The 461,373-nt window shown below is 43.8% G+C and carries 401 protein-coding genes, 2 tRNA genes, 1 pseudogene and 1 riboswitch (2 of these 405 cut by a window edge); of the genes and pseudogenes, 188 read left to right on the top strand and 216 right to left on the bottom strand.

Annotated elements, in window-relative coordinates; all coding sequences use genetic code 11:
- Positions 1-868, top strand: the 3' portion of a protein-coding gene (locus VIA_RS06340; RefSeq protein ID WP_004411801.1) for a Solitary outer membrane autotransporter beta-barrel domain. It extends 122 nt beyond the left edge of the window; only the last 868 of its 990 coding nucleotides appear in the window; its start codon lies beyond the left edge, outside the window; it ends in the stop codon at positions 866-868.
- On the opposite strand, the gene VIA_RS06335 is transcribed toward VIA_RS06340, so the two are convergent.
- The gene (locus tag VIA_RS06335) at positions 865-2,100 is read right to left on the bottom strand and encodes a GGDEF domain-containing protein (RefSeq protein WP_004411799.1); all 1,236 of its coding nucleotides are present in this window, start codon (positions 2,098-2,100) and stop codon (positions 865-867) included. The two genes, VIA_RS06340 and VIA_RS06335, sit on opposite strands and share 4 nt — an antisense overlap.
- A 218-nt stretch (positions 2,101-2,318) precedes the next feature.
- On the opposite strand from VIA_RS06335, the gene VIA_RS06330 reads away from it, so the two are divergent.
- From VIA_RS06330 to VIA_RS06270, 13 genes are all read left to right on the top strand, one after another.
- On the top strand, positions 2,319-2,681 hold the full coding sequence (locus VIA_RS06330; RefSeq protein WP_004416561.1) for a late competence development ComFB family protein: 363 nt from the start codon (positions 2,319-2,321) through the stop codon (positions 2,679-2,681).
- 18 nt (positions 2,682-2,699) lie between these two features.
- Complete coding sequence (locus VIA_RS06325; protein WP_004411797.1) at positions 2,700-2,978, top strand: HlyU family transcriptional regulator; 279 nt, start codon at positions 2,700-2,702, stop codon at positions 2,976-2,978.
- A gap of 297 nt (positions 2,979-3,275) precedes the next feature.
- A complete protein-coding gene (pntA, locus tag VIA_RS06320; protein ID WP_004411795.1) occupies positions 3,276-4,826 on the top strand; it encodes a Re/Si-specific NAD(P)(+) transhydrogenase subunit alpha in 1,551 nt (516 codons plus the stop codon).
- A gap of 12 nt (positions 4,827-4,838) precedes the next feature.
- Positions 4,839-6,233, top strand: a complete 1,395-nt coding sequence (gene pntB / locus VIA_RS06315) for a Re/Si-specific NAD(P)(+) transhydrogenase subunit beta (RefSeq protein ID WP_004411793.1) — start codon at positions 4,839-4,841, stop codon at positions 6,231-6,233.
- Positions 6,234-6,375: 142 nt separating this feature from the next.
- Positions 6,376-7,839, top strand: coding sequence for a sensor histidine kinase VxrA (gene vxrA / locus VIA_RS06310; RefSeq protein WP_412774847.1), 1,464 nt, complete (start codon positions 6,376-6,378; stop codon positions 7,837-7,839).
- A complete protein-coding gene (gene vxrB / locus VIA_RS06305) occupies positions 7,814-8,473 on the top strand; it encodes a response regulator transcription factor VxrB (protein WP_004411791.1) in 660 nt (219 codons plus the stop codon). The genes vxrA and vxrB overlap by 26 nt, the downstream gene beginning before the upstream one ends.
- On the top strand, positions 8,473-9,351 hold the full coding sequence (locus VIA_RS06300) for a DUF2861 family protein (protein ID WP_004411790.1): 879 nt from the start codon (positions 8,473-8,475) through the stop codon (positions 9,349-9,351). The genes vxrB and VIA_RS06300 overlap by 1 nt, the downstream gene beginning before the upstream one ends.
- A 60-nt stretch (positions 9,352-9,411) precedes the next feature.
- A complete protein-coding gene (locus VIA_RS06295) occupies positions 9,412-10,620 on the top strand; it encodes a conjugal transfer protein TraF (RefSeq protein WP_004411788.1) in 1,209 nt (402 codons plus the stop codon).
- A gap of 76 nt (positions 10,621-10,696) precedes the next feature.
- A complete protein-coding gene (locus VIA_RS21645) occupies positions 10,697-10,843 on the top strand; it encodes a YoaH family protein (RefSeq protein WP_004411787.1) in 147 nt (48 codons plus the stop codon).
- Between the two features lie 488 nt (positions 10,844-11,331).
- Positions 11,332-11,745 (top strand): hypothetical protein, encoded by a 414-nt coding sequence (locus tag VIA_RS06290; RefSeq protein WP_004411786.1) that lies wholly within the window; start codon positions 11,332-11,334, stop codon positions 11,743-11,745.
- A gap of 564 nt (positions 11,746-12,309) precedes the next feature.
- Positions 12,310-13,005 carry a hypothetical protein gene (locus VIA_RS06280; RefSeq protein WP_004411785.1) on the top strand — a complete coding sequence of 232 codons (696 nt, stop codon included), beginning with the start codon at positions 12,310-12,312 and terminating at the stop codon, positions 13,003-13,005.
- 113 nt (positions 13,006-13,118) lie between these two features.
- Complete coding sequence (locus VIA_RS06275) at positions 13,119-14,273, top strand: YaaC family protein (RefSeq protein WP_004416567.1); 1,155 nt, start codon at positions 13,119-13,121, stop codon at positions 14,271-14,273.
- A gap of 150 nt (positions 14,274-14,423) precedes the next feature.
- On the top strand, positions 14,424-15,740 hold the full coding sequence (locus VIA_RS06270) for a HEPN domain-containing protein (RefSeq protein ID WP_004411783.1): 1,317 nt from the start codon (positions 14,424-14,426) through the stop codon (positions 15,738-15,740).
- A gap of 254 nt (positions 15,741-15,994) precedes the next feature.
- Here VIA_RS06270 and VIA_RS06265 read toward each other — a convergent pair whose 3' ends face one another.
- Together VIA_RS06265 and VIA_RS06260 are read right to left on the bottom strand one after the other, a co-directional pair.
- Positions 15,995-16,231 (bottom strand): hypothetical protein, encoded by a 237-nt coding sequence (locus VIA_RS06265; protein WP_235801281.1) that lies wholly within the window; start codon positions 16,229-16,231, stop codon positions 15,995-15,997.
- Positions 16,232-16,330: 99 nt separating this feature from the next.
- Positions 16,331-16,624: a hypothetical protein gene (locus VIA_RS06260; protein ID WP_004411780.1), complete on the bottom strand. Its 294-nt coding sequence runs from the start codon at positions 16,622-16,624 to the stop codon at positions 16,331-16,333.
- Between the two features lie 199 nt (positions 16,625-16,823).
- Here VIA_RS06260 and VIA_RS06255 point away from each other — a divergent pair, with 199 nt between their 5' ends.
- Together VIA_RS06255 and VIA_RS06250 are read left to right on the top strand one after the other, a co-directional pair.
- The gene (locus VIA_RS06255; protein ID WP_004411779.1) at positions 16,824-17,201 is read left to right on the top strand and encodes a polymorphic toxin type 44 domain-containing protein; all 378 of its coding nucleotides are present in this window, start codon (positions 16,824-16,826) and stop codon (positions 17,199-17,201) included.
- The gene (locus VIA_RS06250; RefSeq protein WP_004411777.1) at positions 17,179-17,568 is read left to right on the top strand and encodes a hypothetical protein; all 390 of its coding nucleotides are present in this window, start codon (positions 17,179-17,181) and stop codon (positions 17,566-17,568) included. The genes VIA_RS06255 and VIA_RS06250 overlap by 23 nt, the downstream gene beginning before the upstream one ends.
- A 251-nt stretch (positions 17,569-17,819) precedes the next feature.
- Here VIA_RS06250 and yciH read toward each other — a convergent pair whose 3' ends face one another.
- Positions 17,820-18,131, bottom strand: coding sequence for a stress response translation initiation inhibitor YciH (gene yciH, locus VIA_RS06245; protein ID WP_004411775.1), 312 nt, complete (start codon positions 18,129-18,131; stop codon positions 17,820-17,822).
- Positions 18,132-18,136: 5 nt separating this feature from the next.
- Positions 18,137-18,514, bottom strand: a complete 378-nt coding sequence (locus VIA_RS06240; protein WP_004411773.1) for a DUF3319 domain-containing protein — start codon at positions 18,512-18,514, stop codon at positions 18,137-18,139.
- Between the two features lie 99 nt (positions 18,515-18,613).
- On the opposite strand from VIA_RS06240, the gene VIA_RS06235 reads away from it, so the two are divergent.
- Complete coding sequence (locus VIA_RS06235) at positions 18,614-19,570, top strand: tyrosine-type recombinase/integrase (protein WP_004411772.1); 957 nt, start codon at positions 18,614-18,616, stop codon at positions 19,568-19,570.
- On the opposite strand, the gene VIA_RS06230 is transcribed toward VIA_RS06235, so the two are convergent.
- Both VIA_RS06230 and VIA_RS06225 read right to left on the bottom strand, forming a co-directional pair.
- Positions 19,567-20,559 carry a D-alanine--D-alanine ligase gene (locus VIA_RS06230; RefSeq protein ID WP_004411769.1) on the bottom strand — a complete coding sequence of 331 codons (993 nt, stop codon included), beginning with the start codon at positions 20,557-20,559 and terminating at the stop codon, positions 19,567-19,569. The two genes, VIA_RS06235 and VIA_RS06230, sit on opposite strands and share 4 nt — an antisense overlap.
- A gap of 162 nt (positions 20,560-20,721) precedes the next feature.
- Positions 20,722-21,291, bottom strand: coding sequence for an SPOR domain-containing protein (locus VIA_RS06225; protein WP_004411767.1), 570 nt, complete (start codon positions 21,289-21,291; stop codon positions 20,722-20,724).
- A 216-nt stretch (positions 21,292-21,507) separates the two neighbouring features.
- Here VIA_RS06225 and VIA_RS06220 point away from each other — a divergent pair, with 216 nt between their 5' ends.
- Positions 21,508-24,192 carry a bifunctional acetate--CoA ligase family protein/GNAT family N-acetyltransferase gene (locus VIA_RS06220; RefSeq protein ID WP_004411765.1) on the top strand — a complete coding sequence of 895 codons (2,685 nt, stop codon included), beginning with the start codon at positions 21,508-21,510 and terminating at the stop codon, positions 24,190-24,192.
- Between the two features lie 32 nt (positions 24,193-24,224).
- On the opposite strand, the gene VIA_RS06215 is transcribed toward VIA_RS06220, so the two are convergent.
- A complete protein-coding gene (locus tag VIA_RS06215; RefSeq protein WP_004411764.1) occupies positions 24,225-25,121 on the bottom strand; it encodes a LysR family transcriptional regulator in 897 nt (298 codons plus the stop codon).
- 252 nt (positions 25,122-25,373) lie between these two features.
- Between VIA_RS06215 and VIA_RS06210 the strand changes: the two genes are divergently transcribed.
- Entirely contained in the window at positions 25,374-27,560 is a 2,187-nt protein-coding gene (locus VIA_RS06210; protein WP_004411763.1) for a TonB-dependent hemoglobin/transferrin/lactoferrin family receptor, read from the top strand.
- A 443-nt stretch (positions 27,561-28,003) separates the two neighbouring features.
- Here VIA_RS06210 and VIA_RS06205 read toward each other — a convergent pair whose 3' ends face one another.
- The 4 genes from VIA_RS06205 to VIA_RS06190 all read right to left on the bottom strand — a co-directional run bounded on the left by VIA_RS06205 (position 28,004) and on the right by VIA_RS06190 (position 30,723).
- Positions 28,004-28,255 carry a hypothetical protein gene (locus VIA_RS06205; RefSeq protein WP_004411762.1) on the bottom strand — a complete coding sequence of 84 codons (252 nt, stop codon included), beginning with the start codon at positions 28,253-28,255 and terminating at the stop codon, positions 28,004-28,006.
- Positions 28,255-29,964, bottom strand: a complete 1,710-nt coding sequence (locus VIA_RS06200; RefSeq protein ID WP_004411761.1) for an SgrR family transcriptional regulator — start codon at positions 29,962-29,964, stop codon at positions 28,255-28,257. The genes VIA_RS06205 and VIA_RS06200 overlap by 1 nt, the downstream gene beginning before the upstream one ends.
- A 76-nt stretch (positions 29,965-30,040) precedes the next feature.
- Positions 30,041-30,274, bottom strand: coding sequence for a DUF3389 domain-containing protein (locus tag VIA_RS06195; RefSeq protein WP_004411760.1), 234 nt, complete (start codon positions 30,272-30,274; stop codon positions 30,041-30,043).
- Positions 30,274-30,723 carry a hotdog fold thioesterase gene (locus VIA_RS06190; RefSeq protein WP_004411757.1) on the bottom strand — a complete coding sequence of 150 codons (450 nt, stop codon included), beginning with the start codon at positions 30,721-30,723 and terminating at the stop codon, positions 30,274-30,276. Before VIA_RS06190 ends, VIA_RS06195 begins: the two co-directional genes overlap by 1 nt.
- Positions 30,724-30,816: 93 nt before the next feature.
- On the opposite strand from VIA_RS06190, the gene VIA_RS06185 reads away from it, so the two are divergent.
- Positions 30,817-31,605: a M48 family metallopeptidase gene (locus VIA_RS06185; protein WP_004411755.1), complete on the top strand. Its 789-nt coding sequence runs from the start codon at positions 30,817-30,819 to the stop codon at positions 31,603-31,605.
- Positions 31,606-31,640: 35 nt separating this feature from the next.
- On the opposite strand, the gene VIA_RS06180 is transcribed toward VIA_RS06185, so the two are convergent.
- Positions 31,641-32,723 carry a site-2 protease family protein gene (locus VIA_RS06180; RefSeq protein ID WP_004411754.1) on the bottom strand — a complete coding sequence of 361 codons (1,083 nt, stop codon included), beginning with the start codon at positions 32,721-32,723 and terminating at the stop codon, positions 31,641-31,643.
- Positions 32,724-32,987: 264 nt separating this feature from the next.
- Between VIA_RS06180 and VIA_RS06175 the strand changes: the two genes are divergently transcribed.
- Positions 32,988-33,545 (top strand): PhnA domain-containing protein, encoded by a 558-nt coding sequence (locus tag VIA_RS06175; RefSeq protein WP_004411753.1) that lies wholly within the window; start codon positions 32,988-32,990, stop codon positions 33,543-33,545.
- An 83-nt stretch (positions 33,546-33,628) separates the two neighbouring features.
- Here VIA_RS06175 and pulA read toward each other — a convergent pair whose 3' ends face one another.
- The 4 genes from pulA to VIA_RS06155 all read right to left on the bottom strand — a co-directional run bounded on the left by pulA (position 33,629) and on the right by VIA_RS06155 (position 43,765).
- A complete protein-coding gene (gene pulA, locus VIA_RS06170) occupies positions 33,629-39,673 on the bottom strand; it encodes a pullulanase-type alpha-1,6-glucosidase (RefSeq protein WP_004411752.1) in 6,045 nt (2,014 codons plus the stop codon).
- Between the two features lie 428 nt (positions 39,674-40,101).
- Positions 40,102-40,296, bottom strand: a complete 195-nt coding sequence (locus VIA_RS06165) for a hypothetical protein (protein ID WP_004411748.1) — start codon at positions 40,294-40,296, stop codon at positions 40,102-40,104.
- Between the two features lie 287 nt (positions 40,297-40,583).
- Entirely contained in the window at positions 40,584-41,543 is a 960-nt protein-coding gene (locus tag VIA_RS06160; RefSeq protein ID WP_004411747.1) for a TerC/Alx family metal homeostasis membrane protein, read from the bottom strand.
- 470 nt (positions 41,544-42,013) lie between these two features.
- Positions 42,014-43,765 (bottom strand): bifunctional metallophosphatase/5'-nucleotidase, encoded by a 1,752-nt coding sequence (locus VIA_RS06155; RefSeq protein ID WP_004411746.1) that lies wholly within the window; start codon positions 43,763-43,765, stop codon positions 42,014-42,016.
- 229 nt (positions 43,766-43,994) lie between these two features.
- Between VIA_RS06155 and VIA_RS06150 the strand changes: the two genes are divergently transcribed.
- Positions 43,995-45,626: an ATP-dependent endonuclease gene (locus VIA_RS06150; RefSeq protein WP_004411744.1), complete on the top strand. Its 1,632-nt coding sequence runs from the start codon at positions 43,995-43,997 to the stop codon at positions 45,624-45,626.
- A 111-nt stretch (positions 45,627-45,737) separates the two neighbouring features.
- Here VIA_RS06150 and VIA_RS06145 read toward each other — a convergent pair whose 3' ends face one another.
- Entirely contained in the window at positions 45,738-46,220 is a 483-nt protein-coding gene (locus VIA_RS06145) for a DUF1097 domain-containing protein (RefSeq protein ID WP_004416577.1), read from the bottom strand.
- 178 nt (positions 46,221-46,398) lie between these two features.
- The gene (locus VIA_RS06140) at positions 46,399-47,304 is read right to left on the bottom strand and encodes a LysR substrate-binding domain-containing protein (protein ID WP_004411741.1); all 906 of its coding nucleotides are present in this window, start codon (positions 47,302-47,304) and stop codon (positions 46,399-46,401) included.
- A 251-nt stretch (positions 47,305-47,555) separates the two neighbouring features.
- On the opposite strand from VIA_RS06140, the gene focA reads away from it, so the two are divergent.
- Positions 47,556-49,007, top strand: a complete 1,452-nt coding sequence (gene focA / locus VIA_RS06130; protein WP_004411738.1) for a formate transporter FocA — start codon at positions 47,556-47,558, stop codon at positions 49,005-49,007.
- Between the two features lie 98 nt (positions 49,008-49,105).
- On the opposite strand, the gene VIA_RS06125 is transcribed toward focA, so the two are convergent.
- The 3 genes from VIA_RS06125 to VIA_RS06115 all read right to left on the bottom strand — a co-directional run bounded on the left by VIA_RS06125 (position 49,106) and on the right by VIA_RS06115 (position 50,612).
- Entirely contained in the window at positions 49,106-49,675 is a 570-nt protein-coding gene (locus tag VIA_RS06125; protein WP_004411736.1) for a YceI family protein, read from the bottom strand.
- Positions 49,672-50,211 carry a cytochrome b gene (locus tag VIA_RS06120; RefSeq protein WP_004411734.1) on the bottom strand — a complete coding sequence of 180 codons (540 nt, stop codon included), beginning with the start codon at positions 50,209-50,211 and terminating at the stop codon, positions 49,672-49,674. Before VIA_RS06120 ends, VIA_RS06125 begins: the two co-directional genes overlap by 4 nt.
- Positions 50,212-50,363: 152 nt before the next feature.
- Complete coding sequence (locus tag VIA_RS06115) at positions 50,364-50,612, bottom strand: DUF2164 domain-containing protein (RefSeq protein WP_004411732.1); 249 nt, start codon at positions 50,610-50,612, stop codon at positions 50,364-50,366.
- Between the two features lie 103 nt (positions 50,613-50,715).
- Here VIA_RS06115 and VIA_RS06110 point away from each other — a divergent pair, with 103 nt between their 5' ends.
- The 3 genes from VIA_RS06110 (at position 50,716) to dcuC (ending at position 54,195) form a co-directional block, all read left to right on the top strand.
- Positions 50,716-51,351, top strand: coding sequence for a hypothetical protein (locus VIA_RS06110; RefSeq protein ID WP_004411730.1), 636 nt, complete (start codon positions 50,716-50,718; stop codon positions 51,349-51,351).
- Positions 51,352-51,728: 377 nt separating this feature from the next.
- The gene (locus VIA_RS06105; RefSeq protein WP_004411728.1) at positions 51,729-52,574 is read left to right on the top strand and encodes an EAL domain-containing protein; all 846 of its coding nucleotides are present in this window, start codon (positions 51,729-51,731) and stop codon (positions 52,572-52,574) included.
- 253 nt (positions 52,575-52,827) lie between these two features.
- Positions 52,828-54,195, top strand: a complete 1,368-nt coding sequence (gene dcuC, locus VIA_RS06100) for an anaerobic C4-dicarboxylate transporter DcuC (RefSeq protein WP_004411725.1) — start codon at positions 52,828-52,830, stop codon at positions 54,193-54,195.
- A gap of 69 nt (positions 54,196-54,264) precedes the next feature.
- On the opposite strand, the gene VIA_RS06095 is transcribed toward dcuC, so the two are convergent.
- Both VIA_RS06095 and narQ read right to left on the bottom strand, forming a co-directional pair.
- Positions 54,265-54,897 carry a response regulator gene (locus VIA_RS06095; RefSeq protein WP_004416583.1) on the bottom strand — a complete coding sequence of 211 codons (633 nt, stop codon included), beginning with the start codon at positions 54,895-54,897 and terminating at the stop codon, positions 54,265-54,267.
- Positions 54,884-56,617 (bottom strand): nitrate/nitrite two-component system sensor histidine kinase NarQ, encoded by a 1,734-nt coding sequence (gene narQ / locus VIA_RS06090; protein ID WP_004411722.1) that lies wholly within the window; start codon positions 56,615-56,617, stop codon positions 54,884-54,886. The genes VIA_RS06095 and narQ overlap by 14 nt, the downstream gene beginning before the upstream one ends.
- A gap of 243 nt (positions 56,618-56,860) precedes the next feature.
- Here narQ and napF point away from each other — a divergent pair, with 243 nt between their 5' ends.
- The 6 genes from napF (at position 56,861) to VIA_RS21635 (ending at position 61,441) form a co-directional block, all read left to right on the top strand.
- A complete protein-coding gene (napF, locus tag VIA_RS21640; RefSeq protein ID WP_004416589.1) occupies positions 56,861-57,343 on the top strand; it encodes a ferredoxin-type protein NapF in 483 nt (160 codons plus the stop codon).
- Between the two features lie 14 nt (positions 57,344-57,357).
- Positions 57,358-57,672 (top strand): chaperone NapD, encoded by a 315-nt coding sequence (locus VIA_RS06085; RefSeq protein WP_004411721.1) that lies wholly within the window; start codon positions 57,358-57,360, stop codon positions 57,670-57,672.
- Complete coding sequence (gene napA / locus VIA_RS06080; RefSeq protein WP_004411720.1) at positions 57,669-60,158, top strand: periplasmic nitrate reductase subunit alpha; 2,490 nt, start codon at positions 57,669-57,671, stop codon at positions 60,156-60,158. Before VIA_RS06085 ends, napA begins: the two co-directional genes overlap by 4 nt.
- Positions 60,159-60,231: 73 nt before the next feature.
- Positions 60,232-60,687: a nitrate reductase cytochrome c-type subunit gene (locus VIA_RS06075; RefSeq protein ID WP_004411719.1), complete on the top strand. Its 456-nt coding sequence runs from the start codon at positions 60,232-60,234 to the stop codon at positions 60,685-60,687.
- Between the two features lie 28 nt (positions 60,688-60,715).
- Positions 60,716-61,294 carry a NapC/NirT family cytochrome c gene (locus VIA_RS06070; protein ID WP_004416593.1) on the top strand — a complete coding sequence of 193 codons (579 nt, stop codon included), beginning with the start codon at positions 60,716-60,718 and terminating at the stop codon, positions 61,292-61,294.
- 12 nt (positions 61,295-61,306) lie between these two features.
- Entirely contained in the window at positions 61,307-61,441 is a 135-nt protein-coding gene (locus VIA_RS21635; RefSeq protein WP_004411717.1) for a TIGR02808 family protein, read from the top strand.
- 111 nt (positions 61,442-61,552) lie between these two features.
- On the opposite strand, the gene galE is transcribed toward VIA_RS21635, so the two are convergent.
- The 4 genes from galE to VIA_RS06050 form a co-directional block, all read right to left on the bottom strand.
- Complete coding sequence (galE, locus tag VIA_RS06065; protein WP_004411716.1) at positions 61,553-62,569, bottom strand: UDP-glucose 4-epimerase GalE; 1,017 nt, start codon at positions 62,567-62,569, stop codon at positions 61,553-61,555.
- A gap of 84 nt (positions 62,570-62,653) precedes the next feature.
- Complete coding sequence (locus VIA_RS06060) at positions 62,654-64,621, bottom strand: sensor domain-containing diguanylate cyclase (RefSeq protein ID WP_004411714.1); 1,968 nt, start codon at positions 64,619-64,621, stop codon at positions 62,654-62,656.
- Entirely contained in the window at positions 64,618-65,115 is a 498-nt protein-coding gene (locus VIA_RS06055) for a YfiR family protein (RefSeq protein WP_004416596.1), read from the bottom strand. Before VIA_RS06055 ends, VIA_RS06060 begins: the two co-directional genes overlap by 4 nt.
- Positions 65,105-67,138 (bottom strand): TonB-dependent receptor plug domain-containing protein, encoded by a 2,034-nt coding sequence (locus VIA_RS06050; protein ID WP_038210944.1) that lies wholly within the window; start codon positions 67,136-67,138, stop codon positions 65,105-65,107. Before VIA_RS06050 ends, VIA_RS06055 begins: the two co-directional genes overlap by 11 nt.
- A gap of 169 nt (positions 67,139-67,307) precedes the next feature.
- On the opposite strand from VIA_RS06050, the gene VIA_RS06045 reads away from it, so the two are divergent.
- The 3 genes from VIA_RS06045 to VIA_RS06035 are packed head-to-tail and all read left to right on the top strand — an operon-like array spanning position 67,308 to position 69,696.
- Positions 67,308-68,063 carry a 5-oxoprolinase subunit PxpA gene (locus VIA_RS06045; protein WP_004411710.1) on the top strand — a complete coding sequence of 252 codons (756 nt, stop codon included), beginning with the start codon at positions 67,308-67,310 and terminating at the stop codon, positions 68,061-68,063.
- Entirely contained in the window at positions 68,060-68,767 is a 708-nt protein-coding gene (locus VIA_RS06040) for a 5-oxoprolinase subunit B family protein (RefSeq protein ID WP_004411709.1), read from the top strand. Before VIA_RS06045 ends, VIA_RS06040 begins: the two co-directional genes overlap by 4 nt.
- Entirely contained in the window at positions 68,764-69,696 is a 933-nt protein-coding gene (locus VIA_RS06035) for a 5-oxoprolinase subunit C family protein (RefSeq protein ID WP_004411708.1), read from the top strand. Before VIA_RS06040 ends, VIA_RS06035 begins: the two co-directional genes overlap by 4 nt.
- A gap of 25 nt (positions 69,697-69,721) precedes the next feature.
- Here the strand turns inward: VIA_RS06035 and VIA_RS06030 are convergent, their stop codons facing one another.
- The 3 genes from VIA_RS06030 to VIA_RS06020 form a co-directional block, all read right to left on the bottom strand.
- Complete coding sequence (locus tag VIA_RS06030; protein WP_004411707.1) at positions 69,722-71,167, bottom strand: FAD-dependent oxidoreductase; 1,446 nt, start codon at positions 71,165-71,167, stop codon at positions 69,722-69,724.
- Between the two features lie 287 nt (positions 71,168-71,454).
- Positions 71,455-73,896 carry an ABC transporter permease gene (locus VIA_RS06025; protein WP_004411706.1) on the bottom strand — a complete coding sequence of 814 codons (2,442 nt, stop codon included), beginning with the start codon at positions 73,894-73,896 and terminating at the stop codon, positions 71,455-71,457.
- A complete protein-coding gene (locus VIA_RS06020) occupies positions 73,896-74,570 on the bottom strand; it encodes an ABC transporter ATP-binding protein (RefSeq protein WP_004411705.1) in 675 nt (224 codons plus the stop codon). The genes VIA_RS06025 and VIA_RS06020 overlap by 1 nt, the downstream gene beginning before the upstream one ends.
- On the opposite strand from VIA_RS06020, the gene tesA reads away from it, so the two are divergent.
- The 4 genes from tesA to VIA_RS06000 all read left to right on the top strand — a co-directional run bounded on the left by tesA (position 74,569) and on the right by VIA_RS06000 (position 80,289).
- On the top strand, positions 74,569-75,168 hold the full coding sequence (tesA, locus tag VIA_RS06015) for a multifunctional acyl-CoA thioesterase I/protease I/lysophospholipase L1 (RefSeq protein WP_004411703.1): 600 nt from the start codon (positions 74,569-74,571) through the stop codon (positions 75,166-75,168). The genes VIA_RS06020 and tesA overlap by 2 nt on opposite strands.
- A 73-nt stretch (positions 75,169-75,241) precedes the next feature.
- Positions 75,242-76,426 (top strand): enoyl-ACP reductase FabV, encoded by a 1,185-nt coding sequence (gene fabV / locus VIA_RS06010; protein ID WP_004411702.1) that lies wholly within the window; start codon positions 75,242-75,244, stop codon positions 76,424-76,426.
- A 209-nt stretch (positions 76,427-76,635) separates the two neighbouring features.
- Positions 76,636-78,549: a bifunctional diguanylate cyclase/phosphodiesterase gene (locus tag VIA_RS06005; protein ID WP_004411701.1), complete on the top strand. Its 1,914-nt coding sequence runs from the start codon at positions 76,636-76,638 to the stop codon at positions 78,547-78,549.
- An 84-nt stretch (positions 78,550-78,633) separates the two neighbouring features.
- Entirely contained in the window at positions 78,634-80,289 is a 1,656-nt protein-coding gene (locus tag VIA_RS06000; protein ID WP_004411692.1) for an ABC-ATPase domain-containing protein, read from the top strand.
- Between the two features lie 70 nt (positions 80,290-80,359).
- Here VIA_RS06000 and VIA_RS05995 read toward each other — a convergent pair whose 3' ends face one another.
- Positions 80,360-80,977, bottom strand: a complete 618-nt coding sequence (locus tag VIA_RS05995; RefSeq protein WP_004416606.1) for a DNA-J related domain-containing protein — start codon at positions 80,975-80,977, stop codon at positions 80,360-80,362.
- Positions 80,978-81,225: 248 nt separating this feature from the next.
- Between VIA_RS05995 and VIA_RS05990 the strand changes: the two genes are divergently transcribed.
- From VIA_RS05990 to VIA_RS05980, 3 genes are read left to right on the top strand one after another with little or no spacing between them, the layout of a single operon-like run.
- On the top strand, positions 81,226-82,740 hold the full coding sequence (locus VIA_RS05990; RefSeq protein ID WP_004411688.1) for an HD domain-containing phosphohydrolase: 1,515 nt from the start codon (positions 81,226-81,228) through the stop codon (positions 82,738-82,740).
- A gap of 13 nt (positions 82,741-82,753) precedes the next feature.
- Positions 82,754-84,460, top strand: coding sequence for an ABC transporter substrate-binding protein (locus VIA_RS05985; RefSeq protein ID WP_004411687.1), 1,707 nt, complete (start codon positions 82,754-82,756; stop codon positions 84,458-84,460).
- A 1-nt stretch (position 84,461) separates the two neighbouring features.
- Positions 84,462-85,964: a sensor histidine kinase gene (locus tag VIA_RS05980; protein WP_004411685.1), complete on the top strand. Its 1,503-nt coding sequence runs from the start codon at positions 84,462-84,464 to the stop codon at positions 85,962-85,964.
- Positions 85,965-85,974: 10 nt separating this feature from the next.
- On the opposite strand, the gene VIA_RS05975 is transcribed toward VIA_RS05980, so the two are convergent.
- The 3 genes from VIA_RS05975 to helD form a co-directional block, all read right to left on the bottom strand.
- The gene (locus VIA_RS05975) at positions 85,975-86,814 is read right to left on the bottom strand and encodes an isopenicillin N synthase family dioxygenase (protein WP_004411683.1); all 840 of its coding nucleotides are present in this window, start codon (positions 86,812-86,814) and stop codon (positions 85,975-85,977) included.
- A 183-nt stretch (positions 86,815-86,997) separates the two neighbouring features.
- Positions 86,998-87,318 (bottom strand): divalent-cation tolerance protein CutA, encoded by a 321-nt coding sequence (gene cutA, locus VIA_RS05970; protein WP_004411682.1) that lies wholly within the window; start codon positions 87,316-87,318, stop codon positions 86,998-87,000.
- Positions 87,319-87,329: 11 nt separating this feature from the next.
- Positions 87,330-89,396, bottom strand: coding sequence for a DNA helicase IV (gene helD / locus VIA_RS05965; RefSeq protein ID WP_004411680.1), 2,067 nt, complete (start codon positions 89,394-89,396; stop codon positions 87,330-87,332).
- Between the two features lie 244 nt (positions 89,397-89,640).
- Here helD and yccS point away from each other — a divergent pair, with 244 nt between their 5' ends.
- The 4 genes from yccS (at position 89,641) to VIA_RS05950 (ending at position 93,907) form a co-directional block, all read left to right on the top strand.
- Positions 89,641-91,809 carry a YccS family putative transporter gene (gene yccS, locus VIA_RS05960; RefSeq protein ID WP_004411679.1) on the top strand — a complete coding sequence of 723 codons (2,169 nt, stop codon included), beginning with the start codon at positions 89,641-89,643 and terminating at the stop codon, positions 91,807-91,809.
- A 240-nt stretch (positions 91,810-92,049) separates the two neighbouring features.
- Positions 92,050-92,211, top strand: coding sequence for a hypothetical protein (locus VIA_RS22305; RefSeq protein WP_004411678.1), 162 nt, complete (start codon positions 92,050-92,052; stop codon positions 92,209-92,211).
- Between the two features lie 55 nt (positions 92,212-92,266).
- Positions 92,267-92,548, top strand: coding sequence for a hypothetical protein (locus tag VIA_RS05955; RefSeq protein WP_004411677.1), 282 nt, complete (start codon positions 92,267-92,269; stop codon positions 92,546-92,548).
- 99 nt (positions 92,549-92,647) lie between these two features.
- On the top strand, positions 92,648-93,907 hold the full coding sequence (locus tag VIA_RS05950; protein ID WP_004411676.1) for a hydroxymethylglutaryl-CoA reductase: 1,260 nt from the start codon (positions 92,648-92,650) through the stop codon (positions 93,905-93,907).
- Between the two features lie 51 nt (positions 93,908-93,958).
- Here VIA_RS05950 and luxQ read toward each other — a convergent pair whose 3' ends face one another.
- The 6 genes from luxQ to VIA_RS05920 form a co-directional block, all read right to left on the bottom strand.
- On the bottom strand, positions 93,959-96,517 hold the full coding sequence (luxQ, locus tag VIA_RS05945) for a quorum-sensing autoinducer 2 sensor kinase/phosphatase LuxQ (protein WP_004411675.1): 2,559 nt from the start codon (positions 96,515-96,517) through the stop codon (positions 93,959-93,961).
- Positions 96,517-97,614: an autoinducer 2-binding periplasmic protein LuxP gene (locus VIA_RS05940; protein ID WP_004411674.1), complete on the bottom strand. Its 1,098-nt coding sequence runs from the start codon at positions 97,612-97,614 to the stop codon at positions 96,517-96,519. Before VIA_RS05940 ends, luxQ begins: the two co-directional genes overlap by 1 nt.
- 144 nt (positions 97,615-97,758) lie before the next feature.
- A complete protein-coding gene (locus VIA_RS05935) occupies positions 97,759-98,919 on the bottom strand; it encodes a conjugal transfer protein TraF (RefSeq protein WP_004416617.1) in 1,161 nt (386 codons plus the stop codon).
- A gap of 74 nt (positions 98,920-98,993) precedes the next feature.
- On the bottom strand, positions 98,994-99,308 hold the full coding sequence (locus VIA_RS05930) for a GIY-YIG nuclease family protein (RefSeq protein WP_004411672.1): 315 nt from the start codon (positions 99,306-99,308) through the stop codon (positions 98,994-98,996).
- A complete protein-coding gene (locus VIA_RS05925; RefSeq protein WP_004411671.1) occupies positions 99,308-99,958 on the bottom strand; it encodes a YceH family protein in 651 nt (216 codons plus the stop codon). Before VIA_RS05925 ends, VIA_RS05930 begins: the two co-directional genes overlap by 1 nt.
- A 36-nt stretch (positions 99,959-99,994) precedes the next feature.
- Positions 99,995-100,186 carry a hypothetical protein gene (locus VIA_RS05920; RefSeq protein WP_004411670.1) on the bottom strand — a complete coding sequence of 64 codons (192 nt, stop codon included), beginning with the start codon at positions 100,184-100,186 and terminating at the stop codon, positions 99,995-99,997.
- Positions 100,187-100,372: 186 nt separating this feature from the next.
- On the opposite strand from VIA_RS05920, the gene VIA_RS05915 reads away from it, so the two are divergent.
- On the top strand, positions 100,373-100,690 hold the full coding sequence (locus VIA_RS05915) for a DUF496 family protein (RefSeq protein WP_004411669.1): 318 nt from the start codon (positions 100,373-100,375) through the stop codon (positions 100,688-100,690).
- A 287-nt stretch (positions 100,691-100,977) separates the two neighbouring features.
- Positions 100,978-101,223, top strand: a complete 246-nt coding sequence (locus VIA_RS05910) for a YgjV family protein (RefSeq protein WP_004411668.1) — start codon at positions 100,978-100,980, stop codon at positions 101,221-101,223.
- Between the two features lie 76 nt (positions 101,224-101,299).
- On the opposite strand, the gene VIA_RS05905 is transcribed toward VIA_RS05910, so the two are convergent.
- Positions 101,300-101,917 carry an OmpA family protein gene (locus VIA_RS05905; protein ID WP_004411667.1) on the bottom strand — a complete coding sequence of 206 codons (618 nt, stop codon included), beginning with the start codon at positions 101,915-101,917 and terminating at the stop codon, positions 101,300-101,302.
- Positions 101,918-102,180: 263 nt separating this feature from the next.
- Between VIA_RS05905 and VIA_RS05900 the strand changes: the two genes are divergently transcribed.
- Positions 102,181-102,801, top strand: coding sequence for a thiol:disulfide interchange protein DsbA/DsbL (locus tag VIA_RS05900; RefSeq protein WP_004411666.1), 621 nt, complete (start codon positions 102,181-102,183; stop codon positions 102,799-102,801).
- A gap of 17 nt (positions 102,802-102,818) precedes the next feature.
- Positions 102,819-103,292, top strand: coding sequence for a BamJ family beta-barrel-assembly machinery protein (bamJ, locus tag VIA_RS05895; protein WP_004411665.1), 474 nt, complete (start codon positions 102,819-102,821; stop codon positions 103,290-103,292).
- A gap of 87 nt (positions 103,293-103,379) precedes the next feature.
- Here the strand turns inward: bamJ and VIA_RS05890 are convergent, their stop codons facing one another.
- The 5 genes from VIA_RS05890 to nrdD all read right to left on the bottom strand — a co-directional run bounded on the left by VIA_RS05890 (position 103,380) and on the right by nrdD (position 108,691).
- On the bottom strand, positions 103,380-103,766 hold the full coding sequence (locus VIA_RS05890; protein ID WP_004411659.1) for an NUDIX hydrolase: 387 nt from the start codon (positions 103,764-103,766) through the stop codon (positions 103,380-103,382).
- Positions 103,767-103,977: 211 nt separating this feature from the next.
- Positions 103,978-104,628, bottom strand: coding sequence for an ATP-dependent zinc protease family protein (locus tag VIA_RS05885; protein WP_004411658.1), 651 nt, complete (start codon positions 104,626-104,628; stop codon positions 103,978-103,980).
- 55 nt (positions 104,629-104,683) lie between these two features.
- Entirely contained in the window at positions 104,684-105,865 is a 1,182-nt protein-coding gene (locus tag VIA_RS05880; protein ID WP_004411657.1) for an amino acid aminotransferase, read from the bottom strand.
- Between the two features lie 161 nt (positions 105,866-106,026).
- Entirely contained in the window at positions 106,027-106,494 is a 468-nt protein-coding gene (gene nrdG, locus VIA_RS05875; protein ID WP_004411656.1) for an anaerobic ribonucleoside-triphosphate reductase-activating protein, read from the bottom strand.
- Positions 106,495-106,570: 76 nt separating this feature from the next.
- Positions 106,571-108,691, bottom strand: a complete 2,121-nt coding sequence (gene nrdD, locus VIA_RS05870; RefSeq protein WP_004411655.1) for an anaerobic ribonucleoside-triphosphate reductase — start codon at positions 108,689-108,691, stop codon at positions 106,571-106,573.
- Positions 108,692-108,990: 299 nt separating this feature from the next.
- Here nrdD and VIA_RS05865 point away from each other — a divergent pair, with 299 nt between their 5' ends.
- On the top strand, positions 108,991-109,869 hold the full coding sequence (locus VIA_RS05865) for an endonuclease/exonuclease/phosphatase family protein (protein ID WP_004411653.1): 879 nt from the start codon (positions 108,991-108,993) through the stop codon (positions 109,867-109,869).
- Here VIA_RS05865 and VIA_RS05860 read toward each other — a convergent pair.
- From VIA_RS05860 to VIA_RS05850, 3 genes are read right to left on the bottom strand one after another with little or no spacing between them, the layout of a single operon-like run.
- Positions 109,862-110,317: a YeeE/YedE family protein gene (locus tag VIA_RS05860; protein WP_004418031.1), complete on the bottom strand. Its 456-nt coding sequence runs from the start codon at positions 110,315-110,317 to the stop codon at positions 109,862-109,864. The two genes, VIA_RS05865 and VIA_RS05860, sit on opposite strands and share 8 nt — an antisense overlap.
- Before the next feature lie 10 nt (positions 110,318-110,327).
- A complete protein-coding gene (locus VIA_RS05855) occupies positions 110,328-110,744 on the bottom strand; it encodes a YeeE/YedE family protein (protein WP_004411649.1) in 417 nt (138 codons plus the stop codon).
- On the bottom strand, positions 110,737-111,036 hold the full coding sequence (locus VIA_RS05850) for an ArsR/SmtB family transcription factor (RefSeq protein WP_004411645.1): 300 nt from the start codon (positions 111,034-111,036) through the stop codon (positions 110,737-110,739). Before VIA_RS05850 ends, VIA_RS05855 begins: the two co-directional genes overlap by 8 nt.
- 194 nt (positions 111,037-111,230) lie before the next feature.
- On the opposite strand from VIA_RS05850, the gene VIA_RS05845 reads away from it, so the two are divergent.
- The gene (locus tag VIA_RS05845; RefSeq protein WP_004411644.1) at positions 111,231-112,889 is read left to right on the top strand and encodes an FAD-dependent oxidoreductase; all 1,659 of its coding nucleotides are present in this window, start codon (positions 111,231-111,233) and stop codon (positions 112,887-112,889) included.
- A gap of 177 nt (positions 112,890-113,066) precedes the next feature.
- Positions 113,067-113,252 carry a hypothetical protein gene (locus VIA_RS05840; RefSeq protein ID WP_004411643.1) on the top strand — a complete coding sequence of 62 codons (186 nt, stop codon included), beginning with the start codon at positions 113,067-113,069 and terminating at the stop codon, positions 113,250-113,252.
- An 83-nt stretch (positions 113,253-113,335) separates the two neighbouring features.
- On the opposite strand, the gene VIA_RS05835 is transcribed toward VIA_RS05840, so the two are convergent.
- The 11 genes from VIA_RS05835 to VIA_RS05785 form a co-directional block, all read right to left on the bottom strand.
- Positions 113,336-114,505, bottom strand: coding sequence for an MFS transporter (locus tag VIA_RS05835; RefSeq protein WP_004411642.1), 1,170 nt, complete (start codon positions 114,503-114,505; stop codon positions 113,336-113,338).
- Complete coding sequence (locus VIA_RS05830) at positions 114,505-115,197, bottom strand: aspartate/glutamate racemase family protein (protein ID WP_004411641.1); 693 nt, start codon at positions 115,195-115,197, stop codon at positions 114,505-114,507. Before VIA_RS05830 ends, VIA_RS05835 begins: the two co-directional genes overlap by 1 nt.
- 119 nt (positions 115,198-115,316) lie before the next feature.
- Positions 115,317-117,092 (bottom strand): class I poly(R)-hydroxyalkanoic acid synthase, encoded by a 1,776-nt coding sequence (gene phaC / locus VIA_RS05825; RefSeq protein WP_004411639.1) that lies wholly within the window; start codon positions 117,090-117,092, stop codon positions 115,317-115,319.
- 57 nt (positions 117,093-117,149) lie between these two features.
- Positions 117,150-117,497, bottom strand: a complete 348-nt coding sequence (locus tag VIA_RS05820) for a phasin family protein (protein ID WP_004411638.1) — start codon at positions 117,495-117,497, stop codon at positions 117,150-117,152.
- Between the two features lie 33 nt (positions 117,498-117,530).
- Positions 117,531-118,739 (bottom strand): acetyl-CoA C-acetyltransferase, encoded by a 1,209-nt coding sequence (locus VIA_RS05815; RefSeq protein ID WP_004411637.1) that lies wholly within the window; start codon positions 118,737-118,739, stop codon positions 117,531-117,533.
- 14 nt (positions 118,740-118,753) lie between these two features.
- Complete coding sequence (locus tag VIA_RS05810; protein ID WP_004411636.1) at positions 118,754-119,494, bottom strand: SDR family oxidoreductase; 741 nt, start codon at positions 119,492-119,494, stop codon at positions 118,754-118,756.
- 665 nt (positions 119,495-120,159) lie between these two features.
- Positions 120,160-121,947: an ABC transporter ATP-binding protein gene (locus VIA_RS05805; RefSeq protein WP_004411635.1), complete on the bottom strand. Its 1,788-nt coding sequence runs from the start codon at positions 121,945-121,947 to the stop codon at positions 120,160-120,162.
- The gene (locus tag VIA_RS05800; protein ID WP_004417816.1) at positions 121,941-123,701 is read right to left on the bottom strand and encodes an ABC transporter ATP-binding protein; all 1,761 of its coding nucleotides are present in this window, start codon (positions 123,699-123,701) and stop codon (positions 121,941-121,943) included. The genes VIA_RS05805 and VIA_RS05800 overlap by 7 nt, the downstream gene beginning before the upstream one ends.
- A 243-nt stretch (positions 123,702-123,944) precedes the next feature.
- Positions 123,945-127,007: an efflux RND transporter permease subunit gene (locus VIA_RS05795; RefSeq protein ID WP_004411632.1), complete on the bottom strand. Its 3,063-nt coding sequence runs from the start codon at positions 127,005-127,007 to the stop codon at positions 123,945-123,947.
- Positions 127,004-128,059 (bottom strand): efflux RND transporter periplasmic adaptor subunit, encoded by a 1,056-nt coding sequence (locus tag VIA_RS05790; RefSeq protein ID WP_004411630.1) that lies wholly within the window; start codon positions 128,057-128,059, stop codon positions 127,004-127,006. The genes VIA_RS05795 and VIA_RS05790 overlap by 4 nt, the downstream gene beginning before the upstream one ends.
- A 1-nt stretch (position 128,060) precedes the next feature.
- Positions 128,061-129,107 (bottom strand): efflux RND transporter periplasmic adaptor subunit, encoded by a 1,047-nt coding sequence (locus VIA_RS05785; protein ID WP_004411629.1) that lies wholly within the window; start codon positions 129,105-129,107, stop codon positions 128,061-128,063.
- A gap of 213 nt (positions 129,108-129,320) precedes the next feature.
- Here VIA_RS05785 and VIA_RS05780 point away from each other — a divergent pair, with 213 nt between their 5' ends.
- Both VIA_RS05780 and VIA_RS05775 read left to right on the top strand, forming a co-directional pair.
- Positions 129,321-130,046, top strand: coding sequence for a TetR/AcrR family transcriptional regulator (locus tag VIA_RS05780; protein ID WP_004417813.1), 726 nt, complete (start codon positions 129,321-129,323; stop codon positions 130,044-130,046).
- A 426-nt stretch (positions 130,047-130,472) separates the two neighbouring features.
- Positions 130,473-132,452, top strand: coding sequence for a methyl-accepting chemotaxis protein (locus VIA_RS05775; RefSeq protein WP_004411627.1), 1,980 nt, complete (start codon positions 130,473-130,475; stop codon positions 132,450-132,452).
- Positions 132,453-132,551: 99 nt separating this feature from the next.
- Here the strand turns inward: VIA_RS05775 and VIA_RS05770 are convergent, their stop codons facing one another.
- From VIA_RS05770 to VIA_RS05755, 4 genes are all read right to left on the bottom strand, one after another.
- On the bottom strand, positions 132,552-132,971 hold the full coding sequence (locus tag VIA_RS05770) for a VOC family protein (protein ID WP_004411626.1): 420 nt from the start codon (positions 132,969-132,971) through the stop codon (positions 132,552-132,554).
- Between the two features lie 99 nt (positions 132,972-133,070).
- Positions 133,071-134,600, bottom strand: coding sequence for a phospholipase D family protein (locus tag VIA_RS05765; RefSeq protein WP_004411625.1), 1,530 nt, complete (start codon positions 134,598-134,600; stop codon positions 133,071-133,073).
- 126 nt (positions 134,601-134,726) lie between these two features.
- Positions 134,727-135,074, bottom strand: coding sequence for a hypothetical protein (locus tag VIA_RS05760; RefSeq protein WP_004411624.1), 348 nt, complete (start codon positions 135,072-135,074; stop codon positions 134,727-134,729).
- Positions 135,075-135,083: 9 nt separating this feature from the next.
- Positions 135,084-137,105: a S8 family serine peptidase gene (locus tag VIA_RS05755; RefSeq protein WP_004411623.1), complete on the bottom strand. Its 2,022-nt coding sequence runs from the start codon at positions 137,103-137,105 to the stop codon at positions 135,084-135,086.
- A gap of 426 nt (positions 137,106-137,531) precedes the next feature.
- Here VIA_RS05755 and VIA_RS05750 point away from each other — a divergent pair, with 426 nt between their 5' ends.
- Positions 137,532-138,782 (top strand): SGNH/GDSL hydrolase family protein, encoded by a 1,251-nt coding sequence (locus VIA_RS05750; RefSeq protein WP_004411622.1) that lies wholly within the window; start codon positions 137,532-137,534, stop codon positions 138,780-138,782.
- A 49-nt stretch (positions 138,783-138,831) separates the two neighbouring features.
- Here the strand turns inward: VIA_RS05750 and VIA_RS05745 are convergent, their stop codons facing one another.
- From VIA_RS05745 to VIA_RS05720, 6 genes are all read right to left on the bottom strand, one after another.
- On the bottom strand, positions 138,832-140,040 hold the full coding sequence (locus VIA_RS05745) for an acetyl-CoA C-acetyltransferase (protein WP_004417810.1): 1,209 nt from the start codon (positions 140,038-140,040) through the stop codon (positions 138,832-138,834).
- Between the two features lies 1 nt (position 140,041).
- The gene (locus VIA_RS05740) at positions 140,042-140,776 is read right to left on the bottom strand and encodes a beta-ketoacyl-ACP reductase (RefSeq protein ID WP_004411620.1); all 735 of its coding nucleotides are present in this window, start codon (positions 140,774-140,776) and stop codon (positions 140,042-140,044) included.
- 64 nt (positions 140,777-140,840) lie between these two features.
- Entirely contained in the window at positions 140,841-142,415 is a 1,575-nt protein-coding gene (locus VIA_RS05735; protein WP_004411619.1) for an acyl CoA:acetate/3-ketoacid CoA transferase, read from the bottom strand.
- A 117-nt stretch (positions 142,416-142,532) separates the two neighbouring features.
- A complete protein-coding gene (locus tag VIA_RS05730) occupies positions 142,533-143,465 on the bottom strand; it encodes a LysR family transcriptional regulator (RefSeq protein WP_004411618.1) in 933 nt (310 codons plus the stop codon).
- Entirely contained in the window at positions 143,465-144,094 is a 630-nt protein-coding gene (locus VIA_RS05725) for a response regulator (RefSeq protein WP_004411617.1), read from the bottom strand. Before VIA_RS05725 ends, VIA_RS05730 begins: the two co-directional genes overlap by 1 nt.
- Positions 144,091-145,476, bottom strand: coding sequence for a cache domain-containing protein (locus VIA_RS05720; RefSeq protein WP_004417808.1), 1,386 nt, complete (start codon positions 145,474-145,476; stop codon positions 144,091-144,093). The genes VIA_RS05725 and VIA_RS05720 overlap by 4 nt, the downstream gene beginning before the upstream one ends.
- A 212-nt stretch (positions 145,477-145,688) precedes the next feature.
- Here VIA_RS05720 and VIA_RS05715 point away from each other — a divergent pair, with 212 nt between their 5' ends.
- From VIA_RS05715 to VIA_RS05705, 3 genes are all read left to right on the top strand, one after another.
- Positions 145,689-146,762, top strand: a complete 1,074-nt coding sequence (locus VIA_RS05715) for a TRAP transporter substrate-binding protein (RefSeq protein ID WP_004411615.1) — start codon at positions 145,689-145,691, stop codon at positions 146,760-146,762.
- Between the two features lie 63 nt (positions 146,763-146,825).
- Positions 146,826-147,380, top strand: a complete 555-nt coding sequence (locus VIA_RS05710; protein WP_004417806.1) for a TRAP transporter small permease subunit — start codon at positions 146,826-146,828, stop codon at positions 147,378-147,380.
- Positions 147,370-148,755 (top strand): TRAP transporter large permease, encoded by a 1,386-nt coding sequence (locus VIA_RS05705; RefSeq protein WP_004411613.1) that lies wholly within the window; start codon positions 147,370-147,372, stop codon positions 148,753-148,755. Before VIA_RS05710 ends, VIA_RS05705 begins: the two co-directional genes overlap by 11 nt.
- 82 nt (positions 148,756-148,837) lie before the next feature.
- On the opposite strand, the gene VIA_RS05700 is transcribed toward VIA_RS05705, so the two are convergent.
- Complete coding sequence (locus VIA_RS05700; protein WP_004411612.1) at positions 148,838-150,028, bottom strand: benzoate/H(+) symporter BenE family transporter; 1,191 nt, start codon at positions 150,026-150,028, stop codon at positions 148,838-148,840.
- Positions 150,029-150,116: 88 nt separating this feature from the next.
- Here VIA_RS05700 and VIA_RS05695 point away from each other — a divergent pair, with 88 nt between their 5' ends.
- Positions 150,117-150,683 carry a helix-turn-helix domain-containing protein gene (locus VIA_RS05695; RefSeq protein ID WP_004411611.1) on the top strand — a complete coding sequence of 189 codons (567 nt, stop codon included), beginning with the start codon at positions 150,117-150,119 and terminating at the stop codon, positions 150,681-150,683.
- A 98-nt stretch (positions 150,684-150,781) separates the two neighbouring features.
- On the opposite strand, the gene VIA_RS05690 is transcribed toward VIA_RS05695, so the two are convergent.
- On the bottom strand, positions 150,782-151,756 hold the full coding sequence (locus tag VIA_RS05690) for a quinone oxidoreductase family protein (RefSeq protein WP_004411610.1): 975 nt from the start codon (positions 151,754-151,756) through the stop codon (positions 150,782-150,784).
- Positions 151,757-151,805: 49 nt separating this feature from the next.
- Entirely contained in the window at positions 151,806-152,219 is a 414-nt protein-coding gene (locus VIA_RS05685) for a YybH family protein (protein WP_004411609.1), read from the bottom strand.
- 158 nt (positions 152,220-152,377) lie between these two features.
- Between VIA_RS05685 and VIA_RS05680 the strand changes: the two genes are divergently transcribed.
- The 3 genes from VIA_RS05680 (at position 152,378) to VIA_RS05670 (ending at position 154,009) form a co-directional block, all read left to right on the top strand.
- Entirely contained in the window at positions 152,378-152,731 is a 354-nt protein-coding gene (locus VIA_RS05680; RefSeq protein ID WP_004411608.1) for a winged helix-turn-helix transcriptional regulator, read from the top strand.
- Between the two features lie 92 nt (positions 152,732-152,823).
- Positions 152,824-153,390: a Crp/Fnr family transcriptional regulator gene (locus VIA_RS05675; protein ID WP_004411607.1), complete on the top strand. Its 567-nt coding sequence runs from the start codon at positions 152,824-152,826 to the stop codon at positions 153,388-153,390.
- Between the two features lie 97 nt (positions 153,391-153,487).
- Entirely contained in the window at positions 153,488-154,009 is a 522-nt protein-coding gene (locus tag VIA_RS05670) for a YgjV family protein (RefSeq protein ID WP_004417803.1), read from the top strand.
- A gap of 430 nt (positions 154,010-154,439) precedes the next feature.
- Here the strand turns inward: VIA_RS05670 and VIA_RS22085 are convergent.
- The 10 genes and pseudogenes from VIA_RS22085 to VIA_RS05625 form a co-directional block, all read right to left on the bottom strand.
- Positions 154,440-154,601 (bottom strand): annotated as a pseudogene (locus tag VIA_RS22085) (DUF3087 family protein); the annotation flags it as partial.
- 53 nt (positions 154,602-154,654) lie between these two features.
- Positions 154,655-156,028 (bottom strand): sensor domain-containing diguanylate cyclase, encoded by a 1,374-nt coding sequence (locus tag VIA_RS05665; protein ID WP_004411605.1) that lies wholly within the window; start codon positions 156,026-156,028, stop codon positions 154,655-154,657.
- 215 nt (positions 156,029-156,243) lie between these two features.
- Positions 156,244-156,750: a DUF3087 domain-containing protein gene (locus VIA_RS05660; protein WP_004411604.1), complete on the bottom strand. Its 507-nt coding sequence runs from the start codon at positions 156,748-156,750 to the stop codon at positions 156,244-156,246.
- A gap of 145 nt (positions 156,751-156,895) precedes the next feature.
- Positions 156,896-157,723 (bottom strand): AraC family transcriptional regulator, encoded by an 828-nt coding sequence (locus tag VIA_RS05655; RefSeq protein WP_004411603.1) that lies wholly within the window; start codon positions 157,721-157,723, stop codon positions 156,896-156,898.
- Positions 157,724-157,737: 14 nt separating this feature from the next.
- On the bottom strand, positions 157,738-158,331 hold the full coding sequence (locus tag VIA_RS05650; protein WP_004411602.1) for a LysE family translocator: 594 nt from the start codon (positions 158,329-158,331) through the stop codon (positions 157,738-157,740).
- A gap of 102 nt (positions 158,332-158,433) precedes the next feature.
- Positions 158,434-158,778 carry a YajD family HNH nuclease gene (locus VIA_RS05645; RefSeq protein ID WP_004411601.1) on the bottom strand — a complete coding sequence of 115 codons (345 nt, stop codon included), beginning with the start codon at positions 158,776-158,778 and terminating at the stop codon, positions 158,434-158,436.
- 234 nt (positions 158,779-159,012) lie between these two features.
- Positions 159,013-159,987 (bottom strand): DUF2860 family protein, encoded by a 975-nt coding sequence (locus VIA_RS05640; protein ID WP_004411600.1) that lies wholly within the window; start codon positions 159,985-159,987, stop codon positions 159,013-159,015.
- A gap of 23 nt (positions 159,988-160,010) precedes the next feature.
- The gene (locus VIA_RS05635; protein ID WP_004417799.1) at positions 160,011-161,006 is read right to left on the bottom strand and encodes a hypothetical protein; all 996 of its coding nucleotides are present in this window, start codon (positions 161,004-161,006) and stop codon (positions 160,011-160,013) included.
- Positions 161,007-161,229: 223 nt separating this feature from the next.
- On the bottom strand, positions 161,230-162,510 hold the full coding sequence (locus VIA_RS05630; protein ID WP_004411598.1) for an ATP-binding protein: 1,281 nt from the start codon (positions 162,508-162,510) through the stop codon (positions 161,230-161,232).
- A gap of 6 nt (positions 162,511-162,516) precedes the next feature.
- A complete protein-coding gene (locus VIA_RS05625; protein WP_004411597.1) occupies positions 162,517-163,233 on the bottom strand; it encodes a response regulator in 717 nt (238 codons plus the stop codon).
- 202 nt (positions 163,234-163,435) lie between these two features.
- Between VIA_RS05625 and VIA_RS05620 the strand changes: the two genes are divergently transcribed.
- A complete protein-coding gene (locus VIA_RS05620) occupies positions 163,436-164,533 on the top strand; it encodes a hypothetical protein (protein ID WP_004417795.1) in 1,098 nt (365 codons plus the stop codon).
- 158 nt (positions 164,534-164,691) lie between these two features.
- The gene (locus tag VIA_RS05615; RefSeq protein WP_004411595.1) at positions 164,692-165,438 is read left to right on the top strand and encodes an RluA family pseudouridine synthase; all 747 of its coding nucleotides are present in this window, start codon (positions 164,692-164,694) and stop codon (positions 165,436-165,438) included.
- Positions 165,439-166,509: 1,071 nt separating this feature from the next.
- Here the strand turns inward: VIA_RS05615 and VIA_RS05610 are convergent.
- Positions 166,510-167,484 (bottom strand): Gfo/Idh/MocA family protein, encoded by a 975-nt coding sequence (locus tag VIA_RS05610; protein WP_004411594.1) that lies wholly within the window; start codon positions 167,482-167,484, stop codon positions 166,510-166,512.
- Positions 167,481-167,777 (bottom strand): putative quinol monooxygenase, encoded by a 297-nt coding sequence (locus VIA_RS05605; RefSeq protein WP_004411593.1) that lies wholly within the window; start codon positions 167,775-167,777, stop codon positions 167,481-167,483. The genes VIA_RS05610 and VIA_RS05605 overlap by 4 nt, the downstream gene beginning before the upstream one ends.
- Before the next feature lie 104 nt (positions 167,778-167,881).
- Between VIA_RS05605 and VIA_RS05600 the strand changes: the two genes are divergently transcribed.
- Positions 167,882-168,769 carry a LysR family transcriptional regulator gene (locus VIA_RS05600; protein ID WP_004417793.1) on the top strand — a complete coding sequence of 296 codons (888 nt, stop codon included), beginning with the start codon at positions 167,882-167,884 and terminating at the stop codon, positions 168,767-168,769.
- A 119-nt stretch (positions 168,770-168,888) separates the two neighbouring features.
- A complete protein-coding gene (locus VIA_RS05595; protein ID WP_004411591.1) occupies positions 168,889-169,728 on the top strand; it encodes a patatin-like phospholipase family protein in 840 nt (279 codons plus the stop codon).
- 87 nt (positions 169,729-169,815) lie between these two features.
- Here the strand turns inward: VIA_RS05595 and VIA_RS05590 are convergent, their stop codons facing one another.
- A complete protein-coding gene (locus VIA_RS05590) occupies positions 169,816-171,009 on the bottom strand; it encodes an acetate/propionate family kinase (protein WP_004417791.1) in 1,194 nt (397 codons plus the stop codon).
- Between the two features lie 295 nt (positions 171,010-171,304).
- Between VIA_RS05590 and VIA_RS05585 the strand changes: the two genes are divergently transcribed.
- The 3 genes from VIA_RS05585 (at position 171,305) to cueR (ending at position 174,900) form a co-directional block, all read left to right on the top strand.
- The gene (locus VIA_RS05585) at positions 171,305-172,930 is read left to right on the top strand and encodes a putative bifunctional diguanylate cyclase/phosphodiesterase (protein WP_004411589.1); all 1,626 of its coding nucleotides are present in this window, start codon (positions 171,305-171,307) and stop codon (positions 172,928-172,930) included.
- A gap of 371 nt (positions 172,931-173,301) precedes the next feature.
- Positions 173,302-174,348, top strand: coding sequence for a porin (locus tag VIA_RS05580; protein WP_004411588.1), 1,047 nt, complete (start codon positions 173,302-173,304; stop codon positions 174,346-174,348).
- 165 nt (positions 174,349-174,513) lie between these two features.
- Positions 174,514-174,900, top strand: a complete 387-nt coding sequence (gene cueR, locus VIA_RS05575) for a Cu(I)-responsive transcriptional regulator (RefSeq protein WP_004411587.1) — start codon at positions 174,514-174,516, stop codon at positions 174,898-174,900.
- 37 nt (positions 174,901-174,937) lie between these two features.
- Here cueR and vctC read toward each other — a convergent pair whose 3' ends face one another.
- From vctC to VIA_RS05550, 5 genes are all read right to left on the bottom strand, one after another.
- Positions 174,938-175,693: an iron chelate ABC transporter ATP-binding protein VctC gene (gene vctC, locus VIA_RS05570; RefSeq protein WP_004411586.1), complete on the bottom strand. Its 756-nt coding sequence runs from the start codon at positions 175,691-175,693 to the stop codon at positions 174,938-174,940.
- 6 nt (positions 175,694-175,699) lie between these two features.
- Entirely contained in the window at positions 175,700-176,650 is a 951-nt protein-coding gene (gene vctG / locus VIA_RS05565; protein ID WP_004411585.1) for an iron chelate uptake ABC transporter permease subunit VctG, read from the bottom strand.
- Positions 176,640-177,575: an iron chelate uptake ABC transporter permease subunit VctD gene (gene vctD / locus VIA_RS05560; protein WP_004411584.1), complete on the bottom strand. Its 936-nt coding sequence runs from the start codon at positions 177,573-177,575 to the stop codon at positions 176,640-176,642. The genes vctG and vctD overlap by 11 nt, the downstream gene beginning before the upstream one ends.
- Positions 177,576-177,646: 71 nt before the next feature.
- A complete protein-coding gene (locus tag VIA_RS05555) occupies positions 177,647-178,558 on the bottom strand; it encodes a siderophore ABC transporter substrate-binding protein (protein WP_004411583.1) in 912 nt (303 codons plus the stop codon).
- Between the two features lie 132 nt (positions 178,559-178,690).
- On the bottom strand, positions 178,691-179,809 hold the full coding sequence (locus VIA_RS05550; protein WP_004411582.1) for an HD-GYP domain-containing protein: 1,119 nt from the start codon (positions 179,807-179,809) through the stop codon (positions 178,691-178,693).
- A 115-nt stretch (positions 179,810-179,924) separates the two neighbouring features.
- On the opposite strand from VIA_RS05550, the gene VIA_RS05545 reads away from it, so the two are divergent.
- The gene (locus VIA_RS05545) at positions 179,925-183,884 is read left to right on the top strand and encodes a PAS domain-containing hybrid sensor histidine kinase/response regulator (protein ID WP_004411581.1); all 3,960 of its coding nucleotides are present in this window, start codon (positions 179,925-179,927) and stop codon (positions 183,882-183,884) included.
- A gap of 29 nt (positions 183,885-183,913) precedes the next feature.
- Here VIA_RS05545 and VIA_RS05540 read toward each other — a convergent pair whose 3' ends face one another.
- Positions 183,914-184,360, bottom strand: coding sequence for an RNA-binding S4 domain-containing protein (locus VIA_RS05540; RefSeq protein ID WP_004411580.1), 447 nt, complete (start codon positions 184,358-184,360; stop codon positions 183,914-183,916).
- A gap of 108 nt (positions 184,361-184,468) precedes the next feature.
- Here VIA_RS05540 and VIA_RS05535 point away from each other — a divergent pair, with 108 nt between their 5' ends.
- A complete protein-coding gene (locus VIA_RS05535) occupies positions 184,469-185,263 on the top strand; it encodes a substrate-binding periplasmic protein (protein ID WP_235801302.1) in 795 nt (264 codons plus the stop codon).
- Positions 185,264-185,411: 148 nt separating this feature from the next.
- Complete coding sequence (locus VIA_RS05530; RefSeq protein WP_004411578.1) at positions 185,412-186,044, top strand: response regulator transcription factor; 633 nt, start codon at positions 185,412-185,414, stop codon at positions 186,042-186,044.
- Here VIA_RS05530 and VIA_RS05525 read toward each other — a convergent pair.
- Positions 186,025-186,915: a LysR family transcriptional regulator gene (locus VIA_RS05525; protein WP_004411577.1), complete on the bottom strand. Its 891-nt coding sequence runs from the start codon at positions 186,913-186,915 to the stop codon at positions 186,025-186,027. The two genes, VIA_RS05530 and VIA_RS05525, sit on opposite strands and share 20 nt — an antisense overlap.
- Before the next feature lie 323 nt (positions 186,916-187,238).
- Between VIA_RS05525 and VIA_RS05520 the strand changes: the two genes are divergently transcribed.
- Together VIA_RS05520 and VIA_RS05515 are read left to right on the top strand one after the other, a co-directional pair.
- Positions 187,239-189,008, top strand: coding sequence for an EAL domain-containing protein (locus tag VIA_RS05520; RefSeq protein WP_004411576.1), 1,770 nt, complete (start codon positions 187,239-187,241; stop codon positions 189,006-189,008).
- 209 nt (positions 189,009-189,217) lie between these two features.
- A complete protein-coding gene (locus VIA_RS05515) occupies positions 189,218-190,510 on the top strand; it encodes an insulinase family protein (RefSeq protein WP_235801301.1) in 1,293 nt (430 codons plus the stop codon).
- A 57-nt stretch (positions 190,511-190,567) separates the two neighbouring features.
- On the opposite strand, the gene yejF is transcribed toward VIA_RS05515, so the two are convergent.
- The 4 genes from yejF to VIA_RS05495 are packed head-to-tail and all read right to left on the bottom strand — an operon-like array spanning position 190,568 to position 196,112.
- A complete protein-coding gene (yejF, locus tag VIA_RS05510; protein WP_004411574.1) occupies positions 190,568-192,160 on the bottom strand; it encodes a microcin C ABC transporter ATP-binding protein YejF in 1,593 nt (530 codons plus the stop codon).
- 2 nt (positions 192,161-192,162) lie between these two features.
- Positions 192,163-193,200 carry an ABC transporter permease gene (locus tag VIA_RS05505; protein ID WP_235801300.1) on the bottom strand — a complete coding sequence of 346 codons (1,038 nt, stop codon included), beginning with the start codon at positions 193,198-193,200 and terminating at the stop codon, positions 192,163-192,165.
- On the bottom strand, positions 193,200-194,288 hold the full coding sequence (locus tag VIA_RS05500; RefSeq protein WP_004411572.1) for a microcin C ABC transporter permease YejB: 1,089 nt from the start codon (positions 194,286-194,288) through the stop codon (positions 193,200-193,202). The genes VIA_RS05505 and VIA_RS05500 overlap by 1 nt, the downstream gene beginning before the upstream one ends.
- A 9-nt stretch (positions 194,289-194,297) precedes the next feature.
- Positions 194,298-196,112: an extracellular solute-binding protein gene (locus VIA_RS05495; RefSeq protein ID WP_412774854.1), complete on the bottom strand. Its 1,815-nt coding sequence runs from the start codon at positions 196,110-196,112 to the stop codon at positions 194,298-194,300.
- A 216-nt stretch (positions 196,113-196,328) separates the two neighbouring features.
- On the opposite strand from VIA_RS05495, the gene VIA_RS05490 reads away from it, so the two are divergent.
- Positions 196,329-197,360, top strand: a complete 1,032-nt coding sequence (locus tag VIA_RS05490) for a GGDEF domain-containing protein (protein WP_004411570.1) — start codon at positions 196,329-196,331, stop codon at positions 197,358-197,360.
- A 28-nt stretch (positions 197,361-197,388) separates the two neighbouring features.
- On the opposite strand, the gene VIA_RS05485 is transcribed toward VIA_RS05490, so the two are convergent.
- The 3 genes from VIA_RS05485 to VIA_RS05475 all read right to left on the bottom strand — a co-directional run bounded on the left by VIA_RS05485 (position 197,389) and on the right by VIA_RS05475 (position 200,298).
- Positions 197,389-197,907: an NUDIX hydrolase gene (locus VIA_RS05485; RefSeq protein WP_004411569.1), complete on the bottom strand. Its 519-nt coding sequence runs from the start codon at positions 197,905-197,907 to the stop codon at positions 197,389-197,391.
- Positions 197,908-197,998: 91 nt separating this feature from the next.
- Entirely contained in the window at positions 197,999-199,636 is a 1,638-nt protein-coding gene (locus tag VIA_RS05480) for a methyl-accepting chemotaxis protein (protein WP_004411568.1), read from the bottom strand.
- Between the two features lie 200 nt (positions 199,637-199,836).
- Entirely contained in the window at positions 199,837-200,298 is a 462-nt protein-coding gene (locus VIA_RS05475; RefSeq protein WP_004411567.1) for a GNAT family N-acetyltransferase, read from the bottom strand.
- Between the two features lie 159 nt (positions 200,299-200,457).
- Here VIA_RS05475 and VIA_RS05470 point away from each other — a divergent pair, with 159 nt between their 5' ends.
- On the top strand, positions 200,458-201,456 hold the full coding sequence (locus tag VIA_RS05470) for a 2-hydroxyacid dehydrogenase (protein ID WP_004411566.1): 999 nt from the start codon (positions 200,458-200,460) through the stop codon (positions 201,454-201,456).
- A 49-nt stretch (positions 201,457-201,505) separates the two neighbouring features.
- On the opposite strand, the gene VIA_RS05465 is transcribed toward VIA_RS05470, so the two are convergent.
- Positions 201,506-203,866: a Lon protease family protein gene (locus VIA_RS05465; RefSeq protein WP_004411565.1), complete on the bottom strand. Its 2,361-nt coding sequence runs from the start codon at positions 203,864-203,866 to the stop codon at positions 201,506-201,508.
- Positions 203,867-204,071: 205 nt separating this feature from the next.
- Here VIA_RS05465 and VIA_RS05460 point away from each other — a divergent pair, with 205 nt between their 5' ends.
- Together VIA_RS05460 and VIA_RS05455 are read left to right on the top strand one after the other, a co-directional pair.
- Entirely contained in the window at positions 204,072-204,566 is a 495-nt protein-coding gene (locus tag VIA_RS05460; RefSeq protein WP_004417781.1) for a hypothetical protein, read from the top strand.
- Positions 204,567-204,578: 12 nt separating this feature from the next.
- Complete coding sequence (locus VIA_RS05455) at positions 204,579-206,201, top strand: ABC transporter ATP-binding protein (protein ID WP_004411563.1); 1,623 nt, start codon at positions 204,579-204,581, stop codon at positions 206,199-206,201.
- Between the two features lie 90 nt (positions 206,202-206,291).
- On the opposite strand, the gene VIA_RS05450 is transcribed toward VIA_RS05455, so the two are convergent.
- Positions 206,292-207,191: a LysR family transcriptional regulator gene (locus VIA_RS05450; RefSeq protein WP_004411562.1), complete on the bottom strand. Its 900-nt coding sequence runs from the start codon at positions 207,189-207,191 to the stop codon at positions 206,292-206,294.
- Positions 207,192-207,346: 155 nt separating this feature from the next.
- On the opposite strand from VIA_RS05450, the gene VIA_RS05445 reads away from it, so the two are divergent.
- The 6 genes from VIA_RS05445 (at position 207,347) to VIA_RS05420 (ending at position 215,940) form a co-directional block, all read left to right on the top strand.
- A complete protein-coding gene (locus VIA_RS05445; protein ID WP_004411561.1) occupies positions 207,347-209,038 on the top strand; it encodes an L-lactate permease in 1,692 nt (563 codons plus the stop codon).
- A 157-nt stretch (positions 209,039-209,195) separates the two neighbouring features.
- Complete coding sequence (lldD, locus tag VIA_RS05440) at positions 209,196-210,335, top strand: FMN-dependent L-lactate dehydrogenase LldD (RefSeq protein WP_004411560.1); 1,140 nt, start codon at positions 209,196-209,198, stop codon at positions 210,333-210,335.
- 101 nt (positions 210,336-210,436) lie between these two features.
- Positions 210,437-213,274 (top strand): FAD-binding and (Fe-S)-binding domain-containing protein, encoded by a 2,838-nt coding sequence (locus tag VIA_RS05435; protein ID WP_004411559.1) that lies wholly within the window; start codon positions 210,437-210,439, stop codon positions 213,272-213,274.
- Between the two features lie 147 nt (positions 213,275-213,421).
- Entirely contained in the window at positions 213,422-214,210 is a 789-nt protein-coding gene (locus VIA_RS05430) for a PhzF family phenazine biosynthesis protein (protein ID WP_004411558.1), read from the top strand.
- 220 nt (positions 214,211-214,430) lie between these two features.
- A complete protein-coding gene (locus tag VIA_RS05425; protein WP_004411557.1) occupies positions 214,431-215,198 on the top strand; it encodes a hypothetical protein in 768 nt (255 codons plus the stop codon).
- 124 nt (positions 215,199-215,322) lie between these two features.
- Positions 215,323-215,940 (top strand): lipase family alpha/beta hydrolase, encoded by a 618-nt coding sequence (locus tag VIA_RS05420; protein WP_004411556.1) that lies wholly within the window; start codon positions 215,323-215,325, stop codon positions 215,938-215,940.
- A gap of 44 nt (positions 215,941-215,984) precedes the next feature.
- Here VIA_RS05420 and VIA_RS05415 read toward each other — a convergent pair whose 3' ends face one another.
- On the bottom strand, positions 215,985-218,735 hold the full coding sequence (locus VIA_RS05415) for a M16 family metallopeptidase (RefSeq protein ID WP_004417779.1): 2,751 nt from the start codon (positions 218,733-218,735) through the stop codon (positions 215,985-215,987).
- Positions 218,736-218,898: 163 nt separating this feature from the next.
- Here VIA_RS05415 and VIA_RS05410 point away from each other — a divergent pair, with 163 nt between their 5' ends.
- A complete protein-coding gene (locus VIA_RS05410; protein WP_004411554.1) occupies positions 218,899-219,243 on the top strand; it encodes an ArsR/SmtB family transcription factor in 345 nt (114 codons plus the stop codon).
- Positions 219,244-219,323: 80 nt separating this feature from the next.
- Positions 219,324-220,397: an ACR3 family arsenite efflux transporter gene (gene arsB, locus VIA_RS05405; RefSeq protein ID WP_004411553.1), complete on the top strand. Its 1,074-nt coding sequence runs from the start codon at positions 219,324-219,326 to the stop codon at positions 220,395-220,397.
- 45 nt (positions 220,398-220,442) lie between these two features.
- Here the strand turns inward: arsB and VIA_RS05400 are convergent, their stop codons facing one another.
- The 11 genes from VIA_RS05400 to VIA_RS05350 form a co-directional block, all read right to left on the bottom strand.
- The gene (locus VIA_RS05400; RefSeq protein ID WP_004411552.1) at positions 220,443-222,494 is read right to left on the bottom strand and encodes an EAL domain-containing protein; all 2,052 of its coding nucleotides are present in this window, start codon (positions 222,492-222,494) and stop codon (positions 220,443-220,445) included.
- Between the two features lie 258 nt (positions 222,495-222,752).
- A complete protein-coding gene (locus tag VIA_RS05395) occupies positions 222,753-223,148 on the bottom strand; it encodes a GFA family protein (protein WP_004411550.1) in 396 nt (131 codons plus the stop codon).
- Positions 223,149-223,157: 9 nt separating this feature from the next.
- Entirely contained in the window at positions 223,158-224,009 is an 852-nt protein-coding gene (locus VIA_RS05390) for a mechanosensitive ion channel family protein (RefSeq protein ID WP_004411549.1), read from the bottom strand.
- Between the two features lie 48 nt (positions 224,010-224,057).
- Complete coding sequence (locus VIA_RS05385) at positions 224,058-224,975, bottom strand: OmpA family protein (protein ID WP_004411548.1); 918 nt, start codon at positions 224,973-224,975, stop codon at positions 224,058-224,060.
- Positions 224,976-224,984: 9 nt separating this feature from the next.
- Positions 224,985-228,518: a hypothetical protein gene (locus VIA_RS05380; protein ID WP_038211333.1), complete on the bottom strand. Its 3,534-nt coding sequence runs from the start codon at positions 228,516-228,518 to the stop codon at positions 224,985-224,987.
- 24 nt (positions 228,519-228,542) lie between these two features.
- The gene (locus VIA_RS05375) at positions 228,543-239,513 is read right to left on the bottom strand and encodes a DUF11 domain-containing protein (RefSeq protein ID WP_004411546.1); all 10,971 of its coding nucleotides are present in this window, start codon (positions 239,511-239,513) and stop codon (positions 228,543-228,545) included.
- A 304-nt stretch (positions 239,514-239,817) separates the two neighbouring features.
- A complete protein-coding gene (locus VIA_RS05370) occupies positions 239,818-240,285 on the bottom strand; it encodes a DM13 domain-containing protein (protein WP_038211319.1) in 468 nt (155 codons plus the stop codon).
- 76 nt (positions 240,286-240,361) lie between these two features.
- Positions 240,362-241,591 carry a peptidase T gene (gene pepT, locus VIA_RS05365; protein WP_004411544.1) on the bottom strand — a complete coding sequence of 410 codons (1,230 nt, stop codon included), beginning with the start codon at positions 241,589-241,591 and terminating at the stop codon, positions 240,362-240,364.
- Positions 241,592-241,758: 167 nt separating this feature from the next.
- Positions 241,759-243,216 (bottom strand): PepSY-associated TM helix domain-containing protein, encoded by a 1,458-nt coding sequence (locus tag VIA_RS05360; RefSeq protein ID WP_004411543.1) that lies wholly within the window; start codon positions 243,214-243,216, stop codon positions 241,759-241,761.
- Positions 243,217-243,327: 111 nt separating this feature from the next.
- On the bottom strand, positions 243,328-243,684 hold the full coding sequence (locus tag VIA_RS05355) for a hypothetical protein (RefSeq protein ID WP_038211317.1): 357 nt from the start codon (positions 243,682-243,684) through the stop codon (positions 243,328-243,330).
- Positions 243,685-243,793: 109 nt separating this feature from the next.
- On the bottom strand, positions 243,794-244,177 hold the full coding sequence (locus tag VIA_RS05350; RefSeq protein ID WP_004411542.1) for a cytochrome b562: 384 nt from the start codon (positions 244,175-244,177) through the stop codon (positions 243,794-243,796).
- Positions 244,178-244,388: 211 nt separating this feature from the next.
- On the opposite strand from VIA_RS05350, the gene VIA_RS05345 reads away from it, so the two are divergent.
- The 7 genes from VIA_RS05345 (at position 244,389) to VIA_RS22570 (ending at position 254,989) form a co-directional block, all read left to right on the top strand.
- A complete protein-coding gene (locus VIA_RS05345) occupies positions 244,389-247,265 on the top strand; it encodes an HD domain-containing phosphohydrolase (RefSeq protein WP_004411541.1) in 2,877 nt (958 codons plus the stop codon).
- Between the two features lie 348 nt (positions 247,266-247,613).
- Positions 247,614-249,116 (top strand): glucose-6-phosphate dehydrogenase, encoded by a 1,503-nt coding sequence (gene zwf / locus VIA_RS05340; protein WP_004411540.1) that lies wholly within the window; start codon positions 247,614-247,616, stop codon positions 249,114-249,116.
- Positions 249,113-249,847 (top strand): 6-phosphogluconolactonase, encoded by a 735-nt coding sequence (gene pgl / locus VIA_RS05335; protein WP_004411539.1) that lies wholly within the window; start codon positions 249,113-249,115, stop codon positions 249,845-249,847. The genes zwf and pgl overlap by 4 nt, the downstream gene beginning before the upstream one ends.
- 35 nt (positions 249,848-249,882) lie before the next feature.
- Positions 249,883-251,331, top strand: coding sequence for a decarboxylating NADP(+)-dependent phosphogluconate dehydrogenase (gene gnd / locus VIA_RS05330; RefSeq protein WP_004411538.1), 1,449 nt, complete (start codon positions 249,883-249,885; stop codon positions 251,329-251,331).
- A 214-nt stretch (positions 251,332-251,545) separates the two neighbouring features.
- A complete protein-coding gene (locus VIA_RS05325; RefSeq protein ID WP_004411537.1) occupies positions 251,546-252,037 on the top strand; it encodes a hypothetical protein in 492 nt (163 codons plus the stop codon).
- Between the two features lie 10 nt (positions 252,038-252,047).
- The gene (locus VIA_RS05320; protein ID WP_004411536.1) at positions 252,048-254,624 is read left to right on the top strand and encodes an LruC domain-containing protein; all 2,577 of its coding nucleotides are present in this window, start codon (positions 252,048-252,050) and stop codon (positions 254,622-254,624) included.
- Between the two features lie 230 nt (positions 254,625-254,854).
- Positions 254,855-254,989, top strand: coding sequence for a hypothetical protein (locus VIA_RS22570; protein ID WP_004411535.1), 135 nt, complete (start codon positions 254,855-254,857; stop codon positions 254,987-254,989).
- Between the two features lie 46 nt (positions 254,990-255,035).
- Here the strand turns inward: VIA_RS22570 and VIA_RS05315 are convergent, their stop codons facing one another.
- Complete coding sequence (locus VIA_RS05315; RefSeq protein WP_004411534.1) at positions 255,036-255,476, bottom strand: YtoQ family protein; 441 nt, start codon at positions 255,474-255,476, stop codon at positions 255,036-255,038.
- A 17-nt stretch (positions 255,477-255,493) separates the two neighbouring features.
- On the bottom strand, positions 255,494-255,796 hold the full coding sequence (locus tag VIA_RS05310; protein ID WP_038211330.1) for a putative quinol monooxygenase: 303 nt from the start codon (positions 255,794-255,796) through the stop codon (positions 255,494-255,496).
- Between the two features lie 97 nt (positions 255,797-255,893).
- Between VIA_RS05310 and VIA_RS05305 the strand changes: the two genes are divergently transcribed.
- A complete protein-coding gene (locus VIA_RS05305) occupies positions 255,894-256,298 on the top strand; it encodes a VOC family protein (protein WP_004417770.1) in 405 nt (134 codons plus the stop codon).
- On the opposite strand, the gene VIA_RS05300 is transcribed toward VIA_RS05305, so the two are convergent.
- Positions 256,288-258,057, bottom strand: coding sequence for a sigma-54-dependent Fis family transcriptional regulator (locus VIA_RS05300; RefSeq protein ID WP_004411531.1), 1,770 nt, complete (start codon positions 258,055-258,057; stop codon positions 256,288-256,290). The two genes, VIA_RS05305 and VIA_RS05300, sit on opposite strands and share 11 nt — an antisense overlap.
- A 265-nt stretch (positions 258,058-258,322) precedes the next feature.
- On the opposite strand from VIA_RS05300, the gene exaC reads away from it, so the two are divergent.
- Complete coding sequence (gene exaC, locus VIA_RS05295) at positions 258,323-259,843, top strand: acetaldehyde dehydrogenase ExaC (protein WP_004411530.1); 1,521 nt, start codon at positions 258,323-258,325, stop codon at positions 259,841-259,843.
- A 17-nt stretch (positions 259,844-259,860) separates the two neighbouring features.
- On the opposite strand, the gene VIA_RS05290 is transcribed toward exaC, so the two are convergent.
- The 3 genes from VIA_RS05290 to VIA_RS05280 form a co-directional block, all read right to left on the bottom strand.
- On the bottom strand, positions 259,861-260,046 hold the full coding sequence (locus VIA_RS05290; RefSeq protein WP_004411529.1) for a hypothetical protein: 186 nt from the start codon (positions 260,044-260,046) through the stop codon (positions 259,861-259,863).
- A 148-nt stretch (positions 260,047-260,194) separates the two neighbouring features.
- Entirely contained in the window at positions 260,195-260,959 is a 765-nt protein-coding gene (locus tag VIA_RS05285) for a sulfite exporter TauE/SafE family protein (RefSeq protein WP_004417765.1), read from the bottom strand.
- A gap of 87 nt (positions 260,960-261,046) precedes the next feature.
- Positions 261,047-261,877 (bottom strand): DUF6279 family lipoprotein, encoded by an 831-nt coding sequence (locus VIA_RS05280; RefSeq protein ID WP_004417763.1) that lies wholly within the window; start codon positions 261,875-261,877, stop codon positions 261,047-261,049.
- Between the two features lie 394 nt (positions 261,878-262,271).
- On the opposite strand from VIA_RS05280, the gene VIA_RS05275 reads away from it, so the two are divergent.
- The 3 genes from VIA_RS05275 to VIA_RS05265 all read left to right on the top strand — a co-directional run bounded on the left by VIA_RS05275 (position 262,272) and on the right by VIA_RS05265 (position 263,740).
- On the top strand, positions 262,272-262,616 hold the full coding sequence (locus VIA_RS05275) for a DUF3316 domain-containing protein (protein WP_004411526.1): 345 nt from the start codon (positions 262,272-262,274) through the stop codon (positions 262,614-262,616).
- Positions 262,617-262,785: 169 nt separating this feature from the next.
- Entirely contained in the window at positions 262,786-263,157 is a 372-nt protein-coding gene (locus VIA_RS05270; RefSeq protein WP_004411525.1) for a cystatin domain-containing protein, read from the top strand.
- Positions 263,158-263,311: 154 nt separating this feature from the next.
- A complete protein-coding gene (locus VIA_RS05265; protein WP_004411524.1) occupies positions 263,312-263,740 on the top strand; it encodes a DUF3010 family protein in 429 nt (142 codons plus the stop codon).
- 50 nt (positions 263,741-263,790) lie between these two features.
- Here the strand turns inward: VIA_RS05265 and VIA_RS05260 are convergent, their stop codons facing one another.
- Together VIA_RS05260 and VIA_RS05255 are read right to left on the bottom strand one after the other, a co-directional pair.
- Positions 263,791-264,204, bottom strand: coding sequence for a GFA family protein (locus VIA_RS05260; protein WP_004411523.1), 414 nt, complete (start codon positions 264,202-264,204; stop codon positions 263,791-263,793).
- 120 nt (positions 264,205-264,324) lie between these two features.
- Positions 264,325-264,792: an Lrp/AsnC family transcriptional regulator gene (locus tag VIA_RS05255; protein WP_004411522.1), complete on the bottom strand. Its 468-nt coding sequence runs from the start codon at positions 264,790-264,792 to the stop codon at positions 264,325-264,327.
- 151 nt (positions 264,793-264,943) lie between these two features.
- Between VIA_RS05255 and VIA_RS05250 the strand changes: the two genes are divergently transcribed.
- Positions 264,944-265,906 carry a hypothetical protein gene (locus VIA_RS05250; protein ID WP_004411521.1) on the top strand — a complete coding sequence of 321 codons (963 nt, stop codon included), beginning with the start codon at positions 264,944-264,946 and terminating at the stop codon, positions 265,904-265,906.
- A gap of 63 nt (positions 265,907-265,969) precedes the next feature.
- On the opposite strand, the gene VIA_RS05245 is transcribed toward VIA_RS05250, so the two are convergent.
- Complete coding sequence (locus VIA_RS05245; protein ID WP_004411520.1) at positions 265,970-267,532, bottom strand: methyl-accepting chemotaxis protein; 1,563 nt, start codon at positions 267,530-267,532, stop codon at positions 265,970-265,972.
- Positions 267,533-267,858: 326 nt separating this feature from the next.
- Here VIA_RS05245 and ylqF point away from each other — a divergent pair, with 326 nt between their 5' ends.
- The 5 genes from ylqF (at position 267,859) to cqsA (ending at position 274,210) form a co-directional block, all read left to right on the top strand.
- Positions 267,859-268,794, top strand: coding sequence for a ribosome biogenesis GTPase YlqF (gene ylqF, locus VIA_RS05240; protein ID WP_004411519.1), 936 nt, complete (start codon positions 267,859-267,861; stop codon positions 268,792-268,794).
- 107 nt (positions 268,795-268,901) lie between these two features.
- On the top strand, positions 268,902-269,885 hold the full coding sequence (locus VIA_RS05235; RefSeq protein WP_004411518.1) for a CobW family GTP-binding protein: 984 nt from the start codon (positions 268,902-268,904) through the stop codon (positions 269,883-269,885).
- Positions 269,886-270,323: 438 nt separating this feature from the next.
- Positions 270,324-271,724 (top strand): H(+)/Cl(-) exchange transporter ClcA, encoded by a 1,401-nt coding sequence (gene clcA / locus VIA_RS05230; protein ID WP_004411517.1) that lies wholly within the window; start codon positions 270,324-270,326, stop codon positions 271,722-271,724.
- 126 nt (positions 271,725-271,850) lie between these two features.
- On the top strand, positions 271,851-272,807 hold the full coding sequence (locus VIA_RS05225; protein WP_004411516.1) for a TDT family transporter: 957 nt from the start codon (positions 271,851-271,853) through the stop codon (positions 272,805-272,807).
- A 221-nt stretch (positions 272,808-273,028) separates the two neighbouring features.
- Positions 273,029-274,210: an alpha-hydroxyketone-type quorum-sensing autoinducer synthase gene (cqsA, locus tag VIA_RS05220; protein ID WP_004411515.1), complete on the top strand. Its 1,182-nt coding sequence runs from the start codon at positions 273,029-273,031 to the stop codon at positions 274,208-274,210.
- A gap of 42 nt (positions 274,211-274,252) precedes the next feature.
- Here the strand turns inward: cqsA and VIA_RS05215 are convergent, their stop codons facing one another.
- The 4 genes from VIA_RS05215 to VIA_RS05200 all read right to left on the bottom strand — a co-directional run bounded on the left by VIA_RS05215 (position 274,253) and on the right by VIA_RS05200 (position 281,867).
- Positions 274,253-276,298, bottom strand: coding sequence for a hybrid sensor histidine kinase/response regulator (locus tag VIA_RS05215; RefSeq protein ID WP_004411514.1), 2,046 nt, complete (start codon positions 276,296-276,298; stop codon positions 274,253-274,255).
- A gap of 181 nt (positions 276,299-276,479) precedes the next feature.
- Positions 276,480-279,524 carry an AAA family ATPase gene (locus VIA_RS05210; RefSeq protein ID WP_004411513.1) on the bottom strand — a complete coding sequence of 1,015 codons (3,045 nt, stop codon included), beginning with the start codon at positions 279,522-279,524 and terminating at the stop codon, positions 276,480-276,482.
- 8 nt (positions 279,525-279,532) lie between these two features.
- The gene (locus tag VIA_RS05205; RefSeq protein WP_004411512.1) at positions 279,533-280,663 is read right to left on the bottom strand and encodes an exonuclease SbcCD subunit D; all 1,131 of its coding nucleotides are present in this window, start codon (positions 280,661-280,663) and stop codon (positions 279,533-279,535) included.
- A gap of 121 nt (positions 280,664-280,784) precedes the next feature.
- Entirely contained in the window at positions 280,785-281,867 is a 1,083-nt protein-coding gene (locus tag VIA_RS05200; protein WP_004411511.1) for a ketoacyl-ACP synthase III, read from the bottom strand.
- Between the two features lie 104 nt (positions 281,868-281,971).
- Here VIA_RS05200 and trxC point away from each other — a divergent pair, with 104 nt between their 5' ends.
- Both trxC and VIA_RS05190 read left to right on the top strand, forming a co-directional pair.
- Positions 281,972-282,406, top strand: coding sequence for a thioredoxin TrxC (gene trxC, locus VIA_RS05195; RefSeq protein ID WP_004411510.1), 435 nt, complete (start codon positions 281,972-281,974; stop codon positions 282,404-282,406).
- Positions 282,407-282,604: 198 nt separating this feature from the next.
- Positions 282,605-283,765: an MFS transporter gene (locus VIA_RS05190; RefSeq protein ID WP_004411509.1), complete on the top strand. Its 1,161-nt coding sequence runs from the start codon at positions 282,605-282,607 to the stop codon at positions 283,763-283,765.
- A 63-nt stretch (positions 283,766-283,828) separates the two neighbouring features.
- On the opposite strand, the gene VIA_RS05185 is transcribed toward VIA_RS05190, so the two are convergent.
- Both VIA_RS05185 and VIA_RS05180 read right to left on the bottom strand, forming a co-directional pair.
- Entirely contained in the window at positions 283,829-284,212 is a 384-nt protein-coding gene (locus tag VIA_RS05185; RefSeq protein ID WP_038211327.1) for a nitrous oxide-stimulated promoter family protein, read from the bottom strand.
- 1 nt (position 284,213) lies between these two features.
- Positions 284,214-284,732: a GNAT family N-acetyltransferase gene (locus VIA_RS05180; RefSeq protein WP_004417755.1), complete on the bottom strand. Its 519-nt coding sequence runs from the start codon at positions 284,730-284,732 to the stop codon at positions 284,214-284,216.
- 95 nt (positions 284,733-284,827) lie between these two features.
- Here VIA_RS05180 and VIA_RS05175 point away from each other — a divergent pair, with 95 nt between their 5' ends.
- A complete protein-coding gene (locus VIA_RS05175; RefSeq protein ID WP_004411507.1) occupies positions 284,828-285,265 on the top strand; it encodes a DUF4174 domain-containing protein in 438 nt (145 codons plus the stop codon).
- A 17-nt stretch (positions 285,266-285,282) separates the two neighbouring features.
- Here the strand turns inward: VIA_RS05175 and VIA_RS05170 are convergent.
- The 13 genes from VIA_RS05170 to VIA_RS05110 form a co-directional block, all read right to left on the bottom strand.
- Positions 285,283-285,356, bottom strand: a tRNA-Cys gene (locus tag VIA_RS05170).
- Between the two features lie 39 nt (positions 285,357-285,395).
- Positions 285,396-285,482, bottom strand: a tRNA-Leu gene (locus VIA_RS05165).
- Between the two features lie 171 nt (positions 285,483-285,653).
- Entirely contained in the window at positions 285,654-285,986 is a 333-nt protein-coding gene (gene nirD, locus VIA_RS05160) for a nitrite reductase small subunit NirD (RefSeq protein ID WP_004417753.1), read from the bottom strand.
- Positions 285,986-288,469 (bottom strand): nitrite reductase large subunit NirB, encoded by a 2,484-nt coding sequence (nirB, locus tag VIA_RS05155; RefSeq protein WP_004411505.1) that lies wholly within the window; start codon positions 288,467-288,469, stop codon positions 285,986-285,988. The genes nirD and nirB overlap by 1 nt, the downstream gene beginning before the upstream one ends.
- Before the next feature lie 11 nt (positions 288,470-288,480).
- Positions 288,481-289,338: an ABC transporter ATP-binding protein gene (locus VIA_RS05150; protein WP_004411504.1), complete on the bottom strand. Its 858-nt coding sequence runs from the start codon at positions 289,336-289,338 to the stop codon at positions 288,481-288,483.
- 10 nt (positions 289,339-289,348) lie between these two features.
- Positions 289,349-290,317, bottom strand: coding sequence for an ABC transporter permease (locus tag VIA_RS05145; protein ID WP_004411503.1), 969 nt, complete (start codon positions 290,315-290,317; stop codon positions 289,349-289,351).
- A gap of 48 nt (positions 290,318-290,365) precedes the next feature.
- The gene (locus tag VIA_RS05140) at positions 290,366-291,739 is read right to left on the bottom strand and encodes a CmpA/NrtA family ABC transporter substrate-binding protein (RefSeq protein WP_004411502.1); all 1,374 of its coding nucleotides are present in this window, start codon (positions 291,737-291,739) and stop codon (positions 290,366-290,368) included.
- Between the two features lie 262 nt (positions 291,740-292,001).
- Complete coding sequence (locus VIA_RS05135; RefSeq protein ID WP_004411501.1) at positions 292,002-292,583, bottom strand: ANTAR domain-containing response regulator; 582 nt, start codon at positions 292,581-292,583, stop codon at positions 292,002-292,004.
- An 82-nt stretch (positions 292,584-292,665) separates the two neighbouring features.
- The gene (locus VIA_RS05130) at positions 292,666-293,613 is read right to left on the bottom strand and encodes a glycosyl transferase family protein (protein WP_004417750.1); all 948 of its coding nucleotides are present in this window, start codon (positions 293,611-293,613) and stop codon (positions 292,666-292,668) included.
- The gene (gene cobA, locus VIA_RS05125; RefSeq protein ID WP_004411499.1) at positions 293,610-294,506 is read right to left on the bottom strand and encodes a uroporphyrinogen-III C-methyltransferase; all 897 of its coding nucleotides are present in this window, start codon (positions 294,504-294,506) and stop codon (positions 293,610-293,612) included. Before cobA ends, VIA_RS05130 begins: the two co-directional genes overlap by 4 nt.
- Before the next feature lie 10 nt (positions 294,507-294,516).
- A complete protein-coding gene (locus tag VIA_RS05120) occupies positions 294,517-297,132 on the bottom strand; it encodes a nitrate reductase (protein WP_004411498.1) in 2,616 nt (871 codons plus the stop codon).
- 269 nt (positions 297,133-297,401) lie between these two features.
- The gene (gene viaA / locus VIA_RS05115) at positions 297,402-298,847 is read right to left on the bottom strand and encodes an ATPase RavA stimulator ViaA (protein ID WP_004411497.1); all 1,446 of its coding nucleotides are present in this window, start codon (positions 298,845-298,847) and stop codon (positions 297,402-297,404) included.
- A gap of 9 nt (positions 298,848-298,856) precedes the next feature.
- On the bottom strand, positions 298,857-300,521 hold the full coding sequence (locus VIA_RS05110; RefSeq protein WP_004411496.1) for an ATPase RavA domain-containing protein: 1,665 nt from the start codon (positions 300,519-300,521) through the stop codon (positions 298,857-298,859).
- Positions 300,522-300,794: 273 nt separating this feature from the next.
- Between VIA_RS05110 and VIA_RS05105 the strand changes: the two genes are divergently transcribed.
- The 4 genes from VIA_RS05105 to VIA_RS05090 all read left to right on the top strand — a co-directional run bounded on the left by VIA_RS05105 (position 300,795) and on the right by VIA_RS05090 (position 303,676).
- Entirely contained in the window at positions 300,795-301,319 is a 525-nt protein-coding gene (locus VIA_RS05105; protein ID WP_004411495.1) for an NUDIX hydrolase, read from the top strand.
- Between the two features lie 11 nt (positions 301,320-301,330).
- Positions 301,331-302,335 carry a low-specificity L-threonine aldolase gene (gene ltaE, locus VIA_RS05100; RefSeq protein ID WP_004411494.1) on the top strand — a complete coding sequence of 335 codons (1,005 nt, stop codon included), beginning with the start codon at positions 301,331-301,333 and terminating at the stop codon, positions 302,333-302,335.
- Positions 302,336-302,425: 90 nt separating this feature from the next.
- Positions 302,426-302,737, top strand: a complete 312-nt coding sequence (locus tag VIA_RS05095; RefSeq protein WP_004417745.1) for a c-type cytochrome — start codon at positions 302,426-302,428, stop codon at positions 302,735-302,737.
- 546 nt (positions 302,738-303,283) lie between these two features.
- Positions 303,284-303,676: a hypothetical protein gene (locus tag VIA_RS05090; RefSeq protein ID WP_004411491.1), complete on the top strand. Its 393-nt coding sequence runs from the start codon at positions 303,284-303,286 to the stop codon at positions 303,674-303,676.
- Positions 303,677-303,702: 26 nt separating this feature from the next.
- On the opposite strand, the gene VIA_RS05085 is transcribed toward VIA_RS05090, so the two are convergent.
- Positions 303,703-304,104, bottom strand: coding sequence for an antirestriction protein (locus VIA_RS05085; protein WP_004411490.1), 402 nt, complete (start codon positions 304,102-304,104; stop codon positions 303,703-303,705).
- Between the two features lie 187 nt (positions 304,105-304,291).
- Here VIA_RS05085 and VIA_RS05080 point away from each other — a divergent pair, with 187 nt between their 5' ends.
- Positions 304,292-305,068, top strand: coding sequence for a type II restriction endonuclease (locus tag VIA_RS05080; RefSeq protein WP_004411489.1), 777 nt, complete (start codon positions 304,292-304,294; stop codon positions 305,066-305,068).
- A 29-nt stretch (positions 305,069-305,097) separates the two neighbouring features.
- Here the strand turns inward: VIA_RS05080 and VIA_RS05075 are convergent, their stop codons facing one another.
- Complete coding sequence (locus VIA_RS05075; RefSeq protein WP_004411488.1) at positions 305,098-306,231, bottom strand: DNA adenine methylase; 1,134 nt, start codon at positions 306,229-306,231, stop codon at positions 305,098-305,100.
- A gap of 81 nt (positions 306,232-306,312) precedes the next feature.
- Here VIA_RS05075 and VIA_RS05070 point away from each other — a divergent pair, with 81 nt between their 5' ends.
- Positions 306,313-306,837 carry a hypothetical protein gene (locus VIA_RS05070; RefSeq protein WP_004411487.1) on the top strand — a complete coding sequence of 175 codons (525 nt, stop codon included), beginning with the start codon at positions 306,313-306,315 and terminating at the stop codon, positions 306,835-306,837.
- Between the two features lie 79 nt (positions 306,838-306,916).
- Here VIA_RS05070 and VIA_RS05065 read toward each other — a convergent pair whose 3' ends face one another.
- From VIA_RS05065 to ppiC, 10 genes are all read right to left on the bottom strand, one after another.
- Complete coding sequence (locus tag VIA_RS05065) at positions 306,917-307,912, bottom strand: BT4734/BF3469 family protein (protein ID WP_004411486.1); 996 nt, start codon at positions 307,910-307,912, stop codon at positions 306,917-306,919.
- Positions 307,913-308,023: 111 nt separating this feature from the next.
- Complete coding sequence (locus VIA_RS05060; protein ID WP_004411485.1) at positions 308,024-310,072, bottom strand: hypothetical protein; 2,049 nt, start codon at positions 310,070-310,072, stop codon at positions 308,024-308,026.
- Positions 310,073-310,140: 68 nt separating this feature from the next.
- The gene (locus tag VIA_RS05055) at positions 310,141-310,332 is read right to left on the bottom strand and encodes a hypothetical protein (protein WP_004411484.1); all 192 of its coding nucleotides are present in this window, start codon (positions 310,330-310,332) and stop codon (positions 310,141-310,143) included.
- 321 nt (positions 310,333-310,653) lie between these two features.
- Entirely contained in the window at positions 310,654-310,872 is a 219-nt protein-coding gene (locus tag VIA_RS05050) for a hypothetical protein (protein WP_138977035.1), read from the bottom strand.
- Entirely contained in the window at positions 310,865-311,095 is a 231-nt protein-coding gene (locus VIA_RS05045; protein WP_040896711.1) for a hypothetical protein, read from the bottom strand. Before VIA_RS05045 ends, VIA_RS05050 begins: the two co-directional genes overlap by 8 nt.
- 82 nt (positions 311,096-311,177) lie before the next feature.
- Positions 311,178-311,798 carry a hypothetical protein gene (locus tag VIA_RS05040; protein ID WP_004417201.1) on the bottom strand — a complete coding sequence of 207 codons (621 nt, stop codon included), beginning with the start codon at positions 311,796-311,798 and terminating at the stop codon, positions 311,178-311,180.
- A 264-nt stretch (positions 311,799-312,062) separates the two neighbouring features.
- The gene (locus VIA_RS05030; protein WP_004417197.1) at positions 312,063-312,329 is read right to left on the bottom strand and encodes a hypothetical protein; all 267 of its coding nucleotides are present in this window, start codon (positions 312,327-312,329) and stop codon (positions 312,063-312,065) included.
- Between the two features lie 7 nt (positions 312,330-312,336).
- A complete protein-coding gene (locus tag VIA_RS05025; protein WP_004411482.1) occupies positions 312,337-312,555 on the bottom strand; it encodes a helix-turn-helix domain-containing protein in 219 nt (72 codons plus the stop codon).
- A 402-nt stretch (positions 312,556-312,957) separates the two neighbouring features.
- Positions 312,958-314,544, bottom strand: a complete 1,587-nt coding sequence (locus VIA_RS05020; RefSeq protein ID WP_004411481.1) for a recombinase family protein — start codon at positions 314,542-314,544, stop codon at positions 312,958-312,960.
- A gap of 67 nt (positions 314,545-314,611) precedes the next feature.
- On the bottom strand, positions 314,612-314,890 hold the full coding sequence (ppiC, locus tag VIA_RS05015) for a peptidylprolyl isomerase PpiC (protein WP_004411480.1): 279 nt from the start codon (positions 314,888-314,890) through the stop codon (positions 314,612-314,614).
- Between the two features lie 192 nt (positions 314,891-315,082).
- Here ppiC and VIA_RS05010 point away from each other — a divergent pair, with 192 nt between their 5' ends.
- Together VIA_RS05010 and VIA_RS05005 are read left to right on the top strand one after the other, a co-directional pair.
- Positions 315,083-316,009, top strand: coding sequence for a chemotaxis protein (locus tag VIA_RS05010; RefSeq protein WP_004411479.1), 927 nt, complete (start codon positions 315,083-315,085; stop codon positions 316,007-316,009).
- Positions 316,010-316,177: 168 nt separating this feature from the next.
- Entirely contained in the window at positions 316,178-317,194 is a 1,017-nt protein-coding gene (locus VIA_RS05005; RefSeq protein ID WP_004411478.1) for a GGDEF domain-containing protein, read from the top strand.
- 79 nt (positions 317,195-317,273) lie between these two features.
- On the opposite strand, the gene VIA_RS05000 is transcribed toward VIA_RS05005, so the two are convergent.
- Positions 317,274-318,206: a hypothetical protein gene (locus VIA_RS05000; protein ID WP_004411477.1), complete on the bottom strand. Its 933-nt coding sequence runs from the start codon at positions 318,204-318,206 to the stop codon at positions 317,274-317,276.
- 210 nt (positions 318,207-318,416) lie between these two features.
- Here VIA_RS05000 and VIA_RS04995 point away from each other — a divergent pair, with 210 nt between their 5' ends.
- Both VIA_RS04995 and VIA_RS04990 read left to right on the top strand, forming a co-directional pair.
- Positions 318,417-318,683, top strand: coding sequence for a putative hemolysin (locus tag VIA_RS04995; protein ID WP_004411476.1), 267 nt, complete (start codon positions 318,417-318,419; stop codon positions 318,681-318,683).
- 175 nt (positions 318,684-318,858) lie between these two features.
- Complete coding sequence (locus tag VIA_RS04990) at positions 318,859-319,551, top strand: hypothetical protein (RefSeq protein WP_004411475.1); 693 nt, start codon at positions 318,859-318,861, stop codon at positions 319,549-319,551.
- On the opposite strand, the gene VIA_RS04985 is transcribed toward VIA_RS04990, so the two are convergent.
- The gene (locus VIA_RS04985) at positions 319,505-320,338 is read right to left on the bottom strand and encodes a YdcF family protein (protein ID WP_004411474.1); all 834 of its coding nucleotides are present in this window, start codon (positions 320,336-320,338) and stop codon (positions 319,505-319,507) included. The genes VIA_RS04990 and VIA_RS04985 overlap by 47 nt on opposite strands.
- Positions 320,339-320,525: 187 nt before the next feature.
- Here VIA_RS04985 and VIA_RS04980 point away from each other — a divergent pair, with 187 nt between their 5' ends.
- Positions 320,526-321,896, top strand: coding sequence for an L-serine ammonia-lyase (locus VIA_RS04980; RefSeq protein WP_004411473.1), 1,371 nt, complete (start codon positions 320,526-320,528; stop codon positions 321,894-321,896).
- On the opposite strand, the gene VIA_RS04975 is transcribed toward VIA_RS04980, so the two are convergent.
- The 3 genes from VIA_RS04975 to VIA_RS04965 all read right to left on the bottom strand — a co-directional run bounded on the left by VIA_RS04975 (position 321,868) and on the right by VIA_RS04965 (position 325,504).
- Positions 321,868-322,779 (bottom strand): LysR substrate-binding domain-containing protein, encoded by a 912-nt coding sequence (locus tag VIA_RS04975; protein WP_004411472.1) that lies wholly within the window; start codon positions 322,777-322,779, stop codon positions 321,868-321,870. The two genes, VIA_RS04980 and VIA_RS04975, sit on opposite strands and share 29 nt — an antisense overlap.
- A 57-nt stretch (positions 322,780-322,836) precedes the next feature.
- Positions 322,837-324,240 (bottom strand): FAD-dependent oxidoreductase, encoded by a 1,404-nt coding sequence (locus tag VIA_RS04970; RefSeq protein WP_004411471.1) that lies wholly within the window; start codon positions 324,238-324,240, stop codon positions 322,837-322,839.
- A 139-nt stretch (positions 324,241-324,379) separates the two neighbouring features.
- The gene (locus tag VIA_RS04965) at positions 324,380-325,504 is read right to left on the bottom strand and encodes a M14 family metallopeptidase (protein ID WP_004411470.1); all 1,125 of its coding nucleotides are present in this window, start codon (positions 325,502-325,504) and stop codon (positions 324,380-324,382) included.
- Between the two features lie 279 nt (positions 325,505-325,783).
- Between VIA_RS04965 and VIA_RS04960 the strand changes: the two genes are divergently transcribed.
- Positions 325,784-327,259, top strand: coding sequence for a peptide MFS transporter (locus VIA_RS04960; protein WP_004411469.1), 1,476 nt, complete (start codon positions 325,784-325,786; stop codon positions 327,257-327,259).
- 87 nt (positions 327,260-327,346) lie between these two features.
- Here VIA_RS04960 and VIA_RS04955 read toward each other — a convergent pair whose 3' ends face one another.
- From VIA_RS04955 to VIA_RS04930, 6 genes are all read right to left on the bottom strand, one after another.
- Positions 327,347-327,706 (bottom strand): DUF3316 domain-containing protein, encoded by a 360-nt coding sequence (locus tag VIA_RS04955; RefSeq protein WP_004411468.1) that lies wholly within the window; start codon positions 327,704-327,706, stop codon positions 327,347-327,349.
- Between the two features lie 338 nt (positions 327,707-328,044).
- Entirely contained in the window at positions 328,045-328,947 is a 903-nt protein-coding gene (locus VIA_RS04950) for an EamA family transporter (protein WP_004411467.1), read from the bottom strand.
- Positions 328,948-329,018: 71 nt separating this feature from the next.
- Positions 329,019-329,723, bottom strand: a complete 705-nt coding sequence (phnR, locus tag VIA_RS04945; RefSeq protein ID WP_004411466.1) for a phosphonate utilization transcriptional regulator PhnR — start codon at positions 329,721-329,723, stop codon at positions 329,019-329,021.
- A 9-nt stretch (positions 329,724-329,732) separates the two neighbouring features.
- Entirely contained in the window at positions 329,733-331,457 is a 1,725-nt protein-coding gene (locus VIA_RS04940; protein ID WP_004411465.1) for a putative 2-aminoethylphosphonate ABC transporter permease subunit, read from the bottom strand.
- 8 nt (positions 331,458-331,465) lie between these two features.
- On the bottom strand, positions 331,466-332,572 hold the full coding sequence (locus tag VIA_RS04935; protein ID WP_004411464.1) for a putative 2-aminoethylphosphonate ABC transporter ATP-binding protein: 1,107 nt from the start codon (positions 332,570-332,572) through the stop codon (positions 331,466-331,468).
- 245 nt (positions 332,573-332,817) lie between these two features.
- Positions 332,818-333,828, bottom strand: a complete 1,011-nt coding sequence (locus VIA_RS04930) for a putative 2-aminoethylphosphonate ABC transporter substrate-binding protein (protein WP_004411463.1) — start codon at positions 333,826-333,828, stop codon at positions 332,818-332,820.
- Positions 333,829-334,093: 265 nt separating this feature from the next.
- On the opposite strand from VIA_RS04930, the gene phnW reads away from it, so the two are divergent.
- The 3 genes from phnW (at position 334,094) to phnX (ending at position 337,500) form a co-directional block, all read left to right on the top strand.
- Positions 334,094-335,197 carry a 2-aminoethylphosphonate--pyruvate transaminase gene (phnW, locus tag VIA_RS04925; protein WP_004411462.1) on the top strand — a complete coding sequence of 368 codons (1,104 nt, stop codon included), beginning with the start codon at positions 334,094-334,096 and terminating at the stop codon, positions 335,195-335,197.
- Positions 335,198-335,232: 35 nt separating this feature from the next.
- Entirely contained in the window at positions 335,233-336,612 is a 1,380-nt protein-coding gene (locus tag VIA_RS04920) for an aspartate aminotransferase family protein (RefSeq protein WP_004411461.1), read from the top strand.
- 72 nt (positions 336,613-336,684) lie between these two features.
- Positions 336,685-337,500, top strand: coding sequence for a phosphonoacetaldehyde hydrolase (phnX, locus tag VIA_RS04915; RefSeq protein ID WP_004411460.1), 816 nt, complete (start codon positions 336,685-336,687; stop codon positions 337,498-337,500).
- A gap of 56 nt (positions 337,501-337,556) precedes the next feature.
- Here phnX and VIA_RS04910 read toward each other — a convergent pair whose 3' ends face one another.
- A complete protein-coding gene (locus tag VIA_RS04910) occupies positions 337,557-338,147 on the bottom strand; it encodes a DUF1294 domain-containing protein (protein ID WP_004411459.1) in 591 nt (196 codons plus the stop codon).
- Positions 338,148-338,360: 213 nt separating this feature from the next.
- Between VIA_RS04910 and VIA_RS04905 the strand changes: the two genes are divergently transcribed.
- Together VIA_RS04905 and VIA_RS04900 are read left to right on the top strand one after the other, a co-directional pair.
- A complete protein-coding gene (locus tag VIA_RS04905; RefSeq protein WP_004411458.1) occupies positions 338,361-338,681 on the top strand; it encodes a hypothetical protein in 321 nt (106 codons plus the stop codon).
- Positions 338,682-338,740: 59 nt separating this feature from the next.
- A complete protein-coding gene (locus VIA_RS04900; RefSeq protein ID WP_004411457.1) occupies positions 338,741-339,427 on the top strand; it encodes a helix-turn-helix transcriptional regulator in 687 nt (228 codons plus the stop codon).
- Between the two features lie 71 nt (positions 339,428-339,498).
- Here the strand turns inward: VIA_RS04900 and yjjG are convergent, their stop codons facing one another.
- Complete coding sequence (gene yjjG / locus VIA_RS04895) at positions 339,499-340,173, bottom strand: pyrimidine 5'-nucleotidase (protein ID WP_004411456.1); 675 nt, start codon at positions 340,171-340,173, stop codon at positions 339,499-339,501.
- Between the two features lie 267 nt (positions 340,174-340,440).
- On the opposite strand from yjjG, the gene VIA_RS22300 reads away from it, so the two are divergent.
- From VIA_RS22300 to VIA_RS04885, 3 genes are all read left to right on the top strand, one after another.
- Positions 340,441-340,593, top strand: a complete 153-nt coding sequence (locus tag VIA_RS22300) for a hypothetical protein (protein ID WP_004411455.1) — start codon at positions 340,441-340,443, stop codon at positions 340,591-340,593.
- 286 nt (positions 340,594-340,879) lie between these two features.
- On the top strand, positions 340,880-342,028 hold the full coding sequence (yiaY, locus tag VIA_RS04890; protein WP_004411454.1) for an L-threonine dehydrogenase: 1,149 nt from the start codon (positions 340,880-340,882) through the stop codon (positions 342,026-342,028).
- A 141-nt stretch (positions 342,029-342,169) separates the two neighbouring features.
- Positions 342,170-342,901, top strand: coding sequence for a dienelactone hydrolase family protein (locus tag VIA_RS04885; RefSeq protein ID WP_004411453.1), 732 nt, complete (start codon positions 342,170-342,172; stop codon positions 342,899-342,901).
- A 64-nt stretch (positions 342,902-342,965) separates the two neighbouring features.
- Here the strand turns inward: VIA_RS04885 and secF are convergent, their stop codons facing one another.
- The 4 genes from secF to VIA_RS04865 all read right to left on the bottom strand — a co-directional run bounded on the left by secF (position 342,966) and on the right by VIA_RS04865 (position 347,048).
- The gene (gene secF, locus VIA_RS04880) at positions 342,966-343,868 is read right to left on the bottom strand and encodes a protein translocase subunit SecF (protein WP_004411452.1); all 903 of its coding nucleotides are present in this window, start codon (positions 343,866-343,868) and stop codon (positions 342,966-342,968) included.
- 2 nt (positions 343,869-343,870) lie between these two features.
- Complete coding sequence (gene secD, locus VIA_RS04875; protein ID WP_004411451.1) at positions 343,871-345,718, bottom strand: protein translocase subunit SecD; 1,848 nt, start codon at positions 345,716-345,718, stop codon at positions 343,871-343,873.
- 91 nt (positions 345,719-345,809) lie between these two features.
- Positions 345,810-346,277, bottom strand: coding sequence for a hypothetical protein (locus tag VIA_RS04870; RefSeq protein ID WP_004411450.1), 468 nt, complete (start codon positions 346,275-346,277; stop codon positions 345,810-345,812).
- A gap of 99 nt (positions 346,278-346,376) precedes the next feature.
- The gene (locus VIA_RS04865; RefSeq protein ID WP_004417188.1) at positions 346,377-347,048 is read right to left on the bottom strand and encodes an SH3 domain-containing protein; all 672 of its coding nucleotides are present in this window, start codon (positions 347,046-347,048) and stop codon (positions 346,377-346,379) included.
- A gap of 55 nt (positions 347,049-347,103) precedes the next feature.
- On the opposite strand from VIA_RS04865, the gene VIA_RS04860 reads away from it, so the two are divergent.
- From VIA_RS04860 to VIA_RS04810, 11 genes are all read left to right on the top strand, one after another.
- Complete coding sequence (locus VIA_RS04860; protein ID WP_004411448.1) at positions 347,104-347,667, top strand: hypothetical protein; 564 nt, start codon at positions 347,104-347,106, stop codon at positions 347,665-347,667.
- Between the two features lie 248 nt (positions 347,668-347,915).
- Entirely contained in the window at positions 347,916-349,187 is a 1,272-nt protein-coding gene (locus VIA_RS04855) for a serine hydrolase domain-containing protein (RefSeq protein ID WP_004411447.1), read from the top strand.
- Positions 349,188-349,192: 5 nt separating this feature from the next.
- Positions 349,193-349,987 (top strand): hypothetical protein, encoded by a 795-nt coding sequence (locus tag VIA_RS04850; RefSeq protein WP_004411446.1) that lies wholly within the window; start codon positions 349,193-349,195, stop codon positions 349,985-349,987.
- A gap of 239 nt (positions 349,988-350,226) precedes the next feature.
- A complete protein-coding gene (locus VIA_RS04845) occupies positions 350,227-351,030 on the top strand; it encodes a porin family protein (protein ID WP_004411445.1) in 804 nt (267 codons plus the stop codon).
- 101 nt (positions 351,031-351,131) lie between these two features.
- Positions 351,132-352,484, top strand: a complete 1,353-nt coding sequence (locus VIA_RS04840) for a YadA C-terminal domain-containing protein (protein WP_004411444.1) — start codon at positions 351,132-351,134, stop codon at positions 352,482-352,484.
- Positions 352,485-352,563: 79 nt separating this feature from the next.
- Positions 352,564-353,247 (top strand): thioredoxin domain-containing protein, encoded by a 684-nt coding sequence (locus VIA_RS04835; protein WP_004411443.1) that lies wholly within the window; start codon positions 352,564-352,566, stop codon positions 353,245-353,247.
- Between the two features lie 71 nt (positions 353,248-353,318).
- Positions 353,319-353,861, top strand: a complete 543-nt coding sequence (locus tag VIA_RS04830) for a phosphatase PAP2 family protein (protein ID WP_004411442.1) — start codon at positions 353,319-353,321, stop codon at positions 353,859-353,861.
- A 113-nt stretch (positions 353,862-353,974) separates the two neighbouring features.
- Positions 353,975-354,841, top strand: a complete 867-nt coding sequence (locus VIA_RS04825; protein WP_004411441.1) for a zinc ABC transporter substrate-binding protein ZnuA — start codon at positions 353,975-353,977, stop codon at positions 354,839-354,841.
- A 76-nt stretch (positions 354,842-354,917) separates the two neighbouring features.
- Entirely contained in the window at positions 354,918-355,529 is a 612-nt protein-coding gene (locus tag VIA_RS04820) for a DUF1007 family protein (protein ID WP_071816275.1), read from the top strand.
- A gap of 67 nt (positions 355,530-355,596) precedes the next feature.
- Complete coding sequence (locus VIA_RS04815; RefSeq protein WP_235801293.1) at positions 355,597-356,313, top strand: nickel/cobalt transporter; 717 nt, start codon at positions 355,597-355,599, stop codon at positions 356,311-356,313.
- 210 nt (positions 356,314-356,523) lie between these two features.
- The gene (locus VIA_RS04810; RefSeq protein WP_004411438.1) at positions 356,524-357,168 is read left to right on the top strand and encodes a helix-turn-helix domain-containing protein; all 645 of its coding nucleotides are present in this window, start codon (positions 356,524-356,526) and stop codon (positions 357,166-357,168) included.
- 93 nt (positions 357,169-357,261) lie between these two features.
- Here VIA_RS04810 and VIA_RS04805 read toward each other — a convergent pair whose 3' ends face one another.
- Together VIA_RS04805 and VIA_RS04800 are read right to left on the bottom strand one after the other, a co-directional pair.
- On the bottom strand, positions 357,262-358,236 hold the full coding sequence (locus tag VIA_RS04805; protein WP_004411437.1) for a GGGtGRT protein: 975 nt from the start codon (positions 358,234-358,236) through the stop codon (positions 357,262-357,264).
- 15 nt (positions 358,237-358,251) lie between these two features.
- A complete protein-coding gene (locus VIA_RS04800; protein WP_004411436.1) occupies positions 358,252-358,944 on the bottom strand; it encodes an iron-sulfur cluster assembly scaffold protein in 693 nt (230 codons plus the stop codon).
- A gap of 115 nt (positions 358,945-359,059) precedes the next feature.
- Positions 359,060-359,125: riboswitch (Fluoride riboswitch) on the bottom strand.
- Positions 359,126-359,327: 202 nt separating this feature from the next.
- Between VIA_RS04800 and VIA_RS04795 the strand changes: the two genes are divergently transcribed.
- A complete protein-coding gene (locus tag VIA_RS04795) occupies positions 359,328-361,655 on the top strand; it encodes a putative bifunctional diguanylate cyclase/phosphodiesterase (RefSeq protein ID WP_004411435.1) in 2,328 nt (775 codons plus the stop codon).
- 176 nt (positions 361,656-361,831) lie between these two features.
- Here VIA_RS04795 and VIA_RS04790 read toward each other — a convergent pair whose 3' ends face one another.
- Both VIA_RS04790 and phhA read right to left on the bottom strand, forming a co-directional pair.
- Positions 361,832-362,158 (bottom strand): 4a-hydroxytetrahydrobiopterin dehydratase, encoded by a 327-nt coding sequence (locus VIA_RS04790; RefSeq protein ID WP_004411434.1) that lies wholly within the window; start codon positions 362,156-362,158, stop codon positions 361,832-361,834.
- Positions 362,151-362,942: a phenylalanine 4-monooxygenase gene (gene phhA / locus VIA_RS04785; RefSeq protein ID WP_004411433.1), complete on the bottom strand. Its 792-nt coding sequence runs from the start codon at positions 362,940-362,942 to the stop codon at positions 362,151-362,153. Before phhA ends, VIA_RS04790 begins: the two co-directional genes overlap by 8 nt.
- 225 nt (positions 362,943-363,167) lie before the next feature.
- On the opposite strand from phhA, the gene VIA_RS04780 reads away from it, so the two are divergent.
- Entirely contained in the window at positions 363,168-365,159 is a 1,992-nt protein-coding gene (locus VIA_RS04780; RefSeq protein WP_004411432.1) for an acetoacetate--CoA ligase, read from the top strand.
- A gap of 66 nt (positions 365,160-365,225) precedes the next feature.
- Here VIA_RS04780 and VIA_RS04775 read toward each other — a convergent pair whose 3' ends face one another.
- Positions 365,226-365,804: a class I SAM-dependent DNA methyltransferase gene (locus tag VIA_RS04775; RefSeq protein WP_004411431.1), complete on the bottom strand. Its 579-nt coding sequence runs from the start codon at positions 365,802-365,804 to the stop codon at positions 365,226-365,228.
- Between the two features lie 144 nt (positions 365,805-365,948).
- Here VIA_RS04775 and VIA_RS04770 point away from each other — a divergent pair, with 144 nt between their 5' ends.
- Positions 365,949-366,827 carry a LysR family transcriptional regulator gene (locus tag VIA_RS04770; RefSeq protein ID WP_004411430.1) on the top strand — a complete coding sequence of 293 codons (879 nt, stop codon included), beginning with the start codon at positions 365,949-365,951 and terminating at the stop codon, positions 366,825-366,827.
- A gap of 191 nt (positions 366,828-367,018) precedes the next feature.
- Entirely contained in the window at positions 367,019-367,912 is an 894-nt protein-coding gene (locus VIA_RS04765; RefSeq protein WP_004411429.1) for a cation diffusion facilitator family transporter, read from the top strand.
- Positions 367,913-367,989: 77 nt separating this feature from the next.
- Here VIA_RS04765 and VIA_RS04760 read toward each other — a convergent pair whose 3' ends face one another.
- Together VIA_RS04760 and VIA_RS04755 are read right to left on the bottom strand one after the other, a co-directional pair.
- Positions 367,990-368,451, bottom strand: coding sequence for an ASCH domain-containing protein (locus VIA_RS04760; RefSeq protein WP_004411428.1), 462 nt, complete (start codon positions 368,449-368,451; stop codon positions 367,990-367,992).
- A 38-nt stretch (positions 368,452-368,489) separates the two neighbouring features.
- Positions 368,490-368,978, bottom strand: a complete 489-nt coding sequence (locus tag VIA_RS04755; protein ID WP_235801292.1) for a DUF2059 domain-containing protein — start codon at positions 368,976-368,978, stop codon at positions 368,490-368,492.
- 281 nt (positions 368,979-369,259) lie between these two features.
- Between VIA_RS04755 and VIA_RS04750 the strand changes: the two genes are divergently transcribed.
- Positions 369,260-370,222: an integron integrase gene (locus VIA_RS04750; protein WP_004411426.1), complete on the top strand. Its 963-nt coding sequence runs from the start codon at positions 369,260-369,262 to the stop codon at positions 370,220-370,222.
- A gap of 68 nt (positions 370,223-370,290) precedes the next feature.
- On the opposite strand, the gene rplT is transcribed toward VIA_RS04750, so the two are convergent.
- The 13 genes from rplT to VIA_RS04685 form a co-directional block, all read right to left on the bottom strand.
- Positions 370,291-370,644, bottom strand: coding sequence for a 50S ribosomal protein L20 (gene rplT / locus VIA_RS04745; protein ID WP_004401084.1), 354 nt, complete (start codon positions 370,642-370,644; stop codon positions 370,291-370,293).
- A gap of 41 nt (positions 370,645-370,685) precedes the next feature.
- On the bottom strand, positions 370,686-370,880 hold the full coding sequence (rpmI, locus tag VIA_RS04740; RefSeq protein ID WP_004411425.1) for a 50S ribosomal protein L35: 195 nt from the start codon (positions 370,878-370,880) through the stop codon (positions 370,686-370,688).
- Positions 370,881-370,986: 106 nt separating this feature from the next.
- On the bottom strand, positions 370,987-371,538 hold the full coding sequence (gene infC, locus VIA_RS04735; protein ID WP_071816273.1) for a translation initiation factor IF-3: 552 nt from the start codon (positions 371,536-371,538) through the stop codon (positions 370,987-370,989).
- Between the two features lie 3 nt (positions 371,539-371,541).
- Positions 371,542-373,470, bottom strand: a complete 1,929-nt coding sequence (thrS, locus tag VIA_RS04730) for a threonine--tRNA ligase (protein ID WP_004411423.1) — start codon at positions 373,468-373,470, stop codon at positions 371,542-371,544.
- A 211-nt stretch (positions 373,471-373,681) separates the two neighbouring features.
- On the bottom strand, positions 373,682-375,181 hold the full coding sequence (locus VIA_RS04725) for a bifunctional ADP-dependent NAD(P)H-hydrate dehydratase/NAD(P)H-hydrate epimerase (RefSeq protein ID WP_004411422.1): 1,500 nt from the start codon (positions 375,179-375,181) through the stop codon (positions 373,682-373,684).
- A 75-nt stretch (positions 375,182-375,256) separates the two neighbouring features.
- Positions 375,257-375,694, bottom strand: coding sequence for a PAS domain-containing protein (locus VIA_RS04720; protein ID WP_004411421.1), 438 nt, complete (start codon positions 375,692-375,694; stop codon positions 375,257-375,259).
- Positions 375,695-376,699, bottom strand: coding sequence for a response regulator (locus tag VIA_RS04715; protein WP_004411420.1), 1,005 nt, complete (start codon positions 376,697-376,699; stop codon positions 375,695-375,697).
- Positions 376,700-376,828: 129 nt separating this feature from the next.
- On the bottom strand, positions 376,829-377,959 hold the full coding sequence (locus VIA_RS04710) for a response regulator (RefSeq protein WP_004411419.1): 1,131 nt from the start codon (positions 377,957-377,959) through the stop codon (positions 376,829-376,831).
- Complete coding sequence (locus tag VIA_RS04705; RefSeq protein ID WP_004411418.1) at positions 377,952-381,113, bottom strand: PAS domain-containing hybrid sensor histidine kinase/response regulator; 3,162 nt, start codon at positions 381,111-381,113, stop codon at positions 377,952-377,954. Before VIA_RS04705 ends, VIA_RS04710 begins: the two co-directional genes overlap by 8 nt.
- A complete protein-coding gene (locus VIA_RS04700; protein WP_004411417.1) occupies positions 381,106-381,690 on the bottom strand; it encodes a SpoIIE family protein phosphatase in 585 nt (194 codons plus the stop codon). The genes VIA_RS04705 and VIA_RS04700 overlap by 8 nt, the downstream gene beginning before the upstream one ends.
- Before the next feature lies 1 nt (position 381,691).
- Complete coding sequence (locus tag VIA_RS04695) at positions 381,692-382,117, bottom strand: anti-sigma regulatory factor (protein ID WP_004411416.1); 426 nt, start codon at positions 382,115-382,117, stop codon at positions 381,692-381,694.
- A gap of 1 nt (position 382,118) precedes the next feature.
- Positions 382,119-382,469 (bottom strand): STAS domain-containing protein, encoded by a 351-nt coding sequence (locus VIA_RS04690; RefSeq protein WP_004411415.1) that lies wholly within the window; start codon positions 382,467-382,469, stop codon positions 382,119-382,121.
- A gap of 7 nt (positions 382,470-382,476) precedes the next feature.
- Positions 382,477-383,397, bottom strand: a complete 921-nt coding sequence (locus VIA_RS04685) for a protoglobin domain-containing protein (protein WP_004411414.1) — start codon at positions 383,395-383,397, stop codon at positions 382,477-382,479.
- Positions 383,398-383,613: 216 nt separating this feature from the next.
- Between VIA_RS04685 and VIA_RS04680 the strand changes: the two genes are divergently transcribed.
- Positions 383,614-385,170, top strand: a complete 1,557-nt coding sequence (locus VIA_RS04680; RefSeq protein WP_004411413.1) for a methyl-accepting chemotaxis protein — start codon at positions 383,614-383,616, stop codon at positions 385,168-385,170.
- 61 nt (positions 385,171-385,231) lie between these two features.
- Here VIA_RS04680 and VIA_RS04675 read toward each other — a convergent pair whose 3' ends face one another.
- Positions 385,232-385,693 (bottom strand): TetR/AcrR family transcriptional regulator, encoded by a 462-nt coding sequence (locus tag VIA_RS04675; protein ID WP_004411412.1) that lies wholly within the window; start codon positions 385,691-385,693, stop codon positions 385,232-385,234.
- Positions 385,694-386,198: 505 nt separating this feature from the next.
- On the opposite strand from VIA_RS04675, the gene VIA_RS04670 reads away from it, so the two are divergent.
- On the top strand, positions 386,199-386,492 hold the full coding sequence (locus VIA_RS04670; RefSeq protein ID WP_004411411.1) for a DUF406 family protein: 294 nt from the start codon (positions 386,199-386,201) through the stop codon (positions 386,490-386,492).
- 124 nt (positions 386,493-386,616) lie between these two features.
- A complete protein-coding gene (locus VIA_RS04665; RefSeq protein ID WP_004411410.1) occupies positions 386,617-387,216 on the top strand; it encodes a hypothetical protein in 600 nt (199 codons plus the stop codon).
- Positions 387,217-387,284: 68 nt separating this feature from the next.
- Here the strand turns inward: VIA_RS04665 and VIA_RS04660 are convergent, their stop codons facing one another.
- Positions 387,285-388,388, bottom strand: a complete 1,104-nt coding sequence (locus VIA_RS04660) for a 1-acyl-sn-glycerol-3-phosphate acyltransferase (RefSeq protein WP_004411409.1) — start codon at positions 388,386-388,388, stop codon at positions 387,285-387,287.
- A 188-nt stretch (positions 388,389-388,576) separates the two neighbouring features.
- On the opposite strand from VIA_RS04660, the gene VIA_RS04655 reads away from it, so the two are divergent.
- From VIA_RS04655 to VIA_RS04645, 3 genes are all read left to right on the top strand, one after another.
- Positions 388,577-389,179 carry a hypothetical protein gene (locus VIA_RS04655; RefSeq protein ID WP_004411408.1) on the top strand — a complete coding sequence of 201 codons (603 nt, stop codon included), beginning with the start codon at positions 388,577-388,579 and terminating at the stop codon, positions 389,177-389,179.
- A gap of 92 nt (positions 389,180-389,271) precedes the next feature.
- Entirely contained in the window at positions 389,272-391,140 is a 1,869-nt protein-coding gene (locus VIA_RS04650) for a methyl-accepting chemotaxis protein (protein ID WP_004411407.1), read from the top strand.
- Between the two features lie 113 nt (positions 391,141-391,253).
- Entirely contained in the window at positions 391,254-391,907 is a 654-nt protein-coding gene (locus tag VIA_RS04645) for a DsbA family oxidoreductase (protein WP_004411406.1), read from the top strand.
- Positions 391,908-391,955: 48 nt separating this feature from the next.
- Here the strand turns inward: VIA_RS04645 and VIA_RS04640 are convergent, their stop codons facing one another.
- Complete coding sequence (locus VIA_RS04640; RefSeq protein ID WP_004411405.1) at positions 391,956-392,855, bottom strand: DUF808 domain-containing protein; 900 nt, start codon at positions 392,853-392,855, stop codon at positions 391,956-391,958.
- Between the two features lie 183 nt (positions 392,856-393,038).
- Here VIA_RS04640 and VIA_RS04635 point away from each other — a divergent pair, with 183 nt between their 5' ends.
- On the top strand, positions 393,039-393,959 hold the full coding sequence (locus VIA_RS04635; RefSeq protein WP_004417181.1) for a M14 family metallopeptidase: 921 nt from the start codon (positions 393,039-393,041) through the stop codon (positions 393,957-393,959).
- A gap of 165 nt (positions 393,960-394,124) precedes the next feature.
- On the opposite strand, the gene VIA_RS04630 is transcribed toward VIA_RS04635, so the two are convergent.
- The 4 genes from VIA_RS04630 to VIA_RS04610 all read right to left on the bottom strand — a co-directional run bounded on the left by VIA_RS04630 (position 394,125) and on the right by VIA_RS04610 (position 399,879).
- Positions 394,125-396,110, bottom strand: a complete 1,986-nt coding sequence (locus VIA_RS04630) for a HAMP domain-containing methyl-accepting chemotaxis protein (RefSeq protein WP_004411402.1) — start codon at positions 396,108-396,110, stop codon at positions 394,125-394,127.
- Between the two features lie 36 nt (positions 396,111-396,146).
- A complete protein-coding gene (locus tag VIA_RS04625; protein ID WP_004411401.1) occupies positions 396,147-397,286 on the bottom strand; it encodes a sensor domain-containing diguanylate cyclase in 1,140 nt (379 codons plus the stop codon).
- A gap of 297 nt (positions 397,287-397,583) precedes the next feature.
- Positions 397,584-398,354, bottom strand: a complete 771-nt coding sequence (locus tag VIA_RS04615) for an EAL domain-containing protein (protein WP_004411400.1) — start codon at positions 398,352-398,354, stop codon at positions 397,584-397,586.
- Between the two features lie 43 nt (positions 398,355-398,397).
- Positions 398,398-399,879: a GGDEF domain-containing protein gene (locus tag VIA_RS04610; RefSeq protein WP_004411399.1), complete on the bottom strand. Its 1,482-nt coding sequence runs from the start codon at positions 399,877-399,879 to the stop codon at positions 398,398-398,400.
- Positions 399,880-400,147: 268 nt separating this feature from the next.
- Here VIA_RS04610 and VIA_RS04605 point away from each other — a divergent pair, with 268 nt between their 5' ends.
- The 3 genes from VIA_RS04605 (at position 400,148) to VIA_RS04595 (ending at position 402,832) form a co-directional block, all read left to right on the top strand.
- On the top strand, positions 400,148-400,717 hold the full coding sequence (locus VIA_RS04605) for an outer membrane beta-barrel protein (protein ID WP_004411398.1): 570 nt from the start codon (positions 400,148-400,150) through the stop codon (positions 400,715-400,717).
- A 98-nt stretch (positions 400,718-400,815) separates the two neighbouring features.
- Positions 400,816-401,472 carry a response regulator gene (locus tag VIA_RS04600; RefSeq protein ID WP_004411397.1) on the top strand — a complete coding sequence of 219 codons (657 nt, stop codon included), beginning with the start codon at positions 400,816-400,818 and terminating at the stop codon, positions 401,470-401,472.
- A gap of 145 nt (positions 401,473-401,617) precedes the next feature.
- Complete coding sequence (locus VIA_RS04595; protein WP_235801291.1) at positions 401,618-402,832, top strand: sensor histidine kinase; 1,215 nt, start codon at positions 401,618-401,620, stop codon at positions 402,830-402,832.
- Positions 402,833-403,084: 252 nt separating this feature from the next.
- Here VIA_RS04595 and VIA_RS04590 read toward each other — a convergent pair whose 3' ends face one another.
- Positions 403,085-403,879, bottom strand: coding sequence for an AraC family transcriptional regulator (locus VIA_RS04590; protein WP_004411395.1), 795 nt, complete (start codon positions 403,877-403,879; stop codon positions 403,085-403,087).
- A 99-nt stretch (positions 403,880-403,978) separates the two neighbouring features.
- On the opposite strand from VIA_RS04590, the gene VIA_RS04585 reads away from it, so the two are divergent.
- The gene (locus tag VIA_RS04585) at positions 403,979-404,887 is read left to right on the top strand and encodes a DMT family transporter (RefSeq protein ID WP_004411394.1); all 909 of its coding nucleotides are present in this window, start codon (positions 403,979-403,981) and stop codon (positions 404,885-404,887) included.
- A gap of 62 nt (positions 404,888-404,949) precedes the next feature.
- Here VIA_RS04585 and VIA_RS04580 read toward each other — a convergent pair whose 3' ends face one another.
- Positions 404,950-406,767: a hybrid-cluster NAD(P)-dependent oxidoreductase gene (locus tag VIA_RS04580; RefSeq protein ID WP_004411393.1), complete on the bottom strand. Its 1,818-nt coding sequence runs from the start codon at positions 406,765-406,767 to the stop codon at positions 404,950-404,952.
- A 239-nt stretch (positions 406,768-407,006) separates the two neighbouring features.
- Here VIA_RS04580 and VIA_RS21625 point away from each other — a divergent pair, with 239 nt between their 5' ends.
- Positions 407,007-407,165 carry a YqaE/Pmp3 family membrane protein gene (locus VIA_RS21625; RefSeq protein ID WP_004411392.1) on the top strand — a complete coding sequence of 53 codons (159 nt, stop codon included), beginning with the start codon at positions 407,007-407,009 and terminating at the stop codon, positions 407,163-407,165.
- Between the two features lie 169 nt (positions 407,166-407,334).
- Positions 407,335-408,363 carry a dihydroorotase gene (pyrC, locus tag VIA_RS04570; RefSeq protein WP_004411391.1) on the top strand — a complete coding sequence of 343 codons (1,029 nt, stop codon included), beginning with the start codon at positions 407,335-407,337 and terminating at the stop codon, positions 408,361-408,363.
- A 55-nt stretch (positions 408,364-408,418) separates the two neighbouring features.
- On the opposite strand, the gene VIA_RS04565 is transcribed toward pyrC, so the two are convergent.
- The 3 genes from VIA_RS04565 to VIA_RS04550 all read right to left on the bottom strand — a co-directional run bounded on the left by VIA_RS04565 (position 408,419) and on the right by VIA_RS04550 (position 412,105).
- A complete protein-coding gene (locus VIA_RS04565; protein ID WP_004411390.1) occupies positions 408,419-409,633 on the bottom strand; it encodes an iron-containing alcohol dehydrogenase in 1,215 nt (404 codons plus the stop codon).
- A gap of 283 nt (positions 409,634-409,916) precedes the next feature.
- Positions 409,917-410,117: a hypothetical protein gene (locus VIA_RS04555; protein ID WP_004411388.1), complete on the bottom strand. Its 201-nt coding sequence runs from the start codon at positions 410,115-410,117 to the stop codon at positions 409,917-409,919.
- Positions 410,118-410,191: 74 nt separating this feature from the next.
- A complete protein-coding gene (locus tag VIA_RS04550) occupies positions 410,192-412,105 on the bottom strand; it encodes a methyl-accepting chemotaxis protein (protein ID WP_004411387.1) in 1,914 nt (637 codons plus the stop codon).
- Positions 412,106-412,466: 361 nt separating this feature from the next.
- On the opposite strand from VIA_RS04550, the gene VIA_RS04545 reads away from it, so the two are divergent.
- From VIA_RS04545 to VIA_RS04520, 6 genes are read left to right on the top strand one after another with little or no spacing between them, the layout of a single operon-like run.
- Positions 412,467-413,423, top strand: coding sequence for an AAA family ATPase (locus tag VIA_RS04545; protein ID WP_004411386.1), 957 nt, complete (start codon positions 412,467-412,469; stop codon positions 413,421-413,423).
- Between the two features lie 11 nt (positions 413,424-413,434).
- A complete protein-coding gene (locus tag VIA_RS04540; protein WP_004411385.1) occupies positions 413,435-414,352 on the top strand; it encodes a DUF58 domain-containing protein in 918 nt (305 codons plus the stop codon).
- A gap of 2 nt (positions 414,353-414,354) precedes the next feature.
- Positions 414,355-414,828: a DUF4381 domain-containing protein gene (locus tag VIA_RS04535; RefSeq protein WP_004411384.1), complete on the top strand. Its 474-nt coding sequence runs from the start codon at positions 414,355-414,357 to the stop codon at positions 414,826-414,828.
- Positions 414,821-415,789, top strand: coding sequence for a vWA domain-containing protein (locus tag VIA_RS04530; RefSeq protein ID WP_004411383.1), 969 nt, complete (start codon positions 414,821-414,823; stop codon positions 415,787-415,789). Before VIA_RS04535 ends, VIA_RS04530 begins: the two co-directional genes overlap by 8 nt.
- A complete protein-coding gene (locus VIA_RS22080) occupies positions 415,782-417,926 on the top strand; it encodes a vWA domain-containing protein (protein WP_004411382.1) in 2,145 nt (714 codons plus the stop codon). Before VIA_RS04530 ends, VIA_RS22080 begins: the two co-directional genes overlap by 8 nt.
- A complete protein-coding gene (locus VIA_RS04520; RefSeq protein ID WP_004417077.1) occupies positions 417,926-419,572 on the top strand; it encodes a BatD family protein in 1,647 nt (548 codons plus the stop codon). Before VIA_RS22080 ends, VIA_RS04520 begins: the two co-directional genes overlap by 1 nt.
- A 50-nt stretch (positions 419,573-419,622) precedes the next feature.
- On the opposite strand, the gene VIA_RS04515 is transcribed toward VIA_RS04520, so the two are convergent.
- A complete protein-coding gene (locus VIA_RS04515; protein WP_004417079.1) occupies positions 419,623-421,743 on the bottom strand; it encodes a sensor domain-containing diguanylate cyclase in 2,121 nt (706 codons plus the stop codon).
- Positions 421,744-422,001: 258 nt separating this feature from the next.
- On the opposite strand from VIA_RS04515, the gene VIA_RS04510 reads away from it, so the two are divergent.
- On the top strand, positions 422,002-422,478 hold the full coding sequence (locus VIA_RS04510; protein ID WP_004417081.1) for a L,D-transpeptidase family protein: 477 nt from the start codon (positions 422,002-422,004) through the stop codon (positions 422,476-422,478).
- On the opposite strand, the gene yddG is transcribed toward VIA_RS04510, so the two are convergent.
- The 6 genes from yddG to VIA_RS04480 form a co-directional block, all read right to left on the bottom strand.
- Positions 422,459-423,382, bottom strand: a complete 924-nt coding sequence (gene yddG, locus VIA_RS04505) for an aromatic amino acid DMT transporter YddG (protein ID WP_004411378.1) — start codon at positions 423,380-423,382, stop codon at positions 422,459-422,461. The genes VIA_RS04510 and yddG overlap by 20 nt on opposite strands.
- 63 nt (positions 423,383-423,445) lie before the next feature.
- Complete coding sequence (locus VIA_RS04500) at positions 423,446-423,844, bottom strand: OsmC family protein (RefSeq protein ID WP_004411377.1); 399 nt, start codon at positions 423,842-423,844, stop codon at positions 423,446-423,448.
- Between the two features lie 13 nt (positions 423,845-423,857).
- On the bottom strand, positions 423,858-424,853 hold the full coding sequence (locus VIA_RS04495; protein WP_004411376.1) for a Gfo/Idh/MocA family protein: 996 nt from the start codon (positions 424,851-424,853) through the stop codon (positions 423,858-423,860).
- Between the two features lie 38 nt (positions 424,854-424,891).
- Complete coding sequence (locus VIA_RS04490; RefSeq protein WP_004411375.1) at positions 424,892-425,506, bottom strand: LysE family translocator; 615 nt, start codon at positions 425,504-425,506, stop codon at positions 424,892-424,894.
- A gap of 117 nt (positions 425,507-425,623) precedes the next feature.
- A complete protein-coding gene (locus tag VIA_RS04485; RefSeq protein WP_004411374.1) occupies positions 425,624-426,544 on the bottom strand; it encodes a LysR family transcriptional regulator in 921 nt (306 codons plus the stop codon).
- Positions 426,534-426,986 carry an Lrp/AsnC family transcriptional regulator gene (locus tag VIA_RS04480; RefSeq protein ID WP_004411373.1) on the bottom strand — a complete coding sequence of 151 codons (453 nt, stop codon included), beginning with the start codon at positions 426,984-426,986 and terminating at the stop codon, positions 426,534-426,536. Before VIA_RS04480 ends, VIA_RS04485 begins: the two co-directional genes overlap by 11 nt.
- Positions 426,987-427,200: 214 nt before the next feature.
- Between VIA_RS04480 and yjeH the strand changes: the two genes are divergently transcribed.
- Positions 427,201-428,460 carry an L-methionine/branched-chain amino acid transporter gene (yjeH, locus tag VIA_RS04475; RefSeq protein ID WP_004411372.1) on the top strand — a complete coding sequence of 420 codons (1,260 nt, stop codon included), beginning with the start codon at positions 427,201-427,203 and terminating at the stop codon, positions 428,458-428,460.
- On the opposite strand, the gene VIA_RS04470 is transcribed toward yjeH, so the two are convergent.
- Positions 428,446-429,204, bottom strand: coding sequence for a class II glutamine amidotransferase (locus VIA_RS04470; protein WP_004417087.1), 759 nt, complete (start codon positions 429,202-429,204; stop codon positions 428,446-428,448). The genes yjeH and VIA_RS04470 overlap by 15 nt on opposite strands.
- Before the next feature lie 41 nt (positions 429,205-429,245).
- Positions 429,246-430,670, bottom strand: coding sequence for a MocR-like pyridoxine biosynthesis transcription factor PdxR (gene pdxR, locus VIA_RS04465; RefSeq protein ID WP_004411370.1), 1,425 nt, complete (start codon positions 430,668-430,670; stop codon positions 429,246-429,248).
- Between the two features lie 94 nt (positions 430,671-430,764).
- Between pdxR and VIA_RS04460 the strand changes: the two genes are divergently transcribed.
- Complete coding sequence (locus VIA_RS04460) at positions 430,765-431,424, top strand: pyridoxamine 5'-phosphate oxidase family protein (RefSeq protein WP_004411369.1); 660 nt, start codon at positions 430,765-430,767, stop codon at positions 431,422-431,424.
- A 15-nt stretch (positions 431,425-431,439) separates the two neighbouring features.
- On the opposite strand, the gene VIA_RS04455 is transcribed toward VIA_RS04460, so the two are convergent.
- Positions 431,440-432,432, bottom strand: coding sequence for an AraC family transcriptional regulator (locus VIA_RS04455; RefSeq protein WP_004411368.1), 993 nt, complete (start codon positions 432,430-432,432; stop codon positions 431,440-431,442).
- A 126-nt stretch (positions 432,433-432,558) separates the two neighbouring features.
- Here VIA_RS04455 and VIA_RS04450 point away from each other — a divergent pair, with 126 nt between their 5' ends.
- The 20 genes from VIA_RS04450 (at position 432,559) to VIA_RS04355 (ending at position 457,247) form a co-directional block, all read left to right on the top strand.
- Positions 432,559-432,906 carry a hypothetical protein gene (locus VIA_RS04450; protein ID WP_004411367.1) on the top strand — a complete coding sequence of 116 codons (348 nt, stop codon included), beginning with the start codon at positions 432,559-432,561 and terminating at the stop codon, positions 432,904-432,906.
- Positions 432,906-434,129 (top strand): HlyD family secretion protein, encoded by a 1,224-nt coding sequence (locus tag VIA_RS04445; protein WP_004411366.1) that lies wholly within the window; start codon positions 432,906-432,908, stop codon positions 434,127-434,129. The genes VIA_RS04450 and VIA_RS04445 overlap by 1 nt, the downstream gene beginning before the upstream one ends.
- A gap of 118 nt (positions 434,130-434,247) precedes the next feature.
- On the top strand, positions 434,248-435,594 hold the full coding sequence (locus tag VIA_RS04440) for a magnesium transporter (RefSeq protein WP_004411365.1): 1,347 nt from the start codon (positions 434,248-434,250) through the stop codon (positions 435,592-435,594).
- Between the two features lie 784 nt (positions 435,595-436,378).
- On the top strand, positions 436,379-437,617 hold the full coding sequence (codB, locus tag VIA_RS04435) for a cytosine permease (RefSeq protein WP_004417091.1): 1,239 nt from the start codon (positions 436,379-436,381) through the stop codon (positions 437,615-437,617).
- 9 nt (positions 437,618-437,626) lie between these two features.
- Positions 437,627-438,904 (top strand): cytosine deaminase, encoded by a 1,278-nt coding sequence (locus tag VIA_RS04430; RefSeq protein ID WP_004411363.1) that lies wholly within the window; start codon positions 437,627-437,629, stop codon positions 438,902-438,904.
- An 889-nt stretch (positions 438,905-439,793) separates the two neighbouring features.
- Complete coding sequence (locus VIA_RS04425; protein WP_004411362.1) at positions 439,794-440,243, top strand: dCMP deaminase family protein; 450 nt, start codon at positions 439,794-439,796, stop codon at positions 440,241-440,243.
- 224 nt (positions 440,244-440,467) lie between these two features.
- Positions 440,468-441,883, top strand: a complete 1,416-nt coding sequence (locus VIA_RS04420; protein ID WP_004411361.1) for an undecaprenyl-phosphate glucose phosphotransferase — start codon at positions 440,468-440,470, stop codon at positions 441,881-441,883.
- Complete coding sequence (locus VIA_RS04415; RefSeq protein ID WP_004411360.1) at positions 441,867-443,168, top strand: outer membrane beta-barrel protein; 1,302 nt, start codon at positions 441,867-441,869, stop codon at positions 443,166-443,168. The genes VIA_RS04420 and VIA_RS04415 overlap by 17 nt, the downstream gene beginning before the upstream one ends.
- A gap of 2 nt (positions 443,169-443,170) precedes the next feature.
- Positions 443,171-443,740: a polysaccharide biosynthesis/export family protein gene (locus VIA_RS04410; RefSeq protein ID WP_004411359.1), complete on the top strand. Its 570-nt coding sequence runs from the start codon at positions 443,171-443,173 to the stop codon at positions 443,738-443,740.
- A gap of 12 nt (positions 443,741-443,752) precedes the next feature.
- On the top strand, positions 443,753-445,912 hold the full coding sequence (locus VIA_RS04405; RefSeq protein WP_004411358.1) for a GumC family protein: 2,160 nt from the start codon (positions 443,753-443,755) through the stop codon (positions 445,910-445,912).
- Positions 445,909-447,120 carry a lipopolysaccharide biosynthesis protein gene (locus VIA_RS04400; protein ID WP_004417094.1) on the top strand — a complete coding sequence of 404 codons (1,212 nt, stop codon included), beginning with the start codon at positions 445,909-445,911 and terminating at the stop codon, positions 447,118-447,120. The genes VIA_RS04405 and VIA_RS04400 overlap by 4 nt, the downstream gene beginning before the upstream one ends.
- A complete protein-coding gene (locus VIA_RS04395; RefSeq protein WP_004411356.1) occupies positions 447,117-448,496 on the top strand; it encodes a hypothetical protein in 1,380 nt (459 codons plus the stop codon). Before VIA_RS04400 ends, VIA_RS04395 begins: the two co-directional genes overlap by 4 nt.
- Positions 448,493-449,479: a glycosyltransferase family 2 protein gene (locus VIA_RS04390; protein WP_004411355.1), complete on the top strand. Its 987-nt coding sequence runs from the start codon at positions 448,493-448,495 to the stop codon at positions 449,477-449,479. Before VIA_RS04395 ends, VIA_RS04390 begins: the two co-directional genes overlap by 4 nt.
- 10 nt (positions 449,480-449,489) lie before the next feature.
- Positions 449,490-450,695, top strand: coding sequence for a glycosyltransferase family 4 protein (locus VIA_RS04385; protein ID WP_004411354.1), 1,206 nt, complete (start codon positions 449,490-449,492; stop codon positions 450,693-450,695).
- A gap of 2 nt (positions 450,696-450,697) precedes the next feature.
- Entirely contained in the window at positions 450,698-451,798 is a 1,101-nt protein-coding gene (locus VIA_RS04380) for a glycosyltransferase family 4 protein (RefSeq protein ID WP_004411353.1), read from the top strand.
- Between the two features lie 18 nt (positions 451,799-451,816).
- The gene (locus VIA_RS04375; protein ID WP_004417096.1) at positions 451,817-452,215 is read left to right on the top strand and encodes a hypothetical protein; all 399 of its coding nucleotides are present in this window, start codon (positions 451,817-451,819) and stop codon (positions 452,213-452,215) included.
- A gap of 11 nt (positions 452,216-452,226) precedes the next feature.
- Positions 452,227-453,651 carry a DUF4832 domain-containing protein gene (locus VIA_RS04370; protein WP_004411352.1) on the top strand — a complete coding sequence of 475 codons (1,425 nt, stop codon included), beginning with the start codon at positions 452,227-452,229 and terminating at the stop codon, positions 453,649-453,651.
- Positions 453,652-454,191: 540 nt separating this feature from the next.
- Positions 454,192-455,628 (top strand): glyceraldehyde-3-phosphate dehydrogenase, encoded by a 1,437-nt coding sequence (locus VIA_RS04365; protein ID WP_004411351.1) that lies wholly within the window; start codon positions 454,192-454,194, stop codon positions 455,626-455,628.
- Between the two features lie 213 nt (positions 455,629-455,841).
- Positions 455,842-456,054: a hypothetical protein gene (locus VIA_RS04360; protein ID WP_004411350.1), complete on the top strand. Its 213-nt coding sequence runs from the start codon at positions 455,842-455,844 to the stop codon at positions 456,052-456,054.
- A 20-nt stretch (positions 456,055-456,074) separates the two neighbouring features.
- Positions 456,075-457,247 (top strand): alpha/beta hydrolase, encoded by a 1,173-nt coding sequence (locus VIA_RS04355; RefSeq protein WP_004411349.1) that lies wholly within the window; start codon positions 456,075-456,077, stop codon positions 457,245-457,247.
- Between the two features lie 59 nt (positions 457,248-457,306).
- Here VIA_RS04355 and VIA_RS04350 read toward each other — a convergent pair whose 3' ends face one another.
- Complete coding sequence (locus VIA_RS04350; RefSeq protein WP_004411348.1) at positions 457,307-459,079, bottom strand: amidohydrolase; 1,773 nt, start codon at positions 459,077-459,079, stop codon at positions 457,307-457,309.
- A 295-nt stretch (positions 459,080-459,374) separates the two neighbouring features.
- Here VIA_RS04350 and VIA_RS04345 point away from each other — a divergent pair, with 295 nt between their 5' ends.
- On the top strand, positions 459,375-459,860 hold the full coding sequence (locus tag VIA_RS04345) for an acyl-CoA thioesterase (RefSeq protein WP_004411347.1): 486 nt from the start codon (positions 459,375-459,377) through the stop codon (positions 459,858-459,860).
- Between the two features lie 142 nt (positions 459,861-460,002).
- Positions 460,003-460,248, top strand: coding sequence for a hypothetical protein (locus VIA_RS04340; RefSeq protein ID WP_004411346.1), 246 nt, complete (start codon positions 460,003-460,005; stop codon positions 460,246-460,248).
- 329 nt (positions 460,249-460,577) lie between these two features.
- On the opposite strand, the gene malG is transcribed toward VIA_RS04340, so the two are convergent.
- Positions 460,578-461,373 carry the 3' portion of a maltose ABC transporter permease MalG gene (gene malG, locus VIA_RS04335; protein ID WP_004411345.1) on the bottom strand. It continues 95 nt past the right edge of the window, so only the last 796 of its 891 coding nucleotides appear in the window; its start codon lies off the right edge, out of view — the gene reads right to left on this strand; it ends in the stop codon at positions 460,578-460,580.

The following is a 461,373-nucleotide window of genomic DNA, read 5'->3' as shown; positions in this document are numbered from 1 at the left end:
TGTTCTGACAGACAGTGATGTGTTTACCGTTGGGGTACACGACTTTGACCCTAATGATTGGTTTAATCTCGATAATGAAGATATCGGCTCACAAGAGTCCGTCCAATTACGCCAACAAATCGCGGTATCCACACTCCCATTTACAATAGATCTCAGTGATGAAGATGCTGTTAACAAGCATCAGATCTTCACACGGTTCTCCATACTTGGCTCGCGCCAGGACTTCGAGATTAGACCCTCTGACGCACAAGACTTCCAACATGAGATTGTACTTGGTGCATTTACTGCTTATCGATTTCGTTACCAGCTATCAGAGCATTGGGTACTCACTCCGGGTATCGGTATGCACTTGCAGTATTTTAACAATAATCACGAATACCGGAGTGACTTTTCAAATGAGTACGTCAAACCAGCATTAGACAAGGTTATTTTCAACACTGACGCCTGGGCGGCTTCTATCGAACCTCATGCTGAGCTTAAGTATAATAAACCGACAAACTGGGGAAGTTGGAATGTCACGTCTTCATACCATTACTTCCACGGCAAAGGATGGGGTGAAGCCAATTACGGTGATGTGGGAAGTCCTGAAGGTTGGTATATGGCCAATGGTATCGAAGCCTACTATAACGTGAGTAAGCTGGGGCGCTCTGTACAATCGGTCTACAGTAGCTTTAGACGCATCGACATAGGCGGAGACACCAGTACTCCTCTAGGGACGCCTTATTATTACGAAGGCTCGGTAGGGTGGCTTATGACTCCACCATTTGAATCTGATTTCATCGACAATGTAGGTATTGGACTGAATATTAACTATGGCAGCAATCTAAAAGGGGGTAGCATCGTTTTATTCTTTAACCAAATTGATTAAATAATACAAACTCGATTACGACCCGCTTTCTTCGCTTTGTAGAGAGCATTATCTGCAGATTTCATGACTTCAGCCACCTTCGACGTCTCGCTACTATCCGCCACGCCAATACTAATAGTGACATTTACTGTGTCACTTGCTTTTTTAACACCCCGCTTTTTACACCCTTGCTTGTCATCTTTAGGGCGGGCGTCTTGGTTTCGTAATACCATATCGTAGTTTTCTATCGATGTACGTAGCAACTCTAAGTGATCTTGCGCTTCATCGGCATACTTGCCTTTAAACAGCACTGTGAACTCTTCGCCGCCGTAGCGATAAACCTTTGCACGACCGCCAACGAGAAGCATTTTAGATGCGACAAGCTTAAGAACCTCATCACCCGTATCGTGTCCGTACGTGTCATTAAACGATTTGAAATGGTCTATATCCAACATCGCGATCGTATAGCGACGACCTAAGTGCTTAAGATCAGACTCAAGGGCAAGACGTCCCGGAATTTCGGTCAAAGAATCAGTAAAAGCAAGCTCATAACTAGCGGACAGTAAGTAAACCAATAGCAAAACACCAGCCAATGAGAACATGGTGCTGGAAATGTGGGCAATATGGAAAAAGACAAACGTTGTTGATGCCAATAGAGTGGTGGAATAGATAACAACATCAATGATACGATTTTTACTCAATACGCAGATAGCGAATAACAGCACCATGGCAAGTGAGTAAACCACAAGGATGAACGGTAATTTTGACACTTCAGGTAAGACAAACAAGAAGGTTTCATCGATATTGTCAAAGCCACCATCATAAAAATAGCTGAGTATCAGATAGCACCAAAACAGAAAAAGTGACAGTGTAGCTAAATAGATGCCAAATGAGCGGGAAAACAGCGTTGAATCTCGGAAGGTAAAGACAAACAGTAGTGCAATTGGTAACAGAGCAGCAAGCAATGACAGCTCCAATATCGTTGTACCCGAAGAGAGTGGAGTCTGTAACCTAGCTTGAATGACCCAGTATGACAGCATCAAGGCGCACGCAACCATGGCGATACGACTTTGTTTAAATGCGTTAGCTAATACGATGGTAATCGCAAACAAGATGAAAGGAAGTTTCGATACGATACCTAGGTTAGATTGAGTCAACAAAATCACGTTATTCATGCCAAAAGCAATAAACGTCAACAGCAAAAGAGGCAACGCAATACGGAACCAATTAGTTGTGACGATAGAAAACGACATGAAACCTAGCCTAAACGAATGAATTATTGATTGAACGCTTGTTAAGAATACTTTTATTTGATGAATTTCCAAGCTTTTTACTAAACTTATCTATGAAAAGTGCGGGCATGGATAAATTGCGGACAAAAGTTGATGATAGTGTGCGCAACATTTAGTATCAAATGAACATTTCATCCATACTGTAAAGTAGCGCGTCATCTTAGAAGGAGCTAGGGCACATGCAAATAAGTGTTGATGTACATAATTATATGGAGACTTTGGTGGGGCAGGTATTAGCAACGCCTGAGTTTGTTGAAAACTTTGATCATGAACAGTTGGCAGACCTTGCTTGCCTTGCGTTAAGTCAACTTAGACCTGTTTACATTAGACACGATATCGACTTTCTATCGGCGCTTCCTGAAGAGCGACTTGTTACCCTAAAAGAATACGCAGAAAGCGCAGTAATAGCCGCTAAAAGTATGATTATTGATGATCGTCGTAAAGATCGAAAAGATGATATCCCAGTTATCTTTAGTAAACAGAAATTCGACGATGACATTGAACTAGAGTGGTTCGAAAGACCAATTTTACAAAAAGAATGATAAACCAAGGAGTCATTAGTGGGACTGTTTTCACGTTTGTTCGGCGGAGCAAAAGAGCAACCTAAGGTTGAAGTAGAGCCAGTAGAATACAAAGGCTATCTCATCTATCAAGAAGCACTATCGGAAGGTGGGCAGTATCGAATTGCAGGGCGAATTACCAAGCAATTTGATGATGAAACCAAGACACATCGCTTTATTCGTTCAGACGTACTTCCAAGTGAAAACGACGCGAATGAGTTTATGCTCAAAAAAGCGCAAATGTTTGTCGACCAAATGGGTGACAACATTTTTCAATAGATCCATACCAATTTGATAAACATCATAAATTTATGAGCCATTAGTCGTTATGCTGATGGCTCTTTTGTTTATGTAATGAACGTAATTCTTTGTTTTTATGATGAATTATTGCTTCTGGTTAGACCTCTTACAACTTATGTAATTCGTTGTTGAAAAACTAATTAAACAGCATGCAGACTCATTACCAATAGTTATATGTAATGATATTTTGTGTTTTTCTTACAAAATGCTTGAAGTATCTCTAACCGTTGGATAAAAACAGAACAATCATTGTTGCGAATAGTCAAGGAATAGCTAATGCAAATTGGTGTGCCAAAAGAAATACTCGCCGGAGAAACGCGAGTGGCTGCGTCGCCAAAATCGGTAGAGCAGTTATTAAAACTAGGCTTCGACGTTGTCGTTGAAACAGGCGCTGGGGAACTAGCGAGTTTCGACAATTCAGCATTTGAAGCGTCAGGGGCAAAGATTGTTACGACTGAAGAAGTCTGGCAATCAGATCTCATCTTAAAAGTGAATGCACCTCTGTATTCTGAAGAGAGCAATGAAATTGCCCTGCTTAAAGAAGGTGCCAGTCTTATCAGCTTCATCTGGCCAGCCCAAAATCCAGAGTTAATGGAGCAGCTTTCTAGCAAAAACATTAACGTAATGGCAATGGATGCTGTACCGCGTATTTCGCGTGCTCAGGCTCTAGATGCGCTATCGTCGATGGCAAACATTGCTGGTTACCGCGCAGTCGTAGAAGCAGCTCATGAGTTTGGCCGATTCTTTACAGGTCAAATTACCGCTGCAGGTAAAGTGCCACCAGCAAAAGTACTTGTCGCTGGTGCAGGTGTTGCAGGCTTAGCCGCTATCGGTGCGGCGGGAAGCTTAGGTGCTATCGTTCGCGCATTCGACGTACGCCCAGAAGTAAAAGAGCAAGTTCAATCAATGGGCGCTGAATTCTTAGAAGTAGACTTCAAAGAAGATTCAGGTTCTGGCGATGGCTACGCAAAAGAGATGTCTGATGAATTCAACAAGAAAGCGGCTGAACTTTACGCTCAGCAAGCCGAAGACGTTGATATCATCATCACTACAGCGCTTATTCCAGGTAGACCTGCTCCTAAGCTGATCACCAAAGAGATGGTAGACAGCATGAAAGCGGGCAGCGTGATTGTTGACCTTGCTGCTGCAAACGGCGGTAACTGTGAATACACGGTCGCTGACCAAGTTATCACGACGGCAAATGGTGTTAAGATCGTTGGCTATACGGATATGGTTGGTCGCTTACCGACTCAATCCTCTCAGCTTTACGCAACCAACATTGTTAACCTACTAAAACTCCTGACCAAAGAAAAAGATGGCAACATTAACATCGACTTTGAAGACGTCGTTCTACGTGGCGTAACAGTAGTGAAAGAGGGTGAAGTGACTTGGCCTGCACCGCCAATCCAAGTATCCGCTCAGCCAGAGCAAAAACCAGCAGCGCAACCTGTTAAGCCTGAACCAAAAGTTCAAGAGCCTGTTTCTCCAGTTAAGAAGCTAGCAGCACTTGCCATCGGTTTAAGCGCTTTCGGTTGGGTAGCATCTGTAGCACCAGCTGCGTTTTTATCGCACTTCACCGTGTTTGTACTTGCTTGTGTAGTAGGTTACTACGTGGTTTGGAACGTAACACATGCGCTGCATACGCCACTAATGTCGGTAACGAACGCTATCTCAGGCATCATCGTAGTAGGTGCACTACTGCAAATCGGACAAGGGAATGGGGTCGTCTCATTCTTATCTTTCATCGCCGTACTTATAGCAAGTATCAACATTTTCGGTGGTTTCACCGTGACCAAGCGTATGCTTGAAATGTTCCGTAAAGACTAAGGAGTACAGGGAATGTCTGCAGGATTAGTACAAGCAGCTTATATTGTTGCTGCATTATTCTTCATATTGAGCTTGGCAGGATTGTCTAAGCAAGAATCAGCAAGATCGGGTAACTACTACGGCATAGCTGGTATGACTATCGCGCTGATCGCAACGATCTTTGGCCCAGACTCAGAAGGCCTTGTTTGGATCATCATTGCTATGGTTATTGGTGGTGGTATCGGTATCCATTACGCTAAGAAAGTTGAAATGACTGAAATGCCAGAGCTTGTGGCAATTCTACACAGCTTTGTTGGTATGGCAGCGGTACTGGTTGGTTACAACAGCTACCTTGACGCGCCAGTGATTGCCTCTTTGAACCCTCAAGAAGCGCATGCAGCACACGTTATTCACTTGGTTGAAGTCTTCCTAGGTGTATTCATCGGTGCTGTAACATTTACAGGCTCTATTGTCGCATTTGGTAAGTTACGTGGCGTGATCTCATCGTCACCATTAAACCTTCCTCATAAACACAAATTGAACCTAGCGGCAATCGTAGTTTCTACGCTACTTATGATCTACTTCGTCAAAGCTGACGGTAGCATGTTTGCTCTTATCGTCATGACACTTATCGCATTTGCATTTGGCTACCACTTGGTTGCTTCAATCGGTGGCGCGGATATGCCGGTAGTTGTTTCGATGCTTAACTCATACTCTGGTTGGGCAGCAGCGGCAGCAGGTTTCATGTTGGCAAACGACCTATTGATTGTTACAGGTGCACTAGTTGGTTCTTCCGGTGCGATTCTGTCTTACATCATGTGTAAGGCAATGAACCGCTCGTTCGTTAGTGTAATCGCAGGTGGCTTCGGCCAAGAAGTAATCATTTCTGATGATGTAGAGCAGGGTGAGCACCGCGAAACTTTCGCAGAAGACGTTGCTGACATGCTTAAAGGCTCAAAATCAGTCATCATCACTCCGGGGTACGGTATGGCAGTAGCACAAGCTCAGTATCCAGTACATGAGATTACTGAGAAGCTACGCGCGCAGGGTATTGACGTTCGCTTTGGTATCCACCCAGTTGCTGGTCGTCTTCCTGGTCACATGAACGTACTACTTGCAGAAGCAAAAGTACCTTACGATATCGTACTAGAGATGGACGAAATCAATGATGACTTTGGCGAAACAGATACTGTTCTGGTTATCGGTGCAAACGACACAGTAAACCCAGCAGCACTTGAAGATCCAAACAGCCCAATCGCTGGCATGCCAGTACTTGAAGTTTGGAATGCGAAAAACGTTATCGTCTTTAAGCGTTCTATGAACACGGGCTATGCTGGTGTTCAAAACCCGCTGTTCTTTAAAGAGAACACGCAAATGCTATTCGGCGATGCGAAAGAGAGCGTAGACGCGATTTCTAAAGCGCTCTAACGTCACCTTCCTAACTAAGAAGCCAGCTTTATTCGCTGGCTTCTTTTCATTTATCCGTATTATTTCTGACATTGATATCACATTTCAGTTTTATCTTTTTGCGATAATGTTTTACTCTAAATCTAACTCACTGATTTATTGAATTTTTGCATTGATTAAAACGACGATAAAAACACTGTCAATCTCGTTGATACTACTAAGTGGTCACGCGTATTCAGAGTCATTACCAGAACGTATTGACCAGTTCGTCGATCTTTTTGATCAAGAGAAAGCGACTGCCTCGTATGATATTCGCAGTCTACAAACAGATTACCCGACACGCCTACTGACACCTGAGTCTATGTTGCCTCAGACTTCTGCGTATCCATTAAAAGATATCCAGAGGCTTTACCAACTTGCCAAAAACTGTACTGGTAAATTACCCCTAAGCCCGCTAATTACAGAACCGCTGGTATATACACGCGCAATGTGTAAGGGTAATAGGTTAACGAACAAGTGGTTCACCCGTAGTGCATTAATACACCCGGGCGGTGGTACGTATGCGAGTCGCTATGTTGATGTTTATCCAGATAGAAAGGATGAACTTCAACAATACATGCATATTAAAGAACGTTCTCTAGCGCCTGACTCGACATTGCTAGGCCGCTTACAACGCATGAATGAAGACGCTATTATTGCTCTCATTTCAGGTTCGAGCATGTTTATTGAACGCGATGAGCTCTGGCTGAGACAAAGTGATAATTATCTGATTTTCCCAGAGCACATCTGGAAACGAAATGTTGAAACGGCAGGGTTGTCGTTTACCCTTCGTCAAGAGTCGAGCAGCTGTTTCGTGCGCAGAGGCAATCTCTGTTGGGATGCCAAAGATCATTCAGATCTATTACGCATGAGTATGGTGGCGCTTGTTATTGCCAACATTTTTCTGGTGCTAGGTTGGTCGGTATACCGCTGGAATACCAAGCGACAAGAGATGAAAAGTCGAATGCTCATCTTACAGATTCTTACGCATGAGCTTCGCACGCCAATTGCCAGCTTATCGTTAACTGTAGAAGGGTTTAGGCGAGAGTTTGAGCAGCTACCGGAAACGGTTTATGATGAGTTTCGCCGATTATGTGAAGACTCCAGACGTTTAAGGCAGTTGGCGGAAGCGAGTAAAGACTACTTACAATCAGACAATAAGCCGCTAGCAACTGATTGGGTTCCATCAGTGAAAGAGTGGCTTGAATTTAAGATTGAAGAAGAATTCAATAACAATATCGAATTCGTTATCAATGAAGATATTGCGGCCAAACTTAATGTATATTGGTTAGGCACGTGTATAGACAATTTAATTCGCAATGCTGTTAAGTACGGCGTTGCGCCTGTGGTGCTAGATGTCACCACTTCTAAGCAAAAGATTACGGTTAAGGTGATTGACCAAGGTGAGCTGTCTTCAAAAGATTGGCGTCAGCTCAGAAAACCTTTTGTAAGTAAAAGCGGCCTTGGTTTAGGCTTAACCATCGTTGAATCAATGGTCGGACGAATGGGCGGTAAAATGTCTTTAGTTGGTCCACCGACAACGTTTATTTTGGAGATACCCTGTGAAACAGACACTGCTTCTTGTTGAAGACGACAAAAACTTAGCTGATGGACTTCTAGTGAGTTTGGAGCAAGCGGGATACGAATGCTTCCACTCAGAAACCATCGCTGATGTCGCTCAGTACTGGGACAAGGCAGACTTAGTGATTCTTGACCGCCAACTACCAGATGGTGATTCAGTAACGCACTTACCTGAATGGAAGAATATCAAAGAGGTGCCTGTCATTCTTTTAACGGCTTTAGTTACCGTAAAAGACAAAGTCATGGGCTTAGACGCAGGTGCGAACGATTACCTAACCAAACCTTTCGCTGAGGCGGAACTGTTTGCACGTATTCGAGCGCAACTTCGTGCGCCAGAGGGAGACGCTATTGACGATAGCAAAGTCACCACTGAACACTTAATTATTGATAAAGCGACACGCGAAGTTCAATACAAAGACGAAGCGATCACGCTAACACGTACTGAGTTCGATCTACTGCTATTCTTGGCGAGTAACTTAGGTCGAGTGTTCACACGTGACGAGCTGCTTGATCACGTTTGGGGCTACAACCACTTCCCAACAACACGTACAGTAGATACACACGTACTACAGCTACGTCAGAAGTTACCAGGCCTCGAGATCGAGACGCTACGTGGCGTTGGCTATAAAATGAAAGCTTAATGTTTAGAACAGCGACATTAATTGGTGCACTATTATTGAGTGCACCTCTTTCAGCCGCACAAATTCCGTGGTTTGAAAGTAACTCACCTTTAACTCAAGCGCACAAGCACCTGCTTGATGGCGATTTGCCGGGCATGTTCACCTCGTTGGTCGAAGTGTGGCAACTTGAGAAAAATGAAAGTCTTATCCCGCACCTCAACGACCTTTTTCTACAATCTCTTGAAGTTGACTGCGGCAAGGGGCTTGATAACAAATCTCTCCCTGACTGGATAAACAGCGTCGTTATTCGTCGTACTGAGATCCAAAGCCCGGGTAGGGATTCTTACCGTGCAATCGTTGAAGTCGGTGCGAGCAAAGAACTCAAAGAAATCTCTTTAACACGTTGGGTGTCAAAGGTGCTATCTACCGATACGACGCTCACTCAATTGTCGAATGAAGGTGAAAGCAAGTTCACTCGATATATTAAGCGCTACAACTTGAACAGCCGTGTAAAAATGGGCCTTTATCGTGTCGATATCACCGCAACGGATGAGACCTCGTGGAGTTCGTGGTTGTTACTAGGAGAGCCTAAGGCGAAAGTATCTGTTCGCTGGAACGCCAAAGCGCAGTGGAAAATAGAAAAGAATGCACTCTTAAACCGGCATTGCCCACTTCCTAAGCTAGATACCGAAATATACGATTATGTCGATGGTACCTATAGCCAAGTGTGGGGTGAGAGCTACGATTCCGACTATCCGACCTCATTAGGTAATATCCCCGTTGAGCCTGGACGGTACGTTCTTGCCGTTTCAATGAAACATCAACGCTGGCAAGGGCCAATTATTGTAGAGCAATCACAAATAATTAGTAAAACGTATGATGTTTCAGTGGATGAATAGCTCAAGTTAATTCACAATATGTCGATATAAACACATGGAATAGAAAAAGTTTATACCGATATGGAAAATAAATTAAAACTCTTATCGCTGTCTATCATGTTTGCTGCGTCATCCGCGTCTGCGGCAAACTATGCGATCGAAGCCCGTGGCGATGCAATGGGTGGTGTTGGCGTTGTTTCAGCAAACTTTCTAACCGCTCCTTTTTACAACCCAGCACTGACTGCAATTTACCGTCGTAACGACGATGTTGGCATGATCACTCCAAGCTTCGGTTTGTCATATAGCGATGAGCATATGATGGTTGACGATCTCGATAAAGCTGCGGGTCTAATTGATCAGGCGATCGGTGGGGATTATTCGAATGTTTCTGAACTCGAAGGTACTTTAGATGCGCTAAATGGCGATATCGCTAAACTTGAGTTTGGTGGTGTCGTCGCTTTTGCTATCCCAAACCGCTATATAGCAGCGAACGTTTTCGGTAAAGCCTACGCAGAATCTTTCGCACAAACCGATATTTATGACGGTGCGAACAGTGGTATTGATCCAGCTCTAAACCCAGCTATCAATGCAGAGTTAAGCGCAGTTAACGCTGTCGGTGTAGGGGTAACTGAAGTTGGTATCTCACTCGCCAAGTATCAAACTTTCCTTGGACAGCATATATCGTTCGGTATTACACCTAAGATCCAACGAATTTATACCTATGTCTATTCAGCAAATCTAAACAATTACGACATCAAAGATGTACGTGACAATGGTACAGGCGAAACCATGTTCAATATGGACGCAGGTTTCTTATGGTTCCATGGACCGTTTCGTGTCGGGTTCTCTGCAACAAACCTTATCTCACGTGATATACAAACTATTGAGCTTGCAGGCTCAACCGTTACATCAAGTATTGATGGTTCACAAAGCCGCACGTTTGATCCTGTATCTTACGCATACCAAATGCGTCCACTCTACACAGTGGGGGTTGGCCTAGTTGCAGACTACGCAACAATTAGTGTTGATTACGATCTTAATGAAGAAGAGCGCTACACTAATTTTGATGATAATACCCAGATGCTTCGTGTTGGTGGTGAAATTGACATTATGCGTCAATTAAAACTACGCGCAGGTTGGAAACGTAACCTTGCCTATGATGACTTAGATGACACCGTTACCGCAGGTATTGGTTTGTCACCGTTAAATCTGTTCCAACTAGATATCGGTGCAAGCTACACCAATGAAAACTCAATGGGTGCTTACGTTAACTTCTTAACCAGTTACTAAGCAACGGGGTAGGTGATACTAGCCTAATCGCACAATTCGTAATATAGTCGGCTCCTAATAGTTAGGAGCCTTTTTTATGTTTGACGATTTACCGCCACTCTCACACAAAGAACAACAGAAAGCCGTAGAGCGCATCCAGCAGCTCATGGCAGAGGGCATGAGCACAGCCCAAGCAATCAAAGTTGTTGCGGAGCAAATTAGAGCTGAAGCTGCAAAACAATAACTGAACTCAAAACATTAAAAAGAGCAGGGTACTGCTCTTTTTTTATGCCTAAATTTTAACGCGCACTATAACAGTACAAAATAGCGCACTGTTCTGTAGCGTCACAGCCGCTACCTTCCTAACGCCACTCAAAACCAGTAAAACATTCATTTGTAATAAAACTGAAAGTCAGATCAAAACAACCAATCACTACCACTAAATAACCACTTATCAATAACTTACAAAAGCACAAAACACTACCAAGAATAACCCTGAAAGTTGATTTGTAATTTAATTACATGCCTGTAAGTTTTCGGTGTGAGCACTTACTGTCAGCCAGTGTAATACTCTGCGTGGTTATGGCGTAACAAAAATGAGCGATACCGGAATCGTTTATCGAAGTCGTAATTAGAAAATCTTCAAAACTAAGAAGTGTCACCTGAACATGGTGGGATTGATGTGCTAACCTATTGATTATTCGTTTTCATAATCCAGGGTTAGGAATAGACATGGTTACTAATAAGTGCAAAACACTGGCACTTGCTGCCTTAGTTTTAGCTGCGCCAATCTCAGTATCTGCTCAAACTCAAGCTGTATTGGCTGAATCAATCGCACTACCAACATTGAGTGTCTTAAGTGGTAAGCAACTTAAGTTATCTTTGGCGGGTGTAGAGTGTGGTCAAAATGAATATTTCACGGATAGCGCAAACGTCAGCATTCTAGCGAACGGAACTCCACTAGAATTCATCCGTACTTGTCATGATTCGGTCTTAGCCTTCACGCCAATTAACCGCAGCGAAAACACTCTATTCGTGGAGATTCTATTGAAGAATCGAAACCTGAATCTAAGATACATGGCAGGCGCGAGATCATATGCCTATAACGATTGGCAGTTGGCACCAGTAAAAGAAGTGCTGAAGTAGGTGACAGTGTCACTCAATATATCCCAAGTCCACAATCCAAAGTGGATTTGGGATATAGATTCCAAAAGATACAGCGCACAAACTTATTCCATTCTCCTACATAAAAGCATCTAACTAAATGGTGTTCGCTCCAGCAGTTTTAGTCGTGCCGTTCAACCAATACCTCTGCTTCTAAACTACTTCCTTACGTCGTTCTGATCTAATTCTAGTGCTGTTTTTGTGCGCGCTATGGCTAGACGATGCTGTAAGTGCAAAGGCCGCAAACAAAATGGCCAACTCAAGAAGGGGTTACACATTAAGAGGTGGCCGAGTTGTGAAAGCCACCACGACTCGAAAATGCAGGAAAACCAAACTCAGACGCTAAAAGAAAACGCTCAAAAGGGCGGTTTTTTCATGCTCACTCACACACTATTAAACAAAGTGCACTTAAAATTCTGAAGTGAATCATAAATCTTTCAATTATTCAGTAGCTTAATGTGGTTTTAGCAAGACATATAGATTAGCATGCTTGCGATTAGAAGGACTTATTACCGCGTAATTGGCGTTATGTTCTAGGAGCAAAAATTGACTAAAATTAGCAAAATTATAGCTTTTGCAAAGGATAAACGAGTTCTAATAGTAATTGGCCTATTAGCTTTGGCAATAGCCCTCTTTTTTGAAGCTTTATCGATCCATAATGAAACTTTCTACAAAGATTTTGTAGTCGGTAGCTTGTTCCCCGAGATTATTGGGGTAGTTGCAGAGCTTCTCTTTGTATACTTAATATTCAGTTATATAGATCACAACAGGCATCAACGTAGTATTTTAGAGAATGAAAGGCGTTCACGTTCTTACCTGAGATTTTTCATCGTTGACTTACTACGAAACGAACAGATTTTGAGTCGATGTATCGAACTAAACTCAGACTTTAAAACGTTTAAAGGTGACCCTGAAAAGTTTAAATTTTACGACTTTGAGTCTGAGTTTAATGGGAAGGTTATCAATACATTGAGTACCGTTGTACAAGAGTGTGAAACCGAATCAGTTTGTAACCATATACGGAATCACGTGAAAATTGATCTTGGTGCATTTCAGGCTATGTTGCCAGTAGTTTCTAAAGTTAGTACTTCACACTTTAAGCTGTGGCAAAGAACTTTATATTTCATGTCTATGATTGCGAGTGGTGAGAGCACGATTGGTAATACTAAGAAGGTCCTAGCAAGAATCAGGTCTTTCGACAAAATTACTGCTCGTCAGTTTGTTATTAAGCAACGTACGTAAGAGAGTAATTTCACAACGCTTGGCATTTTTACTATGTGTTGAATTTGTGTTTAAGGCTTAGTACTGAAGCTTCGACACACCTTAATTGGACGTTATTAAACCAAAGGGGAGTTATGGGAAATCCAATTATAGCAAATGATCCAAACAAGCTCGTTTGGCTTAGGTTGAAACAATTAGCAAGTGTAGAAGTTTGTAAAAACCTTATTAAAGATAAATGCAACAGGCTTGGCCACACATTAACAGAAGAAATAATTGCGCGAAAATCTGTAGGCTTAGCTTCGGCGGTTGATTCCGCTCTTGGATATTGGCAGGAAAAACCAACATCTCTAAACTCTTGGGTTCTATCTCGATACTATGCTTTGTTACAACTAACAATTGCTGAACAAGTTTCTAGTTCTTCTAATCAAAGTGATTTGGCGTCTGTTCAAAAACATACGGAGCAGGGGCATGGTTTAGCCATTTGGCTCAAGGGCATCGAAAATCCGCTAGATTATCGTATCTATGGTTTGAAGGGCGGACATTTTTATTCGTATGCTAAACACTTAGGCTTAGCTCCTAAAGTGTGGTCTGCGGACAAGCGTGCAAAAGACGACTCTGACTTGAAAAGTAGTCCAAGTATTTCGATAAAGGAGTTATTCCAATTCATTCCTGAACTTGAGCCCGTACTTTATTCGTTTATACAAGAGTCTTCTTGTTGTCTGCATATTGGACACTCTTCGGAAAATAGTCGATATGAGGAAGAAATCCGCACTCAAAATATGGAGTTGGGCCTATTTAATTGGGATGTTCCAAAGCGTAGTTTTACATATGTCGACATATATGAAAATTTGGACAACCCAATTAACTTAGAGCTTATTTTGAGTACCAAAATCCCCTTGAATAACATCAGCGTCACTTCGAATGAATGTAGCTCAGAAGGCGCTATTTATACGGGCACTTTAACCCATGAAAAGGGCCAGCTATGGTGGTCTGAAATTGAGCATTATAAATCAAGTTTTACTGGTTCAATGTTTGTGTCTCCAATGTTTGGGCAAGTGAATGATGTCGTTGTTAGGCATTTTTTCTTGTTGTATGGTTTAAGTATATTAGTTCGTTATACTCCTGATGTTTGGCATGAAATTAAAGCAGGATCATACGATAATATAGGCTCCCTTATTGAGTATTATTTAACAACTTTTGAAGAGGTAATACCTTTACTTATGCTTGATCGAATTACGGGGAAAGTGCATAGCACAGCACAACCAGGATCTATGCAAAGCCTGGTGTAATGATTTTATAACAATCATTTAAGAGTGTTTAACCACGCTTGGCATTTTTGGTGTGTGTTACGTTTAGTGTTTACGGTGTTCAAGTTTAGTTGTGTGGTCGCATCGTTCACACCTTCATTGGGCGTCATGTGTCCACTCAGAGGTTATCGAATGTCATTAAATATTCATCAAAGATGTAAAGAAAGATTAATTGAGGTTATTGCTGAACACCTAGGGAATGTCCTAGTTAAAAACAAGATATTTATTGAGCGTGCATCCTGTATTGGTTTATTAGCTGCAGAGTCTATCTTGCCCCATTCAGGAGATATAAAAGAAACATTAAAAGACTCAATAGGCGAGATTCCAATATTTGATTTTGTGTATGAAAGCCTTTCTAGAGAATTAGCTGAAAACATTGTATACGACTCAACTTTACCATTAGTAAAACTTACTGATATTGAGGGCTATCAAGACGTTGTCGAGATCGCTACTCGACTAGTTCATGAATTTGACAGTTTGCCATGGCAATACACTTTCAGTATTGAAATGAATAGTGATATGGCAAAGTTGCTCCACGAAAATATAGGTGAATATGAAGTATCTGAAAATATGACTATTCGAAAGTCAGACGCAGACTTCTCATCAACTTACCCACCTATGTCAGGAATTGAAGAAAGAGACAAATCTATTTCGAATCGTGGATTGGGTTTGCTTTCGTTATTTACAGAACATTCTTGGAATGATTCAGGCGCTTTTCTACAAATAAAAAATAACGGTTTTGTAGGGCAATATGGTTCCGCAGAAACGCATACACAAGTAATAGAAAAATTAAAATCATTTTGCGGGTTGGGTATTGCCCTTAGACTTTTTAAGATCAATCCAACGTATCGTTCTACCCCTACAAAAGCAAAGTTTTACATTCATAAAGCTGTGCATGATAACTGGATAATACTAGATAAGCATGAATTGGATTATGATATTTCTGACACGTTTCACGACTTGGTCATCCATGACTTAGATGGAGTACTTGATACTCAAGAAAAGAAGACTTCACGGGTAAATCGAAGATTGAGGGAAATAGGAACGGTTTTTTCGTGTGGGAACCTATCAAAAACTCATAAGTTGCTTTTGGCTTGTCAGTGGTTATTTGAAAGCTATAGCGGTAAAAATGAACTGCTGTCCTTTGTTCAAACAACGATTGTTATTGAGATTCTACTGGGTGACAAAGCTTCGTCAGAACAAGTAGGGTTAGGTGCATTATTAAGAAATCGTTGTGCATATTTGATAGGAGTGAGCCAAACGCAACGAAACGAAATATTAGATGACTTCCAAAAAATATATGATGTTAGGTCCAAAATTGTGCATGGCGGAAAAAGTAGACTGAATTACATCGAACGTGGACTTTTAGCTAAATTACAATGGATGTGTCGAAGAGTAATCCAAGAGGAAGTGAAATTACTCTCTGAAGACGAGAAAAAGGACACATAACAAGCATAGCGCGTTTATAACGTTTAATTTTAAATGTCATTCAACTAACCCAAGGCTATCGCCACTTTAAATGCGCACGGTTATTCAAAAACAGATAAAGCAGCACGTTTTTCTGGCTCTATTTATCGAAGGTTGAAACCATTCAATCACTGGAAATTCATGGCGATATCAGCTTATCACCATAATCGGCTAAGGCTTGTTCAAAGACGGTCGCGTTTGCACTCGCTGTGATTAGAAGTGCAAAGAGTAGGGAGCTATAACGTCGCACGGTATGCACACCTCCAAAATTCACCTTCTTCTCCATGAGTCTGCCAGCTTAACGGCTCCGCAATACCATTGATTCGCCCTTTGACGATGGTATTAACAGACGTCAGCACCTCAGAAAATTCCACCCAATCATACTCAGCAATGTTGATGAGCGTTTCCGCCGGTTTCAGTTTCCCCAAAAACAAATCAAACAACGGTAACGCACCGACAGAATAAGCGAGCATATTACCATTTTCTATAACGGCTTTAATCTCACCAACCAACCTGACTCTTAACGTATCGAAACTGCATTATTAGAATGACTGTGCATTTATACAGACATTCTAGCAGTTTGGTTCAGACTTAGAAATCAATTGAAACCTCAGCGTATCCTCGTACCAATCCAGCCACAGCACACGGTCGATATCTAAACGAAATCGCTCCAATATGGTTTCAACATAACCGCGATATTCACAGCACATTGCATGAACAACACAGTCTTGCGTGACACTGTCACTTTTCAATGGTCGATATTCGCGGCCATATCGAGCTTGAACAGCCGCGTATGGTGACTCGGCTTCGACCAGTGCGTAATCGTACCAATTCGACACGCAATACAGAGATAACGGCTTGTCCATGAAAGATCCACAATGATGGGTATGAAAATAGCTTAACCACGCAGCGCGTGTGCCACAATTGAACTTACTCGCGAATCCTCGCTATGCCGACGCACTTCGCAAATTCTTTTCTTCGTTAAGCATTTAGGCAAATTTTTACCCAGCGGTCTTCGCTGATAAGATAATGTCGTTATCATATGTGCTATACAGGGAGAGCGATATGTCTACTCATCCAACAAGCCCAGAGGGTGTGTCCGTCGATGCCAATATGGCCTATATTCGACGGGAGTTTGGCACGCTTGTGGGTCCATTAGACTATCACTGGTTTTATGAGCAAGTCAGAAATAAAGGACCTTGGGATTTCAAACAACGCGGGTCATTTGAAGATTTCGGTAACTTTCATTATGGTGCTGTTGGCTATGCCGGTGGTATTCCTGAAAGCGTCTTACTGCGTGCAGCCGGTTGCGCTCAGATGAAAGCAGGGACGTCATTGGATCGTTGGGGCGACTGTTGGAGCTCGCCACCGTATGGTGATGACCCGAACGATCAGCGATTTATTAAGCTAGGGATAGAGTATGCAAAAAATAAAGGTTATTAGCCTGATTGCGCTCGGCGCGATAATAGCCATCGCGGCAAGCGAGTTTCTTAAACCAGAGCTTGAATTGGATAAACAGGTGTTCGAAATCCCGATCTCAAAAACCGTCTCAGTTGAAGGTTTTCGTAACAATAGCGGTGGCGCTACTGTCGGCTTTAGATACTATTACTACGTCACTGATGCGAATCAGGAAAGGCAAAAGCCGTTCTTAGTGACAGACAGCCAGAAGCTAGACATCAAAGTGAACAGTGATACATCGTTTTCAGTGTCCGTTGACAGCAATATTTACCAGTTTACCAATATGGTCTGGGTAGACGATGGCGAGCAACTCACAGCACTCGATATTTCATTAGAGGCGCACAGACCTTAACAAGCGATCACAATCAAGTCCGCCAAAGCGCGGGCTTTTATTGGACATTACTATATTACCTTCACACGAGTTAGTGCGCATTATGTATATTATGGTAAATAACATCAATAAACAAAAGAGCACAATGAAGTGCTCTATTTAAACTAGCCTGCTTTCGCTTAGTATGTTGTCTAATTCAACATAATCGCATTTTACATAAAATACCTAATAACTAGTTTGATAATCAGAGATTAACAAACCTGTTCTTAGGTTTAGCCGCCGGCTAGCTTTACTGTGTGACCTTTCTTTTCAAGGTGTACTTTGATCTTGTCACGAACATCGCCTTGAATTTCAATTGTGCCGTCTTTTACTGAGCCACCACAACCACATACTTTCTTAAGCTCTGCTGCTAACAGCTTTAAAGGAGCATCATCCAAATCTAAGCCAGTGACTATAGAAACGCCTTTACCTTTACGTCCTTTAGTTTGACGCGTTATACGGACGATTCCATCGCCTTTTTCACGCTGTGGCTTTTCTTCTTCAGGTTTGATTCGACCTACATCAGTACTATATACAAGAGTCATAAGTGTTATTTCTTCTGTTGCTGTTCGGCTTTTTGCTTAGCCAGCAAGTATGCCTCTATATGCTTCTGTATAGCAAGTTTTCCGCCTTTAATAAGACGGCCATTGAAGAAACAGTACCAACTATTCGCGTCACCCGTGTCGTTTTTTAGCGTATAACCGTTAAAGTTCTCCTGTACAGGACTTCCGGTCTGCGTTTTCTTTTCAGCCAACGAGCTAAACTCTTTAGGATCGATGATCGAAGCCGTATCGCAGAACCAATCGATACTTTTCTTCACAGCAGCCATGCTGCCTGACAGTACGTGGTTTTTGATTTGAACTTGCCAAACTTCCGTTGAATTTCCAGCAGTTTTGAGGACGAAGCCTCTGTAAGTAGCAGCAGCCATAATGATTATTATCGTTGTATTAGATTAGTTTAATAATAATTGTAAATTGCTCATTATCAAGTATATTTGTTATACATTTATTGGTTATAGTGCGTATAAATGAAGAAAATCGTTCGCGTCATCACATGCAAAGATGAAAAAAATCAGTTTCTCTCTAAATTTTCCAATCCTATCGAATTGGAAGATATCAATTCTCTAACGGATAACTCCTATTCTCATAACTCACTGTTAGCTATGAGAAAAGATTGGAACCTGTTCAGTGAGTTTTGCCAAAGCAAGCATGTGCGCCCTATTCCCGCATCATCGACGGCTGTTCGATTATTTTTGGAACGCGAAGCGCAGAAAAGAAAATATGCCACCATTAAGCGTTACAACGTCACTATAGGTTTGGTTCACCGTATTCTTGGTATTGCCGATCCAACCAGTACACAAGTGGTTCAATCCACGTTATCTCGCCTCAGGCTCGAGAAAAAACACGATGCAACCTCTGCACAACCCTTTACTCTCAAGCACTTAAAGATGATTACGCAACGTCTTGAGCGTTCGACTAAGTTAAAAGATAAGCGTGATCTTGCCATTTACTACGTCATGTTCGAGTGTATGCTTAAGCGCGGTGAACTTAAAACACTATCCCATCAAGATATTATTGATGATCAATACCCGAGAAAAATACTGGTTGGCCAAGAGACATATACCTTATCTGAATCTGCCAGTACCTATCTAAGTAAGTGGGTTTCGGCCAAACCTAGTTCAGTCGGGCCACTTTTTTCCGCGATAGATAAGCATGGCGTTACGAGTGTAGAGCTATTAGATGACTCGTCAATCTTTCGTATATTGCGCAACGCAAGCAAGAAGCTTGGTTTAGACGTTCAGTTTTCCGGTCAGTCGTTACGCGTTGGCGCGGTTGCTGATCTTGCGAAAAAAGGGAAAAAAGTGAGGGAAATCCAGCAATATGGTCGCTGGCAGAGTGCCGCTATGCCTTATCACTATTTAGGTAATAAGGCACAGGCAGAAGAAGAAAAGATTGTCTTTAAATCAATTAAGCCTTGGACTTAAATCGATGTTTTTACGCAGTTAGCTAGAAATGCAGCAAAACTATGGCCGTTGTTCTCAAGCATTTTCGGGAACATCGAAATCGGCGTCATTCCTGGGAACGTGTTGACTTCATTTAAATAGATCTCACCGCTAGGCGTTAAGAAGAAATCAATTCGAGATAAGTGACGCAGGCGCATTTGCGTGAACACTTTTTCTGAACTCGTACGGATCACCGCCAACTGCTCGTCATTTAAGTCAGTCGCGACCACTTTAGTTGTAGAATGACTTTCCGTGCTGTATTTCTCTTCATAAGAATAGAATGCATCTTCCGGCGCAATAATTTCACCAGGTGCTGTAATATGCAGTTCACCATCAAGTTCATAAGCCGCGACTTCTAGCTCACGAGGTTTAACTGCTTGCTCAACAAGTACTTGGTCTGAATAGCCGAAGGCATTGTCTAGTGCAGCTTGTAGTTGTGATAATTCCGTTACCTTGTAACAACCTACTGATGAGCCTTGTCGTGCAGCTTTGACGAAGACACTTCCCCATTTTTCAAAGGCCTGCTCGCTTAATTCGTAAGCTTGTTGGCTGTTCTCAGAAAGGAAGATATACGGCGTATTCGGAATGCCTAACGCGTCATACCATAACTTAGACGTGATCTTGTTAAAGCTATTTGTGCTCGCTTCAGGGCCACAACCTAAATAAGGAATGCCCGATAGCTCAAGCATCGATTGGATGTCGCCAGTTTCGCCAGGAAAACCATGAATACAAGGAACAACAAAATCTAACTTCGTCTGCTGAGAATCAGTATTCAATGTACCTGAATTGCTGTCTAAATACGCAAGGTCGCCACTGTCGGTGTACCACCCATCTGTTTTCATCTCGACGCGAACAACATTAAATTCAGGCGTTTGTTCTAGCTGAGATTGAAGGAAATTTGCAGAAACGAGTGATACTTCATGTTCAGATGAACCACCACCACAAAGAAGAAGAATTGTCGTATTAGTCATTAATCGATCTTTCCGTGACACAACAGAGGGATTAGAAAAACATGATAATCAAAAGCGCATACAGTTACACGGTTTTCACAAAGAATTTCTCAATTTGGCTTCTGAGTGCTTACAATTTAGGCGTAAAAAAAGGGGCGATAGCCCCTTCTTATAAAAATGGTATTAATTCAACTTGTTCAAAGTTGGGTATTGAGAGTTCTTGATTGCATCAATGCTCTTCACAAACGGTTTCAATGACTGGAATTCAGATGGAAGTTCGCCGATCGCTTTTTTCGCATCAGTGCGAGTTGCGTAGTCACCGTAAAGCACTGAGTACCATTTAGTGCCGTTCACTACTTTGTAGTTTTCCCAGATAGGTTGATTGTCGCGTGGCAGTTTACGAGCAAACTGGTCAACCTTAGTTTGAGAACCAACAGCAACCACTTGGATAGTAAAACCGTAACGAGGGTTCATCGCTTGCTGTTTAGCGGTAGGGGGAATAATCGCGACAGCTGGTTTCGCTTTAGCCTGCGTCGTTACTGCCTGTTTTTCTGGAGTTTTAGACACATTAACAACAGCAACGTTGTCTTCTGAAATGCCGTTGGTCATTCCCTGTTGTGATACAACTGGTTGTTCAACCTTAGCTGTTTTGTAATCCTCACGATAGCTTTCTGAGCTTACATCGGTGACATAGTCACTCGACACACATGCAGAAAGCACCACTGATAAGCCAACAATCGCAATTTTTTTCATGAAATTTTAAATGCCTTAACTAGAAATTACTGTAAATCATGCCGTTAGAAAGGAAGAGAATCAACCCAACATTCTAATTATATATCAATACTCTGTGACGGATGGCACAAACTTAACCAGCGCCCGAGTGATCTGATTAAAACAACACCAAAATCTATGAGTATTTAACCATTAGGTTCGCTAGGATGAGTGTTGTCGCTGTATTGGGAGCATGAGATGAGCAACTTGAACCAACTCTTTAAACCTCGTTCTGTCGCTGTTATTGGTGCATCGACCAAACCGATGCGAGCCGGCAATATCGTCATGAAGAATTTGCTGCATGGTGGATTCGAAGGAGCGATCATGCCCGTCACCCCAAAATACTCATCGGTCTGTGGTGTGCTCGCCTACCCATCGGTTGAACAACTGCCAATCATTCCTGATGTCGCCATCTTATGCACACACGCAAAATACAACCAAGCGCTATTTCAGCAGCTCGCTGACAAACAGGTAAAATCGGTTATTGTCCTCTCTGCCGATATGCATTTATCCAATGATGATGGCGAAAGTATCCAGTCAGCCTGTCTTCAAATTGCAAAACAAAGTGGTATGCGGATACTTGGCCCCAACAGTTTAGGGCTCGTATTACCTTGGGTAAATTTCAATGCCTCGTTCTCTCCTGTGACGGCTGAAAAAGGTAAGATCGCCTTTATTTCTCAATCTGCTGCGATGTGTACAACCATTCTCGATTGGGCAAATGACAAAAACATCGGCTTTTCTGCGTTTATCTCCTTGGGTAATGCTCTCGATATCGACTTTTCTGATCTACTTGATCATTTAAGTACTGACACGCACACCGAGGCAATTTTGCTGTATGTCGATACGATCAAAGATGCGCGACGTTTTATGTCTGCTGCTCGTGCTGCCTCACGTAACCGTCGTATATTGGTTCTAAAAGGTGGTAGAACGTCCGCGGGTCGCCTTGCTGCGAAAGCACATACGGGTGGCGATGATACACTCGATATTATCTACGACTCCGCTATTCGCCGAACCGGTATGCTACGCGTAAATAACTCCCATGAGCTATTTGCAGCGGTAGAAACGCTGACACATTCGGTGCCTCTTCGTGGTGAAAAACTTGCCATCATTACCAACGGTGGTGGCCCTGCAATTATGGCTGTCGACACACTACTTGAACGTGGCGGTAAATTAGCACAGCTCTCTGATGAAACCTTGGATAAGCTCACGACGCTTCTACCCACTAGTTGGAGTTACAACAACCCTATTGATATGGTCGGTGATGCCGATCAGTCCCGTTACGTAAATACACTCAACGCGCTGATGGATACCGATTGTGCTGATGCAATTTTGATTATGCATAGCCCTTCTGCCGTCGCGCATTCAGAGTTAACAGCCAAAGCGGTTGTTGATGCGATTAAAGCGCATCCACGCCACAAGCGCTTCAATTTTCTCACCAACTGGTCTGGCGAACTCACCGCTAAACCTGCCCGAGATATTTTCACTCAAGCAGGGATTCCCACTTACCGCACGCCAGAAAGTGCGGTCGTCGCATTCATGCACCTTGTCGAGTACAGACGTAACCAAAAGCAACTGATGGAGACGCCGACTACTGCAGAACCAGTACACATTGCCGAGTTGAAAGAGGCGAATAATTGGATAGAAGAAAAGCTACTGGATAAAAACACAGTATCACTAGATACTCATCAAATTGGTCCATTTTTGCGCTGCTTCAATTTCGAAGTTTTGCCTACTTGGATTGCATCAGATTCGAGCGAAGCCGTTCATGTTGCCGAGCAAATTGGCTATCCAGTCGCGGTAAAGCTTCGTTCTCCTGATATCGCCCACAAATCTGATGTTCAGGGCGTGATGCTTAACTTGCGAAACAGTACTGAAGTCGCCAACGCCTCTGATGCAATCTTAGATCGTACCAAGCTCTCCTATCCTTCTGCTCATATACATGGGCTATTGGTTCAAGGGATGGCTAAGCTTGCAGGTGGTGAAGAAATTCGCATCAAAGTTAAACATGACGATACCTTTGGTCCGGTAATCTTACTGGGTCAAGGCGGCTCTGAATGGGATGAATCTCTAGACGCGGCTTCCGCATTGCCTCCGCTTAATATGGCTCTGGCCCGTTATCTTATCGTTAGAGCAATAAAAAATGGCAAGATTCGTCCACAGAAACTGCCAGAGCCAATGGACATTCACGGGCTTTCTGAATTACTGGTTCGGATCTCTCAGATGGTGGTAGATTGCCCTCAAGTACATGAGCTGGATATCCATCCAGTACTCGCTAATGGTTCCAACTTCACCATTATCGATGCTGATTTAGTCTTGAAACGATATGAAGGTGATGCACAACAAAGATTGGCGATTCGCCCTTATCCCGTTGAGTATGAAGAAATTATCGACCTAAAAGATGGTGAGCAAGTGTTGCTGCGTCCTATCCTACCGGAAGATGAGCCACATCATGCTGACTTTATTAATAATGTCTCGAAAGAGGATCTCTACAAGCGATTCTTTAGTGATGTCGGCGAATTTAATCATGAAGCCTTAGCCAACTTGACTCAGATTGATTATGACAGAGAAATGGCCTTTGTCGCGGTTAGTCAATCTCGTCCTGGCTCGCCAATCATTGGCGTGTCGCGTGCTTTGATCAACCCTGAAAACACTGATGCAGAATTTGCTATTTTGATCCGTTCTGATCTTAAGGGTAACGGCTTAGGTAAGGTGCTGATGAATAAGATAATTCAATACTGTCGTCACAAAGGTACCTTACAAATGTCTGGGATGACGATGCCAACCAACCGAGGCATGTTAATGTTGGCTCAAAAGCTCGGGTTCGAGTTAGATGTTCAGTTTGAAGATGGCGTTGCAGATATGCGCCTTTGCTTAACGGAATAGATTAAGGGGAGCCATTGAGCTCCCCTTATTGCTTATACTTTTGATTGCTTCTTCCAGTGCTTCATCAAGTATTGAATACACCAAGATTTCGCTTCGCCAATCTTATTACGTTTCCACACCAGTATGATGTCGATAGGCTGAGGTTGGGTTCCTTCAATCTGTTTAATTACACCTTCTTCAATCAGCTCTAACGCTAATTCCTTCGGTAACGTACCAATCCCTAAACCTAGTTTAAGTGCATCAACCTTGGCTGAAAAGTTACTCACGGTGAGTCGAGGTTGGCGCTGGGTAATGTTAACCGTCAAGGCAGGTTGCTCCCTTGCCGTGTCTGCGATGGCAATGATTCGATACTTTTCACGCGCCTCTTCATCAAATTCACCGACACGCTTATGCACATAGTGATCAGCCGCCGCGACCCAAATCATTTCCATTGTGCCAATGGTTTCCGCTTTCACATCTTGGGGCAACGTATCAATCCTTGGCGCGACAAGTAAGTCAGCTCGGCCATTATTCAATGACTCCCAACAACCGGCGAGAATCTCTTCCTGCAGCTTGATGCGTGTCGAGCTCACATTGCCGAGCTCCGCGACTAAACTGAAAAAGTTTTTAACCGGAATAATGCCATCAAATGCGAGCGTAATATCAAGCTCCCAACCATTGGCTAGCACACTGGCATCGTTGACCAATTTCTCTGTCGCAGCAAGGATATCTCTTCCTCGCTCAAGGATAAGGCGCCCTGCTTCTGTAAAGTTCGCTTTATGTCCGGAGCGGTCAAATATCATGATATCGAGGTCTTGTTCGAGCTTTTGAATTTGATAGCTCAACGATGAAGGCGCTCGGTCAAGTTCATTTGCTGCTGCTGCGAAGCTTCCTCGCCTTTCTATCGCATCTAATATATGAAGCGCTTCTAATGTTATTGGGCTCTGCACAACTGCTTTCCTTATCTATAACCACTGCGAATAGCGTGACACACATCACGCAACACAGGTCTTAATTGAACCTTTACAAATGTTAAATAAATGATTATCCCACTGTAATTTAAGGAATTTATCTTAATTTCGACAAACATGGCGTACGAAAACCAACAAAAACGCCAATGCAAACAATAGTAATTATCATTTAGATCCAATAGAATTTCCCCGTTCAACGAAAACCTATATGGATAAAAGGTAATAAACATAATGTATAAGAAATCTCTACTGTCAGCTTCAATCGTTTTAGCGCTGACGTCAACTGCCTCCGCCGAAGAATATGCCCTATTTGACGAAGTTGTGGTCTCTGCAACACGTACCGAGCAAAGCAAAGAAGACGTAGCTGCATCTATTGACTCATTTTCTTCAGAGGATATCGACAACTCTCTTTCAAGCGATTTAAAAGATGTTCTTCTTAACACTCCTGGCGTTGATGCGACGACTTCTGGTCGCTTCGGTATTTCAGGCTTCAATATCCGTGGTATGGATGGTGACCGAGTTAAAGTTGTTGTGGATGGTGTTCAACAAGTTACCCCATACAATTCAGGCGGCGGCACTCAGGCAATCTACCCGAACACAATTGAAGTGGATACCCTTCAAGCGATTGAAATTAATAAAGGCGCTTCATCGACCCTTTACGGTTCAAATGCTTTGGGCGGCGTAGTTGTTCTTAAAACTAAAGATCCTGAAGACTTCCTTGTAACTGACGGAGATGAGTCTCGCTTTGGGATTAAGTCATCTTACTCTTCAAGCGATGAACAGTTCAAAAATACGTTAACCTGGGCTATGCGTCGCGGTGATCTTGAAACCATTCTTATCGGTACCTATGCGCAAGGTCATGAAACAGAAACCTATGGTGATGGCGCTGATGTAGAAGGCGAAGATCGCGGAATTTCAAACCCTGCTGATAAAGACATGAGCAATATCCTTGCAAAGGTCTACTATCAGTTGAACGAACAAAACCGTATCGGCTTGACGTACGAACGCAACAATCAAAACTTTGAAGAAAATAAGCTCAGTGGTAATTACACTTCTAGCCACCCTATGTTTGGCGACATTGTTACGTATGACAACTCAACGTCTGATGATGAAACTTTACGTGAAAAAATCGGCATCAGTTACGAGCTGCATAGCAATAACGTCGCTTTCGATACCATGGCGCTCAATCTAAATTTCCAAACGACCGAAAGCACTAACGAGAACTATGCTTTAGTCACTGACCATCTCGGCATGATCGGTTACAGCGGCGAGCGTACACGAACACGTTACGCCGAAGATGAAACTGTCCAGTTCGATGCGCAGTTCGATAAAGTGGTTGCCTTAAGTCATTCAACTCATGAGATCACTTACGGTTTGAACTACGTAAATACTGATTTCTCATTAAACAACGTAGATTACTTCCATGACAATGGGACTTCTTCTCCGGGCGCGACAAATGTTCCAGACGCGAAAATGGATCAATGGGGTCTATTTGCACAAAACAACATTTTCCTTCTTGATGAACAGCTAGTGCTTAACGTAGGCCTACGTTACGACGCTTATGAGGCTAACCCGTCTACAGATGATGGTTTCACGACAGAGCACAAGGTAAATGAAGATGATGCATTGACTGGCAAGGTTGGTGCGGTTTATCACTTTAATGATCAGTTAAGTACCTTTGCACAAGTTGGTCAGGGCTTCAAAGCGCCTAGCGTAGAGCAACTGTATTACGAGTACGATAAAGGTTCTGACTTTACACCAAACTCAGACCTTGAAGCAGAGAAAAGTACATCTTACGAAATCGGTTTCCGTGGCAAAAATGAGTTCGCTCAATTTGAGCTAGTTGGCTTCTTTAACGACTACAAAGACTTTATTTCCACAGAACAACTACCAGAGAAGACTCCAGGTAAAGAACACTTCACATTAGTTAACTTAGATGAAGTTGAGATCAAAGGTGTTGAATTTAGTAATGTATTACTTCTAGATCAGATGTTTAGCGCTCCTGAAGGTACATACACTACCTTCTCTATTGCGTACGCTGAAGGTGAAGACAAGAAAACTAGTGAGAAACTGACGTCTGTAGCACCTTTAACATCAGTTATTGGCCTTGGTTATGACAACTTTGAACACAAATTCGGTGGATTGGCTACATTGAAGCTGGTAGCAAGCAAAACGGATTGGCCAACAGAAACTTATGATTATGAAGATTCTGCGGGATATGGCGTTGTTGATATCACAGCATATTATCAACCAATGACAGATCTTACACTGCGAGCAGGTCTGTTTAACGCGTTCGATAAGAAGTATTGGCAGTATGACAACTTTACGGTTGATTCTAGTGCTAGCGCGGCTTCATATAATGATCGTTACTCTGAACCGGGCCGTAACTGGGGTGTAAGCTTAGATTACCAATTCTAATTATAGCAATAAGTCCAAAAGCCAGCTCAATGCTGGCTTTTTTACTTTTATCGGCATAACGAGTTGATTATTAGGCTATTAAAAACAAAAAAGCTCCCATTTAAGGAGCTTTAATCATTAACATTTGCTAAAAAGAATATAAAAAATGGAGCAAATGTGAGAATTACTTAGCGCTAGCCATCTCTTTTTTTACCATAACAGCTGCTGCAACGATAAAAGTGATGATCAGACCTAGTTCCATTGTGTACCTCTGAGATATATTTGGAAAAACCGAAGATTAACTGCGGATATTCTAACAGCTTTAAATAACATTGATAGCTCTTAACACGGTTTTTACGTATTTTATCGATTCAGATCAAAATTAACCTTGAGTGCTCTGTTATTTACACTTTCTGTATCCTTTTTAATCAGCAGGTTTGCCAAAATAATATTCTAGAATGCCACTATTTCATGGTCACTTTTCCACCGATTATCTTGTAAGCAGGCGTTCCCCGAACTAGCGTGTCGCGAGCAAATTCACCGCCACACTCGGGGCAAAAACAGGGCGTTTTCGTGAAATCTTCGACAATACGCTCTTTAAAACACTTAACCAGAGCGCCCTTGCCTCCTTTACGGTACTTAAATAGCTGCGCTTTACACTTAGCGCAATAGATATTGACCGTTTTACTTGGCTGTTTCTTATTGGGTTTCGCCACTACTCTGTCCCATCGCCGTCTGTCAGAAGCTGAGGCTTGACCCACACCTTACTAAAATCAAACCAACCCAATGCGTTGCATTTTGCGTTTTGTAATGAGCCACATTGATCTTTACTGACCCCTAACCAACAGTGAAACATCGGTATCAGCTGCATTTTTTCAGCTAACGACTTACCCAGTGCTTTTGAAGGAAACGCTGAGTTCGGCGTCGCTTGCCAATCTCTTACAAGCTGAGCCCAATAATCAAAGTCTTCTTCTTTACTAAGAGCGGCAATATCACTGTAGTTAAGTAGCCACCCTGCTAATGCATCATCACGGTTGGTTGATATACCCATTGGCTTTAACCATATATCGATAGAAGACGTGTCTTCCACAGTTTGATCGTAGGTAACCAGGTTAACGCCTAACCCATCTTGCTTGAGCAATGACTCTATACATTTAACCAGTGTTGGGAACATTGGGTGTTGTCCATGGTAGGCAATAGTGACAGTGCGATATGACGGCGGAGACGTGTAACCTTGTTTTGTATGGTGATACCAACCCGGCTTTAAACCATGGGCGGGCAAGACACCGAGCTCAGCCAATTTGTCTTGTGGGAGTTGCTGGAACAGATTCAGTGTAGTCAGTTTTTGGCTAAAATAGTTTGCCCAATCGTTAGTAGCAGCCAAACCATCCTTACGGTTGAGCATCAACAACGTACAACCCGGGTCCAATTCAACTTCATCAGAAAACTCAGCCGTCTCTGGTCGAACAGGATTAGCGAGACTCGGAAAAACCATCGATGAGTGCGATTCATCAATCACCCAAACTTCGACTCGATCCAACAATGGTCTAAAACCAAAATAGCCATCAAACGCTTGTAAAACCAATCGTTTTTGATCGTTTTGCACAATACGATAAGGGCCAGTGCCTATTGGAAATTCATCAAAGTTATCTGCTCTGCTTTCTATCGGCAGCGTGATTTTTGCGCATGATTCAGATAACAAAAGAGGTAATTTATAGTCCGCTCGTTCAAGATGAACATCAACGATCAAGTGACCAGGTGACTCAACGCGTTCAATGTGCGAAAACAGCGTCTTTTGCTTTAATGCGACTAAACAATCGAGGATGTTTTCAACGGTGAGCAGATCACCATTGTGGAATCGCACACTCGGGCGAATGTAAAAGCGCCAATGTGTCGCACTGACCATTTCCCATGTATGAGCAAGATCAGGTTGTAACTGCTCTTGTTCATCAATACGAGTTAAACCACTAAAGATTTGCTGAGCGATATGCAGTTCAGAACGTCGCATTTGATCAAAAGGGTTTAGGTTCGAAAGCGGTCGATAGTATGGAAGGCGCACCACTTGCTGCCCTTCTTGGTGGACAATACCAAGATACTTTTCAACAACTTGTGCTAGTTTGGCACTATCATGATCAAGCACCTTTAGCGCTTGCCCTATTTTGCCTTCTTCTAAATATCGTTTAGCTAGGTTTTCGCTAACGTCAGCTCGGCTTCTTTTAAAGTTGAGTTGAGAAAGCTTGCCGCGCCCAGGAGCAGGATGCCACTCTAGCCACCCTTCTTCTTCCATTTTGTTGAGTACGATTCGCGCATTACGGCGGGTACAAAATAGGATTTCGGTAATTTCTTCTAATTGAACTCCGGAGTCTTGTCCTTTGTAGTGTTCAAATAGGGTTTCAAACTGAACTCTTAGGCGGGGGCTACTCATAAAGAGGAAATCTCACTAACATTGATATGTTAATGAGTTTCCTCATTTATCTAGATAGGATCAAGTGCTAATTAGACTATTGAATCGCGATGCTCGTTTCTTGTGCGATTTGTTGAAGCTGATCTTCGTTATCTAGCTTAATCGACCACTTTGTCTCACTGCCGTTCGCGGCTATGACATTCGCCCCACGTCCAATTAAGGTAATTGCATCGATTTGAGACTGAAGCGTCACCATAGACGCGGATTCAAGCTTTACGACAATTTCATGTGGAGTAGCAATGACCTTCCCCGCACTGAAATGAATTACCATCACTTCGCCTCTTTACGTTGAGTTGTCGACTTTTTGTTTTTAACCGCAATAGTTAATCTGCTGGTGCAAACAAGCCTTTCACGATCATCGGTAATGTTTATTTGCCAAACTTGCGTAGAAACGCCTAAGTGAATCGGCTTAGCTGTCCCAATTACATGGCCACTGCGCATTGAACGGACATGATTGGCATTGATATCTAACCCGACACAATAGCTCCCTTCAGCCACACAAAAATTGGCAGCAACAGAGCCTAATGTTTCAGCCAATACCACTGAAGCTCCACCATGTAGCATGCCCAATGGCTGGTGGGTGAACGAACAAACCGGCATGGTTGCCGAAATATAGTCATCTCCAAATTCGGTATAAATAATATTGAGATGCTCTATCAATGTATTTTGTGACGTTTTATTTAGCACTTCAAGATCAATGGGGCGTTTCCAAATGCTCATTTATATTTCCAATCGCAACTACAGTTAACAAGGATTGTAACCTAATGTTATGATTTACCTAATTAGATTCTTGCATTTGCAATAGGGAACTCAATGCAAAAGTGGTTAAAGCTATCAACTGTCATCACAACACTCACCATCGCGGCTTGTAGCGCGTCTCCAACTGGACGTAATCAATTGTTGCTGTTTTCTGATAGTGATATGAGCAGTCTAGGTGCGCGATCTTTTGATCAAATGAAGAAAGATCAGAAAGTCAGCACAGATGCTAAGACAAACGCCTATGTACAATGCGTCACTCAAGCGATCACTAAGCACGTCCCGCCTCAACCCGGCTTCAATCAATGGGAGGCTGTGGTTTTTGACAGTGAGCAAGTCAATGCTTTTGCACTACCTGGCGGCAAGATTGGCGTTTATACCGGGTTATTAGATGTTGCGGTCAACCAAGATCAGTTGGCTACAGTTATAGGCCATGAAATCGCGCACGTCCTTGCTGACCACAGTAATGAACGCTTATCTCAGTCTCAAATCGCCAACGCAGGTCTACAAATTACCAATATCGCGTTAGGCTCATCAGAATACGCTCAGTACACAGGTGTCACGATGGCCGCTCTGGGCCTTGGCGTACAATATGGTGTATTAATGCCTTATGGTCGAACGCAAGAATCAGAAGCGGACATTGTCGGATTAGAGCTGATGGCGAAATCTGGTTTTGATCCTAACCAAAGCGTCGATTTATGGAAGAACATGGCTAAAGCGTCAGGTGGCCAACAACCACCGGAGTTGCTCTCTACGCACCCTTCCCACAGTACGCGTATCCAAGATTTAAAAGCGAAGATCCAAAGTTTGCCAAACTACAATACGACACGGCCAAATTGTTCATAAAAGAAAGGGAGCGTGATGCTCCCTTTTATATTTCGTTAAGTACCTAGTATAAGCAGTGGTAGCTGCAGTAATTGGTCCCCTGTCGACGCAAAGAACCAAATAATACCAATCAGCGATGCTACCAAACCGACATACCACACCGCCGAGATAATTTGCCCATATCTGTCTAGTGGTAACAGATGGCTATGGTGACGACCGCGCCACTCAATGACAATTTCTAGCATGCCCATGATCAGTAGGAATCCAAATAAAGTGAGCCCTAACGAATAGCTAAGTACCACTCCACCAGCCGCTGCCGCGGTACATAGAATGATTCCCGCAACGCTGTTCATTGAGAAGCTGATACTTTTAAGCACATGTCCGCCGTCGAGCGGTAGTATCGGTAGCAGATTGAATAGGTTTAAGAAGGCGTTAAATACGGCCAAGCCTGCAAAAAACATCTCACCGGTAATTAGGTAGACGATCAAAAGGATGACCGACAAGATCAAACCAAACATCGGCCCCATAATCGAGATAACAACATCTTGCCAACGTGTATTGATCTTTTCATCACTGAGCGCCAAACCACCTAAAAATGGCACCAAGTAAATTCCTTTTGTTTTCATGCCAAAGTACTTCATCGCCTTAACATGGCCATACTCGTGAAATACCAAACAAGCTATCAGCGCGAGAGCAAACTGAAATGAAAACAGCCATGAATAAGCTGCGAGACTCGCCGAAGCTAGCACCACTTTAATCAGCTTGGCACTCTTTAATGCCTTCATACCTAAAGAGACTAAACCAATTAAGCTGAAGCGTTTTTCAGGCTCTGGTGGCGTGAACGGCACCTGCTTCTCAATGTCTTTGGTATCACGGCTGCCCTGTTGGATGGTCTCACCATTCACTGATGCATGGAAATCAATAGTAAAAGGTTGCCAGATTAGAGTCGTTTCAAGTTTACAAACGAGTTCTTGCTCTCCACTCATCAAAGTAAATTGATGATGCGAGTTATCGCCACGCTCTGAATTAGCATCAAGCTGTGAGACCAATTGGTTGTTCCAAAATAGTTGCTGCCAACCAGCCATAGAGCCTTCTAGACGAAGCGGCTTACCTAAAAATTCAATCGAGAGAAGTTCCAACGCTCGTAACCTATTAATTTGATATAAAGACGCCGTTGATTATGCCTATCCTGACTAACTAGGTAAAGAAATTGCTAACAATGTGACAATGTCACACAAATTAAGCCATTGATGGGGCTTATTTTGTTTACCTTTAGTATTCAAAAGTCAGAGTAAAGCAATTTTATATCAGTTAAACCTTTGCTATTCGGTATACCCCTTTCTTTTCGATGGATAAAGTGCATAATAGCCGCGTAATTAACACCTAACTAATGTGAGTCCATTATGTCTTCTGAAGCTACTATGCTAGAACGCTGCCAATCAAAATGTGAATTATGTGCTGCTGATGCACCATTAACCGCTTATGCCGTTCCTCCGCACAGCCACGTGACAGTAGATTACGCCATCATGGTATGTGACAAGTGTCTAGGTGAAATCGAAGAGCCAAAAGACATCAATCACTGGCGTTGCCTAAACGACAGCATGTGGAGCCAAGTTCCTGCTGTTCAAGTAACTGCATGGCGCCAACTAACTCGCCTAAACGCTGAAAGCTGGGCGCAAGATGCGCTAGACATGATGTACATGGAAGAAGATCAGATGAACTGGGCAATGACTGGCATGTCTGCTGACGACAAACCATTCGATTGCAACGGCGTTGAACTTAAAAAAGGTGACGACGTAACGGTAATTAAAGACCTACCAGTTAAAGGCACTAACCAAGTCATCAAGCAAGGTACAGTTATCCGCGGCATCAGCATCGGCGACGACCCTAAGCTTGTTTCTGGTAAAGCGAATGGCGGCCAATCTATGTACGTTATCGCTGAATACTGCCGTAAGAAGTAATCACAAGTTACTTTCGACAGATATTAAGAAGGCGCTCAGTTGAGCGCCTTTTTTGTTTTCACCTGATTACTACCAGCCGTTCATTACTCCACCAGCAGCAATCTACCCGTTAATGGCGAAACTTGAACTGCTCCATTAACAGACTGAATGTTGATAGTCTCACCCGTCATTAGATCAACAAACTCTGTTGATGATTTGATACGTGATAAATCCACATTAAGCGTACGCTGGCTTTCGCTGGTATTCAGAACGTAGATAACCTGCTGCTGACCATCCACTTTTAGATCGGCATACAGAGTATCATCCAGCCATAGGTTTGTTCTTTTACCATTGAATAGCGCTGAATGCTCACTACGAACCTTCATCAGCTTAGCGACGTATTGCTTGAGGTCGCTTTGCTCCGGGCTAAGAGTCGTCGTCGTAACGCCTTCCACTTTGGCACTTGAGCGAGCGACGTGGTCATCACACATTCCCTGACTCACACAATCTGATGTAACTTTAGCGGCAAAGTTTTCAACTTCATCACCAATTTCCTCTCCGTAATAGAAGGTAATTGGGCCAGAATATGCGGCTAAGAAACTGTACGCAGCTTTATGACGTTGGAAGTAGTCACCTAATCCACCACGTTGAATCAAGTCGCCGAAGCGTACTAGATCATGGTTACCAATCATTAAGTTTGGCATCGCATGATAAGGCGCTTTGGTTCTAGAGTTCCATTCGGCATCGAGTGCACGTGCATTGCTCTTCGCGCCCGACTCTTCTACAGCAAGAGCCTGAACCAATCCGTAACGTAGCGGGAAGTTAAATGCAGATGAAAGCCCTGGTTTAGCGTCGCTGCCATAGACAGTGCTAGTGATTTCATCAGCACTGCTCCATGCTTCACCGACCATGTAACCCAATGTACCCCACTGTTTGCCTGCTAGAACGTTTTCCATAGATGCAGCTTCTACCGCAGTGCGGATATTACGCCAGCTATCTAGGGGAACTTGGTACGCTTGGTCCAGTCTCCATCCATCAATCCCATACTCTTTGATCCAATACGTGGCTACTTCTGTAAAGAATGCTTCACTTTCGGCGTTTGGATAAATGACATATTGACCCGGGTAACCTGACGCTTTTCTTAAACTAGGCACCTTGCCTGTTGGTGAAGGCTTGGCACCATTGATATTGGTATGGCCAAACACGCCGTCTAAGAATACATACAGTCCTTTTGCGTGAGCTGTATCAATCAACTCTTTTAACTTCTCGTTCGTGCCGAATTTAGGGTCCACATTAAAGAAGTCACATGCAAAGTAGCCTGTCGCATCGAGTTTATCGTCTCCTCCTTGTCCGGCACATGAATCAAACACAGGCGTCAGCCAAAGCGCATTCATGTTGAGGCTCTTGATATAGTCAAGACTATCAATGATCCCTTGAAGATCCCCTTTATGATGCGAGTTACCATAGCCTACGCCGTAGTCGTGGTTTGAATCACCATCGACAAAGGACTCAACCATGACTTGGTAGATGCGTAAATCACAAGCCGTGTTGTTGTCACTGTAACATCCATAGTCGAGGCCAGTATCTTTCACCGCAACGATGAGAGAAGACTGATCTTTGGCATGTAAACTAAAGTCATAGACACCTTGGCTGGTAACCGTCACTTTAATATTTCCATTACCCGCATCTTCAAGCGTGACCGAACCATCTGCTTGAATGAATGCACCAAAGCCAAGGTTTACCGCGCTCCAATCTGCAGACGCCAGTTTGAACTCATACACACCAGGGGTTAAGTAGCCATTAAATGTGTAAATGCCCTCGCCTTGGTACTGCATTTCATTGCTGGTATCCCATCCGTTCATTGAGCCACGAACATAGAGCTGGGTACTTCCATAAGGCGCAACATCAACAGGTTTGTTGTCAACAACTAGGCCTTCACCCTGTTGACCGGTTTGTGGTAATACAAATACCGCCGCGGTCAGTGGTGGTACGGTAAAGGTTTCATTGGTAAAACTAGCCTGCTTAACTACGTCATCAGTCGAGTTTTTAAGCGCACTATGCAATTCAAAGCCTTGCGCGCCATTTATCTTGATACTCTGCTCAGAGGTGTTGGCATTGATCAACACAAGGATCGCATCATTGTTTTGGTCTAAGTCTGCACCAACTGAAACTCCATCATTGACTGACATTGCAATCAAACCCGGTAGTGCGTTGCTTCCTGTATTACGGAAACGAACTCGATCGACCACCTCTTGCTCTGATACCAACTTAAGCAGAGGTGTAGATGCGCGCACTTGCAGCAATGCTTTAAATGCGCTGTCTGTCCATTCGATGTCTTGTGCAGAAGCGACAGTGTTTGGATTGCTAATCACTGATTGAATTGCGTTCCAATTAGCTTGATCCTTGTCTGCGCGCGGTAAGCCGATATTCCAGTTATTGGTTTGTTTGCTGAAATCAACTTTGTTGTACCAATCACCACTGTCGTAGCTATCTCGTTCCATTGACTTAGAACGAAGTAACTCAGAACCCATATGCAGGAATGGTACGCCTTGGCCTAACATCACCGTTGATAGACCCACAATCTGCATTCGTGCACGTTGCGCAGAGGTCATATCTGCCGAGGCTTTGTACTGGTTAAAGTCCCACAAGGTTTGGTTATCATGCTTAGATACGTAGTTGATCGACTCTTGTGGATCGAGTGTATAGGCTGCGCCTTGACCGCCATACTGGTAGTCTTTGCCATATACCACGCTGCCACTGTAAGTCTCTAACGGGTAGTTCTGTAGGTTGCCTGTCATACCGTAACGAATCAGATCCATTTTCGATTTCAGATCTTCATCAAAGCGATCTCCGGCATTAGCAAATCCTGGGGTTTGGAGCAGTGCGTCACCACTATCGAATGGCCCACCGCCACGAACGCCATCGCGAAGTCTATCGTTATATGTCCCAATCCCCGTGCCTGCCATCGGCCATTGTGTCGCGTTTTCGCCGCGCTGACCGTTAGCAACCTCACCGAAGTTCCAGCCTTCACCGTAGAACCAAGTATCTGGGTCAACTTGCTTCGCTTTGTCGTAGATATGTAGCATGCTTGACTTCATTAAGTGGCCCATCAAATCAAAACGGAAGCCATCTATCTTGTAGTCTTGCGCCCACATCATGACGCTGTCAGCCACTAACTTCTCAAACATGCGGTTTTCAGAAGCCGTATTATCACAACAAGTGGAGTTCTCAACTGCGCCAGTCATTGGGTTTAAGCGGTGGTAGTAACCCGGAACCGTTTTATCGAGTACCGACTTGTCGTAAAGACCCGATGAATAGGTATGGTTATACACTACGTCTTGAACGACACGGAAACCCATATCGTGAAGCTTCTTAACCATTTCACGATATTCGCGGATACGATCAGTGCCATCTTTAGAGACCGCATAACTGCCTTCCGGTGCACTGTAGTGGAAAGGATCGTAGCCCCAGTTAAATCCATCTAAAGGTCGAATATCCGCCAGTAACGCTTGGGCTTCACCAGTAGTTGGATCGGTCTGCTCAAGTAGCGATAGAATTGTCGCACTATGGCTTGTTCCATCTTCACACAGTTTTGCTTTCGGATTAACAGAGCACAACTTACCGACCGTATCGTTAAGATTCACAGTTTTAGACTCATGCTCAGGGATAGAAGCTAAGTCATAGCTTGGCAGTAAATGAATCGTCGTTAAGCCCGACTCTTTTAATGACTTAAGTTGCTTAACGCTATCACGCTCATCTTCTAAGAACGCGGTGTACTTGCCGTTTCTCTCTGGCGTTCCTAGTTTGTCACTAGCACTGAAGTCACGGATATGTAACTCATAGATGATGTGATCTTCTGGGTTTTCGATTTCTGGGATATCGTGGCTATCCCAGCCATTTGGCTTAGTACGCGCCGAATTTAAGTCCACAAGCTGCGAATGTAAGCTATCGGTACTGAGAGACAATGAGTAAGGGTCTGTGCTCATCATCCATTCCACATGGTCCGTTTTCGGATGGTAAGCTTTGACGCGGTAGCGATAGAAGATGTTCTCTAACGCCGCACTTCCTTGATAACTCCAAACACCAGTATCTGAGTTTAGTGCCATCTTAATCGGCGACTCTTGAACAAGTGCTTTGTCATTATCGTATAGATAAAGCTCTACATCTTGAGCCGTTGGTGCCCAAAGTGCGAAGTTTGCTGTATCACCCTCAATCCAACTACCGAGCTTCGCTTCGTCAGCATCGTTCGGACCACTGGTGTACAGGACATCAATAATACCTGGGATTTGAACACGCGTTGCGACAAGTGGTTGACCTTGTTCATCGAGTGCTACGGCAATTAGCTGCTGTTTGAGTAGTGCCTTTGCTTCTTCAGCCGTTGCCGCTAACTCGAATTGAACGCGACCTTTCAGATGAGGAAACTTGGCATTGTCGACTACGCCAGCTAACGAGAGTTCATTCTTAGTAAACTGCTCCGGTTTACTAATATCTCCAGCACCAGCCGAAGTGGACCAAAGTTGATAAGACTTCGCTTTTGAGTGATCAAACCAAGCGAAACTATTAAGATCTAACCAATGCGCCGCAGCACCAGATAACTCGACGAGGGTTTGTTCATCAGGAGAGTATTTAAGCGTAGAGCTACCATGTGCAGTGTAAAGCGTATTGCCTTTAGTGAACTCAAGTTTTAGATCATCGCCACCAAGCGCTTTGTCATTTCCTTTATGAACGATAAAGTTCATACACGCGCCATGCGCATCTTTGAGCGCTACAGTAAATTTCGCGCCATATTCAGGGTCAATCTCCTGCCAACTCAATGGATTGCCCCAATCAACACCATTGAGTGCGCCGTCGCTTACTGCATCACAGCTTGCGTTGTTCCATAGGTGTAAGCCCCAATCTGCGTAGTTACCATCATCACGCTTATAGTAGATAACGGCTTCTTGGTATGCTGGCGCTGGTTCGGTTGAGGTGTTATCTGGGCTCTTAGGATTTGGATCGATGGAGTCTGGAATGCCGTCTCCATCATCGTCACTCGATGCAAAGTCTCCTAAGCCATCACCATTGGTGTCCATGCTTTCGAACTTATCTTTTGGAAAAGCATCACTGCTATTCGGTGCACCATCGCCGTCGAGATCTTGATCTTCTGAATCCGCAATTCCATCGCCATCATAATCATTTGGCTGACTCTCTGCCGAGTATGGGTCGCTGCCTAAGCGCTCTTCATCTATGTTGCTCCAGCCATCGCCGTCGATATCTGAATCTAAGCTGTCTGGAATCTTATCGCCATCAAGATCGTTTGGCTGGCTCGCTGAGTCATAAGGGTCTGTACCTAAACTAAATTCTACACTATCAGCAAAGCCGTCGTTGTCATCGTCTAAATCTTGATGATCACCAATGCCATCTTGGTCACTATCGGCAGATTCTTGTATATCATTTGGGAACAGGTCCACTAAATCTGCAACGCCGTCACCATCGGTATCTGTTGCGACAACGGGCTGCCCGCTCCCATCTATCATTAAGGTCACGCCTTCTAAACGGCGATTACCCTGCTTTTTCTCTTGGCCTAAAACCTTAGCGCCAAACTCGACCGTTTCTAAAAGGTTTTCTAACCCGCTTTCTTCAATGTTATCTGGTAAAACTTGGCTCAACGATTTTGCGGTTCTCGCGACTAGAGTTTGTCGGTTCTCAATATAATCTGAGTCCAAATCTAGCTTAGGTTGCTTTAGCTGACGTCTAAGCTTACTCGTTGCTCTTTTTTCACTCTTACCATCGAGCATTTGCAGAGAAACATAGGTAGAAAGTGGCGTGATATAGCTATGCTCTGCTGGTGCAAGCATCAAGTAATCTCTTGTTGCTGTGACTCCAGGGATATCACTATCTATTGAAATACCGCGCTGGACATGCGCGATGAGGTGTACGTTGCGGTCTTGTTTCGATAAACCACTGATATCGATAACCGCGTATCCAGTTTCATCTGTGGTCGCAGATGGTTCGTGGTCATCCTGCTTATAGTTGCCGTTTACGTCGAGCCACACTTCGGCGCTTTCAAGGTAACCGTCCATCACTTGCACTTCTAGTTGGTCATTACAACCTGCTAAAAGTCCAAGCGATGCCATGGCAATGCTGAGTTTTGTTAGCTTGATGTTCATTGTTATATCCATTCTAAATTCACGTTCTGAGGCTGAACTCTTTGATATAGAGTCAAAAACCCTCAACTTGACGTTATATTTGGATGTAGAAATAACACCTCATCCTATGCAAGGTCGCACATGGGCGTAGATCAAAAGGAGTAGATTGAGTTTTGGATTTAAGCTCACACAGATGGAGATGAATTAGATCGGAACATTACACTGTTTTGCCACATAGGGTGAGACAAGCAACACTTTGTAGCAGTAGAGCGATGGCGAACTGTAGGATTACAACAAAGTGCCTCAATTATGAGAAACATGATCTTGCGCCTGTCAGCGATTAGATTGCCATCGTGATCACGTGCTCAACAACGCCCTATTTCATTTCCTACCAGCATAAAAAAACGCCAGCTATTTCTAGCTGACGTTTTTAAATCTGCTCGTTCGAATTAACGATATAGGCCGATATCTTTCTGCATGTGACCAGACAAATCATTTGCGTAGTACGCGCGTGGTTCGCTGTTGTCTGTGAATAGAATATCTAGTAAATGAGCAATCAATCCTTTGAAAGAAACCGCGTAGGTTTTTTTATCCATAGAGATAGGTGCGTCGATAGTACCCATTTGCATTGCTTGTGCTGCCATGATTGCCTCTCTATAAACTGGTGTAATTCGTTTTGTTGAGGCAATAATAGGCAATATTTATAGGTTCAAAAAATGACTATTTTTGGTAATTCAAATTACTTTTTCTAATGAAACAAAGCGTTAACACCGCACTTTTCCGTTTATGCAAACAAGAATCGAAATAGCGCATTGTTAACCACCCAAAATGCATTTTTATTTTATGCGCAGTTATTACACCTGCTTTAGATCACAAATATTTTACACATCTGAACCATCTAAAGCAGGAGGTCAATCGCAAGTTAATTAGTTTATTTATCAGCAGTTACTGTGGTTTCTGACAAACTATTTCTTTGCTTAATGATTGAAGCGATTACCGCCACTGTCATCGTTGCCAATAGCACAAGTAATGATAATGCTGTTGGGATTTCCCAAGCAGAACCCACTAGCATCATCTTGATACCGATAAATACCATGATGAAAGAAAGCGCAGGTTTGAGGTAGATAAACTTATCCATCATCCCTTGTAGTACAAAGTACAGTGAACGTAGACCTAGTAACGCAAATACGTTTGCAGCTAGGACTAAGAACGGCTCTCTTGTTACCGCAAAGATCGCAGGAATAGAGTCTAGAGCAAACATCACGTCCATAAACGCGATCACAGCAATTACGATGAACATTGGCGTCGCGATTCGCTTACCCTTTTCTACGATCGTCAACGCATTACCCGCATAGCTCTCGGAAACCGGAACGAATTTGCGAATGATACGTTCAGGCAATGGATTAATCTCGTCTTCGCCTTTATCTCGCGCTAATTGAATACCCGTCCAAATCAGGAACGAAGCGAATATGTATAGAATCCAATGGTATTGAGCAAGGAGCTGAGCGCCAACGGCAATCATAATCGCACGAAGTATGAGTGCACCAATCACACCCCATAGCAACGCTCTTGGGCGTAAATGCTCAGGCACTGCATATTGATGGAAAATAATCGCAAACACGAACAGGTTGTCTACGCTGAGGGATTTCTCAAGCAGATAACCAGTAATAAACGACAATGTTGCTTTTTCTGCTGTATATTCGCTCCCAGGAGCGTATACATCCCAGAATAGGTAAATAGTAGCGGCAAATAAGAACGCGAGCGCGAACCAAAATAGACTCCATACCGCGGCTTTTTTGATCGTTATCTGCCCACCACGAGTTTGCCAAATGTCCAAAGCAACCAGCGTAAGCGTCAATAAACCGAAACTGAAGTAAGTAATTGGGGTCATGTATCCTCCAAAGGCGGAGGGATCGAGGAACTTAAGATGTGTGACGATCCCTACCGCAAACAAACTCATTACCTAGCGTTTTAGCTAAGTAACATTTGATTACGTTGGTCTCGTCGAAATACGTACAACTGAGCGATTCAGTGTACATACTTATACTTACCGGATAGAACGACGTCTAACGAGATGACGATAAGTAAACCAGAGGCGACTACTCCCCAAACAAGGCGGATTTTATGCCTGAAAATGCCATTCGTCTATAAGAAAATCAAAAAAGGAGCAAAAAATTACTCCTTTTTTAGCGATGCTATTGGTTTGGTTGTTTTAACGCTATACACCACCAATAGGAACAAAGTAGACAAGTGCAGACCATACGCTAATCCAACTAATGACGACGGCTACATCAATCCAATCTCGACTCCACATAATACCCCCTGAGTATTATTCATACATAGCATGAACCCAGAGATTATTTAGCAACCTTTATGCCATTGTCTTTTTTGTTCACTGCGTTGGTCGCGGTTAAGCACACCTGGCATTTTACTAAGTAACTCAATAAAACAATCAGCCATGGAAACAGTTGTGATTAACCCTTCCCCTTGCATGTTTAGAATCGCTTCATAGCCTTCTTTGCCCTTCATGGTATAAGCCGACGATGTCCCTGTATAAATTTTATTTGATTCAACAGGTTGCCAAACACCAAGTGCATCACGAATTTCCATCTCTTGTACTCTATTACCTGCTTTGGCTTCGTAGACATACTTAAAACGAAGGTTATTTGTGTATGGGTAAGAGCCGTCCCCGGTACCATCTACGCCATTGTTTAGAGCATTATTAATCGCGCCTTCGATGATAAGAGGCAAGAACTCTCCCTTGATCTTATACACGCCGATTGGAACGGCAAATGGCAGCAGTTTTCCGGCAACGTCTGCCACCGAAACATCACCGGCATTAAGTGAGTTCCTAACGCCACCAGCATTATGGATGGCAAAATCTACCTGATGCCCCAACTGAGTCATTTTATAGGTAAAAGATTCTGCGACCAATGGCGCGAGTTGGCTAGGCCCTTGTTGGTCTGGAACGCGAACATGACGCAGTTTTTGGTTCGCAGTGGCGATGATCTCTTTTTGTAGAGTTCGTACGCGCGAGATATATTTTTCTTCAAGTATCGATTGTAGAGCGCGGTCTTTTTTACATACCACCACATTCGGATGGTTATCAATAAAGTTTCTTGCCAGTTGGTATGGCGTTTCGCTGTGTGTTTGGCTCATGCTAGCGTCGATAAACAGACGTCGCCCTAATAGCAATTCGTTTTTGCCATTGAACGTAGCCACAGAGCCATCACGATTAAATTCAATATCGCAGTGGCCAAGACTCAAAGCGTGATAGCCTGCCTGTACAACATAGGTTTGGTGGACCTTTACGCCGTAATCATCATCTTTGACTAACCCTAAACTACTAAAGTCACCCTGTAACCTATGACTGTGTCCACCGACAATAACGCTGATACCCTCAACGTGGTTCGCTAGGTCTAAGTCTGCGTCATACCCCATGTGGCTTAACAGAATAATCTTATTAATGCCCGTTGCGCGTATTTGCTCCACGGTGTGCGTCGCTGTTTCAATTGCGTTGATAAATGGCGTATCAATATCAGGGTTGGAGATATCAGCCATCTTATCGAGCGCTAAAGAGAATATCGCGACCCTATCGCCATCAACTGATTTCTCAATCCAGTTTGCTGCTTTGGTTGTACTGTTGTAGGCAATAACACGCGGGTTATCATCAAGGCGAATCGATTTGGATTTTAGTTCGTTTGAAAGGTCCCAATTACCCGCAAGTAATGGAAATTCGATTTGTTGAGCAAACTGTGCAACAGGTTCATTACCCATATCGAGTTCATGATTTCCTAGTGCCATTGCATCAATCTTGAGGCTATTGAGCAGGGTGGCGTTGGCTTCTCCCTTAAATAGGGAAAAATAGAGCGTGCCTTGAAAGCAATCGCCAGCATGCAAAAATAGCAGTTCTTTGTTTTGTGCTTGCGCCTCTTCACGCAGTTGACCGACCCGTGTCGCTATACGTGCAAAACCACCGGCGCTGACAAAGGGAGAGAGTTTTTCTCCGTTTACCTCAATGGTAAGTTGCAGTGACGTTGGTTCGAAGTATGAGTGTGTGTCATTAATGTGCGCTATTCTTAGCTTTGTCGTTTTGTTATTTTTATCTGTCATATTCATCTCTCTTTTCACCCACATCCTACCGCAACCAATGTGACAGATTCATTATATTTCACACTTATATTAAACATGGCGTTTCATATACATCGATATCTATGAGCGAAATCACTCAGTTGCAGTCGAAATACAATTCACACTTAATACGAGTTTGTGAGCTAAATGTCTGCTATAACAGGAAAATTCTATTATGCTTAATATAGAAGCAGCGTAATGGAGTGATTCAATGAAGCTTGAGCGAATCGAAATTTCTGGTTTTCGCGGAATCAAACGTCTATCTATTGCCTTTGATGAACTGACCACTCTGATCGGGGAAAATACTTGGGGCAAATCATCACTATTGGATGCGCTTTCTGTCGCGCTCCCACCGGAAGGTGAGCCTTACAATTTCGAAATGGCGGATTTTCACGTCGACTATTCTGTGTCACACCCGCAAACTCAACACCTGCAAATCGTATTAAGCCTTGTTTCAACAGATAAAAACGAGATCCACTCGGGTCGATATAGAAAAATAAAACCGATCTGGGTGCAAGACAGCAATGGCACAAATCGCATTATTTATCGATTAAGCGCATCAAGAGATGGCTATGATATCGTCACTCGCTATTCATTTCTTGATTTTCAAGGCACGCCTTTACCTCTTCACCACTCAGAAAAACTTGCTCAAGAGTTAATGTCCCTACACCCCGTTATTCGTTTGAAAGACTCGCGTCGCTTTGAACGGCCCATTAATAATACTAAAGATGTTAATGCCAGAGTTGAGAAGCGAATTGATAACACCTGCCGACGCTTAATGGCGATTCCGGGGCATGTCAACAAAGGCGAAATGAGAAGTAGCCTAAGCTCGATGAATGCACTGGTAGAGCACTATTTCTCTTTCAAGCCCAATGTTCGGACTAACCTTCGTAAACAACGTGATGGTATTTTTTTCAACGCCTCACCGGGTAGTAAGAGTATCTCTGAGGTGGTTGAAGAAACCAAAGATAAGCAGACACGGCTACTCTTTATGGGATTACTTAATGCTTATTTACAGGCCAAAGGTCCAACAACATTAAGACGATGTGCCCGGCCGCTGTTGATCATTGAAGATCCTGAAGGACGTTTACACCCTACTCACCTTGCTCGCGCATGGGGTCTATTGCAACTATTACCTATGCAGAAGATTCTCACCACCAACAGTGGCGATCTATTAGGGCAAGTTCCACTGCATAGCATTCGTCGCTTAGTCAGGCAGTCTGATCGCACTATCACCACTTACTTATCAGACCAAGGGTTAGGCCTAGATGAATTTCGTCGTATTGGCTTTCATATACGATTTCATCGCTCGGGTGCGTTGTTCGCTCGATGCTGGCTGTTGGTTGAAGGTGAAACTGAAGTTTGGCTGTTTAATGAGCTTGCTAACCAGTGCGGCTATAACCTTGCCGCCGAGGGTGTTCAAATCATTGAGTTCGCGCAGTCTGGACTTAAGTCGTTAATAAAAGTAGCAAAAGCTTTTGGTATCGATTGGCACGTAGTTACTGATGGTGATGCAGCAGGTAAGAAATATGCCGCGGCAGTAAAAGCGCAACTGGGCAATGATCAAGAAAGGCATCGCTTGACCGAGCTTCCTGATCGGGACATTGAACACTACCTATATAACAACGGTTTTGAGGAATTTTTTAAGAACATGCTGAAGATCCCACTCGATCATCCTATTCCAGCTAAAAAGGTGGTGACTCGAGTTCTTAAAAAGTTTGCGAAACCCGACTTAGCATTAGCGATTGTTTCCCACTGTGAGAATCAAGGAGTCGAAGGTATTCCGATATTGTTACGCTGGACACTGAAACGGGTCGTGACTATGGCCAACGGCAACACATAAAAAAAGCGGCATCGAATTTATCGATGCCGCGTATCAAAAATCGGTGATACAAATCAATCGGGGGTAGTCCAAACTGCCCTTTTCAAAACAGCTGAGACTTATCAAAGGTTACTAACGCGCCTGTAGACTCGCATTAACCTGAGATTGCTTTGACTTTTGATATAACCACAGTCCACTGCTCTTCATTAGGTAACCAAAAATACCACCTAAAATCAGAGAAGGAACAACAAGCTTCCAGTTACCATCAGCCGCAAACGTAGCGCAAGAACCGATAAACGTACCTGGTATGTAAGCGAGCCACGACTGCTTTGCCTGAATACACATAAAGAAAGCAACAACAGCGGTAATGACATAACCTAGGATCTCAAGCGAAACGAATTGCGAACCATGAATAATCACCATCGCCCAGAAAACGCCGCTCATATTGGTTATCAAACTTACTGATAGGCCTTTAAACCCATCGTTCGGTGATGCAAAGTAGCTCGTGCAGCCAAGGAACCCAGCCCATGATAGTAGTCCAAGTGTCACAGCTATCCAGCCCCAAAGCCCAGATAAGATGCCAGTAGTCAGGGAGATTGCGAATAAAGTGCTCATTACGCCTCGCTCAGTGTGTGGTTTCACACATCAAAAGTACAAGTAGGCATCTTAGAGAAACTCCACTCGCAATCACACGTCATTGATCACACTTTGAATTCATATTTAATCATTCATTTCACAAAACATGTGATGCAATCGATATTTCAACAGAAATGGGTAATAACAAAATTACCAATCAGAGCACTGATGGCTTGCCCTTCATCATTCGAGCCCCTTCCCGTTTAATACATTCAACAAGCGGGTTTTCAACCATATCGGCACGCCAGATGAAAGAGAGCGTTCTTTCCATTTTCAATTCAGGCACATTTAACGCAACCAAATGACCACTTTCAATAAAGCGTTCAACGTCAAGGTACGGTAGACAAGTGATGTATTGCCCGTGTTCAACCATACTGCGAAGTACTGGCACGTGTTCGTATTCACGCCACACGTCGAGATCTTCGATGAAGTGATTGATTGAGCTGTCAAATATCATCCGTGTACCACTACCGTGCTCGCGCAATACCCATTTCGCTTGTTCAAGTTGCGCTAAGCCGACCTTCTCTTGCTTGGCAAACGGATGATGGGCAGCTGCAACGACGGTTAAATGGTCTCTACACCACACCTCTTGATGGAGGCGGTTGTCATCACAGCGTCCTTCAATGATTCCGAGGTCATATTTATAATCTAATACGCCTTCAATCACACTGTCGGTACTTTTTACCTTCAGTGAAATTCGCATTTCGGGAAATGAGTTATCAATAATACTGATAAGGTCTGGAACAAGGTGTTCCGCAGGAGTCTGACTGGCACCTAGTTTAAGGTGTCCACTGAGCAAGTGCTGCTCGTAAAAGCCCATCTCTATCTGCTGGGCGTCTTGCAATAAGCGTTTCGCTTTCGGTCTTAGCCACATCCCCCAATGCGTTAACGCCATCTGCTTGCCTTGGCGTTCGAATAAAGGTCGCCCCAGCATCTTTTCTAATTGCGCTAACGACATACTTGTCGCTGATTGAGTTAAAGCTAACTTATCGGCAGCAATGCTGACACTTCCGGTATCGGCAACAGCATCAAACACGGTCAGCTGTTTTAATGAGTATCGCATAGGACTCCTATCCTTATGTATTGCATGAGTTTTACACCATTAAAAACTCTACTAGTTACATATCTATCATCAATGATACGCAAGCCGTTTCATTCTACCTACTCCCATCCCTATATCAATATTTTTGATAAGGATTTTAAAAATTATCAATTTTACCTCTATCTCTTCGATACATATTCTGAATGGGCAGTCACGAAACGTAACTGTACTTTTAAGGAGATTACTTATGACGTTCACATTCGGGAGTGCGTATGACATCGGCTCAAACGAATAATCAATACTTTTCGCCTATGGAAATGATGGCCGAAGCTGAGAAGTTCGCATTAAGCAAAGCGAAGAAAAGCAGCGGAATGACATTGAGCTTGGCGATCATGGCGGGTGCCTTTATCGGCTTAGCATTTTTGTTCTATATAACCGTAACCACAGGCAGTACCGACGCAGGTTGGGGGCTTAGCCGATTGGCAGGAGGACTTGCCTTTAGTATGGGCTTAATACTTATCGTCATTTGCGGCGGTGAACTATTTACTAGCTCAGTACTTTCAAGCATCTCTTGGGCAAACAAACAGATCAGCTTCACCAAGATGCTATCAATCTGGGGCAAGGTTTATATCGGCAACTTTATCGGTGCCATGTTGCTACTCACTATTGTTGCAGCAGCGGGTTTATACCAGATGGATCATGGCCAATGGGGTTTGAATGCGCTCAATATCGCGCAACACAAACTTCATCACACGCCACTGCAAGCATTTGCTTTAGGTGTGCTGTGTAACTTGCTGGTTTGTTTAGCTATTTGGCTGACATTCAGTAGTGCGAATGCCCTAACAAAAGCAGCGATGACGATTATGCCCGTAGCGATGTTTGTATCCAGTGGCTTTGAGCACTGCGTAGCGAATATGTTTATGGTGCCACTTGGCATCGTGATTCAAAACTTCGCGCCTGATTCATTCTGGCAACAAGTTGGCGTCAGTGCTGCGCAATACTCTGACCTTAATATTAAGCAATTCCTGTTTGCGAACTTAATCCCTGTAACCTTCGGCAACATTGTTGGCGGTGCAGTATTAGTTGGTCTTGCCAACTGGGGAATTTACCGCAGACCGCAACTTAAAGCAGCGAATGTTCGCACTATTACAAATACAACTCAGATTAATTCGGCTAAGGAAATCACCATGAACAACAACATCACCGCTAAACATGTAATGAACAGCAACCCACTCACTCTACGCGCAGAAATGCTTACTCCTGTTGCTATTGATTCTTTACTTGAACATCACCAAATCAGCGCGCCAGTTTGTGATATTGAAGGTCGCTTAGTTGGGTTCTTCTCTGCACATGACGTTATGGTTGACCTTTGGTGCCAAGACTATCTTCCGGCTAAGGATCAAAAAGTCGTCGACATTATGGCTCGTGACGTGGTTGCGATTGATGCGAACGACAAGCTTGTTGATATTGCAGAGTTTCTTTGTATCGATAAAGAGCAGCTTTACCCAACAACAAGCATGGGCATTGCGACGCAACTTACGACTCTATCTTTAGAAGAACGTGCTAAAGCGATGAAAGTAAGCAAACCACATGTACTGCCAGTCCTAGACAATGGAAAGCTTGTTGGTGTGATTACAAGAGAGAATGTTTTGGAAGCACTACGCCCTATCTACGGTGAGCGTATGAATATTGTAGAAACACAGCGTGAACTTGAAACAGCATAATAATACTAAACGCTAACAACGCTATGGCTCAGAATTTGGTCGGGAAATAAGTCGCTTGACCAAAACGCCCCCAACCTAGGTTGGGGGCATTTTTGTTTTTACTTCTTGATGCCTTCGACATGCAGTTCCATGTCAACATAGCTTGAAGTGCCCATTACCGCGATATCAAAATCAGCAAGCTCTAGACGAGTCGTACCGATAAAACCAGCGCGCTCACCACCCCAAGGGTCTTGGCCTGCACCGATAAACGTCGCGTCAATAGTAATTGGCTTTGTTACGCCATGAAGATTTAGGTCACCGTTAACCTCTAGTTTGCCTTCACCCTTGTCTACAACACTTGTACTTGTGAAGGTTGCAGTAGAGAACTTAGACGCATCAATAAAGTCTGAGCTACGAATATGTTTGTCACGTTCTGCATGGTTTGAATCTAGGCTTGTTGTGTCTACATTCACCATTACTTTTGATGCTGATACGTTTGCAGGGTCGTATGAAAACTCACCATCAAATGTATTGAATCGACCTTTGATGAAGCTGTAGCCCAAGTGACTTACTTTGAAGTTCACTGAAGCATGAGCACCCTTTGTATCGATCATGTAATCCGCCGCGCTTGCACCAAATGGTAATGCCATCACCATTGCTAATCCGGTAGCAAATAACGTTTTTTTCATTTTGAAGCTCCTATCATCTTGCGTAGCGTGTTGTCTTTATTAATAAAGTGGTGTTTTAAAGCTGCTATAGCATGGACGGCAGCAATAATAATTAGCGCCCAAGCTGCATAAAAATGGATCTGTCCAGCCAAATCTGCTTGACCTTCAATCAGAGCACCAAGGCCAGGAACAGTAAACCAGTCAAAGACATCGATTCCTCGACCATCTTCGGTAGAAATAAGGTAACCAGAGATCGGTAAGGCAAGCAGAATTACATACATGACAAGGTGAGCCAGTTTCGCCCCAACCACCTCATAGCTTTTCCCTTCAACTTCAGGTGACGGCGTAACAAATTTCCATACAAACCTAAATAGAGTCAAAGCAGCTAATAGTACTCCAATAGACTTATGCCAGTGTGGCGCAGTTCGGTACCATTCACTGTAGTAGGAAAGATCAACCATCCACAAACCAACCGCAAACATACCAATGACAACTATTGCGGATAGCCAATGAATGGCGCGCGCAAATACATTGTAGTTTTTTACTTCTGATTCCATTTGTAAGCCCTAGTGATTAAATGACTCTTGTTATTATTTAGAGTACATATCTCTTTTTCGTTGCAACAGATTATTTACCATTCTTTACATTAGTGAAATATTCTTCACTCGATGAAGTCGTTCAAAAAATTTGAAGAAACTTTTTTGGCCCGTTAAAAATCACTTGGCTGTTCTATTTCATAGAGCTCATCGGCAATATCAACGATCTTTCGCTGCATAATCGTCTCTGCATCGGACAGGCCCTGATTGTAAAAAGCGGGACCAAACTTATTGGTAATGAAATCAAGCAAGAAATCAGCATCAAATTGACCAATCTCCACATCAAGCTCATCTTCTAGGTAACGTTGCAGCTCGCGCGACATCGCTTGTTTTTGTTGTGACGTGAATTCAATCTTCGACATAAACCCCTAAAGCTCCTCATATTTTAATCGATTAAGTGTAACGAAAGTTATCATACGCGTGTTACGCTATTCGCGCATATTGCTCATTATGGAGAGATGGATCTTGTTATTGGATGTGCTAGTTCAGAGTGTTAATGAATTTCAGGCTGACTGCATGGTGTTGTGTGAAAAGCACTACCCAACGATTCACAATAAAGGAATGAGCGAACACCATTTGGGGTTGGCGTTTGCACGTAGGCTATCTAGAACCTTGAATGAGTTTGGCCACGATTATGACTACAAACCCTTAGATACCCCTCAAGCGTCCGATCTCCCACATCACTATCGCGTCAGTTCAGATATTGGCACTGTCTGGATCTTAACTTCGCACCTTGTAAGTGCCGGGCCTTCTTGCCGTAAAAAGCTGTTTAAAACAGTTGCGCAGTGGCAAGAAGAATATGGCTTTGCGGTTCAACCTAATGACCTTCTGCTATTACTTACTGATCACTGGATTACGCGTAGTAAACAGAGTCGAGAGTTACTTCATTGGTGGACGGGTGAGCTTCCAGATGAAATTGATGAATACCGCACTCAAGGTATCTCTCTGTATGAAAGCGAATCTCAACTGGCTTTATCACTCGAAGAGCATTTCAAGCTAAGCCCTTACTTTGTTAAGTTTACGCACCCTCTAAAAAGAGCAACGGATCGTCAGCTAGTCCGTAAATACATCCAACTTTACTCAGTCATTCAATTGAGTTAACCCCCTTTGAGCCTCCCCTAGTTGGAATTCAACGTTGTTTTCTCAGTCCAGTCCTCAAATTACGCTTGCAGTACGACTTTCGTCATTGGGAGGATGAGAGGCTCCTCCCGAAATGGACGCAAGATAGCCCCCCTTACTACCATTTCGAGTTAAAAAAGATAAAATCTTACGGCTTAATGTCTAACTATCAACTTAATCATCAACGTAATTAGCTGAAATTTAATATGGTATTGCCAAGTCTTTACCGAAATGAAATTAATTCTTTGAGTTAAGGTGTCATGGATATTGACAAATTTATGTCATAGTCAATATCATGACATAAGTTTGCATCACAGCGTTCTGAAAAGTGCATTAGTCAATAGAGGTCGGAAGTAAATATGATTCTCTCAACGCAGCAACAGTTTGTTGACTGTCTTTCTATCAATGATGATTTCCAATATGTTGGCCAATACAAGGAACTGACTCTACATAGCGTTTTTCAGCCCATCTTTAATACTGCCAATCAAATCATCGGTGTAGAGGCGCTAGTGCGTATCCGTCATGCGCAGAATGGCTGTGTCAGACCAGATCTCTTCTTCCATTCCGATGAGACCTCCTTCGATGACAAAATCAATGTTGAGCGATTAAGCCGCGTTATTCATATTCGAAACTTCTCAAGGTCTAAATATCGACATTTACAGCTCTTTTTGAACGTGTTGCCTTCTGCTGGCGAGTATCTAGCGCTAGAAAACATCGATACAAGCTTGCTTGCCCAACGATTGCGATCTTTAGGGATCAACAACAACCAGATTGTAATGGAAGTCGTTGAACTTGAAGCTGATAATGAACAAAGCCTTGCCAATGCGATGAGAAAATTGAACGACAGTCAGTTTAATATTGCAGTTGATGACTTCGGTGTTGAGGCATCAAACCGTGAACGTGTTGAACGACTTAGACCGAATATTTTAAAGATCGATCGTTCGTTATTGCTTTCTTATATGGATGGCGATCAGTTCGCTTTGCTTTCTGGATTGAAGCTAGCGAAAAAATTAGGATCTCTTGTCGTCGTAGAAGGCATTGAAACGCAAGAGCAGTTAACGGTTATGCGCTCACTGAACGTTGATATGTACCAAGGATATCATCTAGCCATGCCAGAGCCTCTTGAGGCTGTATATCGCGATGAATGCAATGATCTCGCGTCACTTGGTGACCCAACCTCTATCTATATCGGTTCGTCTCGATAAGTTGAGCGTAGAACGACCATTTCCAAAGATTTGATCTATTTAAAACTTCCTACGGCTCCCTTTGCATTATATTTAACATCTGTAAAACCATATAAATACAAGATGTTTCACTAGATTTAATACCTAACTCATTTTATTGCTCTAGATCATCGGAAGCTCAACTTAGCCTCGTCGGACAGCATAGAATTCTGTACATTCTTTGTCATAGTTTGAAACAGTTTCTTTATATTTTTTATTAGTTGAGGATATTTCTATGCTGGAACTCTTAATCGGGTTAGCAGTGACGGTTGCCGTCGGTTACTTCATTGTTAAGGGCTACAAACCAGCCGGTGTTCTACTCACGGCAGGTGTGCTACTTCTTATTTTAACGGGCCTTATTGGTCACACCGTTCTCCCTTCAAAAGTAGCCTCAACCGGTAACCTTTTCACCGACGCGCTAGAATACGTAAAATACATGCTTCAGTACCGTGGTGGCGGTCTAGGTATGCAAATCATGTTACTTTGCGGTTTCGCTTCTTACATGACTCATATTGGCGCAAACAATGTCGTTGTTAAGCAGTTTTCTAAGCCTTTATCTGTTATCAAGTCGCCTTATGTCCTGCTAGTTGCAGCTTATATCGTTGCTTGTCTTATGTCTCTTGCCGTGAGTTCAGCTACGGGTCTGGGTGTACTCTTGATGGCGACACTATTCCCAATGATGACAGCAATGGGCATTTCTCGCCCTGCAGCAGTCGCGGTGTGTGCTTCACCTGCAGCGATCATCCTTTCGCCAACATCAGGTGACGTTGTGATCGCAGCAGAGAAATCAGGCCTAGACCTTGATGTCTTTGCGGTACAAACCGTATTGCCGGTTTCTATCTGTGCGATCATCGTAATGGCGGTTGCGGCCTTCTTCTGGAACAAGTACTTAGATAAGAAAGACAACTCACCAATGGAGCGCGTCGACGTTTCTGAGATCGAAGTAAACGCGCCCGCTTTCTATGCTGTACTGCCTTTCCTTCCAATCATCGGTGTATTTCTATTTAACGGCCGCACTATCCCTGGCCTGAAACTCGATATCTACACTATTGTTGTACTATCTATCTTTATTGGTGCCCTAACTGACTTTGTCGTTAAACGCTTTGACGGTGAAAAGACGCTCGCGGATCTTGAATCGTGTTATCAAGGTATGGCGGATGCTTTTAAAGGCGTGGTAATGCTATTAGTCGCTGCTGGTGTGTTCGCTCAAGGTCTTATGTCAATTGGCGCGATCGATAACTTGCTGCACCTTGCTGAAACGGCCGGTGCTGGTGGTATCGCTCTAATGCTTATCCTCACTGGTCTAACAGTTGCTGCGGCGATTGCAACAGGTTCAGGTAACGCACCGTTCTATGCTTTCGTTGAACTAGCGCCTTCTTTGGCTGCGAAGATGGGACTAAACCCTGCATTCCTAATTATTCCAATGCTACAGGCATCTAACCTAGGTCGTACTATTTCACCAGTATCCGGCGTTGTGGTTGCCACTTCTGGTATGGGTAAAATCAGCCCGTTTGAAGTCGTAAAACGTACCTCTGTACCTGTAGTATGTGGTTTGATTACGGTTATCTTTGGTACCTTAGTGCTTGTTCCGATGACGGCATAGTATCTATATCTACCCATACAAAAAGGGAGCTCGTTTGAGCTCCCTTTTTATTTGTTGCTAGCTAGAAGATCACTTCATCTCACCATAGCGCTCTAGGTAAAGTACTGTTGCTGCAGTACGTGACGGTACCTGAAGCTTCTTGAGAAGGCTCTTCATATGTACTTTAACTGTCGACTCCGAAATGAACAAAGTATCTGCAATTTGTTTGTTTCGCAGGCCTTTCGCGACTTCTTTCAGTATCTGCATTTCACGATCAGTTAGCTCGTCAAATACACTGCTTGTGTTTTCACGTTCAGCCAAGTAAGTTGCCACTTCTTGACTGTATGCCTTGTTACCGCGTAACGAATCTTTCAGTAAATCAATCAGTTCATCAGGCTCTGTGTCTTTAAGCAAGTAGCCATCAGCGCCTGCTTTAACGATCGCTTCGATATCTGCTGGGCTATCTGAAACCGTAAGGATAACGATAGTTGCATCACATTCATCGGCGCGCAAAGCGTTAAGTGTGTCTAAGCCTGACATCCCCTTCATATTTAAATCGAGTAGAATTAGGTCTGGTTTATGTTCATGGTTTTGGGCGACAGCATCCGTACCATTGCTTGCTTCGGCAACGACTTCGAACTCATCTTCGAAGCTTAATAACTGATTGATACCACGTCGCATTAATGGATGGTCATCGACCAATAACACTCTACACTTTGTCAATGTTTGAATCCTTAATTTTTGGGTACTTTAAATAGACCGCACAGCCTTGATTTTCACTCGCTGTGATAGTTAGCTTACCGTTAAGCCTTGAGGCACGCTCTTGCATGATACTCAGTCCGTAATGATTCGCTTTTTCTAATTTAGTATCGAAGCCAACCCCATCGTCTTTTACTGAGACTTGGACATGAGTTTCTGTTTCGTCGCACTCTATTTCTATATGTTTCGCTTGCGCATGTTTTATCGCATTGGTTGCCGCTTCGCGTATCAGCTGTAACAAGTGTACTTGCTGGTTTGTCTCAAGTTCAATAGACGACAACTGGTTATTGAGCTTGATCTCCGCATCAGTCTGATCGGAGAGCTGCTCGGTCATACTATGAAGTGCGGTACCAAAGCTACCTTCTTGAATCGACAATCTAAACGTCGTCAGCAATTCACGCAATTGCGTATAAGCCGCAGACAACCCCGTATCCAGTTCCGCCAACACAGGTGAAGTTTTCTGTAATGCCGGTGAATCTGGTAGCTTGCTCATCCCTCTTTTTAACAAAGAGACTTGTATCTTTAAGTATGACAACGCTTGCGCTAAAGAGTCATGCAGTTCGCGGGCGATTGTCGCACGCTCTTCCATTACAAGCAGCTGTTCAGCTTGGCGCTGGGCTTGGTTATAATATACCGCACGCGATAAGATCTGTACAAAGTTGTCAATCAATGCTTGATCTGGACATGGTAGCGATACCTTCCAATAGAGCGTTCCAAGCTCAAGACCATCTAAAGCGAGTTTCTGACTACTACAACTCTTTTTACAGTTTCGACACGCCTCACCTTCAGAGATCAAAATAGGTTTTTCACCTACTTCATTGATTTCCAGTCTAGCGGCAGAAATACCTTCTAAGCTAACAATATGTTTTAAGATTGCTGAGAAGTTATCTTGCGTAATTCTTGAAGCCGTTAGCTCTTGTGAGGATTGATATAATACACGCAAGGAATCATTAGCGTTTTGCAGTTTGTGGGTTTTTTCGTTGACTGCTTGCTCAAGACCTCGATAAAGGTTGCCTAAATCACGCGCCATGTTGTTGAACGCTTTGGCTAACACGCCCATCTCATTTTCGCTAGAGATATTGAGCTGAACATCAAATGAGCGAGCTTGAATTTGCTCACTTGCTAGAACTAATGAGTTCAAAGGAGTGACGACATGTTTACGCGTGTAGTGCACAACAAAAATACTGATTAAGAGAACGAAACCTAATCCTAAGCCCCCAACCCAAGCGAGTGAGATCAACTTGGTTTCCGAAAAGTCTTGCAGCTTAAACACAAACGCATCGATTTGGTTAACAAACCCTTCTACTAGCTCCAAATAACGATCTCTATCGTCTCCTTTAAGGACCAGTTTCAGCTCGTGCCAACGAGTGATCAAACTGTAGTAATCGTGGGTGATGTCTTCAGGTACTACCCAATGTTGTAGCGCCTTCATTGAAGGTGAGTAAATGGAATGCTCAAACATCACAATATGAGATTCATAATCGTGAGATTCAGACTGTATATCATACGCGAGGCGATAACTTTGCATTCGCATCGAACCTGCGACGTTAACCGCTTCGGCATCATTTAAGCTAGACGCCAACATGAAGATCGCGAAGCTTGTCGTCGCCACTGAGAGCAACAAAATGCATATCATTGCCTTAGCAATTGTCGTTGTTACTGAGCTTTTCACATTCTTTAACATGTGATTTTTTAACACCTTCAAACAAATTTGTTGTTTACATACTAAGCTTATAATCAATTAGCGCGACAATATGTGATCACTTCGCTGTAAGTTTATTGATCTAAAACAACTTTCATCGGCAATTACCCCCTAGGGGGTATTTATCGAAATATTTCAAAAACTACAATTTATATATGGATAAATGACAGGTTATGAACAATCATTTATCCAAGATTACAATAGCTAACAAGTTTGGGTGAGATAGTGGTAGACCTATCCAAAAGACGCTTTTTTTCAAAACGTACAGTTGACGATAATACTATCCGTTTACCGTGGCTTGCAAACAGCACTCAATTCACCGAATTGTGTACTCGTTGCGGAAAGTGTACTGAAAATTGCGAAACGAACATCATTGTTAATGGTGACGGTGGTTATCCTCAAGTCGACTTCTCACGTGGTGAATGTACTTTTTGTTACGGATGCGCTCAGGTGTGTCCGGAGTCGTTATTTGAGCCTAAACAAAATAACCCTTGGAATGCTCAAGCAAGCATATCCGAAGGATGTCTAGCAAAGCAAAATGTCGAATGCCGAAGCTGTGGTGACATGTGCGAAACCATGGCAATCCAATTTAAGTTAGAAATCGGTAAAGTCGCACAACCGAACATAGACCTTGATGAATGTACAGGTTGCGGAGCATGCGTTGCAGTGTGCCCTACTTCATCTATCAATGTGAGCAAATTAGTATAAAACGGAAGTATCCAATGTCACTGAATGAAGTGCATATTTCTAGCTTAATCGTCCATTGTGCTCCAGAGCATTTAGCTACGATCAAGTCACAGATTGAAGAGATTGATAACGCAGAGATATACGGTGAGAGCCCTGAAGGGAAAATCGTCGTTGTAATGGAGACTGAGAATCAAGGTTTCATTACTGACAATATCGAAGTAATCAACAACTTACCAAACGTTTTGAGCACTGTTTTGGTTTATCACCAAATAGAAACTGAGCTTGACGAAAACGAATCACAAAATAAAAACACTGGAACTCAACATTCCCAAACCGAGGGTGAAGTATGAAGATGACAAGACGAGCGTTTGTGAAAGCAAACGCGGCAGCATCAGCAGCAGCGGTCGCAGGTATTACATTACCAGCTTCAGCTACTAACCTGATCGCTAGCTCAGACCAAACTAAAATCACATGGGATAAAGCGCCTTGTCGTTTTTGTGGTACGGGTTGTTCTGTTCTTGTAGGAACGCAAAACGGCAAAGTCGTTGCGACACAAGGTGACCCTGAAGCACCAGTCAACAAAGGCCTTAACTGTATTAAAGGTTACTTCCTTTCTAAGATCATGTATGGACAAGACCGTCTAACTCAGCCACTTCTTCGTATGAAAGATGGCAAATATGATAAAGACGGCGACTTCGCTCCAGTTTCGTGGGATGTTGCTTTCGACACAATGGCTGAAAAGTGGAAAGAAGCGCTTAAGAAGCAAGGTCCATCAGGCGTTGGTATGTTTGGTTCTGGCCAGTGGACAGTAATGGAAGGTTACGCTGCCGCTAAGATGATGAAAGCAGGTTTCCGCTCAAACAACATCGACCCTAACGCGCGTCACTGTATGGCATCCGCGGTAGGTGCATTCATGCGTACTTTCGGTATCGATGAACCTATGGGCTGTTACGATGACTTTGAGAACGCGGATTCTTTCGTGCTTTGGGGTTCGAACATGGCAGAAATGCACCCTGTTCTATGGACTCGTATCACTGACCGCCGTCTTAGCCACCCACATGTTAAAGTAAACGTACTGTCTACTTACTACCACCGTTCTTTCGAGCTAGCAGACAAAGGCTATATTTTCGAGCCACAGACAGACCTTGCAATTGCTAACTTCATCGCTAACTACATCATCGAAAACGATGCCGTAAACTGGGATTTCGTTAATAAGCACACTAACTTCAAGCAAGCGACAACAGACATCGGCTATGGTCTACGTGACGATGATCCGCTTCAGAAAGCAGCAGCAAACCCTAACTCGGGTAAAATGTCTTCTATCTCATTTGAGGAGTACAAGAAGTCAGTTGCGCCTTACACAGTTGAAAAAGCATCTGAGATGTCTGGAGTTTCTGAAGAGCAACTTATCGAGCTTGCTAAACAGTACGCAGATCCAGATACAAAAGTAATGTCACTATGGACTATGGGTATGAACCAACATACTCGTGGTGTATGGATGAACAGCTTGATTTACAACATTCACCTACTAACAGGTAAGATTGCGACTCCTGGTAATAGCCCCTTCTCACTAACAGGCCAGCCATCAGCGTGTGGTACTGCACGTGAAGTTGGTACGTTCGCACACCGTCTACCTGCAGATATGGTTGTTGCTAACCCTAAACACCGTAAGATTGCTGAAGGTATCTGGAATATTCCTGATGGTGTTATCCCACCAAAACCGGGGTACCACGCCGTTCTTCAAGACCGTATGCTTAAAGACGGCAAGCTTAACGCTTACTGGGTGATGTGTAACAACAACATGCAAGCGGGTCCAAACATCAACGGCGAACGTTTACCAGGTTACCGTAATCCTGAAAACTTTATCGTATGTTCTGACCCATACCCAACAGCAACCGCTCAAGCGGCCGATCTCGTTTTGCCTACAGCGATGTGGATCGAGAAAGAAGGTGCTTACGGTAACGCTGAGCGTCGTACTCAAGCTTGGTACCAACAAGTTGGAACTGTTGGCGAAGCAAAATCTGACTTATGGCAGGTTATGGAGTTCTCTAAACGCTTCAAGATGGAAGAAGTTTGGACTGAAGAGCAACTTGCTGCTGCGCCTCAATACCGCGGTAAAACCATGTATGACATGCTATTTGCTAACGGCGTGATCAATAAGTTCCCTATCGAAGAAGCTCGTGAACTAAACGACGATGCACACCACTTCGGTTACTACGTACAAAAAGGCCTTTTCGAAGAGTATGCTGCATTTGGTCGCGGCCATGGTCACGATTTAGCACCATACGATGTTTACCATGAAGTTCGTGGTCTTCGCTGGCCTGTAGTTGATGGCAAAGAAACACTGTGGCGCTTTAAAGAAGGCTCAGATCCATATGCGAAAGCAGGTTCTGGTTGGGACTTCTACGGTAAGCCAGATGGCAAAGCGCTCATTATCTCTGCTCCATATGAAGCGCCACCAGAAGCACCAGATGCTGAGTTCGATATGTGGTTATGTACTGGCCGTGTTCTTGAACACTGGCACACAGGTACTATGACTCGCCGTGTACCTGAGTTGTATAAAGCGGTTCCTGATGCTGTGTGTTACATGCACCCAGCAGATGCGAAAGCACGTGGCATTCGCCGTGGTGACGAAGTACTGATGGAGAACAAACGTGGTGAAGTACGTGTACGTGTTGAAACACGTGGCCGTAACCGCCCACCTGAAGGCTTAGTATTCGTACCGTTCTTTGACGCACGCATTCTTATAAACAAGCTAATTCTAGACGCAACTGATCCACTGTCTAAACAGACAGACTTCAAGAAGTGTCCAGTTAAGATCACTAAGATCGCTTAAATATGAATGCTCTGGCTGCCCTCTTTAAGGGCAGTCAGAATCAAGAATTTGGCCATTAGGCGGAGAATTAATAATGAAAAAATTTCTAATTGCACTGTTATCTGTTGGTGCTCTTATCAGCGGCGCTGCCGTTGCTGAAATCGAAAACCCTGGCGGTATCGGTGGTCTTGAGTCTTTACGTGGTGCAAGTGAGCTTGAAGCAACTCGTTCTGCAGATGACTTTAAAAAGTTCCCACGTGAACAAGTACTAGACAGCAGTTTTGTCTATCAGCCACCACTGATCCCACATAACATTCGTAGCTACGAAGTGTCTCTAAATGCAAACAAATGTCTAGCCTGTCACAGCTGGAAAAACGCAAAAGAGATGGGCGCAACTAAGATCAGTGTCACTCACTACGTAAACCGTGAAGATGCTGTACTCGCTGATGTATCACCTCGCCGTTACTTCTGTCTTCAATGTCACGTTCCTCAAGCAAACGCAAAACCGCTTGTTGAAAATGAATACAAGAGTGTAGATGCGCTTAAATAAGCACACGTGAGTAAATAAGAGGCTACCTATGAAATTATTGAAAGCGTTTTGGAAGAGACTAGCAAGTCCAAGTAAAGCTGCCGTTGGTGTGGTTTTATTTATGGGCTTTGCCGGTGGTCTTCTATTCTGGGGCGCATTTAACACGGGTATGGAAGCAACCAACACAGAAGAGTTCTGTTCTGGTTGTCACGCACCTATCGTCGAAGAGATTCAAGAAACGATTCACTATTCTAACCGTTCTGGTGTTCGTGCAATTTGTTCAGATTGTCACGTTCCTCATGAGTGGACAGATAAGATCGTACGTAAAGTTCAGGCATCCAAAGAGCTTTATGCCCACTTTATTGCTAAGACCATCGACACCCCTGAGAAATTCCAGGAGCGTCGTGCTCACTTAGCCGAACGTGAATGGTCTCGTTTGAAGAAGAATGACTCTCTCGAGTGTCGTAACTGTCACCAGTTCGAGTACATGGATTTCTCTGAGCAAAGCACGCGTAGCGCTAAGCAACACTCTACTGCCCTTGCATCAGGTGAGAAGACCTGTGTAGATTGCCATAAAGGTATCGCACACAAGCTGCCTGACATGCATGGCGTCGAAGGCTGGCAATAAGGACACTGAATTATGAGTACATTAGAATCTGTAATTTGGCATATCCTAGGTTATAGCGCTATGCCAGTAATTGTTTTATCCGGCTTCGCGGTCGTAGCTGCCATCTGCGTTTGGCTACTTTCGCTAAGTAAAGATAAAGAGGTTTAATTGACTCAACTTGAGTCATTACACTTATAGCGCTTTTTCAATTTTGCCTATTTTGTATCAAGCGTAAAAAAGCCACCGTGTATACGGTGGCTTTTTTTTATTATGCTTAAATTAAGCTTCTGGATAACCTTGAGGGTTGTTTGACTGCCAGCGCCAAGTATCAGCAGTCATCTCTTCTAATGAACGCTTAGCTTGCCACTCAAGTTCGTTCATCGCCTTAGCAGGGTTTGCCCAACATTCGGCAATATCACCAGGGCGACGTTCTACAATCTTGTATGGCACTTGCTTTCCAGATGCAAGTTCAAACGCTTTGACCATTTCAAGCACACTTGAGCCATTGCCTGTACCTAAGTTGTAGATATGCAATCCATCTTTACGCCCTACTTTCTTCAGAGCGGCAATGTGGCCGTCAGACAAGTCCATCACATGGATATAGTCACGAACACCTGTACCATCAGGCGTTGGGTAATCATTACCAAAAACAGACAGAAACTCACGACGCCCTACTGCAACTTGCGAAACGAAAGGCATCAGGTTGTTTGGGATACCTTGCGGATCTTCGCCCAGTTCACCACTAGGGTGAGAACCGACAGGGTTAAAGTAACGCAGTAGCGTAATGCTCCAATCCGGGTTCGCTTGCTGAAAGTCAGTTAAACACTCTTCCACCATAAGCTTGCTACGACCATATGGATTAGTCGCACTGGTAGGAAAATCTTCCGTGATAGGCACAGATGCCGGATCACCATAAACAGTCGCTGAAGATGAGAAAACCAACGACTTTACGCCTACTTCGCGCATCGCATCCACAAGAACTAACGTACCATTTACGTTGTTATCGTAATATTCAAGCGGCTTCTCAACCGACTCACCGACCGCTTTTAGACCTGCAAAATGAATTACGGCATCAATGTGATGCGTTTCTAGAGCATCCTTTAGTCGCTCTTTATCACGAATATCACCTTCAATAAAATGCGGTCTAACACCAGAGACTTTCTCGATTCGCTCAAGCACTGAAGATTTGCTGTTGTACAAGTTATCGAAAATAACAGGTTTCATCCCTGCTTCAATCATCTGAATACAGGTATGGCTACCGATATAACCCATACCACCAGTTACTAGAACATTCATATTGCTAACCTTTTGAAATCACTGACCGTATAATAAAGAAGTGTTACTACAAAACATAGGCCATAATTGCCTCAAACAGCAAAGTTAGCTTTGGTTGATGACATATCGACCTTTTCCGCTACTTTTCGCTTGATACATTGCGGTGTCGGCAGCTTTAAGCCACTGATCTAAATTCTCACTCAAATTAGCGGAATAGTGAACGCCAATACTCGCACCAACCTTAAGAACTCGCCCTCTATAAACGATGTCGCGCTGAATAACGTCGATCAGCTCTTCGGCAATCGCAGATATTTTTGTCACCGTTGTTTTGGTCACGAGTACAACAAATTCATCACCAGAAAGTCGTGCTACCAAGTCATGGCTTGTAAACATGGATAACAGGCGCTCTGCGACTTGTTTTAACACTTCGTCACCCGCGTCATGACCATACGTATCATTGACCCCTTTAAAGCCATCCAGATCAAGGTACAAGAGTGCTACGCCTTCGTTGGTATCACGTTCAATCGTTAACGTTTCATCCAGTACTCGATACAGCTTGGCACGATTGGCCAACCCCGTTAACGAGTCATGGTGCGCTAGGTACTCTAGCCTTTCCATCTCTTTGAGATTAGACAGATCTGAAAGGATATAAACGTAATCGTAACTATTGATACCTTCGGTACTGACAATGCGCGATACCTTAACAAACATCGGTACCTTGTGACCTTGTAAATGTTTTTCCCAGATCTCACCTTGCCACTGGCCGTATTGCTCCACAGACTCTTTTATTTTGGGTATTAGTGAATAAAACTGTTGCCACTCAAAGGAATTTTCGGCTTTCTTGCCGAGTAGTAACTCCTGAGTATAACCAAGTAAGCGTGTGACAGCAGGATTAACCATGGTAATCACATCATTCTCATCAGTAACAATAAGGCCATCTTGGCTGTTTTCAAACACACCGGCCGCCAAACGCTGACGCCTTAATGCTGCTTCGACTTCGGTAATATCTTGAATTGCGAACAGTACTTGACCTACCTTGCTTAACTGCGTGGAACTGATGTTTAACAATTGGTGGTTGTTAAACACATCCATGACCCAAACTTGCTTATCCGTAAACTCCGAATGGCGATGAATAGCATCCGAAATAACTGAGGAGTTTCCCTCATTGACGATATCAACCAGTTTAGTCCCTTTAAGGTAAGCCGTTGTACAACGGAACAAATCGCATGCTGCAGGGTTAAAGTGAATAATCTCGCCACGAGAATTGACAACAATTAGAGCATGCTTAACCGTTTCAACCACTTCATTGGCGAACGACTTTTCTTCTTCAAGCTTATCTAACGTGAATGCAACCTGCTGCTCACGTTGCTTTAACCGATCAAGCATGGTGTTGAACGCCTTAACAAGGGCGCCAATTTCATCATTTGCCGCGGGTAATATATTTAGCCCAGTTTGTTTGCGATCGATAAAAGAACGCATACCGACATTAAGGTTATATACCGGCCCTAAGATGTACTTCTGAACCGTCATGTACAGTACGAGACCCGCAACTGCCAATAACACGAAAAACAGTAAACTATTGAGCAAAGCATGAGTGTACAAACTATCGAAAGAGGCTTTGGAGATTGTCACCCTAAGATTGGCAATAACTTCTTTTTCTAACTCTACGGGAACAAGTAAAAAGATGTATTCATCACCAATTGAATAGCTATTCAATGCAATTTCTTCGCGCTGACGTTCAGTGGGCACTGGAGCGACTGCCCCATCACGTTCATACATTGCAAAGAGCTGGCCATCGGATGTATACAGTTTTACTCGGTACACTTCATCATCTGCTGAAAAGGCATCAAGCACCTCTGTTGCGCTTAGACTATCACTGAAGAGAATTGCTGCTTGTAGGTTGTAGGCAACTCCTTTCGCGAGTATGCCAACTCGATTAATTAAGTTTTCTTTCTGAGTTTCAAAAGAGTTAAAGAAGGAATAGCCTTGAGAAACAACAAAAATCAGCCCGGTAAACATAATGATCGGTACGATCAGTTTACTTTTCAAAGAGAGGTCAGTAAGGAGCTTCATTGTTTACCTCCTTCAATCTCAGCAACACGTAAAAAGTTCGATGACAATCGGTATCCAGAAATGTTGTTCAAATTCACCTTGGGTTTTATTTTCCCTTGTTTTTCTACGAGTTCTATTGCACCACCATCACGAGTAAATTGTTTCATTCCACCAATGGTCACCGTCCCTTTAGGTACGCCCTCCAACAGGTTAAAATTACTGCGCTCACTGATATACAACACGTCACAATCTGCGTTTGTAATATTGAGAGGTTTATTTCGTACCTGTTTTCCCCGAGTTATTTGTACAAGGATTTTTTGAATTTCTGAGTCATCAGCAACACAGATATTAATTCTGTTCATCTCTAACTCTTTATCCCACTGGATGAACGTCACTATACGATACAGATAAACGGCCTTAACTTGTTCTGGGGTATACTTTGACCATGCAGGCGTGGATAGACCAAACACAACAAATAAAATAAGTAATCTAGACCAAAGGCGATTAATAAGCATGACTCACCCTCAGCGCGACACTTTGTTCCTGTTTATAACGCCCATACGCTTCTTCATAGTAGCCTTCCCCCTCAGCAAGGTTTTTCACTAACAGTTCGACCAGAGGTGATGAAGGTGTATTCTGCCAACCTAAACGGACATCAAGAGCAAGAAAGTTATCAAGTTCGGACTGGTTGCCATAGTCAATTGATTGGCCTCTCAGTACCATGTCAAACTCAACTTGGTCGGTAATACTCCACAAGCTCTGCATAGAGGCAATGTGTTGAGAATCGATAGAGAAATAATCAATATCACTACCATTACTATTGCCGGAAGACTGCCAGTCCTGATCGAGTGTTAAATAACTATAGGCTCCATATAAAGCAAAGGTGTCGGTAATCACCCAATGAGCAGCGACTTCGACGCCGAACGAATCCACGACATAATCTGAGTTAGATTGATAAACATCGATCTGATAATAGTCGGGGTGAACACCCACGTATTCCTGGCCAACAATATTGTCATACTGACTGAAATAAATCGTACCATCGAGTTCAAAGTCGAACGCAACATGGCGATAGCCAAGCTCATATGTGAGGACACTTTCAATTTGTTCAGATTCGTTTGATGAGGAGAGCGAATAGAAATATTCATACTTAGTAGAGTCAGTAGAACAATCTTCTCCAGTTGGACAGTAGGTCCCCGTAGAAATAAATGACGAGTTGGTATCCATATAAGATGGCGCTATCGCACTACGCCCTATGCCCGCCCAGATGCTATTGGTATCATCAAGGCTGTATATTGCACGCGCTTGCGGTGACAGCTCTACCTCATCATTTTGTTCAAAGTACTCCGCCTTAGCGCCAATAACAGTAGTAAATTTTGAGGTCCAAGATGCAGTGTGTTGGAGGAAGACATTCGCGATACTGTCTGACGCAGAATCTATATTGTACAAACGAATATAGTAATGTGAATCATCAAAGTCATAGCCTTCCAATTGATGATAGAAATCAAGGTGAATAAAGCGGTATCCGCCCCCATAAGTAATACTATGGCTATCGTTTAGTGCAGTAATAAAGTTAGCTTCGGCGTCAACAGTAAGGTACTTTCCGGGCGCATCGTACGCTGAATCATGGTTTTGTTGAAACCAGAGACGATAATTGCTGTCTGTATCTGTAGAAAGCTGAACAGATTTATCGTACTGGGCGTAATATGAGTAACTATCTATCTCTTCCGTTTCAGATTGGATGTCGGTGTAATAACCATTTTCATAACTAACCTTGAAGATGTTTTCATCAAAACTCGCTTGTTCTCCCCCAACTCTTAAGCTCCAATCATCAACCTTTTCAAACACCATTCCTGCTAAATGGGTAGTCCATCTCGTCGGGTCTTTAATTGGATCGCGTTTAATTGACTTGTACTTATAGAATGCACGAGCATAAACATCATCGGCCAGTTCGAAACCTTGACGAACCCCTAGATTATACCCACCATATTGTTCATAAGTTGCCGTAACTAAACCACCCTGAGTTTTCTCTGCTGACTTAGTGACGATGTTGATCACACCGTTTTCAGCATTACCACCCCAGATCGTTCCTGCTGGACCTCGAAGCACCTCAATGCGCTCAATGTCTTCAAGTAGATAGTCAATTTCCGCCCAATAGACACCACCGTAAACAGGGCTATATAAACTGCGACCATCTTGCAGAACCAACATCTTATTAAAAAGACCGCCATGAAAGCCACGACTCGAAACGGTTGGCTCAGTAGCAGAGAAATGACTCACCCTTAACCCGGGAATAAGCGCTAAAGCTTCAGCGATTGTTTTGACTCCACTACGCTTAATACGCTCCCCTTCAAGAACATAAACGGCCGCGGGTATATCCGTCAGCTTTTGCGAAAACTTTGAAGCAGTTTCCATAGTCACATCGAGCATAGAAAGTTCTTCTAAACTCATCGACATTAGATCTGTAAGATCATCATTGGCGTTGGCTGAAAAACAACACAGTGTGGCAATCGATGATATAAACGTTCTGTTGACCATAGCTAAGCCTGATACATTAGATATTGCTATTATTCCATCTATCATTATCAAATTACATACAGAACATCATATTTTTACTATTTGTTAGGCAAATAATGAGTCTGATCACTGTTTGTATTCCTCAATTGAAAGATGTTAATAAATACCTCTTACATCGGAGCAACGCTTGATGAGTAAAAGCACAACTTATTTAAACTGTGATATGGGCGAAAGCTACGGTTCATGGGAAATGGGAAACGACCCCGCCGTGATGCCACATATTGATATGGCAAATATCGCATGTGGATTTCACGCAGCTGATCCCATCATCATGAACAACACCATTCGACTCGCTGTCGCTCACGATGTAAAAATTGGCGCTCACCCTAGTTACCCCGATCTTCAGGGGTTTGGGCGCCGTAGCATTCCGATGTCAGCTGAAGAAATTACCGCAATGATCATTTATCAAGTGGGCGCTCTAAAAGCCTTATGTGAAAGTCATAATACTGAAGTGACTTATATAAAGCCTCATGGCGCACTCTACAACGATATGCAGACTGATCTAACGGTTTTCGAGGCCGTGGTTGATGCCGTCGCGAGCTTTGAACTTCCGCTCATGACATTAGCCATTACCGACAATCAAGCGCTCCTCGATATTGCTGATAGCTACAATGTCCCTCTTTTATTTGAAGCTTTTGCCGATCGACGGTATCAGGCAAACGGCCTACTTGCACCACGCAGTATACCTGATGCTGTGATTCATAACCGAGACGATCTACTCAGTCAGGTACAACAAATTATCCGGTATAAAAAGGTCCGTACCATCGATGGATTTTTGATTCCTCTCGAAGCTGACACAATTTGCGTCCATGGAGACAATGAAGAGAGCATTTCAATGATTCAAGCGATTCGAACCTTGATTAAAGCAGAAGAAGGTGTTGAATGAATATAGAAACTTCCATTGATCCCGTCGCAGAGTGCTCGATCTTAATTAAATTCAATAGCGAACCTTGCGACCATCTATCTTGGGTCATTGGTCAGATTAGCCAACACCTCAGCAATCAACTCGGTCCATGGGTTATGAACGTAACCCCTTCTTTTACGACAATCTTGATAGACTACCTTCCCCATCGCATTTCAATTTTCGAATTCGTTCCCTACTTGGAACATCTCGTCACCCAAGCGTTATCAGAACTGCCCGATCATCACAGTTCAACTATGATTGAGTTACCTGTGTTCTACGACATCACAGTAGGCCCCGATCTTGATCTTTATCAGCAGCAAGGCATTGATATCAAAACGGTCATTGAAGCTCACCACGACCAAATCTATACCGTTGGCGCGATAGGCTTTACCGCAGGGTTCGCATTTTTAACCAACGTTGATGACCGAATACGCTTGCCACGTAAAGCGAGTCCGAGAGTAGCACTACCGAAAGGAAGTGTCGGTATTGCCAACAACCAAACAGCTATTTATCCTTGTGAAAGTCCGGGAGGGTGGAACATTATCGGTAATTGTCCAATAGATTTGTACCATCCCGATACGTCCCCTATTTTGCCTTTCTCGATTGGCTGTCAGGTCAAGTTTTATCCCATTGGTTTAGAAGAGTTTAAACAGTTAGGCGGACAAGTTTCGGAGGGCTGGCAATGAGTAAATCCTATTGTATTGAGGTCATTAAGCCAGGACAGCAGACACTAGTCCAAGATTTTGGCCGTTTTGGCTATTCGCATTTTGGTATTGCTCAAGGTGGGCCTATTGATGATTATGCTTACAGTTGGGCAAATCATCTACTCGGTAATTCCATCAACGCGCCTTCACTTGAAATCACGCTCGGACAAGCTGAGTTTCTCTGTCATGCGTCATGTGAAATGGCAATCGCAGGCGGTGACCTCAATGCGCGCTTAGACGGTAAACCTATCGAGAACTGGTCAACATTCAGGGCGCTCAAAGGACAAAGTCTCACTTTTGGATTACCTAAAAATGGACTGCGTGCTTACTTAGCCATTAAAGGTGGGTTTAGCATCCCTCAGCAACTTGGAAGTGTTGCTACTGTCAGCCGAGATAAACTTGGCGGCATAAGCCAAGGCCACCCTCTTGCGCTTGGTGACGTACTCAGCTTTACTCCGCATCAGATTTCGTCGCAGACCAAGCAGATGACCTTTCGTTATAAACCAGACTACGACCTGCCACTTGAGCTACGCCTAATCGAAGGTTATCAAGTGGATGAATTTAATCGCGATCAAGTAGATTTACTGTACAAGATTGAGTTCGAGGTAAGCCAGCTCATTGATCGTATGGGTTATAGGCTGACAAATGGAAGCATTCAAGTACCAAGTAAAGAGTATCTAAGTGAAGGCATTGCTCTAGGAGCGGTACAAATTCCACCAAATGGTGAACCCATCATTTTACTTAACGATCGACAGACTATTGGCGGATACCCGAAAGTGGGCTGCGTCGCCAGAATTGATTTGCCAAGACTGGCGCAAGCTAAACCCGGTCAGAAAGTGCGTTTTGTTAAAGGTGACTTACTAGGATTGCAGGATGTTTGGTCGCAGTGGGCACGCTTCTTTGGCTACTAAAGATATGAGGTGGTGAGTACCACCTCTATTGTTTTACACCATAGTAACGTGCAAGCCATTCTGGATAACCCCTTTCCATCGCAAGTTGAACAGCTTTGCTCTCAACGTCTTGATGAGTCAATGCCATACTGACAGGATGGAGCTGCTCAACAGATTTTCCGCCATACTCATACAGTTCCCACGTATCAACGAGTTTGACTGCCGCCTCCAACGCTGACGACCCTTTTACCACTTCAACGCGCGCGTAATGTTCACCTTCAAATGTGACATCCGCTGCTCGCAAAGTGTCGTCTTTACCCGGAATTTGTTGAGCGCCAAATAATGGAGTTCCATATTCATGTGCACTTCCATATGTAGGAACAAAACGAGCCATATGATTGATAGCGCGCCGACTGCGGTCAATGATCACATCGTCGTTCCAACCCTTTTTGATTTTCTTGATCAAACGGTTTGGCAGCAACGGCTGAGAAGATTTCCCCTGCGTCGCGACAAGACCATCCTCAAATAAGGTAATATCCTTCGTCATACCATGTAGCTGAAATATACCATTCGGATAAGGCGTCAACTGTGCCATACCATTCGGCGTCCCTCTTGGCCCATGAAAGATAACTTCAGGCCACAGTTCATCGCATGAATCCCATTGGGTCACGTAAGCCGCTTTAAACTCAACTAAACGTTCACGTGGTTTATTGGCTAAATCATCGATTGCCCCGGTTTCATAGCCACATGCATTCACTAGGTAATCAACCTCTGTGATCTTACGCTCGCCATTACTCGCTAGGTATTCAATCTTCCAACCATCAGATTGCTCTTCAACACCAACCACTTCAGTATTCGTGAGCAACTGGCAATTGGGCATTTTCTCTAAGGCAAGCGTCGCTGATGCAGCAATACGAAAAACACTCCAGCCATGCTCTTGAACCGCAACCACGGGGAACTTTAGACCTTCGAGGTCAGTATGCTTGGCAAATGGAATCATCCATTCATCGATAGTTTGAGGGTTTGCTGGCTGAGACTTTGTCGCCAGTGCTTCTAGATCCTCTTTACTGTAAAAACAATAGTAGTCATTAGGTTCACCAAGGACTTTGTTCGCACTATCAATTTTCACTAGCTCAGCATAACACTTTTGAATCGTAATCAGCCGTTCGTAAAGCTCTTCAGGGCTTCCGCCATCGCTGTAGGGAACCGCAATGACGGTTGGTCGATGGTTAATCGTATTTGGATATAGACGAACCGTTTCGATAGATTGCTTGAGCAGCTCAATACACTGCTCCGTATCAATCTCTCTGTACAAATTTCCACCAGCATGTAAATGACAGATGGGAGGACCGCTCACCAAGCCAGCCCCTTTCTCAATCAAAGTGACGTTTAGGCCAAGCTCAGCTAGGTGTAATGCGGTAGTTGCACCAGCTATACCACCACCGATAATGGCAATTCTAGTGTGCATCGCGTTGTCGTTATGAGGTTGCATTTATGTCGCTAATCCTTTCATTCTCAGGACATTTTACTGTTTATACACGACGAATAAAATCACATTTTTTGCAGGGTGAAATGAGACAATTTCACAGCGAAAAAAATCAAAAAAAAACTTGACTGATAAATTGAGAATTTTGAATAAATCACCACTGTGAATAACAGAACTCGCCAACGCTTTTATAAACTGGGGCTTGCCGCCGATTGAAGTTATCTACAGGCCTAGTTATCCAAAACTTTATCCACTGTTTTTGTGGATAACTAAACATCTAGGCCTGTGAGTATTTAGCTAAACGCTTTATTTACAGGGGTTAACAGCCGTTTTATAAGACTGTTCACAACTAATGCAAGTGTGAAAAACGTGCCACTAGGTAGTGCAATCCAAAGCAGTTGATGAAGGTTTGGGGTTAACTCGAACCCATATGACATAATGGCGCCAACAACCAGCTCTGAACCAATAATTGCAATAAAACTCGCCACCAAGGCCATCAACCCATATTCTGCCCATATGGTTTGTTGTACGCGCTTCCGGCTCGCACCTAAGGTCCGATATAACTGTATCTCGTCTTGTCTTTGACCCAAACTCAATCGTAGTAGAGTAAATATCAACAATAAGCCCGACACCACACCGATTGCAGCCAAAAGGGTAATTGACCAAACTATTTGTGACAGTAGCTGCTGAATCTTCTCTCCCATTACTCGTATATCCATCAGGCTCACGGTTGGGTGCTGCCTAGAAAGCGCGTTCAGTACTTGGTCGTTACTTTCCTCAACTCGGAAACTCACTAAATACGTCGCCGGAATATCTGCCAGCACATCAGGAGTGAAGATGAAATAGAAGTTGGGTTTCATATCCCGCCACTCGACATTTCTTATCGAATTGACGCTTGCGGTCACCTCATGACTGTTAATAACAAAGCTAAGTTCATCTCCCACGTTTAAGCCGAAATCGCGTGCGACATCGGCTTCAACGGACACCCCACCTTTTTGGCTCCAATCGCCACGAATGATTTCATTGTGATTTGGATTAGCGTCAGCAAACGTAAAGTTAATCTCTCGCCTTAGAACATCAGACCCTTCTTCCCCTTGCGCTTGTGACTTGGCATCTTGCCCATTTATGTTGACCAAACGTCCTCTAATAATTGGGTAAGCGTCTGAACGTGCAATGGCGTTGTCATCAAGCACCTTCAAATAGGCATCTTTCTCATAGGGCGCAATATTGAGCGCAAACGCGTTTGGCGCATCTGCAGGTAAAGTTCGTTGCCAATCGGTCAGTAAATCAGTTCTCACCAACCACATCGTAGAGAGCAGCATCAGTGATAGTGCTAACGCGCCAAATTGTACCCCGGTCGCAGATACCGAGCGGTTAATTCGACTTAACGCTAACTTAAATGCCGTATTTAACGGCACCTTCGCCAGTAATCGAGTAATCACAACACTGATTAACGCTAACAAAATAAATAGCGAGACCATGCCACCAAGAACTATCCAAACGAACAGGTTGTCATAGTAGGTGATCAACATTGGAATCACTGGCACCAGAATCAATGCAAAACGACCTAGTCCAACTTGGCGCTGTTCACCCTCTTGCATCACATTCACAGCACTGACATTGACTAAACCGATTAGCGGAATACCCAACGCAGGCACTGCAATTAATATGCTGGTACTGATCGCAATCAGGGCCGGTTTAATGCCGTAGCTAGGTAACGGATTAGGTAGCAGGTCGACTAAAGGGATCCTCAGCAAAAACTCGAGACCTATCCCCAATGCAATTCCGATCACTACAGCCGTCACCAATAAGATGGTGACTTGCGTTATCAGCCAACGCGTTACCCAAGCTTTACTCGCACCTAGGCTTTTTAGCATTGCGATAGTCTTACGGCGTGTGGCGACATAATGCTGACAGGTCAATACGAGCGTTGTCGCCGCCATGATCACAACGATGGCGACGGTTAAGGAGAGATATTGCTCGGTGCGCTGAAATACTTCATTGGTGCGACTGGCACTATTTTGATCACGCCAACGATCACTCGGCGTAAGCTCAACATTTTGTTTAAGCTGCTCAATAACATCACTATCCCCATTGAGGAAGACGCTATAACGAACTCGGCTGCCGAGTTGAATCGCGCCAGTTTTGTCCAAATCAGCAGAGTGGATAAACGCAGATGGCATTTGCTGAAATGGGTTAAAACTCAGACCCGGCTCTTCTAAGATACGCCCTGTAACGACGAAATCCGCATCGCCAACCGTGACACCGTCACCAATAGTGACATCAAGTTGGTTAAACAGACGTTCATCAAGCCATAGTTCGCCAGGCTTAACTTTGCCAAACACGGCCTGATCATCAGTTAGCCTAAACTCCCCTTGCAGCGGATATTGTTCATCAACAGCTTTAACAGTAATAAGCTTCATGCCGTTATCACTAAATGCCATTGTGGCGAAACGAGTTTGAGTGGTATGGGTTAACGCGTAAGATTCAATGAGTTGTTCAAAAGACGCATCTATTGGATTTGCTGACACGAAAACCGTATCAGCCGTCAACGCTTCTTTTCCTTGCTTTACGACTACCTGCTCCATACGCTCAGCAAGGGCACTCAAAGCAAAAATACAGGCCATAATCAAAACAAGAGCAATGGTCACAGGCCAAAGCTGCCCTTGTTTAATCTCACTTAGGCTCCAGCGTATAAATCGTTTATTTAGCTCTGCTTTTTCCTCAACAGCCATTATGACTCCTCCAACTGCCCAGCCGTCATTGTGAAAATACGGTCACAACGCTGGGCCAAGTTTTGGTCATGAGTCACGAGTACTAAGGTCGTACCATGTTGTTTATTTAAATCGAATAGCAGTTTGATGACGTTACTTGCGGTTTGTTGGTCTAAGTTACCCGTTGGTTCATCTGCAAACAGAATTTTGGGCTCAATCATAAACGCTCGGGCTAAAGCAACTCGTTGCTGCTCACCACCAGAAAGCTGTGAAGGTGAATGGTTAACTCTATGTTCCAGGCCAACGGACGTAAGGAGCTCAATCGCCCTTTGCTTGTTTTCCGCTTCGCCTTTTAGTAAACAAGGTAACGTCACGTTATCTAACGCACTTAAGCTAGGAATGAGCAGGAAACTTTGGAAAACAAAGCCAACAGATTCACTGCGTATCGCTGCTCGAGCTTCATCGTCTAAGGTGTGGAGCGGTTGTCCTAAAAGGTCAACTTCACCTTTTGATGGTGTATCTAGCCCAGCAAGAAGTGTCATCAGTGTCGACTTTCCTGCGCCAGACGTACCAACGATCGCAACACTCTCGCCGGATTTTATGTCTAGGCTCACATTATCAAGGATTGTTAATTGTTCCTGATTAGTAGAGACTACTTTAGATAATGATTCTGCTTTAATTACGGATGTTTGCATGTTTCGACGACTTTCCTTTCTAGTTCTAATTCTTGTTCTAAATCCTGCATACAGTAAGACGCTAATGGTATTCGGTGATAGCTTAAGTGCCGGATACCAAATGCCAATCGCCAAAGCGTGGCCTTCTTTATTACCTGCTGACCTAAAGAGTAAAGGCCAAACAGTTACTGTAGTGAACGCGAGTATTTCTGGCGATACCACTGGCAATGGTTTGGCTCGCCTGCCTAACCTTCTTGAGCAACATCAGCCAGACTATGTTTTGATCGAACTTGGGGCCAACGACGGTTTACGTGGTTTTCCACCTGGGCTAGTTCAAAACAATCTAACACAGATCATACGTTTGATTAGAGAATCGGGGGCAAATCCTCTGCTGATGCAAATTCATGTCTTACCCAACTATGGCAAACGTTACACGGAAGCCTTCTCTGCCGTCTATCCCTCCGTGTCTCAATCCCTTGATATTCCTTTACTGCCATTTTTTCTTGAAGGCGTAATCATAAAGCCCGAGTGGATGATGGAAGACGGCCTCCATCCAAAACCCGAAGCACAAGCTTGGATATCGAACTTTGTTGCTGAGCAGCTAATTAATCACCTCTAATTGCCCTAGCTCAATAAACTTTACAAAGCTTTACGCTAATTTAATTCGTACGCTTTCTTTTAAAGGAATAACTATGATTATCAAATCGGTAATAGATGGAGTAGTTGCTCGCACCGCTCACCCACTCGGGTGTAAAGAAGCAGTGCGCCAGCAGATAGAATATGCTGAATCATCTCAACAAATTGTCGATGGTCCAAAGCGTGTTCTTATTATTGGTGGTTCATCAGGGTTTGGCTTGGCTTCACGTATCGCCCTGACCTTCGGCGGTTCAAAAGCGGATACCATTAGTGTCTCGTATGAAAAAGGCCCTTCTGAAAAGGGCGTCGGGACAGCAGGTTACTATAACAACCACTATTTTAAACAGTTTGCTGAACAAGCTGGCCGAACAGCGATTAATATCCAAGGTGATGCCTTTTCTCCACAAACCAAAGCTCAAGTTGTTGAAGCGATAGAAACCTATTTCGAGGGTGAAGTAGACCTTATCGTCTATAGCGTCGCGAGTGGCGTTCGCCATGAATCTGACAACCTATGGCGTTCAGTTATCAAACCAATCGGTGAACCTGTCTCAGGAACAACACTGGTGCTAGAGACCGACGAGTGGCAGGACACAACTTTAGCGCCTGCGTCGGCAGAAGAAATTGATGCAACAGTCAAGGTAATGGGCGGAGAAGACTGGGAAGCTTGGATTGACGCCCTAATTAACTCTGAGTCTATTGGTTCAGGATGTAAAACCATTGCCTTTTCATATATCGGCCCATGTGTCACTCACCCTATCTATCTTGAAGGGACATTAGGAGCAGCCAAGGCAGATTTACACCAAACCAGTCATTCACTCAATCTAAAACTCGCCAATTTTGATGGCGGCGCGTATGCAACGGTTTGTAAGGCTCTTGTGACTAAAGCGAGTGCTTATATTCCTGGGTTTAGTCCTTACATTACCGCCCTGTATCAAGTAATGAAACAGAAAGGCACTCATGAAGGTTGTATTGAGCAAATGCAGCGCCTGTTCACGACGAAATTATACAACGTGAGCCCTGTTCCAGTTGATAACGAACGCCTCATCCGTATCGACAATCTAGAGCTAGATCCTGATACCCAACGCGAAGTAACGGCGTTATTGGCTCAACTTAACGAGTCTAATTTTACGCAACTCGCTGATTACGAGGGATTTAAGCAAGAGTTTATGAAACTAAATGGCTTCGGATTCGAAAACATTGACTACTCGAAGAAAGTCGATATTGATAGTTATGTAAAATAAAGCCTTTGATTTAAAAGATGTCTTATTTTTGATACAATCATTCCACAAAAGCCTCTAAGTGTATCTTAGGGGTTTTTTTTATCATTCTGCTCATGCATCCTTAACACTATCCACACGATAAGTGGCTTCATCATAATTATACCGACTATTATTAGATTAATGAGAGCAAGGAAGGCTCTTATTGATCAAATAGCTCATAGGGATTTTGTATGTCCAAGCTGAACACAAGTAACATGATCGTTCCTGACGAGTTAGCTTCAGGGTGGCAAGAAATAGTAAATCTATTAGCAGAAATCATCTCCGTCCCTGCAGCTCTGATTATGCGTGTTCATCAGGATCATATCGAAGTATTTTCCGCTAACAATAACCGCAAACATCCCTACCATATTGGCGATACTGAAGCATTAGGCCACGGCCTCTATTGCGAAACCGTCATTAATGAAAATCGTCAGTTGTTAGTCCCTAATGCCGCAATAGATGAACAGTGGTGTAATAACCCCGATATGCGCTTTGGGCTCATAGCGTATTGTGGATTACCACTACAATGGCCCAACGGAGACCCATTTGGCACCATCTGTGTTCTCGATGATAATGAGAACCACTTTTCTGCAACCTACCAACAGCTACTCAACGCTTTTAAACTCTCGGTTGAAGCTCAATTGACGACGGTTTATCAAAACCATCACTTACAACAGCTAAACTCTGAACTCGAATCTCGGGTAACGACTCGTACTCAAGATTTGGTCGACTTAAATTACTCACTTAATCAAGAAATTGATAAACGTAGAGCGGCTGAACGTACGATTCGATATCAGCAAAGACACGACCTTGGCACTGGTTTCCTTAACCGGGTCGCGCTTGAACAGCACACCAATCGGCTGCTAGCTACAATAACACCCCACTCAAAACATAAAGTGGGTGTTATACATATTGGATTTACCAATGGCCGCCGTATCCAAGCCAAGCACGGTTATGCGATGTGGGAAAATATTCTGATTGAGTTTAAACAACGTCTCATCTCGCAGAGTAACTATAAACTGATTACTGCACGCCCTAGATCAACTGACTTGGTTTTTGTATTTGAATCCAATCACCTTGATGAAGACATTAATTTGTTAAGCCGTGAATTAGTCGAGGTGAGCCAATCTGCTTTTTATCTTGATGGTGAGAATCTCCACTTGCATAGCTATATTGGTATCGCCAGTTCGGATGACACTTCGAGTTCCAAAACCTTGTTAAAATACGCAGCGGGGGCGATGCAATCCTGTAAAGACTCAGGGCATAAGTTTAGCTTTCATTGCCAGCACATCTCGGACACACAAAAAAACATCAATCAATTAGAAAGCTACCTATTGCAAGCGGTGCGTAACGATGACTTGTTGCTTTACTTCCAACCTAAGGTTTCACCAAAAACGCATAAGTGGATTGGTGCAGAGGCACTCATTCGTTGGCGCCACCCTATCCTTGGTGACATATCAAACGAAACGTTAATTCACTTGGCGGAACAAAACGGCCTTATCTTTGAAGTAGGCAGTTTCGTATTGCGCTCTGCCATTCAAAAAGCCGCCGAATGGAGAGGAAAAGTTCAAGACTTTAAAGTGAGCATCAATGTCTCTGCCGTTCAGTTGCAAAGCCCTCAGTTTACGACGCAAATAGAAGATCTATTGGCAGCCTATCAACTGCCCGGCGCTTACATTGAACTTGAGATAACGGAAAGTGGATTGATTGCTGATGAAGTTGTAGCAAAGAATACATTGCAGTCATTAAGTGATCTAGGAGTGACGTTGTCACTTGATGACTTTGGTACAGGCTATGCTTCATTCAATTATTTGAAGAAGTTTCCTTTTGATGCCATTAAGGTAGACCGCAGTTTCGTTCAGCAACTCGACACTAGCGAAGAAGATAAAGAAATTGTGCGTTCAATTATCAGTATCGCAAAAAAACTCGATCTCGAAGTCACGGTTGAAGGTATTGAAAATCCAGACCATGAAGCGTTTATCGTCAGCGAAGGCTGTGATGTTGGCCAAGGCTATCTTTATGGTAAGCCTATGCCCTGCGATGAATTTGAGAGCCATTTGATCAATCAAAACTATCGACCGGAACATTATTCTTATTCATCTTAATAGATAATCAGTAAGGCCTTTACTCTCAGGCGTACGATTCCTATAATCCTCGCCTTTCCTGTTCTCAATCAGTGACCCCTCTTTATGGACCAACTTACCGCGACCTTAAAAAAGATCGAAAAGCAAAACTATCGTGCATATCAGCAAATCAAAGGCCAATACGATTTTACTGACTACACATTTTTTATCGATTATGTACAGGGCGACCCATATGCCTCTGCATCACGTGTAAGAGCAGTAAGACCTTGGTCTGTCACTGGCCTCGCTTGGTTACGCGACCAATCAGATGCCTACCAGATCGCTGCGCGCGACTTCATTGCTCGCAGTTTTGCTGATTTCGCGAAACAGGAACAAAGCATTGATATCGCATTAACGGGCCAAACCGTGCTCGATAGCACAGCGGTATTATTTACTGAACAAGGGATTGAGCTTCGTTTTAGAATCAACCTACCTGCTGAAGGTAGAACCGTTCTTGGCAAGAAAACTGACAACATCTTAACGTTTCATCTTCCTAAGTTTATTCGTCGTGCAACCTTGGAGCGCGAGTTAGACAAAGACGCATTGATTAAGCATTGCCAAATCGTCGAAGACCAAGTAGCCATGCGTAATCAACTTGATGAAAAAGGGCTGATTGCATTCGTGGGTAATGGTTCTGTTCTACCACGAATCGCAGGTAACTGTGACCTACCGATGAAAGATGCGGTGACTTTCAGCGCTCCTAAATCGCTTGAAGTTTCACTGACAACCCCAAACCAAGGGGAAATTATCGGTCTTGGTATTCCAAAAGGCATCACATTGATCGTCGGTGGTGGTTTTCATGGTAAATCAACATTGTTGAATGCCATTGAACGTTCGATCTATAACCATATTCCAGGTGATGGTCGCGAATGGATTGTCACCAATAATGAGGCAATGAAAATCCGTGCGGAAGATGGGCGTTGTGTTCATAACCTCAACCTGTCTAACTATATTAATCACCTGCCAATGGGCAAAAATACTGCCGATTTTTCAACTCAAGACGCTTCTGGTTCTACTTCACAAGCAGCTTGGCTACAAGAATCGATTGAAGCTGGCGCACAAGCAATGCTTATCGATGAAGATACATCTGCGACCAACTTTATGATTCGTGATGAACGCATGCAGGCACTGGTATCTAAAGGTGACGAACCGATTACTCCATTGGTTGATCGTATTGGCCAATTAAGAGATGAGCTAAGTATCTCAACTGTTATTGTTATGGGTGGCTCTGGTGACTACCTAGATGTCGCAGATACGGTTATTCAGATGCATGATTACCAAGCTGTCGATGTTACAGAGAAAGCTAAACAAGTGATCGCTCAGCACCCTACTCAGCGCGCTAATGAAAGTGAATCACTGTTAGAGACGTTTCCTCCACGTCAATTAAACTGCGCTTCATTGCAAAAAATTCTCGCTGAAGGTAAATTTCGAATCTCCGCTAAAGGAAAGGATTCGTTGCGCTTTGGCAAAGAGTTTGCGGATTTAAGTGCCTTAGAGCAATTAGAATCAACGAATGAGTTACAAGCGATTGGTTGGGTTTGGTTCCAACTGGCACAACACCCGGGTTGGTCAAAGAACCCAGCGAAAGAGGTAGCGAAACAACTGGAAGGTGATTGGTCAAATATGATGCCTAATCAAGGTGACCTTGCTAAACCACGCACATTAGATGTCATGGCCGCATTAAACCGCATGCGTAAATCGCAGTTCAAAGCGTCGCATTAACCGTTAAATCACTTTTCATGTATAAAAGCGCCTAATATGGCGCTTTTTATTTTGTATGGTATCTAGTGAACTAGTGTCTTAACACATGCCAAGCTTCACACAAAATTCTAAACTGTTCACTATTTCCTGATTGACGATCCGGGTGCCATTTGAGCGCTAATCTACGCCACGTTTTTCTAATTTCCGTTTGGCTCGCATCATGTGGCAATTTAAACAGGCTTAGTGCTTTTGCCCTATCCATGTCTTTACCATTTGTGCTACCAACAAATTCTCGATAACGTGTCCAGAACTCGTTCAACAGGCGTTTCACTTCCCCTTCTTCCGCTTCATAGTTAAGCCAATCAAGGTAGTAATCACGCAACGGGTCACTATGGTCAACTTCATGACCAAATACCTGCTGCCTCGACATTAGCTCAATATCCATCGCCTTTACTTGCAACCAGTTGTCCGGATACAGGGTTTCTTGGAGTTGATAGAGCGCATTCATAATTAGGAAATTTCGCTTGAATAAATCCTTCTCAGGCAAAGCGTCAAGCAATGGCATGATTTCAATTTCAGTCAAGTGAGATGCAAGCGTATGCACCTTCCAGCCACTTGGGTTCTTTCGTAGCACCTCAAGGATTGGCCAGAGTAAGGGGTTTTCCATGTACTGCTGAAACTGCGTAGCGACGCCTGATTGTTGTGACATATGACTAACTAATTATTGAACGTACTTTAATTGAAATTCAGGAGCGGCCGTTTGTCGAGTATAGAAAGGACAAACGGACATATTTTCGACATTTTTGAGAGTTCACTCCCTAACTTCCAGCTTTTGAGCGAAGCCTTGCTTAGTAACAAAGTTGATATTTAGGCTTGGCTAATCTAAACCTTAATTATAGTTTTTATTCGTTCTTCGCCGTAACGCCGCGTTGATTAGCCAAGGACCCGAGCTTACTAATGGATTCCGATACGTACTGTTTCGCGCCCTCCGACCAACCAACCGAAACCCTGCCGCAGTCATTTTGGGAGATCCTTGTCGTTGATGACGAGAAAGATGTTCATGATGTCACCAACCTTGTACTTGGAAAAAACGAATTTCTTGGCCACCAACTACATTTCACTCACGCTTACTCCGCAAAAGAAGCGAAACAAAAATTTAAAGATGGTCCTCAATATGCCGTCATTCTACTCGATGTCGTGATGGAAACGCGTCAAGCAGGGTTAGAATTAGCTAGGTGGATTCGCGACGAATTTGGTGACAGACACTGTCGAATCATTCTGCGAACTGGTCAACCCGGCGATGCACCTGAAGAGAAAGTCATATTGAACTACGACATCAACGACTATAAAACCAAAACAGAGCTCACCTCTACACGTTTGCTCACCACAATCTATTCAGCTATCCGCTCATACAGTGACATCATCACCATAGAGCATACTAGAGATGGCCTCAAAACCATTATTGAGTCCACATCGAATATCTTAACCGACGATACCAGTAGCACATGGCTCAAAGGGATACTTCAACAGATCGTCGCTCTACTCAAACTGAATGACGCCCATACACTGCATTTTGGCGCTTCAGAGGTCGATGGTGATTGGACTATCGCAACCTCAACCGATGAAAACAAGGTAACAATTGGTCACGAGCTCACTAACTACATTGATGCCTCACACCTAAGTCGTTTTACACAATCTTCTGAGCTTATTGAGATTTCGCCAACTAAGTTTGCCTTACCTATTGATGTACACAATAGGCACGGCGTCATCATTATTAATTGCAGTAAGCATGTTATTGAACAGCGAAAAGAACTCATTGAATTGATGGTTAAGAATGCCTCAATTGCCTACGAAAAGCTTTATATTCTTAATGACATGCTCGAAACCCAAAAAGAGATTGCTTATCGTCTAGGCGAAGTGGTCGAAACTCGCTCTAAAGAGTCTGGTAGCCACGTAAAAAGGCTGTCGTTACTTTCACACCTATTGGCTTTAGAAGCAGGGTTAGGAGAAAAGATGGCCGAGAACATTAAACTCGCCTCTCCGCTTCACGACATCGGAAAGATCGCCATTCCCGACAACATACTTCACAAGCCAGGTAAGTTGACAGCAGAAGAGTGGGAAATAATGAAAACTCATGCCTCTATCGGTGGTGACATTCTATCCGGCTCTCATCTTGATATTCTAAAAGTTGCCGCTGTTATTGCGTCAAGCCACCACGAGAAATGGGACGGCAGTGGCTACCCGAAAGGCCTATCCGGTTTAGATATACCAATAGAGGGTCGCATTACCGCCATCATCGACGTATTTGATGCTCTCGCCTCCAAACGCAGTTATAAAGAACCTTGGACCCACAAGCAAATCGTTGAACACTTTCAACAACAACATGGCATACACTTCGATCCAGAGCTATGCGACGTATTTCTTAGAATATACGAGAAGTGCGTGGCTCTTCGGAATTCTTATCCTGATTAATTTGGAGCACATTATGCTTGCTTCTCTTGTTCGTAACACGACCGCACTGTTTTTCATCGTCACCCTTTTATTCCCCGTCACGAGTATCGCAAAGCAACAATTTAGAGAAGACACCAGCGCTGAGACTGCCACTGGAAAATTAAAGGTTGGTTCTCATGTTAAGGTCTATCTACCAAACCTTCCTTATATTGCGAGTTCGCATTCAATTAACGGTGCGCTCTTTCGCCCAGCGAACAATGAGTTAGGTTGGGAGTATGACATGGCAGTAAGCCATGAGATCATTAATCCTACCTTATATGAGTTTACCCTAAGACAAGGGGTTAGGTTTCAAGACGGCACGCCTTTCGATGCTGACGCTGTGCTACTCAACATGGAGTATTTCGTTAAAGAGCCTTACACGTTCACTAAACTCCACCGAATCTTAACCAAGGTAGAGAAAGTCTCTCAATACAAAGTACGCTTTCACCTAAGCGAAGATTACGGCTTACTACTCTATGATGCTATTTGGTTGCAATTTTATACTGAAGCCTACCTAAAAAAGCACGGCTGGAACGGAAAACCTTTCTGCCCTAACCTCGCGGAAGCCGGCCCTTATGGTTTAGGTCCTTACATCTTAAAAGAAGGATATATAGAAGGGAATCGTCGTAGTGATATAGCAATACTGGAAAGAAACCCATATTACTGGGACCCTGACGCTGCGAAGGTTGAAAAGGTTACTCTGTATATGGGGATGACACAGCAAGAAGCTAAAGATAAAGCGCTTCATTCCGAGGGGGAGATTGATATTTCACCAGTTTTGTTTTCCGATGAACTTGAAGCAATATTTGCCCCATATTCCAAAACCACTCGGCTTCAATCCACCAATACATACATTGCTCGATTTAACTTGTTTACTGGTAACCCTATCTTCCAAGAGCGTGAAGTACGTGAAATCGTTAATAGCTTGATTGACCAAAAGTCGTTGGTATCACTCTCAATGAATGGAGAAGGCAGGCCGACCTATGTGTCTATTCCCGAGCAGTTTTATGGCATGAGCAAAGCATTGGAGCAGATCGAAGCACATCAACCAAGCACTACAGGTTTAAACTTAGCAGCAATGCGGGAACGCTTAAACGAATACAAAGTTAAGTATGGATACCAACAAAGTCAGAAAATCCCACTGCGATTTTTAGCTCAAGAAAGCATGCGCTATATGCTCAACGATATTAAGTTTTACCTAGAGAAGTTCGATTTTGAAGTGCAATTAATCATCGCCGATTCCGAATCTGCAATGTTTGCCAGTGCCATCGGTGCACGCAGTCAATCCAACGATATCGATTTTGACCTCGTACTGTGGCCAAATTTCGATTGGCTTAGAAACCCTTGGGTCTCCTTCTTTATCTTTGATACCAGTTCGGTCTGGTCGACCACCGCGCCGGAGAAAAACTTAGATAAATTGATCAATGACTTTATTGCCACACCCTATACCTCTGAAGAGTATATCGGCAGATTACGTGATCTCCTTACGCATATTCGCTACATGAATTACCAACTCAATTTACCAAGTCCTTTCAATATTATTGCTCTCAATAAAGAAGTCATCTTTCAGCCGCGCACCTCTGCCGTATTCCCTTTGTGGGAAATACAAGTCAGTGACTTGCATTGGTCTATACGCAAGGAAAGCGCCTACCCTGAAGAGCTAAAGGTACCAATTAAAGTGATCGCTTCAGGAGATGAGTAAAATGGGGAGATTCGCCGAAGATAGCCTATCTAAAAAGATACTTGTGCTGTTTATCACGACAACAACAGTGCTCATCTTACAAGGCCTGTACAATATCTACAGTATGAATGATGTTAACACCTCGATTAGGCAAGTTCACGACTCGGTCTATTTGGTCCATCAAAATAACCAAGAAATTTCCTACCCAGTATCTGAACTTAGACAACTCACCATGTTCCTGGTTATGGCTCCTGACGCCAACACCAAGCATGAGATCATCACTTTAATCGATAAAGATATCGCACTAATAAATAGCGGTGTAGAGCGTGAAATTCAGAATTCTAACTTAGACTCAACAATTCAAAACCTATCACTACAGATTAAGGACTCATGGTTAGATTACCGCGAAAGTGTCCTTCAAACCTTAGCGTATTCAAACGAAGGTATTCGCATTGCCGAATTCATGCATATAACCACTGATGCTAAAAGTAATTACGACAAGTTGATTGCCGACGTCGATGCGTATAACAATCATCTCGTCGCACTGAGTGACGAAATCTACATTGAAGCTCAAGATAATTCCAAATGGGCATTTTGGGCAGTCATCGTTACCACGGTGACAGAAGCGATCATTTTGAAGATCATTCTATTTTATGTTCTAAATCTAGTTAAAAAGCGGCTCGATGAACGAAAACAACATGCCCTTGAACTGGTTAGTAAAAATGACGAATTACAAAACAACATCAAGCAGCTTCAATCAGTTCAAAATCAATTGATAGAAGCAGAAAAGCAAGCCTCTCTATCCAAGCTTGTTGCGGGTGTCGCGCACGAAATTAACACTCCTGTGGGGCTGGGTATCACCACCTCCACCCACCTAGAGGATTTAACCGATAATATAGAAAAAAAGGTCAAAGAGAATACATTGTCCAGAGTTGATTTAGACGAGTTCATCGACCATTCACGCGATGTCACCCGTATTTTAATCAGTAACCTCACCCGAGCTGCAGAAATTATTCAGCGGTTCAAACGCCTATCATCTGACAATATCCACTCACTTCTTGAGAAACTCAACATTGGGCAAAAAATTAGCGACACTCTTTTAGCACTTGGGCCAAACATGAAAGGAATAGAGATCAAGTGTGAAAACTTCCAAGATATTGAAGTAAAAACAGACTCTGGAGCTATCTATCATACGATTTCAAACTTGGTGCTAAACGCCAAGAATCACGCGTTCGAAAATATTGAGCACCCTACCGTGACAATAAGAATGGAAGATTACAATGACCAGTATGTACGGATTACAGTCGCAGACAATGGCAACGGCATTGATGAAGAAGATCAAAATAAGATATTTGATCCGTTTTTCAGCACCAATCGTGAGAATGGCGGGACAGGATTAGGCTTATCGATTGTCTATAACGTACTTGCCAGAATAGATGGCTCGATAAATTGTAAAAGTAAAAAAGGCCAAGGCACGATATTCACTATCGATATCCCCGGCCCTGCAATGTTAGTTACCGAATAATATTCAGTGTTTAGATAACACCAAGTTCTCTTAATCGTTCCATTAGGTAACTATCTGCGGTGTAGCGCTCAGACAACACAACTTCCGGTTTCGGGTGCAAGAATAGTGGTAATGAAATACGTGATTGCTCTTGGCGTGCGCCGGTTGGGTTAATCACTCGGTGTGTCGTTGATGGAAAGTAACCACCTGATGCTTCTTGAAGCATATCGCCGATATTAATGATTAAGTTACCAAAATCGCATGGCACATCTAACCAATCACCCTCTTTGCTTAGTACCTGTAGACCAGGCTCGTTCGCCGCTGGTAACACAGTAAGCAGGTTAATGTCTTCGTGTGCTGCTGCTCGAATCGCACCCGGTTCTTCGTCACCAGTCATTGGTGGGTAGTGAAGGATACGTAGCAGTGTTTTTTCGCTGCCGTTGATCATTTCAGACAATGCGATCGAGAATTTTTCCTGAACATCAGCAGGGGCATGCGCTTCAACCCAACCAAGCAACTCTTCTGCAAATGCATTAGCGCGGTTGTAGTAATCTAAGATTTGCTCTTTTAACTCTTCAGGAATCTGGCCCCAAGGGTATACGTGGAAGTACTCTTTAATGTCTTTAACAGTATGCCCCTTCGCGACTTCAGAAACATTTGGCGGGAAGTAGCCATCTTGAGTTTCTACATTAAAGTGGAATTCTTCTTTTCTCTCTGAAGTGAAAAACTTGTACCAATTTTCATAAATTGACTCAACAAGCTCTTTAGGAATTGGGTGATTTTTCAGTACACCGAAGCCCGTTTCACGGAGAGATGTAACAAATAGCTCGGCGGCATTTTCAGCTTGATAATCGACGGTTTCCAGTTTCATGACTTTACTTTCTAATAGTTATGTATGTGAAGCGCAGATTGTAAATGTGACATTTTGGTAAAGCAAACGATAAACCGAATACGCGTTTCATTTGCATTAAGAGTGTGCAAGATGACGACTTTTCAACAAGATCTGTAATTAGCTAAGTTGGGCATCTAGCCAATCACTACCACCGCCGTAGGTTCAGCAACGCGTGTTTTGCTCAATCCAAGCTAAGTAAGGGTTAAAACCTTCAATAAATGGGACTTGCACGACTTGTGGGACATCATAACTGTGTTGTTCCACAATCACTTGCTCAAGCTCTGCATAACAGGCCTTTTTTGTTTTCATGATGAGTAACGTTTCTTTATCCGTGCAAACTTCATCTTTCCAAACATAGTGGCTTTCAATTGGCATCGCTTGAATACACGCGGCTAATCCACGTTTTAATACCTGTTCGATGATTTCTTTACGATTACTTTCCGAATTTGTCGTGGTTAATACAATACAAAATTGGCCGCTCATTAGATCCTCTATTATTTTGAAACCGTCACTGGGTAGTCTTGTTCAATCAACTCTTTCACAAAACATGAGCCTGAACCTGAGTAAGAAACCCAAACTTTCCTTTTCGCTCTAGTTAATGCTACGTAAAACAGTCGACGCTCTTCAGCATAAGCAAACGTATCTTTCGATTTTGTTAATGCATCACTTAGATGCAGTGCTTTAACTCTTGCAGGGAACTGGCCTTCATCCACCCCAACGAGGATAACAAAATCTGCTTCTTTACCTTTACTGGCATGGCAAGTCATAAAATCGATCTTCAATAAGGCGAAGTTTTTCTGCCAATCAGAAAGAAGCTCCGGCTTGTGATAATGATTTCGGCCGAGTAACAATACGCTTTGGGTCGATTTAGCACTACGGTTCAATTGATCGAGAACCTTCTCGACATTATTGCTTGGGATTAAATTAACCGCTTTGGCTTTCTGTTCTTTGTGACTTTTGAGTTCTTTCTCTAATTGAGCCGGATTTTGTTGTACAAAACGATTAGCCACTTCACCAATTTTGCTATTAAAGCGATAAGTGGTATCGAGGTAGTGCACCGTTGAATGAGGAAAACGATCCTCAAAGCCAGTCGTTAAATCGACGTCCGAACCTGCAAATTGATAAATTGACTGCCAGTCATCGCCGACCGCGAAAAGCACACAATGTTGGCCTTCGTTTTGTTGACATAACGCTTCGACAAGTTGCAGACGCTGAGGAGAGATGTCCTGATACTCATCAATCATGATGTAACGCCACGGGGACTTAAACTTACCGCTTTTAACATGCTGAGTAGCTTTCGAAATCATCAAATTGAAATCGATATGGCCCTGCTCTTTTAGCTGTTGTTGCCAAGCCTGATAGCATGGCCACACTAAACCGAGTTCACTGTTTAAACGCGTATACTCAGAGCTATCGACCAACAGTTGCTGAAGCTCTTTTTTCGTTAGGCCCATCGTCGCTAGTTGAGACATTTGCTTTTCAAGCCAAGCGATCAATTTCGGGTTTTCTACGTGGCTGCCCAACTCTTCGTCACCCGCTAAATACGCGATAGGCCATTTAGACAGGTGCTTTTGCCAGCGTTTAAAGTTGGTAGGCGTCATCCAATGCTTTTTCAGCCAGTCAATGCACCAGTTATGACGCTGGTTATCGTCTGATACTAATGGAGATAACGTCGCACCCTGCCCGTCGACCTGATTTAAGATTGAAAGACCAAGTTGGTGGAAGGTATTAACTTTAATTCCTTCTGTACCACTACCAATTTTGTCATTCAATCGCTGGCTCATTTCCGACGCAGCATCTCGCCCAAAGGCCAACATTAGTATGTCACTGGCTTGCGCTAAATGACTTTGTAATAAGTAAGCTACGCGCGCGGTGAGTACGCTGGTTTTACCTGATCCTGCACCTGCAAGAATCAGATTGTTGTCATCGTTTAGCAGCACCGCTCGCTTCTGACTTAAATTAAGGGGCGATGATTCAATCTGAGAGAAAAGCACTTGCCAGTTTTCTAACTCGTTTGTCATCCATTCATCGTTGCGTTGCGGCAATGCACAATTCTCTTCGACCAACCAAGACTCTATATCTTGCATTCTATTGGGCATACGTAAGCATGCATCTTCAAGATCCATTTCCATAGAGTGGAAATCGTTGTTCAGGCTCGTACGCCATTCATCAAGAGCGGAATGTGTTAGAAAGGATGGCTGGTAGCGAAGAAGATTTAAGCTCTCTTCCCACTTTGGTAAGTGCTCCAATAACTGTACACACTGCTTTTTATGCCACTGCTGGTACGTCGCTACAGCCAAGCGGGCGAATTCACGGCATTTAGATAAAGGAAGCCCTTGGACTAGCCATGCTTGTTCACTGCCTTCTTCACTGTACGCATAGAAGAGTAAGCTTCCCCAGATGAGGCCATTTTTAACTTGTACTCGACCGTTCCATACATTGAATGGAATCGTCTCTTGACGAGTTTCTGAATTTAGAATAAGCGCATCTTGGGTGATTTCAATTTGATTGTATTCGCGTTGGATGAAAAACTGTGCAGTCTTGTTTGCTGTTAGCTGCATTATCTCTAAGCCTATAAATTCCCTTGCAAACATCATAACGCAATTGATTTTGCTTGTGACAAAATAAAGACAAAAATATAGGGCGATTGAATATGATGCCCACTTGTGGTCAGTCAGTCGTAAATAGTCAAGAGCCCTTCTGAGCAAAACTTCATCAAACTCTTCAGTATCTTTATTTGGATCAGGGCGTTACGATAGACAAATCGATACATTGCGGATAAACATCGGTCAAAAGTAGTTTCTAGTGAATTTTATTAGTCAGTTGCGCCATCATTGGGCAAACAAAACCATCAACTATAGCTTTTTGATATTAGTTGCCTTGCTTGGGGTTGTGATTCCAGCGTGGCACTTTCAGCTAAACTCGCTGATCATTCCATTGATCCTCGGCATTATTGCCGCTGCACTAGCAGAAAGCGATGACAGTTTCACCGGTCGGCTTAAGTCTCAATCTCTCACTCTTATCTGTTTTGCCATCGCTTCTCTATCCATTGAACTTCTGTTTAGTACGCCATGGCTTTTCGCGTTAGGTCTGTTTAGTTCTACGTTTGGCTTCATCATGCTTGGTGCTATTGGTCCACGCTACGCAAGCATCGCCTTTGGTTCATTACTAATAGCTATTTATGCCATGCTCGGCGCGCATGAGAGCACCAATCTGTGGTTCCAACCCTTAATGCTATTAACTGGTGCGGCGTGGTACTATTTCGTCTCAATGATTTGGCATGCATTTTGGCCAATGCAGCCAGTACAACAAAGCCTTGCGAATGTCTTTTTGCAAATGGCCAATTACTTTGACTCTAAAAGCCAGCTGTTTCATCCAGTGAGCAGTATGGTCCCTCAACCTCACCGTATCGCTGAAGCTAAACTCAATGCGGCAACGGTCAATGCCTTAAACTCATGCAAAGCAACGTTTCTCAGTCGCTCTAAACGCGGTCATGTGGATGGAGCAAGTGACCGTTTTTTAAATATCTACTTTCTTGCCCAAGACATCCATGAACGTATCAGCTCAACACATTACCGTTACCAAGAGTTAGCGCATCATTTCGAACGTTCTGATGTATTGTTTCGATTCAAACATCTAATGGAAACACAAGCTCAGTCATGCAGAGAGATCGCTGAAGCCATTTTATTGGGTAAGGAGTATCAACATAACGATGACTCGGTTATAGCCCTTGATGAGCTGCAAAATTCACTCATTTATCTACAAGAACAAAACAACCCCCAATGGCGATTGTTACTTGGACAGCTAGGCTACCTATTTAATAACCTTGCGACGGTTGAAAAGCAGCTTAGTAACGTCAACAACCCTGATGCGAATCGACTTGAAGAAGATGTCTTGGATGATACTGAGGCTCACTCAATTAAAGCAATGTGGGCGAAGATAAAATCTAACTTCAGTAAAGATTCGATGCTATTTAGGCATGCTGTTCGAATGTCGATTGCACTAACGGTTGGTTACGGCATTATTCAGCTATTCGATATTGAACGGGGTTATTGGATTCTGCTTACCACATTGTTCGTATGCCAACCAAACTACAGTGCTACGAGACAAAAACTGGTTGCACGTGTCCTCGGGACATTTGCAGGTCTATTTATCGGTGTGCCTCTCCTGACGTTCTTCCCATCACAAGAGAGCCAATTGGTATTTATTGTCGTCTCCGGTGTTGCCTTTTTTGCATTTCGCTTGGCAAATTATGGCTACGCGACTGGCTTTATTACCGTACTGGTACTGTTTTGTTTTAACCAACTCGGCGAAGGCTACGCCGTCGTATTACCAAGACTTGCCGATACGTTAGTCGGTTGCGCTTTAGCTGTAGCAGCCGTTGCTTTAATCCTACCTGATTGGCAGTCTAAGCGATTACACAAAGTCATGGCTGAAGCGATTGAGGCAAACAAGAATTACCTAGCACAGATCATTGGGCAATATCGCATTGGCAAAAAGGATAGCTTGTCTTACCGTATTTCTCGCAGAAGTGCGCATAACCAAGATGCTAACCTAACCAATGCCATAAGTACTATGCTGGCAGAGCCTGGCCGTTATCAATCGGCTATCGATGAAAGTTATCGCTTCTTAACCCTCAATCATGCCCTGCTTAGTTACGTCTCTGCACTCGGAGCACATAGAACCCAGATTGCTGATGACGCGACACATAAACTGATCCTAGATGCGCACCGTGTTATCCACCAGCATTTGGACATTCTTTTTGCTCAACTAAATCAGCACTGCGATACTTGCGATACTAGTGAGATTGATGATCCTGCGCTCGAACAGCGCCTAGCAGAATGGCGTGATGAGGACGACAGTTCTGTTCGCATGGTGTTACAGCAACTTCACTTAATCTATCGCATGTTGCCAGAGTTACACTCTTTAGCGAGCAAATTTGCAGTCAGGGTAAACCACAGCGACCAGCAATAATAAGACACTATTCTCCACTACGATTACGTAACCGATTTACTATCATCGGTTACGTAATGTGTTCAACTTATCACCGCCTTACCTATTCTTTACACGCCCTGACATTTGTCGGACAAAATTTGAGCTGCGCTAAATACAATAAAGTCAGTTAATTCTTACTCACAGAGCGAACTAGTCTTCTTCCGTTGAAAACAGACTTGTCTGATAATAAAAGAAGCAATATATCGAAGGTACTGACCTATGACCCAACAACAATTCGAACTAATAAAGAAAGAGCTTAAAAAGCTATCAACTCATCAATTGCGCATTCTAAAGTGTGAGATCAACAGTGAGTTAGATGCCGAGAGTAAATCTGCTATTACTGACGAAGAGCTTAAGCTTATTTCGAGCTTGTTTGCATAAGCAAACTTGCTGAATCTGATGCCTGCATTTAAGCTATAATTAAGTGGAGGTGTGTATGCCAGTCTCTTCAGTCCAATCCGGATATCAAATCATTGATATGTCATCAAAGATGGCCGAGGAAGCTGCGCTCGAAATACAGCAAACCCAACAACAACTTTCCATACCCAAAGATAACACTTACGAATTCAATAAGGTCGAGTTCCACGCGGAGCCCCCTCCTTCTCACTTTGACGCCATCAACAAACTCAATGCTTCAGAACGTTACTCTCGGGTTGGTACAAATGTGATGCAACGTGACCAGGATATGCTTGGTACATTGCTTGATATTCATGTTTAACGCGGAGCACTAGCTTAAATTGTAGCAATACATTAAACAGCCATTGTTTTCCCTACCCTATACGTTAGAATGCAGACAAATTTATCGTTTTAATTCGTAATGCCGAAACTCAATCTCTCTAATCGCGATATCACTCAATTTTTACAGCCAGACCACTGCACTTCCACTTTAGAACAAAAACTCAGTCCTAACTTTGCCAGACCGGCATTAAGATTAACCCCTAGCCCATACATATCTGAAAAAGCATTATCAAAACGCTGGGAAAAGATTGGTCAACTCACCGATCAAGAGATCTTGTTAGACGAACAAACTCTAAAGAACGCCACTCTATACAATAAGAACATTGAGCATTTTATAGGTACAGTTAAAATTCCTGTTGGCCTTGCTGGCCCATTACGCGTTAATGGTTTGCATGCCAAAGATGATTACCTTATCCCGCTTGCAACAACAGAAGCTGCACTGGTTGCCTCTTATAACCGCGGAGCTCAATTAATTACTGCGGCTGGTGGTGCCAGTGCCATGCTGATCAATGAGGGGGTAACACGTACACCGGTCTTTCTATTCGAATCCTTAATCGACGCAGGTCAATTCGTCGCATGGGTTGTTACTCAGTATGATCATTTTAAGCGTATTGCTGAATCCACAACCTCTCATGGCCAATTGCATGACATCAATGTCAATATTGAAGGCAACCACGTTTACCTTATCTTTGAGTACCGAACCGGTGATGCTTCTGGCCAAAACATGGTCACAATTGCGACCAATGAAGTATTCCATTACATTCTAGAAAATTCGCCACACACTCCTGATGAAGCCTTCCTAGACGGAAACTTATCTGGTGACAAAAAAGCGAATTCCCATACGCTGCGTCACGTTCGCGGTAAAAAAGTCACTGCAGAAGTCCACATTGAGCGCACTCTTGTAGAGAAATATCTACACACCACCCCAGAATCAATGTCGCGCTTTGGCCAAGTGACGACGACCGGAGCCGCACTGAGTGGCAGTATCGGCGTTAATGCACACTACGCCAACGCACTTGCTGCTCTTTATATCGCTTGTGGTCAAGATGCAGCCTGTGTTGCAGAATCCGCGGTAGGTATCACTCGTATGGAAGTGAGTAAAACAGGTGGGCTCTACGCCTGCGTAACCTTACCTAACTTGATGGTTGGTACTGTTGGCGGCGGCACTCGCTTACCCTCTCAAAAAGCATGTCTTGAGTTGATGAACCTTCACGGCAATGGCAAAGCTAAATCATTAGCTGAAGTCGCCGCGGTATTGTGTCTAGCAGGAGAGTTATCGATCGTTGGCGCGTTTTGCGCAGGTCACTTCTCGCGCGCCCATCAAAAGCTTGCTCGTTAGTGTGATTACTAGCGATAAAAAATCAAAAAGGCTGTGTATTCACAGCCTTTTCTATTTAACTCCTACCATTTGATGGTGGTTTTTTTTGAAATGCAAAAACGCTTTGTTTAACGCGATTTCTTTTATCGGTTTAACAATCACATAATTTGCGCCTGCCCTTAAAAACGAGTTCCTTGTTTCTTGCATTCCATCTGCGGTACAAGCGTAGATCGGAGTGGTTAATCCAAGTTCATTACGGATAATCTCTGTCGTTTCTATGCCACCTAAATTCGGCAATTGGTTGTCCATTAGGATAAGGTCTACTTGGCTATCTTTTTTCAAGAAATCAATCGCATGCAAACCATCTTTAACCCAAGTCACTTTCATTCCATATTTTTCACAGAACGCTTTAGCGATAAAGGCATTGGTATGATTATCTTCGACGAGAAGTACATGAACTTGCTCATCAAACATCGTCGCTGGCTCCGACAAAGGACTGGTTTTTTCAGGCAGGAAGGTGGGGGTCAGACCTAACTGAATCGGTACATGTACGGTGAAGTGTGTCCCTTGTGCGACTTCACTTTCAATTTCTATCTCACCGTCCATAATCGACACTAGGCTACGAACAATCGCTAGACCTAATCCACTACCGCCATACTCACGCGTGGTCGTTGACTCTGCCTGTACAAATGGTTCGAAAATATCTTTTAGTTTACTTTTCTCAATGCCAATTCCCGTATCAAAAACATCGACTTTCAGCCAAGTTGCTTCATCGCGCTCTAACGCATTGACCACCACTTGGACTTGCCCTTGATGAGTAAACTTAACGGCATTGCTAACTAGGTTAAACAATATCTGGTTTATGCGAATCTGGTCACTAAACACCCAACTGTCAGACTCAATATTACTCTCTACACTAAAATCAACGCCCTTATTGTCACATAACGGTTTGAATATTTTTTCAACGGTATTGGTCAGTTCCGCTAGTCGGAAAGCCGTTTTTTCAATGTGAAACTTGCCATGTTCAATCTTTGAAAAATCGAGAATGTCATTGAGTACGGCCAGCAAGTGTTCACCGCTATTACAGAGTACCTCCATATGCTCGACATCGCGTGGATCGTCCATTTTGCTCTTGAGTAGTTGAGAAACACCTAATATACCATTGAGCGGGGTGCGAAGTTCGTGGCTCATTTTGGCTAAAAAGTCAGCTCGCACGCGCGCAGATTCTTCGGCCTCTTCTCTCGCCGCCTCACTCTGTTTTTCTGCTTCGATAAAACTGGTGATATCTTGGCCCTGCGCCATAATGCGGATGACACTGCTATCGGTGGTAATTGGAGATAAGTTCCAGCGGAATGTCTTCTTTGCAATGGTGGTATTAATACCGGTTAATGTCGCCCCTTGCGCACACATTCTGATATGTGGTTGAAGGCTCTCAATTAGCAAACGACGCGCTTTGTCAGTTTTAAAGCATCTTTCAGCGGAAGGGTTGAATCGGACTAGCTGCCCCTCTACATTCCACAATGTAACTGGCGACAAGGAAAAATTAAACAGATCAGCAAACTGCTTTTCTTGCTCATTTAATCGTTTAAAAGAGCGCTGGAATGAGTGGCCTATCTGATGGAATTCTTCAATACTTGAGCCAGCAAAGTCACTAACCGTTTGTCGCTGAATAGAAGTATCTGCGTACTTCATCAAACTCTGTAGCTCTTTCGACACCCTTTTACCCACCCAAATACGGGTATAAATAGCGATACATATCACTAACAGGCTTGCAACCGCAATCCACACATAGTGACTACGCACAAATCGGACTACGTGTTCATTACCTTGAATGGTATAGACGGATAGAAACGTCGGTACATTATTAATGGTGAGGTCTGTTTTTGACACCATATAACGACTTGCATTTAACGATTGAGAGGATTGCTCAAGCCATTCAATATGTTGAAAGTCTTGGTCCTTAGTACTAGCCGCAATCACTTGTGAGCCAACCGCTAAGAGTATCTCATCAGCATTGCCTCCTTTAGTAATTGCATTGACTAAAGAGAAGTTGTTATTGAGTACGACACCAATGAATAAAAAACCAACCACTTCACCAGTATATAAATCGATGATAGCAGTTCGGCGCATCATCAGATAACGCATACCCATACTTGATGGCGTTTGCGAAATATACCAATCCGTTCCGCTGACCATATCTTCAGTAAGGTGAAGGATCTGCTGCTCAGATATACCATAGAATTGATAGTTGGCGTCATCCCAAACAATACCATCATTGTTATAAATGAAGCGAAAATCCGGCGCAAGATCAGGAGAAACTTGGTCAATTCCATTAAAAAATCGACCAAGGGCCGGGGCATCTTCACTTAGCAATCCTTCGAGAAGTACACGGTTTCGGCTATAGCTGTCTTGCTGAATCTCCAATGATTTAACTCTGAGGTTGAAAATCTCTTGGACAAGACTCTTTGTTTGCTGCTTAGTACGACCGATCTCTTGAGATACTACCTCTCTGTTGACCTGATAGTTTTGTAGCACCATCACTATAATCAACACCCCAATCACTAAAAAAATGGAGTTGGTGAGTATCGTGGCGAGCCGGTTCTTGTTGCCGGGCGAGAAAAAATTTCTCATTACTGATCCGAATACCTAAACGCTCGTTGCTTTAACTTCTCTAACTTCTTGGCGCTATCTTCGCTGGTGACCAGTTCAAAATCTCCAGAATAGACATGTGGGACTGCACGACCTTCAATGTCCCATTTTATCGCTTCTGCCATCGCGATACCGGTATCGTCATTCATACGCATAACCGTTACATCTAAACGCTTATCTGCAATTGCCTCCAACTCTGCTGTTCCACCACCCCAGCCATTTAATAAAATGTCTGTTCGATTAAGATCGGTTAAGGCATCTGCCGCCCCTAAAGCGACATCTGTTGAACAAGCATAGATAAATTTAAGATTGGGATCCTTTTCAATAGCGGTCAACGCAGCTTGATAACCTGAGTCTCGAGTCGCTTTGGTATAGAACGAAGACGAAAGCTTATAGTTGTCATGATGGCTCATTTCTTCAATAAAAGTATCACCTCGAGCATCACTCACGTAACCTTCAGAAAAATAGAGTACTGAGTAACGGCTCTCACCTTTGACAGTTTCCTTATAGTAATTTTCAATAACTCTAGTGCCCTTGATATGATCAAAACCAACATACATAAAGGGTTGTTGATGGTCCCACGCGCGCACAGGAGTGGTGATATTTTGCAGTATCAGTTTGGTGTCTGTCGAGCTGAGAACATGCTCAATAAACTTGCGGTGACGTGTTGTGTCGAGCGTGAAAATCAAATAATCAGAATTGTTTTGTACCGCTTCAAGTAACGAAAGACTTTGCTGCCTGACGTCAATATTAGGTCGAGTAAATACTTGATTGATGCTGTACCGAATGCCTAACTTCTCAAGACGAGTTTCAAAAGCCTTGATGTTACGACTCCAATAGTCCGAGATTTGTTGCCCTGGATAGACAACTGAAATAGTGACCGGTTTTTCCTGCTGATTTGCTAAGGGAGTGGGATAACGACGAACTTCTTCGCTGAGTTGGGCTGTGAGCTGTTTCTGTTTAGGGTGAGCTTCCAAATACTCGTCGTACTGCCAGTAACCGTTAAGCACTTGAGTGGTGTGGGCTAATGACGCCGAAGAATATAAAGCGAATATCGATAATATTAGCGTTTTAGACATGCAGATTTCTCTTGTAACCAACCATACTGAGCACTATTTATTATATTAGAGTTTCTAGTGCCTATTCGTTATTTGTAATCTGAGACAAATCAATGAGTACAACCCATTAATTTATCTCAGAATTTCCATTATGCCGTATAGTGTCTAGAACGTAAAAGCTAAATTACCCGAAAGACCGTATTGGTTACTGCCTGCATAGCTTCCCGCTAGGTCAAAGCTCACTAAGTCACCAGGACTGATTCCGATGCCGAGCGTTACAGAATCATCTAACGTACTTTCAAGATCCATCTCGTATCCGGCTCTCAATTGAGCCCAACCAAATGCATTCCCTTCGATACCCAGACGTAAATACTGAGTGTCATCATTCAAGTCTGTGAAGCGCTCTTGTGAGGTGAGATCTAAGTCCGCACTAGCGACAAAATATTCCATCGCGTAAGAACCTGATACTGTCACCTGAGTATCCAACTTATAGGTGCTCACGCCACTACCTACATTTAAGGTATCAATTTTTTTGGAAAAAAGGTCTTTGACTGCAATACCGACTCGATAAGATTCATAAAACCAAACCGCACCCAAATCCATGTTAAACGCATTCTCTTTCGTTTCACTTTCGTCATAATCACTGACATCGAAATCTTCAACGGAAAGGTTTTGTTTGTAGGTTTTGAGTTGTTGATATTTCGGAGTCACACCAAATGAAACATCTTGACCTTGGACGGTCATACGTTTGGCAAGTGCGACGCCAAATTCAGTGTAGCCAAAAGCAATCATATCCACTTCGGAGTTTTCATAACGTGTAGTAACGTCAGTGACTCCGTTACCATTGTCAGGCGCTATTGCAGTGACAGCAACGACTTCAGCGTAGCCACGCGTAAAAATATTGGCTGATAATGTCTTGATTGGTATAGCGACAGCTATCCCTACTCCACCAGTTACGGCTAATGGCTTATCGTCCGATAAGTCAGTCAAATAACCATTTAGCTGAGTTGCAATGGCGGGATCTGTACTACCACTATTTTCAAAGCTTGTAATGGTATCTTGTAGAGTGTCGATGGTATCAAGTGAATTGTCGGTATCACGGACATTGGCACCAATCGCAGGCACCAGAATACCAAATGTGTCGCTATCACGATGTACAGCAGTTAATGCCGGGTTATAGAAAGGAGCTAAAAGATAATCAGCACTCGTTACACCCGTATTACCCATACCGTTGCCTCGACCATCAGCGATAACGCTCGCTGCGATACTCACTGTTGAAAAGCCGAGACAACCCACCACTAATGATATTTTACTTAATTGATTCATATCCTTATTAACCTTATAAGTTTTGTACTTATCATTATCAAGGTTAATACAAATATTAAGATCTAGAGTATTTTTTAGTCAATTAGTGCTAGTTGTACCAAATCAGAGAGTTCTTTTGCGCCTGAAACAAGTGTTTCTTTTTCGCATTTGCTTAAACGCTTGATTTTATATTCGAGTTTAGATGCACTACTTCGTGAGCTTCCGGCTCCATGAAACCATACTAATTCAAGAGGCCCTTTGCCTTTTAGGGCTTTTGCGCCAGTACCACTTTGATGCTGTGAAAACCTACGCTCTACATTGGTGGTAATACCGCAATAGAGCGCATTGTTTTGCATTCGGATTAAATAGATATACCAACCCGAAATTGATTTATCAGCAGTTGAACTCATTAAGCTTGAAGCTGCTCTACGATTGAACGTAACTCTGCCATTTCTGCTTTAAGAGATTCAACTTCTTGTTCTAACTGCTCGATTCGGCTATGGCCCGAAGATGAAACTGGTGCTGCAGTAGCTAGCGCTTCGATATCAACTTCGCCACTAAAGAGGTGCATGTAGCGAGATTCACGCTTACCAGCTTCACGTGGAAGTTTAACCACTAGTGCCCCTTCTTCACGAGACGCCATGTTATCAAGCACAGCCTCTACTTCTTTAACGTCACCAAAGTCAGCTAATCGGTTGGTACGTGTTCTCAGCTCACCCGGAGTTTGCGCGCCACGAAGTAGCAAGCAGCAAACAATGCCTTTCTCTTGTTTGGTCAATTTGAGGTCACCAAACTCAGTATTGCAAAAGCGATGCTGAAACTTATTCGCACGACTGTTAAAACCACTTTCATCGCTGACTAAACGGCGAGAAATTAACTCATCTACCGCCTGCTGCACATCTGCATCCGTCAGTGCCATAACTGGCTCTCGGTTGCTCTTTTGATTACAAGCTGTTGTTAAGCTATTGAGAGTTAACGGGTAGTAGTCAGGTGTAGTGACTTCTTTCTCAATCAAGCAGCCGATAACACGTGCCTCTATAGAGTTAAGCTCAATATTCATACCGTTTCCTTATCTTATTATTGTTACGTGGTTCCACTAATGTTCAGCCAAAATTGGAATTGACTTGAACTCTCCATTCTCATCAATCATTACAATTTTGCCGCGATTCAGCTCTACTTCTGTAATTTCTTGCTGAGTCCGCTCCTTTTTGTACGCTGAAACAAGTTTACTTGATTTACCTTCAGGAGCTACTTTAGGTTGAGGAATGACAATCTGAGACGTACGCATTGTTTGCGCTTAAATTAACTAACAATGGACAAATCATATATCGTTCCTCGCAACGGCTCAATTGTCTCGGTGTAGATTGGCTAGAAAAGCGTCAACACATTGTAATGATTGATCTAAAGACTGTTATCACAGTAGATGTTGTGATTTAATCGATAGCAGTTAACCAAAAATTAGGGAAAGAGACTTATGAGCGGTGTATTTGAAATCGTATCTGAAGCACGTCGTAAAAATAAATTGAAACGTGAACTTATCGACAACGAAAAGAAAGTTCGTGATAACCGTAAGCGTGTTGACCTACTAGAAAACTTACTTGATTACATCAGTTCAGACATGAGCACAGACGAGATTGTTGGCATTATCAAGAACATGAAAGCTGACTACGAAGATCGCGTTGATGATCACATCATCAAGAGCGCTGAAATCTCTAAAGAGCGCCGTGACATCAGCCGCCGTATCCGCGAACTGACTGAAGAAGATAAAGTAATCCAAGGTAAAAAGAAGTAATTCTTGTTTCACCTGTATTCTTAGAGCCCGCGGTAACCAGCGGGCTTTTTCTTGAGACCTACTACCAACACGTTTGGTTATTTATTGAGTAAAATGTGCGTAAAACGTTTGCGTAATCGCTAACCCTCACCGTTCACATTTTTGGGGCTTTCATCACACATTTAGCCCTGTTATAGTTCGTCTCAGTTAATCATTTAGACCATTCGAGGCACGGAGCTTCCTCAGTTATCTCAAGAAGAGAAGAATTGGTACCGACAACGTTCGGCAAAAATTAAGAGGGTCAAATTATGGATATGGTTGAAATTCTAGGTTATGCAGCGTCTATCATGGTCGCTATCTCACTTACGATGAAAGACATTGTGAAACTACGTGTTCTTAACTTCATCGGTTGTGCATTGTTTACTGCATACGGCCTTATGATTGATGCCTGGCCTGTAGTCGTAACTAACGGCTTCATTGCGTGTGTTAACGTTTATTTCCTAGCAAAGATGCAAAGCGAAAAAAAAGACGATCAAGTTAAAAGCGCCGCATAACAAACAAAAAAGTTATCAAAAAAGCCCAGAATAGCGATTATTCTGGGCTTTTTTAATGGATTTTACTCAGTAAAATCTAATTGTTTGAGACAATAAAGAGCACTTCTACACGGCGATTACACGCCTTTCCCGCTTTCGTTTTATTGCTACAAGCCGGTACATACTCACCATACCCGCGAGTAAAGATTGAATCCATCGCGACGTTATTACGTACCAACTGACGCTTTACGGCACTCGCTCGCTTCATAGAAAGGCCGTCGTTAAACGTAGGTGCACCCGTACTGTCTGCGTGGCCATCGATAACAATATCGATTCCCGGCTGAGTTGCGAGATAACTGCCCATCATATCAAGCCAGTATTGTGAGTCAGGTGATACGTTTGAGGAGCCAGTATTAAACTTAATGGTGTCTTTCAGCTTTACCATTACGTGGTTACCAGGCAATAGCTCGTAGTCAACGCCGTTACTGGTCAAGAAACTTTGTAAATTGTGATAGCTCTGAGTGCGCTGCTGGCCCATCGGGCCTCTAACTCCTGAAGGCGAGATATTCGTTGGGGTGCCCCACTCTGGGTGTCTAACATCAAAATCAGAGCGTGGCGCTGTATCAAGCATATCATTGCCGAGCATCGCTATCTCATCTGCCATATTGCTACAGCCTGCCAATGTTAAAATAAGTGGTAATACCAAGCGCTTCATTCGTTCACCCGTGAGTCCTTTACTGTTCTTTAACTATATCGGCCAATTTCCCAAGACTTTAGCCTACCAACTGAAAATCTTTTACTCGTGGGGCTAGAGCGTGTTGATCTTTGCGCAGCTTTAATTATTAGTCATACTTTAATTCTAAATTCAGCAACCTAGCTGTTTCTCTTCTGACTTGGACAAAGTAAAATTGCTTAACTATTTACGAACTACTGTCTAACTGTTGTCACGTAGCAGTAGTACCGATATGAGAATCTAATATGAAAAAGCTTGTTACTTTCGCGCTCATTGCGTTATCAACACTGCTTGTTGGGTGTTCTGAAAGCACAACCCCACAAGAAGGCACCCATTACCAACAACTGCCAGCGAATCTTGCTACGTTTCGTCTACCTCTTGTTACTGAAGTCTTCTCTCTAAATTGTGGCCATTGCCGTAAGATGGAAAACGAAATTCCTACTATTGAGAAATTGACCGGCGAAAGCATCGGCAAGGTTCACGTAACCTTCAATGAAAGTGCTCAGATCGGCGCAATGATTTATTACGCAGCTGAAATGCAATTGGGCAAAAAACCGGATCACGACATGATGCTTGATCTGTTCGCAGCGACACAGATGGGTGACGGTGCATCACTAGGTGATAAGAAGATCGCGATCGATAAAGCTTTTGAAAGCAGAAACCTAACTAGCCCATATAACTTCAACGAAGACCAACAAAAGCAACTTTTTGCAGCAATGCAACTGGCGGATGACATCACCACTAAAGGTGAAATCAACTCAGTTCCTACTTTCGTGGTTAAAGGTAAATACATCGTGAACACGAGTGCTCACCAAGACGTTGAAGGTATTGCTAACACCATCAAGTTCCTTATTACTCAACCATAATTCGACGGAAAGGATTTATGTCTAAGATTATTTTCCCAATCATTATCTTCGTTCTTGCAGTATTTTTTATCTACCGCACTTGGACTAACCATAAAGCAGGTGAAGAAAACTTTGCGATTGGCCAAACCTTCTTACTTGAAAACGCCAAAAAACAAGGTGTTATCACAACTGAAAGTGGTCTTCAGTACGAAGTGCTGCATAAAGGCGAAGGCACTGAGCACCCAACTGCGACCAGTAAAGTAAAAGTTCATTACCACGGTACCTTGATTGACGGTACTGTATTTGACAGCTCTGTTGAACGCGGTCAACCAATTAGCTTCAAATTGAATCAAGTAATTAAGGGCTGGCAAGAAGGTTTAACCTACATGAGTGTTGGTGATAAGTTCCGTCTTTATATTCCTAGCCCACTGGCTTACGGTAAAAACGGCTCTGGCCCTATCCCACCAGCAGCAGCACTTATCTTTGAAGTGGAACTATTAGAAATTCAGTAACTAGCACTTCTGTAGCTAAGGCAAATAATTTAAAAGCCAATCGACGTTAGGTTCGATTGGCTTTTTTATTCGATTCAGAATCGTTTATTAACTGTATTGAGGTAGATGCGTCTTAATAAAATCGATATCTTCTGCATAAAAGTCATTGAGTGGTAAATCTTTTGGCGCAACCCAGCGCGTACTTTCCGGCATGTCTGATTGAGCAAGTTTCAACTTTACTTGAGCATCCGCTTTAAAGATCGCGTAATAAGTACGACCACCTTTTTCGTTAACGCCACTGAATGTCGCAGCATGTTGAACATTATTCGAGTCAGATTCTACAATGAGCTTACGCGCCGCATCGGTTGCTGACTCATTGTCGCTAACTCGCCCAAGTGGAAAGTCGATGACTTTAGCCCCACTTGATGACTTTACAGTCTCTTGAACCAAAACTTTGCCATCTTGCACAACAATAGCCTTAGACAAGTGTTTCATATCCATATTCCTTATTATTTTATTTGTACGTACAGCCTGCGCGTTAGATTTTTATGTAGGGGAACGCAAGCGCCTTAAGGGACCGACTAAACGTGCAAATAGTAACCTATGGACAAAGAGTATGCAGATATGCGTCGCAAAAGTATGATCTGGAAATAAAAAAACCAGCACATGATCATCGTGCTGGTTTTGTATCTAGAACATAAGCAGGTTATTTGTGTTTATCTTGAACGAATTTCTTGCTCACATCGACAACAGCAACATCTTTGAAAAAGCTACGCCCTAGTAGAAGCGGGAACGAAAGATGCGTTCGATCTGCTAGTGTAAAATCGGTTTTCTCTTTCAAGTCACCAAGTTGAATCCATGCTTCAACGACGGCACGCTTGTGCGTTCCTTCTGTACTAGACTGTCTAATTTTCACCCAACGTTTAACAGGAAGCGCAATTTCTTTGCTCTTCACTCCGTCATGTTCAATTTTAAACTTAACCCAGTCTTTTCCATCTCGCTCAAACGGAATAACATCAACAGCGCTAATTGAAGAAGTCGTGGCTCCTGTGTCTACGCGTGATTTAAAGCTTTGTTGTAGTCCTGGAACGTATACCCACTCTTCTTCGCCTAATAGTAACTTACCATCGGACGTTTTCTTTGCTTGAACTTCAACGACTGGCTCTTTAGGTTTCGTTGGCTCCGGCTTAACAGGCTCAACAACCTCTTCCTTTGGCTGTTCAACCTCCGGCTCAATGACCGGCTCTTCAATAACAGGCTTTTGTTCCGGCTCTACTGGCGCTGGACCCGTTGTGGAACATGCCATTAAGCCACCGCTTAACATAATTGGAATCAGCACTTTCCATGGTTTATTCATTCGACCACCTAATCTCGACAAAACAACATAAGGGACGCATCGCGCCCCATTATATTTAAGATACTTTGATAATCGCTTCGGCTACGTAAGGGATGTCCTTTTCAGTCAGGCCCGCGATATTAATACGACCATCGCCTACCCCATAAATACCATATTCTTCACGGAGTTGCGTCATTTGGTCTTGCGTAAAGCCTAGCACAGTAAACATGCCTTTGTGGCTTTCAATAAAGTCGAATTGTGAAGTATTGTGGGTATTTCTCAATTCATTACACAAAGTCTGACGCAAGTTTAACAAGCGTTGTTGCATTTCACTCAACTCTTGCTTCCAAACGGTCGTTAGCTCTTGATTTTGTAGGATGGTTTTCACTAGTGCTGCGCCGTGATCAGGTGGCATAGTGTATGTAGAACGTGCTAGCGTAAGAAGCTTACCTTTGGCATTTCCGACATCTTGCTGAGATTTGCCAATAACAATTGCCGCGCCGGTACGCTCACGATATAGACCGAAGTTTTTCGAACACGATGTTGTGATCAGCATTTCTTCTACGTTGTCGGCCATGTGACGAAGACCTTTTGCATCATCTTCTAGTCCGTCACCAAAGCCTTGATAGGCAATATCTACAAATGGAGTAAACCCATTTTTCTGTGATAACGCCGTGATTGCTTGCCATGCTTCAAAGTCGATGTCTGCCCCTGTTGGGTTGTGACAACAGCCATGAAGTAATACAACATCAGATGGACCTGCTTTTGAAAGATCTTCTAGCATCTTAGCAGTGTCAACTTGCTTAGTCTCTGGAGAGAAGTAATGGTAGAACTTAACTTTAAGGCCTGCCGCTTCCATGACTGGTTTATGGTTAACATAGCTTGGATTCGAGATCCAAACGGTCGTATCTGGCTGTGCAACTTTCATCAAGTCACCCAGCATACGGAGTGCACCACTCGCACCAGGCGTTTGGATTGCAGCAACGCGATCGGTTGCCGACGTACCTGTCAAAAGAAGGTCGATCATGCTTTGGTTGAATTCTTCACAACCGGCAAGACCAACATAAGACTTGGTTTTTTGATTTGCAACAACAACGTCTTGTGCCATTTGGATGGCTTTCATGACTGGCGTTTCGCCCGCGCTGTTCTTATAAACACCAATGCCAAGGTCAACCTTGTTGGTGCGTTCATCGTTACGGTATGCAACGGAAAGAGATAAAATAGGATCTAATACTGGAGTTGGTAGATTAGAAAACATGAAAGTCATAACCCTTTGAAATTCAAGTAACGGCTGACACGTTATCATCTAACTTATAAATTCAGAAACAAATTTTAGCGACCAAGCGCAAATCAGAATTAAAAGCTGTAAAATTTAACATACACGCAACATCTTCAGCTTTTCTATAAGAGGTAACATTGCTAGAGCTTGAACGTATGAATGATTTGGTTTGAACTGCCCCGCCACTCCAAATTCAGGTCTTTCTTGTCTTGCTCAAACTTACCATCAATCAGGACATCGATATATTCAACGACTTCTCTTTGCGCCTCATCAAGTTCACTTAATGTGTAGCCGGTCCAAACCCAAATGTCTTTCCCTGGACACTCAGTTCTGACACGTTTAACAAGCTTCAATATGTCCGCTACATTCGCAGGATGCAAAGGATCACCACCCGATAACGACAAGCCACGCTTTTTAATCCGAGTATCATTCAAGTCTGCAATGATTTGGTCTTCAGCTTCTTGAGTGAAATAAACACCAGAGTCTAATCGCTGAGTCGATTGGTTATAACAGCCACGACATTGATGCACACAACCTGATACAAACAGTGTGCAGCGCGTACCCGGGCCATTTACAACATCAATCGGATAGTATTGGTGGTAGTTCATGGAGAGTCCTTATCGACGAAAAGAAAATCAACCCATTACAGGTTGATTTTCAAAGTATGAGTGTGGAAGTAAGCGCTTAAAGGTGCTTCACTCGACGCTTAACTTCTTCTTGCTTACCGAAGTTAAACGGACGTGCATCTGGGCTGCCTAGGTAACCACATACTCGGCGGGTTACCGACACTTTGGTTGAATCGTGATTACCACAACTCGGACACGTAAAGCCCTTGCTGGTACAATCGAATTCGCCGTTATAACCACATTCGTAACACTCATCAATCGGAGTATTAGTACCGTAATACGGTACGCGGCTGTAGCTGTAATCCCAGACGTTTTCTAACGCTTCAACGTTGCGCTGCATGTTCGGAAATTCACCGTAACAAATAAAGCCACCGCTTGAGATTTCTGGATATGGCATCTCAAAGTCAATCTTATCGTATGGGTTTACTTTCTTTTCAACGTCTAAGTGGAAGCTGTTGGTGTAGTAACCTTTATCAGTCACACCTTTAATCACACCAAACTCTTTGTTGTCGATACGGCAGAAACGGCTGCATAAGTTTTCACTTGGCGTGCCATATAGGCTAAAGCCATAACCTGTTTCGTCAGTCCACGAGTTTACCGCTTCTTTCATATGCTTGATGATGCCAACCGCTTTTTCACGTAGAACCGCATCATCGTAAACATGTGCTTCTGTACCAAACAGTGCGTTAACGGTTTCGTGGATACCAATGTAACCCAACGAGATAGATGCGCGGCCGTGTTTAAAGATATCCGAAATAGAGTCATCGGCTTTCAGACGAACACCGCATGCCCCTTCCATGTAAAGAATTGGCGCTACACGTGCTTTCACGTTTTCAAGGCGTGTAATACGCGTTTCTAATGCACGTCGTGCGAGCTTTAACTTACTATCAAGCAGTTCGTAGAACTTAGCTTCACTACCTTTGGCTTGAATCGCAATTCGTGGCAAGTTCAGGCTCACAACACCAAGGTTGTTACGGCCTTCATGTACCAGTTCACCATTTTCTTCGTAGGTACCAAGGAATGATCGACAGCCCATCGGAGTTTTAAACGAACCGGTAATTTCAACGACTTTGTCGTAGTTAAGAATATCTGGGTACATACGTTTAGAAGCACACTCAAGCGCAAGCTTCTTAATGTCGTAGTTTGGATCTTCCGCTTTGTGGTTCAGACCATCTTTAATACCAAAGACAAGTTTTGGGAATACAGCGGTTTTACGGTTTTTACCAAGACCAGCAATACGGTTCTTAAGAATCGATTGCTGAATCAGACGAGATGCCCAACTCGTACCAAGACCAAAGCCAAAAGTAACAAAAGGAGTCTGACCATTTGCGGTATGTAACGTGTTTACTTCATACTCAAGTGATTGGAAAGCGTCATAACACTCTTTTTCAGTGCGAGCAGTAGCAAAAGCTTCCGCATCAGGAATATTCCATTCTTGAGCAATCTCAAAGTGCTTATCGTAGCTCGTCATAACATACGGCTCTAACACTTCATCAATACGGTTGATCGTAGTACCGCCGTAAATATGGCTTGCTACTTGTGCAATGATTTGCGCCGTTACCGCTGTCGCAGTAGAGATTGATTTCGGAGTATCAATCTCAGCATTACCCATCTTAAAGCCACGTGTCAGCATGCCCTGTAGGTCAATCAACATACAGTTAAACATCGGGAAGAATGGTGCATAATCCAGATCGTGATAGTGAATATCACCCTGTTCGTGTGCCTGAACAATATCACGCGGCAAAATGTGAGTTTTCGCATAATGTTTAGCAACGATACCCGCAAGTAAGTCGCGCTGGGTCGGAATCACTTTACCGTCTTTGTTGGCATTTTCGTTAATAAGATCTAAGTTACTCTCTTCGATCAAACCTTCGATCTCTTGCGTCAACGCGCTCTGTTTCTCACGCGCAGTATCACGGTCATGACGGTATTCAATGTATGAACGTGCTAGCCCTTTGTATGGACCTTGCATCAATTCGTCTTCAACAAGGCTCTGGACTTCAGTGATCTCAACTTCATCGCGATCTTGTAGCTTGAGTTCAACTGCTAATGCCACATTTAGGGCATAAATAGCGATCTCTTGACTATTGTGATCCGCCGCTGCTTCCACTGCTGCTTGGATACGGTCTCGACTAAATGGTGCTCTCGACCCATCACGCTTGATTACGATTGGTTTCACTGATTCTCCTTACCCTAAGCATACTCACAGAGTTATCCACAAATACACTATATAGGCGATTTATTATTTAGCTGACACAAGATGTTGTGGCGTATTTAACGAAATGACACTGCTAAAAGTATTGATTTCGATCAATAAAAAGAGAGCCTAGCTCAAGATCAAATCAATCTTGGTGGCATAGATCCAAGTTACAAAGTAATTCGTGAAAATTGCAAAAATGGCGCATTTGAGACTTGATTTTTTGCGATGACTTATAGGATAAAGGTTGCAATAGAATTCGAAACATTACGTCAACTATTATGCAAAAAACATGGCCAATTATTAGTGTCCTCGCTTTATTAGGATCATTTAACAGTTATGCGGATACGCTTTACTCAGCTTGGAATTTAGAGTGGTTGAGCAGTACACCATCTAGCAAGTTTAAACCCTCTCAGAGATATGATCAGGACTACCAATCTTTGCATCACCACTTCTCATCTATGGAAAGCGACATTTTGGCGTTTCAAGAGGTCAATGATAAACAGGCTTTAACGAAAGTCATCGGCAGTGATTACCAATTTTTTTTTTCCCATCGTTCAAACGCCGACAATCAACGCCATCAATTCAGCGATATAAATCAGTACACTGGTTTTGCGATTAGAAAAGGGATAGCAGTAAAAGATATGCCTGATATCAAGCTGGATAGATCACCTAACAGTAAGTTGAGGTTTGCTAGCTACGTCATGCTACACCCAAACTCGCAACAGCCAATCCATGCTCTGTCGGTCCATTTAAAAGCGCGTTGTTCAGGTGCATATAATGGCAGTAAAGCGTGCCGAACTCTTAAGGTTCAAGGTCAACAGCTCAACAAGTGGATAAAAGAACGTGAAAAGAATAATGACGCTTATGTCATCCTTGGAGATTTTAATCACAATCTTAGTTACAACGGAGACTGGTTGTGGAAAGGCATTTCACAGGGCACCGACGCAACATTAGCAACGAAAATGACCAAAGCGAACTGTAAGGTTAAGTCTCGGAATAACCCTAACAAAACCCACCAGTTCAAATCTCTAATCGACCATATCATTGTCAGCAGTGATCTTGGATTTCATTCACCTAAGCAGAACCTCTATAAGGTCGACGATGTTCTTAATCGTCAAATGAGCGACCACTGCCCTATCTCGGTGAGCATTAAGTAGCTTTGGCAATTTTCACCGAGTCTCTGCGGTTCAAAAATTGCTTGGCTAACAGAGAACCCAATATCATCGTTGATAAAAAGAGCACGACTGGATAGCCACCAAACCATACACTTGAGACCGCCGGTCCGGGGCATATTCCAGCTGTGCCCCAACCAATACCAAATAACGCCGAGCCAACGATCAATCGCGTATCAACTTGAGAACTTGACGGTGTTGAAATCTGATCTTGGCTGACGCTCACCGTTCTTGGCTTAATAACGAGAAAGTAGGCTGGCATAAACACCGCCAAAGCTCCGCCCATCACGAATGCTAAACTCGGATCCCAACTACCAGTAACATCTAAAAAGCCAATCACCTTTTGCGGGTCGATCATGCCGGACAGTGACATGCCCATACCAAACAATAGGCCGCTGATAAGAGGCGTTAAGGTAACCATTAATTTCTTCATGTTTCGCCCCTTATAGATGCAAACGTAGATAAACAGTAACCGCAGCAGTCACCATAAATACCAATGTCGCGATGACAGACCGTTTGGATAGACGCCCAATTCCGCATATTCCATGCCCACTTGTACACCCGTTCGCCACCCTAGTTCCAAAGCCCACTAATAATCCACCAACGACCAAAGCAACGAAGGGAATTTGAGCAAAGTCAGGAGACACAATTCCAAATATTTTCAATGCAATAGCACCACCAACAATCATCCCTCCTACAAATAGCAAACGCCACTGCACATTACCTTTCATTGGTGTAATGAGCCCATTCACAACGCCGCTAATTCCCGCAGTTTTTCCATTGACCAACATCAACAAAAGCGCCGACACACCTAAGAGCATCCCTCCTAGTAGTGACATCCAAGGAACCGAATCAAACATTGACCTTCTCCTCAGAGTCACAGAACACACTGTGTAATGTAGTAATTAGCTGCTCTACACGCGGATCTGACAGCGAATAGAACACTTGCTGTGATGATTTACGAGCAGAGATAAGACGATGCTTTCTCAGTACCGTCAAATGCTGTGAAAAAGCAGACTGACTAAGAGTGGATTGGTCTTGTAGCTCACCAACTCCCATTTCCCCCTGAGTTAGCTGACATAAAACCATCAACCTTTCAGGATGTGCCATGACTCTAAGCAGTTCGGACGCCTCAAGTACGTTACTCTGCATTTTGTTTAATTCTATAACTTGCAAATCTCAGCCTCCTACAACTGGAACTTACATTAGAGTTTACTAATCAATTTAAATTAGTCAATACTAAATTAGCAATTTCGTAATTAGATGAATTAACATTAGACATTACTAATTAATGTTTTTATAGTGGATGCACTACCTCATCATATAAACGTTGAAAGGAGCGATTGATGACTAAGATTTTGATTGTTGGAGGCGTAGCTGGCGGCGCCTCTGCTGCTGCAAGAGCACGTCGTTTAAGTGAAGAAGCCGAAATCATTATGTTTGAACGAGGACCGTTCGTTTCATTTGCCAATTGTGGTCTCCCTTACCATATTGGTGGAGAAATCCAAGATCGTGACAAGCTGTTACTGCAAACTCCGGAAAGTTTTTTAGCTCGTTTCAACGTTGACGTAAGAGTTATGCACGAAGTCATCGCGATAAATCGACATGCCAAAACAATTACGGTTAAGAACCTACTTGATGGTTCGGAATATGATGAAGGCTACGACTTCCTACTATTGAGCCCAGGTGCGTCACCTATCGTCCCTCCCATTGCTGGCATCGATAACCCGCTTACCCACTCTCTTCGCAACATTCCTGATATGGATCGAATCCTTAACACCTTAAAAACCAAACAGGTCGCTCATGCCACCGTTGTTGGTGGTGGTTTTATCGGTTTGGAAATGATGGAAGCTTTTCACGCCTTAGGTATTAATACCTCGCTCATTGAAATGGCCGATCAAGTCATGACCCCAGTTGACCGAGAGATGGCTGGTTTTGTTCACGCTGAAATTAAACATAAGGGCATAGACCTGCAACTTGGCGTCGCTCTAGAATCAGTCGAATATCAGTCTACTAATGAGCAAGAAAACCTGTTGCTTACATTGAACAATGGTCAGCAGTTAGAAACCGATATTTTGATTATGGCAATTGGTGTTCGCCCAGAAATACAACTGGCTCAACAAGCGGGACTACAGATTGGCGAATTAGGTGGTATCTATACTACCCCTTCAATGCAAACCAGTGATCCATCTATCTATGCAGTTGGCGACGCGGTTGAAGAGCAAGACTTTGTTACAGGTAATCGCACGCTTGTGCCACTTGCAGGTCCAGCGAATCGCCAAGGTCGTATGGCCGCAGATAATATGCTTGGAAGAGATGAGACGTATCAAGGAACGCAAGGGACCGCAATTTGCAAAGTATTCGATCTTGCTGTTGCCTCAACGGGCAAGAATGAGAAGCAGCTTAAACGCGATGGCGTAATCTATGAGAAGGTCTACGTACATACTGCTAGCCATGCGAGTTACTATCCAGGTGCAGAGATCGTTTCATTTAAGATGCTGTTTGACCCTAAATCAGGCAAGATTTTAGGAGCGCAAGCTGTTGGTAAAGATGGCATAGATAAACGAATCGACGTTATGGCCGTTGCTCAACGCGCCGGAATGACTGTCGAGCAGCTTCAGCACTTGGAGCTGACTTATGCGCCTCCGTACGGCAGTGCGAAAGATGTCATCAACCAAGCCGCTTTTGTTGCAAACAACCTCATCAAAGGTGATGCAACTGCGATACATTATGATGAGATAACCAATCTCACTGATGATCAGATTCTTCTCGATGTTCGTAATCCTGGAGAACTGAAAAATGTCGGCTTCATTGCAGGCGCAATCAATATACCGGTCGATCAGCTACGTCAACGTATGGACGAGCTACCGAAGGACAAAGAGATAGTGATCTACTGTCAGGTGGGTCTACGAGGCAACGTCGCTTATAGGCAACTGGTCAACAATGGATACAAAGCCAAAAATCTTATTGGCGGTTATCGCACTTACTTATTCGCCCAGGCGTAATCAACAACACCGTACTTTGGGAGCTTATCGCTCCCTTTTTTCTAGCCATAACTTGTGGCCAATATCACTACTACCTTGGTATATAGGCCAAACAAAATTGATCTAAATCAATTAACCATACCAAAAACAAGGTTATGTTGACTATGTGTTAATAACTCTTTAACAAAGGATTGAATTATGGAATTGAAACAAGACCCTCGCTGTTATACAGATGTATGTATTGATGGAAAGTGGTTTCACCATGATCACTGCACAACCAGTGCTTACATGCTTAAAGGTGGCGCGTCATGTGCAGTAGAGCTAAAAAAAATGCCTGAAACTGAAAACGAACTTATTGAGCTCATTCAACACAATCTTAAATAACCCTCCTCCCAGGATGAATTCAATAAAAGCAAAAGGGCTACAACATGCAGCCCTTTATTTGATACAGCAATAACCTTTCTTACCTAAGCGATAGATTGTCGTGATCTGAATGTGTTTACTCCAAATAGTGCCAACACGACCAATACAAACGGTAATACGTAAATATTCATCATCTCCCACCCAACTGTAGATTCAAGCCAACCTGATAACAGCGCCGTGACTGTCACGCAGCTAAAGACAAAGAATTCATTGAACGCTTGTGCTTTAGACTTGTTACGTGGTGAATAAGACTGGCTAAATAGTCCTGTCGCAGCAATAAACATAAAGTTCCAACCAACACCGAGCAGAATAAGAGCCAAGCTGAAGTGCCAGATTGATTGGCCATGAATGTTAATAGCAATACATAGCACAAACAAAATACCACCAGATATAATCATATTCCTTGCACCAAAGCGTTCAATTAAACGGCCGGTGAAAAACGCCGGAACGAACATGCCCAGTACATGCCATTCAATTACGCCTGCCGCTTTTTCAAAATCAAATCCGCAACCAATCATGGCTAAGGGCGTCGCGGTCATCAGAATATTCATCACCGCATACGCCACCATGGCCGCGAATACTGCCAGCATAAAATTAGGCGCTTTAACAATCTCTAACAATGGTTCTGGCTGCGCATGCTGGTGATGTTCGTGAGTTGGCGGAAACTGAATTGTCTGGAGAAGGCATAATGCTAAAATATTCAACCCTATTAGCGCCATAAACGCGCCAACATATAAACCATCAGCCGACCACTGCTGTGAATAGATAGCTAAATTGGGTCCGAGTATTGCTGCTAATACCCCACCAGCCATAGAAATCGAAATCGCTCTATGCCTTGCACTCTCATCGCACACTTCTATCGCAGCGAATCGATAAAGCGTCCCAAAACCAATACCGATCCCTAGAAGGAATGTGCCGACACAAAATAGGTAAAACATCTCTTGAGACAAAGCGTAAGTCGCAACACTTGCCCCAAAAATACCAATAAGATTACCTATGCTAAAACCTTTTCTTCGGCCAAGCTTCCCCATAATCAGAGAAGCGGGAATCGTGGCACTCATTAAACCTAAAAACTGTAATGCGACTGGCAAAGTGATAAGGCTTGAACTTGGCGCTATCGCTTTACCGACAAGGCCAATCACCGAGATAAGCAGTATATTGCCAGTCATTAATAACGCTTGGCAAAGAGACAACAACCATACATTACGATTCATTAACGAAGTGCCTCTTGTACAGCAGCCAGTGCATGAATCTCAACCGTATCAAATAGTGGCGTATCCGTTTCATCTTGCGAGACTAACATTCCGATCTCGGTACAGCCTAAAATCACGCCCTGTGCTCCGCGTTCGGCAAGGTCACTAATAATGGTATGAAAATCATCTTTTGAACGACGATTGGCCTTACCGAGGCAGAGTTCGTTATAGATAACATCATGCACCAATCTTCTCTGCACACCATTTGGAACAACAACTTCGATTCCGAACTTGTCACTCAAACGTTGCTTGTAAAAGGCTTCTTCCATTGTAAATGCGGTACCTAGTAGACCAACTTTGGTAATGCCTTTTTCAACTAATACTTCGCCTGTAGTATCAGCAATATGAAGCAGTGGGATAGATATCGCTTCTTCGACTTGTTCAGCGACCTTATGCATTGTATTAGTCGCAATCAAAACAAAGTCTGCGCCTGCTCGTTCGACCGATTGAGCAACATCACACAGTAACGCGGCGCTTTTATCCCACTCACCGCTACGCTGTAATACTTCTATCTCTGCAAAGTCGACGCTGTTGAGGATGATCTTCGCAGAATGCAGTCCGCCTTTTTGTTGTTTTACGCCTTCGTTAAGCTGCTTATAGTACTCAGCTGTAGACTCCCAACTCATACCGCCAATGATCCCTATCGTTTTCATCCCTTCATCCTCACGTTTATTTGTTACAAATAATTAAACAGATCCCTTGTGACATTACAAATAAAAAAGGCTCCCAAACAGAGTTTGAAAGCCTTGTCTTATCTCGGTTAATAATGCAGTTATTCAGAATCTATAGGCAGAACTTGCTTAACATAATCACCAGGAGATGTGCCAAGTACCGGGAACTGTTCGCTGCCTACAGGGAAAGGCGCAACTTGTTCTTCGGCATTGAAACCCATCAACCACTGGTGCCAATGTTTCCACCATGATCCTTCGCTATGGTTCGCGTTCGCCAACCATTCATCAGCACTTTCGTCTAGCGTATCACTCGTCCAATATCCATACTTGTTTTTGTCAGGGTGATTTACGATACCTGCAATATGGCCTGACTCACCAAGAACAAACGTCTTGTTACCACCCACATTTAGAGCACCGCGGTAAGTTCCTTGCCAAAGAGCAATATGGTCTTCTTTGGTCGAAACAAAGTAACTTGGGATTTTGATCTTGTTAAGGTCAATCCATACGCCACCGATTTTCACCCCTTTGTCTTGAACAAGTTTGTTGTTCAAATACAACTCTCTCAGCATGAAATTGTGCGTTTTAGCTGCCACATTAGTACTGTCACTGTTCCAGTAGAGCAAGTCGAAGTCGACCGGACTGTTCCCTTTCAGATAGTTATCAACGTAGTAGTTCCAGTACAGGCTATTCTCACGTAGCAAGCTAAACGTAACACTTAGCGAACGGCCGTCCATGTAACCTTTGGCGTCATTCTGAGCTTCAATAGCGGTCAGGATAGTGTCGTTAATGTATGCGCCGACTTCACCTGGCTGAGAGAAATCAAGCAATGTGGTAAAGAATGAAGCACTCTTGATACGCTTTTTCATACGCTTCGCTGCGTAGTAAGCAATGGTACTGGCGAGAACAGTGCCACCAATACAGTAACCTGCCGCATTGACTTGGTCTTGGCCGGTGATGTCTTCAATTGCTGAAACCGCCTTTGCCACGCCTTCAGTGACGTAATCACCAAACTCTACGTCACGCTGCTCAGCACTAGGGTTACGCCAAGAGATCATAAAGACGGAATGCCCCTGCTCTAGTAACCAGCGCACCATCGAGTTCTTTTCACGCAAATCTAGAATGTAATACTTGTTAATGAACGGCGGAACGATCATCAAAGGTGTTGAGTTAACCTGTTCCGTCAGCGGACGGTATTGAATTAACTCAAACAGCTCATTCTTATAAACCACGTCTCCTGAGGTATTCGCAACATCTTCGCCAAGGCGAAAAGCATTGTTGTTGGTCATGCGAATTTTCAGAATATCTGCACTGGACTCCGCATCTGCTTTCAATTGCTCTAAACCAGTGAGTAAATTCTGGCCATTTTGCTCAAGTGTCAGTTTTAGAAGCTCGGGGTTTGTCGCAATGTAGTTACTTGGAGAAAGTGCGTTGATGGCCTGACGAGAGAAAAAGCTGATACGTTCTTTAGCCTTTTCATCTATACCTTCAATGCTATCAATGGTCTCTAGGTAGGTTTTACTGAAAAGCAGATAAGATTGTTTGATAAAATTGAAGAAAATATCTTGTTGCCATTCTTCGTGAGTGAAACGCTTATCACCTTTATCGGCCTTTACGACATCGTCCGTATTAGCGCTAAGAGCAACATTTTGCCAAATCTGTAATTGTTGCTGCCACCAGTCAGCCTGGATTTTGAGCAATGCTGCTGGTTGGTTGGCTGCCCCTTCTAACAACTTCGCCGTGTCTTCGAGGTTAACCTCTTGCATCGCTTTATTGAGAGGAGAGTTTGCGGCTGCCCTGCTGAGTTCTAGATCTTCCCACCATTTTTGATTGGTTTCTTGGAGCTTAACAAGGTAGTCCGAAAAGAAGTTTTGTAACATGATTAGACTCCTACGATCGGAAAAAATGCCGCCTTTCGGCGGCTAAAATAGGCAGTGTTATGCGGGAGTCACTGTCTTAAGGTTTTCCGTCGTCATCTGTTCCACATCATCTTTGAACTCTTTAGCAACCGCTTGAAGCTTGTTGCTATCATCCATCATTTGCTGAGATAACTTAGTTAGAACACTTAGCTGTTGGCTGCTAAACGCTGTCAATGACGTGACGTCTTTGATCTCACCCGCAGCTTTCATTTGTGCCAAGCCCATTTCGCTGTATGTGCGCATCGCGTTAAGCTGAAGCTCTGTTAGTACTTCAACATTTTTAGTCATTAGCTTGTTGAACTTTAGGTACGGTTCTAGGCTTTTTTCAGTTTGGTCGCTAAATGTTTTAAAAAAATCTGTGTACATGAGTATTACTCCTGGGTTAATTCCATTTATTAATTACTGGGTTGATTTGATGATTAGTGCTGTACCCATGCCGCCACCAACACATAGAGAGGCCACACCATATTGGTCACCTCTACGGTTGAGTTCATGGATGAGTGATACAAGAATTCGGTTACCCGACGCTCCTAGTGGGTGGCCTAGTGCAATTGCGCCACCATTCACGTTCGCTTTATCTAGAATGCTTGAAATCGAAACTTGATGTTTCTCGGCGAGTTTATGGATAACACCGAGAGCTTGAGCAGCAAATGCTTCATTTAATTCATACAGATCTAAGTCTTCTATCGTCAAACCTGCTTTATCGAGCGCGATACTGACAGCTTCAACAGGGCCCAACCCCATTACCTCTGGCTCTAGACCTGACTGCCCATAACTGACAATTTCTACGATGGGCGTTAAACCATGCTTTTTCACCGCAGATTCACTGGCGACGATAACCGCACTCGCACCATCATTTAGTCCTGAAGCATTACCCGCAGTCACCGTGCCTTCACGATCAAACGCTGGTCGTAGTTTAGCTAAGCCGCTTAGTGTCGCTTCTGCCTTCGGATATTCATCCGTATCAAACACGATAGTTTCTCGGCGTTTCTTTACATCGACAGAAACAATTTCTTGTTCGAACTTTCCAGCTTCAATCGCCGACACGGCCTTAAGTTGGCTACCGAGTGCATATTCATCTTGCTGTTCACGACTGAGGTTCACTGACTTCGCGATATTTTCAGCGGTAACACCCATATGATATTGGTTATACACATCCGTCAGACCATCATTGATTAACAAGTCTGTCAGGTTCATATTGCCCATCTTGTGTCCATCACGAATACCGGAAGGGATGGTAAATGGGATTTGCGACATCACTTCAACACCTGCAGCCACAACAATATTAGCGTCTCCAGCTTTAATATGACTCGCGGCATCCATAACTGATTTCATTCCGCTGCCACAAACCATGTTGATCGAGTACGCTGGGACTTCATTTGGTATCCCTGCATAGAGAGACGCCTGTCTACCGACTCCCATCCCCTGACCTGCACTAATCACATTGCCAACGATCACTTCATCGACTAGGTTTACGTCAACATTACCTTCTGACAGCGCCCCTTTAATTGCGATTGATGCTAAGTTGCCTGCAGATATGTCTTTCAGCGTTTCACCAAATGAGCCAATAGGTGTACGTTTTGCCGCTACAATAAATACTTTTTCCATGGTCAAATTCCTTTTTAATGCATGTATAAGCCGCCATTTACAGAGAGTGTTTCCCCTGTAATGTACGCACCCGCATCACTGACGAGGAAAGAGACCGATTTTGCAATTTCAGCAGGAGTTGCAAGACGACCCATTGGAATTTGAGCTTTAATGGATTCTAAAACTTCAGGCTTCATGGCTTCCACCATCGGCGTTCCTGTATAACCTGGTGCTACAACGTTGACCGTTACGCCACTACGCGCGCCTTCTGCTGCAAGTGCTTTCGAAAAACCGATCATGCCGGCTTTCGCCGCTGAGTAATTCGTTTGGCCGAATTGCCCTTTTAGTCCGTTGACCGATGAGATATTGATGACTCGTCCGTTGCCCTTTTCGCACATAGCAGCAAACAAAGGTTGGGTGACGTTAAACACACTATTAAGATTCGTTTCAATCACTTCTTTCCATGCTGACGCTTGCATCTTTTTGAACGTTCCATCGCGAGTAATGCCTGCATTATTTACAACAACGTCAACGGTACCTTCTTCTTCAAGCAATACCGCTAGTCGCTCTGCACACTGCTCTGTATTAGTCACATCCAGTTCAAACAAACGAACCTGCTCTTCATTAAATTGCTTCTCGTTGAACCAATCTAACGCGCACTCATAGTTACCCGTAAAGTACGTCGCAATGACTCGATATCCGTCATTCACTAACTGTTCCGAAATAGCGGAACCTATTCCGCCTTTCGAACCTGTGATCAAAGCAATTTTCTTCATTAATGGACTCCATTCTTAACAAGCAATAAATAAAAAGTGATAAGTACTAATTTATACGTTACTCAATACGTACAAATGAAATTTAAATAAATTCAATCAAGGCTTCCCTGTACCTTTTAATATTTAAAACTAATCCTAATTTATTACAGTTCAAATATTTTCTAAGAATTACTTCGTAAAGTTGAACGAAGTCTCATATAGAATGAAATGTTATATTGATGTTAATGCGCTTTAAGTGCATGTTTTTCCTGATTATTTTTTAACCAACAAACCAGTCATTAAGTCGTAAGTCATTGTTTCAAAAAGAATAATTAGTAATTTGACTAAAGTTGCATAAAAATTCCATTACGCGAAATATCAATAACATGGTAACCATAGTTCAACCAAATTTAATAGGAACGTTATCAATAGGGATTTAAACTTTAGTATTAAACTTGGTCAATACGTCAGTCATGATATAGACATGAAATTTATAAGGCCATGATTAATAAAGGCTCGATAAATAATTTTTATCTATACCATAGTCTATATTTAGTCAGTCAACGAGAAATATCTACTATATATTTTCTTTATTTATCGACACTTAATATTGAAGGTATAAAAAAGCCCGAAATAAATTCGGGCGGCATAGTATTATTGAATTTGCTCTGAGAATATGGATTAAACTATTGGTTTGCGGTTTCGATATTTTCAGTCGATGACTTGATAGTTTCATTTAGCAAGCCTGCGTACAGACCATTGAGAGCCAGTAGCTGTTTATGATTTCCTCGCTCCACAATCTCACCTTTTTCTAACACGAGTATCAAGTCAGAGTGCCTTACGGTACTCAAGCGGTGTGCGATTGCGATAACCGTCTTATCATTAAACAATCGTTGCATCGCCTTTTGAATGAGGGACTCAGTGATAGAATCGACCGAACTTGTTGCTTCATCTAACATCATAACTTGTCCACCTTGTGCAACAGCACGAGCAAAGGAGATCAGCTGGGTTTGCCCTACTGACAGGTTCGAACCATTCTTTTCGATTTTAAAGTCATATCGCCCAGGAAGCTTGTCGATAAATCGATTCGCGTACACATATTGTGCCGATTGTTCGACATCCTTGCTCTCTATCTCGGGTTTACCTAAAGCGATGTTAAACTCGATGCTCTCTTCAAATAAATGAACCTCCTGCATCATTAACGAGAATAGGTGCATGGAGTCCTCTACGGCAATGTCTGACAACTCGATGCCATTTAATAAGATGCTACCTTCGTAGTTTAGATAGGTCCTAGAGATCAACCGAAGTATTGTCGACTTCCCAGAACCTGTTGAGCCCACCAGCGCAATTTGATGACCTTTTTCGAGTACAAAGGAGACATTATTCAAAACATATGGGGCATCGCCTTTGTAGCGGAAACTCACATTACGAAACTCCAATGTCTCGAACTGTGTTAGTTGACGTTTCACTTCCTGACTCGGCAATAGTTGACGCCCTTCTTCTGCTGTCGGTTGAGCAAAGAGCTCTTCAATATGGTCGAACGCGGCGAATGAGCTTTGTATTGAGGCAATTTGAGAGGTAAAGTCGCGTATCGGGACAAAGACTTTTTCTAATGTATTGATAAATGCAATCAGAACGCCGAGTGTCAAAGCGCCTTCAATCACTTGTTCTGAACCGTACCAAATCAATAGAGCAATCGTCACAGAGGTGATACCCGAAATAAACGAGAACAGAATCGCATCATATTTATTGATCTTCTTCTGCGCATGCAAAAATTCATCGGTATAGCTTTTGAACTTCTCTTCTACTTGTGACTCTGCACGATACATTTGCACGGTTTTCATACCGAACAAGACTTCCTGCAAAAAACCAACTCCTCTTGCTAGCGCAGATCGAGTTAGTAGATACAGCTCACGTAGCCGGTTTCGAACGTACACCGTTAGGTACATCACTGGCGGCATAACGAACAATACAATAAGAGTCAGCTTCCAATCGATCAAAAACATCATGACCAACAAGGCGATGGTGTTCAAAGTATCCTTGACTAAACCCACCACCGATTGAACGAACGTCTCGCCAACGGTTTCTAGGTCACTTGTCAAACGAGATAAAGTGACACCAATAGGCGTACTATCAAAATAGCTGCGTGGTAACTTTAATACGCGGTCAAATAGAACACTTCGCATATCAGTGACCGTATTTTGCCCCGTTTTTCGCAAATTGTATGAGTAAGTCGTATCAACAAGGTAACTCATCACTAGAACCGCGACTAAATACGCGACATATTCTAGCAACCCTTGCATGTCTCCTTGGCTGAGGTGAACATCAATTATTTGAATGATCAACCAAGGAAACAATAAGCTCGTCACCACAGTAAGCGGCAACATGGCGATACCTAAAATCGCTGACTTTTTATACTTCTTGGCGAACTTGAAAAAGTGCTTAAGGTATTTGACGTCGACACCTTTTAACATGCTGTTGCCTCCGTCTCATTTTGTTGTAATTGCCAAGTTTCTAAATAGTAATCACACGTTTTGAGCAACGTTTTATGATCACCTCGTGCAATAACCTCACCGTTATTTAAAACAACAATCTCATCCATATATTCAAGTGCATTGACACGGTGAGACACCACCAAAACTGACTTATCGCCTAGATGGTCGAATAGATTTTCTAGGATTTTTCGCTCTGTTTCGTAATCAACTGCAGAGAGTACGTTATCCATGATGATCAACTCTGCTGGCTCTAAAAGCGCGCGCGCGATACTGAGCCTTTGTTTTTGACCTCCCGACAACATAATGCCTTTTTCGCCCACGAGAGTTTGGTCACCGTGTTCAAAACGAGAAACATCACCGGCTAACTGACTGAGTTCTAAAACTTCATCGACTTGCGCTTTAGTCACCTCACTCTGACTACCAAAGCGGATATTGTCTTCAACCGTTGCTGAAAACAAATACGGATCTTGGGTCACTGTTTTTATATAACGACGTAAGTCCGAGCGCGAAAAAGAGGTAATGTCTCTATCACCAATAAAGATACTGCCTGCTGGCACCTCCAAGTGATGGTTTAGGCAGTTAACCAGCGTTGTCTTGCCTGCACCTATCCCACCAAGCACCCCGACTTTTTTTCCTTTCGGGATATCAAAACTAATATTGGAAAGGACTTTTTCTTCATCCACATCGTACTGAAAACTCAAGTTTCGGATAGAAATGGTTTTCCCTGTGAGCTGTTCAACTTCAGGTTGAGAAAGTTTAATTTCTTCCAGCTTTGGCATATCTGCATTCAAGATTGTTTGAGCACTTTGGATACCGACGATCCCTCGTTGGTAAATGGTCGCAATACGGCCCAACTGCATTAGAGGCATAGCAAGCAACACTGAATAGGTCAGAAATGCCGTTATCTCACCCAATGTTAACTCTTGTGCCATCAACATATACCCACCTAGACCAAGAATAATGACCTTCATTAAGTCATTGGCGTAATCCAACACTGGCATAAAGTAGACTTGTATACGCATAATTCTCATGCGACAGCGGAGCAATTGTTGGTTAAGTTTCTCGATCTCAGTTTTCACCCAAGGAGACATGTTTTGGCTCTTTATCAAGTCAATGCCAGACAAGTAATTCATCATTTGAGCCGACAAGTTTTGCAGTCGATGCATATGTTCAAGGTGTAAGGTCTTCATACGTGTAAAACCCACTCGAAATATGACGAAAGCAATTGAGATGGGAATGACAGAGTACAACGTAAGCTCAGGCGAAATACGCCACATATATAAGGGCGTTAATGACAGAGCTAACAAGGCATTAAAAAACTGCAAAAAGCCGACGCCAAATAAAAGTCGAATTCCACTGAGGTCATTGTTGATAATTGAAATTAGGCGACCGGAGGCAAACTGCTGATGAAAGCTACTCGGTAAACGATTGAGCTTTTTAAGGAGTGTGTTCTTTAGTGCCGCTTCTGTAATCCTGCCGGGGTTCAATGCATAGATGCGGGATAAAATACGTACAACCACCATAGCAATCGACATAGCGACCACTATACCAACATAGCTTTTAAGCTGCGTATGACCTGTCACCGACGCATCTTCAATAAGATCAATCGCTAGTTGAATGTAACGTGGGATTTCAACTTGCAGCCAGTTAACAAGAAAGATAAATACAATCGCAAGCAAGTACGACTTGCGATTCATGCGCACGTAATGCGAGAAAAACTCAGTTTTGGTCATACAACTCGTTCTTTCTAGGAAATTTTAGTCTGTGATTCAATTTAGCATTTCAGTACGAAAAGGTGACGAGTACATGATAAGAAACGCTTATAAGGCAATGTTCAAGAATACTGTTCGAAGCAGAGAATTTTACTCTCTTCAGCATGAAAAATCATCAGGTCGTTTTCAAGACCAGAAACGTGATAGAAAAAAGCCCGGAATAAATCCGGGCTGGCATGAAACGAATCTTTTTCAATCCTTGAACTATCCGGCAGTGGATGGTTTGATTCGATAAAAAATAGCGAATAGTACAGGTACAACAATCAGTGTTAGTACCGTAGCAAAGCCTAAGCCTGCCATAATTGTAATCGCCATTGAGCCAAAAAATGCATCAAATACCAGTGGGATCATGCCCAGAATTGTGGTGAGTGCTGCCATACTAACCGGACGGACTCGCGAAATAGCACTATCAAATACTGCTTGATAAGGTTCCTTGCCCGACTCCAATTCAATATTGATTTGATCGAGCAATACAATACCGTTTTTCAAGATCATGCCACTCAGACTTAATAGTCCGAGGAAGGCGGTAAAACTAAACGGCATATCCGTCGCAAGTAGGCCAATAGAAACACCGATGATAGATAGAGGGACTGTGAACCAAATGACCAACGGTTTTCTCAGGGAGTTAAACAGCAACATAGTGATAATGAACATCAGTAAGTAGCCCATTGGCAAAGAACCAAACAAGGCTTCTTGTGCATCCTTTGAAGATTCATACTCGCCGCCCCAAGTTATTTCATAGCCTGTAGGGAGTGTTAGCGCCTCAATGCCTGGTTTCACTCGACTAAATAAACTAGCTGGTGTTTCATGTCCTAACACGTCGTGATCGGCAAGAACGGTCAGAGTACGCTTTCTATCTCGACGCTGAATTAACGGCTCTTGCCATTCAAGAGTTACACCATCAATAACTTGCTCAACAGGAACATAGCTTTGTAGTGTTGGGCTCCAAATTTTCACGTTAGCCAGCGACTCAAAATCAATACGCTCTTGCTCAGGAAGACGAGTAATGATCGGCAACATGTGTGTACCATCGCGCAGCAAACCAATCGGTGTTCCGCCAAACGCCATTTGCAAGGTATTTGATAACTCTTCTTTTGAGATGCCTAAGCGTCGCGCCTTTGATTCATTGAATTGAGGCACTAATTCCTTAGTACGCTCACGCCAGTCATGGCGGACGTTTCTCGCACCGGGATCTTGAAGCAATACATCTTCTACTTGTACAGCGATTTCACGCAGCACCTTAGGATCCGGCCCTGTAATGCGTGCTTCAATCTTTGACGCAGGTGAAGGACCAAACTCCATCAACTTAAACTGAAATGTCGGTTGGTTGAATTCTACTGCTAAGTTTTCGTCTAGCTCTGCCAGCAAAGCGAACATGGTTTCTCGGTCAGAGGTACGTACTTGCAACTGAGTATAAGCTTCATAGCTTTTCTCAGGTTGGTAAGTCAGCGCAAAACGCTGCAGACCTTGTCCTGTCGTAGTAGACACAAACTCGACGTTATCTTGCTGGCGAATGTACTGCTCAACCTTTTTCGTCTCTTTGGTCGTCTCACGAATGTCTGTCCCTTCCGGCATCCACATATCTACATAGAACATCGGTGTATTGCTCGGCGGGAAAAACTGCTGCTTGACCATGCCAAAGCCAGCAACCGCTGCGACAAGCAAGCCGACCATGCTGATGACGGTTAACCAACGAAAACGTAACGCAAACTTAAGACTAGCGCCGAAGACAGTAAACAAGACGCCTTTGTATGGATCGACTTCCTCTGCTTGTGCTTGTTTGTCTTCCTCTTTCAGCAGTAGATCTGCTAAAAATGGTGTAAGCGTTAGCGCTGTAATCCAGCTCAAGAAAAGTGAATAACACAGCACCCAGAATAGTGAGCCCATGAACTCACCGGTCGCATCTTCAGACAGACCGATTGGAGCAAATGCCGTAATCGCAATGATCGTCGCGCCAAGCAGTGGCCATTGCGTCTGTTTAACAATATCAACCGAGGCTTGAAGTTTAGTTTTGCCGCGCTTCAATCCAACCAGTATTCCTTCAACAACGACGATCGCGTTATCCACCAGCATACCCAGTGCGATAATAAGAGCGCCGAGGGAAATACGGTGAAGCTCGACGTCATTTTGCTTCATTAGAATAAATGTGCCCATCACCGTCAGTAGCAATACCGCACCGATGATCAGGCCACTACGCAAACCCATCGCAAATAGTAAGACAATGATTACGATAGCAACCGCTTGACCTAAGCTGACGATGAAATCATCGACTGACTTCTCGACTTCCGCCGACTGATTATAGAAGTAGTTAATCTCTACCCCTGCTGGGCGAATAGATTCTAGCGTTTCGAGTTCTGCTTCTAATGCTTTACCCACTTCAACAACATTGACTCCAGCGCGAAATGAGATAGCAAGGTTTATGGCTGGTTGTCCGTTAAAAGTGACGACATTACTCGGCTTTTCTTGAATGCCACGCGTTACTGTTGCGACATCTTTAAGGCGAATCAAATTGCCGGTATCTCGCCCATGGATGATTAACTCTTCTAGCTCTTGCTGTGAACTCATGGTTCCATTGGGACGAATGGTTAACGTCTGGCCATTAACCATAACTTCACCAGAAGACTGAACACTATTTTGCTGGCTAAGTAGACCCACAACCGTGTTCATGTCTAGATTAAGTGCCGCTAATCGCTCAAGAGATACCTCAACAAACACTTGCTCTTGCTGGTCGCCAGCAATCGCTACTTTTCCGACACCATCAACCAGCTCCAATTCACGGCTTAGGTAGTCTGCATAACGTTTCAATTCAATGTAGTCATAACCACTACCTGTCAGCATTAGCATAACCCCGTATACATCACCAAAGTCATCAATGATTTGAATAGAGCTGACGCCAGATGGCAAGGTGGGTTGAAGATCGTTGATCTTACGACGCATCTCATCCCAAATTTGTGGCAGTTCGTCCGGGCCGTATTCCATCTCCATGCTGACCATTATCTGCGACATTCCGTTTGATGATGTCGAGGTAATTTTGTCTAAGTACGGTAATTTACGGATTTCCTTTTCCAGCGGATAGGTTAGCTCTTCCTCAACTTCTTGAGAGGTTGCCCCAGGATAGGTAGAAATAATCATCGCGTCTTTGATGGTAAACGCAGGATCTTCAAGTCTGCCCAAGTCCATGAACGAGGTATAACCGCCCACTGCCAATATGACGAGGAATAACCAACTGATCACTTTATTCTTTATTGAGTACTCAGCAATGCTCACAGCTCAACTCCTTTAATTTCCATTCCTTCACGCAGCTTTCTAAGATTTGAATTGATGAGAACATCGCCTTTACTAATACCCGATGCGACCAATGCACCGTTACCTGTGATTTGGTCAACACTGATCGGATATTTGTGTGCTTCGCCACTTTCCAGTTTCCAGACATGAAACTGCTGAGCTTCATTTCCCGCATCAATTGCTGTCATGGGAAGTTGATATGCTTCAAATGTGCTCAAACCCGCCTTAATCAGATCAACCGATACTCTCGCACTGGTTCCCGGCAGAATTTGATGTTCTATTTGCGGCATGTTCAGCCAGATCTCATAGGTTTGGCTTTGTGGGTGAAGCTCACTGGTGTGCTCCAAATAGCTAACAGGATAACTGCCTTCGTGACCTGCAAAAGTCGCCGTAGGTTGGTAACCCTGCGCATTCACTTCAGGATTCAACATGGCGAGCACTGAATCAGAAACTTCAATCTTTACGTATACCTGTTCGTTTTGATAAATCGTGACCACTTGTTCGCCGGGCGTTACATTCTCATGTTTCTTCTTATCAACAGATGAAATCACACCATCAAAAGGGGCGGTCAAACGTGTGTAACGCATGCTAGCTTTCGCTGCACCTAAGTTCGCGTTTGCCAATTGTAAGTTTGCATTCAGCTCGTCTAACTCAGCACGTGAGATCATCTTGTTACCACGTAACTCCTCACCACGCTTGGCTTGCTTCAATGCCAGTTCATACTTCACTTGAGCGTCGATCAATTGCTGTTTACTCTTAGCATTATCTAACAAGGCGACAACTTGCCCTTTCGATACGCGATCCCCCTCTTTTACCAACATTGATGACAACTCACCATCAATGCGAAATGCCAACGGAGTGAGCTCTGCTGGCATCACTTGGGCGTTAAAATTTCTAAATTGGCTCTGAGAAGCTTGCTCTACAGTAAAGGTATCCACCATGACAGGCTTAGTTGGTCGGTGATCGACCTCTGGCTTACATGCTGCTAAAACACTGACCGATAGCATCGCTATGACGAATTTATAACTGCGCATCTTAAATACCCCCCTCTTTTGTCCAAGCTTTAACTTGTTGGCCTGGTAATAACGCTTCCACACCAGCTTCGACAATAAGGTCGCCAGTGTTTAGCCCTGCAATCACATTGCCATTGCTATCCAATTGAACTTGAACTGGAGAGATAGTTTGAGATTTTTGATCAAACCGATATAGCTCACCGGTTGTCTCATTTTTAGATACCCACGCTGTGTCATTGATCTGAACATAACGTTGACTCGTTTCATTAAGCAACTTCACTTGCGCAGTCATACCCGGTAGGAGGTTCATTAGCTTTGGGCGTTCAATAGACACGCTGGCAGAATAGCTATTGGTGTCACTGTCGGGTTTGGTTGAAATCTCTTTGAATTGCGCAGGAATAACCACACCACTATGGCTGTCCATCACTACGTGAAAGCTTGACGACTCTATATGTTCTAAACCGTACTGCTCGGCATAACTCACCGGAATGGTAAACACCACGTCCATAATGCCGTTGTCGATAACGTTGAGGACCGGCTGGTTGGCTCCTACTACTTGGTGTTCTTTACCAAATGTAATTGAGACCACACCATCAAAAGGCGCAATAATTTGCGTATAGTCCAAATCTGTCTTGGCTTGCTCTAGTGATGCTGACGCCGCTTTGTACTGCGCCTCATGTTGATCGTACGTATCAACACTGATGAGCTTTTTCGCGTGCAGTTTTTCCGCTCTTTGGAACGCCGTCTTAGCCAAATTGAACTCAGCCAAACGCGCTTGATAAGCCAATTGGTAATCGGTTGGATCAAGTTTAGCAAGTACATCACCTTGCGTTACTTCACTGCCCATATGTATCAAGAGCTCTTCAACTTCTCCCGCTACTTGAAACGACAATGATGCACGCTCTGTCGCATCAATATTTGCAATAAACGCGTCATAACGTTCGCTCTGAACATTAGGCACTTCAATCAGCTTAACGGGTTTAACCACAGGCTCTGAAATTTCTGAGTTAGCCTTGTTACACCCTGCAATTGCCAATACGGATAACCCTATCGCAGCAAAACGCATCATTGGTCTTATTCCTTTTGTCGATGTGTTCATTATTTGTCATCTTTATATACTACACACCTGTGCAGTATATGTTTTATATGAGTGAGATCAATATTTATTTTCCATCTGTGCAATATAATATTTATGTAGGCTATACTGTTAATCAGATTCTTTAATGAAATGATGCTCGTTTTCTGGTAGAAAGAAGGCGTTAAAGCAAATCGACTAGGTACTATGACGGAAAGAAAGCAAGGTAGACGAAGCGCTCAAGACGCAGAGAAAACCAAATGTGAGATTATGCGTGTCGCGACTGAGCTATTTTGTGAGCTTGGGTATGAGCGAGTTTCACTGCGAAATATCAGTGAAAAAGCGGGAGTATCACACAGCCTGATTCGCCATCACTTTGGCAGCAAGGAGCAGATCTGGTATTCGATCAGTGACGGCTTACATCTGTATATGGAAAAGTATATGCGCACCATCATTGCGAATATGCCAGAGGGTGTCGGCTCTAACGTTAAGCTATACCACTTTTCGGTTCGCCTTCTCGCCCATATGCTTGATTGTAAGCAGCCTATTCAGTTGATTGCTGATGCAGTACGTCAGGAAGACGCCCTGTTCGATTATTTCATCGATAATTCCGGAGAAATTGAGCACCTCATACATGGTCTAGCAGAGCAGTACAACGAACATCACCCAGAGACGCCAGTCAAAATTTGGGAAATCAAATGGCAAATGATGATGTTTGCTCACGGTGCCGCCAGCCTTACGCCATTTATGAAAGAAACTTGGGCCGATCAAACCGATGACATTGAAGTGTGTTTACTTAAGCACTGGGAAATGTACAACAATATGATGGCATGTCGATTCCAAGTACCAAGCGAATACATTTTGCGCCCTGAGCGAGTGACTGACTTAGTCTATGACGTCGAGTGCAGCGCAGAATCCTTGGCTCAAGAATAGTCATAGTGAAAGCAAAACATTTAAAAAGCGAGCTGAATTAGCTCGCTTTTTTATTTACCCAACATCCCTCTATTTATCCACAACCAAATTTCGCCCTATCAGGCTTTTAATACTTTCGTCGCAGATGGAAACTAATTAATAAGGTTTAAATTGATCTAAATCAAACTCTGTTTTAAACGCTAGAAATCCGGCTATAACAATTGGCTTATTCACTATAATTATTAAGCGATTACTAATTAATCATGTAACGGTAAGTGGACACAGGAAAGCTATTTAATGTTTAAAAATACTTTGCTAGCGGGCATAAAATCAAACATGTAACCATTTAGGGTTATTGAACTTATGCAGTAGAGTGAATATTTTCTCGCAAAACATAATAATAGCTTAACTGCCATTCATAGTGTGACTGGCAAAGAGGAATAATTAATGAGTTTATCTAACCTTTCATTTAAGCAGAAAATTGCTATTTTGATCGCTTTGCCTATTCTTGGTTTTCTTTGGCTCAGTGCCTCATCCATTTCTCAGAATATTTCTACTTCAAATGAAATGTCATCTCTTACCCAGTTAACTCGATTGTCGGTTGTATACAGCGAGTTAGTACATGAGCTTCAAAAAGAACGTGGCATGACTGCGGGCTTTCTAGGTTCAAACGGCACTAAATTCAAGAACGAATTACAGAAGCAGCGCAGCGCGGCAGACACAAAACGCCAGCAGCACGCCAGTTACTGGCAAGCGAATCAGATTCAGAATAGTAAAATTCAACAGCTGAATAACGAAATTAACCAGCGCCTGAATCAACTGAGTACTATTCGTAGCCAAGTAGACTCTCAGTCCATCAAACTTTCTGATGCACTCGGTTATTATACTCAGCTCAATGGTATGTTATTAAGCGTGTCTGGCATTATTTCAGACATTAGTACTGACTCTCAAATGACGAAAGAGACCGTTGCTTATTATAACTTTGTTCAAGGTAAAGAGCGTGCGGGTATTGAACGAGCAGTCTTGAGCAACACTTTTGCTAAAAATGAATTTGGTCCTGGGATGTTAGTTAAGTTCATCTCTCTCGTTACTCAGCAAAATATGTATTTTTCTAACTTCGTTGTATTTACTAACCCAGAAAATCAGCAATTTTACGATCAACAGATGCGAGATAAATCCATACAGGAAGTTAAAAAGCTTCGCGCTCTGGCTGAATCTAAAACATCGAATTTCAATGCAGACGCCGTGTATTGGTTTGGCCAATCAACGGCTCGTATTGGTCAATTAAAGAAAATCGAAAACCATTTAGCAGATGGCCTAATTCAACTAGCAGAACAAAAAGCCAATGCAGCTCAAATAAACTTAATTGTGAACATCATAATTTGTTCACTTATCACGGTTATTGCCGGACTAATCAGCTTCTTCACTATTAAAGATCTTTCAACTCGCGTCAAAGACCTTACCTCTGTTATGGCACATGTGCGTGATGACAATAACCTTTCGGTTCGAGCAACTTACGTAGACAAAAGTGAGCTAGGTGTTATCTCCTCTTCCCTTAACTCGACACTTGAACAATTTTCAGAGGTTATCGATAACCTATCTAATTCGAGCTTAACCCTTGCGTCTGCGGCAGAGGAAACCGCTCAAACTTGTCAGCACAATTCATCATCAATAGTCGAGCAACAAGACCAAATCGGCTTGATCGCAACAGCGATCGAAGAGCTTTCTACGACGGTGAATGAAGTCGCGACCAAAACTCAACAAACCGCTGAATCAGCTAAGATGATGAATGATCAAACTCAAACCGGTTTGAATACTGTGCAAAACTCTTATCAGTCGATAGAAAGCTTAGCGCAAGAAATTGACGGACTGGCACAAAAGATCACTCATCTTCACGAAAGCAGTAATAACATTAACAACGTGATTGATGTGATTAAGTCAGTTGCAGAGCAAACTAACTTGTTAGCACTCAATGCAGCCATTGAAGCCGCTCGTGCTGGTGAACAAGGTCGTGGTTTCGCAGTCGTCGCAGACGAGGTAAGGACTCTTGCTCAGCGCACACAAGAATCCACTTCAGAAATCGAAGGTTTCATCACATCATTACAATCTGATGTTGAGTCTGCATTTAGCGTCATCGATAACAGTCAGAAGAAGTCTGCGGCTGCGGTACAAGATTCACGTCAAGTTGAGCAGAGTTTGAGTGAGATATCTAAATCAGTAAGCGACATCTTCAGCATGGCAGATCAAATCGCCACAGCAACAGAAGAGCAAGCTGTCGTTACCCAAGATATAGCGAAGAACGTCATGACGGTTGAAGAGAAGTCAACAGAATCGACAGCAGGTGCAACTCAGATTGCTGCAACAGCAAGAGAGCAAGCTCAGCTAGCAACATCGCTTAAAAACTTAGCTGCGACATTTAAAATCTAATCTTTAATGTCATCGTCATATGTAGCAAAACGCCTCTCATCTGAGAGGCGTTTTAGTTATCCCGACGGTAACTCGTCCCATTATCTATATTGTTCTTATCTACACTGTCATATTGCGCTTTTTAGGGTCATCGGTGAGATACTCGACAAACTCGATTTCAAACCCTGCCGGGTCGACAAAGTATACGTTCTTGCGATAAGGCTCTTCTGCCCCATCTTTCGCAATTGGGAACCCTGCTTCTACTAACCTTTCAATGACTGAGTCGATATTGTTTGTCACGTAAGCAAAATGCGCGAGTCCGACTTGATGCCCTGCTAAATAACGATTTTCGCCCTCGCCGTGGTCACTGAGCGCAATATATTGGTATTCGTCACCAAAATGCAGCCAGTTACGCGGCTTACCCGACCACTCACCCTGACCTTCATCGCGCACGTACCAGTGTGGAAACGCCGCTTGGTAGAATTTAAGCATCTCTGGAATATCTTTTACGACCAAGTTTACATGTTCTAGTTGAATCATAACGCTCTCCTTAGGTTATTCATTTTTGATTCGTTTTAAGCAACTGAGAACATGCTATTACCTCAAGTTAAGTTGAGGTAAAGGGCTAATTTCAATTTTTTATAAATATTTTTCGATCGGCAATAATTGTAGGAATCCAGACTGCATACGACGCCATTTGCCCGTTTCAGGTTCCTTGTCCCATTCACTGTCTCCTGATAGCCAATAGACGTCGCCATCTTTGAGTTCCAAGTGCCAACTATTTTCCTCCACGAAAGTCTGTTCCATCTTATCGTTGAGCATCGTGGCAACCTCTTGGTCATTAATCACAAGGATCGATTCGGTATTCAGATAGGTTGAGCGCAGGTTAAAGTTAAACGAACCAATAGATGCGATGCGGTCGTCAATCACAAGTGACTTAGTATGGAGCCCATAGGCAACTGACGGCGCACATTTATTGCTATCTTTTGTCGATTCAACACACAGTTCGCTGTCGGGTTTCAGCTCATACAAGTCAATGCCATGCTCTAACATATCTTGCCTGCGACCCGCATACGCAGAATGGTTAGTCACAAGATCATTAGATGCCATGGAGTTAGTCAGCGCTTTAACATTAACGCCAGTTTGCTCGAGCTTTTGCCACTCTTCTAACTGGCTATCATCAAACACCAAATAAGCAGATTCCATAATCACGCTATCTGTTGCGGTATCGACTAACTTAGACAAGTACTGTGCAGTGCGTTTTGGCGTGTCAGTATCGCTGACTTCTTGAGGAATAGGATCATCATAAATATAGTTGGCGTCTACCCAGTGGGCCTCTTCCATCACTCTGGTAAGTAACTGAACTGAATCGGCTTTATTGTCAGGTAATAGCGGATAGTTTGCATAACTCGGCTTGGTTATTTGATCGGACGTAGGCAACGATGTATCGACCTCACCACCTAGTAGTTCAACCGGGTATGCCCAGCGGCTGTTCCAGTAGTCGACAAAACCAGACTGAATTTCCGTAACCACTTCACCGCTAACTAATACATCACGGTCTTTAAAGTTAATCTGTTCAGAAAGATCGAAGTACTCATCACCAATATTTCGGCCACCAACGATTGAAAATGCCCCATCGACTGTGAATGACTTATTGTGCATACGACGATTTAAGCGAGAGAAATCACCTAAAAAGTTCAACCATTTCGTCACGCCTCTCCGAGTTGGAATGGGATTAAACACTCGAATCTCAATATTTGGATGCGCATTCAGTGCAGTCAACAAGTCTTCACGCTCATTGAGGTTAATGTCATCCAGCATCACGCGTACTTTCACTCCGCGATCCGCCGCAGCATACAAGCGATTGGCTAAGTACAAACCAGATATATCTGAGTTCCAAATGTAGTATTGAATATCAATGGTATGCTCAGCCGACTCTACTAAAGCGAGTCTTTGAGCAAGCGCATCCCAACCACTCTCTTGCAAAACAACAGAGCTGGAGTCTGCAGCTACTTCACTCGGTTCAGACTGAGCGCTGAGTTGAGATAAAGTACTGGATGTAAAGGTCACAGGTTCGTTTGAGTGAACCACTTGTTCTGGCAAAGAGCCACAGCTAGCAAGGGATATAACAGCAAGAGCAATAACAGCGCTACGCTTAAGATTGGGCATTAAATCAATTCCATGTGCTTATCTACTAAGTTCAATACTAAACTAAGACTGCTCAAACAGCACATTTCAAATTCGAAAACACCTGATAAACAAAGAAAAAGGCGAACACTTGGTTCGCCTTATACTTTACGGACTCAACAATTTTCTTATTGGTTCCTGTTCAGTGTACTCAACGGCTGAGCTGCCATTGAGCGCTTCGACGCTTTCACTCGCTCCGGTTACCACCAAAACTCGCTCATTGTCTAACGTTTCAACTACTTCTAAGCCATTTGCTAATAGCAGTTCTCTAACCTGTTGCTGTTTACCTTGTTTATATTTGACAAAGTAACGTGCGCTTTGCTGGTCAACAAGTTCAGGGCGAGTCTCTACGAGAGGAAACCCTTGGTTGTTTGCCGCTGCAACTATACTGCTCGACAACCCAATCGTTGGGAAAAGTGCCAGCGATAATAGCGTGAGTATCGTTTTGTTTTTCACTGTCACTCCTTACGGAAACGTCAATGACCATCGGTTTAAAGTACCTACATCTCTTCTGGCACTATCGACCACTTTTAGTTCCCAAACTCCCAATGAGTCAAAGCCCGAGAAATCGACTTGATAACTTGTTTGGATATCATTACCACTACCTCCCGAGTAGTCATGAAGCACGACTTGACCATCGTCCGGAGAAGTAAGGGTTACTCTTAGATCGCCGATGTAGGTATGGCTGATATCGAGCTCTACTGTGACAACGCCCGAATCACCCGAACGATCAACATCAAGGCCACTTACTACGCCTCGAATATTGTTGTCAGGGATCGATTCACGCGTTTCATTTACGTAAGAAGTATTATCCGTTCCGCCTGAGCCATTACAGCCTTGCGCTAGATACTCTTTTGCTGCGTCAGCATTAACTAGGCCATAACCAGTGCGATTATCTCGGCCTGCAACGTCAATGTCTGTAGCAGTTTTGGTCAGAGCATTACGAATTTGGCTAGCAGTACAGCTTGGGTAGTAACTCCATACTAAACCTGCCACGCCAGTAACATGAGGCGTTGCCATCGAAGTACCGTTGTAATATTCGTAGTCCTTGCCTAATTGAGTTTCAACAGTAATCTCTTGCCCAACATAAGCCAATAACTCTTGACCAAACTGACGGTCAACCGTAACCGAGACAAGACGCGCCGTGTCATTTTGATCGACTAAGAAAGGATTTTGTAGACCCGGCAGTTCTGCATTACTGTACACCACGGCCGCACTTGCGCCTGCATCGTAACACGCTTGCACAGCATCAATTTCAGGGTAACTCCCTGAACCTTGGTTACCAATTCGCTCTGCTAAACAGATCTTACCCGTCATATCATCACAGACAAAGCGACCACTTGAAGCGTCGCACTTAGCCAGTACACCTGTAACCGAGCCATCAACAGGTTCCGAAGTATAGCTGCCACTTCTCTGTACAAGTCGGTTATGTGGTACAACGCCTCGTTCAAATTGACTGATTCCATCAAGATAAATGTCAGACAGCTTACCTTCTCCGACAGTTACCGTAGAAAGAATCGCGACACCTGGGCCTGATATTTCAACCTGATCCGTTGCTTGTGAAAACGCCGCATGATCGTCTTGATTATCTGTTGCCGCCACCGACATTACTGAATCATAAGAAGCAGGATAGCTGTGCGCCGTATTCCCATCATTACCCGCGGCAGCAATTAACAACACACCTTGGTCGTAGATACGCTTCAGTGCATTTTGCTCAGTCACGCTTGATTGACTGCCACCTAAGCTCATATTCACCACGTTTGCGCCATTGTCTGCACACGTTTGGATCGCTTTCACTAAGCTCGATGAGTAACCCCAGCCAGCTTCGTTGAACACTTTGACGATATGAAGATTCACATTCTGATTTGGCATTACCCCTTTAATGCCTTCAGTATTTGCAATCGCAGCTATCGTCCCCGCCACATGGGTACCATGCGCATTATTGTTGCCAGGTGAACTCCAAGAACCTGTTCCACTATCATCAGTACCGTCAACTCGGTTACCGCTCAAGTCGTTGTGCGCTAAATCGTAGCCTGAATCGATGATGCAAACCGTGCGATTGCCTGCATTGCTATCATCCAGCAACTGAGCATTCACAGCGGTATAACCCCAAGGAATTGTTTCACTAAGTAGATAACGAGGTGGATCGACCTCAACGTATTCCACGTCACTACGGTTACTCAGTTTGCTCAATTTCGAGTTGTCGATTTCGATACTGTAGATTGATTGGTCACCTAACTTTTCAACTTTATTGGCATCGAGTTGTTCCAATACCGACTCTTGCACAATACGCGGTCCAAAGAAGCGACTGTTTGTCAGTGTGGAAGGTGTTGATGAGTCTTCTTTAAACTTGACGATATATTTAGTCGGCAGATTCGATTCATCGAACCCAGTTAAAGAAGCATACGTTGACGTTGGTAGTGCTAGCGCTGCTGCGACCGCCGTCGTCGATAGCAGGCCTTTTGTTATTTTTGATGTGTGATGCATTTTGCCTTATTCCTTTTGAGACAATTTTATTCACTATATGTTAATTAATAGTCACTTAATGCGAATCTGAGTGACCTGCATAGCTATAGTCCACGACTCTAAAATGCCAACACATTTACATCCTAAATGTATAAACTTGAACAAAAGATCGTCAAAGCAACACTTTCCGTTAACACTAAATCGTCAATTTTTCCCTTATAAAGCAATTACTTAATAACGAAAAACCTGCATCATTACCTACCAAATTTGAGTAAATATTCTAAATAATCGAACTTGTTGATATTTACTAAATCTATTGAAAGTCGATCTTGAACCCAAAGCTGAAACATTCAGTCTATGGATATTTGACATATTAGAGTATTTAGTCAGAAACTGGTCTTTAGATGAGAGAGCCTCTCATTTATAGCGACTGATAACGAGACTATTATGAATAGAACAATGATTTTATTGAGTGCCTTGCTGCCACTCACTGCAACCGCATCAGAAACCTCTATCTCTCCAGAAATGGTTAGCTCTGCGCAAGTAGAGAGTGCGAGAAGCAATCAAACCTATACTTATGTACGTTGTTGGTACCGGACCAGTTACTCTCTCGACGAGCCTGCGACAGATTGGGAATGGGCCGAAAACCCTGATGGTAGTTATTTCACTATTGATGGGTATTGGTGGAGTGCTGTCTCTTTCAAAAACATGTTTTATACCGACACACCACAAAGTGTCATTCAGCGACGCTGTGAGCAAACCTTAGATCTTGCTAACGAAAACGCTGATATTACCTTCTTCGCAGCCGATAACCGTTTCTCCTACAACCATACAATTTGGAGCAATGACGCTGTCATGCAGCCAGAACAGATCAATAAAGTGGTCGCTTTTGGTGATAGCCTATCTGACACAGGCAATATCTTTAATGCTTCACAATGGCGCTTTCCTAATCCCAATAGCTGGTTCTTAGGCCATTTCTCGAATGGATCTGTCTGGACAGAATACATTGCCAAAGCTAAAGGGCTCCCTCTTTACAACTGGGCTGTTGGTGGCGCTGCAGGTGAAAACCAATACATCGCCTTAACGGGTGTGGGTGATCAGGTCTCTTCTTACCTGACTTACACTAAATTCGCCAAGAACTACCGGCCGGAAAATACCCTTTTCACCCTAGAGTTCGGCTTAAATGACTTTATGAACTACGGTCGAAGTGTTGCCGAAGTGAAGTCTGATTATGCCGAAGCGTTGATTCGCCTAACCGATGCAGGGGCGACAAATTTACTCTTGATGACATTACCGGATGCAACGCGAGCTCCTCAGTTTAAATATTCGACCCAAGAAGAGATCGACAAGATCCGTGCAAAGATCGTCGAAATGAACGCCTTTATCACTTCACAAGTCGAGTATTACACGATGCAGGGTTATAGCATCACTCTATACGACACGCATGCCCTGTTTGAAGAGTTAACCACTGCCCCGCAAGAGCATGGTTTTGTTAACGCCAGTGAAGCATGTTTAGACATTAACCGTTCTTCTGCTGCTGATTATCTCTACAAGCATTCATTGCGCTCTGAGTGTGCTTACGAAGGTTCTGAGAAGTTCGTATTCTGGGACGTAACCCACCCTACGACCGCGACACACCGCTACGTTGCTGAGAAGATGCTGGAAAGCAGTAATCAACTTTCTAACCATCCTTTCTAACAACAGTGAATAGAAACAAGGCGAGCCAAGTAGCTCGCCTTTTTCATGATTAAACTCGTCTGACGATGATCGCCGTACCCATTCCGCCACCAATACATAAAGAGGCTAAACCTAGTTGAGTCTTCGAGCGAATTAGTTCGTAAATCAAGCTGGTGAGGATACGTCCTCCAGATGCCCCTATCGGATGACCCAGCGCAATTGCTCCGCCATTGACATTGGTTCTGTCCACAAACCAGCTTTCAGACAAATGATGCTGCTTAGCCAAGCCTTTTATGACGCCTAACGCTTGTGCAGCGAAGGCTTCATTAAGTTCTAAGCGTTCAATATCACCTAACGTCAGCCCTGAACGTTCAAGTGCTTGTCCAACAGCAGGAATAGGACCTAACCCCATAACATCTGGCTCAACGCCACCTTGCCCTGTCGCCAACACTTCAACTATCGGTGCTAACTGATATTGTTCGACCGCTTGCTCACTGGCTAAGACTAATGCCACAGCGCCATCATTAATACCTGACGCATTGCCAGCGGTGACACTGCCAGAACGTTCAAAGGCGGGTTTCAAACTAGCAAGCGCATCAAATGTTGTATTGGCTCTTGGATGCTCATCAACCGCAAATTCGGATACACCTCTGCGAGTTTTAACGCTGATCGGGACGATTTCATCGACAAAGTGCTGCTGCTCAATTGCCATTTGCGCCCTATGTTGGCTTGTTAGCGCAAACTGATCTTGTTCCTCGCGGCTAATCTGGTACTGCTTGGCTATATTCTCAGCGGTGATCCCCATATGGAAGTCACCAAACGCATCCGTGAGCCCATCTTTTAACAGCGAGTCAACCATCGCCATGTCGCCCAATTTATGGCCTTGGCGAGACTTCCCACTCATCACAAACGGCGCATTACTCATGCTTTCCATACCTGCTGCAACCACCAAATTCGCATCACCTGACTTAATGGCATTAATACCATTGAGCACAGTTTTCATGCCGCTGCCGCAAATCATGTTTAGCGTATACGCTGGCACTGTTGCCGGTATGCCAGCATGAATAGACGCTTGTCTACCCACCCCTTGACCAAGCCCTGCGCCCAACACATTACCTGCGATAACTTCATCAACCCGTTCTGGTTCAACATTCGCTTGTTTAAGCGCAGCTTTAATGGTCTCCGCTCCCAACTCGACCACAGAAACAGAACTTAAACTACCAAGGAAGGAGCCTATTGCGGTACGCTTTGCCGCGACAATATATACCTTCTGAGTCATCTTAAAGCACCAGTCCACCGTCGATCTTGAGCACTTGGCCAGTGATAAAGCTCGCCTTATCGCTAGCTAAAAACTCAACCCCATTGGTAATATCTTCAGGTGTGCCCATTCGGCCTAATGGTGTTTTGGCACGCATTAAGTCGAGCACTTTTTCCGGCAGGTTCTCAGTCATCGGCGTCGCCACAAACCCTGGAGCCACACAGTTAGCGCGCACCTGAGCACCTTTGCGGGCAAACTCTTTAGCCCAGCCTTTCGTCATTGCAATCACACCGCCTTTGGTCGCAGCGTAGTTACTTTGGCCGATATTACCGTCCGTCCCCACCACGGAAGACATGGTTACGATTGAGCCTGCGTTGTTCTCCATCATGATCGGCGCAATGGCTTGGGTGAGATTAAACACTCCTTTTAGGTTAACGTTGATCACCGCATCCCACTCATCTTCTGTCATTTTCTCGATGAGAGCATCACGGGTAATGCCGGCGTTGTTCACCAGCACATCGACGCGGCTGTAGTCAGCTTGAACCTGCTCCACTAGTTCAGATATCGCTTGGCGATCGCAAATGTTCATGACTACTGATGTGACGTTGTTAACGCCCTCATAAGCAGTACTCAGTGCTTGCTCATTCATGTCTAAGGCGTAAACCATCAACGCACCTTGGCTAGCAAATCGTTCAACAATCGCTTTACCTATTCCTTGGGCTGCACCAGTGACGATGCACACTTTATTCTCAAACATCTCTCTATCCTTTTGTGTATGACTGCTTCACTAAACTGACAAATTATGAGTAATTGACGGACACCTAGTCAGTGTCTCTGTCAATAGTAAGTTCAAAATTAGACTGGTAGATGGCGTTATCCATAACCTTTAATGACGGGCTGATGACAGGCGCAAAGGCCATTTGATCCAGCACGTCTTTGTGTAGGTCTACCCCAGGGGCAATTTCAATCAGTTCAAGACCCTGCTTGGTCAAGCGAAGCACCGCTCGCTCGCTAATGTAGAGTACTGGCGTCCCTTTGCTGAGCGCTTGCTTTGCGCTAAAGGTTATTTGTTCGACTTGGCTAATGAATTTGTGCTGCTTACCTTCAGTGACGATCTCTAGCTCACCATTTTTTACTTCAAGTTCTAATCCTTGCGCGGTAAACGTGCCGCAGAACACCACTTGTTTTGCGTTTTGGGTGATATTAATAAACCCGCCACAGCCCGCAATTTTGCTACCAAAACGCGAGACATTGATATCGCCTTTCGTATCACATTGGGCTAAACCTAAGAACGCTTGGTCGACGCCACCACCGTCATAGAAATCAAACATCTGATCTTGACCGATAATGGCTTGAGGCAAGCGAGAAGCACCAAAATCGAGGCCACTTTGCGGCGTGCCGCCAATCGCGCCGGGCTCAACAGTTAAAATAAACTCGTCTAACACGCCGGCTTCACGAGCCACTTCAGCAATGTACTCTGGCGCGCCAATACCTAAATTCAGAATCGAGCCCGCTTTAAGTTCCATTGCAGCTCTGCGCGCAATTAGGGTTTTGGCATTCAGTGATGTTCGCTCTTGTGTAATAGATTTAGTGACAGCGTCACTCGATGCAATACCAACAAACTCAGGGTTCATTACCGTAGCAAAGGTCTGCATGTGCTCTTGAATATCTTCGCACTCAACAATGGCATCAACGAAAATACCGGGTATCTTCACTGCATGTGGGTCTAGCGTGCCGCTTTCAACAACCTGTTTAACTTGCACTATCACTCGGCCACCATTGTTCTTTGCAGCCTGTGCAGCGGCAAGACTTTCAACCGTTAAGCATTCGTCTTCCATGGTAATGTTGCCATCTTGGTCTGCGGTTGTGCCGCGCAAGACAGCCACAGTGACGGGGAGCTTGTGGTAAAACAGGTACTCTTCACCGAGCAGTTCTACGACTTCAACCCACTCTTTTTCGGTGGCAGAATTTATTTTTCCGCCTTCAATACGCGGATCGACAAACGTACCTAAGCCGACTTTGCTCAATGTACCAAGTTTGCCAGCCGCAGTGTCTCTAAGAAGGTGAGAGATAATACCTTGCGGAAGATTGTAGCCTTGAATGAGATTATCATTCGCTAGTTGCTGCAGTTTAGGTACCAGTCCCCAATGACCACCAATGGCACACTTTACTAACCCTTGATGAGCTAAATGATTGATCGCTCGCCCTTTACCATCACCTTGGCCTGCGGCGAAGATCAACGTTAAATCGCGGGGAGTTTGAGTCTGGCTAAAGCGCTCACCAATCGCACGTTCTATCGCTTCGGGAACCACACTGCCAATAAATCCACCGAGTAGAACGGCGTCGCCATCCTTGATCCAATTTGCTGCCTGCTCTGGCGTTAACTTCGCTACCACTGAACTCTTCCTTGATTGCTTGTTATTCGTTCTTAATGCAGCTTAGTTGCAGATGCGCTGAATGTTAATTGCACAAATGTAGATTCTGAATTTCATAATAGGAACAATCGTAATAAATCAGGCGCTCAGTGCTGTAATACGTTCAACTAGGTACTGCTTGAAACCACTGCTGCGCTCAGGCATTGGTGAGCGAGGACGGTAGAACATATCAACATCAAAACTGGCACATTGATAGTTGGCCATTATTTGGCAAAGCTCACCCGACTCCAGAGCAGGATGAACAAGTGAATGGGGCAAGTAAGCAACGCCAGCGTGCTCTAAAGCTAAATCGAGCAACATTTCACTGTTATCGCACTCCAACGTATCTTGAATGGTGACGATCTCTGACTCCCCTTGATACTCAAAACACCAGCGATTACCGCTGAGCAAGGTTTTCGCGTAAAGACAGCGATGCTGTTTAAGCTGCTCTGGGTTAACCGGTTCGCCATGTTGTTTGATGTATTCAGGGGACGCACATAGATAGAGCGTTTCGCGCAATAGGCGCTTTCTAACTAATAAGGAGTCGATATCTCGCTCGCCTTCATAACTGGCACTGGCTCGAAAAGCAAAGTCGATGGTCAGCGGATCAAACTCTCCCGCTTCAATAAAGATACGAAAATTAACCTTCGGATGCTTTTGCATATATTCGGCGACAATCTTGGTCAGATACTGACGAGCAAACAAAGGCGTGGATGAGATTCTGATTTCACCTTGCTGCTCTTCAGCTAAATTTTGTACCTCTTCACACAGACTATTGATATCTGGCAAAAGCGGCGCAAACCGATCATAGAGTAACTGGCCTGCTTGGGTCGCCACTAATTGACGTGTGCTGCGCTTAATCAGCTCAACTGATAGGGCTTCTTCTAGCTCTTTTACCCAGCGGCTGCCGGCGGCGGGTGATAACCCCTGCTGTATTGACGCTTCTCGAAAAGAGCCACTTCGCACCACCGCGCAAAAGAAGACGATTTTATCGAGGATGGGTTGTCGGCTAGAAAGCAGATTCTTAGACATTAGGTCACCAAACCCTTTTGTAATGCCAACTTAACCAGCGCTGCGGTCGACGTTGCGCCAAGTTTCTTTTTGATTCTTAAGCGATGAGTCTCAACGGTACGAACACTGATATGCAGCGAATCGGCGATCTCTTTATTCCCTGCGCCGTTAGCAATGGCTTTCAGTACATCGGACTCACGCTTAGATAAGGTGTCATCCTTCTCTTCAGGTGCTTCGTTTATCTGCTCAAGTAATCTATCGGAAGCTTGCGGACACAGATAAGAACGACCTTGCGCGACTTGATTAATCGCCATGACGAGCTCTTCTGAACCGACATCTTTTAGCACATAGCCTTTCGCGCCGGCTTTGACCGAGCGAACCACATAGTCACGACTATCATGCATCGAGAGCATAATGACCGATGTGGCAGAGCTGGTTTTCGCTAGCTGTTCCAACACTTCAATCCCATTTAAGTTGGGCATGTTGATGTCGAGCAGCAGTACATCGGGTTTTAACTCCAGTGTTGCTTCTAAGGCTTCAGTGCCTGTACCGACACAGGCGATAATATCTAAGTTATCTTCACGCTCTAATCGCGATTTTAGCCCGTCTTGCATTAGACGGTGGTCATCCGCCAATATCAATCTAATCATACAAACTCCATGTTTAAGCTCACGCGTACTTCCGTTCCTTCACCCTGCTCACTGGTGACGCTAAACGTTCCGCCAATCGCTTGAATCCGTTCTTTCATGTTTTGTAGCCCCATATGTTCAAGATGCGTGCTACTGTTCTTCTTCGACTTCAACTGCTTTGCAGGAATGCCAATACCATCATCGCTAATGGTTAAGATCAGCATGTGTCCTTCACGCTGCATAATCACATCGACGCCTTGAGCATTGGCATGTTTTTCCACGTTGTGCAGCGCTTCTTGCACCACTCGATAAAGCGTCGTTTCAACTTGAGGTAAAAACTCAAGTCCATCTATATCATGCTCAAACACTAGCTCCATTTGAACTCGATCTCTCAATTCATTGATATAGGTTTCAATACCTGCGACCAAGCCCAAATCATCCAGTTGTGGCGGTCGTAAATCACGCGAGATCCGGCGAACCTCGACAATGGCATGTTCCATCGCGTTCTTGCTCGCATCAAGCTCAAATCGCTTCTTCTCTTCATCTTGCTCTTTGGTGACATTGTCTAAGCGATACTTAGCCGCGACCAATAACTGATTAACGCCATCATGCAGTTCTCTTGATACACGGCGGCGTTCGTTCTCTTGCGAATCGATGATCTGTTGATTCAATACACTCAGTTGTTGGTTAGCTAAGCGCCTAACATTCAGGTTGAGTGAAGCTCCTAACCCTGCAATAACCGTCACCGCGACAAACATCAGCCCAAACAGCGCGGTACTGGTTTTGCCAATGTTCTGATCAAAGCCACTCTCCATATGATCGACTTGTCTCTCAATATCATCAAGATAGACTCCGGTGCCCACCATCCACTGCCATTTATCCAATGAGATAGCGTAGCTCAGCTTAGGCAACGGTTCTTTTTTAGAGGGCTTATGCCAAAGGTAATCAACAAAACCGCCACCTTCTCTACCTGCTTGAATCAATTCTTGGAGCAGTTTTTTACCTTGAACATCTTCTACATGCCACCAGTTCTTACCTATGCGATCTTTTTGATATGGTAACACCAGCGCATCGCCTTCCCACGTATAAGCAAAGAAGTATCCATCGCTGCCATACGTGAGCTGGCTCAATTTTTCGATAACAATTTGCTTAGCAAGCTCAGGGGTTAGGGATTCATCTGAGTAGTAAGGCTCGATACTTTTGACTGCCATTTCTACGTACTGCTTTAACTCTTGCTTTTTCACCGCCAGCACATTGTTTCGTGTCAGTGACACCTGATCTTCAACTAATTGTTTTGCCTGACTAAATAGAATGCTCGCAACAATCGAGACCACAATGATCAGTGGCACGATCGACAACAATATTATGTTTACCGTCAGTCGTCGGTTGCTTACAAATCCCATATTCCCATCCATGTGAGTACGTAGTTTTACTGAAAGATCGTGCGGAAAATTGCCTTTTCTACGGATAAAATTTGCGCATTTATGCCAATAGAGCGCAATAAATCTCCTATCTACACTTAGCGTCAAATGTAACATCGCGTTAACACAAATAAATACGCGGCGTTCACATTTACCAAGATCGACATGGAACATAGTCAAACAAGGAGAACACCATGAACCTTAAGAAAGCTGCCATTGCCTCTGCGCTTGCTATCGCTGCTACGGGTCTATCAGTTTCGGCTCATGCCGCTGACAAGAAGATACTACTTAAGACCCCTATCGCTTTCGGTAGTCATTTGCCTGCGTTAGGTACACCTATTCAATGGTACGCCGACCACATCACCAAGACTTCTGGTGGCAGCATCAAAATGAAAATCTACGAGCCGGGTAAACTGGTTAGCCCAGCCGAGATCCTTGATGCGGTATCGACAGGCAAGGTGAACTCTGGCTATTCAACCGCTGGTTACTGGCAAGGCAAATTACCTGCCTCTGCCCTGTTCTCTGCAGTACCTTTTGGTCCAGAAGCAGGTGAATACATGGCGTGGCTATTCTTTGGTAACGGCCTAAAGCTGTATCAAGAAATGTATGATGAAGGCGGCTACAACGTAAAAGTTGTCCCTTGTGCGATCATTTCACCTGAAACTTCTGGTTGGTTCCGCAAACCAATCGAAAAACCTGAAGATCTTAAAGGTCTCAACATGCGCTTCTTCGGCCTTGGTGCTTCTGTTATGGAAAAACTCGGCGTAGGTACGGTTCAACTGCCGGGCGGCGAAATCTTTGGCGCACTAGAGAAAGGTGCGATTGATGCCTCTGAGTTCTCTCAACCTGCTATCGACCAGCGCTTGGGCTTTCACAAAGTGGCGAAGTACAACTACTTCCCGGGTTGGCACCAGCAATCGACCGTCTTTGAGCTGCTAATCAACAAAGATACCTGGGGCAAAATGAGTGATGTTCAGCAAGCGGCAGTCGAGACCACCTGTATGGCAACCATGACATACTCGATTGCTGAAGGTGAAGCTCTGCAATACTCAGCAATGGAGAAAGCCAAAGAGAATGGTGTTGAGATCCGTTACTGGAACGAAGAGATGCTTAGCCTGTTTGAAAATACGTGGCTTGAAGTCGTGGAAGAGAAGAAAACAGAAGACCCATTCTTCAACAAAGTGTGGGATGACTTAAGCCAGTTCCGTAAAGGTTATGCGCTTTGGTCTGCGAATGGATTCTTACCACGTGAAACGCAAAACCAATAACCCTGTGTGAATTGGACCTGTTGGCCGGCAGCGTTGTCGGCCATTGGTTGTAAGGAGTTGCCAATGAGCAAGGTACTTTATTCTACCCCCACTTATCCTCTCTATTTTCATATAGAGCGGGCAATAACCAGTGCTAGCCGATTTCTAGCGTGGACCAACCTAGCCTTAGTCTTGGTGATTATTACCCAAGTCGTACTGCGCAAAGTTTTTGCCAACGGACAAATCGCACTAGAAGAGTTGCAATGGCATCTTTACGCCACAGCGGTCATGTTTGGTACGGCCTATGCGCAAGTGAGTAACTTGCACGTTCGTGTTGATATCTTCTATCACAAGTTTTCAGAGCGTAAAAAAGCATTGGTCGATCTATTCGGCTTATCTTTGCTAGCGATCCCATTTGTTGTGGTGGTGATCCTCCATTCTTATGACTTTGCCTACGAATCTTGGCGAGTGAATGAAAGCTCAGCCTCCCCTTCAGGCTTGCCTTATCGCTGGCTAATTAAAAGCGTCATCCCTTTGAGTTTCTGCATGTTACTACTGTCAATGATGGCTAGAATCTTACGCAATATCGAAACCTTGTTTAAAGGCGACACATCACAAGGAGAGCATCATGGAAGCTAATGAGTGGATCGTGATTGCCATGTTTGGCTCTTTTATCTTGCTGCTGTTTACTGGCATTCCAGTTGCCTACGTTTTGGGGGGCATTGGCGTTGTCTTTGCGGCGGTTGGTTATTTTGCTGATATCTACTTAGATACATTTACCGGATTGGATTACACCAGCTTAGGCTTAGTGGTTAACCGAATCTATAAGATCATGGATAACTGGATTTTGGTCGCACTGCCGATGTTTATCTTTATGGGTAACATGCTCGATAAATCTGGTATTGCTGAGAAGTTGATGTCTTCGATGCAGGCACTGTTTGGTAAAGTTCATGGCGGTTTAGCGATTACTGTTATGGCGATTGGTATTATTCTCGCCGCATCAACCGGCATTATCGGCGCCTCTGTCGTGCTGCTTACTGTGATGTCTCTGCCGAGTATGATGCGTCAAGGCTACCACTTACCGCTTGCGCTTGGCACGGTGGCTTCTGCGGGTACACTTGGGATTCTTCTGCCGCCATCGATCATGCTGGTTATCATGGCCGATCAACTTGGCTTATCGGTTGGCGATTTGTTTATGGGCGCGATTATGCCGGGCTTATTGCTAGGTAGCTTGTACATTCTGTATATCTTGATTGTCGGCAAAATGACCCCAAGCAAAGCACCAGTGCCTGAAAATGTTCAGCCTGTTGAATGGGGATTGATCCTGCAAGTGTTCAAAGACATTACCCCGACTGTAATGCTGATTTTCTGTGTGCTTGGCTCTATCTTCGCCGGCGTTGCAACGCCAACGGAAGCGTCTGGTATTGGTGCGATGGGCGCCACGCTACTCGCGGCCTACAATAAAAAGCTGAATCTAAAAGTGCTTAAAGAGGTATTACTCTCTTCGTATGGGACAACTGCGTATATCTTTATGATCTTCCTTGGCGCTTCTTGTTTTGCTTTGGTACTGCGCGAGTTAGGCGGTGATGAGCTGATAGAGTCATTCCTCACCAGTTTGCCATTTGGCCCGTACGGCATCATCGCATTTATCTTATTGATTGTGTTCTTACTCGGTTTCTTCTTAGATTGGATTGAGATTACGCTGATCGCCCTACCGCTTTTAGCACCTGTTATCTCAAGTCTAGGCATTGAGCTTGATGGTCATGGCGTGGTCGATAACCCAAGCTTGGTATGGTTTGTCATGTTAGTTGCCATGGCGCTGCAAACAAGCTTTTTGACTCCTCCAGTAGGCTTTGCCTTGTTCTACTTAAAAGGTGTTTGCCCAGACGGTGTCGCACTTAAAGATATTTACCGCGGCGTGATTCCATTTATCTTAATCCAGCTTACCGCGCTGATCTGTTTGGTGATGTGGCCTCAGCTAGTGCTTTGGTTCCCAAGTGTCGCCTACAGTTAGTAACGACCAATAAAGATAAAGCCAGCGATATTCGTCGCTGGTTTTTTGTTTCTGCCACTATTGAGTAACTCGCTTTGAAAACTTATTGGACTGACGAAGTGCCATTTGCTCGACCCGAGCTAGCCTTATAATTATAAAACCAATAGAAGCTTAGCCCGGTACAGAGCCCCCAAAAAGCACTACCAATGCCCAGTAATTCAATGCCAGAAGCCGTGAATAAGAATGTAAATAGTGCTGCCTCTCTAGATTGACTGTCTGCCATCGACACCGCTAAGCAGTTCATTAGTGTCGGCATAACGGCAAGACCTGCTACCGCAATAACAACCGCTGAGGGAAAGGCGCTAAACAGGGAGAAAAATGACATTCCCATAATGCCCGCTAATAGGTAAAACACTCCCATCGAAATCCCCGCCATATAACGTGTCTTCGGATTTTCATCCGCATTTGGCCCCATACAGATAGCGCCTGTGATTGCTGCAAGATTAAACGCAAAACCACCAAACGGAGCCAATAACAGACCTGTTACACCTGTCACTGTAATGATTTTTGAGGAGTCAACTTGGTAGCCATTCGCTTTCAATACTGCAAATCCCGGTAAATTCTGCGAAGCCATGGTGACGATAAACAGTGGTATCCCAACACTGATCAGTGAAAAGAATTCAAATTCCGGTGCAATAAATTCAGGAGTGGTCACGCCTATCGTCACCTGACTGACATCGAGCTTGCCAAAGCCTACACACATACCGATGGCGATGATAAAAATACTTGGTATCAGTAAATTTCCAAGCCGAACTTTGGCCAGAATAAATACTGCCAGCATAACAGCAACAATTTGTCCCTCTTCCATCAACGACGTAAATAAGCCCAAGCCAAATTGTAGTAATATCCCCGCCAACATAGCAGAGGCGATCGATGTAGGGATCTGCTTGAGTACCCTTTCAAATATCCCTGCTAAACCGACCAGCGTAATTAACAACGAACTAAACAAAAACACGGCCACCGCCTGATTCATCGTCAACCCTTCAAGCGATGTGATTAGCAATGCCGCTCCGGGTGTCGACCAAGCTGTAACAACAGGTTTCTTGTAGTAATACGAGAGCAAGATTGTGGTTACCCCCATGCCAATCCCCAACGCCCAGAACCATGAAGCAACTTGCTCGTCGGTGGCACCAGCACTCATCGCCGCTTGGAAAATGATCGCCGCGGCACTGGCATAACCAATGAAAACGGCAATAAAGCCGGTACTAACGTGGGAAAATTTTAGCTTAGTCATGTTAATTCTCTCCTATGTGCGTTATAACGTCCATAAGTTCAATCTAGCATCCGTGCGTTATAACGCACAAGTTATTTATTGAGAAAATATGCAAAAAGAAATAAAAGTCGGTGACAACTTAAAGCGTCTTCGTAGTGACAAAGGTTGGAGCTTAGATAAGGCCGCGAAAGAAACTGGCGTCAGTAAAGCGATGCTAGGTCAAATAGAGCGTGGGGAATCAAGCCCTACGGTGGCAAAGCTATGGCAGATAGCGTCAGGGTTTGAGGTTTCATTTTCAAGTTTTATCACGACCTGTTCAAACAATGAACTGACGAGTCTATTCAGAGATGCAAATGAACTAAGACGTGAAGAATACAACGTTGGCTTTTTCGTTAGCTTATTGTTTCCTTTTGAACCCGCACTCGGGTTTGAGATATTCGAACTGACTCTTGCGCCCAATTATCAGCACGAATCTGAGCCACACAACCTTGGTGTGACTGAACACATCTTATGTATTTCTGGTGAGATGGCGGTGTTGTTTGATGGTGAATGGCATACATTACAGGCAGGACAAGCCGTTCGCTTCAATGCTAACCAGCTTCATGGCTACAGAAACATCGGTGAGGAAAATGCCGTATTTCATAATGTGATTCATTACCCTGAGAATAAGCAATAGGGTTAAGTATCGCCCTCTTATGGGCTAGTTTTCCTACTCAAAACACAAAAGCGGGTCAGATAGAGTGCCACTAAATCAAATATAGTTCAGCACACTCTCTAAAGTTGAAGCGTTAACTTCCCAACCGTATTACCGCTTTCTAAATCTCGATGAGCATTTACGCCTTCTTCGAGTGTATAGATCTTGTGAGCTGGTATTTCAATCTTACGCTCTAAAAGCAAGCTCTCGATGGACTTGATCGCCGAGATATTGTCTTGTTTGCTGCGGGTTCCCCCGTTGAATAATTCGAGCTTAATCGACTTCATAAAGGCAATCTTCAACGCTGTTTCTACATCGGGAGCTTGATTATTTTCAGCGAATCCATACCAAATCAAATGTCCATGAATTGCAAGAAGATCAATATCTCTTGCAATAGAACTCCCGCCAGTCGCATTGAAAATAGCGTCTAATCCATCTGGGTATTCGCTTTTTATAATTTTTTGAACATCCTCCTGTTTATAATTTAAAACACGATCTGCTCCTAATGAATGTACATATTCTTTCTTTTCATCAGAGCCGACTAAAGCAATGACTTCATGATTTTTAGCTTTAAGAAGTTGGATTAGAACGCTTCCCACGCTTCCTGCGCCTGCATGAACGAGAACTTTTCGTGCAGCGTTGCTCAAACGTTGAGTTAAGAGAATCGCAGTTCTAGCCGACATACTGACACTGCTTGCTATTAGAGGTGAAAGTGATACTGGGACAGCTATTTCCCAATCTAAAGAGCTGCTCGTGTCGACAGCAACGTACTCAGCGTAGGATTGACTGGCTGAAAATGCGACAAGCTGCCCTTTCTCATAACCACTAACTTTAGCCCCCATTTCTTCTACAATGCCTGAGCCTTCCATCCCTAAAGTAAATGGAGGGGTGGGCAACCCTGGGAAGGCACCTTTACGGATGTACGTATCGGCTAAGTTAATGCCACTATAAGCGACTTTAATTAGCAGCTGAGTGTCACTTATTTGCGGCTTGTCAACTTGGTTTACAGCTAGCATTTCTGGGCAGCCAAACTCTGTTACTTGTAGAGCTCTCATTTTCTATTTCCTTAGATAATTTTTAGTCTGTTGAAGAGGTAGCGAATCTTTAGAAGCCATTTGGGTTGTCAATAAAATAAAGCCAACCTCCATCAGAGTATTTCATCACCTCTAGAGCCATTCCTGTTTGCACATTAGGGATTTCCCAGTTGGAACGAATAAGTGCAGTGTCGCCATTGATGTGAATAGACACATCATGTGTGACCATTTCCACGTCACCTTGCATATAGCCTTTCAAACTCTGTGCGATTGCTTCTTTGCCTTTTGCGAGCTTACCTTCAGCATTTAAAACGAGTACGGCATCTTCGTGGAATAATGTAGCGAGCCCAGTGGTATCTTTTTTTGAAAAATACTCTGAAAATAGCAGATGTAACTCGCTAGGTGTTTGCGGCTTTTTGTAGTCTATCGATCCGTAAGAGAAAAAAGAGAGAGTGCCTAATGTAACCAACCATACTGCTTTCATAATATTTCCTTGGTTTGAATGTTCTGAAGAGATAACGTGATACTATTGAAGTTAGTTACTAAAAGATATTAGATACCTAAAAGTAACTAGATACCTATTGGTAACTATGCAAGGTGTACCGTTTTTTGAGTATTCCGTAAAAATGAAAGGAGTGGAGTATGAGCCAACAAGGTAAACAACCCGAAGGCTATTGTAGTGCGGATCGATACTTAACGTTGATCTCTACAAAGTGGACTGCGCATATTGTTTGGTTACTTGGCCTTCATGACGAAATGCGGTTTGGGCAAATCCAGAAGCAACTTGCGCTGGTCTCTAGCAAAGTACTCAGTGAACGATTAAAACTGTTAGCAGGAGAAGGTTTTGTTTGGAGAAGACAAGAAGAGACGGTTCCTGTAACGGTGTATTACGGGTTGACACCAAAAGGAGAAGAACTTTCAAAAATTATCGATATTATCGTAAGCAAGGCTGACGACTGGGATGAGTCATCTGCACTAGACAATGCAGGACAATGATTAGAACAAGTCGGTCAAAGGGTAACTTAATAATATAGGGATATGAAATGTGCTAGTCTTGGCGAAATAAAGAAAATATGGAACCTGTTTTTATGTTGGGTAAATTCACTAAGGTGACTGAATATTTCTCTGATATGGGTGTTCCGCCCCAAGCGGTTAAATCCCTGTCAACTCAGTTTAGATTGCTCTCACTGAACCCATCAGATATTTTGCTCGCACAGGGGACTCGGCAGGACTATTGCTATTTTATCATGTCCGGTACACTTAGAGCTTGTCATTACGGTGAGAATGGTCTTGAGAGATGCAAAGAGTTTTATTTTGACGGTGAACTATGTTTCCTCTATTCAAGCTGGTTACAGGGAATGTCTGCCCAATATCAAATTGAAGCTATTACAGCAGCAGAAGTGGTAAGGATCCCCTTGAATTTACTGACATTGCCTTCGTTCTTACAAGCCAAAGTCGCACTGTTACAACAACAGTTAATATTCAAGGAGCAGAAAGAGGCTCTGCTACTACTCCACACACCTGAGCAAAGGTATCGGCACTTACTGCAGTATTGGCCACATTGGTTAACCAGACTTAACAACATTCAGATAGCCAGCTATATCGGTATCAGCCCTGTCAGCCTATCGAGATTGAAAGCCAGAATTAAAAGCTAAATATAAAAGTAGGAATTAACTTTAGTTAATTCCTACTTTGGGACATATGCTCATAATCCTACCTCCATATTTATTATAAATTTTGTAGGAGGGAAGCATGTCGGCATTTCTTTGGTCCCAAGTATTGATAACAATCGCCATCGTATTCGATCTGATATCATTTCAATTTAAACAAAGACAAAAAATTGTCTGTTGCTTATGTATATCTGGCGTCCTGATTAGCACCCACTTTGCTCTACTAGAACAATGGACCGCTGCAAGCTTAATGTTACTCGCGAGTGTTCGCTATTTCACTAGTATTTTTACCACATCGAAAAGAATGATGTTTCTATTTTTAACCTCTGCGCTAGTGATCACTCTGGTGACCTTTGTTGACTTAATCAATTTGCTTAGTTTTGGCGGAACGCTATTTCAGACCACGGCTGCATTTAGTCACAACGATCAACGTTTACGTCAATTAATGATTTTCGGAACTTTGCTCTGGCTAATACACAATTATCTTGCAGGTTCTCCTACCGCTGTATTGATGGAGTTGTTGTTTATTAGCAGCAATATCATCGGCTATTATCGTTATTATGGAATACATCTGAGCCTGTTGAATCAAAACAAGTCAATATGAATATACATTAGCCAATACTAAAGTGATAAGCACCATGAAAACTGAAGGTTTTTAGTAAGGGAGAGTCATATTTAATAAGGTTTCAATAATTATTAACTCTAAGTTATTTGGGGGATAAATGAGTTAGAAGAATAGCTATTTAGCAGGTAATGGTAAGTCGAACTCTTAAGAAAACCTTCAAAGATTCCCTACTCGCTCCTTCGTCTCTCTATGGAATGACGGTAACTAAAGCGATCTCTGCCGTATCGTTATCATCCCATTTTGGGAATGACAGCAACTAGAGATACTTCTGCTATTTCAATGTCATCCCCGAGAGGGAGGCACGACCGAGTTGGGGATCTCTTAAAGCGAGCCGAAAACCTAATATAGGCGAGTTCATGAAATAGGCATTGGGAGAAAATGCTCAGAGTTAACCTAACCTAACAACTGCCTAAAACGCCTTAAGAATCGCCGAATCATAATTAGAAATATCTAACTCAACACAGTGCTCTTCAACCAACTCAACCAGTTTAGCTTGAGCCGTATTTAAACTATCCATCGTGATGGTGTTATCGTCCAATGTCCAAAGCTGGCGAGACCCGTACATTGCAAATGGTTATGTGAACTTACCATCGAGCCAACACATACATTTCTCTAGACAAAGTTTTAACATGATTCTTCTTTGACTTGTTCACTAATGACTACTCGATTTCGTCCACTAACCTTGGCTTGATAAAGAGCACCATCTGCTCTCTTGATAAGATGTTCGAGGGTATGTGCTTGGTCTGACAACGCAACTCCAAGACTTATCGTCATAGATAAACTGGAGACCTCTGAATTAAAGTTACTTTCCGCTACACGTTTTCGAATTCGCTCAGTAACTTCATTGACTATCGCTAGATCGACGTTAAGCAAAATAATAGCGAACTCTTCTCCGCCAATACGCCCTATAATATCGCTTGCTCGAATCTCACGACAACACATCTCCGCAAAGCGCGACAATGCCAAGTCACCAACTTGATGGCCATAATTGTCATTGATCTTTTTGAAGTGGTCTATGTCAATGATCACCACAGCCAAAGGCTCCATTTCGTTCTGAACTAGCTGTTCACCAATTTCAAAAAAATGCCTGCGATTGCTAAGCTTAGTAAGAGGATCCGTAGTCGCTTCCAAATAGAGTTTCTGTTCGTAAGCATTTCGTGCCGCACAGTCATTAACTATTATTCTCTGAACGATAAAAGCAGAAATACCTAGCACAACTAAAATTAGTAGCAACAGTATTGGTAATATCTCATGGCTTGGATGCCCTTGCTCCCACTCTATAATCGATATCGTCGCACCTGTCGCATTTTGCAACCTTAAACTCCTCTGTGAGTCAACGCTAGCCGTTGACTGAACTTGTGTTAAGGTCGGTAAGTAATAATTTTCAGCAAATACTTGTAAGTACTCAGAATCGATACGCTTCCCTGCCGCGATATAGGTTCCCGGCCTTGGAGTCGCCAACTCTTCGTTAATTAGTGGCCCACCAGTAACAAGATACAACTCACCGCCAAGCATAAAAAAACTACTCGCCGTTTTGGTTTCTTCCTCACTCCTTGATGATAACTCTTTCAGATAACGCAAGCTTGATGAGTAAATCTGATCAAAGGTTAATAATACCGTGTCATCTGCGATGAAATAGAATGCTTTTTTTTCATGATCAACGACTCCAATAGTGAAGTCATACTCATAAGCCTCTGCAAGGTACTTACCCGTATTGGTATCAATCCAATCGGTGTCTTTTTCAACGACAATTTTTGTATAGGCTTCATCCCAATACGTGTATTCAGAAACGATATGCTCCCGATGTTTACGCTCAAGTGCTATTGCTAATTCAACTCGTTTCAATACATCTTCTTCAGCCTGTTTATCGATGACGGAGAGAAAATAAAAGGTGCATGCAATAACAACGCCTCCACTAACTACCAATAAGCGTGACACTAAAGATGCTAAAGGGCTAATAGCAATCTGCTTGTAACCTAACCTATTTATACTTGCCATAATTATATTTACTCCACTACCAAAGATATAACTGAGGAGGTAACAGTTTAATAATATGTAAGTATTAGAGAACAGAGACAGCAAAAGTCTCTATTTGTGACCTGTCGTCGCAGTACTTGACACTTCTGTAGGCAACATTTTGAATATCAAAGTTGTTTTATGAACAGACGTTTAAGGCAGCTAATATTCAGATTCAGCGGTCCATATTCAGAGCATTAAAACGCCTTAAGAATCGCCGAATCATAATTAGAAATATCTAACTCAACACCATGCTCTTCAACCAACTCATCCAGTTTAGCTTGAGCCGTATTTAAGCTATCCATCGTGATGGTGTTATCGTCCAGTGTCCAAAGCTGGCGAGACCCGTCATAGCTAAATTGGAGTGCGAGCATAGCATCGGCATTACCTTGCTCCGCTGCGGCATCGAGCTTTCTCTTCTTACGGTAAACAAGGTTTAACGCCTGTTTAAGATCCCAAACGTAGGCCACTTCATGCATTTTAGGGTGTGTTTTGAGCTTAATGAGCGTCATCACTACGCCTATCGCGCTGACAATCACGCCAAGTAAATTCCAGTGGAAGTTCGAGCCAGACTCTGATGGAAACAGGTAAATAAGTGCCTGAGAGATAGCAAGGCTTGATACCGCTAAGAGTGCGATACACGCGACAATGACAATGTTCAAACGTGAACGGTATAACTGCTTGTCGATCTTTTGTAATTTCATCAATAGTCCATTGTTTGAGCTGCCCTAACATCACGTTGATAGGCGTAAATGAACTGTCGATTATACATTTTGAATGACTTTAGATAAGTGCTAATTTGTTGCAAATAGTGTGGTTAATTACACCAATTGGCTAACCGTTTTAGAGCTAGCCCGCAATAAAGTGTGATTGATAGTACTTCGGAGTGACGGCCAAGCGCTTTTTGAACTGGCGTTGAAAATGCGCCTGATCGGAAAAGCCTAAGCTATGCGCTACCTCAGAGAGAGAGTTCCCCGCTTTAAGCATTACTTTAGAGCGCTTGATCTTTTCATCCATCAAATAGGCGTATGGCGGCAATCCGTACTGGTTTTTGAACGCTCGAAGCAACTGATAGCGACTCATCCCCGCTTCTTCTGCGAGGCTTTCCAACTCATGGTGCGCTGTCACTTCATCGAGCAGCTTTTCGCGAATACGTTTAATCGGTTCGGCATGCTTATGTCGGTTTGTTGGGCTGGTTATTTGAAAGCTGGATTCAACAAAGCTGTACAAGCAAGTTTCAATATTTAGGCTAGATTGCTCATTTTCTAAGGCATCAAAAAGTGTGAAGTATTGAGCTTTTAACGCGTCATTGCGTTCAAAGTCGTGATTAAATGCTTGGTAATCCATCTGCATGTGCTGATTATTCTCACGCAAAATATCACGTTGCAACTGCCCCATTTTTGTCGCGTTCACAAACAGCATACTATATGACCATAGGCCTGCTGCAGGGTTGCATGAGTGTACATCGGAAGGGTTGATCGTAACCAAATCCCCCACGCCAATCACGTGGGATTTATTACGATTTTTATAGTCCGCAGATCCTTGGAGAATAACACCAAAAGAGAATTCATCGTGTGAGTGGGCGTCATAACAAGCACTACTTCGATTGGCGACTCTCAACTCAACCCAAGGTAAGACTTGGTTTTGCTTGAAGCTTGCGCTGTTATCCCTTTTCATCTCGACATTCCTTGTCAAACCCAAATCATAAGCACTGATACAAACAATATAACCGCCATTACTCGGTTAAAGAACTGTTGCTTTCTAGGTTCGTGAAGTTGTTTGGTAAACAAACTACCAACGACCGCCCATAAACCGACACCAATCAGACATGCAAGCAGTGAAACCGCGGTGTACATCCAAAGCCACACTTGCTGTTCACTCTGCCCTATCACATAAAGGCTAACACCAGACATGGCAACCAACCAGGCTTTAGGGTTTAACAGTTGAACCAGTGCCCCGTTGATCCAACTTGAATGGCGCTCTTCTTCGACATCCAATTGACCAAAAGGGGCTGAATATATTTTATAGGCTAAGTAGATAAGAAAAGCACTACCCACTAACTGCATGCCCAATTCTATTCTAGGCAACCATTCGACAAGGCTGTTTAGTGTATTCCCCGTAATAAAGACCACCAGCGCATAGGCAAGCGATGCTCCAATTACATGCTTAGCTGCGGTGAACTTGCCAAACTGAGCGGCTGTCGACGTCGCAATAAGGTTGACCGGACCTGGTGTGACAGCTCCGACAAAAGCAAAGATCACCATTGCCATAAATACACCGTTCATACTCTTTCCTTGTTAGATGCGGGAGATGTCCTTCAAGATAAAGAGTATGGGAATAGCAGTATTGAACGATATTGCGCAGGACTAAGTTGTTGAGATGCTCAATTACTTTTTCATCATATTCGCTAGATCTGCGAAAGGATTGTATGTTGCGCTTTGGTGGTCATCTTGCCCTGGCTTTATCTCACTACCGTAACGATCATGATCGAGATATTTACTGTGTTCATGATCATGGCAATAGAGGCACAACAGTTCCCAGTTGCTGCCATCTTCCGGGTTGTTAGTGTGATTGTGGTCTTTGTGATGAACCGTTAATTCACGTAGGTTAGAGTAAACAAACTCACGGGCACAGCTTCCGCATACCCAAGGATAGAGTTTCAGTGCTTTCTCTCGATAACCGGCTTCTTTACGTGCGTAATTTGCACTCGTTCCGTAATAATCTGCAGACATGATGGTATTCCGTTAATAACATTTCAAGTCTGATGCTAACACGAGTACTAGGTGGAAAAAATGACCACGGTTAAACCCTGTGCGGCAGAAGGTTGGTGTGTAAGATTTACTGTGGGCATTGGCCTTAGATTAGGTCTTGAGCCTTGCTCCTACTCGTAGGTTCAGCGTTATGAGTAAAAAGAAAAAAACCTGCCAGTTCATTTTGACACACTGGCAGGTTAATTAATTTATCGATTAAAACTGGTACATCACGCCAGCAGCAATCATCGTTTCATTGCCTTTAAAAAAATCAATATTGGATTCCTGCTTGCCGTATCCCGCGCTACCAACAAAAGTCCAGTCATCCCAATCAAACATGTCTACGTACTGATATACTAGGGTGCTGTTGAAGTCATCATCGCTACGCTTTTTAGCGTATATAGGATTCATTTCATCATAGCTTCGTTTCGCATAGTCCATGGAAAGTGATAACTGATGCCTTTCGATGAAGGTCGTTATCGTTACCCCTGGTTGAATACTGTGAAATGCGGTTGCACTACCTTTCGCATCGTAGCGTATGTAAGTTAGACGCGGCTCTAAATATACTCCTTGAGTAGCTTCAATTAGATAGCTTCCTTTCAGTGCATACGTTCTCGCATCCCTGACCAGCAACTGTTGCTGTTCTGCAGTCAAGTTTTGACCCGATTGCTCTTTGTCAATGGTGGTATTTGCAAAGGCTGCTTCCAAAGAAAGCGGTGTTCCCGCTAAGTTCTCCCCCATCAATCTCACGCCGTGAGTCTTCACTTTAGTCTTAGTTCGCTGAAGACGACTTGCGTATGGGTCACTATAGAGATCCGTTCCACCGATCGTTGGCATGTAAGATATTCCAATCACAGAACCATCACTCAACTCTGACTGATAACCGATTTGCAATACGCCCATTCCTTCAATTAAATCATCCTCGGCCATACCGAGAAACAGTTGATGATCGTAATCATCACCAAACGTATAAGTTAACTCACCGACGGGTAACGGTGCAGCCCCTGATGACTTATCAATGTTTGAACCGTCATGAGTAGTATTGTTAGGGTCGATATTGGATTGATTGCTCGAGTAACCAAGAAACAGGCCTACGTAACCTCCTAGCCCTTCCTCTGGGGCCAGATCGGCGAGCGCAGAGACAGAAAAGACGAGGCTAGAGGTGGTAAATAGTACAGGGAGTAATTTCATCTAATTTTATTTCCAATATCGTTTTATTTAATAAATTCAGTCACTAAGTTAAACTTTGTTAACTCATCTTTTGCCATGATATGAATATCATCGGCACTGGCGGCATTAATGGTGTAGAAGTAGAATTCAGTCCCTTTCTCTAGCATTTCATTGGAATAGGTCAGTAAAGGCCAATGTGCTTTGTCCGAAGGTTTTAGCAAATGAGCTGACTGGTCTTTCTCACAACACCATGAGTGCACCCCTAGCGTTGCACCGGTTTGAAATTGTCTTTGAACGCCTGCAGCGAACAGATCAACGCCTCCGGAATAGGCTTCGCCTGTTTTAGGGATGTAAGTATTGAGGCCAGCATGACGAATCAATCGCCCTGTGTGCATGTTGATCGCATCGTTAATGGAGCCATCAATGACACCAAACTCTAGTGTCGTCACGTTGGGATGCTGTTGGATAAGTGCCTGCATTTGGATATACGTTTTGGTGCCAAGTACACCAGATAAGGTTGCGCTATCGCCTTTGACACTGATATCGGAATATCCGCCTTCAATCAGACTCTCATTGATCTGCAATTTGAACGCTTTACTACGTTGTTCATTTTGGTCAAAAAGAGTGCCTCGCCATGTGACATTACCACCACGATCATTAGACACTTTGACTCGGGCCTGATTATTCGAAGACCACTTGTCATTCGCGAGATCGTCATATGTAAGAACGATACCTTCAGCAATCGGTTGTAAAGACTCAGTGGTTTTAAAGAGAATATTTTTGCCATCACAAGTCGCATCAAAATAGAGGTTGTCGTCATCCATTGATAAATCATTGAGTGACAAAACACACGACTCTCCTTCAACGGATAATCTATTGCGTTGACTTCGCTTGTTAAATGTCTTGATGTAACTCGGCAACTCGTTTGGCGAGATAATATGAGTTTCTGGTACTTGCTCCGCAGCATAGGCGGGAAAGTGCATCACAACCGTCATGACTGACAGCATCGCGATCGTTTTAGAGGTTTGGGGGATATACACACTAACTACTCTTTATGTTTTCGATGTGTGTAATTTACGCTTGAGTGATGTATGCCTCTACCCGCTCTCTGTATGGGTTTGTATTGAATTCAAACAGACACATACAATTGCTTAAACGCGGTTGGAAGAGATTAAGGCGGGCACAATGCAGTAGCACTTACAGATCAGACTTCTTAGGCAACACTAAAATCTAGACTCGGTGCTACTGGCTACATAGACAAAATTAATGCTTAGCGTGCGGAATGGAAATTAAAAATGTCGCCCCTTGTTGGGTATTTCGTGAGATGGTTAATGAGCCATGGTGGCCACGAGAGACTTGTTCGACAATCGAAAGCCCTAAGCCATGTCCGCCACTATTGCGGTCTCGCGCGGTGCCAATTCGATAAAATGGCTGAATAACCTTTTCATACTCTGACTCTGGAATACCAGGACCATCATCACTGACAAGAAACTCGATTTGTTCTTCGTTCCATTGCACAGATACGATGATTTCCGAATTCGCATAGCGGGTTGCATTAGTGATCAAATTCGATAGCGCACGCTTGAGGTGTCCATGGTCAACACTCAGCGTAAGAGAATCGTCGCACTCAAGTATGATCTTGGCTCTACTAACGAGCTGTAACTTGGTGACTAAGGGCTCAAGCCATTCAAACACATTTCCCTCTGTCCGCGACAGCTCAATATCAACTCCCTCTAAACGAGCGTAGTACAACAACTCTTCTACCAGTTGTTCTAACTCTTCAATATCGTCTGTCAGTCCATCAACGTGTCTTTGTACTGCTGGGTCAACATCCATTTCCTCTAACAACGCCAATTGACACTCCATGCGAAAAAGTGGCGTGCGCAATTCATGAGCTACCGCATTGGTCAGCTGTTTTTGACTCGCGATGACTTGACTCACTTTTTGCGCCATAACATTAAACTGTCGGTTTAGTGTTCCAAGTTTAATGGCGTTTTTTTCTGAAGCTCTAGCGGTTAAATCGCCTTGAGCAAACTGGGTAGTCGCCTGCTCAAGGGGAATAAGGCGACGATGTAATAAATAAACCGTTAATAAGCTGAATAAGAGGAAGCAACCTCCGAACCAAAAGAATAAAAAGTCATCCTCGTATTCTAGCTCGTCCCATATATCGTAACGCTTATCGGGGAATAGGTAATAGAGCGTCTCATTGACGTATAAGATGTATTCGTCTTCCTCGATGCTGATCGCTCGTTCAGATCGAAGCTGGCTTTTCTGTTGATCTCTTAAGTTATTCAGCTCGTCCCAACTGATAACTTTTACGTCAAAAAAACTCTCTTTAACAAACTCATCGATTGCATGATCGGCTTTACTCTTATCAATGAGCGTAATGTCATTCACAACACGAGCAAAGGAAGCCACATGGGCAACATCCAACTGCCTTTCGTAGTCAGGGCGGATATTTTGAAAGTAATAGGAAACAAGAATAATCCCAATGAAAAAGCATAAGAACGAACTGAAATAGATCTCAAAAAAAATGCGTCTCACTTTTAATCACCACTGGTCCGAGACAAAAAGGTAACCTTTTCCACGTACGGTGACTAATTTTGAAGTTTCACCGCTGCCATCACCGAGTTTCTTTCGTAAAATCGCAATTTTATTATCGACCGTTCTGTCCAAGCCATCATATTCGATGCCACGAGTTTCTGAGACAAGGAAATTACGAGATAGGATTTCATCTGGGTGGGTGGCGAATATCCATAGCAAATCAAATTCAGCATCGGTTAAGCCCGAATCTTGCCCCGCTACCGTGCAAGTACGCCGAGTAAAGTTTATAGCTAGCTCACCGAAACACTTTAGTGTTGTTTCTTTAGACGTTTTTTCACTGCTTAACAAATTTTCGCTATCGATATGTTGGCGACGCAATAGATTCCTAATTCGTGCAATCAACACTCGCATCTTAATCGGCTTAGAAACAAAATCATTTGCGCCAATCTCAAGGGCTGACACATGATCAAAATCGTCATTGCTCGCTGTTAGCATCAGAATTTGACCAACATATTTATGTCGTATCATGCTACAGACTTGTAGGCCATCCAAACCAGGTAACATCAAATCTAAAATAACCAGGTCAGGTTGAGTGTCTAAGATGACGTCTACAGCACCCTTCCCATCGTAAACAGGTGTTACGCTGAAGCCACTGCCCGATAGGTACTCCACCAACAAAGCGCTCAACTTTTCATCATCTTCGACCAAGACTATTTGGGTCATGTTGCTCTACCTTTTTCCAAGCTATATGGGTGCTTATTTAAGTTTGAAATAGAAATGCTGATTTATCCTGTCCATTGGCAGAGTATTTTTCATGATCACTTTCGTCATTGAGCTTAGCCATAGGGCGCCCACCATACAAAAACTGACTTTACGTGTATATAGAGCCATCAATTTTGATTGTACGTCTTTGTATGGAACACACATGCAATACAAGACAATTCATGTCTGTTGCTACATGACCTTTTGCCCTACTTTGTTGCCCAACCAAATCACTATCGGTCTGCTGATAGCGACTAACCCACGATATGAAGGCGACATTTTGAAAACTAACCTCCCTACTATTACGCTGTTCTCTCTGTTTCTTTTTGGTTGCGGCGGCGGCAGTGACTCAGCGACAACACCTCCCAAGAAGAAGCATTCAAATACCATAGAGCTTAAGCAAGCGCCTGGGGTTTATTTAACTGCTAAGAGCGATGCAAATACTCTGGTTAATGACAAATACTATGGCGTTTCTTTTATCTACGACGATAGTGATAACGCTGCCTTTCGCACCATAGCGGGTGGCACAATGAGCACAACCAGCGAACACAATACTCAGTTGACGAGCCTCATTCGCACTCGGGCTGATGTCAATAAAGGCCAAGCTAACAGCGACACTCTCAAGGTCGATAGCATGTCACCCACTCAACTCGCCTCTTTTGACATCAAAGGACCGACAGTAAGAGCTCGCTTCACTACCATAACAGAGAGTGATAGGGCCGAGTTTCTAGCCCGAACGTTTCAGGGACTACGAGCAGAAGACAGTACTGGCTTCAAATTACGCCTCACTGAACATAGCTCTGAAAATCAACTATTTATGCCAGTCAAGGCCCTGCGACCATCACAGATTAACACCGGCTATCTTGGGGATTGGGTATACGATAACAATCATTCAAAGGGTAACGGACAAACCATCATTTATGACCGCTATACGTTTTCTCATAACAGCAGTAATGAGCTCATACTCGTTGCCAAAATGAACGGCATATCAAGCTGTGATGTGAACTTCACTAATATGGAATATGACCATGCAATACGAGCCTTTAAATTTAAAGGCACTATTCAAGGCATTAACCAGTGCAAAATCGAACTTGGCAGAAGCAAACTCTATGACAACCTGCTCACCGATAGCCATACACTACTGCTCGCGTTCGCTGAGAATGACAATCGCGACCAGATAAAAATGTTGCTTAACCATCATTCCGTCGGCACGACTAAAGCGCTGAATCTATCTGGCAACGGTATCTATATCAAAAACTAGCCTGCCAAGTCGCATATGCCGGTAAATAGACGACATATCTCTTGTGGCTGAGAATATTCGCTCTTGCAAAGTATCCCCTTTAACGACAAAGTAGTGGCCATCTTGGCTTTGCCACTACTTCTTGTACTCTCTCAGCTTTATTACATCAGGCCTCTTCAATGTCCAAATCTACCGCTAATACGAGTGAAATAATTGATCATTTTGTCGCACCTGAATGCCATGCTAGCGTAGAGATTCTTTATCAAGATGACGATATTTTGCTGATCAACAAGCCGAGTGGCTTGCTCAGTTTGTCGGGTAAAAACCAACTCAATTGGGATTCGGTACATTATCGTTTAGTCAACGGGCAAGACGCTAACCAGAGTGCCAAAGCGACGCCCGCTTTTGTGGATGCTAAGTTGCCTCATCGATTAGACTTAGGGACTTCTGGCGTTATGGTGGTGGGCCTTAACAGTGCGGCATCTAAGAGTCTCAATCAGCAATTTCAAGCGCGGACAGTGCAAAAGCGTTATCTCGCCATGTTGGCTGGCTGGGTTGATGGTGATCATGGCCAAATCTCGGCCCCTATTGCCAAAGATAAGACTTTGTTCCCGCGGGTCAAGATCTGCCACGATACGGGCAAAAGTGCCATTAGTGACTATCAGGTAATAAGTCGCTTAGATAACCCCCGCAGAACGTTAGTTCAATACACCCCGATTACCGGCCGCACACACCAATTGCGTATTCATAGCCTGGAGTTTGGTCATCCTATTTTAGGTTGCGATCTTTATAACGACCCACAACTAGGTAGTCATCATGAAACCATTGATATTCCGCAGCGTTTAATGCTCCATGCCAGCGATATCTACTTTACTCACCCTACCACTGGCGAGCCGATACACGGTCATAGTCCAAACCCGTTTTGATCATCAGGAGTTCTTCGGAAGTAATCCGTGAATCCCTTAAGCGTTTTTGGACATTCATGTTAGAACGTAGAAACGACAATGGTTCTTACAAACTTGTGTTGAAGAGCTGAAAACTCTATTTGTCGATAAAGCCGTGCTTCTCTTCCGCTAGCAATTTGAAAGAAGGCGGATTCTAGCTTCAATAAGAAAAGCAATACTGCGAATAACTGGTGGACTGTATCCCTAGCAAGGTATAGGGCAACAGCTTCCTTTGAGCATATTGATTGATAAAGTACCTTCGCGCAGCCTGCGAACGGTAACTTTATTTACATTAATAATATAGAAAATGAACTAGCCCTAAAGATCAGTTTATTTATACATTATGAACTTATGCGAAGAGAAATGGGTGTATTCAGGAAATGATAAAGCTATTTAACTGAAAATCATAAATTCACCAACCAAAGCGTTATCTTTGTCGGTGATACTACCTATAGAACTGGATTCACAGTAATGGTAGCTCAATCCTAGTATATTAATATTGCCCTTACGTGCTACTTGTCTCGACAGTATATCATCATTAATTTGATTGATGTCTGAAGACCATTTTTGATTACTTTTAAATATATTGAATGTTATTAACAAGATGTATCCCGTTGTTTCAGTACACTTTTCTTATGGAACCAGAATCTTTTTCTACCTATGGAACGTGCCATATTATTTACCTACTTATATAAATTATTTATAAAGATGAAAATGATGGAGGGAGGTCCTCCACTGAGGTGCACTGATAGTAGTAATTATTAGATTTTACAATTGAGGGTATAACAGGAAAAACTGGCTAGGGATGTCGCTGGAAGACTTACTGAATTTTAATTTTTAACTACTCTAATGTCAGAGCACGCTCGACTATACAGCATAAAATCAAGCTGGCAAGTTATTTTATATCCATTTTATTGAGGTCGATTTTTCAAACTAAACGTCATCTCTGTTCTATTCGCTTATTTATTCAGTCTATAGCAATTAAAAGCGAGCTCTAGACTCGCTTGATTGTCACCAAATACAATAAGTAATAAATCATGTTGGATAAATATGTTATCTAACCAGGCCGTGCCATTCGGTTAGCAGTTGCATGATCCGGTGCGAATCACTCCACGTTGCACATGGGTTTTCTAATCCTTTAAGACCCTTTTCAACTGCTTGACGTATATTGCGAACCTGATAGAAGAACGCATCGCCTTCAGCTCTCACAGACACTGACCGTTTTGACGTCTCATAGATTTCGACACTTAAACGGTTTTCTTGTGTAGGCAGCCACGGGTTAGAATCCAGTGTAATGCAACCTTTGCTGCCGAGAATAGTAAATTGATGCTTGAGACCATGATCCTCGGCGGTATGAACAGTGGCAGTTTGTTGTTGACCAAACTGCATCATCAGACTCGATTCGCAGATATTACCGTCTTGCCCTGTTCGCCCAATGGCAGTGGCGGTTCGACCTTCAAACGCTTGCTCACCGAGCATGGTTTTTGCCACCAAATAGAGCAGTGATATCGGGTAACAACCTAGGTTATATAATGCACCTTTACTGTCTGGATTGACGAACTCGGCAATCGACGCAATATAGGAAGTATGAATCGAGCGTAACTCACCGATTTCTCCTGATTTTAATAGCGAAACCAATTCAGTGATCAGTGGATGGTGCAAGTACATCAAACCTTCGGCAAAGAACACCTGATGTGTTTCAACGGCTTTCAAAGCCAGCTCGGTTTTTTCCATATCAACGGAAAGTGACTTCTCACAAAGAATGGCTTTTCCTTGCTGTGCGGCTTTAACAATAAAGTCATGATGTAGATGGTTTGGCAGCGCAATGTAAATGATGTCGACTTGTTGATCTTCAATCAACGCCTGGTAATCGCTAAAAGTCTTGTCGACGCCATACTGCTTGGCAAAGGTGTTTAGATTATGTTCAGAACGCCCCGCCACGGCATAGAGTTCACTTTTGCCATCATTGTTGATCGCCTCTGCCATTACGCCAGAAATAAAACTGGTACCTAAAATGCCCCACTTCATGATTTTACCCCCTGCTGAGTTTCAAATGCTTGTACTAATTCCGCCACTTCAGACGCAATGAACGCCTGCGTATGAGGCATCGAAAAATGAGCATCGATTGCAGCACGGTCTTGATATTGTTCCCACAAGATCACACGTTGTGGCGCTTTGTCATCAAAAGTTGCAATCGCTTGCAAACAACCCTCTTCACTTTGCATATCAAGGCAAAATTGCTCTATCGCTTGCATGACCTGCTCTCTAGGTTGGTTAATATTCATTTTAAGTTCGGCAGTGACGAAAATACTCTGCTTCATGATGGATCCCTTTCTCCATTCTTTATCATCAAAGCCACTGTAATTAACCTTGTTTGATTGATAAACTCCAGCCTGGTTATTTATTTATAAACTGTGAGTGCGCAATGGACAAACTAACCAGCATGAAAGTCTTCGCTTATGTGGTAGAGCACGGCAGCTTTCGCAACGCCGCTCATCATTTTGATATTTCACCAACGATGGTCGGCAAGCATGTGAGTTTTCTAGAGCAAAGCCTAGGTACGCAACTGATTCACCGCACCACTCGCAAGCAATCTCTTACCGAAGCAGGTAAGCTCTATTACCAAGAGTGTCAGCGCATCATTGAAGATATTATCAACGCTGAAAATCTCATTCATACCTTGATCAATCGCCCTACGGGAACGGTAAAGGTTAACTGTCCAGTGACTTACGGCAAGAAGATACTTGCACCAATCGTGGCAGACTTTCTGACCGAATATCCAGACTTGAATGTCGAATTGATACTAGATAACAACCTCATTGACCCCTATCGCAGCGATTCGGATGTCATTATACGTATTGGTGATTTAGTCGATTCCTCACTTGTCGCACGCAAGCTTGGCGATTACGAAATGACTTACTGCGCCGCGCCTAGCTACTTAGCAAAACATGACCAACTTGTTTGTTTAGAAGATCTCGACCAGCACCATTGTTTAGGCTTTCAGTATCATCAAGGGGAAAGCCAACAAGTCGTAAATATGCCATCAAACACATTTGGTCTCACTAATACCCGTCTTACCTCGAATAATGGAGATGTCCTCAAGTTTGCGGCAATAAATGGCGCGGGCGTGTTATTGCAGCCCAAAATTCTCGTTGAAGAAGAGATCCAATCTGAAACACTTGTGGAATTGCTTCAGGCCTATGCGCCCAAACCCAAGCCGATCCATCTGCTCTATCGTTCAAAACAATTGTCATTAAAGAATCGAACTTTTGTCGAGTTTGTATTAAAACAAATGAATACACCACAATTGTGACGCTGTTTATCATTCTCACCTACACATCTGACCACTATTTTAGTAATAATACTGTTGAAGACTTTCTCTCCTCAGTAGGCGAAGGGTAAACACACATCAAGTCAGGGAAGCCATGTAAAATGACACAGAACACAAAACATGCTCTGGTCGTAGAAGGTGGAGCTATGCGCGGCATATTCGCTGCTGGAGTGCTAGACGGCTTTATCGACCACGACTACAACCCGTTTGATTTTTGCATTGGAGTATCGGCGGGTTCGACCAATATCGCCTCGTGGCTTTCAAATCAACGCGGTCGAACCTATACCATCATTGCAGACTACTCTTGTCGCCCTGAGTTTATAAACTTTAAACGGTTTGCTAGGGGTGGACACTGGTTAGATCTCGACTGGCTATGGGATCATATCGCACTACAGTATCCATATGATATACAAGCCTTTAATAAACAACCTCTGCCTTTCCATATCGTGACTACGGATGTCTCAACTGGCGAACCCGTTTATACCCTCGGACATGAGAGTAATTTAGAGACGATCCTAAAAGCATCATGCTCGCTTCCGATGGCTTATCGCACGCCTATCAATGTTGAAGGAAGAACAATGATTGATGGAGGAGTAGTCGACTCAATCCCTGTAATTGAGGCATACAACAGAGGAGCTAAGGAAATAACCGTAATTCTGTCGCAAAAGCAAGGCTACAAGAAACATCCTCCAAAAGCACCTTGGCTACTGCGCCGACTTATGAAAAAGACGCCCCATCTCGCTGATGCGATGATCGTTCGAGCTGAACAATACAACAAAACCTTAGAGTTCATTAATCACCCTCCTCAAGATTGCGTCATCAAAGTCATTGCCCCAGAAGATAACTTCGCTGTGGGAAGGCTAACGACAAATAAAGACAAGCTGGATGCCGGGTATCAGATGGGTTTGAGGGCAGCGAAAAGAGCGGTTGAACAAGGCTAAACGATGAATGAGCCATCACCTTTCTAACTAACAAAATCAAAAAGCGAGCCACTTGGGCTCGCTTTTAAGTACTTGGTTTAAGCTCAATTACAGCAGCTCTACCGACTGCTGAGCGATTACGAACTCTTCGTTGGTTGGAATAACCATCGCTACTGCATCAAGAATTTGTGACTTCGCTATGATACCTGCGTTACCAAAGCGTGCGTCTTCGTTGCCCTTCTCGTCTTCAACAAAACCTAGAAGTTTAAGGTTGTTTAAGATTTCGCGACGAATAGGTAGTGAGTTTTCACCAATACCACCCGTAAAGATAATTGCATCTAGGTTGCTAAGTGGAATGAGGTAAGAACCAATGTACTTCGCTACGCGGTAGGTAAACACTTCAAATGCCAGTTTCGCACCTTCGTGACCATTTTCCATCGCTTCTAGGATGCCACGAGCGTCTGACGTTAGGCCAGAAACACCTAGGAAACCTGATTTTTTGTTCAGAGTGTCGAATACTTGCTCTGTCGTCCAACCTTTTTTGATTAGGAATTCGATAACGCCTGGGTCAAGGTCACCAGAACGTGTACCCATCATTAGACCAGCTAGCGGCGTGAAGCCCATAGAGGTATCGACTGACTCACCATTTTCAATCGCACATACTGATGCGCCGTTACCGAGGTGAACAGAGATAAAGCTAGACTCTTCCACTGGCTTGTTAAGCATTTTCGCCGCTTCACGACTTACGAAATAGTGGCTAGTGCCGTGGAAACCGTATCGACGGATTCCGTACTCTTTATAAAGCTCATTTGAAATCGCACCTGTGAATGCTTTTTGCGGCATTGTTTGGTGGAATGCAGTATCAAATACAGCGAATTGAGGTAGGCTTGGGAAAGCTTGCATAGCAGCTTGAATACCTTTAGCGCCTGCTGGGTTGTGGAGCGGTGCCAGATCAGACAAGTTTTCAATTTCTGCTAATACTTCATCATTAATTCGTACGGTAGAAGTGAATTTCTCACCACCGTGTACGATACGATGACCCACGGCAACTAAATCTTTTGTGAAACCTAACGTTTCCATCAATGCTACGATTCGATTGATAGCATGTTGGTGATGATTGTCTGGAGCATCAATAGCTTCTTCAGTTTTCTCACCATTATACTTCCAGCTGATCACGGCTTCTGGTAAACCAAAGCACTCACCTAAGCCACTGATAATCGCGTCACCAGACGCAGAGTCAATTACAGCAAACTTTAATGATGAGCTGCCAGAGTTAATGACCAGCACAAACGAATTCGACATGGGTATGTTCCTGTTTCAGAGCAATTTGATGAAGCGTAGTGCTTCTATTGTATTGTTTGAACCATTATTCAATATTTTTTGAATGTTTCAACTTATATTTGAAATATTCAACAATATAAATAATTTTTGTTGATCTGAAGCAACTGTTGATTTAATTCGAACAGGAAAATTAATGACACCTTTGTAAACAAGGATTTGATGACTAAAATTTAAGCTATGAATACCTCACGCACTTGATATTCATAACGGCCTAACTACAATTTAACAAAACGATATACTATTACTGGATATTTCTTTGTTCATACTCGCGGTCACGCTCATCATCATTGGCATTGTTTTTCTTGTTTCTGGGTTAGCTCAAGCAAAAAAAATATGCGCTCAAACCCAACACACTGGGTGGAGATGGTTGAGTCTGTTGATAGCTTGTTTCATCCTCGGTTACTCTCTGGTTTTAGGTTCATTGCTTATTGACAAGACTGTCGACCCAATTTTGTTCGGACTGTCTATGATTCTGTTTTCAGGCAGTATTTTTGTGTTTATGGTCACTAAGTTTAGCCTAAGTACCATTCAGCAATTGCATATGCTCGCCCAAGAAGAAAAGCACAATGCTCTTCATGACCCACTTACTGCCCTGCCTAATCGTAAACACTGTATTGAAACCGTAAACTTCCTCGTTGAAGACAACATTCCTTTCCAACTAATGCTGATCGATGTGGTCAACTTTAAGCAAGTTAACGATGGAATGGGACATTTTTGCGGTGATCAACTACTCATTCAGATCGGACACCGCGCCCGATCACACCTCAGGAAAGGGGATTTTATTGCGCGTATTGGCGGTGACGAGTTCGTTGTTGTCATGCCGAATCAATCAATGGATCATGCATTCGATATTGCGCATAAAATTAATCAATCGCTCAAAAGACCGTTTTCGATTGATGGTTTCGAACTGACCAGCAGCGTTATCGTCGGTATTGGATCGTATCCAAAAGATGGAGCCTGCGTCGAACAGATCATTAATGCGGCAGATGTCGCGATGTATTGGGCCAAAACACACGGTAACGAGGTGGCGAGTTTCTCAGCGCATATGAGTCAAGACGCGCGTCGAAAGCTACAGATTTCTCGTCAAATTGACCAAGCGATAGAAAACAATGAATTTCAATTATTCTATCAGCCGATTATCTGTTTAGAGCACAATATTGTTTGTAGTTATGAAGCGTTAATGCGCTGGTTGGATGAAGATGGTAAACCCATCACACCGTCAGATTTCATTGCCATTGCTGAGCAAAGCAACAAAATCACCTCAATTACAGAGTGGATGCTGGATAAAGTAGCAAGTGACATTGAACAACTGATCACGGCGGGTATTCACTGCCCAGTACATGTCAATCTTTCCGCTAAGGATTTGATGAGCAAAAACTTGGAAAATCAGTTGAGCCGATTAGCGTTTTTAAACAAGAACTTTGTCAAAATGGTCGTATTGGAGATCACTGAAACAACAGCGATTAACCGCTTACGAAGCCCTGCGACTTTGTTAGAAAGACTGAAACAGATGGGATTTAGAATAAGTTTGGATGACTTTGGTACTGGTTTTTCCTCTCTTTCATTGCTTCGAGATCTGCCTGTTGATCAAATCAAAATCGACCAGTCCTTCGTGTATCAGATGCAAAAAAATGAGAGAAATCGTTCGATTGTCGCAAACTCCATTTCTCTCGCTCACGGGCTTGGCTACACCGTGGTATCAGAGGGTGTTGAACACGAGGAAGTGGTCAACATTCTGAGAGAATATGGTTGTGATTATGTTCAAGGCTATTATTTTAGCCCTGCGTTACCACTTGAGCGTGCTATTAACTGGACGCTAAGCCGTGATACCGTCCATTATGAAACACTCGCTCAGAAACGAGTAAAGAAAACGGCTCCTTAGCCATTCCCCTCTCCCAAAAAATTGGTGACGCCAAGCGGTTACTTTCATCCACGCCAAAAGCAACCGTTTGCATCCGGCTGGCTTATTATTACCCCTTCCCTTAACAGAACTTTAAATGTCTGATTATTCGATATTAATTTGGTTTCTAAGCAATACATTCGCCATAATAATTAAACAACAAATCAAACTATAAAAAAACATAATGTAACAGCATATTTCAGCTATAAGGCATTGATTTAATTGGCATCAATTCCAATTTGAACGTTTTACTATATTTTGTAACCTTTATGTAAACAACCCATATAAAGTCTGCCACATCGTTAAAACACGAATGACAAAAAGCCTGTCGGCTCATATATATGGACTCTATTATGAAAAAAACGATCTTAGCAGCTGCTATCGCGACTCTTTCTACTTCTGTTTATGCAGTTGAACTGTACAACCAAGAAGGCACGACTTTCTCTATCGGTGGCCACGTTTCAGCAAACCTAAATGGCTCTGAGCAAGGCGATACAGATGTCGGTACTAACTCTCCACGTATCAACTTTAACGCTACACAAGATCTAGGTAATGGTTTCACTGCTGATGCGAAAGGCGAGTGGGCTCTTAACTACCTAGACGGTGGCGACAACGCATTCACAACGCGTCTAGGTTACGTTGGCCTAACGCACGATGAGCTTGGCCGCGCAGTTGTTGGTACTCAGTGGGCACCATACTATGACGTAGCTGGTGTAGCTGATATGCCGATTGCTTACGCGAACGATTTTATCTACGACAACCACGGTGCTCTAGGCACGGGTCGAGCTGACAAAATGATCAGTTACCGTAACGGTTTTGAGTTCGGTGAAGCTGGCGCATTTAACTTCGGTCTAGGTTGGCAAGGCGCTAATGATGAGCGTGAGTACGATGAAAGCGAAGCATACAAAAGTGGCTACAAGTACGATGATCGTATTCAAGCAGCAGTAAGTTACTCGATCGCTGGCTTCTCTCTCGGCTACACGTACAACACGGGTGATTTCACTGCGCTGGGCGTAACAAAAAGAACAGCTGAATCACACCTAGTTTCTGTTAAATACGGTACTTACGGTAAAGGTCTTTACCTAGCAGGTGTTTACGCAGATAACGAAAATATGAACTATGACGGTTCGACTCTTCTTGCAGACAGCAACGCATACGAAGCACTGGCTTCATACGCTCTTGATAACAGCCTAAACCTAATCGTTAACTACGAAATGGTTGAAGGTAAGCAGTTTGCAAATTCGCAAAAAGAAACGGCACGTGAAGAGCTAGCACTACAAGCTGAGTACAACTTCACACCTAAGTTTGTTGGTTACACTGCTTACCAGTTTGATCTAAACGATGCGAACAATAACCAAACTGATGACAAGTGGCTAATCGGCGCACGTTACTACCTATAAGCTATTACTGTCCCAATTGCTGAAACATTCAGCGCCGCCCATCTCTTACGAGGTGGGCTTTTTATTTTCTGTAACACTCCTGCAAGTAGCTTTATTGTTCCAAAACTCGTTACAATAGTGAGTAGACGTTCAATACACTATGTCGGTTTGCCCAAGGAGTAACCTATGAACATCGGCGCTGTATCTAAGCTGACGGGACTATCGAGTAAGTCTATTCGCCTTTATGAAGACAAAGGGCTGATTACTTCCCCTAGCCGTAGTGACTCTGGCTATCGTGAGTATTCTGAGCAACAAGTTCAAGAGCTCAACCTTATCTCACGTGCTAAAAATGCAGGCTTTTCACTAATCGAATGTAAAGAGTTCGTTCAGCTCGCTTCAAATCCAAACCGGAAAAGCAGTGAAGTAAAAGCGAAAGCAAAAGAGAAACTTGCTGAAGTGGAAGTAAAGATTAAAGAGCTCAAAGAGATCGAACGTCAGCTCAAGAGTTGGGTCTCTGCTTGCCCAGGGGACTCCAACAGTCAGTGCCCAATTATCGAAGATCTGACTAAGTGACAAAAAGGCCTTGAATCATTTCAAGGCCTTTCGCTTATTAATAGTAAGTACACATCCGTTTGCCATCGACTTCAATGATGTTAAACGGCGTTTCGTAGATACTTTCTAAAATATCAGACTGAATCACTTCTTCCACTTTACCTTGCGCTACTACCTGCCCTTTCTTAAGTGCAATGATCTTGTCTGAGTAGCACGCAGCAAAGTTAATATCATGAATCACTACGACGACGGCTTTGTTCATCTCATGGGCTAAACGGCCAACGTTACGCATAATTTGCAGCGAATGCTTAATATCTAAGTTGTTTAGCGGCTCATCGAGAAATACATAGTCGGTATCTTGCGCCATGACCATAGCAATAAACGAAAGCTGTCGTTGACCACCACTCAACTCGTCTAAGTATTTGTGTTGAATCTCTACTAGGTCCAAGTATTCAATCGCTTTGTTGATGATCTGGTTATCTTCATCATTGAGCTTACCTTGTGAATAAGGGAAACGCCCAAAGGCAATCATCTCTCGAACGGTAAATCGCATGGTGATGTTGTTCGCTTGACGCAGCACAGCTAGTCGCTGAGCGAGCTCTTTGGTATCCCACTCGCTCAGCTCTTTACAATCGATGTAAACCTCGCCTTTGTCTTTACTGACTAGACGACTGGCCATTGATAAAAGAGTACTTTTTCCTGCACCATTTGGGCCGATGATTGAGGTCACTTTGCCTTTTTCAAACTCAGCGCTTGCGCTATCGACCACTTTAGATTGACCAAAAGCTTTGGTCAGGCTTTTTAATGAAATCATAGAAACCTAGACAATTTTGTTGCGCAGCAACATGGTTAAGAAATAAATGCCGCCGACAAAGTTAATCACGACACTGATGGTGGTCGAGAACCCAAATAGATTCTCAACAATCCATTGACCACTTAATAAAGAAGCAACCGATAATAAAGATACACCTAGCAATAAAACCTTATGCTGGAATGACCGAAACAGCTCTCTTGCAAGATTGGTCACCAACAAGCCAAAGAACATAATTGGCCCAATTAAGGCCGTCGAGATGGCGATCAGTGCCGCGCTCAAAATCAGCACTTGCAGTGTCACTTTCTTAACATCGACCCCCAAACTGGTCGCGTTGTCTTTATCTAACCAAAAAACATCGAGCGTGCGGTGCAAACGAAACAACAGAAGACTGAGACTAAGAAGCAGCGGCGCACATAGATACACAAGTTCTACTTTGACATTATTGAAGCTGGCAAACATGTTAGCTTGAACTGCGGCGAAATCATTAGGATCGAGCAACATCGTGAAGAATGACGAGATGCTGGAGAACAACTGCCCTAGAATGACACCAAGAAGTAGTAACACCATTAAGTTCTGTCGCTCTCCTCTGAAATAAAAGCTAAACAACAGCATCGAGAACCCCAACATAGCAGCCACAGACAAACCGAAGTTGACGTAGGCGTTTAATGCCATGGCACTCATGCCGCCAAACAAAACCACCACCAGCACTTGAGTGAACATATAAAGCGAGTCAAAGCCCATAATGCTCGGCGTCAAAATTCGGTTGTGCGTAATGGTTTGGAATACTAATGCAGATTGCCCGATGGCTATGCCTGCGATCACCATCGCCAACACTTTAGGAACGCGGCGTGACAAAAAGTATTGATAGTTGTCCGCATTGAGGCCGATGCCAATAAACAGAAAGCAAAATACGATTGCTGTTACAGCAAGCAAAACGAGTTTGGTTCTATCTTGCATCTTTCTGACCTTTCAAGATAAAGAATATAAACACAGAACCACCTAAGATGCTGATGATGGTCGAAATGGGAATCTCGTAAGGGAAGATGATCAGCCGCCCTGCTAAATCACAGCACAACACAATCAATGCGCCAAGTATCGCAGTAAGCGGGATATTGCGTCTTAAGTTATCGCCGAAGAAGTGGCTGACAAGGTTTGGTACGATCAGGCCAAGAAACGGTAACATACCTACAATCATCACCACAGAAGCGGACATGACAGAAACCAGCAGCACACCAATGATTAGCACCTGTTGGTAGTTCAAGCCAAGGTTAGTCGCAAAGTCTTTACCAAGACCAACCGCAGAGATACGAGCAGCATAAAGATAACTGAATATTGCAAATGGAATCGCGATATAGAGCAGTTCGTAATCACCTTGCAGAAGGTTGGCGAAATTAGCCACCGTCCAACTGGAAAGGTTTTGTAGCGCGTCGTACTTGTAAGCAATAAAGGTTGCAAGTGAGTCAACCACATTACCGAAAATGATACCGACTAAGGGCACAAAAATGGCGTTTTTAAATTGAATTCGGTTGATGAATTGAACGAACAGTAACGTGCCTGCCATTGCCACAGCAAAGACCAACCATAGCTGTTCGCTACCAAACAATACCAAGCTAATGATGTAACCAAGCATGGCACATTCGATAGTGCCCGATGTTGAGGGGGAAGCAAACCTGTTCTGACTGATTTGCTGCATGATTAAACCTGCAATACTTAGACCTGAACCAGCAAGAAGGACAGCAACTAAACGTGGAATACGGCTGGTAAATAATAGATTCCAACTAGCAGAATCACCTGCCAAAAGTGATGTTAGGTTGAGTTGCCCTACACCAACGAACAATGACGCTACACTCAGTAAAACCAGCGTCAGAAGTAACTTTTTCACTCTTTGCCTCTCAGCACAAAAGCCTCAAGCAATAACTTGAGGCTCTTTTCTTATTCTTTTTGTAATAGGTATTAGTTTATTGCCGATGCCGACTTAACGTCTGAGATCATCTGTTCTGTTGCACGCATACCAGAGATCGACAGATACCAAGCATTGATATCTAGGTAAGCCATTTTCTTGTTTTGGTAAGCATCCGTCGCTTTCACAAGGTCATTTTCAAAATCACGTTTTACCGTGCTTGGCTTGCCTTTGTTGATTAGGACATCTTTATCGATAATCAGTAGCGTATCTGGATTTTTCTCACGAATAAATTCATACGACACGAGATCGCCGTGACGGCTTTCTTTGATGCCAGCTACAGTCTCTTTAAAGCCAAAATCTTTGTAAATCGCTGAGAAGCGTGACTGCGTACCAAACGTTGTAATGTTGCCACCCGCGCTCATTACGGTTAGAGCGTCAGTGTTACTTGACTGGTTAGACTGGCTAATCGCTTTGAACTCGTTATCAAGTTGTTCGATTTTTTTCTCTACAAAGTCTTGTTTTTCAAACACTTCACCGAGGTTGCGCCATTGTTGTTGCGTACTCGCCCAGTAACCTTTGTTCGCGTCTGATGCATAGACGATTGTCGGAGCAATTTCTGAAAGCTCTTTGAACTTAGACGCAGCACGTGTACCGATGATGATTAAATCAGGTTTTTGCGTATAGATGGTTTCAAAATCTGGTTCGTGAAGGCTGCCTGCCGAAACGAACTTGTAGTCACGGTATTCTGAAAGGTAATCAGGAAACATACTGACGGTAGAAATAGCGACAGGTTCAATACCAAATGCCTTCACGGTATCAAGTGCGCCTAGGCCAATAACCACCACGCGTTCAGGGTTTGATTCTACTTTCGTTGTGCCCTGAGCATGTTCAATTTCGACCACTTTTGCGTGAGCGCCAAACGCTAGTAATCCCGTCACTAGCATTGCTGCAGACATTTTCATTGTTAGACTCCATAATTACAAATGCAATGCATTATCATTTACATTTGTAACTATGTACCGTGTATTTACGTTTTTTACATTCATCAAGGAATTGTAATTTGACGGCTGCCTAGAGGGTTAAAACGTCCATCGTTACCACTTACTGCCATCAATAGGTGACTCATCACCAAATTCTTCAGCAATTTTGATAAAGCGGTCTTCTTGGGTAATAAACGCTTCAATAACTTCTGGGTCAAAATGCTGACCACTCCCCTCCATGATGATTTGTTTGGCTTTTTCGTGGCTCATCGGGGCTTTGTAAACTCGGCGACATCGCAGAGCATCATACACATCGGCCAATGCCATCAACCGAGCACTAAGCGGGATGGCATCGCCGCTATAACCATTTGGATATCCTGAACCATCCCATTTTTCATGGTGGCCGTACGCAATCTCCTTGGCTACCGAGATAAGTTCGTTCCTTGCCCCAGATAGCTGTTCTGCTTTCTCTAGAGCCAATAACCCGAGCTTGGCATGATCTTTCATGATTTCAAACTCTTCATCGGTCAGTTTACCGGGTTTGAGCAAGATAGAATCGACAATCCCGACCTTACCAATATCGTGCAATGGCGCGGCTTTGAAATAGGTATCGATCATTTTTGGCGTCAACATTTCACTGTAATACGGCTTCTCAGCCAACTGTTCTGCAAGCAGCTTGACATAATATTGAGTACGTAGAATATGGTTACCAGTTTCTGGGTCTCGCGTCTCTGCGAGGCTGGCAAGGGCAAATACGACCGCATCCTGCATACGATCCAGCTCATAGGAACGCTTCAGAACCTGTTTTTCAAGGTAACCATTTTCATCCATTAGAATGTCTTTGGAGCGTTTGTTCTGCAGGTGTGTTTTGACTCTTGAGCGTAACAAAGGAATGCTGACTGGCTTGTGTACATAGTCCGCAGCTCCCAGTTCAAAACCAAGCTTTTCATCTTCAGGTGAGTTCTTTCCGGTTAGAAATATCACCGGAATATTGCGCGTTTTATGGTTATTGGTCACCGCTCGAATCACATCATAACCAGTGATATCAGGCATCACTATATCGAGCAAAATCAGGTCGATATCAAACTGTTCCAGAATATGCAGTGCCATCTCTCCACTTTTTGCCGCTTTTACGTGGTAACGCTCTTTCAAACCTTGAGCCATAAAAGCCAGATTATCTGCACAGTCATCCACAATCAGCACAGTGCAATCACTCAAGTTTTCAACGGGCATAGAAAATATCCTGAAAAATCATATCGACCAGAAAAACAATAACTAAACTTATCAATAACTATAGCCAAGCCATTTTCACTTGCACTGCTATCTAGCCAAGGAAGGAAAGTTTTCAATGCGCTCGATTCGAACCTTATTTATGTTGCTCTTCCTCGCGATGGGAGTTTGTGCTGTAAGCATGTCCTTGGTGACAGATAAAGTGTCTGAACTGCGCTCTCAAAGCCACACCTACTTACAAGATTTACAACGTTTCTATCGTCTCTCACAAGAGCTTAAACAGAGCTCAGATCATCTCACAAAATTCGCGCGCGCGTACGTCGTCACTGGTGATGAATATTGGGAACAATTATTTAACCATGTACTTGCCGTGCGAAATGGGGAGGTACCTATTCCCAAAGGTAACGAGTACGAATATTGGGATCTGATTGCAAATTCTACGGAGATTGTGTCTGATGGTGACCCGTCTAATGGCATGCCATTATTAACCCGATTGAGAGAGTCAGGAATTAGTGAAGCAGAGTTTCTTGAGCTTAAAAGCGCGCTTATGCTCTCTGATGGCTTGGTCAATCTTGAGAGAGAAGCCTTTTTAGCCGTCAAAGGAATCAAGTTAGTCGACAACGGCGAAGAGATAGACACTGGGAAACCAGACCTTCCTTACGCCCAGTCGTTACTTTACAGCAAAAAGTATTTCGCAGAAAAAGCCAAGATAATGCGCGCGGTTGGCTCTGCACATCAAGCTGTCTTATATCGAATTGAAAACAACATTGCTAACGTTGACCAACAAACACAAGAATACCGCAGCGTTTATCTGATTCTGATGACCATTCTGCTTGCCTCAATAGCACTCTCTTTCACACTTCTCTGGCACCTATATATCAGCCCTCTCAGCAGGTTACTAAAAACCGTGGTCCATCAAGTCAAAGAGAAGGATTACGCCTTTACTATCACGCAAAAAGCCTACGCTGAGCTGCAGCGATTTATCGATAGCCTCAATGTAGTTTTCCACCACATTGCAGAACAATTGAATCAGAACACACTATTTAAAGACTTCAACATTGTGTTGAGGACAAGCCAGTCGACGCTTAACTTATGCCAAGAAGTTACCCAGTTCCTACTCCACCAATTCCCCATCCAACAAGTTGGCCTGTCCCTATACCGAGATGATCAGTTAGTCCGCATTGCCGGTGCTGGTCATGAGGGATCTCACGCTCATTATATATCCGATACCAGTTCCACTGAGCTCAGCGTACTTCTTTCCGGCAAACCTTACAGTATGAAGGCACTGGCCGGTAAATACACCATGTCAATAAGCGGCGGTAGCCTTGAGCTGAATGAGCTTTACTACTTCCCTCTCTGCGTAAACGAACAGCCAGTTGCGTTACTTAAGGTGGGTACCACAGAAACTTTGAGCGATATTCAATATCAGTGGCTCAGCCAAATGCTTGATGACCTTGCTGTCAGTATCCAACTCAGTCAGAACATCGAGTTGCAAAGAAAGGCGGAGCAAAAGGTGCTAGAACAGTCTCAACTGAATCAAGAGATCTTAAACGCGACCCCTAACCCAATGTACTGCTTGTCTTCACAAGGTAACTATCTAACCATTAACGCGAAATTCTGCGAACTTTGTGGTTTACCCATGCAGGAGATCATAGGAAAAACTCCGCAAGATGTGTTTAGCCAACAAGATGCTTCACAGTGTTTTAGCGAGGCCCATCAGCAGCTAACTCTAAAGCAAGGAAGTAAAAACTACGAATTGTCAGTGCTTGACCAACACTTACAAACTCGCGACATGCTGGTGTGCGAGGCTTCGTTTAGTAATAGTCATGGTAAGGTGTCGGGGATAGTCGGAATCTTGCTCGATTTGACGGAGCGTAAGCTGATGGAAACTGAGCTGCGTGATGCCAAAGAAACGGCTGACGCAATGAGCCGCGCTAAAGGTGAATTTCTTGCCAACATGAGTCATGAGATTCGCACACCGATGAACGGCATACTCGGAATGGTTCATTTGGCACTCAACACTGAACTTGATCCCGCACAGCACAAATATTTAACCCGCATTAATGAGTCAGCTAAAAACCTACTTGGAATAATCAACGATATCCTCGATTTCTCAAAAATTGAAGTCGGTAAGTTAAACATTGAGACCATCGATTTCAGTCTTGATGAGGTATTTGACAACTTAACCAACGTAATTTCATTAAAAGCCCAGGAGAAAAAGATCGAGTTCTTGCTCGATATTGAACCTCAGGTCCCGACAGGCTTGATTGGTGACCCACTGCGCATTGGCCAGGTATTGGTTAATCTGTGTGGTAATGCGGTCAAGTTTACCGAGCAAGGCGAAGTGGTCGTCGCTGTTCGAATTGAGATGCTCACAGAACGTGACGTTGTGTTGCACTTCTCAGTTAAAGATACCGGTATTGGTATTGATAAAGAAAAAATCGCCCACTTGTTCGATGCGTTCTCTCAAGCAGACAGCAGCATTACTCGTGAATTCGGCGGCACTGGCCTTGGGCTAAGCATTAGCAAACAGTTGGTTGAGTTAATGGGCGGGCAGCTCTCAGTAAGCAGCACACTCGGAGCAGGCTCTACTTTCGCGTTCACCATTACTTGTGGTCTGCAAGAAGCCAAGATGCGTGACATTTCCAAGCCTATTGCTGGGCTCGCGGGAAAACGCGCTCTAGTGGTCGATGATAATGACTCAGCGCGCAACATCTTAGTGACCCTTTTAAATGCGATGCACTTTGATGCCAAAGCTGTCAGCAATGGTTTTGAGGCTCTCGATGAAATACGTCGCGACCAGTTCGATCTATTTTTTGTCGACTGGAACATGCCTGGGTTAAACGGGATTGAATTGTTGCAAACAGCGCAAAGTGAACGATTACTGCAGCATTCCAAAAACTTCCTAGTCACCGCTTATGGGCGTGAAATCTCTCTCGATCAAGCCAATTCAAAGCTGGTTGACTCACTGATAGTCAAACCCGTCAATCCATCTAATCTTCTCGATGCAATCATGGACAGTTTCGGCATCGAGCATGTAACGCGCGATAACCCGACTAATCAGTTCGAAAAACCCGTTTTTGATGGACAAACAATACTCTTGGTAGAGGACAATGAGGTCAACCAAGAAGTCGCTATTGGGCTACTCAAGGGAACTAACGTCAACGTGCTCACCGCGGAGAATGGTCAACAAGCAATGGATATGCTTGAACAGCATCCGGTTGATCTCGTTTTAATGGATATGCAGATGCCTGTGCTTGATGGCGTATCAGCAACCGAACAAATCCGACGTAACCCTAACTGGCAGCAGCTGCCTATTATCGCCATGACCGCCAACGCGATGCAAAGCGACGTGGAACGCTGCATCACTGCAGGGATGAATAGTCATTTAGCCAAGCCGATTAATGTTCATAATCTTTATAAGACCTTGAGTCAGTACTTGTCACCAAACGATGAGTCCTCATCCAAGTCTCAGCTTGCTACGTCAACCGCCGCACCAAGTAACAACTCAGACTTGCCACATCTCAGCGGTATTAACCTCGAACAGGCCATATTTGATATTGGTGGTGACAAAGAGAGTTATTTTTCCATTTTGTCGCGATTCCTAACCTCACAATTAGAAGAACTACCGATGTTTAAAGAGGTCGTTGAAAAAGAAGATTGGGAGATGGCCGCAAGGATGGCTCACTCGTTGAAAGGGTCTTCAGCCAATCTAGGGATTGAACTACTTTCGAAGCTTGCTGCCAAGATGGAGCGTAGCATTAAGGAACATAGTAAGACAGCCTTAGGCGAACTCGAAGTGAGTAGTGCAATCGTCAAAAAGCTGCACCTAGAGTTAACGCAGTGGCAACAAGAAAACCAGCAACAAGCGGCTAAACCACAGGTTGATCCAAAACAACGCTACCAACAGCTGGTCACTCTTGTAGACGAATATGATGTCGAAGCGCTTGCCATAGTGCAAGACGCAGAGGAGTTTGGTGTTTGGACAGAAGAGCAGCAGTCACAACTGATCGATGCCATTGAGGGATTTGAATTTGAATTGGCTAGAGAGTTACTTAACCAATTCCCTAAACCATAAAAAGGGCCCTGATGGACCCTAATAATCATTCAGAAAAAATCTATCGAGCCACGTCCATTGCTGTTTTTTGACTTGCTCGCAGGTTTATCTTCTGGCACATTTTTCTTCTGTTTAGATGAGCTAGCTTTTGATGATTTCGCTTTCCTGCCAGTTTTCTTTTCAGCTTTTTTCTCTGCTTTCTTTTCTTGCTTTACTGGCTTATCTTCAGGCTCAGTAACTGGGGCGTCGCACACAACAACGTAATATTCTTGGTTAAACTCGAAAAAATCCCCGTCATACATTTTACGACGTTTTCTTGTTTCAAGCTCACCATTAACAGCGACATAACCCTCAGAAATTAGGTGTTTAGCTTCACCGCCGCCACCGACTAAGTTAGCAATTTTAAACACTTTATAGAGTTCGATCGGATGTGAAGATACCTCGATGCCGATCGCTTCAATCTCTATTTCTTCGCCTTGTTCGTAGTCTTGGCTCATACCATACCTTGGGTCGTTTACTCACAAAGATGAGAGTCTAATCTCAATACTTCGATAAATAAACTAAAGTTACCAATAAGTATAAAATACTTATAAGGTAGAATTGCATTGAGATGGTTACTTTTCATTAGTCTTTTTTTCAGTACCATGAGTGCTGCTTATCACCCGCCAACAAAGGTGGTGGTGTATGGCGACAGCGGCTACCCTCCATACAGCTATTCACAGAACGGCCAGCCTGCTGGTATTTACGTCGAAATATTGAAAGCTGTTTTTGACACCATGCCCGACTATCAAGTGCAAATTCAATTAGTACCATGGAAGCGCGGCTTAAAGATGCTTGAAGTTGGTGAAGGTTTTGCACTATTTCCACCTTACTTATACCCAGACCAAAGGCTCTACATTTCCCCATACTCTAAACCGATTATCAAAGAAGAAGTTGCGGTCTTTTGTTCAAGTGAAGTCGCGAATAAGCAGGAGCTTTCCTCTTGGCCAAAAAGCTACTTCGGCTTAACCATTGGCATCAATGAATCATTTTCCTTAGGTGGCAGAGAGTTCTGGCAGGCCGTTAAAAAAGGCCAAATACAGATTAAAGAAGCTCAAGGAAACCGAGACAATATTCTTAACTTGCACAACGACAAAGTCGATTGCTACATCAACGACCGTATATCTATCTTGTGGGAAATAAAGCAGCTGATTCAAGAAGGAACTTTGCCTACAGACTGGAAGGTAATAGAGAGTGCTTCGGTCTCCAGTGAACAAGGCTACCTTGGCTTTACCAACGTCACCCCTGAACGTTACCCTTATAAAGATGATTTTATTTCAAAGTTCAATTTCAATCTTGAGAAGCTTAAACAAGATGGAACGTTAGAATCAATCCTTAACCACTATAATCTTAGTGACTAAGCTCTGACATAGTTGACGTTTTACTGACTGATTTTCCTATTTGGAAAATTTGCCTTTCCCCCTTTTCCGTCAGTTATGCCTTACATTACTCCCCGCTCAACGAATACATCAATAATTCAAATCAAATTAGTCAGTGGAGAAAATGTATATGCCTATTTCTAAAGCCTTAGTGATCGACAGCCAACCAATCATGCGTGAAGCCATTGGCCAGATAATCCATGATTTATCAGTCAGTACTCAAGTCTATCAAGCATCATCTTCACAGTTTGGTTTGCAGATCCTCAATAATCACCCAATCGACCTAGTTATACTCGATGTTGACCTTCAAGGCTCTGACGGTTTTGAATTTGTTCGACGCTCACGAGCGCACGGCTATCGAGGAAAGATCCTGTTTATCTCTGCTAGTCGACATCCGATGTTTTCTAATACAGCAAAACAAATTGGCGCAAATGGCTACATCACGAAAATGGAAAGTACGTCTATGCTGAAAGAAGCGATCGTTAGCGTAACCCGCGGCTTCAGCGTATTTAAGAACGAAGAAGGCAACACCCAACGTCGCCACACTAAGTTATCCAAGCGCGAAACGATCGTCTTCAATTACCTTCTAAAGGGTTACACCAATAAGCAGATCTCAGAGATACTGACTCTAAGCTCTAAAACCATTAGCACTTATAAATCACGTATCTTAGATAAGTATAAAGTGGACTCTATTGTGGAATTAATTCGACTTCAGCAGCATGTCGATGTCGATATGTCCGAGCTTAAAAAAGATGCCGCTTAAGGATTTCTGCAAGTAGTACATGTAACTGATTACCGTGATTGACCAATTTATAGTTAGCGACAACTGAAGGTGGATGCTTTAGCTGCAAGTTATCTGGCAACACGGTAACGTGATACTGATTACTTGAAACAATGTGTTCAACATTTGGCAATAAGGTCGCACACTCGATTTGATCCAAAACGTCAAATAAACAGGTAATATTGTCCACAACCGCAATCGTTTTAATTTCTATATTATGTGACTGCAACGCTCTTCGTGCTACCTGAGTTTTATCGCGCCAGCCCTTCATTTCCATCATGATATAAGGCATGGAAAGCATATCTTCTAGTGTACGATCTGCATACTTGTTTGAGCATACAATCGACGCTTTGAAACGACCAATATGATTCTGATAGATGGCCTTTGTCAGCTCTTCATTGAAATATTGAACGCCGATATCAACAGTGTCGTCTAAAATGTCATTGATTGAGGCGTCAGACCATGTAGTAATGAAAATTTCTGCCTGAGGGAAAGTCGCCATCAGCTCAAGCAGTAAGTCTTTTCCAACTAGGTATTGCGCGAGGCTTGGTAGAGCAAGCGTAATTCGCTTGGAATAAGTAGTAGGGTCAAACTCTTGATGTTGCACTGCCTCACCAAGAAGGCTTAGACCCGCCGATATTTTCGGCAGCAGCTTCACGGTATATTCTGTTGGCTCAAACTCAAATGCGCCACGGACAAAGAGTTGATCGTCAAGCTGCTCTCGCAGTTTGGCAAGGTGCTTACTCACTGCACTTTCTGTTTTCCCTAACTCTTTCGCTACAGGCTTAAGTTGACGGTGCTTATCAAGCAGCGGTAATACCTTAAGCAGATTAAGGTCAAGCTGAGATTTCATTCTCACTCCATAGAGATATTGTGGGGTTTAAGTGCATACTAATGCGACAAACTAGCGAGGAAACAAAGTCTTAGCATGGTTCATATTAGTGGTCGAAATTTACCATTTATTCTATTTGAGTGAAACAAGCAGAGTTCATTTTAGATACGATCGTTTAATTAAATTTCAACTGTTTCGCTCAACCAGTGAGCTCCAGTTAATAATTTTTAATCATACAGCCAAGATTAGTATCAATTTGATAGGAATTCATAAATATTTCATGTATTACTCTAACTATAGATTTGTAACATCATTTTGTTGTTTAAACAGGTAAACATTCGTCAATGTCGCAACCCATCAAAAGCATTCAACCTCGACCAAAGATAACACTTGTCTCTGAATTGAGTGTCGATCGCAATGATGAAGGTGCCGAACTACCTATTGGGCTCACTGGTGCTCAGCTTGATGATCTTATGGATAACCAATTTTGTCACATGGTTGATGTGATGAATGATGGTATTTTCTATATGGCGGATACCGAACATGTCTGTCTATATAACCCCTCTTTCTATTCTAAGTTCGGCATTAAATCAGGCCATACCTGCTTACAAGATTGGCTAGATTTAGTTCACCCACTTGACCGAGACTCTTTACGCGATGAGGTCGGTGATCATATTCAAGATGACGAATCGAAAGTCACCACTCAATATCGTATTCGCTCTAAAAACGGGCAGTACGTCTGGCTTGAAGGTACGGCGATAACCAAAACGGTCAATGGCAAACGCTTTATGATCGGCTGTCATAAAGATATTTCTGATCGTAAACTGATGGAAACCTACGTACAGCAATCCTCTCTTCGCGACGGAGCCTCTGGGTTATCAAACGAACAAAAGTTGGCGATGGACTTAGATGACCTATCAGCGAATGAAAGATATCACTTGATGTATGTCCAACTCGATAACGCTCGCTCGTACCAAGTCGTCTATGGCTCGCAGATAGTGCGTAACATGCTGTCCCATCTGGCCAACACCTTGAATCGCTTTCCGGACAAGTTTGTTGATTTGTATCGAATGCAATCTCATGACTTTGCTATCCTTCTTTATGGTCAGTACGACGAGGAAGACTTAAAAGAGCTTGCTCTTCGTATACAGAACGCATATCAAGAGTCGATCAAAGCCATTGATCTTTTATTTACAACCGACATCAGTATCGGTATCTACCCTGATATTTCTCGCCATGAAAACCCAGGAGAAGTAGTCAAAATTGCCGCGCAAACCAGTCAGTTTGCCAATAAGCAAAAAGACTGTTTTATTCGTGTTTATGCGGGCTCAACCAAAGCCAAAGTTGATCGACACTTCTATATTGAACAAGAACTGGCGAATGCACTCAATAACGGCAAGCTTTCGGTCAAATTCCAGCCTATCATCTGCTCTCAATCTCAGCGTATTGCAAGCTTTGAAAGTCTGGTTCGATGGAAAAGCGAAGAACTCGGGGAGATCTATCCGGATGAATTTATCTCTGTTGCTGAAAAGAATAGCTTGATCAGTGAACTTGGTTATTTTGTTTTTGATAAAGCTTGTCAGTTCATTAAACAATATCAATTAACGCATACTGGTGATGCGCGAGTGAATGTGAATGTGTCTGTTCTTCAGTTACTGAGCCAACAGTTCCCTCAAGAGTTAATGCGCCTTGCCAACCAACACGGCATAAAGAGCTCCTCTATCGTTCTTGAGCTAACCGAAACAATCAGTCTGGACGATAACAAGAGTGCGATTACCCAATTAAACGTGCTTAAAGAACTAGGGTTTCAGCTTTCTCTTGATGATTTTGGGGCTGGCTATAGCTCACTGAACAGTTTCTTCGATCTCCCTCTTTCACAGATTAAAATCGACAAGTCGATCGCTTGGCGTTCACTTGAAAACCCTGTCACATTCGAATATCTCTCTTTTATAACGAATTTATGTAATTCGTACGGCATCGATATCGTCATCGAAGGTATTGAGGATGCAACGATGCAGCGCGTATTTACTGATATGGGCGCCTCTTATTTACAAGGTTATTGGTTTTCTAAACCCCTCTCTCTTGCTAGTGCTAGCCACTACACAAAAGTCTAACCGCACAAGTCTCAAATTTAAGACCTATTCACCAAGTTCATATTTCCATTTGACTAATAAACCAAAGTTGTAGAGAATTCGCACAAATTTATAAAAGCATGTTCATGCTTCACGTAAAACGTGTGCTGTATCAAGGATAGGTACTAAAGTCTAAAATCAATAACTTAGGCTTTGAACAAGGAGAGATTAACCTTGCTCCGGAGAAGATAGTGTCTAATCAATACCGCCAAATCCTCAGTACCCTGTTCGCCTGCACTGCCCTTGTGTCATCGACGGTGTTTGCTTCAAGCAATCCATCGCTTTGGTACCCTAGTACTGACATCCACATGCCTAAATCGACCACCGTTGACCGTTTAGACAATGGCTTAAGATACGTTGTTCTCCCTACGACTCGCAGCTCAGATGAAGTGTCAATCCGTGTGCGTGTTAATGCGGGTGTTGCACAAGAAAACAACCAATTCCCAACTGCACGTATTGTCGCTTTAGATACGATTCAAAACACTGACTGGCACGTATCGACAGATTACCAACAAACTGTCTTTGATATTGATTTTGCGTCGGCAACAAACACTGACATCGAAAAAGCACTTGAGGCACTTTATGTGGGTTTAACCCAGGAAGTAAAACAACCAAACGCAGACCAGTTGTTAGAGTCAGCGCAAGGTTCTCTCAATGACATCGATGAATTAATCAGTCAACGTCACCTAGACACTTTAACTCACGCGCTAGCGCCGCTAGACGATCAGTCACTAAGCCAAACACCATTAGAATCCGTAAAAGAGTTTAAGCAGACTTACTTTACTCCGAACCAAGTATCCATTGTTGTCGTTGGCGGTATTAAGAAAAAATCAGCAATTAAGGCGATAGAACGTCAGTTTTCTTCATGGAGAACCGTCGCTCAAGAGCAGTCTGTACACTCTACTCCGCAGCTTGAACTTATCAGCGATGTGGCACAAACAAGCCCAGTAACTATCAGCTCTTTGAGTACAGTTAACGATGAAGAAGACAGCAAACTTCATCGCAAAGAACTACTGATGACAACACTAGCTAACAAAATGCTAGAACAGCGCATTCAAAAAGCACTGAGCGAACAACATCTACAAGCTCAAGTAGACGTAGACAACCAAGTGCTATTTGATCATCGCTTGCTCTCTCAGGTACGCGTAGTAAACCTTGAAGAAACAGACAAAACTGAAGTAAAAAAAGTGGTTAAGTCAGAGATTAAACGTGCTCTCGCTTCAGGCTTTACCCAAACAGAGTACGAAATGGTTGTTAGTCAAGTTCGCCAGCAGCTAGAACGCCAAACTCGCCTGAACGACCCAGATAACTACACTCGTAATCAAGCAGACCGAGTCGTTGCTGCGATTGATAGCGGTAGCGTTTATACTGCGCCATCATACGATTTGGACTTACTTAATTTCCACGTCGCTCATCTCAATGAGTTTGATATTAGTAAAGAGTTCGAGCACATTTGGTCCGATACGACTAGCGTGATTATGTAACAACCAAAAAAGCTGCCCATCTACGGCAGCTTTTTTATTGCTTCAAAGTTGGAAATGCTAGACCATCGAAAGGTCAACTAGCTGGCGCGTATAGGCTTGCTGAGGCTGGGTAAAGAGCTGTAACGTATCTCCTTGCTCGACAATCTCACCTTGTTTCATCACTATCGTGTAATGGCATAAGGATTTCACCACGCTGAGGTCGTGACTGATAAAAAGGTACGTTAGCTTATACTTTTGTTGCAATGATTTGAGCAAATCAAGTACTTGAGCTTGCACGGTTCTATCCAGTGAAGACGTTGGTTCATCTAACAGAATAAATTCCGGTTTTAAAATGAGTGCGCGTGCAATCGCAATCCTTTGTCTCTGTCCTCCAGAAAACTCATTGGGATAACGATGGCGTGTCTCTGGGTCCAAATCAACTTCCGCCATGACTTCACAAATGCGGTTATCGATTTCAACATCATCTAATTCTTGATGGACACGGAGGCCTTCACCGATCACTTGAGCAACAGACATTCGCGGGTTTAAAGCCGAGAAAGGGTCTTGAAAAACAACCTGCATCTTACTTCGATAAGGCAGCATTGCTTTTCTATCAAGACCTTGCAGTTCAACACCATTGTAGGCAACAGAACCTTCAGACTTGAGAAGTTTAAGTATCGCCATTCCGGTGGTTGACTTACCAGAGCCACTTTCCCCCACTAGCCCTATCGAATGACCTTGCTTCAACGTAAAAGCCATATCTGTGACCGCTTTGATGTGAGAAACAACACGCTTGAATATCCCGCCCGTAATAGGAAACCAAACTCGAAGCTGATTAACTTCTAACAGTGGACTAGCGTCTTGGCTAACAGAGACAGGTAAGCCTTTCGGATCTGAGTTAATTAACTGCTTAGTGTAAGGGTGCGTCGGAGAGGTAAACACATCATGGCAAGCCCCAGTTTCAACTAAACGGCCATGCTGCATGACTGCTACGGTATCGGCAATGCGTCTGACGATACTGAGATCATGAGTAATAAATAACATCGCCATGCCCAGCTCTTGCTGCAATTCTTTGAGCAAATCTAATATCTGGGCTTGCACCGACACATCTAATGCTGTGGTTGGTTCATCAGCAATAAGCAGTTCAGGTTCATTTATCAATGCCATTGCTATCATGACACGCTGTCGCTCGCCTCCTGATAACTCATGAGGATAGGCATTCACCTTCTGCTCAGGGTAACGGATCCCGACTTTCGCTAACCACTCCACTGCTCGCAGCTCTGCAGCTCTTTGCCTCATACCTCGATGAACAGCTAATGTTTCGACAAGCTGCTTGCCAATTTTGTGGAGAGGATTTAATGACACCATAGGTTCTTGAAATATCATGCCGATTCGTCCGCCACGAATACCTCTTAGCTGTCGCTCTGAACAACTCAGCATATCGACACCATCAAAATCTATCGATCCCGATAGGTAGTGTGATGACCCCTTAGGCAAGAGTTTTAAAATGGAGTTTGCTGTTACCGACTTACCAGAGCCACTCTCTCCAACTAATGCCAGCGTTTCACCTTTCTTAATCGACAACGACACATCTTGCGTCACCGCCTCTACGTCATTTTTACGGCCAAATCCAACCGAAAGTCCATGAATGGATAATACTGTTTCAGCCATATTCATCGTCCTTGGTGATGAGGGTCAAACGCGTCACGTACTGCTTCACCGACAAACACCAATAGTGTCAACATGAGTGATAGAACAAAGAACGCAGAAAAGCCAAGCCACGGTGCTTGTAAGTTAGATTTACCTTGTGCGAGAAGCTCGCCTAGTGAAGGAGACCCCGCTGGTAGGCCAAAGCCAAGGAAATCGAGAGACGTCAATGTCGTCACCGAACCTGAAAGGATAAATGGCATCATAGTCAATGAGGCAACCATCGCATTTGGCAGCATGTGGCGTAGCATAATACGCTTATCAGACACGCCCATCGCTTGCGCAGCACGAACATAATCAAAGTTTCGACAGCGTAAAAACTCTGCGCGGACAATACCAACTAAGCTCATCCAACTGAATGCCACCATTATGCCAAGCAACCACCAGAAGTTAGGCTCCACAAAGCTCGATAATATAATCAGCAAAAACAGTGTCGGCATACCCGACCAGACTTCGATAAAGCGTTGACCAAAGAGATCTAACCAACCTCCGTAGTAGCCTTGCGTCGCGCCCACAGCAACGCCAATCACACTTGAAACTATGGTCAGAACAAAGCCAAACAGCACCGAGATCCTAAAGCCATAGATGATCCTAGCGAGAACATCCCGGCCTTTGTCATCAGTCCCTAGCCAGTTAACGCTGTCAGGGGCAGATGGTACTGAACCATTGATGTTGAAATTGATAGTATCGTAGCTAAAGCGGATAAGCGGCCAAACTATGTAACCTTGTTCTTCAATAAGCTCAATGACGTAAGGGTCGGTATAGTCAGCCTCTGTTTCAAACTCGCCACCAAACTCAGTTTCAGCATACTGGTTGATGATTGGGTAATACCATTGGCTATCGTATTCCACCAATAGTGGCTTATCATTGGCGATGATTTCTGCAAATAAACTCAATATAAACAGCGTCGTAAAAATCCATAGTGACCAAAACCCTCGTCGATTGGCTTTAAACCTAAGCCACCTAGCTTCATTTAATGGATTTGGTGTTTTTTTCTTCCGCATCAACGCGCCTCAAAATCAATTCTAGGGTCGACCCATGTATAAGTAAGGTCAGAGATAATGCTTAGAATCAGTCCCAATAAAGTCATGATATACAAAGAGCTAAACACCACTGGATAGTCACGCTGAATCGTCGACTCAAAACCAAGTAAGCCGATACCTTCCAGAGAAAACATCACTTCAATCAACATCGAACCAGTAAAGAAGATGCTGATAAACGCAGCCGGAAATCCGGCAATAATGATAAGCATGGCATTGCGAAATACGTGCTTATAAAGAATATCGCTCTCATCAAGCCCCTTTGCTCTCGCAGTCACGACATATTGCTTATTAATTTCGTCCAGAAACGAGTTTTTCGTCAACATGCTTAACGTAGCAAAGCCCCCAATCACCATCGCAAAGATAGGCAGCGCCAAATGCCAAAAGTAATCCGTTATTTGCTCGTACCAGGTGAGCTGCTCGAAGTTACTTGATACCAAACCACGTAAAGGGAACCAGCTAAAATAGTTACCACTAGCGAAAAGAATGATCAGAATAATAGCGAACAAGAAGCCGGGAATCGCATAGCCAACAATGACCACGGCGCTCGACCAAATATCAAATCGACTACCATGATGGATAGCTTTTAATATCCCCAGCGGGATAGAAATCAAATAGATGATCAACGTGCTCCACAGCCCTAAAGAGATGGAGACCGGAAGACGCTCTACAATCAGGTCAATCACATTGCCGCCTTTAAACAAACTTTCGCCAAAGTTAAAGGTGGCGTAATTTTTCAGCATATCGAAGTAACGTTCATGCATTGGCTTATCAAAACCAAACTGCTTTTTGATCGCTTCAACCACTTCAGGGTCTAAGCCTCGTGATCCTTTATAACCAGAAGCATCGGCTTCATCGCCAGTGCTTAAGTTAACTTCACTTCCGCCACCAGCAAAGCGCTCCATGATGCCAGAGGTATGACCTTCAAGTTGCGCAATTGCCTGTTCAACTGGCCCGCCGGGCGCAATTTGAATAATGAAGAAGTTGATAGTGATGATTGCCCACAATGTAGGTATCACCAATAACAAGCGTCGGAATATATAAGCAGCCATGTACCCTCTTTAACGACGTTTTTCAGGAAGCGCTTGAGCTTTCTCTTTTGAAACCCACCAAGTATCTAGGCCAAGATCATACTTGGGTAAGATTTCTGGTCGCTCAAATTTATTCCACATGGCAACGCGGTATTCACCAACGTGCCACTGAGGAATAATATAGAAATTCCACTGGAGTACACGATCAAGCGCTCGTCCTAATGTCAGTAATGCTTCAGGGTCTTGTTGTTTCTTCGAGATTTCCATCGTCAAGAAATCAACCACAGGATCCGTCACACCTGCTGTGTTATAGGTGGAATCCAAATAGTTTGAGTTCCACGCTATCATAAGGTTAGGGCTTGGGTATGGGTTAGCGCTATAGGCCGACGAGACCATGTCAAAGTCTCTGTCCCTTAAGCGCTTAATGTACTGAGTGGTATCAACCGTACGGATTTTCATATCAATCCCCATACGACTGAGGTTCTTCTGCACTGGAATTGCAATTCGCTCAGTGGTTGGGCTATAGATTAACAGTTCAAATGCAAGTGGCTCGCCCGTCTCAACATTCGTCATGACTTTATTCTTGAGCTCCCAACCCGCCTCTTTTAACAACTTAAATGCGGTACGCATTTGTGAGCGAATTCGACCGGAACCATCGGTCACCGGCGGCTGATATTCCTCAGAGTAAAGACGCGGTGGCAATTGTTCTTTAAATGGTGCCAGTACCTTTTGCTCTGCAGCTGAAGGCGTGCCTTTCGCTTCATAGTCCGTATTTTGGAAGTAACTACGTGTACGACTATATTGGCCGTAGAACATGTTCTTGTTCATCCACTCAAAGTCCATCGCATAGGTCAATGCTTCTCGAACATTAGGGTCACTGAACATGGCTCGTTTTGTATTAAATACAAAGGCTTGAGTATTCTCTGGCTTCTGGTGAGGTATCTCAGATTTAGAAATATACCCCTTATCGAAATTCACACCAGTATAGGAGTTCGCCCAGAACTTCGCCGAGCTTTCTAAGCGAAAATCAAACTCACCCGCTTTAAACGCTTCAAGCATAACCGTGTCATCACGATAGTAATCGTACTGAACTTGTTTGAAATTATTACGGCCCACATTGACAGGCAGATCCGCTGCCCAATAATCCTCAACTAAAGAGTAAGTCACACTCTGACCAGATTTATAGTCGGTGATCTTATACGCTGAGCTACCAACTGGTGGGGTTGATAGTGGCTCGGATAAACTCTTGTCTTGCCAAAAGTGCTTAGGTAAAACCCGGGTCCCTTGAGCAAAACTGAACATTTTTTCGCGATTTGGCGTCACCATATCGATACGAACCGTTAGGTCATCTTTGGCAGTAACTGACTTGATGTCTTGATAATAAACGCGGTATTGAGGCACCCCTTCAGACATAAACTTTTCGAAAGTAAAGGCAACATCATGAGCGGTAATTGGCGTGCCATCGTGGAAACGAGCTTTAGGGTTGATATCAAGTTCGAGCCAAGAAAAGTCATCCGAGTAACGGACGCGTTCTGCAATCATTGGGTAGTAAGCGTCGATTTCATCGCTTGGAGAGAACATTAAGGTGTCGTAAAGTTCGCCAGTTGCCGCCGCCGCTACGCCTCGTGACGCAAACCGGTTGAAATTATCGTATGTACCGACTCGGCCATAAGTGACTTTGCCATACTTGGGCGCATCAGGGTTAACATAATCAAAGTGGGTGAATCCTTCGGCGTATTTGGCTTCCCCAAACCCCACTAGCGTCGTTGTCTCAACCACAGCGGCATAACAACCAAACGTCGCTGTTGAAGCAACTAGCCCACCTAAAGCAATCTGTCGCCACATTTTCATACCCTAATCCCTCAGTCGTTTCCGTACAATCGCATAATATAAGATAACTAATATATTAATAATTCAATTACTTGGGAAAGTATAGAAGCCCTTAGCGGTTTCTGTGAAGCAAATTAGCCAATGCTTATGCACCCGACGAATTTTTAGCCAGATTTACACCCCATTAACGGAATGCTATGCTGAGTTCATTATTATTCAATGGATATTGATATGATTCAATCGAACGGGTTGTTTGAGTTTGGTCAGATTGAGCTAAATGAGCGCTTGGCGATGCTCTCTTTAAGTGGTGAAACGCACCATCAGTGGAAGTCGCAGCTGCCTTATAATGTCGAGCAGCAGCTACGCTCAGAGATATATCCTGACTTACTTCGTCATTTTGATAATAGTGACACCATCAGCCAAGTACTTGGGCACTTTGCCGTTCATCAGGCAATGGAGCAGTATTTCGATATTCTGTTTAATCAAAAGCTGGATCAGAATTATATCGATAGTATTTCGGACTATGCGCTTAAGCTTGCTAACCAACACGTTACCCTTAGCCTGTTCTCTATCATTGCCTTTGAGTTCAAACGTTTAATTCTCAATCGATATCGCGATTATATTCAATGCCCTGCAGCAATCGACATTCTAAATCGACGCCTACAGTTAGATATCATGCTGGTTATCGACTGTTTACATCATAAAGACCTTGAAGACGTTAAGCGCTACGCAACATTGATGGAGGTTAAGGACAGCTTGACCGATCTCTATACTTATTCAACCTTTGTCGATGAAGTCGATAGAATTGTTGCCCACTGTCAAAGAACGCAATCTTCCGCGCTGTTAGTTAAGGTCAATGTAAAAGAGTTGGATCTCATTAATCAGCAACACGGCTATTCGACGGGTAATCGTGTTTTACAAACCTTTGCTGTAGCGACTCAAGAGTTTATCCGTAAATCCGATCTATTGGCGCGTGGCGAAGATGATAACTTCTTCCTAATCATGCCTGATACGTGTAACGATGAAGCGCGAGTGATCTGCGAGCGCCTGATTGAAAACTTTGAGCGCAACATCGACATTGCAGCAACCTTAAGGTTTGGTGCTGTCGCATACGACCCCGACCAGAATACATCCCTTGAGCAGCTACTATGCTTGGCTGATGAACATTTAAATTTTGCCAGAGACCGCTCTAAGATCACCGATCAACATGAGTTTAGTGTCTACTTCCCACACTCCAATAATGTTGTCCGTCTCATCAAATAAAAAAGCCAGCAAACTTGCTGGCTTCCTTTTAAATCATTTCTTTTGCAATCAAGTGTAATAGATAGGTTTCACGCTCAATGCTCATGCCTTTCTTTTCACTCTTAGCGATAGTTTGTTCATTGTGCGCAATGGCTTCGTGGATGTTCATCCAAACCGCTTTCATGCCATTTTTAATTTCATAATCTTCATAGTTAGTTTCACCCAACTCACGATCTATTTTGCATGTGTAGCAGTAAGAGATCATGTGCATCACGTCGGCATCATCTTTGTACCATGGGCGAAATTCTTCGAAGATTCCAAACGGTTTGATGCCATGAATATTCTTGGCTCCGGTTTCTTCTTCTAACTCACGAACCATACCAGCAATCATGTCTTCACCATCGTCTAAACCACCGCCAGGAATGGTGTAATCATGGTAGCGCTCAGTATAGAGCAACAAGATATCCTCACCATCGACAACAATCGCGCGTGCAGCGTTACGCTTAAAGATCACCTTGTCATCTAGGTGTTGAAGGTCTGGGTGTACAGTCGTTTTTAGGTGTCTCATGAAGCAATCTATTGGAAAATTTGTGCGATTCTAACACTAGCCGAGCCACGGATTCCAATCGGATTCACCACTAGATTGCTTGCTTAGAATCCTAAGCCAACTTGAACTTACGTATCATGTTGACCAGATTGTCAGACACCGACCTCAGCTCTCGTCCAGAACTTGCCATTTGTGACGACTCGCCGGACACAGACGAAGCCATATCACTTAAGCTCACCACATTGCGGTTAATATCATTGACCGTCACCGTTTGCTGTTCGGCGGCTGTGGCAATATGCTGTGCCATCTCTTGAATAGTGCGGACTTCTTGGTCAATTTGCGTCAGCGTCTCACCTGCTTGGCTAGATAGCTCTGCCGCTTGGTAAGCTTTACTTGCTCCTTGGTTCATCACAACAACCACATTTTCAGCCCCAACTTGGAGTCTTTCAACAATGCTTTGGATCTCTAATGTCGACTCTTGAGTACGTTGAGACAAAGTGCGTACCTCATCCGCGACTACCGCAAAACCTCGTCCTTGCTCACCGGCACGTGCCGCTTCAATTGCCGCGTTTAAAGCCAACAAGTTAGTTTGTTCAGCGACGCCACGAATCACCTCCAATACGGTATCGACATTACGCGCATCGGTTGCCAGTTGCTGAACCGCTTCACTCGCAGCGCCAATCTGTTCAGATAGCTGATTCGCCTCATCGACATTTTTTTGGATGATATTGCGGCTATTTTGCGTCTCTTTCGCAGCGAGACAGCTGGCATCGTTCGCTTCAGTGGTTCTTCCTGCGACCTCTTCAACGGTTGCAAGCATTTCTGTCATCGCCGTTGCTAGCATATCAACGTCCGCTTGCTGCTGATTCAAACTGTCGTCAATGTGATGGACTGAGTTGGATAGCTGCACTGCAGACGACGATACTTGAGCGCCTGCATCGTTAATATTGAGCATAATAGACTGGATTGATGCAACAAACTGATTGAAATAACGCGACAGGTAAATAAGCTCTTTACTGCCCTCTTCTGGCAGCCTTTGCGTTAAATCCCCTTCGCCTTGAGCCAGCACTTTCATCGCTTTAAGGGTTCGTTTGAGGGGGGATGTGATCGTCTTGATGAAATAAGCCACCACGAGAGATAGAATCAGCAGAATACCTACGGCATAGCTAAGTGAGGTGATTTCCGATTTTTGAGTTACCGTCTGTAACGCATCCATATTCATGCCCGAACCAACCATCCAGCCCCAAGGTTCGAACATCTCTGCATAACTGGTTTTAGGATCCTGAGTCTCTTTATCTGGATTTCTCCAATAGTAATCGACGAAACCACCGCCGCTTTGTGCAGTCTGATAGAGTTTCTGCACAAAGTGCTGACCATTGCTGTCCTGCAAATTCATTATGTTGGTACCAAGCAGAGAAAGAACGCCTGTTGAAAGCTGATAACCCTCTCTATCACCAACAAAGATATAGTTATCACCATCAAAACGCATAGCCGTTATGGTCTCTAATGCTCTCGCTTGTGCAACCGCTTCTGACAGGGCACCACTTTCACTCTGCTGGTGAAAATACTTGATAACCCCTAATGCACTTTCAACCATGGTTTCTACACCACGTTCGTAGTTCTCGCGCATGTGCTGACGAGAAGCATCGATATTGAGAAAAGTATTTGTCAGCAGACTGATCGCAAACAGTCCAAGAATTGACCATGCCCTCGCAGCAATGGAGACTTCTTTCAGTTTTGTTATCAACATAATTATTTACCCTAGCCAAAATTATAGTTAATGACCGTTCTTGAAAACCCTATTTAATAAGCGGTTACATATGAACGATATAGATTTTCTAATAATTTCAACGTAGCAGTAATTTTTATGCTTTGTGTAACATTGATATGAAATTAGTAATACTTAAGAGGTACTAATAAAATAGTCATCTCAAGTATTTGAAATTTGCCTTATGTATGCAACTTCATCAACATAATATGCTGTGGGCCAGCCGCTCCACCTAAATAACATTCTTTAGTGTCATGGAAGCCATTTTTAACATAGCACTGATAAGCAGTCGCATTTTTGCAATTAACGGTAAGGTAAATGGAATGATGGCTGGGGTAATGCTGAACAAGATAATCTCGCAACTGACTCATCACTTTGCCACCATAACCTTGGCCTTGCTGGCGCTGATCGATCAGAAATGCTCGAAAGCCTAAACTGCCACTTTCAGCAAATTCGTACGACTGCGGATAAAGCATATCAATGAGGAATATGCCAATTACCTGTTCGTCGTTAAGCACAATATGTGGATGCGTATTTTCGTCGGCATTAATCAAAACTTCATCGATAGTACCTACGTATGGCAACTGTTGTTCTGCGACCGATAATTTAGCCACATCTTCAAGTAATGGCGTTAATTTAACCATGTCTGTGATTCAACCATATTAAAAATATCATTCAATATAGATCAGAGGGTTACCTCATTCCAAACCTTAAAATAGCCCTTGATAATTCATGGTTTATTTTTGTCTGAATTAAGTATTCAATAAAGGGATTACTCTCCCCGCTATCTTTGAGAGGTTTATATGATAGATGTCGCGGTATTCAGTTCTAAATCTTATGATGAAGTTTCTTTTTCAAAAATTAATCAAACTCATGGTTTCAATCTCCATTTTCACGAATTTCAGCTAAACAAAAAAACAGCGAAGATGGCTCATGACTGCCCTGTCGTCTGTGCTTTTGTTAATGATGATCTGTCAAAAGAGGTACTAGAAGCTCTGTCGGAGCAAGGTGTGAAGCTCATTGCCATGCGTTGCGCAGGATTTGATCGTGTTGATTTAGACGCAGCAAAAGTACTGGGTATACAAGTCGTGCGTGTCCCAGCCTATTCACCAGAGTCAGTGGCTGAGCATACGGTTGGCCTAATGATGAGCCTCAACCGTCGATTCCATAAGGCCTACCAGCGTACAAGAGATGCCAACTTTAACCTTGAAGGTCTAGTTGGTTTTAACTTCTACGGCAAAACCGCCGGTGTTATCGGGACGGGTAAGATCGGTATTGCTACGATGCGTATCCTTAAGGGGTTGGGGATGAACATTCTTTGTCATGACCCGTATGAAAATCCTCTAGCAATAGAAATGGGCGCAATGTACTGCTCTAAAGATGAGCTGTTCCAGCAGAGTGATATTATTACCCTGCATTGCCCAATGTTTAAGGAAAACTATCACTTACTTGATGAGGCGGCTTTCAATCAAATGAAAGATGGTGTGATGATCGTTAACACCAGTCGCGGTGGGTTACTAGACTCTGCCGCTGCGGTAGAAGCACTCAAGAAAGGTCGTATTGGCGCGCTCGGACTTGATGTTTACGAGCACGAAAAAGAGCTATTTTTCCAAGATAAATCGAATGACGTTATTGTTGATGATGTTTTCCGTCGCCTATCAGCTTGTCATAACGTTCTATTCACTGGTCACCAAGCGTTCTTGACCAATGAAGCCTTAGGTAACATTGCAGAAACCACACTGACAAATATTGAGGCGTTCGCCAATAACCAAGCTTCCGGTAACGAAATCATCGAGTTTTAAGCTCACTCAATAAAAAGAGCCCCTTGATAGGGGCTCTTTTCGTTTCTCACTATTTTCTTAACGCATTAAGTTTAGCCTGGGCGATACCGTAAATGGTATCGATTGGGTAACTGCCTTCTTCACTCGGCGTACCTGCTGGCTTACCAGTAAACAATTCAATTGCTTCTGTCACATGGTCAATCGCCCAGATATTGAACTCCCCTTTCTCTACCGCCTTAACGATATCAGGACGCAACATAAGGTTGTGCATGTTCGAGCGTGGAATAATAACCCCTTGATTGTCATTGCGCCCTTTAATGCCACAAACGTCAAAGAAGCCTTCTATCTTCTCATTCACCCCACCGATTGGCTGCGATTCACCAAACTGGTTCATTGAGCCTGTTATCGCAATGTCTTGGCGGTTTGGCTGTTTTGAAAAAGCAGACACTACGGCACAGAACTCGGCCATACTCGCACTGTCACCATCCACGCCGCCATAGGATTGCTCGAAAGTGATTGTCGTACTGAGAGGAACCTTGGCTGTTTTACCAAATACTGATGACAAATAAGCGCTGAGGATCATCACCCCTTTGGAGTGAATACTACCGCCAAGATCCACACTACGTTCAATATCGATAACCTCACCGTCCCCGTAACAAGTCGTAGCAGTAATTCGGTTTGGTGCACCAAACATATATTCACTGGTACTCAATACAGACAATGCATTGACCTGACCAATCGCCTCACCATGGGTATGAATAAGCGTTGTTCCATTAACAAAGCCCTCCATTACACTGTCTTTCAAACGACTGACACGCATTTCTTGATTAGACAGTGCCTCTTCAACATGGCTTAAACGAATCATGTTCGAATTAGCTTGCCGTGCAACGTAATTTGACTCACGTAATAAATTGGCAATATGAGCTGAGTGTAATGAAATCTTGTTTTGATCACCCGCCAAGCGCGAACTATGTTCAATGATGCGCGCAATCGCCTTACGGTCACAGTGAAGCATATTATTGTCATTTACGACGCTAGAGATGAACTTAGCGTATTGCAGCTCGGAATCGGCATCACGCTTCATTTCATCTTCGAAATCCGCCGTTACTCTAAACAGTTCACTAAACTCTGGATCATAGTGCTGAAGAAGTTGGTACGTTCGGTAATCGCCAAATAGGATGATTTTCACATCCAGCGGTATTGCTTCAGGATCTAACGAAACTGTCCCTGTTAACGTGAGCTCTTTTTCAAGTGAAGTAAAGCTAAGCTGCCTTGCTCTTAACGCTCGCTTAAGCCCATCCCATACGTAAGGTTGTTCGAGTACCTTCTGCGCATCCATTAATAGCACACCGCCGTTGGCCTTGTGTAGGCTGCCCGGACGGATTAATGAGAAGTCAGTAAATACCGTACCTTTGAAGGTCGCCGTTTCAATGTAGCCGAAAAGAGTGTGGTAGTTCGGATTCTCTTCAACCACAATAGGAAAATCTTCATCTTTACGGCTTACTAAAACGTTAACCTTGTAGCGGCGTGGCAATTTCTTATCGAGAGATGCCGTAGCTGCTTCACCTTGCTCCGCGCTTTGTTCCAAGAAGATATCGGCATTTTCGACAATGTCCGCTTGCAGCTCGGTGAGGTAGGTTTTAATCGCTGGATAACCAGAGTAATCCTTCTTCAACTGTTTAATGAAGTGCGTGATAACGTCTAACGTCACATCATCATTCAGCTTTTTGATCTTCTCGCTGTAGGTCTCTTCCCATTCCGTCAGTTGTCTAACCATGGTTCGTAGCTGAACCTCAAGATCATCAATCGCCGTGCCGAAGTCCTCTTGCTCTTTTTTACTCAGCTCATCAAACGTCTCTTCGCTGTGCAGATCTTCCCCATTCATCGCGACAAATTGATAATCACCCTGGCTAGTAATCGTTAAGCTAATACCTTTAGATTTCGCATCTTTAGTGATAACCGCAAGTTCAGCTTCTTGCTTAGTTGCCAATTGATTTTTTAATTTATCAGCGCGGCTAAAATAGAGCTCGTTATCGAACGCAAGCGGCATTGCATTGACCAATTTTGACATCAGCTTTTCAATATCTTGCTTGAGCTTACTGCCTACACCACAAGGCAGTTTTAGTACTCTTGGCGTACGAATATCTTCAAAGTTCGCCACGTAACACCAGTCAAACAGTTCAGTAGCATCGTGTTGATGACGGTTAAGGTATCGGAGGATCATCGTCCGTTTACCTAAGCCATTTTGGCCAATCGCGTAAATGTTGTAGCCTTTCTCTTTAATCGACATAGCAAACTCGACTGCTTTTTGAGCCCGCTCCTGTCCGACAATCTCGTCGATAGGCGGTAACTCTTTTGTCGACTTGCTTTCTAGTTTTTCTAGTTCAGCTGGTAGGTATAGCTGACTGGCTTCAAGTCTTTGAATTGTCATCACTCTATCCTTGTATTGAATACTCTATAAGGACTAGTTTAGGCCAGATTTGGTTATATTTTAGTGACTTACAGCCAATTCATGTTTAAGTGCTTACTTTTTGTTCATTCGCGGACAAATTTTAACAAATTAAATGATAACCATTTGCATTGGTTAATGAATTGCATTTAAATATAGCCATGATTCGTTAGCGGAGTATATGGATATGGATTTGCAACAGTGCTGGACACACTATCTCAAAGCAGAGCAACTATTAGAGCAAGGTCATTGGCCTGAAGCTCACTACCTGTATGACCAAGTACTAAACCATCTTCCTACTCACCTGCAACACGCGGTAACGGACGAGAATACCAAGCCGTGCCAATTTAGCTGCCTTGTAACAGGACTGCGTGATGCGGCGATCTCACAATCTGAAATCCTAAATAAGATGGGCCAGCATCAACAAGCGTTCGATCTGCTCAATCAAACCTATGCTCAACTTCAGTTTATATCCATCGAAACGTTCGATTTGGTCAATGCTACACAGCACATCATCCACAAGCAGTGCGAAGACCTATTGACCCACATGGGCGCGTTTTGCAGTGCTCAGCGCAGCGCACAATGGATGCTTGAGTTTGAAGGCGTACAAAAGGCCCACCACTATTTTACAACGCTAAAGCAATACAACGCTGTTATGGAACAGCCGCACATAATAAATTAATAAGGAAATATCATGTCACAGACGACCATTTTATCGGTTAAAAACCTATCGGTGAGCTTTACCACCAATGATGGTATTGTCGACGCAGTCAAGGATGTCAGTTTCGATCTATTTCAGGGCGAAACCCTCGCAATCGTTGGAGAGTCAGGCAGCGGTAAGTCCGTCTCAACCAATGCGTTGATGCAACTTTTGCCGAACAACGCTCTGATCCACTCTCAATCTCATATTGAATTCGAAAACAAATCATTACTCGACCTGTCTGAAAAAGAGATGCAGTCCATCCGCGGCGACCGTATCGGAATGATTTTTCAAGAGCCAATGACGTCGTTAAACCCATTTATGCGCGTAGGTATTCAGGTTGCAGAAGCAATTATGTGCCATCGCAGTGTGAACCGCTCACAAGCAAAAGCGAAAGTGCTGGAGCTGTTCGATCTCGTTCATTTGCCAAACCCGCAGCAAGCTTACACCAAGTACCCACACGAGTTTTCTGGCGGTCAGCTACAGCGTATTATGATCGCTATGGCTCTTATCAATGAACCTGACATACTCATTGCTGATGAACCAACGACCGCTCTAGACGTGACTGTACAGGCTGAAGTGCTTAACCTGATCAAAGAGATTCAGGCCAAAATGGGCATGTCGATTTTATTCATCACTCACGATTTAGGGGTAGTAAAGCACCTAGCTGATCGAGTCATCGTAATGTGTCAAGGTGATGTGGTCGAGCAGGGAGAGTGTGACGCTTTGTTTGCTAACCCGCAGCATGAATACACCCAAATGCTGATTAACTCGATACCAAAAGGCAGCAAAGATCCGATTTCAGAGCATGCACCTGCCTTACTTCAAGCTGATGATATCCGAGTTAAATTCCTTATTAAATCTCACTTTCTACCAAGCAAGAATCAATATTTTGAGGCTGTTAAAGGTATCTCTTTGGAGCTAAAGCAAGGGGAAACATTAGGTATTGTTGGAGAGTCAGGTTCTGGTAAGTCAACGCTTGGTCGTGCGCTGATTGGGTTACTTCCTTCAACAGGTCGCATCCAATTTAGAGGGCAAGATCTCGCGAATCTCACTGATAAGCAGCGTTTTGAACTCAAAAAAGATGTTCAAATGGTGTTCCAAGATCCATACGGTTCGTTGTCTCCACGCATGACGGTCGGTGACATTATTACCGAGGCTCTAACGGTCCACCAGCCGCAGTTAACCCGCCAACAACGTATGGCTCGCGCACGTAAAGCGTTGGAAGAAGTGAGGCTCGACCCACATTCTATTAACCGTTATCCGCACGAGTTTTCCGGAGGGCAGAGACAGCGAATTGCCATCGCCCGCGCACTTATTCTCGAGCCTTCGTTCATTTTGCTTGATGAACCAACATCGGCACTTGATCGTTCGGTTCAGTTAACGGTTATCGACCTACTAAAAGATATCCAAAAGAAGCATAACATTGGTTTCTTGTTTATCAGTCACGACCTGAGCGTAGTCAAAGCGCTGTCTGATCGGGTTCTGGTTATGCAGAAAGGTGAAGTAATGGAACAAGGCACCGCCGATGAGATCTTTCATAGTCCGCAAAGCGATTATACCAAGAGACTGATTGCCGCTTCCTTCGATTTGGATGAAGAAACCGAAGCAGCTTAGGTCAACCTAACCTAAACTTAATAAGTTCGGTTTGGCCGCCGACTTAATGCCGGTGCAAGGAAGCATCGGCATTTTTTCATTATTGGGCCTTTAAAAGTAATGTGAGATAGCCAAATAGCGTGTTCGAATATGTTCAATCAGTAACTTTACTTTGTTTGGCGGCTGACGAGTAAATGGATAAACCGCATATATTCCCAATCGCTTACCAACTTGTTCTGGAAACAGGTCCACCAACTGTCCATTGCGAATATCATGATAGACCAAACAACGTGGAACGTAGGCAACGCCATGTCCCCCCAATGCGGCTTTTCTCAAAGCTGTCGCGTTATCAGTCGAAAACGAGCCCGACACTTTAACGATATAGTTGCCCTGCTCTGCTTTGAACTCCCACTCGCTGGCCCCCGTCGTTTGATAAGCATATTGAAGGCAATTGTGTAAGGTGAGATCTTGCGGATCGTTAGGTTTGCTGTTTCGTGCAATGTAGGCAGGAGAGGCACATACCACCCATTGCGAATCGAGTATATGCCGAGCGATCAAACTGGAGTCTTCTAGATAGCCAGTTCGGATAACGAGATCAAATCCACCCTCAACCAAATCAACAAAGCGATTATCGAGCGACATATCGACCGATAAACCGGGATGAAGGTTACAAAACTCTGCAACTGCGTCAGCAAGGATCAAATCACCGGAAATAGAAGGCACGGACATTTTGATATGACCGCTAACATTTTCGCCAAAGCCTGAAACTGCATCCATAGCCTCCTGAGTGGCTTGCTTCACAGTTTTGGCGCCTTGGGTGAGCGCCTTACCTGCCTCGGTCAACGTCAATTTACGCGTTGTTCGATATAATAGCTGAACACCTATCTCCTCTTCGAGTCTGGCAATTCTTTTGCTAACTACCGAATTTGTAAGGCTATTTGCTTCAGCCACCTTACTAAAGCTGCCCATTTCAACCACTTGAGAAAATAGTATTAGGTCATCTGCACGCATTGATTATGTCACTTTTGGAACTAATTATTTTCATTATTTCCCTATATCCACAAAAAATAAAGAGGTAAATTCACCTCCAATTAACAAACACGTCACAAATATAAATTCTAAGAAACTCTACAGAGTTCAGCCTACAGAATGTAAAGGACATACTAATGAGTGAAACAATACTTGCCCTAGTGGCTTTCTCGCCAATCGTGGTGGCAGCCATACTCCTTGTCGGCCTTAACTGGCCAGCCAAAAAAGCCATGCCTGTCGCTTTTGGACTAACCGTTGTCATCGCCCTATTCGCTTGGGACATGTCGACGACTCGTGTCATCGCCTCAATTTTTCAAGGCTTAGGTATCACCATTTCGGTCCTTTGGATTGTGTTCGGTGCGATTTTCCTACTCAACACACTCAAACACACCGGAGCTATCTCCACGATTAGAAATGGATTCACCAACATTTCTCCAGACCGTCGTGTTCAAGCCATCATCATTGCCTGGTGTTTTGGTTCGTTCATCGAAGGAGCCTCTGGTTTTGGTACGCCAGCAGCGATTGCCGCGCCACTACTCGTCGCTATTGGTTTCCCTGCGCTTGCGGCTGTTCTAATGGGTATGATGATCCAATCAACGCCTGTGTCATTTGGCGCAGTGGGTACACCTATCATTGTTGGGGTCAACAAAGGTCTGGATACGCACAATATAGGGGAGACGCTCATTGCTAACGGTTCAAGCTGGGACGCTTACTTACAACAAATTACCTCAAGTGTCGCTCTAATCCATGCCTGCGTTGGCACATTGATCCCTGTACTAATGGCGATGATGCTAACTCGCTTTTTTGGCAAAAATAAGAGTTGGACTGAAGGGCTAGATATCTTGCCATTCGCCCTCTTTGCTGGCCTTGCGTTTACCATCCCTTACGCATTAACTGGCGTGTTGCTTGGCGCTGAATTCCCATCATTGATTGGTGGATTAGTTGGCCTTGCTATCGTCGTATCCGCTGCTAAACGTGGTTTCCTTGTACCGAAATCAACATGGGACTTCGAAGACGAAAACAAATGGCCAGCCGAGTGGTTAGGTTCGCTTAAGATTGAACTGGATGATAACAAATCTAAACCAATGAACATGGTATTAGCTTGGTTCCCTTATGTCTTACTTGCTGTGGTTTTGGTCGCTAGCCGTGTCAGCGCTGAGTTTAAGGCCGCTCTGCGTAGCGTGAGCCTCTCTTTTGGTAACATCCTTGGTGAAGCTGGTATCAGTACCGCTATTCAACCCTTATACCTGCCGGGTGGCATCTTAGTCTTCGTCGCTCTTATCGCTGTGTTACTTCAATCACGTAGTGTTACGCCTTTAGCAAAAGCATTTGGTGAATCAAGCAAAACACTCATCGGCGCTGGCTTTGTATTGGTGTTCACCATTCCAATGGTGCGTATCTTTATCAACTCAGGTATCAATGGCGCAGAACTAGCAAGTATGCCTGTCACTACAGCGAATTTTGCTGCCGGACTTGTTGGTGATGCCTTCCCTGCACTAAGTGCCACTGTAGGTGCGCTGGGCGCTTTCATTGCGGGTTCAAACACCGTATCCAACATGATGTTTAGTCAGTTCCAGTTTGAAGTGGCTCAAACGTTAACAATTTCAAGCGCTGTCGTCGTTGCTCTGCAAGCGGTTGGCGCTGCTGCCGGCAACATGATTGCTATTCACAACGTCGTAGCGGCATCAGCAACGGTTGGCCTATTAGGTCGTGAAGGCGCGACGCTAAGAAAAACCATTATTCCAACCATGTACTACTTAATAGTAACCGGTGCGATTGGCCTATTCGCCATTTACGGCCTACAAATTACCGATGCACTAATGAAATAAAGACTTCAATTTGAGGCGTTATTACTTTTCCCCCTGACAATAGACGAGTAACTGCGCAAGCAATTACGACACATGAGTAGTAACGCCTCTTCTTTATCGAGAAGACCCTGAAAGCCTCCATAGAGAGGTGACAGTTAACGATTGATAGGACTGACATATGATTATCTCTGCCTCTACAGATTACCGAGCGGCTGCAAAAGCTAAGCTACCACCCTTTCTTTTTCACTACATAGACGGCGGCTCATACGGCGAACATACGCTGCGAAAAAATACCGAAGACCTTGCAGATATCGCGCTTAAGCAACGCGTCCTAAATAACATGGAAGATCTTAGCCTCGAAACGGAAGTCTTTGGTGAGAAACTTTCAATGCCAATCGCGTTAGCACCTGTTGGTCTTACTGGGATGTATGCTCGCCGCGGTGAGGTTCAAGCCGCTAAAGCTGCTGAAAACAAGGGTATTCCTTTTACCATGTCGACGGTGTCTGTCTGTCCAATCGAAGAGGTTGCGCCAGCGATTGAACGCCCGATGTGGTTCCAACTCTATGTGCTAAAAGATCGCGGCTTCATGAAAAACGTTTTAGAGCGAGCAAAAGCCGCTGGAGTGACTACGCTGGTCTTTACTGTCGATATGCCAGTACCAGGCGCACGCTATCGCGACATGCATTCAGGAATGAGTGGGCCGAATGCGGCTGCACGTCGTGTATTTCAGGCGATGCGCCACCCAAGCTGGGCAGTGGATGTCGGGCTAATGGGCAAGCCCCATGACCTTGGCAATATTTCTACTTACCGCGGTGAACCGACCAAGCTTGAAGATTACATCGGCTGGCTGGGTGACAACTTCGACCCTTCTATTTGTTGGAAAGATCTAGAGTGGATTCGCGACTTTTGGGACGGTCCTATGGTCATCAAAGGCATCTTAGATGAGCAAGATGCTAAAGATGCGGTCTCTTTTGGTGCAGATGGCATCGTCGTTTCCAACCACGGTGGTCGCCAGCTAGACGGGGTACTGTCAACCGCGAAAGCGCTCCCCTCGATTGCTGACGCAGTAAAAGGTGACTTAAAAATATTCGTCGATTCAGGCATCAGAACCGGCCTTGATGTAGTGCGTATGCTTGCACTTGGCGCTGACTGTACTCTACTTGGTCGATCCTTCATTTATGCACTGGCTGCTCAAGGTCAAACTGGTGTTGAGAACCTGCTCGATCTGTATGAGAAAGAGATGCGCGTCGCAATGACATTGACCGGCGCTAAAAGTATCAAAGACTTAAACAGCGATTCACTGGTCAAAATTAAGTAAATTCAGAAGGTGTCACAGCAAACACATTGAAACTGTGACACTTTTTCATCTACTGGATAAATAAAAAAGACAACACCAGTGGCAAACACAAGGAAGCTTACATGTCGAATCGTCTCAACGATAACCGCTATCAACAGCTCGAAGCCCTGCTCGCCGTTGAAATTGAACAACAGAGAATCATCACTGAACATGCTAAACGCTTAGCGTACGGAACTGACGCTAGCTTTTATCGACTGGTTCCGCAAATAGTGTTGCGACTTAAAAGTCTTCAAGAAGTCATTTATGCGATTCAATGTTGTCGTGAGATGAACATCCATTTTACTTTTAGAGCTGCGGGTACAAGTTTATCTGGGCAAGCGGTGTCTGACTCCGTGCTCTTTACGTTGACAGATGATTGGCGCGGTCATGAAATCATCGATGATGGCAACAAGATACTTCTTCAACCGGGAGTCATCGGTGCCGATGCCAATAAATACCTTGCCCCATTTCAACGAAAGATAGGCCCAGACCCAGCTTCGATCAATACCTGTAAAATTGGCGGAATTGCTGCCAACAACGCCAGTGGCATGTGCTGTGGTACCGCTCAAAACTCTTACCGCACCATTGATAGTATTAAAGTCGTATTTAGCGATGGAGCCCTGCTCGATACCGCGAGTGAGGAAAGTATTGCTGCGTTTAAAGCGACTCGTCCTGATATCATTGATGGCTTAAATGCGCTCATCAGCGCAACTCAAAACAATGAAGCCCTAAGTGAACGAATCCGCCATAAATATCGCTTAAAAAACACCACAGGCTACGCACTTAATGCATTGGTCGACTTTAGTGACCCGATAGAAGTCCTAGAACACTTAATGATCGGCTCTGAAGGTACGCTCGGCTTCATTGCTGAGGTCACCTACAATACGGTTATTGAACACAACTTCAAAGCCTCTACCCTATTGGTTTTCGCCGATCTCGAAGAAGCCAGCCAAGCCGTCACTACCCTGTCAAAAACTCCCGTTGCAGCTGTTGAGTTAATGGATGGTCGAGCATTGCGCTCGGTTGCCGATAAACCTGGCATGCCTAGCTTTATTCAACAGTTAGACTTGGAAGCGACAGCGCTATTGGTCGAGACCCACGCAAGCGACCAAGCGACGATTGATACACAGTGCCGAACAATAATGGCCGCACTTGAAGACTATTCCATTATTGAATCGGTCCCTTTTACGCTAGATCCTAAAACCGTCGCTACACTTTGGGGTATCCGCAAAGGCATGTTCCCTGCTGTCGGCGCCGTGCGAGAAGTGGGTACCACTGTCATTATTGAAGATGTGGCCTTCCCGGTAGAAAACCTAGCCAATGGCCTTCGTGACCTACAAGCATTGTTTGATGAATACCAATACTCTGAAGCGATTATTTTTGGCCATGCGCTAGAAGGCAATCTCCACTTTGTCTTCACCCAAGGCTTCGAATCTCAAAGCGAAATCGACCGCTATGGTGGATTTATGGATGATGTCGCAGAGTTGGTTGCAGTTAAATATCAAGGTTCGCTAAAAGCTGAGCATGGCACCGGACGAAACATGGCACCTTATGTTGAATTGGAATGGGGCAAAGACGGCTATCAGTTGATGCAAAAGATCAAAGCTCTATTTGATCCACAAGGTCTACTAAACCCTGGAGTCATTATTAACGACAACCCTCGCTCACATCTGGAAAATTTAAAGCCGATGCCTGCTGCAGACTCGTTGGTTGACCGCTGTATTGAGTGTGGCTTCTGCGAACCTGTATGTCCTTCTCGCACATTAACGCTCTCGCCTCGCCAGCGCATCGTTCTCTACCGTGAGTTACAAAGACGTCGAGATGCAGGAGAACAAACTGAAGCCACTGAGTTAGCGCAAATATTTGAGTACCAAGGGTTAGATACCTGCGCTGCTACTGGGTTATGTGCCGATCGCTGCCCAGTTGGCATCAACACTGGCGATCTTGTTAAACAGCTGCGCACTGAGAAATACCAGAAGTTTACCCCGATTGCGAAGTGGACAGCGGATCACTTCAGCACTACGACTGCCTTAACTCGCGCCTCACTTAAAGCCAATAAACTTGCGGTGAAGGTCATTGGAGAAAACAGCGTGGCTAAGGTGACGAATGGTATTCGTAAGGTGAGTAAAGGCAAAACGCCGATTTGGCTTCCTGAAACTCCTCAAGCAAACTCTCATGATTTGGATAAAGCGATGGAGCGACTCGTTCGCTCGGATAAGAAAGTGGTTTATCTTCCGTCATGTGCGTCACGTACCATGGGCCAACAAATCAATGCTGATGATCAAAGAAGCCTGACCGAAGTGACATTGTCACTTATTAAAAAGGCTGGATTTGAAGTCATCATCCCCGACTCTCTTGATGATCAATGCTGTGGCATGCCATACGATAGTAAAGGCATGACTGACATTGCGAGTGAAAAGTCTAAGCAGCTTGAAACCGCTCTGTGGAAAGCCAGTTACGAAGGTGAATACCCAATTCTTATGGATACAAGCCCATGCGCTAAGCGTAGTATTGAGAACTTTACCCGCCCTTTAGAGATTCTTGAGCCAACGGGTTTTGTTTCCAAGTACCTTATCGACAATCTTTCTATTTCGCCAAAGCAAGAAACCGTGATGCTACATATCACCTGTAGCTCTCAACGTATGGGACTCTCTAGTGACATGCTTAATCTCGCCAAACGGTGTGTCTCTGACGTAGTTGTGCCTGAACATATTACTTGCTGTGGTTGGGCCGGTGATAAAGGGTTTACCACACCAGAACTTAATGCTGCTGCTGTTCATCCTTTGAAACAACAAGTACCAGAACATTGTCAGCGCGGATTTAGTAATAGCCGAACATGTGAAATTGGCCTATCGCACCATAGCGGTATTCCCTATCAGTCGATTCTGTACTTGGTTGATGAGGTTAGTAGCCCGTTATAAACACGCTTCAAAGTTTTCGTAAAAGTAAATGTTACCTAGGGGTGTTTCTGTTAGAACTTGGTCGCAACCCTAGGGCATTTTCCTGTCTAAGCTGTAACAAAAGATAATAATTTGCCCATCTGCCTCAGTACCTCATAAGGAATGACTATGGAATTTGAAATGTTTGTCTGCGACGCATTTACTCAGCAGAGATTCAGTGGTAACTCCGCCGCCGTTGTCCCCGTCAATGATTGGCTCAGTGATGAAGTAATGCAGAAGATTGCCGCAGAAAACAATTTGTCTGAAACCGCTTTTATCAAACCGATTGGTATCGACAAATTTGAGATTCGCTGGTTCTCTCCCCTTTGTGAAGTCGATTTTTGTGGCCATGCGACGCTCGCCTCTGCGTACGTACTTTTCCACCATTTTGACGCAGGCGAAGTGATTCAATTTGAAACCAGAACAGTGGGCCCACTAACCGTAGAAAAAGATTTATCCGGCCGAATATTGATGTGTTTCCCACTGCGTGAGCCTGTACCTGTTGAAACGCCATCAATGCTTCTTGAAGGCTTATCTATCCAGCCAAGAGAAGTACTTAGAAGTGAGCAGGCTTACTTTGCCATTTATGACGACGAACAGGACATCTTCAATTTAGAAACAAAAAGTGAATACTTAAAACAGCTTGCACCTTACGACGTGGTAGTGACAGCAGCGAGTGAAAAATACGACTTCATTTCTCGTTATTTCTGGCCTGCCAATGGTGGCGATGAAGATCCTGTTACAGGCTCTATCCATGCTGGACTTGCTCCTTTCTGGGCTAAAAGATTAAACAAACCCAATTTATTAGCCTATCAGGCGTCAAAGCGCGGGGGCACACTTTACTGCCACGTAGAGCCAGACCAAGTAATAGTGTCAGGTGATGTCGTTCCGTACTCACACGGAAAAATATTCGTTTAGAGCACATCTCGCGTACCGATTCATCACTGGTGGTTATGAGCGATATAATCACCGGTGAATAGATCCTTTCCCTTCCATCACGTAGCCTAAATCTAAAGCAATTACCCCGTGAAACAGTCTGAAATATACCGTTACGCTTTAACGCGTTTCACTCACAAGACTCTGACAATCACCGGTTACCGTTTAACGAAATAAAAAACACTGTTTTAGGAACTTGGTTATGAACCCTACAATCAAAACATCTCTTGCAATCGCCCTTTCTCTCCCCCTTCTTGCTGGTTGTGTTACCCCAGGAGAAGACGATCCTAATGCGCTTACCAAGCAAGGTGCGGCTGGTGGCGCATTACTCGGTTTAACACTTGGCGCTTTAACCGGAGATGCTGAGCTCGCAATGCAAGGGGCTATTGCCGGTGGTGTCGCTGGCGGTGTTGCTGGTGCTTCAGCCGATATACAAAATAACCGCGAAGCAAGTCGCTCTAGTAGCCGTGATGTTGCTATCGCTCAGATCGGCAACAGCACTCAGAGCAATAGTCCTGCCGTACAGCAAAACTGGGACAAGCTAGATAATTTTGTCGGTGACTGGAACGTGAACATTCAAACTCACAGCAAAGATATGAATGAGATGAAGCCTTTAAACGCAAATGGGTCATTGGCAAAAACCACCCAAGCCGATGTGAGCATCGTTAATGGCCAAGGCATCGATCTAACTGCAACATTTTCTTATACCTCTGTGGATGGCTACCAGATGTCAATCATCAATAATACCAAGGAAGTTAGCGTAAACTTTGCTGGTGAAAAGCAAAGCAATTCAAGCAGGTACAACTTCTATCCGATCAACACTAACGATATCATTTACCAAGCCATTAACAGCGCTGACATTCACGTAGAACTTGGGTTTGCTGGCCCAAATGTTTGGCTTCTTGAGAGCTATGCATTTATCGAGGGTGAGCAGCAAAAGCTACAAACCTTCCGCTTTACTCGCAGTTAATTGCACGATTCTAACTTAAGTAACGGATAGTGCTTTCCAGAGCACTATCCGCTTAGTAGTGACACAGTGTATAATCATCTTCTTACTTAAGCGTCTGAATTAAAACGATAGTTAGGAGGTATGGATGAAGGTAATTATTCTGCATGGTTTGTATATGCACGGTATGGCCATGCAGCCCCTTGGCCACAAATTACGCAAGTATGGCTATAGAACCAAAATTCTTTCCTACAATAGTGTCGCGATTAATGAACAGCGTCTGTTCTCTATGCTCGACAAAACCTTATCAGACTCAATGCCCAATGTTCTCGTTGGTCACAGTTTGGGTGGTTTGATCATCAAACGTTATTTAGAAGATCGCCAGCTTCCCATCTCAAAAGTCTCGCATGTTGTCACTATTGGCTCTCCGCTCAAAGGCGCATCAATTGTCACCAGAATTCAAGAGTTAGGAATGAGCGCTATACTAGGGAACTCTCCTGACTTTGGGCTCAAACAACATGAGAGTGCGTGGGCATTGCCACAAAAGCTCGGCAGTATTGCAGGTACTTTGCCACTAGGAGTACGTTCTTTGCTATTAATGGATAATCGAATGATGTCCGATGGGACCGTTACGGTTGAAGAGACTAAGCTTGATGGGATGGCGGATCATGTCGAAATAAAAAGTAGCCACACAAGCCTAATTTATAGTGCTTTGGTACCCAACCAAATCCACCATTTCATCCAAAATCATCATTTCCAAAACTAAAAAAGCAGCGCCTGAAGACGCTGCTTTACGGGTAACTTGCTAAGTTATTCTTTCGGAGTTAACGTATATTTCGTTTTTAGCGATTGTTCGCCAAAGACTTGTTGAATGCGCTGATTAAACGCCTCTTTCGTAATTGATTGAGCCATACTTTCGACATCAGTCAAAGCATCAACACCATAATCATGTATCAAATAACGCGCATAGAACCAAGCTCTTTCTACCGTATCATCCTCTAGTGGCTGTAGCGCAACCACGAGTTGCTTCGCGACCAAGTCCACATTTTCCTGATTGACACCTAACAGCAGTTCTTCAATCACTTTATCCACCGCAGCGTCAACTTTACTGATATCACTCGGGGCTACCTGAGCTTCAATCAACCAGTCCGTGCTTGGCTCGCTATCTTGCGCGGTAACATAGTTATCGGGCGCATAATCAAGACCTAAATCTTCTCGAATGTACTCTGTTAAACGCTTAGAAAGCAGGCGCTGAATCATATCGTCGATAAACACAGATTCGACGTCATTGGCTGCAACGCTTGGGTTTGTCACACGAACCAAGTAGTAACTATTCGGCTCATTGTGGATTGGCATATCGATACGCGATTTAGGTTTCAGGTTGTAGTCTGCAGAAAACGCGTACTGTGAAGCGCTTTCTAATGGTATTGATGCAACATAGAAGCGCAGCATCTCGCGGACTTGGGCTGGTAATAGATCGGCGATGATGACGAGTTTGTTGGCGCGATTTACCGAGAAGAGCTGCTTGTGAACCTCTTTGATTTGAGCTTCATTTACCATCGACATTTCAGGAGCCGACACCATGTAATGGTAACTCTGTGGCAAATAGCTATTACGGTTGATTTCGCGTGTCCATTTCCCGACAGGAGTATCAAGGTAACGGTTTATACCTTCAATATTTTCGCGGGCCACCGTTTCAAGCTGTCTGTTTGACACGTTCGCATTAGTGGCAATGTTGAACATCACATTCAGTGTCTCTGCCAACTTATCTTTAGGCGCACCAATTTCTAGACCATGGTGCGTGAAACCAATAAATGGATAAACTTCGATACTGTTGCGTCGCAAGTATGAATCTAAGCCTGAGCCATCAAAGCCTCCGATACCACTTCTTGTAATCGTCGCTACCGCCAGTTCTGATGCCGGGTATAAGCTCGGGTCTAGTGCTGCCTTGCCACCCTGACTGCCGTACACCAAGCGCGCATATTCCCCTGCGTCAGCATCAGGTTCAAACCAAACTTCGACACCGTTCGACAATTGCCAAACGGTAAAGCCTGAATCTAGCGTTTTTTCACTAACGATTGCCCCACTACCATCAGGACGACCAAGCTCATCTTCTGTCGACGCCAATGTTAAGGGTTTAGTACCTTGTTGCTTCAGTTGCGAACGAACACTAGGCATTGACAGAGCAAGTGTTTCAACCTGACTTGCTGAACTCGCGCCTAACACTAAGCTGTACTCTTGCGCCAAGAACTGCGCAAGCTGCTCATTAACTCGTTTAAACGTCGCGTATTGGATGAACTGTTCTAAGCTCAACTGATAATCTTGCTTAGATTGAATCGGTTCGCCAAAGGAAATCGCATTTACTTTCGACTCCGCGATATCCTGCGCGCTTCGTTGATCCCACTGCTCATCCACAGTTTTGACCTGCTGGAGGTAATAAGCCATGGCCGCTTCAAGTTCAAGCTCAGAAACACCATGGTCTCTTAACGAAGCCAGTGTTTCGATAAACAGTTTTTGCGTCGCGGCTCTTTCAGCGTCAGAAAAGCTCACTGACATAAGCGCATAACGTCGATAGTTAATGTAATAAGAAGAAGAGTATAAACTCTGGACTGGCTGCGCAGCGTGACTAAGATTTGCATCAAGACGAGTCCAAATAAGCTGTTGAATAATATCGTCCATCCACAGCTTGGTAAGGTCGCTTTGAGTCTCTATCGCCGCTGGCGCTCTATCAAGCAAAAGAGAGATGCTAGGCGCGTCATATTCACCGATAACTTCAGTCAGATCGTTCAGAGTCAACGCAGTTTTCTTAATCTCGGCACCATCAGGTAGTTGTCCACCTTCCCAGCTTGAAAACTGGCTTTTGATGAGTTTCTCCGCTTGAGCAGGCGTAACATCACCAGTAATCACTACCTCTGTCAACTGAGGCTGATACCAAGCCTCATAAAATGCTCTGATGGAATTAGAAGTCGCTGCATTAACCGATTCTTTGGTTCCAAGCGGATCAAGATCCTCTAGCTCGGTTCCTTTGATAAGCTGGTCATAGTACTTTTCAGATAATGATTTGTTTTCAAGTCGCGTTCTACGAAACTCACCTTGAATCACCCCTTTCTCTTTTTCTATTTCCTGAGGTGATAAATCTAGGCCATCGGCAATATCACGCATCCACTTAACGCCATTACTTAGCTGATCCGAGTCAGGTAAATCAAGTTGATATACCGTTTCATAGTAAGAGGTATAGGCATTAATATCCGCACCAAAGGTCAACCCTGAATGCTCGAACAAGTCGACAATGTCGTTGGAACTAAAGTTACGTGAACCATTAAAGGCCATATGCTCTAAAAAGTGAGCATAACCCTTTTGGCTATCACTTTCGTGTGCCGAACCAATGTGAACGTACATGCGCAACGCAACCGACTCACCTTCCGTTGGGTATATATGAAAACGTAGACCATTCTCCAAAACGCCAGAGGTCCAACCGGAATCTGCCTCAATTGGCACTTCCTGTTTTGATTGTGTGCATCCGACAAGCACTAATAAAATTAATATAAATATTTTTTTCATAGCCATACTTTATTGTTATAAATTCAGTACGAATATACGCTAAATGAATGATTTGTTTTATAAATTTTATAGCGCTATTTACAATTCCGCGATCTAGTTGCAGAACTGATACAACCGGAGTATTATCTATCGTGATTCGACGATTAACTTTTTTGGATTGGGAATGACTAAATCTCAGTGTAACGCCACCAGCAGCAAAGCCTTTGAGTCTTCAGAACAAGAACGTGCTCAGGAGCTTAAACTCGCAGCCCAAGCGAAAGCAATTTCTCACCCAGCGAGAGTCAGAATTATTAAAATTCTACTCAATTTGGAAAAAATGGGCGGGTGTTTGAATAGTGATCTAGTCTCTGAGCTAGGTCTAGCGCAGTCTACGGTTTCAGAACACTTAAGAATACTGAAACAGGCCGGGTTTATTACTGCAGAACCAATGCCACCAAAAGTATGTTATCGCGTTAACATGCCTGAGATTGAACAGTTTTCGAAAATGTTTAGCTCTGTATTTAGCTAGTTACTATGGGGAAGTACTCACTTCCCTTATTTTAAAATGACAAAATCGTCATTCGACGATAAACGAAAGAGAGTGTTGCCATGAAACAGCAAGTTGCAACCCACAATGATGAAACAGCATCAGCTTCAACAAATATGAGCTTCCTAGACCGCTACCTGACGGTTTGGATCTTTGTCGCGATGGCTATCGGTATTGGCATTGGAGTACTGTTCCCTCAAGTCGCTGAGTGGAATGAGTCAATGTCTGTCGGCAGCACCAATATTCCTCTGGCTATTGGCTTGATCCTGATGATGTACCCACCTTTAGCTAAGGTTAACTACGGTCTACTCGGCAAAGTCCGTAAAGATAAAAAAGCCATCACCCTATCACTTGTGATGAACTGGATTGTTGGTCCTATTTTGATGTTTGTTCTTGCACTAATATTCCTTGGTGACAAGCCCGGATATATGGTTGGTATTATTCTGATTGGTCTTGCTCGTTGTATCGCTATGGTACTGGTATGGAATGATATTGGTGGAGGTAACAAGGAATATGGTGCTGCTCTGGTCGCATTGAACAGTGCTTTCCAGATTGTTACTTATAGCTTTATGGCTTGGTTATTTATTACCGTGCTGCCGCCAGTGCTTGGTTACCAAGGTTTTGACGTCGATATTTCAATGTTAGAAATCGCTGAAAGCGTGCTTATCTACTTAGGCATTCCTTTCTTAGCCGGCTTCCTCAGCCGTAAGTGGCTAACAGCGTTAAAAGGCGAACAGTGGTACAACGACGTGTTTATTCCACGTATTTCTCCAATGACTCTTATCGCTCTGCTGGCGACCATTGTCTTGATGTTCAGTTTAAAGGGCGAAATGATCTTTGAACTGCCAATGGATGTGTTCCGAGTCGCTATCCCGCTGGCGATCTACTTTGTGGTGATGTTCTTTGTTAGCTTCTTCATCGGTAAGAAGATGGGTATCGAATATGATAAGAACGCTTCTATCGCCTTTACCGCTACTGGTAATAACTTCGAGTTAGCAATCGCGGTGAGTATTGCAGTGTTTGGTCTTAATTCTGATCAAGCTTTTGCTGGGGTAATTGGCCCTCTAATTGAGGTCCCGGTTTTGATCGCATTGGTCAATGTTGCGCTCAAAATGAAAAACAAGTATTACCCGTAAAACTCGTAGAGACAAAAGCCCCGACAACTCTGTCGGGGCTTTCTGTTATACAGACGCGTATTGCTTGCCTTGATGATGAATCATCAAATCTTGCACTTCTTCAAAAGGCATCGGCCGATAAAAAAAGTAGCCTTGAATAAGCTTGATACCTTGACCAACAATGAATTCAAACTCCTCTTGCTCTTCAACACCCTCAACGACTATCTCTGCCCCTGTTAGCCGAACGATTTCACTGGTCAAGCGAAACATTTCTCGGCCATTACGATGCTTCAAGTTCAACACTAAGGAACGGTCGATTTTGACTTTGTCATAATCATACTTACCCAAGTAACCAATTGACGAGTACCCTGCACCGAAGTCATCTAGCGCGATGCCGATACCGCGCTCTTTTAGCTGCTGAAATACTCCCCACGTCGCTTGCTCATCTTGTATCAATAGATCTTCCGTAATTTCCAGTTCCACCTGTTCAAACGTCAAAGAACTTTGCTCAATCAAACCAATCACTGTTTCGGCAAAGTTCGGAATCAAGAAAGTCTCAGTCGATACGTTGATCGAAACTTTAAATGATTGATTCTTAGCCAGTGGTGATACTTCTTCCAAGGCTTTCTGTATCACCCATAAATCAAGTTCCGATGTCAGTCCCAATTTGGAGAAGCTCGACAAGAACGTCGGCGGCGTGATTTTACCATCACCACTTTTATGTCTTATTAATACCTCTAGAGAGCTGACTTCTTTGCTCTCAGCATCAATCTGTGGTTGATAGAAAAGCACGAACTCGCCAGTCTGTTGCAAGTGACTAATATGACGCTGGGCACTCAAGCTGTTACTCATGTGCGGTAGCAAAGCAACACTTCGACTATTTCCGATCGCTTCATAGTTAAAAAACTCATCCGAAGAGCCTTTGGAAAATATCGCATGACTGCCAATTACTTTGTCCATTTGTTTAAAGAACGGCAAATAGATCAACACACCAATCGCGATGATTACAAGTTGCAGCAACGCCCCACTGACATGCTCTCCCGTTGCTAAATAACCGCTGATAAATGCTGGAGTCATCCAACTAACAAATTCAGATATCGGAGGCACAAAACCAATGTACGTCGCAAAGTAAGCGACACATATCGCGACCAGTGGCGTCAGCAAAAACGGTACGATAAGCACGGGGTTAAATATCACCGGCAAACCAAACAAAATCGGTTCATTGATATTAAAGATACTCAAGATCAAGGTGGCAATAGCCAAATTTCGATAGCCTTTATTGCGTGTAAAAAACAGCATGCACAGTACTAAGCTAAGCGTATTACCTGCCCCACCAATTCCTGCATAGATGTCATAGAAGTTACTGGTCAGTATTGGAAGATGTGCTCCCAACTCTTTGTACAGTTCAAAACTACTACTTGTCAGTTGATACAATTCGGCTTTATATGGCGAAAAGATGATGTGACCATTGATCCCAATGCTCCACAATAAATTACGAATTAGCTCATACCAGAGTGCATCAAATAATGAGTGAACGCCTAACTCAGGCACAAAGGCGCTTGCATTGGTATTCGACTGGAACCACGCGCCCAGTAGATGTCCGACAACGGTATAGACGAACACCAAAAGCACAGTCGCAAAAATAAGGTTGATCGACTGGTCAACGACATTGGGTAACTCGCTGTTGACGAACAGTCTACGACGCGTCATGTGCTTCACAGAAAACGCAATTAATAGCGGTGTCGCGATTGCCAATGGGTAGTTTGCAGGCAGCACCGAACCGACATGCAAAAGCCCCCACTCATTGCACAGAATTACATAGACGAGCAAAGACGGTGTGACAATAATCGTGCGCGAAAGCCTGTGCAGGCGTGATAAAAACAGCGCATAGTAAACCAGCAAGAGAAGCGGAAACAATTTCCAGATCAAAGTGCTGATAAAATAGAGGTATTCCGATAGGGATAAATAGCCTAACCACGCCAGTCCGTTACCAATTAGCATGGTAAAGGCCGAGAGAAGTGAAACAGGAAGGAGCATTACGAAAACGTTGCAGAGCCCATTCAAGTATACGTTTTCTGATATCTTAGTGATTACAGAATAGATCGAGTTGTTGTTCATTAAGGAGTTAGTAAGCCATTATATATCGATAAACAGTGCGCCTGTCTGCACACTACTGTTGCCGAATTTACAGCAGTCCCTTAATGAGTTATGACTTTCCTTATGCTGCGCTCGGTTTTGCGTAACTGAGCTCATATCGGCAATTGCGCGCAACATACTCTTATAACAGCAAAATCTCCAATCAAATATTTACTCGTCTCGACAAACAATCCTTATCAATAAGATAAGTCTGATTTTATGCGTTTCTTATCGTTTGCTCTAGCGATCTGCAGGATGATTAACCCCATCATTCATGACAACGTCCCCCAGTTCAAAAGGGTTTACTCCTTCCAAACAGCCAACATTAAAGCCATATTCGTCTGGGAACGAACGTCGCTGGTGATGAGTATAGATTCCGCAATGAGAACAGAAGAAGTGCTTGGCGGTATTGGTATTAAATTGATAAAGCTTTAGCGAATCTTGCCCTTTTACAACCCGAATACCATCAAGTTTTACCGACGCGACAATAGCCCCTTTGCGGCGACAAATTGAGCAATCACATCGGCGCGGGTTTTCTATTCCATTTGGCAGTGTCAGCTCAAGCTCTACAGCCCCGCAATGACAGGTCGCTTTGTGTTTAAGATGAATATCCGTTTCGCCGATTTTATTAATCATACCTATCCCTTAGTTCGATTTCTCTTCACACGGAAAGCGCTCCTCATATAGCGCCATAAAGTCCGCCCGAATTTCTTGCTCTAGGTGAGTTGCCTTATCCGTTGGGCAGAACAACATGAAATGAACCACCTGCTCTCCGGTACCACCGCTCGTGATATGGATGTGAGGCTCTGCACCTGGTAAATCGACACCCGCGTGCTTTTCAATCATCGCATTGTAGCGTTTAGCTACTTCATTGAAATAGTTTGTGTGTTCATCAATCTTTTCTAGCATAAGTGGTACTAAGGGAAATAAATTGACAAACTTAGGCACGATGATTGAGAAGTCATGATAAACATAGCGCTTCATGAAATTGAGGTTTTTCACTGGATAAGTGAAGAACATACTATTTGGTAAAGTCGCTGTTTTACCTGTGAAATGGTACTGGCCGTGATACAAGTCTATCTCTTGGATGACCGTTGCCATCATATTGTGCTCAATCACTTCGCCACAAATTTTACCTACTTCAATCCAATCACCAATACGAAATGAACGAGAACTCGCGCGCTGAATAGAACCAGTGAAGCAAAGGATGATCTCTTTTGATGCTACGACAATCGCAACGGCAATAGCGGTGACTGACAGGGCAAACTCATTAATCTCTGATTGCCACAAAATAAACAGCAGTAGCACTGTGATGATGAAAGTGCCGTTTTTGGTGCGCGACATCCAGTTGCGCTGTTCCTCAGAGACAAACGCTACGTCGCCACGGATCATTGATAACACCACACGACGAATAATCGCTATGAGCGTGATAATCAATGCGGTAAAAACTAGTTTATGGGATAGAAGAAAATCGATGACGGCTTGTACTTTCTCCACGTACTACTCCTGCTATTAAAAAGGGGCGTTAATCGCCCCTGTTTGGTTCTATTCGTTACTCTCGCTCGCGAGATCTGGTAAATCACCTTCTTTAAAGACAATAAAAGCTCGACGATTGAGCGCATTAGCATCCAGATCTTGCTCTTGTGTCACTGGGTTTAGTTCCCCGAATGACTTAACTTCCCATACAAATTGGTTAGGGTCTAGTTTGGTTTGCAAATATTGCAAGACGGATTCCGCTCGTTGCTCAGCAAGTCTTTCATTGTAACTGATTGATCCTTGGTAGTCGGTATGACCAGCAATCAAGACTCGACCATTGAGACCGTTCAACTGGTTTGCAAATTCATCCAAACTTGTTTTGTCGATTGGCTTTAGCTTTGCCTCATCAAAGCCAAAGTGAGAGGTCATTGCTACAAAAACTTTGCGCTGAGGTTCTGGTGGTGCACAAAACTCATTCTCTTGCTGAGTTTGTGTTTGTTCAAACACCACGTACGCGCGACGGTTTTCAGCATTCGCTTGCTTTGATTGACCTTCAACCAATGGCTTCGATTCGCCGTAATACTTCACTTCCCAATCATAGCGGCTCGCATCAAGTTGGGTTTGCATGTAGGCTTTCACAGCCTCTGCACGACGTAGAGATAGCTTAACGTTATAATCATCGCTGCCTTGATAATCGGTATGGCCCACTATCGCAATTTGCCCATGTAACTTACGAATACTGCTAATCAGGCGATCGATACTCTGTTTGTCTTGTTCTTTTAGTTCAGATTTATCAAAGTCAAAGTGTGAGGCCATCGCGATACGAATATCCCTCTCAGGAACAATACACTCTCTAATTAGAAACTTTTCTACCAACGGATCGCCAAACTTGTCGATGTTCTCCTTACTCACGTAAGTATCCGTTGAACATGCCGAAACCACTAGAGCAACCGCTAAAGTCATTGAAGCGTTATATCTATTTTTCATGTTATTCCTTTAGATCTTACCGACAAGGTTGATGAAGACACCTTTAGCATCATAGTCATCATCATTCGCTAAGTTACTATCAAACCCTGAGAAGTTATACCCGACCCCGATCTTGAAGTTATCAGATAGATGCTTATTCACCGAAATAAGTGCACCATGTTCAAGTTCATCGTTGAGCGTATCGGTTTTCCAGTGGTACTCACCGGTAACATCCCATTCTTTGATCACATGGTATGAGGCGCTCAGACCATAGAGGTTAATGTTGCTTTCAACGACCTCATTATTACCTGATGCTCGCTCAAAGGTCTCTTTTTTGTCTTTGTGTGCGTATTTAGCACCAACATCAACTTTAGCGTTTACTGAGTAAATCCCCTCAACTTCTACAATATGAGACTCTTCATCCGAGTAATCGACTTCACGATCAAGGTTGTCTTTATCAGCTATATAGGTATAGCGACTCAAAAGGTTCAATCGGTCGTTGTAAATTGGGCGATAGGCTAATCCACCTGTTGCTTCTACAAAGCGCGCTAAGGTTTTATCGGTATCCTTGCTGACAGACTTGGAGTAGTTAAACTTACCAAATAATGTGTACTCTTCCGTTAGGTTTTGAGTGTAACGGTTAGTGGTAACAAATTGATCGACTCGTTTGCGGTCAGGGTCTACGTTCTCGTTGCCTTTATCAACACGGTACTCGATCTTATGCTTCAAACTAACGTCATCGATATCAATATTCGCAGTTAACGTGGTTGCTTTTCGCTCAGTGACTTCTAGCTTAGATGGGTCAATCTCATTTCGTTTCTCGATTTCACCCTGCTGATAACCGATACCAAAATCGATATCGTCAGTCATATCATAGCCAAAACCGAACGAATCAATCCGACCTTTGCCGTTGTTCTCATCAACGAATTGGTTTTCTTGGTAAAAGTCGACGTTAGAGGTTAAGTCAGCACGTTGACCTACAACAACATTATTCTCACCTTCGTAGTTATCATCGGTGTATGTCACGTAAGTGGTGTAGTTGTCCGTTATGTCATAACTTGCAGTCGCCTCTGTCGCATCACCACGGTCGCCTGTGGTGTATTCAGCACCTAAAGTAAGATCTTCTAATACTCTAAACTCTGCACCAATAGAGACACTGTCGTTATCATCATATTGGTCGGTTTTATCGACCGTCGTTTGGCCCTTCACGTAGACACTGTTGTCAGAGTCCCAAATATAATCCGCTCTAAGACCCGCTAATGTCCCCTTACCTTTCTCGTTTTCACGGTTTAGTTCATCCACCTGTTTACCTGCGGCCGAAACCTTAATATGTTCGGTCACTTTGAACTGAGCTTCTAGTTCAGCCTGCTGGGTATCGGTTTGCTTGGTACCGTCAATCTCAGTTTCTTCAATCGAGGTATAGCGAGTGGCAAAACTTAAACGGTCTGTCGCTTGGAGGCGAAGCTCTGAGCCATAGGACAGCTGCTCTAGATCGTCACTTTGGCTAGCATAGCTATAACCCGCATCTTTCTCTTTGTACCACGCTTTAATATCATTGCCGACAAGGCCAAAAATGTTAGGTGCGATGTCATATAAATTCGCCACACCTTTAACCTGTATCGAGTTGCCTTTACGCTCGTCTAGATCGGTACCAATCGGAGTAAAGGTTAAACCACCATCAAAGGAAACAAAGTTTGAGTCCGTCTGACGTCCCTCACTTTGGGCAAATTCTGCCTTGATGTAAGTACCTTCCGTTGCTCTTAAGGTAAGATCCGTTCCATAAGCTTCGTAGTCTTGGCCGTCTTTTTCTTCCGAAACATAGTTAGCGCCAATGCCAATGTAGTCATTTGCCCAGCCTTTAATACGACCGCCATATGTCATGGTATCTTTTACTTCAGAGCCCTGAGGAACATATTCATAATCAACAGCTAAGTAGTTTTCGTAGCCATCAGTTGGTGTGTCATCGATCACCGAACCAAAGCTATCTGAAATGATATTACTGAGTGGGCGAGTCAGTATGATACGGCCTTGGTAAGGGTCAATATCATAGTCACGACCAGATTGAAGCGGCACCTCTTTCTCAGAGATACCGGAATCTTTATTGACCACTTTTACGTAGACTTTGTCACTACCTGGAACCAATTCTCCATGACGAAGGAAGTAAAGCGAACCGCCAGTACCTAAAAACTCATCATGAGCAAATGAAGAGTCTGCTGATGCAGCAAACCCCACGACGTTGAGTCTGTCATCACCAAATTTAGTGGTCGAGCGAGTACGGTAATCACCTTTAAAACCATACAGACTGCGGTTGTAGTCGTTGTTGTCAGTACCCGTTAAACCGGTGTTGTAGTTACCCCACAATACTTGTGACTTATCGTACTCAATATCTAAATAAACTTTACCTTTAGTATTCACCACTTTATGGATATTGGCGCCGTCACCGTAATCACCATAGTAAAGCTCATCATCATCTTCCAAAATATCAAACACACTCGAGTCGTCTGCGGCGAACGGGTGCTTAAAGATGTCCTTGATTTGACCGTCTTTACTATCAAAGTGCGTCGTTACGCGAAGCTTATCGCCAAATTTACCTTGGCTGAAATAAGCAATTCGCCCTTGATTGTAGACGTCATCTTGGTATTGATCATTAACGCCTAGCGCGCCAGTATCTCCCGTCACACGGTTTTTACCGATATACATATCCGCCAAACCGGCTTGAGCGTAGTAAGTATCTGGAATACGAACGTAAAGCTGATAACGGCGCTCATCGCCATTATCAAACACAACTTTAGTCGGGAAAATATAAGCATCGGCTGGCAAGAACTGCTCTGCGTAAAGCTCACCATCTTCGATATCAAACTCATCTTCGCCGATAACGACTTTATCAACGCCCTTCAGGCCAGTCCCGATAAACTTGGCTAACCCTGAGTTAGTTGGGATATTGTGACGCATCAACTGGGCACGACCAAAACTGCGTGAAAGTTCGTCCTCGCTATCATTGCGATCAATTTCCACTTCAGAGTCAGGTTTAACTAGGTCCATTACACCAATTGTGGTGATATCCATGTTGCCGTCTTTATCCCACGCTTTAAAACGGAACTGAAGTTGCTCTCCGACATTAAACTGGTAATCAACATCCGTCGTACCGTCCCATTCAATATCGATATCATTGGCGACTTCAGTGCCAGTGAGAACTTTTAAAGGCTGCGATAATGAGCGGTCACGTCCACGGTAAATTTCGATCTGGTAGCGATCCATGTAGTAGCTGTAGTTCGAACTTATGGTGAAGTTAACGCTATCGGCAAGCTTTCCTTGGTCCACTTCGAGCTCATCACCAACACTCACATCCAGAACCGGCTCAAAACGAGTGATATCACGGCTCGCCCAGATTGCCCCCTCTTCAAGGTAGATTCGGGAACTGTCTTCTTGCTGATGCAGCTCGACTTCAATACCAGTGGTATCCGTATCAAGCTTTTCTAGTTTACTGGTATCTTTTGCTATTGCGAGCAGCGGCATCGCCACTGCAACGGCCACTGCTAATTTGCTAAGTTTGAGTGTCTTCATTTGTTTATTAATATTTGGCACTACTTATTCTCCCTCAACAGCAACACTGAAGTTAAACTTGGTCAGTTTATTCGGTGAAATTCGTTGTACACGAGGGTTTTCACTAATCACTTTCATTCCTGTAGGAAGGGAGTCTGTATCAACTTTAACTAAGAAGTTCTTTCCTTTTTTATCGAGAACCCACTGGTCAGGAACGTGGTATCGCCCGTACTGGTCTGTTTCAATCACAATACCTTCAACGGTTAGCAACCTAACGCCAGGAACACCATCTTCGTACACCCCTTTGTTCTCGATAATAATTTCCCATAGGTAGTGGTCGCCATCACGATACAGATTGCGCGTAACGTCTAGATTTTCGGCTGACAACTCCTGCTTCTTATCACCAACATAGTGCGTTTCAATATTGCCTTTTCTGTCAAAGATCAGACGTGTCCCTGAGTCCGTGACAACGCTAAAGTTAAAGCTCTTATCACTGCGAGTCTCAAACTGGAAAATCACTTTATTACTTTTCGGCAGCGTTCGGTTGTGCGACAAACCAAATAATTTGTCTATCTCAAACCCTTTAACCAATACTGAGTCAAACGGCTGCACCTTAGACAATTGATTAGAAAGGCTATCATGAGCATAGTTATGTTGATTCATTGGCTCTTTAGACTCTTTAATCACGTGATCTATATCCGTTAAACGGATCTCCTTGCCCTCTTTAATCAACACTGTCGAGTCCGCGATATAATCGCGGTTAGGTATGTTTGCCACGATCTGAATATCAAACGCTGTCGCATCTGCTTGGAAACCGTCTCCGTTATGGTCTTCGAACACTTTACCGATGATAGAAGCGGTATCGAACACTTTGTCTGGCAATACTTCTACTGTCGCTGTCGCTGTGTTGGATTTCTCTTCTAACGCACCTGAAGTCTGGCCTTCTGGCGGTGACATCGCTACGGCACTGTTGACATACTTGCCGAACGTAGCGCCCACGGTCACCCTTAGCAAATAGCGAATACGCACTTTTTCAGTAATGGTTTTTTCACTGCTGCCGTAAGCTAGCATGTCACCAACATTGAAGGTTAAGCTGTTTGTTACCGCAGGATCATCGACTTTAATCACGTCATCGCCAGTATCAAACTCACCATCCGGCCCGCTGTTCACTAGCTCGGTAGAACCAGGGACGTACGCAAAGCCTGATGGGTAACGGTCGACAAGTTTGACATCTTTAAACTCTGATTCATTGTTATTGAAGATAGTCACTTCGTATTCGATTACATCACCAACTTGAGCGTCGGTTTGTAGAGCTTCCTTGGTAACTTCTAGCTCACCTTCATTATCGGCAAACTTCTTCACATGGATCGTTACATCATCAGAAGCACTGATTCCGGTTGCAGGGTCTGTCACAGTAAAGGTATTGGTTATATTGTCATCTAAGCCTTTGTTCAACTGGCCAGTAATAGTGATTACATAACCATTGCCCATGTAAGGCTGCAGATCTAACGAAGGTCCACTGTCAGGCAGTAGCAGATCTTTATCCGTAAACTCACCTTTATTTTGCCCTGTCGGCCATTCCACAATGCTCATTTTCCACGATGTGAACAGAGGGTTACCGTTAGTACCCGCAAGCTTACTAATTTCATCAACCATCTTAGTTCCTGTGATGGTTGATGAACCTTGGTTACTGACTTTCAATACATAGGTAAGCTCTGAATCATCGTTAGTATATTGCGCATTCTCACCCTTAGTGGTGGTTTTATCGACGGCAAAGCTAACGGCTCTCGGCGTGATCATCGCACTCACCGATTCGATGTTGGCATTTCGCGCATCTCGGCTTGACGGAGCAGGCGCTGGCGCAGCGTCCGATTCATCGATCTTGAATGAAGTATTGACAATCTCACCCATCGCACGTGGATCTGTCGTACCGGTAATCGCAATCTCAACCGTATCACCCGGAGCTATATCGCCGCCAATGGTTATGTCATTGTTATCTGACAAAGTACCAGCGTTGATGTTTGAACGAGGGTCACTGCTCTTCGATTCAATCTTCCAATCAGTAAACGCGTTCACTACTTCTCGGTCACCGGTCGACAAATCAGGCTTAGTCTGAACCTTCATACGCGAGATAGCGTTTCTCAATAACACATCGTTGGCAAAGCCTTTACTGTCGTTAAACAACTTGACGCGGAACGTTGCTGGCTCACCCGCCGAATAGATAGGGTTATCCGCTTCTTCAGTGATAATGACGTTGTCAGGCTCAGGAAGTAGACTCGCCACAGCAGCAAAACGGTCTACTCGTCCAGTATTAACCAGCATACTCGCTTTATTATCGATCTGCCCGTTAGCAAAGCTGTTCACTTGGCCTGTAATAATAAGCTCTAATACATCATTAGGTGCAAGGTTTACCGTAGAATCAACCTCTCGATTAGTACCACTTGGGTCTGGCGAGATAGTGGTTAATTCATTGCCTTTGTTGACTTTAATAGACCAAGACTCCAGCGCAGGCTCACGAGCACCGTTTACTGTGTCCACTTCCAGTGAACCTAGCAGGTCTTTCAATTGGATCCCACCGACGAACGCTTCGTTCTGGTTAGTCAGGATAACTCTAAATGTTGCTGGCTTGCCCGGCTCATAACTCATTTCAGTGTCTGAACCTGTTTCACCAACAAACTTCTCTAGTTTCAAAGAGATCGGACGGTGTTTAATTAACGCATCTGCACTCTTTTGCGGGCCAGTAGCAAAATTAACCGTGGCATTATTAAGAATATCGCTTGTCGCATAACGATTAACTATGCCATCAATGGTAAACGTCACCGTACTATTTGGTGCTATATCTGCTAGGGTATCGATGTCAGAGTTATTACCACTTGGCATGACAGTCAGGCTAGAATTGATGTCACTTAACTCGGTCTTAATCGTCCAACTTTCAAAAGCTGTTCCAGTACTGCCATCAACCAAAGTAACCAAAACATCGTTCATGATATCTTTAATCGCAACATCGTCAGCAAAGCCCTCACCTTGGTTACTTACAGTAACCACAAACTGAGCGGGCTCACCAGCTTGATAGAATTCTCTATCCGCTGTTTTCGTCACTGTAATATCAGCTGGTTTCGGCTTGATCACTGCACTTGCTGAACTGTCTTTACCATCGTATTTCACCTTAGCTGTGTTATTAATATCACCAATTGCGCGGTCATTAACTTCACCACGAATGGTGAAAGTGATGGTGTCATTCGGCGCTAAGTCGATCGTATTGTTGATATCGCTATTCCAGGCAAAAGTACCGCTCGCATCAACCGTTGTCATTGGGTCATTCGCTTTAAAGGAATACTCCCAACGGCTGAAGGCTGGTTTATCGACACCATCCACGGTTTCTACCATGATCTTTGAAATGAGATCTTCTAATTCGATATCGTTGGCAAACGCCGCGTCTTTGTTCTCAATCGTAATGACAAAGCCGTTAATTGAGCCTGGTGTATAGAACTCTTCAATCGGCGTTTTCGTTACCGAAATTGCAGGTACTAGTGGTTTACTGAGCGCTTCATCAGACAATGACTTACCGTCATATTCGACATCCACCACATTCTTCACTTCGCCGATTATTTCTGGTTTTAGTGTGCCTTTGATTGTGACTGTCACCACGTCTTCCGGCGCAATATCGACCATATTATTGATAAAGTCACCAGAAAGTGCAGGAAGAACTGTTGTGCCCTTAGCCGATGCCGCGCTGATATCAATGGTGCCTGGTTCAAAAACAGTTATCGAGTTGCCATAAATCGCTTCAGCACTAATACGATCAACAAAGTCTGTCACATGTACATCTGTTGCCCATACCCGCTGAGTATTGGTTAGTACAATGGTATAAACCAGTTCGTCCTCAGCTTGGTACACGTCTTTATCTACTTCTTTTGACACTGTCACTTCAGCATCAATCGGTAAATAAGTGGCACTATCAGTAACTTCATTAACGCCTTTCGCCGCCACAGTCACTTTGTTGGTGATTTCACCGATAACATTGCTTTTAACAGTGCCCTCTAAGTGCAGTTGAATCTTCGAGCCTGGGGCTAGCTGATACTCACCTTTAAAGCTATCAGCACTACCGAAGTCGGTCTGCGAGATAGTATGTGAAGCGCTCGCTCCCGAATCGACGATCGTTATAGAGCTGCTCGCGCTATCCCATGAATCGAACACTCGACCTGGACGTGGGCTACCCACTACATCACTTCCAATATTTTTGACTAAATCTTCGACGGTTAAGTTTTGCAGGTAACCTACACCAGTATTCTCGATAGTTATATCAAAGCCAATCTTATCGCCTGGAGCATAAACTGCAGGTGAAATCGAAGCCTCTTTACTTACCGATAAACTACCCGGCTCTGGGTAAATATAATGCTGTTTCAAGTCGTACTGTTTACTATCGACATACAGCGTGTTGCCAAACTTACCCACTGCGTCATCACGTACATCACCGACCACATCAATTTTTAGAATCGTTGGCTCTGCCGGAGTTGCTGCACCTAACTTAACTATTGCGTTAATGTCGCCTGTCGTTTGAATAGCACTTGCATCATTGTGCGCCGCTCCAACATTGCTCACAAACGTCGCCGTTGTAGACCAAGACTTCAACGCGGTTTGCATAGTGCCATCAGCCGTTTCAACTAAGAACTTCGAAATAGCATCTTCCACTTTGACATCCGCATTGGTGTCAGCCTTGTTGGCAATATACATGGTATAACGTACTTCACCACCCGGAACATAACTTGGTGTATCCGTGCTCTTAGACGCAAGAATTTCTGCATCACCCTGCCCTAACACAATAGCATTCGAGTCTTTACCACCAACAGTTGCTACGTTAGTGATCGTGCCAGTTGCATCATCATCTACGCTTCCTGACAGACCAAATACCACCTTGTCACCCGGCATTAAGTCAAACGTCGCATCGAGAGGCTTACTACCAGAGTAGTTACCTGAGATAGAGAAGCGATCAGGGCTTGGTTGTTCAATTACTGTGGTTGATAAACTGCTAAACGCTTTTGCTCCAGTAGAGGTCACAATCGAGTTAAGCTTGTCTATGATCGCTACATCGTTGGCGATACCTTCACCATTATTTTCAACAGAAATGGTATAGCTCACTTGTCCGCTTGGATTGTATTCACATCCTGCACCTGTGTTCGACGGGAAAGAACAACTGCTGCTATCTGCTGTCGTGTTGGTAACTAACTTCTCGAATACTAAATTAGGTGCAACAGGTGGGATCACAGGGGTATGAACATCTTTACCCCCAGCACTGGCGTTGTTCGCGTCAATATCACCTAGTGCATCGTCTCTGATTGTCCCTTTGATCGTGAACTGGATGTCTTCTGCTGGACCAATGTCTGTCGTCACATCTAGATCACTGTTTGCATCATACGGCGGTAAGTAGGTATCAACCTTAGTGTTGAGCCCCTGTGAAATGGTTTCACTAATTGCAAACGTGCTAAATGCTTGTTCTGTCGAACCGCCAAGTACTTCAACTTGAATATTAGAAATAATATCTTGGATTCGAGTTTGGTCGGCCCAAACTTTAGCTTGGTTATTCACATCAAGTAGGTATACGACTTCTTCACCTGGCTTGTAGGTATCGCCATCTTTATATGGTCGACCACCAATAGAGACAATTTGTTTCTCTACATGCAAGTTTTGCGCATCAGGTTTAATCGTAGACTTTCCAAAAGCTGAATTATTGTAGTATGGCGTTGCAACTACATTCTCCAAAGCATCATGGCGAATTTCACTTTCGATAATGAACTCAATCCAACCGCCAGCCGCAATCGAAAGCTCAGGAATGTCGATATCTACATTTTTATCACTAGCAAAGGTTCCGATCGTCGTCACAAGTTCAGTTGATTGGGTGACTGAAACTTTCCACCCAAACTCGTCAAACACAGGACCTGTTTGATTGTTACTTTCACCTGCAGCATTCTGCGCCAGTCGATTTTCAATTTTGGAGAACTCTTCTTTCAGTGAAGCTCCATACTCCGTACCCTTGCCTTTATTCTCTAAACGAAGTTTATAAACGACTTCAGCACCGTGACTGGTTGGGTCAAAGTTATATGTATCTTTCTTGGTACTTAAGCTGTTGTCTGTATAAGCAACATGTGATTTCTTCAACTCAGCTGCAAGCATATCAGCTCGTTCAGAATCTAAGTTATGCGTGTCATCGACTTTGGCTCGATTCTGGATTGAACCCACCGCTTTTTCAGAGATCTTTGCTTTGATGGTGTACTTAACAAATGCACCACTGCCATCAGTAGCGAACTCACTACCTGCAATATCAAATTCCGTATCGATATTGGTATTGTCACTGACAGAACCCGCATCCGATAATTTACTGTTATCAACTTCCGTGGTAATCGTCCACGAATCAAAAGCTTGACCAATCGAGCCATCATAGTAGTCGGTAGTAATACCTTTAATATCGTCGACAATTGGAATGTCTTTTAGGTGGACGTTATGCTGGTTTCTAAGCGTAATTTCATACACCAAGTAACCACCCGGCGTGTAGCCGCCGGACAATTCGGTTGTACCATCTTGATCTAAATACTTGGTTAGGTGTTTTTCAAAGTCATACTTCTCGGTATCAGGCTTCGATTCCGCGCTCACCGTATCGCCATCGACCTTAAGTAAGTTAACAATATTGCCAACCGCATTTTCGTTGACGACGGCTGTCACGACATAATCAATCGTTTCGCCAGCAGGAACGGAGATGCGAGTGTTGATATCTGCGTTGTCTTTAAGAGTGCCATCTAGATCCACTTCAGCATAAGGACTGCCACCTAGAACCTTAGATTCGATAGTCCACCCATGAGGAAACGCAACATCTTCAGGGCCATCAAGCATTTCAGTACGAATTTCAGAGATTTTATCTTCGATAGGTATCTCGTGTGCGTTGCCTTTACCATCATTTTCAATCGTCAAGTGGTAAGTTAATGGCTGACCCGGCTGATAGTTTTTCTGTTCTACCGTTTTACTGAACGTTAGGTGGTAGTCATACGGTTCAACAGTAAGACCACCAATAGTAATATCACCTGACGCGTCACCACGCACAACCCCTTCTACGCTGTACAGTACGTAGTCACCACCAGCTACGTCGATGGTTGTATCAATGTTTTTATTGTCTTCAACAACTCCATCTAACGTGCCGTCAGTCGTGCCATCCCCACCATTCGCGTCATCTTTAGTTACAGCGACCGCAAACGTGTCGTTAAATGGATTAGCTTTAGTGCCGTCAAGCAATAAAACGTTCACGCCTTTAATGTCTTCGAAGACACGGTGGTTGTTGTAGTAGCCACGGTTTGAAGAGACTTTTACTTTATAAGTGAGCGTGTCACCTGGCGCGTAGTTTCGACTCTCTTTGCCATTAACCAACAATGTGCGAGTCACTGCGCCACCACTATCCACTCTCTGCATCTCATGGTGAGAGACATGTGATTGCTCGGTGACAAGATTGTAGTCACGGAAAATATACGCATCGTTCGCGATGATTTGTTTTAATCCAAGGCCATCATCAGTGCCAATCACATTATCTTTAACGTGAGCTTTAATCTTAAAGGTAAGGGTTTCACCTGGCGCTAGCGAGAAAGTCTCATCATCAGCTTCTGGGTAGATAAGATCTTTATTGGTTTGTGGTTGCCACTCAGCCCCATCTGCATAGTCAAATTGCCAATATTCAAACGGTGATTGATTGTGCCTATCTGCAAATCGATTGTTCTTATTGTTGGCAAGTACTGAGCGAATTTCCGTTAACGGATCGCCTAGTTTAAGTGAGGTTGCTTCGTTATCACTGTTGTTCTGCAGAGTAATGAAGTAAATCACATCTTCGCCTGGCACAAACTGGGTTCGATCTGCGGTCTTTAAAATAGATACATTGAGCTTAGAGTCACCGCTATCACCAATTTCTGCCGATGCGGATTGGTCTAAGTTGTTGACTGGGTCGTGTATTTCGACGGTGTTCGAAATTTCATCTTCTTTATAGTCGTTTTTGACTATGCCACGAATCGTATATTTGACAAAACCGGGGCCATCAGATGTTTTAGGGTCGATATCGATTTTAGTATTGATGTTACCAGTTGCAGGGTAGTTAGACGGATTACCAGCATAACTACCTGTTTTGTAAGTGGTGTTGTTGCTATCGGTACTTGCAGTAATCGTCCAGCTAGAAAATGCATCCATACCTATAATGTCATCTTTAACTGCCACCTCATTTGCGTAACCTGCGCCGCGGTTGTAAACCGTAACATCAAACTCTACCTGCTGTCCCGGGAAGAACTGATTCTCTTTAGTCGTTTTAATTACAACCACATCAGGTGCTTTTGGGTGCACCGTAACAGTGTCAGATGCACCACTTTGTGAATCGGAATCAGGTGTTTCGATGGTTGCAGTATTATCAAACCTCTTATAGATGATCTCGTTACTCACCGAACGATCGATTTGAGCGATAATGGTGTATACAACCTCGGTATTCGGCGCTATTTGAGCAGTAAGGTTGATATCTTTATTATCTTCAAAATCGCCAACTTTCGTCTCCGCCGCGTTGCCAACTAGATCAGGATCGTCAGAAAGAATCTCAGCGCCAATTGTCCAAGAAGAAAACACCTGTTTTGAGCTACTATCCGGCTCTAATAATCCTGCAGATATCTTAGAAATTTCATCGACCAATTTTACATTTGTCGCGTAGCCATTGCCTTTGGCATTTTTTAGGTGAATTTTGTAAATAATCTGGTTGTCTAACTTAGAGTAGCTGGTACGCTCAGAATGAAAGCCTGAATCATTGTTTGTTCGTACTGTTTTATTCAGCTCAATTTTAAAGTCTTTTGGATCAGAGCCACGGTCTGCATAGACTGAGCCATCTACTGTGACACTATTTTGGATATGGCCGTTCGATATTGGGCTAGTCACCGCTTCAACGGTATAGATGATGTAACTATGGGGCTCCAATGTCGCTTCAACATCCAGATCGATGTCTTTGATTTCACCAGTAATACCCGTTACTGAGGAAGTGGCGCCCGAACCGTCACTGCGAAAAGCATCAGCGGTAATCGTCCAACTCTTATACGCATCAATCTCAGGACCAAAAACCGACGTGGTCTTTACTTCACTTAGTTTATCTACTACAGAAACTTGATCAGCAAAACCATCACCATCATTGTCGATGCGAATCGTATAGGTAAGAACATCGCCTGCTGAATAGAAACGACTATCCACATCTTTACTTGCACGCAGGTTATCATCAGGCATTTGTATACCTGACCCATCTTCGGTCACGTTGTCGCTACACGCCGGATTATTGTCGATAATCAGGCCAACGCTCGATTCATTAACTTCTGCCGTCAGCTTATAGGTAATACTCTTACCCGGAGCAATGTCAGGTGACACCGTAACAGGGCTCGTCATCCAAGAACCGTAGTTATATCTGCCAGGATCGGTTCCTTGGTCATCTTCTGCACTAACTGGCTCTAGTTTCCATCGCTTGAATGCTTGTCCCTGCCCCGCACCTGCCGCTTGTTCAGTCTGCACACAACCTAAATCATCAACAACCAACAAATCGTTGGCAAAATATTTCGACGAAGAGTTGGTTACTTTAATTTCGTAATCAACCGTTTCACCTGGTACATACTGAGTATCTTTAGTTGTTTTAACTATTTTGATCTCGGAATCGTCAACATTGAGTGTTCTCTCGGCAGTAAAAGATTTCGAGATCTGTGCATCTTGAATCAAGGCATCTGTTGAATCGTACACTCCAGCATTTGCGCCCTGAACCGCGCCAATTGCAACGGGTGATAGTGTTGCCTTTATTTCATACGTAAGAGACTCGCCTGGGAACAAAGAAACGGTATCATCAAAAGGGACATTGGTTTGAGTGCCGCTATCTTTATAACGCGATTGGCTATTGGCCCCTGCATCCGTTACATCAATGTTCCAATTACTAAATGGGTTACCACTGACATCTGTCGAATCATGTTCTGCCTTAAGGTTGTTACCCAAGCCTAGGTTAGAGACAAGATCAGCAATATTCTGCTTTACATGGTAGTTGTGCGCGATACCTAGGCCCGTGTTACTTACCGTGATGGTAAAGACACGTTCCCCATTGACTAAGTAGGCACTTGTTTTACTAATAGTGTGTTCTATTGAAACTTGTGGCTGCGCAGGGGGCGTCGTCAGCTCTATGCTGTCGACATCACCATCTTTGGTATGACTTTTCGCCGAAGTGATGACATCTCCGACAAGGTTGTTGTTTACTGTTGTGGTTATCGTATAGGTGAGCTTTTCATTTTTAGCGATAGAAGCACCTGTAACTTTTAGGTCTCCACTCGTTGCAAACGAACCCAAATTACTTAGGCTTCCTGACTTTTTGCCACTAATCTCAACGCTGGAAAATGGTGAAGACGTGCCACCACTCATATCCTCGACACTGAGTGACGCAAACAACTGCTCGATCGAGAGGTTTTGTACTAAGTAACTACCAGTATTAACCACTTCTAGCGTATAAGTCAGCGAGTCTCCCACCTGATACTGTGGTTTGTCGACTGAAAGATACATTTCATACTGGTACGGCACAGGGCTAAATGTACTCTTGCCCGCAGGAGTAAATGTTTCTTGGTTGCCATCCCCATCAATATCGGCACTAACGATCGTATCGCCTAACTCTATCACTCCAACGACATCGTTGCTTACCGTTGCTTGTACTTGATATTCAACGTGACCAAACGGCAAGATTACCGCGTCATTTACATCTAGGTTAGCATCGCTCTGTATAAAACTTCCCGGATTAGAACCCCAACTGGTATCAGGTATAATAGTTAGTGAACTAAATGCTTTTACTGACCCACTTTCACCATCTGCTAGCTCATCCCAAAGTAGGTCTTTGATCGAAACATCTCGAAGTGTTTTTGCCGTCGTGTTCTTTACAGTGATCGTGTAATCAATACTCTGACCATTCTGATAGGTCGCGGTGGTAGAAGAAACCGCCACCTCAATCTCCGCAGCATAGGCCTGCAGGGACACCATAGACATGAGCAAAGAAAGATATATGTATAGTTTTGAACTAAACGAGTTAAACAAAACGATGTTATCCTTATTAGAGCGTGCTGCTATCACATTAGAAATTTGTTTTAGTCGAGATATACAGCCATTGAGCAAGCCACGCATTATCAGTTCGAGCACTAACAAAATGTCAGTGTTTTGCAAGAAACTAACTGATTATTGCAAACAATTCCAAAATGTCAGGCTACATTAAGACAGCAGTATCAAACCTAAGGAAAAACCTACAATTTAGCTATTTATATCGAGCTGACGTGATGAATTCGCCAAAGGTTTCACACCACACGATAACGGTATTGTAGTCTTTTAGCGGAAACCCTTCGGGAAGTGAAACTGTAAAACGATCAAAGCTTTTCACTTCGCCAACTTGAATCATCTGCGCTTTATTGGCATTGAAATCCGCTTCGGTCTCAACAAAGGTCGGAGAAAAGTAAAGTTTGTAGTCTGGACCGGGTGCCAATGCCCCAACAAATGCAACTTGCTGTGAGCTGATAGAGACAGAGCCCTCCCCCCAGTGTAAGAAATCACTGCCTTGGCGCTCTTTTTGAAATGTCGCGGTATAAAGTGCTTGATTAGTAACCTTTTGCACTTCAGTCATTGTCGGAGAAAGAGGTTGAGTAAGAATAGGTAAAGCATATATTCCTAAGGCGAAACCCAACACGATGCAACCAAGATGGGATACGAGTAAAAAAATCCTTTTCATGCTGATACCTAGCTGTCCAATCATTAACTATAAATGTATATGATTTTTCGCTAGATATCAGCGTCCTAAGTATAACTTATCGATAGTTTAATGCGGTTTTTTCTGCCAGTGTCACAATTACTTTTACCGCCAACTCCATCCCTTCAATTGAAATGAACTCGTGAATACCATGGAAGTTATATCCACCGGTGAATATATTCGGGCATGGCAAGCCCATAAATGAGAGTCTGGCACCGTCAGTACCGCCACGAATCGGTTTAATCTGAGGCTCCACATCACAGGCAATCATCGCCTGTTTCGCCAACTCTATAACATGCGGGAATGGCTCAACTTGCTCTTTCATATTGAAATAGCTGTCAGTCAGAATCAATTCAACTCTGCCCTTCTCTAGCTTTTCATTCAACGCAGCAACTTTATCTACCATAAACTGCTTGCGCTGCTCTTGTCCTTCTCGGTCAAAATCACGAATGATGTAACCTAACTCACTACGAGCGACCGACATTTCAGCCGATTTAAGATGATAAAAACCTTCATACCCTTCGGTAGTCTCAGGAGTTTCGTCTGCTGGCATCATCATTTGAAACTGAGCAGCAATGTTCATTGAGTTGATCATTTTGTCTTTAGCAGTTCCAGGGTGAACATTAACGCCATGGCAAATTACGTCAGCGCTAGTGGCATTAAAGTTTTCAAACTCCAACTCACCAACTGGACCACCATCAATGGTATAAGCCCATTTAGCACCAAATTTCTCAACATCAAAAAGGTTCGCCCCGCGTCCGATTTCTTCATCTGGCGTAAAGCCAACACAGATATCACCATGAGGTATGTCTGGATTCGCGATCAGCTCTGAAATCGCAGACAAAATCTCGGCAATCCCTGCCTTGTTGTCCGCGCCTAATAGCGTGGTACCGTCGGTAGTAATCAAGTTATGGCCATGAAGCTTGTGCAGCTCTGGATACTGAATCGGAGACAGAATCTCATCCCCTTTACCCAACGCAATATCACCACCTTGATAGTCATCAATAATTTGCGGTTTTACATCTTTTCCAGAGGCATCAGGAGCGGTATCCATATGGGCGATGAAACCAATAGCTGGAACGTCATAGTCAACGTTACTCGGTAGTTTTGCCATTAAATAGCCATTGGTATCAAGCGACACGTCAGATAACCCCATGTCGATTAATTCTTGCTTTAGAAACTCCGCAAACACCATTTGTCCCTGAGTGCTTGGGCAACCTGAGTCGGCTGGATTTGATTGAGTATTAAAAGTCACATAGCGCAAAAATCGTTGTACTAATTCATTCATAGGTTTTTCTCTTGTTATTTTATGGTTCTAGCCTCTTTGCATGAGAGATCATCCTACGCCTTCTCCAACAAGAAAATTTGCTATAAATCAGTTTTATCGCAGTAAAAACAAACAAAAACGGCTACCTACATCAATGCAGGCAGCCGTCTTATTCAATTTACAAATGGTTATGATGAAAGGTATGTCTTTAGTCTGTCACTTTTCTGCACCAATAAAGCGTCGATCAGCATTGCAGCCACGATCGTCGCGCCAGCCAAAGGGAATAATAGCCCAATCAATACTAGTGTAGCTAAGCCTACTTTCCACACGCCTTCTTGCTTAAACCTAGCAGGCACACCAAGCTTGTTTTGCCTTGCCGGACGTCGAATCCACCACATACATGCACCGGTAATCGCGATAACAATAAAAGCAACGCAGAAGAATACGTTCAACCATTTGTTGAGGGCGCTTAAGTCACCTTGGTGTAACGACACCCCAGCAGCCATTAACTTCGCGATAATACTGTAATCATCCCACGTCACGTCAATCAGCGTCTGCCCAGTGTATTGATCGATATGTACAGTTCTATCGAGGCGTGGATCAACAACATCTCCTGCCATAGAGTTTGCGGCAATGGTGTAAACACCCGTCTCACTCTGAGGCAAGAATATCCGATATTGCGTCAGGCCAAGCTGCTCTGCTTTAAGATCAATAGTATCGATATCAATTGAACGACTCACATCGTACTTGTCTTGGCTTGAGTCCTGTTGATGATGCCCATGGTGCGGGTCCGATTCTGGCACTGGCGCTAACTCTAAGTTCCACGGCATCTCTTCTTCACTACCATGGTTTAGGTTGTTATGCAGTGGCGTCGATTGCGGTTTCTCGCCCCACGTGTAATAAGTCGGGAACGTATTCCAGCCCTGCACCATTTTTGCGCCCCACACGCCGGTCCAAGCAAGGCCCGATAACAAAAATAGCAAAAAGACAACAGAAATCGTACCGCCTAGATTAGCGTGTAAGTCCTTCATTAAAGTGCGGCTACCACTGTTAAAGCGAATCTTTAGAAAACCAGCTTTCGATGCATTGTCTCTAGGCAGCCAGAGGTAGATACCACTAACGAGCAACAGAATACCTAAACTCGCAGAGACTTCGATTAGATAGTCCCCCCACTTACCAATCAGCAAAGTGCCATGAATATCATTGGCCAACTGGTACCAGCTATCGCTTCGGTCTATTTGCCCTAATACTTCGGCGGTATATGGATTAACGGTCGCAAAGATCGAGCTTCCATCCTCCAAACGAACATTAAATCGATTTGCGTGAGTAGGATCTTCCGTGACGATGACCTGCGTGATTGACGAATTAGGATAGGCTTGTTTTACCGCTTCTAACTGAGTAGATATCGTTAGTTGTTTAGCTTGCTCTTCTACGCTGATCAACTCTTGATATCTCATCTGTTCAATTTCATCATCAAACAGCATCACTATGCCAGTCAGGCTTAACATCAGCATAAACGGGATAACAAATAACCCCGCATAGAAGTGCCATCTCCAAACGAGAAAGTACCTTGCCTTATTTTGTTGTTGAACGTTTGACGCACGTGCGCTTTCCTTAGGTCCAGTCTGAATTTGACTACCCAACATCTTGTCTTCCTTTTTGTGCGTATAAGCGAGCCCCTCGAATCTATTCAAGGTCAGCTGCTGAGCATTAACTTTACTTAAGTGGCTTAAAGCCTGTTTTATTTGATTGTTAGATTAAGTGTAGGAATAGGACGGTGGAGCGCGTGGTATAGCAATCTGGAACCGCTCACTTAGAGCCAAAAAAGTGTACGGGTTTTCAACTGCTAACGAAGACTTTAGTAGATATGTTGGTGTTGGAAGTGAATCTTGGTGAAAGACCGAGAAATGACTGAACGGACAGGGCTTACTATGCTGTACCTCTGGCTTACCTTCTTCAACCTGAACAAGTTCAAAGCCATTGATAGTACAAAGAGTCGCCCAAACGCCTGCGCTGGAGCCATGTGCGTTAATGACAGGCATCAAAGTCACAAGCACCCAGCTAAGGGCACTTGCGATCAGCATACTTCGCTTAAAGTTTGATGTCCGTATCATTTTCACTCTCGATTAATTGAGCGAAAATATATAACTATCTTGCAACAAGTTCAGTTAATTAGTTAGAAAATCTAACTCAGATCATGCTGATTGATAAATACTAAACAACTTAGCCGAAAATCTTGCTCCAAATACTTGGATTACGCTTGTCGTGGTATTCAACACGTAGGTCATCAACCATTTTCAGTTCTGCTTTCGCAGCATTGAGATCACCCGCATCTAGCTTTGCTTCAACAGAATCAATCGCGACAGAAAGTTTATTAAAACCCTCTTGGTATAGATCATACTTTTCTGGTGGGTAATCACCACGCTTCGACTGTTCAATAAGCTCCGAAAGATTTAATAGCGCTGACTGCATATCAGTGATTTCTTCAGCTTGAGCTGCTTGTTTAAATTCCATTTTCATCTGCTTCATCGTGGCTTTGAGATCAAAGTCGCTAGCGAAGACTTGTGCTGACATTACAAGCGCGGCAATTGGGATTATCTTTTTCATTGTATTTATTCTTAGTGAATCACTTGGGAGCACAGATTGTACTTAAAAAGTTACCGCTTGTTGACGATATTTTGTTTCGACTTATAAACAACTCATCTTGCTTACTGCTTTGCTAAATCAGATGACGAACCACACGCAAGAAGTCTCCTTAACATATGCATTTCCATGATTTTCGACTAATAATTATTAAGTCAGCCACTAAAGGTAGAGCATGCGAAAACGTAAATATTCACTCAGTATTCATATTACTAGTCTATTTTTAATTCTGACCACCTTAGTCGGCGCAGTGCTTATCGCGATTAGTTATCGTCACGCCCAAGAATTGCTAGCCGGAAGTGCAAAAGAACTGAGTGAAGAAAATAGCCGTCAATTGGAATCGACATTCCAACTCAACACAGGCCCCATTTTGACCACCCTCGACTTTATGGCGCTAAGCGAGGTTGTCGAACGAAATAAGAAACCGCATAAAGAAGTACGTTTTCTCACCTCTCTCAATCTCATTTTTAAACGTAGCCCTGGATTAGTCGCTCTCTATTATGGAAATGAAAAAGGTGAGTTAGCATTGTTTCGTCCGCTAAGAACCAATGCCGAACGCGAGCGTTTTGGGGCGCCAAGTAAAGCGACCTTAATGATCAATCAAACCTATGTTTCTGGCGCGAACATTTTCTATTTTCTTGATGGTAACTATAAAGTTCTTGATTACAACAAAACCAATGGCAACGAATTTGACCCTAGAGTTCGGCCTTGGTTTAAAAACGCATCCAATGATGGTGAAGTTCGCTTAACAGAGCCCTATTTCTTCTATTTTCTCCAAACAAATGGGGTCACTTTCTCGCGCCGAAGCGCAGACGGAAAGTCGGTAGTTGGTGCAGACTTTACGTTAAACTCCTTATCTGAACAGATTGCTCAACTTGGCTACTCAGATACAAGTAAATTGGTCCTGTTTGACAACCAGTTTAATGTATTGGCCCACTACCAAGGTGATCTCACCCTCAGTGATAACCAACAAGAAAATCGCACCCAAATAGAAAATAGCCTTTTCTCTAAAGTATTAGGCCGAATGTCTAGTCAGATACTCTATGAAAAAGCGACGGAAAACGACCTTGATTGGTCAATTACGCTGACTCCGGTCAATTTAAATAAACACACCCGAATCTTACTTGCCGAAGCCACCCCGCAAGACGATCTGCTTGCCAACCTACTTTCTATGAGAGACAAGCAGCTCAAAGTCGCATTTACCCTAATGGTAATGAGCTTTTTTATCGTATGGATTGTCGCGAAGAGGCTCGCAAACCCTCTGCAAAACTTGATGCATCAAACTGACAGCATCGCGAGGTTTGATTTCAAGAAAACCCGTTACTCTAAAAGCGTCATTAAAGAAGTGGCAAACTTAACCACCTCTATCGAGTTAATGGAGCATACCCTACACGATTTGTTACGCCTGTTGCGTGAGACAGCCAGTAACCAAGACTTTTCCGTGCTTGCTAAAACCATTACTCATCAAAGCTACTTAGTCACACGTGCTGAAACAATCGTCCTCTATACCAAAGATTCTGCCGAAGGTGATTATGAAGTGTCCGCCAACCACGCTATTATTCCATTTAAAATCGATATTAATGAGTTTCTACAATCTACGGCCTGGATTCAGAAGGACCTTGCTAAGGGAGAGGTACTGCACTTTAATCGAAACGACAATACCGTCGCTAAATACCGTGACACCCTTTATAACTCTGATGTTTATTTATTCCCGCTCATCAATCGCAGCGAAGAGCTGGTCGGCATATTACTGCTCGGTTATGAGCGAGCCATTACCCAAGAGCAAAGTGATAAGCACGCCTTCTTGCGAGAGCTGTTAAGCTTTGCAGAATTGGCGAAGGAAAATATCGACAAAATCCGTCAACAAAAAGAGATGCTAAACGCCTTCGTTGAGCTTATCGCATCAGCTATTGATACAAAATCACCTTATACAGGTAGCCACTGCCAACGCGTCCCTAAGCTTTCTAAATTGCTCACTCAAGCAGCATGCGAAGATAAGCAATACTTTGCGAATTTTTCCATGGATGATAGCGAATGGGAAGCGCTTCACTTGGCTTCTTGGCTTCACGATTGCGGTAAAGTGACCACTCCTGAATATGTCATAGACAAAGCGACCAAGCTTGAAACGATTTACGACCGAATCCACGAAGTACGTATGCGTTTCGAGCTTCTCAAAGCGCAAGCTGAAATTGACTACTTAAAGCAAGTTAATCGTGAAGGTGATAGTAAGCAGCTTAAGCACGCGTTAACCGAAAGACAGCAAAAGCTAGATGAAGATTTCGCCTTTATCGCCCATTGTAATATCGGTGGAGAGTTTATGGACGATGAGTCTATTGAGCGAATTAAAACGATCAGCCAATATCAATGGCGAAGAACCATTGATGATCAACTTGGTGTCTCTAGGGTTGAGCAACAACGAGCCGGTAAGCGACATGAATTACCTATAATGGAATCTATTCTCTCCGATAAAGAAGTACATAAGGTGCCATGGCCCCAAAACATTAACCCTAAAGACGTCTGGCAAGAAAAATTCGTCTTACAACCCGGTCAACTGAAATACAACCGAGGTGAAGTCTACAATCTCTCAATCCGCCGAGGAACGCTCAACGATGAAGAGCGCTTTATGATTAACGATCACATCATACAAACCATAACGATGTTAAATCGACTCCCCTACCCTGAGCATCTTAAGAACGTTCCAGAAATTGCCGGAGGCCACCATGAACGCATCGATGGTTTAGGTTACCCACGTGGCTTGTATGAAGAAGATCTCTCGATTCCTGCTCGTATCATGGCCATTGCTGATGTGTTTGAAGCACTGACTTCAAGTGATCGCCCATATAAAAAAGCCAAAAATCTCTCTGAGTCACTCAATATAATGACCGAGATGGCCACGTCTGGACACATTGACCCGAAGCTGTATCTACTGTTTCTTGAGAACAAGATAGACAAACAATATGCTACGCTATTTCTAGCGGAAGATCAGATATGCGAGATTAATCGTGACGATCATATACGTAAGGTCAAAACATTTCTTAAATCTCACTTCTAACTCAATTCAATATTGAGTATTAGCTCTAGAAAGAGATTGTTTCTTTGAACTAGATGCTTTCCCTATCTATCAATAACTTACCTAAGAAACTAGTCATTATTTAATCGATTGCCCTCTCAAAGGTTGATGTATGTCAAAGAGTCATAGACAATACGCTGCCAAATAAACGAATAGACCTGTTTTTCACAAATTTCAGGCTTTCGAAATTGGCACGCTTTTTTGGTTTTGCCTATCAATTTGATAGGCAGTATCAGTTTTATAATTTGAGGTTTCGTTGTTAGGGTGAACCATCTCAATACGCTAACAGCCTAAATTAGTGCTAACTACCTCGTTTTTAAGGGAAAGATGATGGTAATACCAGAAAACAGCAGCATCGTAATTTTTGGTGCTTCGGGCGACTTAACCTATCGTAAGTTGATCCCTGCTTTATATCACCTTTACTCAAACAAACAACTGCCTGAAAACTTCGCCATTCTTGGTGTGAGTCGTACGGAATACAGTGATGAGTCATACCGTGAAAAGCTAAAGCGCTCACTCCAAGAAATGGAGAAAACCGAGCCAGCAACACTAGATGCCTTTATCAATCATCTGCATTACCAAGCCATCAACACCTCTGATACCGCTGATTACAGTAAACTGACTGCGCGTCTTGACCAACTTGCTGATAAATACAGCTTTGAACAGCGTAATACTCTGTTCTACCTAGCAACGCCACCAAGTCTATACAGCGTCATCCCAGCCAGTCTTGCCGCTCACGGCTTGAATAACGAAGATGATGGCTGGAAACGACTCATCATCGAAAAACCATTTGGTTACGATTTAGAGTCAGCGCAAAAGCTAGACAAAGAAATTCACGAGCACTTCCAAGAACACCAGATCTACCGTATCGACCATTACTTAGGTAAAGAAACGGTTCAAAACCTACTGGTTTTCCGCTTCTCAAATGCGATGTTCGAACCGCTTTGGAACCGTAATTTCATCGATTATGTTGAAATCACCGGCGCAGAATTCTTGGGCGTTGAAGAACGTGGCGGTTACTACGATGGCTCAGGCGCTGTTCGCGACATGTTCCAGAACCACTTGCTGCAAGTACTCGCCATGGTTGGTATGGAGCCACCAGCGCAGATTAACGCTGACTCAATCCGTGACGAAGTGGTAAAAGTGCTTCAGTGCTTAAAACCACTGGAAGAAGATGACCTGCGTAACAACCTAGTTCTAGGTCAGTACACTGAATCTGATGTACGTGGTGAATTCCTACCGAACTACCGCGACGAACCGGGTGTTGCTGATGACTCTCGTACTGAAACCTATGTTGGCTTGAAAGCGTACATCAATAACTGGCGTTGGAATGGCGTGCCTTTCTACGTTCGTACCGGTAAACGCCTACCGACTCGTGTGACTGAAGTCGTTATTCACTTTAAACAGACACCACACCCAGTATTTGGTCAAAACGCACCAGAAAACAAACTGATCATTCGAATTCAGCCAGACGAAGGCATTCAAATGAGTTTTGGCCTAAAAGAGCCAGGTGCTGGTTTCCACGCGAAAGAAGTGAAAATGAACTTCCACTACGCGTCGCTTCAAGAGACTCAAATGCTAACGGCGTACGAACGCCTTCTGCTTGACTCTTTAAATGGTGATGCAACGCTGTTTGCTCGTAGTGATGCGGTAGAAGCATGTTGGAAGTACGTTCAACCAATTCTTGATTTTAAACAAGACCCTCAAGCACTATTTGGCTACGCTTGTGGCACTTGGGGCCCTAAAGAGTCTGACGACTTGCTACAGCGTGATGACCGCGCATGGCGTTTCCCTTGTAAAAACCTAACCGATACGGATTACTGCGAACTATGATCAATCATAAGATTTTCCAAACCGCTGACCAAGTGGTAGAAAGCCTAGCAAACGATATGAAATCGTTCAGCGAACTTGAGCGTCCAGTTCACATTTCACTGTCTGGTGGCAGTACACCTAAGATGCTGTTCAAGCTACTGGCTGAAGCGCCATACGCTGAAGGTATTGCGTGGAACAACCTACACTTCTGGTGGGGTGACGAGCGCTGCGTGGCACCTGATGATGCAGAAAGCAACTACGGTGAAGCGAATGCCCTTTTGTTCTCAAAACTAAGAGAATTCAGCCAAGTAAACCTGCCAGCAGAGAACATTCACCGTATTCGCGGTGAAGATGAGCCAACAGTTGAAGCGAAACGCTTCGCAGAAGAAATGGCCGCAGTGATCCCATGTGAAAATGGCACACCAGTATTTGACTGGATCCTGCTAGGTGTTGGTGCTGATGGCCACACTGCTTCTCTGTTCCCTGGGCAAACAGACTATCAAGATGAGAACCTATCCGTATTAGCGACTCATCCTGAATCAGGCCAAATTCGCGTCTCTAAAACTGCTAAAGTTTTAGAAGCCGCAAAACGAATCAGCTACCTTGTACTGGGTGCAGGTAAAGTCGAGATCGTAAATGAAATTCATACTACTCCAGCAAGCGAGCTGCCTTATCCTGCAGCGAAAATCCAGTCTAAAGCTGGTGAAACGGAGTGGTACTTAGATTCAGACGCAGCAGCAAAAATCGCTTAATGCGAGCGTCCAAATAGGAAAATTGGAGAGAAATAATGAAAGGTGATATCGGTGTAATTGGCCTAGCAGTAATGGGTCAGAACCTTATCCTAAACATGAACGACCACGGGTTTAAAGTGGTTGCTCACAACCGTACTGCTGCGAAGGTAGACGAATTCCTAGAAGGCCCAGCAAAGGGTACTAACATCATCGGTGCATACTCTCTTGAAGAGCTAGTAGAGAAGCTAGAAGCGCCACGTAAAGTGATGCTTATGGTTCGCGCTGGTGAAGTTGTCGATAAGTTCATCGAAGCACTAACGCCACTTCTAGATAAAGGTGACATCATCATCGATGGTGGTAACACTAACTACCCTGACACTAACCGTCGCGTTGCTGCCCTACGTGAAAAAGGCATTCACTTCATCGGTACGGGCGTATCTGGTGGTGAAGAAGGTGCTCGCTTTGGTCCTTCAATCATGCCTGGCGGCTCTGCTGAAGCGTGGGAAGCGGTTAAGCCTATCTTCCAAGGTATCTCTGCTAAAACTGACGCTGGCGAGCCTTGTTGTGACTGGGTTGGTAACGACGGTGCAGGTCACTTCGTTAAGATGGTTCACAACGGCATCGAATACGGCGATATGCAGCTAATCACTGAAGCTTACCAGTTCATGAAAGACGGTCTTGGTATGTCTGCAGACGAGATGCAAGCAGTATTCGCTGATTGGAACAAGACTGAACTAGACAGCTACCTAGTAGAAATCACCGCTGACATCCTTGGCTACAAAGATGAAGATGGTGAGCCACTAGTAGAGAAGATCCTAGACACTGCTGGTCAAAAAGGTACGGGTAAATGGACGGGTATCAATGCACTCGACCTAGGTATTCCACTAACGCTTATCTCTGAGTCGGTATTCTCTCGTTGTCTATCTGCTCTTAAAGATCAACGCGTTGAAGCGGAATCTCTATTTGGTAAGACAATCACACCAGTTGAAGGTGACAAACAAGAGTGGGTTGATGCACTTCGTCAAGCGCTACTCGCATCTAAGATCATCTCTTACGCTCAAGGTTTCATGCTAATGCGTGAAGCTTCAAACGAGAACGGCTGGGACCTAAACTACGGTAACGTTGCACTAATGTGGCGTGGTGGCTGTATCATCCGCTCTGCATTCCTAGGCAACATCCGTGATGCGTACGAAGCGAACCCAGACATCGCATTCCTAGGTTCAGATGACTACTTCAAAGGCATCCTACAAAACAGCCTAGCAGCATGGCGTAAAGTGGCGGCTAAATCGCTAGAGTCAGGTATTCCTATGCCTTGTACTATCTCGGCACTGTCGTTCCTTGATGGTTACACAACAGCTCGTCTACCAGCGAACCTACTTCAAGCTCAACGTGACTACTTCGGTGCTCATACGTACGAGCGTACTGACCGTCCACGTGGTGAATTCTTCCACACAAACTGGACTGGTACAGGCGGCGACACAGCGTCTACGACTTACGACGTGTAATTAGAGCTTTACTATTTAAACAGCCAACTTGAGTGTCAAGCTGGCTGTTTTTTTATGTGCCAAACAAAACTTTCTATATTGATATTCATTTTGACACTCCCGCCACTCATTCTGAAACTCCCTTTATAAACAAAGAAAAATCAAACAGTTAAATTGCATCAACTTATGGCAAACCTCTTGCTTTATATAAAGAAAAACCATAAGGGGACAACTGATGAACCGAAAAGCAATAAGCATTATTTCAAAACTAGGCCTAGCGGTTCTACTTTCAGGTTGTGGTGGTGGCGATGGCGATGCTGGAGGAACCAGTGGTGGTGAAAGTAGCGCAGGCAATGAACCGAGCGGAAGTCAGACACCTGCCGCCGTCTCTTCCCCAGCGCTTACCCAACCACAAGTCGAAGCAATGGCCAGCTCTCGCTTGTCATCAGCCTCAGTAGACACGGGGTTTTCATTTCAAACTCAACAGCACTTGGCCATCAACATCACCTTCGATGCTCCTCAAGCCGATACTCAAATCCTTCTATTTAGTGTTGGCGACAACGAGTTACTGATCGAAGACGTCACCTTGTCTAAAGGCCTGAACTACCGAACTAAGATTACCGTTCCTCAAACCACCGAAGCCATCAAAATCCAGATAGATGGCACACGTGAAGTGACCTTGCCTATATCCGGGCTATCAGTCATCACTTATCACGCTATGAGCTAGGAGATCTGCTATGCGAGTATTCTCTACACATCTTTTGTTGTTTATCACCCTCTTGCCATCACTAGCCTTAGGCTATGAGGTTTCCCTGATCAACAACCTTACCGATGAATCAAGCCATATCCATAACCACTTTGGCCACCAAGTCGAACTCAATGACAATTACGCCATCATTGCAGCATCCGGTTCAGGTTCAATTAATGGGGGTGCCTGTAGCTTTAAAAATATCAATCAGGAATGGAGTTCTGAGAACTGCTTTTCTGTACCAGAGCAATACTCAAATTCCACGCAAAATTACGCCAAATCGATAGCCCTTTCCGAGCAGAGACTGGTCATTGGTGCGGATATTGATGGAATCGGTGCTGCGTTTATCTATGAGCGAGAAGATGAGCAATGGCAATTCGATCAAATCATCACACAGCCGCAAAGTGCTTCCCCTGCTGACTTTGCTTCGAGTCTAGCGAGTGATAACACCCATATTATTATCGGCTCACCGGCCAAGGGTTCTGGTAACGCTGGCTATGTATACATCTACACCTTACAAGAGCAATCTTGGGTGTTAGAGGCCACCCTTAGCGCAGATTCAAGCAAAAAGAGTGGCCGTTTTGGCCAAGACATTGCCTATCAAGACAACTACCTAATTATTGGTGATTCAGAACATGGCCAAGGTAAGCAAGGGGCAAGTTACATCTATTTCTATGACGATGAGACTTGGACAAAGCAAGCATTCTTAACGGGCGGTAGCCTAACCAAAAATGCGTTATTTGGTAGCGCCGTGGCCATTTCGGAGCAGTACGCTGTCGTCGGTTCACCAAAAGAAAGCCATGCCACAAAAGGGACAGACAAATTCCTTGGTTCTGTTTACCTATATAAACGTCGTCTTAACAATTGGGAGCTGATGACTAAGCTGATGCCTGATGTGCTCGAAAAGCACGATCAGTTCGGCACAAGCCTAGTTATCAGTGATGATTTTGTTCTTGTTGGCGCACAAGGTGATGATAATGACAAAGGTGCCGTCTACCTTTACAAGCTGGAAGATGACATCTGGCAGCTAGACAGTACAACAAGTGCCGAGGTGCGCGCAGTCAACGACCACTTTGGCTATGCCCTCTCTATAAGTAATGGGTATGCGCTGATATCGAGTCCTGATTCTGAACATAGCTCTGGCTATACAGGTAATGTCTATCTTTACTCAGTCAGAGAGATTCCCTCACTTACCGCGGCCGAGGCTGAGTTTAATGAATTGGTCAGTACACTAGACCTATCTAACCCTTATATCTCAGACAGTGATGGGGATGGTCTATCAGATAAAAACGAATCAACATTACTTAATACTAATCCACTGAATGATGATACAGACCAAGACGGACTCAATGATCACGAAGAGGTCATCTATTACCAATCGGATCCTCTCAGTAGTGATAGTGATGGAGATGGCCTTTCTGACCTCGATGAAGCGGTCATCTACCAATCAAGTCCAACTTCTACAGATACTGACCAAGATGGCTATAGCGACCAATATGAGGTGATGACCACCAAGACTGACCCGTCAATGGCCGACTCTGACAGTGACGGCTACAGTGACGTGGAAGAGATAGCTGATCTCGGCACGTCACCCACGCTCGCTGATACCGATGGCGACGGACTCACTGATGCCCAAGAGCTTGAGTTATATAACACCTCCGTCTTAGACCCAGACACCGATAACGACGGATTCAGTGATGGTAACGAAATTAATTACTATGAAACCGACGCCAGTGACAAAAATAGCCAACCCGAATCAATATCGACCAGTACCTCATACTCCCCTTCTTACGGACAAGATGGCACTATCGCTTTTGAAGATGAATGGCCGAACCGTGGTGACTACGACTTTAATGACGCGGTGTTCAATTACAACATCGAAGAATACAAGATAAACGGTCTGGTGAAGCAGATTAACTATAAGATCTTACCTACTGCGCGAGGGGCGACTTATACCAACTCATTAAGACTGTTACTTAATGTTCCGATTAGCAATATTGCTCAAGTCAGTATCACCACGATGGGCAACGCCACCCAAGTAGAGCCGATAGCCGACAAAAATCAAACACTGATCGTTGTTATCGCTGACTTAAAAGACGCTTTACCAGCTAACTCAGGCTCTAAGCTCACTAATACGCTAACCGGTTCCAATAAAGTCACGGGAAAACTACTACGTTTATCGGTCACATTTAACTACCCCGTAAGCAGTGAAATTCTTGGAGCCCCGCCCTACAACACATTTATTGCTCGCCAACTCGCCACAAGTGAATGGGTAGAGGTTCACTTTCCCGGTAAGCCTGCAACATCTAAAGCGTCCAAGCGCCAATTTGGGCGAGGTGACGATGATACTCAGCAGCAAGGAGACCGCTTTTTCTTCTCCAAGAACAACTTACCTTGGGCAATGCACATTCCTGAAAAATGGCATCACCCGAAAGAGAGAGTGGATCTATCTAATGGTTACCCCGACATATTGAATTGGGCTCAATCTAATGGCAAAAAGCACAAAGGGTGGTACAAGAGTAAACGTAAAAGCATGTTTATTTTTGAAGACGTTCCTGACATTTAATACGCACACGTTTGCCTACTACTTTATTGTCAGCAAAGAGTAAAAGGAGGAGAAATCCTATTTATAAGCCTACGATCTCCTCCTATAATTAAGTTGCATATGGAGGATGTTAACTGAGTTAGCATCCTCTATTTTTTGAAACCTAAACAAGGAACCGCGTATACGTTTCGCGGGTATCGGTGACTAATCTAACCTGGATGGTTAAATAACATTAAATTGAGGTTCTTAAGATGACTATTAATAAGTACTTTGTATTCGTTCCACAGGTAGAGGAACAAAACGCTTCAAAGGACAATAAAGTAACAGATAAGGAAGCTCAACGTCAGGCTTTAGTAAAGCAAGCGCAGCAACAAGGCGGCTTGTAAATCGCTAGGTTTCAACAAAGAGGAGCTCATGTAGCTCCTCTTTTATTTATGAATTGATCACATAGCTTAGCAGCTCAACCACTTGCTCTGGCGTTTCGGCCCAAGCCATCGCAGCGGCATCCACCTCTTTAAGTGGGTGTATCAACGCTTCGTCATGCAAAGTAATGAAGGGTTTACCAAGGGCTGCCAACGTACCTGCATCAAAAGCCGCATTCCACTGGCGATATTTGTCACCAAAGCGCACGACGCCAATATCGCATTGCTTGATCAGCGTTGATGTACGAATCGCATTGACCTTTGAAGACTGATGATCTCGCCAAAAGTTGGATTCATTAGTTCTAAGCAAGTCTCCGGCGGCGTCACTAGACTCGTGATCTGTATTGGCGGAAAAGAACTCGATATTGAGATCGCGCGCCTTTGCACCTTCAATAATTCTTTCACGCCAATCAGTGTGGATTTCTCCGCTAAGATACACTTTCCAAAGCATTGTCTTGTCTCCCTTGGTTATTTTTTGCTATTCATCATAACGACATTCGAGCGAATGACCGATTGCTCAACAACGATATTGGCCAACATTTCTCTGCTGGATAAATAATGCGGCGTCGTTTTGTGTTCGGCCAGCGCTTCTGGTGATTGATAGATTTCATACAAGTGAAATAGCTGCGGGTTAGAAAAGTCTTCAAGAATATCAAATTGTATACAACCTGACTCGTTGTTAACTGAAGATCTTGCATTCTCCTGCATAATTGCCAGATATTCCTTTTCTTTACCTTCCTTCACTCGGTTAGAAACTACTATACAGTACATACTCATAACTCTTCCCTGAATTGATTATCATGTCATTGCCATATCACATAATCATTGTATACAATAATCCTTTAAATTCAATACAAGGAAAATGGTCATGGAAAGACCAAAATCGTTTTCGGGGATCAGACATATCGCCTTAGTGGTACACAAATTTGAAGAATGTGAGACGTTTTATACCGATATTCTAGGCATGACGATTCTCCGTCGGGCTAACAATAATCTTGTTTATCTGACTAACGGATGCGATAACCTCTCTTTAGGCCGCGCCGCTACGCAAAGAATATGCTCGCCTATCAGCGTTGATCATTTTGGTTTGATTGTGGATAGCAAAGAACAGTTACAAGAGTGGTATGAATTTATGCAATTTAAGGGCGTGACATTACTCGACTCGCCGCACGATCATTGCGATGGAGCAAGAAGCTTCCATTGCAAAGATCCTGAGGGGCATGTGATTCAGCCGCTTTATCACCCAGAGATATCTGGTCAAGTTATCCGTTAGACGGCAATAGCCCCAGCGCTTTGAGCTTACGATAGACAGTATTACGACTCACGCCCAACACACGTGAAACCTTACTTATGTTGCCTTTGTGGCTCTGGTAGGCAGTGATTAGCGTTTGATTTAATGTGGTGTTGAGATCTGCTTCCTGACGATCATCTACCGTTTTCGCGTGGCTCATCAACGGCTGAGCGAAATGCTGCGGAATATGCTCTGCCGTAAGCTCATCTTGTTCATTGGCGATAAGTGCTGTCACCTTCAGAAGGTTATCCAGCTCCCTTAAATTTCCTTTCCAGTGGTAGCTGAGCAGCCCCTCCATTAGGGCTGGGGATATCGACTGATAGCCTTGTTTGTACTTAGCGAAGATGGCTTGGATGAGGCTTTCTTTATCTTGTCTCTCTCTAAGTGGAGGTAGAGTCACCACAAGGCCATTTAAACGATAGTAAAGATCTTCTCTAAACTTACCCTGCTCGACCAATTGCTGCAGATTCTGGTGTGTCGCGGAGATAACTTGAATATCAACACGATAGTTATTGGTCTCACCAACTGGCATCACCACCTTGTCTTGTAAAACCGTTAACAATCGGCATTGAGCTTCTAGCGGCATTTCTCCAATCTCATCGAGAAATAATACTCCTTTATCCGCTTGCCTGATCTTGCCTAAATAGCCGTTTTTACTCGCCCCCGTAAAGGCGCCGGGGGCATGGCCGAACAGTTCCGATTCGATGAGATCTTTAGGTAGCGCACCACAATTCACCGTGATTAGTGCATGGTTCGCTCGGTCGCTTTGTTTGTGCAGCGCTTTGACAAATTCTCCTTTGCCTACACCCGTTTCTCCAAGGATAAGTAGATTGATATCTCGCCCCATCACCTTATTTGCCTGTTGCCAAGCAAGCTCAATCTTCTCTTCCCCATAATGAAGCTGACTGGACGGGGTTAAACTCTTTTTCGGTAGTCTACGCTTGCCCAATCCCTTCTTGTCGAATATAAGCGGCTGAGAGCCATTGCTAGAGCGTTCAAAGAGCATATCAATGCTTGCCCCAACCAATGGAACATCAGGAAGTAACTGCGCCGCCACTTGGTTATGCGCCAACACCTCACCATGCTCGTTGGCAATGACGATTCCTTGCCAGCCACTTTTTAATATCGATTCATCATGAGCAACATTGATTTGAATTGCACCATCTGGTGTATGAGTAAGTAAATGGTTTTCAATTAACTGCACCATATTCTGCACCAGCACCTGAGTTGTCACATCATGGCGGCTCTGCTCACTGGTAATATCCAGCACGCCGACTAGTTGACCTTCAGGATTAAACAAAGGGCTCGCCGAACAACTGATAAAGCGGTGCTGTTTGATAAAATGCTGATCACCAATGATAGATACCGCCCTTTTTTCATACAAAGCCGTACCTATTGCGTTGGTCCCTTTAAGCTTTTCTAGCCAACAGCTTCCGGGTTCAAGCGCGATTGATAGTAGCTTTTCACGAAACCTATCTTGACCCCAAGCGGCAAGCACTACACCATCGGGGTCGGTTAATATCAAACGACTATCACTATGAGCAAGCACTTGATTAAAAAGAGGAAGTGCTGAATCTTTTACCGCTTCAATCACCGCCTGCGACGTATAGCGCCTCTCCTTCAACACCGAGTTGGGCAGGTGGATATCGTCCGGCTTTTTTATTTGTTTCAAGCCCGCATTGGAGCTCCTCTCCCATGAAGAAGCAAGCCAACCATCTGTTGCAAAAGATTGTAATTCCATAGCTGTCCCAGTATTGAACAATCAAAGTGTTCCATTTTTGAACAACTGAACAGGTACCTTCTACTGTTCAACCGCTCTCTCTGTTTTAAACACCACCGTGTAGCCTTTGAATACTCTAGCCTTAGATAAAAATTACAACAAGTTTTTAACATTTGGTCTGTGATTTGCGTTACCTACTTTGATAACTCGCTAATTGTTCACCATCTAACGGTGGAAAAATAGCGCAATAAAAACTCAAAGAAGTGAACACAATAAGGATATTTTTATGATTTACGCGCAACCGGGCAGCCAAGATTCAGTCGTTAACTTTAAGACACATTATGACAACTTTATCGGCGGAGAATGGGTCAAACCTGTCTCTGGTGAGTATTTCGATAACACATCACCGGTCAATGGCCAAGCCTATTGCCAAGTCGCTCGCTCTGGGGAAGCTGATATCAATTTGGCGCTTGATGCAGCTCATCAAGCTCGCGCTAGCTGGGCCGCGACTAGCGTGACTGAACGTTCGAATATACTTCTTAAGATTGCCGACAGAATTGAACAACATATTGAAGAACTTGCGGTTGCGGAAACTTGGGAAAATGGCAAACCGGTCAGAGAAACGCTGGCGGCAGATTTACCCTTAGTGGTCGACCACTTCCGTTATTTTGCCGGCTGTATTCGCGCTCAAGAAGGCAGTGCTGCTGAGCTTGACGTTAATACTGCTAGCTACCATTTCCCTGAGCCGATTGGCGTCGTCGGACAGATCATTCCATGGAACTTCCCTATGTTGATGGCGGCTTGGAAACTCGCTCCAGCATTAGCCGCTGGTTGTTGTGTGGTCTTAAAACCAGCAGAGCAAACCCCGACTTCAATCTTGTTGCTGATGGAAAAAATCGGCGATCTTATCCCGGCAGGTGTCATCAATATTGTGAACGGTTTTGGTAGTGAAGCGGGCCAAGCGCTTGCCACCAGCGACAGAATTGCCAAACTGGCCTTTACTGGTTCAACAGAGATCGGTAACCATATACTCAAATGTGCGGCAGACAGCCTAATTCCTTCAACGGTGGAGCTAGGTGGTAAATCACCGAACATCTATTTCCCTGATGTCTTTGATCATGAAGACGAATATCTTGATAAATGTATCGAAGGTACTCTGCTGGCTTTCTTCAACCAAGGGGAAGTCTGTACCTGTCCTTCACGCGTACTGGTACATGAGTCAGTTTACGACCAATTCATTGCCAAAGTCGCAGAGCGCGCTAAGACCATTCAACAAGGTAACCCACTCGATACGGACACTCAGGTTGGCGCACAAGCTTCACAAGAGCAGTTTGATAAGATTCTGAGCTACTTAGAAATTGGTCGTCAAGAAGGCGCTAAAGTCGTGTTTGGCGGTGAAATCTCGCAGCAGACTGGCGATATTGGCTCAGGTTACTACATTCAACCGACCTTACTTGAAGGCAATAACAAGATGCGAGTCTTCCAAGAGGAGATTTTCGGCCCTGTAATTGCGATCACTAAGTTCAAGGATGAAGCAGAAGCACTCGCGATTGCCAACGACACGGAATATGGTCTTGGTGCGGGTGTTTGGACTCGCGATGCGAATCTAGCCTATCGTATGGGTCGAAATATCGAAGCAGGACGAGTATGGGTCAACTGTTACCATGCCTACCCTGCTCATGCCGCATTTGGTGGTTATAAGAAGTCTGGTATCGGCCGCGAAACACACAAAATGATGCTCGACCACTATCAGAATACTAAGAACCTACTGATCAGCTATGACGTCAACCCACTGGGCTTCTTCTAACTATCGATAGAGCGCCGTTAGGCGCTCTTTTTTTTGCTGTTTCTCTTATCGTTTAGATACAAGATGCCACTGGCAACTAATGCGATCAACGAAACCGTAAACAACGCAGGCATACTTAGCACCCATGCAAACGTCGCGGCAAGAAAAGCAATGAAGGTAATCATTCGGCTGCTCGACATCACTCTGCCTAGTTTTCTATCCATAATTCCTCCTACATCTGACAGGGTCTACTTCCGGGGTAAAGTAACCTCTATTGGATGTAATTAGTATGCCTAGATCGAAGCTAAATTAACCTAAATTGTGCTCAAAAGAGCTCGGCATGTGACCACGCTCAACTGCTCACTATTTACACTAAGCATAAGTATCAATAAAGAAATAAACCGTCATCACGATACTCGAAAGACCCACAAAACCTTTGACGTATTTCTGCTCGATTTGGCGCGATACGCGTGCTGCTACATAACCACCAGATAAGGTGCCAAGCATAACCGCGACGCCTCGCCCCCAATCAATCGAGCCATCAATCACAAAGATGACAATAGCGACAATAGACACGCAGGAAGAAATCAGTAATTTAAGGCCATTCATTTGGTTGATATCGCGATAACCTGCCAACACTAGGTAGCTCAGTACCACCACACCAAGGCCAGCATTAAAGAATCCACCATAGGCAGACACGACAACTAACATAATGGAGATCGCAACCAGACCGAGCTTTGAACCATTACTTGATGATTGAGATAGACGGCTTAAGGCACTGCTAAGCGGTTCACCAAACAAAAATAGTAACGTTGCAAAGAGCAGCAGCCATGGGATAGCAGTCAAGAATTGCGTTTCAGAAACGATCAGTAGTAAATAAGCGCCAAGAGCACCACCAACAAGACTCAAGACAACCGTAAAGGTCAATCGATGCCCTGTATTGGCAATATCGTCACGAAAGCCGTAAGTACCACTGATATAACCTGCACAAGCGGCAAAGGTATTGGTCGCGTTGGCAATGACAGGAGGCACACCGACAAACATAAGAGCAGGAAAGGTAATAAAACTCCCTCCTCCTGCGATGCTATTTAATATCCCACCTAGGACACCCGCACCAAACAACAGAATCCATTCCATTTTATTGACTGTGTTAGAAAACAATCCTTTACTCTAACCCGCCTTGGTGATTGTTCAAATAGTCAGCGATCTCATTTGTAAAAATGGTTATAAAACAGATTGAGCCAGATCTTTCCAGTCTTGCAGTTCTTCACGGTAATATTCCGTTTGCTCATCCGTCATGGCATTTATCACTTTAACCAAGTATTGATTACCTATCTGCTTATTGTACTCAATTTTCTCCTCTAGATGAGGTGGGTACAAAGTGTCAGGGTTAAACATCAGTTTATTGAATTGAGGTTGGAAACTTGCCACATTGAGTCGATGATCAAGTAGTGAGTTCATCTCGATACGCATATTCGTTTGGTAGTTGATCCAGTCATCGGTCGTGACATATAGCTCATCGACCCAATCATCGACAGTCTTCAGTTGGCCTTGAGTTAACTCATCCATCCATGTTTCTAGACTATCGACGATACGTTCTTTGTATCGCGCCTTAATTTCCACTTCACTTAGCTTCTGGTACTTTTTCTTATATTTGGTGTGTCGCACTCGTATGCTATCCATCAGCTCGTTAACTTGGCTATCTGATAACTCCCGTGCCAGCGCATACATCTCAGGGGCTATTCGAGCGACTAATCGTAGCGAGTGCTGCTGTATTTTGTCTTGCTGCACTTGTAATTGCTCGATAGTGAAACTCTGTGGTTCAATCGCCATGAGTTCATCTAGGTGATCGATATAGTGGGGGATCTCTTCTCGACGGTGCCATTCACTCAAGACTTCAATCTTTCGTTCAACAAGATCTTCTTGCGCATTATCGAGCTCTACGTAATCTTCTAGATATTCGACCAGCAACCAATCCATATTGTTGTAGACAAACTTCGAACTACAGCCGATAAGCGCGCTACAAATAATGAGTAATAATCCTACTTTCCTCATGTCCTTGTCCTATTCATCCACTGCCATCACGGTTATCTTTTATCTATGCCATGTTAGTTTTGACACTGTTTACACTAAGCAAATCAAATACCAAGTATGTCACAGAAAAATAATCATAATAATTACAGTAGGTTAAATTTAGCCAAGACTAAACTGATGATGTAAATATAGCTTAACTGCACGGTAACTCCTACGCAGCGGCAATTGTTATCCGATGACTTCCTTCTGATATTAAGGCCCACTCGCTAACGGTATCTTTACTCTGTTGTTGTACGGTGATGAACTTAAAGAAACGCTTTACAAAAAGTGGGATTAATCTTACACAGATTGACAGACGCTTTACGCTTGGGTGGGTAGTATTAGTTTCGAAGGTCACCCATCAGGAGAAATAATCATGAAAAAAGTTGTTATTTTGGCGTCACTACTTATGAGTGCTTCCGTTTTTGCTTCAACCAATACGGAAACATCCAATACAAGTTTTACTACCGATGCATACGCAACAAAACAGCAGGCTTATGATGCGGCTTTTGACCTCATGGATGAGATGAAAGCGATGAATAGTACTGAACTGCAAACTGCGTTGCCTATCCACGAAAACAGCGTGGTTTACCCAAGCGTGAAACTCGATGAGATGACAGTTCACGTTAAAGAATTCGCCAATAACAAAGGCGACATTCAATATAAAGCGGTGCTAAACGTCGACTATCAATACAAGTATCGAGAAAGCGGTAAAAGCTAATCGCATCAAATTTTCTATAGACAAGCCGTTTTATTATTCATAAAACGGCTATTTTCTGACTTTGTTTTGATATTGAACTCTAACGAAAAGTTATACTCGGTGCATATTCTGTCTTGTAATTCACTTACAATACATAATCGTCAGTTAACTATTTCGCTATGGAGTTATCATGAATAAAGTATGGTTAGTTTCCCTAACGGCTATCGCCACATTAGCTGGGTGCAGTCAAGCAACACAACCTGAAAAAGATCCTGCATCAATCAGCCCGATGTGCCGCACCGAAGCACTTGCGGGTGGCTGGAGCGTTTCTGAGCTGACCCCTGAAGCTCAACAAGCAGTAGACACGCTACTGAATCAAATGAATACCGCGTCTAAACTAAAAGAAGTTAATGAAATCAGAACTCAGGTCGTGAATGGCATCAACTACGCGATTGAATTCACTTTGGAAAATGATGAGGTTTGGCATGCCGTGGTATACCGAAACCTACGTGGGGATTACATGATTGACAGTGTAGCTCAGCGCGGAAAGCTGTGTCCTTAACACACATACCAGCATAGTTTTATTATCGTTAGGCCAGCAAAGACACTGGCCTCCTTACCCCTCCCCTTACTAAATCACCTCCCTCGCAATTTAAAGGTCGCTAACTTTTGTTAGGTCTATATAATGACGACCAAACTACTAACTAGGTATAAACATGAAAATTTGTGGTGTAGAGCTAAAAGGTAACGACGCTGTTATCTGTCTTCTTGATCATTCTGACAACGTAATGCACTTACCAGATTGCCGCGTAGCAAAAATTTCTATTGGTAACGCAAATAGCACAGAAGAAGTGAAGAAGTTCCAGTTCTCTTTTGCCAAACTAGTTGAAGATTACAAAGTAGAAAAAGTGGTAATCCGTCAGCGCCAAACCAAAGGTAAATTTGCAGGTGGCGCAGTTGGTTTTAAACTAGAAGCCGCAATCCAGCTTATCAATGACTTACAGGTTGAAGTGGTTTCACCAACTCAGATCAAAGAGAGCTTGAAGAAGAATCCGCTTGCCATTAGCTTTAAGGAAACTGGCTTAAAGCAATACCAAGAGCAAGCTTTCACGACGGCTTATGCATGTGTAATGATGCGTGACTAATTATGTTTTAAAGCCTAAGACTTGTGCTTAGGCTTTATCTTCATGAAAACTTAAGGCTGCTTTTCAAAGACCTTCACCCCTTCAGGGATCTGGTACCAATCCTGTTTTTCGCTGACCCACACATGAGCACTTGGCTCAAATACCGAATGATCATCTGGCGAACTGGCTTTTAGCTTGAGCTTTAAGGTTGACTGATCATCTGGGTTATAGTGGTAAACTCGATTACCGCAATCTGGACAAAACTTCGCATAGTTCTTGTTACCGCTTTCGGCTAGTCGAGACCACTCTTTGAGCTCACCTGATATTTCAATGTCTTCCGACGCAACAATTGCTGTAACGCTAAACGGGGCGGTTGAGAGTTTCTGACATTCGATACAGTGACATGCCAACACCATCTTTGGCGGCTGATGTAATTTATAACTGACTTGTCCGCATTGGCATGCGCCTTCGACCAAATAACTCATTGCTTGCTCCTCCTGAAATATTTATCTGTCTATTATTTGCCCATCATTACTTAATAGATCTGGAGTTTCAATTAGAATCTGTTCAAGAAATCGTCGCTGGAAATTTCAAATCAAAGCATCTCATATCGCGTCGACATTGACCTCAGTGGTAAACTTAACCGTCTTGGTCGACACCGAAGTATGAAACTTACGAATATTGCGGTCTTGGTGAAGGACTTGCTCGATAAAGCGCTCATAGGTCTGGATATCCGGAACACAAACCACCAGCATAAAGTCATACCCGCCGGTGATTTGATAACACTGGGTAACTTCTGGTGCTTTTAAGATAGATTGACGGAACACGCTGTAGATATCCCCTCGATCTCGCTCCATCTCCACAGACACAATGAGCGTCAATTTGTTACCCGCCAATTCTGGGTTAATAATCGCGACGTCACCAACGATGATTTTACCTTCTCTTAGTCGTTTCACACGCTTTAAACACGCCGGTGGTGACAAGCCAACTTCTTCCGCTAGATCAACATTTGCTAAGCGGTTATTACGCTGCAAGATTGCCAGTATCTTTCTGTCAATACGATCAATTTCCATATATTTCTTTGATACCCATTTTTAGAATATTTTGTTAATCAGTTTAATTATATAAGAAATATTGATGTAGTATATAGGGCAAAAATGTTACTCACATTTCCCCTTAACCCAGTAAGCTATCTGTCATTAGTAATCTCAAGGAAATAAAGAGATGGATAAGGTAAAACGCTTTTTCAGCCAACTGTTCACTGAAATCATTGATGTCACTTGGACACTGTATAAAGTGATGGTTCCGATCATCCTTGTGATCAAGGTGGTCGAAGAATTTGGCGGCATCGACATCCTTAGTCAATGGCTTAGCCCACTGATGAGTTTCGTCGGTCTCCCCGATGAAATGGGGCTGGTTTGGGCAACAACGTTATTAACCAATATCTATGCTGGGCTATTAGTGTTTATGAACAGTGACGTCGAATTGACTGTTGCCCAAGCTTCAGTGTTAGGCTCTCTGATGCTCATCGCACACTCGTTGCCGATTGAAGCGGCAATCGCCAAGCGCGCAGGTGTCAGTATGACAGTCACTCTACTTCTACGCTTAGGTGGCGGCCTACTGTTTGCTTGGATTCTTCATCAAACCTATCAGTTTGGCGATTTACTTGATCATCAAGCCCAAATAATCTGGAGCCCGGAGGTGGTTGAGCAACAAAGCTATCTTGAATGGGCCTGGAGTCAGGTAGAGAATCTTATCGCTATCTTCGTTGTGATCTCTGTACTTTTGTTTTCTCTCAAGCTACTCAAAGTGCTTGGTATTGAGAAACTGATGGCTATCGCGCTCCGTCCGATCCTCAAGGTTCTAGGCATTAGCCGAGAAGCGACCAATATGACAATTGTCGGCATTACCCTAGGGCTCTCTTTTGGTGGCGGACTTTTGATCAATGAAGCAAAGCGTGGCCACATACCCGCTAGAGATGTGTTTACTGCCATCATGCTACTTAACTTGGTCCATAGCATGATCGAAGACACCATCCTTATCATGCTAATCGGCGCTGACTTCACTTCTATATTTTGGGGACGTCTCATATTTGGCTTGCTGATCGTCGCCACGCTTTCAAGGTTGTTAAAAGGCCTGACGGAAGAAACCTGTCACAAATACCTCTATCAACCAGTCAAATCTTAAAAGCTATGCTTTAGACCGATAGAAAAAAGCCCTGCAGTTGCAGGGCTTTCAGTTTGGTAAGCGTTATTTTTCTTCAAATCGTTTCGCGAGATGATGGAACTCTTCAACTTGCGCTTTTAGATCAGTTGAATGTTCTTTTACTGAGTGCGTAGCCGCTAAGTTTTGTTCTGCTGTCGCAGCGATAGATTGAATATGTGAGCTGACATCATTGGTTAACTGGCGTTGCTGGTTAGCTGAGCTTTCTACCGAATTTATCAATTCATGCATTTGTTGCATTAAGCTTTCCACCTCTGACAAACGAACAGAACTTTCTTGAGCAGATTGGCCACATTTATTCGTCTGTTCACGGTTGTCGAGAATATCTCTCTGCCAGCCTTCTATCGTACTTAACATCGCCTCAATGCTTTCTTTGATTTGAATTGTCGCTTTCGACGTTCTGCCAGATAACGCGCGAACCTCATCAGCCACGACCGCAAAACCACGGCCTTGTTCTCCCGCTCTTGCTGCTTCAATTGCCGCATTGAGTGCCAACAAATTGGTTTGTTCTGCAATACCACCGATTTCTTCCATCATATGGCTAACATTTTGCGCTTGCTCACTCAGTTGATAAGTCGTTTGGGTCGCCTTTTCTGCTTGAATCGCCAAGTTATCTAGGTTGTGATGCGTCTTATCGAGGCTCTGCTTTGCACTTACACATGTATGAATGGTTAAATCTACAATCTGGTTCGCCTCATGAGCACTTGAAGAAACTTCATTCGCGGTTATTTCAACTTGTTCTGTCGCACCTCGGACTTGAAAGATGTCTTTCGTCTGTTGATCCAACGCCTCACTCACTTGATAAGAGGTGGCACTTAGATTGTCCGCTAAATCTTGTATTGGCTGAGCAGAATCGGTCATTCGGCCAAGAACCGTCCTAATCCGAGCTGACGACAACTGCAAATGGAAATCAGCGATTGAAAAAGGATCACTACCAGAGAAAATTAGGCGGCTAACACTGTCATACTTAGCTTGAAGTTTCTTTAATTTGGCCGGAGTAGTGAACAACTCTTGACGGAAGAATAGAACTAACGCAAACAAAGGTAAGGCACTCAAGCCAATAGCAGTCATACCCTGTAAACCTGATGTAGCCGTTGCGATTGGAGCCACAAACGCTCCTAACAAACAACCATAGCGAACAAAGTCTGGCATTTTAATGGACCAACGTGAGCCTGATTTCTCCGCTTTGATCAGCGCTTTATACGCTTTATCGGCGGTATTCACCCACTCTCGTTTTGGCTTAACTCGTACAGACTGAAACCCAACCACTTCATTATGCTCGAAAATCGGCGTTACATAGGCATCAACCCAATAATAACCACCAGATTTGGTACGATTCTTAACAACGCCACGCCACGCTTTGCCCTGATTCAGGTTGCTCCACATGTCTGCAAAAGCGGCCTTCGGCATATCTGGGTGGCGAACGATATTATGGTTTTGTCCAAGTAATTCATTTTCTGAATACTCAGCGATTTTACAAAAGGCTGGGTTACAATAAGTAATTACCCCCTTTAAGTCGGTGGTCGACACCAGTTGCTCAGTATCATTTAAAAGCGTTTCACGATCGGAAGAAGTTGGGCTGACGGTCATTGTCTTATCTTTTTTGTGGTAATTTGTAGCACGAAAATATATACAATAAATCAATTTATGACAAAGTATTAATAGATGTTAGAAGTAATACTTTCGTATGAGAATTTGTATTCATATAAATTGTATCCTGTGTTGTATGAAAAGCAGAGTGACCGAACGCATAATCTTAGATAATTTGTAAAATTTGCTAGCGCTAAAACGCAGAAATTTAACAACCGTCACTTAGCTCTCATTTATCGATCTAGATATCCTCGAACCTTTAGCCCTTTACTCTTGTCTATTTCCCCTTACAATTGACGCAATTTTGAATTTCAAGGTTGAATCCTATGTCTATCCAATGGTTCCCGGGGCACATGCACAAAGCCCAAAAAGAGATTGCGGAAGCGATCCCTCAGATTGATGTCATTATTGAGGTACTTGACGCTCGTATCCCTTTTAGTAGCGAAAACCCAATGATTGCTGAGTTAAAGGGCGATAAACCAGTTGTTAAAGTTCTTAATAAACGTGACCTCGCGGATCCGGAACTCACTCAACTTTGGATTGACCATTTTGAGAAAGAGCACAATGTTAAAGCCATTGCGATCACGACATCTCAGCAACAAGAAGTAAATCGAATCATGGAGCTGGTGCGCAAGCTTGCCCCTCATCGCGAAGAGATCGGCAAAAACATTCGCACCATGATCATGGGTATTCCGAACGTAGGAAAATCAACCATCATCAATGCACTGGCTGGCCGTACAATTGCAGTAACGGGCAACCAACCAGCCGTGACCCGTCGCCAGCAGCGTATTAATCTACAAAACGGAATTGTTCTCTCTGATACTCCAGGGATTTTGTGGCCGAAGGTAGAAAACCCTCACAGTGGTTTCCGCCTTGCTGCAACTGGTGCTGTTAAAGATACCGCAATGGAATACGATGAAGTGGCCTTCTACACAGTAGAGTACTTAGCCAAGGCTTACCCGGAGCGTTTAAAAGAGCGTTACTTACTTGAAGAACTGCCTGAGTCTGACATTGAGATCATGGAAGAAATCGGTCGTAAGCGCGGTGCACTGAGTGCCGGTGGCCGTATCAACTTGCATAAGACGTCTGAAATCCTCCTCCATGAACTTCGTAACGGTACGCTTGGTCAAGTCACTCTAGAGCTCCCTGAAATGATCACACAAGAATTGATCCAAGTTGAAATAGAAGCAACGCGTAAAGCAGAAGAAAAAGCGAAGAAGAAAGAAGAACGCCGTAAACGCTACCTTAAAAACAAACGCTAATCACCAGATTCAGCTAGCATCGAGGCAGTCATTAGGCTGCCTTTTTTGTCTCCATTTTTCAGCATCTTTTGTTATAGTATAACAAAGACTAAAATGAGACAGGTTCAATGGGTATCCCAACTAATATCATCACCGGCTTCCTTGGCACTGGTAAAACAACTGCAATTCTCAACTTACTAAAAACAAAACCAGACAACGAAAATTGGGCTGTGTTGGTGAATGAGTTCGGAGAAATCGGTATTGATGGCGCAATGATGACAGAACAAGGTGCTTTGATTAAAGAAGTACCCGGTGGCTGTATGTGCTGCGCTGCAGGTGTGCCAATGTCAGTCGCTGTTACAGCCCTATTGCGAACAAATCCAGATCGTTTAATTGTCGAGCCAACAGGGCTTGGTCACGCGCATAAAGTCCTCGCGACGCTAACCTCTAGTCAGTTTGTCGACTACATTGATTTAAAAGCGACCATTGGTTTGGTTGATCCAAGAAATCTCAGGATTGAAAAGTATACCAACAACCAGAACTTCAATGACCAACTCGCCATTTCCGACATCATCATCGGTAATAAGGTAGATCAATGTCATGTCGCTGATATTGATGCCTTCAACGATTGGGTCACAAATCAAACTCCACCAAAGATTTTTAGCCAGTTAGTCAAGCAAGGTAACTTTCCAAGCGAGCTTCTTAGCATTCCACGCCGTGACGCTTCACCATCATCCGAGGTCGCAGCACATCACCATGAGCACGCAGAGCAAGAGCCTCAATTTGTATTAGAACCAAGTCAAACTCATGTTCGTAAAGAGAACAGCGGCCAAGGCTATTTTAGCTGTGGCTGGATCTTCGGTGCTGAAGTCGTATTCCAGTTTGACGAGTTATTCTCGGTATTGTCAGATATTACTGCAGAGCGGGTTAAAGGCGTGCTAAATACAACCAATGGCTGCTTTGCCTTTAACGTCAGTAACGGCGTTGTAGCTGTAAATGAGCTGTCGCTGCAAGGGTTTGAAAGCCGACTCGAGGTTATTGATAGCCAATTATTACCATGGGACCAGTTAGAAAACGTTTTATTGAATATTTCCAACTTAACTGAAGAGTAAGACAAGCACTGAGTTTTTAGCTAACTACAGACGACAAGAGGCGCACCTTAAGTGCGCCCTATCCCTCGTTACTCAATCGTGAGTCTGCGAATCAGGAGGTCATTATGTTGCGACCTGATAATAAACGAGGCGTTTGTATTTTTCGTTTGAATCCATCCAAATTGTAGGTAAGGCGATATTTCCTCCATGCGGGTCGGTTCAGATTGCCTTACCCTTTAACTATGGTCCAAAACGCCAATTATGCAAGGACAACCAAGGCACGATTGTCTCGGAACTGTGACATTAGTCCCGCGAATTTATTTACCTATTTAAAACTGAACTTATCTCTCAATTTTGCAACTCAATATTGCAATCTTATCGCTATAGTTACACCTGCACAGGCGTATAATTTACATCAAACCTATTGTTGATACTGATTATACTGGAGTCCCCCTTTCCATGACCAAAAGAGAGAAAATTAAGCAATCCTTACTTGCAGCAGTTCCCAAGGATGCCATCAATCAATTTCTCTCTAAGGATAAAACCCCCGTCTCTGTCTTGCTACTGTCCCTACTAGTTGGTGTTCTAGCAGGTATTGTGGGGACCTACTTTGAAATCGCTGTTCATTTTGTTTCCGAAACACGTACCGACTGGTTAAAAAATGAAATCGGCGGGGTGGTTCCTCTTTGGTTAGCCGCATTTATCATTAGTGCCGCGCTCGCCTTTATCGGTTATTTCCTTGTACATAAATTCGCTCCTGAGGCAGCAGGCTCAGGGATCCCAGAAATCGAAGGGGCAATGGATGGAATCAGACCGGTAAGATGGTGGCGAGTCATACCGGTGAAGTTTTTCGGCGGTATGGGCGCACTCGGCTCAGGTATGGTACTAGGTCGTGAAGGCCCAACGGTACAAATGGGTGGCGCAATCGGTCGTATGGTCACTGACATTTTTAAAGTCAAAGATGACGATACACGCCACTCATTGCTAGCTTCAGGAGCGGCAGGAGGCTTGGCTGCGGCTTTCAACGCACCGTTAGCGGGTATTATGTTTGTGGTAGAAGAGATGCGTCCACAGTTTCGCTACTCTTTGATTTCAATCCGAGCTGTGATTATTTCTGCCGTATCAGCCAACATCGTATTTCGTTACATCAACGGGCAAAATGCTGTCATCACCATGCCCCAATATCAAGCACCGGAGCTTGAAACACTGTGGCTATTCTTGCTACTTGGTGGATTATTTGGTGCGTTTGGTGTGCTGTTCAACCACTTGGTCACCCTGTCTCAAGACCTATTTGTACGTCTGCATAAGAATGACCGTAAGCGCTACCTGATCACAGGAGCTCTAATCGGCGGATGTTTTGGCATCATGCTACTCTACTTGCCAGAAGTGACAGGCGGCGGTATTGGTTTAATCCCAACCATCACCAATGGTGGCTACAGCGCAACCATCCTGTTGCTGCTGTTCGTTGCCCGTATCGTCACTACGATGATCTGCTTCGGCTCTGGTGCTCCCGGTGGTATTTTTGCCCCTATGCTCGCGCTTGGCACCCTATTTGGGTATGCATTTGGCTTGATTGCGCAAAGTCTGTTTCCAGAGCTAAACATCACTCCAGGAATGTTCGCTATTGCAGGGATGGGGGCGTTATTCGCAGCAACAGTTCGTGCCCCTATTACCGGTATTTTATTGGTCATCGAAATGACCAATAACTATTACCTCATTCTGCCTTTAATCATCACAAGTTTGGGCGCGGTAATCTTCGCTCAATTGTTTGGCGGCCAACCTATCTATAGCCAGTTGCTTCATCGAACTCTTAAAAATGAGAAGTTACGACAGAAAGATCTACCAAGTGACCCTCACTGAGGTTTGCACCGCAGATACTCCACTTGATATGATCGCAACAACTTTACCGACAATGGATTCTTTCGGTAAAAAATAGAGCTTTTACGTTATCTAAATACCGCTTTACTCTAATAAGGACGTATTTCATTGAACTGGAGACGCTTCACTCAATTTCAGAGTGTTCCCCCCTCACAAGCAGCACTAGCTTTAGGCTTTATTGGACTGGGCCACGCTTGGGCGCTTTACATACCTGAAGTTGGGGAATTGATTCGTCCCTATCTGGCGGGAATCGGGGCGATTCTGCTCTTTCCTGTTTTGGTGAAGTACTTAACTAGCTACAACACCTTCATCAATGATATTCGCCATCCGTTAAGTGGTAGCCTGATGGCCCCAATGAGTATGGCTTTGCTGATTCTATGTGATTATTTAGCGGTCATTTCCCCCATCATCGCCTACCCTATCTGGTTTGCAGCTCTGCTGTTGCACTTCACGATGATGATACTGTTCTTCACCTTCCAGTTGATGAACTTTAAGATGTCCAACATTGTACCAAGTTGGTTCCTGTACCCTGTTGGTATGATTAGCAGTTCATTGGCGGGAACACAGTTTGGTCACACTGTTTTTTCGGAAACTCTGGTAAGCGTCTGCATAGCGATCTATTTCTTTATGCTGCCGTTAGTTCTCTATCGTCTTGTTTTTGAAGGAATGTTACCAAAGCGAGCTAAGCCAACACTGGCGATTATGGCCGCACCAATCAATCTCACCTTAGCGACTTATCTGGTGAATTTCCCTGAACCGGACCCTATTTTGACTGGAGCTCTAGCCGGGATTGCCATCACCATGACGATGCTAATCTACCTGTGCTATATCCGTTTAATGCGACTCAAGTTTCAACCTTCCATCGCAGCAGTCACTTTCCCTTCAGTGATAAGTGCTGTAGCCATGCATCGCTTAACCACGTTCTTCGAGCAGTATCACCCGCATTGGCATTGGTTACATAAGTTTGGTCTGTTTGAACTCTCTGTCGCAACCGGACTAGTAGCATGGGTAGCTGTAGGTTACGTAAAAATGTACTGGCCAGAAGTCACTCGTAAAGCTTATTAACTAATACGAAAATATTAATTTATTAATAAATTAGTAACTTATTAAATTTAAATATAGCCCCAAAAGCGTATCGAGAATTGAGATATATTAAATCGAGTATATTTTTGTTTGCAGAAATGCGCAAGAAAATAACCTTTTATATTAGACTAATTTCTTAACTCACATCATAAATAGCCTTGTCAGCTGGCAGCAATATTTTGACAACTACAAGGCTAACTATTATGAATATGTTAAGTGACCACTCGTGCTTGCCTAATTTCGTCAAGCAACGAATCGATTTTTATGTTACCGATCTAATAAATAAAAAAGACAATGGTCGAAATTTAGTTTTAGGTATGAAGCCAGAAAGCACAGATATTATTTTACAAAGTAACGATTATCTATCTCTTTCAAACCACCCAAAGATTATCGATGCCCATGTCAGATCTCTGACTTCTCGAAAAGACACGGCATTTATGTCCAATGTATTCCTTCACGGTGATGGCTTGGATAAAAATGTCGAGCAAGAATTGGCGGACTACACGGGTTTTCAATCCTGTACCATCGCACCATCGGGCTGGATTGCGAATATTGGTTTATTGCAAACCATTTGCGACTCAAGCACCAATGTTTACATCGATTTCTTCGCCCATATGTCAATGTGGGAAGGGGCCAGAATTGCAGGAGCCAATATTCACCCATTCATGCACAATAATGTTCGTCATCTCAGACGCACAATTAAGCGAAATGGCCCTGGTATTGTCCTTATCGACTCTATATACAGTACCGTCGGCACCATTGCTCCGCTGATTGAAATCATTGAGGCCGCTAAGGAGCTGGGTTGTGCGATTGTCGTTGACGAGTCACACTCATTGGGTACCCATGGAGAACAAGGCGCAGGGCTAGTACATTCGCTAGGGCTCACGCATAAAGTGGATTTTTTGACCGCAAGCTTAGCTAAAACGTTTGCCTATCGCGCAGGGGCCGTTTGGTGCAATAACGAAACCGGGCAAGTCGTGCCTTATGTGTCGTTTCCATCAATATTTAGCTCCGCAATGATGGCATGTGAACTGGATAGGATCAGTGCGACATTGACAGTCATAAAAGAGAGTGACCATGCGCGAGCAAACTTAGCCCATAACGCACAACAAGTCGTTTCTGGATTAAAATCGATTGGTTTTGAAATTAGAAGTGAGTCTCAAATAATTGCATTAGAAACTGCAGAAAAAACAAATACACGAAAGGTAAGAGACTTTTTTGAAGAACGAGGAGTATTTGGATCGGTATTCTGCACACCAGCGACACCCGACAATAAGAATATATTACGCTTATCTTTAAATAGCTCATTAACTAAGAAAGATATTGATAAAATATTGTCCGTTGCAGATGACGCATTTAGCCACCCAGACCTATACTTCATTTAACCAATTAATAATAGCACCTATTAACTAATAGGTTATAAAACATTACAAATATAAGGATATTTTATCAAGCAGGTGCTCTTTGTCGACGGGCTTAATTAAATAGTCGTTCATTCCCACCTGCTTTATTTTCTGTAAAGTTTCTTGGCAGTTGTCACCCGTATGTCCAACAATCGGTATATCGAAATAATCTTCAGACGAATGCCTTATCGCCTCTGTCGCATCAAAACCATTTAGTTTGGGCATCTCAATATCCATCAGTATCAGATCGATCGACTGAGAGCCTAAAACATCAAGGACTTCTGTCCCGTCACTCGCATGAGAAACTTGATAACCCTGTTTATTGAGTAAAATAGTCGTCAGTTGACGCATTGAAGCATTGTCGTCGGCGATCAATATTCGTTTTCCAACGCTTATGGTCTTGCGAGGTATTTGCGTTCGATCGGCCTCACAACGGCCAAACATGAGTTCAGAAAATACGTCCGTCGTATTCTTCAATACTTGTAACTTCTCGATCGGATAGATGGATAAGAAGCGACTGAATTTGGTGTGGTAGTGGCTGTTCTTGTCATAGAGAACGACCAATTTTGCTTCCGTAAAATGCAATTTTGACTCTAGTTTTAGATACTCAGACTCAGTGCAGGTATCTAGATCGATCAAAATTAAGTCGTACTCAAATTCGTACTCCTCTTTTTGATACGCTTGCTCAAGTGTCACGTCCGACAGCTCGGTCCCCATATAGAAAGCAAACTCATTCAGTTTACGCTGCACTATGAGATCAGAGCCGATATATAATATCGATTTAGTACGCAGGATCTCTTGCTTGATCGACGTAATGGTTTGAGAATGTTTGTGCGGGAATTTGAGGGTAAATTGCGTCCACTGACCTAATTCAGATTCGCATTCAATCGAACCGCCAAATGAGTGCATGACCCGCTGGCAAAATGGCAGCCCTAGCCCGTAGCTAGACGCTTTACCTGATGTATAGAAATCTTCGAAGATATAGTCAATTTTCTCCGGTTCGATCCCGATACCATTATCTTCAAAATAGAGGTAGTTTGCCTTTTCGTCTGCATTCACCGTAATCGAAATCTTAAATCCATCATCATTTCGGTAGTACAACGCGTTTTTTAGCAAGTTGTACAATGCGTACTTCAATAAGGTATCACTACCAAAATACTCAAAATCTTGACCCACATTGAGAGTAATGTATTTACTTGTATTCGCGCCGCGATAGGAATAAGTCTCTAGAGACTCTCTAACCACTTCCCCAGCGGAGTGCAATTTGAACGTAGATTGAGAGACACGGTTTTCATCAATAGATGTCAACAGTAAATCAATCGCTTCATTACCGTTATGAATTACCTCATCAGCACTGGCCAGAACCTCTTTCATTCTCATTAGATCCTGACGTGGCAGTTCAACAACGTCACGATTGTTAGCCTTTGACGAAGGAAGCAAAGAGCTTAATACGTCCAATGACGTTTGCAGAGCGCTCAATGGGTTACGCATTTCATGGGCAATGCCCGCACCAAATGACTTAGCAATGGATACTTTTGCCTCGTGCTCAACCTGATTTCGGAAGTAAAAAAGATTACCAAAAATATAGGTGAACAGGAAAATGGGGATATATGGCCAAACTACGGGAATACCACTGTCTAGTAGCCCATGGTTAAAGCCGTACGCGCACAACGAAGCTAAAGCAACGGCCGTCGTTGCCTGAACGATCATAACTCTCGTCTCGTGTACAAGAAGAATATGTAGAAAGATCGAGCTCATAAAGGACATCGCCCAAACGGTCGACCAGCCATTCATAAACATCATGAACGAGAAGAAGAACGGCAGACAAATAGTGATTGTCGTTAAGTAGTAATAGGGTAAAAAGCGCTTAATTATAGTCGGAAAGGAGTGTCTTAATGCCAACCCGAGCAGCAGTAACGCACAAAACACTCTCAGCAACCCATTTTCATAAGGCTGAGGGTAAATCACCGTCCACACGAAATAGTAGGCAGGAAAACCAATACATCCCATCCAACCTACTAGGGAAAGGTTGGGTTCTGCATATTGGTAAATTTTCTTAACTACATCCATCTACTACAGCCGTTACTGGTTTATCTATATTATGCAAGCTGCGCACAGAGTTTACTGCCGCATCTGCTGAAAAATAACATATTAATAATTACAATATGAGTAAAGCGATGACATTCACGCCACTACTCAAACCCCACATAAGAAACTCGCTGCATTTCTATAATTCTAGCCGCTTATTGAATCAGTGGGTACCAACTAGGCGTATCGAACTTCCTACTCTAGATGATTCCACATCCAATCTAAGTGGCATTTGTTCTTTAAGCTCAGAAATATGCGAAATAACCCCAATTGTGCGACCACTTTGTTGTAGGTCAACCAAGATTTGCATTGCCAGATCCAACGACTCGGGATCTAAGCTACCAAAGCCCTCATCGATAAAGAGTGTATCAAGACGAATACCGCCGCTGTATGACTGAACGACATCAGATAAACCTAATGCCAACGCCAACGCCGCCATGAAGGACTCGCCACCTGACAATGTCGCGACATCGCGAACTTTTCCGGTATAGCCATCCTCGACCGAGAGATCTAAGCCTCGCCCAGCAGCGCCCTTAAATCCTTCGGTCTTACGCACCAGTTGATATCTACCGCGGCTCATAATACTCAGTCGCTGTGAAGCTTGGATCAATACATCATCAAGTAACACGCCAAGCACAAAGCGATGCAGGCTGACGCGACTGCCAGTTTTTCCGCTCGCTACATCGTAAAGGGTGCCATAAACTTTATACTCTGCTTCTAACTTGCGATTTTTCTCATGCAGTTGAGCAATATCTTGAGCAACTTTTTCTAAGCGATGTAGTGTCGACTGAGTAACGTCCAACGCTGTTCTTGTTTGCAGATATTCGGTTTGTTGTTGCTCTACAGACTGTTGCTCTTGCTCTAGATTCGGCTGCTGCATATCGACAAGAGCTTGTTCTAGATCGCTGATGGTCTGCTCTAGCTGAACACTTGTACGGTTATATTGAGTTATCTCGTTTTGCCACATCTCTAATTCAGACGGTGTGGAACGAGATGCCAAGAATTGTTGTTCGGACGCAAAAGAGGTCGCTTGCAGCGCGCTGTGCCATGCCTGCTCATTAAGCTCGCGTTGCTTCACCGCTTGGCTGAGCAACTCATTGTGAGTCATCGTTTGTGATTCTAGGTTCGACTGCCTAATCGCCGCTTGCTGAACCTGACTCTGTGCGCCTTCTAATGCCTGCTTAAGCTGCAACATTATCTGCTGCATTTGCGCACGTTTTACTTCAACTTCCTCAACCGTATTGAACTCTCCATTGATCGCAATCGTGAGCTTTTCAAGTTGTTCGATGCTCAGCTTCAGAGCCGTATCATTGGCAGAAATTTCTTCTTTAAGCTGATTGATTTTCGTTTCACCATCAGAGCAACGCTGGTTAAGCTCAGTAACCATCTGCTCCATTTTGATTACATCGATGGTTGAAAGATGCTGCAAACGAAGCTGACGCTGATTGAGCTGTTCCTCAACCTCGGCAATGTTAAGCGTCGCCTTGTCACCTAATTCAACTTCTGCTGCCTTGACCATGGCTCTATTTTGCTCGCATAGCGCAAGGTGTTGTCCGAGAGTACTGCTTGCCTGATTAAATTGGTCGAGCGCCGCTCGCTCGATTTGACGAGCACTTTCTACCTGTTGCTTCGAGACTTCATTGCCAACAAAACTTGCTGGCGATGGGTGCGTACAACTACCACAAACCGGGCAAGGTCGATCCGTTTCAAGCTTCTGAGCAAGAACTGCAGCTTGTGCATTGTGCCAATCAAGTTCGACCTCATTAGCCAATTTTTGTTTGCTAGCCAGTTCTGTTTGTAAGGCTTGCTTTGCCGATTGCTTTAATTCAGTTTGCTTATCCAAACTGGCTTGTTCGCCCTTAATGTGTGCGAGTTTACGCAGATCAGAGACCAAGCGTTGACTGCTGGCAAGCTCCGCTTCTAGTGTCACCTTCTCGGTAACATCCCTCCGAGCTTGCTCTAAGTCTTGACTGCCTTTCAGAGCGTCACTTGCGAGCTTATCTTTGAAAGCCACGTATTTATCTAATGTTTGCTGTTGCTCAAGCTTTTTTTGCTCTAACGCATTCACGTTTGATTGCTGCTGAGCTCGGTCCATTAACTTCTGCTGAGTTTGGTCTAGCTTGAACAATTTCTCATTCAAAGCCGGGAGTTGCTCTGCTTCGATAGTTGCTTTTTGATGTTGAGCTTCACTCTGCTTTAACATCACTTGTGCTTGCTCTTTATCCGCGTTTAGCGCGGCTAGCTTTTGTTCAAATTCAGTGACTTGCTTTAAGCTAGATTGCCACTGCGAATATGGCGCTTCTAGTTTGTTCGCTTGTGTTGCTCGCTCTAATGCGGAGTTGCGCTCTGTGATAACGGCTTGCTGTTCTTGGTGCGTTTTTAAAGCAGCCCTTCCCTGCTCTAGTTTCACAAACTGTCCATTAAGCGCGGTCATCTGCTGTAGCTTGGCTTTCGATTGACTAAGCTTTTCTGAACTTGTTTGCTCGGCAACCTTAGCTTGAGCAGATTGTTCATTCGCTTCGGTAAGCTTACCGTTCAACTCTTGCTCAGTACCGACCTCTCCCACCTGCAGGGCACCACGGATTTGGTTATCGAGTTCATCCTTCGATTTACTGATTGAGAGTGCACGATCTTTTAAAGCGAATTCGATTTTTTTATAGATATCCGTTTGAAATAGCTGACCAAATATCGCTTCTCTGTCTTTCGAGCTAGCCAGCAGTAGTTCGCGGAATTTACCCTGTGGTAATACCATGACCTGACGGAACTGGCTTTCGTTTAGCCCTAATAACGCCGTTACCTCTGTTTTGACTTGCGCTGTTTTACTAGTAATCAAGCGCTCTTCACCGGTAATCTCGTACAACGACGCTGTATGTTTACGCGTTGTTGTTCCTTCGCCGCGTGCTTTTGGCGCTTCTTGTTCAGGGGCGCGTATCACACGGTAACGTTTATCATGCAAAGCAAACTCTAAGCTAATCTCAGTCAATAAGTTTGCCGCGGCCTGATCGCAACGCATTTGCACGCCTTGGCGTTCATTACCTGTGGTTTCGCCATATAGCGCGAAGCAAATCGCATCTAAAATCGACGTCTTACCGGAACCCGTTGGGCCGTTAATTAAGAAAAGAGGATTACTACCAAGCTGAGTAAAATCGACTTGTTCAGTCTTGGCAAAAGGACCAAATGCTTGCAGCGTGAGTTTTAATGGTTTCATTGCTGTTCCTATTGCTGGCTTAGTTGCTTGATAATGTCGGTGATAGCTTTGTCTTGCTCCTCACTCAACTTTGCGTCTTGTGCCTCTAGGAAGAAATCTCGGAACATATCTGCTTCACTGCGAGCTAACTTAGCCACCGCCATTTCTTGTTCAGTACCAATCAACATACCTGGCTTTTCTAGATGCAAAACGTTGGGGTAGACGACTCTCAACTTGTCCATTGGGTTTAAGATGGCGTGCTTGTCCATCAAACGCACCAACAGGTAGTCTTCACTATTCGGATCGGTTTTCCCTTGCGATAAGATTTCGTCCAATTCACCTTCAATAATGCGCATCTGATGAGGAGCTTTCAGGTCAATGTGGGTGGCCGACTTAAAGCCACCTTCATCTAACTCGACCAGCGTCATACCTTTTTTCTGATGCTGTTCTGAAAAGCTGTATTTCATCAGGGAGCCCGAGTAGCGAATGTGCTCCTCGCCTTTTTTTTGCGGTTGGTGCAAGTGACCAAGTGCCACGTAATCGAAGTCGACAAAATGTTCGTGACTAACACGATCTGAACCACCAATAGACAACGGGCGCTCCGATTCTGATTCAATCGCACCATCAACAAAGCAATGACTAATCAATACGTTCTTTGTGCCATCCTCGAAGCTCTTTTTGATCTCTTCACATAAATGCTGATGGGCTTCGTCATGAGTAGATACTGACTGTTTGAAATGGTGACGAACTAGCTCAGGATCGTTGTATGGCATGCCATAGAAAGCAACTGGCCCTATATCGCTATCCAAAACTATCGGTGTAACCATGTCTCTAAAATTTGAAATGATATGCAGGCCAGATTCTTTCATCTGTTTTGAGGCAAAACCCAGTCGCTCAGCACCATCGTGGTTACCCGGGATCAGAATGATAGGCAGTTTAAGCTCACCACACACTTGTTCAACAAAATGATTCATTAACTCTATCGCGGCTGTCGGAGGCACAGAACGATCGTAAATATCACCCGCAATCACCAACGCATCGACAGGGTGCTGCTGTAAATAGTCAGTTATTTGCTGCAATACAGCGTTTTGATCATCGAGTAGAGAAACATTGTGAAATTGGCGACCTAGGTGCCAATCAGATGTGTGAAGAAATTTCATGCTAGCCCAGCGGAGTTCTTATCGTTAGGCGAGTATAATAATCTCAATGGTAGGTGATAGATATAAAAAGTCGCACATAAAGTGCGACTTAAATTGTGAATAATTTCAATACGTGACGAGATTACGCACCTTTCTTGCAATGCTCGATAGCGTTAGCAAGTAATTCTAGCGCCGTGCTCTTACACTCAGGTAGAGCAGCATCACTTTGACCAAGAGCCGTCACTCGTTCGCCCCATTTGATATGACCAGCGCCCCATGTGAGGCCAGCACCAAAGGCCGCGAGTAATAGATCGTCTCCTGGCTTAACCTTACCTTGCTCAAGCGCTTCACAAAGTGCAATTGGCACTGTTGCGGCAGAGGTATTGCCGTAATTGTGAATATTCACAAACGCCTTATCTTGGCTAATACCTGATAGATCACACAAAGTTTGGATAATACGAATATTCGCTTGGTGTGGGATCACCACATCAACGTCGTCTGTCGAGAGTTCACTGCGCGCAAGGACACTTTGAGCAGCGGCGCCCATACCTTTCACGGCACGCTTAAAGATTTCTTTACCAACAAAGTTGAAATCCCAATGCCCATTGTCGGCAGCAAAGCGATCCATTGAGGTACCAAATTTTGGTACAGCAAGAATGTCACGCCCCGCAGAATCACACCCTAATTGCGCTTCTTGCAGACCGACTTTTTGCTCCGTGCGGCTAAGGACCGCTGCACCAGCACCATCACCAAACAACACCGCGGTATCACGCTTAGTCCAATCGATAAAGAACGACAGTCGCTCTGCACCAACAACAATGGCGTTTCGGTAATTGCCAGATTGCATTAGTCGTGTTGCGGTTTCTAACCCGTACACAAATCCTGTACATGCAGCATTGAGATCAAAAGCTGCTGCCGCTTTGATACCTAAGTTCTGAGAAACCTTAGATGCGGTATTAGGAATCAATGAGTCAGGAGAACAAGTCGCGATTATAATCAAATCGACCTCTTCTGCCGTAATACCTGCGCAAGCTAACGCGTGCTTTGCCGCCACTGTCGCCATATCAGAGGTATTTACGTGACTAATACGGCGGTTCTCTATGCCCGTTCGCGTGCGAATCCACTCATCGGAGGTATCTAAAAAAGTGCTTAAGTCTTCATTGGAGAGCGTCGCTGGGGGTAGGCACTTGCCCCAGCCAGTAATTTCCGCATAGAAATTTTTCATTTTGAGCCTTTGAATTAGTTATTTGTATCACTCGTTCGATTCAGAGTATAACTATCTACGGCAATCACTGTCATCTAATTGAAAAAAACAACGAGAGAAAAGTCATGTCTACCTTTAACACTCGATGCCCATCTTGCTCTGGCGTCAATCGTGTTCCATCTGAACGCATTTCAGAGTCGCCAAATTGTGGGAAATGCCAAACATCACTATTAGATGGAGCACCTATTGAAGGAACAGAGAGTAATTTTGACGCAATCCTAAATAGCCCTGTTCCTGTCGTCGTCGATTTTTGGGCGACTTGGTGCAATCCTTGTGTTGGCTTTGCACCGGTATTTTCAGACGTTGCCAACGAGCGAGCAAAAAACGTCCGCTTTGTAAAAATAGATACCGAAGCTCAGCAAAACCTTGCGGCTAAATACCAAATTAGAAGCATTCCAACCATCATGGTATTCAAGAACGGAAAAAGAGTTGATGTTATCAATGGAGCTTTGCCAAAAGGACAATTTGATCAATGGCTTAATCAAGCCTTACTGAAATAGCACTCTCAGGAAAATCATCTAAGAATTGCGGCAATTACCGATGTATTTGCTGCAATTCACCTACTATTTCTCACCTCTCATCTGCATAAATATTTTTTGTCGTCATAAGAAAAACTTTTCGTTTTACCCAATCCTCTTTTCGCTCCATAGTCGCGCCCGAAATTGCTTACCATTTATTCACTTTAAGAGGCCACGACATTGGAAAATACCCTTGCACCAACACCGAAAGCTCGCATTTCTGTACCTGTAATTGCGCTAGCTCTATATGCGGTCGCATCGGGGTATTTAATGAGTCTGATTCCTTTAATGCTTGGCGAATACGGCCTAGATAATTCTCTTGCAAGCTGGCTTGCAAGCGTGTTTTACGCTGGTCTTCTCATCGGCGCAGTGGGTGTAGAGCCAATTGTAAAAAAAGTCGGACACCGTAATGCATTCGTCTGGTGTTTAGTGACATTCATGGTAACCATCATGATTTTGCCTCTAGCTCCTTATTCAGCTGTCTGGATTATTGCGCGCTTAGTAGCGGGTATGGCAGTCGCTGGCGTATTTGTTATCGTTGAATCTTGGTTGCTTCATGGTGATGAATCCGCACGAGCAAAGCGCTTAGGTCTGTACATGGGTGCACTGTATGGCGGTAGCGCATTAGGACAACTGGGTATCGGCGTAATTGGTATTTCTGGTGGCGTTCCTTTTATCACCATTATTACCTTGTTGATTTTAGCTGTCGTGGTACTACTGTTTGGCGAAAGTGATCAGCCACAAAGCGAGCACAGTGAGTCTTTATCACTAAAACAGATCAGTAAACTGAATCACGCTGCAATCATCGGTTGTATTGTTTCAGGTTTAACCTTAGGCGCTATCTACGGATTAATGCCAGTCGAACTGTTTGCTCGTGGTATAGCTCACAGCGACATTGGCAGCCTAATGGCAGTGGTTATCTTAGGTGGTATGGCGGTGCAGCCTGTCGTTCCTTGGCTATCTAAATACTTAGGTCGCACATTACTGATGGCACTGTTTTGCCTACTCGGCGTAGCTGCAATTACATTTACGACATTAGTCACTGGCATCCAAGCACTTGCGGCTGGACTGTTCTTCTTAGGCGTTGCAACATTTGCGCTTTACCCTGTTGCAATCAACCTTGGTTGTGACAAGTTGGATGCGAGCTACATAGTTTCAGCGACTCAAGTTATGCTGTTTAGCTACAGTATCGGTTCTGTTGCTGGTCCTGTCGTGGCAGACAGTTTCATGTCAGGCGCACAAGGTTTGATGGGCTACTTGTTTGCAGCTCTACTCGCAACTTGCATCTACATGTTGATAGCAAGCATTAAGACCAAGCGACAAGCTATCGCTGGAGAATAATCATAGAAAAAGAGGCACCTAGCGTGCCTCTTTTTAGTTTCAAACAGTGCTACTTATAACACCCTACTTAGCTTTCTTTCTTACATGTCGGTTTGATGCATTCGGCATAGGCTTATCCGGAACTGGTTTCTTTTCATGTAACAAATGGCGAATGGCTAAAATCGGATGAGGCAATAACATTCTCGGCCCTGAGAAACGCATAACTTGGCGCATTTGTTCTTTCTGCTCGGGCTTATAGCAATGAATTGGGCATTGATTACAGGTCGGTTTCTGTTGTCCATAAGGGCAACGGTCTAAGCGAGTCTCTGCATAGTCTAATAGCGTTTTACATTCTTGGCATAAGCCCTGTTTCGTTGCATGATGTGCATGGCAGTATATCGCGACCATCGCACTGACTGTTTTAAACTCAATACGAAGTTTCCCTTGAAGAATATCCGATACGATCACTTCACTCACTATCCAGACTCATTTGATATAACAATAAATCTACTGTATCACTTATTGCCTCTTGAACTTTGACATAGGTAAAACCGAGTTTAGTTAACAACGCTTGGCTAGCCCCGTTGTCTGAGGTTGTTATTGCTACCAGTTCATCGATTTCGGGCTGTGTACGAGCACACGCTATTACTGCTTGCCCCGCTTCATATCCATAACCTTGACCATAAGCGGCAGGTTTAAAACCATAACCGATGTCGTAAGCCGTAAGCTCTGGACGTTTTATCAGTCCACACACACCGAGCTTTTCTTTGGTGTCGCTACGCTCCACCAGCAGAAGGCAAACACCATGTACCTCATGCATAGCGTGAATGTTGTTTTGTATGTACAACTGAGCATCACCAACTGTGTTAATGCCTTTATCACCAACAAAACGAAGGAAGTCTTCACTGCTGTATAGCTCGAGGATAAATTCTGCATCCTTTTGCTCTACCATCCTTAACGTTAGTCGCTCACTAGACAGTCTGCGCATTACCTATTTCCACCTCTTTACTCGGTTATTTGAGCTTAACACCTACACTTAACGTAGAACACATAATGATGATCCTTAACAAAGCGAGGAAAGCTATGCGCTCTGCTTTAATACTCAGCATTACATTACTATACAGCGCAACGGCGTGGACATACCCAGCGTACGCGACGCATTATCAGCATCGCAGCGTGATCTATTTCGCTCCGACCAATGATGAGCACGTGAAGCAGTTTTTACTTGAAACTCTGATTAACGATTGCGAACTGCAAGACAGAGACTTGATCACCATGGTGGTGACTGAAGACGGCTTTACCAACCCCGTTTGGGTCAAACATGAATTTAATCTAAGTGCACTATTTGATGTTTATGACGTAAAGCCCGGCAGTCATACCGCGGTACTCATTGGCAAGGATGGTACAGAAAAGCTGCGTTGGGGAAAGCAAACAAACTGGGAATTGATTAAACAAACTATTGATGTCATGCCAATTCGACAATATGAGATTGAGACTAGAAATAGTCCATGTTCGGCTTAGGAGTCAGATCTATCGAATGGAGGCGCCTCCCGGAATCGAACCGAGGTCCACGGATTTGCAATCCGCTGCATAGCCACTCTGCCAAGGCGCCTTTATTTGTTGCTTGTTTCTTATCTTGCTTATTGAGGGATGGTGCCCCGGGCCGGACTTGAACCGGCACAGCGCGAACGCCGAGGGATTTTAAATCCCTTGTGTCTACCAATTCCACCACCAGGGCAACGCATAAAGCGATGGTACACCATCATTCTCGCCACAAGAACTGCGAGAACGAGGTGTACTCTAACGGATAATAATCTAGGGTCAACCAATTAATTTCTTTTTCTGTTCAATTGGTTAAAAAGCCAACCTATATGTTTAACATCTAGGCTATACGATCTATTTCTAATCACTAATTTAGAGTGAGGACCACGTTACCATTCTCAACAGCAACGGGATACACACACAACTTCACTTCATCATTTTCGATACACTGACCCGATTTAAGACAGAAGTGCTGTTTATAAAGGGGAGAGGCTACACACAACTGGCCCTTAACATCACCGACAATGCCACGACTGATCACAAAGGCTTGGCCGATAGGATCCCAGTTTTGCACAGCAAAGACACCAGCAGAAGGAATATTGAACAGTGCCACCTGCTCACCACCTATCATTGCGCTACAACCTTGGTAAGGCGGTAACTCGTCTAAGCGACAAATCCTCTCTTGTATAAGTGTATCCATTACAATTCCTCCCTTACTGGTATACGTTGGCCACGGATACGTTGATAAGGTAACGCTTGGCTCTCACTATCAACGTTAATGAACGGTTTGAATCGCGCAAGTTTCTCAGGCTTATCAAGCGTACTTTTCCATTCGCATTGATAGGTATCCACCACGTGTTGCATTTGCTGCTCTAGTGACCGAGCAATATTCAACGAATCATCAATAACGACCTGTTTCAAGTACTCTAGGCCTCCTTCAAGGTTCTCCAACCATACCGAGGTTCTTTGTAAGCGATCGGCAGTACGTACATAGAACATTAGTACTCGATCAATCAGTGCAATTAGCTCTAATTTAGAGAGATCTGAGGCGATTAAATCAGCATGCCTCGGTCTCATCCCACCATTACCGCACACGTAAAGATTCCAGCCGTTTTCTGTTGCGATTACCCCAATATCCTTACTCTGCGCTTCAGCACATTCACGGGTGCACCCAGATACTGCAAATTTGATTTTGTGCGGTGCGCGAAGGCCTTTATAGCGATTCTCTAAATCAATTGCTAAACCAACCGAGTCATCAACACCATAACGACACCAAGTTGAGCCAACACATGACTTAACGGTTCTCAGCGACTTCCCGTAAGCGTGGCCTGTTTCAAAGCCAGCCTCAATCAATGCTTGCCATATTTCAGGTAAATGCTCGACTTGAGCGCCAAACAGGTCAACTCGCTGTCCGCCCGTAATTTTGGTGTAAAGGTCATACTGCTTAGCCACCTGACCTAACACAATAAGCTTGTCGGGGGTTATTTCTCCACCCGCAACTCGTGGAACAACTGAGTAGGAACCATCTTTTTGCAGGTTGGCCATGAAAGCGTCGTTGGAGTCTTGCAAACTGCTGTGTTGCGGTTCCATAATATGCTCATTCCACAACGATGCGAAAACCGAAGCCGCCGTCGGCTTACATAGATCGCAGCCATGCCCCTTACCATGCTTGCTAATCAAGGTGTCGAAGTCTTTAATTTCCTCTACCTGGCAGATATGGAACAAGTCTTGTCTCGATAGTTCAAAGTGCTCGCAAATATGGTTGTTGACCTCAACGCCCATCGCCACCAGCTCTGCATCCAATACCGTTTTGACCATGTTGCTACAGCCACCACAACCGGTACCGGCTTTGGTTTGCGACTTGAGTGAATAGAGATCATGAGCACCGGCTTGAATCGCACTGACTAAATCGCCTTTACTGACGTTATGGCATGAACAAATGATCGCACTATCTACCATCTCTCCTTGTAGCATGCCCGTATCAAACAGCAGGTTTGCAGCATGATCAGGCAGCGGGGTCTGGTTAAGATAGCACTGTAACAAGGCATCATAATCAGAGTTATCCCCGACCAAAATCGCTCCTAGTAACTGGCTACCTGACTTATCGACAACCAACTTTTTGTAGATACCTGCAACCGCATCTTGCAGGAGCATCTCTTGAGCGCCTTCTGTCGTTTTGTGTGCATCACCAATGGACGCGACATCTACCCCAAGTAACTTAAGTTTGGTGCTCATATCAGCACCAGTAAAGCCAGCATTGGCTCTGCCAAGTAGAGAATCAGCCACCACACGAGCCATGGTGTACCCCGGCGCTACGAGACCAAAGATTTTCTCTTGCCATAGGGCACACTCACCAATCGCATAAATTGCGTCGTCACTGGTCTTACATTGATCATCAATAACAATGCCGCCTCGCTCACCTATATTCAGGCCAGATTGCCTTGCTAGGGTATCTTGCGGGCGAATACCAGCAGAAAACACAATCACATCAACTTCGAGTGGCTCAGCATCTTTAAACACCATGCGATGATTCGCCTTTTCTCCATCGCAAATTCTTTCTGTTGCGGTTGACGTATGGACCGTTAGCCCGAGCGCTTCAATTTTTTCTTTCAGCACATTGCCTGCACCATCATCAAGCTGAACCGGCATTAAACGAGGCGCAAACTCAACCACGTGGGTTTCAACACCAAGCAGCTTCAAAGCATTCGCCGCTTCTAAGCCGAGTAAACCACCGCCAATGACTGCACCCGTTTTCGCTCCCTGACATGCAGTTTTAATTTCAGCAAGATCATCTAACGTTCGGTAGACAAGGATATTTTCTCGATCATTACCTTCAATTGGTGGCACAAATGGGAATGAACCCGTCGCTAATACCAATTGGTCATAACTGAGTGAACGTCCCTCTTCGAGAATGATATTCTTACCCTCTCGATCGATATTGGTGACCTTGCTGCTAAGCAGAAGAGCAACACCATGCATCTTGTACCACTCTTCACTGCTGAGCCTCAGATCTTGATGGGATTTGCCAGAAAACAGGGCCGATAACTGAACTCGATCATAAGCAATGAAGCGCTCTTCACCGACAACGGTAATCTTTTTTTCTAAATGAGCTCCACGCTCGATAAGTTGTTCCACCAAGTGATGCCCAACCATACCGTTACCGACAATGACAATATGTTCCATAATGATTCTCCTTAGGCAGTCTTGGCAGGCACTTCTAGCTCTTTCTGCTCTGTGCTCTTGATTGGCGCAGTGGGTTTAGACTGTTTCTCATACAGAAAACGTAACACTGCTTGGCGATATTTTTGATACTGGGGATCATCAGCAAGAGCAACGCGATCTCTAGGTCTTGGTAGGTCAATCGACAATACTTCACCAATGGTCGCAGCTGGTCCGTTGGTCATCATGACAATTTTATCTGACAGCAATACTGCTTCATCAACATCGTGGGTAATCATGATGACTGTGTTGTTTAGATCAGCCTGAATATTCATTAATGAGTCTTGCAAGTGGGCCCGTGTTAAAGCGTCTAGAGCACCAAATGGTTCATCCATCAGCATCACTTTCGGTTTCAAAGCTAAGGCACGCGCTATACCCACTCGCTGCTTCATACCACCCGAGATTTCATCAGGTCTTTTGTCTGCAGAATGAGACATTTGAATCAGTTGAAGGTAGTGCTCCACTTGTTCTTTAATCCACACCTTACTCTCTTGTTTACCTACGTACTTATTGACTACTTGCTTTGCGGCAAGCTCGACGTTTTGATAGACCGTTAACCAAGGAAGCAGAGAATGATTTTGGAAAACCACCGCACGCTCTGGCCCCGGCCCACTCACTTCTCGGCCATCAACTATCACTCCACCATCAGTAGGAAAATGGAGACCAGCAACAAGGTTCAGTACGGTCGATTTACCACAACCTGAATGTCCAATTAGCGAAATAAACTCTCCTTTTTTGATTTGGAGGTTAACGTTTTTAAGGGCAATAAATTCCCCGTTCGGCGTCGGGAACTTCATACCCAACTGAGTTAAATCTAGTAATGCTTTAGACATAAGAAACTCCTTATCTCAATGCCTGCTGTTTGTTCCAAGAGAGCCATTTCTGTAGCTGTAACATGCCGCGATCGAGCAGTAAGCCAATAAAGCCAATGGTGATGACCGCGACCATAATTCGCCCTAATGAAGCAGAACTGCCATTTTGAAACTCATCCCAGACAAATTTTCCAAGGCCGGGATTTTGCGCCAACATTTCGGCTGCAATCAGCACCATCCATGCGATACCAAGAGATAGCCTCAGGCCTGTAAAAATCATCGGAATAGCAGACGGAAGGACGATCACTCGAATGTGCTGCCACCATGAAAGTTGCAATACTCGACTGACATTAACAAGATCCTTGTCGACACTAGTGACCCCAACTGCCGTGTTAATTAACGTTGGCCACAAACTACATAACGCTACGGTAAGTAGTGAATTGACGAACGATTTCGCGAACATGGGATCGTCACTCACATAGGTAGCACTGACGACCATGGTGACAATAGGTAACCAAGCCAGCGGTGACACAGGTTTGAGTAATTGAATCACCGGGTTAAATGCCTGATAGACGCCTTGATTGAGACCCAACACAATGCCAAGCGGAATGGCGATCGCTGTCGCCAACAAAAAACCACACGCAACTGTCACCAGACTCGTTACAATTTGGTCAAAAAAGGTCGGCTTGCCGGTATAAGGTCTAATTTTCACTTTCGCATCAGGATTTTTTGCCAATTTGGCCGCATTACGCTTTTCTTGACGTTCGATAAAGGCGAGCTCTTTTTCACCTTCCTGCCAATGCTCAACAACTAAATTACTAAACTGTTGGTAGGTTTGTGCGGGCCCCGGCAGAGTCCCCAACGATGTTTGCACCTGACGCGCGCTTAGATGCCACATCATTAGGAACATCAGAACGCCAATGATGGGCAGCAAAAACGCTTTACTTTTGTTCGCGACCAGCTTTTTACTTGGGATTAGCGATATCACATTGCTCGACATAGTTACTCCTGTACATCCTTGTTAATTTCGATTGTTGCTCGTCTTGGTCTAAACTTTCTCTTTCCCTTTCAAACCAATAGCAAACTTCTCTATGTATGCATTAGGCGTACGGCCGTCATAGACAATGTCATCAATAAAGTGGGTTTGGGGAGCGCGGAAACCATCTTCTTGAGTAAAGTCAGGGAAGTCATTTCCAGTTAAAACACCGTCTTCAACTAAGGCTTCCGCTGCTTGTTGGTAGATGTCTGGACGATACACTTCCTTGGCAATATTCATGTACCAATCATCCGTCTTCTCTTCAGATATTTGTCCCCAGCGGCGCATTTGAGTGAGGTACCAAATAGCGTCGCTGTAATAGGGATAGGTCGCGTTATGACGAAAGAAGACATTGAAGTCAGGCACGTCTCGAACATCGCCTTTTTCGTATTCGAATGTACCGGTCATTGAATTGGCAATCACTTCAAAGTCCGCTCCAACGTATTCACTCTTAGCCAATAGTTTCGATGCTTCAATACGGTTGGCATTGTCATTTTCATCTAGCCAATGCGCAGCTCGAATCAAGGCTTTCACTACACGAATATGGGTATTGGGGTATTTTTCGGCCCAACTCTTTGACACACCAAAGACTTTCTCAGGGTTGTTCTTCCAGATTTCGTAGTCTGTCACCACTGGCGCGCCAATACCTTTAAATACCGCTTGTTGGTTCCAAGGTTCACCGACGCAATAACCTTCAATCGTGCCTGCTTCCATCGTTGCAGGCATTTGCGGTGGCGGTGTCACACTCAGCAAGACCTCCGCGTTGACCTGACCACTGTTATCTCCTGACTGAGGAGCGTAATAACCGGGGTGGATACCTCCCGCTGCTAGCCAGTAACGCAATTCATAGTTGTGAGTAGAAACCGGAAACACCATGCCCATATTGAATGGCTTCCCTTGATCGAGATAACTTTCAACCACAGGCTTAAGGGCATCCGCTTTAATTGGTCGCACAGGTTTGCCATCAGGCTGAGTCGCGATATGTAGCTTCATTTGCTGCCAGGTTTTATTCGATACCGTGATGGCATTGCCGTTAAGATCCATGCTGAAAGCCGTAACCACTTCCGCTTTGGTACCAATGCCAATCGTTGCACCTAACGGCTGCCCTGATAACATATGTGCGCCATCCAGTTCGCCATCAATCACTCGGTCTAACAACACTTTCCAGTTAGCCTGAGCTTCTAACGTGACATAAAGCCCTTCGTCTTCGAAAAAGCCTTTCTCATACGCCACCGCCAGTGGTGCCATGTCGGTAAGTTTGATGAAACCAAATTTGAGTTCTTCTAGCTCCGGCTCTCCTAATTCAGCGAAAGCACTAGGAACATAAACCGATGAGGCAAGTGCCGCCCCCAGTAACGTTTGTTTGAAAACTGACGTCCATTTCATATTTTTTCTCCAAATAAAAAGGCGCTACGCCTCCTAAGAGTCGTAGCGCCTTTGCATCCTTATAATTACCGCCGTTGGCAATCAAAGGTAACGATTGAACAAATTGTTACCTTAGTCGTTCCAAGTTGCGTGCCAACTTATTTAATACTTAATATTCAATAGGTTAATACAAATCATCTTTCATCCCCTGCTAGGTCTGCCTGCTAATAGTGCACTGCGCACCAATGCGGATTTTTTCACCTAACCCCAAAGTAGTAATTGGTTATCTGAGTACTTCCAGCGTCTGAAGTAAATTACGCGCGACTTGAGCTAAGGTTTGACTGGATTGCATCGCCGACTTTCTCATTGCTGCATAAGCGGCTTCTTCATCGACTTGGTGTATTTTCATCAATAGTCCTTTCGCCTTTTCGATCAGCTTGCGTTCATCCAATCGTATCGACAGCCGCTCGATTTCGCTCTCTAGTGCAGAGATAGATTGGCGAGTTATATACGCTTGCTCAATCCAAGGCACAAGCGGAAATTGCGAATCAGCAGGTAACAAAGCGTAATCCTTCACCTCCGGTAAACGATTCATATCATTAGAGTTTAGTCTTTTTAACACCACCAGCAAGGGATGATTTCTTTGACGGCAAAGCTCAATGATAAGACGCAATTCGGCACTGGGTTGCAACCAACCAATGACCACGGAAGCTTGAACCTGAGCATCAAGAATCAATTCCAGTTGTGAAAGTTGGCAGCTAGAAACATTGTCAAAATCGCGGCTAAGTTCAGCACTCAAACGCTGCTGCTCTTCTGCTCGATCACTACAAACAACGATGGGGTTTTGGGAGAGTTTTTTATACATGTACATTCCTTGTTTATCTCTCAATCTATAAGAGACATAACAAGGAATGTGCCAATTTATATTGGAGCTTGTTTACCTACCACTAACGGCAGTATTCGCTCCATAATTGGTGGGCCTTTTCATAAGCAGCGTCTAGGTCATTTAACTCAGCAAACAAAGTTGCAGCCATTGTTGAAACAACCGTGTTAGCCATCATGTTGAGGTTTTCTTCTGCAGTACCAAACACACATTTCTCTGGTAAAGGGATATCTGTCAGCATACGTTCCGTCCAGTAGTGGGACTCAACACCTCTTGGTGTACTTACCCATACCGTTTGGCTTACTTTAGGGTTGTATTCAGATTCCCCTGACTGACCTTTAAATGAGACAACCGCATGGCGAGTTAAACCCACCTCACTTTCAATGTCAGCATGTAACTGTTGAAAGCCCGGATGAAAACTACCACGTAATCCAAGCATAGCGCCGCCTGGATTTAACGCTCGAACAACCGTGTTGATTGGCGTACGCAGACCATAGCGGTTTTTCCAGCCAATCATGGTTTCAGCCTGAGGAGCGAAATGTTTTAGTGGCAGGTAAACAATGTTCTTTTGTTCAAATAGCTGCTGAGCATGTTCCGGTGAGCTCGCTTGCTCTACATTCAGCTTATCTAAATAATCTTCTGCATGCAGACGCCCTGCAGGACGATCATGGTAACCATGTAGCAGTACCTTATAACCGCTGTCCGCTAGGAGCTTAGCCGCCAACAAATGCCAAGGTTGACCGGCATTTATCCGTTTTCCCGCATAACATGGCCAATCAATATCCGCGCCTAAATTTGGCACGCGAGATTGGAAGGCTTTAACGAAACCTGCAATTTCTTGTTTAGTTTCATTCTGAACGCGAATGAGCATTAACAACATCGCCATCTGATCGTCACCAACCTGACCATCTAGATATTCATCCATGACTTGATAGGCCTGCTCAAACGTAAGGGGTTTACGTCCACGCTCTCCACGACCTACCGTGCGAATACACTCCAAAATTGTGCTCATACTACCTCTTGAGAATTCACTGACTCGACGGTCTTTTCTAGTTCTTCTCGCAGTTTGACCACTTCGCCTAAGATAATCAATGCTGGGCTGACGCCTTTTAACTCATTCGCTTTTGAAGTGAGCGACTCTAGCGATGAAATATGTACCTTCTGTTGTCGGCTACAACCGTGAGTAATGATGGCTAGCGGAAAGTCACCGCGAAGCCCGTGCTTTAATAGGCCTTGCTGTATGTCTTGTGCTTTTTCTAATCCCATGTAAAACACTAACGTTTGTCCTGATCCGACAAGTTGGGACCATGCAGGCAATGCGCCAGTCACCACTTGGCCTGTCACAAAGGTGACGCTCCTAGCGAGTTCACGGTGCGTTAGGGGGATTTTTGCCGACGCTGCGCAACCAATCGCCGCGGTTATACCGGGAATGACTTCAAATTCAATACCATGTTTTGCAAGCAGTAGACCTTCTTCCCCGCCTCTACCGAAAATAAATGGGTCGCCCCCTTTGAGTCTAACCACCTGCTTACCTTGCTTGGCAAACTCAACTAATATCTGGCTGATTTCCTGTTGCTTTAAGCTCGGTTTTCCGCAGCGCTTACCCACGTAGATGTGTTGACAGGTTGAGCTTGAAAATTCAAGTATCTCTCGATTAACCAGTCGGTCGAATACAATCACTTCCGCTTGCTGTATCACTTTGAATGCTTTTACGGTTAATAAGTCAGGATCATTTGGCCCCGCGCCAACCAGATACACCTTGCCATATTTGGCCGTCCTTTTGTTGTCACCATCTGCCGTGTTGCGATAGTCGATATAACAGTAGTTGCTAAAGGAATGATGACTAAAACCTGCGCTACGCAAACTTTGTCCTGAGCCGTCTAAAAGTCGTGTCTCTCTTTTCATCTTCGTGCCTCTATTTGGTAATAGTGAGTGTTTGGATATATGAGTCAACCAAGCCCTCGACCTGTGGTAGACACGAACCGCAATTGCTGCCGCACTTCAGTTTATTGGTAAGCTGTGACACTGACTGGCACTCTCCACTTTTTAGCGCCGCCGATATTTGTTTATCAGTTACTCGGAAGCAGCTACAAATCATCTCACTTGCATCGTACTCAGCAGCGATGGAGAGCAGTGAAGAGAAGGTTAATATCTGCCCAATCAGATTCACCAACTGACTCACATCTGAAGTGATAGGTTGGGTAGAAACAAGCAAAATTGAACGAAGTATATTAGTGCCATTTTCCTCGTCATACCCAACCGATAACCAGCCTGCATCAATATCCAATAACACCCGTCTCTGCGAATGAACATCCCCGATTGTGGCAACGTCATGTTTCGCAATAGTCTGCGAGTCCGCAAAGCGCCACACTTCAGATTTTGCCTCACATTGGAATGATTGATAGATGAAATCTCGCTGCTGAAATTTCGAGCCAATATACAGTCCATATGCTTTAACATTCACTGGTAACAGTTCGACCTGCTGAGACTTGAATGCAGGTTGGCCGGACAAAGGGTCGACCTCACGGCTTAGCAAGGCGTTAATCTGACTATCACCACCGTACTTTCCTGCCCAGTGCATCGACATAAAGAGCTGATTACGACTGAGTGCATCATCTTGAACGGCTTTTGCAATCACTCGCTGTGTTGTCGTAGGGCTACGCACTTCAACCAACTGATTGCTCTCTAGGCCTAATGAGTGGGCCGAATGCGTATTAATATAAACCGTGGGCTCGCATTCAGACGCCGCAAGGTGCGGGATATACCCTGTACGTGTCATGGTATGCCATTGATCTCGCTGACGACCCGTATTCATCCACCACGCAGCGCTATTTAGACTTGGTGGTTCATGAGGCACAATAAAACGCGCTTTACGATCAGGGAAACTAAATTTACCGTTGGCTAATGGCTGTTTGCCCCCCCATCGAGTCGGCTGCCACGCTTGGTACTCTTCATCACTAATGTCGGCATAGTGTGAAAGATCGAATAACAAGCAACTCTCTTTATTCAAGCCCGTCATCGCTGTGTATTCACGAAAAACAGCGGCTTCTGAGTTAAAATCAAATCCATTTTCCACGCCAAGTAACGCACAAAGTTTTTCACCCACTTGACGAATTGCCTGCCAATCAGACTTTATCTCTCCTCTCGGCTTTATGAACTGCCTTTGACGCGTCAGCATTCGCTCAGAGTTGGTCACCATACCTTGCTTTTCACCCCAACCTGCCGCAGGTAAAAGTATGTCTGCGTACTGAGCGATATCGGAGTCTTCAGTCACATCGGACACAATCACCAAAGGGCACTTTTCTAGGGCCTTTCGAATAAACTGGCTATCAGGCATCGACACTACCGGGTTAGTGGCCATAATCCAGATGACCTTAATGTCACCTCGTTCAACCGCTTCAAACATCTCAACCGCTTTCAAGCCCGGCTGAGTGGCAAGGCGTGTTGTTTGCCAAAACTGACTCACTAGCCCAATGGATTCGGAATCAAAGCCACGATGAACCGCAAGCTGGTTTGCAAGCCCTCCGACCTCTCGCCCTCCCATTGCGTTTGGCTGCCCTGTGATAGAAAAAGGCCCTGCGCCTGGATAACCGATCTTCCCAGTCGCTAAATGAGCGTTGATAATGCTGTTGGCTTTATCGGCCCCACTTTGTGATTGGTTAACACCTTGGCAAAAGAGTGTCACCGTTTTCTTAGTTGTCGCGAACCAACGATAAAATTTACTCAGTAACTCTTGGTCGAGCTGTAAACGTTCACTCAGCGCCTCTATGCGATAACTTGGCAACTGTATTGTCTGGGATAACTCTTCAAAACCCAGTGTATGCTGCGCGATGTAATCACGGCTTAACACGGCACGATCCATACAATAGCGTAGTAAACCGTTAAATAGAGCTATATCCCCATCATTTGGGAGCGGTAGATGTATGTCCCCTTGCTGGGCTGTGACCGTCTCCCTTGGATCAATCACCACCACCTTAAGGTTAGGGTTACGCTGTTTAGCCTGTTGAATACGACGATAAAGCACTGGGTGAGTCCAGGCGGTGTTGGCCCCACAAATAACAATCAGCTCAGCGTCTTCAATGTCGGAGTAATTGACCGGAACGATATCTTCACCAAATGCACGGTTATGAGCGACAACGGCTGATGACATACACAAGCGCGAGTTTGTATCGATATTGGCGCTGCCCACCACGCCTTTCATGAATTTGTTGGCTAGGTAATAATCTTCGGTCAATAACTGACCCGAAACATACATGGCAGTGGCATCAGCATCGTAATGATCAATTGCTTCAAAATACGCCTTAGCAATCAGGTCCGTCGCGTCGCTCCAACTAACCTCTCTACCATTCACTTTGGGGTACAAAAGTCTAGACGGCATTTCTAGACTCTCGGCCAACGCGGAACCTTTAACGCACAGCACCCCTTTGTTGGCAGGATGCAGTTTGTCACCAGTGATGCCCAGTTGGTTGACTTCAACCCCGCAGCCTACCCCACAATATGGACACGCTGTTCTCGTACATTCCTTTGTCATCACCGCTCCTTAAAATAAAAAAGCCTCCCCCGAATAGGAGAGGCTTCTTTGCCTATGACGTTGTTATTGATGTTATGACGCACTTTCGCGCGCAAGATAGATAACGCAAGTTGAATGCCAGAAGAGTATTTTTATAATAATCAACAAGTTAAAATCACAAAGTTTGAATGCTTGCACATAATAGGTGCAGCGGAAGATGAATCGGTGCAGACAAATAACAAAAAAGGAGCCGATTAAGCTCCTTATTCATCTAACATGTCAGTGGCGTATCACCACTTTTTCATCAAACGTCCGACAAGGTTTGGATGATAAGCCCAGCTATGATCAAACATCGACATTAGCTCTGGATTACCATATTTAGACAGGCTAATCGCATGAAAACGGTTTTTGCTTTTCTTAAGCTGTTCAACTTTTTCTAGCATCTCTTCTGACTGTTTAGGGGCAATAAAGTCTGAAATTACCACCATGTCAGCGTTACGGTATTTATCGCCACTCATTAAATCAATCGACTTGATTAACACGGGCTCAAGGTCAGTACCACCATGGAAACTGTAAGTGAGGAAATCACTCGCTTCACGTAAACCATCTTGCTTGGTTAGCTCATAGGTAATTTGTTCAGTCGAGAAAAGAATCACATAACAATCACGATCTTCTGCTAACGCAATTTGCATCAACGCATAGGCCATCGCTTTAGCACACTGCTCTGGAAAGCCACTCATTGAACCTGATGCATCAACACAAACAATAAACGGCCCTTTTTCGACATCCGCCTGAGCGTTGTCTGGGCGTTGGGCACTGACTTTACGTAAAGTACGAGACTTACCTTGCATCTTGTAGTTCATTAAGCGCTTATCAACTAGGTGCTTGTAGAACACAACTTCAAGTTCTGGGTAGGCCAAAAACATGGTTTCATTCGGCAGAAGCTTATTTAGGTCATCCCCTTCATGAATACCGACAATATCGTCCGTCGCTTGATCAGACTTCTCTTCAACGACTTGCGGCTCTTCTAGCGGCGCTTTGTTTAGATCTGGATCATCCACCTGACTCGCCATGCGGCCAAGTTTCTCGGCGATCTCTTGCAATCCTTTGTTCTTTGATAAGAACTCAGCATGGCGCTTCATCACCGTTAAGTCTGTCTTACTTAATCTCGCAGAAGCCATATCCCACAAGCGACCAACACTCTCCTCATCACCACTTTCCGTCACTTTATCCATGTTTTTCATGGTTTCCATGCGTTGATAGAGATCTTTAAGTACTTTCTCTTTGTTGGCTTCGAGTTCGGTAAGCTGCGCTTGGCGAATCGCATCTGAGAGGCTTTGATACCATTGATCGCAGAAGTAATGCGGGAACATAGGGTTATTAACCCCTTTGTTCTTCTCCATAAGACGACGGGCTTGCAGATAAAACGCTGAGTGCCATTCAAGCTGCTTAATGACTTCTGGAATTTTGTCGAAGAACTCTGCTTCGTTCCAATGAATGACTTCTTGGTACAGTGACAGTTCTTGCTTAAATCGATCGGTTTCGCACACCTTAGTGATGCGTTTCTTAACGCTGCCACGCCATTTTAGCAGGTGATTCTTAACAGAAGATTTTACCCCTCTGTTTTCTGTCACCGCCATCATTTGTGAGCGCGCCATAAGATCGTTGACTGCGGAGTCAATCATGCCTGAGTCCGCAATCATTAATACAAGGTTAAGTCCGTCAGCACCTAGCATTCATTTCTCCTATGCAAAGAATTGATCTAAGGTTTTGAAACGGAAAACAATGCGTTCACATTCCGCTTTGGTTGATTCGAGTACTTGCTGTAAATTCTGTAAGCTAGACTCCATCGCTCGTGGCAATTCTTGATCGACAAAGCCATGAGGAAGCGCGCCATGGAAGTTAGAACGTACGCGCAGTAAATGATGCTCTGCATGCTCTAACTGAGCCATTGCTTGCTGGGACTTAGTTAGCCACTCTTGGTAAAGTTCTTCATCTAAGCCTTTGGTTGTCACAATAGAAACAAGCACAGCACGATTAGCAATATCTTTGATCACTAAGTTGTTTGCCGCATCCATGTCAAAACGTAGGCGAACCAGAGTGGTGTTGGTGTTCACATAGCCGTAAACGTCACCGTGGCCTTCTTTGATCACTCTTTCTAGCTCGTTCTTAGGCACGTAGACCCAGCGGCTATCGCCTTTCTCCGACTCAGTGACCGACATATTGCTTTGCAGTAGAACCATCTTAACCAAATCAAATGCGCTACCCACTTTGTAGCTCTTCGCATCAGAAATATCGTAACTGTGCACCTGTTTCTTGATAAGACCCGTCGTCGACTCCATCGAAAGCATGGTGCCGAATTCCGACTCAAGCTCTTCTTGGATGTCAGTCAACTCTTCACGACATAGTGTGATTTGCTGTTCGACTTCTTGCTGATCAAATGCGTGATTCAGCGCGAAGTCTTTGATCACTTTACGTACAATGTCGCGAGACTCAGGACTGTTCCACAGACAGTCTTGTAGCAGCAAGATATCTAGTGGGTTAATTGAATCACGGCCATTAAAGAATGCGCTCGCTTTAAGTAACTTAACGGCTTTCTTCCAACGACGGTCTGATACGTACATATCAGTATCTTCCGCATTAAAACCACTTTCAGCAGTGACTGCCGACTCTAGTAAGGTTTTTAACTCGTAGAGCTTTTCAAACACATCATTACTAAGTTCCAGTTGCTCAAGCTCTGACTGCCACTGATGGTACTCTTGATCAGTAATTGCCAAACCTTCAGGAATCGTCGCCTCTTGCGGCGTACCGACGGTCAGCATAGATTTGAAGTTTTGTTTGTCTTGGATACGATTAACAAACACGCGCACTAACATACGGTCATACAGTGCTTCTAAGCCACTATCTTCATCTGGCAATTCATTCGATGCTGAAACCAATAGACGCATTGGTACACGCTCTATCTCGTTACCATTTTTGAAGGTCTTTTCATTCACTACGGTCAATAGCGTGTTCAGGATCGCTGGGCCTGCTTTCCAAATCTCATCAAGGAAAACCACCTGAGCAGTCGGTAGATAACCGTCGGTCAAACGAACGTAACGACCATTATCTTTTAATTCTTGGATACTAAGCGGACCAAACACCTCTTCTGGTGTCGAGAAACGCGTCATTAGGTACTCAAAATAAGACGAATTATCAAAAGCTTGAATAAGTCGCTTAGCAATTAAGCTCTTTGCAATACCAGGAGGCCCCAGTAAGAAGACACTTTCACCAGCAAGGGCTGCTAGCAGACAGAGTTTGATCGTTTCTTCACGTTCATACACACCATCAGATAAGGCTTGAGCGAGTTTATTGATTCTCTCAGACAGTAACGCTTTTTGTGAGTGAGTAACTCGACTCTGGTTCATCATCTATTGCGCTCTCCTAACGTATTAAACAACATGTGCGTATGAATAAGTTTATACAATTGTTAGCACTTTGTTACAAGTGCAATTTCAATTCTGACAACCTTTTATAGCAGAAGGCTTATTTACGTAACGCACTGAAAACAATGTTTGCAGTTTTGCGATTACTATCACTAATCGTACGACGTAAAGTTACTCACATGTTACTGAGATGCTTTAACTACAGAGGTATTGTCTGTAAGGTAATGCGTGTCAATCGTCAGGGCACCAATAACAATAATGAACTCCAAGATAAAAACCCTTCATAGCTGGAAGCGTATCTCTCTTATTGAAGAAGAGATTGATTTGCCAAATGGCCAAAAAATCACCCACACTACGATTTCCCACCCCGGAGCCGCGGTAATCCTGCCGATCGCTGAAAATGGCGACATCATTGTAATCAATCAATTCAGGCCATCACTTAAGAAATGGTTATTGGAATTACCCGCAGGAACTTTGGAAGATGGCGAAGCGGTCGAAGTCTGCGCTAATCGTGAGCTTGAAGAAGAGACTGGCTACAGTGCAAAAACCATGATATCTCTAGGCCAAGTAACGCCTTTGGCTGGATTTTGTGATGAGTTACAACACCTATACGTAGCCAAAGACCTGACTTTAACTCGTCGTTATGCCTGTGATGAAGACGAGGTGATTGAAGTGATTTCACTTTCGGTTAAACAACTTGAACAAAAAATAATTAGTGGCGAAATCACAGATGCCAAAACCATCGCATGTTTAAGTAAAGCAAAGCTATGCGGCTATATTTAGGAGATAAGATTATGGATTTTCGTTCTGATACGGTAACCAAACCGACAGAAGCAATGCGTAAAGCAATGGCAGAAGCACCTGTAGGTGATGATGTCTATGGTGATGACCCAACCGTCAATGAATTAGAACAGTGGGCAGCGGAGCGCCATGGCTTTGAAGCGGCATTGTTTACTACGTCAGGAACCCAAGCAAACCTGCTTGGCCTTATGGCTCACTGCGATCGCGGTGACGAGTACCTGTGTGGCCAACAAGCTCATAACTACAAATATGAAGCTGGCGGTGCAGCCGTATTGGGTTCTATTCAGCCTCAACCTATTGAGAACAATCCTGATGGCTCCCTTGATTTTGCTAAGCTGAAAGCCGCGATTAAACCTGATGACAGCCATTTTGCACGAACAAAGCTATTGAGCCTTGAGAACACCATTAATGGTAAGGTTCTTCCTTTAAGCTACCTTGCACAAGCGCGTGAGTTTGTTGATCAACATAACCTACTGCTGCACTTAGACGGCGCTCGCGTGTACAACGCCGCGGCAGCGTTAGATGTGGATGTCAAAGAGATTGCACAACATTTCGACTCAATGACGATTTGTCTATCTAAAGGCCTTGCAGCGCCAATCGGTTCATTGCTATTAGGTGATAAAGCGTTTATTCAAAGAGCAAGACGCTTACGTAAAATGGTAGGCGGCGGTATGCGTCAAGCCGGCATCTTAGCAGCTGCAGGTAAACTTGCGCTGACAGAGCAAGTGCCTCAACTTAAAGTTGACCACGCAAACGCTAAGCTACTCGCTGAACGCTTGTCTGATCTTCCGGGTTTCAACGTCAATACGGACTTTGTTCAGACCAACATCGTGTTTGCCAAGCTAGATGACAATATTGATATCACAGCCATTGCGAGCAAGCTGGCGGATGAAGGCATTACCATTACCCCTGGAAACCCAATCCGATTCGTTACGCATAAAGACATCTCACAACAAGACATCCTGCTGTTTATTGAGAAGCTAGGTAAACTGCTTTAACGAGTATTAAATTGATCTCAACCATTGAGCTTCCCCTTAGGGGAAGCTTTATTCTGTTTCGTATCAAAGTTGATAGGTTTAGGTTTCTCTATGATACGTACGCTCGTTTTTCTTTCTTTTCTACCATCTCTTGCATTGGCGAACACTCAATTCGGTGACGCTGAGTTAGGCAAAGTAAAATCGCCTAGCTGTATCTTTTGTCACGGCACTGATGGTACAGCAAGCAACCCAACGTACCCAAATATCAAAGGTCAAAACGCTCAGTACCTATTTCAATCAATGAAAGACTACCAAGATGGTAACCGACAAGGTGCGCTAGCAGAAATGATGAAGGCCCAACTGTCGCGCCTAAATGACGAAGATCTAAAAGACATAGCAGCGTATTTTTCTAGCCAGAAGTAATCGAAATCGAAGCCTATAAAAAAGCCTTCAACAATGTCGAAGGCTTTTTTGTCTAATCGAGCTCAATTACGTGCGATATAGCACCTTTAGTATGGACCATATTGTATTAACTCAACCATGTAACCACAGTGTTAATAATAGGCCGGTCTATTCATGCATTATAAGTGAACACCTGATAACCACAGTATAGGTTCGCTTACGTGAACAGACGCCGGAATATTTTTTTTATCATTGCATCATTTGCCTTCACCAATGAGTGTGGTCATTGAGCAATGATCAACCATCTAGTTAACCAGTTATCATTCACCAAAAAAAGTACCATTTTCAATCAAAAAAGCTCAATGATTGAGCAAACACCTGAATATAAACGATTTTGTTTAGTTCGATAAGATATTCTTGTTGTCATGATAGAAGCAATTGCTTTAGTATGCGCACCGTTGAGTGGTTAAGGAGGGTGCTTCGGCACATTTAAACATTAACCAACTTGAAGATTTGATTATGACTACTTTTAATACAAATACTGCCGCTCAACAGAACTTTACATTTATGTTTCACGATCCTTTTGAGCATAACGTGATTTTGGATGCTTTACGTACACTCGGTGTTACCGTAAACGATAGTGATGTTGTTTTTTTGAACACTAAAAATGACAATGACCCTATCAGTGAGATATATGTGTCTAGTTCAAACTTGGCCGTAGCGCAGCTTCTGCACAAACTTAATGCTTGCCACCTAGTGGAGTGTCAATATCGTGAAGATGGTGGATTTTTAGAATACTTCATCGAAGCACAGCATATTGATGCTGAGACACTAGTCAGTGTCCACGAGTATTACGAATGTTTGAGTCAGAAGATGATGCTAATGGCTGAGAAATTTGAAGAAGATGGTATTCAATTATATTCGATTAATGAATTACTTGAAGCCAATTTCATTCATTAAAAAAGGGAGCTTCGGCTCCCTTTTTGCTAATCAATCATCCTAAGAATATGTTCAACTTCTGCTGGTGGAAGCTCGGTTGTATCTATCATCCAGATACGTAAAGAGTGATACATACTGCTAAAAACTTCGCACAATGCATCGTTACCTTGATCGTGAAACAACCAACATAATTTGTTGTAGACGGCTAACGAAACATACACACCAAATGCTCTAGAAGATATTTCTATCGGTAAGACATAGTTGCCATCATGACCAACTTCCAGTGATCCTAACGACACTGGATAAACCGCATACACATCATCACTATCAACGACTACTTCCCAAGCTCCACCATCATACTTCGACACTGTTCGTGAAAATTCGTAGAACGCTTCTTCAACAGCCATTCCAAGCAGTGGATTCATTTTGTAAAAGCGAATAAACGGCATTACGACCTCTTAAATTAGATTCTTCTAATATAAACAAGTCATGTGATCTCGTATACAAGTCTTTCACACTTTTCAATCATACCGTTTCTTGATTGTTATGAAACAAATCACATTTTTAATGAGCCAAGTCATTGAAAAAAAGAGCCTCAGACCTCATAAATGACTGGTAACTTAATGAGGTATCAATATGCAGCCATATTTTGAGATTAACGGCTTTAGTCGCCGTTTCTTTGAGCTAACACGAAACTTTACTTGGGAAATCCAAGGTTTTATCGACCAAAACAACAACGTACTACCAATTGACTCTGACACTAAAGTTCTGAGTACGGTTTTTGAACGTTTTGCTAGTCCAGCACTACGTTCCTTGGCTGCGGAGAAAGGCTATGTTGTTGAAACTGCAAATCAAACAACTTATCCAGACTTCACTCTAACTAAGTATGACGTTGATGGCAGAACTGTACTGCATCGCATTGCACTTGATATTAAATCTACCTACATCGAGCCAAAAGCACCTATTGGTTACAAAAAGACCAAGATGACTCTTGGTAGCTATAACTCATTCATTCGTAACAACACGAAGAACATCCTTTACCCATACAATACTTACCATGAACATTGGGTACTAGGCTTTGTGTACATTCGCAATGAAGCGTTTGAAGAGTACACACTGGAAAATATCCCAACTCGTGGTCAGATCCGTTGTCCTTACTCGGTACAATCTGTCTTCATTCGTGAAAAGGTTGATTTGACTGGTATTCGTGCTGGTAGTGGCAACACGAAAAACATTGGTTCGGTCGAGATCGATACACCTCGTGGCTTTGAAACTGTAAATGGACCGTTTACTCAGTTCCGTGATAAGAAAGGTGCTTGTGATTTCTACTGGGCAAATTACGAAGAAGCCAAAGAACAGATTTTCGACTGGCACTCTTTGTACAATCATCCAGAAATGGCAAGATTCAAATAAAACAAAGGGGAGCTTCTGCTCCCCTCTTATTATGCTGGTTTTGAAATGATGATTAATTCTTCATTTGTGTTTGTTTTACTCAATGCATACTTGTACTCGCCAGCAGAATGAATCTCGGCTGTACGACCTTTAGTTGACATTGCCTTTGCTGCTTCTTCTGGTACTGGTAAGCCATCACTTCTATAGCTAAAAACAATTGTTGCATTAGGCCAGCGTTCACAGATCGCCGTAAGCTCTTTCAATGCACTATCTGGCTTTAACCATGCACTAGGTTTCTTTGTGATCGGTTTATGAGGGTACTTATCATCACCATTGTCGAACAACGAGTAATCGCAAAGCCCCTCTAAGAAATGATAGAAGTTACTGTAATCAACAGGTGTACCTTTACCATTGATGTATGGCGGATCAAGATAAATTAAGTCGAAATCATCAGCAAATGATTCTAAATCTGCTGAGTTAAAACCAGTTGTGTACTTGCTTAATGTATCAGCAGTTTTAATAGGATACTTCTTCAATTCATTGATACACTTGATTGCGTGCTCAATCATTGGTGTTTCCCAAGTCTTTTTATTACCAAAAGAACGTTTAACTTCTTTAGTACGCATTTCTAAATTTGCGCGGTGGAAAAGATTGTATGGACGCTTCTTGGTTAACGCTTGACCAATAGCATAGATGTATACAGACTTTGCAAAATCGTCGTACTGATGAATGTTTTGACAGAATCGGTCAATCTCATCATTTTCAGAATCAATAAAGTAAATGCCTTTATAGTTCTTTGATACTAGTCCGTCATCTGACAAAGGTAAGTTATACAGCAAATCTTCTAAATCAGACTGTGCGTTCAAAGCGTTCAATCGTTCAAGGTCAAACTCCAAAAATACTTTGGCTGTATTTTGATTGTATAACATGAAGTCATTTGAGCTAACGTTCTTACCTAATGTTCTAAACAAGAGTGATACGACACCAGAGCCACTAAACATATCTAGTGCATTGTTGTACTGGATCGTGCTCAATGCTGTTGCTAGTTCTGGTAGGATTTTACGTTTTGAGCCTTGGTAGCGAGTCGTAGGGAACTTAGGTAGATCCACTGCTTTGATTTTAAGGGCATTAACACCACTATCTGGTACTGCACAGTCGATAGTAAGCTGCTGATTTTCTAACATTTCTTACCTAGTAATTAAGATATTTAAGTGGTAGCATTATAATCAAAACTTGACAACATTGATATACTTGGTTCCATCTCTATGAAAAATCTACACTTTCTACTTAGATACAGTGATAAGCTGTCCGGTGCTGATACCATTGCTGAGCACTCAGCCGTCATTGAAGCTAATGGCAGTGTTTGGATGGGTAAGTTCGGAATCGGTATGAATCAGAGCTTTGTTAAAACTGCCAAGCTACAACTTGAGCGTGGTGAACAGTGCTACTTGTACCTAATGCATGGTTCAAAATTCACTTGTAGAGCAAACATCATTGACGTGATCGCTGGTAGTACGAGTAAGACTGAAATATCTTCAAAAGAACCTAATCTGACACCTGCCTATTACCGAAAAAAGAAGTGTTCGATCTGGTTTAAACTCTCAGCAATTGAACCGATTGACGAAAAAGAGCTTAAACATCTTTGGTTGTACAACAACCCATCGTCTCATCCAAGTTCTGCTGGTATGAGAGGATTGATTTACTTGACGTATAACGATCAACCAGTGCCTCCACCTAAAGAGAAAAAGGAAGAAAAACCAAGTATATACACTAAAGGGCTGTTTGATTAACGTGCGATTTATCTATAAATAGATTATATAGAGTATTAGTCATACTTTGTTATTGGGAGTCTTCGGACTCCCTTTTCGTTTATAAGCCACTGAATATTTGAGCATATTGCTGAGCAGTTCGAGGTTTAAAGAACTTAATATCAACTACCCCATCAAATGACTTCCACGCATCTAATGCCTTGTTTCTAATGCTCATAGATTCTGTGTACTGACCGTTTGCTTTTGCACGATTCAATGCCTCAATTGCACCCTCAATTCCTAACCCACATTTAAATGACACCATACATAGCTTGAAAATGTTTAAGTGGCGATCACCGCTACCCATTGATGCAATGATATTGTTCACAGCGTTATTCCAATATCTATTTGCATAAACTTCATCATAATCAGCATGTTCATTAACCGCACGTAATGAGCACATCATAGATTCGTCTTCTGCTTTTAAGATGCTGTACTCTGCTCTATACGCTTCCAATGAAATGACTTTCGATTTACCCAACTTGATATTTTTGTCAGCCGAGAAGTAAGTGCCACGGTTCGCATTGCACGTTTGCGCGTCAAGGTTTCCTTCCGGCATACCAATATCTACTAAATGAGCATACAATTTTTTGTAGCAGTGCTTGTAGAAGTCAGGATCTGTGCCGTCATAGTCAGTAGCAACAGTGAACTTTAAACCACCACTAGGTGATAAGAAGGCAAATACAACGTTATCAGCAAATTCGCTACTAAAAAGTAGATACATCAAGTCCTTAGATTCATCTTGTGACACTTTGTCAATGTCAAACATCATCAGACCTGAATGACTATTTTCATTATATTGGTTTGCTCCACCAGCAATATCGTGATAACAAGTTAGGTAGAACATGGGAAGATTATTCTTCACTTCTTTGGCTTTGTCATGTGCACCATTGGCATTCAATAATCGTATTTGTTCAATCTTATTTTTGACTGTTTCATCTCTGATCAACTTTATTACAGTGCTTAGCTTTGCAGTCGTCAACGTAGAGTCATACATCGACTTTTTGATGCTAATATTAGCATTAAGATACTTTATTACATTATTGGTATTAGTCATTTTTGTTTCCTTTATAATTATTAATGACGATTGGTCATTGATTTTTCGATTGAAAAAGGTACCATTTTTGAATAGAGGCTAGTGACCTTGCCTCATCACTAGATGGTTTGGTTAGAAATTAATCTGGTTGATAACGTCATTTAATGACTGCTTGAATGGTTTTGGTTTCATTACAGCAACTTCTTTCATGTTGAACTTGGTCATTTCATGGTATGTGCTCATTTCAATACCTTTACTTTTCACAGTGTCAGCCTTGCGATTGTATTTTCTACGGTCGTTGTGATCTAAAACAACATGCCAAATTGCTTTATCTTTCTTCACAACCCAGTTTCCATGACTATCAAAAGTAATACCCATCATCAGCTTGAATAGACGTAGACGAAGAGTTTTATTGTCGTCACTATGGAAGTGCCTATTGTCTGATCCATTATCCCGAGAGATTGGATAAGCATTAATCCAAAACTGACTTGCTGCCTCTGCTACTTTCTCATCACTAATGATTCCGCTGTACTTGTTCATTATGACTTCACTCATACCAGTGATAGCGTTGTCAATTTCTTGCTTTATCTCTTTATATCTTGGCTGGTGGATGTTTCGTAAAAATGCTCGACCATCACCATTGATAATCGACATCACGTTCCACTTGTCACCACGAAAATTATATTTGTTCCAACTTGAATCCCACTCAATTAACTCTTGTACTGCATTGTCAATCTGCTCATTACTTTTGTCAGGATTCAGAAGCTGCACCATTTGCACTAAAGCAGGTGTAGTGTCCTTGTTACCGATCAAATATGAAGCGAGTGCTGGTAGATCAGTTAATACGCCATCTTCAAAGACTTTTAACTCTATTTCAGGATCATCATTGCAAAGTGCATATTTGCTCTCATTGCGTTTAAATAAAACTTTGCCACCTGATTGATAAAGCACTTTCGCTAAGCGTTGCAATGACACCTTGCCATTGTTTTTGGTCTTAACATCAGATTCATATGAGAGCAATTGGTCAACTTTATACCCGAGCAAATCAATCTCCTTGAGCACTTGCTTTGCGTACACCCCTTTTTGGAACTGAGAAGTGAACAATGATGCTAGATCAGCATTTGCACGAGCATCATGGTTTAACCACTCACAAAGCTCAGTTGAAGAAGCTAGACCACACTCAACATTTATCGGTACACGCTTAACATCACCATCAACCGTAGAAGTGCGCCAGATTTGCCTAGAAGCATTATTGTAAGAAAGGGATATGTCACCATGATCCTTGTTTTCAAGACCACCTAGAATCACCCAGTGCTCAGCAGAACCGCGTGCACGACCTTGCTGCTGAAACAGATTACCGCTCTCATCCTGGCAACTAACAACCTTGAAGTAATCGTTGAAATTGATTCCTTCTGCCATACAGGATGTACAAATGACATAGTCATATGTGACTTGTGAAATCGCAGCATGACTGATGATACTTTGATAAACTGCTTTAGCTTCGCCACTCCGAATTGAGCTTGAAGATAAAAGAATTGCCTTCTTACCCGTTTGCGACAGTCTTTTAACTACTGCGCTTGCTTGCGCATTCGAGTTGATAAAAGCCATAACTTTAGCTTTATCGCCTTGCTGATCAATATACTCTAAACTTTGAGCTAGTTTTGCATCAGCGATCTTTACGTCACCCTTAGAATCAAGAGTGATTACGTTAATATTTCGTTCAAAGCTCTTTTCAACATGGATAATGCTATTGAACTTTAACGGCATGAACTCGGTTCTCACCGTCGCTGAATACAAATAAACAGGCTTGGTCTGTGAAGCTTCAACTATTGTTTCGTATAATTTTTCTACAGACTTTCTAAAGCCGCCCAGATACAAAATCTGAGCTTCATCGACATGCAGTTCATTTTGATTTGTTCTCCACTTATCAAGGTGTTCAATCTGTATGATCGTACCTTGCAGTGAGTTGTCTGCCTTGTACTTTAAGCTTTGATTCATTACTGCTTTGACAGGGAAAACAGCAGTCCCACCATTAACATGGCATTGTTCAAGCATGTGATGTGTTTTACCGACACCAGTTTTAGCAAGAATTAAATGTATACCATTTGATTTTGGCAGTTGGCTTGCAACATGTGACAAATATTGTTCGTCACTCAATTTGATTTTTAAGATATTAGTCATTTTGTTATAATTTTTTCATTTGGCACCTCATATTCATTAAAAAATTCTCACTTCAATGGTGCTGTTAATTAAAAGTTTTCTGTTTTATAAAGAGATGCCATGATCAATTTATGCACATCATTCCCAGATGGAGATGGCCAGTTGTTTTCTTTTGCTACACGGCATACATGGCTTTGAGAGCAACCAATTACACTTGATGTGATTTTGCTACCATATTTGATGTACACTTTACGCATAATGTTATTATCTAAAGCTTGCATATTTACTCCCTTGAGTGATTATGAATTATTTATTATCAAAAATATTTGATAGTTTAATTTTAAAAAAAACGCCTTGCTAGGCGTAATTTATTTGATACTGTTATTATATAACGATAGAATCCTAAATAAACTTTTTGACACAATAATTATCAAACATTCTTAACAAGAAAATAAATTGATTTTAGTGTTTATTACCAAAAATCTCGTTGTTATAATGTTCTTCTCCAATACATTCAATACTATCTAATATCCATTAACACTGTGGATAATAATATTAAAGAGAAAGAAAATAATATTTGGTACAACACGCTTCGCGTGACATTAAAGTGCAGCAAATGACATTATCATTTTAACCATTCTGCTTGATACCATATCTTCACGGTTTATTTTAATTTCTGCACTTGTTCCATTATACGTTTCTAAACGTATAATTCCTTTATTTTCACTTCTTAATGTATAAGTGTCATAGTCAAGTGATTTAAAGAACTCACTCATACTACGCTCTTGAATTAATGTTCTCAATGGAATTGATTTAGTCACTTTCATTCTCTTCTAAATGTTTGATAAGTCGTTCTTTCATATCAGGAACCAGTTTAATTAATACATCATCTTTGTTTTTGATACTACTCTTTACTCTTTTATTGGTTATATATTGAATTGTTCTGATGTTTACACCTAGCATCTTCGCTACAAAGCTAGCTCCAACTAATGGAACTAACTTTAAAGCCAAGTAAACATCCTTTGCATGTAAATGGTTATTCACTTCATACCTCATATGAAAAATAGTACTACTGAACTCAAACTGAATGACGTTCAAGTTCTTTGCAGTTCTGAAAGATTGTTAATTAAACAGTAGCTACTCTTTGACGTGCAATAGCACTTGCTTTTCTCATTTCGTTGTCACTGATACCATATACGTACTTTATACTTGCTTTCGTAAACCATCCAAGCTCAACCAGAAATGCTACTTGTTCAATAGTTAGTAATGTTTCTGGAATAATTCCCGCATCAGTACAATTTCGTGAATATCCATTTTGGACATTAAATCCGTTTAATTTATTTTCAACGTCATTAATTAAAATTAACAGATCAGCCATCCGACGATGAATGCCTTTAAACTTTTGATGCCATACAATAAAGCGCTTTATATTAGAAAGATCAGTTTCTTTATCTACACTTTTCTTTCCAATCTCTAATAAGATTGGTCTAACATTTGGTAATTCAGCACCCATTTCATCAAGTAAGTCAGACATTTTTTGACCATATTGATTGAACTCTTTAAACTCATCGCTTGTGATACGACCATTTACGAACAATCTAATCAATGCTTTGCTGAAATAATCTCTACACCACTCACCGCAAAAATATTCTTTATAACGACTTTTGAAAAGCTCGTAAGTACTTTCTGCCTCTCTTACGACGTTATGTCTTCCCTTTGAGGTACTATACATTTTTAAAACTTTCATTTAAAACTCCTTAAAAACTCTATTTTTGATCTCGTGTCACATTCATTGTTTAATGATGCTACATTTTTATTGTCACTAACTTTTTGCATTGTTGCATGCTTGATTTCTATCGCCGCCATTACGTTTACCAGATTCTTGATTCCGCTAAATGTACGAACTGGTTTTATATTTTTCATCTTGAATATATCTCGTACACTGCGAGTGCTCTTATTAAACAAGCAACTAGTAATTAATGTCCCATAGATCGAAGCATAAAAAGCCACATCACTTTTCAATTTTTCTTTGTGCTTGTTCATGTTCTTTTCTCATCTTCCAATATTGGGTGCGAGAAACGCCAGTTCTCTTAATTGCAATGCAAGGTTTAATGTTTCTCTCGACACACTTTTGAACCTCTACCCAGTTCACAGCCTTGATACTATTCTCATAACCATCCATCAGGCTTTGCCTACGTTCTCTTTCATCGACTTGCCTTTGCGCTAAATTTTTCTTCCATTTCCATGTGCGACCAGTTTGATCATAAAATGCTGTCATTTAAACCTCAGTACTTCTCCAATGAATCCATAAACTCGGCACGTTCTTTTGCATCTTTAAATGCTTTGGTGATGATGTTGTATATCGTCTGCCACGATAACTTATGGTGGCGAGCAACTGTAGTAACTGTATAGCCTGCTTCCAGATGACTAATAATCTTGTTATTACGTTCTCTTTTTGATTCTGTGCCGTAAATTTCATCTGGTCTGTAATATGTGTAATCCATAATATTTCCTTATCAGTGTTTCTTTAATTTTATTTATACCCTATTTAAACTCACTTTAATTACATTAACACTCGATGTTCTATCTATTTACACCAGATAAACAAACACAACAAAAAAGATATTATAGATTTGACAAATATGAACAAAATGAACACTTTATTTAAGGATATTGTGCTCATACAAATTGAAGTTATGTATATGAAAGGGTATTTTTATGATGTTGGTGGATCGAGTGCACCGTGAAAAGGTTAAAAAATAAACAAAAGTTCTCAAGTTAAATTTTGTTCATATCCAGTATGAATTAAACTTCACTACAATCCACTATAACGTTACAACATAAACTCAATTATCTAAGTAGTCTGATGTTGGTTGGACAGGTATAAAAAAAGGGCTTTCGCCCTTTTATCTTTCCCATTCTTCAAGTTGTTTCACTGCATCATTAACAAATGCGTTCAATTGTTCTTTATATTTCTCAGTATCAGTAAGCCACTTAACGTCATAGCCTCGATAACGATAGCAAACGACAAATGTTTGTGTATGACTGTTCTTAAAACGAACTACTACACGCACTTGAGATACTAACTTTTCCTTATCAATGCGTTTTACTTCAATTGATTCGATGATGCGCCTTAATAGAACATTTCGTTGACTTTGATCCTCAACGTCCACAATGGCTTGGAAGTTGACTTCATTTGGTTGAGATTCCAGTAACTCTTTTGTGCGCTTTGCTTCATGTAGCTCTTGCTCTGTTTTGGCAATATCAGCGTAAATTGCTGCTAGAGCAGTAGGATTTGATTGAAGTAACTCTTTCGTTTGATTTAGCAAAGTTAGCTTATCTTGAAACACCTTAATGCTATCAACTTCAACTGTTGCATGTGTCTTTACTTCATACTTCAAGTGTTTGAGTTCACCTAGGATGATATTGTCTAGATCACGGAAACGGGATTTTTGATCACAGCTACCCTCAGTTGAACGAATGCAAACACGGTAATCGTATTTGACACCTTTTTGATACGTGCTTCGAGTGGTCATGGCTGAGCCACAACATGCACAACGCAACAGTTTGCTAAATGGGCTGCTCTTACTTCGCTTACCTACTTCTTTTGTGCCCTTTTCATATTTGATTTGCAACCAAATGCTTTTTGAACACAGAGCAGGATACAGATCCTCAACGATTTCAACTGGCACTAATTTACCATCTTTCATCTCACTATATTCTTTGGCTCCATAGAGCACATGGTTATCAATCGTCTTTCTGATCGCAGCTGCACCCCATGATTTCCCTGTAGGGCTTAGATGACCATCTGCATTAAGCTGCTTGGCAATGCGTTGCGCAGAGTAACCCTTTAAACGGAGATCAATAATAGTCTTAACAATCGTTGAAAAGTCATTAAGCATTGGCTTGCCATCTTGAAGAGTGATCCAGTATGGCTGCTTACCAACAATCTTACGATTTTTGCGCGTTTGCTCTTTAGCATGCTTGATCATTAATGACTTTTTCTCTGATTCACTGAACGCCAAATCAGCAGAAATAATGAGCGGTAAAGCACTACTCAACTTGTTGATGTTTGTTGAATCATACACTTGGTTGTCATTAATCGTGCAGAACTTACAACCAGTGGCTACTAGTTCACTCACTAGTTTAAGCACATGTTGAAAGCCTTTACGGGATAGACGGCATGTTGTGTGACACAGAATCCAGCTATTAGCAGGAATGGTTCCATCACGGACAGCGTTCAAAAGTAGTTCAAGTCCTTCACGGACATTGTCTTTGTAGGCACTTATTCCCAAGTCGGAGTAGTTAGCTTCAGATAACTTTAGATTGTGGTACTCACAAAACTTTTGAGCACCTTCTAGCTGGCGATTGATAGAATCATTGCCCACTTGGTTACGGGAACTGAATCGTGAGTAAAGGATGGCTAATGGTTGTTCTGATTGAGGAGTAGTGATCTGGCTGTAATGTTCACTAAGCAATTGAGGGGTGTACATCAAGAATTCTCAGTAATTTCAACGTAGTACATTATAAACTACTGAGAGTTCTAGTATACAAGATTAATTAAATACGGTACAAAACCTTCACAACATGCCACCCGAATTTGGTCTTCACTAAATGTGGAACCAGTGTTTCACCAGAGAAGCACACTTTATCGAACTGAGGGACCATTTGACCACGGCGGAATTCACCAAGATCACCACCCTTTTTGCCCGATGGGCAGGTGGAATATTTCTTAGCTAAAGTTTGAAACTTTGCGCCTTTCTTTAGCTGCTTGATGATGTCTTCTGCTTGCTCTTTGTGCTTAACTAAAATGTGCAGAGCCGCTGCTGTGTTAGCCATATTGATGCCTCTTAAAAGATGACTGATTTGGCGCGGATTGTACCCGATAATCGCAAAATCTTCATCCAACCAATTATTAAATCAAAAAAACAGCTAGTACTTATGTATTAAGGCATCGAATTTGATCAACATCCATTGAACATCAACCTAATTCCGCTACCATTGAACTAAGACACCAAAGAGAAAACCTTCATGGCAAAAACGGTTAGTAAAGCGAATCAATCCCAAGGTATGTTGATGTTTACATTAACTCAAAGTAAACAGCTATTTGCCATAGGGACGCTAAAGGTAAGAGAAATCGTTCCTTTTCAGGTAACAACTCAGATTCCCTACTCACATCATCATGTCGTTGGTACGGTCTCTTTACGCGGTAAAACCATTCCAGTAATCAATATGCCAGCTGCCATTGGATTTCGACCAATACAGCCCGACGAATACCAATCTAGCTACCTGATCGTCACCGACTGCTTACGCACCGTGGTTGCCTTTATGGTTCGTTCGATTGAAAAAATCATTGAGTGCGATTGGAAGTCGATCGAGTCCGCGCCTCAAACAGTCGGTAACAATGTGTTTGTTACCGGTATTACACGCTTTGAAGAAAAAATCGTACAAATGCTGGATGTAGAGTTACTGCTTTCGAAAATCTACCCTCAGTATGAGTCCACTAAAATTCCTATGTTGACGGACATCGAACGAGAGCGCTTAAAAGCACTGAGCATCCTATTGGTTGATGATTCCTCTATTGCACGAAAACAACTTTCGGATGCATTAGATAGCATCAATATCCCCTATCAGATATGTAATAACGGGATTGATGCCCTTCAATTGATGCGCCATGACGCTCAACAAGGTAAGCCTATCGAGCTGCTGGTAAGTGATATTGAAATGCCCGGTTTGGATGGCTATGAATTGGCTTTCGAAACGCAAAACGAGAGTGACCTTAGTAACAGCTACATTATCCTCCACACATCTTTATCGAGTGAGATTTGTATTGATCGCGCGAAACAAGTGGGGGCTCACGAAGCATTAGAGAAATTTAATGCCGGGGATTTAATCAAAGCTATGCTCAGAGGAGCAAAACAACTAGAGCATGGCGAGCAAGAAGTAACGAGTATATAAATCACAGATATAACTGAACAATTTCCATACAGCACCTAGGGTTAAGTTATGATATTGTTCATAAATCTTATCAATAGATCAGTACAAATTAATATAAGACCAAGCATCCATAAACGAAATCCGCTAATCTTATTTAATAGGATGTCTAGACAAGAACGTTAACAAGAAATGACAGACGACGACTTTAAAAAATCAACCGCTAACCTCAAGAAAGCGGTACCTTTGATGATGAAACATCACGTAGCGGCAACCCCAGCAAACTATGCATTGTGGTATACGTATGTCGATAATGTTATCCCACAATTAAATCGTGAACTTGATGGGGTTATCGAAAACTACGGAGTGTGCCCTCCAGCAGCCGGAGAGCAGCTGTATAACAACCACATTGCGAGTCGAGCGGAAACCGATATGCACGATCTGCGTGCCAATATCGAGATACTGGTCAACGAAGTCGCGAACTCTGTATCAGATACACTTACGGATACATCTCAATTTTCTAAGATGATTGATAAAAGCTTCGATAGCTTAGAAAGAGTCGAAGACGAGTCGATGTCACTTGAAGAAGTGATGAAAGTTATTCGCCAATTAGTCGTCGAGTCACGTGAGATAAGGCATTCTACCCGTTTTCTAAACAGCCAATTAGAAAATGCTACCAATGAGATCCAACAGCTAAAGAGTCAATTGGCAGAAGTTCAGCAAGATGCACTCTTTGATTCCCTCACTAGTCTATACAACCGCAGAGCCTTTGATGGCGATTTGAATACTTTGTGCCGATCAGAGCAAAAAATGTGCTTAATCTTGGCTGATATCGACCACTTTAAGTCATTTAATGACACGTATGGTCACTTATTTGGAGATACCGTGATCAAGGCGATTGCACGTCGTATTCAACTTAGCTGCCGTGATGGTATTCATGCGTACCGTTTCGGTGGTGAAGAATTTGCCTTAATCGTGCCAAATAAATCACTGCGAATCGCGCGTCAGTATGCGGAGAGCTTGCGCCGAGCGATCGAAAAGCTATCGATCAAAGATCGACGAACATCAGAACAAATAGGCAATATCACCATCTCTTTAGGTGTCGCAGAGCTGCAACCTGGAGAGACAGCCAATTCCTTGATCGAACGTGCAGACAAATTGCTGTATGAAGCGAAAGAACTTGGCCGTAACCGCGTAATGCCGCTTTAAGTGCATAACTTGTGCTAAATAAATTAAAAAGCCCCTGTAAGTGATTACAGGGGCTTTTGCATTCAGTCATACGTTTCGATTAACCGTCGTTAGTGATTTCCGCGATAAGCTCTTGCTGCACTTGATCCGCTTTATCGTTATCAATCTGACAAGTCCCTGCTGCTTTATGGCCTCCGCCACCATATTTCAGCATTAGCTCACCAACATTGGTCTTAGAGCTACGGTCAAAAATAGATTTACCCGTCGCAAACACCGTATTTTGTTTCTGAAAGCCCCACATCTTGTGGATAGAGATATTGCAGTTTGGATAAAGCGCATAAATCACAAATCTGTTGCCAGCGTAAATGACCTCTTCGTTGGTGAGATCGAGAAACACCAGATTGTCATAGACCGTTGCACAACGCTGAATCTGTTCTTTAAACAAAAACTCATGCTCACGATAAAGCTCAATGCGTTCCTTCACATCAGGCAGAGCAAGAATCTCTTCGATAGAGTGGTTTTTGCAATACTCAATCAAATCCATCATTAAGTTGTAGTTAGAAATCCGAAATTCACGGAAACGACCAAGACCCGTACGCGCATCCATTAAGAAGTTCAGTAGATTCCAACCTGTTGAATCTAACACTTCATCACGATTGAATTGGGCAGAGTCTCCCTTATCAACCGCTTCCATCATACTTAACCATTCAGCAGGAAAGGTCCCTTCACCACCATAATGCTCCCATACAACTCGCGCAGCTGACGGCGCATCTGGGTCAATGATGTGATTTTTCCTTTCACCTTGGTTTCGAATCATTTCAGATAGGTGGTGGTCAAATACTAAATACGCATCTTTGACGTAGGGTAAATTAGTGACAATATCATTCGAAGTAATTTCAATTACTCCGTCTTGCATGTCTTTTGGGTGAACGAACTTTATATCGTCGATCAGATCGAGTTGCTTTAGCAATACTGCGCACACTAAACCATCAAAATCACTACGAGTTACAAGTCGATATTTTTGCTCCGACATCAGGCACTTCCTATGCTAAGACTGACTAGTTTAAGGTATAAAATACCTTATTATAACTGACAAGAACGTTTCAAGCGTTGTTCCATTACAATGTGGAATATCTCCTTATAATTTTAGACAGCGGCGACTTTTTGACAAACCTAAGACAGATTATTTCGTCAAAACGCCTATAATCGATGGGTTACCGATTGATTCAACAAAGGAAATTTTATGAAAAGAGCATGTATCGTGATGTCTGTGATCAGTGCTGCTGTATTGGCTGGTTGTGCAAGTGAGCCTGATGAATACGAAGTAAAAGAGTACACGTCTATTGCAAACCCAGCAGCAGTTTACTGTGTTCAGCAGGGTGGCGAGCTCGAAACTGTCAATGAAAACGAGATGCGCGTAACATACTGTCTACTGCCTGATGATGAGCGCGTTGAACAGTGGGAATACTACCGAAACAGTCAAAAGAACGAACAGCAGTCACAAGGCTAGCCGCGGCTTCACATACGACTAAGTATCATTGAAGAAAGAGAGGCAAAGACCTCTCTTTTTTTAGTCCTATAATCGAACAGCATTCAGCTCTAACACTTCTCTGACACGAGTTTTTGCGACCAAACTACAATGTGACGTGAATCACAATTCAAACCCAGTCAAGAATACCACTGCTATGAAATACGATACCCCATTAGAATCTGAGCACCTCGATAACTCAGTCATTTCAAAACATGCTAAACGCACGTTCCAAAAAGTTGCCCTAAATGCTTTAGTCGTCGCCGCATTAGGTATATTTGTTAACCTGTGCTTACGCATCGACTTCAGTCAGTTCCACCATGGCCTAGGTGAGACTTCCTTTACGGAGTCTGCGCAACTGCTTATGCTCGCAATTACTAGCTTAAGCTTTTTCCACTTAGTGAAAGTAAAAAGCTCTGTTCATTATGCTGCTGTTCTAATGGGCGGCTTTTTCGCCGTTCTATTTATTCGAGAAATGGACGTATGGTTTGATATGTTGGCACATGGCTCTTGGGTTTACCCAGCGTTGGCCGTCACTCTGTTTAGTTGCTACTTAGCCTATACAGGGGGTAAACAAACCGTCAACCAAATGGCCGCACTGCTAAGTACTCGCTATATGCCGGTACTCATTACTAGCGTTGTTATCCTACTCGTCTTTACCCGCTTGTACGGCATGGGATCATTCTGGCAATCAGTAATGGGTGACAACTACCTGAGAGAAATCAAAAATGTCTCTGAGGAAGCGACGGAGCTAATGGCTTATAGCCTTATTGCGTTCGCGGCGATCAAAACTAACTTACTGGTCACCCGCGCTGACGCTCTGGGTCAAGATGACGATTCAGCCAAGTAAGATTGGCATCAAGTATGTCTAATTGTTCGATAAAAACTTGATCGCACACACGAGGGGTAGTCTTCTCGACTGCCCTTGCTATTTTCTCTATCGCCCGCGCACTCGCAACATCCAGTGGCATTGCTTTTAAACCCTCAAGTGCATCTAACGCGAATCGTAATGGTAGTGCCCTAACCTCCGCTAACTCGCGCTGAAATACCCTATTCTTTACCCCTTCTAAATACACGCGGTAAGTCGTCAGTTCATCAACCAATAAGAAAGCACGACCTGCCTCACCGAGATGAGGGTAGTCCACCGCGCAATGTTGGCTAAGATCAAGCGATATTGAAAGCAATAGCCCACTTTGCTCACAGCGCTGATGCAACACTCTTAGTAGACCTTGTTCATCCATTAGCGACTGAATTTCGAAGATTCGTTTTAGGTGGTAATCATTGGATACGAAGATGACCTCTATCTTTTGGCCAACACGACATAACTTACTGTCGACTAACTTGTCTGCTGCATTTTGAATATTTTCGATGGTATTGGTCGACTGACTTTCAATTAGAATATGAGGCGGTAACGTTTTGTAGGCAGGAAGTAAGCGCAGCAAGTACTGATGCATTGCTTCAGCTTCAGATGTCGTCTGTCCGTCTGTTACTCCTCCACAAAAGACAAAAGCGGTCTCTTGATCATTGACTTGATCGAGCAACTTAACAAGCCCTTCGACCCGACTGATACCTTCCGGCGTTAGGCGGTTGTTTTCGAGCCTCTTTCCTAGGATAAGCACTACACTCAAAATATTCATTATTTACTCATGTCTCAATTATTCCTACTGAATTACTCAGGTACTGTACATACATCGTCTTTGCCGCTAGCTTAGCAAAGGTTAATATTTTGTTATTCCGGTGTTGATAAGTCGAAATCTCGGTAAGATGCCATACTAGTAATTACAAGAGCCTGCCTGACGGGCCAATTCACAGGAAGTAAAGTTTATGCTGTCAATATTTGATATTTTTAAAATAGGCGTAGGGCCTTCTAGCTCTCACACTAATGGTCCGATGCTTGCAGGATACCATTTTACCCGAGTGCTAGCTTCATCCATCACAAAAGTTAGCCGTATTCAAGTCGACCTGTACGGCTCACTCTCTTTGACGGGCAAAGGACACCATACCGACCGTGCCGTCATTCTAGGTCTGCTAGGAAATAAACCTGATACCATCAAAATGGCAAGTGCCAAACAAGCGTTAACCAACACTATTGACGAAGGTTACCTTGCCCTTGCTGGCGCCCACACTATCAATTTCAGCTATGAGAGTGACATCTTATTTCACTCAGACAATCTTCCTCTGCATGAAAACGGCATGACTATCACCGCTTACGATTCCTTTGGCGCACAAATTGGTTTCGAAACCTACTATTCCATTGGTGGAGGATTCATAGCCACCGCGAAAGAGTTAGAAAACGGTGGCAACGAAAATGCGATCGATGTTCCTTTCCCATTCACCAGTGCTGACGAAATGCTAGTGATGGCGGAGAAAAACGGCCTTAGTTTAGGTGGCATGATCTTACAAAATGAACAACGATTCTTTAGTGAAGAAGAGATAACCCGCAAAGCCGATCAAATTTGGAAAGTCATGTCCCTATGTATGCAGCGTGGTTTTGAAACCGAGGGCGTACTAGAAGGTGGACTTGAAGTCACAAGACGCGCCCCTAACCTGCTTAAGAAACTCGAAGCCAATGCGGCAATTGAAAACGATCCAATGGAAATCATGGATTGGATTAACTTGTTTGCGTTTGCCGTTAGTGAAGAAAACGCAGCGGGGGGTCAGGTAGTCACGTCGCCAACAAATGGGGCAGCTGGCGTGATTCCAGCCGTTCTCATGTACTACCATCGTTTTATCAAAGAGTTAGATACTAAACAGCTCAAAGACTTTATTGCTGTAGCAGGCGCAATTGGCATTTTGTACAAAACTAATGCTTCTATTTCAGGGGCTGAAGTTGGCTGCCAAGGCGAAGTAGGTGTGTCTTCATCAATGGCCGCTGCGGGTCTTACGGCACTTCGTGGTGGCAGTAACGAGCAAATCTGTATCGCGGCTGAAATCGCAATGGAGCACTCACTAGGGATGACCTGTGACCCGATCGGAGGCTTGGTTCAAGTGCCGTGTATCGAACGTAATGCAATGGGCGCGATGAAAGCGATTAATGCTTCACGTATGGCACTCAAACGGACCAGTAAGTGTCTTATCTCGTTAGATAAAGTGATCGCAACCATGTATCAAACAGGTAAAGATATGAATCGTAAATATCGTGAAACATCGCTCGGTGGTCTAGCCGTTATCCATATGTCTCCACCTTGTGAGTAACCATTGCCTGCTCTAACCAAGTAACAAATGTTGCAACGCTCTTTTTTCCAAGGTTGTGACAAATCAAATAGTGCCCTCCTTCACTGGGCACTTCTTTTGAGTAAACCTGTATTAATTGACCTCGAGCTATATGCTCATGAACCAACACATCTTTTACCAAAACTACCCCAAGCCCATTGAGCGCTGCTTCGATCGAGAGCGAAGAGTGATCAAACTGCAGTGCAGGCTTAACCCAATCGCTTTTGTAACCCGCATGCGAAAACCAATAGCCCCAACTCTCGGTATACCCCGTGGTCATTATTTTTTCAGCCTGCGCTATCTGTTCAATGGTTAAAAGCGAGCGCCCCCTTAAGTAATCAGGGGAGCCAACTAAGATCCAAGACTCATTGATCAGCTCCTGATACTGGGAGTTGTAACAATGCCCAATGCCATTAATAATTTCAATATCGGCAAAACCGCTGCCATTTGGGTATGCATTTGAGGTCGATGAAAACTTAAGATCAATATCAGGGTATTGACGCCGAAAGTCACTTAACCTAGGAATCAACCATTTGGTGCAGAAACTTTGTGCCACGCCGACCACGACAGTGTGTCGCGGCTTTCTAGCAAACAGTTGTTCCGTTCCGACAGATAAAGAGTGGAAGGTTTGTGTCAAGAGCGGGAGATAATACTCTGCGTCCTGTGTCAGCGTCAGCTTTGCGCCTTTACGCTCAAACAACGTAGCCCCCAAATACCCTTCTAACTGCTTTACCTGCTGACTTACAGCGGCCCGTGTAACATACAGCTCTTCAGCCGCTTTGGTTAAGCTCTGTAATCGAGCGGCAGACTCAAAGGCCTTTAAAGCATTTAAAGGAGGAAGGAATCTAGGGTTGGCGAGCGACATAACTATAGGCTTGGCATAGGAAAAACTTAACTATGCCAAGTCCGTATTACAATAAGGTTACTCTAGCTTATCTGCCTTGCCCGCAGCACCAGCCAATTTAGACAACCACTTATCCCAAACCAAAGGTCGCAACTCATTATCTTCGGCCTCTTCTTTACGTCGCACAGCATTTCTCACCATCATGGCGCCAAACCATCTGATAGGTTCTGGTGGAAAGTGTCCTAAAGGCCCTTGTGCCAGCCCACATTGACTCCATTGGTTATCGAGATCCAAAACCATAGAGGAGAGAATTTTTGCCCCTATACGCGTCTGAGCAACCCCATTTCCAGAATAACCAAACCCATAGACAATATTTGATTGGCTGTCCAAATGGCCAAAGAATGGTAAGCCAGTTACGCTACGATCTGACGCGCCTGTCCAGTTATAAGCAAACTCTGTATCACTCAAACTTGGAAAAAGTTTATTGAATGACTCTCTTAATAATTGGGTATACCCAGATTGACGGTTAAACATCACATCCACTTTGTTTCCATACGAAAAGTGATTTCCACCTTTACCCAACATTAACCTACCGTCGGCCGTATCTCGGTAGTAATGGACAAAGATGCGCGAATCAACAACTGTCACTCCAGTATCTAACCCCATTGCGGATAACTTATCTAGCACAGGCTCGGTAATCACCATATCAGACGACACAACCACGATACTGTTTTTGAACTGCTTGAAATGATCCAACATCCAGGCATTAAGTCCGAGTACCACCTTCTGCGCTGATATCTTGGCTTTCGGTGTTTGGATAGTGGCTGGCTGACCATATTCTATAAATGCCATTGGAGTATTCTCATACACCTTAACACCAAGTTTTAAGGCGACTTGACGTAATCCCCTAACCAAAAGCGCAGGCTGGACACTCGCGGCTGCGGGCGAGTAGTAACCTTCCTTATGTTGACGCGATCCTGCTTTCAAGACTATTTGCTCAGCTTCACACTCCGTCCAACTGTTGCAACCTAACTGATCCAACTGTTCAAGCACGGGAGCCATCTGTCCCATTTGTGCACTATTAGTCGCAGTATAAAAAGTGCCATGCCGAAACAGCTCTGCATCAATCTCATGTTCGGTGCAAAATTGCTCTATTTCATAGATAGCCTTTTCTGATTCTTCCACCAGCCACTTTGCTTGTTGCTCACCGAACAAACGCTTCAATGTCGGATACTTAGTTGACCAAGTCAGCATACATCCACCATTTGCTCCGGACGCACCACTTCCACACAGTGACTTTTCGATAACCACAACTTTTAGCTCAGGTTGCTGCTGTTTAAGTAAGATAGCTGTCCATAAACCGGTATAGCCTCCGCCAACAATTGCGACGTCCGCTTCGATGTCTTGATCAAGTGTATAAGTAGTAAGAGGTTGTTCGCGCTCTAGCGCCTGCTTAAACCAATAAGAAAGGTGTTGAGACATGATGATTTCCTTAAATTTATTTAAAGAAACTCTACATGGGGAATAAAATCGCGCACAGCGAGGATAACTGTACAAAACCGTTAGAAATACTAACGAAAAAGCGCGGGGAGTCCCGCGCTTCGATCAGTGATTAAAGTGGTTAGACTTTATCAACAACAGCCAGTGTTGCTGCTAGCATATCATGACCAAACTTCACGCTACGCTCTGGTGACCAGCCGTAAAGTGGATCTGGGTAGTCATTGTTATCTTTAAACGGCATTTCAATCGTGTAAGAAAGGCACTTAAACTGCTCGCCAACCCAGTTTGAGCCGACAGTTAAGTTTGCTTTGCCTAGCTCATCTTTATCGTAACCATATTCATCTTGGAATTCTGGTGTCACAGTCAACAGAGCTTGCTTGAACGCATTTTCCAAGTTGGCTAAACGCTCATCATATGACGGAATACCTTCAGAACCTGCTGCAAAGTTATATGGAATCGCTTCGTCGCCGTGAATGTCTAAGAACATATCAACACCAGTTTCCAGCATGCGTTCGCGAACTAAGAAAACTTCAGGGCTTCGCTCCATTGACGGCGTTTGCCATTCACGGTTTAAGTTCACACCAATCGCATTGCAGCGCAAATGACCACGAATACCGCCATCAGGATTCATGTTTGGCACAACGTAAAGTACCGCATTTTCTAACAACGCACGTGACGTAACATCATCTTCATCCAACAAACGTTGAATGAGGCCTTCCATAAACCACTCTGCCATGGTTTCGCCAGGGTGCTGTCGAGCGATCAACCAGATTTTCTTCTTGCCTTCTTCCTCTTCACCAAACGTTAATAGGCTCATATCATTACCATCTAACGTTTGGCCCAATGTCTCTAGCTGGCAATGATGCGCAGACTGCGCCATATGAATCAGATCAAGATGGCGATCATAGGTATAAGGGGCAAAGTAAGCAAAATAGATAGAGCTACGCTCTGGAATAACGGTAAACGTTAGCGTATCGCCATCAAACTCAGCAGGAATACGGAACCACTCTTCACGATCATACGATGCGACGACATCGTACCCTTTCCACCCCTCAGGATAAGCAGAACCTTTTAGGTCCAACAAAGAAATAGTGTGTGATTGCTCAGCTTCTGTTTCGAGACGAAAGTGAAACCACTGATAAAACTCCGACTGATTGTCGTTTGGAATTTTTAATTCGATGCGATCTTTATTGTCAATACTGACGACTTCAATACTACCACTATCGAAATTACTAAAAATCTTCATTGCGTTACATTCCTTATACATTTGTACAGCATTGCGCGAGGCTAACACAAAGATAGACCTTAAAAAATCGATTTACTGCTTAGATTTGTCAGCATTGTTTAAAAGATATATCCAGCGCAAACGTTTTAGATCAAGTTCATTATAAAAATTTATGCGAAATTGAGAAAAAATCGTGCATCAAAAACGATTTCTGCGATAATTGTTTCAATTTATAACATACCAGAACTGATAACATAATTAGATGTTAATTCTGTGTTATACCAACAAAATGAGACTATTATGTGGAACAAACTTAATAAATCAATGATGTTCTGCCAAGCAATGTTTGGCTTATCATTCTATGGTGTGATGGTAATTTTGACCCGTTTCTTCTTAGAAGATCTAGGGTATAGCGAAGCTGATACCATGATGGTTGTCGGTGCTTTCTCTTCCATCGGCCCGCTGTTTGCCATTGCAGGCGGCTTTATAGCAGATAAATTCCTTGGCGCATACCGTTCTTTGACGATCGCTTACGGTACATTCGCCACTGGCTACACACTATTGGTTCTTGGTGCTTCAACAACTAATGTGCCTATGGCTTTAGTCGGTATCGCACTGGCTAGCTACGCTCGCGGTTTGATGTCTCCTTCTTACCCAAGTCTTTACAAACGCACTTTTGCAACAGAAGAAGATTTTGAGAACGGCTATCCTGTAAACTACTCAGTGAACAATGTCGGCGCGTTATTAGGCCAATATCTATTCCCAATGTTCGTTCTTGTTATTGGTTTCCACGGCAGCTTCATGCTATCTGCGGTAATGGCAGCATTTGCCTTTGCGGTTTTGGTTATCTTCAACAAGCAGCTAGTTAGTGTTGGTGCTGAGATCGACCAAAAGCCTGTCAGCGTAAAAAACTGGGTTGCTTTCCTAGGCCTTTCTGCAGCGATGGTTAGTCTGGTATTTTTCATGTTCTCTAACATGGATATCGGTCAAAACATCGTCTACGCAATCGGCGCAGCGGCGATCTTGTATTTCATTTCATTGATGTTCAAATCGGGTAAGTCTGACGCGCTTAAAATGGGCACCATCCTAATCATGACAGTGCTGACTACCTGTTTCTTCGTTTACTACGGTCAGATGATGACATCTATGACCATGGTAACGATCAACACAATGCGCGGCGACCTATTTAACCTCATCCCAATCGCGCCAGAAGCATCAATGGCAATGAACCCTCTATGGTGTATTGTTGCGGGTCCAGTGATTGCTTACACATTCTCTTCATTGGAAAAGAAAGGCATCAACTTCTCTACCGCAACTAAGATCGGTTTCGCTTTCATTTTCACGGCGATTGCCTTTGGTATTCTAACTATGGCGGTCATGAACGTTGGTGAAGACGTTATTATTCGTCCAGAAATTTTCCTAGCCATTCACTTCTTCCAAGCATTTGCCGAAGTAATTGTAGGTAGCTTAGTTGTGGCGTTCATTCTGTCGGTAACACCAAAGCATATTGAAGGCTTTTCAGTATCACTATTCTCTGTTGCAATGGCATTAAGTGGTATTGTAGGCGCAGTGTTCTCTACTTCTATCGCTTTAGAGAAAGGCCAAGAGATCACACAAGAAGTGGTACAAACGGTATATGGTGACTACTTCCAACTGTTAACTATCCTAGCTGTCGTTATGGTCGCAATTGCACTGGTTTCATCAGTCATCATTCGTAAGATGCTTGAAACTGCACGTGCAGAGCAGCAGCCTGAGCTTGTTAAAGCAGAAAGCTAACTAAATCTGATAGCCAAAAATACAAAACCCAAGCAAACGCTTGGGTTTTTCATATTAGATGCTAGCAAAAACAGTTGTTCAATTTAATTAGTCTCGACCTCGATCACGTGCGGAAAATTGATATTTCATGTTAACCACTGGTTTATATGCCACATTTCCATCTTCAGAGATTACTTCCTCAACTTTAATATTTGATTCGAGTAGTTCAAAAGACGAGTAGTCAATTTGATCATGATTAGGATAATTTACGTTCGTACTCAATTCATATGAACTCAAACTACTCAACCCACCAACAATTTCTTGACCTTCTTTAACCGCTGCATCTTTAGTGGACATAGCGTCACCCTGCATTGTTTCACTTTCAACCACATTGCTAAAACCACCATACCCAGCCAACGCAACAGAACTGAATAACATTACGCTTGCTAAACTTATTACCTTAATCATAACTGACTCCTTAGTTACCTTACCACTCTACAAATGTAGAGTTTTATAAAGTCGAGCTATACTCCACCGCTCGAATACCTATATGGTACGAACAATAAGACCTGAAAGAATTAGAATTAATTGCACTTGTTATTCGAATTTTTTGATATAGGCGATGAAATATTTGTAGCAATAAAAGTAAGGATATAATGGCGTGTAAAATGCGTTATTTATTTGGTCAGTAAAATCATTGCTTTATTACTTCGAATCGAAAATAAAGAAAGTTTTATCCAACATGAACATTAGAGCAAATCGTTATATAGTACTGAACAAATATCATAATAAATCTAGCGTTCACGCTATAAGATCGTCAGTATCAATCCAGCAAAAATTATCCCCGTCCCTAGCAGCCGCGTCATTGCAAACCTTTCGCCAAGAAATACCACCCCAAATACAAGCCCAAAGACAATACTTAGCTGACGTAACGCCACTACGTAACTCACATTCGTCGTCATAGTCATCGCATAGAGTACCAAACCATATGTAGTTAGCATCATCAAACCAGCCATCGCTGACGGTTTTCTAATTTGCCAAGCTTGTGAGAACTCTGCCCACTGGCGCGTTATTGCTACGTAAACCGTTATCACCAAGAAGATGACCCAAAACTGAATACCTAAATAGAAGATCGCTGAGTCAAGACTAGTTACTCCTTCGAAATCAGTCACATCTAAGAGGTTGAGCGCTTCTTTATCGAGAATAGAATACCCTGTGGTTCCCAATGCCGCGATTAAGGCCCAGATAACACCGAGTGAACCATACTCCTTGATACTGATTTGGCGTAATGAAGAGAGCGGTACAATCAAGCATCCCAACGTTATTAAAACGAAACCTAACCAAACCTGAGCTGGCAGTACGTGACCAATAATCGCCGTTCCGACCCCAACCATAAGAACAGGTAATGCTCTCGCAATCGGATAGATGACCCCAATATCACCATGTTTATAGGCATGCCCTAACCCAATAAGGTAAACGACCTGCGCTGCCCCACTAAACAAAAGAAACCAGAAAAATGTGGAAGGTAGCTCCGTCCAGCCAACTTGGAGCAAATACCAAGTCACAAACGGAGCTAAAATCAGCGAAGCTGCGGCACTGCTAGATAAAAAGAAGGCTGTACCGGAAGACTTGTTACTTTTACTCAGTAGGTTCCATCCTGCATGAAGTAAAGCAGAAACGACTATCAGGCAAATCGCCCACAACGACATAGTGAGACCTTTTGTCTAAAGGTGAGAATATTCTCTAGGCTTACTCTCTTTAGTTAAGCCTAGAGATGAAGTTAACGTTGGAGCTCTGCAATCGACTCAATACTAATGGCGTCATGTCGCCAATATTCGATATCACAGTCAATCAGCTCACCTTGCTGGTTGTAGTTCACGCGTTCCACGACCATCGCCGGAGTGCCTGAAGTCGCTCGAAGGGCTTGCGCTGTTTCTCCAAGCAAACTGCTAGTGCTAATACGGTAACGGATCTTTTGATAAACCATGCCGAAATGCTCACGGTAAATATCGGTTAGCGAGTTAGACAAATCAAAGTCGAGCAAGTTTGGGAATAGCTCTGGTCTAATGTAGTTGGTCACATACACCACGGGACGATCTTCAAGGTATCGAACTCGGTCGACTCGATACACATCTGAAAACGGCTGCAAGTTCAGCAGGCGAACCGCTTGCTTGTCCGCTAAAATTCCTTTCGCCGCAATCAGCTCTGTTTTCGGCGTACGATTTTGCGCAGTCGCCATATTGCTAAAGTTCAGAGTTTGAGTTGGGTCATAACGAAGTGGCTCAGGAGAGATAAACCAACCTCGGCGGTCTTCACGATAAATACGCCCTTCTGCTTCCAGAAGAGACAGCGCTTCACGTAAGGTTACTCGGGTGGTATCAAACGATTCAGCTAACTTACGCTCTGCAGGCAGCTTTTGGCGCGGCGAAAGCATACCTGAATCAATTTGTTCTACGATTGAATCTTTTATCTTTACGTACTGCACGAAGTGTCCTTATCTTTTACGCCAAGCTTGAGTGCGATTTTCTAACAATGTACCCAAGGTCATCTGCACAATTTTTGCAATTGCGGCAGCGCTCATAATCATCACAGCCATAGCCGCAGCTGCCCCCGTCTGACCCGCATCATCCATATTCAAAATGGAGACGGACGCTGGGATAGTATCGGTTGAGTAAAGGAATACTACCGCAGAAGTGGTGGTCAATGCATTAACAAACAAGTAAGTCGCAATGTCTAAAATTGCCGGCAAACATACGGGTAATGTCACTTTAAAGAACAACTTATACTGAGGAAGCTTAACCGACGCAGCCGTGGCTTCGACCTCTGACGGAAGCTGTTTGAGCGCTGTAAGAGCCGTCATGTGCCCCACGGTGTAGTAATGCACAACCGTGTTAATCACTAGGAATGCCATCGTGCCATACAGTACGTTCAATGGGTTGTTCGTATCATTGAAGTAAAATATGTAGCCTAAACCAAGCACCATCCCCGGCACAGCCATAGGTACGACACTGGCCATTTGCATCACTTGGCGAACCGGTCCAAATGCACGACCTTTTTCAATGCAGTAAGCACCGATAAAGATAACGGCCGTACCGATGACCGCCGTCCAACTGGCCAGTATTAACGAGTTGAAAAATGGGCTCCAACCGTAAGTACTCATCTCTGCAAAGTTGTAATTATTCAGCGTCAATGCTTTGTTCCATGGCCAGAATGTTACAAGCGAGCCATAAACAGCCATCCCCAGCACAGCTAAAACCATGACGGAAATAATTGAACAATATAGGAAGCAAAATCCATCACGCGTCTTATTTGGCTCAGGCTGATAAGGCACCCACCGAGTATCAAATAGGCTTTTTTGTTTTTTCTGCACCCAGCGGTCTGCACCAAATGCCATCACAGCAGGGAGCAACAACATGATGCTGGTTACCGCACCCATGGCAAAGTTCTGTTGTCCCACCACTTGCTTGAAGATATCTGTCGCAAGAACGTTGTAGCTGCCACCAATCACTTTCGGCACACCAAAGTCAGTGATAACCAACGTAAAAACAACGATAAGTGTGCTGATCAGACCGTATTTCGCCGCAGGTAAGGTCACCATGAAAAAGGTTTTAATTGGCGATGTTTTCAGTGCGCGAGCCGCTTCATACAGACGAGCATCAGAAGTCCGCAGCGATGTCGTAAGAATCATCAAAGCGTGTGGGAACGTCCAAAAGATCAAACCCATCGAGATACCAATCACTCCGTAGACGGAACTGCCCATTAACATCTCTTTTGCGACACCTTGATTACCAAATAGGAAGATCAAACTGATCGCTGGCAGCAACGACGGAGCCAAAATGGGTGCTGTCCCTAAAATTTGGAATAGCCCTTTAAACGGCATACAAGAGCGTGTCAACGCATAGGCATAGCCGAAAGAAAGCACACCCACAACCGATGTCACGATCAGCCCCAAGGTGAAGGTATTACCCACCGACACCCACAGACTCGATGAAGAGAAGTATGTAGCAAAGTTAGCTAAGCCAACAAAGTCGCCGTCCGAGTTCTGGACACTTTTTGTTAGCATCGCCCATAACGGCATTAAGATGAACAACACCATCATAGTCGACAGTGCGGCTAATAGACCGAACAACACGAGGTTATCGCGGCTAATACGCCCCAAGATAGACTTCGCTTTACCTTGTACAGTTAGACTATTCATTGTCATTGTTTTCGCTTCCATACTGATACCTACGCCGCCATTGCCTTACTAGAAATAGGAATGGCGTATCCATGCAGACCAGAAGCCGCAAACTGGATATAACGGATATCACCGACTTGAACATTGAGAGATTGAACGACCTCCACAGCGACATCGACCACTAAGGCTTTGGCTGATGGGTCATGCTGTAGGAGACAATCAACTCGATAGAAAGCGCCTAAGAACTCAATCGCCGTCACTTTAACAGGCAACGAGCTGCCAAAGTGGTCAACAAATTTAATGCTCTCTGGTCGAACTGCTAGGTCAAATCTGTCACCACGCTCAATCTTAAGATTAGTCAGGCTTGGAACTGGCAATAACGACTCGGCAATACGTATGTGAGAATCGGTTGCCACAGAGGTTTCAATAAAATTCATGCTACCGACAAATTCTGCCACGAAACGCGTCGCTGGTTTCTGATAAATCTCTTGAGGTGTGCCAACCTGCTCAATCACGCCGTGATTCATCACCACGATACGGTCTGCCATAGACAGCGCTTCATCTTGATCGTGCGTGACCATAATGGTCGTGATACCTAGTTTGCGTTGCAGCTTACAGATTTCGTCTCGCAAGTGGACTCGCACTTTTGCATCCAGCGCCGATAGCGGCTCATCCAGCAACAAAAGCCCCGGAGACAATGCCAATGCACGCGCTAAAGCAACACGCTGCTGCTGACCACCCGATAGTTGATTTGGGAATTTCTCACCAGAGGTTGGTAGGCCAATCATTTCTAACCAGTAATCGACTTTATCCAATGCTTCTTTGGTCGACATACCTTGGTTCTTCAATCCAACCGCGATGTTCTCTTGCACGGTCAGGTTAGGGAAAAGTGCGTAAGACTGGAACACGATGCCAAAGTCACGCTTTTCTGGTGGCAAGAATGTAGTCTCTTGACCATGTTGGTAAATGGCACCTGATGTAGGCAGGTCAAGCCCTGCGATGGCTCGTAGTAGTGTGGTTTTACCGCAGCCAGATGGGCCGAGAAAACAGACAAACTCGCCTTTTTCGATGGCCAGAGAGATTTGTTTTAGTGCAGTGAATTGTCCGAACTGCTTCACTACATTTTCAATATTTAGGTAAGGTTGGTTAGTTGACATAACACATGCTCCAAATGGTATATACCAAATTTAGATTCCGAGTGTTACGTTCCAATGACAAATTTATAGCTAGAAGATGACAAATAGATGAAGGGAACAATAGGTTTATTCCAATCAGAAATAGAGATTGCCCACTCACTCCTTCGTTGTTCTCGAGAATGACAACGTGTAACCTCCCACCAGTTTCCCAAAAACAAAAATCCACCTCGTAATGAGGTGGATTCTAGATGAGATCATCGCTCAGATTATGATTTTGGTTCTGACTTAGCGTCAAACTTCTCAGACCACGCAGCTAAGATATCTGCACGCTTACTGCCCATTTGAGCAAAATCCATAGCAGCCATGTTCTCTTGCACATTCGGGAAGTTAGATACGGTTGCTTTCACCTCTTTGTGAGCCACAACAGGGTACATCTCTACGTACAGCTCGTTCGCTGCTTTCGAGATAGACCAGTCAACCACGCGCTTCGCAGCGTCAGACTCTTTTACTAAACCAACTGCTTCCGATTCCCAACCAATGCCTTTTGGCGTAATAACGGCTAACGGTGCACCCTGAGTTTTCAGCTTCGCACCACGGCTTGCCATAGAAATACCGATAGCCACTTCGCCCATACCCGCTTGTACACATGGCTTAGAACCCGAGTGCGTGTAGTGCGCAATATTCTTGTCTAGGTCACGCATGTAGTTCCACGCTTGATCTTCGCCCATGTTTTGCAGCCAAGCAGAAACCTGCATGTAACCCGTGCCCGATGATGCTGGGTTAGGCATAGCAATGTGGCCTTTGTAGACTGGCTTTGTCAGGTCTTGCCAAGATGTTGGCTTAGGTAGGTTAAGTTGTTTTGCGACGACTTCGTTGAAACATACCGCGTTAAAGAATGCATCGTTACCGAACCAAGCTTGGTTTGATTGTGGATCATTCAGATTAGCATTAAGCTGCTCTAAGCCTTCTGGGGTGTATGGCTTTAGAAGACCTTCATCTTTAAGTAGAGCCATTGAGGAACCCGCTAGGCCCCACACGACCTCTGCCTGAGGGTTGTTCTTTTCTGCCAGTAATTTAGCAGTCATGATACCAGTAGAGTCGCGAACCCACTTAATCTTGATATCTGGGTTTTCTTTCTCAAACGCAGACTTGTATTTAGCAAGAATGTCAGTTTCAAAAGCGGTGTAAACCGTCACTTCCTGTGCTGCCAATGCATTCGTTGCTAGCAGAGATACAAGTGCAGCCAGCGATCCTTTCATCAAACGGTTTTTCATCATTTTCTCCAGTTAATTTGGCTAAGTTCAATTTTGGTCTGTACCAGTTGACGAGTTACACCCTAAAAAACCAGCATGACGATTATATGAACGAAATATGGCATTTTTTAGAAATTGTCCCCCTTAATCTAACCTTATTTCATTCCGTATCTGGTGTGTGAAAGTTTTATGAAGATAGTTATTTCTCTATTTACTGCTGTTTTTATCTCCTGATAGAGTTACTCCACATTCTGGTGTATACCAAATCAAATTACTAATGGAAATCGAAATGAAAAACGAGTACCTACTACTGACTCCAGGGCCTCTATCTACTTCTGAAACAGTGCGCGAAGCGATGCTAAAAGATTGGTGCACATGGGATGACGACTACAACAAAGAGATCGTCGAAGTTATCCGCACTAAACTAGTAAAACTGGCGACCCAACAAGACGGCTACACCAGTGTACTCATGCAAGGTAGCGGTACTGCTTCGGTAGAGTCGACGATTGGCAGTGCCATTAGTAAAGACGGTAAATTGCTTGTTATCGACAACGGCGCATACGGAGCACGTATCACTCAAATCGCTGAATACCTAAATATTCCATGTCATGTCGTTTCCCCTGGCGAAACATCACAGCCAAACTTGAACGAGGTGGAAACGGTATTGGCATCGGATCCAACAATTACCCATGTCGCGATTGTCCACTGCGAGACCACAACGGGAATGCTCAACCCAATTGAGGCCTTCGCATCTTTGGCAAAAGCACACGGAAAAATCATGATCCTTGATGCAATGTCGAGCTTTGGTGGTATTCCAATCGATATCGCCGAACTGGGTATCGACTTTATGATCAGCTCAGCAAACAAATGCATTCAAGGCGTTCCAGGTTTTGGTTTTGTGATTGCCAAACAGAGTGAACTGGAAACGTGTAAAGGTCAGGCACGTTCATTAAGTCTCGATCTTTATGATCAATGGAATTGCATGGAAGTTAACCATGGTAAGTGGCGTTTCACTTCACCGACTCATACTGTACGTGCTTTTTACCAAGCCTTGGCAGAGTTAGAACAAGAAGGCGGTGTAGAAGCCCGTCACCTTCGCTACCAAACCAACCAGAAAACATTGGTTGCAGGCATGCGTTCTCTTGGTTTTGAACCTCTACTCAATGACGAGCTGCACTCTCCAATCATTACCTCTTTCTACTCGCCAACAGACAACGACTACCAATTCAAAGAGTTCTACATGCGCCTTAAAAAACAAGGCTTTGTTATCTACCCAGGTAAAGTATCGAATGCAGATTGCTTCCGCATCGGCAACATCGGTGACGTTTACCCAGCGGATATCCAACGCCTTATCGGTGCGATTGAAAAAGCGATGTACTGGAAAGTCGCATAAAACCACCACATGCGCAGTAGCTAATGAGAAACGTTATGACTCAGAATAAACAGCCAACGTATTTTCGCAGCGAAGGTGACGTCAATACCACACCTGCCCGCCAAGCGTGGAATGCGTCAATGGACGATGAACGCACGCAAGCCCTATTAAAGCGTGATTCAGAGGTCTTCCTACACCAAGCAATGTCAACGCCATGCCTCGATACGCTAGAAGCCGCAGAAGGAATCTACATCCAAGATGCCACGGGTAAAAAGTACATGGATTTCCATGGCAACAACGTCCATCAACTGGGCTATGGTCACCCGCATGTGATTCAGCGCGTACAAGAGCAAATCGCTAAACTGCCGTTTTCTCCTCGTCGTTTTACCAATGAGACCGCCATAGAGTGTGCCGAGAAGCTCACTCAGATCTGTGGTGGTGAGCTGAACCGCGTGCTATTTGCTCCGGGTGGCACATCTGCGGTAGGCATGGCACTTAAATTGGCGCGCCATATCACAGGTAACTACAAGGTGGTCTCTTTGTGGGATTCCTTCCACGGCGCATCATTGGATGCCATTTCTGTCGGAGGTGAAGCGTGTTTTCGTCAAGGCATGGGGCCCTTAATGGCAGGCGTTGAGCGAATTCCTCCTGCGGTGTCTTATCGTGGTGCTTTGCCAGTCGCTGATGGCAGTGATGTGCATTACGCCGATTACCTCGAATACGTGATTGAGAAAGAAGGCGGCGTAGGTGCGTTTATCGCCGAGGCGGTTCGTAACACTGACGTGCAAGTGCCAAGTAAAGCGTACTGGAAGCGTATTCGTGAAATCTGCGATAAGCACAATGTCATGCTTATAATCGACGATATTCCAAACGGCATGGGCCGCAGTGGGGAATGGTTTACCTACCAAGCGTACGACATTGAGCCAGACATTCTGTGCATCGGTAAAGGTTTGGGCGGAGGCTTAGTGCCTATCGCTGCGATGGTGACCAAAGGCAAATACAACACCGCTGAGCAGATCTCAATGGGTCATTACACTCATGAGAAAAGCCCGATTGGTTGCGTAGCAGCCCTAGCCACGATGGAAGCGATTGAGCAAGACGGCTTGTTAGATAAAGCCAAAGCCGACAGCCAATTCATGCGTGAAAAACTGCTAGAGATGAAAGCCAAGTACCCAGTGATTGGTGATGTGCGTGGCATCGGCATGTTGTGGGGTATTGAACTAGTAACCGACCACGAAAGCAAAGCGCGCGCGTATGACGAAGCAGAAGCCGTACTGTACCAATGCCTCAACAATGGTATGAGTTTTAAGGTCTCACAAGGCAATGTGATTCAACTCAGTCCGCCACTCATCATCACTCGCGAACAACTGATCGAAGCTTTAGCGAGCTTTGAAGAAGCCATCGCCAAAGTGTGCAAAGACTTTAACTACTCGTAATTACCCAATTTATCCAAAGTACCACTGAGACTTTTAAACCTAAGTACTTTGACAAACAAAAAAGGATTGAACATGAGCAACTCACCAATTCAAGCAGTGATTTTTGACTGGGCTGGCACTATTGTCGACTTCGGCTCATTTGCACCAACCAGCATCTTTGTCGAAGCATTCAAACAAGGCTTTGATTTCGATATCAACCTAGAAGAAGCGCGCGAACCAATGGGTCTTGGTAAATGGGATCACATCCAAGCTGTGGGTCGAATTCCTGCGGTCGATAAACGTTGGAATGACAAGTTTGGTCGTTCAATGAACAGCAAAGACATCGACGCAACCTACGCAGCATTTATGCCTCTGCAAAAAGCCAAAGTGGCTGACCACGCCGAGCCAATCCTAAATGCGATTGAAGTGGTGAACGGCCTGAAAGACAAAGGCATTAAGATCGGTTCTTGTTCTGGTTACCCTCGCGAAGTGATGGATGTGCTGATTCCAGTGGCAGCAGATTATGGCTACAAACCTGATTACGTCGTTGCGACGGATGACTTACCTCAAGGTGGTCGCCCTGCACCATTTATGGCACTGAAGAACGTGATTGAGCTTGGCGTAACAGACGTTAACGCATGCATCAAAGTAGATGATGCAGCACCGGGCATCGATGAAGGCCATAACGCAGGGATGTGGACTGTCGGTCTACTGCTTTCTGGTAACGAAGCAGGCCTAACGTTTAAAGAGTATCAAGCAGCGGATGAAGTAACATTGAATGCCGCTCGTGAAAAAGCCCGTGCGAAACTAATCAAGAGCTCGCCACACTACCTGATCGATACCATTGCTGACTTCCCTGACGTGGTTGCGGATATCGAGCGTCGCCTAGCTACAGGCGAACGCCCTTAGGAAAGTATGAAAAGTAATATAGCTAGGGGCTCTTATTGAGCCCCTAGTTTATTTGTTTAAGTTCTGAGCTGATGAATCAACTCTTGGAGCAACACTGCCCCTTCACTTGTCAGCGACCAGCAGAATAACGTTATGTTTAGAACCAAAGTTGACCAGAATAAAAACTTAAACCCTAGATCATTATACTTATGATGCATAAACGACTGGGCAAATAAGGCGCCAATCCACCCGCCAAGTAGATTCAATAGATGGAAGGTTATTTCCGGAACTCTCCAGCCTCCGGTCATCAACGCGTGTTTGTCGAAAGCATAAACTACATACGTCACTGTACTGACAGAAAAGTACAACACGCAGCCAATCACTGGAAAATCAAGCAACACAACACTGCCTAGTAAGGCGCTAGAAAACCACACCGCTATTGCTAAGGAAAAATTAAATACAATCGGGCGTTCCACTTGAATCGCCCTCATGCCACCACTACTGTCAGAACCGAGGCGAAATACGACCGGTTCACTAACACAGGGCGCCTGAGAAGCGTTCGCTAAGTCGCTAATATGAAAAACAATTTGCGTGTCTTGATTCTCGACCGAAATGTAACCATAACCTTTATTTTGGTCCCAGTGTGCAATGGTCCCTTGTATAGACATGTGAGTTTCCTTACCTAGCAGCTGACTTTTGCAAGTCATTATTTTTTGTATGTTTTACAATACCTATAGCACATATATTCCACCATGCGCATAATGACGACTATTTTTCGTCTATTTTTTGACCTAAAACACTCCTGACACATTCTGACAGTCGTTTTGGATAACCTTATTTCGAACTTAAGCACCACCACTCCAGACGAATAAGGAAATATGATGAAAAGTGTTATCGAAATTGTCCGCTTCAAATTACTTCAAGATGTAACAAGTGAACAGCTAATTACCGCCACTGAAAAGAGCCAGAAATTCGTTTCATCGTTGAATGGTTTTGAGTATCGTTCATTAAGTTTCGAGCAAGAGAGCGAAACATGGACAGATGTTGTTTATTGGGACTCGATGGACAATGCAAAAGCGGCAGGTGAACAATTTATGTCGAGCGAAGATTGCGCTCCGCTGATGGCTCTTGTTGACCCAGAAAGTGTCATCATGCAACATCAAACCATCATGATGAGTGACTTAGCGGCGAAATATCGCTAACACCCATGGACAAGAGGCCACAATCTGGCCTCTTTTTGTAACGACAGAAAGGATTCCGTGTGAGTAAGTCTGAACGCCTCTTTGAGCTTTTAACCCTACTTCGCTCTAAGCGATATGCGGTCACCGCCACCCAACTTGCTGAGCGAATGGAAGTAAGTGAGCGGACTATCTATCGAGATATTCAGTCACTGATCGGCTCTGGGGTCCCTATTCAGGGAGAGGCTGGCATAGGTTATATGCTTCAGGATGGTGCTCACCTTCCACCACTCATGTTTACCGACAAAGAGATGCTCGCTCTAGAGCTAGGAATGCGCATGGTTCGAGCGTGGTCTGATGATGAGTTGGCTCAGGCCTCACAATCAGCCTCTGCAAAAATACTTTCCGTGTTGCCGGATAAATTAAAGCAGCAAGTCGAAAGCTTCCCGATTTTTGTGCCTGAAATCCACACCGCTTCTGAAACGGCAAGACGGGGAAAAATGCTGCGCCATGCGACTGATGACAAGTTGAAGATTGAAATACATTATTCAGACTATCAAGGGGCAGAAACACGCCGCTGCTTACAACCATTGGGGCAAATATTCTGGGGTAAAGTTTGGACCTTGGTTGCTTGGTGCGAATTACGAGATGATTATCGACACTTTCGCATCGATAGAATTAACAAGCTTACGATTCTCGATGAAAAATTTGAGACGACAAAAACAAAAAATCTGGAGCACTACATAAAACAGCATGCTCCAGACGCTTAACAAAATGCTACTTACTTCAGAGTTGGCACGATATTGAATGCAAGTATGACTTCAATTGGAGCACTAACTGGTCACGCAATAAGAATGTCTTTCAGCTCATGCAGCGAGCTCACCGTGTAATTTGGTTCGATTGATAAATCACGCTCATCCCCGACATGATTTAACCAGCAGGTTTCGATGCCAAAGTTGATACCACCTAAGATATCCGAATGCTGGTTATCACCAACCATCAGAATTTTACTCTTACATGGCATTCCCATCTTTTCCAATGCATGACTAAAAATAGCTCGGTCAGGTTTGGCGACCCCGACTTCTTCTGAAATAATCACGTGCTCAAAGTATTGGCTCATGCCCGTTCGCTCAAGTCGAATCGCTTGTAATTCAGTAAAACCATTGGTAATGATGCCCATTTTTGCCTTGCCATGCAGGCTATCCATTAGTTCTTTTGCTCCTGGCAACAAAGTACAAATATCGGCCATCGCTTCAAGGAACGCACTGTTGAGATCTGAAGTCGTCGTTTCTAATCTATCAACCCATTCTTGGAATCGAGTATGTTTCAGTTCATGCGCGGTTATCGTTCCATCCTGGTAATCCACCCATAAAGGCTTGTTGACTGTTTGATAGTGGTTAAAGTCTTCCTCAGTAAAATCCACTCCTTTGCGTGAAAACATCAGCTGCATACCTTTAAATGCATCAAAGTGAAACAAGGTTTCATCAGCGTCAAACAAGATCCAATCGTATTTCATTCTTATCTCCTCAAAAATACGTGGATAGTGTAGATGTTTTTCATTTAGATGATAATCCATTAATGCAAAAACGTTCTACGCCCATACGCCATACTGGGATAAAGAGCTGCAGCTATATCAATTTGAGCTCATTCATGCGATGTGACACCAAGCTCATAATTCACCCACGTACACGACTGTTGGGTGATTTTATGACCTAAGACAAAAATACGCATCAGGTGGCGCGACACAATCATTATGTACCCCGCAGTTCTAGGAGATAATGATATGAAACGCTTCTTTCCATCCAGTGTCATGCTTACACCGTTTGTCGTTAAACACTATGCGTCCGATGAGCGTGAAGAGGCTATTGAAGAAGAGCAACAAGAAGAGCTAGTGCCAGAATCAGACCAAGAGTTGATTGATTCAGCAAATCGATAATCCATTTGCAGCTCCCCATATCTGCCCCCGGAATAACAGCCCTTACACCTAACTGTAAGGGTTTTATTTTATGCTCTACTTACCTAAATATGTTGAGAAAACGATTGCGTTAACTCATTAATATTTAACATATTTATTGCCATAACCCTGGCAAAATGACTAAGTTCACAAATTCCTTTCTGCATACCACTTTTGGGTAACTTAATTGCTTGAGATCAAATTTAGGCTTGGGATATTTATGCGAATCTAGATGCAGTTATTAAATATATAAATATGGAGCAATCCAATGACAAGTGCATTTTTTATCCCTACAGTAAACCTAATGGGTGCTGGCTGCCTTAAAGACGCAACCGACAGCATCCAATCTCAAGGCTTCAAAAAAGGTCTTATCGTAACTGACAAAATCCTCAGCCAAATTGGCATGGTGAAACAAGTTCAAGATTTATTGTCTGAGCGAGATGTTGAGACTGTAGTATTTGATGGCACTCAGCCAAACCCAACCATCAGCAATGTTAACGACGGCTTGGAGCTTCTGATAGATAACGATTGTGATTTCGTAATTTCATTAGGCGGCGGATCACCACACGACTGTGCTAAAGGTATTGCGCTCGTTGCCTCTAATGGCGGCAAGATTGCCGATTACGAAGGCGTTGATCAATCCGCTAAGCCTATGCTGCCGCTGATCGCGATTAACACTACAGCAGGTACAGCATCTGAAATGACTCGCTTCTGCATCATCACGGATGAAGAGCGTCATATTAAGATGGCGATTGTCGATAAACACACAACGCCTTTAATCTCGGTCAACGATCCTGAGCTAATGCTAGCGAAACCTGCATCACTAACGGCAGCGACAGGTATGGATGCTCTCACTCACGCCGTTGAAGCTTATGTCTCTATTGCTGCAACACCGATTACTGATGCAGTGGCGATCAAAGCTATTGAACTGGTTCAAGCACACCTGCGAACTGCAGTAGAAAATGGTGATGACATCGAAGCTCGTGAACAAATGGCTTACGCTCAGTTTATGGCAGGTATGGCATTTAATAACGCATCGCTCGGTTATGTACACGCAATGGCGCACCAGCTAGGTGGTTTCTACGACCTACCACACGGCGTATGTAACGCAATCTTGCTACCTCACGTACAGCGTTACAATGCTCAAGTATGCCCTGAGCGTCTTCGTGACGTCGCGAAAGCAATGGGAGTGAATGTAGAAGGCATGACTGCAGAGCAAGGCGCTAATGCCGCTATCGATGCAATCGTTGCCCTAGCGAAAGATGTTGGCATCCCTGCTGGCATTAAGGAGCTAGGTGCGAAATCAGACGATATCCCAACTTTAGCAGATAACGCACTAAAAGATGCTTGTGGCTTTACTAACCCTAAGCAAGCAACCCACGAAGAGATATCAGCGATCTTCGAAGCAGCGATGTAACGAGTTCTTTTCCTTTTGATCCAAGCCTCCCTCGGGAGGCTTTTTTGTTACTGTCATGCCAATTAATTGTCTGTGAATCAGCAGTGATCGCTTGTCATACTCGTCTACGTACTACACTTCTACGACAAAAGGAGGTGTTTTATGAAATTAATATTGGTTTGGATTTCTGCTCTGTTGAGTTCTTTCGCCTTCGCAGGGGAAGATAAGATTTACAATGTAAATGGTAGTGAATACGAGGGGTACTGGGCGAAGATTAGTAATAATGCACCATTGGTGTTGCTGATTCACGATTGGGATGGACTTACAGACTATGAGAAAAAACGAGCGGCAATGCTCAATGAACTTGGTTACAACGTATTTGCAGCGGATCTATTCGGTAAAGGTATCAGACCCACAGAGGTAAAAGATAAAAAACAACACACGGGAGAGTTGTACAAAGACCGAGAAAAACTGCGCGCGCTTATGCAAGGAAGTCTAGACTATGCGGCGTCGTTAGGCGGCAACACTGATAATACGGTGGTTATGGGTTACTGCTTCGGCGGAGCCGCAGTATTGGAGTCAGCGCGAGCGGGAATGAACGCGAAAGGATTCGTTACTTTCCATGGCGGATTAAGTACACCGAAAGGCCAATCTTATACCATGACCAAAGGACCTATTATGGTACTTCACGGTACAGCCGACACTGCAATTCCAATGTCTCAATTTGCCGCACTGGCTGACGAACTCGAAAAATCAAACGTCAAACATGAGATGATCACCTACAGTGGTGCTCCGCATGCTTTTACTGTTTTTGGCAGCCCTCGTTATCGTGAAGATGCTGATACTAAATCGTGGTCCAGCTTTACTAACTTTCTGGCGATGCAAACCAAATAAACAGATCCATAAAGAAAACGCCCGATGTTTACACATCGGGCGTTTATTTTAACTATCTTTCCGCTTAAGGCGCGTCATCCACTTCAACTGGTAAGTAATGTTTAGGTTCAAGCTTCAGCCATTCAGGCAATACAGTACCGATCGAGATAGAAGACCAAGTACCTGATAAAATACCGATGAACATGGCAATCGCAAAGCCTTGCAGCGCGCTACCACCCATAATCCACAATGCTGATACCGTCATTAACGTAGTACCCGAGGTCACCATGGTACGTGAGAACGTCGCTAGCACTGCTTGGTCGTTAATTTCCTCAGTCGGAGTCGTTTGTTTCGCTAATAGTAACTCGCGGATACGGTCGGCAATGATGATAGAGTCATTCAATGAGTAACCAAGAATCGCCAATATCGCTGCAAACACAGTTAAGTTAAATTCCATTTGTGTTGCCGCAAAGAAACCAAGCACTAACACCACGTCATGAACCAACGCTAGCAATGAACCACTCGCTAAACGCCATTCAAAACGGAAACATAGATAACCTAAGATACTCATCATTGAGATAAGTAGTGCTAAACCACCTTGATCGACTAGGTCTTGACCGACTTGAGAGCCAACCATGCTATTACTGATTACTTCAACTTGATGAGAAATAGGCGCTAATGTTTGCGTAAGATCGGCAACCTCATCACCTTGTGCTGGGATTGGGTAACGAATCACCCAACGACCATCTTGATCTGAATGGGTGACATTGGTGAACTCACCCAGTTCTGGCTGAAGCGTATTCACTAACTGCTGGTGAGTGACGTTGTTGTCGACTTTGACTTCCGTCACCATACCGCCAGTGAAATCCAGACCCATGTTCAGGCCATTCGCCGCCAATGCAATCAAGGACACTACCATTAAAGCAATGGAAACAAAGCTGGTAATGTAACGAATACGGCGGATACGTTGTTTAAAGAATTCGACCATGATTAAACCCTTACGTCACGACGAGCGTCGCGTCCCCAAACTAAGTTAATGATTGCGCGTGAAGCGAATACGCCGCTGAACATACTGGTCAAGAGACCAAGACCAAGAGTCAAAGCAAAGCCTTGAATTGGACCATTACCGATCGAGTACAGCACGACAGCGGTAATCATGGTGGTGATATTGGCATCTAGAATGGTGCTTAGTGCACTGCCAAACCCTAGATCGATAGACTGAGCAAAGGTACGCCCCTCTGCCAATTTATCTTTAATACGTTCGAAAATAAGTACATTGGTATCCACCGCCATACCGACAGTAAGAACCAAGCCAGCAATACCTGGAAGAGTTAACACAGCTCCCGGTAGTAATGCGATAAGGCCTAACAAGCTGACCATGTTAACCATTAGAGCGACGTTTGCCACCCAACCAAGTCGGCGGTACCATAGCGCCATAAAGGTCAGTGTCATCGCTAGGCCTAGCGCCAAGGCAGCAAAACCGTTTTGGATGTTTTCAGCACCCAAAGATGCACCAATGGTGCGCTCTTCAACGATCGTTACAGGGGCTGTTAATGAACCCGCTCTTAGCAGTAGTGCTAAGTTTTGCGCGTCTTCCATAGAGCCCGCACCAGTAATTCGGAATTGGCTACCTAGTTGTGATTGAATCGTCGCAACACTGATGACTTTCTCGCTACGCTCGGTTTCACCTTTCGCGTTAGTAGTGTACTCGCGGTACACCGTTGCCATTGGCTTACCAATATGAGTGCCTGAGAAATCACTCATGATCTTACCGCCCGCATGATCGAGTGAAATGTTCACTTCAGAGAAGCCCATTTTATCGATACCAGCTCGAGCATTAATGATGTGTTCACCAGTAAGAACGGCGCGTTTCGCTAAGGTTACGTCACGACCATCGTTGTCTTTCAGAACGATGTCGCCATACGCTTTCTCTTCAGAAGGAGAGCGCGATTCATGGAATGCCAACGTTGCAGTGGCACCAATTACGTTCTTCGCCAACGAAGGATCTTGTACACCCGGTAGTTCGATACGAATGCTGTGCTCACCTTGGCGTTGAACTAAAGCTTCTGTAATACCTAGCTCTTCAATACGATCACGCATGATCTTAAGGTTTTGCTTGATAGTGACAGATTGGAATTCAGATTTACTTTGTAGTGTTGGTTTAACAGCAATGTAGTCTGAGTGACGCTTTGCATCCCATGTTGGGTAGTTTTGCTTTAAGAAATCGCCAACCGCACCCATCGCTTGTTCAGAATTACTCTTAATATCAAAGCCTTCAGAACCGACTGCGGTAATTTGCACGCCACGAATGCGCTCTTGACGTAAAAAGTCACGCACTTCATCGACTAAGCTATTGCGCTGATCTTCAAACGCTTTATCAATATCTACATTAAGTAGGAACTGAACACCGCCACGAAGGTCAAGACCAAGCTTAATTGGTGAGAAGCCAAGTTCACTTAACCATTGTGGCGCAACAGAGACATAAGAGAATGTGATGCTATCTTCTTTGCCCAGCATCTTGTCGAGCTCTTTACGTGCTTGTGTCTGAGCCGTTTCGTTGTCGAACACTAGCGTTGTTTTTTGGCCAACTTGGTCAATTTGGATGACGTCAATATCGCGCTGATCAAGGTAGCGATTCAGTTCACTAACATTACCAAGAATTGAGTTACTTGCTTGTGGTGACGTTGTCACCTGTATTGACGGTTTCTCACCATACCAAGTTGGTATTGCACTTAACGTCAGCATAATGATCGTAGCGATCAGCACCACATACTTCCACGCCGAGTAGTGGTTCATCAGGCGTGCAGATTTCGCCTGCTTAACAGGTTGTTTTTTCATAATATTTCTTAACTTTGCTAGGCACAGTAATCCGTGCGTAGTATTAAAATAATGAAGATTAAATTCTTCGTTTAACTAAGTTAAAAAATGATTAGAAATGACCGTTTAAGGCGACGTAAAGCGTGTTCGATTCTTTCCAGCCGGAAACTCGGTAGATAGCATTTTGATTCGAAACGCGTTGAGTTGAGGTAACAACCGGAAGTTTATACAACCGATAGAGAGGAATAGCAGCAGGTTCAAAACCTACCGTTTCAAGATTCGATTTAGGTTCAGCGTCATCAAGTACACGAGTGACATTTGACCAACGATTCGCATTGATAATCGCTAACCAATCTTGCGCAATATCTGATTGAGTTACTGGCTCTGATTGGGGTTCTTGGCGTACTTCATCAAACAGAGCTTGGAAGTCTTGTTCTGAAGAAGGTGAAGCGCCGAGAGAGCGGTAACTAAGTCTAGCAGAAGCTTCGTTTTCAGCTTGTAACAAATAGGCAAAAGCCTGCGTTGGTAGAACCATCGCAAGTAAAACTAGCCAGAAATATGAAACAATTCGCTGAAGCATTGATTAGCCAAATAATATAGAACATGTCGATGTTAGACCTAAGGCGTCAACCAGACAACTAAAATATTCTAAAAGCTAATATTTCAGTTTTAGTAGCATTTAACGGTAAAAGGTTTTGCCCGTTTGAACGTTCAGGTAAATCTTGTTTGCCTGTTTCAAACCACCACAATAAACAAAATAAGCCTCTTGCTCATCAAAGGTCACTGAGCGCACCCAGCCTTGAGTTTCTTCAAAATCTTCTGGAACACAAGTGCCATCTTTTAACAGATTATCAGTGGTCTTAATGAACATCTCAAAATGCTGCTTAAAGTCATCAGAGTTTTCAATGTACTGACCCACTGTTTCTAAGCGTTCTTTTTTGGTGACCGTCGGTGCGACTTCAAGTAGTGCTTCCATTGGCACCCATTCAGCCACTTCTGGTCCACCCTCTTCATAAACATAATAGGGAGAAATACGTCCCCAGCCGTCACGTTTTTCCAGAATGTGCAATTTATCGCCACGATATACGACACTTTCGACAAAAGCGTCAAAATCAGGCATTTCACGGACACCAAGCCTTGGCGGACTCACGTAGTAGTCAGTCACCGGCGGCTTCACTTGCTCTTGCTCTTCCTCTTCCACAATTTCAAGTGGCGTTATCGGCTCTTTATTTCCTTCAGCTTCTAGCGCCGCCATCGCATCTTGTTGTGGCTTGTAGTAGAAAATGTAGTAACCACCAGCAGCACAGCCAATACCTAAAAGCAGTAAGACAAGCATCATTAGCTTTTTCATATCCGTTCTGAATTTTTCCTATACTTATCGAATCAAAACCACGGCATCCATACTTATGATATGGCATTACTTTAATACTATAACGGCAGCAATGCTGATCACTTTACCTTTTCAAGTGAACGGGTCCCAATGCAATGAGAAAAGTTGGAATGCCAGCCTCAAAGTCCAACAAGAACTGGATGAGTCGTACAACCTTCACGCTTCACGGTTTAACCAGTTTCTTAAGCTATACCAAAATCAGCCATTTCTATTTCAGGAATTTAGTGCCGATGAAATTCACAGTTTATGGTCAACAAACAACGCTAGCTATCTAGAACATATGAACGCTCAAATTAAAGCCTCAACCGTCATCATTGATCTTATCGATAATGAACGTAGTGCGATCGAACCTCTCAATGAAGAGGCCTCACGCCAACAAGACAAATGGCTAACCATTAGCCGCAACTGCCAAACCAACGGCAAAATGATTAACATGATTTCCGGCTTAGACTATGCGCAGCTTAATCAGGCGTTAATTCGCGATATAAGCATACTGCTGAGAAAATTGGATACTTTGCAAGCTCGGTATCTGAAAGAAGTTGAGGCCTTGGAAAGCAGTCGTCCAAAGCCTCATGAATAACTCTCCCCTCCCTCGAATTCCAAATTCACACCGTTAATGCTCTTTTTCATTGCTTACGTTGGTAAACGCCAATGCACCTAACCATCACCCCCATCGATTTCGAACGCCAACCGAATCATTTAAAAACCACAAGAAGCCGATAGACGCCGAAATCGAAACAAAAGTAATTAAGTGGTTTCAATTATGATTCGATAAGTGTATATTTCGGCCAATAGAATCATTTACGAATCAAAAGTAGGAATGACATCATGAAGAAATCACTTATGGCACTAGCAATAGTATCAACATCACTAAATGCAACAGCACTTGTTCTAAATAAACCAGATTCAGACTTTATCGACAGTGCTTCCACAGTTGGGGTGACCCTAAAAAACTGGGATTCGGGCAAGTCAGCAAAACTGACGATGAAACACGCGTACCGATTCACTCACCACATGGAGATGGTCAAAGGTGAATATATTCACAATGTAGGAAATGCTTCTGGCTTCGATCTAGACAGCGTGAAAGGAGTAGATGTTGACGGACTTCTCCCTATGAGTGTGATTCTCCGTGACCGACTAAATCAGGAATCTCTAGTGATTCTTAAGAACGGCCAGCTAGTCGATGAGTATTACTGGTCAGGAATGCACAAAGATCAGACCCACTTACAGATGTCAGTGACTAAATCATTTACATCAATGACACTCGCTACGCTAGCGATGGAAGGTAAAGTCGATATGAATGCGGCAATCACCGACTATTTACCAGAACTTAAATCGTCACCGTCATACTCAAAAGCGACAGTCCAACAAGTCGCAGATATGCGTTCTGGAGTTCTCATCCAAGCTACCAATGGTAAATCTTGGGATGAACGCATGACCCAGGTCCAAGAATGGAACGGTACAAATAACTACCCAAACCTCAAGTCTGTTTTGGACTTTGGAAAACTTGTAGATGTTCGTACTGATATTAAATCAGGTGAAGCTTACGACTATCAATGTATAAATACTGAAATGCTGGGAATGGTGATTACTCGAGTCACAGGTCAATCTTTAGCTAAAGTCATGGAAGAACGCATTTGGAAGAAAGTTGGCTTTGAGAACAACGCGTACCTGCAAACCAATTCTAAAGGCGAAGCTGTTGCATCCGGTGGTCTGAATGCAACAACTAGAGACGTTGCGCTAATGATGGACGTTTTAATTAATGGAGGTAAAAACCGTAAAGGTGAGCAGGTTATCCCTACAGAATTCGTTCAGAACCTTCTTGATGGTAATGAAGAAGTTCGTGCGGCTTGGGCGCAAGGGAAGGAAAGCAAACTCGCTCCTGACGCTTGGTACAAAGACCAAATTCGCACATTCAAGATTGATGGTCACAAGTTCCTTGCATTTGTAGGTATCCATGGCCAAGTCGTAATTGGGGAGCCATCTACAGGCATCGTAATTGCGATGAACGGCGCACAATACCAAATGGAATCAACACGTACAGTTGTTATGACGTTCCAACACGTGATCCCAACCCTTCTTTTCGCAGTTGAAGGTTAATTTCAATGCCTCAAGTAAAAATCGCAAAGACTATCGCCAATCTATCTGCTGGAGCTCTAATCGCGGCGATTACCCTATCCTGCTCTAGCACGAACGCTACCTATCTCGATGAGGAAACTGGGGAGGTGGTGGTAGTCGCTGAATCTGAGTTAGATAACGAGGGAATGCTTGGCGCTGGCTATGGTGGCGTGGCCACCAGCCACCAAATAAACAATGGCGATCCATTGGCCGCCAGAAAAAGCTTTGGCTTAAGCCGAGCTTATGACGCTACGCGAATTCGTGGCGCTTATGGTGAAGATGCACATTTGTTTACATTGGATTTTGGCTTCAACAACAAACGCCAGCGTAACTATCAAGTTGAGTACACCTACCTAAGTGATTCAGATCAGGGTGTATCTATTGAATTTCTAGGAAGCGATGGCGACGACCGGAATGGCTTTGGGTCGACGGTCAGCTACGCCCAAAAGCTAACACTCCACGACAACGTGATGATTGTACCCAAAGTTGGCATTGGCAGTTTATTCGGACGACTTAAGGATGGAAAGACTAACACTGATGCTGATTCGGTCATTCTAAAATCGAGTTTACATACCATGTACAGTTTCGATTCTGGCCATTGGCTGTATGCCAAACCACAAACGGCATATATAAACCATGCGAACGCTTGGAGTTCCAATCTTGAACTCGGTGGTGGATATATGCTTAACGACCACACCAGCGTGGGATTCAAATATGACATCACACACTTCAAAGGTCATAGCGAAGCCAAAGGATGGTTCGAAATAAGCTACAACCCATAAAACAAGAATCAAATATGAAACAAAAAGGCCAAGATTAGTTAATCTTGGCCTTTTTTGATGCCAACAATTAATCTTTCTGATCTTTTCGATAAAAAAACAGCTTCACAAATGATTTTTTGATCTGTATATTCCTCACTCAGACCACAAATGAAACCAAACCAAATTAAAAAGTTTCATTTATGGAATTAAATCAAGGATTGATTTTTCATATTTGACAACTTGTAAATAGGAAACATCCAATGAAAAAACTAGCAGTATCTACAGCAGTCCTAGCAGCAATGGCAGCTTCACCAGTTTTCGCATCTGGCTTATCAGTTGACGTCTACGGCGATCGCGCTTTTGCTGGCGACAAGAAAGGCAACTCAACTCAAGGTGTTGAAGTTGGCTACGATTTTGAGAACGGCCTTTCTCTATCAGCAGAGGCGACTACAAACAAAGACCTTGATTTAGATGCGGCATGGAAATTCCAGCTAACCGAGTCAGTTTACCTACAACCCTCTGTTGGCTACGTGCTAAACGATAGCAAAACGTACCGCGCAGAAGATCCAAACGTTGATGGCGGCTATGAGTTCCTTGAACTAAAAGGCACTAACTCTGATGTTGCTAAAGCTGGCCTAGAGTTTGGTTACGACAATTCACAATTTTTCTACACCCTTCGCGGTCGCTACGAAGCAAACACAAGCAAGCTTGCTCTGACTCACGAAACTGGTGGCTACGATGCAAAAGGCAACCCAGTTAACGTTGAACGCCATTCAATCGGCGCTCGCTCAGAAATTGCTCGATTCGACTCCCTGATAGGCTACCGCTTTGACTACGTAACTCTTACAGCTAAAGGCATTCGCAAATTCGAGCTTAACAAAGACATTAAGCGACTAAACCGTGAAATGAATACAGACAACGATCGTTGGTCTGGTGAGTTTAAAGCAACAGTTACCGCGTGGGACGGCGTAGCCCCTTACGTTGAATACACGCATGACAAAGCTTTCACCCAACACGGCAAAGACGACCAGATCATCAAGATCGGTACAAAGTTCACATTCTAGTAACCCGAAGAATTCCAATAACCCCTTGCACATAAGGACGCGGTTTAGGCAATGGATTGCCATTTTTTAAACAAATTTTGCAATTTTAATTAGGTAATACCATGAAAAAGACTCTTTTAGCTCTAACTGTAACTTCTATCTTCTCTGGCGCGGCTTTTGCGGCTGTAAACCCTAATACGGACGCTGACCACACTGTCTCAATTCAAGAGATTCAAGATTCAGGCGTACAAATCATTCGTGATTATGACCCGGTATCTAAGGAAACAAACTACATACTTGTTGATGCAGAAATGAACAAAATTGCTGATGTTGACGTGCACAATCACAAAGGCAAATTCACAATCACGAATGATGAAGTTGAAGTCAACTATGATGCTCGCACCCAAAAAGGCGACGTTAAAGCTCACGGCTCAGATTCAAAACAAACAATCAAAGTTGTAGACATTCAAGATCTTCCAGATATCGACGGCGAAAAACGCCCTAATGATCGCAACAATGACCAGAACAACCACAATGATGGTCGTCTAGATTCAATAACAAAAGAACTAGCTAAAGTTGTACATGATGGTAATACCGTAAAAATCGGTGATATTGAAGTTAACCGAGGCAATCTAAAAGAAGCTTCTGAAATCTACAACAACCTAACTGAAAAGCAGAAAAAAGAGCTTTACGACTACGCGACGAACTCAGAGGTTGAAGTTAAAAAAGATATCGACCACGACCGCAACAACGACCAGAACAACTCTGACGTTAAAAAAGAGCGTGAGTACCAAATGAATAAGGCAGGCCTAGAGCGTGCTCTTGAAAATGCTCATGTTAACAACAAAGAGTTCGTTATTGATGGCGAGAAGTACACGGCTCTAGAACTACGTAATAACTTCGCAGACCTTGACGAAAAAGGCCAGCGTGCAGTTATCAATGAACTTAAAGAAATGCATAAAAATGGGGATACCAACGACATTATCAAAGTTGTTGATGGCGAAACAAATAACGGCGGTAGCAACAAAGTTATCGATGAAGATACCCGCAACGGCGAAATTTCTACAGAAGTAGACAAGCGCATTGCTGCTGCTGACCAAAAAGTACGCCAAGAAGCTGCTGCTTACGCTACTGCTGTAGACAAGCAACTTGCAAACCACGAAGGCCGTATCTCTAGCCTAGAGAAAGATATGAAAGAAATGGGTAACAAGATGCTCGTTCTTGAAGACCGTATGGATGGTGTTGTTGCCTCTTCTCACGCAATCACTAACGCACGCCCTGTTCTTTCTCAAGCGGGTCAATATGGTGTGGGTGTCGGTGTAGGCCACGCTGGTTCTAAGCAAGCCGTTGCTCTTGGTGGTGCTATGCAATTCACTGAAAACTGGTCTGGTTCAATGTCTGTGAACTATGAAACAAAAGGTAAGGTTTCTTCTGACCAGTTCTCTGCTGGTGTAGGCGCACAATACGTTTTCTAAATCACTGCTAGCGCGCCATGGACGGCATTTTCCTAAGAATAAAGGTCTGTTTATCAGACCTTTTCATCCAAGGTCCACTATGCAATTTTCCAAACAAGTAAAAGTTACCGGACTTTTCTACTTAGCACTCGCGAGTGCGGTTACAGGTCTAGCCGCTAAACATTTTCCTAAAGCAAGTGCTTCAACAATCACGCCAGTGTTTTATCAAACACTGGAACATTATGAGCTGTTTGAAGGTGACCAGTACGTAACATTGAAACAAGATGCTGCCACAGAACCAGAAGTGAAACTGTTTTTCACTCCTTACTGCAAGCCTTGTGCAGTTGTACATACGCCACTCAAGAACATCACTAAACGTGCTGGCCTTAAGTTTATCGAAGTACCCGTTAACTTCGGTGCAATCGGCAAAGACATTCAAGAAAGCGTCTACACCGCAGAGTCTCAGGGCATTAGTGAAAAATTCATGGCTGAATTACTAGGCGATATACACCATAAACGTAACGCCGAACCGAAAAGTCGTGAAGACCTTGCGGCACTTATTGAACGCTGCGGCGGCGACGCGACCAAGTACCGTGCTGGTTGTGAACAGGCCCGCTCTTATGCGGAAAACTTAGACACGTTAGCCAAGCAATACAGTATCAACGCGACGCCAACAATTGTGGTCAACGGTAACAAGCAAATCAATCTGCATAACCTACGAAGCTTGGCCGAGCTTGAATTCATCATTATGAGTTTAAGCAGGAATACGGGCGCGAATAGCTAAGACAAAAGATCATTCAAAAGAAAACACCAGCGCTAGAACAATAGGTAGCAAACAACCGAGGCAATAAACAAATGAAAAAGCTAATCGCAGCAATGCTATTAGCAGGGAGTGCTTTTAGTTCTGTAGCAGATAACTCAACTACAGAGCAGATAGGAGATTTAGGTCAAATAGCGATACCAGTTGTAGCACTTGGTATCGCGTGGAGTAAAGACGATACCGAAGGTATGTGGCAACTCACTAAGGGGATGTTAATCAATGGGGCGATTATCCAAGCTACAAAATACGCTACTGCTGTGCAGCGTCCAAATGGTGGAGACAACCACACATCCTTCCCGTCTGGTCATACAGGTGCAGCATTTGGTGGTGCGGCATTCCTACACCATCGCTATGGCCTCGAATATGGCCTACCGGCTTACGTAGCCGCTACGTATGTCGGTTATTCACGCATATACGCCGACAAACACTGGGCAACAGATGTGTTGGCAGGTGCCGCAGTAGCCTACGGCGTTAGCTACTTTGTAACAACCCAATTTCAAGACGAACGTTTGGTAGTGACTCCTGCCCGATTCGGTAATTCAGATGCTCAAGGCATCCTTTTCAAATATCAGATTTAAAGGTAAGAAACTCGAAATTCCCATGAGTTCACTTTAACCAAATGGGTTGTAGTGGCTATCAATAGATGAAAGGTCGCGGTCTAGTGGCCTTTATTTTTTATAGGTATTAAATAATGAAACGCACTGCTTTACTCACCCTACTGCTAGCCACCAGCAACGTCCAAGCGGTTGAAGTGCTGGCTACGATCAAACCACTAGAAATGATCGTTCACGAGCTGATAGTCGATGGCGATAGTACATCAACGTTACTCCACGGTAACGCATCTCCCCACGACTATGCACTTAAGCCGTCGGACTTAACACGCCTAAAAGAGGCTGATTTGGTTGTTTGGTTTGGTGAGGACTTAGAGACATTCTTGGTTAAACCTATATCGAGATTAAATACCGCTGTTACTCTACAAGAGCAAGAGAGCATCGAACTACGCGAGTTTGGGAAGAAATGTGGATGTGGAGCTCATCATAGTTCGCATGACCCTCATGTTTGGTTAGGCCCAAAGCAAGCTCGCCAGATAGCAAAAGTTATTACGGAGAAACTCATCGAGCTCAACCCTACTCACGCGGCTTCCTACAAAGCTAAGTTAATGCAATTCAACTTCAATATGACAAAGACTGTTGATCAGATTCAGGGACAACTCGCACCATTTAAGCAAGAAGGATACTTCGTATTCCATGACGCTTATGGTTATTTCGAGGATTACTTCAACACAAACAAACTAGGACACTTCACAGTCGAACCAGAACGTAAGCCCGGTGCTAAGACGTTAATTAAGATCAAAACAACGATTCGAGACAAGAACGTTAAGTGCGTATTCACAGAACCACAGTTCACACCTGCAGTGATCGAGTCTACTGTGCGAGGGACTAACGCTAAGATTGGCCAGCTCGATCCTTTGGGTGTTGATATAGAGGTAGCAGACCGTAGTTACTTTAGGTTCTTACAGTCAATATCGAAAAACTTAACTAACTGCTTAGCTAACTAGATCATTAAGTAAAACAAGGCTTCCTGATAGGACTTTTTATTGCTAATAATGATGTTAACTCGACCATCTACTTGATATGAAAAAGATATTTTTTTTACTTTTAACACTTGCTGTCAAAGCGTTCGCTCACCCCCACTCTTGGATTGAAGTAGATACCCACATACATGGTAGCCGCAACGAAATACAAGGCTTGTATATGGTTTGGGAATTTGACGCTATGACTTCTGCATATATGCTAGACGGTGAGGATTTATCCAAACCAGAGACGCTTAAAAACCTGGCGCATGATGTGATCAACAATATGTTGAACCATCACTACTTCACTTACTTCTACCAAGGCGATCAACCTATCAAATATCGTGTAGCCGTTGACCCCGTAATGACGTTTAAGCGTGGAAAAATCACCCTTAATTTCGACCTACCTTTATCTAAACCAATACCAGCAAATACCGAGAACCTTAAGCTGTTAATTTTTGATCCTAGCTATTTTGTCGATATGAGCTGGATCACTACTCATTCTATTGGCTTTCACGGAGGATTAGATTGCGAACTAGAGCTATTAAAACCAAACCCTACGCCCGCGCAAATGGCCTACGCAATGGCACTGCCTATTGATGCCGATCCAGACGACCAACTCGGTCAGCTTTTTACCGAAACCCTATATTTTGAGTGCACGACTGATGAGTAAGAACTGTTTGAAAATGTTGGCTATGTTCGTGTCAGGTACCACCCTTTGGTATTTATGGCCAACACTTATGATATTCGCATTTGACGTACAACGTGGGTTGAGTGGTGAACTTGGCGAACTCATTTATGACATACAGGAAAATAAAGAAGACGTCGCAATTGCGTTTATCGCATCAAGTTTTATCTACGGCGTATTTCACGCCTTTGGTGCAGGACACGGAAAAGTACTCATTACTTCCTACTTACTGACAAACCAAGGAACAATACCTAAGGCTATAGGAATATGTTTTGTCACCTCTATGATCCAAACTTTTGTCGCCATCGTGACAGTAGAGATCATGCTCGCAATATTCGCATCATCTATGCGAGATATCCATAGTGCCATCGAGACAACCATTACCTTAAGCTACGTCTTTGTGATTGGTGTTGGTGCTTATATCATGTATCAAGCCTCAAGGCTGCCGTTAGTTCAAGAGCGTAGCGTTTATGGCATCATGGCTGCAGTTGGAATGCGTCCTTGTACCGGTGCGGTTATGGTCATTATGCTTGCCAATATGATTGGCTTACGTGGTATAGGTATTATCAGTGCAATAGTGATGGCTGGCGGAACAGCTTTCACCACCAGCGTAATTACATGTTTGGCCGTGAGCGGTAAAGATACACTAGCGAGTGTATTTAAAACCAAGAAAGGTATTAGGATAGTACAATTTGCGGGTGGTTTTCTGGTGGCGGTATTTGGCTACTTATTGATGTACACCGATAAGCACGCTCTCCTTCAGATATAAAAAGGTAGCCTACGCGACCTCCCGACTATTTGGACACTTAACATTCATTAGTTAGGCAAATTAAATTACATTCGCCAACTCAAACACATTTGTACTACTAAGTCAGATTTGTCTCATTGTTCTTGATTACTGGTGACAAACCATTTAAATTTCCGCTCGTTTCACTTATGATTTCATAAGTATAGAAAGATCACATTAGGCAAGATAAGAATGCAGGAAAATTATCAAGATAGAATCATCCTAGTCATGAAAGAGCGCGGAGAATCAAATGCGAGTCTTGCTGAAGGAATAGGCAAAGGTAAAGCCACAATCGGCCGCTACTTAGCCAAAGGCGCTAACCGTACGCATCCCAGTGTTGAAGAGTTAGAAGACATTGCCGCTTACCTAAACGTTGAACCACATTGGCTTATTTCTGGCATTGGCGATAGACACACAAAAAAAGAAGCCGTAAATAAAATGGTAGAAGGTGGTGCTGCTACGGTAAATATCTACCATCGCTCTGATGTTAACTCTTACCTTGAAGGTAATAGCGTTAACATTGTAGGCACAATGCCAGTAGCAAAAGAACATGCGGATTGCTTCGCAGTCGTTTACCCCGTCACAGGCATAGTCTCGATTACATGGGATTGTGCGGCGCTAATCATGAACTGCAAACAGTGGCAAAATGATGATATCGTTTTAGCACGTATAGGCTCAAATCCCGCCCCTGACTTTTACACACTGGTTCGCATCGCCGACAAAGTGCACGTATGGCGCGGTGAAGACACGACTAAAAATGCTGTTAGCGTTTGTGATGAAAGCGATATCGACCTAATAGGTGTAACGCGTTGGGGAATCTGGAACAAGCGCACCTAGTCGTCATATTTCTATGTAAAAGCCGCATAAATGCGGCTTTTACATACGACGAATAGGATGGTCGGCTTAGACTACACACAGCTTAACTCGACGTTAATGATGAAGCTGCTGATCCACCGCAACCGCTAATGCAACCGATGCTCCAACCATAGGGTTATTGCCCATACCGATGAATCCCATCATGGCTACGTGAGCGGGAACAGATGAGCTACCTGCAAACTGAGCGTCAGCATGCATTCTGCCCATGGTGTCTGTCATGCCGTAGCTTGCTGGGCCTGCTGCAACGTTATCAGGGTGTAGAGTTCGACCTGTACCACCACCAGAAGCAACAGAAAAATATACTTTTCCTTGGTTATTGCACTCTGATTTGTAGATACCTGCCACAGGATGCTGGAAGCGTGTCGGGTTAGTCGAGTTACCAGTAATGCTAACATCGACCGATTCACGATGCATGATAGCGACACCTTCTCTAACGTCGTCTGCGCCGTAACATAAAATCTCGCCACGTTCACCTTGAGAGAATCGACGGCGCTCGACTTCAATCAACTCATTGGTCTGATAATCAAACTCGGTACGCACATAAGTGAATCCATTAATACGCGAGATAAGATACGCCGCATCTTTCCCTAAGCCGTTCAAAATCACTTTCAGCGGAGTTTGACGCGATTTATTGGCGTTCAGCGCTATCTTAATTGCGCCTTCCGCTGCTGCAAATGATTCATGGCCCGCGAGGAAAGCAAAGCAGTGTGTATTCTCATTGAGAAGTCGGGCAGCAAGAGCGCCGTGTCCCAAGCCTACTTGTCTCTGCTCTGCGACACTGCCAGGCTTAGTGAATGCTTGTAGCCCCTCACCAATATATTGCGCAGCATCTTCTGCGGTTTCAGCTTGTTTGAACAAGGCTAAAGCGGTGCCTACAGTGTAGGCATCACAAGCATTATCAAAAGCGATCGGCTGCGTTTCTAGGACCATTTTTTTCGGGTCAATACCGAAACTTAGGCAATAATCATGGGCTTGTTCAACTGTGGACAAGTTCATTTGGTTTAATAGTAGAGTAGTTTGAGTATTCATAGCTGTGACCTCAGATTAAGCGTGACGTGGATTGATAGTTTTAACGGCTTCATCAAAGCGACCATAAACCCCTGTCGCTCCTGCCATCGCTTGTTCTGGACTCTCGCCGCTCTCGATACGTGCCATCATTTTGCCAAGATTAAGATATTGGTAACCAATCACTTCATCATGCTCATCAAGCGCTAATTTGGTCACATAACCTTCCGCCAGCTCCATGTATCTCACCCCTTTAGCCTGTGTGGAGTAACTGGTGCCTACTTGGCTACGTTGAGTCTTACCAAGGTCTTCAAGCGCCGCGCCAATTTCTAGTCCATCCTCAGAGAAAGCCGATTGAGTGCGTCCATAAACGAACTGGAGGAAGATTTCGCGCATTGCTACGTTGATGGCATCGCACACTAGGTCGGTATTGAGTGCTTCTAGAATGGTTTTACCGGTCAATATCTCTGCGGCCATCGAAGCGGAATGCGTCATTCCAGAGCATCCGATGGTTTCAATCAAAGCTTCTTCAATGATGCCTTGCTTTACATTAAGAGTTAACTTGGCCGCTCCTTGTTGAGGCGCGCAGGCACCAACCCCATGACTCAGGCCTGAGATAGCAATTACGTCTGTTGGGCGAATCATACGTCCTTCGACCGGAATGGGCGCGGATGGGTGCAAGTCCCCACGTTGAATTGGGCACATTGATTGAATTTCAGAAGAATATTGCATGGCGTTTTCCTATGTAAGCAGGAAAACAAGCGAAGATCTGAAGGCGCAACTTCTCTACAGAAAACCAGCCATAGCAGTGCGCTACGGTTAATTACCAACAGTCTTACCTGTTTTCGTTTCTGTAGGAGTCATCAGCCTGAAGTGGCGGTTAAGTAGGTGGAACCCCATCACCTTGGTTACTAGATTAGATCTACTTCACACTTTCGCGCAACACCTTCTTTAGAGCAAATTTACATAACTACGCCTTTTATTATATGCGTTTCTGATAATGACCAATTAATAATCCTTAACACAACAACCACAAATGGCACTAATTATCATTTGCATTAATATTATTCACAGTTATCATCTTAATCACTTTATAAATTTATTTCTGTGTTGCTTTGAAACTTGCTCTGTCACTGAAAACCCTTGCCTTGATCTGGTTTATCGGCCTCTCAGCTGCGGTCGCGAGCTATGTCACTGTTCATTATTACGAGACTCAGAAGCTCAATGGCTTACTTGAGAACCAACTCAACAATAGAGTACAAACTTTATCTCAGTCACTAAAAGCAATAGAGACCCTGCTCTACTCCACCCGATCATTTCTGGCCAATGGCAACGCTCCAACGCCCCAACAATTCGAATCCTACTTTTCGGATCAGGTTGGAATAAACACCATGATTCATTCAATCATGTGGGCACCCACCGTTGCGCTTGATGATGTCACTGACTTCGAGCGCAGCGCTCAGCAGCAAGGCTTCTTAGGCTATCGCCTGACCCCTCCGATATCAGCTCACGACGACCCTATTTGGTTTTTAAATGATTCAACCTTACCCATCTATTTCATTTCATCCTCCTTTGAAGGCTCCGATTATTTAGGGGTTAGGTTAGAAAGTGATCCAACGGCGGTCAGTGCGATGTCGCGCTCGATCAGCGGAAATCGACTTGGGGTAGTCGACTATGTTGAGGAAGGACAATTGGGTGCTCGGCTAATTCTACCTAAGTTTGGGCAAGATGGCGCTCTCGATGGATTTGTGGTCGCCAACATCATTTTGCACGAGCTGCTTGGTGAAATCTGGCATTCCGAGGTCAACTCTAACCATACGGGTATCAGTGTATTTACTAAGCCAAATGATATTAAAATCTTTGAATCACACATCAACACCAAACTCGAAGACGACAGTTTTTCAACCCGCATCGTCTCAGCCAGCCGAACCGTACGAATTCCACTATTTAATACCAAGTGGCAATTATCTATCTCGAATACTGATCGCTCAGGGAGTACTGCATTATACGGTTTGACCTCTGTCTTTTTAATTTTATTGCTGACGGTGTCCGCCGCTATTGCAGCCAACTTTTATGCCACGCGACTTAAAGTGTCTGATCAAGTGATTGAGGAAAAGACGCGTTCACTAGCCCAGCAAGCGGTAAGAGATAACCTGACTAACCTAAGCAATCGTACCGCCCTTAGCTCTGAAGTCGATAAACAACTCTCACTATTATCAAGCGGTCAAAGCAAAGGCTTTTCTATTCTGTTTATCGACTTAGATCGCTTTAAAGTGATCAATGACTCGATGGGCCACCTGCACGGTGACAAGCTATTACAAAAAGTCGCCAGCCGTTTAACTCAACACTGCCGCAGTAACGATATGAGCTTTCGATTTGGTGGTGATGAGTTCGTCATCTGTCTTCCCGGACTGACTTCCAAAGATGCACTCAGCGATATTTGTCAGCGTTACTCCAAAGTACTCAGCCAACCCTATAATATCGACGGTCAATCTTGCCACATAGGCACCAGCATTGGGATTTCAGTTGTTACTAACCCGACACAAACCCTCGCAAGCATCTTACGCGAAGCGGACACTGCCATGTACAAGGCTAAGACATCAACTCATGAAAAAGTGGTGTTTTTTCATGAGCAAATGTTCAATCAAGCTAAAAAACGCTTTACTCTCGAACAAGAACTCACCAATGCTCTCAACCTAAAGCAGCTTTCCTTGGTCTATCAACCTATCTATTCCACGATGGACGACCGAGTTGTTGGTTTTGAATCACTGCTTCGATGGCATCATCCTGAGTTTGGGCCAATTTCACCTGTCGATTTTGTCCCAATCGCCGAAGAGACAGGACTGATTGTAAAAATTGGCGACTGGATAGCGTCAGAATGCTGCAAAACACTGCAACGCTTGTGGCTCAAAAAGCAAGATGAGTCAGTGCCAAGAATCAATATCAACGTCTCCGCTAAGCAGTTTGAATCTGAGCATATCTACCACACTCTCTGCCGCTTACTGAACGAGTATGACTTTCCTCCCCACTTGATTGGCATAGAAATTACCGAGTCGATGCTGTTAAGTGATGAATGCAGTGCTCATCAGTTGCAACGCATAAAAGATCTAGGCGTTGTCTTATACTTGGATGATTTTGGTACTGGCTACTCTTCTCTATCCGTCCTCAACGATTATCCTGTCGATATCATCAAAGTCGATAGAAGCTTTGTTAACCGAATTGCAATGGGAGAAAGTAATGCCGATAGCCTGTGCCAAGCAATCATCAATATGGCTCACATCATCGATTTAGAAGTGGTCGCAGAAGGCGTAGAGACATCAGAGCAACTTGCGGTTCTCACTCAACATAAGTGTAACTATATACAAGGCTACCTTAAGTCGAAACCGCTCAGCGTATGTTGCCTTGAAAACGTTCTAGAAAATGAAGCAAAGCTGACAGCTTAACCAAGTTCGAAAAATTCGAACATCTATAACTAATTTGTATTGTTTTTCGTGATGCCAATCACACTTATGATTTACCTCAAGCGCAAAGACGCAGTTTACAAAAACCGCATACAGCCAAATACAGACTAAAAAGCCTGAGTAAACTCAGGCTTTTTTCTATGCGTTTTCTAGCGAAGTTAAAACTGATCACATTTTGCCGCGCAGATAAAATCATTCTGATGTAGCCCCTTGATTGAATGACTCCACCAAGTAACTGTCACCTTGCCCCACTCAAGTAATATAGAAGGATGGTGAAACTCTGCTTCAGCAAGCTCAGAAACCTGATTCGCGAACACCCACGCTAACTTATAGTTTTTAAACTTATACACTTTTTCAAGCTGCGGAATACCGTCACGCTCTACCATTTGCCAATCATTTAATTCTGTCAGTAGCAGTCGTCGTTCTTCTGCACCTAGAGCTACCGCACTGCTATTGCAGGCTTCGCAGCGTAATTCATTAAGCATGTATCACTTCCTTTGGTTCAAATAATGGGGGTAATAGCCCAACTTTCATTGCTTGATTTACATGAAACATTAAATCCATTTTGCTGAGCTTATAAAGCTGTTCAATGTTATCTAAGACAAAATATTCTGGCTGCATTATATCAATGCGGTATGGAGTTCTGAGTACGGTATGGATATCAAAGTCCACGCGTTGGGCTCGCATGTCATCAAGAGCATAAATGGTCTCACCCGGTGAAGAGAGAATCCCGCCACCATAGATCTTGGTACTGTCGCCTTCTCTTACTAAACCAAACTCAACGGTAAACCAGTAAAGACGCGCTAAATAGACTCTCTCCTTATCACTCGCCTCACGGCCTAACGCACCATAGGTCTGGGTAAATTGTGCAAACTCAGGATTGGTCAACATAGCGCAGTGACCAAAGATTTCGTGAAAGAAGTCTGGCTCTTGTAGATAATCAAATTCTTCTCTTGTACGAAGGAAGGTTGCCACCGGAAACTTTTTCTCTGCCAATAAGCCAAAGAAGCGATCAAAATTGATCAAAGCGGGCACAGGTTCCACTTGCCAGCCCGTTGCTGACTTCAAGACTTTATTGATATCAACCAATTGTGGAGCCTTATTAATCGGCAAATTTAGCAGCTCTAATCCTGACAAATATTCTTTGCAAGCCCTTTGCTTAACTAGTTCTAACTGGCGAGTCACTAAATCGTGCCATATTGCATCTTCTTCTGGACTCCAATCTACAATCCCGTGTTCATTCACTGGTTTAGAATGATACTGTGCCATACCTAGCTCCGTTAACAAATCTGTTACATTAAGCCTATCGTCATGCATGTCCGGTGACAATTTAACCAGCTAACTCTTCATGACGCCCTCCCTGTAACATTAAATTTACATTTGACACCTTTTTGCTTATTTTTCAGTAAGCTGATGAACGCTTAGATGTTTGACTTTGGTCAGAAATTCATCAAAGCTTAATCCAGTTACGGAGAACATAAAGACGAGGATGTCATGTCTCAATCAGATACGCACTTGCCTTCCCCTGTTTGGGTACCAAGCCCAGACAGAATCGAATCATCCAATCTCAAGCAATTCATTAAACATGTTAATTTTCAGGGTGATAGTTTAGATAACTACGCAGAATTGCAACGTTGGTCTGTCGAAAATAAGAAAGATTTTTGGCTCGAAGTGTGGCAGTTTTGCGACGTCATTGGTTACAAGGGGGATTGCATCTTAGGCGAAGGATTGGCGAAATGGGGCACATTCACTCCCAGTAGAGATACGATCTGGTTTCCTCAATCTCAACTAAATTACGCTGAAAACCTCCTCGCTTATGCCTTCCAAGCACCGGAAGATATCGCAATTTGGTTTAAAAACGAGCAAGGCGAAAGTCGTAAAATCACTTGGCAAGAGCTGTGCGACCAGGTATCCATTCTGCAACAATGGTTGAAACACAACGGCGTAGATAAAGGCGATGTCGTCGCGGGCTATTTACCCCACATGACTGAAACTGTCATTGCCATGCTTGCCACAACCAGCTTAGGTGCAATTTGGACATCAACCTCACCTGATTTTGGTGTTGAAAGTGTGACTGAACGTTTTGGTCAAGTTCAGCCTAAGATTCTTTTTTGCTGTAACGGCTACCAATTCAATGGCAAAACCTTCCATCTTGAAGATAAAAACCGCCAACTTGTTGAAGCTCTTCCAAGTATTATCAATACCTGTCAGATCGATTATTTGAAATCTGCACCTATCGAACATTGCTATAGTCGTGAACCTTTTTCTGACTGGGAAGCGATTTTAGCTAGCTTCTTACCTCGTGGAATTCGCTATCAGCGCATTGGCTTCAATGATCCTCTATTTGTTCTCTACTCTTCAGGTACGACAGGAAAACCTAAATGTATTGTTCACTCAGTCGGAGGCACTGTTCTTAATCACCTAAAAGAACATCAGCTCCATTGTGATATTCAGCCTAAAGATCGCGTCTTCTACTACACCACATGTGGCTGGATGATGTGGAACTGGCACGTTTCTACGTTAGCGAGTGGCGCAACACTGGTGATTTTTGATGGCAGCCCAATGTACCCAAATCCCAACATCTTGTGGCAGCTCGCCGAAGAAGCGGAAGTGACTTTGTTTGGCACATCGGCTAAGTATCTTGAAGCGCTACAAAAAAGCAACTTTAAACCTTGTGACAGTTATGACTTAGCTTCACTTCGAACTTTATGCTCGACTGGTTCGGTACTCTACCCGCAGCAGTTTGATTTCGTTTATGACAACATCAAAGTTGACCTTCATTTGGCTTCTATTTCCGGGGGTACCGATATCTGTGGATGCTTTGTGCTCGGGAACCCCATTTCTCCGGTTTATAGAGGAGAGTGTCAAGGCGCGGCATTAGGAATGGATATTGCGGTATATAATGAAGCCGGAGAGTCAATCACCTCACAGCGCGGTGAACTAGTATGTTTGAACAGTTTTCCAAATCAACCGCTTGGCTTCTGGCATGACGATGGTGAACGCTACCATAACGCTTACTGGAGTAAATTTGATAATACTTGGCACCATGGCGACGATGTCGAAGTCACTTCAACCGGGGGTATGATTTTTTACGGCCGCAGTGACGCGACGCTAAACCCTGGTGGCGTTCGTATCGGAACAGCTGAAATCTATCAACAAGTCAATCAGATCCCGGCAGTACAGGACTCAATTGCCGTATCTCGACGCGTTGATGGGGACGAAAAAGTGGTTCTGTTTGTCCAACTAGAATCCGACTACGTACTTGATGACGAGCTAAAAAACCAGATCAAGCAGACTTTACGTGTCCAATGTTCACCAAGGCATGTACCTGCTGAGATCTACTCGCTCAGTGAAGTACCAAAAACCAAATCTGGTAAATTAGTGGAACTCGCAGTAAAGCAGGTCTTACATGGCGATGAAGTACAAAACAAAGGTGCGATCGCCAACCCTTGGGTATTGGACGAAGTGGTGCAGTACCAAGCATAACTCAGCAAAGAACAAAAAAAGCCCGAACACTGGGTTCGGGCTTTAAAAATTCAATCTTAATTCCGACTATTTTTTCGCAACAGCCATCAACACTTTCAATGTTCCTTGCGGCGTTTCGACCTCGAATGGTGTAGTTACCACAACCTCTTCAAAACCAACGCTGGTCAATACTTGCTGTGCATGGCCAATTGTCATACCGCCAACTTCATCTTTGTCAGACAACCAATCCCATTGTACGAAGTAACCACCTTCATCAATAAGGCTATAAACAATGTCAGCTACATCTGAGTAATTTGGTAAGAAACTGCATACAGAGGATGCAACCACAAGATCAAACTGCGCTCTAAAAGCTGGATGCATTGCCACCAAGCCACGGCTTAGTATATCAACAACAGGCTCTACATTCTCAAGCTCTTTATTATCCAGTTGCTCAATCATTGATTCGGAGCTGTCTAGCGCAACAATGTCTTTCGCTGTTGGCGACATGCGTTGGCTCAATAGGCCTGTTCCGCAACCGAAATCAAGGATATGTAACCCCATCACATCTACAACACTTTTTAGCGATTCGAACGCTTTATCTGCATAGGTATTCGTCGATACTTCCGTATCCCAGTTTGCTGCGACATCGTCCCAAGTGTTAGCCATCATGATCTCCCTGTAACTACATTCATTAGGCACAGGCCAAGAGTACCAAAACTGCATGAAATTCATAGCATTTCAATCGTGAAAACAGACAATCAACTAACTTTGATATAAGATCGATTTCAATCTAACCAAATTGAGCAACCGATGAACCTTACGCAAATCGAAGCCTTTTGTACTGTCGCTGATACAGGGTCAGTATCAGAAGCGGCGCGTCAACTTGAATGCAACCGCACTAAGTTAAGCATGTCGATCAAAGCATTAGAGAAAGATCTCGATGTTGCGCTGTTTGTACGTAGCGGAAACAATTTGGTGCTTTCTGAAGCAGGAAAGGCAATTTATAAAGATAGCCAGAACCTGTTGGTCACGGCCTCACGTATCCGACAAACCTGTGCTCAAGTCTGCGGTGAGTTTAACGCCGAAATATGGATTGCACGTGATGACTCGTTACCTGATGAGTTATGGCAAGATCTGTCTCATCGACTTAATAACCGTTTCCCTGCAACCGCATTCAACATCGTGCTGGCATCAAGTGGCGACTTAACCAACTTAGTTGCTACATCTCAGGTCGATTTCGCATTTGGTGTCGATTATGAGCGTATTGATGATCCTCTGATTACCTTCCAGCCCCTTGGTAAAATTCGTCTTATGTCAGTGTGTCGCTCAAGTAATCCACTCGCGCACCTAAGGCGTGTTTCAGATGACGAACTTCGTAAGGCGATGCAAGCTGTTATGGTCTATTTGAACGAGAAAGATAACCCTGAACTGCAGCCTTTCTCCCTAAGACACATCGGCTTCTCTAGCTTTGATTACATGCTCAACACCATTTTGGAAGAAGATGCTTGGGGTGTACTGCCAGAGCCTCTTATTCGACATTTGCTGAGGAAACAAGATCTTGCGGTGATCAAACATACCTATGGCTTAACCCAGGAAGATTACTGCATGTTTACTTCATCAGGGATGGCTGAACACCCTGGTATGTCGTGGCTTGCAGATAAACTCAATGAATATCTATTTGATTTCTAACATCAGCTGCTAATCAATAGCCCATCACTCAGCGTCAGTTTTATTGACACCAATATAAACCTGTATCTTATTGATTAATTTAATCTTATTTCATTCGCTTAATTTTTATCCGACATGAGATTCTAGAATTCGTTTGTGTATTTCTCTAATTATGGGAAAAATATACGGGTGTTTATAGAAGAGATACCTTTATGTGTGCCAGGACAAGCTTAAATGAAAAACGAATACTTACATTCTCAGCGCTGTTAGCATCAGGCTTCGCGGGTAGTGGTCTAGTGCTCGGATTGCTTGTAGGCTCACTTGTGATTGTTTTTGATGGCGTCTATTCCTTAGTCAGTTTACTGTTAACTTTATTGTCACTGGCTGTCTCTCGATTTATCGCGCGCCCTTCTAAGCGTCAGTTTCCCTTCGGTAAGTCGGCTCTTGAGCCTATCGTAATTGCTGTTAAGGGCAGTGTGATTCTCGTCATTGTCGCTTACTCGCTCTACTCAGCCATCACGTCTCTGTTTTCAGGTGGCCGAGAAGTCGATGCGGGGATCGCTACCTTATTCGGAGTCATCAATGTCCTCGGCTGTAGTTATACTTGGTGGCATATCGCCAACAGATCCAAACGTTTTTCATCCGGCTTAATTGAAGCAGAAACGAAGCAGTGGCAGATGGATACGCTTCTTAGTGTCGCGGTAACACTTGGTTTTATCGCAGCGTGGTTGATAACTCTTTCACCACTGGCACAATATGCGGTCTATGCGGACCCGATGATGATGCTGCTTATGTCATTCTACTTCATTAAAATTCCATTTGAGATGCTTCGTGATGCACTACGCGAACTACTGATGATGAAGCCTAGTTCGAAGATTTGTGACACCGTAGATGCGGAGGTTTCAGCCCTTGATAAACAAGTGACGCAAAACCTCGAAGTCGCTGGCGTTACCAAGGTAGGTCGCGAACTGCGAGTCAAACTGGATGTTCATGCTCAAGGAAAGCAGGTTCAAGTCGCAGAGCTAGAAAAGACGCGTAAAGTGTTGAAGGACAAGCTTTCTAAATTGTCACTCGACCTCAACCTGACGATGAATATTGCGAGTTAAATAGACACTCGCAAAATAGAAAAAGGCTCGATGAACATCGGGCCTTTTTACTTAGCTTATCGCTGTTTTGTAGCAGACTAAAAGTAGACGACTTTAAAGCGCTCAAGCACTAACAGCATCTCTTCACTTGGTTCAATCTTGAGTTCTGCACATTCACGAGAAAAGAACTTCCAGTGAGCTTCACGCCACCACTCCAAACTCTTGTCTCCCTCGCCTTCAGCGGCGGCAAACTCCGCCGTAACGTCACAGTATTTTGCCGTTGCAACATCGCTAAGTTCAATGATACAGACCGGCTCACCCTGCCAGTTTAAAACGACCTGGAGATGCCCTACCTCTGGCATTGGCTCACCTTCGTGACTGTACCAATATTCCATACTACACGAGGCCTGCTTTTCACCACGCAATATCAACTCAGCACATACGTTGGCATTGTACTCATCGGCACAAAAGTAATCTGCGCTACAAGAACGGTTCTTAGCTTCCTCGGGAGGCAAAGTATCTAGATATTGTTGTATAAACTGCTGACTTTTTTCATCCATGTTCAACCTACTGCATTATCAAATGATTGAGAGTCTAACTACTGTTCTGGAGAGTGTTTTTCAATAAATGGACCCAACTTTTCGAGCAGTTGCTGCTGTTTGCGCTGCGCTTCTTCCATACCAAATCGAGCGCCTAATTTAGCAAGCTCTGGTGACTTTTCTACCAACTTTCGGCCAGCAGGTGTTTGATAGAACTGCGTAATGGCTTTGATTTCATCATGGGTGAATGTGTCGGCGTATAAGTCTGCAATTTGCGTACTGATATAAAATTTGTCGAAGTCGTTTTTAAACCAATCTCGATATATATCTTTTAGCTCTTCTGTCTCGGCTTGGTTAAGCTCAAGTTTAGCGGCAAGCTGATGAATGACAGGAAGCATGGCCTCAAAGCCCCCCACCATTTGCTCTTCTATTTTCATTGCATCGAGTAGCTGTGCCACTGACTCTTTCTTAGTTTCTGCTGCCACTATTGGGCTATATGCGATTACAGCCGACAAAGTTAAAGCGAGTACTTTTTTCACAGTCAACATCCTTACCAATTGTGATTATTCATCTCGGGTTCTCATCATTCGACAAGAAATAATTCATTGAAAACTCATATAAACTTTGCCAAAGGGTAACACTGTCGCCAGCGAATTTATATCGGACCACACAGATATGCTTCACAGTTCGATACGCAATCATCAACCACTTAGGATGAAAGTTAGTGCGAGAAGACCAGTAATTGAAGACCTGATGCGCCAAAGTCTTGAATTCATTGCTCGTCCCAAACAATGTGGCTAGCTTATTCCAGCTACATTAGGTTATGACGATGAAGAATCAGTTTATATTAAGCATTAAAGAACACATGAGAGCACGTCACTATGCGACAAAGACCATTGATGCTTATATTAACTGGATTAGTCGATTTGTTACGTTTCATCATATGGCTCACCCTTCGAGGCTCGATGAAAGAAGTGTTGAAGAGTTCTTAACACACCTTGCCCTCCACGACAAAGTGGCAGCCAAAACTCAAGCCCTCGCGCTGAATGCAATTAACTTTCTCTATCGGGACTTTTACCGAACTCCGTTAGAAAACGATATGAAGTTTCAGAAGTCTCTGCTTGACCGAAAACTTCCTGTGGTATTAACCAAGCATGAGACTCGCCAATTCCTTAAGCACATTGATCCAAGGTACAAGCTTCACATCATGCTTTTGTACGGCTCAGGGCTGCGCGTGATGGAGGCCGTTCGATTACGTGTTCACGACATCGATTACGACTACTCAGCAGTGCGAATTTGGCAAGGGAAAGGGGGGAAGAATCGAGTCGTTACTTTAGCGAAAGAGTTGGTTCCAATGCTCAACGAGCAACAAGCTTTGGCACAGCGCTATTACAAGAAAGACATGAATACACCTGGGTACGCTGGTGTGTGGCTTAACCAGTCATTGCAGAAAAAATATCGTGGTGCAGAACTTGAGTTCAAGTGGCACTACTTATTCCCTTCGAACAAGCTTTCCACTGATCCAGAAACGGGGTTGGTTCGGCGACATCACATCAATGCAGTGGCACTTCAACGCGCTGTTAAACGCACAGCGAAAGAGGCTGGAATCGATAAACACGTAACCTGCCACACCCTTAGGCATAGCTTCGCAACACATTTACTCGAATCAGGCGCAGATATTAGAACTGTACAAGAGCAATTGGGGCACAGCGACGTGCGTACCACGCAGATTTATACTCATGTCTTAGAGAGAGGTGCTAGTGGGGTTAAAAGCCCGCTATCGAGCTTATAGGGCATATTTCAGATAGAAAAAAGGAGAGCCTAAGCTCTCCTTTCCTTAATCCTAATCACTGACTCTAATTAAAGAGCAGCTTTCGCTTTTTCAACTAGAACTGCGAATGCAGCTTTGTCGAATACCGCGATGTCAGCAAGGATCTTACGGTCGATCTCGATAGATGCTTTCTTAAGACCGTTGATGAAACGGCTGTAAGATAGACCATTCTGGCGAGATGCAGCGTTGATACGTGCAATCCATAGTTGACGGAATTGACGTTTCTTGTTGCGACGGTCACGGTAAGCGTATTGACCAGCTTTAGTAACTGCTTGGAAAGCTACGCGGTAAACACGTGAACGTGCTCCGTAGTAACCTTTAGCTTGTTTTAGAACTTTCTTATGACGTGCACGAGCTTGTACACCACGTTTTACGCGAGGCATTATGCTTCTCCTAAACTAAACGATTGATAAACTAAAAAGAATTATGCGTATGGTAGCATACGAGCAACTGCAGCCACTTCACACTTAGGAAGGATTGCATTTGGACGAAGCTGACGCTTGTTCTTAGTAGTACGCTTAGTCAGGATGTGACGTTTAGTAGCGTGCTTAAACTTAATACCACCAGCAGTTTTCTTAAAACGCTTAGCAGCACCTTTGTTGGTTTTCATCTTAGGCATGATGAATAACTCCGCATTGTTGAGTTGTATTAAACAATAGTAATTAGGGCGAACAAAACTCAGCCACCTTACGGCAGCTGAGTTCTATTACTTGCAAAGCCGTTAATTACTTCTTTTTAGGGGCAAGAACCATGATCATCTGACGACCTTCGATCTTCTTAGGGAAAGATTCCACTACTGCTAATTCAACAGTGTCTTCCTTAAGACGATTTAGAACGTCAACACCGATCTCTTGGTGCGCCATTTCTCGGCCACGGAAGCGAATTGTTACCTTCACTTTGTTGCCTTCTTCAAGGAAACGCGTCAGGTTGCGTAGTTTTACCTGATAGTCTCCAATATCAGTTCCAGGACGGAATTTTACTTCCTTAATCTGAACCTGTTTTTGCTTCTTCTTCTGCTCTTTAGCAGACTTGCTCTTCTCAAAGAGGAATTTACCGTAGTCCATTACACGACATACTGGTGGCTCAGCATTTGGACTGATTTCTACCAGATCCATACCTACTTCTTCAGCGGCTGCTACTGCTTCTTGAATAGAAACAACACCTACTGATTCACCATCAGCACCAGTTAAACGAACTTCACGAACGCCACGAATTTCACCGTTTAAACGATGAGCATTTTGTTTGGCCGGTACTTGGCCGCGTCTTCCGCCTTTAATAGTTTATTCCTCCAGATTGAGCTTACGGCTTGAAATCTCGTCTTGGATGTATGAAATAAAGTCATCCACTTTAAACTTGCCGAGATCTTTGCCTTTACGAGTACGTACTGCAATTTCGCCAGCTTCCATTTCTTGGTCGCCACAAACAAGCATAAACGGTACACGCTTCAAAGTGTGTTCGCGGATTTTAAAGCCAATCTTCTCATTTCTCAAGTCCGCTTTAGCTCTAATTCCACATTTTTGTAGTTTTTGTGCCACTTCCTGAACATAATCTGACTGTTTATCAGTAATGTTCATGATTACAGCCTGTTCTGGCGATAACCAAGTTGGGAAGAAGCCATAATATTCTTCAATCAAAATACCGATGAAACGCTCTAGTGAACCTAAAATCGCACGGTGAATCATAACTGGCGTTTGACGCTCGTTATTTTCATCAACGTAGGTTGCCCCTAGACGGCCTGGTAAGTTGAAATCAAGCTGTACTGTACCACATTGCCATGCACGATCTAAACAGTCATGAAGAGTAAATTCAATCTTCGGACCGTAGAACGCACCTTCGCCTTCTTGAATTTCGTATGCGATGTCCATCGCTTCAAGAGACTGCTTAAGCGCTTCTTCAGACTGATCCCAGATCTCGTCTGAACCAACACGCTTCTCAGGACGTGTAGACAGTTTAACAACAATGTTGTCGAAACCAAATGTCTGGTACGTATCGTACACCATCTTGATACAGCTCGTCACCTCTTCTTGAATCTGACTTTCAGTACAGAAGATGTGAGCATCATCTTGAGTGAAACCACGTACACGCATAATGCCGTGTAGTGCACCAGATGGCTCGTTACGGTGACATGAACCAAACTCTGCCATACGCAGTGGTAGATCACGGTAAGATTTCAGACCTTGGTTAAAGATCTGTACGTGACCAGGACAGTTCATTGGCTTAAGCGCGTATTCACGGTTCTCTGAAGAAGTCGTAAACATCGCTTCTGCGTATTTGTCCCAGTGACCAGAACGCTCCCAAAGAACGCGGTCCATAATAAGCGGACCTTTTACTTCTTGGTAGCCGTACTCTGTCAGTTTTTCGCGAACAAATACTTCTAGGTCACGGAAAATAGACCAACCATTGTGGTGCCAGAACACCATACCCGGTGCTTCTTGCTGCATGTGGAATAGGTCTAGTTGCTTACCAATCTTACGGTGGTCACGCTTCGCCGCTTCTTCTAGGCGAGTTAGGTGTGCTTTAAGCGCTTTTTTGTCGTGGAATGCAGTGCCATAGATACGCTGTAGCATCTTGTTGTCACTGTTACCACGCCAGTATGCACCTGCTACGTTAAGTAGCGTAAAGTGCTGACAGAAACCCATATGTGGTACGTGAGGACCACGACACATATCGATGTATTCTTCATGATGGTATAGACCCGGACGATCATCACGAGAGACGTTTTCGTCCAAGATTTCCATCTTGTATGTTTCACCGCGAGCTTCAAACGCATCGCGTGCTTCCTGCCAGCTAACCTTTTTCTTGATTACTTGGTATTTGGTCTTCGCAAGCTCTTTCATACGCTTTTCGATCTTCTCTAGATCTTCTTGCGTTAGAGAGTACTCAAGATCGATATCGTAGTAGAAACCGTTATCGATTGTTGGACCGATCGCCATTTTTGCTTCAGGGTAAAGCTGCTTGATCGCGTGACCTAACAGGTGAGCACATGAGTGACGAACGATTTCTAGACCATCCACTTCATCTTTAACTGTGATGATTTCAAGGCTTGCATCTTGTTCAATAAGATCACATGCATCAACACGGTTGCCATCTACACGACCAGCGATGGTTGCTTTCGCAAGACCAGGACCGATAGATTGAGCAACATCAAGAGTAGAAACTGGGTTGTCGAACTGACGCTGACTGCCGTCAGGAAGAGTAATAATAGGCATTAAAATATCCTTTACAGTGGTGTTGCACACCAAGCAACACATGCAATTTAAAACGAGTCTTTAATGGGAGTTCAAAGATTAAAGACGAGAGTTCGTGCCCTTTTCTGCGCAAATACGGATGCACAATTCAGGAAAGAACGAGCATTGTAACGAAATACTATGAAATAACAATCGAAGTCACATAAATGGTTAAAAAAAGTTCACTTTTTGTTCATTCACCGAGTGACAAGCAATGCTGAATGGCCGCTCGTGAGGCTGGTATTACATCGCTGGCCAACAGACCAATTTGGCCATACTGTTGAACAAGTTCATCCGCAGCAACACTGTGAATAAGCGTTCCTACTTTCGCGGCATCAGATAGCGATAGCCCTTGAGCAAGCATCGCGGCAATAATCCCGGTGAGTACATCGCCCATACCGCCAGTAGCCATGCCAGGGTTACCCGCATTGCAGATGTAAATATCGTGGCCATCGTTGATAAGCGTACCCGCCCCTTTAAGCACCACGACACCACCATATTTGTTTTGTAAGTCCTTAACGGCTTGAAAGCGGTTTTGCTCCACAGTCGCTACACTGCAACCTAGTAGCCTTGCTGCTTCACCCGGATGCGGCGTTATCACTCTTGCATGATCAGCACTAGGCTCATTGGCAAGTAAGTTAAGCGCATCAGCATCCAACACTTTTGCTTTCGTTGAACTCTTGCATGCTAAGAAGAGAGTCTTCGCCCAATTATCGGTACCAAGCCCGGGGCCAAGAGCGAGTACATCTGTAGCTTGGAGAGCTTCACTCAGTAGCTCACTATTGCCATTCCATGAGCGGGTCATGACTTCCGGACACCCAACTTGCAGCGCCAATGTCGAACTCTGATGACACAAAGTTCGAATTAGCCCAGCTCCCGTTCTGGCCGCTGCACTGGCACATAGCCGAATCGCGCCGGAATAACCTTCATTACCGCCAATACAGAGCAAACGTCCATGGTTGCCTTTATGCGCTGTTGGGCATCTTTTAGGTAACAAGTGTTTTACCGACTCGGAACCAAGCGATAAAGCGGAGTGCGATGCAAGCTGAGTAAACTCTTCGTCCACTCCTAGGCCTGCAAAATGTAGCTCGCCGACTACGCTTCGAGCTTGTCCTGTCATAAGCCCTTGCTTGACCCCGATAAAAGTAACCGTTGAATTCGCTGATATTGCAGCGCCCAATATCGAGCCAGTATCGCTACATAAACCTGAAGGGATATCTATCGACACCACAGGGAGATTAGCTTCGTTTATCTTTCCAATGATGACTTGCATCGGTTCGCGAACATCGCAACTTAAACCCGTTCCAAGTAACCCATCAACGATAAGATCTGCATCTCCTGCATTGAAGCTATCTATCGAGCTAATCTCACCCCCACCATTTAACCACGCTTGTTTGGCTTTTTTCGCATCACCCGATATTTTGGCTTCATCCCCATAAAGATACAGCTGCACATCTAGACCATCTTTCTGCGCAAGTTTGGCCACAACAAAGCCGTCTCCACCATTGTTGCCGCAACCACACAAGATAGAGAGGTGCTTGATGTTAGGGTATTGATATCGAATACGCTGGTAGACAGCCTTTCCAGCGCGTTGCATTAGAGTATACATTTCTACGCCTGCTTGCTGCGCAGCCAATTGCTCACCCTGCTTAACTTGCTGAGCGGTATATAAGCGAGTAGGTAGTCGTTCCATCTAGGTACACTTTTGTCGGAGTTGCTTACCGCATATACAACAGCGCCAAGGATTACCTTGGCGCTGTTGTATCATTTATTGCTGTTTCGAAACCAAAGCTTCTGCGGTGGCGTCTTGTATCGATAAAAACAGCGAGCGAATTTCACCTGTTGGTGTACGCATGGGATTTAGCGTAATGTTTTGGTACATAAAATCCGCCTGCTGGGTAACAGGGCGTACATTACGACATTTAAATAAGTATGGACGCTGCTGCCAAGTAATGAAGCTTCGACATCCCAAATCATAAACCGGTTTGGTTTTCAGCTTAAACCAGTCTTGTGGGATCTCGGGAAACAGCTCAAACAGCGTTTTGTCTATCGCATCATGGGACTGCACGCCACTGTGGTGAGTCATAAAACCATTCCACACTTGGACCTTATAGTCTCGGTTAATAACAATCAAACCCAGATCGACGTTTTGTACCATATCCACCATCCAGTGGAATTGCTCAAATTCAGCAGGAAGATTCAACATTTAAAAGTCCTCCATTAGGTACGACAATTTGTTATCAAGTAACGGCAAAGATTCATCTACAAACATAAACAATAAGTCACACCTTATACTGGTGCCATCAATGTTATAGCTCACCTCAAAGGTCATGGTCTTTTGGAACGAGCCACTGGTCGATTGAATAACCGAATCAATGGAGATGTGCTGACCTAACAGCACTGGCGAACTTTGAAAGAATCGTACTTCTGATTGCTCACCAAGACCGTTGAGAAACGAGCCGACCAAGATGTTCGATACGTCCATCAGAAGTTCAAGCTCTTCGAGCTCTTCACTGTCTGCGGGAACTTTCATTAATTTTTTCAGATCAGAAACGCTAGAATCGCTCAAAAGAACCAGTGCTTCTCCTGCAATACCCTCACCACTAAAACCTTGGCAAACGCCCGAGACTTGATCGTTCTCTGCCAAATCACGCAATGCCATATGAAGTTCAGTCACTTCCAAAATGTTGACGTTAGGCAAAGGTAAATGCACAAACACATCAAAATGCCGTGCCAACGCGTCTGCCGCACGACCAATCGAAACGTTCGCCACTTCCATATAAATATCACGACGGCGAAGAATAGGTAGTTCAATTGAAACAGGTGTGATGATCTGCGGGCGACTAGCCGGCTCAACAAGTTCTTTAAGTACCGCATTAAGAGCATCTTTGTTGATGGGCTTCTGGATAAATGCTTTGGCACCCAGCGCCATCACTCGTTCTTTGGCTTTGGGTTGAATATCACCGGATACCACAACAACGGGGATATCGAGCCCTTTGTTGCCAATTTCTTCAAGCGTACCAAAACCATCCAATTCGGGCATGGTTAGGTCCAAAAACATCAGTTTAAAATCGTTATTTTCTAGCTGTTCTAATGCGTCCAGACCATGAACAGCAAACGTTATATCAGCATTCAGCGAAGCAGGCAGTGAGCGAGCCATTTGCTTTCTCGCTAAAGCGGAGTCATCGCATATAAGTACCGGAAAAGACATGCGTACACCTACTCCTATTTGTCTAGTTTATTGGTTGAGTGTAACAGAACGTTATAACACCAGGTACGGCGATCCACATTTTTCTTTCAATTCATCTCTAGGTAAGACCACTTGTTTCAAAGTTGAGAATTAATCATGCCCACTGGCTTTTAAATTAAACGAATCGTCATCGAAGCCTTCATCTCGGTATGTCGATGCAACTTCCCTAAATTTTTTCTCGATCGAAAGAAAGCTCTCCACAATCAGTGGTTCAAAGTGAGAACCAGCCCCTTCTTCAATAATTTTCACCGCTTTATCATGGGAGAAAGCAGGTTTATAAACTCGCTCGGAAATTAACGCATCATACACATCAGCGATAGCCATAAGACGAGCACTCAAAGGAATATCATGGCCGGACAGCCCCTCAGGATAGCCACTGCCATCCCACTTTTCTTGATGACTGAATGCAATCTCTATCGCTGTCGTTAAGAAGTCACACTCGAAATCGATTGAAGATTCAACAGTAAGTAACACTTCACGACCTAAAGAGGTATGACTCTTCATTATGTCGAACTCTTCGTCGGTTAGCTTGCCCGGTTTGAGTAAAATACTGTCCGAAATACCAACCTTTCCAATATCATGAAGAGGCGCTGATTTATAAAGTAGCTCAATAGACTCTATAGATAACTCATCTTGATAGTGACCTTTTCGCCGCAATTCTTCCGCCAAAATTCGCACATAATTTTGGGTACGACGAATATGATTGCCCGTTTCGTTATCTCGCGTTTCTGCCAGTGAAGCCATAGCTCCTATCGTTGCATCTTGCAGCGTTTCTAGCTCATGTGTGCGTTCTTTTACCCTTTCTTCTAATACCTCATTTTGGTGCGATAACTCATCCATTGCACCACGCAATTTCAAATGAGTATTAATTCTGGTCAATAAGATTGGAGGACTAATCGGCTTTAAAATATAGTCAACCGCTCCGACCTCAAATCCACGCTGCTCATCTTCAATTTGGGTTTTTGCAGTTAAAAAGATAACGGGGATCGATTCAGTGATGGGGTTGGATTTCAAGCGAAGACACACTTCATAGCCGTCCATTTCCGGCATCATAATATCGAGCAAAATAATATCCGGCAGTTTCGCCGACGCAATGGTTAGCGCTTGCTCCCCATTAACGGCAACAAGTACTTTAAAATACGGTTTCAACAAGCCACTCAATAGCACCCTATTTTCCGCATTGTCATCTACCACTAGTACACTAGGGTTCAATTCATCCATTTGAACCTCCAAACATCTTTTCCGAATCAATCGGATAAATGCTGGCAGCTTTCCTTAACGCTATGCTCGCAGAGAGAAAATCACAATCATTGATATGACGGCGGCAAATCTCAAACGCTTCTGACTCAAGTAAAGTATTGAAGCGAAGGAAGTGCTCGTCAAGGAACTCAATTGCACTCGCGTCAAATTCATGTAAAAGCATGTCTAACTGCAATATCAGGGCAACGCTATCATCGTCCAAATTGTTCCGGATCTCTGAAGGATACAAGCGGCCTAGCCCTTCACACACTTGCTGTAAAAATGGGCCGATATACTGTTCTAATTCGTGCTTTGTTTCATCAATATCATTTCTTTGCTCTGAATCGCTAAGCTGAAGCTCTAGTCGAGCAGCAATATCAAACAAACGCACCATACCCAAATTACCCGCCGAGCCTTTTAAGGTGTGGGTAATTAAACTCGCATAATCATAATCTTGCTTTTCTAAAGCAATATTGAGCCTAGAAACAAAGTCATGCTCTTTATCGATCAATTGAGACAGTAAGCGACGATAAAGCGCTTCATTACCAGCCACTCTGAGTAAGCCATTTTTTAAATCTAAGGATTCCACTTGTTCTAATGAAGTAACTACCTTGGTATCAACAACATCAACGATTTCATCCGGCGCGGCCTCTTCCTCCTCAATAGGAGGGGCCGCACAAAAACCTGAGCAGCAACGTTTAATGGTGCTAAACAATATTTCTGGATCTATCGGTTTAGAAACATGATCGTTCATCCCAATGGAGAGACAACGTTCGCGCTCCTCTATCATCGCATGTGCAGTCATTGCCACTAGAGGAACATCATCAAAACGGTGGTCGCCTCGTATACGTTTACTTGCTTCGTAGCCATCCATAACCGGCATTTGTAAATCCATAAATATGATTTCAAAATGGGGGCTGTCTGGCTGATAAACCTGTTCCAAAGTATCAAGGGCTTCTTGACCATTGTTGGCCACCGTCACTTTCAGTCCTTTTTCTTCCATGAGTTCTACTGCAATCTGCTGATTGATCTCATTATCCTCCACCAGCAAAACGTTTAAGCCTCTTAATGAACTGTCTTTTGTACGTTGTTTTGAGTGGCTCTTAGTATTTTCATTAAGCTTAGGCCCAAACAGATCCATCAATAAATCAAAGAGATAAGACTGTCCTACTGGCTTTGACAAAAAACCTGCAATATCAAGGTCATCAAGATCCAGAGAAATATCTTCTTTGTCATACGCAGTAACAATGACGATCTTAGGTTGTTGCTCAGCAGGCAGTGTGTGTCGGATTTTTTGAGTTGCCTCAATCCCACTCATGACGGGCATTTTCCAATCCATAAAGACTAAGTTGTAAGGTTGGTTCTGCTTTGTAGCCTCCATCAAGGCCTCAATAGCTAGCTCGCCACTTGACACTAAACTCGGTCGATTAGGCAACACATCGAGCAAGTCTTCCATCACCAAAAGAGCGTGTTCGTTGTCATCCACCACCATGGCTTTGACATCGTTTAGCGTAGATGGAACCACATGCGATATAACTTCATCACCTTCGAAATAGCCAGTTAAGACATTAAATTTAAACTGACTTCCTTTCCCAACAGCGCTCTCAACATGGATGTCTCCGCCCATCAACTCGACTAAACGCCGACATATTGATAATCCAAGCCCCGTGCCACCATAACGTCGCGTGGTACTACCATCCGCTTGAGTAAATGCGCTGAATAATTTCTCTGATTGTTCGGGACTCATTCCTATACCGGTGTCCTGAACGGTGAAGTTCAATTCGATCTTCTCTTCTGAATAAGGTTTTTTAGTGACATGAACGGTAATTTCACCCTGATCAGTAAATTTCACCGCATTATTCACTAAGTTAATAATGATTTGCCCTAAGCGTAACGGGTCACCAAACAAGACTTTAGGTACATTTCGGTCTATTTGAAATATTAGCTCAAGCCCTTTTTCAAATGCCTTTTGTCCTGTCACCATAGAGACATTGTGCAGAACGTCGTCGAGATGGAATTCAATATGTTCAATCGAAAGCTTACCCGCTTCTATTTTGCTGAAGTCCAGAATGTCATTAATAATCCCAAGCAATAGAGAAGCGGAGTTATGGATCTTTAAAATGTAGTCATGCTGTTTTGGCGTTAGGTCTGTTTTCAACGCCAAATGAGACATACCGATAATGGCATTCATCGGTGTACGAATTTCATGGCTCATATTAGCCAAAAACATCGACTTCACCTCAACCGCTTCTTCTGCCTTAGAGCGTGCTTTATTAAGTTCATCTTCAACAATTTTTCTAGAAGTCACATCGCGCAAAAACATCGCTGCGCGGCATTGCTCATCAAACAAGAAAATAGTGATCCCCAGATCAATAGGAATCATATGTCCTTGCGAGGTGTATGTTTCAACCTCAAAGAACCCGCCACTAACTTTGATCTGGTCGTCAATGGAAAGCTCTCCGCTCAACACATCACGCAACTCTTCAGGCAAGTCAATTTGCAAGAGATCACAGAGATTTTGTCCTTCTACTTCATCAAAACTATACCCGTATGTTTCTTCGGCCGTCTTATTCCATAAGATGATACGCTGTTGACTATCGATGATCGCGACACTAGATGGCGCCCCTTCTATAATCGTTCGAGACAGCGCTTCATTCGCTTGTAAGTCCCTTGTTCTTAGCTCGATTTCATGCTCTAACCCCTCCTGATGAAGTGCCAATTGTCGGTTGGTACTTTTTAACTCTTCCATCAGTTCATCACGCGACTTCTCGCTCAAGATTGCAATTACTTTCTCAGTCACCGTCGGAGTCATCATGACTAATGAATCAATTGTCCAAACTACGCTTTCGGCATTCCGTGATAATTTCAGTAAAGGAACCGATAAATCAGGTAGCTGAAGACTCAAATCTTCATATGACCAAGCAACTTTTACACAATCAGACTCCACTGAAGCTTGCACACAAAGCGTGGCATCATCACCGAATAAATGCACCATGATTTCGCCACTGAGAAAAATCAACTGGTCTCTGGCCTGAAAGGCATACCCCAACGTCTCAAGAATTAAGGCGATTTTCTTACGAAATGAGATGCGAGCTACGTTGCTATTATCAACCCTGAACTGAAAAGAATTAATCATGGCAATACCTAACAACTATGGCGGTTGCATCATCAAAAGGTTTACTAAACGTCCGAACAAAAAAAGAGGAGAGATAATCGAGCGCTTTACCATTGGCAAACTCCATTTCGTCGCGATCGATGTTTTCTTTTACTCCATCAGTTGTGAATAGATAAGTTTCATCGAAATCAAACTGAAATTCGAAAGGTCGTAAAGTGGGTAGTAGCTCACCAACAATACCGGGTTGGGCAGCAAACGAACGGTAACTATGACCTAACTGACGCACCAGTGTGTTTCCAATACCTATTCCAGCGGCTTGTTTGGATGCGCTATCAAAGTAAACCAAGGTTAACGCAGTACCAAGCGAGCCCATCAGATGCTCGTGCAAAGTCGATGTCATCCACTTAATATCCTTACATGCAATCTCTGCCAATTTTGATTCAATGAGCCGAGCTAGACTTGCTGCTTTAGGACCATGGCCAAGGACATCAATAATCACTACGAGCAAATCATCCCCTAGCTGATGGACATAGTAACCATCTCCAGCTTCCGACTCGCCCTGATAAGGAACGCAATAAACACTGTATTCAAATCCCATATTAGGTTTTCCACTTAATGAACATCACCTGCGTTCCCTTCCCTAGCTCAGACTCAATATCAAACTCATCAACCATTCTTCTCACACCAGGAAGTCCTAAACCTAAAGATGCCCCCGTCGAGTAATGCTCTTCTAATGCGACGGAAATATCTTCAATACCTGGACCGAAGTCTTTAGCAACAACTCTAATACCTTTTTGCTGCTCTGTTTGTTCGATGCCACTAACGGTAATAACACCCTCTTGCGCGTATTTGACGATATTCATTGCTAGCTCAGAGACGGATGTCGATATTTCACTTACTTCAGTTTCTGAAAAGCCTCTGTTCTTCACCAGTGAAAAAATCGCAATCACTGCACTCATGACATCCGACTCACTATTAATTCTATATGTCTCAATCGTCTCTTCATTCACGTAGTTCGAATCCACGCTAGTTTCCTATCATTTCTAAGCCATCATCAATGCTACGCGCGCAATGAAGATTCTCAGTCTCATAGCCAATGTTGACCAAAGCCATTGCAATCCCGGGCCTAATGCCAACAAATGCGCACCCTCTTCCCATTACTTCTACAGTTGTGACTATTTCGAGTAATGCATCCATATCCATACGATCCAGCGTTTTAACTTCTGATAGATCAATGAGCACCCCTTTGATGGCATGTTCTCTGACTTTATCCAACAAATCTGCACGGAAGTTGTCTAGTACCTCTGAGCTAAGATCAATCTGAACAGTCGCCACTAAAACATGCCTTAAACGACTGATTGAAATAGACTTTGCCATGCGTCCTTTATCCCTCAGAAAATTGCTTTAGAGCTTGAACATTTAAGCCCATTATTTCAAAAGCATTTTCCAGAGCATCACGCAACGTTGCATTGGTTTTCACTTCTCCTACGTTGATTCCTAGTTGAACCATGGTCTGTGCGATCATTGGTGAAACACCAGAAACCAGACAATCACAACCCATCAACTTGGTCGCTTTGGTGATCTTAATAAAATGATTTGCCACAGCAGTGTCAACAACAGCCACGCCTGAAATATCCATAATAAAAATCTTGGCTCGATGCTCCGATATTTTATTGAGCACAGCCGTCATTATGTCTTGGGCTCGCTTAGAATCGATGATTCCGACAATGGGTAGCATTAATATATCTTGCCAAACCATAGTTACAGGGGTGGACATGGCGAGCAACGCTTCACTTTGCTCGGCAATCCGTTTATTGATTAGTCGGGAATATGTATCAACTACAATGGTGGTATCAAGGTGAAGAAGCTTGGTAAATGCAGTGACCAAGGAGCTGTATTCATCGCTGTATAGACTGCCGTCGTACATACGTTTGGTAAAAATAACCATCGATATATTCATTCCGGCGAAATACGTTGGTAAAGGCAAACCAACGCGAGCATGCACTTCACCCACCTCCCGACGTTCCTTTATATAATTATCGTCAACCTTTGCCGCAAAAAACGTTGTCCAATAATTAACCTGCGCAGTCTGCACGCGCTTGAGTTTTACCTGCTCCGAGAAGAACTGTTGATACTCTGGCTGCTGTTCTAACCAGTTATAGAAGTGACGAACATAGTCATCCAATTTTGGCACCATCATGTCACCAAACTTTCGTATTAGCGCCAAATCCGCCTCGTTTAAATCATGAAGCTTTAATAAGATATCAGCACTTGCATATGAACTAATAGAAGACCCATGTGACATGAAGAACACTCCCTTATTCCAACGGATACGTACACTCATCGAAATGAAACAAACATCATTAATAAGTTTAATGGTAGACGAGGATTTCTAGTTTTCAGGGCTCAATGAAAAAAAACCAAGAAAAGACCGAGTAATTTTGTCAAGTATTTTGAGTTGTACTTATACTTACCCTAATACGCTCAAACAAAGCTTGAAACATAAAAAGGAATTGAGGCCATGCGTGTAAATCAACCAGTGACACAAAAAGAAGTCACCTACCCTGCTGAATTCAATTTACTCTCAATTACTAAGCCATCTAGTCACATCTCCTACGCCAGTGCAGATTTCTGTAATGTCGCAGGTTACACATTAGAAGAACTCGTTGGTCAACCTCATAACATTGTCCGCCATCCTGACATGCCACCAGCAGCTTTTGAAAATATGTGGAAGTATTTAAAGGAAGGCAATTCTTGGATGGGAATCGTGAAAAACCGTTGTAAGAATGGTGACCACTACTGGGTTGACGCGTTTGCTTCACCGATAAAAGAAAACGGTAAAACAATCGAATACCAATCTGTTCGACTTGCGCCCAAGCGCGAACACGTGAAAAATGCGGAAAAACTATATGCGCAGTTAAATCAAGGCAAGATACCACTAAAACTCAAGCTCCCTCGCACTCGATTATGGCAGCGATTGTCTCTTTCCTTTTTAGTCATCGCTCTGGGCTCAACGCTGCTAGCGACTTTTTCTCCCGCCTTGGCAATTTGGGCCTTTTTCTTATTCAGCACAATCGCGGCTTACTCCCAAACAAGACGCTTAGAAGCACTATCTCAAGATGCTAGAAAGGTGTTTGATAACCCACTAATGGAACTATTGTATAATGATCGCGTAGACGATATATCAGAGATACAACTGGCATTTAAGATGCGCCAATCTGAAATCAACTCAATTGTTGGCCGTATACAAGATTCCAACCAACAAGTTGTTCAGGCCGCGAGTTCCTCAGCGAATAATTGTGAAACAACAGCTGAGAATTTAGTTGGGCAAACATCTGAAACAGAGCAAGTCGCTGCCGCTATCAATGAGATGCATTCTACGGCAAATGAAATTACTCAGAATGCGCAAAGCGCATCAAACGCGACGGACCAAGCCAGCACAGCAGCGAAAGAAGGCCGCTCTTCGGTAACTCAAACGATTAACTCCATCAACGAATTGTCTAAACAACTTGGGGTTGCGTCTGATGTTATTCAACAACTTGTTGAGCATGGTCGCACTATAGGTGAAGTACTGATTATTATCCAAGGGGTCGCTGAACAAACCAACCTACTCGCACTTAATGCCGCTATCGAAGCCGCTCGCGCCGGTGAACAAGGACGTGGCTTCGCTGTCGTCGCTGATGAGGTGCGCCAACTGGCTCAACGAAGCCACGAATCAACGGAAGAAATTCAAAATATCATCAAATTAATCCAGACGAGCACCGAGAAAGCCGTTCAAGCGATGAATGAAGGTAACCAACTCTCTGATGTTTGTGTTGATTGCGCGAATACCTCAGGAGATAAATTGGATGTACTACTTCATCAAGTAACGGATATTTCGGATCGAAACAGTCAGATAGCGGCGGCAATAGAAGAGATGGCTAGGGTAACTGACGAGATGAATTCCAGCGTTCAGTCGATCAGCGATGTCTGTGCAGCGACAAACATACTCGCAAATGATACGAAGGAAGAATGTGAAGGACTGGTAAAAGACTTAAGTTCTCAAGGAAAACTGGTCCAACAATTTAGGAAGCTATAGCGAGATAAGCCCAAACTTAATGATACAAAAAAGCCTTCCGAAGAAGGCTTTTTAATGGTCATTACTGAGCCATACGAATAATTGATTTCCCGATCAACCACTCAAGCTCTTTTGCGCTGCCTTCACCAAACTGGCTTTCGGTCATCTTGTATAGGCGATCAATACCGTTGCTCGCAAACTCATGCGTGTTTTGAGAAGTCACGATATGGTGGAATAGCAGACGTAGAATTGCTAAGAACTCTTCACTGTCTAGCGCGGCAACCCAACTTGAAGAAAAATCTTCTAGGCCTTTATTAAACTCTACGTGCTCAACGAACATCTTAAAGATACGTCCGTCTAGTGCAGCGGTAAAATCCGTCTTTTTAGGAAAGTGGTGGCTAATACCCGTTCTAGATACACCAGTCTGTTGGCTCAAAGTAGTGTACGACATTTTGTCATAACCAAGACGCAATAGCTGATCAACTACTGCATCCATGATCTTTTGAATCGTGATTTCGGTATCTTCTTTACTACGCTTTGGCATGTTCAGGCTCTTCTCTCTGTAAATCCGTCTAACTCTTCATGAGTTTATTATCGACGCCTTATTAATTAGCTTCCTTGTCTGATGACACATCGTGAAACGAGATAAATTATCAATCTCAATGCAAAAGACACTATCACAATTAAACCGTACGGACCATCTAACTGTTGCGTAAACTAACTTCCCATAACTGCATGCATTTGCATGCTTTATAGAATAATAAGACTTTATCTATTGTTTATATAATAATGAGTCACCGATAATCTTACAAAATGTCCCCCCTTACAACTAACTGAATGGCATTCTGGATGTATTATGACATGAATTTTCGTAATTTATTGATCTTCGTCACATGAAAATAAGAGCTATTCGCAAATCACTGTTGATTTATTAACCAAACCACAACATAGCATACTGATTCCAACATAAAACTACGAGATCTCGTTTTTATGGATAAGCTTCAAAAATCTCGCTAAAATGACCTCATTATTTGTAAGAGGATATTGAGATGACCACCGAACAAGAACAAGTATGCGAAGCATGTGGTTGCGCAGGTGAAATAGGCTTTATCATCAAAGAAGGTGATGATGTGGCTGAAGTGACAATTTTTGCTGCTGGCAAAGCACTCATCGAAGCAGAACTAGCGAAGTACATCGCACTGGCTGAAGAAGTATGTCAAGGCGTTAAGTACGAAGTGACTGCTATTGAAGAAGACACAACAGAAATAACAGCACGCTTCCAGTTTGAAGTCAGCGCTGAAAAGTTAATTTTTGAACTAAAAACGCGCGCTCTAGCTCGTTAATTCAATTCTAAACGCTTTCCAAAACGGGCACTTGAGCCCGTTTTTTTGTTCCTATCGCATAGAAAATTTGATCTTATCTTGCTTAGAACTCATATTGAGTACGAACTCTCAAAGTGATTGAACTATGCTACGCACCTTTTGTTTACCCTTTTTACTTAGCTTCAGTATTGCCGCAACAGCAGTACCGCTCGATCAATTTCGAATCCTCAATCACCTCGATAATTACGGTAATCTAGATCTACGTAATAAGCCTTACACTGAACTTCCTGATGGGCTCGTCATTAAGGGCAACTTGAACATCGCAAAAACGACGATTAAACGCCTTCCTGAAGGCCTAGACATTCAAGGTAGCCTTGATGCATCAAATAGCCCGCTAGAAAAGATATCGAAGGGAGTAAAAATTAGAGGGTTTGCTAATTTACTTGGGTCAAACATTAAAAAATGGCCAAGAGGAATCAAAGTGGGTGGTTACCTCAACTTTACTGATACGCCACTACAATCGTTGCCACCACGATTAAGAGTAAAAGGTGATCTTAGTGTCATTCGAACCCCGCTTGAAAGCCTACCCGAAGGGATCATGATTGACGGCGACCTTTATATCAGTGGATCGAAAATAACTGAGTTCCCAGACACCATGACAGTAAAAGGCAATATATTTCTTGGTGGTAACCGCATTACAAAATGGCCAACAAATCTCAACTTAGGTGGTGCTGTTGCTCCCTAAATAAAATTGTCAGCTAATAAAAAGCCTCACTGGATCAGTGAGGCTTCTTCAGAGAGTTAGTGGCTAATCTAGGCTGGCTGATTTTTTACAGGGTTAGCATAGCTTGCGACCAAGTATGGTTGTGCACCTTCTGGGAGCAAATTGAGCTTATCAGCAAACTTAGCTTTAACTTGCTCATCAACTTGTTCATTGCCCGCCGCCAATTGGTTAATTGGAAACAGCTTGTAGTTCTCATGCACCTGGCGATCGATCTCTTCAGCCAATGCTTCAGGGGTTTCGAAATCTTGAGCGATCACGTCACCAAACCCGACATGAACACGACCTTTATCGCCGACAATGCCTTGAATGATGCTATCGATATCTTCAAACTCGCCCTTTTCGTAACTACCTACCGACTCTTTAGCATGCAGCTCAAGTGCTTTAGCGATATCACATGGGTCATTTTCATAAGAAATTGATACTGGCACGATTCTTAAAGATTTAACGTAGTCCGCAAATGCCACTTTCTGTTTACGACCTTCAACATGGAACATTTTAAGAATGGCTGGTTCGGTAAAATCATTGCCATCTTTAGCACGACCTTCTTTCTGGGCAATCCAAATTGAGTGGCCAGTATCGAGTGAGTGCTTAATATAACCTGATAAGGTGCCCAGCGCCTTCATCATTTCACGTGGGCCTTTTGCTGAGCGCTTTACGATAAAGCTCTTATTCAGCTTCATTAATTCCGTCGCACATGGCTTTTTCAGTAAGTTGTCGCCAATAGCAATGCGAACCGTTTTATGTCCATTTTGAAACAGACCATAGTTGACTAACGCAGGATCCATCGCAATATCACGGTGGTTAGAAACAAACAAATAAGCTTGTTCAGGGTCTAGCTTATCAAGTCCACTGAAAGTCACACCATTTGTGGTCGACTTCAGAGTTTGGTCTAAGTACTTCTTCACCTCAGACTGAATCGCTTCAACTGAGTTCAGCTTTGACCACTTCATTTTCAAGTAGACTTTCACAACAGGTGACATTAGGGCTTTAAACCAACCTGCGTGATTTGAAAAACGGTGATGTAGGATTGCGCTAATGAACTCTTCATCATTAACTAAGCGGTCAATGGCCGCTGGAATCTCTTCGTCATTATATGGACGAATTTCAATAAATGGGTCTGTGTTTGTCGTCATTATTTTAGTCAGTAAATAGAAAGCGCGACTATTCTACGCATAGAAACGTCTCTTGGCAGCTATAGTTCTCGCAGATTTCACAAGGTCAGACCAGAGTATTTATCGCTTTTTGACGCATTGATGACTCAAAGTTGGCTTTTTCATCAAGAAACGTTAACCTTAGCGCCCCAAAACTGAAGAGCTACACCATGCACTACGCGATTTCATACCAAGCCGAACACAATGATTTTCTTATTTGTACCTCACGCAGAAAATCACTAAAACACAAGCTGATTTGCGTCAGACAAGGTTTGGTATTAGTGAAGCTTGGTAAACATGAGTTCGCAGTAGAACCCAATCAGTACTTTTGGCTACCTTTCGATACACTAGTCTCTATTACATACACTCCGAATACGCTCGTTGACACCATTGAACTATCATCCCGCGTATCATTACGACTACCAAAGCAAGCTGGATTCATTAAGTCGAACGAACTCATGACCGCTCTACTCAACCGTTTACGTGATGTACCCGCTACCCGCGACAAGCAAATCGACTTGCTTACCGTACTACAGCAAGAACTCGTTGATCTTTGTCCTGCACTGAAAGAAGGCAAACTCAGTCAGCAAATTGCACAGTGGAAATACGACGGTGAATCCTCTCTATCAAGTGAATTGCAACTGGTACTCCGAGTTCGAGAAGCCAATAAGCAAATGCAATCAGGCAAAAAACGGCCTGTCGTTGTAGAAGCACTCTTTGATGGGAACGATTCTCTATTTACTGGATTAGAAAAAGCGATTTTAGGCCGCTAATTCGTAGAAAAGTTGTATATTTTCTGGCCGAACCTTCATTTCATAACTATAGATCTATAAATAACCACTGAATCTATAGGAAGGACTCTGAGATGAAATTCAGCCATAAGATTGTGGCCGCGTCTTCAGTACTGCTCTTGGCGACGGTCACTCTTTTGACCCTTCAGCAATACTTTACCGTCCAACGTGAAATCAAGACCCAAGTTACTTCAAGTGTCACTGAAATCGTAGACGGAGTTCGAGATACAACTGCTGCAGAAATCAATAGTCGTAAGGCTATCGCCTCATACGCTACTAGTATGCTTGAGGTGAATCTCTCCCCTGAAGCGATGACAGCGGTTCTAACTCGTCCCGTCGTAAAAGAGACTTTTCTATTGGCTGGACTTGGGTTCGAAAAAGATGGGTCCAACATCAACAATGATCCTTCATGGAACCCAGGACCAACGTGGGATCCGCGCGTTCGCCCTTGGTATATTGATGCTAAGAACTCAGGCAAGCTTGTCATTACCGCTCCCTATGCCGACTCTGCCACTGGTGAGATTTTGGTTTCGATTGCAACCCCAGTACGAGACAACGGCCAGTTCATCGGCGCAATCTTCTATGATGTGAGCTTGGCAGCCTTGGCAGAAGTGGTAAATAAGGTGCAGTTATTTGACGCCGGCTATGTGTTTATTGTCGCGGGAGATGGCACGACCATTGCGCACCCAACCACAGAGTTTAACGGTAAGCCAATGAAAGAGTTTTTGGCTGACGCTCAAATCAATGATGAACCGCAACACGCCATTATTGATGGTAAAGAGTACACCTTAGACTTTTCTAAAGTCCCCGGAGAAGACTGGTACATTGGCGTACTGTTAGATGAAACCATTGCTTACCAATCTCTTGCGGATCTCAGAAATAGCTCGATTATTTATTCAATCATCGCATTACTCATCAGTATTGTATTGCTGCTGATCCTTATTCGCACCTTGATGAAACCTCTCGATGATCTGAGTAATGCAATTCAAGACGTGGCGTCTGGTGAAGGCGATCTTACCCAACGTTTAAACACGGACACAGATCAAGAGTTTTCCATTCTGGCATCTGGCTTTAATGAATTCACTCAGTCACTGCAACAACAGATTACTCAGTCTAAAGCCATTGGTTCTGAAATCTTACGCGGCTCCGAAATGACCTCTCAGGGACTTCAACAATCTGCCTCTGCGATGCAAGAACAGCTGCATGAGCTTGAACAACTAGCCACGGCAATGCACGAGATGGCAACCACATCAGGGGATGTAGCAAACAATGCTCAAGGCGCTGCAGCATCGGCTAGAGAAGCAGACGAAGCGACAAGCCTAGGGACATCGGTTGTCAGTGAGACCACCAGTGCGATCGATAACCTGTCACAAAAAATTGATGAAGCCGTCGAAGAGGTTAAAGTATTAGAATCGGCCACAGATAACATTGAGACTATTTTAAAGGTTATCAATGACATTGCCGACCAAACCAACTTACTTGCGCTCAATGCCGCAATTGAGGCTGCACGTGCCGGAGATTCAGGCCGAGGCTTCGCTGTGGTTGCTGATGAAGTTCGAACACTCGCGCAGCGTACGCAAGAGTCGACGACCGAAATCAGAAATATGATCGAGCAGCTCCAAGCCGGCGCTAGCTCGGTTGCCAATGCGATGAATATGAGCAAAACTACCGCTGGTACTGCCGTTGAACGAGCACAAGAGGCTAATGTAGCACTCGATAGTATTCGCGATGCTATTCAACAAATTAGTGATATGAATATCCAGATTGCCTCAGCTGCGGAAGAACAAAGCCTTGTTGCCGAAGAGATCAACAGCAACACCGTGAAGATAAAAGATCTTTCAACTCAAGTATCCGATGCTGCTGATAATGCCAACATTGCTATGCAGGCCCAAACCGAAAACATTCGAGAACAGGATGCGATACTCAATAAATTCATTGTCTAGACGATGGCTGATATCCGAATCTCAGACTACGAGTGTCGAAAAAGTGATCAGCTTAGTTAAATTCTCGACGCGGCACATTTATACTTTATCTATTGCCGTACGAGGAGCAACAGATGAACAAAGTGCGTATCGATATTGTTTCTGATGTCGTATGTCCATGGTGCATTATTGGCTATAAACGCCTTGAAGCCGCACTTATGGCATTAACAGAGAGTGTAGAAGCTGAGATCCAGTGGCACCCATTTGAGCTTAATCCTGCAATGGCTTCTGACGGGCAGAACCTTCGTGAACACCTTAAAGAAAAATATGGGACGAACGATGAAGCAAGTATCGCTGCCCGCGATACCTTAACCTCTCTAGGGCAAGAGGTTGGATTTAAGTTTCACTTTCATGATGAGATGCGCATCTATAACACGCGAAAAGCGCACCAACTGTTAATGTGGGCACAAAGTGAAGGTAAGCAGTTCGACCTTGAGCTTCGCCTGTTCCAAGCCTACTTTTCTGAGGGGAAAGACATCAGTGATCCAGACATGCTTATTACCTGTGCCGAATCTGTCGGTTTAGATGCTAAAATCGTCGAGAGCGTGATTAACGATGACTCTTGGGCCGAAGCGGTTGCCTCGACAGAGCAGCAGTGGCTAGAAGCAGGAATTAACGCCGTTCCAGCTATTATCATCAACCGAAAACATCTAATTTCTGGTGCACAAACCACCGAACTTCTCATTTCGGCTATCATGCAAATTAGTCAATCAGAAAGCGAAATCTAGTCAAGTGCCCTTACTTACACAGTGAAGTAAGGGCAAATCAGTCATCAACTACGCTTTTCTGAACTTGTTAATCACTTCCCATACCGCAACTACAATCAAGCCTGCAATTAACCCTAGCAATCCGTTAAGCAGCGACGGCAATAGCGCTTTGGCAATTGAGATGCTGGGGATTTCCATGATAATTGGCTCAATCCAATGATGTAAAAGCGGAATGTTGTGCACCACAATACCACCACCGACGAGGAACATTGCAGCCGTACCGATTACTGCTAGCGCTTTCATTAGCTTAGGAGCAAATGCAACCAGAGCGCGGCCTAACGCCAGTTTAATACCCTTGCCTTGAGATTTACGTTCTAAGTAAAAACCAAGATCATCGAGTTTCACAATGCCTGCGACTAAACCATAAACACCGATTGTCATTAGAATCGCAATCAAGCTAACAACAAGGATTTGAGTGGTCATTACTTGTCCTTGTACAGTGCCAAGCGCAATAACAATAATTTCTGCTGAAAGAATAAAGTCGGTGCGAATTGCTCCTGCAATCTTATTCTTTTCGTACTCTTCGATAGATACGGTTGGCTCAGTTGGCGTCTCTACCGCATGGTCAGGTTTATGGAAGAATTTCTCTAAGACTTTTTCTGCACCTTCAAAACACAAAAACAATCCACCAATAAGAAGCAATGGCATAATCAACCACGGTGCAATTGAGCTAATAAGCAATGCAGCTGGTACCAATATTAGTTTATTGCGAAACGACCCCTTTGCCACACTCCAAACCACCGGTATCTCTCTTTCAGCGGTCACACCAGACACTTGCTGCGCGTTCAAAGCCAGATCATCTCCAAGAACACCGGCTGTTTTTTTCGCAGCGACTTTCGACATTAGCGCGACATCATCCAACACCGTCGCAATATCATCTAACAAGGTTAATAAGCTTGCGCCTGCCATTTTCGTTTCTCATTCAAGGTTTGTATTAATGTTTCTAAATGTAACACCACAACAAACAGGCGGAAACATACTTGATGTCAATGCACGGTTAATCTTTTTCACTGTGGTCGATAACATTTGCCTGTCGTTGCAGGTCACTCTATGCTGTTTGACGTTTTTCACCATAACAACAAAGGCAAGGTAATGCGCAGTACTTACACTTATCCTATCGGTACCCCAGGTCAAAAATGGGGTCAAGCAGAACGAGCTGCTTGGCGTGAGCAGACGACTATCAAACGTGAATATCAACAAGAAGTCGTACCTAAGATTAAAGCTCTCAGCGACAGATTCGCTGTTGAGCAGTATGGCGCACTCTCTTACGACGAAGCGCGTTACCCTTTATTCTGTATTAAATCCAACAACTGGAATGCCGATAAGCCAATCGTTTTGGTCACTGGTGGTGTGCATGGCTACGAAACCAGTGGTGTTCATGGCGCGCTAAAGTTCGCAGCTAATGAAATGGAACGTTACGCAGAGCATTTCAACATTGTCATCGCACCTTGTGTCAGCCCTTGGGGGTACGAAACGATCAACCGCTGGAACCCGTTAGCGCTAGATCCAAATCGCTCTTTCTACCAAGACTCACCTGCCGAAGAGTCAGCCAATCTCATCAAACTGGTCGCGTCGTTAGGCCAAGAGGTTCTTGTTCATATTGACCTCCACGAAACAACCGACACCGATGAAACAGAATTCCGCCCAGCACTTGCTGCGCGTGATGGTATTGAATACATCGAAGGCATGATCCCTGACGGCTTCTACACGGTTGGCGATACAGAAAATCCGCAGCCAGAATTCCAAGCAGCAGTGATCGAATCAGTCAGCAAAGTGACCCACATTGCCCCTGCGGATGACAAAGGTGAAATCATCGGTTCAGCTGTCGTGCAACACGGTGTGATCAACTACCCAATGGTAAAACTGGGTCTATGTGGCGGCGTAACAACCTGTCAATATGGCACAACAACAGAAGTCTACCCAGATAGCCCAAAAGTGACCGACGAAGAGTGTAACGACGCTCAGGTGGCTGCTATTGTTGGTGGTCTTGATTACGTGCTGAAACGCATCTGATTACCTTAGCCCCTATAAAACGCAATGACTACTATTCCTCCAACATCGGCGGGACTGCTCTGACAGCTTCCGCCATAACTAAACAACCTTGTTTAATCACAGCGACACATATTATGGCTCTGGCCGATTTATGAACCCACATATAATCGGCAAACGCCTAGTCTATTAGTTCAATGGATTAACATCAGGCGCTAGCGTATGGCTCTGCTTGGAACGGCTAAAACTGAAAGCTGAACTTAAATATCTTAGTTCTTCTCCAATCGCGGACAACTCAACAGTAGTGGATGCAATTTGTTGTGAACCTTCTGCGTTCGCTACGGAAACATCGAGAATACTGGCTACTTTCTCGTTAATATTAATCACCTCATTTTCATGCGACTGAGTCATATCGGTAATACTTTCACTCATTGCAGTAATTTTACCCACCTCATTAACGATCTGAGATAACACCTGACTAACTTCGTTAGTTTGAGATCCAACGTTTTCTACCTGTTGTCGGCACAAGATGATTTCATTGGCAGCTTTCTTCGAGCCAGATTTAAGAGTATCAATCGAGTTCTCGATTTCTACTGCTGAACTTTGGGTTTTCAGTGCCAAAGCTCTCACCTCTTCAGCAACAACGGCAAAACCTCTTCCATGCTCACCTGCTCGCGCTGCTTCAATTGCTGCATTAAGTGCCAGCAGATTAACTTGTTCTGAGATACTCTTAATGATGTGCAATATCGACACGATATTATCGCTATCTTCTTCAACCGAAATGACCACTTGCTCCAACTGAACTATGCTACCAGACAAAACCTTCATACTGTCAGTTGCATTGTGGATTAGACTGTTTCCTTCCTGAGCAATCTGATTAGTCCTAAAAGCTGATTCGGATGCTAGCTTTGCCTCATGGGTCATTCGCTCAGACAATGACTCTACATCAGCCATCGATTGAGACATATCTTGAATGTAGTCTTTTTGCTTAACCAAACTAGTACTTGTTTGGTTAGTCAAAACTGACAGTTCTTCAGAAGAATTGGCGATACGGGTGATATTATCCGTGAGAGCACCAACCATAGCCTTGAGTCGCTGCGACATGGTGACTGTAGAATTAAATACCAGCCCTATTTCATCTTTTCGATTCGAATCCAAATCTACATCTAGTTTGCCACTCGCTATCTTACCGCTAGATTCAACAACTTGGTGCAATGGTGGAACAATTACGCGTTCAAACAGAATCCAACTGACCATTGCCAGAATGATCACCGCCAAGGTTAGAACGATATTAAACGTCATATTCCACTGAGAATTTTGTTGATATTGTTGGTCACTTAGCACCTTACTTTGTTCTATTAAATGCACTATCGAGCCTAGGTCTTGTGACATTTCCGAAATCATATTCACTTTAAGCGAGTGTTCCTCGACATACTTTCTCAATTCTTGATCATAACGCTCTATATAACCCGATAAACGTTTCGTTTCTGCTTGAGTATCTTCAATGCTTCGTACAGCGTTCTCCAGACGGGTGATTTTTTGTTCAAGCAAAGTAAGAGTCTTATCCGATTCAGCAATAAAATAGTTTTTTTGTGCAACCTGTACTTCATAGAAATCACGTAGAAGTTCTTCATTATCGGCGACTTGCTTAAGCATTGTATCAATAGATTCGATTGACTCTTCTGTATGGTCTCCTTGTAAAAATTGCTTTGACCTTTCGATAACATTACCAAACTCGTGCTCAATCTTTAATGATATATCATCGAGTTTGTCTGCTATCATACCTGTACTGAACGCCACAGCCTGATATGTGTTGAACTTTGCCTTATATTGTTCCAGCTCTTGGCTAACAAGCCCAAATATGTTTTTCACTTCGTCATTATTAACCGCTGAGTCCAAGCGTTCAATCTCTAGGAAGACCCGGTCAATTTTATCAAACACGTCATCAATATTACGATTTTCCAGCGTTAAACTAAATTGATTTTCTGCGTTTTTAATATCCTTAGTCAACGCAATTACATCATTAACCGACTCAAGATTGACAATATCCTTGTTGACCTCAGACAGGCTCGATATTGCTGATACAGCTTGAATGAGTATAAATATTATTGGAATTGAAAATGCCAATGCGAGCTTTGTACGCATCTTTATATTATAAAACCAATGCTTTATCATAATAACCTCTTTTATGCGCTAATTTAATTGCGTAGCCTAGCCGTTCAGTGATTTTGAACGTACACAATTTCTTCCATCTCTCTTTGCTTGATATAAAGCAGCGTCAGCGGTTGAGACCACTGTGTTTCTATCACTTAACCCAAAAAAACTGACGACACCAATACTACATGTAACACTGCTAATCGCTGGTGAAACGCTGTCTGGTACGCAAGTCGAGCTTATCTTTTCTCTTATATTTTCAGCCACTTTAACTGATGTATATTTGTCGACACGGCTAAGAATGATGATGAATTCATCACCACCGTATCGACCGACAAAATCCATATCCTTTCTTACAGAACGTTCAATATTTATCGCCACCCACTTGATGAGTTCATCTCCGATTAGGTGGCCTTGCGTATCATTAATAAGCTTAAATTTGTCAATATCGAGTAGTAATACAGCTTTCGATTCACTCTGATTCAGTACTCTATATAAATACTCATCTACGCCTAGGCGATTCGCAATTCCTGATATTGAGTCGGTATAAGCTTTATATTGCAATTCAATGTTGTCTAGCTTTAGTTTTTCTTTAGCTAACTTAATGTCGGTAATATCAGTTCTTACCGAGATATAGTTTTCCAGATTACCTTGACTATCAAAGAAAGGGACTACTGTAGAGCTTACCCAATAGTATGAGCCGTTTTTTTTTCGATTCTTTATTTCACCGCACCACACCTGTCCTTTCTTCAAACACGAGTAGAATTCATACCAAAAGTTATTCTCATGACACCCTGAATTAACTAGGCGATGGTCATTTCCAAGCAACTCTTCTTTTGCGTAACCACTAATATGTGAAAATTTTTCATTGACGTCTACGAGCACTCCACTTTCATCAGTAATAGACACTATTGAGTGATAATCAATAGCTTTTTTCAACTGTGATAAGCGATAATTTCCGTCGTCTATTTCTTTTACAAACCCTTTAACTGCGAATAAGTAAAATAATGGAGTAGATAAAATAGCTAAAGTTGCAGCATCAATTACTGGTAGCCAAATTGAATTCTGAACAAATGGGAACCAGCGAAATACTATCATCAGTATAGCTTCAAGCATGAAAATTATAATAAAACCAACAACGAGAAATTTATATATTATTTTTATACGATTCACTTTATTGTATGAATAATATAACACCTAGTCACCTCATATAATTTATCATTCAACTAATTTCAAATCATCATGCCAAGTAAAGTCTTCTATATTCTTACGAACAAACCCTCCAGAAGATTTTGTAAATGTAATTTTTGTCAATCTCGTTTTATTGGAAATAAACCATATATCCGAAGGGTAAAAATCACACTTGCTAAATAAGCAATGTACATGACCTCCAGAGACAATCTTGCTATAATCAGAGTCAACAAAGTCCCATAAACTCTCGAGAGAGTTTGCCACATATGACGCTGTCATTTAAAAATTCCTTTTAGTTACCATTTAGATACTTTTACTAATTATCGTTGAACAATCTATTTCCTTTAAAATCCATCGTTCAAATTCAAGTGTACACATTGGCTTAGCGACGTAATAACCCTGAATAAGATCAAAACCATATTCAGATAGACAAATGAGTTGTTCTCGTGTTTCCACACCTTCTGCTAACGTTTTAAACCCTAATGATCGACATATATCAACCACTCCCTTGAGAACAATTGATGTAGCCTTGCAAAATGGGGTATGCTTTATTAATTCCCGGTCTATCTTAACAAGATTAAAATCAAATTTGGTAAGATAATCTAGGGAACTATATCCAGTTCCAAAATCATCCAGTGAAATTTTAAATCCTAGCTCTTTGCATTTTATAATGTTTTCACACACTTTTTTCCGACCGCTAAGTTCTGATGATTCTAGAATTTCTATTTCGAGAAGTTCTATTATTTTGGCGTCATACTGTTTTCCCAGTGACTCAAGTCGTTCTTCAAAATCATCACGGACAAAAAACTCCCCACTGACATTAACGCTTATAGAAATGTCTATACCGCAGTAATTCCAAATAACTAGTTGATCTAGTGCGCGATGAATAACGAAGTCATCTAAGTTTCTTATCAACCCGTACTTTTCGAACAGAGGCAAGAATGACATGGGCAACTTCACTTCGCCATTGCTGTTCGTCCATCTTATTAACGCTTCCGCTCCAACGATTTTTTCCTTGGATACTGACATTTTGGGCTGGTAATAAAGAGCTAATTGCTCATAAACAAGCTGCATCTTGACACTCTCCTTGTACGTTACTTTCGTTCAAACTGCGAATTCAGCTTTTATGTTCTAATTGATTAACGACAGTTAATGACGAAGCTTCACGCTTTTTAGCCTTATTCGCGTAAAGATGGCAATCTGCTAGCTCAATCGCTGCCTCCATAGTGCTGTCAGGGCTGAATTCTGAAATGCCAAAGGAGACTGAAATACTAACGTTTCTAGGTAGTTTGTAGTTAGAAATTGCTGTAGAAAGCTTTTGTGCCCATTCCATTGCTGTAAACTTATTCATTCCAGGAAGAACCAGAAGAAACTCATCCCCCCCCATACGCACAAGATAGTCACTCTTACGCAGTTGAGAGAATGCGCAGCTCGCTATTGCCTTAATGGCCTCATCTCCCATGTTGTGGCCATATTTATCGTTAACCAGCTTGAAACCATCTCCATCAAGCATGATTAAAGCCCCTTGTTCATGTTTAAATATTGCTTGCGTAAACTCTAGGTCATCCATTATTTTTCTGTTGTAGGCTCCCGTTAGAAAGTCTTGAAGGCCTTCTCGTTTCGTCTCTTTAAGCTGAGAGTTTCTGTCTCGGAGCTCTTCAGATTTCGCCATAATAAAACTCACGATGATCAGTATGGAAATAAAACCGACTAAATACTTGTAAAATATATAGAATATGGGTAACTTAAATACGAGAACATTTCTATTATCGATGTAGTATTCAAATGATATCGATACCTCAGAGAATGACGTATCTCTTGGAGTTATAACGGTAAAAACAGAGCGATTAACTTCATATTGACTCAATTCTGAAATATTAAACACTTCAAATCGGTCTAAATATAAGTCAATACTGATGTCTCCTATGATTCTTTTCCCAAAGAAAATTGGGCTAGACAAAGTTAGCAATCGTGGATTGTCTATTGTATCCTCTGATTTATCGTAATGAATCAATTTACCTTCATTGTTTTTGTTCATAACCCGAGTTACAAGTATTTTATCAGCGAGACTGTACTCAGTTGCTCCAGTGACACAATCTGTAAATTCGCAATTCGGGTCATAAATAATATTCTTATCATCATGCTCAAATGCATTCCCTGACAGGTAAGAACGATAGAATAACTTGTCCTCTTGAGGCGCGAGTGAAGGCAATGTTTCAAGTAAAAAGTCCAGTTCTTTCAATAAATAAAGCTCAACCTCATACATAAAGCTTTGTTGAGATAATCCCTGAGTTTTGTTTCTGACTGATAAGAGCCACTGAGTCAGATTTTCAAACTTTCCATGCCATTGTTCTGACGCAACTTGTGATTCCATTGAGATATCTTTATGGCTGATCAACGTTTCTAGATCTCTGGCAATCAAAAAAACTCGACCTTTGGAAAGCTCAATTGTTTTGGTTAAATTAGCGAAATCTGCCTTTGCTCTCATTTCAATATTTTCGATAAAGATCAGAAGACAGGCAATATAAATAATAGTAGCCCTAACTACTGCAGTAATTATAAATCTCATTGTCTGACTGGCCGTAGAAAAACACCCCATACTAACCTCTCCAAAACCTTATCATTAATATACTACCATCCAATTCTTAGTTTAAACTTAAGACGCTAAGAAATGCTTACCAACAATTCACCACTGCCTTGATTAACTAATGAAAAATTAAAACAAAACGCTAATAAAAACTTGTATTGCATTAAATTTTGTAGTTTTATTCACTGAAATTAACAGGTAGGAAAATTAAACGATACGATTTATGTACATTCAATGTAATCTAAATTTCGTTCGTAACAATTATGTTTTAGGAATGCTAATGCGATATTTTTTTATGCTAATATCACTTATTTCTTTCAGTGCACTCGCCGTAACAAATGATGGCCCTTATATCGGGATCGATTATTTGTATAGTGATATAAACCCAAACTCCTCAGGAGGTTGGGACTTTGATAACTCCCAAGACTCCGGTTTTTTACTATCCGCGGGCTATAACATTTATTATTCAGAGGATGTTTCAGTAGTAGTAGAAGGGCAATACTATTCATTCGGCCAGTTTGATCTTGTCGATAAACCTTTTTTCGACAAACAAGGGACGTTAAGTAGTGAAGGATACTTTATCAACTTTGCTCCAAAGTATTACCTTTCAAAACGATTCGCAGTAATGGTAGGTGTAGCTTTAGGTTTGGTGAACACTCAGATTGATCTCGGCAATAACATCAGCGATAGAGAAAGCTCTATTAAGTACTCATTGGGGGCTAGCTACAGAATCTTTGACCAAGTCGACTTAACGGCTGGGGTGTCTAGTATTAGATATGACTTTAACAATATTCTGTCAGTGAGTAACGAGGTGCTTATTCTATTTACTGGTTTGCGCTACCAGTTTTAGACTGTCTCCTGACTTCACTCATATTTGACTTTCTGTAGAGCTTTATTCAACCTGTTTGTGCTAATGTTATTAACGTATCTGATTTATGGTAAAAACTAATGAGAATACTAATAATCGAGGATGATCTTTTACTCGGCAGAACCCTAGTAAGTTCACTTGAAAGATGCGGTTATACCGTTGATTGGCTCACTGAAGGTAGCGGGGTTAAACAAGTATTATCTCTCGAAACATTCACCCTAATCATTTTGGATCTATCTCTACCGGACGGCGATGGAATTACCTTACTCAAGTCACTCAGACAAGCAAAGTATGACCTTCCAATCATAATCCTTTCTGCACGTGACTCAAATAAAGACATCATCCTCGGTCTCGATTCTGGAGCTGATGAATATATTGGTAAACCATTCTCTTTTGAAGAGTTACTCGCTAGAATCAGAGTCATTGTTCGTCGTCAGTCCAGTAGTTCAACACACATCATCACAAAGGGAAATTTTGAACTTAACCTTAACGATTACATTGTTAAGTACAACGATGAAGTTTTAAAGCTTACCAAGAATGAGTTTAAGATACTCTCCTACCTCGTTTCAAACAACAGCCTAGTGGTCAGTAAGCCCCAGTTGTTACAGATAATTAATGGTTGGAGTGAAACAAGCACTGAGAACTCTGTTGAGGTTCACATTCATAACCTTAGAAAAAAGCTACCAAATAACGTTATTAAAACTATTCGTGGAATTGGGTATACCATTGAAAAGTAAGAACCAAGTTCATCCATCAATCAAATCGTTAGTTTATCGTTCTATAATACGATCATTTATTATAGTTACGATTATTATGGGTTACTACAGTTATGAGATGATTAAGTTCGAAATCAACGAGGTTTACGATACTAAATTGAATCAAATGTCTAAGCTCGTCAATCACATAATCGCTTATGATGGTTCACAATTAACACCACTCATCAACGACTTAACCCATATATTCACCCATTCACATCAAAGTAGACTTGAAAGCTCGTTACTGTTTTGGAGTGACTCGTTTGAACACCTTCCTGCAAGCCACTTCGAACTATATTTTTTCAATCAGGGAAAGCTCATTTCTGCATCCTCTAGGCAGCTACCAATATTGAAAGAAAGAGATATTTACACTTATGAGTTCTCCAAACATGACTTCGAGGACAGTACTCTGTATATTGTTGAATTGCCGCATGTTCGTGAGGATATCATCTTCGATCTGGCAATGAATTACATAATCCATATTACGATATTGCTGCTGATACTCCTTTGTTTAGTTTTTGTAGTTCTCTCTAAATATTTATCTCCACTTACTCAGTTTTCTTTCGATATTCGGGACAAAAATGAAAACGATTTGAGCCCAATCCCGGACCAAGCCACAACTGCTGAGCTCCATCAATTACAGCATTCGATAAATAATCTTATTTTCAGGTTGAGAAAATCATTAGACCGCGAAAAAGAGTTTACAAATATGGCGGCTCACGAACTAAAAACCCCTCTAGCCATAATTAGACTATCTGCTGAAAATGCTAGGAAAAATGACCACGTAAATTCTCGAAAGAAAGACCTTGATGATGCGATCAGTGGTGTCGATAGAGCGAACTCAATCATCAAGGAACTATTCAACTTGACCAAGCTCGATCAAACCCTTTACTTAAACTTCGAGAAAGTTTCAGTCTGCAACATCCTAAATAGCATCATCGACGAATTTAAACCACTATTACAAGCGAGATCTCAAATCTTTGTCCACCCAATAAACGATGCTCAAGTTTATGCAGATAGAAGCCTGATAACCATACTATTTGATAACCTCATAAGTAACGCTATTAAATATTCTGGTGAAGGGAGTACGATTACTTTCAACATCAGAGATTGTGGTATGTCTGCCTGTATAGTCGTTTCTGATAGTGGTAAATCAATACCTGATGTGACTCGGGAACGCATATTCGAACGTTTCTATAGAGGACAAAATGTCGAGCCCGGAACAGGACTTGGACTATCCATCGCTAGCAACATTGCGCACCTTCATGGGACCAAAATAACCTTGCTACCGAGAAATGACGATTTAAATTCCTTTTGTTTTGTTTTACGCAAAGTTGTTTAATGTTCCGATAGTCTTTCTCGCACTTCCTTAAAAATAAGCTATACAACATAGTTAAGAAATAAGGCAGACCAAATCGCTGAAATAGAGAGGCCTACTAAGATTTTATCATTCTGCTTCCAGCTAGTTGTTTTATAAAGAGGTTTAAGCATGATCGGATGCAATCAGCTCGGATCGTAGTTTCTTAATTTAGTTCCATCGAATTTCGCGATAATGCTCATCATACGGTTCGAACATAAATCACACGGCACATAACTATAAATATAACAATCGCCCTTTATATTGCTCTGGCGTTTGACCCGAATATTTCTTAAACATCGCAATAAACGGACTGGCCTGGTTGTAACCAAGCGTCAGGGCGACCTCCTTCACTGATTGTCCTTTCCTAAGTAAATCCATCGAATAGAGATAACGTACTCTTAAGCGCCACTCTGTAAAGCTCATACCAAGTTCGGCTTGGCAGTGACGAGCTAAAGTCCGCTCTGTCGTGTGCACTCGCTCTGCCCACTGGGACAAACTGGTGTTATCAATAGGATTCTCTTCTACCGAAGCTAAGATCTTGGCGAGATATTTATTGTCTGTAGAGGGTAAAAAGTGATGCTGGGTATCGCGAGTCGCGAGTTGGTCGAGCAAGACCTGAACCAGTCGTTTGTCTTGTTCACTTTGAGCCACATTGATATCTCGCTGACGAAAATCATCAACAATTGCGGACACAATTGGGGTGACTTTGATAAGGCTTGTACAGTCGGGGAAATGTTGAGTTAAATCCTGTGCAATATTTAGTGAGCAATATGAAATAGGCTTGCGGTTAAAACTGGTGTGCATTACACCAGCAGGCACCCAAATCGCTAAGTGGGGAGGAGCAAGAAAACGGGTATCTTCCGCTTCCATTTCCAAGATACCACCACTGATAAGTTGCACCTGTCCCCATGGGTGGCTATGCATTCTGGTTTCGGTATTGGAAAGAAACGCCTCAAAATTCATAAATACGTCTGATGGCGCTTTATCAATTGATAAGGATGGATGAAGATGTTTTACCGATTTTCTCAAACTTGTCTTCCTATGACTCAATATGTCTTTATAACGATATATATAATTATATCGACCTGTCAGACTATGTTCTACCGATAATATTGCGATGGTGTCCACATGGTCTATCTACTTCCTCTCTTTACCGTTTTCATTTGGGGCGGAAATGCAATCGTAAATAAAATGGCTGCAGAGACAATAGAACCTAGCGCAATGAGTTTCTATCGTTGGTTTCTGGCTATCTTGTTGCTCTCACCTTTTTGCTTACCTAAGGTAATCAAGCGCTGGGCAACGATCCGACCTTATTTAGCCAAGCTCGCATTTTTAGCCATGTTGGGTATGGTACTCAATCAATCGCTTTCGTATTACGCAGGGCTGACCACTACCGCTTCAAATATGGCGATGATCACCTCGCTCGTGCCCCTTATAGCAATATTCATGAGTGTGCCTCTGTTAGGTAAACCCATCTCTGCACTCAGTATTGTCGGGGCAGTTTTAGCTCTTTCTGGTCTTGCATTTATGCTAGGTAAAGGGGATGTGCTGTTTTTCCTTCATCAAGATGTAACACCTGGTGACGGCATCATGGTCATCGCGTCCATCTGCTACGGCGCATATTGTGTACTACTTAAACGCTGGAAGATGCCACTGTCTAACTGGACCATGGTTTACATGCAAGGGGCGCTCGCTTTAATCATGCTCACTCCCCTTTGGCTGACGAGTTCAGAACTGTTACCAAGTAAAGAAGCGATGCCATTGATTGCTTACGCAGGTCTGGCGGCCTCCATTGCTGCGCCTTGGATGTGGGTCAAGGCGATAGATCTTATTGGTGCCGATTCAAGTGCGATGTTTATGAACCTAATGCCTGTGGTTGCAATTACTCTCGCCGCAACTATGCTTGGCGAGGCAGTTTACAACTACCATTTAATAGGTGGTTTACTGGTAATTTCTGGGGTGATTCTGTCGCAAATTAAACAGCCTAAGAAACCAATCACACCGCTTCCTCCTTTGGATAGCGCAGAAAAGCCTTAACAGTTCGCCAAAAAACAAAAAGCCCAGTAAAGGGCTTTTTGTTTTTCTAATGCTTACAGTGCTTAACTCGTCACTTCAACGTCCGTGAGAGGTGTGCTGCAACATGCCAAAACTACCCCCATGTTACGTTCATGATCTTGCAGTGCTGGAACATCCGGCTGATGCACCTTCCCTGACTCTACTGTCACCTTACAGGCACCACATAAGCCAGCACGGCAACTATTAGCGATTGACGCTCCAGCATCTTCAGCCTGCTCTAGTAAGGTCTTTTGATTGTCGCCAATAAACACATGCCCATTGACACTCAAAGTTAGCGCTTTCAGTGGTTGAGCGGAGACTTGATTCACCCCAAACGCTTCTTGGTGGTAGTGTTCTTCTGGCAAGCCTTTCTTTAATAATAAGTTTTTCGCTTTTTGCATGAAACCATCCGGTCCACACACAAACACCTGACGCTGCTCTGCATCTTTGATCTGTTTCAAGTGTGACAGTGTTAAACGCCCTTTTAAGCCGAACCAATCTGCTGGCGCTTGTGACAATGAGATAAGCACTGTCAGTCCTTCATATTGACTACGCAGAGTATCTAACTCGGCTTTACACGGGATATCTTCGACACTTCGGCACTGGTGGTAGAAAACAACGTCATTCATTTGATTGTTATCGGCTAAATAACGCAGCATTGATAACATCGGAGTGACGCCACTGCCCGCAGAAAGAAGCAACAGAGGTTGATGAGACTTGCCACCTAAGTGGAAACTGCCATCTGGCTGTTCACAAGTTAATGTATCACCAATTGAAAGATTGTCAGCCAACCAGTTCGATACACGACCACCATCGATACGCTTAACCGAAATGGCCATACGGCCAGGACGCGACGGACTGGATGATAAGGTATAACGACGCGCGACAGTTTCAGCGCCAATTCGCAATGAGATAGGCAAGTGTTGTCCCGGTTGATAAACGGGCAGTTCACCATGCTGAGGCTCCAGCCAGAACGTGATGAAGTCTCGCGCGATTTCTTCTCGCTCAACACACGTCATGTATAACGTTTTAGGAGTATTATCGGGGTAGAATTCTTTATCTTTATATTCCAGCACTTCTACCTTATCGTCCTGATGAATGACACCTTCATTAAGAGCGACCAAATTCTGGCCGAAAAAGACACCGCCACGCTCATTAGCGCGGAACTGCGATAAAGTATTGAGAGGCTCTTTGCTCCCGCGGAGGACTCCCTTATTGACGTCGACTGTGGTCAAAATACAGCGCTCACACGGCTTAACGGATTCAAATTCAACTTCACCAATGCGAATTCGTTTCCAACTATCTTCTGCAAATGGCTCAGTTCCTGATACCACAAGGTTGGTTCGAAACTGCGCCATTGAATGTTTTTCTGGGCTGCGGCGATTAAGCTCCGCTAGCGAGGCTTCACTAATCACCAAAACTGGGTAGCCATCGGCAAAACTCACGTTATGCCCTAGCTTTTCACGCACGCGATTCGATTGTTCACCAGTGAACAGAAGCTCGACACGCTGACCTAGCACTTGGCTAAACCAATCATCAGCTTGATCCGTAGTTGTGTACGCGACAAAGTTATCTTTCCACACCTGAGCCGGAGCTTCTTGCATTTTGAACTCGTTATAACGAACTCGAAGTGCGGCATAGCCTTCTGCAGTAAAAATTAAACCATCGTGGGTTAAGCAAGACTTCACCGTCACCATCTCCGGATACTTTCTCGCGGTGACCATTGAACCATCAGAAAGCGCTAGCATAAAACGTCGATCAAACATCAACCCTTGCTTTTCTACCCAAGAAGTAGAAACAGAAAGGCCGCCGACAGATTTAACAGGAAACACGTTGATTTGAGAAAGAACTGGAGCTGACATTGCTTATCCTAAGCGAGTTTATTGTGCAGTTATTATACTCAACTGCTAGACGCTGTCTTGACTTGAATTTGAAACAACGTATTGTAAATGTCAGAGTTAAATCTCAAAAACATGACAAATGTCAGAGTTCCGCAAACATCAAAGGTTCAAGCGCTATCATGTTGGACTTTCAATACAAGCTCTAGATAATGGACATCACAAAATCATTGTATTTCTGGAACTAACACAAAGGAGTTTATATGAATAAGTTAGTAATGATCCTGCTATGTATCTTTCTTCCACCACTGGCAGTTTTCATCGATAAAGGTTTGAATAAAGACTTTGTGATCAACCTGATCTTAACGTTCTTCTTCTTCCTACCAGGATCAATTCACGCGCTTTGGTTAACACTAAAGTAAGCTGAATATTGCCTATGATTTAGGCAACCAAAGCCTCCCACTAAAAAAGGGGATGAAATACTGAGCAGATTGCTCTATCATCCTGTCGCCTAAGCGTAAGCGTTTGCTTTCACAGTTTTCGCTCCGTTTAGGCTCCAATCAGACAACCTTAAATATGGTGGGAGCAAAAATGACAACACTTACAATCACACGTCCTGACGACTGGCACGTTCACCTACGCGATGGCGAAGTGCTAAAGGATACCGTGCGAGATATTAGCCGCTACAACGGTCGCGCGCTAATCATGCCAAATACCATCCCACCTGTTACCAACACTGAAATGGCACTTGCGTACCGCGAGCGTATCATGGCAGAAAAGCCAAGCGAGCAGTTCGAACCGTTAATGGCGCTATACCTGACAGATAACACCACATCAGAAGAAATTCGCAAAGCGAAAGAGTCCGGTGCTGTTGTCGCTGCAAAGCTTTACCCAGCTGGCGCAACAACCAACTCAGATTCAGGTGTAACTAACGCCAAGAACATCTACCACGTTCTAGAAACGATGCAAGAAGTGGGTATGCTGCTGCTAGTCCATGGTGAAGTAACTCATCATGATGTGGACATTTTCGACCGCGAAAAACAATTCCTAGACACAGTGCTAGCACCGATTGTGAATGACTTCCCTAACCTGAAGATTGTTCTTGAGCACATCACCACAGCTGACGCAGCAAACTTCGTTAAAAACGCCAATGAGAACGTTGCGGCAACCATCACTGCTCATCACCTACTTTACAACCGCAACCATATGTTAGTTGGTGGCATCAAGCCGCACTTCTACTGCCTACCTATTCTTAAGCGCAACACCCACCAGCAAGCGCTAATTGAAGCAGCAACAAGCGGTAGTAAGAAGTTCTTCTTAGGTACTGACTCAGCACCGCATGCGAAAGGCATGAAAGAGGCGGCTTGTGGTTGTGCTGGCTCATATACTGCACATGCGGCATTAGAGCTTTACACTGAAGTCTTTGAACAAGAAGGTAAGCTAGAAAACCTAGAAGCGTTTGCTAGCCACAATGGGCCAGATTTTTACGGTATACCGCGCAACGCAGACACAGTAACGCTAGTAAAAGAAGAGTGGTCTGTTGCTGAAAGCATGCCATTTGGCAACGATATTGTTGTGCCAATCCGCGCAAATGAAACTATTGCGTGGACTGTAAAGTAAACCGTTTCAAGCTTTAACCAAATTGAGAGCCCTTTAGCACCCGCTTAAGGGCTTTTTATTTATTTACCGATACCGCTAATATCAGCCTTTCACACTCTTCTTGCTGCATATATTTCGGCACTGGGTAATTCCATCTAGCCTCTTGCAATGACTGCTTGGCAAGTTCGGCAATATGTTCTTGTAAGATATGATCAAAATGAGATGGTAAATCGAGTTTTTTCTGCAACTGCTTAATGTAATCGATAAAAGCCTGCGCTTTTATCGAATCTGAAACATGGCGATCGGTGAGTCCTAATGTATCGGCCAGTTTCGCCATCCTTTCTTTCGCTTCCGACTTAGAGAACTCTAAAACATGAGGCAGTACTACTGCATTTGCCAGCCCATGCGGCGTTCCATATTTCGCACCTAAGGTATGCGCGATAGCATGAACGTAACCAAGACTCGCTTTGGTAAAAGCTAAACCGGCATAATAAGAAGCCAAAGCCATATTTTGGCGAGCGGTAACGTTTTGACCAAACTTGACCGCCTTCTCTAAGTTTTCATCGATTAGGCTAAACGCAGCCAATGCATAACGATCTGTCTCTGGGGTGGCATTGCCTGACAGATAGGCTTCTATGGCATGAGTAAGTGCATCCATGCCTGTTTGCGCCGTGATATGAGCAGGTAAGGCAAGCATTAGGCTCGGCTCCAATGCAGCCGCAATGGGAACCAATTTAGGATCCATTAGTGGGGTCTTTTGATGAGAGGTTGGATCAGAAACGACAGCAGCAACCGTCACTTCCGAGCCTGTTCCTGCCGTGGTGGGTACAACAAAGATTGGCGCAGGCGATTTCCACACTTTAAGCAAGCCCACGAGACGACGAACAGGTTTATGGTTGGTCGCACATGCCGCAACCACTTTGGCACAATCAATTGACGACCCGCCTCCCAAAGCGACCACGGCTTGGCATCGGTGCTTACGGTAAAGAGACAAGCCATCTTCTACATGGTGATATGTTGGATCCGGCTCAACTCCATCATAGATTTCGCAATGTACGCCAACACGTTCAAATTCAAAAGTTAGCTTTTTAACCAATCCGAGCTTAACTAGGCCGCTATCGGTCACGATTAGGACTTTATTGATATCCATGATGGAGACACTATGGCAAAGCTGCTTGAGCGCTTCCTTACCGAGAAAAAGTGTTGGCTTAGAGATAGGTAGCACTTTAGCTGCGATCTTTAAACCCAACATATAAGCTCGGTGTAGCCAGTAATAGAGCTTTTGTTCCATTATCTGTCTCTATGTAATTAGGTTGATATTGTTAGCCTAGTCTTTACAAAGAGTTATCTCTAGTCCCGAGCGCAAACTTTTGAAGATATGTGGTTTAGATAGTTAAAACTGAGCGAGAAGGCGACTAACCCAAGTTATTTCACCAAATGCGATCAGATCATAAATAGTGAAAAACAGAACACAGATCAGAGCTAACTTGATCAATCGGTAAACGATAAACATTTTCTACTTCCAAACAATAAAAAGCCGCCATTGGCGGCTTTTTTAAATTCATCAACACGAATTAATGAACAGGCGTGTCGTTCTTAGCGTAAAACTTACCAAAGTACTGCTCTAGCACTTCCGGTGTGAGCTTACCTTCTGCTTCTAGCTTTTTCAGCTCTGCGGCAATGGCTTGCTGATCTTCTAAAGATGGAAGCGCCACTTCTGGCTCATCACCCATCTCTTGAGACATTTGCTCTAATTCTTTTTCGAAATCACTCATGATCCCACTTACCTTTAAAATAATAACTGAGGCTAAGTTTACCGATTTAGCCTCAGTTATTCCAGTCACAGAGACTATAGCTTAAAGCTGCCTACCATTCGGTCAAGACGAACGGACAGCTCTTTAAGCTCCGCACTTGCTTCTGCAAGCTCTTCCGCTGTACCTGTTGTTACCTCGTTGACCGCATTAATCTCTTCAATGTTTTGATTAATAGTATGTACAACGGTTGACTGTTCTTCCGTTGCGGTCGCAACTTGCGTGTTTCTGTCCGAGATGTCGTGAATACGCTCGGAAATGCTGATCAGAACTTGTACGGCTTCATCAGATGCAGACACCCCCTCACCGGTTACCGCTTTACCCGCTTCCATAGCCGTTACCGCATCTTTGGCATCACTTTGTAGCTGGTTGATCATCTTTTGGATCTCTTCAGTCGAGTCCGCCGTACGACTTGCTAGATTACGTACCTCGTCTGCTACAACAGCGAAACCACGCCCTTGCTCACCTGCACGCGCCGCTTCAATTGCCGCGTTTAGTGCCAGTAAGTTAGTCTGCTCAGAAATATCACGAATTACACCAAGGATCGAACCGATATCTTGAGTGGTTGAAGCAAGCTGTCCAACCACCTGACCTGTATTCTCGATGTCCGACGCCAGACGGCTAATGGCATCTTTCGCTTGGTTGACAACGTCCTGCCCCACTTGAGTATTGCTTGATGCTTCTGAAGCCGTTTCTGCTGCAGTTGCCGCATTGCTCGCGATTTCACTAATGGTTGCACCCATTTGGTTAATCGCAGTCACCACTTGGATGGTTTGATCACGCTGAGCCTGGCTGTTGTCATGCGTAATATGCGCTTTATTCGAAACACCATCAGCTGCTGACTGAAGCGCACTGCTTGTTTCTGCGACTTCCTTCATCGACTGGTGAATTTTTTCAATAAAGCCATTAAAGCCTTCCGACAATTGACCAATCTCATCGTCACCTTTGACTTCAATGCGTTGTGATAAATCACCATCACCTTTGCCTAAATCGGCGAAGCGAACTGAGATTGCACGAATTGGGCGAGCAATACTATTGGCCAAGAAGATGCCCATCAGAATGAACAAGCCGGCTACAACAACGGTTGTCACCATCATTTGCTTAGCAACAGCATTCAAATCTGCAAAGACTTCATCAACGGGCACTACGCCAACTACAAACCAGTCCATCGTTGGAATATAAGTACTTGCGACAAAGACTTCTTTCCCTTCATAGTCTGCTTGAATGAGGTTAAAGCCAGACTTTCCAAGTAATTGCGACGAATCAGCCCCGTATAGATTTGAGAGCGACGACTTCGCTTTATTCGATTCACGATGAATTTGAATATCACCTTTAGCATCTGCTAGGAATACAAAACCAGTATCTTGAATACGGAAGCTGTTAAGCAATGAAACCATATCGTCCATCGACTTAGACAAACCCGCCATCGTGTGGCCATTCAACTGTTGATAGTTAGTGAACATTTTCACGTCACCATTGGCTTCTTGGAAAATACTCACTGAGGTATCTTTACCTGATTGAGTAAAGCCAAAGAACCAACCATCTTGTTGCTGATTAAGCTGGCGTAAAAAGCCATTCTGATTCCAGTAGTACGCAGTATTTCTGTTGGCTACTGAGGCGTCGTTCAGCTGATATTGGCTACGAACATTGTTAAGCTGCTTGATAAGCAGGCGTTCGGCCTCTGGATTGATTTCTGTCGTGTCTACCGCTTGTTTAATAAATTCGTTGTTGGCAAGCTGGTGAGCTGCCGATAAAAGTTGGCTAACATCGCGGTCAATTTGGCTATTAATTTGTTCCAGCATAAGTGGAAGCTCGATATCAATGAGACGGTGCTCTAATACCGCACGCGCTTGTCGTTGAGCCATTACACCGACAATAATAGTTGAAGCAAGTACCGCAAAGGTGATACCTGCAACGACCTTTTGTTTTATGCTGATTGAAGTTAATTTCATGTCTTCTGCCTTTCCAAGCATTAGGTTTCGTAAAGGGTGATAAGTGGTCAGTGACACATAAGAATTGTGCCGTCCTTTTGATAGACCTTCCAGCCACTATAGTATATCGGACAAAAGAAACATTTCTTTACTAAATAGTTCGATAACAAATTGATTAAGTGAAAAGTAAGTTTTCTCTTACATGTAAGTTTCGATCTTGATTTTTTTCTAAAAATTTATAAACAATTGAATCTTTGGAAGTTATCATCAACCGCCTCTTCGGGCCTGTTTGTTTTTTCATCAACCAGTTAACCGCTCAGTTCAAACGTGGAACTTTTTTCGTTCACCAGATACTAAGTGAAAAATAGGGAGAAACACGATCATGAATTCAGACGCTCTAAAACACCTACGCGAATACTTAAATAGCCAAGTTATTGGGCAGAGCGAACTGGTGAATCAATTACTCATCGCGCTACTTGCTGATGGTCATATTTTAGTTGAAGGGCCTCCGGGGCTTGCCAAAACACGAGCAGTAAAGTCATTGGCCGATTGCATCGAAGGCGACTTTCACCGTATTCAATTTACCCCTGACTTACTGCCAGCGGACTTAACAGGCACGGACATCTTCCGTCCAGAAACAGGCGAATTTACCTTTCAGTCTGGGCCTATTTTCAACTCATTGGTGTTAGCTGATGAGATCAACCGTGCTCCGGCTAAGGTTCAAGCGGCTATGCTCGAAGCTATGGCGGAAAAACAGATCACCGCGGGCCGCAACACTTATGCGCTACCCGAGCTTTTCTTAGTAATGGCAACGCAAAACCCGATTGAACAAGAAGGGACCTATCCACTACCAGAAGCGCAGTTGGACCGTTTCTTAATTCACCTTGATGTCAGCTACCCTAATGCACAAAGTGAACTTGAGATTTTACGCCTTAACCGTGGCGAGGCGAAAGGCGACACTGCCCCGACGCCACCAACATTGACTCAAGCCGATATTTTTTCGGCGCGTCAGTCCGTGCTTAATGTCCATATGGCCGATTCTATCGAGCAATACATCATTCGACTTATCATCGCGACTCGCGATCCTAGCAGCTACGATGAGACTCTTGCTCAGTGGCTAGAGATGGGGGTAAGTCCTCGTGCGACCATTGCTCTTGATCGCTGTGCTCGCGCTCATGCTTGGTTAAATGGTCGCGATTTCGTGTCGCCTGAAGATGTTCAAGCGATGGCATTTCCGGTGCTGAGACACCGCCTATTGCTGAGTTACCAAGCGCAGGCTGAAGGTGTTCATCCAAATCAGGTCATCAACAAGCTGCTTTCTCTAGTAGGTAGCGCTTAAGGTAAAATGATATGGAACAAAAGCTGCCTCCATACAGTGATGGTGTCAATCTCAGCCTAGACGAGCTGCTCTATTACAAACAGCAATGCGTTAAGTGGTTACCACCAGCCAAAAGTCTGTGGTCTCAAATGCTTGGTCAACACCAAAGCCGTCAACTCGGCCGTGGTATGGATTTTAGTGAAGTACGCCAATACCAACCCGGTGACGACATTCGGGCGATTGATTGGCGCGTCACAGCCCGTACCGGTAAGCCTCATACTAAGCTCTTTTCCGAGGAGCGAGAGAAACCTGTTGTTCTTTACCTCGACTTTTCATCCAGCATGGCGTTTGGCTCGCAGCTCTTACTAAAATCGGTACAAATGGCCCATATGGCGAGTTTGGTCGCTTGGTTAAGTGTCACGCAGCAAGATCGTATTGGTGCGGTGATTGATACCGGAAACGAGCTGATTGAGCTTAAACCAACCGCTAGAAATCGCGGAGCGTTGGCTCTATTACAAACCTTGGTGACTTGTCACCAACAGTTAATTAGTCAACCATCTCGCAATGACCAAGATGTCAGTCATGCGCTTCAGGCTTTGGCTCGTTTATGCCCAAAGGGGAGCGAGATCATTTTATTGAGTGATTTTTCTCGCCTAGCAACCCAACATGAGCCTAAACTCAGCCGCCTTTGCCAACACAATCGCGTTCGGATGGTTCAAATCAGCGATCCTCTTGAACGTGGGCAAACCGGTTTTCGTGGTACTGAACAAGTTTCAAATCAAAACGACACTCGTTGGTTGGACTTTTCATCGCGCAAAACACGCCAAGGTATTGAGCGTGCGTTCTCAGAGCAGCAACAGCACCTAATACAACTCACTCAAAAGATGGGCATCAGCTACTCTTCACTCTCTAGTGAACAAGCTCTTACTCAACAGCTATACGGATTATAACAATGAGTAATGAAACTCAAACATCACCGCTTCCCCTAAACCCAATGCACCTACCTGAGCCTCCGTCATGGTTACCACTTTCTTGGGGTTGGTGGGCAGTGATTACGAGTATTTTGCTAACTACCCTTATCATCTTTATGTTCATTCGTTGGCGCAAAAAACGCTTAGCTCCAAAACGAACCGCACTACGATTGCTTGCATGTGGCAATCAGCCTTCTGAAGCGATTGAACTCGTTAGACAAGCGGCGCTGTGTTATTTCCCAAGAGAGCAAATCGCTCAACTCACAGGTAAAGAGTGGTATTCATTTCTTGATAGCCAACTAGCGACACCTCGCTTTAGCGACAACTACGACCTGTGGCAGCAAGCGCTATACACTAATCAGGCAGTACCCAATGCAGAGCAACTTATTCAACATTGCAATGAATGGGTTGAGCAGGCTCTGCCTCCTAAAAAAGGAAGAATTTCTCGTGGCTAATATCAGCTTCGTGTGGTGGTGGATGTGGCTATTGCTTCCACTGCCTTTGCTCGTTTATTACTTTGCTCCCCCCTTAAAACAAGCCGCACCGGTCCGCCTCCCTTACTTACCTGAGTCGGGTACGGCGGTTGCACCCACTAATACGCTTGCTCGAGTGCTGGTTGCAATCACTTGGATTGCACTCATCGCTGCACTGGCACGCCCTGTTTGGTATGGCGATCCGGTGACGACTCAACCTAAACACCGAGACTTAATGTTAGTACTCGATCTCTCCTATTCGATGAGCCAAGAAGATATGCAAGAAGGCGATCAATATATCGATCGACTCTCTGCAGTCAAAAACGTCGTAAGTGATTTCGTCAAGCAACGTGAAGGCGATCGATTAGGTCTAGTTCTCTTTGCCGACCACGCCTACCTGCAAACGCCATTAACTCTTGATCGAGAAACCATTTCTGATCAGGTTAACTCCCTGGTACTGCGCCTTATTGGTGATAAGACCGCCATTGGTGAAGGTATTGGCCTTGCGACGAAAACCTTTGTTGACAGTGAAGCACCGCAAAGAGTGATGGTGCTGCTCAGTGACGGTAGCAATACCTCTGGCGTTTTGGAGCCACTTGAAGCCGCTAGAATTGCTAAAAAGTACAATGCGACGATTTACACCATCGGTATCGGGGCCGGCGAGATGATGGTCAAAGAGTTTTTCATGACTCGCAAAGTGAACACCGCCAAAGACCTAGATGAGAAGACTCTGAAGCAGATTGCCGATCTCACTGGCGGACAATACTTCCGAGCTCGCAATGCTGATGAACTGGCCACCATTTACGACACCATCAATAATCTAGAGCCGATCAGCCAAGCAACGCAAACGTGGCGACCTCAAACCGAGTGGTTCTCACTGCCGCTTACTCTATCTCTGCTTTGTTTTTCTTTACTGCTGGTTGTCCGGAGGAACTATGTCTGATTTTGTTTTCCTCTCCCCTTATTGGTTAGTTGCAAGCTTGCCTTGGTTCGCCTTTATTATGTGGCTATCTAAACGAGCAAGTTCGCATACCTTAATCGCCCCACATCTGGCGAAAGTGATGGGGGTACAAACCAAAAAGAGTCACTCTAGCTGGCTATCAATCATGGCGCTAAGTGGCTTCATCACGATTATCGCACTTGCTGGACCAAGCTTTAAAACGCAAGAGCTGCAAAGTTATGCCAACAGCAGTGCGAGAGTGCTGGTGATGGATATGTCGATGTCTATGTACGCAAACGACATCAAACCGAACCGACTCACCCAAGCACGTTACAAGGCGATTGATTTACTGGAAAACTGGCAAGAAGGTTCAACAGGACTGGTCGCCTACGCGGGTGATGCCTACCAAGTAAGCCCAATGACTAGCGACAGCAAGACCATTGCCAATTTGTTGCCAAACCTATCACCGGAGCTCATGCCCTACCCTGGCGCGGATGCGAGTAAAGGTATTGAACTGGCGATCAATATGATGACCAATACTGGCCTAGCGACTGGCGACATCGTCTTAATCACCGACGACATTGATGATATGGAACGCTCGGCAATAGAAAAACAACTAAAAGGCACAGACTGGCGGCTGTCTATTTTGGGGGTTGGCACCCGTTCAGGCGCACCGATCCAACTTAATGACGGTACCTTAATGACACATACCAATGGTCAGCCTGTGGTCGCGAAATCTAACTTCGATAACATGCGTGCGCTTGCATCGACCTTAAATGGTCAGTTTATCCCCGTCCAAGTCACCAATAGCGACGTGGAACGAATCGCTCAAATTACCTCTCACCTAGATGGTACCAATGCGCAAGATAGTAGCCATAAGATCGCTGAGCGCATCAATCAGGGCTTTTGGTTGCTGCCTTTACTGATCCTTCCTGCTTTGCTGCTATTTAGACGCGGGTTATTTTTGAGTGTGTTTTTGCTAGGGCTGCCATTGGTTAGCCCTAAACCTGCTATGGCTAATCCTTGGATAAACAGCGATCAACAAGCGAAACAACTGTTTGATCAAGGTAAGTTCGCGGATGCCGCCGAGCGGTTTACTGACCAGCAATGGAAAGGGGTTTCTCAGTATCAAAATCAGAATTACTCAGATGCCATTGAAACGCTAAAGAATGAGCAAAGCCTTGATGGTCGATACAACTTAGCCAATGCCTATGCGCAAAATGGTCAGTTGGACAAAGCGGCGGAGATCTACCAAGAGATACTCAAACAAGCCCCACAGCATCAAGATGCAAAACACAACTTGGACGTGGTGAAACAAGCTCAACAGCAACAGCAACAGCAACAGCAACAGCAACAGCAACAGCAACAGCAACAGCAACAGCAACAGCAACAGCAACAGCAACAGCAACAGCAACAGCAACAGCAACAGCAACAGCAACAGCAACAGCAACAGCAACAGCAAGATGAGTCTAATCAAGAGCAAAGCAATAGCAAATCTCAGGACTCTCAGGACTCTCAGGACTCTCAGGACTCTCAGGACTCTCAGGACTCTCAGGACTCTCAGGACTCTCAGGACTCTCAGGACTCTCAGGACTCTCAGGACTCTCAGGACTCTCAGGACTCTCAGGACTCTCAGGACTCTCAGGACTCTCAGGACTCTCAGGACTCTCAGGACTCTCAGGACTCTCAGGACTCTCAGGACTCTCAGGACTCTCAGGACTCTCAGGACTCTCAGGACTCTCAGGACTCTCAGGACTCTCAGGACTCTCAGGACTCTCAAAATGATAAGAGCTCAGAGCCTCAGTCAAGTCAGTCACGAGAAAATAAACCTGCTCAAAGTGATCAGGAAAATCAGCCGAAGACTGAAGAAGAACAGTCAAAAGATGAGCAACCTCAGTCAGAGGAACAATCGGCCGCAAATGCTGAACAAGACTCAAACCTTGAACAGCAAGATGAAAATCAACCCCAGCAAACTTCGCAGCCGACATCAGTCGCAGATAGCCAACAGGCTATCGACCCTGAGCTAAGAAAGTTGCAACAAGTTGAAAACGCAAGAGATCCTAGCCGATTGTTGCGAGCACAAATGATCTTGCAAGCCCAGCAAAAACAACCACCACAAGATACAGGTAAAAAATGGTAATGAAGAAACAAGCTAAACTCTTTTTCGCCAGCCTATGCGCACTACTGTTTGTCTTAATCAGTCCAGCCGCCTTCGCGACTAACATTCAGGTGACGGTGAGCAAGAATAAAGTCGTTAAGAACGAAGTTTTCCAGCTAAGAGTCGTGGTGGACAAAAAGGTCTCATCGGATGCCATCGATTTTTCAGCGTTGAACCAAGACTTTTATGTTGGTCGCCCAAGCTTTGGCTCCTCAATTAACATCATCAACGGTGATCGCTCGACCCGTAGTGAATGGAATATTTCATTAGCTGCGCAACGATTAGGCGTAACGTCGATCCCAGCATTCAAAGTGGATGGTGCATCATCGCAGCCGATTACGATTCAAGTTTCTGCTGATACGGACCAACCTAAAGTTACCGATTTGGTTGAGCTGCAAAGCACGCTGAGTAAAAATAAACTCTATCCGAAAGAGAGTGCGACGCTTACCACCCGACTCATTGTCAAAGCCGATCCACGCCGACTACAAAACCCGAATATCCAACCACCAACAATTATTGGTGATACGCAGTCAGGTCTCTCTCTTGAAGCTCTAGGCGAGCCCAATCAATACCAAAGTGTGTTAGGTGGCTTAGAAGTCACCGTGGTCGACCAAAGCTATCGTGTAACTGCCAATAAAGCCGGTGATTACACCCTTAACGGAATTGGCTTCAAAGGCAGTGTTGTTTATGGCGATAACCGTAGCGGTACGACCAAATTAGTCTCAGCAAATACCCCTGCAAAGCAGTTCACGGTTCATGTCTCTCCGATTCCAAGCCAATATCAAGGTGAATGGCTACCCGCAGCAAACCTTAGCTTAACTCAACACTGGGGCGATTCTGCAGGCAACGCGATCACTAAAGATAGCTACCAAACCACCGTTGGTGAGTCTATTACTCGCGAGATTACCTTAGATGTCGAAGGGCTTGCCTCTGAGCATATCCCTAACTTAAAGGTTAGCTATCCGGAGAGCATTCGTGTTTACCAAGAGAAACCTCAGTTTCAAGACTTAGGCAATGGCAAAACAAGAATGACGGTGAAGCAGGTATTGATTGCTCAACAACAAGGAAACGTGCACCTGAGCGATGTATCGCTTAACTGGTGGGACACAAGCAACAGTGTCACTAAGACAGCGACTTTGCCAGGGTTAGATATCCAGATCGCAGCTGGCAGCGGGTTAAGTAACGAACCTCTAACCGCCCCTACAGCTAACATCAGCAAACCCGAAACAGTGACTGTGTATGAACGAGGAATATGGCCATACCTGACCGCACTGTTTGCACTGTTATGGCTAGCGACTCTAATCATGCTGATTCTCTCGCGTAGCCGTAAAGCGACAAACACCACTTCTACACCTGCAACGAGCGAAATCGAACAGATCCTCACTGCACTGAAGCAAGATGACAAAGTCAAAGCGAACTATCTAATCAAACGTTGGTTAGACAGTAATATAGGAATGGATCCAAACTTGGTGTTAGAAGTTCGCGCAGAACAAGCGGCCATGAACCAAAGCCAATATGGCAGTGAAGGCAATCATTGGAAGGCGTCAAAGATTATCAAGCTAATTAAGAAAGCAAACAAGAGCCAAGGTTCAACAAAAAAGGCCAAAGATACCTTACCTCCTCTTTAAATTCTAAAACAGAAAAAAGCCTTGCGATGTTTCATCTCAAGGCTTTTTTGTTAGGCGTTGGCCAACATAAGCGTCGAACCAATTACACTGTTTCTTCCACCATTTTTCGCTTGATAGAGTGATTGGTCTGCCGCACTGTATAGTTTGTCGAAGCTGAATTCGCTTTGCTTCAGTTCCATAACTGAATAACCCACCGATACAGTTAATGTCTCTTTCACCGAGCTCTTCTCATGAGGAATCGATTCAAGCTCAATACTACGACGAATACTCTCGGCTAACTGCGCCACTTTTTCAGCATTCTGGGTGGTCATCAGCAGCGCAAACTCTTCTCCGCCAATGCGACAAAAGACTTCACTATCCGATTTAGTATGCTGTTGTAATATACTGCCCACTCGCATCAAGGCAATGTCACCTTGCATGTGACCGTACTGATTGTTATACAAGCCAAAGTAATCAATATCGACAATAATCAGTCCATAACATTGGGATTCAGATGTCGTGTTATGACAGATCTCCTCTAACAAGGCTTCAAGCATCCTGCGGTTGCCTAAACGTGTTAAAGGATCGAGCTTTGACATAGTCTCAAGTTGCTCATTGGCACTTTGTAGCTCACGGGTTCTGGTTTTCACCTCTTTTTCGAGGTTATTGTTCAGCTCATGGATAGCTTCTTGAGCTCGCGTTCTAAGCAGAACCTCAGTTAAGTTTGAAGCAAACATACGGATCACTTCTCGCAGTTGGTGAGTCAGTGGTGAGCGTTTAATTAAGTTATCAGCCGCAATAAACGCTATCGGTTCACCACTATTACTCACCAACATGGTCATTGCTGTCCATCCAAAGCCGACGATATTAAAATCATGGTAAATCGGTACTGACTCTTCAAAAACAACTTCATTGGGATTGGCGCGCGCAGCATTAACGATAGAGCGATTAATGGTTTCAGAGCGATAGTAAGACTCGTCCACCACATTACCCTGAATGTCCGTTCCCCAAGTACCTTGCATATAGGTACAAGATGCATCGGTAAGAAAAACGGCAAAACGATCAATACCTAAACGATTAATGGCAAACGTCACCGCCGACTTACAGACTTCACTAATGGTCATGCAACGGGATAACTCAACCATACTGGCATGCAGCATTCGGACATTCTGCTCTTGGCGCTTACGAATATAGATCTGTGACAACAAAGTTCCAAACGATTCAAGCATTTGACGTTGGTATGAAGTAATGGGCGTTCGGTGGATATAGTTGTCCATCGCTATCCAGCCAATTATCTCATCGCCATCACGTAAAACGAGCATACCATTCCAACCTTGGCCGATAACACTTCCTGCCGTATAGAGCGGCGCTTCTTCAACAACGATGAGATTTGCTTTGCCTTCAAACAGCGCATCAATATAGGTTTCTTCCAGTTGATGAAGATCGTACTGGGTGTGGTGCTCACTGACGGTGTTGCCCTGCTCATCGGTACCATAGGTACCGCTAAAGCAACGCTTTTTAATATCCAATAACATGAAAACGGCTCGGTCAAAGCCTAGCTTTTCGCGAATAACCTCAACCGCCATTCGATACAGCTCATCTAAGTTTTTCGGATTAGCGATTTCTGCCGATACCTCTTGGACAAGTTTCATGTTTTCAATAAACAACTCTCGCTGCTTGATCACATCTAGGTACTTAGCTTCTTTAATATCGCGCTGTTTAAACTCTTTCGCCGCTTCGGTCTCAGCCCGGACACATTGCCACCTTGAAGCGATGATTTGCAACGCATCCAGTTGATTGAGTTGGTTGAGCTCACTTATTCTCGCCGCAGACGCATCCTCAATCACTAAATAAGCACGTCGTTTCGGGTGATTATCAAGCATGAACACATAGCTATCTTTTGCCATGACTTCAGAGTAGTTCCATTGACAGGTGTTAAGAACTAAAGGAATGAGACCATCGGAGGAGTCAAACTGAGAGACCCAAGTCCAGAACGTATCAGGATAATTACCTAGCGATGCAGGGTTGCCGTGACTAAATAAAAAGTTGAGTTCAGCACCATTTTTGTGCTCAAGAAAAATACCAATATTCTGTGGTTCCAGCAGTTCATCTAAATACTGAAATAGCGCATTGGCCAGAAAGCGATGATTTCTAGCTGAGAGAATATCTTTTAGTAGCACCCTTGGAAACATAGCCCTAGCCTGAATCGAGTTATCATTGTGGTTCGATTCAAAAAGTAACAGCTAGCAGTATGCAATCAAATGTATTTGCGATCGCTTGTTAACTCACTCGCAAATCACCAAAAGCAATCTGTGCAGATATGATACTCGCTACATTTTGTTGATGTTGTTTCCATATTTTGCATCACACCAACTATCGCTATAATAACTAAGATAAGAATCACTCAATAGTTGAGTCGATACCGCACTCAGATTTAAAGGATATGTAGTTTGACGCGTTGGTTGTGCCTTTTTAGTCTCTTTTTCACTCTGCCTACATGGGCAAGTATCGATTTGATCGAAGTCGATAAATCTAAACGACGTATGTATCTCATTGATAACAATCAAGTAATCAAAGAGTTTAGGATAGCACTGGGTAAGCGCCCGAAAGGCCATAAAGTCTATGAAGGTGACCAGCGTACGCCAGAAGGACGCTATTACTTAGATTTTGTTATGGATAGCTCGGATTTCTACCGTTCAATTCATATCAGCTACCCGAACCCAAATGACGTTGCCTATGCGAATAAACTTAACGTCAGTCCAGGTGGGAACATCAAGATCCATGGGCTTAAGAATGGTGAGACCCGGCCAGCCAAATACATTCAAAGTTTCGACTGGACGGATGGCTGTATTGCAATAACCAACCAAGAAATGGATGAGTTACTCAAACTGGTTAAGGTCGGAACGCCTATTGAGATTCGTTGGTAGTCAGGCTTTCCTTCTCACTGGCCTTTTCTCTGGTTACCCACCAGCACATTAGTGAACCGATAGTAACCATCACTACGCCTTGAATGAAGCTCTGCGTCAGCACTAGACCTAAGATCACCGATGAGATAATCGTCGACAATACGGGCGTAAAATAGGACAACGTTGCCAATAGCACCATGTTTCCGCCAATGATGGCGTAGTTCCACAACGCGTAGCCACTACCCATTGCGATACCCGAGATCAGTAGTAACGCCCCTGATTCTAGGTTAATGCTCATCCCCGTTTCACTGCTAAGCGCATACTTAATCCATAAAGTAACGGCGGTCATGATAAAAAACAGCGTAATCGCATTTTGTCCATTGGCGATACGCTTGGTCAGATTGCAGTAAATCGCCCATAAGAATGCGCCGGTAAAAGCCATCGCATACGTCACTGGGTTGGTTGCAACGTTGGCAGCAATTTGCGCGACCGATAGCCCTTGTTCGCCAGTAATACTCCAAGCTACGCCAAAAAACGCTAACGCAATGCTTGGGTAAACCAACAAACTGGTTTTCTTACCATTAGTTAAGACCGCCAACAATACCGTTAACGCCGGCCATAGGTAATTAATCACCAACATTTCTATCGCTTGCTGGCGCGTATTGGCCATTGCCAATGCCAGTGCCAAGCAGATCTCATAGGCGACAAATAAACTGCCACCGAGTACGACATAGCGCAGTGAGTACGAACGTACCTTAGGTACCCCCATCACAAGAACTAAGAAGATCGACGCTACGGTATAGATAGCCGCCGCCCCTCCAATAGGTCCGAGCATTTCAGTCACTGCACGGGCAAGCCCCATCACACTGCTCCAAAGGAGAATGGCAGCGACGCCCGCTAAGGTAAATTTATGGCTATTGTTCATGTCATTCCAAACTTAAAACAAAAAAGCCGAGCAGAGTGCTCGGCTCTTAACAGTTATGATCTATTAGATGATTTCCCAACTGTGGGTCATCTCGATACCTTTACCTAGCATCAAACATACTGAACAGTATTTCTCTAGTGAGTCCGCCGCCACTTTTGCCACGATCTCAGGGTCTAAGTTATCACCAGACACTTCAAAGTGAATGTTAACCTGAGTAAAGATACGTGGAGCGGTTTCACGGCGCTCTGTGGTTAGCTTCGCGTTACAAGCAGTCACGGCTTGTCCTGCTTCTTTTAGACCATCAACCACGTCCACTGAACTACAACCACCTGCAGCCATCAGCACCATTTCCATCGGGCTTGGCGCAGTTGCACCTCCGTTGCCATCCATTACGATTGAATGACCTGACTGGGATTGACCTAAAAATTTAAACTCTTCAATCCATTTTACTTCAGCTTGCATCTGCTTCTCTCTTTTACTTATTTGAGCATTTCTTATCGGATGGAAACTTAACGCCAGTCTGATGACGAATTTCCTCTAGCAATTTTGCCACAATCAGCGAGCGTTGAGTGCAACTTTCATTGCTCATTTTGTTGTTAAACTGGTGCGCAAATTCAAGTGCCTCATAATACATAGGGTTAGCCTCTTGCTTAACACTGAGATCTATCCCAATATCACTCCCACGAGTAAACTTAGTCAATTTTTTAGCCGTAGAGATCATCTCTATCAGCAAAGCCCCCTCTTCGCCTTGGATCTCACTTGGTAAATAAGAGTCGCTCGTTTTCGAGTGCTGTAGTACCACTTCAAAGCCTTGATAACCGAGAATAACACTTCCGCTGCCATCCACGCCCGAGTCAAGTAACTGAGCTTGCGCTTTAACTGTCTCAGGCTCACCAAACAGTTCAATAGCAGAGCTTAAACAGTAGAAGCCAATATCCATAATCGAGCCATTTGCAAACTCTGGATTGAAGGTATTAGGGTTTTCTCCGGCCAAATACTTCGGATAGCGAGAAGAGTATTGGCAATAGCTAATCATCGCTTTACGAATCTGCCCAATCCCTGACAGTTCTTCTTTCAAACGTTTAAAGTTAGGCAGATGAGGCGACATGAATGCCTCAAACAATAAGACATTGTTCTCTTTGGCAACATCGAACATCTGTTTAGCCAAAGCAAAGTTCGCGGCCATTGGCTTTTCGACAATGACATGTTTTCCCGCTTGCATCATTTGAATCGCCTGAGGGCCGTGCAAGCTGTTCGGACTAGCGATATAAACCACATCAACCAGAGAAGATTTGGCCAAGGCCGCTAAGTCATTAAACAAAGCCGGTTCTGGGTATTTTTGCCCAAACTGCTCCGCACTCTCCAATGAGCGCGAATAGACGGCGGTCAGTTCATACTCCCCCGTTTTTAGCGCAGCTTCTATAAACTGCTCAGTAATCCAGTTTGTGCCAATGACAGCAAGTCTTATCATTATTTTTCCTTAATCAGCGCGAAAGATAAAAATCACGTTTACACCGTAAGTACGACGCGTATAGCCAGCAGGATAAGTACAGCACCTGACAATCTATCAATCAGCTGAGCTTTAGAGCGAATCTTGTCGATCAATCGAGGGCTTGAAAGTAAAAACGTAATCAAGGTATACCACAAACCGTCCACTACTAGCGGTGTCATTACGATTAAACTCTTAGCCGTCACGCTGTCACCCACCGCCACAAATTGACTGAATAGAGCGATAAAGAATAACGCAATCTTTGGGCTCAGCAATGAGATCAAAAAACCTTCTTTCGCAGACTGCCAAACACTCGTTTGCTGCCCGGATTCTAGCCTTTCAGCGACGCCACCTTTGGAACGAAGCGCGTTGTAACCCAGATAAACAAGATAGGCAGCCCCGGTATAACTAATCGCCTTAAATAGCAAAGGGGATTGCTGCAGCACGACGGCCAAACCAATCAGGGTAATGAATGCATAGATACCAATACCAACAGCATGCGCCCAAGCCGTTGCTAAACCGTTAAGGCGTCCGCCTGCAAGACTGTGCTTGGCAACCATAGCTAAACTTGGCCCCGGCGACATCGCACCAAGAATACAAATCGTAAAAAGTGATAGCCAAACCGTGAACGTCATAATGTCAGATCCTTTCGTTGAGATACCGAGCTCTGTTGTCTAGCTCGGTGAATACATCCAACGTTAATTAAGTTTGGGAATGATTTGAAATCAAAGTTAATCATGACCTTAATGATCTCAGTTCATACCAATTGAGTATGGCGAGGTTTGCATTGCATGGAGTACTTTTGCTCGCATCCATTGATGAGCTTTGTCGTTATCATATTTTGGGTGCCACATCAGCCAATACTGGTGAACCTCGGTATCGAAGGGTAAAGGTCGATAGACCAACTCCGACTCTGGCGCTAAATTTCGCGCAATGTGCTCAGGTACCACCATCAAATAGTCACTGTTTTTCAATGCATTAATCGCAGCGGAAAAAAACGGCACCTTTAAGGCGATGCGTCTTTGATAGCCAAGCTGCTGCAAAGCGACGTCAGCTTTAGAGTCTTTATCTCCTCCACCTGTCACCTTGAGGTGAGGAAACGCCACCAAGTCATCACAGCTTAGCTCACCGTTCATTTCTAGTGGATGATCGTTCCTCATCAAACACACCGATTTATCTTGGCCAATTTTAACGCTACTGAGACCATCTGGTTTGTTATCGAGCATGGTCGAGGCAAGATGAATCCCCGTTTTATCAAAGTCATGGAGAAAGTCAGGCTGCCATAAACGAAATGCGAGGTTCACATTTGGTGCTTGTACCACCACGGTTTCCACCACATCGGGCACAATATACTGCGCAACATAATCACTCGACGACAGCACAAACTCTTGTTGCCACGTTTGAGGATTAAATGCTTTCTCAGCCAATAGAGCATCAAACTCTTCCAGTAGGCTTCGGAGCTTATCTTGCATCGCCAATGCGCGTGGCGTAGGGACCAATTGGTTACCATCTCTGACTAACAAAGGGTCATCGCAAATTTCACGCAATTGAGCTAACTGACGACTCACCGCTGACTGCGTGATATGGAGTCGATGCGCTGCGTTACTCACATGGCACTCTTCAAGCAAAACGTGAAGGGAGCGCAGCAAGTTTAAATTTAGATTACTTAGCATTTTGCATCGTGTTAAAGAATTCGGTTAATACGGTATGAGTCATCAGATGGCGTAGCTCAGGGATTCGCTGCAATTCATCACGAATCTCATTTAAACGTGTCATGGTCTCGACTTCCACATACAACATCATGTCAGTTTCACCACTGATAGCATGACACCATTTGACGCCGTCGATCTGATAGATCATCTCTGCGTATGCTTCACAATAATGAGTCGAGCTCGACATATCAAACTTTAGCGCCAGATAGGCTTTAATCAGATCTTTAGGATTCGCACGCGCGATATCAGCATGGTATCCAAGGATTACATTCTCTTGCTCAAGCTTTTGGATCCGAGCGGTAACCGCAGAACGGGATAAGTTAACCTGCCGCGCAATATCACTGACACTCTCTCGAGCGTTATTTTTTAGTATCGAGACGATTTGAACGTCGAATTTGTCCATATAAGTGCTTCCTTTCCCTCCAACTTATTCCGTTGGTTTTGGCAATGTGACATAAAACTTACCCAGATGAAAGCTGACAAAATGACAGAAATATAAACCGCTTCCGACAATGTGACGGCAATCTGCGACGAAATGACTAATGCACTACTAAGCCGCATGCGTTAACCTAATTTGACGCATACATCTGTCGAATGAAATCAGCAAGGAGAGCATGATGAGCCAATTAAAAAAAGAGATCACCTTACTCTCTGGTATCGGCCAGCTATCGACTACCTTACTCGGGACTGGGTTATTCATGGTTCCGGCCATCGTTGCAGGCATCGCTGGGCAGTTTTCATTATGGGCATGGATAGTCTTATTTGTTGCCATTTGCCCAATCGCCCTGACCTTTGCTCAACTCGGAAAGCGTTACCCAAATGCGGGTGGCACCGCCTATTTTGTTCGTAAAGCTTTTAACTCTAAGCTAGAAAAAAGCGTCGCTTGGCTCTTTTTAAGTGTCATCCCTGTCGGCGTTCCTGCCGCAATTGCACTAGCCGCTGGATTTTTACAACAGCTTCTGCCGAGCGGATTAAACTCATCCATCCTTGCTCAGATACTGACTGTTACTTTACTTATTGGGGTTAACTTAGCTGGCGCTAAATCATCAGGGCGACTACAAACCGTCATAGCCCTAGCTATTTTTGCTTTAATTGCGGCATTTTGGTGGCAAGGAGACTTCAGCAGTAACGACTTAGTTTTACCAACACTAACAACTGAAAGTATTTTGCCGATAGGCCTAGCGCTCGGTGTCATGTTTTGGTGTTTTGTCGGTATTGAAGCCTTTGCTCATATGGGCGAAGAGTTTAAAAACCCGCAACGAGATTTTCCCATTGCCATTATTATTGGCTGTTTTGTAGCGGGCGCCACATACTGGGTTTGTTCAGTGATCATTCTTAAGATGCAAGCCTACGGCACACCGATGTTCGACAGTGGTTCCATCCCTTGGGTTGCCAATCAGCTGTTTGGCGCTGAATTTAAAACGCTCATCAGTATCATCGGCTTTGCGGCTTGCTTTGCCAGTGTAAACCTCTACACACAGAGCCTATCACGCATGTTGTGGGCACAGGCGAGAGAATACAGTCCAAATAGCTCATTAGCTCGTTTATCAATCCAAGGTGTACCTGCGCATGCCACTTTAGCTATCGGTGCTGTAGTACTTATATCATGCGTTGCTGGTGAGCTTTCAGGGTTGGATTTAGAGTTCTTTTTGAAGCTCGCCAATGGTATTTTTGTGCTTATCTACCTTCTCGCCATGCTTGCCGCGTATAAACTGCTGACAGGGATCAGCCGATATTTGGCTGCGGTGTCGCTCGTGCTATGTACTGCCGTGTTTATTTGCCTAGGCTGGTCAATGCTTTACGCGGTGGGGGTCTTTGCGCTACTAAACCTGCCTTGGCAAAAGTGGCGAGCGATAAAAGCATCAAATAACGTATGAGGTTACCTTGTCTAGGTGGATAGCCAGAATGCTCTGTGGGCTAACTTGCTTCCACTGTGAGCTCTTTTCTAACGGTTCTGAAGCCAGCACAACATTTGCGCCATCTTGTTTGATAAATACCGTTGGCGCATCTTGATCAGAGCTATAACGCACTACCCAAAACTGAATACCGTCTGAGATACAGATCGAGGCTTTTAATGGCTCTTCAATCTGTTTACTCTCCATCAATTTGACAATCATCGACAAGGTCACTTTAATCGCTTCAACTGGGTTCTCTTTTAATTCGTTTTGCAACATCAGTAAAAAGATCAATTCGCTGTCGGTGGTACCCATCCGTTTCAAAAACAGTGACTCACATAATTGACGCTCAAGCTCAAACTTAACCTGTTCAAACCCACCAATCTGACCATTATGGAGAAACATCCAGTTTTCACTCATAAAGGGGTGGCAATTAGAACGAGAGACATGCGTGCCTGTCGATGAACGCACATGGGCCATAAAACGATGAGAGCGAATATGGTGTGCCAAGGATCGAAGGTTTTCGTCCCCCCAGGCGGGAAGCACTTCATGGAATTGACCCGGGGTATCTCGCTCAGTGTACCAACCAAGGCCAAAGCCATCGGCATTCACTCGTGTGACCGCTTTGCGCGCCTCTAAGCTCTGATGCACCAAAGAGTGCTCCGGTTCATAAACTAACTTATCCAAATAAATGGACTCTCCTTGGTAGGCTAACCATCGGCACATACGATTCCTTCCCTTAACTAATTACACCTTTATCAATAACATCACGATTTGAACAGTTCAGCAAGTGTGCAAATTTTTGGTTCAATCTCATCTATAGGTACATTGCCAAAACCCAGTACCGCACCAGACCAATCGCGCAGCCCCGCTTCATCAAACTGCTCATAATAATTGAACGGGCGAATAACAATACCGTAGGTGCTGGCTCGCTCTGCCCACTCCTGCTCAGAGATACCCCCATACCATCTTAATGTTACGTGTAGCCCAGCCGCTTGACTTATCACCTCTACCGAATCAGAGAAATAGCGTTCAATCATGGTAACCATTATCTGGTGCTTTTGTTTGTATAGACGGCGCATCTTTCGAATGTGCCTAACCAAATCGCCCTCGGCAACAAAGTCCGCCAATGCCGCTTGAGTATGAGTCGGCGAATCACCACTTAACGCATCTTTAAGCGTCAGCGCTTCCGCCACCATCGATTGAGGCAGTACCAAATAGCCCATTCGTAAACCATTAAACATTACCTTGCTCAATGAGCCGACATAAATGACATGTTGATCATGACCCGTTTTTGCCGCTAAACCCTGTAAACTTGGATAAGGACGATGAGCAAACTGAAACTCGCTGTCATAGTCATCCTCAATGATCCAGCCACCTCGCGTTTTAGCCCATTCGATTAAGCGCAAGCGCTGGTTTATATCAAGTGTCGTCCCCAAAGGATATTGATTGCTTGGCGTCACATAAATCGCCTCTGCCTCACTGTTTTCGACCACATCCAGATCAAGGCCTAACAGAGGACGCACCGGAGCGGGGATCTGCTCGAAATTAAATAACTTAAGCACTTTGGCCATTTGTGCATAGCCAGGCTGCTCCATTAGCAATCGACGATCGTTTTGCGACGTCAACAGAGCGGCGATGGCCAAGGCTTGTTGAGCACCAGAGGTAATCACAATCCTATCCGGCTCGCAGACAACCGAACGGCTGGTCGCTAAATAACTGGCCAGCGCAGCACGCAGGCTCTCATCACCTTGAATATCTTGTCCGCCAAGCAAACTGATGCGGCCCGTATGGCGCATTAACAGACGTTGCCATTTCTGGGTCGGGAATTCACTCAGATCCGGCACGCCGGGCGAAAATGCGCGGCTATGATCTTTTGCCTTTATCGGTTGACTAGGCGCTTCAAATTGGTTTGCAGTCGCAACAAATTGATCGGGCAGCTCCAGTGCAACGAAATAACCAGATCCCGCCTTACTCTCCAAATAGCCTTCAGCGTGCAACTGTTCATAAGCATGAATGACCGTATTTCGGCTTACGCCAAGTTCTTGAGCCAACTTGCGTGTTGACGGCAGCTTTAGCCCCTTCCCCCATAACTGAGCGACAATTTTGTCTCTAATGGCATCAAACAACGCATCTTGCTTAGTACGACTGTCACCGCTTAGTTGTAAATCACCAATATCAATCAATGCCATAAGTGGATCCATCCATCATCTAAAACTGGCTCTAAATAAAGAACCAATTTAAGAGTACCTTAGCTATAAATCAAACGGTTATGAGGGACTCTATATGTTATCTACCACTCCAAGGACAGAAATTAGAAAAGGCGCACATAAGGCGGTCACTGAAACTCAAACGCTTTACGACATTATTGATGAATCACTGGTCGCGCACATTGCCATCGGCGACAACGAACAACCATTCGTCATCCCTATGTTGGCATGGCGTGTCGCGGACAAGGTCTATATACATGGTGCGAATAACAGCCGTTTAATGAGGAATCTAAGAAAAGGAGCCAGCACTTGCCTTACCTTCACGCTATTTGATGGCTGGGTGCTGGCGAGAAGTGCTTTCCATCATAGCGCGCACTACCGCAGTGCCGTGGTACTGGGGCATTTTACTGCGATTGAGGAGAGTGCTGAAAAAGATCGATTGCTTAATCACTTTATCGAGCAAATCGCACCAGGAAGAACGGATGAAGTGCGTCTAAGTAATCAAAAAGAACTCGATGCGACCATGTTACTCGAAATCCCTTTAACCGAGGCATCAGTGAAAGTGAGCAAGGGTAACGTTAATGATGACTTAGGCGATATGCAGCAGCCTGTTTTTGCAGGCTACTTACCCTATCGTACCGTCGTTGGTCCACTAGCGGCTGAAGAGGATTCGACTCACTCTTCACTCCCTGACTATAGCAGCGCCTACCCCCAACGCTGGCATCAGCGTGCCTAACATCTTTGCGTGCGGTTAACGCTCATCCAAACTAAAATGCTGTATATATTGGGTGGGCGTCATGCCTCGGTTCTTCTTGAACATTCGATTAAAGCTTGCGGTATTTTGATAGCCTAACCGACGAGCGACCTCTTCAATATTAACGCCAGACATAAACATCGAAACGGCAATATTGCTCATCACGTAGCCACAGACGGTGGAAAAGTTCATACCCAATTTACGCAGGGCGCGTTGCAGTTGTTGGGTAGACATACCCAGTAGAGAACTTACGTGCTCTAAGGTCGGCAAACCAAAGTAACGACTGTAGTTCAATATCTCATAAATCACTTTAACTTCATCTTCCGGATCCGGCATGTTCAGCAACTCGTCTAAATCCGAAAAGTTCATCGCTAAGCGCCCTTTTTTAATACTTCCCTGCTGCTTTGTCGCAAGCCTAAGCTCTGAATGAAACCAAATTTCGGTACATGAATGACTCCAGTCGATGTCACAGCCAAAGAAAGCTCGATACTTTTCCACGTTCTTGCGCGAACCAGATAATCGTACTCGCAGTGGCGCGAAATCCTGCCCCAAATATAGTCGCATTACTTTGACCAAGGTTATCGCAATGCGGACACTATCATGAACCTTACATTCCGCACTAAAGCGAGGGTTTCTATAGCTCCATTTAATGATTGGGCCACTGATGGCCGCCGATAAGAAAGCCCCGTTTTGCAAACTGTTCAGGCCATAATTAAGCCGACGTATAGTAGAAGCAAAGTCGTGGCCAGATAACAGCCAATGACTAATAGCACCGATACTCGCCACATCTTGATCAATCATAGAATCGAGAATAATGTCTGGATTTTGGGTCTGAGCTTCAAGCTTTCGATACCAGCCATTTACCTCAGAAACGGGAACCAAAGTCATCGGGTTGTTAAACACAGCTTCAGGAATGCCAAGTGCACCATCAGCCAACTGGTATTGATTACGAACACTTTGGTGGATTTTGTAAATACCAATAGCCCGCATGAATCTCACTTTGTTCATTTACAGATCAAGTCAATTTTAAATCTCATATGACTCAATCTGTCACATAAGATTCAACTTTTCAATTCTAGATCACAATCGGCGGGTCTAATTAATCTGGAGAGCTGAATGAGCTTATTAAGTGTCCCTTTCGTTGGGACAACTGCCGATACAGTTTTGCACGTTGTTGCTGCCGTGGTCCTTGTTGCGACCATAGCGGCTGCCGTCTACGGTTTCTGGAAATTCCATGAACTGCCAATCAACAAAGCCCACAGTAAAAACCACCATCAAATAGGGTTAATAACCGCGTTAACGTGGATTGGTTTTATCTGGCATTGGGTTTGGGTGGTTGCGGTGATTCTAGCATTTGTCGATATGGAGAAGGCGATCATCAATCTTCGTGACACTTGGCGTCACGCTCCAAAAAGTAGCCAGCAAGCGAATAACGACCAAGTGACTGTTCAGGAGGATGTGTAATGTTAGAAGGCTTAGCCGTATGGGCGCTTTTCATCTATCTCCTCCGCCTGATCGGAATGCCATGGAATAAGGCAACCAAATCATTCGCTTATTTAGGCGGCGTATCATGGTTGATGTTCGTATGGGTTGGATTACTCAACTATACGCCAATGGATCTCTCAGGTGGTTCTGTCGTTCAATCACCGCACATACAGCTGCGTCCAGACTCGCCAAATGTGACCGGTAAAGTCGATAAGATCTACATTGAGCCAAACCAAGAGGTCACCAAAGGCCAACTCATTTATCAAATCGATCCAACTCAATACCAGATCGCGTTAAACCAGGCCCAAGTTAGCCAAGAAGCCGCTGAAGTGGCTTACGACGTAGCCAAGGAAGATATTGCGATTGCCAGAGCGACACATCAATCCATGTTACTTGATGTCGAAACAACCAAGAGTCGTCTAGCGACGGCGAAAGCAGACTACGACTTACAAGTGAAAATGTTAAAGCGCTACCAAGAGCAAAACCGAGTGGTAAAAAATACCATTACGGCTAGTGACATTGATAAGCAGCAAACAACCGTAGAAAAAGCGAAGCACAATGTATCAACGATAAAATCAGAGCTAAGCACTAAAGTTGTTGAAGCAGAAAAAGCAGAGCTAAACATTAGTAAATCTCAGCTTAGCGTCAAAAGTAAGCTCGCTGAGTGGAAAAAGAGCCAAGAACAACGGGCAAAAGCTCAGTGGGATCTCGACAGCACTAAGGTGTATGCTCCTGCCGATGGCTTTGTGACTAACTTTATTTTACGTGAAGGCCAGCGCGTTTCGATGATGCCACGTTTACAGATGTATACCGATGAAAAATATGTGCTAATGCGTGTAAATCATCAAGCGATTCGTAATGTAAAGCCAGGCCATGTGGCAGAGTTTGCGTCATCCGTATATCCAGGCAAAGTCTTTTCCGCGCAAGTCGAAGGCATCGTTGAGGCAACAGGGGAAGCACAAGGTAACTTGCTCGGCTTGGACCCATCGGTAAGAGCAACTACCGGCAAAAATCTACAAAACAAACATCACTTTGTTCGCCTAAAAATTGAAGAGACTGAAGGGTATGATATTCCGGTTGGGTCAGTGGGCTTAGCATGGGTAAGTGGTGATAAACCAATCAGCTTTATGGCCTTCTTAGACGTAATCAGAGGGATAATCATTAGAATGAAGTCGCAGTTGTACTACTTCTATTCGATCTAATTGCCTAACAGCCCAGTTTTACTGGGCTTTTTGCCTACTTTTAACCTTCGCCAACCTTTCCTTTCTGATACTATAGCGCTCATCTAGATTTAAACCGTAACAATACGGAGCCTTCTTAATGAGCGAATTTCAAGACTTATCTTTTCAAATTGAAACCATCGCCCAATCTGAGCCAGAACAGCAGAGTAACATCCTCAACCAACTGATAGAGGAAGGATTGGAAGCTGGCTCGATCGCGTTAATCTTAGAAGCATTCCCTATCGATGAGCGTGTGCAACTGTGGCGTGGACTTCCTTTAGAACTCCACATTGAAGTTCTGACTGAGGCCCGTGCTGAGGTGCGCCGCTCGATCATTGATGAACTGTCTGAGACTGAATTAAAGCTAACCCTAGCTAAGCTCGATAACCTATCACTGATAGAGTGGGCTGACTCTCTCCCCGAAGAGATCATCAACGAAGCGCTACAACTGATCGAAAAAGATGAGTTAGAGCTCTACGACCAAGCCAATGAATATCAAGATGATGAATTAGGCCGCTGGGCTGAACGAAAAGTAGTCACTCTCCCTTTCAATATCTCTGTTGAAAAAGCGAAAGGACTAATGGAGCGCTACAGCTATGACGCGCCACAACAAATCTATCTGATCAATAAGCGCAAACAGTTCCGCGGTGTCGTCAGTTATATCGATCTTTTAAGAGCAGAGCCAACAGAAAGGCTGCGTCACCTTGCTATCGACAATGTGGTCACGTTGAATGCAACGCTCACTCTTGCGGAAAGTATTGAGGCGCTCGAGCACTCCTCTCTTTCCACCATGCCTGTCACCGACGATGAGCAATTATTGATTGGTGAAGTCGATTGGCAATTCGCCCTAAGCACTCAGCGTGAAATTTACGAAACTCGCTTAATGGCGGGTACGGGTATGGATGAAGGGGATGACCTTTTTGCACCCGTGATCAAAAGCTCTCAAAAACGTGGCGTATGGTTAGGGATCAATCTAATGACGGCGATTCTTGCCTCTGTCACCATCGGATTGTTTGAAGATGTCATTGCTCAGGTGGTTGCGCTTGCGGTACTGATGCCGATTGTTGCCTCTATGGGGGGCATAGCAGGTAGCCAGACTTTAACACTAATGATTCGTGCGATGGCATTAAACCAGATCACCTCAGGCAACCGCTGGGCCTTATTGAAAAATGAAATCGGTATTGGCTCGATTAACGGCTTGCTTTGGGCACTCATTATCGGCGGTCTCGCAGGTTTATGGTTTCAGTCTGCGATATTAGGCGGAACGATCGCGTTGGCGATTATTGTCAATATCATCACCGCTGCGCTATTTGGTGTATTGATCCCGATCGCGCTCGATAAGCTCAAGCTAGATCCGGCATTAGCGGGTTCAGTGATACTGACAACGGTAACAGATGTCGTTGGCTTCTTTGCCTTCTTAGGCACTGCTAGTTTGGTTATGTTGTAACGCAATTGCTATTATTTATGTCATTAGCAAATGTATGGTCATTTGCAAATTGCATTTTCAATATGCAACGAAATGGACAGAAAAGTGCAATTTATAACCAATTTCATAGCAATTCAGTGCTATTAAAGTTGGCACATATAGTGCAACTATATTAATGACCCTTCTTAAGCCGAGGGTCACCTAGCCAACTGACGTTGTTAGTGAACTCCATTTTGTTCACAAGTATAGCGGCCAATCTCCCTTATTGAGATTGGCCTTTTCTTTATCAGCCCCACCCAAGTTCAATCCCAGAGTAAACTTAAAAAAAGTCAAAATTTGACTATTTTGCATCCACAACGCTCTAAATCGACCACTACAAATAAGCATTTAGCCATAATATTTATCTCAAACCCTCATAAGAGCAACTTTTATTATTCACAAAGTAAGAAGTCAGGTATCTCTTCCGATAGATGTAAAAGGGTAACGTTTGCATACTCGCAATATCATTGTACAAGTTGACAACAAACTATATAGAACACAATTCAAAACCCATACAACAAACCTAGACACCAAACACTGGTAAACAAACAACTTATGATCATATGCAAAGGTTTAAATAAGATTTAAATCAAAATTATTTTGAATTATTTTATTTATATTTCAATAGATTAATCATCAAAACAAAACAATAACGAACGCTAACTACAAAATTATCATTGACACAGTTTTTTATGTCATCATAATACGCGCCGTTTACCTAAAACTCACACAATTTGTATTGATAATCTATTTGCGGAGGTTATAAATGGCTGCGGACAATAACTACAGTCTGGGACCCGTGCCGACAACGGCAAGGAAAGGAGTCGCTTCACTTACCATGGTAATGCTTGGACTCACTTTCTTCTCTGCAAGTATGTGGACCGGCGGCTCCCTTGGTACTGGTCTTTCTTTCAATGATTTCTTCCTCGCTGTTCTTATTGGTAACCTCATCCTCGGTATCTACACCTCTTTCCTCGGTTACATTGGCGCTTCTACTGGTCTCTCTACTCACCTTCTCGCTCGATTCTCTTTTGGTACTAAAGGCTCTTGGCTCCCATCTGCTCTATTAGGCGGAACTCAGGTTGGCTGGTTTGGTGTTGGCGTAGCGATGTTCGCAATCCCAGTCCAGAAAGCAACCGGGATTGATACCAACACGCTTATTATCGTTTCTGGCCTACTAATGACGGCAACGGTGTACTTCGGCATTAAGGCGCTAATGGTTCTATCGGCGATTGCCGTACCAGCGATTGCAATCTTAGGTAGCTACTCAGTTTCTATGGCGGTAGACAGCATTGGAGGCTTAGAGCAGCTACAACTGATTCAGCCAGAAACGCCAATGGACTTTTCCGTCGCACTCGCGATGGTGGTAGGCTCGTTCGTCAGTGCAGGTACACTCACGGCTGATTTCGTTCGTTTTGGTAAGAAACCAGCAAGTGCTGTATTGGTGACGATGGTTGCCTTCTTTATCGGTAACTCACTGATGTTCATCTTCGGCGCAGCAGGCGCGGCGGCAACAGGTCAAGCAGATATTTCTGACGTAATGATTGCGCAGGGTCTACTACTACCTGCTATCATCGTGCTTGGCTTAAACATCTGGACAACCAACGAAAATGCGCTTTACGCTTCAGGCCTTGGTTTTTCAAACATTACTGGACGTTCAAGCACAGTAATGTCTATCGTCAACGGTATCGTAGGTACAATCTTCGCCCTGTGGTTATACAATAACTTCGTTGGCTGGTTAACCTTCCTTTCGACAGCAATTCCACCAATCGGCGGCGTGATCATTGCTGACTTCCTGATTAACCGTAAACGCTACCAGAACTTTGACAAAGCTGAATTCCAGACAATTAACTGGGCTGGCATCCTAGCGGTAGCTATCGGTGTTGCGGCAGGTAAATTCATTCCAGGTGTTGTACCACTAAACGCTGTTCTAGGCGGTGCACTAAGCTATGTTGTACTTAATTCACTACTAAACAAACGCGCGCTGAAAACACAAGCTGCGTAAGGAAGCATCATGACAACGCTATTGATCAAAAACGCCACACTTCGCAATCAAGAAGGATTAAAACAAATCTTGATTGAAGACGGTCAATTTAAGCAAATTCTCGATAACGATGCGGATGTTGCTTACCAAGGTAACATTCTTGATGCAGAGGGCGGCCTAGCGGTTGCTCCTTTCTGCGAGCCTCATATCCACCTAGATACGACTCAAACCGCCGGTGAACCTAACTGGAACATTTCAGGCACATTGTTTGAAGGCATCGAGCGTTGGGCCGAGCGTAAAGAGATGCTTTCTATTGAAGATGTAAAAACTCGCGCAAAGCAAACTCTAAAATGGCAAATCGCTAACGGTATTCAACACGTTCGTACTCACGTTGACGTTTCCGATCCAACATTGGTCGCACTTAAAGCAATGATCGAAGTGCGCGAAGAGATGAAAGAGTGGGTCGATATCCAGATTGTTGCATTCCCGCAAGAAGGCATTCTGTCTTACCCGAACGGTAAAGAGTTGCTGGAAGAAGCAGTGAAGCTTGGCGCTGATGTTATCGGTGCAATCCCTCACTTTGAGTTCACTCGTGAATACGGAGTGGAGTCTCTGCACTATGTATTTGAACTGGCACGTAAATACGATCGCCTAATCGATGTTCACTGTGACGAAATCGACGACGAACAATCTCGCTTCGTTGAGACGCTGGCTGCATTGGCACATAAATACGAAATGGGCCATAAGGTAACGGCGAGTCATACTACCGCTATGGGCTCTTACAATGGTGCTTACGCGTCGCGTCTGTTCCGTCTGTTAAAGATGTCCGGTATTAGTTTTGTTGCTAACCCTCTAGTCAACATCCACCTGCAAGGCCGCTTTGACGACTACCCGAAACGTCGTGGCATGACGCGCGTGAAAGAGATGCTTAACGCTGGTATCAATGTTTGTTTTGGTCACGATGACGTGTTCGACCCATGGTACCCACTAGGCACGGCTAACATGCTGCAAGTTTTGCACATGGGTCTGCACGTAAGCCAAGTGATGGGTTATGACCAAATCAACAACGGTCTAGACCTAATTAGCGATAACTCTGCACGCACGCTCAACATCCAAGAGAAACATGGTATTGAACAAGGCAAGCCTGGCAGCTTATTGATCTTACCTGCAGAAAGTGGTTTTGATGCCGTACGTCGTCAAGTGCCAGTGCGCTACTCAGTCCGTCACGGTAAAGTGATTGCTGAAACTCAGCCAGCTACAACGCAGATTCATCTTGGTGAGCAAGAAGAAGTGACTTTCAAACGCTAATCGATTTGATCGCATGAAATGTATAAAGGGAAGCAAATGCTTCCCTTTTTCTATCCAATCTATGGTTTTATTTTTCTCAACACAAAAGAAAACCCCACTAAGCTTTCGCCTAGTGGGGTGTGGTCTTACTCGCAGCAATCCGGCTACTAATAGGTGCTCCCTGCATCTATTCCTTGATAGTACGCTGAATCCTTCAGCACTTTCCTTATCATCGCCATCCTAGCGGTGTCCTTGGCAATCCAGCCCGTTAGCTATCCTCGCTAACTCTCATCACTTAATCCTTAAGCGGTGTCCCTGACTCTATCATCCTGATAGAAATTGCCTTAGTCCGTTAAGTGTCCATTGTCTTTCCTTGTGTAACCATCCTAGTTACTAGCGTCCAGCCAATGTCCTTCGCTTTCCATGCCGACCATTCATCCTGAATAATCGAATCTTCGTCCTGAAGATGACCTGTCCTTGGGTCTTTCCTGTTCCGTGTCTGCTCCCTGCTGACAACTTAAGATTATGCGATTGGTGGTTTTTCACAATAGTAAATATCGCTATAACGCCCTCCCAGAACAGTTTAAAAATCAATCACACTCTTTCAAATCAAATACTTACACAACAACAAAAGCTATATCCTAACTAATATAACTACGTTCACTCACGCACTTGTGAGAGATCTCGCACAAGTGCTATAGCTTAATGCCCAAACCGAACGAATACTCTACCCAAAAGAGTTGTGACTGCCATCACTCATTGTTACGTAACACGTTCAAAGTTCCTCTATATACGCTTTTACTGGACTATCGTGAGCGAAATTAGGATATTATTAGGGATCTACATCACATAACCTATTTCACTTAGATAACTGATAAACCTAAGTACTATTTCCTAGAGGAAAGCTGAAATGATTTCAAAATGGGCACAACGCTTTTACCAAATGGCAGAATTAGTTGGGTCTTGGAGTAAAGACCCTTCCACTCAGGTTGGCGCTGTCATTACAAAACAGAACCGAATCGTTTCTGTCGGTTTCAACGGTTACCCCCACGGCATTTCGGATAGTGCCATGACCGACGACCGTGAAATGAAGTATTTAAAAACCTTACACGCCGAAGAAAATGCAATTTTGTTTGCTAAGCGCGATCTCGATGGATGTGAAATTTGGGTCACACACTTCCCTTGTCCGAATTGCGCTGCGAAAATCATTCAAACGGGAATTTCAGCGGTACATTGCCCAGAGCAAACACCTGATTTCTTGTCCCGCTGGGGTGACAAAATCAAAGTAAGCCAAGAAATGTTTTTGCAAGCTGGCGTGAAAGTGAACTGGCTGCCACTAGAAGATTTGTCTGACTCATAAGGTCTGCTCATTTATGCGGATTTAGGGGGGATATCATCCCCTTGCTTTGCGTTAACAACGAAAGGCCACATTTTCCACCTCACCCGTCAGAATTGCCTTACATGATGTAAAGCACCTGACGACACCTTAACAAAACTAACGATTACACCATGCATAATGTAAGGAAATGAAAAATTATGTAAGGTGATTAATGACTATTCAGCATCAAAGGTGGAGATTGGTAAATGGATGGTAAGCGAGTTGTAAAATTTGCCGAAGATGGTTATGCGCCACTATTAAAAGTATTAGATTTTTTGATAATCAACTTTTCCATACAGTCAGTTATAGACGTCAATTATGGAAATGAAACAGCGATAGATTTCGCGGTTGCATTTATTATCGCTACCTTTTTTCTGCTATTTTCAGAATATTGCAATGTTTACTCTATCAATGTAAGAAAACGTATTGGGGCCTCTGTCACTAGAATCTTGGTCGCGGCGTTTTTCACTTTCATTTCAGTAGAAGTAATTAAGTACTTCTATGGCTCCAATGAAGGAGCAAGCATCAACCACCTAAGCAAAGGCTGGTTCTACTATCTGTTCGCTATTTCTATTGCTTCGGTTATTGCTGTCCGCATTTTAATTTTGACCGTTTCTCGTACAGTGTATCGTCGTTATAGCAAAGTAAAAACTATCGCAATATTTGGCTATACACCGACAGCTATTGCACTAGAACAGCAACTACTCACTCTTCATCGCCTTGGCGATATAAAGTTAGAGCTATACGCGGAGAAGAACGAAGACGAATTTGGCTATATCACGAAGTCTAGTTACAAAGGCAAATTTAAACAGCTGTTAGAGAAAGCCAAACGTAACGAAATCGATGAAGTTTACATCACGATACCAATGGTCGAAAAAGAGAAGATCTCCAAATACGTAGAGAAGCTATCTGATACCACGGTGGATACATTTGTCGTACCAGATTTACATAGCTACAACCTGTCTTCTTCGCGTTTTCAACCAATTGGCCACATGCAAGCACTGTCTGTCTTTGGGACCCCATTTGATGGATTTGGCGCATTAGCTAAGCGTGTTGAAGATATTCTTATTGGCGGAATCATCACGATTCTTATCTCCCCTATCCTGCTTGTTATTGCAGCGGGAGTAAAACTTAGCTCACCCGGCCCTGTGCTATTTAAGCAAGACCGTTATGGGTTAGGTGGTAAGAAGATTAAAGTTTGGAAATTTCGTTCGATGAGTGTGATGGAGAACGATGACGAAGTAAGACAAGCCACCAAATCGGATCCTCGCGTCACCAAGTTTGGGGCATTCATCCGTCGTACCTCATTAGATGAACTTCCGCAATTTTTTAACGTTCTACAAGGGTCCATGTCAATCGTTGGCCCGAGACCACATGCTGTTGCTCATAATGAAGAGTATCGAATCATCGTTGATAACTATATGATTCGACATAAGATCAAGCCGGGAATTACAGGTTGGGCTCAAGTCAACGGCTATCGAGGTGAAACCGACACCATCGATAAAATGGAGAAGCGTGTTGAATATGATATTGCCTACTTACAACACTGGTCATTGGCATGGGATTTAAAAATTATATTTATGACAGTCTTCAAAGGCTTTGTTAGTGAAACAGCGTACTAAGTTAATTATTGGTGGCCTAGGGTTAACGTTCACCACTTATTCTCATGCAAACTTAACCCCTAAACCCCATATAGGTATCGCTGGAATCGACTTTCAATCTCAGCTCTCAATGAGATACGGTCAAGACTCTAACGTCACTTATCAGACTCAATCGAGTGACTCGGTCGAGTCTGATTACGTTATGGTCGAACCCTACTTTCAGGCCATTGGTGAACGTGGTGAAGACAGCTACTTGCTAGTTTATTCTGGTAAATTTTTACAGTATCAAGACCAAACAAGTGCTGTAGATGACTATAGTGACCACTATTTTTTATTCTTGCCTAAGTGGCACTTTGGCGACAAACATGAGCTTAACTGGTTTATCGAGCAAACGTGGGGACACGAAGACAGAGGGACGGGACTTACGGAAGGCTTTACAGACGAACAATTTCGCCAATACGGAATTAATCAGCCTTTAAGCAGCGAGTTGTTCAATAGCGAACTCCGTTACATCTACGGTAGACCAGAAGGCCGAGGCCATTTTAACCTCGCGCTACAGGTGAAGGATCTTTCATTTACAGACACCGACGCTGTTGAACAAACCAGCTCTGATTTTTATGCCTATATCGAAGATCAACAATGGCAAGAGAAAACTGTCACTGTAGAACTCTTCGATCAGTACTCCAAAGATACGCGATTTCGCTACAGTTCGATTAATAACTTTAGACACTATGCCTCTTCGCCGATTCGTGATTCTGATGAGCATTACTTGAGGTTTGGCATCAAATCAAAACGCTCAGGTAAAACCAGCTTAGAAGCGGATATTGCTTGGTTATATAAAGATTTTAAGAACAATCCCCAAGCACAAGCCTTTAACGGCTTCAACTGGCAAGCAACACTGAATTGGAAGCCTGTTAAGCATTCTGAGTTTCAGTTATACGGTTTCCATAGGGTAGAAGACCCAACCGAAGTTGGTGGGTATATTTTAAATACAAAGTATGGACTTTCATGGAATCACAAATGGTTTGTTGACCGTTTGAACACCAAATTCGATGTTGGCCAAGAATTTGAAGACTATAAGTCGCAAGACAGTGATCGAGAAGATAGCTCAAACGTAGCTTCATTCTCGTTAGGCTATGATTTTCGGCCATCAGTACGCTTGGAGTTTAATTACCAATATACTAATAAGACTTCAAACCACGAAACAACCACATTTTATATTGGCGAAAATGCCAATATTCCTGAAATTCGACAACTTGGCTACAACAAAAGCCAATTTGATTTGATGCTTAAGGTGCAAATTTAACCATGAGAAAATTTATCTTACACCTCGTTGGGGCATTGTTGATTTTAACCAGCCATACCGCCTTGGCTGACTCTTCAAACTCGGAACAAGACCCTAACAGCAGACTATCGCAGCAGCGCGAGTATTTACTTGGTCCCGGTGACCGAGTGAATATTGAAGTCTATGGAGATCAAGACCTTTCCATGAAGTTTACTATTGGTAAACGTGGCGGTGTGAACTTTCCCTACATTGGTTATGTACAGTTGACGGGCCATACAACGGAAGAAATCGAACTCGATATGGAAGCTCGTCTAAAAGCTGACTATATGCTAGACCCAATGGTTACTGTGCAAATGACTAGTTTCCGTAAGTTCTTTATTACCGGTGAAGTTGAAGACCCTGATGGCTATGAATATGAACCTCAACTCACTGTGGAGAAAGCCATCGCACTTGCTGGCGGGTTCACTGACCGCGCCGATCGCGATGATATTAATATTCGTCCTTCAGGCTCTACCGAGCTACTGGAAAATGTCAATTTGACTGATGCTGTATACCCCGGCGATGTCGTCATCGTTGAACAAAGTTTTTTCTAAAAGAGAGCAGTAATGATAGAACGCGGCAAATCACTCGAAAGCCATGTTAACTTTGACCCCTTGATCAAAGCGATGAAGAAACACGCCTTAAAATTGGTGATGGTAACCGCCATCATTACCGGCTTGAGTCTCCCATTGATTCAAATGATGACGCCAAAATACGTTTCCACAGCAACGGTGCTCATCAAAGCTCAGTCCGACAATGCCTCTCCCGTCGATCAGGTTGATGGATACGATTCAACTCGCGCCCAATATTACGAAACTCAACTCAACCTTATGCAGTCACGTGTGGTATTACAAAGCGCAGTTCTACGCATGAAGCTTGAGCAAGACGAATCCTTTAACGACGCCGTCCTTGGTAACGAAGGGATGTGGGATCTACCTGAAGAAACTCGCATCGCCAATGCCTTAAAAACCTTATCAAAGAATCTGAAATTTACGGCAGTACGTCAAACTCAGCTAGTATACGTTTCTTATGAATCTCCGGACGGTCGCAGAGCGGCAGATATTGCCAATGGCGTTGCTCAAGCTTTTATTGATTACACCGTTGAACAGAAAGTGGCAAAAACGCTTCAAGCACAAGAGTGGAACCAACAACAAATGGCGACCTTAAAGTCGCAAGTTGAAGAAAAAAAGCGCGAACTCCAGCGCTTCCTAGATAAGGAAGGCCTTATCATGTTCCGCGGTATTGATGGTATTGAAACAGAGCAGCTAAGCATTCTCACCAATAAATACGCCGATGCGAAGGAGCGTCGCATCGCAGCCCAAGCAACGTACGAACTCGTTGCGAAATATATGCAAGGTGATATTGAGGACCTGTCTGCAGTCCCTGAAGTTTCTTCGCACCCTCAACTGCAAGATCTGCGTATCGCCCTCATTCAAGCGACAAGAAACCTTGCTGATTTACAAAGAGTTTATGGTCCAAAACACAGGAAAATCCTGGAAGCTAATGCTCAGTTGGATGCGATACATAAGCAAACTCGTCACCTATTAGAAGAGCTAAAAATCGGCTTACATAAAAAGTATCAAGCGCAGCTCATAAAAGAAAATCATTACAAAAAACTACTCAGCCAAGACAAAGTCAATTATGCAAAATTAATTGATAAAAGAGATCAATACGATAGCCTAAAAACTGATTTGGATAAGACGGAAGAGCTCTACGAGCAGTTATACCAACGCAGTGCCGAGCACGCCGTTAACACTCAATATCGCGAGCCGAATGCACTGATCTATGACCCAGCAACCGTGAGTGATCGCCCAGCGAAACCAAATAAGCGTTTGATGATCGTCATGATCGCGATGATGACCTTTATTATCGGGGTGCTGTTTATCATCGTCCATGCAGCGCTAAAGCGAACCATTACCAATTTAGAACAATTGCAAACTCGCTTAGGTTTGACGCCTCTTATCGACTTACCAAGTTTTTCAGACAAAAAAGAACAGATTACAACACTGGAGCTTTGTCGACGCATTACACAAAACCCTTACTCAAACGAAATCGCTCACGGCCTGTGTACCGCATTGTCATTAAAGGCACCTGAAAGCAAATCTGTTGGTGTCGTTGCCGCTTTTCCTCACGAAGGAGCATCAGCGATTAGCTATATTTTAGCGTCAGCTCTCAATAGTAACCATCGCACTTTATTGCTCGATCTAGATTATCGCAGCAAAAACAGCATGACCCGCAACGTGCTGAATGCATTCCCGGATGAAGGTCAACAGAGTGGCGAAATTGCGGGCTTTAGTGAGTACGTAAGCCAAAAACGTGCGCTGAGTGAGGTAACTATAAACATTGCCAATAACTTAACTTTTATGCCATTGGGAGAGCTTACTGAGTCTCCTCTGAGTTTCTTTGCCAACAGTGACTGTTTAGAAGCGTATCAACACTTGTGTTCTGAGTTTGATAAAGTCATCGTTAACCTGCCTGAGCTCAGCGAAAACAAAGATGCTCAAATGCTAGTGGCAGCTCTTGATGCGATCATCGTGACGGTCAAAGCCGACAACTACACTTCACACGAGATTGTTCCACAGCTGAATAAAATCACTGCCTTGGTTGATGGCGACATTTATGGCGTACTTAACATGACCAAGGAAGACATGTTAACCAGTGAAGAAGCAAAGCGCTTTGCCGCACATAACAGCACCGAACTCTTCGAAAGTGAGGAACTGCTGTGAGTTTGCTAAAAAAGATCTCAACCATTGCTAGCTCCTCGATGCTGTCTCAAGTGATTGGAGCAGTATCGATATGGTTGATATCCACCAGCTATGGGATGGCCGAGGTCGGCTACTATGCGATGACGTACAGTATCGCCCTGATTGGTGCACAAGTGTGTACCTTCGCTTCGCAGTTGCTTATCCCGAAGCAAGCTGAGGAGACATTAGGTCAGAACATTATCTTTTGCTTGTTATTTAGTTTATTGCTCTCCGTCTTCACCGCTTTGGCTACGGGCTTTTTCTTTGAACGCAGCTACGAACAGCTTTTCTTGCTCATCCTTGGTCACTCTTGGATTTTGATTTCCGAGAATTTATTGCTGCGTGATGCGAAAATGAAAGTTCTCGCCCTGCAACGAACCACTATTTCAGGCTTAGTTCTTGCGCTCATCTACACCATGCAAGATATGGAAACTTTCTACTGGGCATGGGGTGGAACGCTGCTCGCCTATGTTTCAATGTTCATCTTGTACTCTGTTCCAGTTAAAGCGTTAAGGTGGAACCAACTTTCACTGTCATCCAATATTCGCTTTTTCAAAAACAACATTCACCACATTAGCAAAGTTGGCAGTGCTGAAATTCTTGCTATGCTCAATGGCAACCTGCCAGTTATCTTGATCAACATTTGGTTCTCACCTGTTGTTGCAGGTTACTTTGCGGTTGTTAGTCGCTTTTGTTTGTCTCCAGTGATCATTGTTGGCAACGCGGTGCGCAACTCAATCTTTTCAAGCTGGTCGATCGATTTTCGCAACAATCGATTTAACTACTCAGAATTCGTCAAAGTACGCAAGTTGCTAATGTCACTTGGTATTATTGCCACGGCAGGCGTATTCCTCTTCTACCCGATGGTAATGAACCTTGGCTTTAACGAAGAATGGGTCGCTTCAATACCGACTTCTCGTTACCTACTGCCCTACTTGTTTACAGCGCTAGCCATTTGCCCACTTACCGTTATTGAATTGGTTTACGGCTCACCGAAGTACTTCTTACGTATTCAAATAGAACAGTTAGCCGTCGTTCTTATCGCCTTCACACTGATGCCATATATCTCTCCAGATTATGCTTATTCGGTTATCGTGTTCGCGCTTTTATCTGCACTTCGATATGCGTTTATTTTCCTCAGAGTGAACTCGCGCGCTAATGAAGTGAGTCAAAGGTTGGAAACGGTATGAGAATCAACAACGGCTTATTCTTACAAGCTTATGTTGTCCTCACCCTAGCGATTTGTGGTTTAGTGCAATACTTGTTAGGGATAGGAGCTATCTTGTGGCTTCCATTCCTAGCAGCCATGACAATGGTCATATTGCTGTTTTTACAAAACAACTATGAATCACTTGAGTATGATGTTCATGAAGTGTGCATCGCCGTTTTTTATATCGGCATGTGCGCTCTAGTGCTCGCCTCTACCTTTCTGCAAAGTGGAGCAAAAGTCGTCATCGTCGGGTTCAAAAATGAGCTCGCGCTCTCGCTGGTATTCTTTTGCTTACTGCTTGGGTTTATCCGAGAGTCCCAGCTATATCGCACGGTAAAAGTTTTATACTGGGTATTCTATGCACAGTTGCCCGTGATTCTTTACCAGATCCTGATTGTCGTGCCGAAACGTGTCGCGACTCATGGTGAGTTCGAAAAATGGGATTCAGTCGTAGGCACCTTTGGTGGTAACCCAATGGGTGGCGGTAACAGTGCTGCTCTCGGTTTATTTTGTTTGCTGATCATGCTGCTAAAGCTTTCTGAGCTTCGCCATGGCGTGATTGGTAAGCTGAATGCGGGGTTACATATTTGTGCTGCCTTTACTTTGTGTGTGCTTGGTGAAATCAAATTCGTTATTCTCATTTCGCCAATCCTAATGGTATTTGTTTGGCTCTCTCCAAGTTACATCCACGGCGTAAGGCAAAACGACATTAAAAAGGTTCTGCTCATATTAGGCTCAATGTCGCTGCTCATTTTCATCGCCATTCTAGTGCTGGCGGCTTCTTATGCCGCGGCTTTTGACTCAGATCCGAACAACAGCGCATTTAAGATATTCTTCGACTCGCTCGACTATATTTTTGACGCGCACTATATCCTGCCGACTGGTGAACTCGGGCGAATGACGACCATTTTCTTCTGGCTGGAAAACAGCGATCTTTATGGCTGGCCGAGTGTGTTTTTCGGTTACGGGTTAAATGCCACTAACCATGGCAGCTCCGTTGCACCAGGTTTTCTCAATACGATTTTTAACGTCTTAATTGACTCCACGTCACTGAGTATGATGCTGTGGGAGATGGGTATCATCGGCTCAGCGTTGTTCTTCGTGGTGATCTTGTACGTGTTAAAGATCGCGATACCAAAAGAGCGTTTGTCACTCGAACAATTGTCGCCACAGGATGTCCAACTACTTTCTTGGCAACCTGCATTTATCGCGTTTTCTATCGCAGGCCTACTCAGTCTTCCATACAGTCAGATCTTGATGTTGGTGCCCATGTTGCAGTTCCTATTTTATCTATCTTTAGGCGCAAGCTTAGTTGTTCGTAAATCAGTGTTAAATATGGAAGAGGCAAAAGTATGAATACCCTACCAAGCATCACCGTCATCATTAAGACATTTAATGAGCAAGCAGGTATTGCCGCCACAATTCAAAGCATTAACAAGCAACTCTCTGGCTACGAACACAGTGTGATTGTCGCTGACAGTTTATCAACAGATAACACTCAGCAGATTGCCTTAGACAACGGCGCGAAAGTGGCTTCATTGATTGAAGAACAAGACCGCTGCTGTGGCGTTGGTCACCAACTAGGTTACCTACATAGTGATGGTGATTACCTGCTGCTAATGGATGGTGATATGACCCTCGGGGAAGGTTTTATCGATAAAGCGGTGGCATTCCTAGAGTCCAATCCAAACTATGCTGGAGTCGCTGGTACGGTTGAAATGGATGACGCATCGAGCTACGAATTTAAATCCCGTAAACAACGCCTACACAAGATTTACCCGCTTGGTGATTGTAGTCACCTTGGTGGCGGTGGCATGTATCGAAAAAGTGCTATCGATCAAGTCGGCTATTTAACGCATCGTACGCTCCATGCCTATGAAGAAGCAGAATTAGGTATGCGCCTCAAACATGCCGGATATAAGCTACATCGTCTTGATACGCCGTTCTTTTTACACACTTCTTACGATATGCCAACGTTGCAATTACTTAAATATCGCTGGAAAAGCAGATACTTATTCGCTCCTGGGGAGTTATTGAGAAGTGCATTCGGTAAAGCTCACTTTAAAGATGCGTTATCGACGGTGCGTAACGAACTGATCTTTGCTTGTTACTTACTTGGCGTTATCTCTATGGGTCTTTTTGCACCCACGATTGTTTTTCTACTGAGTCTTGCCCCACTAGGCGCATTCTTTACCCTAAAAGCAATCAAGAACCGTTCTGTGAAAGATGCCTGCTTAAGTGTCATTAACCTGTCTGTTTTTGCCGCCGGCCTAGTTCGTGGACTTTTCTCGCCGACCAAGAACCCAACGGTACCTCCTAAAAATCGTCTAATTGAGTGAGATTCATCAAATGAAAGTACTGGTAGTCAATAAATTCTTCTTTCTCAAAGGCGGAGCTGAGACGGTATTTTTCCAAGAACGAGAAATGCTGCAAGACATGGGCGTCAGTGTTATTGATTTCTCAATGGTGCATGAGAAAAACTTCTCGTCCCAATATCATGAGTTCTTTGTCGACAATATAGACTACCACTCAAAGCCTAGCGCGCTTGACGCTCTCAAAACAGCTTTTCGCTTCATTCATAATAGTGAAGCGTGTAAAAAGCTAGAGGCGATAATCTCTCAAGAAAAACCTGACATTGTTCACTTTCATAACATCTACCACCAGCTAACGCCATCAATCATTAAGGTGGCGAAAGCGGCAGGTTGCAAAACTGTATTAACCGCTCACGATACAAAAATTGCCTGCCCAAGCTACACCATGTACCGTGATGGTCATACTTGCGAAGATTGTTTACAAGGTAGCGTTTTCAATGCATTTAAAAACCGTTGTTACGATGGCTCGCTATTCAAAAGTGGGCTACTGACCGCAGAAGCGATTTATCAATCGCTGGCTAAGAACTATCACGCACTCGATGCCATTGTTTCCCCTAGTCAGTTTCTGGCCAATATCATCAAGCAGAAGCTGCCTAACAACAGAATCGACGTCATTGTTAACGGTATCGATGAAAACGTTGATATCGCGGACGCCAGCGATCAAGAGTACTTCTTGTACTTGGGACGTCTGAGTAAAGAAAAAGGCGTCGAGACGATGGCAAAGGCCTACCAGATTTGTTCGCAATCAATGCCATTAAAAGTAGCCGGTGTCGGCCCACTCACTGAAGAGCTAACTGAAAACTACCCAAACATTGAACTGCTAGGATTCCAAAGCGGCGAGGCCCTTCACAAGTTAATTCGTGAGGCGAGCGTCGTGATTGTACCTTCTGAGTGCTATGAAAACTGCTCAATGTCGGTGCTAGAAGCAATGGCTTATGGTAAGCCAATCATAGGTGCCAATATTGGCGGTATTCCTGAGCAAGTTAGAGATAATGTTGAGGGCCGACTGTTTGAAGCGGGCAACCCAGAATCGTTAGCACAAGTCATGGATGAAATTGCCCAGTCAAGCACTGAAAGGCAAGCGCTAGGCAAATTTGCACGCAAGCGTTTAGTCGAGACTTACTCTTTAACGTCTCACCATCAAAAACTGATTTCACTTTATAAACAATTACTGGGGTTATAAGCATGAAAGTAACCGTTATAGGCACACGAGGCATCCCAGATGTACTTGGCGGCGTAGAAACCCATTGTCAGCACTTATACCCACTGATCGTTGAGCAGGGTGTCAATGTCTGCGTCACTGCTCGCTCCCCTTATGTTGATTACAAGAAATCTGAGTACAAAGGTGTCACGACTCGATCAATATGGGCACCTAAGAAGAAATCGCTAGAGGCTATCATCCACTCTACCCTCGCCTCATTTTCTACGCTTTTTGATGGCTCGAATATTGTCCATGTACATGCAATTGGCCCCGGTTTGGTCGCGCCACTACTGCGTCTACTCGGCAAAAAAGTCGTCTTTACCCACCATGGGCCTGACTATGAAAGAGAAAAGTGGGGCAAGCTTGCCAAAGTGATACTCAAGCTAGGCGAACGTTTCGCGGTGCGCTGGTCTAATGAAGTGATTGTTATCTCTGAAGTGATCAACGATTTGATTAAGGAGAAGTACCAGCGTCATGATGCCAATCTCATCTACAACGGTGTGCTTCCTGCCAATACATATGAAGCCCCAACAATCGAAAAAACCTTAGCGCAACATGGGTTAACGGCGGGTAACTACATCGTCGGTGTCGGCCGCTTTGTTGAGGAGAAAGGCTTCCATGACCTTATTGAGGCATACAAAGCGAGTGAGGTTGATGTACCGCTAGTATTAGTTGGCGATACCGATCATGAAACGCCATACAGTGCAAAGCTGAAACAGCTTGCTAGAGAGACGCCTAACGTCATTTTGACCGGTTTTGTTAAAGGGGATGAGCTACAAATTTTATTCTCTCAAGCCAATTTATTTGTCATGCCTTCTTACCATGAAGGATTACCTATCGCGTTACTTGAGGCCCTTTCCTACAGCTTGCCTGTGGTAGTTAGTGACATTGATCCAAACAAAGAAGTACAACTGAGTGAGGATTGTTATTTCCCGGTCAAAAATGTTGCAGCTCTTACTAAAGCTATCAATAAGCGTTGTAGACTGGATTCGCAAGATTACAGCGAATATCTAGCGAAGTACGACTGGCATAAAATTGCGTCGAAAACCGTCGACACCTATAATCGAATACTTCGTACCAAATAACAGAAGTCCTCAGTAAAGATGTCTAAGCAGGAAACCCAAAGTAGAGCAGTACAGCAGTTTTATACGTTGCTCGATAAAAACACCCAAGATAACCTTACTCAAGAGCAGAAAGAAGCGATTGAGCAAGCGTTAAATACGGTCAGTCTAGTCAACAGACAGCCTGTTGATGTTCGCAAGAGCTTTCCGTTTTTTGGTAAACGTTATTTCTTTGTGTTTCTCGCCGGTAAAGACCGACGTCGCCTACCTCGAGACAAGTTCTCTTTTTCGGAGTACATGGTACTTGTTATGGTAGTGCTACTCATATTATCCATGGCTTCGCTTTCTGTTCTTGCACTCTATTTATTAAAGTCCGCTATCGGAATCGACATATTCCAAGACTTTTCCTTCGGAATATGGGACTGGTTTAAAAGTTTGTAGGTAAGAGATACATGAAGAAAAAACGCATCAGCACACTCGTGCTGACCTGCCTTGTTGGCGGAGCCTCAATTGCTCCGTTTGCAATGGCCAATCAGGATCTTAACATCCAATACCCGAAAGAATTAGACACTATCATCGTTAACCCCGGCGTTGGTATTGAAGCATTTCATAATGGCTGGGGAAGCCAACTCACTGCAGAACAATACCCCGAGACTGGAATCGACTACTATCGCTTCTATTGGAATGAACTAGAGCCTCAAGAAGGCCAATTTAATTTTGAGATGATTGATTCACTTTTCCAGATGAACCAATCCCTATCACAACCGCGCCACATCGCCCTACGTTTTATGACCATGGATGAACCTTATTCCGGTACTAAAATCCCAAATTGGTTGATTGATAAAGGGATAAAAGGTAAATGGGTTTCAGACGGAAAGACGTTCGTTCCCGATCTGGATGACCCAACCTATCTCTACTACGTAAAAACACTCCTAGATGCACTGGGCCAACGTTATGACGGGAACAAGCATCTTGCTCATGTTGATATCGGCATGGCAGGCTCTTGGGGTGAATGGCACAACAGCAACTTCTCAGAACTGCCTCCTCTACATGAGCGATACACGACTGAAGAATTAAACCACATTGTTGACTTACATTTCCAAGCGTTCCCTAAAACCAATAAAATCATGCTTATCAATGCTGGTGATACACTGTCTTATGCGGTAGGTAAAGGAGCGGGTTGGCGTGCAGACTGCCTTGGCGACTGGCATCACTTTTCAACCACGTGGAGTCATATGAATGATGACTACCCGTATCGAGTTGGCCAAGCTCAGCGAAGCGTCGCAAACTTCGATAACACCTGGCAGCACTCGCCTGTTAGCTTTGAGATATGCGGCAACATGCAAGGATGGTTAAACGATCAGAAATATACTCGTGAAGAAGTCAAAGCGACGTTTGATTGGGCATTAGATCACCACGCTAGCAGCATTAACTTGAAATCATTAGAAGTTCCTGCCGAATACCGTGACATCGTTGATAATGCGATGAAAAAGATCGGCTTCCGCTTCCGAGTTAATAAGATTCAGCACCCATACTCAGTCAATCAAAACGAAACCTTAGTAGTCGAGAGTGAATTTATCAATGAAGGTGTCACGCCAACCTACCAACCTTACTCTGTGTACTATCGACTTGTCTCGAGTACCGGCGAGGTGGTTTCACTTGGTAAAGACACACAAAACACCGAAAATTGGCTACCTGGTACGCATGTTTCTAAGATCAGTAAGCTACTTCCAAGCTCGCTTCAGGCAGGTACTTACTCAATTGAAATAGCCATGCTTAATGACTGTGGTGAGGAAGGTCTAACACTCGCCAATGAAGGGAAACGGCCAGATGGTTGGTACCGACTATCAGAAATTGAAGTTCGCAGTGCAAACTAATCAAGTAGAGCCATAGACCCTCTCCCCTATATCTATTGCGCTATTTTATTTGCGCAGGTATAGGGGAAGTAACGCCACGTAACTTCCTCCTCCCAACAACTAAGAAAAGATTCTAAAAACGTGATCAAAAATCAGTTCATTGATTAACATTAAGCACGCTAATAGCGTAATCCTAACCTCTAGCCTCAAATCTCTGCTTTTATGTTCACGTTTCCAGTAGTTAAGTCGATCATGGTCACTGAATGAATGAAATTAACCTTAAAATATTACAACAATAACGTGCTTCAAGTGTTTTTTTGCGCGAATTAAGCGTGATAGTTTACTAAAGTCAATACGATCCTCGCCCAACAAAAACCAGAAGAATACGCCAATGGTTAACGCTTTATTAGCTAATAAAGCCCTTATTATTTTTCCTAGCAGAATAAGATATTAGGCATTACAATCCTGCCGCATAAAAATTACAAAATTAATACAACTTCTACTTACTCCCTACAAGTAAAGTAGAGTCAGCCCCCAAAACGTGAAAGGTCCCCGAATACAATGAGCCCAGAGAAACACCTCTTAGATTGGCAAACAAGCCAAACGATTGCGGAAACTATCTCTCCACTTCTTGGTCAACTGTACCGTCATAAAGGCGTCGAAGTATTACTTTTTGGTAAAACGCTGGTCAATGCAGCCACTATCGATATCATCAAAACTCACCGTCTAGCTCGCCGTTACACTGGCACGGCTCTTACTCCAGAACAAACACTTCCTCTCATTAAAGCTTTGGCTGAAATGGAACTTTCGCCATGTCGTATCGACATCGGTCAATTAGCTCATCAGTTCTGGCAAGGTCGCGATGACGACCATGGTGTGAAAGACTTTTTACACACTTCTCTAATGGGTGCGATGAACGGTGAAACCGTTTCTGAACCACGCGATGTAGTCCTTTACGGCTTCGGTCGTATCGGTCGTCTCCTAACACGCCTATTGGTTGAAAAATCAGGCCCAGGCTATCCGCTACGCTTACGTGCAGTCGTTGTACGCGGAGGCAAGAAAGGCGACTTAGAAAAACGCGCAAGCCTGCTACGCCGTGATTCAGTACATGGTCAATTCAACGGTAGCATCATTGTCGATGAAGAACGTAAAGCGATCATTGCTAACGGTAACTACATCCAGTTTATCTACGCGAACAAACCAGAAGAAGTGGATTACACAAGTTTTGGTATCAATGACGCACTTGTTGTCGATAACACAGGCGTATGGCGTGATGCAGACGGTCTTGCTCAGCACCTTGAATGTAAAGGCGCAGAAAAAGTGCTACTGACTGCACCTGGCAAAGGCGATATTAAAAACGTGGTATTTGGCGTTAATGACAATGTTATTGAAGCACAAGACCGTATTGTGTCAGCAGCGAGCTGTACAACTAATGCCATCACTCCTGTACTGAAAGCAATGAATGATAAGTATGGTGTCATCTCTGGCCATATCGAAACGGTTCACTCTTTCACTAACGACCAGAACCTGATTGATAACTTCCACTCAGGTGAGCGACGTGGCCGCAGTGCATCATTGAACATGGTACTAACGGAAACAGGTGCGGCTAAAGCAGTAGCGAAAGCGCTTCCTGAACTAGCGGGCAAGTTAACGGGTAACGCGATTCGAGTACCGACTCCTAACGTTTCAATGGCAATCGCTAACTTGAACTTAGATAACGGCACGGACAAAGATGAGCTAAATGCTTACCTACGTGAAATGGCGTTGACGTCAGAGCTGTCTGCGCAAATTGATTACACAGAATCGACTGAGATCGTTTCTACTGACTTAGTCGGCTCTCGCTTCGCTGGCGTAGTCGATGGTGCTGCGACTATCGCTCAAGACAACCGCTGCGTACTTTACATCTGGTATGACAATGAATTTGGTTACAGCTGCCAAGTTGTACACTGTATGGAACAGATGATGGGCGTTCGCTTCAAAACATACCCAACCAAATAACGGAATATCGCTCCTGACTTCGGTCGGGAGCAAAGCTCCACAACACCTATACTTATTATAATCCCCCTTTATTTGCCACTTTCAGTTTCTGCAAGTGGCTTTTTTGATCGAGGAATAGCCATCAATTGACAATTTTCTTTGCTTTGCTCTCTCGTTCATGTTCGATTCATTTACTAATGGGTATTCTAGCTACATAACTAAGAGGTATTGATTATGAATAGAGTAATTTCAGGTATTTTCGCCCTTTTCATTGGTATGTTTACCTTGGTATTTACCCTAATCCTTGCGATTCCATTGACTATCGCGGCACTCATTACGGGTAAGAAGATTGAGAAATCCCTAAAGATGAATCGTTCACCTTTTTCAGCTCAGCAGTCATCTAAATCTTCTGTGCTTGAGGGTGAATATGAAGACGTATCAAAATAAGAAGAAAAATCGACTATATAATGCGTAAGAAAACCGCTTTTGCTTTTTATCTCGCTGCCGCAGCCACTGCTTTGATAGTTGTTGGCTGCACAGCACAAACACAAGATCCAGCGTTCGAAAAAGCGCAACAGCTGCCAAGCTATACCCAACAAAGCTTCGAGCAATACCTACAAGAAACCAAGCAATGGCTGAGCGACAATCGACTCTTCATATCAGCTGATAAGGAGTCAGAGCTCGCACTTGTTATGCCAAAAGAGTACCGCCCAGAGCAGCCTAATGGTCAAGGCGTTTTGCTTGTCCATGGTTTAGGAGACTCACCTTACTCATTTGCTGATATAGCAACACACCTATCCCAGCAAGGCTACTTAGTAAGAACGATCTTATTGCCCGGCCATGCCAGCAAAGTGGGAGACCTCCAGTTACCTACCCTAGATGACTGGCAAGGTGTGGTACACCACCATATTGAGCTACTGAAAAACGATACGGATTCGGTATGGCTAGGCGGTTATTCAACCGGAGCAAACCTTGTGACGTCAGAAGCATTGGCAGATGATTCGATCAATGGGTTATTGCTGTTCTCTCCCGCACTGCAGCCAAATTCAACTGCTGTGCAATTCGCAGGCTTAGCGAGCTACTTTGTCACTTGGGCGGATCAAGATCCTGAAGATAACCCGCTTCGCTATAACTCATTACCGATGAGTGCTGCCGCCGTCTATTATCAGACATCGGCTGTTGTCCAGCAGCAACTTGAGCACGCTAAGTATGATAAACCCGTGTTTATGTTATTGAGTGAAGGTGACAAGGTCATCAGCACACAATTTGCGATTGATACCTTCTCAAACCAAATGCTCAACCCAAATAGCCATCTAGTTTGGCAGGGCGAAAACGACTTGAGTGACGAACGATCAACTCGATTCACCATGAAGTTGCCTGAGCAACGCATTTCGAATGGTTCGCACATGGGGCTACTATTTTCACCTGAGAACCCGAATTACGGTATTGGTGGAAGTAACCTAATCTGCAGTAACGGACAAACTGAAACCACTTCAGACCAGTGTGCTCAAGGTAAAGACATTTGGTATTCAGCGTGGGGTTACATCGAACCTGGAAAAACGCACGCTCGCTTAACCTATAATCCGTATTTTGCGCAGAGCATGGCCTTAATGGATAAAGTCATGGCACCGAACTCTTAACCCAAATCTCTTATAGACTCCAAATAGTAAAACGCCCAGCATTGCTGGGCGTTTTCGTTTTATTTATCGATTGGGAAAAGCTTACTTTCAAACACGGTTGCGTAAATAGGGATGTCTTTTAATCGGTGGACATCGACCTTATACGGGTCTTGGTCAAGAACCGTAAAGTTGGCGGTTTTCCCTACTTCAATACTGCCTAATGACTCTTCCATTCCCCATGAATATGCCGCTTCAATCGTAATTCCGCGTAACGCGCCGTCCAAAGATAGCGCTAAATCAGGACGCAGAACACTACCTTCATTGGTTTGACGAGTCACCGCACTCCACGCCAATAACAATGGATCAGACGGTGCCATCGGCATATCCGAATGGAGAGAAACCGGGATTCCTTCTTTTTCGATCGTCGCTAAGCGAACCATCGCATGAGCTCGCTCTTCACCTAAACCCACTTCACCAAAGCGTTGGCCGAATCCTGTCACATAATATGGGTTAACACTGATGATTGCGCCTAGCTCTTTCAACTGTTTCACTTGATCATCCGTCGAGTTAGCAAAATGAACAATGGTAAAGCGGTGATCTTTGCGAGGGTACTCAGCCTGACGGCGCTGCATGATCTCAATCAGCTTCTCTACGCCTTCGTCACCATTCACGTGAACTAAGATTTGATAATCTTTTTCCCAGAATGCTTTAGTGATCGCTTCAACATCTTCAGGCGTTTGGATCCACTCTCCGTGGTGACCGTCTAAGTAACCATCTTTCATCTTCATTAGCTGCGAAATGATCGCACCATCGAATAAGATCTTAATCTGCTTATCAAAGTAACGTACTTTACCGGTTTCAGGCAGCGACTTGGTCACCTCTTCAACCGCTTGCACAACCCCTTCTCTACCTTTCATTAAGAACGGCGTTTTACTCTCAGGAGTGAAGAAGGAGTACATCGGCGTCGAGTCAGCACCTAAAATGCGAAGATACGTTTCCGTCATCTCTTTAGGTATAAAAGCACCGGGTTCGTTATAGGCGGTGACGCCTTTTTGATGCAGCATCTCAACCATTTGATTGAGGCCAAACTCAAATCGTTCTTGATTACCTAGGTCTTTATAGATCCTAGGCAGTAAGTAAATAAGTGCCCCGCCTTCCCAGAAGTGACCAGAAACTAAATCCGACTGACTTTTGACCTCCTCTCCCAGCTTATCGATATCAGCTTGGTTTAAGCCATACTTTTCAACAAAGGCTGTATTTACATAGAATTCATGAGCCGAACGGTGCCACACACCAATAGGTCGAGTTGCTGACACTGAGTCGAGAACTTCACGATTAAGTTCACCGTGGAAAAAGTTGTTATAGCCCCACGTCCAAAGCACTTCATTTGGGTCACTTATCTCTGCTTCTACTGCCTTAAGCGCATTTATATATTCATCGTGTCCCGTCACTGCTGGCCAAATTCGATCAGGCAGTTGCCACTCTTCTGGCGCGATCACTGGCATACTTAATGTCAGCGCACCAAGGAACGGATGCAAGTGCTGTTCAATAAAGCCCGGCATGATTACGCGCGCGCCTAGATCGACGACTTCAGCACTTGGGTAAAGCTCTTTTGCTTTTTCTGTCTCGCCCACGAACTGAATCGTACCATCATCACTGGCAAAAACAGCCTCAGCTCGCGGCTGCTTGTCATTCATGGTGATCACCGAAGAACCAATGAACAACTTACCTGATACAGGCTCAACCGCAGTAGTTTCGCTGGCCTTTTCGGCAGGACTACAAGCACTCAAAAGTGCCGCCATACCGACCACTGACGCCGCCAACAGCGTTTTCTTTGTTAGAAGTTTATGCATTTTTCTCTTAACCTCGAGGGAAACTGTTCTTGTTAAAATAAGCCGCTGGGTTGGACTTGTATCCGAGCGCACTGATTGGTGTATTAATTCATATTTATTAAGTAATTAATGTAGGGCAATACTTCAACCGTTAGCTGTATCAAAAATGAGAACAACCAATTCTGAACTCATTGATCATAAACTTGCGTAGTTAAGTGAACCGTGACAAAGTTCGAATAGATGTTGCAGATAGTTAATAGCTTTGTTATTTAATGAAGAGTGATGTACAAAGCCTATAACAACAAAGGATTGACAGATGAGTAATGGTCAACGCGATATAACCCTTCGCTTTCTAGCTGAGCCCGGAGATGTAAACTTTGGCGGTAAGGTCCACGGCGGTGCCGTAATGAAATGGATCGACTTGGCCGCCTATGCCAATGCAGCCGCTTGGAGTGGCAAATATTGTATTACCGCGTATGCCGGTGGTATTCGATTTGTGCAACCGATCCACGTCGGTAACTTGGTTGAAGTGAGTGCTAAGGTCATTTATACAGGTAAGAGTTCAATGCACATCGCGATTGATGTTCAAGCGAGCGACCCTAAAGAGCTTAAAAACCGTCTCACCACTCACTGTATTGTGATTATGGTGGCAGTAGACGAGAATGGTAAACCGACTGAAGTTCCTGAATGGCAACCTGAAACTCAAGAAGATATTGAACTTCGCGACTCAGCGATTCGATTGATGAACATGCGTAAGCAAATCGGAGAAGAGATGGAAGCGCATGTCAAATATCTAAAATAGCTTCGCTACACTAATCTTCCAAAATAGAGGGGCCTCCCCTCTATTTTTGTCAGCATCCTGTTAACCACCAACGCTGTCATCTTTCTTTCATCTTTGTTTGCTTAAATTCGCCAGCAAAGTCATAAATATGAAGGAATATTGCTTGAGCCTTGGTGAAACTACCCTAAGTGAATCAACTCTCTCAAACCTGAAAGCCGTCGAGTACCAGTGGGTCCGAACTATGTATGTCGAAGGGTATGGTGAGCAAGAGATCAACCACTACATCCAAACCTGCTTTGGAGGTGACGCCGTGTTCGCCGATCTCTTTCGTAAAGTCGCCCTCTCTCAAGAAAGTATTTACGTTTTACTCCGCCATCTAGGCTGCGCCCCTTCTAACCGCGAGCTATAGCCAGCACAACGTGCTCAGCCCCGCAACTTAATGCAAAGGGTTGCATCATTTCAATCAGTAACCGTATTCTGGTCGCATCGATTTGGATAAGCAGTGGTACTGCCTATCTTAATTCTTATACTCAGTGAGCTAATCGCAGACACAAAAAAACCCGGGACAAACCGGGTTTTGGTTACAAAAACTGTTAGTAGTGAAATAGTAAGGAATCTAGCTAACAGCCAGCTATGCGTAACGCCAGAACTGCACTTTTCTTAACTGATCGGCGGCCAAACCAAAAGTGTTAAGCGAAGTACAAGTGGGCGGCCAAAAGGTCGCCCTTATTGCTCTTATTAACCTTTCACACCACCAGACGTCAATCCTCCGACTAACCAGCGCTGTGCAAGTAAGAATACAATCGTAATAGGCATAGCAGAGAGTACTGCTGCGGCTGCAAAATCACCCCAAAGGTAATTCTGAGGATATAGATACTGCTGCATACCTACTGCTAATGTATATGAGTTTACATCAGAAAGTAGTAGAGATGCCACCGGAACTTCACCCACCACCCCGATGAACGACAGAATGAACACCACCGCTAGGATAGGTACAGACAGAGGTAACAGTACTAACCTAAAGGCTTGCCAAGGGGTTGCGCCGTCCAGAGCAGCCGCTTCTTCTAATGAACTATCAATAGTTTCAAAGTAACCTTTAATTGTCCAAACATGCAAAGCGATGCCTCCTAGGTAAGAGAAAATTAAGCCGCCATGCGTATTCAAACCTAGGAATGGAATGTACTGGCCCAACTTATCAAATAGGGCGTAAAGTGCCACTAACGCCAATACAGCTGGGAACATCTGGAAGATCATCATCGCTTTTAGAATGGTGTTCTTACCTTTAAAGCGCATACGAGCAAACGCATAAGCCGAGGTGGTAGACAGGGCAACAATCAAGATTGAAGTGATACCTGCCACTTTTACCGAGTTCCACAACCATGTCAGCACAGGGAATGGTGGTGGTGTCACTGAACCATCTGCATTGGTGACCGAGAAGCCTAGCGCGAGCTTCCAGTGCTCGAGCGATGGGTTATCTGGAATAATGCTACCTGTTGCGAAGTTACCCTCACGAAATGAGATCGCGATAATCATC

Origin of the sequence: Vibrio orientalis CIP 102891 = ATCC 33934 (assembly GCF_000176235.1) — a bacterium.
Classification (GTDB): Bacteria; Pseudomonadota; Gammaproteobacteria; order Enterobacterales; family Vibrionaceae; genus Vibrio; species Vibrio orientalis.
This window is presented reverse-complemented; position numbering and strand designations above follow the sequence as displayed.

Coding starts and splice junctions, on each gene's coding strand:
- VIA_RS06335 (WP_004411799.1), bottom strand. CDS start 2,100: ATGTCGTTTTCTATCGTCACAACTAATTGGTTCCGTATTGCGTTGCCT.
- VIA_RS06330 (WP_004416561.1), top strand. CDS start 2,319: ATGCAAATAAGTGTTGATGTACATAATTATATGGAGACTTTGGTGGGG.
- pntA (WP_004411795.1), top strand. CDS start 3,276: ATGCAAATTGGTGTGCCAAAAGAAATACTCGCCGGAGAAACGCGAGTG.
- pntB (WP_004411793.1), top strand. CDS start 4,839: ATGTCTGCAGGATTAGTACAAGCAGCTTATATTGTTGCTGCATTATTC.
- VIA_RS06300 (WP_004411790.1), top strand. CDS start 8,473: ATGTTTAGAACAGCGACATTAATTGGTGCACTATTATTGAGTGCACCT.
- VIA_RS06295 (WP_004411788.1), top strand. CDS start 9,412: ATGGAAAATAAATTAAAACTCTTATCGCTGTCTATCATGTTTGCTGCG.
- VIA_RS21645 (WP_004411787.1), top strand. CDS start 10,697: ATGTTTGACGATTTACCGCCACTCTCACACAAAGAACAACAGAAAGCC.
- VIA_RS06290 (WP_004411786.1), top strand. CDS start 11,332: ATGGTTACTAATAAGTGCAAAACACTGGCACTTGCTGCCTTAGTTTTA.
- VIA_RS06275 (WP_004416567.1), top strand. CDS start 13,119: ATGGGAAATCCAATTATAGCAAATGATCCAAACAAGCTCGTTTGGCTT.
- VIA_RS06270 (WP_004411783.1), top strand. CDS start 14,424: ATGTCATTAAATATTCATCAAAGATGTAAAGAAAGATTAATTGAGGTT.
- VIA_RS06265 (WP_235801281.1), bottom strand. CDS start 16,231: ATGCTCGCTTATTCTGTCGGTGCGTTACCGTTGTTTGATTTGTTTTTG.
- VIA_RS06260 (WP_004411780.1), bottom strand. CDS start 16,624: ATGGACAAGCCGTTATCTCTGTATTGCGTGTCGAATTGGTACGATTAC.
- VIA_RS06255 (WP_004411779.1), top strand. CDS start 16,824: ATGTCTACTCATCCAACAAGCCCAGAGGGTGTGTCCGTCGATGCCAAT.
- VIA_RS06250 (WP_004411777.1), top strand. CDS start 17,179: ATGCAAAAAATAAAGGTTATTAGCCTGATTGCGCTCGGCGCGATAATA.
- yciH (WP_004411775.1), bottom strand. CDS start 18,131: ATGACTCTTGTATATAGTACTGATGTAGGTCGAATCAAACCTGAAGAA.
- VIA_RS06240 (WP_004411773.1), bottom strand. CDS start 18,514: ATGGCTGCTGCTACTTACAGAGGCTTCGTCCTCAAAACTGCTGGAAAT.
- VIA_RS06235 (WP_004411772.1), top strand. CDS start 18,614: ATGAAGAAAATCGTTCGCGTCATCACATGCAAAGATGAAAAAAATCAG.
- VIA_RS06230 (WP_004411769.1), bottom strand. CDS start 20,559: ATGACTAATACGACAATTCTTCTTCTTTGTGGTGGTGGTTCATCTGAA.
- VIA_RS06225 (WP_004411767.1), bottom strand. CDS start 21,291: ATGAAAAAAATTGCGATTGTTGGCTTATCAGTGGTGCTTTCTGCATGT.
- VIA_RS06220 (WP_004411765.1), top strand. CDS start 21,508: ATGAGCAACTTGAACCAACTCTTTAAACCTCGTTCTGTCGCTGTTATT.
- VIA_RS06210 (WP_004411763.1), top strand. CDS start 25,374: ATGTATAAGAAATCTCTACTGTCAGCTTCAATCGTTTTAGCGCTGACG.
- VIA_RS06200 (WP_004411761.1), bottom strand. CDS start 29,964: ATGAGTAGCCCCCGCCTAAGAGTTCAGTTTGAAACCCTATTTGAACAC.
- VIA_RS06195 (WP_004411760.1), bottom strand. CDS start 30,274: ATGGTAATTCATTTCAGTGCGGGGAAGGTCATTGCTACTCCACATGAA.
- VIA_RS06190 (WP_004411757.1), bottom strand. CDS start 30,723: ATGAGCATTTGGAAACGCCCCATTGATCTTGAAGTGCTAAATAAAACG.
- VIA_RS06185 (WP_004411755.1), top strand. CDS start 30,817: ATGCAAAAGTGGTTAAAGCTATCAACTGTCATCACAACACTCACCATC.
- VIA_RS06175 (WP_004411753.1), top strand. CDS start 32,988: ATGTCTTCTGAAGCTACTATGCTAGAACGCTGCCAATCAAAATGTGAA.
- pulA (WP_004411752.1), bottom strand. CDS start 39,673: ATGAACATCAAGCTAACAAAACTCAGCATTGCCATGGCATCGCTTGGA.
- VIA_RS06165 (WP_004411748.1), bottom strand. CDS start 40,296: ATGGCAGCACAAGCAATGCAAATGGGTACTATCGACGCACCTATCTCT.
- VIA_RS06160 (WP_004411747.1), bottom strand. CDS start 41,543: ATGACCCCAATTACTTACTTCAGTTTCGGTTTATTGACGCTTACGCTG.
- VIA_RS06155 (WP_004411746.1), bottom strand. CDS start 43,765: ATGACAGATAAAAATAACAAAACGACAAAGCTAAGAATAGCGCACATT.
- VIA_RS06150 (WP_004411744.1), top strand. CDS start 43,995: ATGAAGCTTGAGCGAATCGAAATTTCTGGTTTTCGCGGAATCAAACGT.
- VIA_RS06145 (WP_004416577.1), bottom strand. CDS start 46,220: ATGAGCACTTTATTCGCAATCTCCCTGACTACTGGCATCTTATCTGGG.
- VIA_RS06140 (WP_004411741.1), bottom strand. CDS start 47,304: ATGCGATACTCATTAAAACAGCTGACCGTGTTTGATGCTGTTGCCGAT.
- focA (WP_004411738.1), top strand. CDS start 47,556: ATGACATCGGCTCAAACGAATAATCAATACTTTTCGCCTATGGAAATG.
- VIA_RS06125 (WP_004411736.1), bottom strand. CDS start 49,675: ATGAAAAAAACGTTATTTGCTACCGGATTAGCAATGGTGATGGCATTA.
- VIA_RS06120 (WP_004411734.1), bottom strand. CDS start 50,211: ATGGAATCAGAAGTAAAAAACTACAATGTATTTGCGCGCGCCATTCAT.
- VIA_RS06115 (WP_004411732.1), bottom strand. CDS start 50,612: ATGTCGAAGATTGAATTCACGTCACAACAAAAACAAGCGATGTCGCGC.
- VIA_RS06105 (WP_004411728.1), top strand. CDS start 51,729: ATGATTCTCTCAACGCAGCAACAGTTTGTTGACTGTCTTTCTATCAAT.
- dcuC (WP_004411725.1), top strand. CDS start 52,828: ATGCTGGAACTCTTAATCGGGTTAGCAGTGACGGTTGCCGTCGGTTAC.
- narQ (WP_004411722.1), bottom strand. CDS start 56,617: ATGTTAAAGAATGTGAAAAGCTCAGTAACAACGACAATTGCTAAGGCA.
- VIA_RS06085 (WP_004411721.1), top strand. CDS start 57,358: ATGTCACTGAATGAAGTGCATATTTCTAGCTTAATCGTCCATTGTGCT.
- napA (WP_004411720.1), top strand. CDS start 57,669: ATGAAGATGACAAGACGAGCGTTTGTGAAAGCAAACGCGGCAGCATCA.
- VIA_RS06075 (WP_004411719.1), top strand. CDS start 60,232: ATGAAAAAATTTCTAATTGCACTGTTATCTGTTGGTGCTCTTATCAGC.
- VIA_RS06070 (WP_004416593.1), top strand. CDS start 60,716: ATGAAATTATTGAAAGCGTTTTGGAAGAGACTAGCAAGTCCAAGTAAA.
- VIA_RS21635 (WP_004411717.1), top strand. CDS start 61,307: ATGAGTACATTAGAATCTGTAATTTGGCATATCCTAGGTTATAGCGCT.
- galE (WP_004411716.1), bottom strand. CDS start 62,569: ATGAATGTTCTAGTAACTGGTGGTATGGGTTATATCGGTAGCCATACC.
- VIA_RS06060 (WP_004411714.1), bottom strand. CDS start 64,621: ATGAAGCTCCTTACTGACCTCTCTTTGAAAAGTAAACTGATCGTACCG.
- VIA_RS06055 (WP_004416596.1), bottom strand. CDS start 65,115: ATGCTTATTAATCGCCTTTGGTCTAGATTACTTATTTTATTTGTTGTG.
- VIA_RS06050 (WP_038210944.1), bottom strand. CDS start 67,138: ATGGTCAACAGAACGTTTATATCATCGATTGCCACACTGTGTTGTTTT.
- VIA_RS06045 (WP_004411710.1), top strand. CDS start 67,308: ATGAGTAAAAGCACAACTTATTTAAACTGTGATATGGGCGAAAGCTAC.
- VIA_RS06040 (WP_004411709.1), top strand. CDS start 68,060: ATGAATATAGAAACTTCCATTGATCCCGTCGCAGAGTGCTCGATCTTA.
- VIA_RS06035 (WP_004411708.1), top strand. CDS start 68,764: ATGAGTAAATCCTATTGTATTGAGGTCATTAAGCCAGGACAGCAGACA.
- VIA_RS06030 (WP_004411707.1), bottom strand. CDS start 71,167: ATGCAACCTCATAACGACAACGCGATGCACACTAGAATTGCCATTATC.
- VIA_RS06025 (WP_004411706.1), bottom strand. CDS start 73,896: ATGGCTGTTGAGGAAAAAGCAGAGCTAAATAAACGATTTATACGCTGG.
- tesA (WP_004411703.1), top strand. CDS start 74,569: ATGTTTCGACGACTTTCCTTTCTAGTTCTAATTCTTGTTCTAAATCCT.
- VIA_RS06020 (WP_004411705.1), bottom strand. CDS start 74,570: ATGCAAACATCCGTAATTAAAGCAGAATCATTATCTAAAGTAGTCTCT.
- fabV (WP_004411702.1), top strand. CDS start 75,242: ATGATTATCAAATCGGTAATAGATGGAGTAGTTGCTCGCACCGCTCAC.
- VIA_RS06005 (WP_004411701.1), top strand. CDS start 76,636: ATGTCCAAGCTGAACACAAGTAACATGATCGTTCCTGACGAGTTAGCT.
- VIA_RS06000 (WP_004411692.1), top strand. CDS start 78,634: ATGGACCAACTTACCGCGACCTTAAAAAAGATCGAAAAGCAAAACTAT.
- VIA_RS05995 (WP_004416606.1), bottom strand. CDS start 80,977: ATGTCACAACAATCAGGCGTCGCTACGCAGTTTCAGCAGTACATGGAA.
- VIA_RS05990 (WP_004411688.1), top strand. CDS start 81,226: ATGGATTCCGATACGTACTGTTTCGCGCCCTCCGACCAACCAACCGAA.
- VIA_RS05985 (WP_004411687.1), top strand. CDS start 82,754: ATGCTTGCTTCTCTTGTTCGTAACACGACCGCACTGTTTTTCATCGTC.
- VIA_RS05980 (WP_004411685.1), top strand. CDS start 84,462: ATGGGGAGATTCGCCGAAGATAGCCTATCTAAAAAGATACTTGTGCTG.
- VIA_RS05975 (WP_004411683.1), bottom strand. CDS start 86,814: ATGAAACTGGAAACCGTCGATTATCAAGCTGAAAATGCCGCCGAGCTA.
- cutA (WP_004411682.1), bottom strand. CDS start 87,318: ATGAGCGGCCAATTTTGTATTGTATTAACCACGACAAATTCGGAAAGT.
- helD (WP_004411680.1), bottom strand. CDS start 89,396: ATGCAGCTAACAGCAAACAAGACTGCACAGTTTTTCATCCAACGCGAA.
- VIA_RS22305 (WP_004411678.1), top strand. CDS start 92,050: ATGACCCAACAACAATTCGAACTAATAAAGAAAGAGCTTAAAAAGCTA.
- VIA_RS05955 (WP_004411677.1), top strand. CDS start 92,267: ATGCCAGTCTCTTCAGTCCAATCCGGATATCAAATCATTGATATGTCA.
- VIA_RS05950 (WP_004411676.1), top strand. CDS start 92,648: ATGCCGAAACTCAATCTCTCTAATCGCGATATCACTCAATTTTTACAG.
- luxQ (WP_004411675.1), bottom strand. CDS start 96,517: ATGAGAAATTTTTTCTCGCCCGGCAACAAGAACCGGCTCGCCACGATA.
- VIA_RS05940 (WP_004411674.1), bottom strand. CDS start 97,614: ATGTCTAAAACGCTAATATTATCGATATTCGCTTTATATTCTTCGGCG.
- VIA_RS05935 (WP_004416617.1), bottom strand. CDS start 98,919: ATGAATCAATTAAGTAAAATATCATTAGTGGTGGGTTGTCTCGGCTTT.
- VIA_RS05930 (WP_004411672.1), bottom strand. CDS start 99,308: ATGAGTTCAACTGCTGATAAATCAATTTCGGGTTGGTATATCTATTTA.
- VIA_RS05925 (WP_004411671.1), bottom strand. CDS start 99,958: ATGAATATTGAGCTTAACTCTATAGAGGCACGTGTTATCGGCTGCTTG.
- VIA_RS05920 (WP_004411670.1), bottom strand. CDS start 100,186: ATGCGTACGTCTCAGATTGTCATTCCTCAACCTAAAGTAGCTCCTGAA.
- VIA_RS05915 (WP_004411669.1), top strand. CDS start 100,373: ATGAGCGGTGTATTTGAAATCGTATCTGAAGCACGTCGTAAAAATAAA.
- VIA_RS05910 (WP_004411668.1), top strand. CDS start 100,978: ATGGATATGGTTGAAATTCTAGGTTATGCAGCGTCTATCATGGTCGCT.
- VIA_RS05905 (WP_004411667.1), bottom strand. CDS start 101,917: ATGAAGCGCTTGGTATTACCACTTATTTTAACATTGGCAGGCTGTAGC.
- VIA_RS05900 (WP_004411666.1), top strand. CDS start 102,181: ATGAAAAAGCTTGTTACTTTCGCGCTCATTGCGTTATCAACACTGCTT.
- bamJ (WP_004411665.1), top strand. CDS start 102,819: ATGTCTAAGATTATTTTCCCAATCATTATCTTCGTTCTTGCAGTATTT.
- VIA_RS05890 (WP_004411659.1), bottom strand. CDS start 103,766: ATGAAACACTTGTCTAAGGCTATTGTTGTGCAAGATGGCAAAGTTTTG.
- VIA_RS05885 (WP_004411658.1), bottom strand. CDS start 104,628: ATGAATAAACCATGGAAAGTGCTGATTCCAATTATGTTAAGCGGTGGC.
- VIA_RS05880 (WP_004411657.1), bottom strand. CDS start 105,865: ATGTTTTCTAATCTACCAACTCCAGTATTAGATCCTATTTTATCTCTT.
- nrdG (WP_004411656.1), bottom strand. CDS start 106,494: ATGAACTACCACCAATACTATCCGATTGATGTTGTAAATGGCCCGGGT.
- VIA_RS05865 (WP_004411653.1), top strand. CDS start 108,991: ATGCAAAAAACATGGCCAATTATTAGTGTCCTCGCTTTATTAGGATCA.
- VIA_RS05860 (WP_004418031.1), bottom strand. CDS start 110,317: ATGAAGAAATTAATGGTTACCTTAACGCCTCTTATCAGCGGCCTATTG.
- VIA_RS05855 (WP_004411649.1), bottom strand. CDS start 110,744: ATGTTTGATTCGGTTCCTTGGATGTCACTACTAGGAGGGATGCTCTTA.
- VIA_RS05850 (WP_004411645.1), bottom strand. CDS start 111,036: ATGCAGAGTAACGTACTTGAGGCGTCCGAACTGCTTAGAGTCATGGCA.
- VIA_RS05845 (WP_004411644.1), top strand. CDS start 111,231: ATGACTAAGATTTTGATTGTTGGAGGCGTAGCTGGCGGCGCCTCTGCT.
- VIA_RS05840 (WP_004411643.1), top strand. CDS start 113,067: ATGGAATTGAAACAAGACCCTCGCTGTTATACAGATGTATGTATTGAT.
- VIA_RS05835 (WP_004411642.1), bottom strand. CDS start 114,505: ATGAATCGTAATGTATGGTTGTTGTCTCTTTGCCAAGCGTTATTAATG.
- VIA_RS05830 (WP_004411641.1), bottom strand. CDS start 115,197: ATGAAAACGATAGGGATCATTGGCGGTATGAGTTGGGAGTCTACAGCT.
- phaC (WP_004411639.1), bottom strand. CDS start 117,092: ATGTTACAAAACTTCTTTTCGGACTACCTTGTTAAGCTCCAAGAAACC.
- VIA_RS05820 (WP_004411638.1), bottom strand. CDS start 117,497: ATGTACACAGATTTTTTTAAAACATTTAGCGACCAAACTGAAAAAAGC.
- VIA_RS05815 (WP_004411637.1), bottom strand. CDS start 118,739: ATGGAAAAAGTATTTATTGTAGCGGCAAAACGTACACCTATTGGCTCA.
- VIA_RS05810 (WP_004411636.1), bottom strand. CDS start 119,494: ATGAAGAAAATTGCTTTGATCACAGGTTCGAAAGGCGGAATAGGTTCC.
- VIA_RS05805 (WP_004411635.1), bottom strand. CDS start 121,947: ATGTTAAAAGGTGTCGACGTCAAATACCTTAAGCACTTTTTCAAGTTC.
- VIA_RS05800 (WP_004417816.1), bottom strand. CDS start 123,701: ATGACCAAAACTGAGTTTTTCTCGCATTACGTGCGCATGAATCGCAAG.
- VIA_RS05790 (WP_004411630.1), bottom strand. CDS start 128,059: ATGCGCAGTTATAAATTCGTCATAGCGATGCTATCGGTCAGTGTTTTA.
- VIA_RS05785 (WP_004411629.1), bottom strand. CDS start 129,107: ATGATGCGTTTTGCTGCGATAGGGTTATCCGTATTGGCAATTGCAGGG.
- VIA_RS05780 (WP_004417813.1), top strand. CDS start 129,321: ATGACGGAAAGAAAGCAAGGTAGACGAAGCGCTCAAGACGCAGAGAAA.
- VIA_RS05775 (WP_004411627.1), top strand. CDS start 130,473: ATGAGTTTATCTAACCTTTCATTTAAGCAGAAAATTGCTATTTTGATC.
- VIA_RS05770 (WP_004411626.1), bottom strand. CDS start 132,971: ATGATTCAACTAGAACATGTAAACTTGGTCGTAAAAGATATTCCAGAG.
- VIA_RS05765 (WP_004411625.1), bottom strand. CDS start 134,600: ATGCCCAATCTTAAGCGTAGCGCTGTTATTGCTCTTGCTGTTATATCC.
- VIA_RS05755 (WP_004411623.1), bottom strand. CDS start 137,105: ATGCATCACACATCAAAAATAACAAAAGGCCTGCTATCGACGACGGCG.
- VIA_RS05750 (WP_004411622.1), top strand. CDS start 137,532: ATGAATAGAACAATGATTTTATTGAGTGCCTTGCTGCCACTCACTGCA.
- VIA_RS05745 (WP_004417810.1), bottom strand. CDS start 140,040: ATGACTCAGAAGGTATATATTGTCGCGGCAAAGCGTACCGCAATAGGC.
- VIA_RS05740 (WP_004411620.1), bottom strand. CDS start 140,776: ATGTTTGAGAATAAAGTGTGCATCGTCACTGGTGCAGCCCAAGGAATA.
- VIA_RS05730 (WP_004411618.1), bottom strand. CDS start 143,465: ATGTCTAAGAATCTGCTTTCTAGCCGACAACCCATCCTCGATAAAATC.
- VIA_RS05725 (WP_004411617.1), bottom strand. CDS start 144,094: ATGATTAGATTGATATTGGCGGATGACCACCGTCTAATGCAAGACGGG.
- VIA_RS05720 (WP_004417808.1), bottom strand. CDS start 145,476: ATGGGATTTGTAAGCAACCGACGACTGACGGTAAACATAATATTGTTG.
- VIA_RS05715 (WP_004411615.1), top strand. CDS start 145,689: ATGAACCTTAAGAAAGCTGCCATTGCCTCTGCGCTTGCTATCGCTGCT.
- VIA_RS05710 (WP_004417806.1), top strand. CDS start 146,826: ATGAGCAAGGTACTTTATTCTACCCCCACTTATCCTCTCTATTTTCAT.
- VIA_RS05705 (WP_004411613.1), top strand. CDS start 147,370: ATGGAAGCTAATGAGTGGATCGTGATTGCCATGTTTGGCTCTTTTATC.
- VIA_RS05700 (WP_004411612.1), bottom strand. CDS start 150,028: ATGACTAAGCTAAAATTTTCCCACGTTAGTACCGGCTTTATTGCCGTT.
- VIA_RS05695 (WP_004411611.1), top strand. CDS start 150,117: ATGCAAAAAGAAATAAAAGTCGGTGACAACTTAAAGCGTCTTCGTAGT.
- VIA_RS05690 (WP_004411610.1), bottom strand. CDS start 151,756: ATGAGAGCTCTACAAGTAACAGAGTTTGGCTGCCCAGAAATGCTAGCT.
- VIA_RS05685 (WP_004411609.1), bottom strand. CDS start 152,219: ATGAAAGCAGTATGGTTGGTTACATTAGGCACTCTCTCTTTTTTCTCT.
- VIA_RS05680 (WP_004411608.1), top strand. CDS start 152,378: ATGAGCCAACAAGGTAAACAACCCGAAGGCTATTGTAGTGCGGATCGA.
- VIA_RS05675 (WP_004411607.1), top strand. CDS start 152,824: ATGTTGGGTAAATTCACTAAGGTGACTGAATATTTCTCTGATATGGGT.
- VIA_RS05670 (WP_004417803.1), top strand. CDS start 153,488: ATGTCGGCATTTCTTTGGTCCCAAGTATTGATAACAATCGCCATCGTA.
- VIA_RS05665 (WP_004411605.1), bottom strand. CDS start 156,028: ATGGCAAGTATAAATAGGTTAGGTTACAAGCAGATTGCTATTAGCCCT.
- VIA_RS05660 (WP_004411604.1), bottom strand. CDS start 156,750: ATGAAATTACAAAAGATCGACAAGCAGTTATACCGTTCACGTTTGAAC.
- VIA_RS05655 (WP_004411603.1), bottom strand. CDS start 157,723: ATGAAAAGGGATAACAGCGCAAGCTTCAAGCAAAACCAAGTCTTACCT.
- VIA_RS05650 (WP_004411602.1), bottom strand. CDS start 158,331: ATGAACGGTGTATTTATGGCAATGGTGATCTTTGCTTTTGTCGGAGCT.
- VIA_RS05645 (WP_004411601.1), bottom strand. CDS start 158,778: ATGTCTGCAGATTATTACGGAACGAGTGCAAATTACGCACGTAAAGAA.
- VIA_RS05640 (WP_004411600.1), bottom strand. CDS start 159,987: ATGAAATTACTCCCTGTACTATTTACCACCTCTAGCCTCGTCTTTTCT.
- VIA_RS05625 (WP_004411597.1), bottom strand. CDS start 163,233: ATGACCCAAATAGTCTTGGTCGAAGATGATGAAAAGTTGAGCGCTTTG.
- VIA_RS05620 (WP_004417795.1), top strand. CDS start 163,436: ATGCAATACAAGACAATTCATGTCTGTTGCTACATGACCTTTTGCCCT.
- VIA_RS05615 (WP_004411595.1), top strand. CDS start 164,692: ATGTCCAAATCTACCGCTAATACGAGTGAAATAATTGATCATTTTGTC.
- VIA_RS05610 (WP_004411594.1), bottom strand. CDS start 167,484: ATGAAGTGGGGCATTTTAGGTACCAGTTTTATTTCTGGCGTAATGGCA.
- VIA_RS05605 (WP_004411593.1), bottom strand. CDS start 167,777: ATGAAGCAGAGTATTTTCGTCACTGCCGAACTTAAAATGAATATTAAC.
- VIA_RS05600 (WP_004417793.1), top strand. CDS start 167,882: ATGGACAAACTAACCAGCATGAAAGTCTTCGCTTATGTGGTAGAGCAC.
- VIA_RS05595 (WP_004411591.1), top strand. CDS start 168,889: ATGACACAGAACACAAAACATGCTCTGGTCGTAGAAGGTGGAGCTATG.
- VIA_RS05590 (WP_004417791.1), bottom strand. CDS start 171,009: ATGTCGAATTCGTTTGTGCTGGTCATTAACTCTGGCAGCTCATCATTA.
- VIA_RS05580 (WP_004411588.1), top strand. CDS start 173,302: ATGAAAAAAACGATCTTAGCAGCTGCTATCGCGACTCTTTCTACTTCT.
- cueR (WP_004411587.1), top strand. CDS start 174,514: ATGAACATCGGCGCTGTATCTAAGCTGACGGGACTATCGAGTAAGTCT.
- vctC (WP_004411586.1), bottom strand. CDS start 175,693: ATGATTTCATTAAAAAGCCTGACCAAAGCTTTTGGTCAATCTAAAGTG.
- vctG (WP_004411585.1), bottom strand. CDS start 176,650: ATGCAAGATAGAACCAAACTCGTTTTGCTTGCTGTAACAGCAATCGTA.
- VIA_RS05555 (WP_004411583.1), bottom strand. CDS start 178,558: ATGAAAATGTCTGCAGCAATGCTAGTGACGGGATTACTAGCGTTTGGC.
- VIA_RS05550 (WP_004411582.1), bottom strand. CDS start 179,809: ATGCCCGTTGAAAACTTGAGTGATTGCACTGTGCTGATTGTGGATGAC.
- VIA_RS05545 (WP_004411581.1), top strand. CDS start 179,925: ATGCGCTCGATTCGAACCTTATTTATGTTGCTCTTCCTCGCGATGGGA.
- VIA_RS05540 (WP_004411580.1), bottom strand. CDS start 184,360: ATGAGCCAAGACTACGAACAAGGCGAAGAAATAGAGATTGAAGCGATC.
- VIA_RS05530 (WP_004411578.1), top strand. CDS start 185,412: ATGCCTATTTCTAAAGCCTTAGTGATCGACAGCCAACCAATCATGCGT.
- VIA_RS05525 (WP_004411577.1), bottom strand. CDS start 186,915: ATGAAATCTCAGCTTGACCTTAATCTGCTTAAGGTATTACCGCTGCTT.
- VIA_RS05520 (WP_004411576.1), top strand. CDS start 187,239: ATGTCGCAACCCATCAAAAGCATTCAACCTCGACCAAAGATAACACTT.
- yejF (WP_004411574.1), bottom strand. CDS start 192,160: ATGGCTGAAACAGTATTATCCATTCATGGACTTTCGGTTGGATTTGGC.
- VIA_RS05505 (WP_235801300.1), bottom strand. CDS start 193,200: ATGCGGAAGAAAAAAACACCAAATCCATTAAATGAAGCTAGGTGGCTT.
- VIA_RS05500 (WP_004411572.1), bottom strand. CDS start 194,288: ATGGCTGCTTATATATTCCGACGCTTGTTATTGGTGATACCTACATTG.
- VIA_RS05495 (WP_412774854.1), bottom strand. CDS start 196,112: ATGTGGCGACAGATTGCTTTAGGTGGGCTAGTTGCTTCAACAGCGACG.
- VIA_RS05490 (WP_004411570.1), top strand. CDS start 196,329: ATGATTCAATCGAACGGGTTGTTTGAGTTTGGTCAGATTGAGCTAAAT.
- VIA_RS05485 (WP_004411569.1), bottom strand. CDS start 197,907: ATGAGACACCTAAAAACGACTGTACACCCAGACCTTCAACACCTAGAT.
- VIA_RS05480 (WP_004411568.1), bottom strand. CDS start 199,636: ATGTTGATAACAAAACTGAAAGAAGTCTCCATTGCTGCGAGGGCATGG.
- VIA_RS05475 (WP_004411567.1), bottom strand. CDS start 200,298: ATGGTTAAATTAACGCCATTACTTGAAGATGTGGCTAAATTATCGGTC.
- VIA_RS05470 (WP_004411566.1), top strand. CDS start 200,458: ATGATAGATGTCGCGGTATTCAGTTCTAAATCTTATGATGAAGTTTCT.
- VIA_RS05465 (WP_004411565.1), bottom strand. CDS start 203,866: ATGACAATTCAAAGACTTGAAGCCAGTCAGCTATACCTACCAGCTGAA.
- VIA_RS05460 (WP_004417781.1), top strand. CDS start 204,072: ATGGATTTGCAACAGTGCTGGACACACTATCTCAAAGCAGAGCAACTA.
- VIA_RS05455 (WP_004411563.1), top strand. CDS start 204,579: ATGTCACAGACGACCATTTTATCGGTTAAAAACCTATCGGTGAGCTTT.
- VIA_RS05450 (WP_004411562.1), bottom strand. CDS start 207,191: ATGCGTGCAGATGACCTAATACTATTTTCTCAAGTGGTTGAAATGGGC.
- VIA_RS05445 (WP_004411561.1), top strand. CDS start 207,347: ATGAGTGAAACAATACTTGCCCTAGTGGCTTTCTCGCCAATCGTGGTG.
- lldD (WP_004411560.1), top strand. CDS start 209,196: ATGATTATCTCTGCCTCTACAGATTACCGAGCGGCTGCAAAAGCTAAG.
- VIA_RS05435 (WP_004411559.1), top strand. CDS start 210,437: ATGTCGAATCGTCTCAACGATAACCGCTATCAACAGCTCGAAGCCCTG.
- VIA_RS05430 (WP_004411558.1), top strand. CDS start 213,422: ATGGAATTTGAAATGTTTGTCTGCGACGCATTTACTCAGCAGAGATTC.
- VIA_RS05425 (WP_004411557.1), top strand. CDS start 214,431: ATGAACCCTACAATCAAAACATCTCTTGCAATCGCCCTTTCTCTCCCC.
- VIA_RS05420 (WP_004411556.1), top strand. CDS start 215,323: ATGAAGGTAATTATTCTGCATGGTTTGTATATGCACGGTATGGCCATG.
- VIA_RS05415 (WP_004417779.1), bottom strand. CDS start 218,735: ATGAAAAAAATATTTATATTAATTTTATTAGTGCTTGTCGGATGCACA.
- VIA_RS05410 (WP_004411554.1), top strand. CDS start 218,899: ATGACTAAATCTCAGTGTAACGCCACCAGCAGCAAAGCCTTTGAGTCT.
- arsB (WP_004411553.1), top strand. CDS start 219,324: ATGAAACAGCAAGTTGCAACCCACAATGATGAAACAGCATCAGCTTCA.
- VIA_RS05400 (WP_004411552.1), bottom strand. CDS start 222,494: ATGAACAACAACTCGATCTATTCTGTAATCACTAAGATATCAGAAAAC.
- VIA_RS05395 (WP_004411550.1), bottom strand. CDS start 223,148: ATGATTAATAAAATCGGCGAAACGGATATTCATCTTAAACACAAAGCG.
- VIA_RS05385 (WP_004411548.1), bottom strand. CDS start 224,975: ATGAAAAATAGATATAACGCTTCAATGACTTTAGCGGTTGCTCTAGTG.
- VIA_RS05380 (WP_038211333.1), bottom strand. CDS start 228,518: ATGAAGACACTCAAACTTAGCAAATTAGCAGTGGCCGTTGCAGTGGCG.
- VIA_RS05370 (WP_038211319.1), bottom strand. CDS start 240,285: ATGAAAAGGATTTTTTTACTCGTATCCCATCTTGGTTGCATCGTGTTG.
- pepT (WP_004411544.1), bottom strand. CDS start 241,591: ATGAATGAATTAGTACAACGATTTTTGCGCTATGTGACTTTTAATACT.
- VIA_RS05360 (WP_004411543.1), bottom strand. CDS start 243,216: ATGTTGGGTAGTCAAATTCAGACTGGACCTAAGGAAAGCGCACGTGCG.
- VIA_RS05355 (WP_038211317.1), bottom strand. CDS start 243,684: ATGATACGGACATCAAACTTTAAGCGAAGTATGCTGATCGCAAGTGCC.
- VIA_RS05350 (WP_004411542.1), bottom strand. CDS start 244,177: ATGAAAAAGATAATCCCAATTGCCGCGCTTGTAATGTCAGCACAAGTC.
- VIA_RS05345 (WP_004411541.1), top strand. CDS start 244,389: ATGCGAAAACGTAAATATTCACTCAGTATTCATATTACTAGTCTATTT.
- zwf (WP_004411540.1), top strand. CDS start 247,614: ATGGTAATACCAGAAAACAGCAGCATCGTAATTTTTGGTGCTTCGGGC.
- pgl (WP_004411539.1), top strand. CDS start 249,113: ATGATCAATCATAAGATTTTCCAAACCGCTGACCAAGTGGTAGAAAGC.
- gnd (WP_004411538.1), top strand. CDS start 249,883: ATGAAAGGTGATATCGGTGTAATTGGCCTAGCAGTAATGGGTCAGAAC.
- VIA_RS05325 (WP_004411537.1), top strand. CDS start 251,546: ATGAACCGAAAAGCAATAAGCATTATTTCAAAACTAGGCCTAGCGGTT.
- VIA_RS05320 (WP_004411536.1), top strand. CDS start 252,048: ATGCGAGTATTCTCTACACATCTTTTGTTGTTTATCACCCTCTTGCCA.
- VIA_RS22570 (WP_004411535.1), top strand. CDS start 254,855: ATGACTATTAATAAGTACTTTGTATTCGTTCCACAGGTAGAGGAACAA.
- VIA_RS05315 (WP_004411534.1), bottom strand. CDS start 255,476: ATGCTTTGGAAAGTGTATCTTAGCGGAGAAATCCACACTGATTGGCGT.
- VIA_RS05310 (WP_038211330.1), bottom strand. CDS start 255,796: ATGTACTGTATAGTAGTTTCTAACCGAGTGAAGGAAGGTAAAGAAAAG.
- VIA_RS05305 (WP_004417770.1), top strand. CDS start 255,894: ATGGAAAGACCAAAATCGTTTTCGGGGATCAGACATATCGCCTTAGTG.
- VIA_RS05300 (WP_004411531.1), bottom strand. CDS start 258,057: ATGGAATTACAATCTTTTGCAACAGATGGTTGGCTTGCTTCTTCATGG.
- exaC (WP_004411530.1), top strand. CDS start 258,323: ATGATTTACGCGCAACCGGGCAGCCAAGATTCAGTCGTTAACTTTAAG.
- VIA_RS05290 (WP_004411529.1), bottom strand. CDS start 260,046: ATGGATAGAAAACTAGGCAGAGTGATGTCGAGCAGCCGAATGATTACC.
- VIA_RS05285 (WP_004417765.1), bottom strand. CDS start 260,959: ATGGAATGGATTCTGTTGTTTGGTGCGGGTGTCCTAGGTGGGATATTA.
- VIA_RS05280 (WP_004417763.1), bottom strand. CDS start 261,877: ATGAGGAAAGTAGGATTATTACTCATTATTTGTAGCGCGCTTATCGGC.
- VIA_RS05275 (WP_004411526.1), top strand. CDS start 262,272: ATGAAAAAAGTTGTTATTTTGGCGTCACTACTTATGAGTGCTTCCGTT.
- VIA_RS05270 (WP_004411525.1), top strand. CDS start 262,786: ATGAATAAAGTATGGTTAGTTTCCCTAACGGCTATCGCCACATTAGCT.
- VIA_RS05265 (WP_004411524.1), top strand. CDS start 263,312: ATGAAAATTTGTGGTGTAGAGCTAAAAGGTAACGACGCTGTTATCTGT.
- VIA_RS05260 (WP_004411523.1), bottom strand. CDS start 264,204: ATGAGTTATTTGGTCGAAGGCGCATGCCAATGCGGACAAGTCAGTTAT.
- VIA_RS05255 (WP_004411522.1), bottom strand. CDS start 264,792: ATGGAAATTGATCGTATTGACAGAAAGATACTGGCAATCTTGCAGCGT.
- VIA_RS05250 (WP_004411521.1), top strand. CDS start 264,944: ATGGATAAGGTAAAACGCTTTTTCAGCCAACTGTTCACTGAAATCATT.
- VIA_RS05245 (WP_004411520.1), bottom strand. CDS start 267,532: ATGACCGTCAGCCCAACTTCTTCCGATCGTGAAACGCTTTTAAATGAT.
- ylqF (WP_004411519.1), top strand. CDS start 267,859: ATGTCTATCCAATGGTTCCCGGGGCACATGCACAAAGCCCAAAAAGAG.
- VIA_RS05235 (WP_004411518.1), top strand. CDS start 268,902: ATGGGTATCCCAACTAATATCATCACCGGCTTCCTTGGCACTGGTAAA.
- clcA (WP_004411517.1), top strand. CDS start 270,324: ATGACCAAAAGAGAGAAAATTAAGCAATCCTTACTTGCAGCAGTTCCC.
- cqsA (WP_004411515.1), top strand. CDS start 273,029: ATGAATATGTTAAGTGACCACTCGTGCTTGCCTAATTTCGTCAAGCAA.
- VIA_RS05215 (WP_004411514.1), bottom strand. CDS start 276,298: ATGGATGTAGTTAAGAAAATTTACCAATATGCAGAACCCAACCTTTCC.
- VIA_RS05210 (WP_004411513.1), bottom strand. CDS start 279,524: ATGAAACCATTAAAACTCACGCTGCAAGCATTTGGTCCTTTTGCCAAG.
- VIA_RS05205 (WP_004411512.1), bottom strand. CDS start 280,663: ATGAAATTTCTTCACACATCTGATTGGCACCTAGGTCGCCAATTTCAC.
- VIA_RS05200 (WP_004411511.1), bottom strand. CDS start 281,867: ATGAAAAATTTCTATGCGGAAATTACTGGCTGGGGCAAGTGCCTACCC.
- trxC (WP_004411510.1), top strand. CDS start 281,972: ATGTCTACCTTTAACACTCGATGCCCATCTTGCTCTGGCGTCAATCGT.
- VIA_RS05180 (WP_004417755.1), bottom strand. CDS start 284,732: ATGCGCAGACTGTCTAGTGAGCGACTAACGTTAAGGATGGTAGAGCAA.
- VIA_RS05175 (WP_004411507.1), top strand. CDS start 284,828: ATGCGCTCTGCTTTAATACTCAGCATTACATTACTATACAGCGCAACG.
- nirD (WP_004417753.1), bottom strand. CDS start 285,986: ATGGATACACTTATACAAGAGAGGATTTGTCGCTTAGACGAGTTACCG.
- nirB (WP_004411505.1), bottom strand. CDS start 288,469: ATGGAACATATTGTCATTGTCGGTAACGGTATGGTTGGGCATCACTTG.
- VIA_RS05150 (WP_004411504.1), bottom strand. CDS start 289,338: ATGTCTAAAGCATTACTAGATTTAACTCAGTTGGGTATGAAGTTCCCG.
- VIA_RS05145 (WP_004411503.1), bottom strand. CDS start 290,317: ATGTCGAGCAATGTGATATCGCTAATCCCAAGTAAAAAGCTGGTCGCG.
- VIA_RS05140 (WP_004411502.1), bottom strand. CDS start 291,739: ATGAAATGGACGTCAGTTTTCAAACAAACGTTACTGGGGGCGGCACTT.
- VIA_RS05135 (WP_004411501.1), bottom strand. CDS start 292,583: ATGTATAAAAAACTCTCCCAAAACCCCATCGTTGTTTGTAGTGATCGA.
- VIA_RS05130 (WP_004417750.1), bottom strand. CDS start 293,613: ATGAGCACAATTTTGGAGTGTATTCGCACGGTAGGTCGTGGAGAGCGT.
- cobA (WP_004411499.1), bottom strand. CDS start 294,506: ATGAAAAGAGAGACACGACTTTTAGACGGCTCAGGACAAAGTTTGCGT.
- VIA_RS05120 (WP_004411498.1), bottom strand. CDS start 297,132: ATGACAAAGGAATGTACGAGAACAGCGTGTCCATATTGTGGGGTAGGC.
- viaA (WP_004411497.1), bottom strand. CDS start 298,847: ATGCTAGGTGCTGACGGACTTAACCTTGTATTAATGATTGCGGACTCA.
- VIA_RS05110 (WP_004411496.1), bottom strand. CDS start 300,521: ATGATGAACCAGAGTCGAGTTACTCACTCACAAAAAGCGTTACTGTCT.
- VIA_RS05105 (WP_004411495.1), top strand. CDS start 300,795: ATGAACTCCAAGATAAAAACCCTTCATAGCTGGAAGCGTATCTCTCTT.
- ltaE (WP_004411494.1), top strand. CDS start 301,331: ATGGATTTTCGTTCTGATACGGTAACCAAACCGACAGAAGCAATGCGT.
- VIA_RS05095 (WP_004417745.1), top strand. CDS start 302,426: ATGATACGTACGCTCGTTTTTCTTTCTTTTCTACCATCTCTTGCATTG.
- VIA_RS05090 (WP_004411491.1), top strand. CDS start 303,284: ATGTTTCACGATCCTTTTGAGCATAACGTGATTTTGGATGCTTTACGT.
- VIA_RS05085 (WP_004411490.1), bottom strand. CDS start 304,104: ATGCCGTTTATTCGCTTTTACAAAATGAATCCACTGCTTGGAATGGCT.
- VIA_RS05080 (WP_004411489.1), top strand. CDS start 304,292: ATGCAGCCATATTTTGAGATTAACGGCTTTAGTCGCCGTTTCTTTGAG.
- VIA_RS05075 (WP_004411488.1), bottom strand. CDS start 306,231: ATGTTAGAAAATCAGCAGCTTACTATCGACTGTGCAGTACCAGATAGT.
- VIA_RS05070 (WP_004411487.1), top strand. CDS start 306,313: ATGAAAAATCTACACTTTCTACTTAGATACAGTGATAAGCTGTCCGGT.
- VIA_RS05065 (WP_004411486.1), bottom strand. CDS start 307,912: ATGACTAATACCAATAATGTAATAAAGTATCTTAATGCTAATATTAGC.
- VIA_RS05060 (WP_004411485.1), bottom strand. CDS start 310,072: ATGACTAATATCTTAAAAATCAAATTGAGTGACGAACAATATTTGTCA.
- VIA_RS05055 (WP_004411484.1), bottom strand. CDS start 310,332: ATGCAAGCTTTAGATAATAACATTATGCGTAAAGTGTACATCAAATAT.
- VIA_RS05040 (WP_004417201.1), bottom strand. CDS start 311,798: ATGAAAGTTTTAAAAATGTATAGTACCTCAAAGGGAAGACATAACGTC.
- VIA_RS05030 (WP_004417197.1), bottom strand. CDS start 312,329: ATGACAGCATTTTATGATCAAACTGGTCGCACATGGAAATGGAAGAAA.
- VIA_RS05025 (WP_004411482.1), bottom strand. CDS start 312,555: ATGGATTACACATATTACAGACCAGATGAAATTTACGGCACAGAATCA.
- VIA_RS05020 (WP_004411481.1), bottom strand. CDS start 314,544: ATGTACACCCCTCAATTGCTTAGTGAACATTACAGCCAGATCACTACT.
- ppiC (WP_004411480.1), bottom strand. CDS start 314,890: ATGGCTAACACAGCAGCGGCTCTGCACATTTTAGTTAAGCACAAAGAG.
- VIA_RS05010 (WP_004411479.1), top strand. CDS start 315,083: ATGGCAAAAACGGTTAGTAAAGCGAATCAATCCCAAGGTATGTTGATG.
- VIA_RS05005 (WP_004411478.1), top strand. CDS start 316,178: ATGACAGACGACGACTTTAAAAAATCAACCGCTAACCTCAAGAAAGCG.
- VIA_RS05000 (WP_004411477.1), bottom strand. CDS start 318,206: ATGTCGGAGCAAAAATATCGACTTGTAACTCGTAGTGATTTTGATGGT.
- VIA_RS04995 (WP_004411476.1), top strand. CDS start 318,417: ATGAAAAGAGCATGTATCGTGATGTCTGTGATCAGTGCTGCTGTATTG.
- VIA_RS04990 (WP_004411475.1), top strand. CDS start 318,859: ATGAAATACGATACCCCATTAGAATCTGAGCACCTCGATAACTCAGTC.
- VIA_RS04985 (WP_004411474.1), bottom strand. CDS start 320,338: ATGAATATTTTGAGTGTAGTGCTTATCCTAGGAAAGAGGCTCGAAAAC.
- VIA_RS04980 (WP_004411473.1), top strand. CDS start 320,526: ATGCTGTCAATATTTGATATTTTTAAAATAGGCGTAGGGCCTTCTAGC.
- VIA_RS04975 (WP_004411472.1), bottom strand. CDS start 322,779: ATGTCGCTCGCCAACCCTAGATTCCTTCCTCCTTTAAATGCTTTAAAG.
- VIA_RS04970 (WP_004411471.1), bottom strand. CDS start 324,240: ATGTCTCAACACCTTTCTTATTGGTTTAAGCAGGCGCTAGAGCGCGAA.
- VIA_RS04965 (WP_004411470.1), bottom strand. CDS start 325,504: ATGAAGATTTTTAGTAATTTCGATAGTGGTAGTATTGAAGTCGTCAGT.
- VIA_RS04960 (WP_004411469.1), top strand. CDS start 325,784: ATGTGGAACAAACTTAATAAATCAATGATGTTCTGCCAAGCAATGTTT.
- VIA_RS04955 (WP_004411468.1), bottom strand. CDS start 327,706: ATGATTAAGGTAATAAGTTTAGCAAGCGTAATGTTATTCAGTTCTGTT.
- VIA_RS04950 (WP_004411467.1), bottom strand. CDS start 328,947: ATGTCGTTGTGGGCGATTTGCCTGATAGTCGTTTCTGCTTTACTTCAT.
- VIA_RS04940 (WP_004411465.1), bottom strand. CDS start 331,457: ATGGAAGCGAAAACAATGACAATGAATAGTCTAACTGTACAAGGTAAA.
- VIA_RS04935 (WP_004411464.1), bottom strand. CDS start 332,572: ATGTCAACTAACCAACCTTACCTAAATATTGAAAATGTAGTGAAGCAG.
- VIA_RS04930 (WP_004411463.1), bottom strand. CDS start 333,828: ATGATGAAAAACCGTTTGATGAAAGGATCGCTGGCTGCACTTGTATCT.
- phnW (WP_004411462.1), top strand. CDS start 334,094: ATGAAAAACGAGTACCTACTACTGACTCCAGGGCCTCTATCTACTTCT.
- VIA_RS04920 (WP_004411461.1), top strand. CDS start 335,233: ATGACTCAGAATAAACAGCCAACGTATTTTCGCAGCGAAGGTGACGTC.
- phnX (WP_004411460.1), top strand. CDS start 336,685: ATGAGCAACTCACCAATTCAAGCAGTGATTTTTGACTGGGCTGGCACT.
- VIA_RS04910 (WP_004411459.1), bottom strand. CDS start 338,147: ATGTCTATACAAGGGACCATTGCACACTGGGACCAAAATAAAGGTTAT.
- VIA_RS04905 (WP_004411458.1), top strand. CDS start 338,361: ATGAAAAGTGTTATCGAAATTGTCCGCTTCAAATTACTTCAAGATGTA.
- yjjG (WP_004411456.1), bottom strand. CDS start 340,173: ATGAAATACGATTGGATCTTGTTTGACGCTGATGAAACCTTGTTTCAC.
- VIA_RS22300 (WP_004411455.1), top strand. CDS start 340,441: ATGAAACGCTTCTTTCCATCCAGTGTCATGCTTACACCGTTTGTCGTT.
- yiaY (WP_004411454.1), top strand. CDS start 340,880: ATGACAAGTGCATTTTTTATCCCTACAGTAAACCTAATGGGTGCTGGC.
- VIA_RS04885 (WP_004411453.1), top strand. CDS start 342,170: ATGAAATTAATATTGGTTTGGATTTCTGCTCTGTTGAGTTCTTTCGCC.
- secF (WP_004411452.1), bottom strand. CDS start 343,868: ATGGTCGAATTCTTTAAACAACGTATCCGCCGTATTCGTTACATTACC.
- secD (WP_004411451.1), bottom strand. CDS start 345,718: ATGAAAAAACAACCTGTTAAGCAGGCGAAATCTGCACGCCTGATGAAC.
- VIA_RS04870 (WP_004411450.1), bottom strand. CDS start 346,277: ATGCTTCAGCGAATTGTTTCATATTTCTGGCTAGTTTTACTTGCGATG.
- VIA_RS04865 (WP_004417188.1), bottom strand. CDS start 347,048: ATGAAAAAGCTAATGATGCTTGTCTTACTGCTTTTAGGTATTGGCTGT.
- VIA_RS04860 (WP_004411448.1), top strand. CDS start 347,104: ATGATATGGCATTACTTTAATACTATAACGGCAGCAATGCTGATCACT.
- VIA_RS04855 (WP_004411447.1), top strand. CDS start 347,916: ATGAAGAAATCACTTATGGCACTAGCAATAGTATCAACATCACTAAAT.
- VIA_RS04850 (WP_004411446.1), top strand. CDS start 349,193: ATGCCTCAAGTAAAAATCGCAAAGACTATCGCCAATCTATCTGCTGGA.
- VIA_RS04845 (WP_004411445.1), top strand. CDS start 350,227: ATGAAAAAACTAGCAGTATCTACAGCAGTCCTAGCAGCAATGGCAGCT.
- VIA_RS04840 (WP_004411444.1), top strand. CDS start 351,132: ATGAAAAAGACTCTTTTAGCTCTAACTGTAACTTCTATCTTCTCTGGC.
- VIA_RS04835 (WP_004411443.1), top strand. CDS start 352,564: ATGCAATTTTCCAAACAAGTAAAAGTTACCGGACTTTTCTACTTAGCA.
- VIA_RS04830 (WP_004411442.1), top strand. CDS start 353,319: ATGAAAAAGCTAATCGCAGCAATGCTATTAGCAGGGAGTGCTTTTAGT.
- VIA_RS04825 (WP_004411441.1), top strand. CDS start 353,975: ATGAAACGCACTGCTTTACTCACCCTACTGCTAGCCACCAGCAACGTC.
- VIA_RS04820 (WP_071816275.1), top strand. CDS start 354,918: ATGAAAAAGATATTTTTTTTACTTTTAACACTTGCTGTCAAAGCGTTC.
- VIA_RS04815 (WP_235801293.1), top strand. CDS start 355,597: ATGATATTCGCATTTGACGTACAACGTGGGTTGAGTGGTGAACTTGGC.
- VIA_RS04810 (WP_004411438.1), top strand. CDS start 356,524: ATGCAGGAAAATTATCAAGATAGAATCATCCTAGTCATGAAAGAGCGC.
- VIA_RS04805 (WP_004411437.1), bottom strand. CDS start 358,236: ATGAATACTCAAACTACTCTACTATTAAACCAAATGAACTTGTCCACA.
- VIA_RS04800 (WP_004411436.1), bottom strand. CDS start 358,944: ATGCAATATTCTTCTGAAATTCAATCAATGTGCCCAATTCAACGTGGG.
- VIA_RS04790 (WP_004411434.1), bottom strand. CDS start 362,158: ATGCTTAATGAATTACGCTGCGAAGCCTGCAATAGCAGTGCGGTAGCT.
- phhA (WP_004411433.1), bottom strand. CDS start 362,942: ATGGCACAGTATCATTCTAAACCAGTGAATGAACACGGGATTGTAGAT.
- VIA_RS04780 (WP_004411432.1), top strand. CDS start 363,168: ATGTCTCAATCAGATACGCACTTGCCTTCCCCTGTTTGGGTACCAAGC.
- VIA_RS04775 (WP_004411431.1), bottom strand. CDS start 365,804: ATGGCTAACACTTGGGACGATGTCGCAGCAAACTGGGATACGGAAGTA.
- VIA_RS04770 (WP_004411430.1), top strand. CDS start 365,949: ATGAACCTTACGCAAATCGAAGCCTTTTGTACTGTCGCTGATACAGGG.
- VIA_RS04765 (WP_004411429.1), top strand. CDS start 367,019: ATGTGTGCCAGGACAAGCTTAAATGAAAAACGAATACTTACATTCTCA.
- VIA_RS04760 (WP_004411428.1), bottom strand. CDS start 368,451: ATGGATGAAAAAAGTCAGCAGTTTATACAACAATATCTAGATACTTTG.
- VIA_RS04755 (WP_235801292.1), bottom strand. CDS start 368,978: ATGTTGACTGTGAAAAAAGTACTCGCTTTAACTTTGTCGGCTGTAATC.
- VIA_RS04750 (WP_004411426.1), top strand. CDS start 369,260: ATGAAGAATCAGTTTATATTAAGCATTAAAGAACACATGAGAGCACGT.
- rplT (WP_004401084.1), bottom strand. CDS start 370,644: ATGCCTCGCGTAAAACGTGGTGTACAAGCTCGTGCACGTCATAAGAAA.
- rpmI (WP_004411425.1), bottom strand. CDS start 370,880: ATGCCTAAGATGAAAACCAACAAAGGTGCTGCTAAGCGTTTTAAGAAA.
- thrS (WP_004411423.1), bottom strand. CDS start 373,470: ATGCCTATTATTACTCTTCCTGACGGCAGTCAGCGTCAGTTCGACAAC.
- VIA_RS04725 (WP_004411422.1), bottom strand. CDS start 375,181: ATGGAACGACTACCTACTCGCTTATATACCGCTCAGCAAGTTAAGCAG.
- VIA_RS04720 (WP_004411421.1), bottom strand. CDS start 375,694: ATGTTGAATCTTCCTGCTGAATTTGAGCAATTCCACTGGATGGTGGAT.
- VIA_RS04715 (WP_004411420.1), bottom strand. CDS start 376,699: ATGTCTTTTCCGGTACTTATATGCGATGACTCCGCTTTAGCGAGAAAG.
- VIA_RS04710 (WP_004411419.1), bottom strand. CDS start 377,959: ATGGATGAATTGAACCCTAGTGTACTAGTGGTAGATGACAATGCGGAA.
- VIA_RS04705 (WP_004411418.1), bottom strand. CDS start 381,113: ATGATTAATTCTTTTCAGTTCAGGGTTGATAATAGCAACGTAGCTCGC.
- VIA_RS04700 (WP_004411417.1), bottom strand. CDS start 381,690: ATGGGATTTGAATACAGTGTTTATTGCGTTCCTTATCAGGGCGAGTCG.
- VIA_RS04690 (WP_004411415.1), bottom strand. CDS start 382,469: ATGGCAAAGTCTATTTCAATCAGTCGTTTAAGGCATGTTTTAGTGGCG.
- VIA_RS04685 (WP_004411414.1), bottom strand. CDS start 383,397: ATGTCACATGGGTCTTCTATTAGTTCATATGCAAGTGCTGATATCTTA.
- VIA_RS04680 (WP_004411413.1), top strand. CDS start 383,614: ATGCGTGTAAATCAACCAGTGACACAAAAAGAAGTCACCTACCCTGCT.
- VIA_RS04675 (WP_004411412.1), bottom strand. CDS start 385,693: ATGCCAAAGCGTAGTAAAGAAGATACCGAAATCACGATTCAAAAGATC.
- VIA_RS04670 (WP_004411411.1), top strand. CDS start 386,199: ATGACCACCGAACAAGAACAAGTATGCGAAGCATGTGGTTGCGCAGGT.
- VIA_RS04665 (WP_004411410.1), top strand. CDS start 386,617: ATGCTACGCACCTTTTGTTTACCCTTTTTACTTAGCTTCAGTATTGCC.
- VIA_RS04660 (WP_004411409.1), bottom strand. CDS start 388,388: ATGACGACAAACACAGACCCATTTATTGAAATTCGTCCATATAATGAC.
- VIA_RS04655 (WP_004411408.1), top strand. CDS start 388,577: ATGCACTACGCGATTTCATACCAAGCCGAACACAATGATTTTCTTATT.
- VIA_RS04650 (WP_004411407.1), top strand. CDS start 389,272: ATGAAATTCAGCCATAAGATTGTGGCCGCGTCTTCAGTACTGCTCTTG.
- VIA_RS04645 (WP_004411406.1), top strand. CDS start 391,254: ATGAACAAAGTGCGTATCGATATTGTTTCTGATGTCGTATGTCCATGG.
- VIA_RS04640 (WP_004411405.1), bottom strand. CDS start 392,855: ATGGCAGGCGCAAGCTTATTAACCTTGTTAGATGATATTGCGACGGTG.
- VIA_RS04635 (WP_004417181.1), top strand. CDS start 393,039: ATGCGCAGTACTTACACTTATCCTATCGGTACCCCAGGTCAAAAATGG.
- VIA_RS04630 (WP_004411402.1), bottom strand. CDS start 396,110: ATGATAAAGCATTGGTTTTATAATATAAAGATGCGTACAAAGCTCGCA.
- VIA_RS04615 (WP_004411400.1), bottom strand. CDS start 398,354: ATGCAGCTTGTTTATGAGCAATTAGCTCTTTATTACCAGCCCAAAATG.
- VIA_RS04610 (WP_004411399.1), bottom strand. CDS start 399,879: ATGGGGTGTTTTTCTACGGCCAGTCAGACAATGAGATTTATAATTACT.
- VIA_RS04605 (WP_004411398.1), top strand. CDS start 400,148: ATGCGATATTTTTTTATGCTAATATCACTTATTTCTTTCAGTGCACTC.
- VIA_RS04600 (WP_004411397.1), top strand. CDS start 400,816: ATGAGAATACTAATAATCGAGGATGATCTTTTACTCGGCAGAACCCTA.
- VIA_RS04595 (WP_235801291.1), top strand. CDS start 401,618: ATGTCTAAGCTCGTCAATCACATAATCGCTTATGATGGTTCACAATTA.
- VIA_RS04585 (WP_004411394.1), top strand. CDS start 403,979: ATGGTCTATCTACTTCCTCTCTTTACCGTTTTCATTTGGGGCGGAAAT.
- VIA_RS04580 (WP_004411393.1), bottom strand. CDS start 406,767: ATGTCAGCTCCAGTTCTTTCTCAAATCAACGTGTTTCCTGTTAAATCT.
- VIA_RS21625 (WP_004411392.1), top strand. CDS start 407,007: ATGAATAAGTTAGTAATGATCCTGCTATGTATCTTTCTTCCACCACTG.
- pyrC (WP_004411391.1), top strand. CDS start 407,335: ATGACAACACTTACAATCACACGTCCTGACGACTGGCACGTTCACCTA.
- VIA_RS04565 (WP_004411390.1), bottom strand. CDS start 409,633: ATGGAACAAAAGCTCTATTACTGGCTACACCGAGCTTATATGTTGGGT.
- VIA_RS04555 (WP_004411388.1), bottom strand. CDS start 410,117: ATGAGTGATTTCGAAAAAGAATTAGAGCAAATGTCTCAAGAGATGGGT.
- VIA_RS04550 (WP_004411387.1), bottom strand. CDS start 412,105: ATGAAATTAACTTCAATCAGCATAAAACAAAAGGTCGTTGCAGGTATC.
- VIA_RS04545 (WP_004411386.1), top strand. CDS start 412,467: ATGAATTCAGACGCTCTAAAACACCTACGCGAATACTTAAATAGCCAA.
- VIA_RS04540 (WP_004411385.1), top strand. CDS start 413,435: ATGGAACAAAAGCTGCCTCCATACAGTGATGGTGTCAATCTCAGCCTA.
- VIA_RS04535 (WP_004411384.1), top strand. CDS start 414,355: ATGAGTAATGAAACTCAAACATCACCGCTTCCCCTAAACCCAATGCAC.
- VIA_RS22080 (WP_004411382.1), top strand. CDS start 415,782: ATGTCTGATTTTGTTTTCCTCTCCCCTTATTGGTTAGTTGCAAGCTTG.
- VIA_RS04520 (WP_004417077.1), top strand. CDS start 417,926: ATGAAGAAACAAGCTAAACTCTTTTTCGCCAGCCTATGCGCACTACTG.
- VIA_RS04515 (WP_004417079.1), bottom strand. CDS start 421,743: ATGTTTCCAAGGGTGCTACTAAAAGATATTCTCTCAGCTAGAAATCAT.
- yddG (WP_004411378.1), bottom strand. CDS start 423,382: ATGAACAATAGCCATAAATTTACCTTAGCGGGCGTCGCTGCCATTCTC.
- VIA_RS04500 (WP_004411377.1), bottom strand. CDS start 423,844: ATGCAAGCTGAAGTAAAATGGATTGAAGAGTTTAAATTTTTAGGTCAA.
- VIA_RS04495 (WP_004411376.1), bottom strand. CDS start 424,853: ATGATAAGACTTGCTGTCATTGGCACAAACTGGATTACTGAGCAGTTT.
- VIA_RS04490 (WP_004411375.1), bottom strand. CDS start 425,506: ATGACGTTCACGGTTTGGCTATCACTTTTTACGATTTGTATTCTTGGT.
- VIA_RS04485 (WP_004411374.1), bottom strand. CDS start 426,544: ATGCTAAGTAATCTAAATTTAAACTTGCTGCGCTCCCTTCACGTTTTG.
- VIA_RS04480 (WP_004411373.1), bottom strand. CDS start 426,986: ATGGACAAATTCGACGTTCAAATCGTCTCGATACTAAAAAATAACGCT.
- yjeH (WP_004411372.1), top strand. CDS start 427,201: ATGAGCCAATTAAAAAAAGAGATCACCTTACTCTCTGGTATCGGCCAG.
- VIA_RS04470 (WP_004417087.1), bottom strand. CDS start 429,204: ATGTGCCGATGGTTAGCCTACCAAGGAGAGTCCATTTATTTGGATAAG.
- pdxR (WP_004411370.1), bottom strand. CDS start 430,670: ATGGCATTGATTGATATTGGTGATTTACAACTAAGCGGTGACAGTCGT.
- VIA_RS04460 (WP_004411369.1), top strand. CDS start 430,765: ATGTTATCTACCACTCCAAGGACAGAAATTAGAAAAGGCGCACATAAG.
- VIA_RS04455 (WP_004411368.1), bottom strand. CDS start 432,432: ATGCGGGCTATTGGTATTTACAAAATCCACCAAAGTGTTCGTAATCAA.
- VIA_RS04450 (WP_004411367.1), top strand. CDS start 432,559: ATGAGCTTATTAAGTGTCCCTTTCGTTGGGACAACTGCCGATACAGTT.
- VIA_RS04445 (WP_004411366.1), top strand. CDS start 432,906: ATGTTAGAAGGCTTAGCCGTATGGGCGCTTTTCATCTATCTCCTCCGC.
- VIA_RS04440 (WP_004411365.1), top strand. CDS start 434,248: ATGAGCGAATTTCAAGACTTATCTTTTCAAATTGAAACCATCGCCCAA.
- codB (WP_004417091.1), top strand. CDS start 436,379: ATGGCTGCGGACAATAACTACAGTCTGGGACCCGTGCCGACAACGGCA.
- VIA_RS04430 (WP_004411363.1), top strand. CDS start 437,627: ATGACAACGCTATTGATCAAAAACGCCACACTTCGCAATCAAGAAGGA.
- VIA_RS04425 (WP_004411362.1), top strand. CDS start 439,794: ATGATTTCAAAATGGGCACAACGCTTTTACCAAATGGCAGAATTAGTT.
- VIA_RS04420 (WP_004411361.1), top strand. CDS start 440,468: ATGGATGGTAAGCGAGTTGTAAAATTTGCCGAAGATGGTTATGCGCCA.
- VIA_RS04410 (WP_004411359.1), top strand. CDS start 443,171: ATGAGAAAATTTATCTTACACCTCGTTGGGGCATTGTTGATTTTAACC.
- VIA_RS04405 (WP_004411358.1), top strand. CDS start 443,753: ATGATAGAACGCGGCAAATCACTCGAAAGCCATGTTAACTTTGACCCC.
- VIA_RS04395 (WP_004411356.1), top strand. CDS start 447,117: ATGAGAATCAACAACGGCTTATTCTTACAAGCTTATGTTGTCCTCACC.
- VIA_RS04390 (WP_004411355.1), top strand. CDS start 448,493: ATGAATACCCTACCAAGCATCACCGTCATCATTAAGACATTTAATGAG.
- VIA_RS04385 (WP_004411354.1), top strand. CDS start 449,490: ATGAAAGTACTGGTAGTCAATAAATTCTTCTTTCTCAAAGGCGGAGCT.
- VIA_RS04380 (WP_004411353.1), top strand. CDS start 450,698: ATGAAAGTAACCGTTATAGGCACACGAGGCATCCCAGATGTACTTGGC.
- VIA_RS04375 (WP_004417096.1), top strand. CDS start 451,817: ATGTCTAAGCAGGAAACCCAAAGTAGAGCAGTACAGCAGTTTTATACG.
- VIA_RS04370 (WP_004411352.1), top strand. CDS start 452,227: ATGAAGAAAAAACGCATCAGCACACTCGTGCTGACCTGCCTTGTTGGC.
- VIA_RS04365 (WP_004411351.1), top strand. CDS start 454,192: ATGAGCCCAGAGAAACACCTCTTAGATTGGCAAACAAGCCAAACGATT.
- VIA_RS04360 (WP_004411350.1), top strand. CDS start 455,842: ATGAATAGAGTAATTTCAGGTATTTTCGCCCTTTTCATTGGTATGTTT.
- VIA_RS04355 (WP_004411349.1), top strand. CDS start 456,075: ATGCGTAAGAAAACCGCTTTTGCTTTTTATCTCGCTGCCGCAGCCACT.
- VIA_RS04350 (WP_004411348.1), bottom strand. CDS start 459,079: ATGCATAAACTTCTAACAAAGAAAACGCTGTTGGCGGCGTCAGTGGTC.
- VIA_RS04345 (WP_004411347.1), top strand. CDS start 459,375: ATGAGTAATGGTCAACGCGATATAACCCTTCGCTTTCTAGCTGAGCCC.